Raw genomic sequence first — 453571 nt, forward strand, 5'->3', positions numbered from 1 at the left:
GTCGGCACGCCGAGCTCGCGGCAGGCCTCGACGAGGCCCCGCGCCCACGCGCGGTCGACGTCGGTGACCCCGGCCCCGGGCCGGCTGCGCAGGAACGCCCAGCGACCACCGGGGGCGACGTCGTCGAGCAGGTGGGCGGCGAGCTCGGCGAAGCCGGTGAGCACCTCCGGCTCGGGCACCCGGTCGCAGTCCTCGACCTGGGTCAGCTGCGGCAGCGGGTGGTCCTCGGCGTCGATGAGCATCATCCAGGTGCTGTGTGCGGAGAAGCCGAGCGGCTCCACGAGGTGGCGCCAGGCGCGCTCGAGGTCGGCCTGGCTGCGGATCACGGGACGGTGGGGCGGGGGCGGTGTCGGGTCCATGGCCACAGGGTCACCCAGGACGGCCTCGTCCCGCTCCCGTCCTCCACAGGCCTCCCCGGAGCACCTCTCCCAGCACCTCTCGCAGCGCCCGTCGGCGCGCGCGTCGGGTGCCGGTGCCGGCCCGACCGGGGAACGGGTCGTCGGTGCCGGCCGTTACCGTCGGTGTCCCTGCCGTCACCGCTCCCCGAGGTCGCCCGTGAGCTTCGTGCCCGTCACCGGCGTCGCGACCTTCCGCGCCGCCGACCCACCCCGCGACAGCGTCGTGGAGTTCAGCGACGACCGGCGCACGATCGCCCTCCCGATGCGGGCCGCCCTGCCGGTGCTCACGAAGGCGCGCGGCCGCGACGACGTCCACCCGAGCGTGGGGCTGCTCGCCGGCGCCGTGCTGCTCGGCATGCGGCTGGTGGCGGCCGGCAAGTTCGGTCCCGGGGCCGACCTCGCGAGCTGGCGGGTCGCGCCCCTCGACGAGGCCGACCGCGCCCGCGTCGAGCAGCTGGCCCGGGCCCGGGCCCACGACGACCTCGACGTCGCGTCGGCCGCCGACGTCGTCCGGCAGGTGCTCGACGCCGTCGCCGACACGATGCCGCGCAGTGCGCCGGTGAGCCCGACCCGCCGGCCGGCCGGCGCCGGTGCGCCACCCCGGCCACCGGTGCGGGCCGGGGCGGGCGTCGACGCCTTCGCCGAGCGGCTCCAGGCCCGGATCGCGCGGCACCGCACGCCCGCCGCCCGCGCCGACCTGCCGCAGCTGGTGCGGATCTCGCTGCGCGTCGAGGCCGACGAGGAGGAGCTGGTCGGGGGCACGCTGCGCGTCGTCCTCCAGGTCCACGACGAGCAGGACCCGCTGCACGTCTGCGACGCCGGCGTGCTGTTCACCGCGGGCGGCGACGAGCACGGCTTCGGTGACCGCGCGCGCACCCACGCCAGCATCGCGCTGCGCAGCGCGGCCGACGCGTGGCCGGTCCTCGACCGGCTCCTGGCGCTGCGGGTGCCCGACGAGATCACCCTCGACACCGACGAGCTGGTCAGCCTGCTCGACCACGGCGTCGGTGCCCTGGGCGAGCGTGGGGTCGACGTCCTCTGGCCGCGCGCCCTGGGCCGCGACCTGAGCTCGACCGCCGTCCTCGACGCGACGCCGCGGCAGGGAGCGGCCGCGTCCGGGCACCGCGAGGAGCCGCTCAACGAGCCGTTGCTCGGCACCGAGACGCTGTTCAGCTTCCGCTGGCAGCTCGCCCTGCACGGTGACCCGCTGACCGCCGAGGAGATGGACGCGCTCGCGCAGGCGGCCTCGCCGGTCCTCCGGCTCCGCGGCGCCTGGACCGTCGTCGACCCGAGTGTGGCCCGCAAGGCGCGCAAGCGGCTGATCCGCACCGTCAAGCCGGCCCAGGCCGTCGCGGCCGCCCTCACCGGCGTCGTCCAGGTCGAGCCCGACGTCGACACGTCGGTCGTCGTCGGGGCCTCTCTGCTCCGGGTCCGCGAGCGGCTCACCACGGCCGCCACCCGCGAGCCGGTGGAGCCGCCGGCGGCGCTGCGGGCCGAGCTGCGGGAGTACCAGCGGCACGGGCTGACCTGGCTGGCCGAGCTGACCTCGCTCGGTCTCGGTGCGTGCCTGGCCGACGACATGGGGCTCGGCAAGACCGTCACGCTCATCGGGCTGCACCTGCACCGGGTGGCCGCCGGCCACCCGGGACCCACCCTCGTGGTGTGCCCGGCGAGCCTGCTCGGCAACTGGGAGGCCGAGATCCGGCGCTTCGCCCCCGGCACCGCCGTGCGGCGCTTCCACGGGTCGCAGCGCAACCTCGACGGGCTGGGTGGGCCCGACGGGCCCGAGGAGCAGGCGCTCGACGGGGCCGGCTCCGGCTTCGTGCTCACCACCTACGGCACGATGCGGGTCGACGCGAGGACCCTGGCCGCCGTGCCGTGGGACCTCGTGGTCGCCGACGAGGCGCAGCACGTGAAGAACCCCGCCTCCTCGACCGCCCGAGCGCTGCGCACCATCCCGAGCGCCGCCCGGGTCGCGCTCACCGGCACGCCGGTGGAGAACAACCTCACCGAGCTCTGGGCGATCCTCGACTGGGCGATCCCCGGCCTGCTCGGCAGCCGCAACGCCTTCCGCAAGGCGTGGGCCGCGCCGATCGAGTCCGGGCAGGAGCCGACCCGGGCGCGCCAGTTCGCCGACCTCGTCGAGCCGTTCCTGCTCCGGCGCCGCAAGTCCGACCCCGGCATCGCGCCCGAGCTGCCGCCCAAGACCGAGACCGACCACCCGCTCACGCTCACCCGCGAGCAGGTCGTCCTCTACGAGGCCTTCGTGCGCGACACGATGGAGCGCATCGAGCGCGCCGACGAGGACGCCCGCCGCGGCATGGTGCTCGCCCTCCTGACCGGCCTCAAGCAGATCTGCAACCACCCGGCGCAGTTCCTCAAGCAGTCCGGCGCGGTCCGGCTCACGGGGCGCTCGGAGAAGCTCGACCTCCTCGACGAGCTCGTCGGCACGGTGCTCCCCGAGGGCGGGGCGCTGCTCGTGTTCACCCAGTACGTCGCCATGGCCCGGCTCCTCGAGTCCCACCTCGCCAAGGCGGGCGTGCCGCACCAGCTGCTGCACGGCGGCACCCCGGTGCGCGAGCGGGAGGCGATGGTCGCGCGGTTCCAGGCCGGCGACGTGCCGGTCTTCCTGCTCTCGCTCAAGGCCGGGGGCACCGGGCTCAACCTGACCCGCGCCGACCACGTCGTCCACGTCGACCGCTGGTGGAACCCCGCCGTCGAGGAGCAGGCCACCGACCGCGCCTACCGGATCGGCCAGACCCGGCCGGTGCAGGTGCACCGGATGATCATGCGCGGCACCGTCGAGGAGAAGGTCGCCGAGCTGCTCGGGCGCAAGCGGGCGCTGGCCGACGCCGTCCTGGGGCGCGGCGAGCAGGCCTTCACCGAGCTCGGCGACGACGAGCTGCGCGACCTCGTCGAGCTGCGCCGGTGACCGGGCGGGACGGGTGAGCCGGGTGAGCAGGTGAGCGCCGCCGTCGTCGCGCACCCGCCGATCCCGGCGCGGCGCGGCGCCGCGCGCGCGACGACCTGGTGGGGCAAGGCCTGGGTGCGTGCGGTCGAGGAGGCCGCCTACACCGAGGGCGACCTGCGCCAGGGCCGCTCGATCGCGCGGCGCGGCAGCGTCGGCGGGATCTCCCTGGCCGCCGGCCGGATGGTCGCGGCCGTCGCCGACGAGCGGGTCCAGCACGGGCTCGTCACCGTCGACTGCCGGCTGCCGGTCCTCGACGCCGAGGGTCTGGCCGGCCTGGTCGAGGTGGTGGCCGCGGAGTCCGGCCGGGTGGGCTCGCTGCTGGCCGGCGACCTGCCGCACGGCCTGGTCGAGCACGCCGACGAGGCCGGGGTCGAGCTGCTGCCCGACGGCCACGAGCTCGAGGCGTCCTGCACCTGCGTCGGCTGGCTCGACCCCTGCCCGCACGCGCTCGCCGTCCTGTCCCAGGTCGCCTGGCTGGTCGACGCCGACCCGATGGTGCTGCTGCACCTGCGTGGCCTGCCCCGCGACGACCTGCTCGCCCGGCTGCACGCCCGCACCGTCGCGCCGCCCTCCTCGCTCGACGACGACCAGGACGACGAGGCCGGGCTCGACTCCGCCGTCGACGCCGCCGCCCGCGCCGTCCGCATCCTCGAGCTCCTCGACGCCGGCGACCCCGGCCCCATCGACCACCTGTTCTGACGGCGGGGTGAGGGCACCCTTACCACGATTCGGCGATCGACGCCTCAGGTCCAGACCAGTCGTTGACGGTAAAGCACTTGCCTGGTTGGTTTCCCTTACCCCCCGACGTCCTTGGTCGTTCCCCCTTCGTCGACGTCGGCCCCACCGGGCCGACGCCGAGTCCGGTGCGCCCCGAGGACCTCTCCGCCACCATCCCGAGGAGCGGTACGTGTCCCGATCACCCCTGAAGAGACAGCGCGGTCGCGCAGCCAGGATCGGCGTCGCCGTCCTGGGCACGGCCCTGCTGGCGAGCACCGCGCTCGCCGGCACGAGCAGCCAGGCCGCGCCGGCCACGGCGGCGCCCGACCCGGAGGTCGTGCTCGAGCGCTTCCCCGACGAGTCGACCAAGGTCGTCGAGGTCGAGCTGGCCGACACCGCCGAGCTCGACCGGCTCGTCGCGACCGGCGTCGACCTCGACCACGGGGTCGAGCAGGAGGGCGACGTCCTCGTCGTCCGCGCCGTCGTCACCGACACCGAGATCGCCGCCCTCGAGCAGGCCGGCTACACGATCGGCGAGACGCTCTACAGCGACGCCGACTCCGAGCGCGCCTTCGCCGAGCGGGCCACGACGATCGCCAGGACCACGAAGGCCGCCCGGAACTTCGCGGCCGACGCCACCCACGAGGACGTCTCCGACGTCAAGATCGTGCGCGCCGACTACTACACCTCCTTCGGTGTCGGCACCTTGTCGGTCGAGGCGAAGTGGGCCAACGGCCTGAGCGAGAACACCCCGCTGACCGTCGAGCGCGACAGCGGCCCCGGGACGCCGATGGGCTCCGGTGGCACGCAGGTCATCAGCCGCTTCGTCGACGCCGGCGCCTACCTCTACCACCGCGGCGCGTCCAACGTGATGACCGACGAGAAGGGTGGCGGTGGCCGCCTGCCCGTGCGCCCCGACCAGATCCGCATCACCAGCCCGTCCGGTGACGTCGCGGTCGCGAAGGTCCGCGACTGGCTGCCGACCGGGTCGGAGAAGGACCCGTTCAAGGGCGCCGGCTACCAGCAGGACTTCGTCAACAGCTACCTGACGCCGACCGACCTCTACGCCCGCATCAAGCAGCTCGCGGACACCTACCCCGACATCTCCGAGCTGGTCGCGCTGCCCAACCAGACCAACGGCTACCGCCGCAAGGCGATGGCGATGCTCGAGCCGACCAACCGCCTCGTGATGACCGTCGGCACGACCACCGTCACCTCGACCTACGCCGCCGGCACCGCCGCGTGGGCCCCCACGGCCATCACCCCGGCCGGGTTCCCCGCCACCGCGACCACCGCCCGCCGGGTCACCGCGCAGGGCGTGGACCCGGACGTCGCCGCCCAGGCCTGCCAGCCGCTGTCCTCGCTCGCCAACACGATCGCGGTCGTCGAGCGCGGTGGCACCTGCACCCTCGAGGCGAAGGCCCTCGCGGCCCAGACCGCCGGTGCGGTCGCCGTCCTGCTGGCCAACAACACCAGCGGTGCGGGCACCGCCCCGAGCGGCGCCGTCGCCGGCGTGACCATCCCGGTCGTCGGCATCTCCAACGCCGACGCCGCGAAGATCCGCAACGCCGGCAGCGCGTCGGTGCAGCTCTTCCCGGGCACCACGCCCGGCAACGCCTCGCGCATCGGCATCGAGACCCTCGCGTGGGGCCACGAGGGTGGCAACGACGTGACCGCGCAGATCGCCGACCCCGGCGTCGCCTCGTCGCCGCTGTCGGTCTCGGTCACCGACAACTTCATCAAGGTCAACGCCCGCACCGACGCCTCCGGCGCGATCATCAGCAGCGCCGCCGAGGTGATCGCCGCCCTGAGGACGAACGACGCGGCGATGGACCTGGTCGAGGTCTACACCTACCGCGGCAACACCGGTGAGGGTGTCGTCTCGGCGACCCCGGTCATCCGGCTGAGCGACAACCTGTCCGCCCCGCAGTCGGTCTCGCGCGAGCCGCAGACCGTGTGGGCGATCAAGATCGGCAAGACGCGCGACGGCTCCAAGCCGGGCGTGCTCGCCTACGCCCAGGAGCACGCGCGTGAGTGGGTGCCGCCGCTGGTGACGCTCGAGACCGCCGAGCGCCTGCTGCGCAACTACGACTCGCACGCCGGCACCCGCGAGCTCGTGGACAACCTCGAGATCTGGATCGCGCCGTCCATCAACCCCGACGGCGGGCACTACTCGTTCTACGACTTCGCCTCGCAGCGCCGCAACATGAAGCGCTACTGCGTCGAGGGCGGCAACAACGACGTCCTGGCCCGCAACCAGTGGGGCGTCGACGTCAACCGCAACTTCGAGATGTACAGCACCTTCGACGGGTACTCCGGCGCGACGCCGTCGACGGTCAGCTGTACCAGCGACACCAACGCCGGCCCGGCCGAGCTCTCCGAGCCGGAGGCGCAGAACGTCGACTGGATCATGGCCCACCCGAACATCAAGTTCTCGATGAACATGCACTCGTCGGGCAACTACTTCATGTGGGCCCCCGGCGCCTACAAGACCGCCGACCGCGAGGCCTCGCCGCGTCCCTCGGTCAAGGAGGAGGCGTTCTTCTGGGAGGCCTCGGAGAAGATCCTGACCGGCATCAAGCGCCACCGTGGCCTGTCGGTCACCCCGGCCCGCACCGGCCCGATCATCGACGTCCTCTACTCGGCGGCCGGCAACTCCGGTGACCAGGCCTGGTACAAGTACGGCATCTACGGCTGGAGCTTCGAGGTCGGCAGCACCTTCCAGCCGCCGTTCCGCAACCCGAACCTCACGCCGGTCACCCCGGCCGAGATCGGCGTCGCCAACGCCAAGGACGAGACCCTCGAGTACGCGAACGGGCTCATCGAGCTGGTCCGGGTGGCCCGCGACCTCGACCTCGACGTCACCCCCGCCGAGTCCACCCTCGTGGTCACCGAGACCGCCAACGACCCGACCAAGGTCAACGTCCGGATCACCAGCAACGAGTCGGCCGACATCCACTACACCCTCGACGGCACCCAGCCGACCGAGGCGTCGCCGATGATCCAGCCGGCGTCGGTGCGCGAGCCCGGTGAGAAGCTCGTCGTGGACAAGGGCACCAAGATCTACTGGTACTCCGAGGACTCCGCCGGCAACATCGAGGCCGGCTACGACCCGACCAACCCCGCCGACACCCGCTACCGCAAGGGCATCGCCCAGGTGGGCTGGGCGCCGTCGCAGGCCGCGCCCACGGTCACGCTGAGCGTGAGCCCGGCGTCGGTCAAGGTCGGCCAGAGCACCGCGGCGTCGGTGACGGTGACGGCGACCAACGAGTTCGGCCTCGCGCCGAGCGGCCAGGTCGTCCTCACCGCCGGCGGCCAGACCGTCGGCGCGATCACCCTCGGCGCCGACGGCACGGGCACCGCCCAGGTCGGGCCGTTCGCCACGGCCGGCACCCAGCAGGTGCAGGCCGCCTACGCCGGTGACGACCTGACCGCCGCCGGCACCTCGGCGCCGGTCCCGGTCACCGTCACCGCCCCGGTCGTCGCCCCGGTCGCCTCCAGCGTCGCGGTCACCAAGGTCGCGCCCGGCAAGATCAAGGTGCGGACCACGCAGGCCAAGGTCACCGTCAAGGTGACCGCGTCCGGTGCGGCCGTGTCCGGCAAGGTCGAGGTCCGCTCCGGCGGCGCGGTCATCGGCACCGGCAAGGTCGACAGCACCGGCCGGGTCGTCATCACGCTGAAGAAGTTCGCCAAGGCCGGGTCGAAGACCCTCACGGTGCGCTTCCTCGGGACGCCGACGGTGAAGGCGTCGAGCACCACGAAGGTCATCCGCGTCGTGCGCTGACCCGGAGCAGCTCGTCGGGAGCCGGTGTCGCCTCGGGGCGGCACCGGCTCCTGCGCGTCGCGGGGGAGCCGGTCAGGCCCGGTCGACGCCGAGTGCGCGCAGGGCCATCCCGGCCAGCAGGTCGTGCATGGCGCCGTCGGGCAGCAGCCCGCTGTGCGGGGTGGAGTTGATCAGGCCGAACGCCGCGTGCGCCTGCGACCGGGCGGCGTCGAGCGAGAGCGGGCCGCCGGTGCCGTCGAGCAGGCGGAGCTGGGCGGCCCAGAGGTCGACGTAGGAGCGCTGCAGGGCACGCACCTGCTCGCGGGCGGCGTCGGGCAGCGAGGACCAGTCGCGGTCCTGGACGACGATCAGCGCGCGGCGCCCGAGGGCGAACGAGACGTGCCACTCCACGAGCCGGGCGACGGCGTCGGCGGGGCCGTCGGCCTGCGCGACCCGCTCGCGCCCGACCGTCAGCAGCTCCTCGCTGATCGAGACCAGCATCTCGGCCAGGACGGCGTCCTTGGACGCGAAGTGCTTGTAGAGCGCCGGCCCGGAGATGCCGCACGCGGCCCCGAGGTCGGCGACCGAGACGCCGTGGAAGCCGCGGCGGGCGAACAGGTCGGCGGCCGTGGCCAGGATCTGCTCGCGGCGGGTGGTGGTGGCCCCGGTCATGGGGTTCAGGTTAGCGATCGCTAACGCCCCGGGTCCGGGGCGTCCACGCCTCACCCCGGGTGCCGGACCAGGTGCTGCCGGACGACGTCGTGGTAGCCCGGCGGCTCGAGGAGGAACGAGTCGTGCCCCCACGGCGAGGCGATCTCGACGTGGCGGCTCCGGGCACCGGCTGCGGCGAGGTGGTCGTGGATCCGCCGCGACTGGGCGGTGGGGAAGCGCCAGTCGGTGTCGAAGGAGACCACCAGGAAGTCGGTGCCCCCCGACCCCGCCCGGGCCGCGGCCCCGGCGTCCGAGAACGGGTCGAAGTAGTCCATGACGCGGGTCAGGTAGAGGTAGGAGAGCGCGTCGAAGCGCGCGAGGAACACCTCGGCCTGGTGGTCGAGGTAGGCCTCGACCTGGAAGTCGGTGGCGTGGGTGGGCGGTCCGTCGGCGATCCGGTCGCGCCCGAACTTGGCCTCGAGGGAGCCCTCGGAGACGTAGGTGATGTGGGCCATCCGGCGGGCCACGGCCAGCCCGTGGTCGGGTCGGCGGCCGCTGCCGACGTACCGACCGCCCTGGAAGTCGGGGTCGCGCATGATGGCGTCGCGCGCGACCGCGGAGAAGGCGATGCCCTGCGCCGAGAGCCGCGAGGACGCCGCCACCAGCACCGCCCGGTCGATCGCCGCCGGGTCGTCGACGGCCCACTGCAGCACCTGCATGCCGCCCAGCGAGCCACCGATCGCCGCGTGCAGCCGCTCGACGCCGAGGTGGGTCAGCAGGCGCCGGTGCACCGCGACGAGGTCGCGCACGGTGAGTAGGGGGAAGTCCAGGCCCCACGGGCGTCCGGTCGCGGGGTCCGGCGACGACGGCCCGGTGGTGCCCCGGCAGCCGCCCAGCAGGTTGGCGCACACGACGTGGAAGCGATCGGTGTCGAGCGGGCGCCCTGGCCCCACGAGGTTCGCCCACCAGCCGCCCTCCCCGCCGGCGTGCGCGTCGCCGGTGAGCGCGTGGCAGACGAAGACCACGTTGTCGCGCGCCGGGGCCAGCTCGCCCCAGGTCTCGTAGGCGACCTCGACGTGGTCGAGGTGCCCCCCGTGCTCCAGCACCAGCGGGTCGTCCCCGGTCGCGAGGACGACCCGCCCGGCGTCGGTCATGCGGGGCTCACTCGGGGCTCACTTGCTGGCGGCCAGCGCCTGCTCGAGGTCGGCGATCAGGTCGTCGACGTGCTCGATGCCGACCGAGAGCCGCACCATGTCCTCGGGCACGCCGGCCGCCTCGAGCTCGGCGGGCTCGAGCTGGGAGTGGGTCGTGGTGGCGTTGTGGATGGCCAGCGACTTGGCGTCGCCGATGTTGGCCAGGTGCGAGAACAGCTCGAGCGCCTCGATGAAGCGCTTGCCGCCCTCCCGCCCGGACCGCACGCCGAAGCTGAGCAGCCCGCCGTAGCCGCGGCCGGTGAGGACGCGGTCGGCGACGGCCTTGTACGGGCTGTCGGGCAGACCCGGGTAGCTGACCCACGACACCTCCGCGTGGGCCGAGAGGAACTCCGCGACCCGCAGCGCGTTCGCGCTGTGCCGCTCCATCCGCAGGTGCAGGGTCTCGAGCCCCTGCAGGAACAGCCAGGAGTTCATCGGCGTGATCGCGGCACCGGTGTTGCGCAGCAGCACGGTGCGGGCGCGGATGATGAAGGCGAGGTTGCCGACGGCCTCGGTCCACACGACGCCGTGGTAGGCGCCGTCCGGGCCGGTCAACCCGGGGAACCGGTCGGCGTGCGCGGCCCAGTCGAAGGAGCCTGCGTCGACGATGACGCCGCCGATCGAGGTGCCGTGCCCGCCGATGAACTTCGTCGCCGAGTGCACCGCGACGTCCGCGCCGTGGTCGAAGACGCGCGCGAGGTACGGCGTCGGCGCGGTGTTGTCGACGATCAGGGGGAGTCCCTGCGCGTGCGCGGCGTCGGCCCAGGCGCGGATGTCGACGACGTTGATCTTCGGGTTGCCGATGGTCTCGGCGAAGACGAGGCGGGTGCGGTCGTCGACGGCGGCGGCCAGGTCCTCGGGCCGCTCGGGGTCGACGAAGCGCACGGTGATGCCGAACTGCGGCAGCGTGTGCGCGAAGAGCGCGTAGGTGCCGCCGTACAGGGTGGAGAGGGCGACGATGTTGTCGCCGGTGCCGGCCACGTTGAGGACGGCGTAGGTCGTCGCCGCGGAGCCGGACGCCGTCGCGAGCGCCCCGACGCCACCCTCGAGCTGCGTCATCCGCTCCTCGAAGACCGACTGGGTCGGGTTCATGATCCGCGTGTAGATGTTGCCCGGCTCGGCGAGCGCGAACAGGTTCGCGGCGTGCTCGGTGTCGTTGAAGACGTAGGACGTCGTCTGGTAGATCGGCACCGCGCGTGCGTTGGTGGTCGGGTCGGCCTCTTCCTGGCCGGCATGGACCGCCAGGGTCTCGGGACGGAAGGACATGCGGAACGCTCCTCAGGTCGGGGTCCCCATCATCTTGAACCACACTGAATCACTAGACATACGCGGTCCGAGGGGTGGGCGGTCAGGGACCACCCGCCAGCGGCGGTGGACGGGTTGGTTAACGATCGCTAACCTGGGCGCGTGAGCGAGATGAGCGACCTGGTGGCCGACCTGCGCGAGCGGTTGGCCGTCGCCCGGCTGGGGGGCAGCGAGGCGGCGCGGGCCAAGCACACCGGCCGCGGCAAGCTGCTGGTGCGCGACCGCGTCGACCGGCTGCTCGACCCGGGCAGCCCCTTCCTCGAGCTGAGCCCCCTCGCCGCGACCGACATGTACGGCGGCGCGGTCGCCAGCGCCGGCGTGGTGACCGGGATCGGCCGGGTGCACGGTCGCGAGGTCGTCGTGGTCGCCAACGACGCGACGGTCAAGGGCGGCACCTACTACCCGATGACGGTCAAGAAGCACCTGCGCGCCCAGGCCGTCGCCGCCGAGAACCGGCTGCCGTGCCTCTACCTCGTCGACTCCGGCGGCGCGTTCCTGCCGATGCAGGACGAGGTGTTCCCCGACCGCGAGCACTTCGGCCGGATCTTCTTCAACCAGGCCAACCTCTCCGCGCGGGGCATCCCCCAGGTCGCCAGCGTGATGGGCTCCTGCACCGCCGGCGGCGCCTACGTGCCGGCGATGAGCGACGAGACCGTGATCGTCAGGGACCAGGGCACGATCTTCCTCGGCGGCCCGCCGCTGGTGAGAGCCGCGACCGGCGAGGTCGTCAGCGCCGAGGACCTCGGCGGCGGCGACGTGCACGCCCGCCGGTCGGGCGTGGTCGATCACCTCGCCGACGACGACGCCCACGCGCTCGCGATCGTCCGCGGGATCGTCGACACCCTCCCGGTCGCGCCCCCGGCGCCGTGGGAGGTGCGGCCGGTCGAGGAGCCGGTGGTCGACCCGGCGACGCTCCACGACGTCGTCCCGACCGACACCCGCACGCCCTACGACGTCCGTGAGGTCATCCGCCGCATCGTCGACGGCAGCCGGTTCGCCGAGTTCAAGGCGCTCTACGCCGAGACGCTGGTGACCGGCTTCGCCCACGTGTGGGGCCACCCGGTCGGGATCGTGGCCAACAACGGCATCCTCTTCGGCGAGTCGGCCCGCAAGGGCGCGCACTTCATCGAGCTGTGCAACCAGCGCGGCATCCCGCTGGTCTTCCTGCAGAACATCACCGGGTTCATGGTCGGGCGCGAGTACGAGAACGCCGGCATCGCCCGCGACGGCGCCAAGCTGGTCACCGCGGTCGCCTGCAGCGTCGTCCCCAAGTTCACCGTCGTCATCGGCGGCTCCTTCGGCGCCGGCAACTACGGCATGTGCGGGCGGGCCTACGACCCCCGGTTCCTGTGGATGTGGCCGAACGCCCGGATCTCGGTGATGGGCGGCGAGCAAGCGGCGTCGGTGCTGGCCACCGTGAACCCGAACCTCACCACCGACGAGGAGGTCGAGGCGTTCAAGGCCCCGATCCGCGAGCAGTACGAGAGCCAGGGCTCGCCGTACTATTCGACCGCCCGGCTCTGGGACGACGGCGTCATCGACCCCGTCGACACCCGTCGCGTCCTCGGCATGGGCCTGGCCGCCGCCGCGCACGCGCCGGTCCCGGCACCCTCCTACGGCATCTTCCGGATGTGATGACGTGCTCGACCCCACCATGCGTGTCCTGATCGCCAACCGCGGCGAGATCGCCGTCCGCGTCGCGCGCACCTGCCGCCGGCTCGGCCTGCCGACCGTCGCGATCCACACCGACCTCGACGCCGACGCACCGCACGTCCGCGCCTGCGACGAGGCGGCCCGCGTCTCCTCCTACCTCGACGTCGACGAGGTCGTCGACCAGGCCCGTCGGCACGGCTGCTGGGCCGTCCACCCCGGCTACGGGTTCCTGTCCGAGCGGTCGGCGTTCGCGACCGCGCTGGAGGAGGCCGGGATCGTGCTGGTCGGCCCGAGCGCCGCGGTCATGGAGCAGATGGGCCGCAAGGACGCCGCCCGCGAGATCGCGATCGCCGCCGGCGTCCCGGTGGTCCCGACCGGGGCCGAGGCCGCGTACCCCGTGCTGGTCAAGGCCGCCGCCGGCGGCGGCGGCAAGGGCATGCGCGTCGTGCGCAGCGAGGCCGAGATGGACGAGGCGGTCGCCGCCGCCCGGCGCGAGGCGCTGAGCGCGTTCGGCGACGACACGATGCTGGTCGAGAAGTACGTCGAGCACGGCCGCCACATCGAGGTGCAGGTCATCGGCGACACCCACGGCACGGTGCTGCACCTGCACGAGCGCGACTGCTCCACCCAGCGCCGGCACCAGAAGGTGCTGGAGGAGGCGCCGGCGCCCACGATCGACGCCGGGGCGCGCGACCGGATCACCCGCGCCGCCGTCGACCTCGCCGCCCACGTCGGCTACGTCAACGCCGGCACCGTCGAGTTCCTGCTCGACGCCGAGACCGGTGAGTTCTACTTCCTGGAGATGAACACCCGCCTGCAGGTCGAGCACCCCGTCACCGAGGCCACCACGCGCGTCGGGGGTGAGGAGCTCGACCTCGTCGAGCTCCAGCTCCGCGTGGCCGCGGGCGAGCCGCTCGGGCTGACCCAGGACGACGTCCGGCTCGTCGGCCACGCCATCGAGGCCCGGGTGTACGCCGAGGACTCCTTCGGCGGCTTCCTGCCCCAGGCCGGGACGGCGTCGATCGTGCGCTGGCCCGGTGCCCGGGCCGGCAGCGGCACCGTCCGCGTCGACCACGCCCTCGAGCCCGGCCAGGTCGTCAGCACCTCCTACGACCCGATGCTCGGCAAGGTGGTCGCGCACGGCCCCGATCGCGAGAGCGCCCGGCGGGCCCTCGTCGAGGCCCTCGACGCGACCGCCATCCTCGGCCTCACCACCAACGCCGGCTTCCTGCGCGCGCTCGTCGCCTCCGACGAGTTCCGCGACGCGACCATCGACACCGCCTGGCTCGACACCGCGGCGGTCGAGGAGCCGTCCGCCGACGTGCCGCGGGCGCTGGTGGCCTGGGTCTCGGCGATGCTGACGTCGTCCGAGCGCGGGCACGCCTTCCAGTCCGACGGGTTCCGCCTCGGCGCGGCGCCCGCGCCCACCCTGGTCGAGCTCGACCGCGAGGTCCTGGTCGACCGCGCCGCCGGCACCGTCGACGGCGTCCCGTTCCGCCAGCTCGGTGCCGCCGACCACGTCCTCAAGGCGGTGGTCGACGGCGTCACCGTCCGCGCGGTCGTCAACGTCCAGCCCGGCCCGACCGGGGTGCACGAGGTGGTCTGGCGCGGCCAGCGCTTCGCCTTCACCCCACCCGACCGGCTCGCGGGCTCCGCGGTCGTCGGCGACGGCACGATCACCGCGCCGATGCCGGGCACCGTGCTCGACGTGCGGGTCGCCGTCGACGACGTCGTCGAGGAGGGCCAGGTGCTGGGCACCATGGAGGCCATGAAGATGGAGCTCTCGCTCAAGGCGCCCTTCGCCGGCACCGTCACCGCCGTGGACGTCGCCGCCGGGGCCCAGGTGCCGCTCGGTGCCCCGCTGTTCGTGGTGGAGCCGCAGTGACCGGGCCGCTGCCCATCGTCGTGCCGGAGCCGGGTCTGCCGGCGGCGGTGACGATCTACGAGGTCGGGCCGCGCGACGGGCTCCAGAACGAGAAGGCCCTGGTGCCGGTCGAGGTGAAGGAGGAGTTCGTCCGCCGGTTGCTCGCGGCCGGGCTGCCCGTCGTGGAGGCCACCAGCTTCGTCCACCCGCGCTGGGTGCCCCAGCTCGCCGACGCCGCCGGGCTGATGGCGCGCCTGGGCGAGCCGGGTCGCGACCTGCCAGTCCTGGTGCCCAACGAGCGCGGCCTCGACCGCGCCCTCGAGCTCGACCTGCGCCACGTGGCGATCTTCGGCTCCGCCACCGAGACCTTCGCGCAGAAGAACCTCAACCGCTCCTTCGACGAGCAGTTCGCGATGTTCGAGCCGACCGTCGCCCGGGCCCGCGCGGCCGGGATGGACGTGCGCGCCTACGTCTCGATGTGCTTCGGCGACCCGTGGGAGGGTGCCGTGCCGGTCGAGCAGGTCGTCGCCGCCGGCCGCCGGCTGCTCGACCTCGGCGCCTCCCAGCTCAGCCTCGGCGACACCATCGGTGTCGGCACCGCGGGCCACGTGACCGCGCTGGTCCGCGCCTTCGTCGACGCCGGCGTCCCCACCGACCGGCTCGCGCTGCACTTCCACGACACCTACGGCCAGGCGCTCTCGAACGTGCAGGCCGGGCTGCGCGCCGGTGTCACGACCTACGACGCCAGCGCCGGCGGGCTGGGTGGCTGCCCGTACGCGAGGAGCGCCACCGGGAACCTGGCCACCGAGGACCTGGTCTGGCTGCTCACCGGGCTCGGCGTCGAGCACGGCGTCGACCTGGACGCCGTCGTCGCGACCAGCACCTGGATGGCCGGGCACCTCGGTCGCCCGAGCCCCTCGGCGGTCGTCCGCGCCCTCGGCGGCACCGCCTGACGGGGATCCCGGACGACCGGGATCCGCGTCGTGACGACCGGGATCCTGGTCGTGACGACCGGGATCCGCGTCGCCGACGACTCAGGCCGGGTCCGGCTCGTCGGCGTCGTCGGTCTCGTCGGTGGTCAGCTCCATCATCTCGCGGCGCAGCCGCATCAGGGTCCGCACCAGCGCGGTGAGGTCGACGACGGCGCGGTCCAGATCGGTCTCGGTGCCGGTGCCGGCGGCGTCGACCCAGTCGGGGGTCGGCGCGTCGACGGGGTCGGGCCTCGGCTCGTCGCCCAACCGGGCGATCCGCCGCCGGCGCCGCTCGTGCAGCGTGGTGAGGCCGCCCCAGGCGTCGCGGGCGGCGTCGAGCACCGCCGCGGCGTCCGGCCCGTGGGCGGCGTCGCCGACGGTGTCGTCGGTCGGCTCGACCGGGAGGTCGTCGAGGTCGCCGACCACCTGGGCGCCGGAGGCGACGATGGCCTCGCGGGTGCTGCGGTTCCAGTCGGCGGCGAAGCGTGCGGTGGCGGCGTCGAGGCGGGCGCGGTCCTCGATCGCGCGCCGTCCGCCCAGGAACCGCGTCGCCAGCGGCGCCTTGACGGTGCGGTTGTAGTCCCACGGCAGGGTGTCCTCGAGGGTCACGTTGAGCCGGCGGACGAGCTCGGTCGAGGCGTGCCCGAGCGAGGGGTTCGACTTCGACGGCGGCTCGGTGGCGACGGCCGGGTCGACGCCGATCGCCGTCGCGAAGCGCTGCCACAGCTCGTCGGGGTCGCGGCGCTCCAGGGGCACGGTGACGACGGTGAGCCGCTCGGGCGGGACCAGCCGGCCCCAGGTGCGCAGCATCCGCGCGACGTCCTGGGTGCGCCGGAACTCCCGCACCCCGGTGTCGCCGCGGACGGCGTGCGCGGCCCACACCGGGCTCGCGGCGCGCTGGACGCCGGCCTGGAACTCCTCCCAGGTGTGGGTGCGCTTGGAGGTGATGCTGGTCTGCCACTGCGCCGGGATCGTCGAGGTGACGTCCCGGACGGTCAGGACGACGTGCACCTCGACCCCGCGGAGGTCGCGGACGACCTGGGCCATCCGGCGCCGCCGGGTGAAGGACAGGAACTCCATCGAGACCAGCGACGCGGCGTCGCGGCGGTCACGGACCTCGGCGACCAGCTCGTCCCAGGCGCCCGCGCTGAGGGCGGCGATCTGGGGGTCGTGCTGGTCGAGGTGCAGGAGGTCCTGGACCGCGCGGACCTGCCGCGACCAGCCCGGTCCGACGAAGACGAAGCCCGCCCCGGCCAGGGCGTCGCGGTTGGCGAGCATCAGCTCCTGGAGGTACGTCGTGCCCGTCTTCATCGCTCCGACGTGGAGGTGCAGCACGGGTCGGGTCACGGGTTGCATTCTGGCACCCGGACCAGCGCTCGGCCTGCGTGGGATGATCGCGGCCATGGCCAGCCCCACCCGCGACTCGACCCGCGACGCCGACCCGGCGCTCGCCTGGGTCGCGCACCTGCGCGCGGGCGGCACCGAGCCGTGGGCCTCGTGGCGGTCGGGCGCCGAGCGCCCGCCCGGGGGTGCCTCGACGACCCCCCGGTCGGCCCCCGTGCCCGGCGCCCAGCAGCTCGAGCTGCTGCGCCGGCTCAACCTGGCCGCCCGCGCCCGACGCGTGAAGCCGTCCCCGGCGCTGGTCGAGCGCGTCGTCAACGCCAGCGCACCCGGCCGCGGCATCCCCGACCTCCCGCTGCTCGGCACCGTGCCGGGCCCGCACCGCTTCGGCCCGCGACCGGTCGACCCGGCCGGGCTCGCCGCCGGTGAGCTGGTGCGCGTCGCCTCCGGCCTGCTCGCCGAGGACCTCGTCGCCGCCGGTGTGCCGGCCGAGGCGCCGGCCGGGTTCCGGCGTCCGTGGGCGCCGTCGTACCGGATCTCGGGCGACCCGTGGCTGGTCTGGCCGGTCGTCGACCAGCTCGGCCGCCGCGGTCGCGGCCCGGGCGGACGGCGTCCGCAGTGGGTGGTCGTCGGCACCGACCTGCCCACCATGCTCACCCACGCCTGGGTCGTCCGCTCCCTCGACAGCAGCGCGATCGGCTGGGACGACTGGCTGACGAACCTGCGCAGCGTCCGCTCGCTCCCGCGTCGCGCCGACACCCTCGGGGCGGTGCGCCGCGCGGCCGCCCACGTGGGCGTGGAGCGGGTCACCGTCGTCCTCGACCCGGCCCGGGTCCCCGGCGTGCTCGGCACCCGCCGCCGGGTCCGCCCGATGCCGCCCCTGGGCGCGGACGCCGCCGACCTGGCCCGGCGCGTGGCCGCGCCCCTCGGCGGGCTGGTGCTCCCCGACCGCCGGGCCCGGCTGCTGCGCCACACGCTCCTCCCGCGGCTGCTCGCCCTGGGCGACCTGGGTGGCCGGCCGCTCGCGGTCCCGCCCGAGCACACCGGCTGGGTGGTGCGCCGCGCGACCCGGCTCCGCCGCGGCCTGCTCGCCACCGGGTGCACGGTGGTCGGCGACCCCGACGTCCTGCTCCGAACGCCCGAGGGTCGCGACCTCCAGGACCGCCCCGATGACCAGGGCACGCTCGACCTCGCGCTCCGGCTGCTGCTGGTGCCCGAGAGCGACCGCCCGACCGAGAAGGGACCAACCCCCGGATGACCCGTCGGATCCTGCTGCACGTCGGCACCCCGAAGACCGGCACCTCCTACGTGCAGGACGTGCTCTACCGCAACCGCCCGCGGCTGGCGCTGGCCGGCATCCTCTACCCGGCGGACCGGTTCGACGCGCACTTCCTCGCCGCGCTCGACCTGATGCGGCTGCCCTGGGGCGGGCTGGAGACCGAGGCGATCGGCGCGTGGGACGCGCTGGCCGCCCGGGTCCGTCGCCACGACGGCACCACCATCATCAGCCACGAGATCTTCGCGACCGCCTCGCGCTCGCAGGTCGGGCGGGCGCTGGAGTCGCTCGGTCACGGCACCGGCGACCCCGACGAGCCCGAGCTGCACGTCGTCCTCTCGGTGCGCGACCTCGTGCGCCAGATCCCGGCCGAGTGGCAGGAGAACGTCAAGCACCGCAGCTCCATCACCTACGCCAAGTTCCTGCGCCAGATCCAGAGCCCCGAGCGGTCCACGCGGATCGGCAGCTGGTTCTGGGGGGTGCAGGAGATCCCGGACATCCTCGACCGCTGGGCCAGCGACCTGCCGCCCGAGCGGGTGCACCTGGTCACCGTCCCGCCCCGCGGTGGTGCTCCGGAGGTGCTGTGGAAGCGGTTCAGCCAGGCCTTCGGCCTCGACGGCATCGACCTGACCCTCGAGACCGAGCGGGCCAACCCCTCGCTCGGCGCCCCGGAGACCGCGCTCATCCGCCGCATCAACCGGGCGGTCAACCGTGAGCTGCCGCCGGCCGAGTACCGCCCGCTGGTGCGGGAGCTGCTGGCCCACCAGACGCTGTCCCAGCGGCGCACGTCGCCGCGGCTGGCCCTGCCCCCCGACGTCCACGAGTGGGTGCAGCGGCTCGAGCGGAGCTGGGTCGAGGAGATCACCGTGCGCGGCTACGACGTCATCGGTGACGTCGAGGAGCTCGTCGGCAGCCCGCCCGAGACGTGGAGCGACCCCGACCACCCCGACGGCGACGACGTCGCCGCGGCCGGCCTCGACGCGATCAAGGCGCTGCTGCTCGACAACGCCCGCCTGCGGCAGGAGGGCGAGGGCCTGCGCCACGAGCTCGACGAGACCCGCGGCGCGCTGCACCGCGCCTACCTGCGACCGACCTACCGGCTGCGCGAGAAGATCGTGCGGCGCCTCGAGACCGGCCAGGCCGGCCGGGTGCTGCTGAAGGGCTACCGCTTGGCGCGGGGCAGGAGCTCGCGGTCGGCGTAGCTGCCGATCTTGTGGGTCGCCCAGCCGTCGGAGCCCATGCCGATGACGCCGCCCAACCCGGGCACCCGGCGTCCGACGGTGCTGGCGAGACGGCGGCCGGTGACCCGGGCGACCAGGTCGCGGGCCACCTCGCCGGAGACCACGGGGTCGAGGGCGGGGTCGTGCACGGGCGCCGTGGCCAGGGCCATCGGCGGCGCCGGGATCTTGTTGCTCCGCACCAGGTCGTTGACGGTGTCCTCGCCGAGGACGGTGACCAGGACGGCGTTGCGGACCCGCGGGTCGTCGAGGTCGTAGCCGCGCAGGTGCGCGACCGCGGCCACCATCCGGCACTGGATGAGCGCGATCCCGGTCAGGTTCGCCGGCACCGTGACGGTCATCGTGACCAGCCCGCCGAGGTTCGTGACGAAGCCGGAGGCGCCGGCCAGGCGCACGTGGGTGTCGACGACGGCGTCCACGGCCTTCTCGACGTCGCCGTGCTCGGCGAGCTGCTTGGCGGCCACCTCGGCGGCCGAGGCGAGCGGGCCGACGCCCTCGACGGCGCGACGCAGCGCCTCACGGACGAACGAGCCGCTCAGGTTCGGTGCCAGGTCCGTGATGCGGGGTGCGAGCTGCCTGCCCACCTGCTTGCCGACCGTCTGTCTCAGACCCATGGTGCCGATCGTAGGCGGCGGCGCGTGACGACCGGCACGAGCGCGACTACGGTCGCACCTGTGCCGGTCGAGCCTCCCCCCTCGCGGTGGGCCTTCGACGCCCACCTCGCCGGCAGCGACCCCGACGACGACCTGGTCGCCCTGGGTGCCGACCTCGAGCCGGGCACGGTGCTCGCGGCCTACCGCCAGGGCCTGTTCCCGATGCCGCTCGGCTCGGCGCGCGACCCGATGGGGTGGTGGTCGCCGGTGCACCGCGGCGTCCTCACGCTCGACCGGCTGGTGGTGTCGCGGTCGCTGCGGCGCGCGTGCCGCGACTTCGAGGTCCGCGTCGACACGGCCTTCGCCGAGGTCCTCGACGCCTGCGCCGACCCGCGCCGTCCGCACGGCTGGATCGACCGGCGGATCCGGACGGCCTACCTCCACCTCCACGAGCTGGGCTGGGCGCACTCGGTGGAGACCTGGCGCGACGGTCGGCTCGTGGGCGGGCTCTACGGCCTGGCCCTGGGCGGGCTCTTCGCCGGGGAGTCGATGTTCCACCGGGAGCGGGACGCCTCGAAGGTCGCACTCGTCGGCCTGGTCGACCTGCTCGACGACGAGCACGGTGAGCAGCGCCTGGTCGACGTCCAGTGGCAGACCGACCACCTGGCCTCCCTCGGCGTCCGCGAGATCGGGCGCGAGGAGTACCTCGGCCGGCTGCCGGGGCTGCTCGCGGTCCCGCTGCCGCGGGGGTTCGCGGGCCCCTGATGGTCGGGCCGGGTTGAACCCCCGGCCGGGTGGGCAGGGTGGGCGGGCGGGCATCCCGAGGTGCCCCGACAGAGAGGAACTCCCATGACCACCATCAAGCGCCGCATCGCCGCGGCGAGCGCCCCGGTGCTGCTCGCCCTCTCCCTCACCGCCTGCGGTGGCGGGAGCGACGCCCCCACCGACGCCTCGAAGGACGACTTCTGCGGGGTCATCAACGCCGAGCCCGGCTCGGACGTCGACCCGGAGGCCTCCCCGGAGGACCAGGCCAAGGCCGTGACCGACCAGTTCAAGCAGCTCTCCGAGGACCTCGAGGAGACCGGCACGCCGGAGGACATCCCCGACGACGCCCGCGAGGGCTTCGAGGTCATCGTCGAGGAGTTCAAGGACCTCGACAGCGACGACGTCCAGAAGGCGCTCGAGGGCGACGCCGACGACATCGCCAAGGTGAGCGAGGACGACAAGAAGAAGGTCGACAAGTTCGACGAGTGGTCCTCGGACTACTGCGGCTGACCGCACCGCCGACGGCGACCGGTGACCTCGAGGAGGGGTCGGCGGTCGTCGTGCGCGTGGGGGTCAGACCACCTGGGGCGGCTGGCCGTTCTCGCTCACCATCGGCCGGCCGGCGGCCTGCCAGTCGAGCATCCCGCCGTCGAGGTTGACGACGTCGTAGCCCTGCTGCGCGAGGTAGCCGGTGGCCTGCGCCGAGCGGCCGCCCACCTTGCAGACCACGAGGGTCTGGCCCGGGGGGACGTCGGCGAGCCGAGCAGGCAGGTCCATCAGCGGCACGTGGACGGCGCCCTCGATGTGCCCGTGGTCCCACTCGACCTGCTCGCGGACGTCGAGGACGGCCAGGCCGTCGGGCAGGGGGTCGGGGACGCCGGTGACGGCGACGGTGGGCACGCTCATGAGCCGGCCTCTCGCATCTGGGTCAGTGGTTCGACAGCTGTCCGCTGAGCGTCTCATGACGTCGCGCGCTCGCCTCGTCCAACCCGACGATCTCCACGCTCTTGCCCCGGCGCGCGTACTTGGCGCGGATCGCGTCCAGCGAGGCGACCGTGGAGGCGTCCCAGATGTGGGAGTCCGCGAGGTCGATGACGACGCGGTCGGGGTCCTCGACGTACTCGAACTGGGTGTAGAGGTCGTTCGACGAGGCGAAGAACAGCTCGCCGGTGACCCGGTAGACCGCGGTCGGACCGTGCTCGTCGTCCGCCACGACCTCGCGGTGGGTCTCGGTGACGTGCGCGACGCGACGGGCGAAGAGGGTCATCGCGACGAGCACGCCGACCACGACCCCGATCGCGAGGTTGTGGGTCGCGACGGTGACCGCGACGGTCGAGAGCATCACCGCCATCTCCGACCTGGGCATCCTGCGCACGGTCGCGGGGTGGATCGAGTGCCAGTCGAAGGTGCCGACGGAGACCATGATCATCACCGCGACCAGCGCGGCCATCGGGATGATCGCCACGACGTCGCCGAACCCGACGACCAGGACGAGCAGGAAGACGCCGGCCAGGAACGTCGAGATGCGCGTGCGGGCACCGGAGACCTTCACGTTGATCATCGTCTGGCCGATCATCGCGCAGCCACCCATGCCGCCGAAGAAGCCGGTGACGAGGTTGGCGGTGCCCTGCCCCCACGCCTCGCGGGTCTTGTCCGACGGGGTGTCGGTGATGTCGTCGACGAGCTTGGCCGTCATCAGCGACTCCAGCAGCCCCACCACCGCCATCGCCAGCGCGTACGGCGCGATCGTCCCCAGCGTGTCGAGGTCGAACGGCACGTCGGGCACGAACAGGCGCGGCAGCGAGTCGGGCAGCTCGCCCTCGTCGCCGACGTCGGGCACGGTGAGCGCGGCCAGCACCGTGAAGCCGGTCAGGGCGACGATCGCGACGAGCGGCGCGGGGACCACGCGCGTCACCCGCGGCAGGCCGACCAGGATCGCGATGCCCGCGGCGACCATCGGGTAGACGAGCCAGGGCACGTCGACCAGGTAGGGCACCTGGGCCAGGAAGATCAGGATCGCGAGCGCGTTGACGAAGCCGACCATCACCGAGCGCGGGATGAAGCGCATCAGCCGGCCGAAGCCGACCAGCCCGAGGACGACCTGGATCGCCCCGCCCAGCAGGACGGTGGCGATGAGGTAGTCGTAGCCGTGGTCGCGCATCACGGGGGCGATCACCAGCGCCACGGCGCCCGTCGCGGCCGAGATCATCGCCGGCCGGCCACCCAGGAACGAGATCGCGACCGCCATCGTGAACGACGCGAACAGCCCGACGCGGGGGTCGACACCGGCGATGATCGAGAACGAGATCGCCTCGGGGATCAGCGCCAGGGCGACGACGAGCCCGGCCAGGACCTCGGTGCGCAGCAGGCGGGGCGAGCGCAGGGCGGCGCGCACGCCCGGCTCGGGCGGCGCGGCGGTGGTGGTCGGCGCGGTGGAGGACATGGACCGGCTCTCGTTGTGACGGCGGCGGGGGCGTCCCACCGTGAGAAGGTGGGTCGATGTGCGGACCGAGCCTAACCTCACGCTACGTGAGGGTTGGCATCCTCGCTCGGGTGGGCAGGGCCACGCCGTGATGCAGATCGGCGAGGTCGCCGCCCGCACGGAGCTCTCGCTGCGCAGCCTGCGGCACTGGGAGGAGGTCGGCCTCCTGCAGCCGTCGGGTCGCAGCGACGGCGGGTTCCGCCTCTACACCGCCGAGGACGTCGAGAAGATCCTCGTCATCCGCCGGATGAAGCCGCTCGGGTTCAGCCTCGACGAGATGCGGGCGGTGATGGTCGACCTCGAGGTCCTCCGCGACGCCGGCGCCGACGAGCCGGCGCGTGCCGCGGCCCGGGCGCGGGTCGGCGCGGTGCGCGAGGACGCCGTGGAGCGGCGGGCGCGCCTGGTGCGCCAGCTCGCGATGGCCGACGAGTTCATCGACCTCGTCGGCGGCGAGCTCACTTGAGCAGCTTGCTCATCCGGCGGTCGGCGAGCGGCTTGCCGCCGGTCTGGCAGGTGGGGCAGTACTGGAGGCTGGAGTCGGCGAAGGACACCTCGCGCACGGTGTCGCCGCAGACCGGGCAGGCCTTGCCGGTGCGACCGTGGACGGCGAGGTTCGACTTCTTCTCGCCCTTGAGCTCGCTGGCGGCCAGGCCGCGCGAACGCTCGACGGCGTCGCCGAGGGTGGTGCGCACGGCGGCGTACAGGACGTCGAGACCACCGTCCTCGTCGTCGGCGATCGCGCTGGCCGGCCGGTAGGGCGAAATCCTCGCCGCGTGCAGGATCTCGTCGGAGTAGGCGTTGCCGATGCCGGCGATCGTGCCCTGGTGGCGCAGCACGCCCTTGATCTGCTTGCGGCCCTCGCTGCGCAGGATCGCCTCGAGCGCGTCGCGGGTGAAGTCGGGGCTGAGCGGGTCGGGCCCGAGGCTGGCGATGCCGCGGACCTCGAGCGGGTCGCGGACGACGTACATCGCCAGGCTCTTCTTGGTGCCGGCCTCGGTGATGTCGAGCCCGGTGCCGTCGTCGAGCACGACCCGGACGGCGAGCGGGGACTTGTTGCTGGGCTTCGGCGGCAGGGCCGGCACCTCCTCGCGCCAGCGGACCCAGCCCGCGCGGGCCAGGTGCAGCACGAGGTGCAGGCCGGAGACGTCGATGTCGAGGAACTTGCCGTGCCGGGTGACGTCGTCGACCAGCATGCCGGTCAGGGCGGTGACCGGCGGGTCGTAGGTCTTGAGGGCGCTGAACGCCGCCAGGTGGACCGTGGCGATCGCGCGGCCGTCGAGCCGGCCCTTCAGGTCGAGGGCCAGCGCTTCCACCTCGGGCAGCTCGGGCACGCCACGATCCTAGGTGCGACCGGTGACAAATGGGGGTGGTCGGGGCGATGATGAGCAGATGTCGACGCCGGTGCGTGCCCTGAGGTCCCCGGGAGCGATCTTCCTCGATCCCCGCGGCGACGAGCGCGCGCTGCGGGTCTCCTGGCACACCGACGGCGGCCCGGACGGCGTCGTGGTGCTCTCGATGTGGCGCGACAACCTCTGCGTCGCCACCTTCCGCCTGGCCGTCGACGAGGTCCCCGACCTGATCGCGATGCTGCGCGAGGGGCTCGACGTCGCCTACGCCGCGACGCGGTCGGCCCGCTCCGCCTGACCCGTCGAACGCCCGGGCGCCGCTCGGGCGCGGCAGTCTAGGGAATCGGCTAGAGATGCCGATACGGTCGCATCGTGGACCCGATCCGGAACCCGTACGCCCCCGGCGCCGGGCAGCGCCCGCCCGAGCTGGCCGGTCGCGACGAGCAGCTGCGCGCCTTCGACGTCGTGCTGGAGCGGGTGTCGCGGGGCCGCCCGGAGCGCTCGTTGGTGCTCACCGGGCTGCGCGGGGTCGGCAAGACGGTGCTGCTCAACACGCTGCGCAGCCAGGCCGTGCGGCGCGGGTGGGGGACCGGCAAGCTCGAGGCGCGCCCCGACCAGCCGCTGCGACGTCCGCTGTCGTCGGCGCTGCACCAGGCGGTGCGCGAGCTGGGGCACGGCCGCGAGGAGGAGGTCGAGCACGCCCTCGGCGTCCTGCGGGCCTTCTCGGAGCGTGCCGCCGGGGGCGACGCGAAGCTGCGTGACCGGTGGAGCCCCGGCATCACCGCACCGCTCGTGCGCGGGCGGGCCGACTCCGGCGACGTCGAGATCGACCTCGTCGAGCTGCTGACCGACCTCGGGGGGCTGGCCGGCGAGACCGGCCGGGGCATCGCGGTCTTCATCGACGAGATGCAGGACCTCGGCCCCGACGACGTCTCGGCGCTCTGCGCGGCCTGCCACGAGATCAGCCAGTCGGGGCTGCCCCTCATCGTCGTGGGTGCCGGGCTGCCGCACCTGCCCGCCGTGCTGTCGGCGAGCAAGTCCTACTCCGAGCGCCTCTTCGCCTACCAGCGCATCGACCGGCTCTCGCGGGCCGAGGCCGACCGCGCCCTGACCACCCCCGCCGCCGAGGAGGACGCCGGGTTCACCCCCGAGGCCCTCGAGGCCCTCTACGCCGCCACCGGCGGCTACCCCTACTTCGTGCAGGCCTACGGCAAGACGGTCTGGGACCTGGCCCCCGCCTCGCCGATCACCGCCGCCGACGTCGACGTCGCCACCCCCGAGGCCGACCGCGAGCTGGGCGTCGGCTTCTTCGGCAGCCGCTACGAGCGCGCCACCCCCGGCGAGCGCGACTACCTGCGCGCCATGGCCGAGGCCACCCCCGACCCCGACGACCCCGCCGGCTCGGTCGCCACCGCCGACGTCGCCGCCGTGCTGGCCCGCAAGCCGCAGGCCCTCTCCCCGGCCCGCGACGCGCTGCTCAAGAAGGGGCTCATCTACTCCGGCGAGCGCGGCCGGATCGCCTTCACCGTGCCGCACTTCGGGCGCTACCTGCGCGAGCAGGCCTGAGCCGCGCGCCGGTCACCGGTCCAGGATCAGCGCCACGGGTCCTCACCGCTCCCGCCGACCAGCTGGCCGCGGAGGTCGTCCAGGCCGGCCTGGCTGGCGGCGTCGGCGTTGGTGAAGTCGGTGACGATCGCCCGGAGCATCGCCTCGCTGTTCCTGACGTCCCACGTCAGGTCGCGGATCGAGGCGGCGGTGTTGTCGCCGACGATCCACATCATGATCGCGACGCCGTTGTAGCGCAGGCCGACCTCGCGGGCCGACGGGGAGAGCAGCCCACCCTCCTCGGCGCCGGCGATGATCTTGGGGTCGGCGTCCTCGAGCCCGTGGGCGAGGTTCTTCATGCCGCTGCTGAGCGAGCCGACGACGGCCTCGCCCGGGATCACGACGGCGAGGGCGCCGGCGTCGGTGACGTCGAAGATGCTGGTCTCGTCGCCCCACCCGCCGTCACCGTCGTCGGAGACCCGGGGGGTCAGGTCGAAGAGGGCGCGGTGGGCCTCGAAGGTCTGCCACCCGTTCTCGAGGCCCTCCCGGACGAGGGTCTCCTGCTGGGTGATGGCCTCGTCGATGTCGTCGAGCCCGGACTCGAAGGCGGCCATCAGGTCCTGGTAGCTGTCCCCGCTGCGCTCGAGGCGCAGCTCGCCGACGTAGTCGTTGGTGGCACTCAACGAGGTGATCCCCGCCGTGGCCAGGGCGAAGGGCAGGGTGACGCCGCCCGAGGCGATGGCGCTGGCGCCGGCGAGGGCCGCACCGGTGAGGCCCAGCAGGAACTTGATCTCCGAGGTGCCCTCGCTCTCGGCGTAGCTGTCGAGGGCCGCGGTGGCCTTCTCCACGTGGGTGTCGCGGTCGGCGCGGGCCTGCGTCCAGATCTCCTTCTCCGCGGCCCAGGCCTCGGTGACGATGGCAGCCAGGCAGCCGTGGTTGCTGATCACCGCGGGGAGCTGGTTGACGAAGCTGTTGTTGAAGGCGTCCATGGCGGCGCCGCGGAACTCGCTGGCGTTGTCGGAGATGGTCTTGTAGTAGCCGCCGAGCGCCCCGCCGTAGGAGTTCTGGCTGCCCATGTTCAGCGCCGTGACCGCCGCCTGCGCGGTGACCATGCCGCCGTTGAGGGCGCTCGGCTCGGGCAGCCGGTCGTCCTGCCACTGCTCGAGCGCGGTGTCCACGCGGTCGCGGACCTCGCCCCACTCGGTGCGGTAGTCGAGGTCGACGTTCGAGGTGACCGGCATCCCGCTGCCCGAGCTCGTGGAGTACGTCGCGACGCCGGTGCCGTCGGAGCCCACGGTCGCGCTGAAGCCGAGACCGTAGTCGAAGTAGGAGCCGCCGCCCTGGCGTTGGTAGCCCTCGGAACGCATGTAGGCGTCGATGGCCGCTTGCTTGAGTGCGTCGATGTCCATCAGTGTGATCCTCGAGAGCTGGGGCGACGGGTTGACCGGGTGGCTCTCCGTCTGCCCCCGCTGGGCCCGCGGGAAACCGCCGCGCCCGGGGGCCGCTCGAACCGCGGCCTCCCGGGCGCCTGTGGGCGCGGGAACGGGCTCAGGGCAGGGGCGTGGGGTCGGTCGGGTCGGGCGGCACCGGCAGGGAGCCCCGGACGCGGTTCTGCGCCTGGCACTGGCTGGTGCAGCTGGTCGCACCCTGGGACAGCTCGATCGCGTCCTCCCCGAGGACGCCGCCGAGCCGGCCGCCGGGGACGACGGACCACCGCGTGGTCCGGCCGTCCTGGAACAGCTTCGTGGCGACCTGCGGGCTGTCCTTGCCGAGGAGCATCTGGTGGGCGTCCGGACCGGACGCGACGGCGTCGACGCCGTCACCGAAGTTGATCTTCCCGGTGAAGCTGTTGACGAAGTAGAACAGGCCGGGGCCGAGCGTGTGCACGACCTCGACGTCGCCCGCGAACTCCGGCTCCATCTGGAAGATGCCACCCTGCGGCGCGTCCTTGGCCTGGATCTTCAGCTTGCCGGCGGCCGTCGCGAGGATCACGACGAGCGTGCCGTCCCTGACCTCCAGCTGGCGCAGCACCGGGGCGCGCAGCTGTGCGGGGCCCAGCACCGGCACCTTCGAGGCGAAGACCACCGTCGGCCGGGTCACCATCCGCTCCGGGGAGGGCGCGCCGGTCAGCGTGTAGTCGTGGACGCCGAGGGTGGCCGGGTCGATCGTGAACCGGGTGTGGACGCCGGCGACGGTGATCCCGGCGGTGACGGCGAGGTCCCTGACCCGGACGTCCCGACCGGGCGCGGGGTCGTAGGTCCGGCCGTTGACGGTGACGGCGTAGTCGCCGGCGGTGGCGGACGTCGTCCCACCGCCCCGGTCGTCGCCGCCACCGTCGTCACCGCCCTTGGCGTGGGCGGCGGTGGCGGGGGCGAGGAGTGCGGCGGCCGCGAGTGCGGCGGCGGCGAGGCGGAGCCTGGTCATGGGGGTCCCTCTCGAGGTGCGAAGACACCGCGGTGCGGTGTGCCCCCAGTCAAGGCGCGAGCGGGTCGGTGTTCCCAGGTGTCCGGTGGTCCTAGTACCCCGCTCGCTCAGTCGTCGGGGAGGGCCGCGAAGGCGGCCTTCGTGTCGCGGTACCAGCCCATTGACCGCTTCGGGTGCCGCCACCGGCCCTTCATCGCGTCGCGCGCCTCCTGGTGGGTGGCGTCGCCGGCCTTCTCGGCCTCCTTGAGGTGCTGGTCCTGGGCGTTGATGACGTCGTCGGCGCTCTCGCCGTGGTGCGCGAGCTCGCAGGGTCCGCCCAGGTCGCGGCAGGTCATGGTCTTCATCGGTCTCTCCTCGTGGGGTGGGTGGGGGTGGCTCCGTCGCGGCGCACGACGTCGGCGAGCACGTCGGGCGCGGCGCGGAAGGTGATGGTGTGCACGACGCCGTCGACGACGGTGAAGTCGAAGACGACCCTCGCCTCGCCGCGGTGGAACCAGGCGGCGCCGGGGCGCCCGCCGACGAGGACCGGGAACGCCGCGGCGGCGCTGCCGTCGAAGAAGGCCGCCACCTCGTCGCGGCCCGCGACGTGCCGCGGGGTGCCGGCCAGGACGGCGGCGTCGTCGGCGCCGACGCTGGCGTCGGGGGCGAGCAGCCGCAGCAGCCGGTCGAGGTCGCCGCCCCGGGCCGCGGCCATGAAGGCGTCGACGACCTCCCAGTCGGCGAGCCGGTCCTCGGGCCGGGGCTGGGCCACCTTGGCCCGCGCCCGTGAGGCGAGCTTGCGGGCCGCGACCGGGGAGGTGTCGAGGACCGCCGCGATGGTGGGGAAGTCGAAGCCGAAGCTGTCGTGGAGCACGAACGCGACCCGCTCGCGCGGCGAGAGCCGGTCGAGGACCACGTGCAGGGCCAGCCCGACGGTGTCGGCCAGGGCGACGTCGTCGGCGGGGTCGCCGGCGAGCCCGTGCCGGTCGTCGGGGCCGTCCACGCCGTCGAGGTCGTCCAGGTCGGCGTCGTCGACCGGGACCGGCGTGCGCGAGCGCAGCCGGTCGAGGCAGAGCCGGGTGGTCACGGTTGTCAGCCAGGCCGGGACGTTCTCGATCACGGTGCCGGACGCCGCCCGGTCCATCCGCAGCCAGGCCTGCTGGACGACGTCCTCGGCCTCGGCGTGGTCGCCGAGCACCCGGCTCGCGATCCCCACGAGTCGCGGTCGCTCGGCCTCGAACACCTGCGTCTGGTCCACGGCTGCACCCTTCCACCTCGTCCGTCACTCCTCCGACGATCGGGCGGCGCCGGGTGTGACCGTTCCCGCACCGCGACCGACACTCCGACCGCTGCCCCCGCCCGGCTGGCGCCGGTCGGGCACGATGGAGGCATGACGACGCAGGTCGTGGCGCACCGCGGGGCCAGCGACGAGAACGCCGAGCACACGCTGGGGGCCTACCTGGCGGCGCTCGAGTCGGGGGCCGACGGCCTCGAGTGCGACGTCCGGCTGACCGCCGACGGCCACCTGGTGTGCGTGCACGACCGCGACCTCCGGCGCACGGCGCAGGCGCGGGGGCTGGTCTCCACGATGGACCTCGCCGACCTCAACGAGCTCGACTTCGCCACGTGGAAGAACCCGTGGGCCGACCTCGACGACGAGGCGCCCGAGCGCGACGAGTCGCTCGACCGGGTGCTGACGCTGCGCAAGCTGCTCGAGACCGTCGCCGACCTCGACCGGCGCGTCGAGGTGGCGATCGAGACCAAGCACCCCACGCGCTACGGCGGGCTCGTCGAGCGCCGGCTGGTGGAGATGCTCAAGGACTTCGGGTGGGACGTGCCCGGGTCGCCGGTGCGGGTGATGAGCTTCTCCTTCACCGCCCTGCAGCGCGTGGAGCGGGCGGCACCCGGGATCCAGCTGGTCCAGCTGGTCGACAAGGCGCAGCACTGGTCGATGCTGCGCCGCGTGGTCGGGCCCGGGTGGATCATGGGCCCGGGCATCGCGCTGCTCCGCGAGCAGCCCCGGCTCGGCGAACGGATCACCACCGCCGGGCACGACATGCACGTCTGGACGGTCAACACCGACCGCGACCTCGAGCGCTGCCTCGAGCTCGGCGTCAAGGCCGTCATCACCGACCGGCCGGCCTACATCCTGGAGCGGCTCGGGCGCTGACGTCCGCGGCGGGTGCGGGTGGCTGGGTGCGCGGCGGCCCGCGCGGCCCCGGTAGGTTCTGCGCCATGGCGAAGAAGTCCCGCACCAAGGCCCGCGACCACGCACCCGCCGAGACCGACGGGGCGGTCGGCCCGCGCCAGCCCTGCCCGTGCGGCTCCGGCAAGCGGTACAAAGCCTGCCACGGGGCCTCCGGCGGTGCCGACGTCTACGTCGCGCGCCCCTTCGAGGGCCTGCCCGGCGAGTGCGACATCATCGCGCTGCGCGAGCTCGTCCCGGCGGCGACCGCGCCCCTGACCATCAAGGGTCACGAGGACCGCACCGTGCGGCTCTGCACCCTCCTGCCCGGCGCGGTGCCTGCGATGTCGCGCGACAGCGGCGAGGTCTGGCTCGGCCTGCAGGTGCAGCACCAGTTCGGCGACCCCTCGCGCGACCTGGCCGCCGTCCTCGAGGCCGCGCTGGCCGCCGAGCCCGGCGTCGTCGGCCTCACGACGCCGCCCGGACCGGGCCACCGGCTGCAGGACCTCGTCACCGACGAGACGCTCGACGTCACCGTGCACGACGGGTTCGACTACTGGGTCTCCGACCTCGACGACAGCGACGAGCTCGCCGGCGCCCTCGAGCAGGCCAACGACGCCGCGACGCCCACCTCGCGGCTGGGCTCGGTCGAGGCCGCCTACTGGACCGACGTCGGCACCAAGGAGCACCTGCGCTGGGTGATGCCCGAGCCCGAGGACGCGCTGCTCGACGCGCTGGCCCGGCTGCACGAGAGCGGCGACGACGTCATCGTCCCCGACGCCCGCCTGGTCGGCATGTTCCGCGCGCACGGCCTGCTCGCGCCCGTCTGGGACCTCCCCGTCGGCACCGGCGCCGAGGTGCTGGAGGAGCCGGCCGCGGCGTTCAAGAAGGCCCTCGACGCCGCCCTGGCCGACACCTCGCCGCTCACCGCCGAGCAGCGCTCGGCGCGCTCGGGCCTCGCGAACCGCCAGGTGACGATCCGCTAGCCGGTCCCGTCACCGGCGCCCGCCGCGCCGCCGGCGGCCGCCGCGCCGCCGACCCGCGACTGGGCGAGGGCGACGAGCTTGTCGCGGAACCCGGGGAGCTCCTCGAGCAGCTCGTTGATGTCGGTGTCGGTGAAGTGGATCGCGCTCAGCGGCGTCAGCGCGACCACGGTCGCGGTGCGCAACGAGCGGCCGACGATCGCGGCCTCGCCGACGATGTCGCCGGCGCCGAGGCGGGCGATCTCCGTGCCACCGCGCCGCACCGAGACCGAGCCGTCGAGGATGATGTAGGCCTTGTCGGCCGGGGTGCGCTCCCAGATCGGCGACCAGCCCTCCGGCAGCCGCACCCGTCGTCCGTGGGCGCTGATCCGCGCGATCTCCCGCGCGCTGAACGAGTCGAAGAACGTCGCCATGCCTGCTCAACGACCGCGTCGGCCGGAGGTGACGGCACGACGCCGCCCTCCTGCGGGACGGTCCGGCGTCCGTCTGCGGTGGCCCCAGCCGCGCAATTGCCGAGGTTGGCTCGTGTCTGGCGCCGCGAACTGAGCCAACCTCGGCAATTGCGCGCCGTGGGCCGGTCCGACCCGAGTGATCGAGCCAACCTCGGCAATTGCGCGCTCCGGGCCGACGCGACCGGGAGAAACTGAGCCAACGTCGGCAATTGCGCGCCCTGGACCAACCCGACCCGACCCGGGCCGGACCGGGGGTGGCGCGGCAGGTCAGACGAGCGGGTCGCGCTCGATCGGGCAGCTCATGCAGCGCGGGCCGCCGCGGCCGGAGCCCAGCTCGGAGCCGGCGATGCGGACGACCTCGATGCCGGCCTGCTCGAGCCGGTCGTTGGTGGCGTCGTTGCGCTCGTAGGCGACCGCGACGCGGGGGGCGAGGGCCAGGGTGTTGTTGCCGTCGTCCCACTGCTCGCGCTCGGCGGTCACCGGGTCGAGGCCGGTGTCGATGCGGTGCAGGACGTCGATGCCCATGGCGTCCGCCGCGGCCTCGAGGAAGGGGCGGGAGTCGGCGACCGAGAGCCGCAGCTCGCCGTCGTCGGACTGCCCGTCGGGGGTGACGGTGAAGGCGACGAGCGAGTCGGCGACGTTCTCGTAGACGACCATCTTGTCGACGTCGACCATCGTGCAGATGGTGTCGAGGTGCATGGTCGCGCGCTCCTGGGCGATCGGGACGGCCAGCACGGTGTGGGCGAGGTCGTCGTCGAAGACCTGGCGGGCCAGCCGCTCGACGCCGGCGGGGGTGGTGCGCTCGCCGACGCCGACGGCGACGACCCCGGGCGCGAGCAGGAGGACGTCGCCGCCCTCGACGTGCTCGTAGTGCGAGCCGTGGATGCGCGGGGTGCCGACGAAGCGCGGGTGGCGGGTGTAGATCAGCTCGGTCAGCTCGGTCTCGCGCTTGCGGGCCGGCATGGCGAGCGAGGTGATCGCGACGTGGTCGCGCACCCACACCGAGGAGTCGCGGGTGAAGAGCAGGTTGGGCAGCGGGTCGATGAGGAAGTCGTCGTGGGTGAGCAGCGAGGTGACCAGGCCGAAGCCGCCGCGCACCTCGTCGTTGCGGATCCCTGCGGTGAGGTACGTCGTCAGCTCGGCCGGGGTGGCCTCGCCCAGGAAGCCCTGGAGGTAGCGCCGCATCGTGTCGCCCAGGTCGAGCCCGGCGAGCGCGTCGGAGATCGCGGCGGCCCGGGCCCCGTCGTCGGCGAGGGTCTCGGTGAGCAGGTCGGTGAGGTAGAGCACCTCGACGTCCCGCTCGCGCAGGGCCTGCGCGAACGCGTCGTGCTCCTCCTGCGCGCGGGCCACCCAGGGGATGCCGTCGAAGAGGAGCCGGTCGTTGTTGCGTGGTGTCAGCCGGGTGAGCTCGCCGCCGGGGCGGTGCAGCATGACCGTCCTGAGTCGTCCGACTTCGCTGTCCGCTCCAAGGGTCATGCCCGCAGCCTAGTGACGTCGCAGATTGTCTGACAATCCTGGCGGCCGGGGGGTCGGTGTGCCTGCCGCGCCGCGGCCGTGGCCCCGCCTACCGTGGGCGCATGCTCGAGGTGCTGGCGGTCGTCGCCGTCGTCCTGGCGGCCGCGGCGCTGGTCCTGGCCGTGGTCGCGCTGCGCCGCACCAGCCGGCGTGCCGACGGCTCCGACCTGCCCCAGGACCTGCACGGCCTGCGGCAGGAGGTCGCGGCCCTGCGCGCGGAGGGCGCCGACGTGCTGCGGCACCTGGCCGTCGTCCGCTACGACGCGTTCAACGACGTCGGCGGGCACCTCTCGTGGAGCCTGGCCCTGCTCGACGACCACGGCGACGGCGTCCTGCTGAGCTCGATCCACGGCCGTAGCGAGGCCCGCTCCTACGCCAAGAGCGTCACCGGCTGGAGCTGCGAGCAGCAGCTCTCGCCCGAGGAGGACGAGGCCATCACCCTCGCCCGAGGCTGACCCCCACCGCTGACCCGTCGCTGATCAGCGACGGGTCAGCGGGGGTCAGGGCTCGAGGGTGTAGCCCAGCCCGGCGCTGGTGCGGAGGTGGCGCGGGGCGGAGGGGTCGTCCTCGAGCTTGCGGCGCAGCTGGGCGGCGTAGACGCGCAGGTAGTGCGTCTCGTGCAGGTACGCCGGGCCCCACACCTCGCGGAGCACCTGCTCGCGCGGGACCAGCCGGCCGACGTTGCGGGCGAGCAGCTCGAGGAAGGCCCACTCGGTCGGGGTCAGCCGCACGTCGGCGCCGGCCTTGGCGACCCGCTTGCGGGCCAGGTCGATGGCGAGGTCGCCGACCTGCACCAGCGCCGCCGTGGGGGCGGCCTCCTGGGCGCGGCGGACGGCGGCGCGCAGCCGCGCCATCAGCTCGTTCATCGCGAACGGCTTGGTGACGTAGTCGTCGGCGCCGAGGTCGAGCGCCTCGACCTTGTCCTCGCCGTGCTGGCGCGCCGAGAGGACGACGATCGGCACCGTCGTCCAGCCGCGCAGGCCCGAGATCACCTCGGTGCCGTCGAGGTCGGGCAGGCCCAGGTCGAGCAGGACGACGTCCGGGTGCGTCGTCGCGGCGGCGTCGAGGGCACCGCGGCCGTCGGCGGCCGTGACGACGTCCCAGCCGTGGGCGCGCAGGTTGATCGCCAGGGCGCGGGCCAGGGCCGGCTCGTCGTCGACCACGAGCACCCTCACCCGCCCACCCCCGTGCCCGTCCCTGAGCCCGTCCCCGTCGGCGGCTCGGCCCGCGGCACCGCCAGCACCATCGTCAGGCCGCCGCCCGGCGTGTCCTCGGCCTCCAGCGTGCCACCGAGCGCCTCGGTGAGCCCGCGCGCCACGGCCAGGCCGAGGCCCAGCCCGCCGACGGAGGAGTCGTCGAGCCGCTGGAACGGCGCGAACATCCGCTCCCGCTGGGCCGCCGGGACGCCCGGGCCCCGGTCGACCACGAGCACCTCGACCGTCCCCGGCAGCACGTGGGCCAGCACCCGCACCGGCGTCGCGCCGGTCGACCGCGAGGCGCGGACGGCGTTGCCGACCAGGTTGGCGACCACCCGCTCCAGCATCCCGACGTCGGTGCGCACCATCGGCACCGACTCGTCGACCTCGAGCGAGACCGCGCCGGGCGGGTGGCCGGCGACGGCGAGCGGCAGCACCTCGTCGAGCGACCGGTCGCGCAGCACCGGCTGCAGCAGGCCGGCCTCGAGGCGGGACAGGTCGAGCAGGTGGTCGATGAGCCGCTCGAGCCGGTCGATGCCGTCGTCGAGGGAGCGCACCAGCTCGGCGCGGTCGTCGGGACCCACGAGCTCGCCGCCGCCCACCAGGCCGTCGACCGAGGTGCGCATCGTGGCCAGCGGCGTCCGGAGGTCGTGGGAGACGGCGCGGAGCAGGGCGGTGGACGTCGCCTCGGCCGACTCGAGCGCGGCGGCCCGGTCCTCGCGGGTGCGGAGCCGGCGGTACTCCAGCACCAGCGACGTCTGCACCGCGAAGCCCTCCAGCACGCGCTGGTCGCTGGCGCGCAGCGGGTCGCCGGTCAGCACCAGGACGTGGTCGTCGTCGACCCGCACCCGCGTGTCGCCCTCGTCGGGCGTCGCGGCGCACGGGCCGCCGCTGGCCGCCACCACCTGCCAGCCGGACGCCGTGCGCGCGAGCAGCGAGACGGCGTCCTGGCCGAAGGTCTCGCGCAGCCGCGCGACGACGGCCTCGGCGGTGTCGTGGCCGGTGAGCACCGAGCGCGACAGGGCGCCCATGGTGGCGGCCTCGGTGCGCGCCAGGGTCGCCTCGGCGGCCCGCCGCGAGGCGCGGTCGACGACGGTCGCGACCCCGCCGGCGACCGCCACGTAGACCAGCAGCGCGACGAAGTTCGCCGGCTCGGCGACGGTGAGCACCCCGGTCGGCGGGGTGAAGAACCAGTTGAGCGTGAAGAAGCTGACCACGGCGGCCGCGAGCGCCGGCAGCAGGCCGCCGACGAGCGCGACCAGCACGGTGCCGGCCAGCAGGAGCATCTCGGCGAGCGGCAGCTGGTCGGTGTCCTCGAAGCGCTGCAGCAGCCAGGTGAGCACCACCGGCAGCACCACCGCCGCCGCCCACCCGGCCAGCTGCCGCCGGGTGCTCAACGACGACCCGGCGCCGCGCGCCCGGGTGGCCCGACCGGCCTGGGCGTGGGTGACCAGGTGGACGTCGACGGCGCCGGCGAGGGAGGCGATCCGGTCACCGGAGCTGCCGGTGAGGAGCCGCCGCAGCCGCCCGTGCCGCGAGACGCCGACGACGAGCATGGTGGCGTCCGCGCCGGTGGCGAAGTCGACGACCGCCCGGGCGACGTCCTCGCCGACGACGGTGTGGAACGTGCCGCCGAGCGTCGCGACGAGCTGCTGGGCGCGGGCCACCTGGCGCTCGCCGGGGTCGCGCAGGCCGTCGTCGGCGATCACGTGGACGGCGAGCAGCTCGGACCCGACGGCGCGCTCGGCGAGCTTGGCGCCGCGCCGGATGAGGGTCTCCGACTCCGGCCCGCCGGTGACCGCGACGACGACCCGCTCCTTGGTCGGCCAGGGGTGGTCGATGCGGTGCGCGCGCCGGTAGTCGCCGAGCGCGTCGTCGACCCGGTCGGCCAGCCACAGCAGGGCCAGCTCGCGCAGCGCGGTCAGGTTGCCGACCCGGAAGTACGACGTGAGCGAGGCGTCGACGTTCTCGGGCCGGTAGACGTTGCCGTGCGCCATCCGGCGGCGCAGGGCCTCCGGCGCCATGTCGACGAGCTGGATCTGGTCGGCGCTGCGCACGACGGCGTCCGGCACGGTCTCGCGCTGCCGGACGCCGGTGATCCGCTCGACCTGGTCGTTGAGGGACTCCAGGTGCTGGATGTTGACGGTGGTGACCACGTCGATGCCGGCGGCCCGGATCACCTCGACGTCCTCGGCGCGCTTCTCGCGCGCGCTGCCCGGCACGTTGGTGTGCGCGAGCTCGTCGATGCACACGACCGCCGGGCGCCGGGCCAGGACGGCGTCGACGTCGAGGTCGGTGAACGTCGTCCCGCGGTGCTCCACGGTGCGGCGCGGCAGCACCTCGAGGCCCTCGGTGCGCGCCTCGGTGTGCGCGCGCCCGTGCGTCTCCACGAGCCCGACCACGACGTCGGTGCCGCGCTCGACCCGGCGGCGGGCCTCGTCGAGCATCGCGCAGGTCTTGCCGACGCCCGGCGCGGCGCCGAGGTAGACCGTCAGCCGACCCCGACGCTGCTCCACGCCCCCCACTATCCCGCAGCGCCCGCGGCGGCGAGCACCGCGATGTTCAGGCCGAGCACGTCGACCCGCGGCTCGCCCAGGATCCCGAGGGTCCGGCCCTCGGTGTGCTCCTCGACGAGCGCGCGGACGTCGTCCGGCGCCAGGCCGGTCCCGCGGGCCACCCGCGCGACCTGGATCGCGGCGTAGGCGGGGGAGATGTGCGGGTCGAGGCCCGAGGCGGACGCGGTGACGGCGTCCGGGGGCACGTCGTCCGGGGCGACGCCCTCGCGCGCGGCGACCTCGGCGCGGCGCTCGGTGATCGCGGCGACCAGCTCCGGGCTCTCGGGCCCGAGGTTCGAGCCGTAGGACGACAGCGGGTCGTAGCCGTCGCCCGCGGCCGAGGGCCGCGGCTGGAAGAGGGTGGGGTCGTCGACCAGCTGGCCGAGCAGGGCGGAGCCGACCGCCTCGTCCGGGTCGGTGGTGTGGGCGCCGGTCACGGTCACCAGCGACCCGTCGGCCTGCCAGGGCGCCGCGACCCGGGCGATGCCGGTGACGAGCAGCGGGTAGCCGAGGCCGAGCACGAGGGTCATCGCGACCAGGAGCCGGAGTCCGGCGAGGCTGAAGCGGAAGAGCGAGGAGAGGTCCTTCATCACGTGTCCTAGAGGCCGGGGATGTGCGAGATGACGAGGTCGAGGAGCTTGATGCCGAGGAACGGGGCGACCAGTCCCCCGACGCCGTAGACGAGCAGGTTGCGCTGGAGCAGCGCGGACGCCGACGCGGGCCGGTAGGCGACGCCGCGCAGCGCGAGCGGGATCAGCGCCACGATCACCAGCGCGTTGAACACGACCGCGGAGACGATCGCCGACTCCGGGCTGCTGAGCCGCATCACGTTGAGCACGTCGAGGTCGGGGAAGGCGACCACGAACATCGCCGGCAGGATCGCGAAGTACTTGGCGACGTCGTTGGCCACCGAGAACGTCGTGAGCGCGCCGCGGGTGATCAGCAGCTGCTTGCCGATCTCGACGACGTCGAGCAGCTTGGTCGGGTCGGAGTCGAGGTCGACCATGTTGCCGGCCTCCTTGGCGGCGGTGGTGCCGGTGTTCATCGCGACGCCAACGTCGGCCTGGGCCAGCGCCGGGGCGTCGTTGGTGCCGTCGCCGCACATCGCGACCATCCGGCCGCCCTGCTGCTCGCGGCGGATCAGGGCGAGCTTGTCCTCGGGCGTGGCCTCGGCGAGGACGTCGTCGACGCCGGCCTCCCGCGCGATCGCGGCGGCCGTGACGGCGTTGTCGCCGGTGATCATGACGGTGCGGATGCCCATCGCGCGCAGCTCCTCGAAGCGCTCGCGGATGCCGTCCTTGACGACGTCCTTGAGGTGGATCACGCCGAGCAGCCGGGCCGGTGCCGACCCGACCTGCTCGGCCACCACCAGCGGGGTGCCGCCGCTCTCGCTGACGTGCTGCACGTGCGCCTCGATCGCGGCGACCGAGGGGTGCGCGGCCGGTGATCCGGTGCTGTGGACCCACTGCGCGACGGCGGATCCGGCGCCCTTGCGCAGCGTCCGGCCGGGCAGGTCGAGGCCGCTCATCCGGGTCGCGGCGGAGAACGGGACGAACGTCGCACCCGGCGGCGTCGCGACGGCGCCGCCGACGAGGGTCACGATGCTGCGACCCTCGGGCGTCTCGTCGGCCAGCGACGACAGCAGCGCCGCCTCGGCGAGCTCGGCGGACGTGACGCCCGGGACCGCCAGCAGCTCGGCCGCCTGCCGGTTGCCGTGGGTGATCGTGCCGGTCTTGTCGAGCAGCAGGACGTCGACGTCGCCGGCGGCCTCGACGGCGCGCCCCGACATCGCGAGCACGTTGCGGCGGACGAGGCGGTCCATGCCGGCGATGCCGATGGCGGAGAGCAGGGCGCCGATCGTCGTCGGGATCAGGCAGACCAGGAGCGCGGTGAGCACGAGTGGGGACTGGTGGGCGCCGCTGTGGTCGGCGAGGAAGTACAGCGAGCCGCAGACCACGACGAACACGACGGTCAGCGAGCTGAGGAGCACGTTGAGCGCGATCTCGTTCGGGGTGCGCTGGCGCTCGGAGCCCTCGACGAGCGCGATCATCCGGTCGACGAAGGACTGGCCGGGCTCGGAGGTGATCTTGACGACGATCCGGTCGGAGAGCACGACCGTGCCGCCGGTGACCGCGCTGCGGTCGCCACCCGACTCGCGGATGACGGGCGCGGACTCCCCGGTCACCGCCGACTCGTCGACCGACGCGACGCCCGCCACGACGTCGCCGTCGCCGGGGATCCGCTCGCCGGCCTCGACCACGACGACGTCGCCGGCGTGCAGCGACGTGCTCGGGACCTCGTCGGTGGGCAGGTCGGTGGGCAGGTCGGCGAGGGTGTCGGTGTGGGGCAGCGCGCCGGCCGCGCCGCGCACCCGCCGGGCGGGCGTCTCGGTCTGCAGCTCGCGCAGGCTGGCCGCCTGGGCCTTGCCGCGGCCCTCGGCGACCGACTCGGCGAGGGTCCCGAAGACCACGGTGAGCCACAGCCACAGGGTGACCAGCCAGCCGAGGGTGCTCGGGTCGAGGACCGACATGACGGTCGTCGCGACGGCGCCGACCTCGACGACGAGCATCACCGGCGTGGCGAGCAGCTCGCGCGGGTCGAGCTTGCGGAGCGCGCCCGGCAGGGCCGCCGCCAGCTGCGCGACGGTCAGGACGCTGGAGCCCCGGGCGGTGGGGGTGGTGGCGGTGGGGGTGGTGCTGGCGGGGGTGCTCATGACAGGGACTCCACGATCGGACCGAGGGCGAGCACCGGCACGTAGGTCAGCCCGACCACGACCAGCGCCACGCCCGCGAGCAGGACGACGAACAGGGGACGGTGGGTCGGCAGGGTGCCGGCTCCCGCGGGCAGGCGGGGCTGGGTGGCGAACCGTCCGGCCAGGGCCAGCACCACGACCATCGGCAGGAACCGGCCGAGCAGCATGCACAGCCCGAGCAGGGTGTTCCAGAACGGCGTGCCGGAGGTGAGACCTCCGAAGGCCGAGCCGTTGTTGTTCGAGGCCGACGTGACGGCGTACACGGCCTCGGTCAGCCCGTGCGGACCGCTCTCCTGGAGGCCGGCGAGGCCGTCGGACGCGGTCAGCGCGACGGCGCTGCCGACGAGGACGAGCACGGGTGTGGTCAGCACGTACGCCGCGACCAGCACGATCTCGCGCTGGCCGATCTTCTTGCCGAGGTACTCCGGGGTGCGGCCGACCATGAGGCCGCAGAGGAAGACGGTGACGACGGCCAGCACCAACATGCCGTAGAGCCCCGAGCCGACGCCGCCGGGCGCGATCTCGCCGAGCATCATGTTGAACAGCGCGACGCCGCCGCCGGGGGCGGTGAGGGAGTCGTGCATCGTGTTGACCGCGCCGGTCGACGTGCCGGTGGTGGCCGCGGCGAACAGCGCGGAGCCGGCCGTGCCGAACCGCTGCTCCTTGCCCTCCAGGGCGCCCTGGGCGAGCTGGGGCGCGGTGCCGGGACCGGCCATCTCGGCCCAGGTGAGGAGCGCGACCGAGACGGCGAGCAGGAGGCCCATCACGGTGAGGACGGCGACGCCCTGGCGGCGGTCGCCGACGATCAGCCCGAACGCCCAGGCCATCGCGAACGGGACGAGCAGGATCAGGAAGATCTCGAACAGGTTCGACAGCGGCGTCGGGTTCTCGAAGGGGTGCGCGGAGTTGGCGTTGTAGAAGCCGCCGCCGTTCGTGCCGAGCTCCTTGATCGCCTCCTGGCTGGCGACCGGTCCGCCGGTGATGGCCTGGTGGCCGCCGGTGAGGGTGTCGACGAGGTGCGGGCCGGCGAGGTTCTGGACGACGCCCGTCGCGACGAGCAGGACGGCGGCGACCAGGGCGATCGGCAGCAGCACCCGCAGGACGGTGCGCACCAGGTCGGCCCAGAAGTTGCCGACCCGTCCCGCCCCGCCGCGCCGCGCGAGACCGCGGGCGAAGGCCGCCGCGACCGCCATCCCGACGCCGGCGGAGAGGAAGTTCTGCACGGTGAGGCCCGACATCTGCATCAGGTGGCCGAGCGCGGCCTCGCCGGAGTACCACTGCCAGTTGGTGTTGGTGACGAAGGAGACGGCGGTGTTCCAGGCGCCGTCGGGCGGCAGCGCCGCGAACCCCAGCGACAGCGGCAGGTGCTGCTGGAGCCGGCCGAACGCGAACAGCACCAGGACGCCGACCAGCGAGAAGCCGAGCACGGACATCGCGTAGGTGCGCCAGTGCTGGTCGGCGTCGGGGTCGACGCGCAGCACCCGGTAGGTCACCCGCTCGACCGCGAGGTGTCGCGGGGAGGTGTAGGCGTGCGCGAGCAGGCGGCCGAGCGGCGGCACGGTGAGCGCCAGCGCCGCGACCAGCACCGCGACCTGCAGCAGGGTCGGGACGATCTCGCTCACGCCGCGCCGCCCTGGGCGGGTCCGGTCGGGGTGGTCTCGGCGGTCGGGTCGGCCGGGTCCGCGGGGTCGACCCGGTCGGCGGGATCGTCGAGGTAGCGGGCGAGCGCACCCACCAGCAGCGCCAGGAGCGCGAAGGCGGCGAGGGTGAGCAGGAGGTAGGGGACGTCGTTCACGTCCTCATCGAACGCCCGTGCCGGCCCCTCCGACGCCGTCCTTGATGCTTCCTTGACGCCCCGGTGCCCGCCCTTGACGGGTCGCTAGCGCCCCTGGCGGGGACCCCGGCGTCAGGCGCGGCTCAGCTCGGCCCCCATCGCGGCGATGACCGCCTCGAGGCCCTGGGCGGGCCTGATCATCACCGTGAACGACGTCAGCCGGCCGTCGGCGCCCCACCGGAGCATGTCGACGCCGTGGACGCTCCGGCCGCCGACCTCGCACCCGAACTCGAGCACCGCCGAGCCGCCGCCGTCCTCGGCGACGGCGTACCACTCGTCGAGGTAGCGCAGCGTGGGTCCGAGCACCGCCATCGCGGCGAGCAGGTAGGCGGTGGTGACCGGCTTGCCCTCCTGCGGCGTGTGCACCGCGGGGGAGCGGAAGACGCACTCCTCGGCGAGGAGGGCGTCGAGGTCGGCGAGGGAGGCCTCGTCGCGCGCGGCGGCGATACGGTGCCAGGCCTGCACGGGTGCGGGGGTCGTCATGGGATCAGTCAACAACGAGGAGCAACCTGGAGGGCGATGAGACGTCTCACCAGCATGACCACCACCTCGGACCTCGCGGCCGGGTCACGACGGCCGTTGGCCGCCGGCGACCTGGCCCAGCTGTACGCCGCGCACCGGCTCTCGCTCGTGCGCCTGGCGATCCTGCTCGTCGACGACCGGGCCTCCGCCGAGGACGTCGTCCAGGACGCCTTCGCCTCCCTCGCCGGCCGGCTCCACCGCCTCCGTGACCCCGACGCCGCGCTCGGCTACCTGCGGACCTCGGTCGTCAACGGCTCCCGCTCCGCGCTGCGGCGCCGGCGCACGGCGCGCGCCTACGTGCCGCCGGCCGAGGCCGAGCCACCCGGCCCCGACGACCGGGCCGTGCTCGCCGAGGAGCACCGCGAGGTGCTCGCCGGCGTCGACCGGCTGGCGCCGCGCCAGCGCGAGGTGCTCGTCCTGCGCTACTGGTCCGGCCTGTCGGAGGCCGAGATCGCCGAGGCGTGCGGGATCTCCCGCGGCGCCGTCAAGTCCACCGCCAGCCGCGCGCTCGACGCGTTGGAGCAGATCCTGAAGGGAGAGGGCCGATGAACACCCTCGAGTCACGTCTCGCCGAGGCCCTGGAGGCCCGCGCCGAGCAGGTGCAGGCCGCCGACCTCGGTCCCGGCCGGGTGCCGGCCACCGTGTCCCCGCTGCGCCGCCGGGTCCAGGTGGGCGGTGCGGTCGCCGCCGCCGCGGCCGTCGCGGCCGCGGCCGTGGTCGCCGTGTCGGTGATGAACGACGACGGCGGCACCTCTCCGTCACCCGCGCCGCGACCGACGGTCAGCGACACCGCCAACCCCACCACGCCGCCGGCACCCGGGCCCACCTCCTCGACCAACGCGCCGGAGGACCGGCTGAGCGACCTCCTGCCCTTCGACACCACCCAGTACGTCGAGCCGGACACGACCGTCCGGTTCGGCGACGGCGAGACGGCCACCATCACCGGCGGCGAGCTCGTGGTCTCCGGCAGCGGGTCGGTGCTTCGCGGTCCCCTGGAGGGTGTCGACCCGCGGGAGGCCACCTCCATCACCCGGGTCGCCCTCGGGCAGGTGGGCAACGGCTACCTCCTCGGGCAGACGCTCGGCGGCGACTCACTGGTCCAGGAGCTGTACGTGGCCGGTGACGGGGGCGGCCTGGTCCTGGCCCGGGCTCCCGAGGACGTGCCGTTCGGCTTCGGGTACGCCGAGGGCTTCCCGGACGGGTTCCTCACCTGGACGACCGGGGACGGCAGCGGTCTGTTCACCCGGGTGCAGCTCGGCGACCCCGCCGGCAACCGCTGGCAGGTCTACCGCTGGGAGGTGACCGGCCCCGGTGAGGGCGGCGGTCCCGAGTCCCTGGCCCGCGACCTGGTGCCGACGGACCTCGGCGTGGCCTGCTTCGGCCCCGGCAACCCGCCGCAGAGCGTCACCCCCTGCTGAGCCCGGCCGGGGCGGTCAGCGCGTCAGCGCGGGACCCGCACCAGGAGCCGGCCGTGGATGCACTCCATGTGCAGCTCGCGGCCGGGCCCGATCGAGTCGCCGTCGAGCTGGCGGGGGGTGTCGGCGCCGGCGCGGATCGACACGGTGCGCCCGGTCATCCGGTTGATGGTGTCGTCGGTGCGGGAGCGCTTGGCGAGCACCCGCACGGCGAGCGGGATCCACGACAGGAAGCGCCTCGGGTAGAGCAGCACCACGTCGAGCTGGCCGTCGTCGATGGAGGCGTCGGGCAGCAGCGGCATCCCGGCCTGCAGGTAGCCGACGTTGCCGACGACGATCGTGCGGGCCCGGTGCTTGGTGAACTCGCCGCCGTCGACGGAGATCTCCACGCGGGTCGGCGGGAACATCAGCGACTTCAGCGCCGACAGCACGTAGGCCAGCCAGCCGACCTTCTTCTTGATGTCCTCGTTGACGCCCTCCATGATCGCGGCGTCGAAGCCCATCCCGGCCATCACCATGAAGTAGCTCTCGAAGCCGCCCGGGTGCTCGGCGTCCGGCTCGCCGTGCGGATCGCCGCCGTCGCCGCGGACGGCGACCATGTCGATCGCCCGGTCCTGGCCGGTGAGCGCGATGTCGATCGCGGCGCGGATGTAGAGCGGGATGTCGAGGTTGCGGGCCAGCAGGTTGCCGGTGCCGGCCGGCACGATCCCGACCGGGATGCCGGTGCCGGCGAGCTCGGCGCAGACCTCGCGCACGGTGCCGTCGCCGCCGCACACGATCACCAGGTCGGCGCCCTGGACCGAGGCCAGCTCGGCCTGACCGGTGCCGGAGTCCTCGGGGGTGGTCAGGTGCCACCGGGGGTCCTGCCAGCCGGCCGCCCGCGCCATGGCGGTGACCGTGCTCTTGAACGCCGCGACGTCCTCGACCTTGATCGGGTTCAGCACGACGGCGAGGCGCTTGGCCGAGGGCAGCGCCTCGGGCAGCGGCTCGATCTTCAGCGCGTGGCTGCGCGGGAGCGGGCTGAACACGACGAGTCCGAGGAGCACGACCGTCGCCCCGAGCAGGACGCCGCCGACGACGTCGCTGGGGTAGTGCCGCCCCAGCATCAGCCGGTCGGCGCAGACGAGGACGACGGCCAGCGCGACGAACACCAGGACGAGGCGCCGCACGACCGCCTTGCGCACCAGCATCACCGAGAGCACGATCGCGACGCCGCCGAACGCCGCGATGCCCGAGGCGTGGCCGGACGGGAAGGCGCCGTTGTCGAGCACGTGCTCGGGGTGCTGCCAGTCGGGTCGGACCCGGCCGACCAGCGACTTCAGGCCGCTGGTGGCGAGCGCCGTCACCAGCATCACGCCGCCGGCGTACTCGGCGGCGCGACGGTGACCCTTGTAGTAGATGACCACGCAGAGCACGACCGTGTAGCCGGTCATCGCGATGGTGCCGAAGACGTCCTCGACCACGTGCAGGAACGGCAGCAGGCCGGCGTCGTCGACCGCCCACGTGCGGGCGGAGCGGCCGCGGTCGTCGACGTCGACGAGCCAGGCCCAGTCCTGGCCGACGGCGAGGGTGAGCACCCCCATCAGGAGCAGGCAGCCCGCGGCCCAGCCCAGCTGGACGGTGCGTGGTCGGTCGAGCAACACGGTTCCTTCGGCGGGGTACGGACAGAAGAGCCAAGTATGACCAACGACCGGCGTGCCGGCCCCTTCGGCGACGGGCACTAGCCTCGGCCCCATGACGCAGCCGGACGCGACCTGGGTTCCCCGACTGGTCGCCCTCGACATCGACGGCACCCTCCTGAAGTGGGTCCAGGGCGAGGGCACCACCCACGAGGAGGTCGCGCCCCGGGTGCACGACGCCATCCACCGCGCGCTCGACGCCGGGGCGCACGTCGTCCTGGCCTCGGGGCGCTCGCCGCACGACATGACCACCATCGCCGACCTCCTCGACCTCCACGGCCACGAGCAGGAGCGGCTCTGGGTCGTGGCCAGCAACGGCGCGGTGATCTTCCGCTACCTCCCCGGCGGCGAGGCCGAGATCGTCCACGAGGACCTCTTCGACGCCGCGCCGGCCGTGCGCGCGATCCTCGAGCTGCGCCCGGGCGCCCGGGTCGCCGTCGAGGACCGCGGCCGCGGCTACCGGGTGACCTCGCCGTTCCCCGACGGCGAGCTGGCCGGGGAGATGGTCACCGCCGACGTCGAGGAGCTCGTGGCCAACCCGGTCAGCCGCGTCATCATCCGCGACCCCGACGCCACCGCCGAGGACTTCGTCGCCCTGGCCGCCGACCTCGGGCTGCACGGCACCGACTACGTCGTCGGCTGGACCGCCTGGCTCGACCTCACGCCCGTCGGCGTCTCCAAGGCCTCCGGGTTGCAGCACGTGTGCGACGAGCTCGGCCTCGGCGCCGAGGACGCCCTCGCCATCGGCGACGGCCGCAACGACCTCGAGATGCTCGCGTGGGCGCGCCGTGGCGTCGCCATGGGCCAGGCCGTCGAGGAGGTCCGCGCGGCCGCCGACGCCGTCACCGGGACCGTCTACGAGGACGGCGTCGCCGTCGAGCTCGACCGCTGGTTCCCGTGACCGCGATCCCGGTCCAGGTCACGACCGAGCGGCTCCGGCTGATCCTGGTCACGCCCGAGGACGCCGCCGACATGCTCGCCGGGCGACGCCAGGAGCGCTGGCACCCCGACTACCCGCGCCAGGACGACCTCGACGCCGTGTCGATGGTCGGCCCGGCCGTCGGCGGCAGCCCCTGGGGTCCGCGCCACGTCGTCCACGAGCTCCGTGCCGTCGGCACCATCGGCTTCTACGGCCCGCCGGACGAGCACGACGAGGTCGAGATCGGCTACGGACTCGTGCAGGACGTCTGGCGCCGGGGCATCGCCACCGAGGCGATCGCCGCGCTGCTGACCGAGACCGACCGGGTCGGCGTCCGGGTGCGCGCCTCGGTGCTGCCCTGGAACGTGATGAGCCTGCGCGTGCTCGCCAAGTCCGGCTTCACCGAGCTGCGCGGCGCAGACGAGGAGGGCCAGCTCGTGATGGCCCGCCCGCTGCCCCGCCACCTGCGTGGGTCGGCGGGCGGGTCGGCCTGATGCTCGTCGCCACCGACCTCGACGGCACCCTGCTGCGCTCCGACGGCACCGTCTCGGACGCGACCCGCCGGGTGCTCGCCGCCGTCGACGCCGCCGGCGTGCCGGTGGTGTTCGTGACGGCCCGGCCGCTGCGGTGGATGGACGACCTCTGGTCGATGGTCGGGGCCCACGGCGTCGCGATCGTGAGCAACGGCGCGATCGTCTACGACGTCGCGGCGCGCGAGGTGCGCCGCCTCCGCGGCCTCGAGCCGGCCGCCGGGCTGGCCGTGGTGGACGCCGTGCGCGCCGCCGTGCCGCTGGCCCAGCTGGCCATCGAGACCGTCGGCGGCATCCGGCGCGACCCGTCCTACGACGACCGGCAGGACGACGTCCCGGCGCCGGCCGGCAGCCCGGTCGGCCCGCTGGCCGAGCTGTGGGACGTGCCGGCCGTCAAGCTCCTCGTGCGGCACGCCGGCACCGACCACGACGCGTTCCGCGCCGCCGTCGAGGCCGCCGTCGGGGACGCCGCGATCGCGACCTGGACGGTGCCCGGCCTGGTCGAGATCAGTGCCCCCGGCGTCACCAAGGCCGCCGCCCTCGCCGAGGTGTGCGCCGACCTCGGCGTCGCGCCCGCCGACGTCGTCGCCTTCGGCGACATGCCCAACGACGTCGCCATGCTCAGCTGGGCCGGTACGTCGTACGCCGTCGCCGGCGCGCACCCCTCGGTGCTCGCCGCCGCCGACCACGTGGCCCCCGCCAACGACGACGACGGCGTGGCCCGGGTGCTGGCCCGTCTGGTCCCCGCAGCCGCTCATCTGTTGTGATGGTCCGCGTGATCCCCCGCGCCCGCACCGTCCCGGCCGCCGTGCTGGCTGCCCTCGTGGCGGTGCTCGTCGTGTCCTGGGCGCCGGCGCAGGCCGCCCCGGCGACCCCGGCGGCCCGCGGCGCGGTGGCGCCCGCCGAGTCCGACCAGGCCACCTTCACCGGCATCTTCGTGGGCCGCCCGGTGGTCGAGGGCGACGTCGGCGCCCGGGTGCGGATCTACCAGGTCGAGGTCTCCGAGGTCTTCGGTCCGCTCGACATCGCCACCGAGCGGGTCACGGTCCGCTCGCGCGCCCAGCTCGAGACGTGCAGCGACCCCTCGTCCCGTCCGGGCGGCGGTGGCCGCCAGGGCCGCGAGGAGCAGCAGAGCGAGAGCCCCACCCCCAGCGACCCGGCCTCGCCCACGACGCCGGCCAGCCCGATCGACCGCCAGCTGCGGCTCTTCGAGACGACCGTGCAGGGCGGTGACTACGTCGTCGCGACCTGCGACGAGGTGGTCCTCGCCTCCGAGACCGTGATCGCCCAGGTCACCCGCCAGCTCGGCGCCGGGCGTCCCCCGGGCCTGCCGACGCCGGCGCCCGACCCGCTCGACGACGTCGGGTTCCTGTGCCCCGAGACCGACGACGTCCTCGACGTCGACGACGCCTCGTCGTGCCCGACTCTCGACGAGGGCCAGCCCTTCGACCGCGCCGCGGCCCCGGGCCTGGCGCTGGTCATCGTGGGCCTGCTCGGCCTGGTCGTCGCCCGCCGGCTGGGCCGCTCGCGCGGCTGACCCCCGGCCTCACGGCGTCGGGTCACGAGGGCCGGTGGGCCCCCCTCAGAGGTACATGCCACCCGTGCCGGGACGCCCGTCGTCGGGCTCCTGGGGGCCGCCCGGCTGCGGGGCACCCAGCGGCGACTGGGCGCCGGGCACGCCGCCGGGGAGCGCCCGGCGGATCTGCTCGAACTGGGCGCGGGCGGCCATCTGCTGGGCGTAGATCGCGGTCTGGATGCCGTGGAAGAGGCCCTCGAGCCACCCGACGAGCTGGGCCTGCGCGATCCGCAGCTCGCCCTCGGACGGCGTGGTGCCCTCGGCGAAGGGCAGCGAGAGCCGCTCCAGCTCCTCGACGAGCTCGGGGGCCAGGCCCTGTTCGAGCTCCTTGATGGAGGAGGCGTGGATCTCCTTGAGGCGGACCCGGCTGGCCTCGTCGAGCGGCGCGGCCTTCACCTCCTCGAGCAGCTGACGGATCATGCTGCCGATCCGCATCACCTTCGCGGGCTGCTCGACCAGGTCGGTGAGGTTGCGCTCGCCGTCACCCTCGCCGTCGTCGGTGCCGCCGCCCACGGCGTCCGCGAGGGCGGACGCCGGCACGGTGCCGACGGGCTTGCCGTCGGGTCCGACGATGACGACCTGCTGGTCCTGCTCGGGCTGCCCGCTCTGCTCCTGCGTCATGCGCCCCACGGTACTGACCGGGCCCGACGCCCGGCGCCGGCCCTCGCCGGTCCGGTGGGCACCCGCGCGGGTCCGCGGGTCAGAGGGTGAGGACGATCTTGCCGGTGTGGCCGCCCTCGTCCATCCGCCGGTGCGCGGCGGCGACCTCCTCGAGCGGCAGGGTGCGGTCCACGACGGGCCGGATCGTGCCGTCGGCCACCAGGGGCCACACGTGCTCGACGACGGCGGCGCAGATCGCGGCCTTGTCGGGCAGCGGCCGGCCGCGCAGCGACGTCGCGATGACGGCCCCGCGCTTGGCGAGCAGCTTGCCCAGCGGCAGCTCGCCCTTCGCGCCGCCCTGCAGGCCGATCACGACGAGCCGGCCCTCGGTGGCCAGCGCGTCGACGTTGCGGCCCAGGTAGCTGCCGCCCATGTTGTCGAGGATGACGTCGACCCCGGCGCCGTCGGTGACCTCGCGGACCACCTCCACGAAGTCCTGGTCGCGGTAGCTGATCGTCACGTCGGCGCCCAGGTCGGCGCAGAACGCGAGCTTCTCGGCGCTGCCGCCGGTGGTCAGCACGCGCGCGCCGAGCGCCTTCGCGAGCTGGATCGCGAAGGTGCCGATCCCACCCGCCCCGCCGTGCACCAGGAAGGTCTCGTCGGGCTTCAGCCCGGCGACCATGAACACGTTGGAGAACACCGTGCACGCCACCTCGGGCAGCGCCGCGGCGGTGACCAGGTCGACGCCCTCGGGCACGGGCATCAGCTGGCCGACGGGGACGACGGCCTGGGAGGCGTAGCCGCCCCCGGCCAGCAGCGCGCAGACCTCGTCGCCGACCCGGGGGCCCTCGACGCCCTCACCGAGGGCGGCCACGGTGCCGCTGCACTCCAGCCCGATCGTCGCGCTCGCCCCGGGCGGGGGCGGGTAGTGCCCCTGGCGCTGCAGGGCGTCGGCCCGGTTGACCGCCGTGGCGACCACCTCGACGAGGACCTCCCCGGGCCCGGGCGTGAGGTCGGCGACCTCCTGGACCGAGAGGATCTCGGGACCGCCGGCGCCGTCGGCGACGACCGCCCTCACCGGGCCTCCTCGAGGTCCTGGTCGCCGAGGTCGGCGTCCGCGAGGTCGGGGGTGTGGTCGATCGCCCCGTCGTCGGGGATGTCGAGGTCGGGGACGTCGTCGGGGTCGGGCGCGTCGCGCGGGCGGTCCCAGCCCTCGGCGAGCGCCTGCGCCCGGGCGGCGAGCTTCTCGACGGTGGCGGGCGACGCCGAGGCGGCGCCGGCGGCGTAGCCGAGCAGGTAGGTGGTCACGGGCCCGGCGTAGTGCTCGACGCCGTGGTCGACCCGGGCATGGGCCAGCTCGGCCAGGTCGTTCAGCAGGCCCTCGTCCACCTCGGTCTCGAGGTCGAGGACGTCGCACAGCTCGTCGATCCAGTCGTGGAGGTTCACGCGACAAGCGTCCTCAACGCGGCGCGCGTGCGCAACCCCGCCCGCCGCCCGATCGGGGCTCAGGGGACGTCCAGGTCCCGCACGTCGGTCCAGGTGTCGACGTCGCGGTGCTCCTGCCCGGTGGCCGCGACCTCGGCCAGGTCGAGCGGCTCCAGCAGCCGCCAGACGGCGGTGCCGTTCCGGTCCTCCGGGCCGGGGGCGACCGCGGCGAGCCGGACCCGGTCCACCACGAGCGCGAGCTGGCGGCGTCCGTCGGGGCCGACGAGCACGGCGCCGTCGCGTCCGCGCGCCGCCGCGTGCAGCCGCCGCACGGTCGCCGCGGTCAGGCGTGGCATGTCGACCGCGACCACCGCGACCCTCGGCGCCTGCGCCGGCGTCCGCACCAGCGCGTCGCAGCCCGTGAGCAGCCCGGCTGCCGGGCCGCCGTGGCGCGGCTCCTCGACGACGAAGGTCACCGGCCGGCCCGGCGGGGCCGTGCGCGCCTCCTCGCCGACCACGACGACCTCGGCGGCCTCGCGGACGGCGTCCAGCGCGTGCGCGAGGAGGGTGCGCCCGTCGACCTCGACGGCGGCCTTGTCGACGCCGCCCAGCCGGCTGCCCCGCCCGCCTGCCAGGACGACGGCGCAGAAGCTCTCGGGGTCCACGGGCCCATCGTCGCACCGCGCGGTGGCACGCTGGACCCGTGCCGTTCCCCGACGTGTCCGCCCCCGTGCCCGCCGACGTTCCTTCGGACGTGCCCTTCGACGTGCTCCGGCTCGCCCTGGTCCAGGAGGCCTCGGGCCTCGACCCGGCCGCCAACCGGGCGCGGCTCGCCGAGCTGACGCCGCCCGACGCCGACCTCGTCGTCTGGCCGGAGGCCTGGGCCCGCGACTTCGGGGAGTCCGGCTCCGACGTCAGCCCGTACGCCGAGCAGGTCACCGGCCCCTTCGGCACCGAGCTGGCCCGGGTCGCCGCGGAGCGCGACGCCACCGTGGTGGCGGGGATGTTCGAGACCAGCCACGACGCCGCGCGACCGTTCAACACGCTGCTGGTGCGGGGCGCCGAGACGGCGTCGTACCGCAAGGTGCACCTCTACGACTCCTTCGGCTACCGCGAGTCCGACCGGCTCCTCGCCGGGGCGCCCGCGCCCGTCGTCGTCACCGTCGGCGGGTGGGCGGTGGGCCTGATGACCTGTTACGACCTGCGCTTCCCGGAGATGACGCGGCTGCTGGTCGACGCCGGCGCCGAGGTCGTCGTCGTGCCGGCGGCGTGGGTGGCCGGGCCGCGCAAGGTCGACCACTGGCGGACCCTCGTGCGGGCCCGGGCGATCGAGAACACCGTCTTCGTCGCGGCCGTGGGGCAGCCCGCGCCGCGCTACACCGGCCACTCGCTGCTCGTCGACCCGATGGGCGACGTGCTCGCCGAGGCCGGCGACGGCGCCGAGGTGCTCCGGGGCGAGGTGACCCGGGCCACGCTCGAGGAGGCCCGCCGCACCAACCCGTCGCTGGCGAACCGGCGTCTGTAACCTCAAGGGCTGTGTCCCGAGCCTCCCGCCGCCGCGCCTCCACCGAGGACGACGACGCCGGCACCCCCGCCGGCACCTCCACCGGCACCTCCACCGGGGACGGTGGACGGCGTCCGCGGGCCAAGGTCCAGAAGTCGTCCGGCCCGCGCTGGGACGACCGGGTCGCCGCCCTCGGCGCCTCCCGGGTGCCGGTCGTGGCCTGGTTCGTCCTGGTCGCCGCCGGCCTCGCCGCGCTCGTCTGCGCGATGGTCCCGGTCGGCCCCGGCTGGCTCGGTGACGCCGGCTCGGTCGTCGTCGCCTCGGCCTACTCGTGGGCGCTCGCGGCGCGCACCGGGGGCCGGCCCGTCGTGTTCGGCACCCTCGCCGCGGTGCTCGGTGTCGTCGTCGTCCTGACCGACCAGGACGCCCTGCGCACCGGCGCGGCCGTGCTGACGTGTGCGGTCGCCGCCGTGCTCGGCGTGATGACGACGGTGCCGGCCGTGACGTTCCTGCGGGCCGCGCGGGAGTGCGTCATCGCCGTGCTGGTCGCCGCCGTCGGCGCGCTGGCCACCATCGGCTTCGAGCCGACGATCACCGTGACCCGCTTCGAGTACGCCACCTTCGGCCTGGCCCTGGTCGGCGCGTTCGCCGTCGTGCACCGCCTCGGTGCCGGCCTGCACGGGCTCGGACGCCGGGGCCTGCTGATCGTCGTCGTCGGCGGCGTCCTGCTCGCCGTGACGCTGCTCTACGCCGAGCTGCTGCGCCGCTACGGCACCACCGAGCTGGTCACCTCGCTCCTGGACGCCGTCCGCTGGAGCCGCGACAACCTCGGCGCCTTCCCGCGCCCGATCGAGTCGGTGCTCGGCATCCCGGCCCTGGCCTACGGCTGCCACATGCGGGCCCGCCGCCGCCAGGGCTGGTGGGTGTGCGCGTTCGGGGCCGCCGCCACCTCGGCCGTCGCGAACTCGCTCGCCAACCCCGCGATCGCGCGCACCGAGAGCGTGCTCTCGGTCTGCTACGGCCTGGTCGTGGGCCTGGTGCTCGGGTTCGTCCTGATCCGGCTCGACCTGTTCCTCACCGGCGGCTCCTCCCGCCGGGGCCGCAACGCCCCCGCCGCCGGCGGACGCCGCAGCCGGGTCGCCGAGGAGGCCACCGCCCTGCGCCCGGAGCCCGCCCGCGGCAAGCCGCTGCTCTGACCGCGCCGGGCGCGCTCGTTCGCCGGTACCCGGCGGTAAGGGATAGCGTCGCCCGCATGGCCCGCGACCACTCCACCGAGATCCTGGCCGAGATGGTCGCCAACGTGCTCGAGGTCCTCGTGGAGCAGGGCGCCACCGTGGCGGTCGGCGACGAGGTCGTGCTGCTGGAGTCGATGAAGATGGAGATCCCGGTGATCGCCGAGACCGGCGGCACGGTGCTCGCCATCCGGGTGGCCCCCGGCGACGTCGTCCAGGAGGGCGACCCGCTGCTCGTGCTCTCCTGAGGCCGCCGGGTCGGGCCACGGCCTAGACTCGTCCGGTCCGCGCCCGGCGCGGGCACGGAGGGGTGCCGGAGTGGCCGATCGGAACCGCCTTGAAAGCGGTCGCTGGCAGAGATGTCAGCCGCGGGTTCGAATCCCGCCCCCTCTGCGAGTGAGCCCCGGCGCCTGCCGGGCCGCCTACTCCGACCCGCCGAGCTCCATCTCGACGCGGTCGTGGGCCAGGTCGTGCACCCGCTGCACGTGGTGACCCACGTCGGCGACCAGGCGGGCGACCTCGGCCCGGACGGCGCCCACGTCGGCGTCCTCGATCACCCGGCTGCCGAGCTCGCCGAGCCGCATGAGCAGCGCGTTGCGCTCGGCGAAGGCAGCGCCTCCTCGGGCGGCCAGCCACCCGTCGTCGGCGACGTCGGAACGGCCCGGCTCCGCGCACAGCGCGTCGCGGACGGCGGCCACCCGCTGGCGCATCGTCCAGCGCCAGGTGGCCAGGCCGGGACCGGCGCCGCGGGGTGCCTCGTTCGCGATCGCGAGCGCCCGCAGCGCGGTCGCGACCACGGAGCCCGGGGAGCCCGGTGGACCTGCTGTGCTCACCGCACCTCCTCGTTCGACGCTGTCGCTGTGACCCTCGTCACGAGCATGACCGGGCGTTCCGGGGAGGGCAAGGGCACCGCCCGACGGGGTCGGGGAGGATGGGGTCGTGAGCAACACCGGAGACGTCCACTTCTACCGCATGGCGCCGAGCTTCGCGGCCCGTCTCGTGGGACTCGGGTTCCTCGCCGTCGCCGCGGTGACCTTCCTCTACGCGATCGCCGCCTTCGCCTGGTCGTGGCCGGCCGACGTGCTCGTCGTCCTCGTCGGGCTCGGCCTGGCCGCAGTCTTCGGCGGGGCGGCCTGGCTGCGCAGCCGGGCCTACGTCGTCCGGGTCGACGACCTCGGCTACGACGTCCGCCTGGTCCGCGGGGTCGGGGTCGCGACCGGCCGGTGGGAGGACGTCGAGGAGGCCGTGGCGGCCCACCCCCGGGGCGTCCCGTGCGTGGTGCTGCAGCGTCGCGACGGCACCGCCACGTCGATCCCGGTCGAGATGCTCGCCGTCGGCAGCGACCGGTTCGCCGACGACGTCCGGGAGCGGCTCGACCGCGCGGCCGGGCGACGTCGCTGATCCGATTGGCCCAGGATCGTGTGGGCCTTGTAGCCTGAGCCCCGTTGTCCTGCGTTCGGGCAGCATGGAGGCGTCGCCTAGTCCGGTCTATGGCGCCCGCCTGCTAAGCGGGTTGAGGGTTACAACCCTCTCGCGAGTTCAAATCTCGCCGCCTCCGCACCGTGTCCGCCGCCAGCCCCGCTGGCGGCGGCACCAGTGCGCCGTGGCGGCCCCGAGGTGCACGTCCCGGAATTTTCCGGTGTTGACCAGGTTTGCCATCCCCGATGATGGGTACCTGGAGCGCGGACGCGATGCGGATCCCGGGGCTGCATCACGCTGCACTGCAGGAAGATGGACGGCGTTCGACCCCACGTCGAGGGCCGGTACGACACAGAATCGGTGGATGGGCCGTTCGTGGGTCCGAGACGAGAAGGTGTTCATCACATGAGGTTCGCGCGCAAGCTCTGCCTGACCGCCGCGGCAGCCGTGCTGGGGCTCTCCCTGGCCGGCGTCACCGCACCCGCTGCCCACGCCAGCGACTCGAGCTGGGGGTGTGGCGGCCTGTGCCGCCCGGGACGCTGAGTCCCACCAGCTCACCCTCCTCGAGGCCTGGGGCGCCGACGGCGCCTCAGGTCTCGTCGTGCTCCGGGACGGCCTCGTGCCCGGACACGCCGGCACGCCCCATGGCGTAGCCGAGCTGGAAGCGGGTCTCCGACTCGTACTCGCCCTTGAGGTCCGCGACGTAACCGGCGTAGGTGCGGGGGCTGACGCCCAACCGCTTGGCGCTGACCGGGTCGGAGTGACCCTCGATCAGCATCCGGATCGTCATCGCCCGCTGCTCGGCCGCGATGTCCTTGAGCGTCGTGGTCTCGCGGTTGGTGAAGGGCCTCGCCCGCTCCCAGGTGCGCTCGAAGATGTCGACGAGGTAGGCCACGACCGACGGCTCGCGGACCGCGATCGCGCTCTGCAGGTCGTCGCTGGCCGGGATCACGGCGACCCGGCGGTCGACGACGATCATCCGGTTGAAGAACTCGTCGAGGGTGCGCACCTCGGCGCCGCGGTCGGTGACCGCGGCGACGTACTTGGCCGTGAACGAGCTGCGGCGGGCGCTGTGCTGGTAGAGCGTGCGCATCTTCGTGCCGCGCTCGAGCATCGCGGTGTCCCGCAGCGCGGCCGCCGCGAGCGAGGCCGCGTCGCGCCCGGTCTGCGGCTGGGCGGTGAGCATCTCCTCCTCGGCCTCGGACACCAGGCCGGCCAGGAACGGGCCGATCGCGTCCAGGTGCAGGTAGGTGAAGGGGCCGCGCGCCGTCGACAGCGGTGAGCGTCGCCACGACTGGCTCAGCGCCCCGAAGGCCCGCGCCCACTCCGAGGACTCCGTCAGCAGCGTCGAGGCCTGCTGGCTGAGCGGGGAGACCACGCGGGACTGCACGGTGGCGGGGTCCTCGGGGTTCCAGCGCTCGCTGTCCTGGTCGAGCTGCACGAGCCCGAGCTCGACCAGCAGGTCGAAGGCCGGCCGCTTCGGGCCGGTGGCGCTGATCCGGGGGTCGCCCTCGTCGATGCCGCCGGAGGAGACGATCGCCTCGTAGAGGGTGGCGGCGCCGTCCTGGAACAGCGCGCGCTCGTCGGGACCGTACGTCATGGTGCTGCCCTCACCTCCGTGTCGCTGGTCCCGAGCGTGGGGTGATCCTACTGAGACGACGACGCCCCGCCCTCGCGATCGGGGGCGGGGCGTCGTCGGTGGCGCGTCGTCGGTGGCGTCGGGGCTCAGCCGTCGAGGCGGGCCCTGAGGCCGTCGAGCTCGGTCCAGAGGACGGCCGGGAGGTCCTCGCCGAACTTCTCGAACCACTCCTGGATCTGCGGGACCTCGGCGCGCCACTCGTCGACGTCGACGGCGAGGGCCGCCTCGAGCGCCTCGTCGGTGAGGTCGAGACCCTCGACGTCGAGGGAGCCCGGTGCCGGCACGTGGCCGATCGGCGTTTCCACCGCGGCGGCCTGGCCGTCGATGCGCTCCACGACCCACTTCAGCACCCGGCTGTTCTCGCCGAACCCGGGCCACAGGAAGCCGCCCTCGTCGTCGCGGCGGAACCAGTTGACGTAGAAGATCCGCGGCAGCTTGGCGGCGTCGTTGTTCTTGCCGACGTTGATCCAGTGGCTGAAGTAGTCGCCGGCGTTGTATCCGATGAAGGGCAGCATCGCCATCGGGTCGCGGCGCACCACGCCGACCGCGCCGACGGCGGCCGCGGTGGTCTCCGACGACAGGGTCGCCCCGAGGAAGGTGCCGTGGGTCCAGTCGCGGGCCTCGAAGACGAGCGGGACGGTCGTCTTGCGCCGGCCGCCGAAGAGGATGGCGTCGATCGGGACGCCGCGCGGGTCGTCGTACTCGGCGGCGAGGATGTCGCACTGCTTGATCGGGGTGCAGTAGCGGCTGTTGGGGTGGCTGGACAGCTCCTCGGACTCGGGCGTCCAGGGCTCGCCCTTCCAGGACGTCGCGCGGGCCGGCGGGTTCTCGAGGCCCTCCCACCAGACGTCGCCGTCCTCGGTGAGCGCGACGTTGGTGAAGACCGAGTTGCCCTTGTTGATGGTCGACATCGCGTTCGGGTTGGTGTGCTCGTTGGTGCCGGGCGCGACGCCGAAGAAGCCGTACTCGGGGTTGACCGCCCACAGCCGGCCGTCCTCCCCGATCCGCATCCACGCGATGTCGTCGCCGAGGGTCTCGACCTTCCAGCCGGGGATCGTCGGCTCGAGCATGGCCAGGTTGGTCTTGCCGCAGGCGCTGGGGAACGCCGCCGCGACGTACTTGCGCACGCCCTGCGGGCTGGTGAGCTTGAGGATGAGCATGTGCTCGGCCAGCCAGCCCTCGTCGCGCGCCATCACGCTGGCGATGCGCAGCGCGTAGCACTTCTTGCCGAGCAGGGCGTTGCCGCCGTAGCCGGAGCCGTAGGACCAGATCGTGCGCTCCTCGGGGAACTGCACGATGTACTTGGTGTCGTTGCACGGCCAGCGCACGTCGGCCTCGCCGTTGGCGAGGGGGTGCCCGACCGAGTGCACGGCCTGCACGAACGGCGCGTCGAGCTCGGTCATCCGCTCGAGGACGTTGCTGCCCATCCGGGCCATCACGCGCATCGAGGCGGTGACGTAGGCGGAGTCGGTGAGCTCGACGCCGAACATCGGCTTCTCGGCCTCGAGGTGACCCATCACGAAGGGGATGACGTACATGGTGCGGCCCTTCATGCAGCCGGCGTACAGCCCGCGCATGAGGTCCTTCATCTCCCGGGGGTCCATCCAGTTGTTGGTGGGCCCGCAGTCCTTCTCCTCGACCGAGCAGATGTAGGTGCGGTCCTCGACCCGCGCGACGTCGATCGGGTCGGAGGCGGCGTAGAACGAGTTCGGCTTGATCGCCGGGTCGAGCTGGGTGAAGGTGCCGGTCGACATGAGCGCCGCGGTGAGCTCGGTCCACTCCTCGTCGGAGCCGGTGCACCAGTGGATCGCGTCGGGCTGGGTCATCGCGGCCACCTCGGCGACGAAGTCGACGACGCCCTGGTGGGTGGTGGGGAAGGTGCTCGGGTCGGGGCTGGTGGTGCGGTCCTGCGTGGCGGTCATGAGAGTCCTCTGGAGGCCGTCGAGCGGGTACTGGTCGCTGGCACCGTTGCTGGCGAGTGCGGCGAAGGTATCCCGCTCCGGAGGGCGGTCATATTGGATCGTTCAACGCCTCGTGGCCCGCGTCACACCGCGCTCTTTTGCCTTCTGACCAGGCAAAACGTGTTGGATCGATCCAAGCTGACCGGGTGCCCGAGACCCGTCCGGGCTGGGTAGCGTGACGCGCCAGACGGGCCCCGGACGGGGCCGGGAAGGGGCGACGAGATGGCCGATGTCGAGCGGGTCCTGGACCAGGCGGGGTTGCAGAACCCCCACGTCCGCGAGTACGTCAGGTTCTGGGCCGGGGTCACCGAGCCCGACCGGATCGAGGTCGTCGACGCGGCCGACGACGACCGGCTGGTCGCCGAGGCGCTGGAGGCCGGCGAGCTCCGGCCGGCGGGGGAGGGGCTGTACTACTCGCGCAGCTACGTGAAGGACACCGCGCGCTCGGAGGAGCGCACGATCGTCGCCACCAGCGACCCGGCCGACCGCGGCGTCTACAACAACTGGCACGACGGCGACGAGCTCGGCGCGGCCCAGCTCGAGCGGATGCGCGGGCAGTCCCGCGGCCGGACGATGTACGTCGTCCCCTACCTGATGGCGCCGCCCGGCTCCCCGCTCGAGGCCTACGCCGCCGGCGTCGAGCTCACCGACAACCGGCCGGTCGTGCTGCACATGATCCGGATGGCTCGGGTCGGCATCGCCCACCTCGACTCGCTCGAGGACCCCGCGAGCTTCGTGCGCGCCGTCCACGTGACCGGCGACCTGCCGAACCTCGGGCAGGGCACGCCCGAGGACCAGCGCTACTTCGTGACCGTCGCCGACAGGCGGACGATCCTGCACTTCGGCTCGTCGTACGGCGGCAACGCGCTGCTCGGCAAGATCGCCCACGGCCTGCGCCAGGCCTGCTACGACGGCCGCGCGTCGGGCCGGTTCCTCGCCGAGCAGTTCATGCTCCTCGGGATCACCGACCACGAGACCGGCCGGCGCTACCACGTCTGCGGCGGTTTCCCGAGCGCGTCGGGTAAGACCAACCTGGCGATGACCCTGGCGCCCGAGGCGCTCGGTGAGCGGTACACGGTCGACTTCTACGGCGACGACATCGCCTGGCTGTGGGTCGGCGACGACGGCCGGATCCGCGCGATGAACCCCGAGAACGGCGTCTTCGGCGTCGCCAAGGACACCAACGAGCACACCAACCCGACCGCGCTCCGCTCGATCGAGCCCGGCACCGGCGCGATCTTCACCAACGTCGCCTACAACCCCGTGACGCAGGAGGTGTGGTGGGAGGGGAAGGGACCCCGGCCGACCGACGACGGCTGGGAGGACTGGAAGGGCGAGCGGATCGCCGACCGCGAGGACGGTGACACCGCCCCGTGGGCGCACCCCAACAGCCGGTTCACCACCACGCTGGCCAACGTGCCGAACGTCGCCGCCGACTTCGAGGAACCGGCCGGCGTCCCGGTCGACGCGATCATCTTCGGCGGCCGGACCAGTGACCGCGAGCCGCTCGTGCGCGCGATCACCGACCTCGCCGAGGGCGTGTACGACGGGCTCACCCTGGGCGCGGAGGCGACCTTCGCCGCCGACGGGCTCGACGGCCAGCTGCGCTACGACCCGATGTCGATGCGCCCCTTCCTCGCCTACGCCGAGGCCGACTACGCCGCGCACTGGCTCAAGATCATCGGCGCGGCCACCCAGCAGCCGATCTTCGCCCACGTCAACTGGTTCCAGAAGGACCTCGGCGACGACGGGGACGGCCACTTCCTGTGGCCCGGCTACCGCGAGAACCTCCGCCCGCTGCTCTGGCTGGTCCGCCACCAGGCCGGCGAGGTCGCCGGCCGCCGGACGCCGGTCGGCGTCATCCCGACGGCCGAGGAGCTGGAGCTGGTGGGGCTCGACCTGCCCGCCGCCGACCTCGACCGCCTCCTGACGATCGACGTCGAGCGCTGGCGGCAGGAGATGGGGTTCCGCGAGGAGCACCTGCGCCAGTTCGAGGGCCTCCCCGAGGAGATCTGGGAGGCGCACCGTCGCGTCGCCGCCGCCCTCGACGCGGAGGCCGGCGCGACGTCGTCCGGCCACTGATTAGGAGCAGCCCGCAGCGGTCTAGTAACCTCGCGGGGTCGCTGCACGACGAGCGACGGGCGCCTGTAGCTCAACGGATAGAGCATCTGACTACGGATCAGAAGGTTTGGGGTTCGAATCCCTACAGGCGCGCAGAGCAAGGCGGCCCTGACCTGCGAAAATGCAGGTCGGGGCCGTCTTGCGTCAGTTGCGGCCGGTGGGCCCGTTTCTGAGCCGGGGGACGATGTGCCGGCAGCTGGAGCCTCTGACCTGCAGAGATGCCGCAAGCATCTGATGCTGGTGAGCCTGCAACCCGAGCTTTCGCGACGAAGTGGACCGAGCGGGTGACTCCGGGAGCCTGGCCGAGCTGCGACCGTGGGCGCCGTTGGGCGAGAGCGGCTGTGGTCGATCTACGGGCAGGCGTCGGGATGGCCGCCGGAGCAGATGACGGCCGAGCAGGACCGGGAGGACCTGCAGCACCACTGGGACGAGGCGCAGACGCATGCGTCGTTCAACCATGCGCTGTTCGACGTCGAGGCGAGCGAGCTCCTCGGGCGCGTCTACATCGATCCGACCGACAAGTCGGGCGCGGACGACGACATCTCGTGGTGGGTGCGTGACGAGCACGTGGGCTCCGAGGTCGCGGCGGCGCTCGACGCGTTCGTCCCGGAGCGGGTCGCCGAGTCCTGGCCGCTCAAGGCACCGCGGTGCGTCGGTCGCGACCTGAGCTGGCAGGACCGGCTCGCCATCCCACGCCAGCGATGACGCCCGTGGCAAGCCGCCGTTCACGGTTCTTCCGGCGGTCGGTCCCCACCGGTCGGTGACGGCGGTGGCCTGGACAAGCGGCCGGCAACGAGCCCGCCGCCGCGTCCTGTAGCCGTGTGCGGCATCGACGGCGAAGTTGGCCACCCACCGCAGTGCCGGCGGTGCGGCTCCTCGGGAGACGCGCTGACCGGGAGTCACCCACATGTCTCCGCTCATCTGAGTGCGGCGCAGGTCATGGTCGCCTCTACCGCTCTGCGCCTCGACGTCGGCGTCGGTGCGCGCATCCTCCGAGCGTTGCCCACTGTCGTGAGGAGCTTGTTGTCGTTAGTCTCGAGACAGCACGACCAACACCGTCACCCGGACTCCGTGGCGCAGCCCATGCCTGCAAGCGCCCGGTTCGAGAACTCTGCTCCGTCTCCGCGACGGACGGTTCGCTCGACCCACTGTCCCCGGGAGGACTCATGTCTGACGAACCGCTCTGGAACGCTCGACGCGTGGAAGTGGGAGTCGACCCAGCCGCGGCATCCTCAGATGCCCGCCTTGTTGGCCCTGGTGACGGACCGCCCCCCTCCGGCGCCTGGGGATCTGAAGCCAGGCTGGCGGTCGCAGACTTCGTCGTGGTGACTGCTGCCTCCATCCACCAGCGTCTCGGCGATGTGGCCGGGGTCGTCGTCAGTGCTGCGGACCGTGCGGGACGGGTCACCTCTGGCTCGAGCACAGCCCTGGCTGCCCGCCTGAGCCGGGTGCAGGTGACGACAGGTCCGGGACCACGGCTGGCCGCCCTTGAGCGGGGCGAAACGGTGTACGTGCCAGACCTCGCCTCGGACGACAGGTGGGGTGCGTACGGACCGAAGGTGGCGGCCCTCGGCGCTGCCTCATCCATCTCCGTTCCGGTGGTCGCCCACGACGGTGCAACGGCAGTGTTCGAGGTCTACGCGGGCCGGACCGATGGGTTCGACGAAGATCAACGCCGAGCGGCGGCAGTCGTCGCTCACGAGTTGGTCAGCAGCTACACGCTCGCGCTCGACGTCGGTCGACAGGCCGTCGACCTCGACGACTTGCACGCGGCGATCGAGCGCCGAAGGCACCTGGATCTCGCCCTCGGCATCCTGATGCAACGCGCGCAGGTCTCCGAGGCCACCGCAACGGCACTCCTGCGGACGCAGTCCCAGCAACGCGACGTCCCGCTACTGACCGCTGCCGCGCAGGTGATCGCCTCCATCCCAGGAACGACAGGGCAGGACACCACGGCTCGGTTCCGCTCCAGGGCCCCGCTTCCACCGCCCCGGCGTGCTCAGCCAGCCGATGTGGACGATCGGTTGCGCTCGGAGGGGCCGTGACCAGCGGCCGATCTCGTCAACGTGGGGTGCGGTCAGTGGAGCCGAACTGCGGTCGACCTACGACAGTCGTGCGCGAGCGTGCTCCAGGACCGTTGTGCTGCGCAGGTCACGGCTGACGACTTCTGCGGCGACGTCGGTGAGCTTTCGGCCATGGTCGCGCGCGTAGTGCCGGAGCAGGACGAAGGCGTCGCGGACGTTCACCTCGCCTGCGTTGGCGACGATGCCCTTGGCCTGCTCCAACACGACGCGGCTGTCCAAGGCGCGCTGGAGCTGGGTGTTGACGGTCTCGAGGTCGGCTGCGGACTTCTCGTTGATGATGGCCACGCTGGCCACGTGCACCAGCGCTTGAGCCAGCTCCAGGTCCTCGTCATCGAGGCGACCGACGCCGTCGCCGAAGAGGCCGAGCGCTCCAAGGACGCGGGTCCGGATCCTCATCGGGACAGCGTGGACCGACTGGAAGCCTGCCGAGCGTGCGGCATGAGTGAAGCTTGGCCACTGATCCTCGGCGGCAGCCAACTCAGGGACAACGATCGGTTTGCCTCCCCGGAAGCAGTCCAGGCACGGTCCTTCGTCGCGCTGGAGCTGGAACAGCTCGAGGTCGTGGGCCCGTTCGGAGGAGGAGGCAGCCAGGTGGAGGACACCCGAGCTGTCGGCCAGCAACAGACCTGCCGATGCGACGTTGAGCAACTCGGCGCAGTTCGCCGTCAACTTGGTCAGCATGTCAACGATGTCGTAATCGTCGACGAGCTCGTGCGACAGATCGACGAACGCGCGGATGAGGTCGCGTTCCCGCCGAGTGTCTCCGCCGTTCGCGCGATCGGTCATGAGCGACCCCCTCCGGGTCCGTCGTGGTCATCTCGTTCAAGCACCAGGGTGCGGTTCAAGATGGCCCACGCCACCTGGCTCGCGGTCAGTCCGTTGGCGATGGCGTAGGCACGAAGCCGGATCAGAGCCTCGTCGGCGTCCACGTCAAGCTGCGAGATGAGCATCCCGGTCGCTTGGTAGACCTCGATCCGGTCCATCTCGGCCAGCCGCCCCCAAGCGCTCTCGCCGTCCGTCATCAATCTGGTTTCGAGGTCGACCTGTCGGCCATCCGGGCCGACGTCATCCCCGACGAGGCTGATCAGCGTCAGCGACGCCACCTCGGCTGCCACGACCGCTCCGGCCAGCTGTTCCGGTCCCAGGGGACCCGGTGCGGCGCGGAACAGGTCCAGTGCGCCCACGCACGCTGAGGTGATCTTGATCGGCACTGCGAAGACACCGTGGATGCCGTCGTTGAGAACCGCCTCGGAGAAGATCGGCCACCGTCGCTCATGTGACGCACTCAGGTCTGGTGCCGACACAAGTTCCTGCTTGGCCACCGCGTCCAGGCAGGGGCCCTCGCCGTAGGTGAACTGGTACTCATCGATGCGGCGGCTGATCTCGTTGCTGGCCCCGAAGGTGCCTCGGGAGGCCCCTTCGTGAATCATCGACACCGAGGCGCCGTCGACGCCGAGAAACTCCACGCACGCCAGGCACAGCTCGGTTGCCGCGGACTGTCCCTGGGCTACCCCAGTCACCACAGCAGTCAACTGCGCCTTGAGGGCGGTCAGCGACGTCATGCGAACCCTCCGATCGTGGACGTTGGTGCCGAGGATGACCCAGCGTTCTGGGTGAACTGCTTCCCGCCTGCCTGTCTTGCGGGTCGGACGCACCCACCTCGCCTCGGTTCCCGTCGCGCACAGGCTGAACTCACCTGCGCCACCCCGACCCGTCCCAACACGTTCGCGTGTCGGCTGGCGCGAGGTGGGTCGGACGCGACCACCTGACCATAGCCCCTGCGAGGGATACCCGTTGCGCCTGACGCGGGGGGGGGTGGGAGGGGGGTGGATGCGTGAGGGGCCGAGACATGTCGGCGACGTCGCGAAGCGCGCACGTCTGAGCGTCCGCGATGCGCTCCTCCATGAGGACCGATCCCTGTCCCCATGTCGCCCATCGCCGGGCCCGTTCACGTCGAGGTGTTCTGACGTGACCTCGGGGGACCACGTTCGCCGCCCGGGGGACGCCGCCGTGGCGCGGGGTCGGCACAGCACGTCCGGTCGAACGACCGGGAGTGGTTCGTACGGACGACCCTGGAACTCCCTCCCAGTCGTCGGCCCAGCAGCGCCTGGCACCTCAACCCGCGGAGCGGTGTCGGTCTGCGTCTGCAACCCGACCGGAGCCCCGATCACCCCATCGAGTGAAAGTCAGATCCTCTCCGGGATATCAGAACGGCAGCCGTTGCTCTCGGGGTCGCCCGCGGCCTAGGTTGAGAGCGTCATATCCATGACGCCATCCCGGACCCGGTGGTGCGCAACTCGCGCAACCTCGCGTCTGACCTATCGCCACTCCTGGCCGCGCGCGCCGGAGTGATCGGTCAGCTCGCCTAGCCGGAGGGTTTCGATGTTGGTCGGAAGTGCTGAGTTCCTGGAGTCGCCCCGCCAGAGCCACGTGGAGGAGCGGGAGTCCGCGTCGGTGCGTGTGGTCAGCGCCGACGACGGCGTCCCGTTGCGCCTCCTGACTGCGCCGGAGGCCCGTTCACAGGCGCCTGCCGGTGGCAGCCGAGACTCCGTGCACGTGCAGGTGCCCGCCGCCGCGCAACCGGCCTGCGCCGGGGCACCTGTCTCGTCTGCCCTGCTGGACCGAGAACGCGAGGTCCTGGACCTGGTGGTGCTCGGACTCGCCAACCACGAGATGGCCGAGTGTCTCGGGATCTCGCAAGCCATGATCAAGAAGCACCTCAGCCGGGCCTACCGCAAGCTCGGCGTGCGCACGCGCGCGCACGCCGTCGTCACGTGGGGCCATCCGCGCCACGCGGCACCCGACCCGTCGCCTGGCTCGTCACTTCACCCCGCGCTCGAGGCACAACCTCCGCGCCCTCACCGCGGCGGCGTCCCGGACGACGGCCTGACGGCGGGCGCAGACGAGTCGAGGCCTGCCGGGTGGGTCGCGCCGTTCCAGACACCGAGGCCGCCGGCTCCCTCGACCCGGGCGGCACGGCAAACATCACCGATCCCGCCGTCGCTCACCGCGGCCGCCCTCGCCAAGGCCATCGGGCAGGACCTCGAACCCCGGACCTGGGCGAACCCCCGCGACGCGCAGCTCACCGAAGCGCCCTGGCCGGTTCGGGAGGATCCGATGGTCCTGTTCCTGGTCTACCAGGCCGTGGCCGCTGTCGAGGCGGGGGCGAGCCTGACCGACTCGATCCGGCGACTCGCCGTGCGTGCATGGTTCGAGGGTGGCGTCGAGGGCTACGACCTGGGGCAGCGCGACGCCCGGCGTCCGAGGTCGACATGACCGCCGAGCGACCGACTCCTCGCGTCGCCGATTTGACCTCCGCCGGATCGATCTACGCCGGGTCCCGCTGGCCCGCCGCCGTCCTGTCGGCCGCGAGTCGCCCCGAGATCTCGTCGGCCGAACCCCCGCCCAACCCGGGTGCAGATGACCTTGACGATTCGCTCCCGGACAATCCTCCCGGCAGCCCGACCGGGTGGGCGGCCCCGGCCTGGATCCCCGGCCCCTGCCGCTACCCGTACCTCGGGCACCTGCCACGCCGTGGCACGTGTTGTGCGGTGAAGCCGTGACGCCCCGTCCGGTCTCGCTGCTCGTCGTCAGTCCCCGCGCCATCGTCAGCGCCGGGGTGACGGCCATGCTGCGAGACTCGCCGGGCATCGACGTGCACGTCGGGGGGCCCGGCGATCTGCGACACCGACCACGGGTCGCGCTGATCCACCTCGGTGCCACCGGTTTCGGCGCGCTGGACCTCGAGATCCTGACACCACCGACGACCTCGGTGATCGGCCTCACGGACTCGCAGCACCCGATGACGGACGTCGTGGACGGAGTCGCGAGCTACGTCGACCTCGGCTGCGCCACCGAAGACCTGCGCGCTGCCGTGCTCGCCGCTGCTGAGCTGGCTGCCGCGGCCCGTGCCCCTCGCGGCCAGCACGCGCTGATCTCCGCGTTGTCGCCCCGGGAGTTCGAGATCCTGCTGGCGATCACCCGGGGGCTCAGCAACCACGACATCGCGAACGAGCTCTACCTCGGGGTGAACACGGTCAAGACCTACATCCGATCCGCGTACCGCCGCATCGGCGCCCGCAACCGCAGCCACGCCATCTTGTGGTGCGTACGCAACGGACTCCTCGCTCACGCAGAATCCGTCGTGCCCAGCCTCGGACTCGCGCCGTCGCACCGACACCTCGTCACTCCCCGTGAACCCGGGCGGAGGAGCGGCGCACGACCCGGCGTCCCAGCGAGTGGCTGTCCCGACGTCGATCGGCAACGAGCCGGCCCAGCCGACGAGCTCGTGGGCCGAGCGGTGCTCCCGTTGCTCGCGGGTCGACGGTGACGAGCCCAGGTCCCGGCACGAGGACCGCTGTCGGCGCCGCAAACCCGACGGCGCAGCCCGTGCCGCACTTCATGGACTCGATCGTTCTGCTCGACGTCCACGGTCGCGACCTCCTGGACATGGCGCGGTTGATGGGCGGCGACGTCGAGCTGTCTCGCGCCGTCGTCGCCCAGGTTCTTCTCGACTCCTGCGACGACAGCGGTCGCAGGCTCTGCGAGCAGACCGGCGCCCGGTTCAACGAGCGGACAACGCTGGTGCTGAGAGTCTTCACAGCGTGCCGGGCAGCGATAGCCACGCGTGACCAGGACACAGGGTCAACTCGTCAACCAGTATCCAGTCTTGCTCGCCGGCGGGCACAGCAACGATCGGTGCTCGCTCTGCACTACTACGGTGGGCTGCCGCCCAGGCGAGTGGCCGAGCTGGTGGGCGTGCCCGTCCTGAGGGTAGGTGCGCTCCTGCTCACCGCTACCAGCGACCTCGTCCGCGCCAGGCTCGCCGAGGTCGAGGCGACGCCCGCAGACCCGAGAGACCCTGATCGAGCACGCCCGCGTCCTGGCGTCGGTGGGCGCCTGCTCCGGCCCGCTCCAGGGCCGGACTGACGTGTTCGACGGCGTGGTGCCTCCTGGACGCGACCCGGCGGTACGAGCACCGCTACGAGCAGCAACCGCGGGCGTTCGTCTGACCTTGAAGCCCCGGTTCCGTGGCTGGTCGCACGCCGGATTCAGTCCGGTGGTGCTGGTCGCAGGTGTCGTCCTGGTCTGCCTGGCGCCGACGGCGCCCTCGCGCTGGGCTGCCGCGGCCTACTCCGTCGCCGGGGTGACCATGTTCGCGGTCAGCGCGATCTTCAACGTCGGCACGTGGGGTGCGCGTGGCCAGGCGATCCTGCGCCGGATGGACCACGGCTCCATCTACCTGATCATCGCCGGCACCTACACCCCGATCGCCACCCTGGCCCTCGACGGTGTCAGGGAACAGGCCTTCCTGGTCGGCGCCTGGGTTGCCGCAGCGCTGGGCGTCGTCTTTCGCACGCTCTGGCTCAACGCTCCACGTGCTCTCTACACGAGCCTGTACGTCGCGCTCGGCTGGTCCATCGCACCCTTCGTCGGCGACCTGTTCGCCACCAGCGCCGCCGCGGGGGCGCTCACCCTGCTTGGTGGCGTTCTCTACACCATCGGCGGCGTGGTCTACGGGACTCGACGCCCGGATCCCAGTCCGACGCACTTCGGGTTCCACGAGGTGTTCCACGCCTTCACGGTCGGGGCCTGGATCTGCCAGTACATCGCCATCTCGATTCTCACCTACCAGGCCTGACCGGACGCGCGGCGTGTTCGGGCGACCGGTAGTGCCGCACTGACGGACTGCGGTCCCCGCACGAGCCTTGCCCAACTGCGGGTGAAGGCGGGTGCGAGGACCCGTCAGCGTGGACGAATCCGCCCGAGGTGGCGCGGGACCATCCAGTGACCTCCTCCGGTGCCCCCTGATGGAGTCGGCATGCAGACGGTTGTGCGCACAACACCCGGCGTCCGCCTCGCTCCCCCGCACAGGCGTGTCCGCACCGCGCCTCGCCAGGCATCGGTCGTCGACCGCTCACATCGACGGGACGCACGTCCACCGCGGGCCAGCCCTGGTGGGGACACGATCAAGGAGACACCACCTCGAACCCCAATGTCATCAACCACGACTACCCCCGCCGCATCAGCCGCGAAGTCAAGACATCCTCCTTCAAGACCACCGAGCTCATCGCCTTCGTTCTTGCCGTCCTGGGAGTCCTCGTCGCCTCGGCATCACGACGGCGCTCCTGACTTCGGCCCGAAGGAGGCCTGGCTCCTCATGACGATGCTGATCATCGGCTACGCGATCAGCCGCGGGGCTGGCCAATTCAGGAAGCCGTGACTTCTTCGACGACGGCAACGACGCCAGCCGCCACTGACCCCTTCCCGGGCCGACGCGCCGGAGCGAGCTGCCCCATCCGCCTCCCAGCGGTTGGGGCAGTTCTGCGTCCGAGAGCAAGGGCGCGACCAGTGTGCCGACGGAGTCACATGGCGGCCGAGGTCGAGCCGTCGACGCTCGCGGCGCTGACCGGTGCCACCCGCTGGCCTGTCAACCGGTGGGGCATCCCGTCGAGGTCGAGTCCGGACCGGCGCGAACCCGGTGGCTGGTGGAACATTGCTAGGGATGCCGCTACCCGGCTCAGACTGTGCTCTTCTGAGGGACCCCCACGGAGATGGATCTCTATGACCAGCTCAACTGTGACCAGTGCGTTCGCGTTCACGGACCCAGACGACAAGCTCGGCGCCAAGAACCGGTTGATGAGTCTGCGAAAGACGGGGTTGCTCGACGCACGACGCAGACTGGCGCTCGACGCCATCACCCGCCTCGCGGCTCAAACCACTGCAGCCTCGAGTGCGGCCGTCTCGTTGGTCACCTCGGACCGCCAGATCCATCCCAGCACCTACAGGGCAGACGGGTTGCCGACAGAGTCGGATGAGCGCCCGATCTCGCACTCACTGTGTCAGTTCGTCGTCATCAACGATGCCCCCCTCGTCGTCGAGGATGCTCGGGCGCACCCGGTGCTGTCCCAGCATCCCGCGGTGTTGGAGGACGGCGTGGTGTCCTATGCGGGCCTGCCCCTCCATGATCCAGACGGCGAGGTCCTCGGCGCGCTGTGCGTGGTCGACGTCGTGCCGCGCCAGTGGACCGAGGACCAGCTTGTGGGGCTCGGCGACCTCGTGACCGCCGTGGAGACCAAGATCGCCCTGGGCCTGAGCAGGCGAGAAGTGCACCTCGATCACCAGCGACTCCTGAGTGTCCTCGACGGGGCAGCGCACACCATGATCGTCCTTGCGGACAGCGAGGGGGTGGTGACGATGATGAACCGCGCGGCCGCCCTCGCGTTGAACCACGACACCACGGCCATCGTTGGGGCGTGGACGCTCAGCGACCTGACACGAATCGCTCGACCCGAGGTCGCCAGCCCCAGCGCCAGCCTCGGGGGAGGCACGGCCAAGGACTGGACCCTCGAGGCCGCCGACGGCTCCCATCGGGTCATCTCGGTTCAGGTCAACATCGTCCGAGACGTCATCGGGGAGGTCGAGGCGTACGTGGTCGTGGGAGACGATGTCAGCGCCCGCCGCCGCGCCGAACACCTGCTTCGGGACACGGTCGAACAGCAAGGGTTCATCGTCAAGCACCTGGAGGCACTCGACGCTGCCCGCAGCGGATTCATCGCCACCGCAAGCCACGAGCTTCGCACCCCGGTGACCAGCATCCTGGGTTACACCGAGCTCCTTGCCGACGGTGCCGCCGGAGAACTGTCCACCGCCCAGTCCGGGATGATTGATCGCGTCGACCGCAACAGCCGGCGCCTGCTCGACCTCATCGAGGACCTGCTGAACTTGGCGCGCATCGATGCCACTGCCAGTCACCGCGTTCGACCCTTGGTCGACGTCGTGGCCCTGGCCAGCCAGGCCTGGGAAGGTCTTCGGCCGGAACTGGTGGGGCGTGATCTCGTCACGTCCGTCAGTGTCTCCCGCAGCAGCATCGTGGTCTCGGCCGATCCCTTGCAGCTGGAACGAGCACTACTCAACCTGCTGAGCAATGCCGTGAAGTTCACCCCCGACGGTGGATCCGTCGGACTCGATGTGCGTTCACACGACGTCAACGTCATCTTCGAAGTCACCGATACCGGTCTCGGCATCGCCGCGGACGAGCACGATGCTGTCTTCGATCCGTTCTACCGAAGTCAGAGCTCCCACGCACGAGCAACACCAGGTTCTGGCATCGGTCTCTCCCTGGTTCGCCGCATCGCCGAGGACCACGGAGGAACCGTTCAACTCGAGTCCGTTCTCGGTCAGGGCACAACCGTGACCCTGACAATCCCGTCCGGAGGGTGCGTGTCTGCCTAGATCCGTCCTCCTACGACAGTCGTGCGCGAGCGTGCTCGAGCACCGTCGTGCTGCGCAGGTCACGGCTGACGACTTCTGCAGCGACGTCGGTGAGCTTTCGGCCATGATCGCGTGCGAAAGCGGGGGAGTCGGCTGCTGAGGTGGTCGACGCGCCGCTTGACGTAACCCTACGGGGGATGCACGCCTGACTTCTGCACGTGCTTTGACCTCGCTCACCACGGAGATCGTCCTTGAGCAGAGATCCGCGGTACACACTGCCCGGCCCGTGACCCGAGGTGCTGGCCCTTCACCCTGTAGGCGGGACCACCGGCGTTCGAGAGAATTCCGCGGCGACGCTGTAGCCCACGCTCGCCGTTCGGGGGTGTCGCCCATGTGTCTACACCAACCCGACGGGTCGAACCGACAAGGCCGCTCCGTCGGCCAACCCTGAAGCTCGGTTGCTCGCCGGCTCGGGCGCCCTGGCGTCGCCACCGCTGGTGGAACGCAGATGGGGGTTGATGCGCTGTGCAGCCTGACCGGAGTCCGATCACCCGGTCCGGGAGAAACAAGCCGCTCCGGAACCACGAGCGGCAACCATTGCCCTGGGGTTGCCCCGGGCCTAGTGTGAGGGCGTCATCCTGATGACGCCATCCCGGACCCGATGGTGCGCAATCCGCGCAACCTCGCGTCTGACCTTTCACTCCTCTGGTTGCGCGCCGGGGTGATCGGTCAGCTCGCCTATCCGGAGGGTTCCGATGCTGGTCGGAAGTGCTGAGTTTCTCGAACTGCCCCGCCAAGGTCGTGTGGAGGAGCGGGAGCCCGTGGTGGTGCGCATGGTGAGCGCCGACGACGAGGACCTACTCCGCCCGTTCCTGGAGCGAGAACGCGAGGCCCTGGATCTGGTCGTGAGCGGGCTCGCCAACCACGAGATCGCCGAGCGGCTCGAAGTTCCGCAGGCCATGATCAAGGAGCTCCTCAACCGGGCCTACCGCAAGCTCGGCGTCCGCACGCGCGCACACGCGATCGTCACGTGGGGCCGTCGACGCCGCGTGGCACCTGACCGATCACCGCGCCCGGTGCTTGAGGTGCACCCCGTGCACCCACGTCGCGCCGCCGTCCCGGACGACGGACCGGTGGCGGGCGCGGGGGAGCGGAGGTCTGCCGGCTGGGCCGCGCAGGTCCACGTCGTAGCGCCGTCGAGACCTACAGCTCGTGCGCCGAGCCAGATGTCCCCGATCCCGCCCATGCTTGCCACTGCAGCCCTCGCCAAGGTCATCGGGCAGGACCTCGACCAGCGGACCTGGGCAAATCCTCGCGAAGCTCAGCTCACCGAGAACCCGTGGCCGGCCCCGGGGGATCCGATGGTCCTGTTCCTGGTGCACCAGGCCGCTGCTGCCATCGAGGCAGGCGCGGATCTGTGTGACACGGTTCGTGGTCTTGCCGTGCGGGCATGGTTCGAAGGCGGCGTCGAGTCCTACGACCAGGGGCAGCGCGACGCCCGACGCCCGAGGTCGTCATGACCACCGAGCGGTTCACCCCTCGCGCCGAGCTGCCCGCCGTCGGGTTGGACGACGCGGCCCGTTGGTTGCCCGCGTCCAGCGTCTCGGCCACGAGTCGCCCCGAAGCCCCGCCGGCCGAAGCGCCGCCCAACCCGGGTGCGGATGATCCTGACGATCCGCCTCCGGACAATCCCTCCGGCAACTCGACCGCGTGGGCGGCCTCTGCCCGAATCCAGGGATCCTGTCGCCTTCATGCGAGACCTGTTCGTCACTGATGGGTCGCACCACCTCCGGTGTCGCGGGCACGGGTAGGGATGAATCGAATGGGGCCGAGTAGTGGGCGGGAACAGACCGCGACAGGTACGGGCGCGCTCGGGCATGCGGCGTCTGACCGCTGACGTGGCAAGGTCACGTGGTGACGCGCGGTCGCGGACCCGGCGGTGGTACGCGCGGCACTGTGGCCACGCCGACCTGTTGCGGCAGTGCATCGACGGCAGCACCGCACACTGACGCAGGCCCGTCGCTCGCTCGAGCACGTGCTTCTTCACGATCCGATGCTGCCTGGGGTGCGGGTCATCGACACCGGCGGGCGGCGTCCGGCTTGCTCCTGGGGTGGCGGTGGACCAGAGCCGGCGGGTGGGAGGGCTGGGTCGTTGCCAGTCGTCCGGTGAACGACGAGACCGAGGTCCCGCAGAACTGGGGTGCGGGCCGCGATCAGGCGGATTGGGCCCGCGACCGGGCAACCCCCCAGCCAGGCCCGAGCGCGAGCCCACCATGCGTTCGGAGTACAGCGCTGTGCGGATTGGTCGGCAACCAGTCAGGTCCGGCCCTCGTGCCGGATCGCCGGCTGTAGGACCCTCGACCGGTCTGGGTCCCGGGGTTCGACCTCGTGCCGGGGCCGGGACCGGGGCCACCGCGCAGCAACGCTCCCGGCGGGGCGGCGAAGAGCAAGACCGGCTCGTCAGGCGAGGAGTTGGCGTGCACGTCCTGGCGTCCGCCGCCGCCGACGCTGCGGACCCTGAACTCGCAGAGCCGCACCGGCAGTCGAGCTACGTCGACCGTGTCTCTGTCGGGCGTTCGCGGACGAGCTCGCGCTGGGCTTGTCCATCCGACCAGAGATCGGCGTGCGCCACTCGGTCGGGCAGGACCCGCAGTTCGGCCGCCGCGAACCTCACGCACTCCCGGAGCGGGACCCGGGTCCTGATCGAGGTCTCAAGGTCGAGGAGTTCCGTGCATGCGTGACTGGCCGTTGCGGGCTGAAGTCGAACGCTGCGGCGCGGCTCAGCCCAGGGTGACGGCGAGCAGCGCGATGTCGTCGTCGCGGGTGCCGTGGCTCATGACGTCGAGGAGGTGGTCGCACAACTCCTCGACCGCGTGGGGTGCTGTCCCGACGGCTTCGGCGAGTCGTCCTAGGGAGTGGTCTAGGGGTTCGCCGCGGCGTTCGACCAGGCCGTCGGTGTAACCAACGACGGTGGTGCCGGGCCGTAGCGCGATCTCATGGGTGGTGCGTCGACCGGTCTGGAGCCCGAGGAGGGTGTCGTTGAGCTCGACGGGCAGGACCTCGACCGCACCGTCGGGGTGGCGGAGGACCAACGGCGGGTGGCCGGCCCCGCTCCACGTGAGTGTCCAGCCGTCGTCGTCCCTGGCCACGTGAGCGTAGACGGCGGTGGCGATGGTGGGCATGCCGAGCCCCAGGATGAGCCGGTCCACCTTCTCCAGCACGGCGGCGGGTGCGGCGAAGTCCTCGAAGGCGGCGGCGCGCAGCAGTCCCTTGAGGTGCCCCATCGCGGCGGCGGCGAGGATGTCGTGCCCGTTGACGTCACCGATTGCGATGCCAAGCCCGTCTTGGTGGAAGTCGAGGAGCTCGTAGAAGTCGCCACCGATCTCAGCGCTGCTCTCGTTGGCGAGGTAGCGTGCGGCGGACTCGATGCCGGCGACGGGGGTCAGTGCCGGCAGCAGGCTGCGTTGGAGCACCTCGGCTATTCGTGCTTGCGTCTGGTACAGGCTCGCGTTCTCCAGGATCATCCCGGCTCGGCGCCCGAGGTCGAGCGCCATGTCGACGTCGGGCTCGTTGAACGGTTGCCGGCCCGGAGACCTGACCAGCACCAGGATGTCGTGGATATGCGAGCGACCACTGAGTGCCATGATCAGGGCCTGGCTTCCTCCCAGGGTTCGGAGGTGTTCTGCCACACCCGGTGCCTGCGAATCAGTGGCCCCGCCCAGGAGGTCGGCGGGGTCGGCGCAGTCGAGGAGCTGGACCCGGCGGTGACCTGAGAACAGGTCGGAGGCCACTTGCGTGGCGAAACCAGTCGGCAGGTCGGTGGCGAGGTCCTCGACCTGTCTCTGCCGCGCGGCGTGGCGGTGACGACTGGTCGGCTGCGTCTGGTCGTAGCGGTCGCTGGGCAGCAACAGGGCCCAGTCGGCCAGGTACGGGACCACCAACGACAGCAACCGGGCAGTTGACTCCTCGACGTCGAGGGTGGCGGTCAGTTGGTTCATCGCCTCGATGAGGAACGACACCCGGCTGCGGGCGGACTCGGCCTCGGCGCGAGCCTCCCGTTCGGCTTCCAGGGCGCGTCGACCTTCGATCTCGGCTTCGACGCGCTGCGTGACGTCGGTCTGGATCCCGATGTAGTGCGATGCGGTCCTCGGGGTCACGCACGGGACTGAGGTCGACCTGGTTCCAGAACTCGGTGCCGTCCTTGCGGTAGTTGAGCAACGTGACGCTCACTGAGATGCCCTGCTCGACGGCCTCCCGCAACCGGCGACGTCCAGCAGCATCGGTCTCGGGTCCCTGGAGGAACCGACAGTTGCGGCCCACGGCTTCCTCGGCGGTGTATCCCGTCGTGGCAGTGAAGGCCGGGTTGACCCACACGAGTGCCTGTTCGGCGTCCAGGGCATTGGCCACGGTCACGGCCAGCGCGGTCGAGTTCAAGGCCCGGTCCCGCAGCTCGTGACCGAAGACCAGCTCACTGACCTCGGCGGTCACCGCCTCGCGGTCGATCGGGGCCTCGGCCTCCAGCAGCGCAGCCACCCGCGAGTGACGCAGCGGGATGAGGACGACCAAGGCATGGCCATCGAGCATAGGCGCGTCCGTCATCGACATCGCAACCATCCAAAGCGGCTCCCGACGGGCACCCATCGCGCTGCGGCGCGCAGCGGACACGGCCTGACCGGCCACGGACTCCGAGCGCGCCACCCGTGACAGCGGGTGATCGGTCTCGGACAGCTCGGCGCCCTCAGGGTCGCGCAGCTCGGCTGCGTCCGACCACGCGTCCAACCCCAACGGCAGGCGCAGACCCGGGGCAAGTTGTTTGGCGATGTCGTTGGCGTGCACCACCCGCCGCGTGCCGAGGTCGACCACAAGCACCGCAGCCGGAGAATCCTCCAGAACTACGCCGAGATCATCGGTGGCACCCACGTCTACGTCCGTTCGTCGGGTAGGCCGATGCCCACTTCGGACATCATGGCCCACCTGGGCCGAGGCGCCCGTCGCCGCCAGAGGGTCGTCTACCGGCGCGCGTCCGGCAGACCCGCTCTGAGCGGCCAGCTCCCCACAGGGTTGCGCTGGCCGGCCGGCGCCTCGCGCTCCAGGTTCCCCGCCGCACAGACCCCGCAACTGCGGCGACCGCCATCCTGCTTCTGACCACTTTCGACATGGACGACAACGTTCTCGTCGCGCTCCAAGCCGGCGCCAACGGCTCCCTCGGTAAGTCGGCTGAGCGCCACGAACCGGTGGGGGCCGTGAGAGCAGTGGCATCGGGCGGAGCCTCGCTGTCGGCAACTGCAACAAGCGCCGTCGTCTGGCACCTAGCCCGCACGGCGGAGCAGGTTACTGCCCCATCGAGTTGACCGTCGACGAAACGCGCAGCCTCAACGAGCTCACTGAGCGCGAGCGGGAGATCGTGGCCCGGTTGGTTCACGGACAGACAAACGATCAGGTCGCCGAGCGCTCGTTCATCTCCTCGTTCACGGTCGAGACACACGTCAACCGGGCGATGCGGAAGCTGCAGGTCTCCGACCGCGCCCAGGCTGGTCTTGGCCGCCGCGACGCCGGACGCGCCCCGCAGGTGCTCCGCGACCAGGTCGGCGTCAGTCAGGCCACCGGCGTCCTGACGGGTAGGCACAACATCGACCGCGAAACCGCCCGGAGCGTTGATCGAACAAGCAGCTCGACGGGGTGGGGTCAGCGAGCCTGATCTCGCTCGAGGGATCCTCCAGCTAGAGCAGCACGACTAGCGCGACCCGAGGTTCGATGAAGCGAAGTGCGCAGCGGATGTGTGGCTTCGTTCTCACGAGCTGCGAGAAGCGCAGACACCCAGGGAGATGCCCGCGGCGGATCGCGGCCTACCCTGCCCAGGGCCGTGTCCCTGGCTCACGCTTCGGGCCAGGGACGCGGCGACAACGCAAGGCTCCTCCTGCGGGATGGACGCCCACCCGGGTCTGGAGGCTCGCGGTAACCGAGACAGTGCCCATAGGAGAGATTCCCAGTCAGCTGGGTGAGATGACGCTCCTCCGCCACCCGTCGGGGTGCCGGATGGGTGTAGTACTGGGAATGGCCCCTCGAAGCCCGACGGGTGTCCGCGGCCACGAGGAGGTCGGAGCCGTGAGCACCCCGTTCGAGCTCGCCGGGTGCGACCCGACGGAGCTGTCGGAGCGTGAGCTGCAGGTGCTGCGTCTCATCACCAGCGGCAAGTCCAACGAGGAGATCGGCGCAACCCTCTATCTCGGCATCAACACCGTGAAGACCTACATCCGGACCTCGTACCGCAAGATCGGCGTCGCCACCCGGACACAGGCGGTGCTCTGGGGCGTCCATCACGGCCTGCTCGAGGGCTACACCCTCGTTGCGACCGCCGACCGCACCACGGGCGACGATCTCAGCGAACCGTTCGGCTCGTCCCTCTAGTCAATCTGGACCATCTGCCGGCCCACCGATCGGGCCATGGTCACACCGGTCGAGGAAGCGGACACTTGGCGGCAGATCCACCACGCCAGGTGACTTCTCACCAGCTGGGGTGGCCTGCCAGCTCGGACGGTCGGGACGCGAGTCCCGATCCTCAGACGCAGAGGCCCCGGGGACATCGTCCCCGGGGCCGTCCTGTGTCCCGTCGCGGCTCCCATCCGGTCAGGGCGTCGGTCTGGCCGAAACCTTCGTGGGTGACCAGGCGCCAGCAGCGAGTGACCATGGACAGGGTCGATGGCATCAGGAGGCCGATCGTGTGCGGGGCGCGAGGCGCCGTCCTTCCCCGTGTCCAAGCGTCTCGGGGTGCTGCCGCGTGGTCGGGCGCTCAGCTCGATCAGCTGTCGAGGAACGGGTAGTCCGTGTAGCCCTCGGCGCCGCCGCCGTAGAAGGTGTCGGGGTTCGGCTCGTTGAGCGCGGCGCCGGTCCGCCACCGAGCGGGCAGGTCTGGGTTGGCCAGGAAGGGTCGACCGACGGCGACGGCGTCGGCGAGGTCCTTGTCGAGGATCTCCTGTGCCGATTCGCGGGTGGTGACCTCGCCGAAGCCGTCGTTGGCGAAGACCACGCCGCCGAAGGAGCCGCGTAGTTCCTGGACGAGTTCCTGCTTCGGGTCGGCGAGGATGCTGAGGTAGGCCAGTCCGAGCGGGGCGAGGCTCTCGATCAGGAGCCGGTAGGTCACGGCGACATCGGCCGGGTCCTCCTCGGTGGCGCCCTGGATGTTGTGGGCGGGTGAGATGCGGATGCCGACCCGGTCGGCGCCGATTGCCTCGGCCACCGCACGGGTGACCTCGAGGGCGAAGCGGACACGGTGCTCGGGCGAGCCGCCGTACTCGTCGGTGCGGTGGTTGGAACCAGGCGCCAGAAACTGGTGGATCAGGTATCCGTTGGCGGCGTGGACCTCGACCCCGTCGAGGCCGGCCGCGACGGCGTTGCGTGCGGCCTGCACGTAGCCCTCGACGATCGAGGGGATCTCCTCGACGGTGATCTCGCGCGGGGTCGGGAACGGCTTCATCCCCTCGGCGGTGAACATCTCGTCCGGGGCTGCCAGCGGGCTCGGGGCGATGATCTCCTCGCCGCCGGTGTTGTCGGGGTGGGAGATGCGACCGACGTGCATCAGCTGCGCGACGATACGGCCGCCGTTCGCGTGCACCCCCTCGGCCACCCGGCGCCACCCGGCGATCTGCTGCTGGGTGTGGAAGCCGGGGGTGTTCAGGTAGCCCTGGCCCTCGGCGGTGGGCTGACTTCCCTCGGTGATGATGAGGCCGGCCGAGGCGCGCTGGGAGTAGTACTCGACCGCGAGGTCGCCGGGCACGGTGCCCTCGGCACGGTTGCGGGTCAGTGGCGCCATCACCAGTCGGTTCGCCAGCGTCCACGCACCGACGGTCAGGGGGTCGAAGAGATCAGTCATGTCTTGTGCAGCGCCCACGCCTCCGGGTCTGTTCCGGGCCGCGCCGGTGAGGAGTCTCACCGTTGCCGTCCCCGCGTGCGGCCGAACCCGCGGATCTCAGGACTGGTGGGTGCGGTGCGTCGATCGGGTCGTCGCGCACCGCTCGGCCCGACGTGGTCGAGATCGTGCGGGCCCGAGGTGTGGTCACCCGGCCGGCGATCCTCCCCGCCCCAGGCACCGGCCTGTCAAACCAGCGGCGATGCCTGCGGTCGACCCTCAACGCCCCTGACGGGAACGTCCAGGGTCACGTGGCGGCGTACTCGTCGTCAGTGACGGGTTGCTGCCAGTGGACGACGTCGTGGGTGTCGTCGGCCTCGTTGATGGCGAGGTGGACCATGAGGCGGTCGGGTGCAGCGCCGTGCCAGTGCTCCTCGTCGGCCTCGAACAGGACGCGGTCGCCGGGACGGATGGTCTCGACGGGGCCGCCGCGGCGTTGGCAGAGCCCGACGCCCTCGGTGACGAACACCGTCTGGCCGAGGGGGTGGCGGTGCCAGTGGGTGCGGGCGCCCGGCATGAAGTGGACCAGGTTGGCGCTGACCCGCGACGGTGAGGGGGCGGCGGCGACGGCGTCGATGTAGACGTCGCCGGTGAACCAGTCGGCGGGTCCCTTGGCGGTGGCGGTGCTGCTTCGGGTGATGTGCACGATGTGTGCTCCTACGGTGTTGTGGTCGAGGTCGTTGCGGTGGGGTTCGAGGCGGCCCAGGACGCGAGGAGCCGTAGTCGGTCGTGGGACGGTGAGCCGGGTTCGGCGGTGTAGATGTACAGCGCGAGGCCGGGTTCGGCGGTGATGGCGAGCTCTTCGTAGGCGAGGGTCAGCTCGCCGACGACGGGGTGGTGGAAGCGCTTGGTGCCGGCGCCGTGGGTGCGCACGTCGTGTGCGGCCCAGAGCCGGCGGAAGGTGTCGCTGCGGGTCGATAGCTCACCGACGAGGTCTTGCAGGCCGCGGTCGTGGGGGTCGCGGCCGGCTTCGGTGCGCATGTTGGCGACACACATCTCGGCGAAGGTGTCCCAGTCGGGGTAGAAGTCGCGCGAGGCGGGGTCGAGGAACTGGAACCGGGCGAGGTTGGGCGGGCGCCCTGGGCTCTGTTCGCGGGGCTGCTGGGGGTCGCCGGTGACGGGGGTGTAGAAGGCGCGGCCGAGGGTGTTCGTGGCGAGCAGGTTCTGGTGGGGGTCGCGGACGAAGGCGACGGCGTCGGTGATCGCCTCGAGGGTCCAGTGGAGGCTGGGCCGCGAGGTGGCCCTGCTCGGCGGGCGCCTGCGGGCTCGGGCGGAGGTGGGGATGCCGTCGGCGGCGCGGGCCAGGTCGAGGAGGTGGGCGTGCTCGGTCTCGTCGAGCTGGAGCGCGCGGGCGAGGCCGTCGAGGACGCCGGCGGAGGCGCCGGCGATCTGGCCGCGCTCGAGGCGGGCGTAGTACTCCACGCTCAACCCGGCGAGGGTGGCGACCTCGCTGCGTCGTAGCCCGGGTACGCGGCGGGAGCCGCTGGTGGGCAGACCGGCCTGGTCGGGGGTGATCCGGGCGCGGCGGGTGGTGAGGAACTCACGCACCTCCTGACGGTTGTCCATGCCGTCAAGCCTAGGCACGACGGGCTGGGTCGCGCAGGGTCGAAGGGTGCCCTGTGAGTACACCCATCACCAGTGACTCCCGCGCAGCCGCGGACGCGGGTTGACTTGGGGTCACGAGGTTGAGGACCGCCTGGTCCACCCTCGTTCGTCCTCGTCCTGGAAGGTCTCCTCGTGTCCACCTCCCCGTCTGCGCCCGCGCGATCCGGCAGCGCGCCCACGCCGTCGGCCGGGCCCCACCGCAGCGCCGGTCCCGCGCAGGCCCGGCTGCCGTTCGTCGTCTACGTCCTCGGCGCCGGGACCTTCTTGATGGGCACCACCGAGTTCATCGTCGCCGGTCTGCTGCCCGAGCTTGCGGCCGACTTCGGCACGACGGAGGCCCGCGCGGGCCTGGCGATCACCACCTTCGCGGTCGGGATGATCCTGGGGGCGCCGGTGCTGCCGATGCTGACGCTGCGGCTGTCGCGGCGCGTCCTGCTGACCTCCGCGCTGGCCGTGTACGCCGCCGCGCACGTCGTCTCCGCAGCGACGGAGAGCTTCGGGTTGCTGCTCGCCAGCCGGTTCGTCGCCGCCGTGGCCACCGGCACCTTCTGGGCCGTCGCCGCGGTCGTGGCCGCCCGCATCGCTGGCCCCGGACGGGCCTCGACCGCGCTGGGCATCGTGCTGGGTGGCGGGATGCTCTCCACGGTGGTCGGCGTCCCGTTGGGCGCGGTCGCGGGGCAGGCGATCGGGTGGCGCGGACCTTTCTGGGCCCTCGCGGCCCTCGCGGTCCTCGCCGCCGTCGTCGTGGCTCGTCAGGTCCCGGCCGACCCGACCGGTGCGGACGCACGGCCTCGGCCGTCGGTGCGCGCCGAGGTTGCCTCGCTCCGGTCCGCGAGGCTCTGGTTGGTGCTGCTCACCTGCGCGGCGATCAACGCCGGCGTCATGTCGGTCTACAGCTTCGTCTCCCCGCTCCTCGGCGGCCGGGCTGGTCTCGGCGTCTCGCTCGTCCCGCTGGCGCTGGTGCTGTTCGGCCTCGGGACCTTCGTGGGCAACCTCGCCGGCGGTCGCCTCGGGGAGAGCCGTCCGTTCGCAGTCCTGGCCACGGCCGCGGGCGTCACCCTCGTCACCGTCGCGCTCCTGACGGTCGCCACCTCGACGGTGCCCGCCGTGCTGCTGTTCGGGCTCCTCGGCCTCGTCGGCCTCTCGGCCAACCCCGTGCTGGTCGCCCTCGCTGTCCGGTTCGGCGGTGACGGAGCAACCCTGCCGAGCGCGATGGCCACCTCGATGTTCAACGCCGGCACCGCGGTCGGAACTGCAGTGACCGGGGCGCTGCTGACCACCTCGTTGGGCGACGCGAGCCCTGCGCTGGTCGGGGTGGTCGCCGCCGCACTGGTCCTGGTCCCGGTCATCCTCCTGGGGCGCCACGGACGGCTCGCACGAGGCGGCGCCCACCGGCGATCGCCGGCGCCCTCCGCCTCGCTGTGACGGCACTCGCGGGCGTGCCCCCGGGCCGCCGCCGGGCGGCGTCACAGAACCCGTGCTGATGGTGCTCGGAGCCCGCCCCGACACGCCCACCCGCTAGACCCGTCCCCACACCCGAGGAGAACCACCACCATGCGAGCAACGCTCATGTACGCCGCCGGCGACGTCCGGGTCGAGACCGTCCCGGACTCGATCATCGAGCAGCCCACCGACGTCCTGGTCCGCGTCACCGCGAGCTGCATCTGCGGCAGCGACCTGCACCCCTACCACTCCCTGCCCGCCAAGGCCGGGCCCGCCCGGATGGGCCACGAGTTCATCGGCGTGGTCGAGGAGGTCGGCGCGGACGTCACCACCCTGACCAAGGGCGACCTGGTCGTCGCCCCCTTCGCCTACTCCGACGGCACCTGCCAGTTCTGCCGCGCGGGCCTGCACACCTCCTGCGAGAAGGGCGGCTTCTGGGACACGTTGCCCCAGGAGGGGGGCCAGGCCGAGCTCGTCCGCGTCCCCCTCGCCGACGGCACCCTCGTCAAGCTCCCCGTCGCGCCCGACTCCGAGCTCGTCCCCTCGCTGCTGACCCTCTCCGACGTCTACGGAACCGGCTACCACGCCGCCGTCCGTGGCGGTGTCAGCGCCGGCAAGAGCGTCACCGTCATCGGCGACGGCGCCGTCGGCCTGCTCGCCGTGCTCTCGGCCCAGCAGCTCGGCGCCGAGCAGATCATCCTCATGGGACGCCACCAGTCCCGCACCGACCTCGGTCGCGAGTTCGGTGCCACCGACGTCGTCGCCGAGCGCGGCGAGGAAGGCGTCGCGAAGGTCCGCGACCTCACGGGCGGTCACGGCACCCACGTGGTCCTCGAGGCCGTCGGACACATGCCCGCCTACGAGCAGGCCTGCGGCGTCGTCCGACCCGGCGGCACGATCAGCCGGGTCGGGGTGCCGCAGTACGAAGAGGCCCCCGTCGGGTTCACCTCGCTGTTCGGCGGCAACATCACCCTCACCGGCGGCCCGGCACCCACCCGCGCCTACATCGAGCAGCTCCTGCCCGCGGTCCTCGACGGCACCGTGCAGCCCGGCAGGGTGTTCGACCGCACCATCAACCTCGACGACGTCCCCGACGGCTACCGCGCCATGGACGACCGCGAGGCCCTCAAGATCCTCGTCAAGCCTTGACCCCGACCGCCGGCAGAGAGCCGGACCCGACCATGAGCAAGGGCGTCCGCTCCGTCGTCCTCACCTGCCTCGCGTCGCTCGCGCTGACGGCGCTGGCCGCGTGCGGCGGCACCAGCACGCCAGAGACACCTGGTGCCCCCAGCGGCAGCACCCCGACATCCGGGCGGGGGGCTGGCGAGGCGACCGCGACGCCCAGGTCCTCACCGGCGACGCCGCCGCCCCCAGGAGCTGATGCCGACAGCAGCCAGCGACCCGAGACCGGCAACCGCCGGCTCCGGCTGGTCGTCAGCGGCCAGCAGGTCGAGGTCGAGCTCGACGACAGCGCCGCCGCACGAGACCTGCTCGCGCAGCTGCCCCTGACCGTGAACATGACCGACCACGGCGGCGTCGAGAAGACCGGCCCCCTCCCCACACCGCTCTCGCTGGAGGGTCAACCCGACGGTGCAGACCCGGAGATCGGAGACCTCGGCTACTACGCGCCCGGCAACGACCTCGTCCTCTACCACGGCGACCAGTCCTACTTCCCCGGCATCGTCGTGCTCGGCCGGATGACGGGCGACGCGGCCGACCGTCTCGCCACGATCGCTGGACCGGTCACCGTGGCCGTCAGCGTCGTGGGGTAGCACCCGCGCACGGCCGGGCGGCGTCTGACGGCAGTCACCGGTCGCTACGTCGCGGACACGATCTCGTTGGTGAACCAGTCGGCGAGCCGGCCGCCGTGGTCGCGGCTGCTGACCACGATGCCGATCTCGAGGTCGAGCGCCACCTCGACGTGATCTGGCACCTCACCGGGGCGCGCCCGCCATGAGTCGCCGCGCTCGAGACGCTCGGAGACCTCGGAGAAGACCAAGGGGCAGCAGGCGCAGATCGGGTCGTAGCCCTCCTCGGCGCGAGCCGTGAAAGCAACCGTGGGGCGCCCGGACAGCTCGCCGGGGCGGACGTCACTGATGGTCACCCCGCTGCTCAGCTCGTAGGGGTCGAGCATCGCCGACCACTGGTAGTTGGTCGGGTACGGCTCGACGTCGCGCAGCTGGAAGCTCGACGGAGGTGCGCCGCGCTCGCGGATTCGCTCGCCCCGGGGCAGTCGGACCGCGTCGAGCTCGCCGTGCCGGAGCCAGGCGTGGAGCTCCTCGTCTGGGGACCGGTGGACGATCTCGAGGGTCGTCCAACGTGCGTGTGCCTCGCGAGCCAGCTCGCGGACGTCGTCGGGAGACACGGGTCGAGCCTAGGAGACGGATGCTTGTTGCCCAGTACGCATGGAACTCGCTGGGCGGCAGGCTTTGCACGACCGACTTCCAGTTGACCCTCACCAGTCCTGCTCGGGTCCTCGACCCTCGCCAGGATCGCGTACTGCCGTCACCGTGCGGCGACCGAGCCGGAACTCAGCTCAGGTTGATGATGTCGTTCATCGAGCTGGAGATGCTCGAGTCGCCGTTGCCGGAGCGCCGTTTCGTGCCCCGCTTCCGGTCCCGCCTCGCGAGGATGACGAGGGGGAGGAACACGACGACGAGCACCGCCACCAGGAAGGCCACGGCGGCAGCGATGGCCAAGGCATCGGAACCCACGGTGGTTCTCCTCTCCGGCGGCCCTGGTGACCTGCGGTGCGAGCCTAGACCCGGCCACCGACATCTCGAAGCAGAACCGGTGCGTCGCGACCCAGGACGCGGTCACGGCGACGGGTGCCTCGGACCGGCGGTGGTGCCGAGGGTGGGGGCTCGCTGGTGATCGCGCCACAGCGCGATCAGGTCGGTCAGGCCGTCACCAAGCGCGTCGGGCTCGCGCCAGAAAGGGATCCGCAGGTACTCGCGACACCCCTCGACGGCCGAGAACACGGGACCGGGGCTGACGAGGATCCCGTGACGTCGCGCGTGCTGCCCGAACGCCGAGGCGTCCAGGCCGGGGACGCGCACCCAGAGCCCGCTGCCGCCGCCGGGCCGCGTGAAGGACCACTCCGGTGCGTCGGCGTTCAGGATCGCGGCGGCCGCCGCGTAGCCGGTCTCCAGCTGGCGCCGGCGCGCGGCGCGAGCCTCGTCGACCACGGACAAGCAGGACGCGGCCACCAGCTGCGTGAGTGGCGAGCTCCCGAGGTCGGCGACGGCCTTGGCGCGGACCAGCGGATCCAGGAACGAGGATCGGGCACGGATCCACCCGATCCGCAGCCCGCCCCAGAAGAGCTTCGACACCGAGCCGAGGGCGACCCACTGCTCCGGCGGCAGTCCGTGACCGACCGGCGTCGGTGGGCGGTCCGCGTCGAGCATGAGGTCGGCGGGGGACCCGTCCTCGAGCAGGATGGTCCGCGACCCCGAGAGGATCTGGGTCAGGCCGGCGGCCCTGGCGGGAGTGATTACCGAGCCGGTCGGGTTGTGGGCGATCGGCAGCGAGTAGAACAGGCGCGGCTTGAGCTGGCGGACCAGCCGCTCGAGCACCTCGAGGTCCGGGCCGGAGTGGTCGACCGGGACCGGCACCAGCCGGGCACCCTGCGCGCGGAACGCGTCCAGCGCGCCCCGGTAGGACGGGTCCTCGACCAGGACGACGTCGCCGGGCCGGACCAGGGCAGCCGCGACCATCGCCAGGCCCTGCTGGGATCCCGAGGTGACCAGGACCTCCTCCGCCGACGTCGCGACCCCGAGGTCGGCGTAGTAGCCGGCGAGCGCCTCACGCAGCTCGAGCAGGCCGGCCGGCTCGTAGCCGTCGTCCGCGACCAGGTCGGCGAGCCGCGCCTGCCGCAGCACCCGGTCGCTGTGCTCGACCACGAGGTCGAGGCCCCCCGGCGCGCCGCTGGAGAGGTCGTGGCGTCGCGGCACCGGGTGGCTGCCGAAGCTGGTGAGCCGCGCGTCGCCCCGAGGACCGCCCCCACCGCGACCACCGACCGACGTGACGAACGTCCCGCTGCCGACCCGGCTCTCGACCACCTGGGCGTCCCGCAGCAGGTTGTAGGCCTCCGTCACCGTCCCGCGACTGATCATGAGTGCGGCGCCGAGCGAGCGCTCGGACGGCATCGTGTCGCCGTCGCGGAGGTCGCCCTGGTCGACGAGGTCGGTGACCGCGGCGGCCAGGCGCTGCGCGAGGGGGCCGCTCCCGGACTCCCACCCCGCCAGCAGGCGCGTGATGCGGCCCGTGGTGTTCGTGGCGCACCTCCACCTTTGGACCATTGCCGGTCGCATTGGCCCTTGCCGGGCCAATTCCTGGGCCACAGTGTTGGTGCTCGGACACGGCGCGGGCAAGTCGCGCCGTCGGCAGGAGGACATCGACCGTGGCAGTGCTCGTCGTAGGAACCCTCGACACCAAGGGTGCCGAGGTCGCGTTCGTCCGCGACCGTCTGCAGCGTGACGGGTCCGACGTCCTGGTGATGGACGTCGGCGTGCTCGGCGGCAGCGAGGTCGAGCCCGACCTCGACGCCTCCACCGTCGCGGCCGCCGCGGGTCACCAGCTCGCTGACCTGCGGTCCGCGGGCGACCGCGGTGCCGCCCTGCGCGCCATGGCCCAGGGTGCCGCAGCCCTCACCACGGGCCTCGTGGGGCGCGGTGAGGTCGAGGGCGTCCTCGGGCTGGGCGGCAGCGGAGGGTCGTCGGTCGTCGCCGAGGTCGCGCGCGTGCTGCCGGTCGGCATGCCGAAGCTGCTCGTGTCGACGATGGCCAGCGGCGACGTCTCGGCCTACGTCGGGGAGACCGACCTGACCCTGATGCACAGCGTGGTCGACCTCGCCGGCCTCAACGTGATCTCGCGCGAGATCCTGCGCAACGCGGCGGTGGCGACCGGCGCGATGGCCCGCGCCTACGCCGCGGCACGGTCCGAGCCCGCGGACGCCGTCGACCGCCCGCTCGTCGCCGCGACCATGTTCGGGGTCACCACGCCGGCCGTCGAGACCGCCAAGGTCGAGCTCGAGGCCTCGGGCTACGACGTCATCGTCTTCCACGCGACTGGCTCGGGCGGTCGGGCGATGGAGTCGTTGGTCCGCAGCGGCTACTTCGCCGGCGTCCTCGACCTGACGACGACCGAGATCGCCGACGAGGTCGTGGGCGGTGTGCTCTCGGCCGGTCCCGGCCGGCTCACCGCCGCCGCCGAGCTCGGGCTGCCCCAGGTGGTCAGCCTGGGTGCCGTCGACATGGTGAACTTCGGGCCGCGCGCCTCGGTGCCGGACCAGTTCGACGAGCGCACCCTGCTGGTGCACAACGACACCGTGACCCTGATGCGGACCACGGCCGACGAGGCACGCTCCATCGGCCGCACCATCGGAGAACGACTGGCGCGCAGCACCGGCCCCACCGTCGTCTTCGTCCCGGTGGGCGGCACGTCGGCGATCGACGCCGTCGACGGGCCCTTCTGGGACCAGGAGGCCGACCAGGCCGCCGTCACGGCGCTCCGGGAGGCACTCGCCGGGACCGGCATCGAGGTCGTGGTCCGCGAGGAGAACATCAACGATCCCCAGTTCGCAGTCGCCATGGCGCAGCGGCTGCACACGCTCGTCGAAGGAGAGAACGCATGAACCGCACCGAGGCGCTCCAGGCCCTCCGGAGCCAGGTCGCGCAGGACCTGCCCGTCGTGGGGGCCGGTGCCGGGACCGGTCTGTCCGCCAAGTCCGCCGAGATGGGCGGCGCGGACCTGATCATCATCTACAACTCCGGGCGGTTCCGGATGGCCGGGCGCGGCTCGCTGGCCGGGATGATGCCGTACGGCGACGCCAACAAGATCGTGATGGAGATGGCCGCCGAGGTGCTGCCGGTCATCGAGCGCACGCCGGTCCTCGCCGGCGTCTGCGGGACCGACCCGTTCCGCCTCATGCCGCAGTTCCTGGACGAGATCGCCCGGACGGGGTTCACCGGCGTCCAGAACTTCCCGACGGTGGGTCTCATCGACGGGGTGTTCCGGGCCAACCTGGAGGAGACCGGGATGGGCTTCGACCTGGAGGTCGAGATGATCCGGCTGGCCGCCGAGCGGGACCTGCTGACGGCGCCCTACGTCTTCGACGTCGAGCAGGCCAGGGCGATGACCGAGGCCGGCGCGGACGTCCTGGTGCCCCACATGGGTCTGACCACCAAGGGCTCGATCGGCGCGGCCACGGCGATCTCCCTCGACGAGGCCATCGACCGGGTGCAGGCGATGAGCGACGCCGCCCACGCCGTTGACCCGGAGGTCATCGTGCTGTGCCACGGAGGTCCGATCGCCGAGCCGGACGACGTGCGCACCGTCCTCGAGCGCACCAGCGGCGTGGTCGGGTTCTTCGGCGCCTCGTCGATGGAGCGCCTGCCCAACGAGCGCGCGATCGCCGACCAGCTGCGGCTGTTCAAGAGTCTTCCGGTCTGACGCACCACCCACCGTCTGCGAAGGAGAGCATCGTGCACAGGAAGCCACGGGACCTGACGACCATGGTCCTCGACTGGGGATCCATCAAGTGGTTCGTCTCCCCGGACACCGTGCCGGGGGCCACCTCGTCGTTCGGCGAGGTCGTCATCAACCCCACCCAGGGTCACGACCGCCACGAGCACCCGGGGGCCGACGAGGTCCTCTACGTGATCGAGGGGACCGGTCGCCAGACGGTGGGGGACGGGCCGGAGTTCGAGATCGTCGCCGGCGACACGATCTGGGTGCCCAGGGGCACGCCGCACTCGACGTTCAACACCGGCTGGAAGGCGCTGCGCCTGATCGCGACCTACACACCCGGCGGCGAGGAGCAGGCGCTCCGGGGGCTGCCCGACTTCGTCGAGCTGCCCGCAGGTGACACCCCGGTGTGGAAGCCGGCCGACTCGGCCCGATGAGCTCGGACGTCGACGCCGATGGTCGACGCCGGCGGCGGGACGAGGGTCCACCGCGCGGGTGGAGCGCCATGACCAGGCACGCCCCTACCGTCACCGTCATGACCACTTCTCCCGTGGATCCAGGGGTCGTCGAGCCCGAGGCCGCACCTGGCGAGGACCCGGGCGTCCCCGAGCCCCCGGCTCCGGCCGCTGACCCGGACGAGACCGAACCCGCCCAGAACCCGTCGTGATGAGCAGGGCATGAGCAGCACGCCTGAGCCCGAGCTGACCGACGCTGCCGACTCCTCCGTACCCGAGACGGAGACCGAGCGCGCGCTGGACGACGTCGAGCAGGTGCGCGAGTAGTCGCTGTCCGCCCCGACGGGAGCGGCACTGAACGGGCAGGAGGAGCGCGGGCCTGCGAACTGGGTTCTCGCCCGGTCTCATCAGCCCTGTTCGACGCTGGCCGGGGACCTGGCCACCAGCGCGTAGGTCGAGCAGCGACAATGGCGTGGTGGACGACTGGGTGGAGCTGCGCACCGGCGTCCGGCCCACCCCACCACCCGCCGTGCGCCGCAGCACGCGCAGCGTGCTCGACCCGGAGACCCGCCCGAGCGGTGCCGAGCCCGACCCGTCGGTGACCTTCGGCCCGCGTGGCCGGGCGGTCGCCAACCACCTGCTCGAGGTGCACGGACACCACCGGGCCGAGATCGACCACGTGCGCGACGTCGTGGGCCAGGTGCGGGCCGGCGTCGCCGCGATCGGCGCGGCACGATCGGCCGTCAACGACATGGCCGTCCGCGCCAACAGCTGGACCCTGGGCGGCATCTGCCAGGCCCAGTGCCTCGCCCTCACCCAGCACCACACGATGGAGACCGGCCAGGTCTTCCCGCACCTCGTGGCCGAGCAGCCCGACCTCGCACCCGTCGTCGAACGACTCGACGCCGAGCACCACCTGATCCACGGCGTCCTCGAGGAGCTCGACGCGGCCCTGGTCCACCTCGTCCAGCACCCCTCGGACCTCGACCCGCTCGAGGCCGCTCTCGACCTGCTCGAGGACACGCTGCTGTCGCACTTCGCCTACGAGGAGCGCGAGCTCGTCGCACCCCTGGCCCGGCACGGGTTCTTCCTCGACCAGGTGTGAGGCGACGGCCCCTCCGCCTCCTCAGCCCGGCCGTGTGCCCGGGCGAGCGGGGCGAGCGCGGGGTCAGGAGCGGTCGACGGCGTACGGACGACCGGCGCGGGCGGTGGGACGGACCGCGGGGCCGACGCCGGTGCCGGTCAGCTCGCTGGTCGCGGTGAGCTCGCCGCCTCCGAACGTCGCGGTCGTGGCCAGCGGCCCGGTCGCCGTCGGCGCGAACGCCACGCTGAAGGTGCAGAAGCCGTGCGCCGGGATCACGTTCTGGAGGCAGGTGTTCTCACCCTCGACGTAGTCGAAGAGGAAGTTGCCGTAGTCGCTGAGATCCCCCCGGGTGAGCGGCAGGTCGGTGTCGCCGCCGTTGACGAGCCTGAACGTGCGGGTGGCCGTCTGACCGATGGTGACGGAGCCGTAGTCCCACGCGGCCGGGCTGATGGAGAGGCCGGTCGGTGCCGCCGTGGCCTCGAGCGGGACGGTGGTGGCGCCGCGGCCGCCGCCGGCGACGACCAGGGACGCCGTCCGGGTGCGGGTCGGGTCGCCCCCGGGCGCGAGGCCCACCTGGGCCGTGCAGGAGGCGCCGGGCACCAGCCAGGGCCCGCACGTGCCTTCTGAGGTCGTGAAGGCCGCGGCGTCGGGACCGCCGAGGGCGAGCGTGACGCGGTTCGTGCGCGACTGTCCGACGTTGGTGATCCGCACGTCCTGGAGCGGCGGGGCCGTGCCGGTGAACGTCAGGGCCCGGGGCTCGGCGGCGAGGGCGGCGGGGCCGACCTGCACGACCGCGGTCCTGCTCACCGCACACCGGCCGCCGGGGCTGGGCGGGAGGCAGACGCGCACGTGGTAGCTGCCCGCCACCGCCGTCGGCGGGACGGTGCCGAACGCACGCACGGTCCGGCGCGCGCCCGCCGGCAGGGCCGGGGTGCGGGTGGCCCCGACCCGGTAGCGCCGCTGCGACCCGACCGGACGGTCGGTGGCGACGATGAAGACCGTCGCCCTCCGCGGCGCCTGGCGCACGTCGGTCCGGTTGGCCAGCGTGAACGTCGCCCGTACCTCGGTGCCCTCGTCGGTCACCCTGTCCGACCCGGTCACGGCCGTGACGCGCACGGTGGGGCGGGCCTCCGTCGCGGCCGACGACGAGCCGGCAGGGGCGAGGGTCGCCGTGGCGGCCAGGACGACGAGAGAGGCACAGAGACGGCGGGGGCTGATCAGCACGGGGACAGATCACCACGTCGCCAGGCTCCCGTCAGGCGAACCGGGGAACACGCTGCCCGGTTGTCCTCGGGTCGGGACCGACCGGCGCGGACCAGGGTGGTCGACGCTTGACTGGTGCCGACCGTCGCGTCGCTGGGGCGGTGGGGCTCGCGGAGGCACTGGCTGCCCGACCGTCAGGGTGCCCAGGGTCTCGGCGCGCTGCTCGATCCAGCCCTTCGCGCGGATGCCGGAACCGAGCGGGGGGTCACCCCCGCGGAGGTGCACCCTGGGGCAGGGAGTCAGCATCCTGGGGCCTGACGTCACGTCGGCCAGCCAGGACGGGGTCGGCTTGGTGTCCAACCGCGGAAGGGACTCCCGCCATGCACGCGCACCGAGACACCCGCGGCGGCCACGACGGCCACGACGCGTTCCGGTCGGTCTGAGGTCACCGGCATGGAGCCGATCGCCGCGACCGGGGAGGTGTTCGAGGAGTTCAGGTCCCTCGGGATCGACACCGACCTGCGTGACTACCTCCTCGAACGGGCCGAGGAGGTTCGCAAGGTGGTGCCCAGCTGCGTCGGGTTGAGCCTGGCCTCGATGAAGCACGGGGTGACCTTCACCCTGGAGGCGACCTCGAGGGAGTTTGCGGCACTCGACAGCGTCCAGTACCTGGATGGCGGACCGTGCGACAGCGGTGCCCACGAGGGGGAGATGCTGGAGTACAACGCCGACGACCCCACCGACGAGCGCCGCTGGGAGCTCTTCGCCGCGAGCACCGCCGCCCACAACGTGGCCAGCACGTTGACACTGCCGCTCGTCGTTGCGCACCAGGTTGCCGGGACGGTCAATCTGTACGCCTCACGGACCGACGCCTTCAAGGGCCACCACGACGAGGTCGCGGCGATTTTCGGCGCCCGCGCACACGAGGCGGTCACCAACGCCGACCTGGGCTTCCGGACCCGCCGCGACGCCGAGCGCGCTCCGCGCGTACTTCGCGACCAGAATGACGTCACTCGAGCGGCCGGCGTCCTCATGACCAGGCACGGCATCGACCGCGAGACCGCGCGGGACCTGATCGAGCAGTCAGCTCGACGGGGAGGTGTCAGCGACGGTGACCTGGCTCGCGAGATCCTTCGGCCCGGCGGGCGCGAGTGACGTTGCGCCCTGGCCCGGGCCCGGGCCAGGGGTTCGGCCCGTCACCGGTCGCGGGCTGGTGCGGTTACCTTGGACGCCGCCCCCACCTCTCCCGGGAGGCGTCCGGTGGCGGCCTCGTTCGTCCACGACTTCGCGGCCCGAGCGACAACCCGGGGGGGCAGGATCGCCGGCACGACGACACCGGAGTGGGTCGAGGATGGATGGCGGCCGCCTGGTCGGGCGGCTCGGCTGAGCGACGCAATCCCGACCGTCTGCGGGTCGATGGGTCCCAGCCTCGCCAGTAGTCCGAGGTCCCGTCGCTGTTCTCGACCGGCATCGTGCGGTACGTTCGATTGCGTTCGACGAACTCTCGTCACCCGGACTCCGTGGCGCCCATCTGCAAGCGCCCGGCTCGTGTGGCCCAGTTCCGTCCAGGACGGACCAACCTCCCCGAGTCGGGGAAACCGTCCGGGAGGACCCAGTGGCAACCTGCCAAGACCTCGGCACACGAAACGACGATCGACCCTCCGGCTCCGGCGAGCGCCCTGGGCAACAGGTCGCCGCCGTGAACACCTACCTCGGGCCGCGGAACCTGTATGGGGATCCCGCCAGGTTGGCCGGCCTCGAGACCCTCTCAGGGCGCGAGCGGGAGGTGCTCCACCTGATCACGAACGCCTGGAGCAACCACGAGATCGCCGCTGAGCTGCACCTCGGCATCACCACCGTCAAGACCTACATCAGGTTGGCCTACCGCAAGATGGGGGTCGACTCGCGCTCGCAGGCAGTCCTGTGGGGCGTGCACCGCGGGCTACTTGACGGTGACGAGGTCGTCCGGCGCGACTGACCTGGGGTCGCACTCTCCTGCCTCCACGCGGAGCTCGGCGACAACCAGGTCGTCATCCCCAGGGGTGTTTGCGCCCGTGCGGGTCGCCTCGGCGGCGTCCCTGCCCTAGGGTCGGAGTGCTCGTTCGTCCCGGTCCCCGACGAATCGATCATTCGATCGTTTGGAGACGCCGGTTGACGTCGATGTCAACGCACGCAGACATGCCTCCCACCTACGGGTCGTGTCGCTGCGTTCTCGTGGCCTCCATCGCGCTTGCCACCCATACTCGAACCAAGGATGAGACTTCATGACTACCCACGATTCTGCCCATCACGACGCCCGCGCCACCGGCCGGCGGATCAGCACCGAGACCAAGGCCTCGACCAAGAGCACCGAGCTCTACGCCTACGTCGCCGCGGTCATCGCCGTCGTCATCACCGCGGTGGTCATCGGAGACAACGGCGACGCACCGGGCGGCGACTCGTTCGGTGGCTCCGAGGCGATGCGCTACATCACGTACCTGACCATCGGCTACATGATCGCGCGCGGACTGGCCAAGGCCGGCAGCCGCGACTTCTACGACGCCGAGGTCAGGGACCACGCGGCACGCTGACCCTTCGCGCTCGGTCACGACGAGCGACGGCCCCATCCAGGCATCGTCTGGGTGGGGCTGTTGCCTTCGGAGCAGCCGAGCCGGCGTGCGCCTCAGGCCAGGTCAGCGGGGCGCATCCTCGCCGGGCCGTGATCCCATCGGCGGCAGGTTCGCGCTGAGTGTCTGAACCAGTAGGCGCTCGCAGGACCACGGCGCCACCCTCGAGGCCACCGGCACCGGTCTCGCATCGCCGCGAGCGAGCACGGCGCTGTCCCTGATCCTTCTGCTGAGATCTGTCCTCCTACGACAGTCGTGCGCGAGCGTGCTCCAGGACCGTTGTGCTGCGCAGGTCACGGCTGACGACTTCTGCGGCGACGTCGGTGAGCTTTCGGCCATGGTCGCGCGCGTAGTGCCGGAGCAGGACGAAGGCGTCGCGGACGTTCACCTCGCCTGCGTTGGCGACGATGCCCTTGGCCTGCTCCAACACGACGCGGCTGTCCAAGGCGCGCTGGAGCTGGGTGTTGACGGTCTCGAGGTCGGCTGCGGACTTCTCGTTGATGATGGCCACGCTGGCCACGTGCACCAGCGCTTGAGCCAGCTCCAGGTCCTCGTCATCGAGGCGACCGACGCCGTCGCCGAAGAGGCCGAGCGCTCCACGGACGCGCGTCCGGATCCTCATCGGGTCCCGAGATGCCGGCCGCCCATCGTTCTGCCTCTGCCATGGAGTTGCCCGGCTCACCGTCCTCAACCAGGTGCGGACAGATCGAGAAGTCGACGAGGCCGAGCGCGCGGTCGTCACCGTTCGGCGGCCGCCACTGGATGAAGTCCTCCCCGACCTCGGGAGTCATCGCCATGCTCCCAGCGCTCAGGCCGACCCAGGTCGTCCTGGTGAGCGAGGGGAGCAGGTCAGCCAGTCCGGACTCCCGCATCCAGTGACACAGGTAGAGGACGTCGCCGCCCGCCGCCAGCAACACGTCTGTCTCCCTGACCAGGGGCACCCAGCTCGCTTGGTCGATGCTGGGCAGCGCGGTCAGCTCCAGCACACCGACGGACTGCCAGCCCAGGTCGACCATGGGGTTGTCGGCGTTGCCGCTGATGAACTGCCAGGTTCGGACGCCGGGGCCGACCGCAGGGTGCCCGTACTGCGCCGTGGGGATGCAGAGGGCAGAGGAGTCGGCGATCGGCTTGCCCAAGAGATCGACCAGCGCCTCGCGGATGCTCGCGTTCGTGACGCCGCCGGACGTGAGAAGGAGCTTCACGGTTCCTCCTGTGGTGTGCGCGATGCGGATGTGGCGTACCGACCCTGGCTCGACGCCACACTCATCGTCGTCGAACGCAACCGACATCGACTGTCGGGTGAGTCGATCGGTTGCGCTCCGCCGATCGCGGTGCAAGGACGCAGGTGGTCTCGGCGTGGGCCGACCCTGGAACGGCGCGCTGGCGGTGCGGACCTGTCCGGCGCCACCTCGGCCCGGTTCGTGCTCGCGGCGGTCCGGTCGATCCCCCCGTCGGCCGGTGCCGCCGTCGCCGGGCCGGCCCGTCGGTGGTCAGCGGTCGGTGGTCAGCGGTCGGGGCGTCCGGACGCGATCCGGCGGGAGACCTGCAGCACGGCCCTGGCGGCCTCGACGTCCGAGGGCCGGGGCACCCAGCCCCGAGCGATCTCGTCGCGCAGCAGGTCCATCACCGCCGCCCACTCGGACGGGGTGAGGTCCTGGGGGAGCCGCTCGTGCTCCGAGGCCTCGGGTGGGCCGGCCAAGGGCGAGGTGCGCGCCGGCGGGCGCCGTCGGCGGCGGGCGACGAGGGTTCTCATGCCCTGTGAACGCTCGGACGACGACTTCGTTACGACGCCTCGCGCGACGACGTCCTCGAGGTCGCGCGCGGCCTCACCGGGGCGGGCGGGGTACGGCGAGCAGGTGCTGCTCGGACTCCGGGGACCCGGTCGTCGTGTGCTGCAGCGCCGCGGCGACGAGGTCGTGGTCGGAGTCGGTCCAGCGCTGGCCGTGCTGGCGCTCGAACTCGGCCCACGACGGCACCGTGAACTGCTCGACGCGCAGGTCCGGGTCGACGCCGTCGCGGTAGAGACCCCACGAGTGCCCGCCGGTGCGACGTCGGGCGCGGCCCACCGCGACCATGGCGCGGTCGAAGTCGGACGCCGCCTCGGGCGCGACGCGGTAGGTGCGCATGACGACGACGGGTCCGTCGTCGGGCTCGGGCCCGAACACCACGGTCGGGGTGGGCCACGCCGTCGAGACGCCGCGCGGCAGGGTGCCGGTCGCCGGGTGCAGGGGGAGCGCGGCGGTGCTGAGGCCGGCGGCCAGCACCAGCGTCGCGGCGACGAGGAACGCCGTCCGCACGCTGGTGTGCGAGGCCAGGGCTCCCCACGCGAACGAGCCGAGGGCCTGCGAGCCCATGAAGACCAGCAGGTAGACCGACATGCCGCGGGCGCGCACCCACCCGGCCAGCGACAGCTGCAGCGAGGCGTTGAGGGTGGTGAGCGTGCCGATCCAGGCCGCGCCGGCGACGACGAGCATCGGCAGGACCGCCCAGATCGGGAGCAGTGCGAGGGCGAGGACGCCGAGCGCGTAGGCGACCGCGGACGCCGCGAGGACGCCGTTGGGTGGCAGGTGCCGGCGCAGGGCCGGGTAGAGGGCCACGCCGCCGACCGCGCCGGCGCCGAGGAGGCCGAGGACGCCGCCGTACCCGGTGGCGCCGAGGTGCAGCTCCTGCGACGACGCCAGGGGGAGCAGCGCCCACAGCGCCGAGGCGGGGAAGGCGAAGAGGACCGAGCGGAGCATGATCCGGCGCACGATCGGCGCCGACCGCACGTAGTGCACCCCGGTCACCACGGAGCGGCCCAGGCGCTCGCGGTCCACGCCGACCTCGGCGACCGGACGTCGCCAGGCGACCAGGGCGCCGATGATGACGAGGAAGGTCAGGGTGTTGAGCGCGAACACCGCCGCCGGTCCGGCCAGGGCCACGACCACGCCGCCGACCGCGGGACCCACGGCGCGGGCGCCGTTCACCGTGACGCTGCCGAGGGCGGAGGCGGCCGGGATCTGCTCCTTCGGCACCAGCTCGGGCTGGATGGCCTGCCACGCCGGGGCCGAGAGCGAGGAGCCGCAGCCCAGCAGGAACGTCATCAGCAGCAGGGTCTGCGGGGTCAGCACGTCGGTCCAGGCCAGCAGCGTCGTCACCGCTGCCGCGACCGCGGTGCCGGTGCTGACCACGATGAGCAGCCGCCGCCGGTCGAGGAGGTCGGCCAGCCCGCCGGCCAGCAGCGCGAGAAAGAGCGTGGGCAGCAGGCTGGCCGTCTGCACCAGGGCGATGACCGTCGCGCTGCTGTGCCGCTCGACCAGGAACCACTGGGCGCCCACAGTCTGCATCCAGAGCCCGACGTTCGAGACCAGCTGGGCGATGAACAGGATCCGGAACACCCGGATCCGCAGCGGCGCCCAGGCACCCGGGGGCGCCGCTGCGGGAGGGGTGGACGTGGGTGCGGTGGTCACGACGCGACCTGCCGCACGCAGAACAGGTTGCCGAACGGGTCGAGGAGCTGGCAGAGCCGCTCGCCGGTGAACACCGTCCTCGGTCCGCGGTGGGCCACCGCGCCGTGGGCGACCCAGTCGGCGACGAGGGCGTCGACGTCGGGCACGGTCCAGTACGCCGCGACCCCGGCGGGCCCGCCGGCGTTGAGCTCGTCCACCTCGTGGAGCGTCAGGCGGGTGCCCCCGATCTCGAACGCGACCAGCGCACCGCCGCGCTGCACGGGCTCGCGGCCCAGCCGCCCGGCGTACCAGTCGACCGCCGCCTCGAGCCGGTCGACGAAGTAGTAGACGTTGCCGACGGCGCCGAGCTCCGGCTCGCTGCTGGGGGTGCTGCTCATGGCGGTGCTCCGGATCCGTTGCGGTGGGGGACTACTGGGCGATGAACGCGAGGATGTCGGCGTCCAGGGCCGTCTGGTAGTCGCCGAAGATGCCGTGCGGGGCGCCGGGGTAGACCTTGAGCGTCCCGTGCGCGACGAGGTCGATGGAGCGCTCGGCGGCGGCCGCGATCGGCACGATCTGGTCGTCGTCGCCCTGGGCGATGAGGATCGGGACGTCCAGTGCCTTCAGGTCCTCGGTGAAGTCGGTCTCGGAGAACGCCTTCACGCAGTCGTACGCCGCGGCCAGGTTCACCAGCATCCCCTGGCGCCAGAAGTCGTCCTTGGCCCCCTGCGAGACCTCGGCGCCCTCGCGGTTCGCACCGAAGAACGGCACGGCCAGGTCCTGGTAGAACTGCGACCGGTCGTGGAGCACGCCGTCGCGGATGGCGTCGAGCGCCTCGATCGGGGTGCCGTCGGGGTTGGCCTCGGACTGGAGCATGATCGGCGGGACGGCGCCCGCGGTGATCACCTTGGTGACCCGGCCGGCGCCGTGCTGCGCGGCGTACCGCACGACCTCGCCGCCACCGGTGGAGTGGCCGACGACCACGAGGTCGCGCAGGTCGAGGTGCTCGACGAGCTCGGCCAGGTCGCGGGCGTAGGTGTCCATGTCGTTGCCGGTGTAGGTCTTCGCGGAGCGGCCGTGGCCGCGCCGGTCGTGGGCGATGGCGCGGTAGCCGTGGTCGGCGAGCAGCTTGAGCTCGACCTGCCAGGCGTCGGAGGACAGCGGCCATCCGTGGCTGAGGAGCACGGGCTGACCGGAGCCCTGCTCGGTGTAGTACAGCTCGGTCCCGTCGGTGGTGGTGAAGTACGGCATGTCGGCTCCTCGGTGCGGTGGGTGGGGTGCAGCTCGTGGCCCCTACGCTCGTCCTCCGGGGCGGCGGTGTCGTCGCGGCCAGCACCCAACCCGGGGCGTGGCCAGCCGGGAGGCGGACTACCGGTCAGCAGGGTGGACGCCGGTCAGGCAGATGTGCTGACCGGCACCCGCGCGGTCAGCGTGGTGCCGGCGCCGACGGGGCTGACGACGTGCAGCGTGCCGCCCACGGCCTCCACGCGGTCCTGCAGCCCGAGCAGTCCCGAGCCGCCGCCCGCGCGGGCACCGCCGACGCCGTCGTCGGCCACGACGAGCTCGAGTCCCCGCTCGTCGACGACGGCCGAGACCCGCACCTCGGAGGCCCCGGCGTACTTGGCGGCGTTGGTGAGCGTCTCGGCGACGACGTAGTACGCCGCGACCTCGATCGACTCGGGCAGCCGGGCGGGGATGTCGACGCCGAGCGAGACCGGCACGGGGGAGCGGCGGGCCAGCGTCTTGAGGGCGGCACCCAGGCCGCCCCGCGAGAGGATCGCGGGGTGGATCCCACGGGAGAGCTCCTGCAGGGCGGTGTGGATCTGGGCCAGCGCATCGACGTGCCGGTCCAGGCGGGGCTGCACCTGGGTCGGCTCGGCGTCGACGGCGGCCTGGGTGGCGCGCAGGTCCATCCCGAGCGAGACGATGCGCTGCTGGACGCCGTCGTGCAGGTCGCGCTCGATGAGCCGGCGCGCCTGGTCGGCCGCGGCGACGACCCGCGCGCGTGAGGCGGTGAGCTGGCGGCGCGCGTCGCTGTCGTGCACGGCGGTGGCCACCAGGTCGGCGAAGTCCGCCAGCCGGGCCTCGACGTCCGGCGCGGGCGCGCGGTCGGTCGCGGCGATGATCAGCGCCCCCCAGCAGCGGCCCTCCACGGTCACCGGGACACCGGTGCCGCTGAGCAGCCCGCGCCCGCGCAGCCGCTCGGCGATCGGACCGCTCGCGCCCGTGTAGTCCATCGAGGCGGCGCGTCCGGTCGCGTGCACCGCGCTGCTGACGTTGTGCCCGCCGAGCTCCACGCGCTCGCCGGCCGCCAGGGGCGTCCGCGCGCCGTCGTCACGGGCGGCCAGGACGGTCATCGACCCCTCGTCGTGGAAGCGGACCAGCGAGACGTGCTCGGCCCCGAACCCGTCGGCGATCTCGCGGACCACCGCGTCGTGGACGTCCTCCAGGTCGCCGCGGAGCGCCACCAGCGTCGCGGTCCGGCGCAGCGCGGCCTGCTGGTGGGCCAGGCTGACGGCCTGGCGGTGCAGGACCTCGCGGTCGAGCGCGGCGGCGAACAGCGCCTCGAGCGCCGGCACGGTGCGCCGGACCCGGCGCAGGTCGGCCGCACCCAGCTCGGCGGGCACCAGCAGCGAGCCGGTGACGGCCTCGCCGTCGCGCAGCTCGACGAGGCGCTGACCCGGGCCGACGCGTGCCCCGGGCAGCCCGAGCACGGCGTACGGCGGCGGCAGGGCCAGCACGGCGCTGAGCCGTTCGCCGGCGATCGCCAGCACGTCGGTCGGGTCCTCGGTGCGCAGCACGGTGCGGGCCAGCTCGGCGAGCAGGTCCGCCTCGCAGCGGCGCTGCTCGGACTCCTCGGCCCGCAGCCGCGCCTGACCGACCAGGACGTTGGTCAGCAGGGCGAGCAGGGAGAACACGACGACGGCCGGGACCAGGCTGGCGCTGCTCTCGCTCACGTGGACGTAGGCGTAGGCGACGGCGCTGACCACCGATGTCGCGAGGGCGAGCCGGAAGCGCCACCCGGCCGAGACCACCAGCACCCCGAACAGGAACAGCGCGCCGAACGCGCTGTCGGGTGCGACCCGCTCGAGGAGGCGGACGACGAGCAGCTCGGCGGCGACGAGCGTCGCGGCGACGGCGACGCCCCAGGCCACCGGGGGTGTGGTCGGGCGCAGCACCAGCTGGATCACGCGGTCGCGCCAGGTCAGCCCCCCGCGGCCCGGGAGCCCGGCATCGGCGACCACGCCCGCAGGCTACCGGGGGTGGCGGGGTTGCACCCGGGAGTGGCGGCTAGCAGGAATGCCATCCGCGCCCAGCCGTGGCACTGTCGGGAGGGTGAGCCCCGCCGACCACCGCTGCCTGATCGTGGACGACAGTCCGACGTTCTGCGCCGCGGCCCGCCGCCTGCTCGAGGGCGCCGGGATGGTCGTGGTGGGCACCGTGCCGACGCTCGAGGCGGCCCTCGCCACGGCGCTGACCACGGCGCCCAGCGTGATCCTGGTCGACGTCGACCTCGGCGGGGAGAGCGGCTTCGACGTCGTCGAGTCGCTGGCCGCGGCGCTGCGCCCGGGCCCGCCGATGGTGATGGTCTCGACCCACGACCCCGACGACTTCGCCGACCTGGTCGAGGCGAGCCCAGCGGTCGGGTTCCTGCAGAAGTTCGAGCTGTCCGCGGAGCGGGTCGCCGAGCTGCTCAGCTGATCGCGTCGAGGTAGAGCAGCACCGCGCGCACCCGGCGGTGGTCGTCGGCGGTGTCGGCCAGGTCGAGCTTGGCCAGGATGCTGCGCACGTGCTTCTCCACGGTGCCCTCGGTGATCCACAGCCGGCGCGCGATCCCGGCGTTCGACAGCCCCTCGGTCATCTGCACCAGCACGTCGCGCTCGCGAACGCTCAGCACGGCGAGCGGGTCGTCGCGGCGCCGGGCGGAGACCAGCTCCTGCACCAGCGCGGGGTCGACCACCGACGCGCCGTGCGCGACGCGGCCGAGGGTGTCGACGAAGTCGGCGACGTCGGTCACCCGGCTCTTGAGCAGGTAGCCGATGCCGCGTCCGCCGCTGAGCAGCTCCAGGGCGTGCTCGACCTCGACGTGCGCGGAGAGCAGCAGCATCGCGACGTCGGGGAACTCCGCGCGGATGCGCACCGCGGCGTCGAGGCCCTCGGCGGTGTGCGTCGGGGGCATCCGGATGTCGATGATCGCCAGCTGTGGCGGCCGCGCGCTGATCAGCGCGAGCAGCTCCTCGGCGTCCCCGGCCTGCCCGAGCACCTCGAGACCCGAGGCGGTCAGCAGGCTGGCCAGCCCCTCGCGCAGCAGCACGTCGTCGTCGGCCACCACGACCTGCAGTGCGCTCACGTCCTGGCTCCTCCGTCGTCGTCGCGCCACAGCCTAGGGCGATCCACGGGCGACGGCACGAGGTCCCAGCCCCGGTGGAGCTCCCCACGACGGGGACCGTCGTCCTCGGCGTCGCCGTCAGCCCAGCACCTCGAGGAGCCGGGCGGCGAACTGGGCCGGCTTCCCGGGGTACGGGCCCTCGCCGGTGAAGCCTGCGTGATGGCTCGGGAAGACGTCGGGCTCGCGGCCGATCCGCCTCGCCAGGCCGAGCCCGCCACGGGCGGCGACCTCGTGGCCGGACTCCTCGCCCACCGCCACGCGGACGCGGTCGCCCCAGGAGGCGAGCGCGTCGTAGGCAGGCACGTAGGCGTTGACCGCGGGCATGTTCCGCATCAGTGGGCTCGTGCGGCTGCCGTCGTCCTCGGCGCTCATCCCGAGCTCGACCGGGTCGGGCGCCGGCTGGTCGAGGTAGTCCTCGGCGAGCGGCCCGGTGGTCATGACGAGCCGGATGAACTTGGCCATCGCGGCTCCCTCGCCGGCTCGGTCGTAGGTGTCGCGGATGTCCTGGCACGCGGCGAGGACGACGTCGCCGTCGGCGATGGTGTCGACCAGCGGGGGTTCGTGGACGACGGCTCGGCGGACGTCGTCAGGGTGGGTGGCGAGCAGGGCCAGCAGGCACACGGCGCCGCCGCTGGACCCAAAGGCGTCGACGGCGCCGACACCGAGCGCCTCGACCACCCGGTGCAGGTCCTCGGCGTGCTGCTCCGCGGTCAACGGACTCTCGCCGGCCGGGTTGCGGCCCGCACCGCGCGGGTCGAGGGTGATGACCGGCCGATCGGTGATCTCGGCGGCGAGCGCGGTGAACGCGGCCGCCTCCATCGGGTTGGCGAAGGTCATCAGGGCGGGGCGTCCGGCCGTGGCGGTGGCGAGGTCGCCGTGGACGTCGTAGTGGAGGAGGTCGTCGCCCTCGCCCAGGACGTGGGTGGTGACGGGGCGCTCGTCGCGGTTCATGTCCCTCCGACCGACTCGTCGGCCCGAAGTCATCGCCCCGACCAGACACGTCTCGGGAGCGATGAGTGCGGTCGAGACTGGAGGTCTGCCGACTGACCGGTTCACCTCGACCAAGGAGCGCACGATGAGCGGATTCCAGACGTACCTCGACAACGCCGAGCGCAAGGCCGGTCTCACGCCGCAGCAGTTCCTCGACCTCGCGGCCGAGAAGGGCCTCACCGACGGCAGGGCGGGCGAGGTCATCGCGTGGCTCAAGACCGAGCACGGGCTCGGACACGGCCACGCCGCCAACCTCGCCCAGCTGGTCGTGAAGGGACGCGAGGCGATCGAGGCCAAGCACGGCGAGCTCCACCTCGACGGTCTGGCGGCGCGTCAGGACCGGTAGAGGGACCCATCTGGACCCGCGATGCCGACGAATGACTCGCTGGAGGCGATCGTCGCCGCCGTGGATGCAGGGAGATTCGCCGTGTTGAGCTCAGGACCGACCCCGCTGCAGGACTCGCTGACCCCGCTCGAGCAGGAGATGCTCGAGATGATCGTGAACGGCCTCAGCAACAAGGACATCGTCGCGGTGACCGGACTGTCGGTGAACTCCGTGAAGTCCCGGATCCGCTCCACGTACCGGAAGGTCGGGGCCGAGACGCGGGGTGACGCGATCGAGTGGGCCTCGAGCCGCGGCTACGGATCCGAGCAGCGCCGGCGCTCGGCTGGCTGAGTCGCGCGGAGGCTCGGCGACCGTCCCACGTCTCCAGCCGCTCAGCGGATTGGTCTGGACGCCGTGTTCCTCGTCTCGCGTGAAGGACCGATCCGTACTCGTTGGTCGCCGCGAACCACTGGTGATCCGGCGCCAGATCGGCGCCGCTCCCACCAGAAGGACGTGTTCTCCATGCGCACCAATGCCTTGAACATCAAGCGCAGCATCGCCGGGATCGCCGGCATCGCGCTCCTGGCCATCCCGCTCACCGCGTGCGGTTCCGAGGACGACACCACCTCGAGCTCGTCGAGCTCCTCCAGCTCCTCGGAGTCCAGCGCCAAGCCGCAGGCCGTGGCCGCCATCGACGCCCTCGAGGGCCAGGACACCCGGATCGCCCTCGACAAGGGCTTCACCGACGCCCTCACCGCCCTCGAGCTGACCCCCGGGGTCGTGGGTGACGCCAAGCTCGAGGGTGGCTCGCTCATCTTCCCGATCACCGGCGGCAACGTCTCTGTCTTCGAGCCCGACGAGGTCGACCCCTACGTCATCGGCCAGATCCAGCACGAGGGCTCCGGCCTCTCGCTGACCGCCGGCGACACCACGGTCGAGCTCACCAACTTCAACGTCGACCCCGGCGTCTCGCGTGTCTACGGCGACGTCACCGTCAACGGCAAGGTCGCCGTCACCAGCGCCTTCCTGTTCCAGCTCGACGGACGCACGCTCGAGCCGCTGCAGACCGAGGGCAGCACCGCGATCCTCGAGGGCACCCAGGTCAAGATCTCCCCGGTCGCCGCGCCGCTGCTCAACGAGACCTTCGGTACCGACAAGGTGACCCTCGACCTCCTGGTCGGCATCGCCAAGATCACCGTCGACGTCCCGGCCTGACCCTCTCGCACGATTCGCTCGGGACCAGTGACCTCGCACCACCGCCGCCCCACCCGGCTGGGCTCCTCCAGCCGGGTGCTGGGCGCGCCAGGACGGGTGCGGGTCCCGCCTGGTGCGCAGGGGCCCGCACCCCGCGGCCGCACGGCTCGTGGATCGTGCGTCGTCAGCGCGTCCACCCCCACGGATGGGATCCGACCGGATCGGCCTCGGCCGGTGTCGGCGGGAGTACCGTCCGGCACGTGCCCCCCACCCACCTCGCGGGGCTGCTCCAACGAGCAGCCCGGCACGACTGCGACGCCTTCGCGACGTTCTACGACCGCACCATCGACAACGCCTACCACCTGGCTCGGATCGTGTCGGCCCACCCGGACGACGTCGACCAGATCGTCGGCGCCGCCTACCTCAACGCATGGCTCGACAGCGCCTCGCACGGGGGCACCGGATACAGCCCCCGCGCGTGGCTGATGGTCCTGGTCGAGCTGAACGCGGCGGACCCGGCCCGTCGAGGCAGCTAGTCCACACGGTGCATCGACCTGCGCCCGGGTGTCATGACTGACCGGACGGCGAGGAGTCCCGGGCCCGAGCCGTCCTCAGCTGTCGCGCGGCCCGACGGGGCCGGAGATGTCCAGCAGGAACGGGACCATCGAGACATCCATGTCGATCCACTCGGCCTCGTGGGCCAGCAACAGTTGCCGCTCGTTCATCACTGGAGCAGTACACGCCAGTGATCGGAACGACGCAGCCACGGCTGAGCCACAGCTGGAGAACGACTTGTGACCGGTTCTGGTCGTTGTGGTGGCGTGCGGGACTCGCGGTCGGCCGTTCCCCCCACGGGTACGTCCGAACACGAGTCCCTGGACTCGAGCGTCGCCGTGACATGGGGGCGCCGGCGACGCGAGTCCTGGCTCGACGGTAGGGCCGAACCGTCGCGGACGTGGCATCCGTCACATCGAGGCAGCGCCCTGCCCAAGGTTGCCGAGCGGGACGCCGCGGTCGCGCACCTGTGCCTGGACGTCCCACACGTCCAACGCGATCGGAACGGCCGGGTCCCGGCCCCACCACAGTGCTCGCCCGACGACGGCGTCGGACTCGTCCACGGCGACGACGGACCACTCGGGCCGGATCCGTCCCGCCTCGATCTCCGCCACGATCTCGCCGGCCGGAAGCGAGGTCTCGGCAGCAACGCCCATCGTCGCCGCGGAGGCCAGCTGGGCGGCCGAGGGCTGGACGACGCGCATCATCCGACCCTCCCAGGGGCACCCCGGTCGCGAGCAATCCCGAGGGGTCGGGGTCAGGGTGAGGTCATGGTCGGCACCCGACGTCGTCACAACCGGGCCCGGCCGCGGGTTCCGCGAGCGCGGGGTCGAGCGACGGGCCCGCGGGCTCGGCGCCGAGCCGGGTGATCTCCGCGCCCAGCTGCATGTCCGACAGGTGTCCCAGGGTCTGGCGCCGGAGTCGCCCGGACCGGTCGTACAGCATCACCGTGGGCGTGCCCTGGAGGGAGAGGCGGGCCATCGTCACCGGGACGGCACCGCCGTCGATGGCCGGCGCGTCGACCGCGACCGGGAAGTGGACCCGGTACTCGTGCAGGAACGCCTGGAGCGCCGCGGAGGTCATCGCGTCGTGGTGCTCGAAGACGGTGTGCAGTCCCACGACGGCGACCTGCTCGGCGGGGAAGAGGGCCGCAGCCTTCCTCAGCTGCGGGACGGTGTGCTCGACGCAGGCGGGGCAGAGCATCTGGAACGCCGCCGCCAGGACGACGCGCCCGTCGAGGTCGTGGGTGGAGAAGCCGGTGTGGTCGGTGTTGAACCACCGCGACACGGTCCAGTCGCGGATCGAGGGTGGGCTGGTCTGCATCACGTGCTCCTGTCGTCGGACTGGTCCTCTGGTGCGGGGTGGGTGCCGTCCGCAGCGACGGGAGGTCGCCACGGACGGCAGGGCTCAGCCGGCCGCCGGCAGCAGGGCGACCTTCGGGAAGTCGAGGGGCACCTCGAGGGCGACGTTGACGTAGTTGGTGAACAGGTTGAGGGCGACGTGGGCGAGGAGCTCGACGACGTCCTGGTCGTCGAAGCCGACCGAGCGCAGCGCCTCGACGTCGGCGTCGCTCACCTGGGCGCGCTCGCGCACGAGCTTCTCGACGAAGGCGAGCGCGGCGGCGGTGCGGGCGTCCTCGGAGCGGCCGGCCTGGGCCTCGCTCATCTCGGTGCTCGTCGCCCCGGCCTTGCGACCGAGCGCGGTGTGCGCGGCCAGGCAGTACTCGCAGCTGTTGCGGTCGGCGACCAGGACGGCGACCTGCTCGCCGAGCCTCGCGCCGAGCCGGCCACTCCCGAGGGCGCCGAAGCCGGCCCACATCATCGCCAGCGCGGCCGGAGAGTTCGCGACGGCCCTGAACATCGCGGGCGTGGTGCCGAACGCGGTTCGGACCTCGTCGAGGACGGGCTTGGCGGCTCCGGTGGTGGTGGTGGGGTCGACGAGCTGAACGCGGGTCATGACGTCTCCTGGTGTGGTGAGGGTGCCGGGTCCGGTCGAACCCTTAGGACTACTATCTATTCGCGGCTGGCACGAAGTCAAGGAATCGCTTAGGATTCCTAACTACAGGAGGTGTGGGACGTGGACGGAGACGAGGACACGACCGTGGACGTCGGTGCGGACGGACCCGCGACGGACGACGACGGGCTCCCGCAGGACACCGCGACCGACCAGTCCGGTGCCGACGACCTCGACCAGCGCCTGTCCGGCGCGCTCGAGCGGATCGGTCACGTGACCCGCACCATGCTGTCGCGCCAGGCCTACGCCGAGGGCGTGAGCGCGCTCCAGCTCCAGCTGCTCCTGCGGCTGGGGTCGGTCGCAGCGGGTCCGCGCGTGAGCGACCTCGCGCTCGAGCTCGACGTCTCGCAGGCCACCGTCAGTGATGCGATGAGCACCCTGCGGCGCAAGGGACTGGTCGCGAAGGAGCAGGACCCCGGCGACCGCCGCAACTCTGTCTTCTCCCTGACGCCCGAGGGCGACCTGCTCCGCACCCGACTGGCGCGGTGGGACCGGCCGCTGGCCGACAAGCTGGTCGCGCTGAGCGACGCCGACAAGGGCGAGGTGCTCCGCGTCGTCCTCGGACTGGTCGCCGGCCTGCAGACCGACGGCGTCATCAACGTCGCCCGGACCTGCATGACGTGCCGCTTCTTCGACGACACCAGCCACCCCGACGGCCCCGAGCCGTACCGCTGCAACCTGCTCGAGGTCGCGTTCGCCGACACCCAGCTCCGCGTCGACTGCCAGGAGCACCAGGCGCCCCTCACCGCGTGACGCGGACGCGGGTCCGCTGGGCGACGGCGCCGTCGAACGGGCCTGCACGTCCCGCAGCCAGGCTTCGACCTGGGCCGACTCCATGCCGAGCGGTCGCTGGGTATCGTGCCGGGGGCCGCGTCCCTGGCCCACGCTTCGGGCCAGGGACGCGGCACCGCAGGGCTCCTCCTGCGGGATGGGCGCCCACCCGGGTCTGGAGGCCCGCGGCACCGTTGACTGTGCCCGGAGTGGAGGGAACGCAGACACGCGACGGCAGCGAGCCGGTCGCTGTCACCTCTAGGGGTGGTTGATGGGTGCGGTGCTTGGGTTGGGTCGCTTATGACGTAAGGCTGGCGAAGACCACCAGGAGGCTGCCGCCCGTGAGTACCCCGTTCGAGTTCGCCGAGCCCGATTCAGTGAAGGACCTCTCCGAGCGGGAGCTCCAGGTGCTGCACCTGATCACCAACGGCAGGACCAACCAGGAGATCGTCGAGACCCTGTACCTCGGCATGAACACGGTGAAGACCTACAACCGGACGGCGTACCACAAGATCGGCGTGGAGAGCCGGACACAGGCGGTGTTGTGGGGCGTCCACCACGGCCTGCTCGAGGGCTACACCCTCGTCGCGACCAGCGACACCGCGTCGCTCCCGAGCGAGTACGAGGCCGGCTCCTAGGGCGAGTCCGGAGGGTCAGCTCACGACGGCTGGTTGGCCCGCACCAGGGCGAGCCGGGCGAGAAGGGACTCGAGGGCGTCCTCGAACTCGACGTCCGCGTGGTCGGTGGAGAGCTGGCTGCGCAGCCGCCGGACCATCGGGTAGGCGGCCAGCGCCCCGGGGCCCGCGGGCTCCTCGTCGGGGGTGAGGACGTCGAGCGGGCCCACGTCGGCGTCGTGGGCGGCGACCTCGAGCAGGAGGTGCCCCAGGAGGAAGCTGGTGAAGGACCGGTAGGCCGAGACGGCGGCGTCCTCGGCGAAACCCTCGCTGACCAGGGCCTCGAGGAACACCTCCACCCACTCCAGGCTGCGCAGCGGGGGGCGCAGCCACGGTGCCTCGGGAGGCCGGGAGACCACGAGGGGGAACACGCGCGGGTGCCTCAGGGCGACCCGGCGGATGCCGTGCGCCAGGCGCTGGGCGAAGTCCTGCCAGCCGTGGGTGGGGGTCGACACGACGCCGTCGTCGTCGTGGAGCTCCCCGACGACGTGCTCGACGACCGCGTCGAGGAGCTCCTCGCGACCGGGGACGTAGCGGTAGAGCGCCATGGCCTCGACACCGAGCTGGTCGCCGAGGCGCCGCATGGTCAGCCACGGCAGACCGCGCTGGTCGATGAAGTCGACCGCGGCGGCGACGACCCGGTCCCGGCTCAGCGGGACCCGCTCGGACGGCGGTGCGTCGCCGGCGACCACCGCCTGGTCGGCGTCGGTGCCGTGCTCGTTCCTGTCCGGCATCAACGACTCTCCACCGCCCCCACGCTACGCCGGGCACGCCCGCGTGGTGCGGCGAACCAAGGACCGGGTGGCAGTCCTGCCCGAGAACGACGGTTCACCCCCGGGAGGGGTAGTCGCAGGCCACGGGCCAGGCCTAGGTTTACATCGTAAGTACCGCGGCCCCGAGATGGCCGCCCGTCACCTCGACGCCCGTGCGCGGCACTGTGCCGGCGTGCGCACCCGACCCTGCAGCGATCGCTCCGGAGAGCCCGTCCGACGCGCAGTCCAGCACCTCCACCTACCCCACCGCACCACTGCGGCGACAGGGAGAACGCGATGACCTCGAACAGTGGATCCAGTCGTCTGGATCCGGACGAGCACGACTCGGGCGGCACCGGGCGGGGCACCGCCAGGCACGTCGACCCGCACGACGACATCCGCGACGCCCGGCCCGAGGGACGCAGGTCCGTGGTCGAGCGGGAGAAGGAGGAGCACGGCGGCATCAAGATCGGCTCGGCCTTCTTCGGGTGGCTGACGGCGACCGGCATGGCCGTCCTGCTCACGGCGATCCTGGTCGCGGCCGGCACCGCGATCGGCCTGGCCAGCGTCGAGAACGTCGACGAGACCATCGACCGGGCGACCAACCAGGCCGGGGGCCAGGCCGAGACCATCGGCTGGGTCGGTGCCGTCACCCTCCTGGTGATCGTCTTCGTCGCCTACCTCTGCGGCGGGTACGTCGCCGGACGCATGGCGCGCTTCGACGGCCTCAAGCAGGGCCTCGCGGTGTGGCTGTGGGCCGTCCTGGTGGCCGTCGTGGTGGCCGTCGTCGCTGCGGTCGCTGGCTCGGAGTACGACGTCCTCTCGGAGCTCAACAGCTTCCCCCGGCTCCCGGTCAACGAGGGCGACCTCGACGTCGCCGGCATCGTCGCCGTCGCCGCGGTCGCCGTCGCCAGCCTCGTGGGTGCCCTCCTGGGCGGCCTGGCCGGCATGCGGTTCCACCGCAAGGTCGACAAGACCGGCCTGGGCCGGTAGGAGACCCGGCGAAGCAGGGGGGCGTCGTGGCCGAGTGGTACCGCCACCTGTGGTGGGCGAGCTGGGGGTCGGTGGCCGCGCTTGCCGCCCTGACGGGGATGCTCGTGGGCAACCCGGCGCAGCCGGTGTTCCTGGCCCTGCTCGCTGGTGGCACGGTCACCGCCGCCAGCCTGGCTCCCCGCCCGGACGGCTCGCGGTCCCCGAGACCTGGGGGTGACCTGCGGACGGCGTGCCTGCGCGGGCTCCGGGCCGGGCTGGTCACGGGCACCGTCGTGGCGGCGTCGGGGTTGGCTGGTTGGCTGATCCTTCCCCTCGTCCTGACCGCTGCGCTGACCTCCCCGTGGTTCAACGCCCTCGTCGGTCCCACCCGCAGCGCGGGACGCGCTGACCCCGACCGGCCGGCGCCTCGCGTCCGGTCCCGGCCTGTCGAGGTCACTGCCTCCTCCCTGCGTGCGGTCGTCGAGATCCTCGACGACCACGAGCTGACGCGCGGGTGGCGGCACAGCCACCAGCGCCTGCGTGTCGCGGCCGACGTCGGCAGCCGACTCGCGCTGGTCAACCTCCGGCAGGCCTACCTCGACGAGATGGAGCGGCGTCACCCGGTCGGATTCGCCTCGTGGCTCGCGTCCGGAGCGCGGCCCACGAGTGACCCCGTCCAGCACCTGCCGGCCGACCCGGCCCGCACCCGACCGCCCGACGACCCGGGCCCCGCCCACCTGCGCGGCGAGGACTGAGCAGCCGCTCGCCGCGCCACGGCCGAGGCCCGCCGACCGGGTGTCGGCACCCGTCCGCAACCCCTCCACCACCCAGGAGCAGCCATGGCTCACCCACCCCGTCACGACCCGCCCGGCCGGCCGGCCGCTGCGGCCCACCGCCGCCCGCCGACCGACGGCGACGACCACGACGCCCGCTCGGACGGGGTCGACGGCACGGCGTCCACGCTCGCGCCGCCACCCGACGAGCAGGTGGTCTACCGCGCCGGCGAGGCAGACGTCGGTCGACCCGCTCGCCGCAGGCGGATCGACGTCCCGGCCACCCTCGGCGGTGCAGTGGCCGCGCTGGGCACCTTGCTCCTCCTCTCGAGCCTCGTCACCGCCGCCGTCGGCACCATCGGCTACCAGACCGGGGTCGAGGACCGCGACCTCTCGATCGGTGGCCTCGTCGGCGGCCTGGTCGTGCTCCTCCTCGCCTGCCTCGTCGGCGGGTGGGCCGCCGGACGCATCGCCCGGCACCACGGCGGGCTGCACGGCCTGGTGGCCGTGCTCTGGCTGGTGCTGCTCGCCGGCGTGCTCGCCGCCCTCGCCGCGATCTTCGGCGACGACCTCGACGTCACCGGCGACGTCAGGCTCCCGGACTGGTTCTCCCCGGACGCCTTCACGGCTGCCGCGATCACCACCGGCGTCGTCGCGCTCGCCCTGTCCCTGCTGGGCGGCTGGCTCGGTGGGCGCCTCGCCGACCGGCACCGCCACGAGGAGACCGTCGCGGTCGTCGAGACCCGCCGGAAGGTCCGCGAACGCCCCGGCGGCATCGTCCGACAGGACGGTGCGCGATGAGCGGCGCACCTGACGCCGTCGGTCCCGCTGACGCGTCGACCGTGCGCAGCGAGGAGCGCCTCGAGGTCACGCGTGACGTCGATGAGGCCGGACGGGTGCGGCTGCGCAAGCACGTCGAGACCCTGCCCGTCGAGCAGGGCGTGGAACGCAGCGTCGAGCACGCCGACACCGAGCGCTCCGACGCCGAGGAGGGCGACACCGGCGAGGTCATCACCCTGCCGGACGGGTCGATCTCGGTCCCGGTCTTCGAGGAGGTCCTCGTGGTGACCAAGAAGCTCGTCGTCCGCGAACGGATCGTCGTGCGCAAGCACACCGTCGTCGACGAGCACGTCCTGCAGACCGAGCTGCGGCGCGAGCACGTCACCGTCGAGACCGACGGCGACGTCGAGGTCGACGGCCGCACCACGCACACCCCCGCACCCCCGTCCCGGGAGCCCGACACCGCCGACGGGTGATCCACGCCGCCGCAGCCGGTCGTCCACGGGCACCAGTCGCGGCGGCGAACCGTTCGTCCGATGCACCACCTCAACCGTACGAGAGGAACACCATGCTCAACGACAACGACGTCCAGCACATCTCCGGGGCCACCGCCTACGGCCAGGGCGGGGACAAGCTCGGCAAGGTCGGCCAGGTCTACCTGGACGACAACACCGGACAGCCCGCGTTCGTGACCGTCAGCACCGGCCTGTTCGGCACCAACGAGAGCTTCGTCCCCCTCGAGCAGGCCACCTACGACGGCGACCGCCTGACGCTGCCCTACAGCAAGGACCAGGTCAAGGACGCCCCGAACGTCGACCTCGACGGTGAGCACCTCGACCCGGCCGAGGAGGAGCGGCTCTACCAGCACTACGGCCTGACCTGGGGCGGCACCGGCACCGGCACCGGCACCGGCACCGGCTTCGCCGACACCGACGCCGCGCGCACCGGCAACTCGGCCGGGACGGAGGGCCACGACACCTCCGGGCCCACCACCAACGACGCGATGACCCGCTCCGAGGAGCACCTCGACGTCGGCACCACCGAGCACGAGGCCGGACGGGCCCGGCTGCGCAAGTACGTCACGACCGAGACCGAGACCGCCACCGTCCCGGTCCAGAAGGAACACGCCGTGGTCGAGCGTGAGCCGGTCACCGACGTCAACGCCGGCGACGCGCTCGACGGCCCGGCCATCTCCGAGGAGGAGCACGAGGTCGTCCTGCACGAGGAGCGGGCGGTCGCCGGCACCACCGTCGAGCCGGTCGAGCGGGTCCGGCTCGGCACCGAGACCGTCACCGAGCAGGAGCAGGTCTCCGAGGAGGTCCGCAAGGAGCACATCGAGGTCGAGGGCGACGTCCGCGACCGCACGAGCGACTGAGCACCGGCGGGTACCGGGTCCGGGTCGGCTGGCGCCGACCCGGACCCCTCGTCGGCGCCACCGCGACACCTTGATCGACCGGAGCAGGAGTGCGACCACCATGCCGCTGACCGAGCGCAACATCTACACCGACCAGGCGCTCGCGCACGCGTGGCTGTACCTGACCGACTTCCGCCACACCGCGCGGTGGAACACCGCCACGACCGGGTGCGAGCGGGTCGAGGGCACCGGCGCCCTCGGCACCCGCTACCGGAGCACGCTCCGGTTCGCCGGGCGCGACCAGCAGGTCGACTGGGTGCTCGACGCGGTCGAGGGCCAGCACCGTCTCGTCTTCTCCGGCACAGCCGGACGGGTCAGGCTCAGCGAGACCTACGAGCTGAGCGACCTGGGGGCCGAGGTGCGGATCCGCTGGCTCGTGCGGTGGACGGCGACCGGCCCGGCCGCCGTGCTGTCCCCGCTGCTGGCCCGCCCGCTCCGGCGCACGGCCGAGGAGAGCGCCGACGCGCTGGCCGAGCGGCTGGCGTCCCACTGCTGACGCCGGCACGGCCCCGGCTACTCGTCCGGGGCCGTTCCGTGGTCGTCGACGCCGGTGGGGACCGCACGGCCCGGCGACTCCTCCGCGACGCGGCCGGCGAGGTGACCGGCGTCGTTGAACCGCACCAGGGTCCAGCTCGACCCCCCGCCCGGGACGCGACGGTGCCGCCACTGGGTGATGCTGGTGTTCAGTGGGTCGAAGAGCACGTCGCGGGCTGTGGGCCCCCGCCCGAAGGCGAGGTTGAACGACGCCTCGAGGATCCCGCCGTGGCAGACGGCGACGACCGTCCGACCCTCGTGCGCCCCGACCAGCCCGAGCAGGGCGGTCTCGGCGCGGAGGAGGAACGTCGCCCAGCTCTCCCCACCGGTCGAGAACGGCTGGAAGGGGTTGCGCGGCGGGACCTCGTGCCCGGCCCGCGCCGTCCACTCCTCGACGGTGAGCCCGTCGGCGGCACCCGGGCGAAGCTCGTGCAGGTCGTCGCTCGCCCGCGCCGGCAGCCGCAGCGCGCGGGCGACGTACTCGCCGGTCTCCTGCGCACGGCGCAAGGTGCTGACGTACAGCACGTCGGCGCGCAGGGGCTCGGACCGCAGCCGTCCCTCCAGGAGGGCGCACTGGCGTCGTCCGCGCTCGGTCAGTCCTCGGTCGCTGCGGACGCCGGCGATCACCGGCTCGACGTTGGACACCGCCTCGCCGTGGCGGATGAGGTACAGCTCGGTGGCCACGGCTGCCCTCACGTGCCCTTGCGGCGCGCGAACACCAGCCCGGCGACCTCCGTGGCGCCGGCCTCCCGCAGCGCCCGCGCCATCTCGCGCAGGGTGAAGCCCTCGGAGTAGGCGTCGTCGAGGACGAGGACGCGCCGGCCTTCGACCCGACGCGGGTCCGGTACCCGCAGCGCTGCGCGCAGCTCGCCCTCGGCGATCGCCCGCCGCTCCTCGACGCCGATGCCCAGGAACCGCCCCGTCGGGCGCACCTTGGTGATGACGCCGGTCTCGAACGACCGGTCCGGGTCGATCCGCCCCGCCGCGTTCACGATCACCGCCAGGTAGTCCCACAACCGGTGGGCCTCGGGACCGGTGTAGAGAGCCGTCGTGGTGCGGACCTCGAAACGCTGCAGCTCGGCGGCGTGCTCGCGGAGGAAGGTCACCAGCATCGCGCCCAGGTCGTCGGCGAGGTGCCGCTCCCCGCCGTACTTGAAGCGGAAGACCACGTCCCACGTGGCGTCGGCGTCCTCCGAGACCGTGTAGAGGCGCGAGAAGGAGCGGTCGGGCAGCCGGCACACCGTGTTCGGGCAGACCCGCTCGGCCAGCTCCCCGCCGCAGACGGCGCACCTGTCCTCGACAGGCGCGGGCGTCGGACCTGGTGCCGTCACCCGGGTCACGCTACCCAGCCGCCGACCAGCCGCAAGGGGTTCGCGGGGGTCGCCGGTAGAGGGGCGGACATCCGGGTACCGGACGGCTCCAGCCGCGACCCAGCTCCGGAGGCCAGCGTGACGACGACGTCCCACGACCACGCGCTGCCCGGGACGGCGACGCGCCCCGCCGCGGGGACGACCGGGCTCCGGGTCGGCCCGGGGCGTCGCGCCTCGGGTGGCCGACCACCGTCGGTCCACCTCTACACCCCCTCGGCCGACCCGTCGGGCATGGGCGCCCACATGCGCTGCCTGGCCGAGGAGTACGTGCGCGCCGGGCGTCGGGTGACGCTGATGTACTGGCCCAACGCCCACGCGGAGCGGATGTTCGCGCCGGCCGAGACGATGGGCGTGCGCCTGGCCCGCATCCCGCACCCGCGGGACCCCGGGTTCGCGGCCGGCATCCTCGAGGACCTGCGCCGCCACCCGAGCGACGTCTTCCACGTGCACGTGGGAACCGGGCGCGAGAACTTCGACGGCGCCCGTGCGGCCGCGGCGGCCGGGGTGCCGGCCGTCGTGCAGACGCTGCACCTGCCGTGGCTCATCCGCGACCACCGCAAGCGGGCCCCGGCCCTCGCCGCGCTCGAGCCGGTCGACCGCGTCATCACCGTGTCGCACCGTCAGCGCCTGACCTACGAGAGGATCGGGGTGGCCCCCGAGCGCATGGTCACCGTGCCCAACGGTGTCCAGCCCCGGGCGGTGGCACCGGGGCGGGCCGCGGCGCGCCGCGAGCTGGGGCTCCGGCCCGACCAGCCCGTCGTGATGACGGTCGGCCGGCTCACCGTGATGAAGGGCCACCGCTACCTGGTCGCCGCCGCCCCCCTGGTGCTCGGGCACGTCCCGGACCTGGTCGTCGTCGTGGTCGGTGCGGGGCACCTGCGCCAGGCGCTCACCGACCAGGCCGAGCAGCTGGGTGTGGCGCACGCCGTGCAGTTCGTCGGCCACCGCACCGATGCCCGGGCACTCCTCGACGCGGCCGACCTGTTCGTGCTGCCGTCGCGCCACGAGGGCATGCCCCTCGCGGCCCTCGAGGCGATGGACGCGGGGCTGCCGGTCGTCGGCACCCGGGTCATCGGCACCTCCGAGGCGGTCGAGGACGGCATCACCGGCCTGCTGGTCCCCGCGGCCCGACCGACCCCGCTGGCCGAGGCGCTGACGCAGCTGCTCGGCGACCCGGTCCGGGGTCACGCCATGGCGGCGGCGGGACGCCGGCGCTACGAGCGGCTGTTCACCGCCACCCGCATGGCCACCGCCACGGCCGCCGTCTACGACGACGTCCTCGCCGGGGCGACCGGCCGGCGCCGATGAGCCGGCTCCGGGTGGGGTGCGTCGGCACGGGGTTCATCGCCGGGAAGCACCTGGCGGCGCTGGCCTCCTTCGACGACGTCGACGTGGTGGCGGTGGCCGACACCGACGCGGAGCGCGCCGCCGCGGTGGCCGCGTCGCACGAGGCGCGCGCCTACACCGACGGTCTCGACCTGCTCGGGGCGGAGGACCTGGACGCCGTCTGGCTCTGCGTGCCGCCCTTCGCCCACGGCGCCCTCGAGGAGGCGGCCGTGCGCCGGGCCCTGCCGTTCTTCGTGGAGAAGCCGCTGGCCCACGACCTCGCCACGGCCGAGCGCGTCGCCGGCTCGGTCGAGGCGGCCGGGCTCCGCACCGCGGTCGGCTACCACTGGCGCCACCTCGACGTGGTGCAGCGGGTCCGCCGGCTCGTCGAGGAGCGGCCGCCGCTGCTGTTCAGCGGCTACTGGCTCGACCGCACGCCGCCGGTGCCGTGGTGGGCGCACCGGGGACGCTCGGGTGGACAGCTGGTCGAGCAGACCACCCACGTGTTCGACCTCGCTCGCCTGCTGGTCGGCGAGGTGACCGACGTGTCGACCACCCACGTCCCCGCCTCCGGCCCGCACGAGCAGCCCGACGACGCCGTTCCGCTCGCCTCCAGCGTGGCGCTGCGCTTCGCCTCCGGCGCCGTCGGGAGCGTGTCCTCGGCCCGCGTGCTGCCCGGGCGTCACCGCGTGGGGATCCAGCTGGTGGGCGACGGGTACGCCGTCGAGCTCGACGAGCGGGCGATCGTCGACCACGAGCTACGCCTGACCACCGCCACCGGCGTGGTCTCCGAGCAGAGCCTCCAGGACCCGATCGCCGCCGAGGACCGGGCCTTCCTCGACGCCGTGGCCGGCAACAGCGACGACGTGCGCTGCACCTACGCCGAGGCGCTGCGCACCCACGCCCTGGCCTGGGCGGCCGACCAGTCGTCGGTCCGTGGGGGTTGACGAGGTGCCCGCGCCGACGACGTGCCGGTCCCTCGGTGTCCGTGCTCCGATGGAGCCGGCCTTCTTCGACCTCGACGTGCCCGACCTCGAGGACGGCGCCGTACGGGTCGCGACCCGGTGGAGCGGGGTGTCGGCGGGCACCGAGCTGGCCTACGTGAAGGGGACCGACCCCGGCTTCACCTCCTTCCGCGACCCCGAGCTGGGCGTCTTCGTGCCGGGTCGGACCTCGCGCACCTACCCGGTGCGGAGCATGGGGTACATGGAGGTGGGCGAGGTGGTCGAGAGCCGGCGCGACGACCTCGCCCGAGGGCACGCTCGTCGGTGCCGCCTACGGGCACCGCTCCCAGCACGTGCTGGCGCGGTCGGACGTCGTCGTGCCGGTGCCCGACGACGTCGACCCGGTGCTCGGCATCTACCTGGCCCAGATGGGACCGATCTGCGCCAACGGCCTGCTGCACGCCGCCGCCGAGCTCGCCCCCGGGCGCGACGTCCGCCTCGGTGACGGCGTCGCCGGACGCACGGTGCTGGTCACCGGCGCCGGGGTCGTCGGCCTGCTGTGCGCACTGCTCGCCCAGCTGCACGGCGCCGCCGAGGTCGTCGTCGCCGACCCCGACCCGCACCGCCTCGCGGTGGCCGGGCGGCTGGGCCTCGACCACCTCGACACGTCATCGACCGAGGTGTGGCGCTGGTGCAAGGACCGCTGGCGGCACGGTCCCGGCGACCGGGGCGCCGACGTCGTCCTCCAGTGCCGTGCGCGGAGCGCCGTCCTGCACGAGGCGCTGCGGAGCCTGCGGCCCCAGGGCAGCGTCATCGACCTGGCGTTCTACCAGGGCGGGGCCGACGACCTGCGCCTCGGCGAGGAGTTCCACCACAACGGGCTGACGATCCGGTGCGCCCAGATCGGGCGGGTGCCCCGGGGACTGGCGCCCGACTGGGACCGGCTCCGGCTCGCGCAGGAGACGGCGCGCCTGCTCCGGGCGCGCGGGACCGACCTGCGCGCGCACCTCCTGACCGACGTCGTCCCCGAGCGTGACGCGCCCGGCGCGCTCGCGGCGCTGGCTCGCCGCGAACGCGCCGGCACCCAGGTGGTGATCGAGTACCCGCGCCGCCGATCCGCCGTCCCGGGGGCCGGCTCCGCCGACGGCTAGAAGTCGGCGCTGGTGGAGGCCGCGGCGGTCACCGAGGGGGAGTTGCCGCGCTCGGGCGTGTCGCCGGCCGACGTCCACTCCCAGTCGCGCACCTCGGGCAGGTCGTCGCCGTGGTCGCGCGTCCACTGGCGGGCCCGGCGACGGGTGTCGACCATCTCCTGCCGCAGCGCGGCGGCTCGCACGCCGAGACCGGGCACGCGGTCGATGACGTCGACGACCAGGTGGTAGCGGTCCATGTCGTTCATCATCACCATGTCGAAGGGCGTGGTGGTGGTGCCCTCCTCCTTGTAGCCCCGGACGTGCAGGTGGTTGTTGTTGGTCCGGCGGTAGGTGAGGCGGTGGATCAGCCAGGGGTAGCCGTGGTAGGCGAAGATCACCGGGACGTCGGTGCCGAAGAGGCTGTCGTAGTCGCGGTGCGACATCCCGTGCGGGTGCTCGCCCTCGTCCTGCAGCCGCATGAGGTCGACGACGTTGACGAAGCGGACCCGCAGGTCGGGCAGTCGCTCGCGCAGGATCTTGGTGGCGGCGAGCGCCTCGAGGGTCGGGACGTCGCCGGCGCACCCGATGACGACGTCGGGCTCGCCCTCGTCGTTCGAGGCCCAGTCCCAGATGCCGGCGCCGCGGGCGCAGTGCAGGTCGGCCTCGGCGCCGGTCAGCCAGTCGAACGACGGCTGCTTGCCGGCCACGACGACGTTGACGTAGTGCTGGCTCTCGAGGCAGTGCTGCATCGTCGAGAGCAGGGTGTTGGCGTCCGGCGGCAGGTAGACCCGCACGACCTCGGCGCTCTTGTTGACCACGTGGTCGATGAACCCGGGGTCCTGGTGGGAGAACCCGTTGTGGTCCTGGCGCCACACGTGGGAGCTCAGCAGGTAGTTCAGGCTCGGCACCCGGGGGCGCCAGGGGATCTCACGGGTGGTCTTGAGCCACTTCGCGTGCTGGTTGAACATCGAGTCGACCAGGTGGATGAACGCCTCGTAGCAGGAGAACAGGCCGTGCCGACCGGTCAGCGTGTAGCCCTCGAGGAACCCCTGGCAGGTGTGCTCGGAGAGGATCTCGACCACCCGGCCCGACGGGGCGAGGTGCTCGTCGGTGTCGAGGATCTCGCCGGCGAACACCTTGTCGGTGACCTCGTAGACCGGGTTGAGCCGGTTGGACGCCGTCTCGTCGGGGCCGAAGATCCGGAAGTTGGTGGGGTTGTCGCGCACCACGTCGACGAGGTACTCGCCGAGGACCCGGGTGGGCTCGTGGATGGACGCACCGGGCTCGGTGACCTCGACGGCCCGGCTGCGGAAGTCGGGGAGCACCAGCGGCTTGGTGAGCAGGCCGCCGTTGGCGTGGGGGTTGTCGCTCATCCGTGCCGGGCCGACCGGCGCCAGCGCCTGCAGCTCCGGGCGGAGCACCCCGTCGTCGAAGAGCTCCTCGGCGCGGTAGGAGCGCATCCACTCCTCGAGCTGCGCGCGGTGTTCGGCGTTGTCGCGGGTGCCCGAGAGGGGCACCTGGTGGGCGCGCCAGGTGCCCTCGACCGGCAGCCCGTCGACGACCTTCGGACCGGTCCAGCCCTTGGGGGTCACGAGCAGGATCATCGGCCCGGGCCGGCGCGTCACGTCGCCGTCCTCCCGCGCCGCGCGCCGGGTCTCGGTGATGCGGTCGTGGGCGAGGTCCATCGCGGCCGCCATCTGCTGGTGGACGTCGGCCGGGTCGTCGCCCTCCACGGTCAACACCTCGTGGCCGAACCCCTCGAGCATCTTGACCAGCTCGGTGCGGTGGATGCGGGCCGGGACGGTGGGGTTGGCGATCTTGTAGCCGTTGAGGTGCAGGATCGGCAGCACGGCCCCGTCGGTCACCGGGTCGAGGAACTTGTTGCCGTGCCAGGACGCCGCCAGGGGACCGGTCTCGAACTCGCCGTCGCCGACGACGGCCGCGACCACGAGGTCGGGGTTGTCCATCGCGGCGCCGTAGGCGTGGGACAGGACGTAGCCGAGCTCGCCACCCTCGTGGATGGAACCGGGGGTCTCGGGGGCGACGTGGCTGGGGATGCCGCCGGGGAAGGAGAACTGGCGGAACAGGGCCTGCATGCCGGCCCGGTCCTGGGTGATGCGCGGGAAGCGCTCGGTGTAGGTGCCCTCCAGGTAGGCGTTGGCGACGGCCGCGGGCCCGCCGTGGCCGGGCCCGGCGAGGAAGATCGCGTTCACGCCGCGGGAGCGGATGAGCCGGTTGAGGTGGACGTAGACCAGGTTGAGCCCCGGCGTCGTCCCCCAGTGGCCCAGCAGCCGTGGCTTGACGTCCTCGGGCTCGAGGCCGCGCTCGAGCAGGGCGTTGTCGAGCAAGTAGATCTGGCCGACCGAGAGGTAGTTCGCGGCGCGCCACCAGGCATGGACGCCGTCGAGCTCGGCCTGGTCGAGCACGGGTGTGGTCGTGGTGTCGTTCGTCGTCATGCTGGGGTCCTCCCGGACGGCTCGTGTTCGTGTACTGCCGCGGTACCCCGCGCGCCGATCAGGTCGCGCGGATCGCGTCGAGCACTTCTCCCTCCGTGGAGCGCCGGGCGGGGACGAGGGCCGCGAGCACGCCGACCGCGCGCGCCACCGCAGAGGCGGCGGTGTCGGCGGCTGCGGTCATGCGGTCACTCCAGTGCTGGGGGGAGGACTCGGGAACTCCCCGGGCAGCAGCACCAGCATGTCGGGCGGCGTCCACCTCGACAACCGTCTCGAGGTGAACACGTCTGGTCCACCCGGCGCGGGCGCGGCCCGAGGTTCACCGCGAGTTCGCACGCCGTCCTGCACCGGGAGCGCCGCGTGTCGCTCACCGGCTCGAGGCTCCGGTGCGTCCCCCTCCCCCTGACGAGAGACAGAGCCATGAAGAACTTTCGTACCCGACTCGCCGCCCTCGGCGGCGGCGTCCTCGCCGCCAGCAGCCTCCTGGTCGGCGTCACGACGACCACCGCCCATGCCGGCGGGTGCGTCGGCCCCGCGTGCGGCATGATCCAGAACCTCCCGAACAGCGAGCGTGCCGTCGTCGTCACCAAAAGCTGGCCCGCCAGCAGCATCCGCGGGCTCTCCGTCGGCGGCCTCGCCGGCGGCCTGTTCCGCGAGCCCACGGCCTGGGCGGACGTCGACGGGGTCGAGGTCCCCGCCGGCTGCACCGGCTACCTGACCGGCGCCGCCACCGCGACGTGGGGGCCCGGGTGGCACCAGATCCACAACAACCCGTACTGGCACTACATCCGCATCGACTGCTGAGCCTCGACACCGGTCAACGCCAGGCGGCAACCGAGCCGTGGGTCTCGGCGGCAGTCCCGGCCGAGCACCGGGTCGATCGTTGCACCGTGGTTACCGATTCGACATCTTCTGTTGTTCGTCGGCGGAAGTCCGATCGGTATCGTTTCAGTCGCGGGTCCTGCTGCGGCAGGTCCGCACGCCAGCGCCCTGTGTCCGATCCCCCCCAGTCGGACACGGGGCGCTTGGTACGTCGGCACACTCCTCGGCCCAGGCGCGTCGATCTCGCGGGGACCCCGACCACGCCGCGGGCGCGGAGTGAGCGATCTCGCCGGCGAGCGGGCTACCGGGCCTGGTCGAGCGGGCGGCGGCCCGAGACGACGGCGAGGGTGTCGGCGTCGGCGGCGAGTCGTTCGTCCTTGGCCACGAAGTGGCGAAGGTGGAGCAGGAGCGGGCGGAGGTCGGTGAGCCACGGCGCCCGGATGGTCAGCGTCCGTGCCGGCTCTGCGGCCCCGGCGGGCGTGGTGAGGCGCAGGCGCCAGGAGGGACGCGCGCCGGTGTAGGAGGCGCCGGAGAGCGCGATGGTGGTCGGGTGCTCCAGAGGTGCCTCCCGACGACGGAGACCGGTGGCGCCGGCGCTCTCGAGGACGAGGCAGGTGCGACTGGCAGGGAGGTCGGTCAGCAGCTCGGCCACGGTGGCGTCACGACCGGGGTCGGCCGCGGTGCCGGGGACCCAACCGGTCGGGTAGGACGTCTCGACCCAGACGCGGGTGGTCCACGCCCGGGTCGCGGCGTAGGTGGACGCGCCCAGCAGGGCGAGGTCGAGGACGACCGGAACCGGGTTGCCCACAGGGTCGGCTCGCAGCACCTGTTGCAGCGTGAGGGCCACGAAGACGACGACCGGGACGAGGACCAGGGCGCGGAAGACGATGTCGGGCCGGAGAGCGGTCGCGCGCGAGGCGCCCGGACCGGGGCGGTGGACGGGCTGGTCGGTCACCGGCTGATTGTCACCCATCGGATTCCGTGTGGTGCACCCGTCGCGCCGGGCTCGCCGGCGGCGTGACGGCCACCGTCACCGACATCGGGCGCGCCCGCACCGCGCGGGTCAGGCGGACCGGGTGGCGGTGATGCCGCCGTCGACCGCGATGGTCGCGCCGTGCACGTACCTCGCCTGGTCCGAGACCACCCACGCCACGACCGCCGCGACCTCGTCGGGCGTGCCCGGCCGTCCGGCCGGCGTGCCGGCGGTCATCCGGGCGACGACCTCGTCCGCGTCGGCGTTGACGGGGGTGCGGGTGGCTCCGGGGGCGACGGTGTTCACCCGGACGCCGCGGGGGCCGAGCTCGGCGGCCCAGCTGCGGGCGAGCTGCTCCTCGGCGGCCTTGGTGGCGGAGTACAGGCCGACGAAGGCGTGCCCGACGCTCGCCATCCACGACCCGATCACCACGATCGCGCCGCCCCCGGCGTCGATCATGGCCGGGGCGAGCGCCGCGGTGAGCACGTGCGGCGCCCGCACGTTGACCGCCAGGGTCGCCTCGAGGTCGTCGTCGGTGAGGCTGAAGGTGTCGACCGGCGGGCAGAGCGCGGCGTTGTGGACCAGCAGGTCGACGGGGCCTCCGAGCGCCTCGGCCCAGGTCCGGGCCAGGTCGCGCAGCTGGTCGGGCGGCCCGGCCAGGTCGCCCGGCACGAAGGCGGCGACGCCCCCGTCGCGTCGCACGTCGGCCGCGACCGACTCGCCGCGCCCGCCATCTCGTCCGGTGACGACGACGCTGGCCCCGCGGGCGGCGAGGAGCCGGGCGGTGACGGCGCCGATGCCGCTCGTGGAACCGGTGACGACGGCGCGGCGGCCGGCGAGGGACAGGGAGGGATCGGTGGAGTTCATGGCGCCAGTCGACCGGGTGCGCCGCGACCGCACCAGCGCAGGCGCTGCCGGGTCACGGCGTGACCAGGCGCGCAGCCTTCCTCGCTCCTAGGCTGGGGACGTGCCGGCCGACCGATCCGCCCTCGGGGCGTTCCTGCGGTCCCGCCGGGACCGTCTGACTCCCGCCCAGGCCGGCATCGACGCGTTCCCGGGGCCACGCCGGGTGCCCGGCCTGCGCAAGGAGGAGCTCGCCGTCCTCGCCGGTCTCAGCGCCGACCACTACAGCCGGATCGAGCAGGGCCGCCAGCAGACCCTCACCGACGAGGTCCTGGACGCGCTGGCCCGGGCGCTGCGCCTCGACGACCTGGAGCGCGCCCACCTCCGCGACCTCGCCGCCCCGGCGCGTCGCACCGCGAACCCCGGGTGGGAGGCGCCCCAGCGGGCCGACCCGGGGCTGCTGCGCCTGATGACGACGCTCGACCACGTCCCGGCGCTGTTGCTGGGCCGGCGCGGCGAGGTGCTGGCCCGCAACGCCCTGCTGGCCGCCGTGCTGGGCCACGAGATGGCCCCCAGGGCGTCGTTCCTGCGCTGGCTCTTCCTCGACCCGTCGTCGCGCCGGCGGATCGTCAACTGGCCCGACTACGCCTCGGCCGCGGTCGGGGCGATGCGGTACGAGACCGGACGGCACCCGCGCGACCGCCGGCTGGCGGCGCTGGTCGCCGACCTGCGCCGGCGCGACCCCGACGTCGAGCGCTGGTGGGAGGACCACGCGGTCACCGACCGGACGTCGGTGCCCAAGCAGATCGCGCACCCGGTCTTCGGCACCCTCGTCTTCGCCATCGAGGCGCTCACCGTGCCGCACGACCCCGAGCAGCGGCTGGTCGTCTACACCGTCGAACCCGGGTCGTCGACGGCGCACGCCCTGCCGCTGCTGGCCTCGTGGGCCGCCTCGCCCGACGCGGAGTCCGACACGGTGCCCGGCGCCGACGAGCTCGGGACGGAGACCCCGGCCGGCCGGCGCGCCCGACCGCGGCTCGACGACGACGCCACCGGCGGGCAGTGACATGCTCGCCGGATGCCTCCTACCTGGACGAGCCGCCTGCGCGACCCGATCTGGTGGAACGACCTGCTCCAGCTGGCCAAGACGGCCTCCGCCGCCGTCGCGGCGTGGGTGATCGCAGCGCACCTGCTCGACCTGCCGCAGCCGTTCCTCGCCCCCTGGGCGGCGCTGCTGGTGGTCCACGCCACCGTCTACCGGACCTTCTCCCGCGGCCTGCAACAGATCGCGGCGACCGTCATCGCCGTGCTGCTGGCCACCAGCATCGGCGAGCTGATGGGCCTCAGCACCGCCTCGGTCGCGCTCCTGCTGGTCCTGGGCCTCCTCATCGGCACCGTCTCCTGGTTCGGGGCCGAGGCCACCACCATCGCCGCGACCGGCCTGATCGTGCTGACCACCGGCTTCACCGACGACGCCGCACTGATCTCCCGGCTCCTCGACACCGGCATCGGGATCGCGGTCGGCCTGCTCGTCAACCTCGCCGTCTGGCCGCCCCTGCGCCGCCGGACGGCCATCGCGGCCATGGACCTCATCGACGACGGCATCGGAGACCTGCTCGTCGACATGGCCGGCGGCCTGCACGAGGACTGCTCGCCCGAGGACGTGAGCGGGTGGCTCGATCGCAGTCGCGAGCTCGACGGCGACATCGACCACGCCTGGGCGCTCGTGCGGCAGGCCCAGGAGAGCGCACGGTGGAACCCGCGCCGCTCGGCGGGCCCGGTGCGCGACCCGAGGGCCTGGCACGACCTGCTGCGCCGGATGGAGCAGTCCGTCGCCGAGATCCGCAGCATGAGCCGCACGGTCGGCGACGAGCAGTCGCACCGCGGTGCCTGGGGCGACGACTTCGCCCTGCCGTGGCTCGCGATGCTCGGCGACACCGGTCGCGCGGCCAAGCAGGCCGACGCGGTCGCGATGGGCGCGGTACGGACCAGGCTCGAGGGCTTCGCGGAGGAGCTCCGCTCGACCGAGCGGTCCCCGGCCTGGCCGATCTACGGGGCGCTGATCATCAACCTGCGCAACATCATCGACGCGATGCGGGAGGTCGCCGCCGCCAACCCCCTCCAGCAACCCGCTCCGCCGCTGCGTCGCCCCCGCGGTCGCGCGGGCACGAGCACGGGCTGACGGACGGGTGCTCCCCGCAGGACGGCCCGAGCGTCAGCCGTCCTCGTCGCCACCCGGGTACGGGTCGGGATCGCTGCCCGGTGTCGTGTCGTCCGGGTCGACGAACGGAGCCTCCTTGCCGTCCCACGTGGGCGGCTCGGAGTCCTGGTCGTGGTCGTCGTGCTCGTCGGGTGTCGTCGTCATGGGCTCCAGTACCCCGGAACCGCCCACGTCAGCGCCCACCCGGCCCCGGCTCGGTGCTACCCGTCGGCCCGGCAGCAGTGGAGGAGGGCGAGCAGGAAGCCGAGGGTCGGCCCGCACCACAGCATGGTCATCCCGACGCAGTGGTCGATCGCGGCCTGTCGGGCGCGGGGACGGCCGGGGAGGTCACCGGCACCGACGTCGACCTCGGGGGTCGGCCGGATCTCTGCGCCCGCCCGGGCCGGGTTCGTCGTGGACACGGGTCGTGGTGCCCCGCAGCGGTCGAGAACACGTTCGCCCGAGCGGGTGATCGTGCCGCACGAGCGGTGCCGGGCCGCGCCCGGCGCGGCGACCGGGGCCGGGACGGCTCACCAGAAGCGGCTGACCACCTTCGCGGGCTTGCGCGGCCCGGCCTTCTGGAAGTTGACGACGACCGCACGGCCGTTGCTGCACTTGGGGTAGCGCCGCGTCAGGCTCTCGGACGCGCTGGTGACCACGCGGCCCCCGGCGCCCACCACGCGCCGCACGGCGGCCGGCTGCAGTCCCCGGGTGACCTTCTTAAGCTCCTTGCGCGTCACGCACGCCCGGGGGCGGTCGGCGCGCGGGCCGGGCGCGACCCGGTTCGACGAGGCCCGGTTCGTCGCGGCCCGGTTCGACGCGGCCCGTCCGGATCCGCACGAGTCCAGGCTCCTGACCGGCACGACGACCTCGCGGGTGATGCCGACGCCGGAGCCGACCAGGAGGTAGACGTAGGCCGAGTCGGCCATGGTCAGGCCGGCGACCGGACCCACCTTGCCGGGCTTGCCGACGCTGTAGGTGTAGTCGCTGATCGCGAACGACGAGCTGACCCGGCCCAGCCCGGCGCTGCCGGTGCGCTTGAGCTCGCCGCCGCGGTAGCCGCGGCCGTCCCAGTAGACCCGCACCGAGGTCCGTCCCCCGGCGAGCGGCGCGCGACAGGCCATCGCCACGCCGCCCTCCCACGAGACGATCGGGGCGTAGCCGGCCCGCGCCGAGGTGACCGGTGCGGCGCCCGCGGGCGTGGCCAGCAGGGAGGCGCAGACGGCGATGACGAGCAGGGCGGACGGGACGAGGCGGGACGGACGCATGCCGGATTCCTACCACGGGGCGGGCTCCGGGGCGGCGGTCGACGTCGGCGCCGCCGGACCCGGCGCGGGGTCGTCGGCGTCCTCCCACCCGCCGGTCCGGGGTGGCTTGTCTTGATCCGTTCCAGAGAGGTCGATACGGTCGTCCCATGACGAAGGCGGACTTCGAGACCCGGCTCCGTGGGGCCTCGCTGCGCGTCACGCAGCCGCGGCTCGCGGTGCTGGCCGCGGTGTCCAGCCACCCGCACGTCGACACCGACGACGTCATCCGGCTGGTGCGCGCCGAGCTGGCGTCGGTCTCGCACCAGGCGGTCTACGACGTGCTCCGGGCGCTGACCGACGCCGGGCTCGTCCGACGCATCCAGCCCGCGGGGTCGACGGCCCGGTACGAAGCCCGGGTCGGCGACAACCACCACCACGTCGTGTGCCGCACCTGCGGCGCGATCGCCGACGTCGACTGCGCCGTCGGCCAGGCGCCCTGTCTCACCGCCTCGGAGGACCACGGATTCACGGTCGACGAGGCGGAGGTCGTGTTCTGGGGCACCTGCCCCGCGTGCACGCCCGCGCCCACCACCACCTCGAACCGCATTCCGGGAGGAAGCAGATGAACGGCAACGACGAGAACGCACCCGCGAGCGCCCAGGGGGTGGACCAGAAGGAGGCGGCCGGCTGCCCGGTCGCCCACGACTCCGTCACCGCGCACGGCAGCGAGAGCGAGAACCCGGCGATCGACTCGCCGACCCCGAAGACCGGCGGACGCCCGCACACGAACCGGGACTGGTGGCCCAACCAGCTCGACCTCTCGGTGCTGCACGCCCACTCCTCGAAGGGCAACCCCCTCGGCCCGGACTTCTCCTACGCCGAGGAGTTCGGGTCGCTGGACGTCGAGGCCCTCAAGGCCGACATCACCGAGGTCCTGACGACCTCCCAGGACTGGTGGCCGGCCGACTTCGGCCACTACGGCGGCCTGATGATCCGGATGAGCTGGCACGCCGCCGGCACCTACCGCATCGAGGACGGCCGCGGCGGCGCCGGCGACGGCGGTCAGCGCTTCGCGCCGCTGAACAGCTGGCCCGACAACGCCAACCTCGACAAGGCCCGCCGGCTGCTGTGGCCGGTCAAGGAGAAGTACGGCCAGAAGGTCTCGTGGGCCGACCTCCTCGTCCTGGCCGGCAACGTCTCGCTGGAGTCGATGGGCTTCGAGACCTTCGGGTTCGGGTTCGGCCGCGAGGACGTCTGGGAGCCCGAGGAGATCTTCTGGGGACCGGAGGACACCTGGCTGGGCGACGAGCGCTACGTGGCCGACGCCGACATGGCTCCCGGCGTGGGCTCGACCGAGATGGGTCTGATCTACGTCAACCCCGAGGGCCCCCGCGGCAACGCCGACCCGCTCGCCGCGGCCTACTTCATCCGGGAGACGTTCCGCCGGATGGCGATGAACGACGAGGAGACCGTCGCCCTCATCGCCGGCGGACACACCTTCGGCAAGACCCACGGCGCCGGCATCGCCGACGACCACGTCGGGGCCGAGCCCGAGGGTGCTCCGCTCGAGGCGCAGGGCCTGGGCTGGCTCAGCACCCACGGCACCGGCAAGGGCGGCGACACGATCACCAGCGGCCTGGAGGTGACCTGGACCGACCGGCCGACCGAGTGGAGCAACCGGTTCTTCGAGATCCTCTTCGGCTACGAGTGGGAGCTGACGACCAGCCCCGGTGGCGCGAAGCAGTGGGTCGCCAAGGACGCCGACGAGATCATCCCCGACGCCCACGACCCCGCCGTGAAGCACCGCCCGACCATGCTCACCACGGACCTCTCGCTGCGGGTCGACCCCGCCTACGAGAAGATCTCGCGCCGGTTCCTCGAGAACCCCGACGAGTTCGCGCTGGCCTTCGCCAAGGCCTGGTACAAGCTGCTGCACCGCGACATGGGTCCGGTCAGCCGGTTCCTCGGGCCGTGGGTCGCCGCGCCGCAGCTGTGGCAGGACCCGGTGCCGGCCGTCGACCACGAGCTGGTCGGCGACGCCGACGTCGCCGCGCTCAAGGCCGCGGTGCTCGACTCGGGATTGACGACGGCACAGCTGGTCTCGACCGCCTGGGCCTCGGCCGCGAGCTTCCGCTCCACCGACAAGCGGGGCGGCGCCAACGGCGCCCGCATCCGCCTCGAGCCGCAGCGCAGCTGGGAGGTCAACCAGCCCGAGCAGCTCGCCGCCGTCCTCGAGGTGCTCGAGGGCGTCAAGCGCGACTTCGACGCCCGCGGCGGCGCGCGGATCTCGCTCGCCGACCTCATCGTGCTGGCCGGCTCGGCCGCCGTCGAGCAGGCGGCCCGCGAGGCCGGCTTCGAGGTCACCGTCCCGTTCCGGCCGGGGCGTACCGACGCCACGCAGGAGCAGACCGACGTCGAGTCCTTCTCGGTCCTCGAGCCGCGGGCCGACGGCTTCCGCAGCTACCTGCGACCCGGTGAGAAGACCCAGCCCGAGGTGCTGCTCGTCGACCGGGCCTACATGCTCGACCTGACCGCGCCCGAGATGACGGTCCTGCTCGGCGGCCTGCGCTCCCTGGGCGCGAACGTCGCCGGCGTGACGCACGGCGTCCTGACCGAGCGGCCGGGCGTGCTGAGCACCGACTTCTTCCGCAACCTGCTGTCGCCCGGCACGCGCTGGACGGCCTCGGAGTCGGAGGAGAACGTCTACGAGATCCGCGACCTCACCACCGACGAGGTGCGGTGGACCGCGACGCCGGTCGACCTCATCTTCGGGTCGAACTCCCAGCTGCGCGCCCTCGCGGAGGTCTACGCCAGCGCGGACGCCGGCCAGCGGTTCGTCGACGACTTCGTCGCGGCCTGGGCCAAGGTCATGGACGCCGACCGGTTCGACCTCGACTGACGTCAGCCCCACCCTGGCCGACCCGTCGCTGATCAGCGACGGGTCGGCCGCGGACGAGTCGACCAGGCGTCACCTGGGCGTGCTTCAGGGCGCCGGCTCGGCGGCCACCTCCGGCGGTGCGGACCCGAGCGAGGGTCGCAGCGCGGCGAGGTAGGCCGAGAACCCGCCCGGGGTCCGGCCCAGCAACCGCGACGAGGTCACGACGGGTCTCGGCGCCGCGGCCCAGGGCACGCCGTGGTCGAGGAGGCGACCCACGAGGTCGGCGTCCTCGTGCTCGCGCAGCGGCGCGAAGCCGCCCACCGCGTCGTAGGCCGCGAGCCGGAAGCCGAGGTGGGCACCGTAGGTGCGCACCCGCCGGTCGGCGTGGGCGGCGCGCCACGCGGCGACGACCTCGGGCGAGGCGGTGCGGTCGGGCTCGACGCGACCCAGGACGAGGTCGGCGCCGGCCTCGGCCACCTCGACCTGGTCGGTGAGCCAGTCCAGGGGCACCGCCGTGTCGGCGTCGGTGCAGGCCACCCACACACGGCGCGGGTCGACGCCGTCCGCGTCGGCCAGGTCGTGCGCCCGCCTCGTGCCCGAGGCGCGGGCGGCCCCCACGTTGGCGGCGTGCTCCTCGACGACGTCGACGGCCCACCGCGCGCACACCGCGCCGCTCTGGTCGGTGCAGGCGTCCAGCACCACGGTGAGCCGGGCCACCACGTCGGGACGGACGGCGCGCAGGCGGTCGAGCGCGCCGTGCAGCGACGCCAGGCACGCCGGCAGCAGCGCCGCCTCGTCGTGCACCGGCACGACCACGTGCACCAGCGTGACCGCGTGGTCGCCGCCGCCGGGCGCCACCGGTTTCGCCATGGCACGAACCTAGTGCTCACCCCTGGGGTCACCGACGAGGTGCCGGGCACCGGTGGGCCCGCGACCGCGTGTCACCCCGCTGGGTGTTCTTCGCGTCGGCCTGGTCCGGGGGCCGCCGGACCGCCCTAGGGTCGTCCCGTGGGAGTTCGTGAGCTGCTGCTGGTGCGTCACGGCGAGAGCGAGGGGAACGTCGCCGCCGCCGCGGCCCGCGCTGCCTCGGCGGAGGTGATCGACGTCCCCGCCCGCGACGCCGACGTCCGGCTCTCCCCGCTCGGGGAGCGACAGTCCACCGCGGTCGGCGACGCGCTGTGCGCCCTGGGGGACGACGCACCCGACCTGCTCGTGTGCTCGCCCTACGTGCGGGCCCGGGAGACGGCCCGCCTGGCGTGCGCGTCCGCGGGTCTCGATCTCCCGAGCCGGGTCGACGAGCGGCTCCGCGACCGCGAGCTCGGCGTGCTGGACCGGTTGACGTTCGCCGGCGTCGAGGCGCGCTACCCCGAGGAGGCCGAGCGACGGCGGTGGCAGGGCAAGTTCTACCACCGCCCGGCCGGCGGGGAGTCCTGGGCCGACGTGGTGCTGCGGCTGCGCAGCTGGCTGGCCGACCTCGACCGCGACGCGGCCGGCCGGCGGGTGCTGGTGGTCAGCCACGACGTGGTGATCGCCCTCATCCGCTACGTCTGCGAGGACCTCGGCGAGCACGAGGTGCTCGACCTGGCCCGCGACACCCCCCTGCACAACGCCTCGCTGAGCCGGCTGGCCCGCGGTGGCGACGGGGCGTGGACCACCACGCTCTACGACGACGTCGGGCACCTCGACGCCGCCGGACTGCCGGCGACCGAGCACCGGGGGGAGCGCCGTGCCCGAGCCTGAGGTGGTCACCCCCGAGCTGCTGCGCGGCTGGCCGTTGCCGGGGCCGGGGGCCTCGAAGAAGAGCCGCGGCCAGGCCGTCGTGATCGGCGGGGCCGCCCGCACGCCCGGGGGAGTCGTCCTGGGTGGACTCGCGGCGCTGCGGGTCGGGGCCGGGCACCTGCAGCTGGCCCTCGCCGACTCCGCGGCGCCCGCCGTCGCGGCCACGTTCCCCGAGGCCGGCGTGCTCGGGCTCGAGGAGACCGCGGGCGGCGGCGTCCGCGGCCGCGCGGCTGCCGAGGCGTGCTCGCAGATGGTCGCGGGTGCCGACGCCGTGCTGGTCGGGCCCGGCCTCGACGACCCCGAGGAGGCGCAGGCGCTGGTCGAGGGGATCCTCGACGTCGTCCCCGACGACGCGGTGCTCGTGCTGGACGCCTTCGCGCTCGGGGTGCTGGCCGCGGTCGAGGACCGGGTGCGCGAGCGGGGCGACCGCGTGGTGCTGACCCCCAACGCCGACGAGCTCGCGCGGTTGCTCGAGCGCGACTGCGAGCCCGTGCTCGACGACGTGGTAGAGGCGGCCGAGCGGTACTGCTGCTGCGTCACGGCCCAGGGCCTGGTCGCCGACGGGCAGGGTCGCTCGTGGCGGGTGCCGCTGGGCCACCCGGGGCTCGCGACCGCCGGCAGCGGCGACGTCCTGGCCGGCTCGGTCGTCGGTCTGCTGGCCCGCGGCGCGACGCCGGCGCAGGGCGCGTGCTGGGGCACCTACCTGCACGCGATGGCCGGCGAGCGCCTCGCCTCCGCGGTGGGCGAGGTCGGGTTCCTGGCCCGCGAGCTGGTCGACCAGCTCCCGGCCATCGTCTCCGAGCTGGGCTGAGCTCAGCTCAGCTCAGCTGGTGCGGTGCCACGTAGCGCTGGGGCTCCGGGGTGTCTGGCGACTCGTGGGCCACGGTGCCCTCGGGCCGGCCCCGGGCCGGCTCGTCGAGCGTGGAGGGGACCAGGCGCACCACGACCGACTTGTACGCCGGCTGGTTGCTCCCGACCGCCTTGGAGTCGAGGGAGACCAGCGCGTTGGTCTCGGGGTAGTACGCCGCCGCGCAGCCCCGGGGCGTGTCGTAGGCGACCACGCGGAACTGGACGACCGACCGGGTCGAGCCGTCGTCCCACTCGCTGATGATGTCGACGTGCTGACCCTCACGCAGGCCGAGCGCCTCGATGTCACGGGGGTTCACCAGCACCACCTGCCGGCCGTCCTTGATGCCGCGGTAGCGGTCGTCGAGGCCGTAGATGACGGTGTTGAACTGGTCGTGGGAGCGCATCGTCTGGAGCAGCAGGCGCCCCTCGGGCACGTGCAGGACCTCGGTCGGGCTGACGGTGAAGTTGGCGCGACCGGTGTCGGTCTCGAAGGTGCGGGAGTCGCGCGGGGCGTGCGGCAGCACGAAACCACCGGGCTGGTCGACCTTCTCCTCGTAGCCGGCGCACCCCGGCACCATCCGGCCGATCCGCCGGCGGATCTGCCCGTAGTCGTCGCGGAACTCGCGCCAGGGGATGGCGTGGCGGTCGCCCAGGGTCGCGAGGGCCATGGTGCAGACGATGTCGACCTCCGAGCGAAGGTGGTCCGAGGCCGGCTCGAGCGGGCCCTGCGAGGTGTGGACCGAGCAGACGGAGTCCTCCACCGTGACGCGCTGACGCCGTCCGCCGGTCAGGTCCCTCTCGCTGCGGCCCAGGGGCGGCAGGATGAGCGCCTCCCGGCCGTGCACGACGTGGGACCGGTTGGGCTTGGTCGAGACCTGGACGGTGAGGTCGGCCTTCCGGAGCGCGTCCTCGGTCACGAGCGTGTCGGACATCGCGGCCACGAAGTTGCCGCCCAGCCCGAAGAAGACCTTGGCCTTCCCGTCGCGGAACGCCTTGACGGTCGCGACGGAGTCGTATCCGTGCTTGCGGGGCGGTTCGAAGCCGAACTCGTCGCGCAGCGCGTCGAGGAAGTGGGCGGGCGGTCGCTCCCAGATCCCCATCGTGCGGTCGCCCTGCACGTTGGAGTGGCCGCGGACGGGGAAGAGGCCGGCGCCCGGCTTGCCGATGTTGCCCTGGAGGAAGGCGAGGTTGGAGATCTCCTTAACGTTCGCGACGCCGTTCTGGTGCTGGACGATCCCCATCGCCCAGCAGTAGACGGTCTTGCGCGAGCCGGCGATCATCCGGGCCGCCTGGTGGATCTCCTCGCGCTCGAGCCCGGTGGCGGCGAGCACGACGTCCCAGTCGAGGGCGCGCAGGTGCTCGGCGTAGGCCTCGAACCCGTGGGAGTGCTGCTCGATGAAGTCGCGGTCGAGCTCGTCCCACTCGAGCAGCAGCGAGGCGATGGCCTGGAACAGCGCCAGGTCGCCGTTGATGCGCACCCGCAGGTGCAGGTCGGCCATGACGGTGCCGCGCCCGGCCATCCCCTTGACGGTCTGGGGGTTCTTGAACCGGGTCAGACCCGCCTCGCGCAGCGGGTTGATGTCGATGATCCGCGCGCCGTTCTTCTTGGCGATCTCCAGCGCGCTGAGCATCCGCGGGTGGTTGGTGCCCGGGTTCTGCCCCGCGATGACGATCAGCTCGGCGTGGTGGACGTCGTCGAGGGTGACCGAGGCCTTGCCGATGCCGATCACCTCGGCGAGTCCGACCGACGTCGACTCGTGGCACATGTTCGAGCAGTCGGGGAGGTTGTTGGTGCCGTAGGCGCGCACGAAGAGCTGGAAGACGAACGCGGCCTCGTTGGAGACCTTGCCCGAGGTGTAGAAGACCGCCTCGTCGGGCGACGCGAGACCGTTCAGGTGGCTCGCGAGCAGCGCGAAGGCGTCGTCCCACGAGATCGGCTCGTAGTGGGTGCCCCCCGCCCGCAGCACCATCGGCTCGGTGATGCGTCCCTGCTGCCCGAGCCAGTAGTCGGTGCGCCCGGCCAGCTCCTCGATCGAGTGGGCCGCGAAGAACTCGCGTCCCACCCGGCGCAGGGTCACCTCGTCGGTGACGGCCTTGACGCCGTTCTCGCAGAACTCCGCCGTGTGCCGGTGCTCCGGTGCGGGGTCGGGCCAGGCGCACCCCTGGCAGTCGAACCCGTCGACCTGGTTCAGCCGCAGCAGCGTCTGGGCGGTGCGTCGCGTGCCCATGCCCTCGACGGCGCGCTTCATGCTCACCGCCACCGCGGTCGGGCCGGCTGCGTGGTCCTCGCGACCGGTCACGGACAGCTCGGACTCGTCGATGTCTTCCTGCGGTGCCCGACGGCTCATGGAGGTACCCCTTCGTAGACCGTGCGGTACCCACGCACGCGAGAACTACCCACGTCGCGGGCCGCTCGGTGTCGCGGCCGGCCCGGGCGGAGTTCGGCGATCCGGGTCCTCGGGGCGAGGCGGTCGCCTAGGGTGCGGGCGTGACGGAAGCGGTGCGGTGGCGGTGGACGGGGCTCGCCCTCGTCCTGGCGACCGTCGCCGCCCTGAGCCCGGTGGTCACCGACGTCGCGGGCGTCACCACCGCCTGCTACCTCGGCGTGGTCGTCGGGGCCGCGGTCGCCGCCTGCGCCGGCGCCGCCCGTGCGCCGCGCGGCGAGCACCTGCTGCCCGCGCTCGTGGCCGGCGGCCTCTGCCTGGCGGTCCTCGGTGACGTCGTGTGGTTCACGCTGGACTGGCGGGGTGTCGACACCCGCGTGTCCGTCGCGGACGTGCCCTGGTTCGGCAGCTACGTCCTGCTGTGCGTCGCGCTGTGGGTCGTGATCTCCCGGTCGCGCGGCAGCGCCGGGGACCGGGCCGAGACCGACTTCGTGACTGACGCGTTCACGATCGTGGTGGTCAGCCTCCTGGTGACCTGGAGCCTCTCGATCGAGACCATCGTGTCGGACGACACCGTGCCGACCACCGTGCGCGCCGTCTGGGCGGCCTACCCGGTCGCCGACGCGATCCTCCTCGCCCTGGTGCTGCGGGTCCTGGCGAGCCGGCGGGCCCGTGGGGCCGTCGACGTCACCCTCGCCGCGGGCGTGTGCCTGTGGCTGGCCGCCGACGTCGTCTACACCTACGCCGGCGCCGACGGGCCGGCCCAGCAGGTGGCCGACGCCGGGTTCATGCTCGCCGCCGTCGCCGTCGCCTCGGCGACCTGGCGCCGGCGCGTCGGGTCGACGGTGCCGCGCGGCCCGTGGCCGGAGCGGCACTGGGGGGTCAAGATCGCGATCGCGATCGGCCCGCTCCTCGTGCCGCCCGCGCTCGACCTGGCCGCCGACCTGCGCGGCGAGCCCGAGCGACCCGGCCAGCTCCTCGTCGGCACCGCCGCGCTGCTCGCCCTGGCCGTCGTGCGGACCGCGGGACTCATCCGGGCGGAGACCGCGGCCCGGACCGAGCTCGAGGCGGCCCGCGACGCGGCCCTCGAGGCGTCGCGCGCCAAGTCGATGTTCCTCGCGAACGTGAGTCACGAGATCCGCACGCCGCTGACCACCGTCCTCGCGACGGCCGAGATGCTCGAGGACACCACGCTGTGCCCCGCCCAGACCGACCTGGTGGGCAGGATGCAGCGGTCGGGGGACCTGCTGAGGTCCCTGGTCGAGGACATCCTCGACTTCTCCCGCATCGAGTCGGGCCAGGTCGTGCTCGTCGAGCAGACCTTCGACCTCCACGCCCTCCTGGGGGACGTGGAGGACGGGTACACGCCGCGCGCCGAGGGAGCGGGTCTCGCGTTCGAGCTCGACCTCGACCCGCGGCTGCCGCGCCTCGTGCGCGGCGACCCCACCCGGCTGACGCAGGTGCTCACCAACCTCCTCGACAACGCCCTCAAGTTCACCCACGACGGACGGGTCCGCCTGGCGGCGCAGGCGGTCGAGGCGGCGCAGGCGGCGACGGGGGGCTCCGCGGTCGGTCCCGCCCGCACCGAGGTGGCCTTCGTCGTGGAGGACACCGGCATCGGCATCCGGGAGGCGGACCAGCAGGTGGTCTTCGAGTCCTTCCGGCAGGTCGACGGCTCCACGACCCGGCGCTACGGCGGCACCGGTCTCGGCCTGGCGATCTGCCGCCGGCTGGCCACGTCGATGGGCGGCTCGCTCACCCTCCGCAGCACCTTCGGCGTGGGGACGACGGTCGAGGCCCGCATCCCGGTGCTGGCCGTCTCGATGGCGACCGCGACGACCGGCCGCGCGACCGACGTCCTGCTGGACGTGTAGCCCGGGCTCGCGCCCGCGGCGCTGCCCGGGCCAGCGTCAGGTCGTCGGTCCGGGGGCCGGTGCCGAGGCCCGCTCCAGCATCTCGCGCAGCGCGGCGACGTGTCCGTCGAACGCGGTCCGGCCGGCGCGGGTGAGGCGGGCACGGACCCGGCGGCGGCGCTGGTGGGTGACGCGCTCGAGAGCCAGGTAGCCGGCGTCCTCCAGGGTGCCCAGCTGCTTGGACAGGGCGGAGTCCGAGAGCTGCAGGTCGTCGCGGATGAAGCCGAACTCGACCCAGTCGCTCGCGGCCAGCAGCGAGACGATGGCCAGGCGGGTGCTCGGGTGGATCGTCTCGTCGAAGCGGGCGGCGCTCACGCGAGCGCGGGCCCACGGCCGGCGTGGCGACGCACGGCGGCGAGCAGGCGGGGGCCGCCGAGGACGATGACGAGGGCGACCGCGACGCTCGCGACGCTCACCGGGTGCTGCGCCCCGTCGGACTCCAGGACCAGCGAGCCCGCGACGGTCGCCCCCGTGAGGAGCACCAGGGCTCCGACGATCAGCGCCGGCAGGTGGGCCGGGACCGTCTCGGCGCTCACCCGCAGTCGCCGGCTGCCCCGGCGACCGGTGATGATCCCGGGAGCGACCGCGGCGTGGGCGGTGGCGAAGGCGAAGGTGGCGACCGCGGTGGCGACCGGACGGCCGGTGTCGGCGAGGACGCCCAGCGCCACCCAGCCCACCGCCAGCCCGGCCCAGTACCAGAGCGGGACGTCGATCTCGTCGATCACCCGGCGACGGCCGTGGTCGACGGTGACGAGGGCCGATCGCGCGTCGTCGAGGTCGCGTTGGTGGTCCATGGTGACTCACTTTCCTGGTCAGAAACCTCAGTGTTGGGTTTCCTCATCGGAAAGTCAAGGAGCTGGTGGCTGGTCCGGACCGGAGTGTCCCCCCGGGGTCTGCGTGGAGTCGCCCCGCGTCTCCTCCGGGTCGTCGGTGCGCTCCTGCGACTCCTCCAGGATGGCGCGCGCCTGCGACGTGGGGTCCTCGCTGCCCGCCGCCTGCTCCTCGGGCAGCAGCTCGGCGCGCTCCGCGACGTGTTCCTCGCTCGGTCCGTCAGTCACGGGACCAGCCTAGGACGGCGTGCGCAGGGCCGGGGTGTCGCCGGGGGAGCCGCCGGCAGTCGCCCACCAGGTCCGGCGGGTCGGACTGGTCGGGCACCAGCCGTCCAGGTGAGTACCTCCGGGACCCGGTGGCGCCAGCCGTGACCAGCCCGTGGAGCGACACCCCCAGGCGGGTCGGACGACGCGGAACCCGCTGTGGGGCCGGGTGGCGGCGTTCCGGCTCACGCCGTAGCCGCTTGGTGCGGAGCCGCTCGGTGGCCGTCCGCATTGGTCACCCGGCGGCCCAGGTCGGTCGGTCGCGGTACCGCCACAGCGAGCGCAGCTGCCCCGGGAGGTTCCGGGGCGTGGTGGTGGCGAGCCAGTCGTTGGGCAGCGCCAGGCGCAGGACCTTGTGCCAGGCGCTGGCGACCTGCCGGGGCAGGGGGGCGCTGTGGTAGCGCAGGCCGTGGCGCTCGAGGAGCCGTCGCACCGCCGGGGCGATCTCCTGGTAGCGGTTGCTGGGCAGGTCCGGGAACAGGTGGTGCTCGATCTGGTGGGAGAGGTTGCCGGCGAGCAGGTGCAGCAGCGGCGGCCCACTGATGTTGGCCGAGCCGAGCATCTGGCGCAGGTACCACTCGCCCCGGCTCTCGTCGGGGGACAGCGACTCCTGCTCGAACGTCTCGACGCCCTCGGGGAAGTGGCCGCACATGATCACCGAGTGGCTCCACACGTTCCGCACCAGGTTGGCGGTGAGGTTGGCGGTGAGGGTGGAGCGCCACCCCGGCCCGGCCAGCAGGGGGTGGATGAGGAAGTCCTTCACGACCTGGCGCCGGGCCTGGGCCAGGGTCGCCCCCGCCCGTCCCCGCAGCTCGGGCGAGAGGCCCTCGCCGGAGCGGATGGCCTCGCCGAAGCCGAGGTCGTACAGGGCGATGCCGTACTCGAAGAAGCAGGCGTTGACCAGGTTCCACAGGGGCTGGGCCAGGTGCCGCGGCCGCCACTGCTGGTCCTCGTCGACGCGGAGGATGCCGTAGCCGAGGTCGTTGTCCTTGCCGAGGATGTTGGTGTGGACGTGGTGCTCCTGGTTGTGCGACCGCTTCCACTGCTCGGGCGGCGAGGCGTGGTCCCAGTCCCAGGTGGTCGAGTGGATCTTCGGGTCGCGCATCCAGTCCCACTGCCCGTGCAGGACGTTGTGCCCGATCTCCATGTTGTCGAGGATCTTGGCCAGCGCGAGGCAGGCGGTGCCCAGCACCCAGGCGGGACGGCGCCGTCCCGCCGCCAGCAGCACGACGCGGCCACCGAGCTCCAGGCTGCGCTGGACGGCGATCACGCGGCGGATGTAGGCGGCGTCGCGGGCACCCCGGTCGTCCAGGACGCCCTGTCGGAGGCGGTCGAGCTCGGCCGCGATGGCCTCGACGTCGTCGTCGGTCAGGTGGGCGACCTGGTGGTGCGGCTTGCGCTGGAGGGCCGTCATCGGTGTCTCTTCACGTGGGGGGCGGTCGCCCCCAGTACCCAGGACGGCAGCTTTCACCGCCTCGGCGCACGGCAGCGGCGGGGTCAGCCGAGGTCGATGCGGTCGCCTATCGTGACGGTGCGGAGCGTGCCCGGCAGGTCGCGGGCCGACCACGTGTCGACGAAGTCCTGGAGCGGCGAGCGGAAGACCGGGTAGTCGTCGAAGTGCACCGGCACGGTCTCGCGAGGACGGAGCAGCTCGACGAGGTCGGCCCCCTGGGCGGCGTCCATGGTGACGGTCAGCCCGAGGATGCGGGTACCCCCCAGGTGCGTGACCGCGGTGTCGAGGGGGCCGGTCCGCTCCACGACGTCCCGCAGCCAAGGCCGGAACAGGGTGTCGCCGGTGACGTACACGCGCCGCACCACGGTGCCGGAGCGGTGCAGCTCGAGCACGCTGCCCATCACGGTGGGGAGCAGGTGGCGCACCGGACCCGGGGCGTGCGTCCCGGGTGCGGAGGTGACGCGCAGGGTCCAGTCGCCCGACGACACCTCGTCGCTCTGCCAGGTCTGCAGCCCACGGGTCTCACGGAACCCCCAGCGGCGCAGGGTCCGGGCGGCCCGCACCGTGGTGAGGACCGGGGTGCCCGGGTCGAGCGAGCCCCGCGCGACGCGGTCGAAGTGGTCGCCGTGCAGGTGGGAGAGGAGGACGAGGTCGAGGTCGGGGAGGGCGTCGGGTTGCAGGTGCGGCTCGGTGCGACGACGCGACCACATCCCCTTGCCCAGGTAGGCGCGCTGACCGCGGTGCAGGAAGTTCGGGTCGGTGAGCACGGTGAAGGGCCCGAGTCGCAGGATGGTGGTCGCCGTGCCGATGAACTCCAGCGACGCCTCGATGTGGTCGTCCATGACCACCGGTACCCACTCCGGGCGCCGTCGACCGCGCCGGGCCGGCGCGGCTCACCCCAGGTCGGGGAGCCGCCGGCGCAGCCGGAGGTTGGCCCGGAGCCGGCCGGCCGCCCCGGGGTACCCGCCGCGCAGCCGGTTGCCCCCCTCGGAGGGCGTCAGCACGTTGCCCGGGCCCGGGTCGGCCCGGGTGGCGAGGTCGGTCGCGCCGACGGGGAAGGCCGGCCCGACGAGACGGTCGTAGAGGAGCGGCAGGAAGGAGAACCCGAACCGCAGGACGTCGTTGGCGAGGCTCAGCTGGGCCGGCCGCCAGGGCTGCTCCAGCCGGGCCAGGACCTGGCGCGCCGCCCGCTCGGGCGACGAGACCGGCGGGGGCGGGCGGCCGGCGTACCCGGCGTAGTTGGCGGCCTGGCGGTAGATCGGGGTGTCCACCCCGCCCGGGGCGACGTAGCCGATCTGGACGCCGGGGCGGTCGCGGTTCTCGACGGCGAGCTGGCGGGCCAGCGCCCGGACCCCCCACTTGCTCAGGACGTAGGGGCTCATCATCGGCACCGCGAGGTGCCCGACGACCGACCCGACGAGCAGGAGCGACCCGGCGCCCTGCCGGCGCAGCACGGGCACGACGTGACGGGCCAGGTTGACCGACCCGGTGAGGTTCGTGCGCAGGACGGCGTCGAAGACCTCGACGGGCACGGACTCGGTCCGGCCGTAGGCGACGACGCCGGCACAGCCGACCACGGCGTCGAGGCGCCCGTGGCGCCGCAGGACGGAGGCCACCAGGTCGGCGACCGCGTCGTCGTCGCCGACGTCGAGGGGCACCGTCAGCGCCGAGGCGGCGCCGCGGGCCCGGCACTCCTCCGCGGTCTCCTCCAGGGGCCCCGCCCCGCGTGCGACGAGGACGACGTGGCGGCCCTGCTCGGCGGCGGCCAGGACGGTCGCGCGGCCGATGCCGCTGGACGCGCCGGTCACGAGGAGGACGGGTCGATCGGCCACGGCCGACTCCGGTGCGGGGGTCATGGGCGCCGGTGCCCCGATCGCGTCCCCGCCACCACGGGCCGTGGGTGCGTCCGCCGGCGGGGCAGTGCCGGGTCAGTCCTTCAGCGCGCCCGGGTCGTCGGGGCCGTCGGTCGCGGCGGGGTCGCCCTGGTCGGCGTCGTCGCGTGCCTCCTCGACCCGCTTGCGGGCCCGGCCCATGCCCGGCAGGTGCCCGAGCATCTCGTTGAGCTCGCGTGAGGCGGCCAGCAGGTCGCGCAGGTCGGGGGAGACGGTCGCGAGCTGGTCGAGCAGCGGGACCGCGTCGTCCTGCCAGGACTCGAGGAGGGCCGGGGCCTGCTCGACGACGGTGCGGAGCGACCGCGCCAGCTCGGGGTCGGCGCGGTCGGCGAGCTGCTCCAGCAGCGGCACCAGCCGGACCAGCGGGTCCTGGACCAGCAGGACCAGGCGGTCGGCACGGGCGGCGGTCGCCTCGACGCGGACGACGACGTCGTGGGCGGCCTGCCGGGTCTGCTCGACGCGGGCCACCAGGCCCGCCGCGTCGGCCAGCAGCCGCTCGGCGTCCCCGACCAGTGCCGCGGCACGGGGGAGGAGGGCCAGGAGCTCGCGGGGGTCGGGAACGGGGGGCAGCCTCATCAGCCGACAGTAGGAACCCCGTGCGTCGCTCCGGCTCACCCGGGCAGCGGGTGTTGGCGCCGGCGGCGGCCCGGCCCGGCGACCCGCTGTCGTGGCTGCGGCAGGGGGAGCAGGATGGGCGCATGCCCACCGACATCGAGGTCAGCTACGCGGCGGTCCGCGGCACCCCGACGTTGCCGGCCGGCCGGCCGGTGCTGACCTGGGGCACGCACCCGGAGCACGGCACGGGGTGGACGCTGTGGCACCGGGGGCACGGCGGGCACGCCGAGGTGGTGGGCTACTTCATCCCCGGGGACCTCACCGACATCGACCTCGTCGTCCGCTCCGCGCAGGCCTACCTCGACCACCGCGCCCGCTAGCCGGGGCGGCGCCGTCGCACCGGGCGGGCGTCAGCGGCCGGTCCACACCGGCGCGCGTCCCTCGGCGAAGGCGCGCACCCCCTCGACGGCGTCCGCCGAGCCCAGCGCCCGGCCGGCCAGGTCCGCCTGGCGGGCGAAGGCCTCCTCGACGCCCCAGCCGGGGGCCGCGCAGACGATCTCGCGGCTGACCTCCACCGACAGGGGTGCGTTGGCGGCGATCGAGCCGGCCAGGTCGAGGGCCGCCTGGAGGACGGCGCCCGGCTCGGCCAGGACGTTGACGAGACCGAGGTCGTGGAGGCGCCGGGCCGGGACCGGCTCGCCGGTCAGCGCCATCTGCATGGCGACGTTGCGCGGGAGGCGCTCGGTCAGGCGCAGGACGCCGCCCGCGGCGGCGGCGAGCCCGCGTCGGGGTTCGGGGAGCCCGAACGTCGCGTCGGTGGCGGCGACGATCAGGTCGGCGGCGAGCGCAAGCTCGCACCCACCGGCCAGCGCCGGACCCTCGACCGCGGCGATCAGCGGCTTGGTGAGCGGGAGGCCGGTCATGCCGAGGGGGCCGCGCCTCTCGGTGATCGGGAACTGCCCGGTGGCCGCGGCCCTGAGGTCCATCCCGGCGCTGAACACGCTCGTGCCGCCGGTCAGGATCGCGACCCGGACCGAGTCGTCGGCCTCGAAGGCGTCCACGACCCGTTCGAGCAGCTCCGCGGTCGCGAGGTCGATGGCGTTGCGGTGCTCCGGGCGGTCGAGCGTGATCACCCGCACCGGTCCGTGGTCCTCGACCAGGACCGGCAGGGGCGGGGGCGAGGGCAGCTCGGCCCGGCCCTCCGCGAGGACGACCAGGTCCTCGCCCGCCAGGGCGACGGTCCACCCGAGGGGGTCCTCGGACTCCAGGCGCCGGACCAGGTCGACGTCGGTCACCCGGACCAGGCCCCGGGAGCCGTCGGCGGTGATGGCGCTGAGGATCGCCCACTCCGGGGCGCCGGCCCGGTCGTGGGACACCGTGCACGCCTCCACGACGGCCGGTCCCTCCCACTCGCCCACGGCGGGTCGGCGCGGCTCGATCGGCACGGTGGGGCGCAGGTCCGCGAACGGCACGGTCGGCGGCGTGGCCGAGAGCAGCGCGGCGGCGTGCTTGGTCGCGTACCAGCCGAGCGAGGTGGTCAGGGCGAACGCCTCGGGCTCGCGGCGCAACCGCGCCACGACGGCGGCCACGGCGTGACCCCCGTAGTTGTTGCCCGGTCCTCCCGCGAAGGTGAGACCGCCGGCCACCGAGAGCGGGCGGGCGGGGTCGCCGACCGGTAGGCCCAGCTCGTGGGCGGCGATCTGGACGGCAGCCGGGAAGCACGAGTACAGGTCGACGACCTCCACGTCGGCGATCGCCCGCCCGGTGTGCGCCGCCAGCGCCGCACCGACGGCCCGGACGGCGGGCGAGCCGGCGAGGGTGGCCCGCTCGGAGACGAACCACTCGTCGTGGGCGGCCGCGCCGGCGTGGGGGAAGACCCACTGCTCCTGGGGGACGCCGGCCCGCTCCGCCGCCGCGACGCTGGTGAGGATGGTGCCGCTGGCCAGGTCGACCTGGAGGTTCGCGCAGAGCAGCTTCGGGTACGGCGAGGTCACCGGGCGGTTGTCCGGGCCGGTCGTGGCCAGCTCCTCGGCGGTGAAGGACGTCGGGAGCCAGGCGTGCTCGTTGGTGGCGGCGACCTCGGACAGCGACGCCCACAGCCGGGTGATCTTCTCCTGGTGCGCCTGCTTCGTGCTGCCGTCGCGCGCTCGCAGCGCCGACTCCATGAGGGCGTAGTTGTAGACGGGGGCGCCGAGGCCGACCCGGCCCTCGAGCTCGGTGTTGGCCTCGCGCTCGGAGCCGAGCGAGCGGGTCGGGCGGGTGGCGGCGTCCTGCTCGGTCCAGGCGGGCGTGGTCCCCTCGCGCTGGGCGCGCGCCAGGCTGGCGCCCGCCTCGGCGCCGAGCACCAGCACGACGCCGGCCTCGCCGGCGCCGATCGCCCGGGCGGCCTCGTTGATCACCAGCTGACCGCCGTCACCCCCGAACCGTGCCGTCTGCAGGGTCACCGACGGCTCGGCGCCGACCCGGGCGGCCACGACCGCGGCCAGGTCCCGGTACTGCCACGACGCGCTGGCGACGGCGTACACGGAGTCCGCGGAGGCGAGCAGGTCGGCGGCCCGCGGCGTCCCCGAGTCCTCGGCGGCGCGCTGCACGGCGGCGGCCGCCAGGTCCGCCGGCTCGCGCCACGGGGCGGACGGGTCGCGCTGGACGACCTGGCCGACGCCGACGATCACCGGCGTCCGCGGGTCCAGCCGGAGCCCGGAGGCCCGGTGCAGGACCGCCCGGCCGGTCGTGAACCCCGACGAGGCGGTGGTCGGACCCGCCGCGGCGGCGTGGGCCCGGAGGTTGTCGAGCGACAGCCGGAGCGCCTCGGCGATGCTCCGGCTGACGGAGGCCCCCAGGGGCCCCTTGACGGGGTCCCCGGAGAGGCCGGCGTGGAGGGCCACCCGGGTCCTGCGACCCACGGGGGTGATCGTCGCCGCGAGCCCCAGCCGGAGGCCCATGGGCCCCGTGCCGTCGAGCACGAGGACGTCGTCGTCGGCCCGCAGCACGGTCCAGGTCACCTCGGCGGGGATGCCCATGATCTTGAGCTGCTGCCCGTGGCGGGTTCCCTCGACCGCGGGGCCCGGCGCCGAGCCGCGCCAGCCGGCGTGCAGGGTCAGCCACGCCTCCTGGAGGCCGAGGTCGCCGACGAGCTCCCGGGTCGCGGCGGGGCTCGCGTCGAGCACGGTGTCGGCCGCGATGGAGCGCAGGTGTCCCTCGAGCTCGGGTGGGACCGGGTCCGGCCCCGCGGCGAGGTCGGCGCCCGGCGCGTCGTCCTGCGGCCCGCCCAGGCCCGCGAGCCGCCGCAGCGGCTCCGGGAGGGCCCCGCCGACGACGTCCTTGACGAGGCCGGGCTCGCGGGCGACCAGCCGGGCGACGTCGCCGAGGGCCCTCGCCGACCGGACCGCCCGCGCGGCCCGCCCGGGGCGGCTCACGCGAACCCCAGCAGCTTGGCCGCCAGGTCCCGCATGACCTCGGTGGCGCCGCCGCCGATGCCCAGGACCCGATTGTCGCGGTAGTGGCGCTCGATCTCGGACTCGCGCATGTAGCCCGTCCCGCCGTGCAGCTGGACGGCCTCGTCGACGACGCGCTTGGCGACCTCGACGGCCTGGTTCTTGGCGACCACGGCCTCGGCGAACAGGTGCTCGCCCGCGGCCTGCCGGACGGCGACGGAGCGGGTGTAGGTGCGGACGACCTCGATCTGCTCGTGCATCTCGACGAGCTTGTGCCGCACGACCTGGCGCGAGATCAGGGGCTTGCCGAAGGTGGACCGGGTGCGCGCGTGCTGCACGGCGAGCTCCAGGCTTCGTGCGGCGAGGCCGTAGGCGTGGACCGCGAGCCCGATCCGCTCGGCCGCGAAGGCGTTCGCGATGAGCGCGAAGCCGCCGTTCTCCTGCCCGACCAGGTTCGCGACCGGCACCCGGCAGTCGGTGAACGACAGCTCCGCGGTGTCCGAGCAGAGCCAGCCCATCTTGTCGAGCCGGCGCGAGACGGTGAACCCGGGCAGGTCGGTCGGGACGACGAGCAGGCTGACACCCCCGGCGCCGGGGCCCCCGGTGCGGACGGCGGTCGTCACGAAGTCCGCCCGGGTGCCGGAGGTGATGAAGGTCTTCGCCCCGTTGACGACGTAGTGGTCGCCGTCGCGGACCGCCGTGGTCCGCAGCGCGGAGACGTCGGAGCCGCCGTCGGGCTCGGTCATCCCCAGCGCGCCGATCATGTTCCCGGCCAGCGTCGGGACGACGAAGCTCGCGGTGAGGTGCGGGTCGCCCACCTCGACCAGGTGCGGCAGGGCGATCCCGTGGGTGAAGAGGGCGGCGTGCGCCCCGGAGCTGGCCCCCGCCTCGAACCAGGCCTCGGTCAGCACCAGGACGTCGACCGCGTCACCCCCGGCACCGCCGACCTCCTCGGCGAAGCCGACGCCGAGCAGCCCCGCCTCGGCCGCGCGCGCGTGCAGGCTGCGCGGGACGGCGCCGTCCCGCTCCCACTGCTCGAGGTGGGGGGTCACCTCGCGGCTCACGAACCGGTGTGTGCTCTCGCGCAGTGCCTGCCGCTCGGGGGTCTGGAGCTCCTGCATCGCTGCTGCCTCTCGGGGCGCGGGGGCCGGGATCGGGCCCGTGGGCCGCAAACAGTACATGTGGACGGTTTGTTGGCCACGTGGGCGGAGCGCCCGGCGGGTCGGGCGGGGACGCTGGGATAGCGTGCTGACCTCGCCGGGCACGACCGCGCCGGCGAAGCCACGACGAGCAAGGGGGTCGCCGGTGCCCAGGACCGACCCGGCGTCGCAGCCACCGGTTCGCCGGACCCAGGAGCAGCGCCGGACCGAGACCCGCGCCCGGCTGCTCGACGCCGCTGTGGAGTGCCTCCTCGAGCTCGGCTACTCCTCGATGACGGTCGCCGAGGTGCAGGAGCGGGCGGGCGTGGCGCGCGGGACCCTGCTCCACCACTTCCCCACCAAGAACGAGCTGGTGGTGGGGGCGATGGGCCACCTGGCCGCCCGGCGCGTCGACCAGTTCCGCGCCGAGGCCGAGCTCATCCCCCCGGCCAAGGACCGGCTGGAGGCGCTGGTCGACCTGGCCTGGAGCGGCCTGCACGACCCCGCCTTCTTCAGCGCGGCCGAGCTCTGGGTGGCGGCCCGGACCGACCCCGACCTGCGGGCGGCCCTGCTGCCCGTCGAGGCGGTCGCCTTCGCCGACCTCCAGGACGGGCTGACCGCCGTCCTGGGCCCCGCCTACGCCGACGACCCCAGGACCCCGACGCTGGTCGGCATGACCATCGACCTGCTCACCGGGCTGTCCCTGGCCGCGATGCTGACCGGCGACCTCGGTGAGCGGCGCAAGCTCCTGGTGCGGTGGAAGCGGGCGCTGGGCGTGCTGTTCGGCGAGCTCGCCCCCGACGAGCTGGTCGGACCCCGCCCCGGGTCCTGAGCGGGGCGTGGCCGCCGCGCGGGCCGAGCCGCGTCGTACCGTCGGGGGGTGCCCGACGCCTACCTCTACGCCGCCGCCCGGACGCCGTTCGGCCGCTTCGGCGGCGCGCTGTCCGACGTCCGCCCCGACGACCTGGCCGCGACCGCGCTCGCCGGGGTCCTCGCCCGGGTCCCCGACCTCGACCCGGCCCGGATCGGCGACGTCGTCTGGGGCAACGCCAACGGAGCGGGGGAGGACAACCGCAACGTGGGCCGGATGGCCGTCCTGCTGGCGGGCCTGCCGACGTCGGTGCCGGCCACGACGGTCAACCGGCTCTGCGGCTCCTCGCTCGACGCCGCGATCATGGGCGCGCGCGCCATCGAGGTCGGCGATGCCGAGGTCGTGGTCGCCGGCGGGGTGGAGTCGATGACCCGCGCCCCCTGGGTGTTTCCCAAGCCGTCGCGCGGCTTCCCGGCCGGCAACGTCACCGGGGTGTCGACCACCCTCGGGTGGCGGCTGGTCAACGAGCGCATGCCGGCCGCGTGGACGGTCTCCCTGGGGGAGGGCAACGAGCTGCTCGCCGAGCGCTTCGCCATCTCGCGCGAGCGGCAGGACGAGTTCGCCGTCCGCTCGCACGACCTCGCCGACGCCGCGTGGACGGCGGGGTTCTACGACGAGCTCGTCGTGCCGGTCGCGGGGGTCGACCTGGCGCGGGACGAGGGGATCCGGCCCGGCTCGAGCACGGAGCGGCTCGCCGGCCTGAAGCCCTCGTTCCGCACGGTCGAGCAGGGCGGCACGATCACGGCCGCCAACGCCTCGCCGCTCAACGACGGTGCCTCCGCGGTGCTGCTCGCGTCGGGGGACGCCGGCCTCGGCACCGCACCGCTGGCGCGGGTCGCCGGGCGCGGCGTCCACGCCCTCGACCCGCAGGACTTCGGCTTCGCGCCCGTCCAGGCGGCGAACCGGGCCCTGGCCCGGGCCGGGATCGGCTGGTCCGACGTCGGCGCGGTCGAGCTCAACGAGGCCTTCGCGGTGCAGTCCCTGGCCTGCGTCGACGCCTGGGGGATCGACCCGGCGATCGTCAACACCCAGGGCGGGGCGATCGCGATCGGCCACCCGCTGGGCGCCAGCGGCACCCGCATTCTGGGCACCCTCGCCCACCGCCTGGCCGGCAGCGGCGAGCGCTGGGGCGTCGCGGCGATCTGCATCGGCGTCGGGCAGGCCCTCGCCGTCGTCCTGGAGAACGCGGCGTGAGCGGCACGGTCACCGGTCAGGGGTCGTAGCGCCGATAGACCTCGGCCATCGCGCCCTCGGGGTCCAGCCGGGTGAGCAGCGCGCTGCCGATCGCGGTGAGCTGGTCGACCTGCTCGGGGGTGAGGACGTCGACGACGTGGTGCCGCACCGTCGCGACGTGCCCGGGAGCCGCGGCCCGCACGGCCCGCCACCCCTCCTCGCTCAGCCGGACGTTGGTGGCCCGGGCGTCGTCCGGGCACGGGAACCGGGCCACGAGGCCGCGCTCCTCGAGCCGCTTCACCACGTGGGAGAGCCGGGGGAGCGTCGCGTGGGTCTGCGCCGCCAGCGCGGTCATCCGCAGGGTGCGCGCGGGCGACTCCGACAGCATGGCGAGGGTGTAGTAGTCGAAGTGCGTGAGACCGGAGTCGCGCCGCAGCTGCGAGTCCAGCACGCCGGGCAGCAGCTGGAGGATCGCCGCCAGGCGCACCCACGCGGCCCGCTCGTCGTCGTCCAGCCAGTCGGGTTCGCTCACCGGGCCAGTCTGCCTCACCAATGGTTGTCGCTTCAACCAAAACCGGCTAGGGTGATGGTTGTAGCAACAACTAACGAGTCCGAGGAGCACCTCATGAGCACCACCGTCCCGCGCAGCAGCACCGCTCTCGCCGACGCCCGCATCCCGGTGAACCACCCCTTCGCCGCCCACCTCGCGCGCGCCGCCGCGGCCGAGCGCCGAGCGGCCCACCGGGCCTGGACCCCGGACGACGGCCCGCTGCCGAGCCTCTACCTCAGCCACGGCGCGCCGATGCTCTTCGAGATGACCGACTGGATGACCCAGCTGCACACGTGGGCGCGCGACCTGCCGCGGCCCCGCGCGATCCTCATCGTCTCCGCGCACTGGGAGTCGGCACCGCTGTCGCTGAGCGCGACCGCGCCGTCGGAGCTGGTCTACGACTTCGGCGGCTTCGACCCCATGTACTTCCAGATGCGCTACGACACCCCGGTCGCGACCGGGCTCGCGGCGACGGTCGCGGCGATGATGCCCGACGCCGAGCCCGTGCACGAGCACCGCAGCCGCGGCCTCGACCACGGCGCCTGGGTGCCGCTGAAGATCATGTACCCCGAGGCCGACGTCCCGGTCCTCCAGCTCTCCATGCCGACCCACGACCCCGCACGGCTCCTCGACCTCGGACGCCGGCTGCGCGGCCTGCGCGAGGAGGGCGTCCTGGTCGTCGGCAGCGGCTACATGACCCACGGCCTGCCCCACCTCGACTGGTCACGGCCCGACCAGGTGCCGGGCTGGTCCTCGGACTTCGACCTCTGGGCCGCCGACGCCCTCGCCCGCGGCGACGTCGACTCGCTCTCCGACTTCCGCCACCAGGCGCCGGGCATGCCCTACGCCCACCCGACCGTCGAGCACTTCACCCCGCTCTTCGTCACCCTCGGCGCCTCGGCCGACCCGGGCGCCGCGCCGACGACCACCATCGACGGCTACGCCATCGGGCTGGCCAAGCGCTCCTTCCAGTCGGCCTGACGCCCCGGCCGTCGGCCCCCCCTAGGGGTGGCTTTGCCGGTCCGGTGTAACGACGCGACCTCCTCGCCACATGTGACCCACGAGAGGCGACCCCGTGCTGGCGGTCGTCCGCGGGACATCCCGAGCGGACCGAGGAGACAGACATGGGATACGGATTCGGAGCATTCCTGCTGGTGGTGGGCCTGGTGCTCGCCCTGGCGGTGACCGACAGCCTCAACGGGGTGGACCTCACCATGGTGGGGTGGATCATGGCGGCGGTGGGCCTGGTGCTCATCGCCATCACCGCGATGTCCTGGAACAGCGGGCGGCGGGCCCGCTCGGTCCAGACCGTCACCCACCCGGACGGCTCGCAGACGGTGCGCGAGCACCGCGCCACCGAGATCTGAGCCCTTGACCGACCAGCACGTCGGGCCCGGGCGCCCGGACGGTCGGTCCCGGCCCGCCCCGCCCCCGGGGACCGGGCCGGAACGCCCTGCCGGTGGGCCCCGTCGCCGGGGTACCGCCGGAGCACCCACGTCCCACGGCCACGTCGCGAGACACCGTCGGACACCTACCGAAACAGGAGATCACATGAACACCAGGACCATCGCCGTCATCGCCCTCATCCTCGTCGTCATCGTGCTGGCGCTGCTGCTGCTCTGAGACGCACGGCGGCCGACGCGCGCTGGAGCGCCGTCGGCCGCACGACGACCGACCGGCTGAGGGAGGATCCATGCCCACGTCGCCCCCGCTCCTGCTGGGTGGACGCTTCGAGACCGTGGAGCCCATCGGGCACGGCGGGATGGCCGACGTCTACCGCGCCCGCGACCACGTCCTGCACCGCGACGTCGCCGTGAAGGTGCTGCGCGAGGTCACCGAGGTCGACCGCGAGCGGTGCGCCAGCGAGGCGCGGCTGCTCGGCATGCTGTCGCACGAGGCGATCGTGGCCCTCTACGACTCGAGCGTCGAGGACGACCGACCGTGGTTGGCCGTCGAGCTCGTCTCGGGGCGGCCCATGTCGGAGCTGCTGGCCGAGGGCCCGCTCGGCGCCCGACCCCTCGCGCAGCTCGTCGCGCAGGTCGCCGAGGGGCTGGCGCACGCCCACGGGCGGGGGGTCGTGCACCGCGACATCAAGCCCAGCAACGTGCTCGTCACGCCCGACGGGCGGGCCCTGCTCAGCGACTTCGGGATCGCCCGGCTGGTGGGTTCGGAGGACCAGCTGACCCTCGACGGGAACGTCGTGGGCACCGCCGCCTACATCGCCCCCGAGCAGGTCCGCGGGCAGCCGGTCGGCGGTGCCGCCGACGTCTACGCCCTCGGGCTGCTGCTGCTGGAGTCGCTCACCGGCGAGCGGTGCTTCCCCGGGCCGGCCACGGAGGCGGCCCTCGCCCGGCTCCACCAGGGCCCGCTCATCCCGACCTCGCTGCCCCCCGGGTGGCCCGGGCTGCTGGTGGCGATGACGGCCCTCAGCCCCGACGACCGCCCCACCGCCCAGGTCGCGGCGCGCCGTCTGCGGGAGCTGGCGCTCGTCACCGACGACCCCGAGGGCGGCGCGGCGCGACCCTCCGTCGTGGACCTCGCGGCCACGCCGGACGCCGCGCTGTCGGCCCCGGTCCTCGAGCTCGTCGTGACCCCGCGCCGGGCCCGGCGACGCCTCCGGCGCTTCTGGCCCACCCTCGCGCTGCCGCTGGCGGGGCTGGCGAGCGCGCTGCCCCTGTGGCTCGTGCGCTCCTGACCGGTCCTGGCTCCCGGCGCCGCTGCGGCGGCGCCCCGCGTCGCGGGCTACGCCGTGCCCGTACGCGGTTGGCCGGCGGTGACCTCCGCGGGGAGCTCCCCCGGGGCGGCGGCCTGGCCGTCGACGACGCGGCGCAGTCGTCCGAGCGCACGGTGCCGCGCGACCCGCACGGCGGTCGGCTTCATGCCGAGGGCCCGCGCGGTCGCGGTGACGTCGAGACCGGCGACGTCGATGCACGCCACCACCTCCGCCTCGCGCGGGCTGAGGTGGCCGAGCAGGCGGGTGACCAGGTCGTGGTGCTCGACCTGCCGCGAGACGTCGTCGATCGCGGCGGAGACCTGCGCGTCGGGCTCGACCGGGTCGGTGCGCCGGCGCCGCGCCGTCCGGTGGCTGTTCGAGGCGTGGTTGCGGGCGATGGTGAACAGCCACCCGCCGAAGTCGTCGTCGGAGCCGTCGAACTCGTCCAGCTTGGTCGCGGCCGTCAGCCAGGCCTCGGCGACCACGTCCTCCGGCGAGGAGGCCCAGTCGGCGTGCGGGAGGGCCCGCACCAGCGAGACGATCCGGGCGGTGTGCATCACGTAGAGCCCGCGCCAGGACGCCTCGTCGCCGTCGCGGGCGCCCGAGACCAGTGCCTCAGACCGGTGTCTCACCGCACGTCGCTCCTGCCGCTGGTCACCTGACCGAGAGCGTGACGCGGGGCCCGACGTCATCAGCTCGGTCCCAGCGTAACGATGCGGGCGCGGTGTGACATGTTGTTGGCGTGGCCCGTTCTCGATCCCGCTCCGAGGTGGCGCGGCTCCTGCGCGCCGACCCGGCGCCGACGGCCCCCGACGAGGAGCTCGTCGCCAGGCTGGCCAGCCTGGCGGCCGCGTCGCCCTCGACGCACCCGCCGCGCTCGCGACGACGCGCGCGCTCCGCCGTCGCCGCCGTCGTCCTCGCCGGCGCCACGGTCACCGGCGGCCTCGGGGTGGCCTACGCCTCGGGCGCGATCTCCCCGCCCTGGCAGGCTCCGCCCGGTCCGGTCGACGACCCCGACCCGCCGTCCGGGGAGCCGAGCAGCGCGCCCAGCTCGACGGCGGACGCCGAGCCCGACGTCCAGCCCAGCCTGGAGCCGCCCTCGCGACCCGGGCCGGACGGGCCGTCGCTGCGCCCCGGTGGCGGCAGCCTCGACCCCGACGGGTCGGGGCCCCACGGCGACGGTCCCCCGCGGGGCGGGCCGGGCCCGGCCCAGCCCGACGACGGCGGTCCCGGTCAGGGGAATCCCGGTCAGGGCAGTCCCGGCCAGGGGAACCCGGGCAGTCCCGGGCCGGGGAACCCGGGCCAGGGGAACCCGGGCAACCCCGGGCCGGGGGATCCCGCGCCGGGAAATTCCGGGCCGGGTAGTCCCGGCCAAGGAAACCCCGGGCAGGGCAACCCGGGTCAGGGCAACCCCGGACAAGGAAACCCCGGGCAGGGCAACCCGGGTCAGGGCAACCCCGGACAAGGCGGCCCCGGCCGGGGCAATCCGGGTCAGGGGAATCCGGGTCAGGGGAATCCGGGTCAGGGCAATCCCGGCCAGGGCAATCCCGGCCAGGGCAATCCCGGCCAGGGCAACCCGGGTCAGGGCAACCCCGGTCAGGGCAACCCCGGCCAGGGCAACCCGGGTCAGGGCAACCCGGGCCACGGCAACCCGGGCGCCTGAGCGACAGCACGAGGGACCGGCCCCCGTGGACCGGTCCCGCGTGCTCTGGGCGGGTCAGGCCTCGATGGCCTCGCGGGTCGTGCTGCTCCCGACGGCGTCGCGGCCGCCGTCGACGGTGATCTTGCGCGGCTTGGCCCGCTCGGCCACCGGGACGACCAGGCGCAGGACGCCGGCGTCGTAGGACGCCTCGATCCGGTCGAGGTCGAGGTTGTCGCCCAGGACCAGCTGACGACTGAAGGCCCCGCGCGGTCGCTCGGCCGCGAGCGCCTCCCAGTCGCCGTTGCGGGCGACCCGCTCGGCGCGCACGGTGAGCACGTTGCGCTCGACGTCGAGGTCGATGGTCTCGGGCGAGACGCCGGGGAGGTCGAACTCGATGACGAACTGGTCGCCCTCGCGCCAGGCGTCCATCGGCATCACCACGGGTCGGCTGGTGGTGCCGAGCAGCTGCTGGGCGAGGCGGTCGAGGTCGCGGAACGGGTCGGTGGTGCGCAGCATCATGGTGTCCTCCTCGAGGTGGTCGTGGGTATCGGCTGGGTCCGATTACCTGTATCGTTGGATACATATTTGTTGTAGCCCACGGTGCACGGCTGACGCAAGTCGCGTGCCTGAGAAGTTCCTGAGAGGTGGCGGGCGTGGCTCGACGGGAGGCGGGGGTCTTCGCGATCTCGGTGGCGGCGCGGATGGCGTCGATGGAGATCCAGAACCTGCGCGTCTACGAGCGCCGCGGCCTGGTCCAGCCCGATCGCACGGCGGGCGGGACCCGCCTGTACAACCAGGACGACGTCGACCGGCTGATCCGGATCGGCGAGCTGCTGGCCGAGGGGCTGAACATCGCCGGCATCGCCCGCGTGCTCGCCCTCGAGCACCGGCTGGACCGGCTCCAGGCGGAGAACCGGCGGCTGCGCGCCCCGGGGTCGCCCGGTCGCGACGCCTGAGGCCGCCCGGCCCGGGAGGTCCGCGGGCCAGGCGTTCGGTGGGAGGATGGCCGTCGACGAACCGACTTCCGGTTCTCGGCAATCGGAGGACTCATGCTGCGACTCGACGAGGTCGCCGCGGCGGCGGCCGGCGACGCTGGTGGGATCGACCCCGGGCTGCTCGGTGACTTCCTGCCGATCGTCGTGGAGGCGGCCGCCTCGGGCCGTCGGCTGCGGCGCACGGAGCTGAGGGCCTGCGGGGAACACGGTGCGGCGGCCGCGCTGGTCGGGGTGCCACTGCGGGCGCTGGTCGACCTCTACCTCTCGGCGTGCTGGCGGCTGTGGGAGGAGCTCGACACCGGTCCGGACGCCGTGCGGGTGCGCGCCGCCGGGCTGGCCGTGCTCCGGGCCGCGGACGACGCGGTGGCCGCGCTGGCCGAGGGCTTCCAGCTGGCCCGCAACGACCTGTCGCGCCAGCAGGAGTCCACCCGCCGCGACGTCTTCGACCTCCTGCTGGCCGGGGGGCCGGCCGCGGTCGAGGCGACCGGCCGGGCCGCCGACCTCGGTCTCGACCTCACCAGCCCGCACGCGGTCCTGGTGGCCCGGCACGACCTGACCTTCGACCACCCCTCGCTCACCTCGGTCCCGCGCCGTCTCGAGGGCGCCGTGAGCGGTCGCCACGGTGACACCAGCCCGCTCGTGGCGACCAGGAACGGGCTCCTGGTCTGCATCTTCGCCGCGCCGGACCGGGCGAGCGTGACGCTGGTCGGGGAGCGGCTCGCCACGGTCGTCGCCGAGGCCACGTCGGCCGGTGGCGCCTCCGACCCCGGCGCGGGGCCCGGGCGGGCCTGGCAGGCCGCGATCGGGCGCACCCGGCCCGGTGCGGGCGCCGTCCGGGTGTCCTACGAGCAGGCCGGCAGCGCGCTCGACCTCGCCGAGCGGCTCGGCCTCGAGGACGCCGTGATCGACTCGGGCTCGCTGGTGGTCTACGAGGTGCTGCTGCGCGACCGCGCCGCGATCGACGAGCTGATCACCGCCGTCCTCGGGCCGCTGCACGACGTGCCGGGCAGCGCGGCGGCGATGGTGGAGACCCTCGAGGCCTACTTCGCCTGCGGCGGGGTCGCCACGGCCACCGCGACCCGGCTGCACCTCTCGGTCCGGGCCGTCACCTACCGGCTCCAGCGGATCGGCGACGTCCTCGGGCTGGACCCCACCGACCCGGCCCACCGCTTCACCCTGCACGCCGCGGTGCTGGGGGCCCGCCTGCTCGGCACGTTCGCGCCGAGGTGATCTTGCCGGGTGTCGGCAACTTCGGGGTCCTGAGTCGTCCGCCATCCAACCTCGTCCGCGGGCCCCGGGTCCAGGAGAATCGAGGGGTACCCAGACCACCTCGAAGGAGACCCTCGTGCACGACGTACCCGTCTGGCTGTGGGGCGTGTTCGCCGCCACCGTCGTCATCGCCCTGGCCATCGACCTGCTCGCCCACCGCGACGCCCACGTCATCGGCTTCAAGGAGGCCGCGCGCTGGAGCGTGGGCTGGGTCGGCCTCGCCGTGGTCTTCGGCATCGTCGTCTTCGTCGTCGTCGGCCGCGACGCCGGCGTCGAGTACACGACCGCCTGGTTGCTGGAGAAGAGTCTGTCGGTCGACAACCTCTTCGTCTTCGCCCTGATCTTCGGCTACTTCAAGGTGCCCCAGCAGTACCAGCACCGCGTGCTGTTCTACGGCGTCATCGGTGCCCTGGTGTTCCGCGGGATCTTCCTGGCCCTCGGCGTCGCCGTCGTCAGCAAGTTCACCGCGATCCTCTTCGTGTTCGCCGCGATCCTGCTCTACAGCGCCTACAAGCTGATCAAGGGCGACGACGACGACTACGACCCCAGCACCAGCCTGTCCCTGCGCCTGATGCGCAAGGTGGTGCCGATGACCGACGAGTACCACGGCACCAAGTTCTTCATCAAGGAGGCCGGCAAGCGCGTCGGCACCCCGATGCTCGCCGTCGTGGTCGCCATCGAGGCGGCCGACCTGCTCTTCGCCGTCGACAGCGTGCCCGCCGTCCTCGCGGTGAGCGACGACGCCTTCATCGTCTACACCTCCAACGCCTTCGCCATCCTCGGCCTGCGGGCGCTGTACTTCCTCCTGTCGGGCCTGCTCGACCGGTTCCACTACCTCGGCACCGGCCTGGCCCTCATCCTGGCCTTCATCGGCGTGAAGCTGATCCTCCAGGCCGCGCACAAGACCATCGACACCTCCATCCCGGAGATCCCGTCGCTGGTGAGCCTGGGCGTGATCGTCGTGGTCCTCGCCGGCTCGGTCGGGCTCAGCTTCCTCAGGCCCCGGGCTGCGGAGGACGCCGGGAAGACCGACGACGTGGCGGGCGACCAGGACGAGGACGACGTGCCGGTCGAGCCGCGCTGACCCGCACCGAACCGAACCGCCGGCGGCCCTTTGGTAATGGTGTAATCATGTAAGCATGACGACATCAGAGAGCACCACAGAGAAGGTCGCCGGCTGGTTCGAGGGCCGGCTGCCCGCCGACTGGCGGGCCACGCCGGCCGCCATCACCGTGGACCGCGAGGAGATCGTGGTCCTGCTGACCCAGCCGGACGTCGACCTGGTCGACGCGAGCGACGCCGCCCGGTCCGAGGCGCGCGTCGGACGGGCCCGGGCCTTCCGCGAGGAGACCCGGGCTCTTCGCATGGAGATCGCCCGCGAGGCCGAGCACCGCTTCGAGGCCAAGGTCTCGTGGGGCGTCGTGCTGGGTGAGCACCGCGAGCTCTGGACCCACGTGGCCGCGCCGGTGATGACCCGGCTGCGCCAACCCCAGCGCCAGGTGCTCGACACCCTCGTCGAGGCGGGCGTCGCGCGGTCGCGCTCCGACGCGCTCGCGTGGTGCGTCCGGCTGGTCGGCCAGCACGAGGAGGACTGGCTGGGCGAGCTGCGCGAGGCGATGACGAGCGTGTCCGACGTCCGGGCGAAGGGGCCGTCGGCCTAGGTGCGGCCCGTCCCGGCCGCCGCGGTCAGGCGCGTCAGGCGAGCCCGACCAGCGCAGCGGACCGCTCCCACAACCCGTCGATGACCGACTGGTCGCGAGCCTGCTTGTTCTCGCGGCCGTGCGGGTCGAACCGGCTGAAGTAGGCGCCGTCGAGCTGGGGGTCGGGACCGCGCTCGGCGAGCGCGACCAGCGGCGCCGCCCCGTCGGGGACGCTGATCGTCGCGAGTCGCCGGAGCGGGCTGCGGTAGACGAGTCCGACGAACCACGAGTCGCGGCCGAACGAGCTGCCCACGGGGCCGGGGTGGACGGCGACCGAGACGATGCCGTCGGCGGCCCAGCGCTGGGAGGCGCCGCGGGTGAAGAGGATGTTCATCAGCTTGCCGGTGCCGTAGGCCCGGAGCTCCGATGCCCGGCGACGTTCGTGATCGAGGTCGTCGAGGACGACCTTGCCGGCAAGGTTGCCGATGCTCGAGGTGTTGACGACGAGCGACGAGCCGGCGGCCGCCAGCCGTGGGTGGAGCAGGTGGGTGAGCAGGAACGGTGCCAGGTGGTTGACCTGGAAGTTGGGCTCGTGGCTCGTGGGTCCTCCGCGACGGGGCGAAGGTGCCGCCGGCGTTGTTCATCAGCACGTCGAGCCGCTCCACGCGCTCCCCGACCTGGGTGGCCAGGCGGCGGACGTCGTCGAGCCGCGAGAAGTCGGCGACCAGCGGCTCGGTACCGACGGCCTCGGCGACCGGGCGGAGCTTGTCGGCCGAGCGTCCGGTCACGTGCACCGTCGCGCCCCGGGCCGCCAGCACCCGGGCCGTCTCGGCGCCGATCCCGTCGCTCGCGCCGGTCACCAGGACCGTGCGGCCCGCCATCGTCTGGTCGCTCATGGCGTGAGCGTAGTGGCGTGCCCGCCGAGGTCCCGGTGCGCCGCGCAGCCCGCGCGCCGCCGCCGACACCTGACCGGCCTTGCCGTGCCGCAGCTGGCTCCGCCCCGTCGTCACCGGGCCAGGGCGAGCCTCGGGCCCGGCTGGGCCAGGACCGTCGTGACGGTGTCGACCGCCGCCCGGACGACGGCGTCGTCGAGGCCGTCGCGCGGGCAGACGTAGAGGCCCAGTGGGGCCGGGGACGGCAGGGAGTCGACGGCGACCAGCCCGGGCGGCGCTTCCTCCAGGGCCATCAGGGCCACGCCGAGCCCGGCCTCGGCGGCCGCCTGGACGCCGGCCAGCTGGGTGGCCTCGCTGCCGACGGTGGCGGCGATGCCGTGGTCGGCGAGGGTCTCGAGCGCCCGCTTGCGCAGCTCGCACGGGCCGTCGAAGGCGACGACCCGGACGGCGTCCGGGGCGGCCGGGCGTCGCCAGCCGGGAGCGGCGTACCAGGTCAGGTGGAGCTCGCCGACCAGGACGGCGCCGGGGTGGTCGCCGGCGTTGAGCAGCAGCGCGAGGTCGACCTGCCCGGACGCCAGGCCCTCGCGCAGGCGGGACCCGCGGTCGATGCGGTAGCGGAGCCCGGCGTCGGGGACGGCCTGCTCCAGCGCCGACGACAGGGTCGGCAGCAGCCGGGCGGCCGCGTGCTCGGTGGAGCCCACGGTGAGGTCGAGGCGGGTGCCGGTGACCTCGCGGAGGGCCTGGTCGTGCAGGGCGAGCAGCCGGCGGGCCGAGGCCAGCAGGCGCTCGCCGTCGCCGGTGAACCGCGAGCCCCGGCCGTGCCGCTCGACGAGCGGCCTCCCGGTGGCGGCCTCGAGCCGGCGCACGTGCTGGCTGACCCCGCCCTGGCTCAGGTGCAGGTGCTCGGCCGCGCGCTGGAAGCCGCCGCAGTCGGCGACCGCCACGAGGCTGCGGAGCGGTCCGATGTCCAGGGTGCGATCCATGTCGATCAGATTACTTCACAATTGATCATCCGAGGTGATGACTCGCATCACGAACTCGCGTTGGAGTGTTCCGTCTAAGACAACTAGATTGATAGAGAAATAGTTGATCGAGAGAGGAACCGGATGCCCGCGCCGAGGCAGATGCACCTGGGAGCCGTGCCCTACGGCACTGGTGGCCCGGGGAGTCACACGTTGTGGCTCGACCCCGAGATCCCGACCGACGCCAGCGTCAACGTCGAGTGGTTCGTCGAGATGGCCCAGCTCGCCGAGCGCGGCCGGTTCGACCTGCTCTTCGTGGTCGACAGCCAGTTCATCACCCCGTTCTCCCCGCCGCACTACCTCAACCGGCTCGAGCCGCTCACGCTGCTGAGCGCGCTCGCCATGCGCACCGAGCGGATCGGCCTGGTCGGCACCGCCACCACCAGCTTCAACAGCCCCTTCAACCTGGCGCGCCGCCTCGGCTCGCTCGACCTGATCAGCGGGGGCCGCGCGGGCTGGAACGTGGTCACCACCGGCGACGCCGGCACCGCCGGCAACTACGGTCTCGACGAGCACTTCGACTACGACACCCGCTACGGCCGCGCCCAGGAGTTCGTCGGGCTGGCCCGCGCCCTCTGGGACTCCTACGAGGACGACGCCTTCCCGCGCGACCGCTCGACCGGCCGGTTCCTCGACCCGGACAAGCAGCACGTGCTCGACCACGACGGCACCTACTTCAAGGTCCGGGGACCGCTCAACCTGGAGCGCTCGGCCCAGGGCCACCCGGTGATCTTCCAGGCCGGCGACTCCGACCAGGGCCGCGACCTCGGCGCCGGCGTGGGGGAGGGGATCTTCACCTTCGCCCCCGACATCCCCACCGGTCAGGCGTTCTACGACGACGTCAAGACCCGGGCCCGCGACCGGTTCGGCCGCAACCCGGACCACGTCGTGGTGATGCCCGGCATCAAGGTCGTGGTCGGCGACACCGACGAGGACGCCCGCGAGATCGAGGCGTCGAACAACGACCGCGACCACACCTTCGACGCCGCGCTGCGCGAGTTCGGGCGGCCGTTCGGCTGGCACGACTTCACCCAGTACGAGCTCGACGCGCCGTTCCCGGCCGAGACGCTCGTGCACGGCGAGCGCTCCTTCTTCACCCAGGCCAAGGCGGTCACCCAGCGCGCCCAGGACCACGGCTGGACGCTGCGCCAGGCCGTCGAGGCCACCCGCGGCTTCCGCAAGAGCGAGTTCGTCGGCTCGGCCGCCACGGTCGCCGACAAGCTCGTCGAGTGGTGGGAGGCCCGGGCCTGCGACGGCTTCAACATCGGGCTGGACCACCCGGCCAACTTCCGGCGGATCGTCGACGAGGTCGTTCCGCTGCTGCAGGAGCGCGGGGTCTTCCGCGCCGAGTACGACTCCACCCACCTGCGCGGGCACCTCGGGTTGCCCGTGCCCGTCAACCGCCACACCGCCGCCCGCGCGGCCGGCTCCCCGTCAGCCCGCTGACGCCGCCGGCCCACGGCCCCACCTCCTCCCGACGAAAGGCAGACGCCTCGCCATGACGCGCGCCCGCACCAACCCCGCTCGCCCCCAGCTGCCCAACCCGCGGCAGACCCGCCGCGGCTTCCTCGGTCTCGGCCTGGCCGCCGGCATCGTCCTCAGCCTGGAGGCCTGCGGCGGTGCCTCGACCGCCGACAGCGCCTCCGGCGGCAGCAAGACCATCAAGTGGGCCTGGCAGCTCCCCACCACCTGGGACCCGGTGACCTCCTCGGCCGGCTCCGACGTGCAGATGCTCGCACTGGCCTACGACCCGCTGACCGCCCTCGACGAGCAGGGCAACGCCGTCCCGTGGCTCGCCGAGTCCTGGGCCTACGACGAGGCCGGCACCAGCGTCACCTTCACCCTGCGGCCGGGCCTGACCTTCAGCGACGGCAAGCCGATCGACGCCGCGGCGGTGGCGGCGTCGATCGAGCGCGGCCGCACCCAGGACGGCTCGCTCATCGCCCCGCAGATGGCGACGATCAAGAAGGTCTCGGCCCCCGGCGACCTCGAGGTGCTCGTCGAGCTCTCCGAGGTCGACTACCAGTACCCCCTGCTGTTCGCGGGCAAGACCGGCATGGTCGTCAACCCCGCCGCCTTCGAGGCGGACGCCGCCGCCCTGGCCACCCAGCCGGCCGGCTCCGGACCCTTCACGGTCACCTCGTACGTGCAGAACGACCACGCGAGCATGAAGAAGAACCCGCGCTTCCACCTCGCCGACGAGATCAAGGTCGAGAACTTCGACCTCTACCCCCAGCAGGACCCCTCCACCGCGGTCGCGTCGGTGCGCTCGGGCCAGTTCAACATCGGGCGGCTCGGCGGCGCGCAGGTCCAGCAGGCCAAGGACGCCGGGCTCGACGTCCAGGTCATCGACACGATGTACGTCAGCGTCCTCGACGTCAACGTCTCCATGGCGCCGTTCGACGACCCCGCCGTGGTCGAGGCGATGAAGTACGGGATCGACCGCGAGAAGGTCAGGGAGGTCGCCTTCTTCGGCCTCGGCGACGTCAACTACCAGCCGTTCCCGCCGGGCTACGTCGGCTACAACGCCGAGCTCGACGACCTCTACGCCCACGACCCCGACAAGGCCCGCCAGCTGCTCGCCGACGCCGGCTACACCGCCCCGGTGAAGGGCACCTTCACCAGCAGCGGCCAGTCCGACCCGGCCGTCGAGCTCATCCAGGCCCAGCTCAAGGAGGTCGGGATCGAGCTCGAGATCGAGTCCATCCCGCCGACCCAGCACACCCAGCTGGTCTACCTCGAGCACTCCAGGGCGCTCACCTACGACGGGTTCGCCGGCCGCGAGTCGCCGGTCCAGGCCTTCCAGGTGCTCTTCGGCGCCGAGGGTCTGATGAACCCGGGCCGCACGACCAACCCCGAGCTCGAGGCGCAGCTGGAGAAAGTCAAGAAGACCCCCACGGACTCGCCCGAGTACCCCGCGCTCCTGCAGGAGGCGACCCGGATCGCGGTGACGTCGTTCCCCAACGTGTTCCTGCAGCTGATGCCGTCCGCGATCGCCCGCAAGGGCGTCTCGGAGCTGCCCGACCTGCCGAGCCTGCGCCGCTTCGAGGGCGTCAAGGCATGAGCCTCGCCGTCGCCCCCGAGGTGGAGGAGGAGGTCGCGGCGCCCCCGGGCGCCGTGCCGGATGCTGCCAGCCCCGCGCGCCGCCGGCGCGTGGTGCCGCTGCTCCGGTCGCTGGTCAGCACCCTCGTGATCACGGTGACCGTGCTGCTGCTGGCCTCGGTCATCACCTTCGCGCTCGGCGCGGTCAGCGACAGCAACCCCGCCGCCGCCGCGCTCGGCGAGACCGCGACGCAGGCCGACATCGACCGGCTCGACGCCGAGTTCGGCCTCGACCGGCCGCTCGTCGTGCAGTACCTGTCGTGGGTCGGGCACGCCGTCCAGGGCGATCTCGGCACGTCGTGGTTCACCACGATCCCGGTGACCGACAGCATCCGGCAGGCGCTGCCGGTCGACCTGTCGATCGCGGCGCTCGCACTGCTGCTCGCGATCCTCATCGGCGGCAGCGCCGGCATCGGCGCGGCGCTCAGCAACGGCGGTTTCCTCGACCGCGTCGTCACCCTGGTCTGCTCGGTGCTGGCCACGCTGCCGCCGTTCGTGATCGGCATGGCGCTGATCGTGGTGTTCTCGGTGAAGCTGCAGGTGCTGCCCTCCGGCGGCTACGTGCCCATCGAGCAGGACCCTCTCGAGTGGCTGCGGTTCGCGATCCTGCCGGCGCTGGCGCTCTCGCTCGACGTGGCCGCCTCGATCGCCCGGCAGCTGCGCACGTCGATGGTGGCCTCGCTCCGGGAGAACTACGCCGTCGGGGCGGAGATGCGCGGCTACGGCCGCTCCCGCGTCCTCTTTGGCCACGTGCTGCGCAACGCCGCCGGACCGACGCTCGCGGTCGTCGGCCTCGCCATCCCGCTGATCGTCGGCGGCGCGGTGATCACCGAGAAGCTCTTCGGCCTGCCCGGGGTGGCCCAGCTGGCGCTGCAGTCGGCCGAGCGCGGCGACGTGCCCGTCGTCCTCGGGACGCTGCTCACCACCGCGGTCGTCGTGGTCCTGGCCAGCCTGGTCGTCAACGTCCTGCAGACCGCGCTCAACCCGGTCGCCCGGCGCGAGGGGGCCCACCGATGACCACGCTCCGCAACCTCTGGGCCGTCCCGACCGCCCGGTTCGCCCTCGTCGTGCTCGCCGCCGTCGCGCTGCTCGCCGTCCTCGGTGAGGCCCTGGCCCCGCACGACCCGCTGAGGCAGTACACCGACCGGGTGCTCGAGGGCCCGAGCGCCGACCACCTCCTCGGCACCGACTACGTCGGCCGCGACGTCCTCAGCCGGCTGATGGCCGGGACCCGGCTGTCGGTGGTGGGGGCGGCCGAGGCGGTCCTCATCGGTGGCCTCCTCGGCATCCCCACCGGCCTGGCCTCCGCCTGGCTCGGGCCGCGGCTCGAGTGGCTGACCCTGCGGGTCAGCGACACCCTGGTGATCCTGCCGTTCACGGTCTTCGCCATCGCCGTGGCGGGCACCCTCGGCAACGGCCTGCAGCAGGCGATGTTCGCCATCGGCGTGCTGATCAGCCCGATCTTCTTCCGGGTCACCCGCGCCGTCGCGCTCGGCCTGCGCCGCCAGCAGTACGTCGAGGCCGCCGAGCTGATGGGCGCCTCGCAGTGGTGGACCCTGCGCACGCACATCTGGAGCAAGGTGCTCCCGAACGTCGCCGTCACCGCGGCCCAGGCCACCGGTGCCGCGCTGCTCGTCGTCGCCTCGCTGTCGTTCCTCGGCCTCGGCGTCTCGCCGCCGGCGCCGACCTGGGGCGGGATGCTCGCCTCCGACCTCGACTACCTCGCCCAGCAGCCGTGGGCCCCGGTCTACCCGGGCCTGCTGATGATGGCGACCGTCGGGTCCCTCAACCTGCTCGCCGACGCCGTCCGCGAGGCCACCGGCGACGCGCCGCGCCGCCGGCGCCGGCGCGGACCCGTCCGCACCGCCGCCACGCCCGCGCCCGCCCGGAAGGAGAACGCCGATGCCTGAGTCCCCACCGGTCCTCGAGGTCAGCGACCTCCAGGTCTCCGTCGGCGACCACCTGGTCGCCGTCCACGACGTGTCCTTCGCGATCGGCCGCGGCGAGTCCGTCGGCCTGGTCGGGGAGTCCGGGAGCGGCAAGACGCTCACCTGCCGTGCCGTGCTCGGCCTGCTGCCGGCCACCGGCGAGGTCGACCACGGCCGGATCGTGCTCGGCGGTGGCGGCGAGGGCGGCGACGACGTCGTCGAGCTCACCGGCGCCTCGCGCGCCACCTGGAACCAGGTCCGCGGCACCCGCCTGGGCGCGGTGTTCCAGGACTCCGCGTCCTACCTGAACCCCTCGCTCACCGTCGGTCACCAGCTCGCCGAGCAGCTGCGCGTCAAGGGCGGGCTCGGCAGGGCCCGGGCCCGTGCCCGCGCCGTCGAGCTGTTCGACGAGGTCGGGCTGCACGACCCGGCGTCGGTCTTCCACCAGTACCCGCACCAGCTCTCCGGCGGGATGCAGCAGCGGGTGCTCATCGCGATCGCGATCTCCTGCGAGCCCGAGCTGCTCATCGCCGACGAGGCCACCACCGCGCTCGACGTCGTCATCCAGGCCGAGATCCTGGCACTGCTGCGTCGCCTGCGCGAGACCCACGGGCTGTCGCTGCTGCTGGTCACCCACGACCTCGCCGTCGTGGCCGAGACCTGCCAGCGCATCCTGGTGATGTACGGCGGCCAGGTGGTCGAGAGCGGCACCACCGAGGAGGTGCTCGCCCGGCCGAAGCACCCCTACACGCAGGCGCTCATGGGCGTCGCGACGATCGGCACCTGGGAGCGCCGAGCGCTCGAGGTCATCCCCGGGCAGCCGCCCGCGGCCGGCGAGGTGATGCCCGGCTGCCGGTTCGCGCCGCGCTGCCGCTGGGTGACCGAGGCGTGCGTGTCCGGTCCGGTCCCGCTCGCCGACCTGGGGGAGGGCCGCGCCGCCCGCTGCGTCCGCGTCGACGACGTCCTCGACGGCCCCGCCACCGAGACCGTCCTGGAAGGAGCCGCACCATGACCACCACGCAGGAACGAGCCGTCGCCCTCGAGGAGGGCCGGGCCACCGTCGCCCCGCTGCTCGAGGTCAGTGGCCTGTCGGTCTCCTACGCCCCGCCCCGCAAGGGCGTCGGCCTGGGCACCGGCGCCGCCCTGACCGAGGCGAGCCTCCAGGTGCGCCCCGGCGAGATCGTCGGCATCGTCGGCGAGACCGGGTCGGGCAAGACCACCCTGGCCCGCGCCACCGTGGGCCTGGTCCGACCGGCCGCCGGCCGCATCGAGTTCGCCGGCCAGGACATGGGGTCGCTGCGGGGCCGCGCGCTGCGCGACTTCCGACGCTCCGGCCAGGTGCAGCTGGTCTTCCAGGACCCGCTGCGCTCCCTCGACCCCGACCTGACCGTCGCCGAGCTGGTCCGCGAGCCGCTCGACGTCGCCGGCACCCTGCCCCGCACGGGGCCCGGTGGGCGGCAGGAGCGCGTCGCGGAGTCGCTCCGGCTCGTCGGCCTCGACCCCGAGACGATGCTCGGACGCCGTCCGCGCGAGCTCTCCGGCGGGCAGCGGCAGCGGATCTCGCTGGCCCGCGCCATCTCGACCCGGCCGAAGCTGCTCTTCTGCGACGAGCCGGTCTCCGCGCTCGACGTGTCGAACCGCAACCTGGTGCTCAGCCTGCTCGACCGGCTCCGGAACGAGCTCGGGCTCGCGGTCGTGATCATCGCCCACGACCTCAGCTCGCTGGCCGGCATCGCCGACCGGGTCGCGGTGTTCTACCGCAGCCGGGTCGTCGAGCAGGGGCCGATCCAGGCCGTGCTCGAGCGGCCGGCCCACCCCTACACCGGCCTGCTCACCGCGTCGGCGCCCAGCGTCACGCAGGTCGACCGGCTCCGCCCCGACCAGCTGCGACCCGAGCCGGGCGCGCGGGAGTGGCCGGCGCACGGCGTCTGCGTGTTCGCCGCCCGGTGCCGCTTCGCCCACGACGCGTGCGTCGAGCAGCCGGCACCGCTCCGGCTCGCCGGCGACCGCGAGGCCGCCTGCCACGTGGCCGGCGCCTGGCGGGCCCAGCTGGGCACGCAGGTGGGCACCGACGACCGCCCCCACACCGAGGAGTCCTGATGGCCATCGAGTTCATCGGCATCACCGCCACCCAGGAGACCAGCAGCAGCGTCGCCGAGCAGAACCGCGTCGACGGCATCTCCGCCCAGACCGAGTCCGGCGTCCCCGTCGGGCCGACCGTCAACCCGGCCTACGCCGCCCGGCTGGCCCGGGCCCACGAGACGGCCGGTTTCGACCGGGTGCTGGTCGCCCACTCCTCCGCGACGCCCGACGGGTTCCTGGTGGCCTCGCACGTGCTGCAGTCGACCACCCGGCTGGGCGTGCTCCTGGCCCACCGGCCCGGCTTCCTCGCGCCGACCCTGACCGCCCGCGCCTACGCGACGCTCGATGCCTACTTCCCGGGCCGGGTGGCGATGCACGTCATCACCGGCGGAGACGACGTCGACCAGGCGCGCGACGGCGACTTCTCCGACAAGGTGACCCGCTACCGCCGCACCGACGACTTCCTGACCGTGCTCCGGCGCGAGTGGGAGTCCGAGGAGCCCTTCGACCACGACGGCGAGTTCTACCGGGTCGAGGGTGCCTGGTCGGCCGTGCGCCCCGCCCCCGGTGCCGTCCCGGTCTACTTCGGCGGGGCGTCCGACGACGCCATCCGCGTCGGCGGCAAGCACGCCGACGCCTACGCGTTCTGGGGCGAGCCGCTCGACGGCATCCGCGAGCGGATCGCCCAGGTGCGGTCCGCGGCGGCGCCGTACGGCCGGGACCCGCGCTTCAGCGTGAGCCTGCGCCCGATCGTCGCCGACACCGAGGCCGCGGCGTGGGCCCGCGCCGAGGCGATCCTCGCCGCCACCCAGGAGCGCTGGGGCACCACGCGGCGCACCTTCGGCCTCGATGGCCGGAACGCGGTCGGCTCCCAGCGCCTGCTCGACGCCGCCGACAGGGGCGACGTCCACGACAAGCGCCTGTGGACCGCGCTGGCCAAGGTCACCGGTGCCACCGGCAGCTCCACCGCCCTCGTCGGGACCCACGAGCAGGTCGCCGACGCGCTGCTCGACTACGTCGACCTCGGCGTCACCACCCTGCTCATCCGCGGCTTCGAGCCGCTCGACGACGCGGCGTCCTACGCCGGCGTCATCGACCTGGTGCGCGCCGGCGCCGCCGACCGTGCGCCCGCGCTCGCCGGCTGACCACCCTCGACCCGAGAGAAGACCCACCATGACGCCCACCCCCAGCACCCCCAGCACCCCCGGCGCCCCGGGCGCCGCCGGCCCCGCCCGGTACGACGACGTCGAGCTGCTCGGCATGATCGGGACCTCGGACGCCTCCGAGATCCGCCCGGCCAGCGGCCCGGCGGTCGACCCCGACCACACCGCGCGGTTCGCCCAGGCCCACGAGGAGGGCGGCTTCGACCGCGTCCTCATCGGCTACGGCTCGGGGTGGGCGGAGACCAACCAGGTCGCCGCCTTCGCCGCCTCCCGCACCGAGCGGCTCGGGATGCTCGTCGCGCACCGCCCGGGCGTGGTCCACCCGACCCTGGCGTCGCGGACCTTCAGCACCCTCGACCACTTCAGCAAGGGCCGCGTCGCGCTCAACATCGTGACCGGCGGCAACGACACCGAGCAGCGCCGCGAGGGCGACTACCTTCCGCACGACGAGCGCTACGCCCGCACCGACGAGTACCTCCAGGTGCTGCGCGAGTCGTGGGACACCACGGGACCGCGCGACTTCGACGGCAGCTACTACCGCTTCGAGGGCTTCGCCCCGCAGGTGCACCCCTACGAGGGCCGCCACCTCGAGCTGTTCTTCGGCGGCAGCTCGGCGGCGGCGTACCCGGTCGGTGCGAGGCACGCCGACACCTACATGCTCTGGGGCGAGCCGCTCGCGGAGACCGCCGAGCAGATCGCGACCGTCGAGCAGCGCAGCCGCGAGATCGGGCGCACCACCCGCCCGCGGATCTCGGTGTCGTTCCGCCCGATCCTGGGGGCCACCGACGAGCTCGCGTGGGAGCGCGCCCACGGCATCCTCGACACCATCAACGGCGCCGTCGGCGCGCAGTTCAAGGAGAAGGTGCACCGCCTGCACCCCCAGGACCGGGGCCCGCAGAACGCCGGGTCGCAGCGGCTGCTGTCGGTGGCCGAGAAGGGCGAGCTGCACGACCGCTGCCTGTGGACGCCGACCGCCAGCGCCGTCGGCGGCGGCGGCAACTCCACCGCGCTGGTCGGCTCGCCCGAGACGGTCGCGGCCGCCATCCTCGACTACGTCGAGATCGGCGTGAACGCGGTGCTCATCCGCGGCTACGACCCGCTCCAGGACGCCATCGACTACGGCCGCGACCTGCTGCCGCTGGTCCGCCAGGAGCTGGCCCACCGCGCCGCCGGGACCGCCCGTGCCTCCTGAGTCCCCGGCCGCCACGGCGGCGCGCCCGCTGAGCGGCGTCCGGGTCGTCGAGCTCGCCCACGTGGCGGCCGGCCCGTTCGCCGGGATGCTGCTGGCCGACCTCGGCGCCGACGTCGTCAAGGTCGAGCCGCCGACCGGTGACCAGATGCGGGCGTGGCCCCCGTTCGCCCGCGACGGCGCGGGCGCCTGCTTCAGCCACAACTTCGCCTCGGTCAACCGCAACAAGCGCAGCGTCGTCGCCGACCTCAAGGACCCCGCCCAGCTCGCCTCCGTGCGGGAGCTGGTGGCCAGCGCCGACGTGGTCGTGGAGAACTACCGCCCGGGCGTGCTCGACCGGCTCGGCCTCGGCTACGACGAGGTGTCGGCCGGTCACCGCGGCCTCGTCTACGCCTCGATCTCCGGTTACGGCCTGACCAGCCCCTACGTCAACGACGGCGCCTACGACGTCGTGGTGCAGGGGATGGCCGGGCTGATGAGCGTCACCGGCGAGCCCGACGGCGGCCCGGTGAAGTCCGGGGTGCCGGTCGGCGACTTCACCGCCGGGCTGTACGCCGCCTACACGATCGCCGCGGTGCTGCCGCAGGTCCGCCACAGCGGCACCTCGGTGCGCCTCGACGTGCCGATGCTCGACTGCCTCATTGGGGTCTCGGCCCTGCAGACCAGCGAGTACTGGGGCTCCGGTCGCGAGCCGGCCCGGCTCGGGACGGCGCACCCGCGCAACGCGCCGTACCAGGGCTTCGCGGCCGCCGACGGCGACCTGACGATCGCGGCCGGCAACGACCGGCTCTGGGCCGCCGTGGCCGACGTGGTCGGCCTGCCGCACCTCGTCGAGGACCCGCGCTTCCTCACCCAGGCCGACCGCGTCGCGCACCAGGGCGAGCTCGCGGCCCTGCTGGGCGAGCAGCTCGCGACCGAGAAGCGCGACCACTGGCTGAGCGAGCTGCGCCGGCGCGGCGTCCCGTGCGGGCCGGTCAACACCTTCGGCGAGGTGCTCGCCGACCCGCACGTCGAGGCGACCGGCCTGGTCGCCCGGCTCGAGGTCCCGGTGGCCGGCGAGGTGCCGACGGTGGTCTACCCCGTCCGGATCTCCGGCCAGGACGCGCGGCTGGACCGCGGCGCGCCCGCGCTCGGCGGCAACCCCGAGGTCCACGCCGAGTGGGTGGCGTCGTGACGGCCGTGCTGCGGGTGACCCGCGGGGACGTCTGGACGGTCGTCCTCGACCGGCCCGGGCGCGCCAACGCCCTCTCGGCCGAGCTGGTCGAGGCGCTGCACACGACGCTCGACGAGGCCGAGCGGGCAGCACCGCAGGCCCTGGTGCTGCGCGGCAACGCCCGGCACTTCGCGGCCGGCTTCGACCTCGGCGGGCTCGAGCACGAGACCGACGCGACGCTGGCCCTGCGGTTCCTCCGCGTCGGCGTCCTGCTCGAGCGGCTGCTCGCGGCGCCCTACGTCACGGTGGCGGTCGCCGACGGCGCCGCCGTCGGGGCCGGCGCCGACCTGGTGCTCGCCTGCGACCACCGCCTCGTCGCCCCCGAGGTCACCCTCCGCTTCCCCGGCTCGGCGTTCGGGGTCGCCCTCGGCACCGTGCGCCGCGCCGAGCTGGGCGCCGTCCCGGCCACCGGCGTGCCCGCCGACCTCGCCGACGCGCTGCGGACGCCGTTCTCGCCGCGGCCCTCGCACGACTCCGACGCCGAGCTCGCCGCGCTGGCCCGCTCCGTGTCGGTCCCCGGCCTGCGCGACCGCATCGCCGCCCACGCCGCCCGCACCCTCCCGAAGGAGCACGCATGACCCAGCAGATCCAGCAGCCGCCGGCCCAGGAGCCGGTCGTGCCCGTCACCAGCGACGTCCCCGCCGTGGCCGCGCTCGCCCGCGCGGTCGAGGAACTCATCGCCCAGGGCCTCGACGAGCAGGCGCTCACCGCCGCCGTCCGCGCCGAGCTCGAGGCGGCGCTCGCCGCCGGGTTCGAGCTGCCGGCCGAGCAGGTGCGCCCCGACCCCGAGCGCTACGTGATGTACCCGCTGCACGTCGCCGCCGACGGCGGCTTCTCGATCGCCAGCGCCGTCTGGGACGTCGGCCAGGGCACGCCCGTGCACGGCCACGAGACCTGGGGCGTGGTCGGGATCTACTCCGGCGTCGAGGTCGAGACCCGCTTCGAGAAGCCGGCGCGTCCCGGGGTCCCGCTGGTGCTGGAGGGCACCGACGAGTGGGGTGCCGGCCAGGTGACCGTCTGCTGCACCACCGACGACGACGTCCACCAGGTGCGGTGCGGCGGCGACCAGCCGGTCGTCGGCATCCACGTCTACGGCGCCGACATCGGCACCCTCCCGCGCCGCAGCTACGACCCCGCGACCGGCGGCGTGCACTGGTTCACGTCCCGCTGGGCCGGCTGACCTCCCCGAACCCACCGATCCACAGGAGACCCGAACATGACCGTCACCACCTGGGACGAGCCCGCCGGCGCCACCCCCCGCGGCACCCTGATCGTGCTGCCCGGCCGCGGCGAGACCGCGGCGTCCTACCAGCGCCTCGGCAAGCGGCTCGCCGCGGACGCCTACCGGGTGCGCCTGGTGCCCGTCGACCTCGACGACCTCACCGCCGCCCGCGAGCAGGTCGAGAAGCTGCTCGCCGACGAGTCGCTGCCGGCGCCGAAGGTGCTCGTCGGCGCCGACAGCGGCGCCACCCTGGCCGCGACCCTCGTGAGCGAGGTCGACGCCGACGCCGCCGTGATCGCCGGGCTCGCGCTGCCCGGGGCGACCGGCGACACCGGGGCCACCTGGGACGACGAGCTCGACGCCCGGTCCGCGTGTCCGGTGCACCGCTCCGTGATCGAGGGCGACGCCGGCTTCGAGCGCGCCGCGCTCGCCCGCCCGCTGCCGTGGTCGGACCTGGAGCTGACCGCGCCCGCCAAGCCGGTCCTGGTGGTCCACGGCGCGGCGGACGCCGTCAGCCCGGCCGACGCCGCCGTCGCGCCCTACGCCGGGGCGCCGACGGCTCGGACCTGGCTGGTGCAGGGCGGGCGGCACGACGTCCTCAACGACGTCTCGCACCGCTCGGTGGCCGCCACGATCGTGCTCTTCCTCGAGTCCCTCAAGCTCGGACCCGACCTGCCGCCGGTGCTGGTGCCGGCATGAGCGTGCTCACCACCAACCAGGACCTCGACCCGCGCCGGCTGCGCGACGCCTTCGGCACCTTCCCGAGCGGCGTGGTCGCCATCGCGGCCGAGGTCGACGGCCGCCCGGTCGGGCTGGCCGCGAGCTCGTTCGCCTCGGTCAGCCTCGACCCGCCCCTGGTCTCGGTCAACCTGGCCAACACCTCCAGGACCTGGCCCGACCTGCGGCGCTCCTCGCACCTCGGCGTCACCGTGCTCGCCGGCCACCACGAGGACGTCTGCCGGGCGCTGGCCGGTCCCGTGGAGCGCCGCTTCGACGACCTCTCCTACACCACCAGCCCGCTCGGTGCGGTCACCCTCGACGACGGCCTGGCCAGCTTCGACTGCACGATCCACCAGGAGGTCGAGGCCGGCGACCACGTGCTCGTGCTGCTGCGGCTGCACGCCGTCCACCAGGCCGAGGGGGTCGGCCGTCCGCTGGTCTTCCACCGCAGCGCGTTCGGCACGCTGGCCTGACGGCGACCCCGCGAGCGCGGCTCGTCAGAGGCGGGCCGCGGTGCGCACCAGGCCGGCCACCCCGGCCGACGTGCTGTGCGAGGGCCAGGCGATCACGGTCGTCACGCGGGGCGCGTCGGAGAGCGGCACGACGGCCAGCCCGTCGCGCAGGTCGGCCCGCACCGCCTCGGGCAGCACGACCGCCGCGCGGCCGAGCCGCACCAGCTGCAGGACCTGGGTGAGGTCGCGCAGCTCGGGGCCGGGCCCGTCGGGGTAGCTGCCGTCGAGGTGCGGCCAGCGCGGCAGCGGCAGGTCGGGGATCGAGGCCGCCTCGGCCACCGTCATCGACGTCCGGGCGCTCGCCGGGTGGCCGCTGGGCAGGATCAGCAGCTGGTCCTCGACGAGGAGCTCGTCGGCGTCGAAGCCGCTCGTGTCGTCGAAGGGCCGGTGCAGGATCGCGACGTCGGCGCGTCCGTCGCGCAGCATCGGCGCCTGGTGCCCGGGCGGGCTGAGCACGACCTCGACGTCGACCGCGTCGGGCTCGGCGGCGTAGGCGTCGAGCAGCTTGGCCATCAGCTCCTCCGAGGCCCCCGCCTTGGCGGTGAGCACCACCGAGGCCCGACCCCCGGCCGCCGCCGCGCGCCGGGTGCGCCGCTCGGCGGCCTCGACCGCGGCGAGCGCGGCCCGGCCCTCGTGCAGGAGGGTCTCGCCGGCGCTGGTGAGGGTCACGCCCCGCGGCGTCCGCACGAACAGCGCGGTCCCGAGGCGCCGTTCGAGCTGGCCGATCGCGCGCGACAGCGGCGGCTGCGCCATCCCGAGCCGCTGGGCCGCCCGACCCACGTGCGCCTCCTCGGCGACGGCGACGAAGTAGCGCAGCTCGCGGGTCTCCACGTCGTCCAGGCTACGCCGCTCACCTGGCCTCATACCGCTGCGGTATCGGCACCGACCCGATCGGTGTTGGAGGCCCGCGCCGCCGCGAACCACGATCGAGGCATGACTGACGACACCACTCCCACCACCGACACCAAGAAGATCGCGCTGGTCACCGGCGCCAACAAGGGCATCGGCTACGAGATCGCCGCGGGCCTGGCCCGCCGCGGCTTCCGCGTCGGGGTCGGCGCCCGCGACGCCGGCCGCCGCGAGGACGCCGTCGCCAAGCTCCGCGCGGAGGGGCACGACGTGTTCGGCGTGCCGCTCGACGTCACCGACGACGCCAGCGTCGCCGCCGCCGCGGCCCAGCTCGAGGCCGAGGGCGGCCTCGACGTCCTCGTCAACAACGCCGCCATCACCGGGGGGATGCCGCAGGAGCCGTCGCAGGTGAGCGCCGAGCAGGTGCTCCGCGTCGTCGACACCAACGTCATCGGCGTCCTCCGGGTCACCAACGCGGTGCTCCCGCTCCTGCGCCGCGCCGCCTCGCCGCGGGTCGTGAACGTGTCGAGCACCGTCGGCTCGCTGACCCTCCAGACCGCCCAGGCGGACGCCGTCGGGCCGATCTCGGCGGCCTACTCGCCCACGAAGTCGTACCTCAACGCCATCACGATCCAGTACGCCAAGGAGCTCGCCGGCACCGGGATCCTCGTCAACGCCGGATGTCCGGGCTTCGTCGCGACCGACCTCAACGGCCACCGGGGCACCCGGACGCCGGAGCAGGGCGCCGCGGTCTTCCTCGAGCTCGCCACCCTCCCCGACGACGGCCCCAGCGGCACGTTCCGCGACGCCGACGGCATCCAGCCCTGGTAGGACCTTCCGCCCGGGGTCACCGCGTGCGCGTGGCGCGCAGTCCCTGGTCGACGAGGTCGACCATCCAGGCGAAGCTGTCGTCGACGTCGGTGTCGAGGCGGAAGCCGCCCTCGACCTCCAGGACGGCGAAGCCGTGCAGCATGCTGCGCAGCGTGCGCAGGGCGTGCACCTCCTGGTCGGCGTCGAGCCCGTAGCCGTGCAGCACGGCCGAGAACGACTCGAGCATGCGGTCGATGGCGGGGGCGAGGGCGTCGTCCGGCCCCGTGGGACGCACCGTGTTCCCGGCTGCGTACCGGCCGGGGTGGGCCCGGACGTAGGCGCGCATCGCCCGGGCGGCCGCGACCAGGGCCTCGGTCCCGGCCCGACCCTGGGTGGCGTCGCGCAGGGCGTCGCCGAGCTCGGTTGCGGCCAGCACCGCGATGCGGTGCACGAGGTCGGCGTGGCCGCCGACGTGCTTGTAGAGCGAGGGGGTCCTGACGGCGAGACGCTCCGCGAGCAGCCCCATGCTGAGCTGGGAGAACCCGACCTCGTCGGCCAGCGCGGCCGCGGCCTCGGTGACGGCGGCGGGGGTCAGGCCGGCCCTAGGCACGGGGCAGCACCCGGGCCAGGAACGGCAGGGTCACCGCGACCACCTGGTCGGGGACCTCGGCGTGCGGGTAGTGGCCGGCGCCCTCCAGGACCGTCAGCTCGCCGAGGCCGTCGGGCAGGTCGTCGATGATGCGCTGTCCCTCGGCCCGCGGGTCGGCCCAGTCGGGGTCGGCGCTGCCCTCGACGACCAGGACCGGGCAGCGGACGTCGGCCAGGCGCGCACCGGCGTCGGTCGGCTTCGACCTGGCCATGGCCTGCAGCGCCTTCATCCGGCCGGGCTCGGCCAGGGTGGCGTCGATGCGCGCCAGCTCGGCGTCCCAGTCGGCGGGCTTGGCGGGGTAGGCGAGGTCGAGGTACTTCCGCCAGCTCGCGCGGCTCCCGGTGAGCAGGGTCCGCCCCAGGTGCAGGGTGCCCCTCCGGTAGCGCCTGACCCTGAGGAAGCTCCCGACCGGGAACGACTGGGCCCGGGTGAAGGGAGCGAACTCGACGAGGCCGGCGACCAGCTCGGGTGCGGTGGCGGCGGCGATCGTCGCGGCTCCGCCGCTGATGGACTGACCGACGATCACGGCCGGCCCGCCACCCAGGTGGCGGACCAGCGCGACCAGGTCACCGGCGATGTCGGTGCGGCTGTAGCCGTCCCACCCGAGACTGGACTCGCCGCAGCCGCGGAGGTCGACCGAGGCCACGCGGTAGCCCGCCTCGACAAGCGCGGGGGCGACGAACCGGTACGAGTGCCGGCTGTCACCCATCCCGTGGGCGAGGACGACCAGCGGCCCCTGCCCGACGACGTCGTGAGCGAGGCGGTGGTCGCCGAGGTGCAGGTAGTCGGTCATGGGGACTCCGAGGGTTCGAGGTTGACTAGTGACATTAGCCTAAGGCTAATGACGTTAGCCGTCAAGGGTGTCAGGTTCGCAACGGGTGGGTGTCTCCGGTGGCGTGGGTCTGGTGGTGGTGGAAGGGGCAGAGGAGGACGGCGTCGCGGGTGTCGGTGGTGCCGCCCTCGGACCACGGGACGGCGTGGTGGGTGTGGCAGTACGCCGCTGGTGTGGTGCAGGTCGGGTGTTGGCAGTGCTGTTGCTCGAGAGTGAGGGCGAGGCGTTGGGCCGGGGTGTGGAAGCGGCGCTTGCGGCCGAGGTCGAGGACCTGGCCCTGGCCACCCAGGGCGGCGGGGATGATGCCGGCCTCGCAGGCCAGGCGGCGGGCTTCGGTGGGTGAGAGCGCGGTCCCGGTGTCGAGGTGGGCGGCTGCGAGTCCTCCGTTGAGCGTGTCGAGGGTCATCGTCACGACCACCGTGGCGTTGACCCCGCCCATCGCGGGCAGCTGGTCGGCGGGGTAGCGCTCGACGTACTCGCCGAACGCCTGCCCGAGGCGTTCCGGGGTCGGCTTCTCGTGGTCGTAGGAGCCGGCGCCGTGCTCGGCGCGCACGTGCTTCGGAGCCGCGATCGCGGAGAGCGCCTTGCGCAGCATCCAGGCCTGCGCCGACGGCAGGGTGAACCGGCCGTGCGCAAGCCCCTCGCCGTCGTCCCACATCGCGAAGCGGGTCCTCTTCCGGGCCCGGGCCTCCTCGGCCTCGAGCAGGCGGGCCTCGTGCTCGTCGGCCTTGTCGAGGTCGAGGGTCTCCAGGATCCGCCGACCCAGGGTCTTCAGGTCGTGGGCGTCGTGGTGGGCCGCCTCGTCGAGCAGGTGGGCCTCCGCCTTCTCGCGCCACGAGAAGTGCTCGCCGTCGAGGTCCCCGACGGCAGCGGCGATGACCTTGGCCTGCTCGCCGTGGACCCGACCGGACGCCATGGCGGCCCGGACCGATTCGTGGGCGGCCAGATCATCGGCCAGCCGAGTCTTCCGCGCTGCCTCGGCGCCGGTCACCCGGGTGGTCCGAGCCCAGCCACGCCGCGAGCGACCGCGCCCCGATCGAACCCGGCAGGTCAAGCACCCCGGCATGGCCGACGACGCGGGCCTCGAGCTCCTGCACCCCAGCCACGAGCCCGGCCAGCCGCGGCACCAGGTCAGCCGTGGCGGCGGCGTCCAGCGACCAGGTCGGAGCGTCCACGAGGCCCGCGAGCTCGGTCTCGAGCAGCGCGACGAACCGGGCGACGGGGTGCCCGTCGTGACGGTCGCCGGGGTGCTTGCTCATGACCTGATTCTAGGCGCCACCACCGACAATCGAAACTGTGTTCGACCAGCCTGTGGAGGAGTCACCTGGCTCATCGATCAACTCTCTGCCGAGGGCTGTCGCGTCGCCTACGGTGACCCGGTGCTGAAACGGTCGCGGGTCCTGGGTCCCCTCCTCGTCGTGCTCCTGCTGCTGGTCGGCAGCGGGGTGACCGGGCCCGCGCGCCCGGCGTCCGCTGCGGTCGCCGGGCCTGCGGCGACGTCCACCACCGGCTCGGCGCCGGGGTTCCGGTGCGTCATGGATGCGTTCGGCCACACGACCTCCGGTCGGATCATGTTCCGGCGCGTGGTGAACGCCCGGGTGACGGTCTCGAGGTCGACGCGCGAGCGACTCGACTGGCGACCGATCTCGTGGGCGCTGATGAGCTCCGCCTCCGAGCCGGGGCACGAGACGACGCGGCAGGTGGTCGCGGCGACCGACGGCAAGGTGCGCGTCGTCGAGACCGCCTGGGACGGTCGAGACCGCCTGGACGTGCGGGTGATCAAGGTGATCGGTCACGGGTACCCCAGCCGCCTGGTCACCTTCGACACCCGCCGCCTCTACTGGGTCGCCCCCGACGGGTCGCTGCAGCGCGCGACGTGGACCGGTCGAGAGCTCGCCAACCGGACCACCGTGCCGGTCTCGATCGACGGCGCCACCGCGATGACCTCGTTCCTGACCGATCGCGGACCCCGCATCTACTACACCGACGGCTCCGGCGACCTCCACGTCGTCGCCGACGAGGGGCCACGCTCGACCGACACCGTGCTCGGTTCAGCGGGCCACGACGTCACCACCGGCCTGCGCGCCGGCACCTGCACGTCGCCGGACCTCACCGAGGTCCGCCCCTACGTCGGTCTCCTGTCCGTCGACCGCAGGACCGGTGTCGGCCACTTCCAGCGGGCCCTGCGGCCGGAGTCGCTCGACGACAGCGACGTCACCACGCCGGTGCGGGTCACCCCCTCGGACTGGACCTGGCGGCGCCTGGGGTGAGTCGCGGATCCCTCCGGCGACCCCGAGCGACGACGCGGGGGAAGAGCCAGGGCTGTTCCCGATGGTGGGCGGGGCCCGGATGACGCAGGCTGGAGGAACCAGTCGACCCACCGGAGGACCACCATGACCGACATCCGTTCCAGCTTCGCCCGTCAGGGCCTCGTGCGTCCCCGGGACGGCCAGGTGCTCGGCGGCGTCTGCGCCGGCATCGGGCGCCGGCTCGGACTCACCCCGTGGACCACGCGCCTGCTGTTCGTGCTGGTGCTGATGGTCCTGCCCGGCAGCCAGCTGCTGGTCTACCCCGTGCTGTGGATCCTGATGCCGACCGAGGACGCCGCCACCGCGGCAGCCGCGCCGGCGACGTGCTCGGCCGCCTAGGCGCACCGCCGGAGCGCGACGGGTCGCACGGGCCGGCCGGGACCCTGTTTGAAGTCCCGCGAACGCGGGCACACGCCAGCCCGACCACCCGTCACACCACCCCAGGAGAATCTGTGTCCCTGCGTCGCGCGGCAGCCGCTGCCGTTCTGTCCACCGCCCTCGTCAGCACCGCCGCCCTCGCCCCGGCCGGCGCCGCGACGGTCGACGCCTCGTCCGAGCGGGCCGCCGCGAAGGGCTGCGTGTCGAAGCCCGAGTACCGCAAGATCAAGAACGGCATGACCATCGCCAAGGTCAAGCGGATCACCGGCACCGCCGGCACGCAGGTCAGCAAGACGCCCCTGCCCGACGGCAAGTTCGTCGTCGGCCGCGCCTACAAGGTCTGCACCTCGAAGAACGGCGCCGTCGGCATCGCCTTCACCAACCAGAACAGCAAGAGCTACAAGGTCGCCTCGAAGTCCGCGGTCTGGGGCTGAGCGCCACCCGTTGACCCAACGGCGCCCGGGGTGGACACCACGAGGTGTTCCGCCCCGGGCGTCGGCGCACCCGGACGTGTTCCGTCCGGATCTGCTGCCAGGCTCTCAGGATGAGCACAGCCCCCGAGCCGGAGATGTCGGTGTCGTGGCCCCAGGCGCTGGCGTGGCGGATGGGGCGCCACCTCCTCGAGCCGGTCGGCACCGCGTCGGTGGCCGACGTCGTCCGGCGACTGGGTGCGGTGCTCGCGCTCGACGGCTCGCTGGCCGAGCTGGCGGTCCGCTCGCGGCGCGCGGACTCGCGCAGCGGTGAGCTGGCGGCGGCGTGGCACGCCGGCGAGGTCGTCAAGACGTTCGCGTTCCGGGGGTCGATGCACCACCTCTCGCCCGCGGACGGCGGCACCTACCTCGCGCTGCGGGCGGCCGGTCGCCAGTGGGAGCTCCCGAGCTGGGTCGAGCACTACCGCCTGCGGCCCGGGGACTGGCCGGACTTCCGGGCCGCCGTCCGCGAGGCGCTGTCGGCCGGGCCGTCGACCGTGGCCGAGCTCGGCGAGACACTCGTGGCCGACCGGCGCTACCGCCACCTCGGGCCGACCTTCGCCGCCGGCGCCGGCACCCTGGTCAAGCCGCTGTGCTGGCAGGGCGACGTGAGCCTCGGGCCGCCGCGCGACGGGGCGACGACCCTGCAGCGGCTGGACACCAACCCGCGCTGGGCGGGGATCCCCGACCTCGACGAGGCGGGCCCGCGGGCGGTGCTGGCCTACCTGCGCACCTACGGACCGGCCACGCCGGAGCACGTCCAGCACTGGCTCGGGGACGGCCTCAGCGCGGGTCGCAAGCGGCTCTCGGGATGGCTCGCGGGCCTGGGTGACCGGCTGGTCGCGGTCGACGTCGACGGGACGACGGCCCTCGTCGCGCGGGAGGACGCCGACCCGCTGGCGGCCGCGTCGCCGAGCGAGGTGGTGCGGTTCCTGCCCGGCCACGACCAGTGGGTGATCGGCCCGGGCACCCGCGACCCCCACGTCACGCCGCCGGCGCGGCGCGACCTGATGACCCGCAAGGCCAACCCGGTCGTGCACGGCGGCGTCGTCCGCGGCACCTGGACGGCGCGCGGGGACGACCTCGTCGTGACCTGGCTCGACGAGCGGCCGGCACCGGGGGAGGCCGTCGTCCGCGAGGCCGACCGCCTCGCCGGACTGCTCGGCCGCGACCTGCGCCTCACCGTCACCCCGGCGACGTAGCCGGCGGCCGGTCCCGCGCCCCCGAGGGCCCCGGCTGCCGGGCCGGGCCCGACCCCACGAGGGCCGCCACGAGGGCCCGCGCCGCCGCACCCGGGCCGTCGTGGCGTCGGGTGCAGACGGCGACCGACCACGGCGCGGGACCGTCGACGAGGTCGACCCGGACGCAGCCCGGGGCCTCGACGACGTCGGGGACCACGGCGACGCCCACCCCCGCGGCGACGTAGCGCGGGACCGAGGGCAGCTCGGCCACCTCGACCACGAGTCGCCGCCGCACCCCCCGCTCACCGAGCGTGCGGTCGAGCAGCACCCGGTTGCCGTAGCCGGCCAGCGTGTCGACCCAGCCCTCGTCGGCGAGCTCGGCGAGGCGGACCCGACGCCGTCGCGCCAGTCGGTGACCGGGCGGGACCAGGACCACGAACGGCAGCGCCACCAGCGGCACCGAGACGAGGTCGGGGTCGCTCCTGTCGGGGAGGGAGGAGAAGGCGACGTCGAGGCGGCCGCGGCGCAGGTCGTCGACCAGCCCGGTGGACCCGTGCGGCGAGGCCGACAGGACGAGGTCGACGAGCGGGTGCTCGGCACGGAACGTCGCCACCACGTGCGGGAGGTCGACGACGTCGAGCCCCGCGAAGGAGCCGAGGCGGACCCGCCCGCGCAGCTGCGCGTCGTCGTCGGCGGCGACGTCGTGCATCCGCGTCGCCGCGGCCAGGAGCGCCCGGGCCTCGGGCAGCACCCGCTCCCCGGCCTCGGTCAGGCGCATGCTGCGCGTCGTCCGCTCGAACAACCGGGTGCCGAGCTCGTGCTCGAGGCTGCGCACCCCGGCCGAGACCGTCGACTGCGCGGCGTACAGCCGGCGGGCGGCGCGGGTGACGCTCAGCTCCTCCGCCACGGCGACGAACTGCTCGACGGCACGCTGGTCCATGAGCCCATTATGCGGCATCGACGAATAGTCTTCGCGACATCTTTCGTTGGACGTGGACAGTCGGTCGGCGCAGACTCGAGGCGTGAACACCACCACGATCCACGTCGTCCCCGCTCCCGCCGTCACCGGCTCCGCACGCCGCCACGCGGCGGGGTACTGGGTGGTGGCGCTGGCCTTCCTCACCGTGATGGCGTTCGCGACGGTGCCGACGCCGCTCTACGCGATCTACCAGCAGGAGGCCGGGTTCGCGCCGGCCGTGGTGACCGTCGTCTTCGCCGCGTTCGCGGTCGGGGTGATGGCCAGCCTGGTCCTCGCCGGGCACCTGAGCGACACGCTCGGACGCCGTCCGCTCATCCTGCTCTCGATCGGCCTCGAGGTGGTCTCGGCCCTGGTCTTCCTGACCTCCACCTCGCTCCCGGTCCTGCTCGTGGCCCGGCTGGTCTGCGGCATCGGGATCGGCACGCTGACCGCGACCGCGACGGCCCACCTCGGCGAGCTCCGCTCGGTCGCCGCGCCGGGGGCCGGCCCGCGGCACGCCGCCACGGTCGCCGGCCTGGCCAACATCGGTGGGCTGGCCCTCGGGCCCCTGGTCGGGGGACTGCTGGCCGAGCTCGCGCCGGCACCTCTCCACACGCCCTACCTGGTGTTCCTGGTGCTCCTGCTGGTCGCGGCCGCCGCCGTCGCGACGGTGCCTGAGACCGTCGCCCGGGCCGGGACGCAGGTGCCCTACCACCCGCAGCGCGTCGCCGTGCCGCCCGCGGGACGTCCGGCCTTCCGGGCGGCGGGGGCGAGCGCCTTCACCGCCTTCGCCGTGTTCGGCATGTTCACCGCCCTGGCCCCGACGTTCCTCGTCACCGTCCTGCACCGGACCGACCACCTGCTCGCCGGCACCGTCACCTTCGCGGTCTTCGCCGCCGCGGCCGCGGCCCAGGTGCTCGCCGGCGGCTGGACGCCTCGCCGCCAGGTGGTGGCCGGCGCCGCGGCGCTCGTCGCCGGGCTCGCGGTGGTCGTCGTCGGCGCGGTGGACGCGCAGCTCGCGACCTTCCTCGTGGGGGCCGTCGTGGCCGGCGCGGGCGTCGGCCTGGTGTTCCGCTCGGCCGTGGTCCGCGCCGGTGCCCTGGCCCCGGCCGGCCAGCGGGGCGAGGTGCTGGCCGCCCTCTTCCTGACGGCCTACGCCGGCCTGACCGTCCCGGTGCTCCTGACCGGTGTGGCGCTGCTGTTCCTGGGCCCGGTCACCGTGCTCGCCGGGTTCGTGGTCGTGACCAGCGCGGCCGTGCTGGCCAGCACCGCCCACAGCCTGCGGTTCGTCTGACCCGCCTCGGTCGCAGCCGACGCGGCGTCAGTCGGCCGGCAGCAGGTCGGTGCGCTCGGCGGCGAGCAGGACGGCGCCGACGAGCGAGGCGCGGCGGCCGAGGCTGCTGGCCACGACCGGGGTCGCGGCGACGGCGTCCAGGGCGTGCCGGCGCAGGCCGACCCGGGCCGACTCGAGGAGCAGGTCGCCGGCGCGGGCCAGGTCGCCGCCGACGACGATGAGGGCGGGGTTGAAGAGGTTGACCAGGCTGCCCAGGCCCCAGCCGAGGTGGAGGCCGGCGTCCTCGAGGCTGCGCAGGGCCGACACGTTGCCCCGGCGGGCCTCGTCGATGACCTCGTCGAGGGTCGCGCCCGGCATCTGGGTGGCCATCAGCTCGAGCACGCTGCCCGTGGAGGCGTAGGTCTCCAGGCAGCCGCGACTGCCGCACCGGCAGACCGGTCCCTGCTCGTCGACGGTCAGGTGGCCGACCTCGCCGGCCGTGCCGCTGGCGCCGTGGAAGAGGTGGCCGTTGATGATGATGCCGGATCCGACGCCCGAGGAGAGCTTGAGGTAGACCGAGGTGGCGTGGCCGCGGGCGCTGCCCAGCCGGTGCTCGGCGAGGGCGCCGAGGTTGGCGTCGTTCTCGATGTGCACCGGGCCCGCGAAGCGCTCCTCGGCGACCTGGCGGGCGTTGACGCCGACCCAGCCGGGGAGGATCGCGGACGAGCGGACGACGTCGTCGATCACGGGCGCGGGCAGGCCGAGGCCGGTGGTCCGCACCGAGCCGGCGTCGAGGCCGAGCCCCGCGAGCAGGGCGTCGAGCATGTCCGCCGCGCACGTGAGGCCCTCGTCGTGCCCGTGCGCCGGGTCGAGGGGGCGGTGCTGCTCGCCGAGCAGCTGGCCGGTGAGGTCGCCGACGGCGACCGAGACGTGGCTGTGGCCGAAGTCGATGCCGGCGACCACGCCGGCGCCCGGGGCGAGCTGCACCGTGGTGCCGCGGCGGCCGCTGCCCGGCACGGTCGTGACCAGGCCCGCCGCGGCGAGCTCGCGCACGATGCTCGACACCGTCGCCGGCGCGAGCCCGGTGGTCCGGGCCAGGTCGGCCTGGGTGATGTGCGGCTCGTCGGTGTGGTCGAGGTCCGCGCCCTGCGCCTGGAGCACGTCGAGCACGCGCCGCTGGTTCGCCGTGCGCAGCGAGGCGGTGGAACCCGGGGCCGGGTCGACGGACGACATGGCCCGAACTGTGCTGGACGACCCATCTTGTCGTCAAGGTGTGGTCGATAAACCGCCGAATCGCCGATCTTCGGCGATTTTGCGTTCATGTCTTGACGACTACCGCGTGACCGACAACACTTCGAGCACCAGTGGCGCCCGTCGCCCGAACTCATGCAGGAGGAATCCGTGTCTTCATTCATCCGCCGCGCCGCCCTCGCCGGGGCAGCGCTCACGCTGTCCGTCGGACCGTTGGCGGCCTGTGGCTCCGACGACGGCGGCGACGACGGCGGCGGCGGGGGTGCCGGCGGCAGCGCCGACATCACCGGCGCCTGCAGCCTCGACAGCCCGCCGATGAGCGAGGCGAAGATGCCCGAGGGTGGCGACGCCGGCAAGGCCACCGGCAAGGTCGGCGTGATCCTGCCCGACACCACCTCGTCGACGCGCTACGAGACCTACGACGCCCCGCTGCTCGAGGAGGCGCTCTCCGCCGCCGGGCTGACCCCCGACATCCAGAACGCGCAGGGGGACATCAACAAGTTCACCTCGCTCGCGCAGAACATGATCGGTGCCGGCGTCAAGGTGCTCATCATCGACTCGATCGACGCCGCCTCCGGCGCCGGCGTGGAGAAGCAGGCCGACGAGGCCGGCGTCCCGGTCATCGACTACGACCGCGTCAACCTCGGTGGCACCGCGCCCTACTACGTCTCGTTCGACAACGAGGACGTCGGCCGCCTCCAGGCCCAGACCCTGGTCGACTGCCTCGACGCCAGCGGTGCGGAGAACCCGAACATCATCATGATGAACGGCGGCACCGACGTCGACAACAACGCCGTCCTCTTCATGAAGGGCGCCCACGCGGTGCTCGACCCGCTGGCCGACGAGGGCAAGCTGACCATCACCCAGGAGGCGACGGTCAAGGGCTGGAAGGTCGAGAACGCCGCCCCGACGTTCCAGCAGGCCTTCACCGCCGTCAACGGCGAGGTCGACGGCGTGCTCGCCGCCAACGACGACATCGCCAACGCCGTCATCGGTGTGCTCAAGACCAACGGTCTCGACGGCAGCGTCGTCGTCACCGGCCAGGACGCCGGCGTCCAGGGTCTGCAGAACATCATCACCGGCACCCAGAGCATGACGGTCTTCAAGGACGTCAAGCTCGAGGCGAACGCCGCCGCCCAGCTCGCCATCGCGGTCGCCGCCGGCACCGACCCCGCCGACGCGGGTCTCGAGCTGGCGCCGTTCGAGGACCCGGAGGCTCCCGACCACGACCTGCAGGCGCTCCTGCTGCCGGCCCAGGTCATCACCCAGGCCAACGTCGCCGACGTGATCGACGCCGGTGCGCTCAGCGCCGACGAGATCTGCCAGGGCATCGAGGCGGACTGCGAGGAGCTCGGGATCTCCTGATCCCGTCCGGGAGCCCTCGGGCGCCCGGCTCCCAGCCCCACCCAGCTGCACCCAGCTGCACCCAGCTCCACCCAGCGCCACACGGTGGCCGGGCCGACCGGCCCGGCCACCGTCGTGCGCGCCCCTCCCGCACCTCGCACGCTCATCCGAAAGGCCGGACCGTGTCCGAACCGCTCCTCTCGGCCCGGGGGCTCAACAAGAGCTTCGGGCCCGTCCACGTGCTGCACGACGTCGACTTCGACGTCTACCCCGGCGAGGTCACCGCGCTCGTCGGTGACAACGGCGCCGGCAAGTCGACCCTGGTGAAGTGCTTCGCCGGCATCAACAGCATCGACTCCGGTCAGATCACCTTCGAGGGCCAGCCGGTGACCATCGCCGACCCCCGCGCCGCCAGCGGCCTCGGCATCGAGTTCGTCTACCAGGACCTCGCGCTGGCCGACAACCTCGACATCACCCAGAACATGTTCCTCGGCCGCGAGATCCGCACGATGGGCATGTTCCTCGCCGACGGGCAGATGGAGCGCAAGGCGCGCGAGACCCTCGCCAGCCTCTCGGTGCGCACGGTGTCGTCGGTGCGCCAGCAGGTCGCGAACCTCTCCGGCGGCCAGCGCCAGACCGTCGCCATCGCCAAGGCCGTGCTGTGGAACAGCAAGGTCGTCTTCCTCGACGAGCCGACCGCTGCCCTCGGCGTCGCGCAGACCCGTCAGGTCCTCGACCTCGTGCGGCGCCTGGCCGACCAGGGCCGCGGCGTCGTGCTGATCTCGCACAACATGAACGACGTCATGGAGGTCGCCGACCGGGTCGCCGCGCTCTTCCTGGGCCGCGTCGCCGCCGAGGTGAAGACGACCGACACGAGCACCACCCAGATCGTCGAGCTCATCACGTCGGGCCGCACCGGCGACCTGGGCCTCAGCAAGGCAACCGCGAACGAGGTCATGTGATGAGCACCGAGACCCCCTCTCCCAGCCTCGACAAGCCCGAGCGCGCCGGCGAGTTCTCCCTCGACGTCGAGGAGCGCTCCATCGGCGGCGCCCTGACCGGCTGGGTCACCAAGCTGCGCACCGGCGACCCGGGGGCCCTGCCCTCGGTGCTCGGCCTGGTCGTGCTCGGCGTGATCTTCATGCAGGTCAGCGAGGCGTTCCTGACCAAGTACAACATCGGCAACCTGCCCGGCCAGGGCGTCTACATCGCGGTGATCGCGATGGGCCTGGTCTTCGTGCTGCTGCTCGGCGAGATCGACCTGTCGGCCGGCACCGCCGGTGGCATGTGCGCGGCCCTCGCCGCGGTCGCGGTCTTCGACGGCGACCTGAAGGACGGTCTGCCGTCGTTCATGTACTGGGCGCTGATCGCCGGGCTGCTCGTCGCCATCGGCCTCGCGGTCTGGGTCCACGCCTGGTCCGCCGCGGTCGTCGTCCTGGTCGGGCTCGTGCTGGTCGCGACCAACCAGACGCAGCACCTGGTGCTCGCCCTCGTGGCCGCCGTCTGCATCGGCACCGCGATCGGGGTGGCCAACGGCATCCTGGTCGCGAAGGTCGGCATCCCCAGCTTCGTCGTCACCCTCGCGCTCTTCCTCGCGTGGCAGGGCGTGCTTCAGTTCGCCCTCGACGGCCGCCCGGTCAACACGTCGAACTACGACTTCTGGCACGACCTGACCTACGGCACCCTGAGCCCGACGCAGAGCTGGGTCTTCACCCTCGTCGTGGTGCTGGGCTACCTCGCCTTCACCCTGGTCACGACCCTGCGCGCCAAGGCCGCCCACCTGACCCACGACGCCGTCAGCCTGGTCCTGATGCGCGGCGGCATCATCGCCGCGGTCGGCATCGTGCTCACGATCCTGGCCAACCAGAACCGCAACCCCAACCCGCGCTCGCGGCTGGTGATCCAGGGCATCCCGTGGGCGGTCGTGATCGCGGTGCTGCTCATGATCGCCTGCGCGATCGCGCTGACCCGCACCACCTGGGGCCGGCACCTCTACGCCACCGGCGGCAACGCCGAGGCCGCCCGCCGCGCCGGCATCGACGTCGTCCACATGAAGGTGACCGCCTTCGCGCTGTGCTCCGCCTTCGGTGCGATGGGTGGCGTGCTGCTCGCCTCGTCGCAGTCCTCGGCCTCGCTCGACCTCGGCTCGGGCAACGTGCTGCTCTTCTCGGTGGCGGCCGCCGTCATCGGTGGCACGTCGCTCTTCGGTGGCCGCGGCAAGCCGCGCGACGCCATCCTCGGCGCCCTGGTGATCGTGATCATCCCGAACGGTCTCGGCCTGCGGCCCAGCCTGGGAGCCCAGTGGCAGCAGGTCATCACCGGCGTCGTGCTGCTGCTCGCCGCCGCGATCGACGCCGTCTCGCGACGGCGGGCCCGGCGCTCCTGACGGCACGTGACGGGTCGGTCACCGACCCGTCACGCGCCGTCCCCGGGTGGGGGCCTCAGCGCTCCGGTGGCGGGGCCACCGAGCGGACCCACATGCGCGCGATCTGGTCGACGCACGAGTCGTCGAGCCGGTAGAGCGTGAGGGAGAAGATCACCGCGGTCCCGAGCGCGGTGCGCGCCACGAGGTAGTCGAGGTCGGGGTCGATCTCGCCCCGGTCCAGGCCCCGCTGCCAGATCGGCCGCATGTACACGTCCGAGGACCCGCCGACGGTGTCCTGGAACACGCGGTTGGCGGCGTCGTCGGCGATGGCCCGTCCGACCTGCGGCCCGAGGGTGGCCCGGATCGTCGGGGTGTTGACGGTGGGGACCACGCCCCGCACCACCGCCTGGATGTCGCCCAGCAGGCTCCCGGTGTCGACCGGCTCGACCGGGATGGAGGCGCGGGCGTTGACCGCCATCACGACCTCGTCACGGTTGGCGTAGCGGCGGTAGATGGTGGGCTTGCCCACCCCGGCTCTCTCGGCGATGGCCTCCATCGTCAGCCCGGCGTAGCCGTGCTCGGCGATGAGGTCGTCGGTCGCGTCGAGGATCCGTTCCTCGATGAGCGGGTCACGCGGGCGGGCCATGGGTCCTCCTGGTCGTCGCAGCCATCGTCCACCGTGGGTGGTGGGGCCGTGGTGTCGGGCATGCCGACAGCGGCCGGGCCCGAGGGGCCCGACCGCTGCGGTCGTCGTCGATGGTGCTCAGCCCTTCGTGACCTTGCCGGTCGCGGAGGACGTGCGCTCCACCGGGTTGTGGCCGGCCAGCGCGCCGGTGACGCGCACGCGGATCTTCTTGCCCCGGTCGGCCTTCTTGACCTGGTAGGTCGTCTTGGTGGCCCCGGCGATCGGCTTGCCGTTGCGCAGCCAGCGGAAGGTCAGGGATGCGCCCGGCTCCCACGAACCGGCCTTCGCGGCCAGCTTGGAGCCTGCGCGCAGCTTGCCCTTGGTCTTCTTGGTGATCTTGGGCGTGGCCGCGTCGACGGTGAACCAGCCCTGCACGTCGTGCGCGACCAGCGTGGGCTTGCCCTCGACGAGCGTGCGGAACACGACCCGGGGTCCGACGGCGACCAGGGCCTGGGCGCTGCCCTGGTTGCCCGGGACGACGTCCTTGACCTGGTCGGTCCCGCCGGCGGTCCCGTTGCTCACCCAGGGCTCGGTGCCCGTCGCGGCGGTGTCGCCGCCGAAGGCGAGGAAGCGGCCGTTGGCGACCAGCGGGCCCACGACCCCGTTGTCGGTCCCGGCGGCGATCTCCTCGACCTTGACGGTCCCGGACTCGGTGCCGTCCGAGGTGTAGAGCTCGCGGCCGGAGCCCTGCGTCTCCGCGACGAAGTAGGCCCGTCCCGCGACGTCGACGATGTCGGTGGGGTTGCTGCTGAAGGTGGCGATGTCGCGCACCAGCCCGGTCGTCGCGGCCGTGCCGGCGGTGGCGAGCAGCTCGCGGCCCTTGCCGGGCAGGGTGCCGGCGTAGAAGACCTTCGACCCCACGCGCGCCAGGTCGTTGATGGTGCTGTCGGCGGTGCCGGGAGTGGCGTCCTCGACCAGGACGGTCCCGGCCGGGGTGCCGTTGCTGCGCCACAGCTCCCGGCCCTCGTCGGGTGTGTCGGCCGTGAACACCACGGTGCCGCCCGCGAGGTGGGTGATCTCCTCCGGTGCGCTCGACTTGACGCCCGGGACGATGTCGATGAACTGGGTGCCACCGTCGGTCCCGTCGGTGCGCACGAGCTCGGAGCCCACCCCGGGGGTGAACGTGTGGAGGAAGGCCACGCCGTGGGCCGCGGTGATGTCGGAGATGATGCTGCCGTTCACGCCCGGTGTCAGGTCCTCGACCAGCTCGGTCGTGGCCTCGGTGCCGCGGCTCGTCCACAGCTCGGACCCGTGGAACCCGTCGGTCGCCTTGAGGAGCAGCCGGTCCCCGAAGGCGGTCAGCTCCCCGGGGGAGGAGCCTCCGGCGCCCGGGTGGATGTTCTCGACCAACGAGGTGCCGGCCGCAGTGCCGTCGGTGACCCACAGCTCTCTTCCGGCGGGGAACGTCGTGGCCACGAAGTACACGCGCGAGCCGACCCGGGTGAACTCCGCCGGCGAGCTGTCGCCGGCGCCGGGGGCCAGGTCCTTGAGCATCGTGGTGCCCGCGGCGGTGCCGTCGGAGATGAACGGCTCGAGACCGCCGGTCTCGGCCTCGGCGGCGAACAGGAACCGGTTGCCGAGGACGGCGATCTCCTGGTCGGCCGACATCGTGGTGAAGGTCTTCACGACGGTCGGCGAGGTGTTGCCGTGGGCCGAGGCCGGCGTCGCGCCGGCGGTCACGGCCAGGGCGGCCAGTCCGACGGCGGCGGCGCACAGCCCCGCCACGGTGGTGCGGGGGTTCGGGTGGGCATGCATGGTGTCTGTCTCCTGAGGTGGGTGGTTCATGTTTAGTTACGTGTCGTAACGTAATGGAACGGAGGGAGGAGCGCCAGGGGGTTCCACCACTGGTCTGGACCACCCGCCCCGGCGACGGCGTCGGACCTGCCCCGCGGGGTGGACCGGGCCGTCCGCGCGGTCCGTACGGTCGGGGCATGACCTCCGAGCAGCACGAGCCCGAGTCCGCCGCCGACACCGCGCCTGGGGGCGACGTCCCGGGCACCGAGGGCGGCAACCCCATCGCCGGCGTCGAGATCGACGAGGCCGAGGTCGAGCAGGCGGTCGAGCCCGACGACAACGCCTTCGAGGTCGACGGGCCGCAGGCCGGCCACGCCTGAGACCCGCGGTCGGGGAGCACGCCGGTCGACTCACCTCCAGGGGCGGAGCGACCGCGTCAGGCGACGGTCACAGTGGACGGGTTGTCCGTCCAGCCGAGGGAGCCCGCGCCGATGACCAGCGACCCCGACCTCCTGGGTGACCGCTACGAGCTGGGCGCCGCGCTCGGTCGCGGCGGCATGGCGGACGTCGTCCGAGCCCACGACCGGGTGCTCCACCGCACCGTGGCGGTCAAGCTGCTCCGCGGGATCGACGAGGTCGAGCGCGAGCGCTTCGCGGGCGAGGCCCGGCTGCTGGCGATGCTCAACCACCCGAACGTCGTCACGGTGCTCGACGCGGGCGTGGCCGGGGACCGGCCGTGGCTGGTGCTCGAGCTCGTCGACGGAGTGCCGCTCGACGAGCTCCTCGCGCGCGACCGGCCCGACCCCCGGCGGTGGGCCACGATCGGAGCCGGGGTCACCGCGGCCCTGGCGCACGCCCATGCCCACGGCATCGTCCACCGCGACGTCAAGCCGTCGAACGTGCTGGTCGCCGCCGGCGACCGCCCCAAGCTCACCGACTTCGGCATCGCGCGCCTCGCCGGGTCCGAGGCGTCGCTGACCCTCACCGGCCACACGATCGGGACGGCCGCCTACCTGGCGCCCGAGCAGGTCGCCGGGGAGGCGGTGTCGACGCCGGCCGACGTCTACGCCCTGGGGTTGGTCCTGCTCGAGGGACTCACCGGGCGGCGCGAGTACGACGGCCCGCCCGTCGAGGCCGCGCTGGCCCGCCTGCAGCGCTCGCCCCTGGTGGCCGCGTCGCTGCCGCCGGGGTGGGCCGGCCTGGTCTCCACCATGACCGCCCGCGAGCCGGCCGACCGCCCCTCCGCCGCCGAGGTCGTCCTGCGCCTCGAGGTGCTCGCCGGGCGCGCCGGGGCACCGGGACCCGCGCCGGTCACCGCGCCGGTCGCAGCGCCGGTCGCAGGGCCGGTCGTGGCACCGGTGCCCGTGACGGCGGTGCTCGACGTCGCCCCGGGGCCGCCGGTGGCGCGACGCCGCCGGGTCGCGCTGGTCGCCGTGGCCGGTCTCGTCGCGCTGCTCCTCGGCGTGGGCTACCTCGCCGCGGCCGGCGGTGAGGACGGCGAGCCGGCTGCCGGGTCGACCGGGTCGCCGTCGCCCTCCGCGTCGGAACAGACGACGACGAGCATCCCGCGACCCTCCGCCACCGCGCGGGCCACGAACCCGCCGCCGTCCTCGGTCACCCCGGACGGCCCGGGCCCGGCGACGTCGAAGGGGAAGGGCAACTCGAAGTCGAAGGGCAAGTCGAAGTCCAAGGGCAAGTCGAAGTCCAAGGGCAAGTCGAAGGGCAAGGGCAAGTCGAAGTCCAAGGGCAAGGCGAAGGGCAAGGGCAAGTCAAAGGGCAAGGGCTGAGGCCAGGCCGGGCCCGTCCGGGTCCGCGTGGCGTCAGCCGGCGGGCAGCAGCACGTAGAGCTTGCGCAGCGCCTCGGTGACCGTCCAGGTCGTGCGGTCGCCGGCCCGCAGCCGGACGACGACGCCGGGCCGCAGCGCGAGCTCGCTGCCGTCGTCGAAGCGCACCGTGCCCCGTCCGGCAAGGACGACGAAGAGCTCGTCGGCCTCGGCGTCGACGTCGGTGCCGGGCGCCGCCTCCCAGAGGCCGATCTCCCAGCTGCCCGTCCCGTCCTCGCCCGCGATCAACGTGGCCGAGGCGGTCGGCATCGGGCCCCCGTCGGCACCCCCGGCGGCAGTCCCGTCGGGATCGCCGGCCAGCGGAGCGGTGAGCGCGTCCGGGCTGAGCAGCCGTGCGTCGGCGAGCGTGGCCGGTGCGGGCATCGGGCTCCTCCGGGTCAGGTGTCGTCGGCCGGGCCGTGGCCCGGGCGGGCCTGGCCGAAGCCGTGGTGCACGCCCCACAGCACCGCCTGCGGGCGCCGGGTCACCCCGATCTTGCGGTAGGCGGTGCGGATGTAGGTCTTGACCGAGTTGATGCTGAGGTACAGCCCGCGCGCGATCTCGTCGTTGCTGAGGCCCTCGGTGATCATCTGGAGGATGTCGACCTCCCGGGCGGTGAGGCCGTCGACGACGCGGGTGCGGGCTCGGGCGGTCGTGTCGCTGGTGGTGCTCACCACGAACGCCGTGCGCTGCCCGGACTGCACGGCCCGCAGGGTCTGCAGGATCCGGGCGCCGGACAGGTCCTTCGAGAGCAGGCAGCAGGCGCCGTGGGAGCGCGCGGTGGCCTCGGTGTCGCCGCGCACCGACCACGAGAAGCCGACGAGCGCCGGGGTGGCGGCGTTCGCCTGGGCCCCGAAGCCGGCCGGGACGCCGTGCAGCGGGTCGTAGAGGACGACGTCGACGGTCGACAGTCCGCGCACCGTGTCGGGCAGGTCGACGACGGTGACGGCGGAGTCGGCCGACCGCAGCAGCGCCTTGACGCCGGCGACGACGACCGGTGCGTCGGGCGCGACCGCGACGCGCAGGGACCGGCGCGGGTTGGTCGGGAGGGCGACCTCAGGAGGCATGGTGGACGACGCCGGCGCGCTCCAGCTCGACCTGGGGGGCCGAGCCGCGGCGGGCGTGCAGGACGACGCCGGCGTGTCCTGCCGGGTCGGGAGCGGGGCGGCCGACGAGGTCCGCGAGCAGGCGGAGGCCGCCGGCCGAGAGGTCGGTGACGTCGCTCAGGTCGATGTCGATCGGCTGGGTGCCGCCCCGGGAGGCCAGCAGCAGCGCGTAGGTGATCTGGTCGACCTCGTCGTGGCCGAAGAAGCCGGCGAGGCGAACCGCGCCGAGCCGGACCTGCTCGACCTCGAGCGCCGGCGGCGCGACCTGGAGGAGGGGGACGGGCGCCCGCTCGATGACCACCGGGCGCGACAGGCGGTGGCGGAGCCGGGCGTGCGTGCCGTGCTCGTCGGAGGTGAGGCTCATGTCGTCGACCAGGCCCGCGGCCATCGCCAGCCCGCGTCCGCGGGCGACGTCGTCGGACGGCACCCGCCACCGGCCGTCGTCGGTCACGTCGACCACGACGTCGCCGGTGGCCTGGTGCCGGGCTCGCAGCACGACCCGCCCGTCGGGGTCGTCCGGGGGGTGGGCGTGCTCGACGGCGTTGGTCACCAGCTCGGTGGCGGCGTGCACGAGGCACAGCGCGTCCATCGCCGGTGCACCGAGCCGCGTCAGCCAGTCCTCCAGCGCGACCCGGGCGCGGCGCCCGGTGGTCGCGTCGAGGGAGAGGTCGAGGTCGAGGTCGCCGGTGCGCGTGGTGCGTCGCTCGGCGGCGAGCACGGCGACGGCCCCGCGGGTCTGGGCCGCGACGGTCGGCCGGGCCACGGCCGAGCAGGTGGCGGTGGCGTCGCCGACGACGCGCGCCCGGTCGAGCAGCGCGGTGGCGTCGTCGACGCGACCCGGCGCGGACGTCGAGATGTCGGGGGAGTCGAGCAGCACCAGGTCGCCCTCGCCGAGCCGGTGCCGGCCGACCTGCGGACCGTCGAGGGTGCCGAGCGGGCCCGCCCCGGTGCGGGGCAGGCGGACGCTGGTGCCGTCGGCCGCGGCCACGACGGGCGCCTCGTGGCCGGCGGTGACGTAGGACAGCGAGCCGCCCTCGGGGTCGAGCAGGGCGACGACGACGGCGGCGCCGCGCGCGTCGCGGGTGTTGCGGGCGTGCAGGTCGGCGAGGTCGAGGGCGGAGGAGACGTCCTCGTGGCAGAGCAGGCCGGAGCGGATCACGGCGCTCAGGCCGCTGGCGGCGGCGACGGCCTCGAGCCCGCCGCCGGGGACCTGGCCGATCGACAGCGCCACCCGGCCGGAGCGCAGGACGGTGACGTCGAACCACGCACCCGTCGCCTCGCCGATGTCGGCACCCACCGAGAAGTGGGCCGCGACGTCGAGCATGGGCAGCACCGGAGCACCGGTCGGCAGCACGACGTCCTGCAGCGCGGCGATGAAGTCGTCGAGGTCGTCCTCGTTCACGGAGCCTCTCCCGTTGCGGTGGTCAGGAGGGCTCTGTCGCGGTGTTGCACCCCGGTCACGGTGCCAGAGGTGTGGTGAGCGAGGTTCACCCCCTGGGTTGGTCGTGGGCCGCGTATCCTCGTCCCGTGCTGACGGGTCCCTTTGAAGTCGAGTTCGACGAGTCCACGCAGATCCTGGCGGTCAGCGGTGAGGTGGACGAGTCCACGGCGGTCGCGTTGCGCGACGCCCTCGACGCCGCCACCGCGACCTACCAGCGCTCGGTCGTGGTCGACCTGAGCTCGGTCGGCTTCCTGCCGAGCGTCGGGGTCGGCGTGCTGGCCAAGGCCCTGCAGCGGGCCACCGGGGCCGGCCACCCGATCGAGCTCCGCGCCGAGGCGGGCTCGATCGCCCAGCGCGTGCTCCAGGTGTGCGCCCTGCCGCACAGCCAGGGCTGACGGGCTCACCGGACCGTCCCGTCCGGTGCCGACGGGTACAGCGTCAGCACCGCGATGTCGTCGTGCGGGAAGCCGCGCTGGTAGTCGATGGCGGCCGCGACGACCCCCGCGCTGACCCCGTCCGGGTTGCTCGCCCGTGACCGGACGACGTCGCGGACGGCGTCCTCGCCGAACAGCTCGCGGTCGCGCCGCGCCTCGGTGACGCCGTCGGTGAGGAGGGTGACGAACTCGTCGGGTGCGAGGCGGTGGGTGAACGTCGTGAAGTGCGGGTCGTCGACCAGCCCGATCAGCGACCCCGGTCTGCCGAGGTCGACGAGGGTCCCGTCACGTCGGCCGAGGATCGGGAGGGGGTGCCCGGCCGCCGCCCCGGCGATCGACCAGCCGGCGTCCCCCTCGGTGAGACGCAGCAGGACCGCGGAGCAGAACCTCTCCGTCGGCCGGGCGTGCAGGGCGCGGTCGAGGGCGTGCAGCAGGTCGGCCGGGTCGGCGAGCTGCATCGCGAGGTCGCGCACCGTGTGCCGGATGAACGCTGTGACGGTCGCGGCGTGCACGCCCTTGCCCGCGACGTCGCCGAGCACCACCACCCAGGTGGACGGGGCGATGCTGAAGACGTCGTAGAAGTCGCCGCCGACCTCGTCGCCGTCCCCCGCGGGTCGGTAGACCGCCGACACCTCCAGGCGCGGGATGACCGGCGGGACCGGGGGGATGAGCGTCTGCTGCAGGGTGCGGGCGAGCTCGTCGGCCTGCGCCCGCGCCTTCTGGGCCGCCCGGGTCGCCCGCAGCAGCTCGGTCTCGTAGCGGCGCCGCTCGAGGGCCCCGAACAGCACCACCCGGATCGTCGCGCGCTCGCCGGTGCGGTCGAGGACCGCGTTCATGAGCACGGGGATCCGCGCGCCGTCGGTGGCCACGACGTCGAGCGCGACCTCCTCGACGTGCCCGTTGAGGTCGAGCATCGGCATCAGGTGCGTCTCGCTGTAGATCCGGCCGGCGAGGCTGAGCAGGTCGGACAGGGAGCCGGCCAGGAGGGTCGCTCGAGGGTGGCCCAGGAGCCGCACGAAGGCCTCGTTGACCTCGAGGACCTGGCCGTCGAGCCGGTCGAGGACGGCGTAGGCCGCCGGCACCCGGTCGTGCCGGCTCCCGCCGTCCGCGTCGCTGGCGAGGGTCATCGGCCCACGAACCTCCGGATGGCGGCGATGGTCTCGGTCGGTGCGCTCAGGTGCGCGCAGTGCCCGCTGGTCTCGATGATCTCCATCCGCGCACCCGGGATCCGGTCGCGGACGAGCTCACCGGCCGACAGCGGGGCGATCGTGTCGTGGCGGTTCTGCAGCACCAGCGTGGGCACGGAGACGCCGGCCAGGTCGTCGCGGTTGTCGCCGAGGAACGTCGCCGCCGCGAAGTCGTGGGCGATGTCGGGTCGCAGCCGGCAGAAGCTGGCGTCGAGCTCGCCGCGGGCCCCGACCAGCTCCGGGCCGGGCATCACCATGCCGGCCAGTGGCTGCTGCCAACCGAGGATGTTGCTGTCCATCAGGTCCAGCAGCTCGGTGATGTCGGATCGGGCGAACCCGCCGACGTAGCCGTCGTCGTCGACGTAGCGCGCCGAGGGCCCGAGGAGCACCAGGCGCGAGAACCGGTCGGGGTCGGCCACCTGGGCCAGGACCCCGATCATGGCCGACACCGAGTGGCCGACGAGGACGACGTCGCGCAGGTCGAGCTCCTCGCAGATCTCGAGCACGTCGGCGGCGTAGCGGTCGAGGCTGGCGTAGGCCCGGGCGTCGTAGGCCGTCAGGTCCGAGCGGCCCGCGCCGACGTGGTCGAACAGCACCACGCGGAACTCGTCGGTGAACGCCGGCGCCACCCGGCTCCACACGCCCTGGTCGCAGCCGAAGCCGTGCGCGAACAGCATCGGGGTGGCGCCGTCCGGCCCGGTGACCGAGACCTGGTGGCGCGCGACGACTGACACCGCCGCAGCGTAGCGGCGGCGGACGGCGTCCCCGTGGATCGGGCCGGGCCGCGCGCCGCCGGCGCAGGGGTGGAACCGGTGCCGCGCCGCCGACGTCGGAGGATCATGGCGCGGATGAGGACGAAGGTCGGTCGGCGAGCGGTGTCGGCCGTGGTGCCGCGTGCGGCGCTGGGGGCGGTGCTGGGCGTGCTGCTCGGCGGCGTGACCGCGTGCGGGGACGACGTCGCGGACGACGCGAGCGCCCGCGACGCACCGTCGGGCTCCTACGCGCCGGCGGCCACGCCCTACGAGGGGTCGCTCGCGGGCTCGGGTGGCGGCCGGTACGGCGTCGCCGGCGACGTCGTCGACTGCGCGACGGTGGCGGCCGGCTTCGACCACGGTCCGGGTCCGCTCGCGGAGGCGGCCACCGCCGACAGCGTCGGGGCCGCGGTCGAGACGGCGTACTCGGAGGGCCTGCAGCTCGACGCGCCCCGGGTCGACCTCGCCCTGGCCCGCGCGGAGGACGACCGCCGGCTGCTCACCTTCGAGGTCGGTGGCCGGGTGCTGATGGCGCTCGTCGTCCGCGACGGGCTGGCGTCCGAGGGCGCCGGCGGGCCCGGCTGGTACGTCCAGTCGTGGGCCCGCTGCGACTACGCGGAGTTCCCGGCCGACGTCGCCGAGGGCATGGGGGTGCTGGTGTGGGCCGGGGCCGACGGCACGCCGGTGCCGACGTCCCGGGTCTACTCCCACCCCGGCCCCGAGCACTGCGGCTGGCAGTCGATGACCTTCCTCGCCGTCGACGACGGCCGGCGCACCGGGGCCTCCTACGTCCGGGAGCCGATCCCGGAGCTGGAGCCGCACGTGGCCGTGCCCTACCGCGCGCGGACGGCGCTGCCCGCCGACGCCGTCGACACCGGGTGGGAGCGTGCCGGCGACCACCTGTGGCTCTCCGCGGACCGCGACGTGGCCTACGTCGGTGCCGGCGACCGGGTCGAGGCGTGGCCGCGGTTCGAGACGGGCTGCGAGTAGGCGCCGGGTGCTGCGTCCCCGAGGTGGTAGGACCAGGACGTGACCACACACGTCTACCGGGCACCCATGCGCTCCCGCGTCGTGCCGGACGACGGGCGCCGGGCCGTCGGCCGGGCGCTGGCCCTCGGCGTCGTCGGCGTCGGCGGCCGGCTCGACGCCGAGCCGGCCGACCTCGCGGCCGCCGTCGCGGCGGTGGCCACGCGGCACGACGAGCGGACGGCGGCCCGGCTGGAGCGGTTCGCGGCGGTCCCCGACGGGGCCGAGGCCTGGACGAGGGACGCCGACGGCGTGTTCCACCGCGGAGTGCTGACCGGTGGGTGGCGCCACGACCCCGACCCGCTGGCGTGGGAGCTGGACCTCACGCACGTCCGGCCGTGCCGGTGGGACGCCGCCGCGCCACCGCCGGCGGTCGTCGAGGCGTTCGCCCGCGGGGGGCTCAACTTCCAGCGGGTCCGTCGCGCCTGAGCCGCTGGGTCAGGCGATGATCGCGTCGCCGTCGTGGCGACCGGTGACGGCGCCGAGGAGCCGGTCGCGGCGCGCCGCGAGGGCGGCGACGGCGTCGAGGAAGCGGGTGGTGCTGTCGCCGACCTGGAGGTCGTCGAAGTAGTGGTGGCGCATCGCGACGCGGGCCAGGTGGTGCTCGTCGTGCTCGAGCCGCGCGGCCACCAGCGCCGCGAGCCCGGCCACGTCCTCGTCGTCGACGACGTCGGCGCAGCGGCTGACCGGCACGTCCTGGCGCAGCCGGTCGGCGTCGCGGTGGCGGTCGGTGAGGAAGATCGGCTTGTCGGTGCACAGGTAGAGCCAGTCGAGGCCCACCGACGACACGTCGGTCACCATCGCGTCGCAGTCGGGCATGATCGCGAGGATGTCGCCGCGCTCGATCGCGACGTGGCCGGCGGTCGGGTCGGCGGCGTCGGCGGCGGCCACGATCCGCAGGATCTCGCGGTGCGCGGCCCGCACCGCCGTCGTCGGGGTCGTGACGACCTTCGGGTGCGGCTTGTAGACGAACCGCGAGCCGGGCACCGCGAGCAGCCCGCGGGCGATGTCAGGGCCGATCGTGTCGACCGAGGTGTAGTCGTTGTAGTCGGCGTCGCCCTCCCACGTGGGCGCGTAGAGCAGGGTGCGCCGCGTCGAGGGAGCCAGCACCGGCTCGGGACGCAGGTCGAGCTGCGGCCGCCCGACCCGCACCAGGCGGCGGGTGTCGAACTCGAGCAGCCCGGCGACGTGTCGCTGCACGGCGGCCTCGCCGGCGACGAAGACCCGGTCGTAGGCCTTCGCGTTGTTGCTGGCCATCGACTGCTTGTCGCTCTCGCCGTGGTTGACGTGCGCGTGCAGCCGGCGGCCGTCGATGAGCGACTGGAAGTTGAGGATGGAGTTGTTGCAGTAGAGGACGACCTTGGCGTCGAGCTCCTCGTAGAGCGCGGTGAGCTCGGGGAACGACGGCGCGCGCAACACCGGCAGGCTGGTGCGCGGCGCGATCACGTCGGCGGAGTCGGGGTCGCGCAGCACGATCGTCACCGGGTGCGTGCGGTGCAGCACCTCGAGCACGGGCAGCCACTGCACGAGCTGGTAGGTGCGCGTCGGGTCGTCGGCGTAGTAGGCGATGACCGCGACCTGTTTCACGCCGGGATTCTACGGCCTGGGGTCCTGCCCCACGGCGCCGTCCCGGAAACGGCCCCGGCCGACCGTCGTCGTGGTCGACGCCTGCTGGGTCGTCCGCTGAGCGATCACCTCAGGACGTCGGGCGCGGACTCGTCGTCGAGCCAGTCGCGGCCGTCGTCGTGCAGGTCGCGGTCGCGGGCGCCCGGCTTGCGGTCCTTGCCGCCGCGACCCCGGCCACCGGCGCCTGCGGCGCCGGCCCCGGCTCCCGCGCCGCCGCTGCGACCGAGCGTGCCGGCCGAGCCCGTCGGGCCACCGGCACCGATCGGACGGACGGCCCCGGCGCTCCCGGGGGTGCCGGCGACGGGTGCGGCGCCCGCCGCCGAGCCGGCCATCGGGGCCATCGGGGCCATCGCCCCGACCGCACCGGGTGCGGCGGGTGCCGCCGCGCCCACGGCGCCGGCGGCACCGCCGACGACACCGGGTGACACCCCGGACGCCAGGGACCCCTGCGGGGCTCCGGGGGCCAGGGACGACGGCCCCTGGGCGGTGCCCGGGGTGGTGAAGTCGGCGGGGTCGTCCCAGTCGGGGCAGTGCGGGTGGACCGGGGTGACCGGGGTGACGACGTGCGGGCCGTCGACACAGACGCACGGGCTCGCGCCGCAGCGCGGGCAGCCGTCGACCGTCCGGCACTGGCACGGGTCGGACCCGCAGCGCGGGCAGCGCATGGTCGGCGGCGGTGGGGGAGGCGTCGTCGGTGCCTGGATCGGCACCGAGCCGCGCGGCTCGTCGGCCCGGATGGACTTCATCACCGCGATGCCGTGGCGCAGCGCGGCCTCCTGCGAGTCCGAGGTGCTGGCCGCGGCGTGGTCGCGCTCGACGACGTGGGCGCCGTCGTCGGGCAGCCGGCCGTCGATGTCGCGCTTGCGGTTCTTGGCCGACTTGGTCTCCTCGGCCAGCTCCGCGAGCGCCCGCGAGCCGCGACGCAGGTCGAGCGCGCCCTCCTCGAGCACCGCGGCGAGGTCGAGGAACGCCGCCCGCAGCGCCGGGCCGGTCTGCCCGCCGACGTCGACGGAGCTGATGCCGCGTCGCACGTCGGCCGAGGCGTTCTTGAGAACCGCCGCGCAGCGCGCCCAGTCGTCGGCGTGCCGCTCGATGCGGAACGGGTGGGGTCGCTCGACCAGCTCGTGGAGCCGGCCCTCGTTCGCCCCGCCCATCAGACCGCTCCGTCGATCGTCGCGACCCGGCCGTTGATCTGGTCGAGGTAGCCCTGGATGGTGTCCTCGACCCGGTTCAGCTCGTCGCGGTAGGACTGCAGCGACCCCGCGTGCTCCTCGAGCGCCTGGACCGAGGACAGCAGGGTCCGCAGGATCCGCTCGTGGGCGCCCAGCGTGTGGCGCGCCATCCGCTCCGGGAGGTGCCCGCCGCCGAACAGGTCACCCTCGACCTGCCGGGGGATGGACCCGCCGACGTCGCGCACGGTCTCCTCGACCAGGGCGATCAGGTAGCGGACGTCCTCCTCCTCGAGCCGGATCTCCTGCTGGCTCTGCTCGTACGGAGTCGTGGGCGACGGGGGGACCGCGACGGTCGGCGGGGTGGGACTGGTCATGGGCTGCTCCTCCTCGGGGCGTGCGAGGGCGACCTACCCCCACCCGCGGCCCCACAAACGACGCGGACGCCGTCCTCGTCGCGGGCGCCCGGTTCCACGCCTGGGTCCGGTCCGGTAGACCTGGACCCGTGAAGACACGACACATCGGCAACGACACCGTCGGGCGCCTCGAGGTCGGGGCCGTCGGCCTCGGCCTGATGACCTTCGACCAGACCGGCACGCAGCCGCGCGAGCAGCTCCTCGACACCGTGCGGGCCGCGCTCGACGCGGGCGTCACCCTCTTCGACACCGCCGACGCCTACGGGCCCGCCGACGAGCTCGGAGCCGACGCGATGGGGGCCAACGAGCGGCTGGTCGCGGGGATCCTCGACGAGCTCGGCGTGCGCGACCAGGTGGTGCTCGCCACCAAGGGCGGGCACACGCGCACCGGCGACGGCGGCTGGGACCTCGACTCGTCGGCGTCCCACCTGCACGCGGCGGTCGACGCCAGCCTCGGCCGCCTCGGCGTCGAGCAGATCGCGCTGTGGCAGCACCACCGGCCCGACCCGAAGGTCGACTACGCCGCCGTGATGGAGACCCTCAAGGACATCGCTTCCACGGGCAAGGTCGCGCGGATCGGGCTCTCGAACGCCGACCCCGAGCAGATCCGGCTGGCCCACGCGGTGCTCGGTGATGCCCTGGTGAGCGTGCAGAACCAGTTCTCGCCCGCCTTCCGGTCCAGCCGTCCCGAGATCGACGTCTGCGAGGAGCTCGGCCTGGCCTTCCTGCCGTGGAGCCCGCTCGGCGGCCTGCGGAGCGCGAAGGGCCTGGCCGAGGAGCACCCGGCCTTCGCCCGGGTCGCCGAGGCCCGCGGGGTCAGCGCCCAGCAGGTGGCCCTGGCCTGGGAGCTGGCCCAGTCGCCGGTCGTGATCCCCATCCCCGGGGCGAAGCGGCCCTCCTCGATCCAGGACTCCGCCGAGGCCGTGCACCTCGAGCTCACCGCCGACGAGCTCGCCGCGCTCGACGCCGACTGAGCGCCCGCGACCGGCTCCCGGCCCGGGGGCCGGTCGTAGGCTCGTCCCGTGCGGATCGGTGAGCTCGCGGCGGCGACCGGGGTCAGCGCGCGCTCCCTGCGCTACTACGAGGACGTCGGGCTGATCGGGTCGACCCGGGCCCCCAACGGCTGGCGGCGCTACGACGCCGGCTCGGTGGCCCGGGTGATCGAGATCCAGCACCTCTTCGCGGCCGGGCTGTGCAGCACGACGATCGCCACGCTGCTGCCGTGCCTGACCGCGCCGGCCGCTGAGCGCACCGGCCTCCTCGAGCGGGTGCTCGAGGAGGAGGTCGAGCGGCTCGAGCAGCGTCGGCGCGACGTCGAGCGCGAGCTCGAGGTGCTCCGTGCCCTCCGGGAGCAGACGCTCGAGCGCCCCGGCCCCCCCTCCTGAGGAACCGGCAGGCTCGGGGTCGGTCGCGGCTCGCGTCGGTCGTGGGTCGGGTCAGTCGCGGGTCGCGTCGGTGGCGAAGCCGGCGCCCCCGGTGCGCTCCTCCGGCGTCTGCGTCTCCTCGAACACGGTGATCTGCTGGTCGGCCGGGGCGTCGAGGCGGGCGTTCAGCGACCGCCACGGCGTCAGGACCGGGCCGGCCACGTGCCGCGCGCCGGCCGCGACCAGGCGGGCCGTGGTGGCGCCGGCGTCGTCGACCTCGAACGCGAGCCGGATCGCGGCGGTGCCGCCGTCGGCGACGTCCTCGACGGCGTCGATCGCGCGGCGGTGCGCCGGCGAGGCGAGCTCCAGCGTCGCCCGCCCGGCCTCGAGGATCGCCACCCGGTCCTCCCCGCCGGTGGCGAACGCCGCCGACTCCGGCAGGCCGAGGGCGTCGCGGAAGAACGCCACGGCCTCGTCGAAGTCGGGGACCTCGAGGACCACCCGCAGCTGTCGTACCCGTCCCTCGTCGCTCGTCATGACGCCAGGATCCCTCCTGAAACCGGTGTGAGGTTCCAGTGCGCGGTGGCTCAGACCGGCAGCCGGTCCGAGCGGTCGGCCACCAGCCCGGCCGCGGCCGTGAGCCGCCACGCCTCGAAGGTGAGCTCGGCCAGCTCGTCGCGCTCGACGCCGTCGAGGTGGACGACGACCCAGCCGAACGCCCCGGCGGTGAACTGCACCTCGAACACCTCGGGGCGCTCGGCCACCAGGGCCAGCTGCTCCGACAGCTCCTGCTTGAGGCCCACGGTCCGGGTGGGCTCCCACAGGTAGCCGAAGGTGTGCCCCGACACCTGGAGGCGGTGGTAGCGGGCGTGGTCGGTGCGGACGACCTCCGGCAGCTGGTGCACCAGGTCGAGGAAGTCGGCGATCCGGGACGGCACCGGTCCATGATGACGCCCACACCGACGCAGACGTGCCGTTCGGGGTGAGGGGGACCAGACTGGGGTCATGACGACGCGGGACATCACGACCTGGCTGACCGACATGGACGGCGTCCTCGTGCACGAGGAGGTGCCGATCCCCGGTGCGACCGAGTTCATCGACGCGCTCAAGGCGTCGGGCCTGTCGTTCCTGGTGCTGACCAACAACTCGATCTACACCCCGCGCGACCTGCGCGCGCGGCTCCTCGGCAGCGGCATCGACGTCCCCGAGAACGCGATCTGGACCTCGGCGCTGGCGACGGCGCAGTTCCTGGCCGAGCAGCGCCCGCACGGCACGGCCTACGTCGTGGGCGAGGCGGGACTGACCACGGCGATGCACGACGTCGGCTACGTGATGACCGACCGCGACCCCGACTACGTGGTGCTCGGCGAGACCCGCACCTACTCGTTCGAGGCGATCACCAGGGCGATCCGGCTGATCGCCGCCGGCGCCCGGTTCATCGCCACCAACCCCGACCCGAGCGGGCCGAGCCAGCACGGCCTGCTGCCCGCGACCGGGTCGGTGGCCGCCCTGATCAGCACCGCGACCGGCCGGACGCCGTACTTCATCGGCAAGCCGAACCCGCTGATGATGCGCAGCGCCCTCAACCGGCTCGACGCGCACTCCGAGTCGACGGTGATGGTCGGCGACCGGATGGACACCGACATCATCAGCGGCCTGGAGGCCGGCCTGCGCACCGTGCTCGTCACCACCGGCTCGACCCGCCCCGAGCAGATCGAGACCTTCCCGTACCGCCCGACCCAGGTCGTCGACTCGATCGCCGACCTGGTCGCCCTCGTCGGCACCGACGTCGAACCGCAGGACTGACCCCGAGCCTCGCCGAGTCGGCGTTCGGGTTGAGCGCGAACGCCGACTCGGCGTCCTCTGACTTGAACCGGGCGCCGACTCGGCGTCCCGTGACTTGAACCCGGCGCCGACTCGGCGCTCTGGCAGGCTGCGCGCATGACGACCTACGACGTGGTGCAGGTGCGGAGCGCGTTCCCCGCGCTGGCCGACGGGCTGGCGCGCTTCGACGGCCCGGGCGGGTCGCTGGTGCCACGACAGGTGGCCGACGCGATCGCGACCGCGATGTCGTGGGGGATGTGCCAGCGCGGCTCGCTGACCGAGCCCGAGCGGCGGGCCGAGGAGACCACGGTCGGCGCGCGTGCGGCGATGGCCGCCCACGTGGGCGCCGACCCGCGCGGCGTCGTCTTCGGCCGCTCGATGACGGCGCTGACCTTCGACCTGGCGCGCACCCTCGCGCAGGGCTGGGGTCCCGGCGACGAGGTGGTGGTGACCCGGCTCGACCACGACGGCGACATCCGGCCCTGGGTGACCGCGGCCGAGCGGGTCGGCGCGACGGTGCGGTGGCTCGGCTTCGACCCCGTCACCGCCGAGCTGGACGACGTCGCGACCGTGCTCACCGAGCGCACCCGGCTGGTGGCGGTCACCGGGGCGTCCAACCTGTTCGGCACCCGGCCCCCGGTGCGGGCGGTCGCGGAGGCCGCGCACGCCGCCGGCGCGCTGGTCCACGTGGACGCCGTCCACCTGGCCGCGCACGCCCCGGTCGACCTGACCGCGCTCGGCGCCGACTTCCTCACCTGCTCGCCGTACAAGTTCTTCGGGCCGCACCTCGGCGTGCTGGCCGCCGACCCGGCGCTGCTCGAGACGCTGCAGCCCGACAAGCTGCTGCCGTCCAGCGACGCCGTGCCCGAGCGCTTCGAGCTCGGCACCCTGCCCTACGAGCTGCTCGCCGGGGTGAGCGCCGCGGTGGCCTTCATCGACTCCGTCGGCGGCATGGCCGCGATCGAGGCCCACGAGGACGGCGTCCTCGCCCGGCTCCTCGACGCGCTGGCCGCGCTGCCGCACGTGCGGGTGCACGGCAGCCCCGCGCGCCGGACGCCGACGCTGCTGCTCCACGTCGACGGCCGCACCGGCGACGAGGTGCGCGTGCACCTGGCCGGGCAGGGGATCGTGGCGCCGAACGGCAGCTTCTACGCCCTCGAGGCCTCCCGGCACGCCGGCCTCGGTGACGACGGCGGCGTCCGCGTCGGGCTGGCGCCGTACACGACCGACGGCGAGGTCGACCGGCTGGTCACCGCCCTGGCCGCCCTCGCCTGACCCCCCAAACCCCCGCTGACCCGTCAGTGATCAGCGACGGGTCAGCGGGGGGTGGGGGTCAGCGGGGTTGGGGGCTAGAGGAACGTGCGGCCCTCGCCCCGGTAGGTCGGGACGACGTCGACCAGCGCGGCCTCCGGGTCGCCGGCCACCAGGTGCAGCGTGTCGACCCGCTCGCACAGCTCGCCGGCCTTGGCGTGCCGGAACCACACCCGGTCACCGAGGCGGAGCCGTCCGGCCGCGGCGCCGCGCAGCGGGGTCTGGACCTCGCCGGCGCCCTCGGAGCCGAGCATCGCCAGCCCCGCGGGGTAGGTCGGCACCGGGAGCCGGTCGCGCCCGACCGGCCCGGAGGCGATCCAGCCGCCGCCGGCGACCGTGACCAGCCCGGGGCCCGGACGCCGGGTCACCGCGAGGCCGAACAGGGCCGCCGGCACCGGGTCGAAGGAGTCGTAGCCGTCGAACAGGGCCGGCGCGAACAGCCCCGAGCCGGCCGCCACCTCGGTCACCGACACATCGGCCACCGTCGTCTCGATCGAGCCGGTGCCGCCGCCGTTGACGAACGACAGGTCGGCGACCTCCCGGACGGCGGCGACCACCGCGCCGCGGCGCTCGGTCAGCTCGGGCACCGAGGCCCGCTTGAGCCCGCGCACCGCGAGGCCCCTCAGCCGGTTGGCCGGCCGGTCGGCGAGCCCGGCGACCTGGCCCTCGTAGGCCATCAGCCCGACCAGCGCGAACGCCGGGTCCTCGCCCACCGCGCGGGCCAGCGCAACGGCGTCGGCGACGGAGTGGACCGGCGAGCGCCGCGGCCCGAGGTGCACCCGGCTGCCGGTCAGCCGCTCGGCCACGCGCAGCGACGCGTCGAGGTCGAGACAGACCCGGATCGGCACCTCGACCTCCCGGACGACGCTGCGCACCAGGTCGAGCGACTCGACCGAGTCGACCATCAGCGTGACCCGCTCGAGCAGCACCGGGTCGGCGGCCAGCTCGCGCAGCGCGTCGCGCTCCGCGGTCGGGTAGCCGACGACGACGTCCTCGTGCTCCTCGGCGAGCCAGAGCGCCTCGGTGAGGGTGAAGGCCAGCACACCGGCGTACCCCTCGCGCGCGAGGACGCGGTCGAGCAGGGCCCGGCAGCGCACCGACTTCGACGCCACCCGGATCGGCGTCCCGGCCGCGCGGCGGGCCAGGTCGGCGGCGTTCGCGTCGAAGGCGTCGAGGTCGACCACCGCCACGGGTGCGTCGAGGTGCTGCGTCGCGCGCTCGATGCGGGCATGCTGGCTCGTCATGAGGGCGAGTCAAACGGTGGGCACGAGCTGGCGCAACTGGGCCGGCAACCAGTCGGCGTCCGGGATCGAGGTCGTCGCACCGCGCAGCGTCGAGGAGCTGACCCGGTTCCTGGCCGACGCGACCGCCACCGGACGACGGGTGCGCCCGATCGGCAGCGGTCACTCCTTCACCGCGATCGGCCGGCCCGACGACGTCCAGCTGCGCCTGGACCACCTCGACCGGGTGCTGCGCGCCGACGCCGCCACCGGGCTGGTCACCGTGCAGGCCGGCCTCCGGCTCAGCGCCCTCAACCGGGCGCTCGACACCCTCGGGCTGGCGCTCACCAACCTCGGCGACATCGAGGAGCAGACCTTCGCCGGGGCGATCTCGACCGGGACCCACGGCACCGGCGCCCGCTTCGGCGGCATCGCCACCCAGGTCCGCGGTCTGGTGCTCGCGCTCCCGGACGGCTCCACGCTGACCTGCACCCCGACCGAGAACCCCGAGGTGCTCGCGGCGGCGCGGGTCGGGCTGGGCGCCCTCGGGGTGCTGACCGAGGTCACGCTGCAGACGGTGCCGGCCTTCGGGCTGCGCGCCCGCGAGGGCGGGGGCCGGGTCGAGGAGACGATGGAGCGCTTCGACGCCGACGCCGACGCCACCGACCACGTCGAGTTCTACTGGTTCCCCCACACCGACCGGGTGCTCACCAAGCACAACACCCGGGTGCCGGTCGACGACCTCGAGCCGCTCGCGCCGCTGCGCGGCTGGTGGGACGACGAGCTGCTGAGCAACACCGTCTTCGGGGCGCTCGTCGGCGCCGGCAGCCGGGTGCCGGCGCTGGTGCGACCGCTGGCGAGGGTGTCGGCGGCCGCGCTGTCGCCACGCGAGTTCAGCGACGTCTCGCACCGCGTCTTCACCTCGCCGCGGCGGGTGCGCTTCGAGGAGATGGAGTACGCCGTCCCGCGCGAGCACGGGATGGACGTGCTCCGCGAGCTGGTCCGCGTCGTGGGGCGCAGCGACTGGCGCGTCGCGGTCCCGGTGGAGGTGCGGGTGGCCGCGGCCGACGACATCACCCTCTCGACGGCCAGCGGTCGCGACACCGTCTACGTCGCCGTCCACACCGCGCCGGGCAGCCCCGACCGGGCGGCGTACTTCGCGGCGCTCGAGGCGATCGCCGCCGAGGTCGGCGGCCGGCCGCACTGGGGCAAGCTGCACACGCTCGGTGCCGACGACCTCCGGGCGCGCTACCCGCGCTTCGAGGAGTTCCTCGCCCTGCGCGACCGCCTCGACCCGACCCGCACGCTCGACAACCCGCACCTGGCCCGGGTGCTCGGCTGACGTCCTCGCGCGGCCGGGTCAGCCTGGGGTCGGGTCAGTCGCGACCGGACACCGGCACCCGACCGGCGTCGCCGTCGTCGGGCGGCGACGGCAGGAGCAGGGTGCCGAAGACGAGGGCGGCGATCGCGGACGCCGTCACCACGACGTCGCGGACCGGTGACGGCCGCTGCGCGGGAGCTCGACCGGGCGCGTGCTGGAAGGTGCTCACGTGGAGAAGGACGCGGTGGGAGGCCGCGAGGTTGCCCTGACGGCCGGATCCCATCGGCCACGGGCGTCACACATCTCGGTGAACTCTCGGCTCATCCGGTGACTTCCGGTGAAACCGTCAGGCATCCGGTGGTCTAATGATCTGTGTCGCGGGGCACATCCACGACACCCCCCACCCTGACCACCATCCAGAGGACCACGCGAGATGACACGCAGGACGACGCGAACTCGGCGCGTCGCGACGGCAGTCCCCCTCGCCCTCGTCTCGGCGGCCTGGACCACGCACCTGGCCAGCGCCGGACCGACCGGCGCCAGCGCCGCGGTCTCCTCGACCCCGTCGTCGACGACCGGCCAGCTGCCCGACGGCTCCGCGATGCCCGGCGCCCCGGTCGAGTACCCCGCCAGCCTCTCGCAGCCCGACTCGGCCACCGACGCCAGCGGCGAGGACTTCACCGGGGTGGTGCCCGCCGTCTCGACGGGTGAGATCCCCTCCGCGGCGCTCGCCGCCTACCAGCGCGCCGAGACCGTCATCAACGCCGCCGACCCCGGCTGCCGGCTCAGCTGGCAGCTCGTCGCCGCCGTCGGCCGTGTGGAGTCGAACCACGGCCGCTTCGGCGGCAGCGCGCTCGGCGCCGACGGCGTCGCGACGCCCGCGATCGTCGGCCTGCCCCTCAACGGCCGCAACGGCACGGCGCTGATCGCCGACACCGACGCCGGCCAGTACGACGGCGACCCCACCTTCGACCGGGCCGTCGGGCCGATGCAGTTCATCCCCTCGACCTGGGCCGTGGTCGGGGTCGACGCCGACAACGACGGCATCCGCGACCCGCAGGACATCGACGACGCGTCGCTGGCCGCCGCGGTCTACCTCTGCTCCGGCGCCGAGGACCTCTCGCAGACGCCGGGCCAGCGCGGCGCGGTCCTCCGCTACAACCACAGCAGCTCCTACGTCGACCTCGTGCTGTCGATCATGGACGACTACCTCGCCGGCAACTTCGGCACCGGCCCGTCGCCGTCGGTCTCGGCCGGCTACGTCGACACCTCGAGCACCGCGCCGGCCGTCGTCGGCCCGCCGCTGCCCGAGGGCACCCCGACCCTGAGCCTCGACGGCTTCGGCGACGACGACGACGTCCAGGCCGTGGGCGAGCTCGCGCCGCTCCCGACCGCCGTCGGCGAGCCGACTGACGTCGGCGGCGGCGCCGGCGAGCCGGCCACGCCCGAGGTCCCGACCGACCAGCCCGGCGAGGAGCCCACCGGCGAGCCGTCCACGCCGCCCACGGGTGAGCCGACCGGGGAGCCGACGGGCGAGCCCACCGGGGAGCCGACGGGCGAGCCGACCGGGGAGCCGACCGGGGAGCCGACCGACGGGCCGACCGAGCAGGTGCCCACCGAGGCGCCGCTGCCCGACCCGACTCCGCTGGAGCCGATGGCCTTCGAGGACGCGGTCGAGGTGTGCGCGCTCGACCCCGAGCTGGTCGACGACCCCGACCTGGCCGACGACGACTTCGACCTCTGCGTCATCGACCTCGTCGGACCGACCCTGGCCCCGGCCGACAGCAGCAGCCTCGACGCCGGTCGACAGGACCGCTGAGCGGTCCGGTCCGAGCCGACGTCGCGCCGGCTGCTAGACATGGGGCCATGGCCTCTACTGCCCTCGGCGGCAACCCCGTCCACACCATCGGCGAGCTCCCCGCGGTCGGCTCCAGCGCCCCGGCGTTCGCCCTCACCGCCTCCGACTTCAGCGAGGTGACGCTGGCCCCGGGCACGCGCACCGTGCTCAACATCTTCCCCAGCGTCGACACCGGCGTCTGCGCGGCGAGCGTGCGCCGGTTCAACGAGCTCGCGGCCGGTCTCGCCGACACCACCGTCGTCTGCGTCTCGGCCGACCTGCCCTTCGCCCAGGCCCGCTTCTGCGGCGCCGAGGGCATCGACCAGGTCACCGCCGCCTCCTCGTTCCGGTCCTCGTTCGGCACCGACTACGGCGTCCTGCTCACCGACGGCGGGTTCGCGGGCCTCCTGGCCCGCGCCGTCGTGGTGGTCGGCGCCGACGGCTCCGTGCTCCACACCGAGCTGGTCCCCGAGATCGGCACCGAGCCCGACTACGACGCCGCCGTCGCCGCCCTCGGCTGACTCCGCCCCGAGCGGCCCTGCGTGGTCCGTGGGCGCCAGATCCGCGCAATTGCCGATGATGGCTCGGTCGTGGCGCCGCGAGCTGGCCGATCCGCGGCAATTGCGTGGATCTGGCCGGTCGGGACCTAGCCCCGCGCCGCGATCGCCAGCAGGTCGCGGACCGGGCCGGCGGGGGGACGACGTCCGCCGACCCAGGTCGCGGTGAAGGACCGGTTCAGGGCGAGCCCGGTGGTCGGCACCTCCACCAGCACCCCGGCCTCGACGTCGCGGGCGGCCGCGCGCCGGCTGACGAACGCCGGCGGGCCGCCGGCGGCGACCGTGGCCAGCACGGCGGCGGTCGTGGTGAGCGCCGAGTCGGGCTCGACCGGGTCGGCGCCCGCCGCCCGCAGCGCCTGCTCCCAGACGAGCCGGGTCCCGGAGCCCTGCTCGCGGCTGGTGAGCGGGCGGACGGCGACCTGCGCGGCGTCCAGCGGACGCCGGCGCCGGGCCCACGCGTCGGCCGGCGAGGCCACCAGGGCGAGCTCGTCGGAGCCGACGACGGCGGTCGCGAGGCCGGCCAGGTCGCCGGCGCCCTCGACGAAGCCGACGTCGGCCTCGCCGGAGCGGACGGCGGCGACGACGGCCTCCGAGTTGGTCGCCCGCAGCGACGCCGAGATCGCGCGCTCGAGCCGCAGCCGCACCAGCCACCGCGGCAGCAGGTGCTCGGCGACGGTCATCGAGGCGTGCACGTGCAGCTCGCGCGACCGCTCGTCGCGCAGGGTCCGCAGCGCCCCCTCGACCTCCTCGGCGCGCTCCAGCAGGTCCGCGCTCCACTCGACGAGCAGCCGGCCCGCGGCGGTGACGGTCGAGCCGGACGTCGCCCGCTGCACCAGCGTCAGGCCGGTGAGGGTCTCCATCGAGCGCAGCCGCTCGGAGGCGGACTGCTGGGAGATGCCGGCCTCCCGGCCCGCGGCGCCGATGCTGCCGAGCCGGGCGACGTCGGCGAGCAGGCGCAGGGACGGCAGGTCGGGCAGGGCCACGTCCACAGGCTAGCCCTGTGGCGGCACAACGACGCGGCCGCTACCGCCCGTGGACGGCGTCGGCGAGCCTGGAGTGGTGCCCCTCCTCGCCCCCCGTCCCGTCCGGTCGCCCGTCCGGTCGCCCCGCCGGTCGCCCCGCCGGGCCCGGCCGGTCTCCCGCGCCGCCGTCGTCGGGCCGGCGTGGTTCACCCCCGTGATGGGCACCGGCGCGGTCGCGTTGGCGCTCGACGTCCGCCCGCTGTGGGACGCCGCCGCGGCGCTGCTGGTCGGGCTCGTCGTGCTGACGGCCGGGCACGCCCGCACCTTCCTCGACCACCCCGTGCAGCGGCACTTCCTGGGCGCGGCCGCGATGGCGCCGATGGTGGTCGGGGCGGGGGCGCCGGGCGTGCCGCTCGCCGCGCTGCTCTGGGCGGCGGGCACGGCCCTGGGCGTGTGGACCGCCGTCGTCGTGCCGCGCCGCAGCGCCGGCACGCCCCTGGCCGACGTCGGGCCGTGGTGGCTGCTGCCGGTCGTGCCGCCGGTGGTGTCGGCGGCGACCGGGGCGGTGCTGGTGCCGCGGCTGCCCGACGGAGGACGCCTGCCGGCGCTCCTGCTCTGCCACGCGCTGCTGGTGCTCGGGGTCCTCGGCGCCGGGCGGGTGCTGGTCGTCCTCGCGCGGCGCGTCCTGCGGCACGGGTTCGGCCCGGCCGCGATCGCGCCGGCCTGGCTGGTGGTGCTGGGCCCGCTTGGCCAGTCCGTCACCGCCGGGCACCACCTCGGGGAGCGCTCCGGGCTCCCGTGGCTCGCCACGCTCACGGCGTGCGTCGGGGTGCCGGTCGTCGGTGCCGCGCTGGCCTGGCTGGCGGTGGTCGCCGTCGTGGTGGTGCGGGCCCGGCCGCCGTTCACGCTGGCGTGGTGGTCGGCGACCTTCCCGGTCGCGACGGTCGTCACCGGGGCCGCGGCGCTCGGCTGGGCGCCGGTCGCCGGGGTGCTCCTCGTCGTGCTGGTCGCGGGCTGGGTGGTCGCGGCCGGCGGCACCCTGCGGGGCCTGCGCGACGGGTCACTCCTGCGCGGCTGAGAGCACCGACACCTCGGTCGGCTCCGACCGTCCGCGCAGGGTGACCGCGCCGTGGTCGCGCCAGTGCCCGGCCTCGTCGCCGCGCGCCGCGGCGACCGCGGCCCGGGCCACGAGGACCCGGCCGGGCTCGTCCTTGGCCAGGTCGGTGAGGCGGGCGGCGCAGTTCACGGCGTCCCCGACGACGGTGTACTCGAAGCGGCTGCGGTGCCCGACGTTGCCGGCCACGACCTCGCCGGTGGCCACCCCGATCCCGGCCCCGACCTCGGGGACCTCCTCGGCCAGCCGGCGCGCCATCGCCCGGGCGGCGGCGAGCGCGGCGCCGGCGTCGTCGTCGAGCTCGACCGGTGCGCCGAAGACCGCGAGCACGGCGTCGCCCATGAACTTGTTGACCAGCCCGTGGTGCCGGTCGACCTCGTCGACGACGACGCCGAAGAACCGGTTGAGCACCTCGACGACGCCCGCGGGGGAGTGCCCGGCCGCGTAGGCCGTGGAGCCGACCAGGTCGACGAAGAGCACGGTCGCGGTCCGGGTCTCGCCGCCGAGCTCGGCCGGCCCGTTCGCGCCGGCGGCCGCCGCGGCGGCCGCGACCTCCCGGCCGACGTGGCGGCCGAACAGGTCGCGCAGGTGCTCGCGCTCGCGCAGCCCCGCCACCATCTGGTTGAACCCGGACTGCAGCAGGCCGAGCTCGGTGCCGTCGTAGACCGGCACGGCGCGGTCGAGGTCGCCCTGCTCGACGTCGAGCAGCGCGTCGCGCACCGAGAGCACCGGGGCGACCACGGAGCGGGCGTTGAGCACGGTGATGAACAGCCCGAAGACCAGCACGACGCTGCTGATGACGAGGGTGGTGACCGCCAGCCGCGTCAACGACGTCTCGGTGCCGGTGAGCGCGAGGAGGGCCAGGAGGACCAGTCCCAGCACCGGGACCCCGGTGCCGAGGCACCAGAAGATGACCATCCGGGTCCCGACGCCCACCCCGCGCGGACCCGCGCTGACCTGCTCCGCCGCGAGGGCGCGGGCCGCGAGCGGGCGCATCGCGAACTGGGTGAGCAGGTAGGCCACGGCGCACACGACGGCGGTCGCGATGCTGACGGTCGCGGCGGTCGTCAGGGCCCGGGAGGGCTGGAGCAGCACCGCGAGGGCGGTGAAGAGCAGCACCGCGCCGCCCCACAGCGCGGCCTGCATCGCGGTGAGCCGCACGGGCACCTCGAGCGTCCGCTCCCGGTCGCCGGGGCCCGGCGCCGCCCCCACCATCGCCCAGCGGGTCGCGCGGAGGGTGGTCGTGGTGCCGACCGCGACACCCACGACGACCGCGAGCGCGACGTAGACCGGCGCGGCGACCACCAACGACAGCACCGTCCCGCGGTTGGGTGACGGCGCCGGGACCACCACGCTCGAGACGACCACGACGACCCCGGCGCCGATGAGGTGCGTCGTGACGAGCATGGCGGTCAGCAGCAGCTGCACCCGCACGCGCAGGGCGCGCGCCGACTGGTCGACGGGACCGAGCAGGCGCGAGCCGAACGGGCTGACCCGTCCGCCGCGACCTCCACGCGTCCCTCGTCCATGCTTCACGTCGGCGAGCCTAGGGCGCCCGGCCCGCACCGGTGGTGGGAGAATGGCCGTGCTCCCTTCCCCAGCCTCCAGAGACGTGCCGACCCGATGACCCCCCGCCCGTGACCGACCGCCCCCTGCGGACCACGGTCCTGCTGCTCGTGGCGCTCGTCGCCCTGACCGGCGGCGCCTACGTCGCCCACCAGCGCCTGTACGCGAGCCCGCAGGTGCGCGACCTGACGCCACCGCCCGGGGAGCTCGAGGCGGCGCCGCCCGACCCGCCGGCCGCGGCCGTGTCGGGCACGGCGCAGGCCGACGTCCCCCGGGTGGACCCGGCGTGGCTGGCGCGGGTCGCCGGAGTCACCGGGATCGAGCCGTTCGCCCTGGAGGCCTACGCCCGCGCCGAGCTCGCCGCACCGGACGGCTGCGGCGTCGGCTGGACGACGCTCGCCGGCATCGGGTGGGTCGAGTCGCAGCACGGCACCATCGGCGGGCGCACGCTGGGCGCCGACGGACGCTCGTCGTCGCGGATCCTGGGGCCGGCGCTGGACGGGTCGGGCGCCTTCGCCGCCATCCCGGCGACGGCCGCGTCGACCCAGTGGCACGCCGACCCCCTCTGGGACCACGCCGTCGGGCCGATGCAGTTCATCCCGACGACGTGGGAGACCTGGCAGGTCGACGGCGACAACGACGGCGTCCGCGACCCCAACGACCTCGACGACGCCGCGCTGGCCGCCGCCGAGTACCTCTGCGCCGGCGGCCGGGACCTCACCAGCGGGGCCGGGTGGACCGAGGCGGTCCTCAGCTACAACAACGCCCGGGTCTACGCCGTCGACGTGCACGCGGCCGCCACGCAGTACGCCGCCGGCGCCGACTCCTGACGCCCGACTCCTGGCGCCCGACTCCTCACCCGGCGTTCGCGGTCTCGTCGTCGGGGGTTCGTCCGGGTCGGGCAGCCTCGCGGCCATGCGGACGCGGCTGCGACGCGCGGGCTGGTCCGCGCTCGGCTGGACGCTGCTCGCGGTCGGCGTCGTGCTCTTCCCGCTGCCCGGGCCCGGCCTGCTGCTGATGGTGGCCGGGCTCGCCGTGCTCGCCGAGCAGCACGCGTGGGCGGCGCGCCGGGTCGACGCCCTGCGGGACCGGGCGCTCGCCGGCGCCCGGCGCGGCGTCTCGACCCACGCCCGGGCTGCGCTGTCGCTGACGGTCTGCGCCGCGCTCGCGGCGTCCGGGCTGCTGTGGGTGTGGGCGCCCGACCAGCCGTCGTGGTGGGTGCTGCCCGCGTGGACCTGGCTGCCGGGTGGGCCGTGGACCGGTGTCGGCCAGGTGGTGTCGGGACTGCTCACGCTGGCCCTCGTCGGGTGGGCCTACGCGTGTCGCTTGACCCGCTCTGGGATGCTCGGGTCATGAAGGCGGCCAAGCGCATCGGAGTCGAGGCCGTCGGGTGGCTGCTGCTGGTCGCCGGCGTGGCCGCGCTGATCCTGCCCGGCCCCGGCCTCCTCATGGTCTTCGGTGGTCTCGCGATCCTCTCCCAGCAGTACGAGTGGGCCGAGCGCCGCCTCGACCCGATCAAGTACCGCGCGCTCAAGGGGGCGGCCGAGTCGGTCGAGACCCCCTTGCGGATCGCGTTCTCGGTCGTCGGCGTCCTCTTCATCACCGCGTGCGGCGTCCTGTGGATCGTCGGTCCGGAGCAGCCGGGCTGGTGGCCGCTGCCCGACTGGTTGTGGCTCACCGGCGGCGTCGGCACCGGCAGCACCCTGCTCGCCTCCGCGGTCATCGCGGTCGCGCTGCTCATCTACTCCTACCGCCGTTTCCACGGCAAGCCCGAGGCCGTCGCCGAGCTCGAGCGCGACATCGACGAGGCCGACCGGGACTACCGCGAGATCCAGCACCGCGACTGACCGGGCCGCCTCACGGCAGCTCCGGGACCAGGCCCAGCCAGTCGGCCAGCGCCGCCACCTCGTCGTGCACGGCGGCGCGGGTGCCGGCGTCGAACGGCGCGTCCTCGTGCACCGCGGCCACCCGGAGGACGCCGGCGTCGCGATCGGCGGCGGCGTCGAGCTTGCCGACGAGGCGGTCGCCGTGGAGGACCGGCATCGCCCAGAAACCCCAGATCCGCTGGGTGACGGGCTTGTACATCTCCAGCACGTAGTCGAACTCGAAGACCTCCGCGAGCCGCCTCCGGTCGGCCACCAGCCGGTCGAGCGGGGAGAGCAGCGCGGTGCGCGGGGCGGCGTCGTGGTCGAGCAGCGACGCCTCGACGCGCCAGGCGCCCTTGACGCCGTCGACGACCGCGGGGACGCCGGCCGCGCCGACGCCGTTCGGCTCGACCGGCATCTTCGGCGAGCGAGCGCGGGCGATGCCGAGCGAGCGGAGCCGCTTCTCGTCGCGCAGCCGCTCGGCCTCGGCGACGTCGGGGACCGGGTCGTCGGGGTAGATCCGCTCGGCGAGGTCCCAGAGCGTCTCGCGGCCCTGCTGGCCGGCGCGGGCGACCTCGCCCCGCTCGACCATCTGCGCGAGCAGCATCTTGACGTTCTTGTCGTTGTTCCAGCCGGTCGAGGGCCACGGCACCTCGCAGGTGTCGTCGAGCGCCGACGCCGGCAACGGCCCGTCCCCCCGGAGTACGGCGAGGATCTCGCGGCGGCACGCGTCGTTGACCGCCACCCACTCGCGCACGCTCACCTGCCACGGCCGCCACGGCTCGGGTCCGGGCCACCGCGCCATGTCGGCGCGGTAGAGCGCCAGGTCCTCGGCGGGTCGCGCGAGCCCGTGGTGCACGACCAGGGCCTGGCTGTCGACGAGGTCGCGCAGCACGGCCGGGTCGTGGTCCGCCCCGATCCGGCCCCACAGCACCAGGTCGGCGCTCGGCGCGACGGCGTTCGTCGCGTCGAGCTGCACGAACGTGAGGTGGCGGACGACGTCCAGCACGTCGCTCGGCCGGTCGGCCGTCAGCAGCTGGGCGCGCACCGCGACGCGTCGTGCGTCGGTCCGGGACAGCTGCACCGGCGCGACCATGCGCGACAGCCTAGGTCGGTCCGGCCGGTCCCGGCCGGTCCCGCGGTGGCCCCACCCGCGCGATTGCCGACGTGTGGCCAGCTCGGGGCCTGCGAACTGAGCGATCCGCGGCAATTGCAGCGCTCGGGCCCCCGGGAGCCTGTCCCCACCGGCCTCTAGGCTCGCCGCACGATGACCCTGCACGTGCACCGCGCTCCGCGCACCGACCAGCTCGCCGACGCCGTCGGCGAGCTGCTGGCGAGCGAGCCACTGGCCGACCCGTTCGCGCAGGAGGTCGTCGTGGTGCCGGAGAAGGGCGTCGAGCGGTGGCTCGCCCAGCGGATCTCGCACCGGGTCGGGGTGGGGCCGCGCGGTGGCGACGGCGTGTGCGCGGGCGTGCGCTTCCTGCGGCCCGGGTCGCTGGTGGCGATGCTGCTCGACCGCGACCACGACGACCCGTGGTCGCCCGACCGGCTGGTCTGGCCGCTGCTGGCGACCATCGACGACTCGCTCGACGAGCCGTGGTGCGCCACCCTCGCCCGCCACCTGGGCCACGGCCTGGAGGGCCGCGACGCCGAGCTGCGCCGCGACCGCCGCTACTCCGTGGCCCGCCGCCTCGCCGGGCTGCTGGCCTCCTACGCCGTCCAGCGGCCGCAGCTGGTCACCGACTGGCGCGAGGGCCGCGACACCGACGGCGCCGGCGAGCCGCTCGCCGCCGACCTGCGCTGGCAGGCCGAGCTGTGGCGCCGGCTCGTGGCGCGGGTCGGGGTGGAGGCGCCCGACCAGCGGCACGCCCGCACCGTGGCGCGGCTCGGGTCGGGCGCGCCGGTCGACCTCGGCGGGCTCGACCTGCCCGGCCGGCTCTCGCTCTTCGGGCACACCCGGCTCCCGGTCACCGAGGTGGCGCTGCTGCGGGCGCTCGCGACCACCCGCGACGTCCACCTGTGGCTGCCGCAGCCGTCCCCGGCCCTGTGGCACGAGCTCGGCCGGCTCGACGGGCCCGCCGGGGTCGTGGCGCGCGAGGAGGACCGGTCGGCCGAGGTGGTCGGGCACCCGCTGCTCGCCTCGCTCGGCCGCGACACCCGCGAGCTGCGCCGCACGCTCGACGTGGCGGCCACCGACGTCGTCGCCGCCGACGACGCCGCCCCACCGACGACGCTGCTCGGCCTCCTCCAGCACGACCTCCGGGCCAACCACGCCCCCACCCCCGCCGAGCGGGCCACCCGCACCTTCGACCCCGCCGACCGCAGCCTCCAGGTGCACGCCTGCCACGGGCCGGCGCGCCAGGTCGACGTCCTGCGCGAGGTGCTCGTGGGCCTGCTCGCCGACGACCCCACCCTGCAGCCGCGCGACATCCTGGTGATGTGTCCCGACATCGAGACCTTCGCCCCGCTGGTCTCGGCGGGGTTCGGGCTCGCCGACGTGGTCGACGACGGCACGGGCGGCGGGGCGGGCGGCCACCCCGCGCACACGCTGCGGGTCCGGCTGGCCGACCGCGCGCTCACCAGCACCAACCCGCTCCTCGCCGTCGCCGCCACCCTGGTCGAGCTGGCGGGCGGGCGGGTCACCGCCTCCGCGGTCCTCGACCTGGTCGCGACGCCCGCGGTGCGGCACCGGTTCGGCCTCACCGACGACGACCTCGACCGGGTCACCCGCTGGGTCGGCCAGGCCGGCATCCGCTGGGGCCTCGACGCCGCCCAGCGCTCGCGCTACGCCATGGGCCGCTTCGAGCACAACACCTGGCGCGCCGGCATCGACCGGATCCTGCTCGGGGTGGCGCTCAGCGGCGACGACCACCGCCACCTCGGCCGCGGGCTGCCCGTCGACGACGTCGGCAGCTCCGACATCGACCTCGCCGGCTCGCTGGCCGAGCTCGTCGACCGGCTGGCCCGCTGCCTCGACGCGCTGGCCGCGGCCACCGGCGTCCCCGAGTGGATGGCCGCGCTCACCACCGGCGTCCGCGGCCTGACCGACGTCGCGCCCGACGACGCCTGGCAGGTGCCGCAGCTTGAGCGCGAGCTGGCCCGCGCCGCCGGTGACGCCGGTGGCGGGTCCGGCGGGCCGACCGGTTCCGACGCGGGCGACGCGGGCGTGCCGCTGCGGCTGGCCGACGTGCGCGCGATGCTCGACTCCCGGCTCGGTGGCCGCCCCACCCGGGCCAACTTCCGCACCGGCTCCCTGACCGTGGCGACCCTGGTGCCGATGCGCTCGGTGCCGCACCGCGTGGTCTGCGTGGTCGGCCTCGACGACGGCGCGTTCCCGCGCCTGGTCACCCCCGACGGCGACGACGTGCTGGCCCGGCGGCCGCTCACCGGGGAGCGCGACGTCCGCAGCGAGGACCGGCAGCTGCTCCTCGACGCGCTGATGGCCGCCACCGAGAAGGTCGTGCTCACCTACACCGGCGCCAACGAGCACTCCGGTGCCAGCCGGCCGCCGGCGGTCCCGCTCGGCGAGATCCTCGACGCCGCCGACCGCACGACGTCCGCGGCGGTGCGCGAGCACGTGCTCGTGCGCCACCCCCTGCAGCCCCACGACCCCAGGAACCTGCTGCCCGGCGCCCTCGTCGTGGGCGACCCGACCCGGCCGTTCAGCTTCGACGTCGCCTCGTTGGCCGGCGCCCGCGCCGCGGTCGCCGAGCGGACCCCGCCGACCGGGCTCCTCGCCGAGCAGCTCGACCCGGCCCCCGTCGCCGACGTGTCCCTCGCCGACCTCAAGGCGTTCTTCGCCCACCCGGTGCGCTCGTTCCTGCGCCAACGCCTCGACGTCTCCACGCCGCTCGCGCCCGACGACGTCGCCGACGCGATCCCGATCGAGCTCGACGCCCTGGAGAAGTGGGGGATCGGCGACCACCTGCTGCGCGAGCTCCTGGCCGGCCAGGACGCCGAGGCGGTCATGCTCGCCGAGCAGCTGCGGGGGTCCCTGCCGCCCGGCCGGCTCGGGGTGGCGTCCCTCGGCGACACCGTCGCCGAGTGCGAGCGGCTGCTCACGAGCACCGCCGACCTGCGCGCCGGTGCGGCGCGCACGATCGACGTCGACGTCGACCTCGGCGGTGGGCGGCGCCTCTCCGGGACCGTCAACGGCGTGCACGGCTCCAAGCTGGTCAGCCTCGGGTTCTCGCGGCTCAAGCCGCGCCAGCGGCTGCACTCGTGGATCGACCTGCTCGCCCTCAGCGCCGCGCGCCCCGACGAGTCGTTCACCGCCCACGCCGTCGGCCGCGAGAAGGCCGGCCCGCGACGGGCGCTGGCCGGGCCGCTCGACCACCGCGCGACCGGCTGGCTGCGCACCCTGGTCGAGCTGCGCGACCTCGGGCTCCGCTCGCCGCTGCCGGTGCCGATCGCGACCGCGGCCGCCTGGGCCGAGGGACACCTCCGTGAGTCGATGGGCGAGGACGTCTCCGCCGTCGCCCTCGCCCGCAGGGCCTGGGAGACCGACCCCTACCACCCGTTCGGCATCGAGGGCGAGGACGCCGACGCCCACCACCGCCGCGCCTACGGCGAGGACACCCCGGTCGAGGTGCTCATGGACGCGGGGCTGGCGACGTACGCCTGGCAGGTCTGGGAGCCGCTGCTCACCGGGGCCGAGAAGGTCGGTCCCCTGTGAGCGCCCCCCGTCCCTCCGCCCGGCCCGGCCCGGCCGACGACATGCGTCCCTTCGACATCACCGCGCCGCTGCCGGGGGCCGGCACCACCCTGCTCGAGGCGAGCGCCGGCACCGGCAAGACCTGGACCATCGGCGCCCTGGTCACCCGCTACGTGGCCGAGGGCGTGGCCCGGCTCGAGGAGATGCTCGTGGTCACCTTCGGCCGTGCGGCGAGCCAGGAGCTCCGCGAGCGGGTGCGCGCCCAGCTGGTCGAGGCCGAGCGGCTCCTGGCCGGCGACCCCGACGTCCCGGCCGGGGGGTCGCCGTTCCTGCAGCAGCTCGTCGACGTCGACGCCGCCGAGCGCGGCCGCCGGCACCGGCGGGTCGTCGAGGCGCTCGCCGGGTTCGACGCCGCCACGATCGCCACGACGCACCAGTTCTGCTCGCTGGTCCTCGGCTCGCTCGGCGTGGCCGGCGACACCGACGCCCGCGCGCGGCTCGTCGAGGACCTCGACGACCTGGTCGAGGAGGTCGTCGACGACCTCTACCTGCGGGCCTTCGCCTTCGCCGACACCGCGCCGGTCTTCAGCCACGCCGAGGCGATGGCGATCGCCCGCGCGGCGGTGGGCGACCCGCAGGCGCGCCTCGAGCCGGCCGACGCCGACCGCGGCACCACGGTCGGACGCCGCGTCGCGTTCGCCGAGAAGGTGCGCGAGGAGGTCGAGCTCCGCAAGCGGCAGCTCGGCGTGCTCTCCTACGACGACCTGCTCAGCCAGCTCGCCGAGGCCCTGGAGAGCGACGACTCCCCGGCCCGGGTGCGGATGCGCGAGCGCTGGTCGATCGTGCTCGTCGACGAGTTCCAGGACACCGACCCGGTGCAGTGGCAGGTGCTCGACCGGGCCTTCAGCGGTCCCGAGGGCGGCGCCACGATGGTGCTGATCGGCGACCCCAAGCAGGCCATCTACGCCTTCCGCGGCGGGGACGTGACCACCTACCTCCAGGCCGCGGAGACGGCCACGACCCAGCAGACCCTCTCGGTCAACTGGCGCAGCGACTCCGCCCTGCTCGTCGGCTTCCAGGAGCTGCTGGTCGGCGCCCGCCTGGGCCACGAGCGGATCGTCGTGCGGCCGGTGACCGCCGAGCACGCCGAGTCCCGGCTGGCCGGTGCGCCGTCGTCCGCGCCGTTCCGCCTGCGCGTGGTGCGCCGCGACGCCTTCGGCAAGGGCCCGCGCGCCTCGTTGCCGGTCGCCGACGTCCGGGCCCACGTCGCGCGCGACCTCGCCCTCGACGTGCGCCGCCTGCTCGCGGCCGGGCCGACCTTCGCCGGGGAGCCGCTCGAGCCCCACCACGTCGCGGTGATCTGCTACCGCCACGCCGACCTGGCCGCCTCGCAGCGCGCGCTGCACGAGGCCGGCGTCCCCGCTGTCATCGCCGGCGGCGGGAGCGTGTTCGCCACCCCGGCCGCGGTCGAGTGGCTCACCCTGCTCGAGGCGCTCGAGCAGCCGCACCGCAGCGCCCGCGTGCGGGCCGCCGCGCTGACCTGCTTCCTCGGCAGGACCGTCGCCCAGCTCGCCACCGAGGGCGACCGGCTGACCGACGACGTCGCCGAGACCCTGCGGCGCTGGGTCGAGGTCGTCGACCGGCGCGGCGTGGCCGCCGTCCTCGAGGCGGCCTCGGCCGGCGGGCTCCCGCGCCGCGTGCTCGCGGAGGTCGGCGGGGAGCGGCGGCTCACCGACCTGCGCCACATCGGCGAGGCGCTCCACGAGGTCGCCCAGACCGAGCACCTCGGGCTGGTCTCGCTGCTCGCCTGGCTGCGCGGCCAGGTGGCCGAGGGCCGGGCCGGGCGTGGCACCCAGCGCACCCGCCGCCTCGACTCCGACGCCGCGGCCGTCCAGCTCGTGACGATCCACGCGAGCAAGGGGCTGCAGTACCCCGTGGTCTACCTCCCGGCCCTGGCCGACCGCTTCGTGCCGAAGCCGACCCGGCCGCTGTTCCACGACGCCGGCGGCGCCCGCTGCCTCGACGTCGGCGGCGGCGGGCCCGACTGGGCCGACCACGTCGCCCGCTGGACCGACGAGGAGGCAGGGGAGTGGCTGCGGCTGCTCTACGTCGCGCTCACCCGCGCCCAGTCGCAGGTCGTGGCCTGGTGGGCGCCGACCAAGAACGCCGTCGCCTCGCCGCTGCACCGTCTCCTGCTGCGGGCCTCGGGCGAGACCGACGTCCCCGAGCTCCCGCCGGTGCCGCCCGACGACGCCGTCGTGGCGCTCCTCGGGGCCTGGCGCGACCGCGGCGGCCCGGCTCCCGAGGCCTCGGTGTGGGCCGACCCCGGTCCCGACCCCGCCCGCGACCCGGTCGGCGCACTCGGCGTGCGCCGGTTCGGGCGCGAGGTCGACACGACCTGGCGCCGCACGTCGTACTCCGCGCTGAGCAACGTCGAGGCCGCCGCGGCGCCCGGTGTCGGCAGCGAGCCCGAGCAGACTCCCAAGGACGACGAGGACGTCGAGGCGCTCGCCGAGGCCGCGCTGGAGGCCGGCGCCGACCACGAGGCCGCCGGCGTCGCCTCGCCGATGGCCGACCTGCCGGTCGGGGCGACCTTCGGGTCGCTGGTGCACGCCGTCCTCGAGCACGCCGACCCCGACGCGCCCGACCTGCGCGCCGAGCTGCGCGCCCACGTCGACGAGCAGCTGCTGCGCTGGCCGGTCGACCTCGACCCCGAGCGGCTGGCCGAGTCCCTCGTCACCGTCTGCGAGACCCGGCTCGGCCCCGCCGTCGGTGGCCGGAGCCTGCGGCAGGTCGCGCTGCGCGACCGGCTCCGCGAGCTCGACTTCGAGCTGCCGCTGTCCGGGGGCGACCGCGACGGCGGCGGACCGGGCCGCCCCGTCCTGCTCGGCGACCTCGCGCCGCTGCTGCGCGAGCACCTGCCCGAGGGCGACCCCGTCCGCGGCTACGCCGACGCGCTGGCCGTGCCGGCCCTCGGGGAGCAGGCGCTGCGCGGCTACCTCACCGGCTCCGTCGACGTCGTCCTCCGCACCGTCGGCCCCGACGGCGAGCCGACCTACGTGATCGTCGACTACAAGACGAACTGGCTCGGTCCCCGCGACGAGCCGCTGACGGCCCACTCCTACCGGCCCGAGGCGCTCGACGCCGCGATGGGCCACTCCGACTACCCGTTGCAGGCGCTGCTGTACGCGGTGGTGCTGCACCGCTTCCTGCGCTGGCGGCAGCCGGGCTACGACCCCGAGCGCCACCTCGGCGGCGTCCTGTACCTCTACCTGCGGGGACTCTGCGGCCCCGCCGCGCCCCTCGTCGACGGCGCCCCGTGCGGGGTGTTCGTGTGGCGCCCGCCGGTCGCGCTGCTCGAGGCCACCTCCGACCTGCTCGACGGGGGTACCCGGTGACCACCGTGCCCCCCGCGGCGACCACGCAGCCGGAGCCGTGGCCCGAGCACGACCGGCGCCTGGCCGCCGGCGCGACCAGCCGGGGCGGCCTGCTGGCCGCGTTCAACGGGGCCGGGGTGCTCGAGGCGAGCGACGTCCACGTCGCCTCCCGCGTCGGCGACCTCGGCGGCGAGGCCGACGAGCGGGTCCTCCTGGCGGTGGCGCTCGCCGTCCGCGGGGTGCGCCACGGCTCGGTCTGCGTCGACCTGACCACCGTCGCCGCGCTGGCCGAGGAGTCGGTCGGCCTGGCCTGGCCCGCGCCCGGCGCGTGGGCCGAGGCGGTCGCGGCGTCGCCGCTGGTCGCCCAGGGGGTGCTCCGCCACGAGGCGCCGCTGGTCTACCTCGACCGCTACCACCGCCTCGAGACCCAGGTCTGCGCCGACCTGCTGGCCCGCGTCGACGTCCCCGTGCCCGACGTCAATGAGCCGGCCCTCGCCGCCGCGCTGGACCGCGTCGCCGGGGCGCACTTCAGCGCGGAGCAGGGCGCCGCCGCCGTACGGGCCGTCCGGCAGTCGACGACCGTCCTCACCGGCGGGCCCGGCACCGGCAAGACCACGACGGTGGCCCGGCTGCTGGTGCTGCTGGCCGCGCAGCACGCCGTCCGGCACCCCGGCGCCCGGCTCTCGATCGCGCTGGCCGCGCCCACCGGCAAGGCCGCGACCCGGCTGCAGGAGGCGGTGCTCGGCGAGCTCGCCGGCCTCGACGAGCGCGACCGCGCGCTCGTCGGCAACCCCGACGCGCTGACCCTGCACCGGCTGCTGGGCTGGCGTCCCGACAACGCCACCCGGTTCCGCCACGACCGCACCAACCGCCTCAAGTACGACGTCGTCGTCGTCGACGAGTGCTCGATGGTCGAGCTCACGATGATGGGCCGCCTGCTCGAGGCGGTGCGGCCGCAGTCGCGCCTGGTCCTGGTGGGTGACCCGCACCAGCTCACGCCGGTCGGCGCCGGCGCGGTGCTCGCCGACGTCGTGCGCGGCTTCGAGGGCGACGCGGGGTCACCGGTCGCCTCCCTCACCCGCAACCACCGCTCCACCGAGGACATCAAGGCGCTCGCCGAGGCGCTCCGCCTCGGCGACCCCGACGAGGTGCTCGAGGTGCTCCGTCGCGGCGGCGAGCAGGTCGAGCTGGTCGAGACCGACGGGCTCGAGGCCGCCGGTGCCGCGCTCCACGACGACGCGCTCGCCTCCGCCACGACGGTGCGCGACGCCGCCCTCGTCGGCGACGCCGAGGCCGCGGTGCGGGCGCTCGACCGGCACCGGCTGCTGTGCGCCCACCGGGAGGGGCCCTACGGGGTCCGCCACTGGAACCGCCAGGTCGAGCGGTGGATCACCGACGCCACCGGCCAGCCGATCTACGGCGAGTGGTACCCCGGCCGGCCGATCCTGGTGACCAGCAACGACTACGCGCTCGAGGTCTACAACGGCGAGACCGGCGCCGCCGTCCTCGGCCCCGACGGGCGGCTGCGGGCGTGGGTCGCGGGCTCCGAGCGGCTGCGCGACTTCGCGCCCGGCCGGCTCGACGCCGTCGAGACGATGCACGCGATGACGATCCACAAGAGCCAGGGCAGCCAGGCCGAGCGGGTCACCGTGCTGCTGCCCGACGCGGCGTCGCGGCTGCTGACCCGCGAGCTCTTCTACACCGCCGTCACCCGTGCCCAGCAGCACGTGCGCGTCGTCGGCTCCGAGGCCGCCGTCCGCGCCGCCGTCCAGCAGCAGGCGCAGCGCGCCTCCGGCCTCGCCGGCCGGATCCGCGCGGCGAGGGGCGCCGGCACGGTCCCGACCGCGGGCTGACACGCAACGACGCCGAAACGAGTGGCCGTTAGGGTCGGGCGGGTGCCGTACCTGCTGCGTGTCGAGCTGCTCGACGTCCCCGGATCGCTCGGCCGACTGGCGAGCGCGATCGGCGTCGCCGGCGGCGACATCGAGGCCATCGAGATCGTCGAGAAGCGGCACGACGGCACCGCGGTCGACGACGTCATGCTCGACACCGAGCCCGGCATCATGCCCGACTCGATCGTGTCGGCCTGCAACGCGATCGACGGGGTCGAGGTGGTGTGGATCAGCCGCTACGTCTCCGGCGGGCTGGTGCTCGACCTCGAGGCCATCGAGGAGCTCACCGCCGACCCCGTCCAGGCGCTCGACCGGCTGGTCGAGGTGCTCCCGGGCACGTTCCGCGTCGACTGGGCCGCGCGCGTGCACCGCTCCCACGGCGTCCAGCACGCGACCGGCGCCGCGCCGAGCGACCTCGGGTTCGTCGAGATCGAGCGCGCCGTCCGTCTGGAGATGGACGACGACGCCGACAGCCAGAACCTCTACGCCGGTGCCCGCCTCGACGGCAACCAGGTCGTCATCGTCGCCCGCCGCGGCGGCCCCGAGTTCCTCGACTCCGAGATCGCCCGCCTGGGCCACCTCACCGGGCTCGCCGCCTCCATCGCCCGCGGCTGACGTCCCGTCGAGTCGGCGCTCGCGCTGAGCGGCAACGCCGACTCGGCGCGTTCCGACTTGACCTTCGCGCCGACTCGGCGCGTTCCGACTTGACCTGCGCGCCGACTCGGCGGGGGGTCAGGTGCGCTCGAGCAGGAAGACCGGGATCTCGCGGTCGGTCTTCTCCTGGTACTCCGCGTAGGGGGCGTACTGCGCGACGGCCCGCTCCCACCACTCGGCGCGCTCCTCGCCCTCCGCGACCCGGGCGCGGTAGGTGTGCGGCTCCTGGCCGTCCTGCAGGTCGACCTCGGGGTGGGCCAGGAAGTTGTGGTACCAGACCGGGTGCGACGGGTCGCCGCCCTTGGAGGCCACCGCGGCGTAGACGCCGTCCTTCTCGACCCGCATCACCGGGTTCTTGCGGAGCTTTCCCGAGGCGGCGCCGCGGGAGGTGATCACCACGATCGGCCACTCCGGGTGGTCCGGCAGGGTGTTGGCCTCCCGGCCGCCGGTGGCCTCGTAGCGCTCCACCTGGTCGCGGACCCACTGGGAGGGGCTGGGCTCGTACTCGCCGTCGAGTGTCATGCCGTCCACAACATCACCCCGCCGGCTCGGATTCCTCACCCGATAGCGTGCGTTGCCATGAGCGCCATCGAGGGTGTGTCCGAGACGTTCGACGCCGACGCCTGGGACGTCGTCCCCGGTTTCGAGGACCTGACCGACCTGACCTACCACCGGGCGCGCGCGCACGGCACCGTCCGGATCGCCTTCGACCGGCCCGACGTGCTGAACGCCTTCCGCCCGCACACCGTCGACGAGCTGCTGCGCACCCTCGAGCACGCCCGGACGACGTCCGACGTCGGCTGCGTGATCCTCACCGGCAACGGCCCGAGCGCCAAGAACGGCAAGTGGGCCTTCTGCACCGGTGGCGACCAGCGGATCCGCGGCCGCACCGGCTACCAGTATGCCGAGGGCGAGACGGCCGCGACCGTCGACAAGGCCAAGCTCGGCAGGCTCCACATCCTGGAGTGCCAGCGGCTGATCCGGTTCATGCCGAAGATCGTCATCTGCGTCGTCCCCGGCTGGACCGCCGGCGGCGGCCACAGCCTCCACGTGGTCTGCGACCTCACCCTGGCCAGCACCGAGCAGGCGAGGTTCAAGCAGACCGACGCCGACGTCGGCTCCTTCGACGGCGGCTTCGGCTCCGCCTACCTCGCGCGCCAGGTCGGGCAGAAGTTCGCCCGCGAGATCTTCTTCCTCGGCCAGGAGTACTCCGCCGAGGACGGCGTCCGGATGGGGGCGGTGAACCGGGCCGTCCCGCACGCCGAGCTCGAGGCGACGGCGCTGGAGTGGGGGCGCCTGGTCAACGGCAAGTCGCCCACCGCGCAGCGGATGCTCAAGTTCTCCTTCAACGCCATCGACGACGGCCTGGTCGGCCAGCAGATCTTCGCCGGCGAGACCACCCGCCTGGCCTACATGACCGACGAGGCCGCCGAGGGCCGCGACCAGTTCCTGGAGAAGCGCGAGCCGGACTGGTCGCCCTACCCCTGGTACTACTGACCGACCCCGCGGGGTCGGGGCCGGGTTGGGGGCGCGCTCGGGGGGTGCTGGTGTACTGGTGCCATGGAGCTCACCGGACCCGAGCGCGGCCCGCACACCCTCAGGGGCTGGCTCCCGTGGATCGCGGTCGGCGTGGTCATGGTCGTGCTGGCCGGCGTCGCCGTCCTGACCCTGTTCCTCAGTGACGCCAAGAGCGCCGAGGAGGCCGAGAACGTCGACGACGTCGCCGGTCTCGCGGTGGAGGCGGCCGAGGAGCTCGACATCGGGGCCGGGATCGACCTGCTCTGCGAGGCGCCGATGGACCTCTACCGGCAGACCCTCGAGACCATGATCAACGACGCGCGCGAGCGCTCGGGCACCGTCGACCCGGCCGTCGACTACGCCGTCAGCGACGTCTCCGACGGCGCGACGGGGTCGTTCGTCGTGGAGGCCTCCAGCAGCGAGGACGGCCTGGAGGGCCAGGACCTCGAGGTGCGGGTCTTCGTCGAGGAGCAGGACGGCCGGTCCTGCATCTCCGGGATCGGCGACGTCGACGACGAGGAGGAGCAGATCCGCATCTCCGGCGGCGGCTACTCCGGCGCCCGGCCGCCGTCGCCCGCGCCGTCCGCGACCTCCCCGACGGAGTGAGCGCCGCAGCCTCCTCGACGCGTCTGCCGGGCCACCTCGTCGGGGGCGCCGTGGTCGCGACCGCGGCTGCCGCCTCCTGGTACGTCGCCCGCGGGGCCGGGGTCGACGGCGTCGGGCTGGCGCGGTTCCTGCTCGACCACGGCGCGGTCCCGTACGCCGCGGGCCTCGGCTGGGTGCTGGTGGCGCCGGTCGTGCTGGCGCTCGCGCTGCTCGCGCGTCGCTGGTCGGCCTGGCCGTGGGTGGTCGCGGTCACCGTGCACCTCGCGGTGCTGCTCGCCCTCGCCCTCCGGCTCCGGCACCTCGTGCCCGACGCCGTGGGTGCGACGCTGGGCGCCCACACGGTGCTCGGCCTCGCGTCGGTCGCCGTCGTCGTCGCCGAGAGGAGCCGCCCGTGAGTCGCTGGGAGGAGATCGCCCGCGCCGCGGGGGGCGAGGACTACGGCCGGTGGTACGCCGAGCGGTTCCACCAGATGACCGAGCGCGGCGAGGACGTCCACGGCGAGGCGAGGTTCCTCGCCCGCCTCGTCCAGCCGCCGGCGTCGGTGCTGGACGCCGGCTGCGGCACGGGCCGGATCGCGGTGCGGCTGGCCGAGCTCGGCCACGACGTCGTCGGCCTCGACGTCGACCCGGTGATGCTCGCCGAGGCCCGGCTCTCCGCGCCCACGCTGACCTGGCACCTCGCCGACCTGGCCGACTTCGACCTCGGCCGCACCTTCGACGTCGTGCTCGTGGCCGGCAACACCCTCCCGCTGCTCGAGGACGGCGCGCTCGGCCGGGCGTGCGCGCGGCTCGCCGCGCACCTCGCGCCCGGCGGCCTGCTGGTCTGCGGTCTCGGCCTCGACGAGGCCCACCTGCCGGAGGGGTGCCCGCCCACGCCGTACGCCGCGATCCGGGCGGCGACGGCCGCAGCCGGGCTGCGCGAGGTCGGGCGCTGGTCGTCGTGGGCGCGCGACCCGGTCGAGGCCGACCCCGGCTACGCCGTCACGGTGCACACCACGGACACGGGGAACACCAGGCGAGCGGTGCCGCGGCACGACGCCCGGGACCGTCGCGACGGGTGACCGCCCTCACGTGGCAGGCTGGCCCCATGAGGGTCGTGGTGCTGACGGGAGCCGGGATCTCCGCGGAGAGCGGGGTGCCGACCTTCCGGGACGCCGACGGTCTCTGGGAGGGGCACCGGGTCGAGGACGTCGCGACGCCGGAGGCCTACGAGGCCCAGCCCTCCGTCGTCCAGGCCTTCTACGACGCCCGCCGGGCCGCCCTGGCCACCGTCGAGCCCAACCCGGCGCACGTCGCCCTGGCCCGGCTCGAGGCCGCGCTGGGGGACCGGCTCTTCCTCGTCACCCAGAACATCGACGACCTCCACGAGCGGGGCGGCTCCCGGCACGTGCACCACATGCACGGCGAGCTGCGGTCCGCCCTGTGCCGCGGGTGCGACCACCACGTCCCGTGGACCGAGGACCTCGGCGACTTCCCGCCGTGCCCGGGGTGCGGCGTCGCCGAGCTGCGGCCCGACGTCGTGTGGTTCGGCGAGGTGCCCTACGGCATGGACCAGATCCAGGTCGCGCTGCAGCGCGCCGACGTCTTCGTCTCCATCGGAACCTCGGGCGCGGTCTACCCCGCCGCGGGGTTCGTGCAGCTCGCCGGCCGGTACGGCGCCCGTACGATCGAGCTCAACCTCCAGCCGAGCGAGGGCACCGAGTACTTCGACGACGCCCGGCACGGCCCGGCCAGCGCGCTGGTGCCGGCCTGGGTTGACGAGGTCCTCGCGAGCCTCGAGCCCGCCTGAGCCTCGAGCCCGTCCAGGCCGGGCACCGGCTCAGGGACAGGGGTTCGCGCTGCCCTGCTCGACGGTGCCGGCACACGTGCGGCCCTCGCGGAGCCGGGCGCGGAACCAGGCGAGGGTCTCCTCGTCGGGACGCAGCGCACGGTTGCCGGGCCACAGCAGGTTCTCGTCGTAGTCGTCGCCGCGGTAGAACTCACCGCGGATCAGCGACCCGTCGTGCCGGTAGTACTCGAGGTAGGTGCTGCGCCCGGAGCGGTACATCGCCCACGTCGGCACGCGTCCCGGGCTGCGCCCGGCCTCCTTGAGGAGGTCCTCGGAGTGCTCGTTCTCGAGCTCGAAGAAGGTGCCGGGACGGCGCTCGTCGTCGAGCAGCGAGTGGCCGTCGACGAGGTGGTCGGGGGTCAGGCCGAGGAGGTCGTAGACCGTCGGCGCGACGTCGATCAGCCCGACCGGGCGGGTGTCGACGACGCCCTTCCCGAACTCCGCCGGCAGCCAGGCCAGCATCGGCACGTCCATCGCCGCGCCGTACGGGTCGCCCTTGGTCTCCCAGCCGTTCTCGCCGAGGTGGTAGCCGTTGTCGCTGACGAAGAAGATCGCGGTGTCCTCCAGCTCGCCGAGGTCGCGCAGCAGGTCGAAGGTCCGGCCCATCTCGTCGTCGACGTCGTACATCGACCGGGTCCGCGCCTCGTAGCGGCGCTCGTAGAAGCTGCGCGGTCGCAGCTGCTCCTGGTAGATCGGCAGCTTGTCGCTGGTGTCGGGCTCCGGGCGCCAGCGGAACGGCGGCACCGGGCGGTCGCGGTTGGCCTCGGTCGGGATCGGGTCGCGCTGGACGAGTCTCTGCATGGAGTTGTCGGTGTGCGGGGCCTTGAACGCGGCGTAGGCGTAGAACGGCCGCTCGCCGCCGGCGTGGTCGGCGATGAAGGAGCGGAGGAACCGCCCGGTGCGGGTGGTGGTGTGGACGCCGTCGGTCTGCACCTCGGGCTGCCGGGTCTCGTCGTTCCACAGCGGGTAGCCGTAGTACTTCGAGCCCTCCCAGAAGTCGGAGGTGAGGAAACCGCTCGACCGCTCGCCGGACTCGTAGAGCCACGAGCTGGTGCCGTTGAAGTACTTCCCGGTGCCGTAGGTGTCCCACCCGGCCTCGGTGAGCTGGTGCTGCAGGGTGTCCTCGACCCGGAGCCGCTCGGCGTCGATCTGCCGGGTGACGCCGTTGTTGTGGCCCATCTGGGCGGTCTGCAGCACCGCCCGCGACGGGCAGCACGCCGGGCTGGTGACGGTGGCGTCCTCGTAGCAGCGGCCCCGGTCGCGCAGCAGCGCGCTCGTGCGGGGCAGGAAGCGCGGCAGCTCCGCGCACGAGACGTCGCTGGCGTCGTCGACCACCACGACCACGACGTTGCGGTCGGACGCCGGCACCGGCCGCTCGTCGGCACCCGCCGCGCCGCCGGCCGTGTCCTCACCGGGGTCGAGGGTCGCGGCCCGGAACCGGTCGGCTCCCGCGGGGTGCTCGTGGCTGCACGCCACGGTGCCCAGGAGGGTCATCAGCAGCGCGCAGAGGAGCAGCTTCGACTTCACGAGGGAGCATCCGATCCGTGCGCGGGAGCGGCCCAGGCTACGGTCCGGGCCGCCCCGACTCCAGTCGGGCGGAGCGGCACTCAGCCCAGCAGCGCGCCGGCGTGCGGCGCCAGCACCAGGACGCCGCCGTCGAGCTCGGCGCCCGACGCGGTCGCGACCAACACCTCGGACTGGGTCACCTCCAGGCGCGCCGGCGCCTCGCCCAGGTTGAGCGCGACCAGGAGGGCGCCGCGGTGCAGCAGCAGCACCCGGGCGTCCTCGTCGACGTCGACCCGGTTGCGGGAGAACGCCGGGTCGGTCAGCTCGGGCCGGGTCCGGCGCAGCGCGGCGAGGGTGCGGTAGAGCTCCAGCACCCGGGCGCCACGACCCGACTCGGCCTCGGTCCAGTCGAGCTTGGAGCGGGTGAAGGTCTCGGGAGCCTGCGGGTCGGGGACGACGGCCGGGTCCCAGCCCATCCGCTCGAACTCGGCGATCCGGCCCTCGGCCGTGGCCAGGCCCAGCTCCGGCTCCGGGTGGGAGGTGAAGAACTGGAAGGGCGTCGAGGCCGCCCACTCCTCGCCCTGGAAGAGCATCGGCGTGAACGGTCCGGCGAGGGTCAGCAGCGCCGCGCAGCCGAGCTGGTCCTCGTCGAGGACGTCGGTGATGCGGTCGCCGATCGCCCGGTTGCCGATCTGGTCGTGGTTCTGGTTGCACACGACGAGGCGCCAGGTCGGCATCGTCGCGGTGTCGACCGGGATGCCGTGGTCGCGCCCGCGGAAGGAGCTGAACGTGCCGTCGTGGAAGAAGCCGCGCTCGATCACCTTGGCCAGCGCGCCGAGCGGCTCGAAGTCGGCGTAGTAGCCGGCCGTCTCGCGGGTGAGCGCCACGTGGACCGCGTGGTGGAAGTCGTCGCTCCACTGCGCGTCGAGGCCGTAGCCGCCGGCCTCGCGGGGCGTGACCATCCTCGGGTCGTTGAGGTCGGACTCCGCGATCAGCGTCAGCGGCCGGCGCTGGTGGGCCGAGAGGGCGGCCACCTCGACGGCCATCTCCTCGAGCAGGTGGGTGGCGGAGTCGTCGTGCAGCGCGTGCACGGCGTCGAGCCGGAGCCCGTCGACGTGGTAGTCGTCGAGCCACATCCGCACGTTGTCGAGGATCAGCCGGCGCACCTCGGCGGAGCCCTCGCCGTCGAGGTTGACCAGGTCGCCCCACGTGTTGCGACCCTGCTTGAGGTAGGGCCCGAACTCGGGCAGGTAGTTCCCCGACGGGCCGAGGTGGTTGTACACGACGTCCTGGATCACGCCCAGGCCGGCGGCGTGGGCGCCGTCGACGAAGCGCTGGTAGGCCTCGGGCCCGCCGTAGGTCTCGTCGACCGCGAACCACGCGACGCCGTCGTAGCCCCAGTTGTGGGTGCCGTTGAAGGAGTTGACCGGCATCAGCTCGACGAGGTCGACGCCGATCGAGCGCAGGTGGTCGAGCCGGCCGAGCGCGGCGTCCAGGGTGCCCTCGGGCGTGAAGGTGCCCACGTGCAGCTCGTAGATCACCGCGCCGGCGAGCTGACGACCCGTCCACGCCTCGTCGCTCCACGCGAAGCTCTCGGGGCGGTGGGTCCGCGAGCGCCCGTGGACGCCGTCCGGCTGGCGCCGCGACCGCGGGTCGGGCCGGGGTGCCTCCACGTCGTCGACGAGGTAGCCGTAGTCGACGTCGCCCGCCGCCGGGTCGGGGGTGGGCCCGGACGGGGTCCACCACCCGCCGTCGGTCTGGTGCATGTCCACGGTGGCGCTGCCGACCGACAGCCGCAGGCGCCGGGCCGCGGGGGCCCACACGTCGAAGGGTCCGCGGGCCGGGCGGGGAGCCGTGGTGTCGGTCATCGGTCGTCCTCCTTGACGAGCAGCGCGACGGGGTGGGTGGCGAGCAGGTCGGCCAGACGGCCGTCGGTCGGGGTGTCGGTGAGCGCGTCGCGCCAGGCACCGGGCGGGAGCCGCAGGGTCGTGTCGCCCCACCCGCCGCGGGCGGCGAGCCCGACGGGGAGCCGGGTGGCGACCGTGACGACCCCGCCGCGGTCGAAGGCGACGACGTGCCCGGCGGCCTCGCCGTCGGCCTCCACGCCGGCGTAGGTCGAGAACAGCTCGGGCCGGTCGCGACGCAGTCGCAGCGCGGTGCTGGTGACCAGCAGCTTGGCGCGCGCCGGGTGGTCGAGGTCGGGATCGGCGAGCAGCGCCGCCCGCAGGTCGAAGTCGACCGCGCGCCGGTTGTCGGGGTCGACCAGCGACTGCTCCCACAGCTCGGAGCCCTGGTAGACGTCGGGCACGCCGGGGACGGTGAGGGCGATCGCCTTGGCGGCCAGCGCGTTCGACCAGCCGGGCTCGACCACGGCGGCCAGCAGCCCGTCGAGGACGTCGCGCACCCGCTCGTCGTCGAAGGCCGCGTCGACCGCGGCGTGCACGCCGGTCTCAAAGGCCTCGTCGGGCTCGGTCCACGTGGTGTGGTCACCGGCCTCGCGCATCGCCTTCTCGGCGTAGGCGTGCAGCCGTGGGCGCAGGTCGGCGTCGTCGGCGTCCCACGCCCCGAGCACGGCCTGCCACAGCAGCGGCGCGAAGTCCTCGGAGGCGATCGGGGCGGCGGCGTGCAGCTGCGCGAGCGCCTCGGTCCAGAGGCCGGGCAGCTCCGAGAGCACGGTGATCCGGGCCCGGACGTCCTCGCCGCGCTTGGTGTCGTGGGTCGAGAGCGTCGTCATGGCGTGCGGCCAGGCCGACTGCCGGTGGGCCATGGCGGCGTGCAGCTCGGCGACGCCCAGCGAGAAGTGGCTCGGGTCGCCGCCGACCTCGTTGAGCGAGGTCAGCCGGTTGTAGCGGTAGAAGACGGTGTCCTCGACGCCCTTGGCCATCGTCGCGCCGCTGGTCTGCTCGAACCGGCGCGCGGCCGGCTCGGCCGGGTCGGCGAGCACCCGCGCGACGGCGTCCAGGGTGTCGGCGAGGTCGGGGCGACGCTCCCGTGCGGTCGCGGTCGCGGCCTCCAGGGTCTCGAGACCCTCGGGCACGTAGGACCGGTAGACGGGGAAGCACGCGACCAGCTCGGCCACGGCGTCCTCGATCACCTCGGCGTCGAGCAGCAGCTCGCCCGGCGTCACGTCGCCGGCCACGAGGGATGCCGGGAGCTCGCGCACGACGCGGCGCACCTCGGAGCGCAGCATGTGCGTGGCCCACCAGCGCTTCGCGTCGTGGACCATCCCGGCGTAGTCGAGGTCCGAGCCGGGGAGCACCCGCTCGGCCGCGGGGTCGGTGAGCACCCGGTCGATCTGGCCCAGGACGTCGTAGCCGGTGGTGCCGGCCGTCGCCCAGCTCGCCGGCAGCTCCTCGCCGGGCTCGAGGATCTTCTCCACGAGCACGTAGGCGCCGCCGGTGAGGGCCGCGAGGTCGTCGAGGTAGGGACCCGGGTCGCGCAGGCCGTCGGGGTGGTCGACGCGCAGGCCGTCGACGAGCCCCTCGTCGAACCAGCGCCTGATCTCGGCGTGGCTCTCCTCGAAGACCCACGGGACGTCGAGGCGCAGGCCGGCGAGGGTGTTGACGGCGAAGAAGCGCCGGTAGTTCAGCCCGTCGTCGGCCGCCGTCCAGTGCGTCAGCTCGTAGTGCTGCTCGTCGAGAGAGCTCGTGCCGGGCGCGACGGGGAAGGTGTGGTCGTGGTAGCGGAAGAGGCCGGCCTCCGCGTCGTGCACGACGGCGTCGGTGCCGTCGTCGCCCAGCACCGGGATCCGGACCCGGCCGCTCGCGACGTCCCAGTCGACGTCGAAGGCCTCCGCGTAGCGCGAGTCGCGCCCGTGGGTGAGCATGTCCCACCACCACGCGTTGGCGCTCGGGGTCGCGACGCCGACGTGGTTGGGCACGATGTCGACCAGGACGCCGAGCCCGAGCCGGCGCGCCTCGGCCACGAGGACGTCGAGGCCCTCGCCGCCGCCGCGGGCCGGGTCGACCCGGTCGTGGGCGACGACGTCGTAGCCGTGGTCGGAGCCGGGCTCGGCCTCGAGCAGCGGCGACAGGTAGACCCAGTCGACGCCGAGGTCACGCAGGTAGGGCAGCCGCGTGGCGGCCTCGTGCAGGTCGAACGACGCCCGGACCTGGAGCCGGTAGGTGTTGGTGGGGGCGCGCACGATCAGCCGTTCCGGGTCTGCGAGGCCACCGACGCCGCCACCGAGGCCGCGACGGAGTGGTCGGTCTCGGGCTCGGGCTCGCGGTGCTCGCGCAGCACCAGCAGGCTGCTGCTCTCCATGTGGAAGCTCGACCCGGCCGGGCACGTCTCGGCGGCGTCGGCGGACCCGCCGGTGTTGATGACGACGTCCCAGGCCGCGGAGTACTCCTCCGGCGGCAGGGTGATGTCGGCCGGCCCGTCGGCGTTGAAGTAGAGCAGGAAGTGCTCGTCGGTGATGGTGGCGCCGCGGGCGTCCTTGCCGGCGATGCCGTTGCCGTTGAGGTACATCCCGATGGCCTGCGAGCCGCCGTCCCAGTCGCCGTCCTCCATGGGGTGCCCGTCGAGGTGCAGCCAGACGATGTCGTTGAGCCGGTCCTCACCGGCCTCCCCGATGCGCACGGTGGTCCCGGTGAAGAACCGCTTGCGGCGGAACGTCGGGTGCGAGTGCCGCAGCTGGATCACCGCGGCGGTGAACTCCATCAGCGGCCGGTCGATGTTGACCCAGTCCATCCAGGCGATCTCGGAGTCCTGGGCGTAGGTGTTGTTGTTGCCGTGCTGGGTGCGACCGAGCTCGTCGCCGTGCAGCAGCATCGGGACCCCCTGGCTGAGGAGCAGCGTGGCCAGCAGGTTGCGCTGGGCCCGCGAGCGCAGCGCGAGGATCTCCGGGTCGTCGGTGGGGCCCTCGGCCCCGTGGTTGTAGGAGCGGTTGTGGCTCTCGCCGTCGCGGCTGTCCTCGCCGTTGGCCTCGTTGTGCTTCTCGTTGTAGGAGACCAGGTCGCGCATCGTGAAGCCGTCGTGGGCGGTGACGAAGTTGATGCTGGCCACCGGACGCCGTCCGGAGTGCTCGTAGAGGTCGGAGGAGCCGGCCACGCGCGAGGCGAACTCGCCCAGCGCCGGCTCACCGCGCCAGAAGTCACGGACGACGTCGCGGTAGGCGCCGTTCCACTCGGTCCACTGCGGCGGGAAGCCGCCGACCTGGTAGCCGCCGGGGCCGATGTCCCAGGGCTCGGCGATGAGCTTGACCTGGGAGACCACCGGGTCCTGCTGGACGAGCTCGAAGAACGTCGCGAGCCGGTCGACCTCGTAGAACTCCCGGGCCAGGGTGGAGGCGAGGTCGAAGCGGAAGCCGTCGACGTGCATCTCGGTGACCCAGTAGCGCAGGGAGTCCATGATCAGCTGCAGCGCGTGCGGGTGGCCGACGTTGAGGGAGTTCCCGGTACCGGTGTAGTCCATGTAGAACTTCTGGTCGTCCTCGACCGTGCGGTAGTAGGCCTGGTTGTCGATGCCGCGCATGCTCAGCGTCGGACCGAGGTGGTTGCCCTCGGCGGTGTGGTTGTAGACGACGTCGAGGATGACCTCGATGCCGGCGGCGTGCATCGCCTTGACCATGCCCTTGAACTCCTGGACCTGCTGGCCCAGCTGCCCGGGCCCGCCGGTGGCGGCGTAGTCGGCGTGCGGCGCGAGGAAGGCCAGGGTGTTGTAGCCCCAGTAGTTGCGCAGGCCCTTGTCGAGCAGGGTGCTGTCCTGGATGAACTGGTGCACCGGCATCAGCTCGATCGCGGTGATGCCGAGGTGCTTGAGGTGCTCGGTGATGGCGGGGTGGGCCAGGCCGGCGTAGGTGCCGCGCAGCTCCTCGGGGACGTCGGGGTGCTGCATCGTCATCCCCTTGACGTGCGCCTCGTAGATGACCGACTCGTTGTAGGGGATGTTGAGCAGCCGGTCACCCTCCCAGTCGAAGAAGGGGTTGATCACGACGCCGTGCGTCATGTGCCCGGCGGAGTCCTCGTCGTTGCGGGAGTCCTCGTCGCCAAAGGTGTAGCCGAACAGGCTCTGGTCCCAGTCGATCTCGCCCGCGGTCGCCTTGGCGTAGGGGTCGAGGAGCAGCTTGTTGGGGTTGCAGCGCAGGCCCCGCTCGGGGTCGTAGGGGCCGTGCACGCGGTAGCCGTAGCGCTGACCGGGCTGGACCTGCGGCAGGTAGCAGTGCCACACGAAGGCGTCGACCTCGGTGAGCGGGACCCGCGTCTCCGCGCCGTCGGCGTCGAAGAGGCACAGCTCGACCTGCTCGGCGACCTCGCTGAACAGGGCGAAGTTGGTGCCGGTGCCGTCGAACGTGGCCCCCAGCGGGTAGGGATGTCCGGGCCAGATCGGACCGTCGATGACGTCGATCGGCGTCGTCGGGTGCTCGCTCACGGTGCCTCCATTGGTGTTTGGAACGATCCAAGCACACCCGACCGGTTCTCCGGGATCCTCCCGAGGGGTGCCCGCGTCAGGTAGAACATGCCTGTGACCGCATCCTTCCCCACCCCCGGCGACTCGATCGGCCGCTTCCGGGTGATCGCCCAGCTCGGGGCCGGCGGCATGGGTGTCGTCTACGACGCGCTGGAGGTCAACCTCGAGCGCCGGGTGGCCCTGAAGGTGATCTCCCCGCAGCTCGCCGGCGACCCCGAGTTCCGCGCGCGCTTCGCCAGCGAGGCGCGGGCCCTGGCCTCCCTCGACTCGCCCCACGTCGTGCAGGTCTACGCCCACGGCGAGGAGGACGGCTACCTCTACATCGCCACGCAGCTGATCCCCGACGGCGACCTGGGCCAGATGCTCACCCGCTGGGGCCCGGCGCCGCTCGGCAAGGCGCTCGAGCTGATCGAGCAGGTCGCCAGCGGGCTCCACGACGCCCACACCGCGGGCTTCGTGCACCGCGACATCAAGCCGGGCAACGTCCTGGTCCGCCGTCGCGGGCCCGACACCGTCCAGGCCTACCTCGGCGACTTCGGCATCGCCCGCCGCGTCGACGCGGAGGTCACCCGGATCGGCAGCGTGGTGGCCGGCACCCCGTCCTACATGGCGCCCGAGCTGCACTCCGGCGCGCAGGCCGGCGTCTCGACCGACATCTACTCCCTCGGGTGCCTGCTCTGGGTCGCGCTCACCGGCCAGCCGCCGTACTCCGGCGTGACGGAGTTCGAGATCGCCGGCGCCCACATGACCAGCCCGGTGCCCCAGCTGCCCACGGTCTCGCCGATGACCGAGGCCCTCAACCGCGCGCTGCGGGTCTCGATGGCTAAGGAGCCGGGGCACCGCTACCGCTCCGCGCTGGCCCTGCGCGACGACCTGCGCGAGTGCCTGCGGATGACCGACGACCCGGCGTACGGGGTGCACGCGGCGACGCTCAGCGGGTCCGCCCCCACGCAGACCGGCGGCGGTGCGCCGCACCGGACGCCGACGCCGTCGGTGCCGCCGTCGTCCTCCCCTCACCAGCAGGGCCAGCCCGGGCAGCACGGGACCCCCCGTCACCTCGCGGCCTCGGCGCCGACCGGGCCGCCGCCGTCCGGCCCGCCCGGCGCCCACGGCGCCCCGCCGCGCTCCTCGGGTGGGTCCTCGCGCGGGTCGCGGCGCGGGCTGTGGATCGGGCTCTCGGCGGCCGCCGTGGCGATCATCGTCGGCGGTGGCGCCGCGATCGTCGCCGGCACCGGGGGTGACGGCGGCAACGGCGGGAACGGCGGCAACGGTGGCACCGGTGGCACCGGCGGCGGGGGGACCGAGGCGGGCGGTCGCTCGGCCGAGTCCCAGGAGTTCCTCGACTCCGAGGCCGACGCCATCCTGCTCGCCGCCGAGAAGGACATGCGGGTGCTGGACTCGGTGCGGATGTCCGGCACCGTCGACCAGGACGGGCAGCCCGGCGGCGTCGAGATGACGATCACCTCGGCCGGCAACTGCGACGGCGAGCTGAGCATCGGCGACGGCGCCGCCCAGCTCCGGCGCATCGACGGGGAGGCCTGGCTGCGGCCCGACCGCGCCTTCCTCGAGGCGAGCAACACCGACGGCTCGGTCGACGTCGACCTCTTCATGACCCTGATCGGCGACAAGTGGCTCAAGGCCGACGCGGCGCAGTCCGAGGACTTCGCCGACCTGTGCGACCTCGACGAGCTGCTCGAGGGCGACGGTGGCACCAGCGAGGGCGAGGCCACCAAGGGCGAGGTCACCGAGATCGACGGCCAGGAGGTCGTGGCGATCACCACCGCCGACGGCTCCGACACCACGGTCGCGCAGGTGCGGCTCGAGGCGCCGCACTACGTGCTCCGCCTCGAGAACGACGCCGACAACGGCCGCTTCGACCTCAGCGGCTTCGACGAGCCCTTCACCGCCCAGGCCCCGCCGGCCGACGAGGTCATCGACCCGAACGACTTCACGGGCTAGCGTCGGTTACCGCCTGGTAGCCACCGCAGTACGATCGCCGGCATGAAGCGCGAGATCTACGGCGAGGACCACGAGGCGTTCCGCGCCTCGGTCAAGGAGTTCCTCGACCGGTCGGTGGTGCCCCACGTCGAGCAGCACGCCGCCGACAAGGCGCTGCCGCGGGAGTTCTGGACCGCGGCCGGCGCCCAGGGCTTCCTCGGCCTCGAGATCCCCGACCAGTACGGCGGCTCGCGCGACCTGGCCGAGGGTGACTACCGGTTCAACGCCGTGCTCCTGGAGGAGCTGTCCAAGGTCAACGCGGCGCTCGGGTCGTGCGTCGGCATCCACGCCGACATCGTGGCGCCCTACCTCGTGGAGCTCACCACCGAGGAGCAGCGGGCGCGGTGGCTGCCGGGGGTCGCCTCCGGCGAGATCCTGACCGCCATCGGCATGACCGAGCCCAGCGGTGGCTCCGACCTCGCCGCGCTCCGGTCGAGCGCCGTGCGCGACGGCGACGACTGGGTGGTCAACGGCTCGAAGACCTTCATCACCAACGGCTACTCCGCCGACCTCGTCGTCACGGCCGTGCGCACCTCACCGGAGAAGAAGGCCAAGGGCATCACGCTCTTCGCGGTCCCGACCGACGCCGAGGGCTTCAGCCGCGGCCGCAAGCTCGACAAGGTCGGCCAGGACGAGTCCGACACCGCGGAGCTCTTCCTCGACGACGTCCGGCTCACCGACGACGACATCGTGGGCGAGCTCGACCTCGGCTTCGTGCACATGATGCAGAACCTCCCGCAGGAGCGGCTCGGCTGCGCGATCTCGAACCTCGCCCACGCCCGGCAGATCCTCGGCGAGACGCTCGTCTACGCCCAGGAGCGGGCGGCGTTCGGCGCCGCCATCGGCACCTTCCAGCACAACAAGTTCCTGCTCGCCGAGCTCTTCACCCAGGTCGACGTCACCCAGGCCTACGTCGACGCCTGCGTCGTCGCGCACGCCAAGCAGGAGCTCACCCCGGTCGACGCCGCGAAGGCCAAGTGGTGGACCTCGCAGGTGCAGAACGACATCCTCGACCACTGCGTGCAGCTGCACGGCGGCTACGGCTACATGAACGAGTACCGCGTGGCGCGGGCCTGGCGCGACGCCCGTGTCTCGAAGATCTGGGCGGGGTCGAACGAGATCATGAAGGAGCTCATCGGCCGGGACCTCGGCCTGTGAGCGCGCCCGTGGACCAGTCGGCGACCGTGCGTCCCCTCACCGCCGCCGACCTCGACTGGGCCGTCGAGGCGGCCGCCGCCCGCCGGGCCGCGCTGGCCCCGCACGCCCCGCGCTTCTGGCGTCCGGCGGCCGACGCGACCGAGCGGCACCGCGCCTTCCTGGCCCACCTGGTCGACGACGCCGCCGCGCTCACCCTGCGCACCGACCACGGCTACGTCGTCGCCGTGCCCGGCGAGCGGCGCCGCGTCGTCGACGACCTGGTCGTCTCCGCGCCGGCGTGGGAGACCGAGGGCAGCGCCCTGCTCACCGCCGTCCTGGACGCCGGCCAGCCGGTCCGGCTCGTCGCACCCGCCGCCGAGCCCGAGCGCAGGGCCTGCGCCGAGGCGCTCGGCCTCACCGTCGCCGAGGTCTGGTGGCACCGCGACCTGCCCCTGGTCCAGGTGCGCGGCGAGGGCGGCAAGGTGCGCCTCGACGCGCCGGGCGCCAGCGGCACCCTCGTGCCGGCGCCACCGGTCCACGACCCGGGCGGGTCGGTCCTGCTGGTCACCTCCGTCGACACCGCCGCCGCGCTGGCCGCCGTCGAGGCGGAGGCCGCCGAGCGCGGCGCGACGGTCTCGGTCGTCACCCAGCGGCCCGACGACCTGATGCGCGAGCTGCTGCTGGTCGAGGCCGGGCACCGCGTCACGACGCACTTCCTCGAGGGCTCGCGCTAGTCGCTTGTGGTCCGCCCCACCGACGGACACGATCGGAGCATGAGCGCCGAGGCCGCACGCCGGCTGCCGGGTCGGGTGAGCCGGGCGTGACCCGCATGTTCGTGGCGGTGCAGCCCCCCGACGACGCCGTCGAGCACCTCGTCGAGTTCCTCGGGCCGCGGCGCGAGCACGGTGACCTCCGGTGGACGTCGTCCGAGCAGCTGCACGTCACCCTCGCCTTCCTCGCCGCCGTCCCCGACCGCGCGCTCGACGGGCTCGTCGAGGGGCTCGCCACCGCCGCGTCCCGCCGGACGCCGTTCGAGGCGAGGATCGCCGGCGGCGGGGCCTTCCCCGACGCGGCCCGGGCGAGGGTGCTGTGGGCCGGTCTCGACCTCGGCGCGGCGGCCCGCGAGGAGCTCGACCGGCTCGCGGTCGGTGCCCGGTCGGCCGCCAACCACGCCGGCGTCGCCCCGGACGGCCAGCGGTTCCGTCCCCACGTGACCCTGGCCCGGCTCGGGCGCCCGCAGGAGGTCACGCGGTGGGTCCGCCTCCTCGACACCTACGCCGGACCTCCCTGGACCGTCGACCGGGTCGCGCTCGTCGCCTCCCACCTCGGTGAGGGGGCGCGCCGCCGTCCGCGGCACGAGGTGGTGACCGAGGTCGTGCTCGGCTGACGCCGCGCGGCATGGCACGGCGCGGGGTGGCGTGGTGTGGACCGCGCTCGCCACCTGGTCGCAGTGAGCGGGCTCACACGAGCGGGGGCGCGGTGGCCTAGGTTGACCGTCGTGAGGATCGCAGTGGTGAGGGAGACCCGCGAGGGCGAGACGCGGGTCGCGCTCGTGCCCGAGCTGGTCGGCAGGCTGACCACGCTCGGCTACGACGTGCTCGTCGAGCCGGGTGCCGGTGAGCGCGCCCTCCTCGCCGACGCCGAGTACGCCGACGCCGGAGCCGTCCTCGACCCGGACGCCGTCGACGACGCCGACCTCGTCGTGTCCGTGCAGCCGCTCGACCCGGGCACGGTCCGGCGGCTGCGGCGCGGCGCCACGACGGTGTCCTTCCTCCCGGTCGGCCAGGAGCTCGGGCTGGTCGCCGACCTGCGCGACCTCGGCATCACCAGCCTCGCGATGGAGCTGGTGCCCCGCATCTCGCGGGCGCAGTCGATGGACGCGCTCAGCTCGCAGAGCCTGGTCAGCGGCTACCGGTGCGCGGTCGTCGCCGTCGGCCTGCTGCGCCGGTTCTTCCCCCTCAACATGACCGCGGCCGGCACCGTGCAGCCCGCGGAGGTCGTCGTCCTGGGGGCCGGGGTCGCCGGGCTCCAGGCGATCGCGACCGCGAAGCGGCTCGGGGCCGTCGTCCGCGCCTACGACGTGCGCGCCGCGGCCGCCGAGGAGATCCGCTCGATGGGCGCCAAGGCCATCGAGCTCGACCTCGAGACGCTCGACGGTGCCGGCGGCTACGCCCGGGAGATGAGCGAGGACCGGGCGGCGCGGCAGCGCGAGCTGCTGGCGCCCTACATCGCGAACGCCGACGCGCTGATCACCACCGCCGCCGTCCCGGGGCGCACCGCGCCGCTGCTGGTCGAGGCGGCCACGATCGAGCAGATGCGCCCGGGCTCGGTGGTCGTCGACCTCGCCGCCGACAGCGGGGGCAACGTGGAGGGCGCCGTCGCCGGCACGATCGTCCGGATCGGGCACGCCCAGGTGTGGGGCGGGCGCAACGTCCCCTCGCAGATGCCGGGGCCGGCGTCCCGACTCTACGCCCAGAACATCGTCAACCTCGTCACGCTCCTCACGCGCGCCGACGCCGACGGCGCACCCACGCTCGACCCCGACCTCGACGACGAGATCCTCGCCGCCGCCTGCGTCACCCACGACGGCGTCGTCCGCCACGAACCCACCCGCGTCGCCCTCGAGGGCAACCCGGCCGAGGAGCGACCATGAGCACCCCACGCCGTTCTCCGGCTCCCCCGCTTCGCTCCGCCGCCGAACAACGCCGAGGGGACCCCGCATGAGCACCCCACGCCGTTCTCCGGCTCCCCCGCTTCGCTCCGCCGCCGAACAACGCCGAGGGGACCCCGCATGAGCAACGACGTCACCTGGCTGACCTACATCGTCCTCAGCGTCTTCGTCGGCATCGAGGTGATCTCCAAGGTCTCCTCGACGCTGCACACCCCGCTCATGTCCGGCGCGAACGCCATCCACGGGATCATCCTGCTCGGCGCGATCCTCGTCGCCGGCAGCGCCGACGGCTTCGCGCTGGTGGTCGCGCTGGTGGCGATCGTGCTCGCGGCGATCAACATGGTCGGCGGGTTCGTGGTGACCGACCGGATGCTGCAGATGTTCACCCGCAAGCCCCCGGCGAGGAAGCCCGTCGAGGGCGGGGGCGCCTGATGCCGACCTGGGCCGAGGTCGTCTTCCTCGTCTGCGCCGTCGGGTTCATCCTCGCCCTCAAGGGCCTGTCGGGTCCGCGGACGGCGCGCACGGGCAACCTGGTCGGCGCCGGTGCCGCCGTCGTCGCGTGCGCGGTGCCGTTCCTCTACGCCGACCTCGACAACGTCGTGCTCATCCTGGTCGCCGTGGCCGTCGGCACGGTGGTCGGGGCCGTCGGCGCGCAGCGCGTCCAGATGACCCAGATGCCGCAGATGGTCGCGCTGTTCAACGGCGTCGGCGGCGGTGCGGCCGCGCTGGTCGCCCTCCTCGAGCTCGAGCACCTCGCGGACGCCGCCGCGGTCGGCGTCGACGTCGAGGTCGCCTACCTGGTGGCGACGGCGTTCACGATCCTCGTCGGCGCGGTCTCGTTCTCGGGCTCGGTGATCACCTTCGCCAAGCTCCAGGACCTGATGACCTCGCGCCCGGTCGTCTTCCCCGGCCTGCCGGTCGCCTTCGGCGGGGTGTTCCTCGCCGGGCTGGTCGTGTCCGGGGTGATCGTCGACGAGCCGGTGGTGTGGGCCGGCGTCGTGCTCGCCGTGCTCGGCCTGGCGCTCGGCGTCCTGCTGGTGCTGCCGGTCGGCGGCGCCGACGTCCCGATCGTCATCTCGCTGCTCAACGCCTTCACCGGCCTCACCGTCGCCGCCGGCGGCTACGTGCTGCAGAACACCGTGCTCCTCGTCGCCGGCACCCTGGTCGGTGCCTCGGGCACGTTCCTCACGCTGCTGATGGCCAGGGCGATGGGGCGCTCGGTGTCCAACATCCTCTTCGGCGCGCTCCGGGGGGGCTCGACCCTCGGCGCCGGCGAGGCCTCCGACCGGCCGGTGCGCAGCGCCGGGCCCGAGGACGTCGCGATCCTCCTCGGGTACGCCGACCGGGTGATCGTCGTGCCCGGCTACGGCCTGGCCGTGGCCCAGGCGCAGCACACGTTGCGCGAGCTGGTCGAGGTGCTGCTCGCCCGCGGCACCGAGGTCGACTACGCGATCCACCCGGTCGCGGGCCGGATGCCGGGTCACATGAACGTGCTGCTCGCCGAGGCCCAGGTGCCCTACGAGCAGCTCAAGGAGATGGACGACATCAACGGCGAGTTCCGCCAGACCGACGTCGTCCTGGTCGTCGGCGCCAACGACGTCGTCAACCCGGCCGCCCGCACCACGCCGAGCGCGCCGATCTACGGGATGCCGATCCTCGACGTCGACCAGGCGCGCCAGGTGGTCTTCCTCAAGCGCTCGATGCGACCGGGCTTCGCCGGCATCGAGAACGAGCTGCTCTTCGAGCCCACCACGACCCTGCTCTTCGGCGACGCCAAGGACACCCTCGGCAAGGTGCTGGCCGCGACCAAGGCCCTCTGACGCCGCCCCACCCCGGTCTGCCCCGGTCGCACTGGCTCGGCACGCGGGGGAGGGGTTGTCAGACAAGGAACACCGGCGGGCGGGGGGAGGTTCAGCCCCACATGACCAACACACCCACGAAGATCGTCTACACCGCCCGCGCCTCCGTCACCGGTGGCCGCGCCGGCCACGCCCGGTCCGAGGACGGCGTCCTGGACCTCGACCTGACCGCCCCGAAGGAGACCGGCGGGCCGGGCACCGGCACGAACCCGGAGCAGCTGTTCGCCGTCGGCTACGGCGCCTGCTTCCAGGGTGCGCTCGGCCTGGCCGCCAAGAACGCCGGCGTCGACGCGTCCGGCTCGACGGTCGACATCGCGGTCGGCTTCGGTCCCGAGGGCGACTCGTTCGCCATCACCGCCGACATCACCGCGACCATCCCGGGCGTCGACGACGCCAAGGCGCAGGAGCTCGTCGAAGCCGCGCACCAGCTCTGCCCCTACTCCAAGGCCACCCGCGGCAACGTCCCCGTCACGGTGACCGGCAAGGGCGCCTGAGCCCCGAGCGCCGGGACGTCCCGGCAGCGCTCAGGACCGGGCGTCGGAGAGAGCCTCGCGCAGGCCGATCCGGCGCCCGGTCTGCAGCAGGGTGCGCTCGTAGACCGCCGCCCCCACCCGCACGAACAGCGCGGCCGCGGCCACCGTGGTGAGGATCGCGACCCCGAGCTGCCACAGCGGGACGTCGCCCTCGGCGAGCCGCGACGGCATCATCATCGTCGAGACGATCGGCAGCATCGAGACGACGGTCCTGACGCCGTCGCCGGCCAGCACCGAGACCAGGTACGGCGCGAACAGGATCATCTGCAGCGGCGCCGTCGTCGCGCCCAGGTCCTGCTGGCGCCCGGCCAGCGAGCCGGCGATCGACCAGAACCCGGCGAGCGCGACGAAGCCGAGCACGAAGAAGACCACGTACCACCCGATCGCCGGGCCGACGACGCCGAGCGCGTGCCCGTTGCCGGTCGCGAGCAGCGCGACGACGCCGACCGCGGCGAGCAGCACGGTCTGCCCGACCGCCAGGACCGAGGTGCCGATGACCTTGCCCCACAGCAGCGTCCGGATCGGGACGGCGGCGGCCAGGATCTCCACGACCCGGCTCTCCTTCTCCTGCGTGACCGACGAGGCGATCTGCATCCCGAACGTCAGCGCGGTGACGTAGAACAGCAGCACGAACACGAACGACGCCGCCGTGCGCAGGCCGGCGTCCTCGGCGTCGGGGTCGAGGAGGCGCTGGCCGACCTGGGTGCCGGCGGTGAGGGCCTCCAGGTCGACGTCCTGGGCGGCGGCGTTCTCCTGGGTGACCGCCTGCGAGACGGCGGCCCGCAGCGCCTCGCCGAGCACCGGCTCGACCTCGCCGTCGCCGACCAGCTCGTAGCCGTCGTCGGTGGCGAGCAGGGCGGCGTCGACGTCGCCCTCGCGCACGGCCTCCTCGGCCGCCGCGGGGTCGTCGTAGTCCTGGGCCTCGAGCTCGGTCCCGTCCTCGAGCGAGCCGGCGATCGACGACCCGCTGGCCACCAGGTCGCTGCTCGCGCCGCCGACCACCGCGACGTCGTAGGTCTCCTCGCCGTCGGGGAACAGCGTCACCGCGACCACGATCGCGACCAGGCCGAGGACGAGCGCGGCGACGGAGAACCGGAACGCCTTGCTGCGACCTGGGTGCTGACCTCGCGGGCGGCGACGACCCGCCAGAGCCCGGTCGTCCTGCGGCTGCTCATCGGGTGACCTCCCGGAAGATCTCGGACAACGGCTGGCGCACCCGGGCGACCTCCTGGACCGGCCCGCGGGCCACGGCGGCGGCCACCAGGTCGGGCGCGCTGAGCCCGTCGAGGCTGACCACGGCGCTGGACCCGTCGACGTCGTCGACCACGACGCCGGCCAGGTCGCGCAGCCAGGCCGCGTCGACGTCGCCGGCGTGGACGACGCGGGTAGCGGTCCGCGCCGCGGGCGCGCAGGTCCTCGACGGTGCCGGAGGCGACCACCCGGCCGCGCGCCAGCACCACGACGTCGTCGCACAGCCGCTCGACCAGGTCGAGCTGGTGGCTGGAGAACAGCAGCGGGAGCTGGCCGGCCTCGGCGCGCAGCAGCTCGATCATCGAGTCGACCGCGGTGGGGTCGAGGCCGGAGAAGGGCTCGTCGAGCACCAGCGCGGACGGCCGGTGCACCAGGGCGGCCGCGATCTGGACGCGCTGCTGGTTGCCCAGCGACAGGTCGTCGAGGACGTCGTCGCGGCGCTCCTCGAGGCCGAAGTGGCCCAGCAGCGACGTCGCCCGGGCGGCGGCGTCGTCGGCGCCGAGCCCGTGCAGCCGGGCGAAGAAGACCAGCTGCTCGTGCAGCTTCATCCGCGGGTAGAGGCCGCGCTCCTCCGGCATGTAGCCGAACGTCCGGCGCGCCTCGGCGGTGATCGGGGCGCCGTTCCAGAGCACCTCCCCGCCGCTGGTGCCCAGGACGCCCATCAGCATCCGCATCGTGGTGGTCTTGCCGGCGCCGTTGGCCCCCACGAAGCCGGTGACCCGGCCGGGGGTGACGGTGAAGGAGACGTCGTCGACCACCGTCGTCGAGCCGTAGACCCTGCTCAGCGAGCGCGCTTCCAGCATGCCCGCCAACGTAGGGGACGGCGCGACGCCCGGGACCGGGCGGGTCGCGGGGTGGGTCAGCCGGCGATGCCGTACAGCCGGTCGCCGGCGTCGCCGAGGCCGGGCACGATGTAGCCCTTCTCGTTCAGCCGCTCGTCCAGCGCGGCGGTGACCACGGTGACCGGCACCGGCAGGCCCTCGAGGGCGCGCTCGAGGTTGTCGCAGCCCTCGGGGGCGGCGAGCAGGCAGATGCAGGTGATGTCGTCGGCGCCCCGGTCGGTGAGGAAGCGGATCGCGGCCGCGAGCGTGCCCCCGGTCGCCAGCATCGGGTCGAGCACGTAGCACTGGCGTCCGGACAGGTCCTCGGGCAGCCGCTCGGCGTACGTCGCGGCCTCGAGCGTCTCCTCGTTGCGCACCATCCCGAGGAAGCCGACCTCGGCGGTCGGCAGCAGCCGCATCATCCCGTCGAGCATCCCGAGCCCGGCCCGCAGGATCGGCACGACCAGCGGCTTCGGCGTCGCGAGCGTCACGCCGGTCATCGGCGCCACCGGCGTCACGATGTCGTCGGGGACGACGCGCACGTCGCGGGTCGCCTCGTAGGCCAGCAGGGTCACCAGCTCGTCGGTGAGGTTGCGGAACGTCGGGGAGTCGGTGCGCTCGTCGCGGAGCACGGTGAGCTTGTGGGCCACCAGCGGGTGGTCGACGACGTGGGTGCGCATGGCCGCACCTTAGTGCCGACGCGCCGAAAGGGCTTGACCACGTCCGACCGCACCCCGACGCTGGGGACATGGCCGAGACCCTCGACGAGGTCGACTTCGCCCTCGCCGCCTACCGCGACGACGGCGCGTGGGTGGTGCAGGAGCTGGCGCACGACCTCCCGGCCGACGTCGACACCCTGAGCGAGGCGCTGCGCCGCTTCCAGGGCGACGGCGGCGCGGTCGGGCTGGTCGCCATCGACGACGACTTCTTCCTCGTCCTGCGGGTCCAGGCCGGGCGCACCCGGCTGCTGCTCTCCGACATCACCGCGGCCGGGGAGTGGGACCTGGCCGAGACCGCCGTCGACTTCCTCCGGCTCCCGCAGCCCGACGACGACGACCAGCAGGCGCCGGCCGGCGACCTCGACCTGCTCGCCGACCTCGGTCTCGACGCCGTCGCCCTCGAGGCGATGCTCGACGACCCCGACCTCTACCCCGACGAGCTGCTCTCCGACGTCGCCCGGCTGCTCGGCTTCGGCGCGCTCTTCGACGACGTCGTCGGCCTCGCCCCGGCCTGAGCGCCAGCACCCGGGGGCTGGTCGCCCGAGCGGCGCCGCACGTCCCGGCGTGGATGATGGGCCGGTGAGCAGGCACCGCTGGGACGACGCGATGGGGGCCGCCCTCCAGGAGGCGCGGGCGGCGCTGGCCACCGGCGACGTGCCGATCGGCGCGGTCGTGCTCGGGCCGGACGCAGCGGTGCTCGGACGCGGCCGCAACGTCCGCGAGGCCGACCAGGACCCCACCGGCCACGCCGAGGTGGTCGCGCTGCGCGAGGCCGCCCGCACGCTCGGCTCCTGGCGGTTGGGCGGGTGCACCCTCGTCGTCACGCTCGAGCCCTGCACCATGTGCGCCGGGGCGGCCGTGCTGGCGCGGGTCGAGCGGGTCGTGTTCGCCGCCCACGACGACAAGGCCGGTGCCGTCGGGTCGCTGTGGGACGTCGTCCGCGACCGCCGGCTCAACCACCGGCCCGAGGTGGTCGCCGGGGTGCGCGCCGCCGAGTCGGTCGCGCTGCTCACGGACTTCTTCGGCGAACGCCGCTGAACCGGCGGCGATGACTCCGGTCGGCGGGTCGGGTCAGCACCTGCCATGAGCGACGAGCTGGACCTCACCCCCACCGCCCGCGAGCTGGCCCGCCTGGTGCGCGGCACCCGCGAGGACCAGCTGGGGCACCGGACGCCGTGCCCGGCGTACACGGTCGCCGACCTGGTCGACCATGTCCGGGAGCTGACCGTCGCGTTCACCCGCGCCGCGACGAAGGAGCCGGCGACCGGCGACGCCGCACCGGGCGGCGGTGCGGCGCGGTCGCTGGACGCCGTCCGCGAGGAGGTCGCGGCCGGGCTCGACCGGCTCGCCGCCGCCTGGGCCGAGCCGGCGGCGTACGAGGGGCGCACCTGGGCGGGACCGGTCGAGCTGAGCGCGCCGGAGGCCGCCCTCGTCGCCCTCGACGAGATCACCGTGCACGCCTGGGACCTGGCGGTGGCGACGGGTCAGGAGTACGCCGCCGACCCCGCCGCCGTCGAGGCGTGCACCGGCTTCGCGGCCTCGTTCGTGCCTCCCGCGGGCGCCCTCGCCGACGACGCCGGGCTCTTCGGACCCCCGGTCGCGGTGGCCGAGGACGCGAGCCCGCTCGACCGGCTGGTCGGCCTGACCGGTCGCGACCCCGGCTGGGGCCGGTAGCCGGGTCAGGGGCCGGCCCCGCCTCGGCGGCCGGGACAGCGGTCACCGACGGTCGACCGCGAACCGGACGGCGCCGTGAGGGCCGGCCGACACCCCATGAGCCGGCCGGCCCTTCACCGGCTCAACGACGAGGGCGGCGCGAGGTCACGCGCCGATCCGATTTCACCCGCCCGTCCGGGCTCCGGTAGCCTTCCCGGCGGTGGCGTGTCCGAGCGGCCGAAGGTGCATCACTCGAAATGATGTGTGGGGCAACCCACCGTGGGTTCAAATCCCACCGCCACCGCCAGCTTCACCCGACCGGCTCCCGATCCGCGCACCGCGCGGGCCGGGAGCCGTTCTCGTCAGTCCGCGACGTCGTCGCGTGGCTGCTCGGCGGGGCTGGGGGCGAACTCGACCTCGACCCGCTCGAAGCCCTTGAGCCGCTGGGCCTTCGCGAGGTCGGTGTAGGAGCGCTTGTCGGCGTCGGTGAGCACGACGTTGTCGGTGAACGGCGTCAGCAGGGTGCGCGGGTGCAGCCGGTCGACCAGCACGACGTTGAGCTCGAGGCACAGCAGGATGGTCACGGCGGCCAGGTAGAGGAAGGCCAGGAGGCCCAGCACGACGGCGAAGACTCCGTTGGTGGCGCTGGCGCCGTCGACGGTGTGGCCGACGTAGGCGACGCCGACGTACTGGAGGGCGAGCCAGGCGACCGCGGCCGCGAGGGAGCCCGGCAGCACCTCGCGCCAGGAGAGGCCCCGGGCGGCCGGGGCGAAGCGGAAGACGAAGGCGAACGTCGCGGTGTGGATGGCCGCGGTGCCCACGAGCAGGGCGATGCTGGACAGCGGGCCGATGAAGGTGGCCGCCCCCACCAGCCCGGCCAGCGCGGTGGTGCCAAGGACGTCGACCCCGATCACGCAGAGCAGGACGATGCTGCGCCCCCGCGCGACCACCGGGTTGCCGCGCACGTTGCGCGGCACGGTCCAGGCGGTGTTGCTGGCGTTCTGCACCGCCATGCCGACGCCCATGGCGCCGTACAGCGCGCCCGCGAGGCCGACGACGAGCCCGGTCACCCCGCCGCCGATGCCCTGCGGGGTCTGCAGGTCGTCGCCGACCAGCGGCAGCTGGGTCAGCGCCGAGTCCAGCACCCGCCGCTGCAGCTCGGGGTCGCCGGACAGGACGAAGCCGAGGACGGTCGAGGCCAGCAGCAGCAGCGGGAAGAGCGAGACGAAGGCGTAGTAGGTGATCTGGGCGGCCAGCTGCGGGCCGCTGTCGTCGACGTACTTGTAGATGATCGAGATCGGCATCCCGACCACGCGGTGGCGCTGCTGGAAGCGGTCGACGCGGCCGACCACGCCGCCGCCACCGTGCTGACCGCCGTCGCGGCCGGCGTCCTCAGAGCTCGACACGGATGGTCGCGATCCGGTTGAGCAGCTCCTCGAGCGCCTCCTCGAACTCGGTGGCGGCGTGGTCCTCGCGGAGCCCGGGCCGGAGGCGGGCGACGGTCGGGTAGTCGTGCAACCGCGGGTCGGCGTCCTCGCCGTCCTCGAGCACGTCGAGCGGGCCGATGTCGGCCCCCATGGTGGCCACCTCGAGCAGCAGGGTGCCGAGCAGGAAGCTCGTGAACGCGCGGTAGCTCGCCACGGCGGCCGCGTCGCTGAACCCCTCCTCGCCCAGTCCGTTCAGGAAGGTCTCGACCCACTCCAGGCTGCGCAGCGGCGGGCGCAGCCACGGCGCCTCGGGGGGCCGGGAGGCCACCAGCGGGAACGACTTGGGGTGGGCCAGGGCGACCCGGCGCACGCCGTGGGCGAGGCGTTGCAGGAAGTCCTGCCACCCGGAGGCGGGGGCGGTGCTCTCCTCGGGGTCGGCGTCCATGTCGTCGACGAGGGCCTCGACGACGGCGTCGAGCAGGTCCTCCTTGCCGGGGACGTAGCGGTACAGCGACATCGCCTCCACCCCGAGCCGGGTGCCGAGTCGTCGCATCGTCAGCGAGCCGATGCCCGACTCCTCGATGTGGGCGAGTGCGGCGTCGACGATGCGGCGCCGGTCCAGGGCGACCCGGGAGCTCGGCGGCTCCTCGCCCAGGACGACGGCGGCATCGGCGTCGGTCCGACCGTCGGCGTCGGTCGAGGTGAGCTCCCGCGCGCCCGGCTCGTCGGGCCCGGCGGCTCCTGCGTTGCGTGCCATGACGTCCTCCTCAGGTGGTGCGCACACCGTATGCGGGCAACCCCCGGCCGGGTCGCCGACTTGTCCTTACGTTGTAAGTTGTCGACAGGCTTACGACGTAAGTCAATCGGAACGAGGTGGGGGACGTCCATGGGTCGATCGGGTGTGAAGGTGAGGCGCAACGCGTTCGCGGTGCTCGGCTGGGTGGTGTGGAAGCTCCTCGCCCTGCTCGGCGTGCGGTACGCCAAGGACAGGCTCCGCGATGACCGGCGCCGGGGCTGAGGCTCAGACCAGGTTCGGGTCGCCCTCGACGACGTCGACGAACTCGATGGCGACGTCGGCCGCGGTGAACCGCGGGTCGGCGCCGACGAGCCTGGTGACCTCGACCAGGACGTCGCCCCGGACGCGGGAGGCCAGGCCGACGAGGTCGACGCCGTACGCGCCGACCAGGTTCAGCTCGATCGCCGCCAACCGGTCGCCGTCGACGCGCAGCCCGATGCCGGCGGGTGCGTGGGTGGGGTCGCGCTGGAGCAGCCGGCGCAGGGCGTCGACGACGACGCGCGACGACACGTACGTGTGCGACCCGTCGTCGTCGCGGGCGGGGGGGCCGTCGGTGTGGACGCGGATCGGGTCGGACGGCGTCCTCAGGGAGCGCACGCCCGCCATGATCGCCGCCGACACCTCGGGCCACCGGTCGACCGGTTCGTCGCGCGCGGCGTGGGTCGCCCGGTCGAGTGGGTCTAGCGCCATCGAGCCATCCTCTCCGCTAGTGTCCGCCGGCCGCGGTGCAGGTGCCCGCGGACGCTGCCGACCGGCAGGGCCAGGGCCTCGGCGATCTCGTCGTAGCTCAGGCCCTCGACCTCGCGCAGCAGCCAGGCCGCCCGCTGGTGCCACGGTAGTTCGTCCAGCGCGGCCTGCAACGCCGTCAGCAGCTCGGTGTCCAGGACCTGCTGCAGCGGGTTGTCCTGCGCGGGCCGCACCATCCGCAACAGCAGGTCGTCGTTGATCGGGGTCGGCCGGCGGTGCCGCTGCAGGTCGACGGCGCGCCGGTGCACGAGCCGGAACAGCCAGGTCTTGAGGCTCGACCGACCCGCGAAGGTCCCGAGGCTCCGCCAGGCCGAGATGAACGCCTCCTGGGTGACCTCCGCGGCGTCGGCGTCGCTGCCCCCGACCAGGCGGCGCGCGTAGCGGTACATGCCGGGACCGTGGCGGTCGACGATGACCTGGAAGGCCTCCTCGTCCCCGACCCGCGCGGCGCGGACGAGGGCCGCGTCGGAGGGCCCGTCCGCCGACGTCGAGGTCACGCGCACATCGTGACGCGACTCACCGGTGCCGCAACCACCCCGACAGGCGGCCCGTGCCGAACGAGAGGTGCCGGACCGCCGCGGACCCACGAACGCCCGGAGTGACGCAGGACACACGAGAACCGCGTGACGACCGACCCGGTCGGCACGACCAAGCACCGACATGAACGCAACGAGAGGACACAGCATGAGCGAGAAGCAGGCGACCAGCACCCGGACCGAGGTCGCGACCAGGACCGAGGGCTCCGGGGTCCTCGTGTCCGACCAGGGCCGCACCGCGATCGCCGACACCGTGGTCGCGAAGATCGCCGGCATCGCCACGCGCGAGATCAGCGGCGTGCACGACCTCGGCGGCGGGGCCGCCCGCGCGGTGGGCGCGATCCGCGACCGGATCCCGGGCTCGCGCACCAACCTGAGCCAGGGCGTCGGCGTCGAGGTCGGCGAGCGCCAGGCGGCGGTCGACCTCGACATCGTCGCCGAGTACGGCGTCTCCATCGCTGACCTCGCCGTCGCCATCCGCCGCAACGTGATCGGCTCCGTCGAGCGGATGACCGGGCTCGAGGTCACCGAGGTCAACATCACCGTGCACGACGTCTTCCTCGACGACGGCACCGACAACGGCGAGGCCGACGCCCCGCGTGTCGAGTGACCCGATGAGCAGCCCGCCGAGCAGCCCCACGACCCCCGCGGACGCCGCGGGGTCCGAGCCGGCCGACCGCGTCGCCGCGGCCGTGCTGGCCGTGGCCGGGGTCGACGGGCTGCACGGCGGCGCGCACGGCGAGGTGGCAACCTACCTGCCCGGTCGTCGCGTCGTCGGTGTCCGGCTGCGCGACCCGGGGTGCGCGGTCCACGTCGTCCTGGCGTGGGGCGTGCCGATCGCCGGCACGGCCGAGCTGGTCCGCCGGGCCGTGAACGGGCTGGTGGCCGGACCGGTCGACGTCACGATCGAGGACGTCTCGCCGCCCACGGTGCCCGCGGGGCCGGCGTCGTGAGCGACCCGCAGCGCGACGTCCGCGCGCGGCGGCGGGCGCTGGCCAAGGAGCACCACCCGGACGTCGGGGGCGACCCGGCCGAGTTCGTGCGTGCCATGCGGGGCCTGGGGGGCTCCGCAGGGGACGACGGGCCGGACGCGGTCACCTCCGGCACCACCACCGTCGCACCCTCCCGCGTGGCCCGCAGCGCCCGGCGGGTCCGTGGGGCCGGCACCACCCTCGTCGCCACCGTCCGGCGGCGCCTACCCCGGTCGTTCCCCGGCTCGCGCCGCTACGGCCACCTCTGAAGGAGACCACCACATGACCACCTCCACGATCGGCCTCATCGCCGGGCTGCTGCTGACGATCGCCATCGTCGCCGGCGGCTTCACCGGTTTCCTCCTGGCCGTCGTCCTCGGGGGTGTCGGCTACCTCGTCGGCGGCCACGTCGACGGCGAGCTCGACCTCGCGGCGCTGGTGCGAGGACGTCGTGGCTGAGCCGGCCGTCGAGGGGACGGCCGGCCCAGCCACCCTCGACCGGGCGCGCCCCGACGATCGCGGCACCCTCGAGGTCCGGGTCCGCGCGATCCAGCACGTCGTGGAGCAGGCGGTGCTGAGCACGCCCGGCACGGTCGCCCACCGGACGGCGCTGGGCCGCCTGCGGGGTTCGAACAGCCCGCACGCCGACATCACCATGCAGGGCCGCAGCGCCCGCGTGGCCGTCGACGTCGCCTGCGTGTGGCCCTGCCACGTGGCCGGGATCGCCGCCCGGGTCCGCGACACCGTGCGGAGCGAGGCGGCCCGCATCACCGGCGTGCACCTGCACACCGTCGACGTCACCATCCACACCCTCGGCGCCGCCGAGGTCGACCAGGAGAGGAGGCGGGTCGAGTGAGCGCCCCGACCGACCGCACCCCGCCCCGCGCCCGTCCGGTCGCGGCCCTCGCCGCCCCGGTGCTGGCCCTGGCCCTCGTGGCGGTCGCCGTGGTCGCGGTCCGCGACCTCCTCGTCGACCGGGGTCGGGTCGGCGGCACGCCGTGGTCCCGCGACCTCGTCGACGCCGTCGACGGCCTGACCGCGAGCACCGCGCTCACGGTCGCCGGTCTCGCTGCCGCCGTGGTCGGGCTGCTGCTGGTCGTGGCCGCGCTCCTCCCGGGCCGCCGCACCCACCTGCGCGGCTCCGCCGCCGCGGACCTGTGGGTCTCGCCCGGCGCCCTCGCGGCGCTCGCGCAGACCGTCGCCGACCGCTCGCCGGGCGTGGTCTCGGCCGCGGCCACCCGGGTCGGCCGCCGCCGCGTCACCGTCGAGGTCGTGGCCCGCGAGGGCGAGCCCGGCGTGCGCGACGCCGTCCGCGCGGCCCTCGACGACGGCCCCGGCGCGCTCACCGCCGCCACGGTCGGCGTCCGGCTCCAGGAGGTCCCGCGATGACGCGTCGCCTGCTGCTGCTCGACCGCCTCGCCGTCCTCGTCGTCGGCCTCGCCCTGGTGGCCCTCGGCCTCCTCGCCGCCGACTGGCAGCACGGCTGGGTCCTGCACCTCGACGACCGGCTCGACACCGGGCGCCTCGACGACGTCCTGGACGCCGCGTGGTGGCCGTGGACCCTCGCCGCCGTCGGGGTCGTGCTCGGTCTCGCCGGGCTGGCCTGGCTGCTGGCGCACCTGCGTCGCAGCGGCCCGTCGGTGATGCGGCTGCGGGCCAGCGACGGCTCCGGCCACGTCGAGGCCGACCTGGCCTCGGCGGCGACGGCCGCCGCGCAGCGGCTCGGCACGCTGGCCCCGGTCACCGGCGTCCGCGGCACCAGCCGCACCGTGCGCTCCCGCACGGTCCTGGAGCTGCGCGGGCACGTGGACCCGTCGGCCGACGTCGCCACCCTCACCGAGGCGGCCGAGGTCTGCGCCGCCGACGTCGCCGCGGCGTTCCCGGACGACGACGTGGTCTGCCGCGTCGTCCTCGACGCGCCGCGACGCCCCAGGACCGGACGCAGCACTCGCGTGCGCGTCCGCTGAGCGGCCGAACCCGGTCGCTCGCACCACCCCACCCAGCAAGGACGAAGGAGAACACCATGGGAATCGCGGACAAGGCCAAGAACGCCGCCCAGGACGCGCTCGGCAAGGCCAAGGAGGTCGTCGGCGACGCCAAGGGCGACGACGCGCTCAAGGCCGAGGGCAAGGCCGACCAGGGCGAGGCCAAGACCAAGAACAAGGTCGAGGACGTCAAGGACGTCTTCAAGGGCTGATCCCTCGCCCCGACCGGGGCTGACCGACGGGCGCTCGGGCCCGTCGGTCAGCGCGTCGTGGTCAGCTCACAGCAGGGCGCCCGGGTTGAGGATGCCCTGGGGGTCGAGCGCGGTCTTGACCCGGCGGTTCAGCTCGAGCGCGTCCGGCCCGAGGTAGTCGCCCAGCCAGGGGCGCTTGAGGCGCCCGACGCCGTGCTCGCCGGTGATGGTGCCGCCCAGCCGGATCGCCAGCCGCATCACCTCGCCGTAGGCCACCTGGGCGCGGTCGGACTCGTCGGGGTCGGCGGCGTCGAAGACGATCAGCGGGTGGGTGTTGCCGTCGCCGGCGTGGGCGATGACCGCGATGGTCACCGCGCGGTCGCGGCTGATCGCCGCGATCCCGCGGACCAGGGCGCCGAGTGCCGGGAGGGGGACGCCGACGTCCTCCAGCAGCAGGAAGCCCTTCTTCTCCATCGCCGGGATCGCCATCCGCCGGGCGACGACGAACGCCTCGCCGACCGCGACGTCGTCGGTGGCGAAGACCTCGACGGCCCCGCGGGACTCGCAGTCGGCGGTGATCTCGGTGACCTCGACGGCGGCGTGGTCGGCCGGCTCGTCGGTCTGGATCACGAGCATCGCCTCGGCCGTGCGGTCCAGGCCCATCCGGGTCTCGTCCTCCACCGCGTTGATCGTCACCCGGTCCATCAGCTCGAGCATCGAGGGCCGCATCCGGCGGGTGATGGCCAGGACGGCGTCGGTGGCGCCGTCCAGCGTCGGGAACGTCGCCACCAGCGTCGAGGGCGGCCGCTGCGCCGGGACCAGGCGCAGCACGACGCGGGTGATGACGCCGAGCACGCCCTCGCTGCCGACGAAGAGCTTGGTGAGCGAGAGCCCGGCGACGTCCTTGAGCCGCGGCCCGCCGAGCTCGACGGCGGTGCCGTCGGCCAGGACGACGGTCAGGCCGAGGACGTAGTCGGTCGTGACGCCGTACTTCACGCAGCACAGCCCGCCGGCGTTGGTCGCGACGTTGCCGCCGATCGAGCAGATCTCGTACGAGGAGGGGTCCGGCGGGTACCACAGCCCGTGCGCGGCGGCCGCTGCCTTCACCTCGGCGTTCAGCAGGCCGGGCTCGACGACCGCGGTGCGGGTGACGGGGTCGACCTCGATCGCGCGCATCCGCTCGGTCGAGACCACCAGGCAGCCGTCGACCGCCGACGCACCGCCCGACAGCCCGGACCCCGCGCCGCGCGGGACGACCGGGACGCCGTGCGCCGCGGCGTACCGCACGGCGGCCTGCACGTCGGCGGTGCACGTGGCCCGGACGACGGCCAGCGGCACCCCGGCGCCCGGGTCGCGGGCCCGGTCCCAGCGGTAGCCGGCCATCCGGTCCGGGTCCTCGACCAGGGCGCCGGCGGGCAGGGCGCCCCGCAGGGCGGCGAGGTCGGGCGGCGTCGTCTCCATGGTGAGGACAGACCCTCCTCCACCCCGGGCGTCCCGACAAGGGACCGGACGGGACCCGGACCCCGGGCGGGCCGGTGCGAGGATGGCGCGATGAGCTGGTTCGCCTCACCCACCGACGCCTCCGCCCGGCTGCACGAGGTCGGCTACCTGGCCGACGGGGCGACGTCGACGACGTCCTACCTCGCCGGTGCGCTCGAGAAGCCGCTGCTCGTCGAGGGCCCGGCCGGGGTGGGCAAGACCGAGCTCGCCAAGGCGGTGGCCCGCGCGACGGGCGCCGAGCTGGTGCGGCTGCAGTGCTACGAGGGACTCGACGAGGCGCGCGCCCTCTACGAGTGGAACTACAAGAAGCAGCTGCTGCGGATCCAGGCCTCGCACGGCCAGGAGTGGGACGCCACCCACGACGACATCTTCACCGAGGAGTTCCTGCTGACCCGGCCGCTGCTGACCGCGATCCAGCGGGAGACGCCGACGGTGCTGCTCATCGACGAGGTCGACAAGACCGACGTCGAGGTCGAGGGGCTGCTGCTCGAGGTGCTCTCCGACTTCCAGGTCACCATCCCCGAGCTGGGCACGGTGACGGCCACCCGGCGCCCCTTCGTCGTCCTCACGTCCAACGCCAGCCGCGAGCTGTCGGAGGCGGTCAAGCGGCGCTGCCTCTACCTGCACCTGGACTACCCCGACGCCGAGCGGGAGCGCGAGATCGTCGCCTCGCAGGTGCCCGGGCTCGACGACCGGGTCACCGCGCAGCTGGTCGCCACCGTGGCCCGGCTGCGCGAGCTGGAGCTGAAGAAGGCGCCCTCGATCGCGGAGTCGGTCGACTGGGCCCGCACCCTGGTGGCCCTGGAGATCGGTGACCTCGACGCGAAGGCGATCGCCGACACCCTCGGCGTCATCCTGAAGCACCGCAGCGACCACGACCGCGCGGTCAAGGAGCTGAAGCTCGCCCGATGAGCACGCGCAGCGGCCTGGTCGACCGGCACATCGCCTTCGTGGAGGCGCTGCGCGGCGCCGGGCTGTCGGTCTCCCTGGCCGAGGACCTCGACGCCATCGCCGTGCTGGGCGCCCTCGACTGGACCGACCGCGACGTCGTCCGCGAGGGCTACGCCGCGTCGCTGGTCAAGCGGCAGGCGCAGCGGCCGACGTTCGAGGCGCTCTTCGACCTGTACTTCCCCCGGATGGTCGGCGGCGGCGCGGCCTCGCTCGACCCGGACGCCGGGTCCGGCGAGGAGTCGGGCGAGGAGTCCGGCGACGACGTGGCGGCCTCACCGGTGCGCGACAACGCGGCCGCGCTGAGTGCCTTCCGCGAGCAGCTCGCCGAGGCGCTGGCCGCCGACGACCGGCAGCGCCTGCAGCAGCTGGCGGCCGAGATGGTCGGCCGGTTCGGTGCGATGCCCGGGCGTGGTCCGGGGCTGTCGTCGTGGTCGGCGTACACGGCGCTGCAGCGGGTGGCGCCGTCCGAGCTGGTCGCACAGATCGTCGCGGGGCTGCTCGCCGAGGGGCTGACCGAGGAGGAGGCCGAGCGCGGCGCGGGACGCCGGGTCGGCGCGTTCACCGCGCAGGTCGAGGCCGACGCCCGCCGCCGGATCGCGGAGGAGAAGGGCGCCGACCACGTCGCGAACGTCGCCCTGCGCCCCAGCATCGAGCGCCTCGACTTCATGGCCGCCCGCCGCTCCGACCTCGAGGAGATGCGCCGCGAGATCTACCCGCTCGCCCGGCGGCTCGCGACCCGCCTCACCCAGGAGCAGCACGCCCGCCGCCGAGGGCCGCTCGACTTCCGGCGCACCGTGCGCGCCTCCATGTCGACCGGCGGCGTCCCGATCGCCACCCACCACCGACCGAAGCGGCCGCACCGCACCGAGCTGGTCGTGCTCTGCGACGTGAGCGGCTCGGTGGCCAACTTCGCGCAGTTCACCCTGCTGCTGGTCTTCGCGCTGCGCGACCAGTTCCAGAAGGTGCGCGCGTTCACGTTCATCGACCAGGTGCACGAGGTGACGCCTTACTTCAAGCCCGGCGCCGACGTCGTCGACGTGATGAGCGACCTGGCCGCCTCCACCACGCACGCGGCGCTGTGGGGGCGCACCAACTACGGCCGCGCGCTCGGCCGGTTCGCCGAGGAGCACCCCGACGCCGTCGGGCCGAAGACGTCGCTGCTCGTCCTGGGCGACGCCCGCTCCAACTACAGCGACCTCAACGAGGCGGTCCTCCGCGAGCTCGCCGGCACCGCCCGGCACGCCTGGTGGCTCAACCCCGAGCACCGCCGGCACTGGGGCACCGGCGACTCCGCCGCCGCGGCCTACGGCGACATCGTGCCGATGGTCGAGTGCCGCAACCTGACCCAGCTCGCGGAGTTCGTGCACGACCTGACCACCTGACGGCGTGGCGCCGGGCCGGGCTGTGGTCCGGGGTTTCGTCGGCGCTCGCCGGGGCTCGCTTGCTCAACCTCCGGGGGTGGGCTTGCAGTTCCGGTTTCCTCGGCGCCCCACACCGGAGGTTGAGCAAGCGAGCGCCAGCGAGCGCCGACGAAACCCCGGTCCGCGACCTCGGGGACCGGAGGTTGACCAAGCGAGCGCAAGCGAGCGCCGACGAGACCCCGGGACCTGCGGGCGACTACCCGGCGAGGTAGCCCATCGCGGTGATCCGGGCGATCTCCTCCACCAGCGCCGGGTGGTTCGCGGCGTCGGCCGCGCGCCCGCCGTCGACGTAGCCGTCGGCGCCGCCATCGTAGACGACGGTGACGCGGTTGGAGGCGCCGGAGTTCATCAGGGAGCCGAGCAGTGCGACGGGGTCGGAGCGGTCCTCCAGCGACAGCATCCGGGTCGACTCGGGGATCCGCGGCACGTGGGCCGAGGGGGCGCCGGTGGTGACGACCTGGTCGATCACGAACCGGGTGGACGCCGGTGCGGCCGCCACCTCGGCCGCGGTGACGCCGCCCTGGGCCGAGCCCACGAGCATCACCCGGGCGTCGGTGTCGGACCCGATCGCCTGCTCGATGCTGCGGACGACGTGCCCGGCGTAGGACGAGTGGTCGCCGCCCACGAGCCGCAGCCGCCCGCCGGTGCCGCCGTCGGGCCCGTGGAGGTAGGCGATGTAGCGGCTGGGCGCGACGGAGCGCACGACCACGGTGGTGCGGGTCTCGTGCAGCGCGGTGAGCAGCTCGGCGAGGTTGCGGGGCGCGCCGCCCGGTGACGGGGCGGTCGCGGCGTCGGGGAGCTCGGAGGCGGCGTCGACCAGGCCGCCGGCGACGTCGCGCAGCGAGGCGGCGAAGGTGGACGGGAACGGCTCGACGTCGATCGCCCGGAGCCCGCCCCGGCCGGCCAGCCGGCCGTGGTCGCCGGAGAGGATCCCGGCGGTCAGCAGGGCCCGCATCTGGAGGCCGTCGAGCAGGCCACCGCCGCCGCTGGTGACGTGCTCCATCAGCTCGGGGTTGGAGTCGGCGAGCTCGTTGAGGTAGGCCGCGACGCCGTCGCGGTCGAGCGCGTCGGTCTCGATCAGGCCGGCCGACACGATGGCGCCGCCGAGGGCCACCTCGGGCGCGAGGTAGCCGATCGCGCGGCCCGCGATCGACCCGAGCGTCTTGTACGCCGCGATCTGCAGCTCGTCGATCCACCGGTAGGTGAGCACGGTCGCGCGGAGCACGAGCGCGTCCGCGTCGAGCTCGATCGAGCGCGCCAGCAGCCCGTGCTTGCCGGTGGTGGCGGCGCGGACGTCGTCCTCGACCTGTGCGTGGGTGGCCGGGGAGAGCGGGGCGGACTCGGCGAAGGCGGGGTCGGCGACCACGTCGGCGCCGAGCTGGGCGCGCTGGCGCATCTCCTCGCCCGAGCCGTCGAAGAGCGAGGCCAGCCGCATCATCCGGTCGTAGCGGTCGGCGAGGTCGGCGGCCTCGGAGTCGGTGGCCGGCACCCGGCGCTGCTCGGCGGCGGCGGCCGCGACCACCGAGGCCTGGCTGGTGGGGTCCTCCTCCGCGCGCCCGGTCACGACGCCACGTCCGCGAGCACGGGGGCGAGGTCGACGGCGAGCTCGGTGGGCTGGACGGCGCGGATCTCGACCCGGGTGCCGCCCTCGGACTGGTGCGGGTGCAGGGTCCGCCACCCGTCGGCCAGCAGCACCCACGACCGGACGCCGACCACGGAGGTCGGCTCGCGGGAGACGTCGGCGACCAGCACCCGCAGCCGGCCCTGCGCCTCGGCGCCGAGGGCCTGCAGGAGCCCGGGAACCTCGGCCGCGGGGACCGGGCGGCCGTCGGCGTCGACGACCTGGTCGGCGTGCTGGGCGGTGAGCACCTGGAGCACGTCGGTGCGACCGCTCGCGCCGGCCTCGACGGCGGCGTCGGCCAGCTCGTAGGGCAGGTCGAGGAAGGAGGGGACCGACGACTCGCGCATCGCGAGGTCCTCGGGGACGACGCCGACCCGGCCGAGCTCGTCGGGCCACGCCGCCGTCGGGAACCACGCGAGCTCGAAGACGATGCCGTCGCTGGTGGCCAGCGTCGCGACCGCGTCGTCGTTGGCGCGGTGCCAGGCCTTGACCTGCACGGCCTCGACCGCCACGTCGATGTCGAGGGCGTAGGTGGGGGTCGCGAGGAGGCCGACCGCGCCGGCGAGGCCGTCGTCGACGACGCCGTTGACGAGCAGGCCGCGGCGGGTCAGCGAGACCTCGGGGTCGTGCAGCGCCGCGACGGCGGCGAGGTAGGCCTGGTCCTGGGCGCTGCCGCGGCTCGCGCCGAGACGGTCCTCCAGCGACGGCGCGCCGTCGGCGTCGGGTGCGCGCACGTCGAAGGGCAGCGGCGCCCCGCCGGCGCGCTCGGCGACGAGCTGGAGCTCGAGCAGGGTCAGGGCCACCCGGCGCGGCAGCGCGTCGAACAGCGAGGACGGCGGCGGGGCCGGCGTGCTCAGGTCGATCGTGGTCACGGGAGTCCTGTCGGGCTGGTGGGGTCGGGTTCTCAGAGGCCGGGCAGCTCGACCGCGAGCCAGTCGCGGTGCCCGGCGGGCGGCGGGTCGAAGGCGGCCAGGACGACGTCGTCGTGGTCGGGCTCGATCCGGGCCCCGCCCGGTGCGCCGTCCGCGTCGGCGTTCGCCTGCTCGACCCGGGCGAGGCGGGTGCGGGCCTCGGCGACCAGGTCGCCGGCCCGCCGCTCGACCTCGGCGATCGCGTCCTTGGCGGTGTCGACCTCGAGGACGTGCTTGTCGAGGGCCTCGGCCGCGGCGTCGTGGTCGGCGGCGGCCGCCCGGAGGTGGCTGGCCCGCTCGGTGACCCGGACCCGCATCGAGTCGGCGGCCCGCCCGGACCACCCGACGACCTCGGTGTGGGCGACGAGCTGGTCGGCCATGGTGCGGATGTCGGTGGCCTGCTCGCGCAGCTGGTCGGCGCGGCGGCGCATCACGTCGGTGTCGCCGTACATCGGTGGTCCTCCCCGTCGCGGCCCGGTCGCCGGGCCCCTTCCCTCCACCACCCCGGACGAAACCGGGACGGATCCCCCCGACCGTACCGCCCGCGTGGCTCGGAGTCAGGGCGCGAGCACCGGGGCGAGGCGGTCGAGGGCCTCGACGATGCGCGACTCGGGCCCGGCGAAGGAGAAGCGCACGAACCGGCCGCCGTCGACGGTGTCGAAGTCGACCCCGGTCGCGAGCGCGACCCCGGTCCGCGCGAGGACGTCGTGGGCGAAGGTCATCGAGTCCGACGTCAGGTGCCCGACGTCGGCGTAGGCGTAGAACGCGCCGTCGGCGGGGGCCAGGCCCGTCACGCCGAGCCGGGCGAGCCCGTCGAGGAGCAGGCGCCGGTTGCCGGCGTACCGGGCGACGTGGCCGTCGAGCTCGGCGTAGGCGTCGTCGCCGAACGCCGCCACGCACGCCCGCTGCGCCAGCACCGGCGGGCAGATCGTGAAGTTGCCGGTGAGCACGTCGACCGCGCGCCGCAGCCGCTCGGGCACCAGCATCCAGCCGATCCGCCACCCGGTCATCGAGAAGTACTTGGAGAACGAGCAGAACACCACGGCCTCGCGGCTGGTCTCCCAGGCGCTCCGGGCCAGCCGCTCCGCCCCGGCGGCCGGGTACTCGATGCCGTGGTAGATCTCGTCGCTGATCAGCTGGACGCCGTTCTCGTCGCAGTACGTCGCCAGCGCCGCCAGCTCGCTCGGCAGCAGCATCGTGCCGGTCGGGTTCGCCGGGCTGGCCACGACGAGCCCCCGGAGCCCGCCCGGCGACGCGACGAGCTCGGCGACCTGGTCGACCGTCGGCTGGAACCGGGTCCCGGGACCGGTCGGGACCTCCACGACCTCGCACCCGAGCGCGGCGAGCACGTTGCGGTAGCAGGGGTAGCCCGGCCGGGCGATCGCGACGCGGTCACCCACCTCGAACGCCGCCAGGAACGCCAGCAGGAACCCGCCGCTGCTGCCCGTGGTCACCACGACCTCGTCGGGGTCGACGTCGATGCCCCGGGTGCGCCGGTGGTGCCCGGCGATGGCCTCCCGCAGCTCGCGGATCCCGGTGGCCGGCGTGTAGCCGAGCGGCTCGCCGGAGCGCAGCAGCCGCACCGCCTCGTCGTTGACCGCCCGGGGTGCGCCGGTGCTCGGCTGCCCGGCCAGCAGGTCGACCAGGTCGCCGTGGGTGCGCTGGCGCTCGGTGCCCGCCGCCAGCAGGTCCATGACGTGGAACGGCGGCACGTTCGCGCGCTGCGCGGCCTGCATCCGGGCGAGTCGGCTCACGGCCGGAGCCTACGGGTCGGCCCGCCGGGCCGGGGCCGAGTGTCGGTGGCAGGAAGTCGTGGTACACGGTCACGTCTGCCACTGGTGGCCGGATCTCGATGGGCGCAGGATTGCTGACATGACCTTCCTCCTGCTCCTCACCGCCCTCGCGGTCCTCGCCCTCGTCGGCGTCCTCCGCTCCGTCCTCCACGACGGGCCCGCGCGCCCGCCCCTCTCGCACGCGGTCGACCCCGACTTCACGACCCCGTCCAGCACCGCCCACCTGCGCCGCGCCGCCTGACCCGGCGTCCGGCCACCGGTAGCCTCCCGGGGTGCACTACACCCAGTACGACACCCGGGTCGCGACGTACGCGCTGATCCTCGACGACCAGGACCGGATCCTGCTGACCTGGTGGAACGGCGAGGGCCGGTTCACGCCCGGGTGGAGCCTGCCGGGCGGCGGCGTCGACCTCGAGGAGGGCCTCGAGGAGTCGCTGGTGCGCGAGGTGCGCGAGGAGGCCGGGTACGACGTGGTCGTCGGTGCCCCGCTGACCACCCACTCCTGGTTCCGCCACGACGAACCGCGACCGTTCAAGGCGGTCCGCGTCATCTTCGACGCCACGATCGTCGGTGGCGTCCTGGGCACCCTCGAGGTCGGCGGTTCCACCGACTTCGCGCAGTGGATGCCGATCGCGGACGTGGCGGCGCAGCCGAGCCGCGCCGAGATCGTCGACGTGGCCGTCTCGGCCCACCTCGCCCGCACCGGTCGTGGCGTCGAGGACCGTTAGACTCCGAGCCCGCCACCCCGACGGCCCGAGGTGACATGACCGACGCTCGACGCGCACCGTTCCCGCAGCGGTGCGCCCTCGTGCCGGACGGGCCCGCATGACCTTCGACCTGCACCAGTTCGACCAGTTCGTCCTGATCGGGTCGGTGGTCACCCTCGCCGCGATCCTGGCCGTGCGGCTCTCGAGCCGGGCCGGGCTGCCGAGCCTGCTGATCTACCTGCTCATGGGCGTGGTGCTCGGTGAGTCGGTCATCGGCATCGACTTCGAGGACGCCGAGCTGGCGCACGCCCTCGGGTTCGGGGCGCTGGCGATCATCCTGGCCGAGGGCGGTCTCACCACCAGCTGGCGCGAGGCCCGGCCCGCGATGCGGCTCGGGCTGTCGCTGGCGACGGTCGGGATCGCGGTCTCGGTCGCCGTGGTCGCGATCGGCTCCCACTACCTGCTCGGGCTGCCCTGGGAGCTGGCGGTGCTGCTCGGGGCGGTCTGCTCGCCGACCGACGCGGCGGCGGTGTTCTCGGTGCTGCGCGTGGTGCCGCTGCCCAAGCGGCTGATCGGGTCGCTGGAGGCGGAGTCGGGTCTCAACGACGCCCCCACCGTCGTGCTCGTCACCCTCATCTCCACCGGCGCGGTCGCCGACCAGGGGGTGCTCGGGATGTTCGCGATCATCGTCTTCGAGCTCGTCGTCGGCGTGGCGTTCGGGTTGGGAGCCGGGTTCGGTGGCGCCTGGCTGATGCGGCGGGTCGCGCTGCCGTCGTCCGGGCTGTACCCGCTGGCCGTGCTCTGTCTCGCCTTCCTGTCCTACGGCGCCTCGGTCGCGGTTCACGCCAGCGGGTTCGCCGCCATCTACGTCGCCGCCCTGGTGCTCGGCAACGCCGACCTGCCGCACCGCGGGACGACCCGCTCGTTCGCGGAGGGCATCGCCTGGCTCGCCCAGATCGGGCTGTTCGTGATGCTCGGGCTGCTGCTGTCGCCGGCCCGGATCGACCTCGACGTCGTCGTGCTCGCCGTCACCGCCGGGCTGATCCTCACCTTCGTGGCCCGGCCGGTCTCGGTGCTCGTCAGCAGCGTGGTGCAACCGATGCCGTGGCGGGAGGTGACGTTCCTGTCGTGGGCCGGCCTGCGCGGCGCGGTCCCGATCGTGCTGACGACGATCCCGCTCGCCGAGGGCGTCGACGACGCCGAGAAGCTCTTCGACATCGTCTTCGTGATCGTCATCGTCTACACGCTGCTGACGGGCCCGACGCTGCCGCTGGTCGCCCGGGTGCTCGGCGTCGACCGCAAGTCCGAGCCCCGCGACCTCGACCTCGAGGCCGCCCCCCTCGAGCGGGTGCAGGCCGACCTGCTGCAGATCACCATCACCCCGCTCTCGCACCTGCACGGCGTCGAGGTCGGGGAGCTGCGCCTGCCGAAGGGTGCCTCGGTCTCCCTGGTGATCCGGGCGGGCGAGACGCTGGTGCCCGAGCGCCGCACGGTGCTCAAGCACGGCGACGACCTGCTGGTGGTCACGCCACGCAAGCTGCGGGAGCGCACCGAGGAGCGGCTGCGCCAGGTCAGCGCCCGGGGCCGGCTGGGTCAGTGGCTCGACGAGTGAGCCGGTCGCGACCGGTCAGCCGAGGCTGGCGGGGGAGCAGACGGTGACGTCGCTCCTCAGCACGAGCTGCTCCTTGCCGGCGCGGACGCCGGGGAACTTGTCGCCGACCACGACCGTGATGCCGTCCGCGCTGCTGCCGCGCTCGACGACCTCGACCCTGCCGGTGAGGTAGCCCGCGACCAGCCGGACGGCGGGCGTGCGGCCCTCGGGGCTCCAGATCTCGACGGAGGCGACGTCCTCGCCGGTGAGGTTGGAGATGCGGCCGCGCGCGAAGCCACGGGCCTCGAGGTCGTCGAGGGTGACGCCGGCGAGACCGGTGCGCTCGCCGGCGTTGAGCACCGTCACCGTGAGCTGCGCCGGCCGCAGGATGTCGCCGGCGGTGAGGTCGTCGTCGACGCAGAGCGGCGGGTCGGCGCTCTCGGGGAAGGGCTCGGAGACGGCGTTCAGGCCGCGGGTGACCCCGAGGGCGAGCAGCAGCGCGAGGACGGCGAGCGTGACGATGGTGCGGACGTGGCCCAGCAGGCCCGGGCTGACGTCCTGGGGGCCGCTCACCGCACGCCGTCCATCTCGAGGACGCGGGCGTGCAGGACGTTGCGCTGGTGCAGGGCGGCGCGCAGCGCGCGGTGCAGCCCGTCCTCGAGGTAGAGCTCGCCCTGCCAGCGGACGACGTGGGCGAACAGGTCGCCGTAGAAGGTGCCGTCCTCCTCCAGGAGGGCGGCCAGCTGCAGGGTGTCCTTGGTGGTGACGAGCTCGTTGAGCCGCACCTGCCGCGGCGGGAGGTTTGCCCAGGCCGAGGAGGTGAGCCCGTGCGCGGGGTAGGGCCGGCCGTCCCCGACGCGCTTGAAGATCACGTCGGCGAGTGTAAACGCCCGTGGCGGTCTCCTAGTCTTCACCGCATGACCACCACGCCCGGGGGCTCCCCCGCGGACCAGCCGGCCCCCGTCGAGCCTCCCGCCGAGCCCGCCGCGCCCGCCGGCGACCCAGCCGTCGCGCCGACCCCGCTGGAGGCCGCCGTGGCGGCCGGCTACGCCTTCGAGGGTCCCGCGCTCGAGCTCGGCGGCCTGATGGCCGACGCCGAGACGCTCTCGCCCGTGCCGGTCCGGATCCCGCTCGGCATGCTCAACCGGCACGGGCTGGTCGCCGGCGCCACCGGCACCGGCAAGACCAAGACCCTCCAGCTGCTCGCCGAGCAGCTCAGCGCCGCCGGCGTCCCCGTCTTCGCCGCCGACATCAAGGGCGACCTGTCCGGGCTCGCCACCCCCGGGGAGGGCGGGGAGAAGGTCACCGCCCGCGCCGCCTCGGTCGGCCAGACCTGGGCCGCGACCGGCTACCCCGTGGAGCTCTACGCCCTCGGTGGCGAGGGCACCGGCATCCCGCTGCGAGTCACGATGACGGCCTTCGGGCCGGTGCTGCTCAGCAAGGTGCTCGGCCTCAACGACACCCAGGAGTCGAGCCTCGGCCTGGTCTTCCACTACGCCGACAAGGCCGGCCTGCCGCTGCTCGACCTCGCCGACCTCCGCGCCGTGGTGTCACACCTGACCAGCGACGAGGGCAAGCCCGAGCTCAAGGCGCTCGGTGGCCTCTCCCCGGCGACGGCCGGCGTCATCCTGCGTGAGCTGATCGCGTTCTCCGACCAGGGCGCCGACGCCTTCTTCGGCGAGCCCGAGTTCGAGTCCGCCGACCTGCTCCAGGTCACCCCCGAGGGTCGTGGCTTGATCTCGCTGGTCGAGCTGCCGAACCTGCAGGACCGGCCCGCGATCTTCTCGACGTTCCTGATGTGGCTGCTGGCCGACCTGTTCCACGACCTCCCCGAGGTCGGCGACATCGACAAGCCCAAGCTCGTCTTCTTCTTCGACGAGGCCCACCTGCTCTTCAACGACGCCTCGAAGGCGTTCCTCGACCAGATCGCCCAGACCGTGCGGCTGATCCGGTCCAAGGGCGTCGGCGTCTTCTTCGTGACCCAGAGCCCGACCGACGTCCCGGACGCCGTGCTGGCCCAGCTCGGGTCGCGCGTCCAGCACCAGCTGCGCGCCCACACCCCCAACGACGCCAAGGCGCTCAGGGCGACCGTCAACACCTACCCCGGCAGCCTCTACGACGACCTCGGCGCGGTGATCACCAGCCTCGGCATCGGCGAGGCCGTCGTCACCGTGATGAACGAGCGCGGAGCGCCGACCCCCGTCGCCTGGACCCGCCTGCGGGCCCCGGAGTCGCTGATGGGTCCTAGCGACCCCGCGGCGATGCAGGCCACGGTCGCCGCCAGTCCCCGGCACGCCAAGTACGCCACCGCCGTCGACCGGGAGAGTGCCCGCGAGAAGCTGGCCGCCCGGCTGGAGGAGGGGGCGCGCAAGAAGGCGGAGGAGGACGCCGCCGCCGAGCGGGCCGAGGAGGCCACGGGCACCGGCGCCGGCCGCTCGACGTCCACGGGCGGCGCCCGAAAGCCGGCCCGCAAGCCGGCCCGCGACGAGGGCGGCCTCGTGCACGACGTCGTCAGCTCGGGCGCCTTCAAGGACTTCGTGCGCACCGCGGCCCGCGAGATCGCCCGCGGGATGTTCAAGACCGGGCGCCGCTAGACGCGCAGCGGGTGAGCCTCCTCGGTGGCGTGGGCGGCTCGGTGGGTCTGGTGGTGGTGGAAGGGGCAGAGGAGGACGGCGTCGCGGGTGTCGGTGCTGCCGCCCTCGGACCACGGGACGGCGTGGTGGGTGTGGCAGTAGGCGGCGGGGGTGGTGCAGGCGGGGTGTTGGCAGTGCCGCTGCTCGAGGCCGATCGCGAGTCGTTGCGCGGGGGTGTGGAAGCGGCGCCTCCGGCCCAGGTCGAGAACCTGGCCCTGGCTGCCCAGGACGGCGGGGATGATGCCGGCCTCGCAGGCCAGTCGGCGGGCTTCGGTGGGTGAGAGCGCGGTCCCGGTGTCGAGGTGGGCGGCTGCAAGTCCTCCGTGGAGCGCGTCGAGAGTCATCGTCACGACCACGGTGGCGTTCACCCCGCCCATCGTGGGCAGTTGGTCGGCGGGGTAGTGCTCGACGTACTCGCAGAACGCCTGCCCGAGGCGCTCGGCCGTGGGTCGCTCGTGGTCGTAGGAGCCGGCGCCGTGCTCGGCACGCACGTGCTTGGGTGCGGCCAGTGCGGTGAGCGCCTTGCGCAGCATCGAGGCCTGGGCGGAGGGCATGGTGAACCGGCCGTGCGCGAGGCCCTCTCCGTCGTCCCACATCGTCAACGCAGTGCGCTTGCGGGCTCGGGCTTCCTCGGCCTCCAGCAGTCGGGCCTCGTGCTCGTCGGCCTTGTCGGGGTCGAGGGTCTCCAGGATCCGCCGACCCAGGGTCTTCAGGTCGTGCGCGTCGTGGTGGGCCGCCTCATCCAGCAGATGCGCCTCGGCCTTCTCGCGCCACGAGAAGTGTTCGCCGTCGAGGTCCCCGACGGCAGCGGCGATGACCTTGGCCTGCTCGCCGTGGACCCGACCGGACGCCATGGCGACCCGGACCGATTCGTGGGCGGCCAGATCATCGGCCAGGCGTGCCTTCCGCGCAGCCTCGGCGCCGGTCACCCGCGTGGTCCGAGCCAGCCATGCAGCCAGCGACCGCGCACCGATCGAACCCGGCAGGTCCAGCGTCCCGGCGTGCCCGACCACCCGGGCCTCGAGCTCCTGCACCCCAGCCACGAGCCCGGCCAGCCGCGGCACCAGGTCCGCCGTCGTCGCAGGGTCCAGCGACCAGGTCGGAGCATCCACCAGGGCCGCGAGCTCAGCCTCGAGCAGCGCGACGAACCGGGCGACGGGGTGCCCGTCGTGGCGGTCGCCGGGGTGCTTGCTCATGGCCCGATTGTAGGCGCCACCACCGACAATCGATCGTGTGCTCGAATCTCTGCGGAGCGAGGTGGCCGGGCCGGCGGGAGCGCGCGGTCGGCCGCGGTGGCACGCGGCGGGCCGCCGCCCACGGGTGTCCGTCAGGCGGTCCAGCGCACCGACTCGTCGACGAAGTCGGCGAGGGCGTGCACGCCGCGCAGGTCGGTCCGGGTGTCCATGAGCCGGGTCAGGCTCTGCGAGTGGCGGGTCTTGAGGGCGTCCCGGGCGGCGCGACGCTGGTCGAGCTCGGCGGCCTGGGAGGTGTTCGTCGTGGTCATGGACCAAGCCTGCGGGGCGAAGTTCTCCGGCAGGTTGACGCCGGGTTACAGGCACGTCTCCTCGGGTGTGACCTGCGCGACGTGGATCGTCCGGCCGTGGGTTGCGCCGGGGGCGGGTTGTCTGCCGGTCGTCTGGGTCGTGGGTTGCGCCGGGGGCGGGTTGTCGAGGTCGCTCGCGTGGTCTCGACGCGCCCGTCGCGACCTCGTTCCTCGGTCGCGGGGCTTGCTCGACCCTCGCCTGTGACGTCGGGCGCTCGTTCCTCGCCCCCGGTCTCGACGCGCCCGTCGCGACCTCGTTCCTCGGTCGCGGGGCTTGCTCGACCTTCGCCGGCCCACGCCCGTCGCTCGTTCCTCGCGACGGGCTGCCGGCCAACTACAGGCTCGGGTCGGTCCAGGCGGTCTGGAGGGCCTCGACGCCGCGCTCGCGGGTGATCAGGCGACCGCGGCCGGGAGGCATCGGCGAGGGCCGCAGGTTGCCGAGCAGCGGACCCTCGTCGGGGCTGCCCGACAGCATCAGCTGCGGCATGGCCAGGTCGCGGATCGACTGGATCACCGGCTCGTACAGCGCGCGGGACGCGCCGCCGGAGCGGCGGGCGATCATCACGTGCAGGCCGACGTCGCGGGCCTGGGCCAGCAGCGGCTGCAGCAGCGCGACCGGCGAGGTCTGCTGGGTGGCGACCAGGTCGTAGTCGTCGACGACCACGAACACCTCGGCACCGGTCCACCAGGAGCGGCTGCGCAGCTGCTCGGGCGTCACGTCCGGACCGGGGATCCGGCTCTCGAGGTAGGCGGCGAGGTCCTTGATCGCCGGCTGCGCCTGGGTGGCCGAGGTCAGGTAGTTGAGCAGGTACTCCTCGGGCACCTCGCCCAGCAGCGAGCGCCGGTAGTCGACGACGACCAGCTGGGCCTCCTTCGGCGTCCGGGTGCGCATCACCTCGTGCAGGTGGCTGCGCAGGAAGGCGCTCTTGCCGGAGCCGCCGTCGCCGAGCAGCAGCAGGTGCGGCTCGGTGTCGGGGTTGACCGAGACCGGCGCGAGCTCCTTCTCGTTGATGCCCAGGTAGAGCCGGCCCGCGGCCGGCTCCGTGGCGCCGTCGCCACTGGTGGTGACCCCGGCCATCTCCAGGACGCGGTCGAGGTCGATGCGCTCGGGGAGCAGCCGCAGCTTGGGGCCGGCCGGGCCCTTCCACGCGGCGCTGACCTTGGCGATGAGGTGGTCGACGCCGTCGCCCAGGGTGGCCGCGGTCGGGTCGCCGTCGATGCGGGGCAGGGCCCCCAGGAAGTGCAGCTTGCCGGGCACCAGCCCGCGGCCCGGTCGTCCGGCCGGCACCAGCTGGGCCACCTTGCGGTCGATCTCGGAGTCGAGGGCGTCGCCGAGCTTGAGCTCGAGCCGGGTGCCGAGGACGTCGCGCATGGCGGCCCGGAAGTCGGCCCAGCGCGCCGCGCCCGCGAGCAGGTGCAGCCCGAACGTCAGGCCGCGCGAGGCGAGGGTCTGGATCGACAGCTCGAGGTCGTCGAAGTCGGAGCGCAGGGTGCTCCACCCGTCGATGACCAGGAAGACGTCGCCGTAGCCGTCGTCGGCGCGACCCTGGGCCCGCCGGCTGCGGTAGGTCTCGATGGAGTCGATGCCGTTGGCGCGGAAGTAGGCCTCGCGCCGGTCGACGACGCCCTGCACCTCGGCCACGATGCGGCGCACGACGTCCGGCTCGGAGCGGGTGCCGACGCCGGCGACGTGGGGGAGCGAGCTCAGCGGCGTGAACGTGCCGCCACCGAAGTCGAGGACGAAGAACTGCGACTCGAGCGGGGTGGTGGTCAGCGACATGCTGGTCACGATCGAGCGCAGCACCGTGCTCTTGCCGCTGCGCGGCCCACCGACGACGGCCACGTGGCCACCGGAGCCGGCCATGTTGACGGTGAGGGTGTCGCGCCGCTGCTCGCGCGGGCGGTCGACGGTGCCGAGCGGCACGGTCAGCCCGCCGAGCGCGCGCCACTGCGGCGAGACCAGGCCGAGCTGCGGGTCCTCGACCAGGTCGGGCATCAGCCGGTCGAGCGTGTCGGGGTCCTCGAGCGGCGGCAGCCACACCTGGTGGGCCGCCATGCCGTGGCCCTCCATGTGGTCGACGGCGACGTCGAGCAGGGACTCCTGCGACTCCGTCGGGGCGACGACCTCCGGCTCCGGCTCGGGCTCGTTGGTCTCGAGGGAGAGCACCTCGGAGATCGTGAACGGCAGGATGCCGCGGACCCGGCCGCCCTCGTCGCGGGGGAGGGGACGCCGTCCGCTGGCCGGCGGGCCGGAGACGTAGGCCGCCTTGAACCGGGTCATCGTCGTCGGGTCGGGCTTGAGGTAGCCGAGGCCCGGCACGGCGGGCAGCTCGTAGGCGTCCGGGACGCCGAGCACGGCCCGCGACTCCTGGGCGCTGAAGGTGCGCAGGCCGATCCGGTAGGACAGGTGCGACTCGAGGCCGCGCAGCCGGCCCTCCTCCAGGCGCTGCGAGGCGAGGAGCAGGTGCAGCCCGAGCGAGCGGCCGAGGCGGCCGATCGCCACGAACAGGTCGATGAACTCCGGCTTCGCCGAGAGCATCTCGGTGAACTCGTCGACGACGATGAACAGCGACGGCAGCGGGGCCAGGTCCTCCCCGGCGGCGCGGGCCTTCTCGTAGTCGCGGATCGAGGCGAAGTTGCCGGCCTCGCGCAGCAGCTCCTGGCGCCGCACCATCTCGCCGGACAGGGCGTCCTGCATGCGGTCGACCAAGGTCAGCTCGTTGGCGAGGTTGGTGATGACCGCCGAGACGTGCGGCATCTCCGACATCCCCGCGAAGGTCGCGCCGCCCTTGAAGTCGACGAGCACCATGTTGAGCTGCTCGGGGGAGTGGGTCATCGCCAGCCCGAGCACCAGCGTGCGCAGGAACTCGGACTTGCCCGACCCCGTGGCGCCGATGACCAGCCCGTGCGGGCCCATGCCCTGCTGGGCGGACTCCTTGATGTCGAGGTGGACCAGCGCGCCGGACTCCCCGAGGCCGATCGGCACCCGGAGCCGGTCGCGCGCGGGCCGCGGCCGCCAGGCCGCCGACGGCTCGAAGGTGCGGACGTCGCCGAGGCCGAGCAGGTCCATGAAGTCGCTCGGGCCGGTGATCTCGCCGGGGTTGCCGTCGGAGGGCCCGGTGACCGTCACGCTGTGCAGCGGCGTCAGCCGGCGCGCGAAGGCCTCCGCGGTGCTGGTGTCGCACTGGTCGGCCTTGGCGCGGATCGGCTCCTCGCGCAGCCGGAGCGCCTCGACCGGGACGAACCCGGCCGCGTCGGGCTCGCCGGTCAGCTGCAGCCGCAGCCGCGTGGAGTCCTCCAGCTCGTTCCACCGGGTCGGCAGGTCGAGCACCGTGACGCCGTGCAGCCCGTCGGGCGGGACGACGTGGTTGCCGGGCGGCAGCTCGACGCCGTCGGTGACGAGGAGGATGTGCGGGGTCGAGGCGCGCTCGTCGGCGCCGAACCGGGGCCGCTCGCTCAGGTCGGGCGGCAGCAGGGAGGCGAGGTCGCTGAGCGACGTGGTCACCATCCGCATCGGCCCGACGGCGTCGGTCATCTCCTGGCTGAGGGCGTGGGGGAGCCACTTGACCCAGTCCCAGTGGGCCAGGTGCTCGTCGGAGGAGAGGACGGCGACCGCGAGGTTGTCGGGCGACTGGAAGGCCGTCGCGGAGCAGATGAGGGCGCGGGCCAGGGCGCGGGCCTGCTCCTCGGCGCCGCACACCTCGATCCGGTCGAAGGCGCGCAGGTCGATGGAGGCCGGCAGGTCCGGCTGGGTGCGGTGCACGACGAGCAGCCGGTGCAGCGCCGACGCGGCCGCCGGGTCGACGTCGTCGATCGGCGCGCTCTCGGGTGGCACCAGCTCGAGGGCCAGGGGCTGGGAGCACAGGCCGTAGCGGACCTGCAGGAACCGGGGGTCGGTGGAGGAGTGCTCCCACACCCGGGTGCGCTCCTCGGCCAGGGAGGGCAGCGCGCTCGGGTCGGGGTGGTGCCAGGTCAGCGCCCGGCGCTGCTGGCTGGCGGCCTGGCGGGCCATGGTGCGGATGGTCGTGAGGTAGCGCAGGTACTCGGTGCGCGACCCCGTGACCTGCTGGGCACGCTGCTTCCGCTGCCGGTCGATCTGGACGATGATGAAGCCGATCGTGGCGAGCAGGAACATGCCGGCCGCCAGGAAGCTCTTGCCGCCCGAGCCGGCGCGGCCACCCATGGTGGCGACGAGCACGATCGAGCCCATGCTGCCGAGCATCGGGATGGCGTTCATCGCGACGCCGGCGGCGCCCTCGTTGGGCTGCAGCTGCGGCGGCGCCTGGAGCACGATCTGCCCGCTCGGCATCTCCGGCTGCTCGGTGCGCGACCCCCGGAGCGTGGGTGCGGCCGGCGCGACCGCCGCGGGCGGCGCCATCCGGCGTCCGGGCGCCGGCGCGGGGGGCGCGGCCGCCCGTCCGGGCGCGGGCGGCGCGCCGGGCGGGCTGCTCGCGGGGGGGCCGCCGCGCGGTCGCGGTGCCTGGTTCGGCGTAGTGGTCACGCGGTCCGCCCCATCGTCGTCAGGTCCGTTGCCCGGGATCGGTTGCCGTCCGTCGTCCCGCGGACTGCTGATGATAGGCAGCCCGCGGAACGGGTACTACTGTGCCCGTGAGCGAGCGTCTTGTGTGCCAGCAGCCCGTCCGTACGACGTCCGGGCCCGGGCCTCGCCCGTCGAGGACGACCTGGGAGGCCCGGTGAGGGGAACGAGCAGTGCGCCCGACGTCCTCTCGCTGAGCGTGCACGGCCCGGTCGGGGTCCTCGACCTGCACGTGCCGGCGGAGGCATCGGGTGTCGACGTCGCGACGGAGTACTCACGTCAGGCCAACCTCCCCTCCGTGCCGGCTCTCTACACGCGTCTGGGCCACCCGTTGCCGCCGGACGGCGTGCTGTCCGAGATGGGCATCGTCACCGGCGCGGTCCTGGTGGCCACCACCGGCGCCCCGCCGCCCGAGGTCGGCCGGCGCGGCCGGCACGACCGCAGCCCCGTCCGGCGCCTCGAGGCCGGTCCGGTCTCGGCCCTGTGGTGCACCGTCGCCGTCGTCGTCGCCCTGCTCGGCGGCTGGCTGGCGGCGTGGCTCCCCGAGTCCGACGACCTGCGCGAGCCCGCCGTGGTGGTGCTCGTCGTCGCCGCGGTCCTCGGCGCGCTGCCGATCGGCCCGCTCGCGGTGCACCGGGTGCTCGCCGTGCCGGCCTTCGCCGGTGCGGCCGCCTTCGCGCTCGCCTGGGACCCCGCGCCCGAGCGGCTGCCCACGATCCTGGGGGTGGCCGGGCTCGCCGCGGCCGTGGTCGCCGCGGTCGCGCGCGCCCTCGACCAGCCCGGGGAGGAGGGGCTGCGCATCTGGATGGTCACCGGCGTCTCGCTCTTCGTCGTCACCGGCCTCGCGGCGCTGACCGGCGTCCCGAGCCAGGTCGTGTGGGCGGTGCTGCTCGTCGTGGCGATGCTCGCGGCCCGCTTCGTGCCGGTGCTGGCCGTCGACGTCCCCGACCAGTACCTGCTCGACCTCGAGCGGCTCGCCGTCACCGCCTGGTCGGCGCGCGACCGCCCGGTCGGACGACGCGGGCGCACCGTCGTGCCCCGCCAGGCGGTCGTGGCGGTCGTCGCCCGCGGCTCGCGGATCGTCACCGCCGCGTGCGTGGCGATCTGCCTGGTCGCCACCACCTCGGCGGTGATGCTGCTGCGCGACACCTCGGTCTGGATCGACGTCGTGGGGGCGCGCCTCGAGGTCGGCCTGGCCGGCGGCGGCCTGCTCCTGGCCGCCCGCAGCTACCGCCACGCAGCCGCCCGCGGGCTCCTGCGCGCGGCCGGGCTGACCTGCTGGCTGGCGCTGCTCGTCGTCCTGGTGCCGGCGCTGGGCCCGACCCAGGCGACGCTCGTGACGTTCGGCTCGATCGCGGCCGGGGCGCTGATGCTCCTCGTCGGCGTCGCGCTCGGACGCGGCTGGCGCTCGGCGTGGTGGGCCCGCCGGGCCGAGGTCGCCGAGTCGGTCTGCGGCGCGTTCGCGCTCGCGTCGGTGGTGCTGGCGGCGGGGACGATCCCGTTCCTGTGGGATTTGACAGGCTGATGTTTACGGGTTTTTCGCCCGGGTAACAGCCTTGGTGTCCCGCTCGCAACGTCCTGAGCGGCAGAGATCAACATCTACCCACCCTTCTCGGGCGGCGTTGCCGTCGGGATCGAAAAGGAGACTGAAGCATGTCTTTTGGAGCTGGCGAGTACGGACAGGGTGACGGAACCCTCAGCCGCGGAGCAGGCATGGTGCGCGACGCCATGACCGACTTCACCACCATCAGCAACCGCCTGACCGACCAGATCGCGGCCGTTCAGGGCAAGTGGGGCGGCCAGGGCGCAGCGGCGTTCTTCGTGCTGCACCAGTCGTGGACGGAGAAGCAGGGCATCATCGTGAAGGCCCTCAACGACTTCGCCGACCACCTCGGTGTCACCGAGAACATCAACCTCACCCAGGACGACGACGTGCGGGGCAACGTGACGTTGCTCGAAGCCCGTCTCGGCAACTGACCCCTCCCCACGAACTGAACGAGAAGGAGCACACACACCATGGGACTCGATGGAATCCGCGTCAACCACGGCGCTCTCGACCAGGCCTCGGCCGACATGTACAAGACCGTCCAGGACATCGACGAGCGCCTGAACCGCCTCGAGAGCGAGCTCGAGCCGCTCCGCAGCCAGTGGGGCGGTGACGCCCAGGTTGCCTACGCCCAGGCCAAGCGCACGTGGGACGACGCCATCCTCCAGATGCGCAACCTGCTCGACGACAGCCAGCGCACCGTCTTCCAGAGCAACCAGGACTACAAGGACGCCGACAAGCGCGGCGCCGCGATGTTCCAGTGAGTCGTCCGCCCCGGCACCCGGTCTCGCACTGAGCGCCGCGCCGGGGACGACGAGGGGTCGACACCGTCGGGTGTCGGCCCCTTCGTCGGTGTCACCATGGCACCCCGTCACCCGGCCGCCGGCCCGGTGCTCCGGATCGTGAGGGAGAGCAGATGAGTCAGGCCTCGGTCAGCGCGTCCGGGCTGGTGCGTGTCACCGTCTCGTCCGGGACCCGGCGGGTCGACCTCGTGCTGCCCGGCGCGGTGCCGGTCGCCGAGCTGGTCCCCGAGCTGGCCCGCAGCGTCGGGCTGCTCGACTCGGCCACGGTCTACGGCGGCTACCGGCTGGTCACCTCCGAGGGGCGCCGGCTCGAGGGCGACTCCGGGCTGACGCTGCAGGGGATCGACGACGGCTCGGTCATCAGCGTGACCGCCGGCATCGACGAGCCCGACCCGCCGGTCTACGACGACGTCGTCGAGGCGATGACCGACGTCGTCGAGCACGAGCTCAAGCCGTGGGCACCCGCCGCGGGGCGGCGCACCGCCCTCGCCGCCGCCGCCATGTTCATGGCGCTGGGCGCGGCCACCTTGTTCATCCAGGGCACCGAGCTGTCGGCGTACGCGACGGCGATCGTGGCCGGGGCGCTCGTCGCCGGCGCGATCGTCCTCTCCCGCGCGCAGGGCGAGCCCGAGGCCTCGGTCACCGTCGCCTGGATCGGGGTCGGCTACGCCGCCGTCGCCGCCCTCATGTTCGCCGCCGACGAGGGTGACCTCCTCGGGTCGAGCGGCACGTGGAGCGAGCGCGCCGAGCAGCTGGTCGGCGTCGGCGGGATCTGGGTGGGCACGGCCTGCGCCGCCGTCGGCGTCGTGTGCCTGATCGGTCTCGGACCCGGCCGCACCCTGCTGACCCCCGCCGTCGTGGTGGGCGCGGTGCTCGCGGTCAGCGGCGTCGTCGTCGACGGGACCTCGATCGAGCCCGGCGTGCTGCTGGTCTGCATCCTCACCTTCGTGGTGCTCGTCGGCAGCATCTTCCCCTGGCTCGCGCTCGGGGTGACCGGCACGACGGTCGACCAGCTGTACTCCGCGGCCGACATCACCGCCGACCCCGACGACATCGACCCCGCCCGCGTCGCCGCGGACGCCCGGGTGGCCCACGAGATCCTCGTGGCCATCTCGGCCACCGTCGGGATCCTGCTCGTGCTCGTCGCCCCGCTCGCGGTCGACCGGGGGCTCCTCGGCACGCTGCTCGCGACGATGGCGTGCCTGGTGGTGATGTTCCGGACCCGCCAGTACCGCACCGGGTCCGAGGTGCTGGTCGGCCTGGCCTCCGGCATCGCCGGCCTGGTCACCGTGGCCGCCTCGACGCTGGCGCGCTGGCCCGACTGGCACCCGACCGTCGCCGTCGTCCTCGCCGGGGCCGGGGCGCTCCTGCTCGCGCTCACCCTGCTGCCGGCGGGCCCGTCGGTGCGCCGCGGCCGGTTCGGCGACCTGGTCGAGACGATCTCCCTGCTCGCGCTGCTGCCCCTGCTCGTGCTCGCGATCGACGTCTCGATCGGTTTCTGACCATGGCCACCAAGAAGGACCTCGTCGAGGCCTACTCCTTCAGCCGGCGCCGCCTGGTCACCGCGTTCGTCTCGGGCGCGCCGGGCGGGCGCGAGGTCGAGCCCAACCGGCCCGGCCGCACCATCGTCGGCGGGCTCGCGCTCGCCCTGCTCATCGTCGCCGGCGGTGCCGTGCTCGGCGTGCTGAAGTCGCCGTCGACGGTCGAGTGGGACCGCGAGGCCCTGATCAGCGACAAGGACACCGGCGCCACCTACCTGCTGCTCCGGGGCAGCGACGAGGACACCGAGCTCCGTCCCCTCCAGAACATCACCTCGGCCATGCTCGTCCTCGGCTCCGACCTCGAGCTCGAGGAGGTGCGCGGCGACGAGTTCGAGCGCGACCGGGGCGCACCGATCGGCATCCTCGGGGCGCCGGCCAGCCCGCCGGAGGCCTCCAGCCTGATCCAGGACGGCTGGACGGCGTGCACCGGCGCCGGCGGCGGGTCCGGCATCAAGATCGACCTCGCCGAGCAGAGCTCGGTCGAGCTCACCCCCGACACCAGCTTCGTCGTGCGCACGCCCGAGGGGGCGGTCCACCTGATCGCGCAGTCGGCCGTCGGCGCCGAGCGCGGGGAGCGTGCCTACGTCTACCCGGTCCCGGGTGGCCCGATGCGCGACGCGATCCTCCAGGCCGTCGCGGGCACCGGCGCCGGCCCGGCCGCCGTCGAGGTCCCCGACTCCTTCATCACCCTGTTCCCGCAGGGACGCGCCCTCGAGCTCGCGACGTTCGGGCTGACCAGGGCCGACCTCACGACGCCGTGGGTCGACGCGGACCGAGTGCCGGAGGCGGCCGCCGCCAAGGCGGAGGTGGGCGACCTGCTCGTCGTGGGCGGCGACACCACCTACCTGCTGACCACCGACGGCACGCTCAAGCTCGACCCGTTCTCCCTCGCCGTCTACCGGCAGCTGCCGCGGCCGGCGAAGGACCCGCTCCAGGAGATCGACGTCGAGCAGTCACCGCCGGGGGCGCTGCCGAACTTCGCCGACGTCCAGGGCGCCAGCTGGCCGACCGACACCACCACGCTGCCCGCCCCGCGGCAGCTCTGCGCCCAGCTCGACGTGCCGGGCGGGCAGCCCGGCGTGCTGCTCGGCACGACCGCCGACGGCAGCCAGGCCTCGGCCGAGGACATCGCGCTCTCCGGCGTCGACGTGCGGGTCGACCCCGGGCACGGGGCGTTCGTCTGGGCCGGCGACTGGCTCGACGACGACTCCTCGGCCCCGGTGCTCGTCGACGACCGCGGCTACCAGAACCCGGTCGGCCCGGGAGAGGAGCAGGTCAACCTCGGCTACGGCGACGTCGACAGGGTCGTGGTGCCGCAGCAGTGGATCACCCTGCTCCGGCGCGGCGTGCCGCTGACCATCGACGCCGCGCGCTGCCCGCCGGCCTCCGGCGACCCGGGGCCGACGTCGTGCTCTTGAGAAGCACCGCGGCCCTCGTCGTCGTGACGCCCGTGGTGGCGCTGGGCGTGGCGCTCGGCCCGGCCGCGCCGGCGTCCGCCGACCCCGGCAGCGACTGCCGCGAGATCAACACCGCCGACACCACCAGCACCGCCGCCACCGACCCCAGCCTGCCGCTGGAGCGGCTCCGGATCGCCGAGGCGCAGGAGCTGGCCACGTCGATCAGCGGGCGGGCGCCGGGCGAGGGCGTCGGGGTGGCGGTGATCGACTCCGGCGTGGCCGACGTCCAGCGGGACGGGACCCCGGTGATCCCCCGGGTCCCACCCACGGCGCCGCGGACCGGCCGGCTGCCCGACCACGCCCGCACCGACGCCGTGGAGTCCTACCACGGCACCGCGATGGCCAGCGTGATCAACGGCCGCGAGGACGCCGAGTCCGGCCTGGTCGGGATCGCGCCGGCCGCCCGGGTCCACGACCTCCAGGTCTACGACACCGACGGCGACGACGACGACCTGAAGTCGCTGACCCTCGAGGGTGTCGTGGCCGGCCTCGAGGACGTAGTCGGCCTCGTCGGGCCGGGCCCCGACCAGGTGCAGATCGTCAACCTCTCCCTGAGCGTGCCGGAGGACACCGAGGCGCTCGACCGCGCCGTGCGCGCGGTCACCGACCGCGGCGCGATCGTGGTGGCCTCCTCGGGCAACCGGCCCACCGACGACGACCCGGGCAACCCGCTCGGTGCCTACGAGCCCGGCGAGGACAACGCCGACGACGTCTGGCCCGCGGGCTACGCCAAGGGCGACCGCAACCCCCTCGTCGTCGCCGTCGGCACCACCACCGACGCCGAGCTCGAGGACCCCTCCGACCCGCGCGGCGTGCTCAGCTCGGCCATCGACGTCGTCGTGCCCACCTACGGCGCGGTGGCCTACGCCGTGAACGGCAACACCTGCTCGCTCTCGGGGTCCTCGACGTCGGTGGCCGCAGCAGAGGTCTCCGGCGTGCTCGCGCTGCTGATGTCGGCCTACCCCGACGACACCCCCGAGCAGACGATCGCGCGTCTCGAGTCGACCGCGACGGGAGGCTCCCCACGCGGGGACGCCCCGCCGGACAAGGTGCTCGGCCGCGGCATCGTCCAGCCCGTCAACGCCCTCACCAGCCCGATCAGCCCCGGTCGCGACGGCGCCCTCCCGGCGAGCGGCACCCGCGAGCAGGCGGTGCCGCCGGCCCCGCTGCCGGTGCCGCGGCCCGACGTCCTCGCGGGCACCCGCCGCGACGCCGTGTGGTGGGGACTCGTGGGCGGCGGCACGCTGGTCGTCGCGATGCTGCTGCGCCCGGTGCTCTCGCGCCGTCGGCGCTGAGCACCGGGGACCCCCCGGTGCCGACACCTGACGCCAGCGTTAACGCACGGCGTCCAGGACGTCACCTGCGTTAACAGAGCGGGAGATCGGCGGTAACCGGACGTTCCTAGCGTCGGGGCGACGGAACGACCCTCGGCCGTCGCACACGACAGGAGACGCCGTGCAGGTCACCACCTCCACGCGCTGGCGCCGATGGGCCATGGTGCCGCTTCTCGCGGCCCTCGCCCTCCCAGCGGCAGCACCCACGCAGGCCTCGGCCGCCCCCACCGCCGCGCCGGCCGCCGCCGACGAGCCGGTCCTGCCCGACCCGATGGACCGGGGTGACCTGACCCCGCTGACCATCCAGGAGACGAGGCTGGGCACGGTGGCCCTGCAGGAGCCGGACTCCGGTGGTGCCGCGCCCGCCGTGGGGACGGCGTCCGCGCCCGAGGACATGGAGATCCGTGGCTCCCTGTACTACCCGGACCCCGCCGATCGCACCGAGCCCTCGCCGCTGATCGTGCTGGTGCACGGCAACCACGGCTCCTGCGACAGCCCCGCCGCGCAGAACGACACCGCGCTGCTCCGGTGCGGTCAGTTCAAGCGCAACGAGGCCGGCTACGCCTACCTGGGCGAGAACCTCGCGACCTGGGGCTACACCGTCTTCTCCCTGTCGCAGGACCAGCTGATGATGCGCCAGGACAACCCCAAGAGCAAGGGCATGCACCAGCGCCGGCTGCTGATCGCCGCGACCCTCGACGCGCTGAGCAAGGCCAACACGCCCACCGGCCTGGACGGCGTCGCCTCGGCCGACCTCGGCACCACCCTGTCCGGTCGCCTCGACCTCACCCGGATCGGCCTGATGGGCCACTCCCGCGGCGGCGACGCGGTCACCAGCTTCATGGACTACAACCGGATCCGCACCGACGGGCCGCGCTACCCGCTGCGCGGCGTGATCTCGCTGGCGCCCGTCGACTACGAGCGCAAGGCGCCGTACGGCACGCCGTACATGACGATCCTGCCGTTCTGCGACGGTGACGTCTCCAACCTGCAGGGCGCCCGGTTCTTCGAGCGCAGCCAGTACGTCGACGGCACCGACCCGTTCCCGCGGATCCAGTCCTCGCAGCTCGGCGCGATCCACAACTGGTACAACACCGTCTGGTACGCCGACGGCGGCGCGGACGGCCAGAACAACAACGACGCCGCCTGCGGCAACTCGACGCCGTTCTCGACGCCCACCGCGACCAACGTGCACCCGAACAACCTGCGGCTGAGCGGCGCCGCGAGCTACACCGACCCGGCGCAGAACTACGTCATCGACAACACAGCGACCTACGACCCCGAGGTCAACACCAAGATCTCCGGGGACCCCGAGCGGATGGGCGACCAGGAGAAGATCGGGCTGGCCACGATGGCGGCGTTCTTCCGCCGCTACGTCGGCGGCGAGGGTGCCTTCGAGCCGTACATGACCGGCGAGCTGTCCGACACCGAGTCCCACCTGCAGATCCCCGAGACGGCCTGCCCCACGAGCGAGTCCGGCACCCGGATCGGGTGCGAGGAGTACGTGTCGACCAGCTACTTCCCGCCCGCCGCGGAGCGCGTCGACCTGATCCGGCCGGAGATCGAGAACCCGCTGGGCCTGAACGCGCTCGGTGACACGCTGAGCGGCTCCGGGTTCGTGAACCCCTACCTCGACAACGGCGCGGTCTCCCCGCGCCCGCGGGCCACCGCCGGCGGCTACGACTGGTGCAACCCCGAGCCGGACGACTTCGCCCCGGCCCAGCTCGGCAAGGGCACCCAGCCGACCGCGGCCAAGCCCTGCCCGCTGCCCGGCAAGGCCGCGCTCGGCGGCCAGAACGGCATCCGCGAGAACGCCCCGGTCAACCACTCCTACGGGCGCCAGCTCGCCCTGGCGTGGGAGGCCGGCACCACGGCCGAGCTCACCGCCGAGATCCCGGCGGCGTCGAGCGACCTGAGCGGTCTCGAGGCCCTCGCGATGGGCGCGGACGTGAACTTCTTCGACCTCCGCAACCCCGGGGCCGACAACCGGGGCGACAGCACCCGCACCGGCACGAGCCCGGGCTGGGCCTACCCGAACGAGCTCCCGACGTCCTACGACCCGGCCTCGACGACCCAGGACTTCGTCATCGCCCTGACCGACACCGCGGGCAACGAGGGCACCGTCCACGCCGGTGACGAGCGCTGGGGCAACGCCCTGCACATGTCCACCGGCACGAACACGCCGAACACCCACATCGTCCTGGACCAGGTCCGCGTCCCGCTGAGCGAGTTCGCGGCGCAGGGCGTCGACCTCGGCTCGCTCGAGCGGGTGCAGCTGCGCTTCGGCGTGGACGGCACCCCGGCCTCCGGCTCGATCCAGCTGGCCGACGTCCGGTTCCAGGAGGCGGTCTCGGACGAGGCGATGGTGCTCTCCGACGGGACCGCGCTCGACCAGGGTGCCGGCTCCGGCCCCCCGGCCACCGGCCCCGACCCGGCCGCGGTGATGGCCGCCGTCGACGGCTCCGCCGGCAACGTGCGGCTCAAGGACACCGTCGCCGACCCGTACTCGAACACCGCCTGGGTGGTCGACGACGACGGGGCCCAGTGCCCCGCGGCGAGCTTCACCTCCATCCAGGACGCCGTGGACCACGCGGCGCCGTGGGACACGATCGTGGTCTGCGACGGCACCTACGAGGAGGCCTCGACCCCGGTCTCCGGCCCGGGCAACCCGGTCTCGACCGGCGCCCGCAACGGCCTGACGATCACCAAGCCGCTCAAGATCAAGGGCGCCGGCGCCGACCGGGTCACGATCATGCCGAAGCAGTCGATCGACTCGCTCGAGGGCCTCAAGCCGTACCTGCGCGACGGCGGCGGCAACGTGGTCACCGTGTCGCGCCAGTCCCTCGGCGCGACGGACACCAACGAGCTGTTCGTCGACATCTCCGGCGTCACGGTCACCTCCGGTGAGACCTGGGCCGAGGCCGGCATCGCCTACTTCGGTGCCGCCGGACGGGTCTCGCAGAGCGTGGTCGGCCCGCTGCGGGTCGCCGCGTCCGCCGCCGAGCTCGCCGACCACCCGCACGGCTGGGGCGTCGTCAAGACCGGGGTGATCCAGGGCTCCGGGACCGGCACGGTCGAGACCGAGCTCACCGTCGACGAGAGCCTCGTCACCGGCTACCAGACCGGCGGCATCCTGTTCGACGGCGCCAAGGGCGCCGACGGTGCGGCGGCGAACACCGTCCGCACCGGCATCGAGCAGCACGGCTACGTGACCGACACGGTCGTCCGCGGTCGCCCCAACGGCGTCGTCGCGCAGACCGGCGTGCGGTACACGAGCGGATCCGACGGCTTCGTGCGCACCAGTCGGATCACCGGGAACTACTTCCGGCCGGATCCCACCCGGTCCTACGGGATCCAGCTCACCGACGCCCGCACGGAGGTCGCCGGTGCCCTGACGGCGTCCGGTGTCGTCCTCACCGGCAACGGCTGGGCCATCCACAACGGCACCGCCGACGGCACCGCGGTCCGCACCGGTGCCCCGTTCGTGGCCGCGTCGAGCTACCTCGGGCCGGTGGCCCCGGTGGCCGGCGGCCCCGCCGACCCCGACACCGGCGCCGAGGCGATCTCCGGCTCCGGCTCGGTGACGCTGACCTCGCGGGTCTCGACCACGCCCGGCAGCGTGCCGACGACGTACGGCGCCGTGCCGGACGCGGCCCCGTCGGCGGCGGTCGTGGACCCCCTGGGCGGCTCGGTGGTGGCCGTCGGCGAGACGGTGACCCCGCTCGTCCGCGCTGCCGACGACGTCGCGATCACCTCGACGAGGCTCCTGGCGGACGGGGTCGCGGTGGGCACGTCCCGCCGGGCACCGCACGTCTTCCGCTGGACGCCGGCGGCCGGCGACGCCGGGAGCACCGTCACCCTCACCGCGGTCGCGACCGACTCGGCCGGCCAGGAGACGACCTCCGCGCCGCTCACGGTCACGGTCTCCGAGGTGCCGGTCGAGCCGCCGGCCCCGGTGCGGCCGACTGTCAGGATCACGGGCGTCTCGAAGGCCAGGAAGAAGGGCACCGCCGTCGTGCGGGCCACGGTCAGTGCCGCCGGCACGGTCCGGCTGAGCGGCGCCAGGGTGGCGACGTCCACCGCGACGACGACCGCGGCGGGCAGCGTGCGGCTCCCGGTGTCGGTGAAGCCCCGGTTCCGCGCGGCCCTGCGCCGCCAGGGCCGGCTCCCGGTGGTCGTCCGGGTCACCGTCACCTCGGCCGGCGGCACGGCGACCGTCACGCGGACCGTGGTGCTGGTGCGCAGGAGGTAGTGGTCCGACCAGGACCCGCTCGGGCCGGCTCGGGCCGGCCCGGGCCGGCCGGGTCGGCCCGAGCGCGGGTGCGAGCAGGCTCAGGCCTGCTCGGACGACGTGCGGGTCGGGCAGTCCGCGTTGGTGCAGACCCGCTCGTCGGGGGTCGAGTCGGCGTCACCGACGTAGCCGTCGGGGTCACCGACCGGCCCGCCGGGGTCGTCGACCCCGGTGCGCGCACGGAGCTCGACGGGCGAGCCGCAGACCGAGCAGGGGGCGTTGTCGACGTACATCGGTTCCTCCGGGGTTCGGTGGGGTCGAGCGGTGGGTCGAGCGGTGGGTCAGGCGGTCGGGTCGGGCATCGTGCCGGGCGCGGCGAGGACGACGACCTCGACGTCGCGGTCGACGTAGCGCGCGGCCACGGGCAGGGTCAGGCGCTCGAGCAGCAGGCGCTGGGCCCCGGGGCCGTCGAGGACCCAGCCGTCGACGTCGTGGCGCCAGTGGCACAGCACGACGACGCCGTCCTCGGCCACGGCGGCCGCCACGCGGTCGGCCACGGCCTCGACGTCGCGCGGGCTGAGGAAGTAGAGGACCTCCGACAGCACGACCAGGTCGAAGCGCCCCTGGGGCCAGCCCGCGGGCACGTCGGCCAGCACGGTGCGGACGCCGTCCAGGTCGCGCAGCCGGGCCTCGGCGCGGGCGAGCGCGGCCGGGCTGGAGTCGAGCGCGACCAGCGCGTCGCACCGCGGCGCGAGGGCGGCGGCGAGGGCGCCGGTCGAGCAGCCGACCTCGAGCGCGGCACCGAACCGCTCGCGCGGCAGCGCGGCGAGGACGAGGTCGCGCTTGCGGCGCTCGTACCAGCGGCGGTCGACGTCCCACGGCTCCTCGTGCTCGGCGTGCTCGCGGTCGAGGGCGTCGTCGACCGCCGGCTGCCGGACGAGGAGCTCGAGGTGGTCCTCGGCGGCGAAGTGGGCCAGGAGGTCGGGTCCCAGCAGCGTCTCGTCGCCCGGGGCGGGGGAGAGGGGCGCCACCTGGGTGCGGTGGCTGGCGATCGCCCGGGCCTTGCGGACGACGTCCTCGGGCTCGAGCCGGAGGGCCACCAGGTCGTTCCACGGGGCGGCGTCCGGGTCGCCCCAGTGCCAGAACCAGACCGGGTACTCCACCAGGTCGGCCCCGGTGCGGCGGGCGGCGGCCGCGGCGGCCCGGCCGGCCGCCTCGTGGTCGGGGTGGCCGTCGTGGCGCCAGGGCGCGACGAGCAGCGTGCGGCGGCCGTCGCCGACCTCCCGGACGAGACGGGTGGTGAGGTCGTCCTGGTGGGCCGCGAGGTCGCCGTCCTCGAGCCCCAGCAGGAGCGGGTCCTCGGTGGGACCGAGGGCGCGCCACGCGGCGCGCGACTCCTCGCCGCGCCGTCGGGCGAGCTCGGCCGGCGCGGTGGTGGGCGAGCGGGGGTGGCTGTGCTCGCCGGCGGTCGCGACGACCAGGGTGACGGCGATCCCCGTCCGGTGGGCCAGGGCGGTGAGGCCGCCGGCCCCGAGCGACTCGTCGTCGGGGTGGGCAGCCACGACGACGACGCGCGCGTGGGCGGTGAGGTCGAGCGGGGGCAGGGCGGCGCGCGCGGGGTGGGCGCGCCAGCGCGCGGCCGGGGTGCCGGCGCCGGCGTGGGTGAAGGCGGCGCTCACCACGCGCGGCCGTCGTCGGGCAGCCCGGTGACGGCGCCACCCAGGGCGGCGTCGTCGCGCTCGGCGTGGTGCTGGCGCACGTAGAGGTGCAGGTCGGCGACCGCGGCGGCGTGCGCCGGCTCACCGACGAGGGGGCCCGGCCCCAGGGCGTGGTCGCAGTGCCGCAGCACGGACTCGACGGCGTCGACCACGACGGCCCGCACGCGCAGCGCCAGGACGGCGCCGGCCGGCCCGTCGGCCCGGCCGGCGTCGACGTCGTCCGCAGCCTCCGCGAGGACGGCGCGCGCGGCGTGGAGCGTCCGGTCGACGGCGCCCAGGTGGGCGCGGCCGACCTGGTCGAGCTCGCGCTCGGCGGCCTGGCGCAGCAGCCGGCGGGCGACCCCGACCGCGCCGCCGTACCAGACCGCGGCGACGCCGATGCCGCCCCAGGCGAACCCGTGGCGGTCGAGGTACCAGCCGCGTCCGCCCACCGGCTCGGCCCGCACGCCGGCGAGGTGGATGGGGGTGCTGACGACCTCGGGCAGGCCGCGGGCGACCCACGTGCCGCCGCCCGTGGTGACCCCGGGGGCACGCAGGTCGACCGCGAAGAGGCCGCGGGCGTCGTCGTCGAGCCACGCCGTCACCAGGGCGTGGCTCAGCCGCCCCGCGAGCGAGCACCAGGGCTTCGTGCCGTCGAGGACCCAGCCGTCCGCCGTCTCGTGGGCCTCGAGCCGGACCCCGGGACCCTCGGCCGCGAACACACCCCAGCTGGTGCCGGCGGGCACGTCGCGCCCGTCGAGCTCGTCGAGGATCGCGACGGCGTCCAGGTGCGGCTCGAGGGCCCGGGCCGCCTGGAGGTCGGTGGCGGCGACGGTGGCCATGGCCTCCCACAGCCGACGGGTCGCGCCGCCGCCGGGCCGGGGGAGGCGGCCCGACCACGCGGCGGCGAGGTCGAGCGCGGCACCGACGTCGCGGCCGGCGGCCACGACGTCGTCGACGAGGCCCTCGAGGTCGGGGCCGTCGGCGGGGGCGGGCGGACGGAGTCGGACGACACCAGGAATGACGGACCTCGCGGGGGATCGGTGGACGGGTAGCCCACTGAAGCACCGGACGAGGTCCGCGACGCCCCCCGTCAGGGTGGGCGGTTGACAATGTGAGTAAAATCTATTGGAATACTACAGATAACCAACCGAACGAGTGGAGGTCCTCGATGGCGGAGCACGGGCGGGCATCGGCGGCGGCCGAGGAGAAGCGGCACCGGGACGCGATGCTCCGGCACGCGACCGGCGTCGGCCGGCTGCTGGAGAGGCGCGGCGACCTCGCCGGCGTCGTCGCCATGGCCGACCTGATCCACGAGTCGACGCGCTGGGCCGCCTGAGACCCGCCCCGGACACGGCAACGGGCGCCGGCCTCGACGTGGTGTCGGGGCCGGCGCCCGTGCTGGTGGCGGAGGATAGGGGATTCGAACCCCTGAGGGCGTTAACCCAACCCGCTTTCCAAGCGAGCGCCATAGGCCACTAGGCGAATCCTCCGCGGGGGACACTACCCGTCGGGTCGCCGCGACGACCAATCGCCTATGCTCGGGGCAACCCCCCGTGCGGCGGCACCTCGCCCAACTCCCCCAGGGCCGGAAGGCAGCAAGGGTAAGTGAGCTCTGCTGGGTGCACGGGGGGCCTCTCGTCCTGCCAGGGCCTCGGCCCGGCCGGCTCCGGCGCCCGGTGGCGCCGGTCTCGGTGCGCCCGGTCGGCTGTCGGTGCCGGTCGTTAGGGTCGGGACCGTGGAATCGCCGCTCGCGCTCTATCGCCGCTACCGGCCCGAGACCTTCGCGGAGGTCATCGGGCAGGAGCACGTGACCGAGCCCCTGCGCGCGGCCCTGGGCAACAACCGCGTCAACCACGCCTACCTCTTCTCGGGCCCGCGCGGCTGCGGCAAGACGACGTCGGCGCGGATCCTGGCCCGGGCGCTCAACTGCGAGCTCGCCCCGGTGGCCGACCCGTGCGGTGAGTGCGACAGCTGCCGCGACCTCGCCCGCACCGGTCCGGGCTCGATCGACGTCATCGAGATCGACGCCGCCTCCCACGGTGGCGTCGACGACGCGCGTGACCTGCGGGAGAAGGCCTTCTTCGCGCCGGTCCGCTCGCGCTACAAGGTCTACATCATCGACGAGGCCCACATGGTCACCACGCAGGGCTTCAACGCCCTGCTCAAGCTCGTCGAGGAGCCGCCGCCGCACCTGCGGTTCATCTTCGCCACCACCGAGCCGGAGAAGGTCATCCCGACCATCCGCTCGCGCACCCACCACTACCCGTTCCGGCTGATCCCCCCGCGGCTGCTCTCGAGCTACCTCACCGAGCTGTGCGAGAAGGAGGGCGTGGCCATCGAGCCGGCCGCGCTGCCGCTCGTCGTCCGGGCCGGGGCCGGGTCGGCCCGCGACACGCTGTCGGTGCTCGACCAGCTGCTCGGCGGCGCCGGTGCCGCCGGCGTCACCCACGAGCTGGCCAGCGGCCTGCTCGGCTACACCCCCGACACCCTGCTCGACGAGGTCGTCGACGCCTTCGCCGCCGGCGACGGTGCGTCGGTCTTCGGTGTCGTCGACAAGGTGATCGAGACCGGCCAGGACCCGCGCCGCTTCACCGAGGACCTCCTGCGCCGCCTGCGCGACCTGGTGATCATCGCCGCGGTGCCCGACGCCCCCGCCACCGGGCTGATCGACGTCTCGGCCGACCAGGGTGAGCGGCTGGTCGCGCAGGCGTCGCGGTTCGGGCGCTCCGACCTCAGCCGGGCCGCCGACCTCGTCGCGGTCGGCCTCACCGAGATGCGCGGGGCCACCGCGCCGCGGCTGCTGCTCGAGCTCATCTGCGCGCGGGTGCTGCTGCCTGGCGCCGACCACTCGACCCACGGCGTCCAGGCCCGCCTCGACCGCCTCGAGCGGCGGGCCGCCATCACCGCCCCGGCCGAGGAGCGGCCGGTCCCCGAGATCGTGCCGAGCCTGCGCGCCCCCGCACCGCGCGAGCCGGTGCCCGAGCCGATCGCCGCGCCGGCCCCGCCGCCCGAGCCGCTGCCCACGCCGCCCCCGGTGTCCGAGCCGTCCGAGCCGCTGCCCACGCCGCCGCCGGTGTCCGACCCGACGCCCTGGCCGACGCCGCCCCCGGCGTCCGAGCCGGCCCAGCCCGAGCCCGCCGCTCCCGAGCCGACGCAGCCGGAGCCCGAGCCGGCCCGGCCCGAGCCGGCAGCACCGGCTCGGCCCGCGCCCGTGCCGCCGGCGCCCGAGCCGGCCCCCGAGCCGCAGCGCGCCGCGTCGGCGCCGGAGCCGGCCGCCGCGCCGCCGGGGCTGTCCCTGGTCGACGTCCGCCGGCTGTGGCCCGACATCATCGAGGCCACCAAGCAGCGTCGCCGGATCACCTGGATCCACCTGTCCCAGAACGCCCAGGTGGTCGCCGTCGGCGAGAAGACCCTGACCCTGGGTTTTGCCAACGGCGGCGCCCGCGACTCCTTCGAGTCCGGCGGGAGCCCCGAGATCGTCCGGCAGGCCGTCATCGACGTCATCGGGGCCGACTACCGGATCGAGACGATCATCGACCCGGGCGCCGACGCCACCGCCGCGCCGCCGCCGGCTGCGGCACCCGACCGGCTGCCCGAGCAGCCCGGCCCGGCCGCCACCCCGCCGGAGCCCGCGCCGGCGGCCCCCCCGACCCGTCCCGAGTCGGCCGGTCCGTCGTCCGCGCCGCCCGACGAGCCGCCGCCGTGGGCCGTCGACGAGCCCGAGCCCGACCCGTCGGGCCCGCCGCCGGTCAGCGGCCGGGAGGCCCTGCGGCAGGTCCGCGCGCCGGCCCCGCAGGAGCCGACCCGCGACCCCGACGCCGACGCCAGCCCCGACGACCTCGACGCCGACCACGAGCAGATCGGCACCGACGACCTGCTCGCCCGCGAGCTCGGCGCCCAGGTGATCGAGGAGATCCCGCACCAGTAGCGCCAGACGCGCGACCGGTAGACCTGTGAGCAACAGACCCACCACCAGCAGACCGACGACCAGCGAGGGACCCACACGATGACCGACAACCCGTTCGGCGGCTCCGGCGGCTTCGACATGAACGCCCTGCTCGAGCAGGCCCAGCAGATGCAGGCCCAGCTGATGCAGGCCCAGGAGCGCCTGGCCGAGACCGTGGTGGAGGGCAGCGTCGCGGGCGTGACCGTGAAGGTCAGCGGCACCGGCGACCTGCTGGGCATCGACATCGCGCCCGGCTCGGTCGACGGCGACGACGCCGAGTCGCTCACCGACCTGGGCGACGTGATCGTCGCGGCCTACCGCGACGCCAAGGGCCGCGCCGACGAGGCCGCCGCGACGGCGATGGGCCCCCTGGCCGCCGGTGGTGGCCTGCCGGGGATGCCCGACCTGGGGCAGCCGGGCGGCGGGTCCGGCCAGCTCGGTTTCTGACCCCCGGCGGGGGGTGGACCGCGTTGTCGGTCCGCCCACCTAGGCTGCACCCGTGTACGAAGGCGTGGTCCAGGACCTCATCGACGAGCTCGGGCGGCTGCCCGGGGTCGGACCCAAGAGCGCCCAGCGGATCGCGTTCCACCTGCTGCAGGCCGACCCGGTCGACGTGCGCCGGCTCTCCGACGTCCTCGTCGAGGTGAAGGCGAAGGTCCGCTTCTGCGCGACCTGCTTCAACGTCTCCGAGTCCGAGCACTGCCGCATCTGCACCGACCCGCGCCGCGACCCGACCGTGCTCTGCGTGGTCGAGGAGTACAAGGACGTCGTCGCCATCGAGCGCACCCGGGAGTTCCGGGGGCGCTACCACGTGCTCGGCGGTGCGATCTCGCCGATCGACGGCGTCGGGCCCGACCAGCTCCGCATCCGCGAGCTGATGACCCGGCTCGCCGACGGCGAGCTCACCGAGATCATCCTCGCGACCGACCCCAACCTCGAGGGCGAGGCGACCGCGACCTACCTCACCCGGCTGCTGCGTCCGCTGGGGTTGCGTGTCACCCGGCTGGCCAGTGGACTGCCGGTGGGCGGAGACCTCGAGTACGCAGACGAAGTGACCCTCGGACGAGCATTCGTAGGAAGGCAGGCAGCGCCATGACGCAGCCCGGCAACGACCCCACCATCGACGGCGAGATCGAGGACTTCGCCCAGCAGATCGCCGACTCCGTGTCGAGCTTCCTGCTGGCGCTGCGCGCGATCGCCCGGGAGGCCGACGGCAGCCGCGCCATCTCGCTGCTGCTGCTCGAGATCAGCCAGGTGCTCCTGGCCGGGGCCCGGCTCGGCGTCCAGCGTGACTTCACGCCGCGCGCGGAGTACCAGCCCGACGTCGGTCCGGAGGCCGACGTCGACGACATGCGGCTGCGGCTGGCCGAGATGCTCGGCAACGTCGACACCTACGCCCTCGTCTTCGACCCCTACGTGCCCGAGCTCGTCGCGAGCCAGCTCTCCGACGACCTCGCCAGCATCGCCACCGACCTCGAGAACGGGCTGCGGCACTTCCGCTCCGGCCACGTCGACGAGGCGCTGTGGTGGTGGCAGTTCTCCTACGTCTCCTCGTGGGGCAACCTGGCCGGCGCCGCCCTGAACGCGCTGCTGTCGGTGGTCGCCCACGACCGCCTCGACGTCGACAACGACTCCGAGCACGAGCTGCTCGAGGTGGTCGAGGCGGTCCTCGAGCAGTAGCCGCCGCACCGCGCGGCCGGCCCGGCGTCCACCGATGGACAGGACGCCGGGGTCGAGGGGCGCGGGCACCTAGAATCGGGTCCGGAAGAGGTCCTCGACAACAGGAGTGAGCCCGGTGGGCATTGTCGTGCAGAAGTACGGCGGATCGTCGGTCGCCGACGGCGAGGCGATCAAGCGGGTCGCGCGACGGATCGTCGAGGCCAAGCGCGACGGCAACGACGTCGTCGTCGCCGTGTCCGCGATGGGCGACAGCACCGACGAGCTGCTCGGTCTCGCCAGCCAGGTCAGCCCGCTGCCGCCGGCCCGCGAGCTCGACATGCTGCTGACGGCCGGCGAGCGGATCTCGATGGCGCTGGTTGCGATGGCCATCTCCGACCTCGGGTTCAGCGCACGCTCCTTCACCGGCTCCCAGGCCGGCGTCATCACCGACTCGGTGCACGGCAAGGCCAAGATCATCGACGTCACGCCGGGGCGGATCCAGTCCGCGATCGACGAGGGCCACATCGTCATCGTCGCCGGGTTCCAGGGCGTCTCCCAGGACACCAAGGAGATCACCACGCTCGGGCGCGGCGGCACCGACACCACCGCGGTCGCGCTCGCGGCCGCGCTGGACGCCGACGTCTGCGAGATCTACACCGACGTCGACGGCGTCTTCACCGCCGACCCCCGCATCGTCCCGACGGCCCGCAAGCTCGACACGGTCACCTACGAGGAGATGCTCGAGCTCGCCGCGTGCGGCGCGAAGATCCTCCACCTGCGGTGCGTGGAGTACGCGCGCCGCTACGACATCCCGATCCACGTCCGGTCGTCGTTCAGCCACCTCGAGGGCACCATCGTCCGCGGCAGCATCGACGACCAGGCACACCAGGAGAGCACCATGGAAGCAGCGATCATCGCCGGCGTCGCCCACGACCGCAGCGAGGCCAAGATCACCGTCGTCGGCGTGCCCGACAAGGTCGGGGAGGCCGCGCGGATCTTCACCGCGCTCGCCGACGCCCAGATCAACCTCGACATGATCGTCCAGAACGTCTCGGCGGCCGCGACCAACCTCACCGACATCTCCTTCACGCTGCCCCGCAGCGACGGCGCCGTCGCGATGGCGGCCCTCGACGCGCTGCAGGACGAGGTCGGCTTCGAGTCCCTCCAGTACGACGAGACGATCGGCAAGGTCTCCCTCATCGGCGCCGGGATGCGCTCGCACCCGGGCGTGACCGCCAAGTTCTTCGCCTCGATCGCCGAGGCCGGCGTCAACATCGGGATGATCTCGACCTCGGAGATCCGGATCTCGGTCGTGGTCAGCGAGATCGACGTCGACGCGGCCGTCGCGGCCACCCACACGGCCTTCGACCTCGACGCCGACGAGGTCGAGGCCGTCGTCTACGGCGGCACGGGCCGCTGATGCGGCCCGCCGGGTCCCTCCTCCTCCTGCTCCACCCCGCGGCCGACGCCGCGGGGACCCGAAAGGACAACTGACATGGCCGTGAACATCGGCATCGTCGGCGCCACCGGCCAGGTGGGCGTCGCCATGCGCCAGATCCTCGAGCAGCGGGCCTTCCCTGCCGACGGGGTCCGCTTCTTCGCCTCGGCCCGCTCGGCCGGCACCGTGCTGCCGTTCGCGGGTCGCGAGATCACCGTCGAGGACGCCGCCACGGCCGACCCGACCGGGCTCGACATCGCGCTCTTCTCCGCCGGCGCCACCACGTCGCGGGCCCACGCCGACCGCTTCGCCGCCGCCGGCGTGGTCGTCGTCGACAACTCCTCGGCGTTCCGGATGGACCCCGACGTCCCGCTGGTGGTCTCCGAGGTCAACCCGGGCGACCTCGCCCTGGCGACCGGGCCCGGTGGCCGCGGCATCGTCGCGAACCCGAACTGCACGACCATGGCCGCGATGCCGGTCCTCAAGCCCCTGCACGACGACGCCGGGCTGGTGCGCCTGATCGCCTCGACCTACCAGGCCGTCTCCGGGTCCGGGGTCGCCGGCGTCGAGGAGCTCGCCTCCCAGGTCGCCGCCGGCGGCGACAAGGCCCGTGAGCTCGCCTACGACGGCGCCGCGGTGGCCTTCCCCGAGCCGGGCAAGTACGCGCGCACGATCGCCTACAACGTGCTGCCGCTGGCCGGGTCGATCGTCGACGACGGCCTCTTCGAGACCGACGAGGAGCAGAAGCTCCGCAACGAGTCGCGCAAGATCCTCGGCCTGCCCGACCTGCGCGTCTCGGGCATCTGCGTGCGGGTGCCCGTCTTCACCGGTCACTCGCTGGCGATCAACGCCGAGTTCGAGCGGCCGATGCCGGTCGAGCGGGCCCGCGAGCTGCTCGGTGCCGCCGCCGGGGTCGAGCTGAGCGACATCCCGACGCCGCTGCAGGCCGCCGGGCAGGACCCGTCCTACGTCGGCCGGATCCGCCAGGACCCGGGCGTCGACGGCGCGCGCGGTCTCGCCCTGTTCATCTCCAACGACAACCTGCGCAAGGGCGCCGCCCTCAACACCGTGCAGATCGCCGAGCTGCTCGCCGCGACCCGGTAGGCGCCCTGCCCGGCCGGCGGGCCGGGGCTCAGGTGTCGGAGTCGACGAACGTCGTGGTGACCCACCACGAGAGGCCGTAGGCGAGCGCGCCGAGCACCGGGACCACCACCAGCATCGCCCTCGACCCGAGGACGTCGACGAGCACGAGCAGCGTGACGACGCCGACCAGGCAGACGGCCAGGAAGCTCGTCGCCCCGGGGTCGGGCACCTGCACGACGCGCAGCAGCACGCTGCCGGCCGTGATCGCCAGGGCCAGGATGACCACGAGCCCGGCCATGCCGAGGCCGGTGCCGCAGGACGACGTCCCGCGGACGGCGTCGCAGCCGGCCGTGCCGAGCAGGGTCAGGACCACCAGGACCGCGCCCACGACCGCGCCCACCGCCAGCGCGGCGGGGAGGCCGGTCAGGGGTGGTGCGGGACGCTCACGGGCCGGTTCCGGGCCGGACGCGCGCTCCTCGACGACGGTGTTGCCGTCGTCTGGGCCGGCCGCGGCACCGGTCGCTGCCCTGCTCGCGGCGGAGGGTGCGGGGTTCGGGGAGGCAGGACGGCGCCCGGGCCGCGGCAGCCGCAGCCCGCGGGCGGTCGCCGGGTCCGCGTCGGGGGAGTCGCTGCCGACGTCCGCGAACACCGGGTCGGGCTCGGGGACGGGCTCCGGCGCAGGGATCGGCTCGGGTTCCGGGACCGGTGTGGGCTCCGGGACCGGCTCGGGCTCGGGGACCGGCTCGGGCTCGGGGACCGGTGCGGGTTCGGGGACCGGCACGGGCTCCGGCTCCGGCACGACCGTGGCCTCGACGGGGGCCGGCTCGGGCGCCGGGCGGGCTCGCGGCCGCTTCCTGCGACCGAGGAGCCGCGGGGGCTCCAGGCTCGGACGTCCCGCGTCCGAGGGGGTCTCCTCGTCTGGCATGCCGGTCAGTGTGGCACGGGGGCGGTGCCCCGGAGACGGCTCGACCCCGGTTCGAGGAGGTTCTCCTCGACCGGGGTCTCGCGTGGTGAAGGGGTCGGGCTGACAGGATTTGAACCTGCGGCCTCTTCGTCCCGAACGAAGCGCGCTACCAAGCTGCGCCACAGCCCGATGTGCACCGACCGAGATCGGCTCACAAACATCGGAGCATACCGGAGCCGGTGCCGCGCTCCCCAATCGGCCCCGCGGCTCGGGCTGGAGCCACGCCGTGGGCTCGCGCCCGCTCAGCCCGCGGCGGGCGTCAGGGTGAGCAGGGTGGCCTCCGGACGGCACGCGACCCGGATCCGGGCGTACGGGCTGGTGCCCAGTCCGGCCGAGACGTGGAGCCAGGCCGAGCCGGCGTCGCCGGGCCGGGAGTCGGCGGGGTGCCGGTGCAGGCCGCGGGCCCGCGCGGGGTCGAGGTCGCAGTTGGTGGTGAGCGCGCGGGCGCCGCCGGGCCGGGGCAGGCAGACCTGGCCGCCGTGCGTGTGCCCGGCCAGGACGGCGTCGTAGCCGTCGGCGGCGTACTGGTCGAGCACCCGCAGGTACGGCGCGTGGGCGACGCCCAGCCGGACGTCGGCGTCCGGGTCGGCGGGTCCCGCGACCTCGTCGAGCCGGTCGTAGTCGAGGTGGGGGTCGTCGACCCCGGCCAGGGCGAGGGTGAGGTCGCGGACCCGGATGGAGCCGGTGCGGTTGGTCAGGTCGCTCCAGCCGGCGTCGGTGAAGCGTCGGGAGAGCTCGCGCCACGGGAGCTCCGGGCTGGTGACGTGGCGGGTGCCGTCGTCGGGGAGCAGGTAGCGGATCGGGTTGCGCAGGGTCGGCTCGAAGTAGTCGTTGGACCCGTGCACGAAGACGCCGGGGACGTCGAGCAGCGGGCCGAGCGCGTCGCACACGACGGGGACGGCGTCACGGTGCGCGAGGTTGTCACCGGTGTCGACGACCAGGTCGGGCTCCAGGTCGGCGAGGCCGCGGACCCAGTCCTGCTTGCGCCGCTGACCGGGCGTGAGGTGCAGGTCGCTGAGGTGCAGGACGCGCAGCGGCGCCGCTCCCGGCGGCAGCAACGGCACCTCGACCCTGCGCAGCGTGTACTGCCGGGCCTCGTGGACGGCGTACGCCGTGACCGCGGCACCGGCCAGCGCGCCGGCACCGACCGTCCGGCTCAGAATGCCCGCGAGACCCATGGGGTCAGGCTGCCACAATGGCGATCATGGCCACTCTGAAGGACCAGCTCCGCGCCGACCTGACCACCGCGATCAAGGCGCGTGACGCCGTGCGCTCCTCGACCCTGCGGATGGTGCTCACCGCCATCACCAACGCCGAGGTGGCCGGCAAGGAGGCTCGGGAGCTCAGCGACGAGGACGTCGTCGGCGTCCTGACCAGCGAGGCCAAGAAGCGCCGTGAGGCCGCCACCGCCTTCGACGACGGCGGGCGGGCCGAGAGCGCCGCGAAGGAGCGGGCCGAGGCCGAGGTGATCGCGGTCTACCTGCCCGAGCAGCTCTCGGCCGAGGAGGTCGCCGACATCGTCACCGCCGCCGTCGCCCAGGTGGGCGCGGCCGGGGAGGGGATGCGGGCCATGGGCAAGGTGATGGGCGTCGTCCAGCCGCAGGTCAAGGGTCGCGCCGACGGCGGCGCGGTCGCCGCCGAGGTGCGCCGCCAGCTCGCCTGAGCGCTGACCCGTCAGTGATCACTGACGGGTCAGCGGATTCTCGGGGTTTGGGGGGCGGGTCAGCGCCCGCGGCCGCCGCCACGTCCGCCGCGGCCGTCGCCGCGTCCGCCACCGCTCGGGCTCGGCGGCGGGGGCACGTAGACGCTCTCGTTGCCGGCGCCGGGCACGGAGCTGGGGTAGACGAACTGCTCGTTGGGCAGGTCGTCGTCGATGACCTTCATCGCGTCGCCCCAGATCGGGGCGGCCAGGCCGGACCCGGACGCGCTGACCTGGACGCCGTTGATGGTGAGGCCGTCGAGGCCGATCGGGGTGCCGAACTCGTTGGCGCCGGCGACCATCGCGGCGGTCGCCATGTTGGGCGTGTAGCCGACGAACCACACCGAGGGCGACTTGCCCGAGCCGCCGGTGGTGCCGGTCTTGCCGGCGGCCGGCTGGTCGAGGGCCTGGGCGGAGGCGAAGCCGCCGTTGATGACGCCCTCGAGGACGTCGTTGACGGCGTCGGCCGTGGTCTTCGACATCACCTGGGTGCAGCGCGCGGGGTACTTCTTGAGCACCTTGCCGTTGGCGTCGGACAGCGACGTGACCGGCTGGGAGTCGCAGTGCTCACCGCGGGCGGCGAAGGTCGCGTACGCCTCGGCCATCTCCAGCGGGCTCACGTCGGCGACACCCAGGGTGAAGAACGGCACCCGCTCGGGCGAGACGACGAAGTTGCCGTCCTTGTTCTTCTGGCCCTCGGGGCTGGTCAGGTCGACCCCCATCGACTTGGCGAGCTCGTAGGGCTTGCAGATGCCGGTCTCCTTCTCCAGGTTGAGGAAGAAGGTGTTGATCGAGTTGCGGGTGCCGGTGTACAGGTTCTCGGAGCCGGTGTTGGAGGACACCGAGTTGCCGATCGGGAACTCGCCGTAGCCGTAGGGCTCGCCGCCGCAGTTCTCGTAGTCCTCCTCCTGCATGATCGCCGTGGCCGGCGCGGGGAGGGTCTCGTCGAGCGGGGTGCCCTCCTCGATCGCCGTGGCGAGCACGAAGGCCTTGAACGTCGACCCGGCCTGGAAGCCGTTCGAGTCGCCGTACTGCGAGGGCACGACGTAGTTGAGGTAGGTCTGGCCCCGCTCCTTGTCGCCCCCCATCGGCCGGCTCTGCGCGAGGCCGCGAACCGCGCCGGTGCCCGGCTCGACCATCGCGAGCGCGCCGATGGCCTGGTCGGTCGCGCGCACGCGGCCCTCGACGGCCTTGTCGGCGGCGGCCTGGACCTTGAGGTCGACGGTGGTGCGGATGGTCAGGCCGCCGGTGCGCAGCAGCCGCCAGCGCTCCGCCTCGGTCCGGCCCAGCGACTCGTCCTTCTTCAGGTACTCCAGCACGTAGCTGCAGAAGAACGCCGCCTCGCTGGCGAGGCAGCCGTTGTTCATGGTCTGCGTGCGCAGCTGCAGCTTGGAGGCCTTGGTCTTGTCGGCCCGCTTCTGCGGGATGACGCTGAGCTGGGCCATCCGGTCGAGCACCACGTCGCGCCGGGTGAGGGCGCGCTCCGGGTGGTTGGTGGGGTCGAAGGCCGACGGGTTCTGCACCAGGCCGGCGAGGATCGCGGACTGGTTCAGGTTGAGCTTCTTGGCGCTGGTGCCGAAGTAGCGCTGCGCGGCGGTCTCGACGCCGTAGGTGCCGGCACCGAAGTAGACGGTGTTGAGGTAGCGCTCGAGGATCCAGTCCTTGGACTGCTTCTTCTCCATCGCGATCGCGTAGCGCAGCTCGTTGAGCTTGCGGGCGTAGGTGTCGTCGGTGACCGCCGCCTTCTCCTCCTTGGTCTTCGCCTGCGCGAGGAGGGTCTGCTTGACCAGCTGCTGGGTGATCGTCGAGCCACCCTGGACGACGCCGCCGGCGCCGACGTTGGTGGCGAGCGCGCGCAGCGTGCCCTTGAGGTCGAGGGCGCCGTGCTGGTAGAAGCGGTAGTCCTCGATCGCCAGCAGCGCCTTGATCATCATCGGCGAGATCCGCTCGAGGGGCACGACCGTGCGGTTGGCGTCGGGCTTGAAGACCGTGGCGATCACGTTGCCGTCGGAGTCGAGGATGGTCGACTTCTGCGGCAGCGCGACCTCGTCGAGCTCCTTCGGGAGGTTGTCCATCGTCTCGGCGGTGTTGCGCGTGGCGAAGCCGAGGACGCCCGCGAACGGGATCGCGAGGCCGGAGACGACGACGCCGAGCACCGCGGCGACGACGACCATCACCCCGAGGTGGGACAGCACCGTCGTGGGACGAGGGCGTTCGGACTTGGGTCGAGACACGGCTACGAGAGTACGTGAGGGGGCGGCACCGCGCCGATTTCCTCGAGGCCGGGGACCACCCCAGTGCCACCCTGGTCACTCCGGACTAGTCATTTCGGACTAGACAAGTTGGGTCGAACGAGGGCTGTCGGTCGGGCCGGTTCCTCTTTACCTTTGGTCTTGCGGAGGAAGAGGCGTCATGGGGACGCCGGAACTCCCGACAGACGACGTGGGGACAATCATGTGGGTTGAGGACTGGGCGCCGCGCGCTGCCTGCCGTGCGGAGCAGCCGGACAAGCTCTTCGTCCGAGGTGCCGAGCAGAACAAGGCGAAGACGCTGTGCCAGGGGTGCCCCGTGCGCACCGAGTGCCTGGCCGAGGCGCTGGACAACCAGATCGAGTGGGGCGTCTGGGGTGGCATGACCGAGCGCGAGCGCCGGGCCCTCCTGCGTCGCCGGCCCACCGCCTCGTGGCGCTCGGTCCTCGAGACCGCGCGCAACCAGACCCGCGAGACCGTCAAGGTCTGACGACCGGCGCCGGGCCCGCCCGGCTCACGACGGGGCGGCGTCCCCGCCCAGCAGCGCGCCCACACGGCGGAGCCCGTCGAGGTCGTGGACGTCGGTCGCGAGCGCCGGCACCACCGCCGTCGGCACCTGCGGGTGCGACGTCGCGAACCGCGCGCGCAGCCGGGCCTCGCGCTCCACGAGCCGGGTGCGGTCCGCGTGCAGGCGCAGCAGGCCGGCCGTCGTCGACGTCGGGTCGCTGCGCCGCAGCCGCTCGGAGGCCGCCATCGCCTCGTCGGCCGACAGGTCCCCGGCGGGCGGCACCGCGGCACGGTTGACGATCAGTCCCGCCAGCGGCATCCGGTCGGCGCTGAGCCGGTCGACGAAGTACGCCGCCTCGCGCAGCGCGTCCCGCTCGGGCGCGGCCACCACGAGGAAGGCCGTCCCGTCGTCCTGGAGCAGCGCGTAGGTCTTCGTGGCCCGCTGCCGGAAGCCGCCGAAGACGGTGTCGATCGCCGCGACGAAGGTCTGGAGGTCGCGCAGCACCTGCGCGCCGAGCAGCTTGGTCAGCGCGCTCGTGATCAGCCCGAAGCCGGCACCGACCAGCTTGAGGGGCCCCTTCGCCGGGGCGAGCATCAGCTTGATGAACCGGCCGTCGAGGAAGCTCGAGAGCCGCTCGGGGGCGTCGAGGAAGTCGAGCGCCGAGCGTGACGGCGGCGTGTCGACCACGATCAGGTCGTAGCTGCCCTCGGCGCGGGCCTCGGCGTGCAGCTGTCCGAGCTTCTCCATCGCCATGTACTCCTGCGTCCCGGCGAAGGAGCTCGACAGCGCGACGTAGAACGGGTTCTCCAGGATCTGGCGGGCCTTCTCCGGGCTGGCCTGGCTCTCGACCACCTCGTCGAAGGTGCGCTTCATGTCGAGCATCATCGCGTCGAGCGAGCCCCCAGCCCCGCCCTCGACGCCGTCGACCGGGCGCGGGGTGTTGTCGAGCGCCTCGATCCCCATCGCCTGGGCGAGCCGCCGGGCCGGGTCGATGGTCAGGACGACGACCCGGCGGCCGCGCTCGGCCGCGCGCAGGGCGAGGGCGGCCGCGGTGGTGGTCTTGCCGACCCCGCCGGAGCCGCAGCACACGATGATCCCGACGCCGCGGTCGTCGACCAGGGCGTCGACGTCGAGGACGGCGGGGCCCTCCGCGCCGCGGGGGCGACCGGACGGGCCGACGCGAGGTGGCTGGTTCATCAGGCGAGCCCCTGGTCCCGGAGGAGGCCGGCGAGCTCGTAGAGCGCGCCGAGGTCGACGCCCTGGGGGAGCCGCGGCAGCTCGTAGGCCGGGACGTCGAGGGCGTCGACGATCGCGCGCTGCGCGGCCTCGAGGGCGCGGCGCTCGGCGTGCTCGTGGCCGCCGAGGAGCAGGTCGGTCACCACCGCGTCGACCTGCGTCTCGTCGAGCCCGGCCTCGGCCAGCTCGCCGGCGACCGTGCCGGCGTCGAGGGTGGCCAGCTGCTCGGGGGTCAGGTCGCGCGGGCGCACCTGGTTGACCACGACGCCGCCGACCGGCAGGTCGGCCGCGCGCAGCTCGGCGATCCCGTCGGCGGTCTCCTGGACCGGCATCTCCTCGAGCACCGTGACCAGGTGCACCGCGGTGCGCGGGGAGCGGAAGAGGGTCATCATCGTGTCGGACTGCGACTTGACCGGCCCGACCTTGGCGAGCCCGGCCAGCTCGTTGCTGACGTTGAGGAACTGCACGATCCGTCCGGTCGGCGGCGCGTCGAGGACGACGGCGTCGTACTGGATCGCGCCCTTGTTGCGGCTGTTGCGCTGCACGGCCTCGAAGACCTTGCCCGTGAGCAGCACGTCGCGGACGCCGGGGGCGATCGTCGTGGCGAACTCGATGACGCCGAACCGGTCGAGCGCCCGGCCGGCCCGGCCGAGCTTGTAGTACAGCGAGAGGTACTCCAGCAGCGCCGCCTCGGGGTCGACGTGCAGCGCGTGCACGACGCCGGGCTCGCCGTCGGCGTCCGGGAGCCCGGTGGTGAGCCGGCGCTCGGCGAACGGCAGCGGGTCGACGTCGAACATCCGGGCGATGCCCTGGCGGCCCTCGACCTCGCAGAGCAGCACGTTGCGGCCCTGGGTGGCCAGCGCCAGGGCGAGCGCGGCCGCCACCGTCGACTTGCCGGTGCCGCCCTTGCCGGTGACGACGTGCAGCCGGACCTGCGGCCAATCGGTCATGATCACCGACACTACTTCGGCGGTCGCGACCGGGCGGCGGCCACCCCGCGGGCCACCCAGGCGGCGAGCTGGCGCCGGGTGCGGAGGGCGCCGGGGCCGACCTCCAGCCAGGTCGTCGACGTCCGGGAACCCATGACCATCGGCCCGACCTGGTCGCGGGTGAGCAGGCGCGCCCGCTCGGCGTCGTCGTCGACGCGCAGGAGCAGGCCGCCGCGCCCGCTGACGCAGACCGCGAGGTTGCCGTCGAGCAGGAAGGCCAGGCCGCCGAACATCCTCCGCTCCACGGCGGGCTGCTCGATCAGCTCGCGGACCCGCGTGGCCAGCGTCTCGTCGTGCGCCATGGCGACCATCCTGGCCGGTGCGCCAGCATGGGTCCATGAAGCTCGCGGTCGCCGGCGCCACCGGCGTGGTCGGTACCCACGTCGTCGACGTCGCCCGGGAGCGGGGTCACGAGGTCGTGGCGCTGGCCCGGTCGGTGGGCGTCGACCTGACCAGCGGCGCCGGGCTGGTCGAGCGGCTGGCCGGCGTCGACGCGGTCGTCGACGTGACCAGCACCGCCTCGCAGCGACGGGCCGTGGCCGAGGCCTTCTTCGGCGGCGTCACCACGAACCTGATCGACGCCGGGCAGCGGGCCGGCGTCGGACACCACGTCGCGCTGTCGATCGTCGGGATCGACGACGTGCCGTCGGGCTACTACCGCGGCAAGCTGCTCCAGGAGCGGCTGCTCGCCGCGGGCGCCCAGCCCTGGAGCGTGCTGCGGGCCACGCAGTTCCACGAGTTCGCCGAGCAGGCCCTGCACTTCGCCGCCGTCGGCCCGTTCTCGTTCGTGCCGCGGATGCTGAGCCAGCCGGTCGCGGCCCGCGAGGTCGCCGAGGCGCTCGTCGACCTCGCCGAGGCGGGGCCGTCGGGCCGGGTGCCCGACCTCGCCGGTCCGGAGCGCCTCGACGTCCCCTCGCTGTCGCGCCGCGTGGTCCGGGCCCGCGGCCTCGGACGACGGGTGGTCGGCGTCCGGCTGCCGGGCGCCGCCGGACGGGCGATGCGCAGCGGTGCGCTGACGCCCGGGAGCGACGGGCCGCGCGGCCGGACGACGTTCGCGGAGTGGCTCGCCTCCACCTCGTGAGGGCGGCCGTCCCCCTGCCGGGGTGGGGGTGGTTGACGCGGCCCGGCACGAGGCGGCAGGTTGCTCGGTCATGAGCGTGTTCCGCACCAAGTCGATCGAGCAGTCCATCGCCGACACCGACGACCCCGAGACCAAGCTGCGCAAGGACCTCGGTGCCCTCGACCTCACGATCTTCGGCGTCGGCGTCATCATCGGCGCCGGCATCTTCGTGCTGACGGGCAAGGTCGCCGCGTCGAACTCGGGGCCGGCGCTCGCGCTCAGCTTCCTGATCGCCGCGATCGCCTGCGGCCTCGCCGGCCTCTGCTACGCGGAGTTCGCCTCGACCGTCCCCGTGGCCGGCAGCGCCTACACGTTCAGCTACGCGACGCTCGGCGAGCTCGTCGCCTGGACCATCGGCTGGGACCTCGTGCTCGAGTTCACCATCGGGTCCGCCGCCCTGGCCGCCGGCTTCTCCGGCTACTTCCAGACGGTGCTCGACATCTTCGGGGTCGAGGTGCCGACCCAGGTGGCGTCGGCGAGCGAGGGCTTCATCGACCTGCCGGCCGTGATCATCGCGCTGCTGGTGATGGGGCTGCTCATCCTCGGCACCAAGCTCTCCAGCGCGTTCAACCTCGTCGTGGTCGCCATCAAGCTGCTCGTGGTGGCGATCGTGATCGTCGTCGGCCTGACCGCCGTCAACGCCGACAACTGGGTGCCCTTCATCCCCGAGTCGGCGCCCACGCCCGACTCCGACGGCGGGTTCCGCAGCCTGCCGCTCATCACCTCGCTGCTCGGCATCGAGCCCGCGATCTTCGGCGTCGCCGGCGTCATCTCCGGCGCGGCCGTGGTGTTCTTCGCCTTCATCGGCTTCGACGTCGTCGCGACGACCGCCGAGGAGGCCAAGAACCCGCAGCGCGACGTGCCGATCGGCATCCTGTCCTCGCTGGCCATCGTGACCGTCCTCTACGCCGCGGTGAGCCTGGTGGTGACCGGCGTCCAGAGCTACAAGGACATCGACCCCAACGACCCCGCCCCGCTGTCGACGGCGTTCGAGGCGGCCGGCATCACCTGGGTGCGCGACGTGGTCGCGATCGGGGCGTGCATCGGGCTGATCGTCGTCTGCATGATCCTGATGCTCGGCCAGAGCCGGGTCGCCTTCGCGATGGCGCGCGACGGCCTGCTGCCGCGCGGCCTGGCCCGCACCCACCCGAAGTTCGGCACCCCGCACCGGATCACCCTCATCACCGGCGTCGTGGTCGCCGCCCTGGCCGGCTTCCTCGACCTCGAGACGCTGGCCAACCTGGTGAACATCGGCACGCTCTTCGCCTTCATCCTGGTCAGCATCGGCGTGCTGGTCCTGCGCCGCACCCGCCCCGACCTCCCGCGCGCCTTCCGGACGCCGTTCGCCCCCGTGGTCGCGACCCTGTCGGTCCTCATGTGCTTCTACCTGATGCTGAACCTGACCGGCGAGACCTGGGAGCGGTTCCTCATCTGGATGGCGATCGGGTTCGTCGTCTACTTCCTCTACGGGCGCAGCCACAGCCGGCTCGGCCTGGAGGGCGAGCCGGCGCGGCAGGAGAAGCCGGCCGCCGGCGGCCCGTCCCTCGACAAGTCCTGAGCCGGGTCCGGGCCGCGGCCCTCAGTCGAGGGCCAGCCCGGCGGCCGGGCTGACCCGCGCCGCGCGCCGGGCGGGCAGCACGCAGGCCAGCAGCCCCGCCGCGGCCGACACGAGGACGACGAGCGCGAGCTGCCCGAGCGGCAGCACCAGCGGTGCCTCGGGCACCACCGGGCGCACCATGGCCTGGACGCCGACCCAGGCGAACGACGTCCCGATGACGGTGCCGAGCACGGTGGCGACGACCGAGAGCAGCACGGCCTCGAGGCCCAGCATGGTGCGCAGCTGGCGGCGGGTCAGGCCGAGCGCCCGCAGCAGGGCGTGCTCGCGACCGCGCTCGAGGACCGACAGCCCCAGCGTGTTCGCGATCCCGACGAGGGCGATGACGACGGCGATCCCGAGCAGGCCGACCACGGCGCCGGTGACGACGTCGAGCTGCAGGTCGACGTAGCCCCGCTCGCCCAGGCCGCCGTCGGCCGAGGCCCCGAGACCGGCGGCCGCGGTGTCGAGGCCGTCGGCGAGGTCGCCGGCGTCCGCGTCGGCGTCGGCGCGGACCCAGACCGCGGTGGTCCGCGGGGTGTCGGTGAGCGCCGCGAGGGTGCTCGCCGAGACCAGGGCCGCCGAGCCCCAGCCCTCGCCCAGGACGGCGCGGAGCTTCTCGGTCCGGCCGCCGACGGTGACCTCGACCCGGTGCGGCACCCCGCGGGCCGGGAGGAGGTCGTGGGGGAGCAGGATCTCGTCGTCGCCGACCTCGAGGCCGGTGCCGGGGCCGCGGGTGATGGCGGTGACGTCGGCCGGGCGACCGAGCACCGCCACCGCGCCGAGCCCGGCGACGTCGGCGCGGACGCCGGGGACCGCGAGCACGTCGTCCACCCCGTCGACGGCGCGGACGACGTCGAGCGCGCCGTCGGGCAGGCCGGCCCCGCCGGCGGTCAGCGTCGCGTCGAGCGGGTGCGAGGCGTCCATCTCGTCGTCGACGGCGCCGCGGGCGCTCGCCATCCCGGTGAGGACGGCGGTCGTCAGCGTCACCCCGACGAGCAGGGAGGCGGTGGTGGCGGCCGTGCGGCGCGGGTGCCGCACGGCATTGCCGGTCGCGAGGCGGCCCGGGGTGCCGAGGACCCGGGACGCCGCCCGTCCGGCGACCCCGATGAGCGCCGGCACCAGCAGCGGCCCGAGCAGCAGCACGCCGCCGAACGCGGCGGCGCCGCCGACCACCATCACCAACGGGCTCGTCGTCGCGACCGACGCGGCGAGCAGGCCCGCGCCCCCGAGGAGGGCGACCGCGCCGAGCGCGACCCGGACCCGGCCCGAGGCGCTGCGCACGTCGACGCCGGTGTCGGGACGCAGGGCGGCGAGCGGGCTGACCGTGGTGACCCGCCGGGTCGGCAGCCACGCCGCGACGAGGGTCACGACGACGCCGGTGACCGCGGCGCCGGCGTACCAGCCCGGGGCGACCGAGGCGCGGCCGAGGTCGGCGTCGGGGAAGCGGGCGTTGACCACCGCGACGATCCCGAGGCCGGCCGCGGTACCCGCCACCAGGCCGGCCGCCGCGGCGACGAGACCGAGGACGAGGGCCTCGAGCCGGACCGAGCGCAGCACCTGGCGGCGGGTGGCACCGACGCAGCGCAGCAGCGCGAAGTCGCGCTGACGCTGCGCGAAGAGGATCGAGAAGGTGTTGGAGATGACCAGCACCGACACGAACAGCGCGATCGAGGCGAACAGGAGCAGCAGGATCGCCACCACGTCGACACCGCGGTTGACCTCGGCGGTCACCTCCTCGACGTGGTCGCGGGCGTCCTGCACGGTCGCGTCGGGCACGACGTCGGTGAGCGCCCCGGTGGGGCCCGACCAGGCCAGGCTGTCGACGTACAGCTCGTCGGCGTGTGGTGCGAGGTCGGCCCACGTCACGTAGACGTCGGCCCGCACCAGCTGCGAGGGGGAGTCGACCAGCCCGACCACGCGGACCGTGCGGGCCCGGTCGCCCTGGCCGATGCCCAGCGCGTCGCCGACGGCGAGCCCGGCCCGCTCGGCGGCACCGGCGTCCACGACGGCCTCGCCGGCGCCGGCGGGGAAGGCGCCGTCGACCAGCTCGGGCCAGCGCAGCGTCGGCGTGGTGGTGACCTGGGCGACCTCGTCGACGCCGTCGAGGGTGCGGTCGTCGCGGCGGACCGGCAGGGAGGCCCAGCCCAGGACGCTCGCCTCGGCTCCGTCGGGCCCGTCCTCCGCGGCCGCCGCGACCAGCGCGGCGGCGTCGCGCCCGGAGAGGCCGGTGACGACGACGTCGGCGCCGTCGTAGGGGGCCGAGACGCCGCGGGTGAGCCCGTCGCGCGTCGCCGACGACAGCGCCGCGGTCGTCACCACGAAGGCGACGCCGATGACGACGGCCAGCGCGGCGGCGACGTAGCGGCGGGTGTGGGTGCGCAGCGAGGCCAGGACGACGGTCCTCATCGGTCACCGCGCAGGGTCGCGAGGAGGACGTCGGCGCCCGGGTCGACCAGGTGGGCCCGGACGGCGCCGTCGGCGATGACGACGACGTCGTCGGCGTGGGCCGCCGCGTCGACCTCGTGGGTGACCATCACGACGGTCTGGCCGAGCTCGCGCACCGAGCGGCGCAGGAAGCCCAGCACCTCGGCCGAGGACTCGCTGTCGAGGTTGCCGGTCGGCTCGTCGGCGAAGACGATCGCCGGCCGGGCGACCAGCGCGCGGGCGATCGCGACCCGCTGCTGCTGCCCGCCGGACAGCTCGGAGGGGCGGTGGCCGAGCCGGTCGCGCAGGCCGAGGGTGTCGACCACCTCGGCGAGGCGCGCGGGGTCGGGGCGGCGTCCGGCGAGGTCGAGCGGGAGCACGATGTTCTGCTGGGCGGTGAGCATCGGCAGCAGGTTGAAGCTCTGGAAGACGAAGCCGACGTGCTCGCGCCGGAACAGCGTCAGCGCGGTGTCGTCGAGGCTCTCCAGCGCGACCCCGGCGACCGCGACGGTGCCGGCGTCGGGGACGTCGAGGCCGGCCAGGCAGTGCATCAGCGTCGACTTGCCCGACCCCGAGGGGCCCATGATGGCGGTGAAGCGGCCCCGCGGCAGGTCGAGGTCGACGCCGCGCAGGGCGTGCACGGCGGCGTCACCGCGTCCGTAGGTGCGGGTCAGGCCACGGGCCGTGGCGGCCGGCGGGCCGGGCGGAGGACTGGTGGGGGTCCCGGACGGGGAGAGGGTGCTCGTCATGGCGAGAACGCTGCCGGAGCGCGGCGCCGCGATCCTCAGGCCGCGGGATGGTCCCGGGTCCACCCACGGGATGACCCCGGCGGCGCGACCGTGCGGCCCGGGTCGGGCGCGGCGCCGCCCCGGCTCAGACCAGGCCGGACTCGAAGGCCAGGACGACGAGCTGGACCCGGTCGCGGCAGCCGGTCTTGGCCAGCAGCCGGCTGACGTGGGTCTTGACGGTGGCCTCGGCGACGACGAGGTCGGCGGCGACCTCCTGGTTGGAGCGGCCGCGGCCGACCAGCACGAGCACCTGGCGCTCGCGGTCGGTGAGCTCGCGCAGGCGGCGGTCGTCGGCGACCGGCGCGGGCGCGGAGGCGGCCACGTGGTCGAGGAGCCGCCGGGTGGTGCTCGGGGCGACGACGGCGTCGCCGGCGTGCACGGTGCGGATCGCGGCGAGCAGGTCGTCGGGGGCGGCGTCCTTGAGGAGGAAGCCGGCCGCCCCCGCGCGGATCGCGGCGAAGGCGTGCTCGTCGAGGTCGAACGTCGTCAGCACCAGCACCCGGGGCGCGCCCGGCCGGGCGGTCACGAGCGCGGTCGCGCCGACGCCGTCCAGGACCGGCATCCGCACGTCCATCAGGACGACGTCGCAGCCGGTGACCGCCAGCCGGTCGACGGCCTCGCGCCCGTCGCCGGCCTCGCCGACGACCACGAGGTCGGGCTGGCTCTCCACGAGCATCCGGAAGCCCGCGCGGACCATCTGCTGGTCGTCGACGAGGAAGACCCGGATCGGCTCGTCGCCTGTGCCCTTCGCCGTGTCCCTCACAGGGGGATCGTCGCCCGGACGCCGAACCCGCCGTCCGGCCGGGGTCCGGTCTCGAGGGTCCCGCCGTGGACGTCGACGCGCTCGCGCATGCCCAGCAGGCCGTGCCCGCCGCCGTCGGGGGCCGCCGCGCCGCGCCCGTCGTCGACGACCTCGACCCGGATCGCCTCGGCCACGTGCACCGACACCCGCACCCGCACACCGGGCCCGGCGTGCTTGTGGACGTTCGTCAGGGCCTCCTGCACCACGCGGTAGGCCGTCAGCCCGGCCGCGGTCGGCACCGGCTGGTCGAGCCCGACCAGGTCGACGTCGAGGTGCACGGCGTCCTCGTCGCCGCCGGTGCCCGCGGCGGCCAGCAGCCCCGGCAGGTCGTCCAGCCCCGGCAGCGGGCTGCGCCCGCTCGACTCCTCGGCGCGCAGCAGTCCCAGCAGCTGGCGCATGTCGGTGAGCGCCTCGCGCCCGGTGGCCGCGATCCGGGCCAGGGTGTCGGTCGCGACCGCGGGGTCCTGCGCGGCGGCGTAGCGGGCTCCGTCGGCCTGCACGACCATCACGGTCAGTCCGTGCGCGACCACGTCGTGCATCTCGCGCGCGATCCGGGCCCGCTCGGCCGACGCCGCCAGCGCGACCTGCTGCTCGGCGTCCCGGCGGATCCGCTCGCCCCGCTCGACCAGCGCCTCGACGTAGGCGCGACGGGTCCGGCCCAGCGTGCCGAGGGCCCAGCCGGTGACCACGAAGGCGCTGACGGTGAGGAAGTAGGGGAGGAAGGTGCGGGCCGAGACGTCGCCGTCGAAGCCGGTGATCCAGTCCAGGGAGGCCACCGCGGCCGCGACCAGCCCCACCCCCAGCGCGACGAACCCCGTGCGGGCGGGGGCGAACCGCGCCGCCGAGTAGACCGCGACCGGGAAGGCGACCTGGGTGTGGATCGGCGTCCCCACCAGCGGGACCTGCAGCGCGCTCGCCAGCGCGACGCCGGCGAACGCCCAGCCGGCGTGGGTGCGGCGCCACAGCAGGGGGAGGGCCTGGAGCGGCACGACGACCAACCCGACGAGGGGGTCGCTGAAGAGGTACAGCGGGGCCGGCAGGAGCAGCAGGACGACGAGCCCGACGTCGAGGCGGCGCTCGCCGCGCCGGGTCAGCCGCCAGGGCTGCCGCGGGCGGTCCAGCACGTCGGGGCTCTCCACGGCGTCCAACCTAGGGCCCGGTGGGCGGCGGGGCGTCAGACCACGGGATGACGCCGGGCCGCTCCCGCCGCGGCGCTAGTAGGGTGCCGGGCATGACCAAGTGGGAGTACCAGGTGGCGCCGATTCCGCTCCACAACGAAGCGCTGATGCTGAACAACTTCGGACAGGACGGCTGGGAGCTGGTGACGATCCACACCAACGCCCAGGGCGGCCTGGTCGCGTTCCTCAAGCGTCCGCAGGCCTCCTGATGGCCACGCCCGAGGAGCGCCTGGCGGCGATGGGCCTGGCGGTCCCGGAGGTCGCCAAGCCCGTCGCGGCCTACGTGCCGGCCGTCCGGAGCGGGAGCCACGTCTTCACCTCCGGCCAGCTGCCGATGCGTGCGGGTGAGCTGATCACGACCGGCAAGGTCGGCGCCGGCGTCACCGCCGAGGAGGCCTACGCGTGCGCGCAGCAGTGCGCGCTCAACGCGATCGCCGCCGTCCGCGCCGAGATCGGCGAGCTCGCGCTCGTGAAGCGGGTCGTCAAGGTCGTCGTCTTCGTGGCCTCGACCCCCGACTTCACCGGCCAGCCCGGTGTCGCCAACGGTGCCTCCGAGCTGCTCGGCGAGGTGTTCGGCGACGCCGGCGTGCACGCCCGGTCCGCGGTCGGGGTGGCCGCGCTGCCGCTGGACGCGCCCGTCGAGATCGAGATCGTCGTCGAGGTCTGAGACCGTGCAGATCCCGCTGCCGCCCGTGCCGCTGCCGGCCTCCGTCGTCGAGGACGCCCGCGCCTACGCCGACGGCACGCGCACGGCGGTCGAGCCGCGCGACGCCGCCACGGTGATCCTGATGCGGGCCTCGGACCAGGGGCCGGACGTCTACTACATGCGGCGGCAGGTCTCGATGGACTTCGCCGCCGGCATGGCGGTCTTCCCCGGCGGCGGCGTCGACCCGCGCGACTTCGACACCGAGGTCGCCTGGGCCGGTCCCACGCCGGAGCAGTGGGCGGCCCGGCTGGGCTGTGACGAGGAGACCGCCCGGGCCCTGGTGTGCACCGCGGTCCGCGAGACGTTCGAGGAGTCGGGCGTGCTGCTGGCCGGGGCGTCGGCGTCCGAGGTGGTCGCCGACACCACGGCCGAGGACTGGGAGGCCGACCGGGTCGCGCTCGAGACGCGCGAGCTGGCGATGACTGACTTCCTCACCCGGCGCGGGCTGGTGCTGCGCACCGACCTCCTCGGCGTCTGGGACGCCTGGCTGACGCCGGTCTTCGAGCCGCGGCGCTACCGCACCTGGTTCTTCGTCGCCGTGCTGCCCGAGGGCCAGCGCACCCGCGACGTCTCCTCGGAGTCGTCGTCGGTGGTGTGGCTGCCGGCCCGCGTGGCCGCCGACCAGGCCGACGCCGGCGAGCTGGCGATGATGCCGCCGACCTACCTCACCTCGATGGAGGTCGGCTCGTTCGCGACGCCCGACGAGGTCCTCGCGGTGGCCGCCGACCGGTCGGTGGAGATGTTCACGCCGTCCGTCGAGCCGATCGGCGACGGCTTCACCCTCTCGATGCCCGACCGGCTGCGGCCGGTCCTCGCCGCCCGGCGCAGCGGATGAGCGGGTCCTGGGCCGGCGGGAGGTTCGGGGAGCGGGGGGAGTGCCTGCTGGCCCCGAACCCCGGGATCATGACGCTCGACGGCACCAACACCTGGGTGCTGCGCGAACCCGGCTCGTCGACGGCGGTCGTCGTCGACCCCGGCCCGGTCGAGGACGGCCACCTCGAGCGGCTCGACGAGGAGACCGGCGACGTCGGCCTGGTGCTGCTGACGCACCACCACCTCGACCACTCGGAGGTCGCCGCGACGTTCGCCGCCCGCAAGGGCTGCGCGGTCCGGGCCCTCGACCCGGCCCACTGCGTCGGCGCCGACCCGCTCGCCGACGACGAGGTGCTCTCGGTCGGCGGGCTGTCGCTGCGCGTCGTGGCCACCCCCGGCCACACCGCCGACTCCGTCTCGTTCCTGCTGCCCACGGAGCGGGTGCTGCTGTCCGGCGACATGGTGCTCGGCCGCGGCACGACCGTCGTCGCTCACCCCGACGGCCGGCTCGGCCCCTACTTCGACTCGATCGAGCGGATGCGGTCCCTCGCCACCGCCGGCGAGGTCGCCACCATCTGGCCGGCCCACGGGCCGGTGCACGACGACGCGGGCGCCGTCCTCGACCACTACCTCGCCCACCGCCGCGACCGGCTCGCGCAGGTCGCCGCCGCGGTGGAGCGGCTGCGCGACGAGGGCGCCACCCCGACCCCGCGGGCCGTGGTCGAGGTCGTCTACGCCGACGTCGACGAGATCCTGTGGGGCGCGGCCGAGCTCTCCGTGCGCGCCCAGCTGGAGTACCTGGCCGAGCGCGCGTCGTAGCCGCTGCCCGCCCACGACCCTCCTGACGGAGTCCCACCCGACCCGATCCGCGCGATCGCGCGGTTTGGGTCGAGATTCGGGCCCGTCCCCTACCCGATCCGCGCGATCGCGCGGTTTGGGTCGAGATGGGAGCTGACTCCCTACCCGATCCGCGCGATCGCGCGGTTTGGGTAGGCGACCTCCGGCGCGCAGTTGCCTGGCCGCGCGGGGGCTGTGGAGGACGGGAGCACGCCGGGCCGGGTCGAGGCACAGTCGTGACATGGACAAGGACGACCCTGCCGGCCAGTCGGGAGCAGCCACACCCTTCTCCTTCGACCTGCCCTTCACTCGGCGCGACCTCCTGGCCGCCGGCCACAGCCGGGGCACCTTGAGAAGGCACGACTTCGTCCAGGTGATCGAGCGAGTGTGGATTCAGAAGGCTGCACTCGATCGCCTGACCCTCATCCGGGCTGCTCTGCTGGTCCACCCGCCGACGGCTTTCGCGAGCCATCTGTCGGCCGCCGCGGTGCACGGTCTACCGGTCCCCGACCACGGATTCGCTCACGTGACGGTGACCAGGCACGCGGATCGACGCTTCCGTGCGCAGATCAAGCCCCACGTCACCGAACGCGAACGCCGGGTGGTCCTGGTCCAGGGGATCCGCACGACCGACCCCATCGCCACCTTCATCGACTGTGCTGGATGGCTGTCCCTGGTCGAGCAGGTGATCCTGGGCGACGCGCTCTGCCGACGCTTCCGGATCAAGGCGTCGAAGCTGCTGAGGGCATGTCGCGCGAGCACCGACTACTACGCGCGCCTGGCGACCGCGGCGGCTGAGCTCGTCCGCGACGGCGTCGACTCTCCGATGGAGACCCGCCTGCGGCTCCTGATCGTCCTGGCTGGCCTGCCGGAGCCGGTCGTCAACTTCCGGGTCCATCACGAGGACGGGACGTGGAAGCGCCGCTTCGACCTCTACTACCCCGCCATCAGAGTCATCATCGAGTACGACGGTCGGCACCATGCTGAGTCGGTGGAGCAGTGGAACAAGGATGTCGACCGACGCGAGGAGTTCGACGACGAGGGCTACCGGATCCTCGTCGTCACGGCCCGCGGGATCTTCCAGGAGCCGGGTCGGACGCTCGAGCGGATCCGCACGCTGCTCATCCGTCGCGGCATGGAGGACGTTGCGCCGATCAACGACCTGTGGCGCGAGCACTTCGCGGCCTGAGGTCTTCGGGAGCGCACTGACGCCGGGTCCAGCGCCGACCCAAACCGCGCGATCGCGCGGATCGGGTCGGTGAGAACGCCTGAGACCGACCCAAACGGCGCGATCGCGCGGATCGGGTCGCTGTCAGCGCCTCTCACCGACCCAAACGGCGCGATCGCGCGGTTTGGGTCCGGGCTGGCCACCACCGTTGGAAAAGGCAGACGGGTCGGGCGGAGGAGGACGGTCAGCGGGCCCGGCGGGCCAGGCGCTCGATGTCGATGATGACGACCGAGCGGGGCTCCAGGCGCAGCCAGCCGCGCGAGGCGAAGTCGGCCAGCGCCTTGTTGACGGTCTCGCGGGAGGCGCCGACCAGCTGGGCGAGCTCCTCCTGCGTGAGGTCGTGGTGCACGTGGACGCCGTCGTCGGCGGTGCGGCCGAAGCGGTCGGCGAGGTCGAGGAGGGCCTTGGCCACGCGGCCGGGCACGTCGGAGAAGACCAGGTCGGCCACGACGTCGTTGGCCTTGCGGAGCCGGCTGGCGAGCTGGGTGAGCAGGCCGCGGGCCACCACCGGACGACCCTCGAGCCAGCGCAGCAGGTCCTCGTGGGAGAGGGAGGCGAAGCTCGCGTCGGTGACCGCGGTGACGGTGGCCGAGCGCGGGCCCGGGTCGAAGAGCGACAGCTCGCCGAACATGGAGCCGGGGCCGAGGATGGCCAGCAGGTTCTCGCGGCCGTCGGTGGAGGTGCGGCCGAGCTTCACCTTGCCGTCGAGGACGACGTAGAGCCGGTCACCGGAGTCGCCCTCGTGGAAGAGGACGTCGCCGCGACGCAGCCGGGTCTCGCTCATCGAGGTGCCGAGCGCGGTCGCCGCCTCGTCGTCGAGGGCGCTGAAGAGCGGTGCCTGGCGCAGTACCTCGTTGTCCACGGAACCTCCGGTGTGCTGGGACGAGCTGGACCGCACGACGCGGACTCCACCGCGATCCTAGAGGGTGTCGAACCCCACAGAGAACCGAACCCGCTGCGCTGACGGCCGCGTCGTCGGTGGTGGACCGTAGGCTGGCCGCCGTGCCGCCTGCTGCTCCTCCCGCCGAGACACCGACCTCGCTGGTCCGTCGGGCCCGCAAGATCGACCGGGTCCTCGCCGAGACCTACCCCGACGCCGGGTGCGAGCTCGACTTCGCCAACGCCTTCGAGCTCCTCGTCGTCACCGTGCTCAGCGCGCAGACCACCGACCGCCGGGTCAACGCCGTGCGCCCCACGCTCTTCGCGGCCTACCCCGACCCCGCGACGATGGCCGCGGCCGACCGGACGGCCCTCGAGACGATCGTCGGGCCGCTGGGGTTCTTCCGCGCCAAGACCGAGTCGCTGCTCAAGCTCAGCGCCGCCCTCGTCGAGCGGTACGACGGCCAGGTGCCCGGCCGGCTCGACGACCTCGTGACGCTGCCCGGCGTCGGGCGCAAGACGGCCAACGTCGTGCTCGGCAACTCCTTCGACGTCCCGGGCATCACCGTCGACACCCACTTCGGCCGGCTCGTGCGGCGCTTCGGGTGGACCGAGGAGACCGACCCGGTCAAGGTCGAGCACGCCGTGGGCGCGCTGTTCCCGAGGCGGGACTGGACCATGCTGAGCCACCACGTCATCTGGCACGGCCGGCGCCGGTGCCACGCCAAGAAGCCCGCGTGCGGGGCCTGCCCGCTGGCGCGCTGGTGCCCGTCGTTCGGCGAGGGACCCACCGACCCGGTCGCGGCCGCCGCCCTGGTCAAGACCCAGGGCCCGGCATGAGGCGGTCCCCGGGCGTGACGAGGCTGCTGGCGGCGCTGGCGGTCCTCGTCCTGCTGCTCACCGGGTGCGCCGACGACATCTCGCCGCCCGGGCCGAGCGACATCGAGGTCGACACCCCCGCGCTGCGGGAGATGAAGGCCGAGGCCGGCATCGAGCCGTGCGTGCCCGGCCCCGGGGGCGGCGACCTCCCCGACCTCACGCTGCCCTGCCTCGGCGGCGGCGAGGAGGTCGACCTGTCGAGCCTCACCGGCCCGCTGGTCGTGAACCTCTGGAACACCCCGTGCGACGCGTGCCTCGACGAGATGCCGGCGCTGCAGCAGTTCCACGAGACCCACGGCGACACGGTGCCGGTGCTCGGCATCGACGTCACCGACACCCAGCCCGACTTCGCCATCTCGTTCGCGGAGATGGTCGGCGCGACCTACCCGCAGCTCGCCGACCCGGGAGGCGACATCTTCGACACCGACCTCGGCCTGCGCCCGGCCTTCCCGCAGACCATCCTCGTCGACGCCGACGGCGAGGTCGCCACCATGCACGCCGGCGGCCTGCTGTCGGTCGCCGAGATCGAGGAGCTCGTCACCGCGCACCTCGGGCCGGTGCTGTGACCGCTGAGCAGGGCGGCGGGCACCCCGGCCTGCCCGGGTGGCTGCGTCCGGTCGAGCGGGCCGCGCAGGAGATCACCGTCCATGACCTGACCCGCTTCCAGGTCCCCGAGGAGACCGACGGGCTGCGCCGCTCGGCGGTGCTGATGCTCTTCGGCGAGGGCGAGCACGGCCCCGACCTGCTGCTCACCGAGCGCGCCCACCACATGCGCTCCCACCCCGGCCAGGTGTCGTTCCCCGGCGGCGGCGTCGACCCCGGGGAGACGCCCGCGCAGGCGGCGGTGCGCGAGGGCGAGGAGGAGGTCGGCCTCGACCCCTCCGGGGTCGAGGTCTTCGGCGTGCTGCCCGAGCTCTGGGTGCCGCCGAGCAACCACGCCGTCGTCCCGGTGCTGGCCTGGTGGCGCGAGCCGAGCCCGGTCTGGGTGCGCTCCGCCGACGAGGTGCACGCCGTCTACCGGGTGCCGCTGCACGAGCTGCGCGACCCGACCCACCGGATCACCGTCACCGGCCCGCGCGGCTGGCGCTCGCCGGGCTTCCTCATCGGCGACGACCACGACGTGATCCTCTGGGGCTTCACCGGCGGGATCATCGCCCGGCTCCTCGAGTACGTCGGCTGGATCGACGACCTGCCCGACGCGCCGGAGAGGGATTTGCCCGATTACATGTTCGGCGGCGCTCGACCCGCGACCATGGACCCCGGGCAGCAACCGGTGCCCAACACCGAGTTCGAGGAGCGACGCCGAGGATGAACCTTCTCGACTGGCTGCTCGTGCTGCTCGTGCTCGCCTACGCCCTGTCCGGCTACTGGCAGGGCTTCGTCACCGGGGCGTTCGCGACCGTGGGGCTGCTGGCCGGCGGCCTGCTCGGCATCCTGCTCGCCCCCTTCATCCTCGGTGACGCCGAGCCGTCGCTGACGATCTCGCTGGCGGCGCTGTTCATCGTCATCGTCTGCGCCTCGCTCGGGCAGGCGCTGATGCAGTTCGTCGGCGCCAAGATCCGTGACCAGATCACCTGGCAGCCGGCCCGCGCGGTCGACGCCATCGGCGGCGCCGCGCTGAGCGCGCTCGCGGTGCTCCTCGTCGCCTGGGCGCTCGGCGTCGCGGTCTCCGGCTCCAAGATCGGCTCGCTGACCCCGCTCGTGCGGGAGTCGGCGGTGCTGCGCACGGTCAACTCGGCGCTGCCGACGTCGGCCCCGAACGCCCTGCAGGCCTTCAACGGCGTCGTCGGGACGTCGTTCTTCCCGCGCTACATGGAGCCGTTCGCCGACGAGCGGATCGTCGAGGTCGGCCCCGGCGCCGAGCGGCTGCTGCGCGACCCCGACATCGCGGCCGCGCAGGACAGCGTCCTGAAGGTCCGCGGCAACAACGACTGCGGCCGCGGCGTCGAGGGCACCGGCTTCCTCTACTCCGACGACCGGCTGATGACCAACGCCCACGTGGTCGCCGGCGTCGACGAGCCGACCGTGGAGATCGACGGCGACCAGGTCGACGCCACGGTCGTCTACTACAACTCCCAGCTCGACGTCGCCGTCCTCGCCCTCGACGACCTCGGTCGCGACCCGCTGGCCTTCGTCGACGGCGACGCGGAGGAGACGCGGTGGGTCACCGAGGCCAAGGACGGCGTCGCGATCCTCGGCTACCCGCAGGACGGCCCCTACGACGTCCAGCGCGGGCGGGTCCGCTCCGAGCAGAACCTGCGCTCGCCCGACATCTACGGCGACGGCACCGTGGTGCGCGAGGTCTACTCGCTGCGCGGCCTGATCCGGCCCGGCAACTCCGGCGGACCGATCGTCACGACCCAGGGCCGGGTGGCGGGCGTGGTCTTCGCCGCCTCGGTCACCGACGACGACACCGGCTACGCGCTCACCTGGGAGCAGGTGCAGGACGCCGCCGGCGAGGGCGTCTCGAGCTCGGAGCCGGTCTCCACCGGCGCCTGTGCCTGATCGACCCGTCGCTGATCACTGACGGGTCAGCGGCTAGCTCTTGCCCTTGAGGGCGTTCGGGATCTGCTTGCCCTGGCCGATCGCCTTCTCGGGCGGGCCGACCTTCTTGACCTTCTTGATGCCGAGGAAGCCGAACAGCGCGGCGATCAGCACGTAGGCCAGCGTCACGATGAGGAAGGCCCAGTGCAGGGAGAGGCCGCTGCCGTTCCAGTGGATCAGGTAGGCGAAGGCCACCGAGAGCATGATGACGGCGAGCAGCAGCAGGAAGCCCGCGACGGCGAAGAACGCGACGCCGGCGACCCCGAACTTGATGCTGACCTTCAGCTCCGACTTCGCCAGCTGGATCTCCTTGCTGATCAGCGTGGAGATGTCGCGGCTGGCGTCGGTGACCAGCTTGCCGATCGTCGGCTCCTCGCCGGCGTCGGTCACCCGGCCGACGGTCCGGTCGGTGGGGCGGTCGACGGCGCTCTTCTCGGGACCCATGGCCCAGACCCTATCCCCACCGACCGGTCGGGCTCGTCACCCGATCCGGTGCCCGGTGGGGGAGGTCAGTCCTCGCCCTTGCCGGAGTCGACGCCCCTCGAGATCAGGTCCATGACCGAGGAGTCGGCCAGCGTGGTGACGTCGCCGACCTCGCGGTGCTCGGCGACGTCGCGCAGCAGGCGCCGCATGATCTTGCCGGAGCGGGTCTTCGGCAGCTCGGGGACCACCATGATCTGGCGCGGCGTGGCGATCGGGCCGATCTCCTTGCGCACGTGCTTGCGCAGCTCGGAGACGATGTCGTCGCCGCCGTCGCCGGCGCTGTCGCGCAGGATCACGAAGGCGCAGACCGCCTGGCCGGTGTCCTCGTCCTTGGCGCCGACCACGGCCGCCTCGGCGACCTTGGGGTGCGACACCAGGGCCGACTCGATCTCGGTGGTCGAGAGCCGGTGCCCGGAGACGTTCATGACGTCGTCGACCCGGCCGAGCAGCCAGATGTCGCCGTCCTCGTCCTTCTTGGCGCCGTCGCCGGCGAAGTAGTAGCCCTGCTCGGCGAACCGCGACCAGTAGGTGTCCCGGTAGCGCTCGTCGTCGCCCCAGATCGTGCGCAGCATCGAGGGCCACGGGCCCTTGACGACCAGGTAGCCGCCGGAGCCGTTGGGCACCGAGTCGCCGTTCTCGTCGACGACGTCGGCCGCGACGCCGGGCAGCGCGGTCATCGCCGAGCCCGGCTTGCCCGCGGTGACGCCGGGCAGCGGGCTGATCATCATGGCGCCGGTCTCGGTCTGCCACCAGGTGTCGACGATCGGGCAGCGGTCGCCGCCGATGACCTCGCGGTACCACATGTAGGCCTCGGGGTTGATCGACTCACCGACCGAGCCGAGCAGCCGCAGCGAGGACAGGTCGCGCTGGTCGGGGATCTCGCGGCCCTGCTTCATGAACGAGCGGATCGCGGTGGGCGCGGTGTAGAAGAGCGTCACCCCGTGCTGCTCGATGATGTCCCACCAGCGGCCGCGCTCGGGGCTGTCGGGGGTGCCCTCGTAGAGCACCTGGGTGACGCCGTTGGCGAGCGGGCCGTAGACGATGTAGGAGTGCCCGGTGACCCAGCCGACGTCGGCGGTGCACCAGTAGACGTCGTCGTCCTTGAGGTCGAAGACCGCCCAGTGCGTGTACGCGGTGCCGGTCAGGTAGCCGCCGGTCGTGTGCAGGATGCCCTTGGGCTTGCCGGTGGTGCCGGAGGTGTACATGACGTAGAGCGGGTGCTCGGAGTCGAAGGCCTCGGGGGTGTGCTCGGTCGACGCGCCGCCGACGGCGTCGTGCCACCAGACGTCGAGGCCGTCGTTCCAGCCGGACTCGCCGAGGTCCTGCCCGGTGCGCCGGACGACGAGCACCGCGCTGACCTCGTGCCCGAGCCCGGCGGCCTTGACGACGGCCTCGTCGACGGCCGGCTTCAGCGCCGACGCCGCCCCGCGCCGGTAGCCGCCGTCGGCGGTGACGACGACCTTGGCCTGGCAGTCCTCGAGCCGCGAGGCGAGCGCGTCGGAGGAGAAGCCGCCGAAGACCACGGTGTGCGGGGCGCCGATCCGGGCGCAGGCCAGCATCGCGACGACGGCCTCGGGGATCATCGGCAGGTAGATCGCGACCCGGTCGCCGGCCACGACACCGAGGTCGGTCAGCGCGTTCGCCGCCTGCGAGACCTCGTCCTTGAGCTGGGCGTAGGTGATGGCGCGCTGGTTCTCGGGCCGGCCGTCGACGGGCTCGCCGACGAAGTGGATCGCCACCTTGTCGCCACGGCCCTGCTCGACGTGCCGGTCGACGCAGTTGTACGAGGCGTTCAGGCGGCCGCCCACGAACCACTTGGCGAACGGCGGGTCGTCCCAGTCCAGGACGCGGTCCCACGTCGTCTCCCACGAGAGTCGCTCGGCCTGCTCGGCCCAGAACGCCTCGACGTCGGAGGCGGCCCGCTCGTAGGCCTCCGCCTTGAGGTTGGCGTGCTCGGCCAGCCCGGCGGGCGGCTCGAAGCGGCGCTCCTCCTTGCTGAGGTTCGACAGGGTTCCGCTCTCGGGGACTTCAGTGCTCACGACTGCTCCTGGACTGGGGGTGCGGGTGCCACTCGTCACACTAGGACGCATCGCCCAGCGTGCCGAGGAGTGGTGACGGTCGGGGTGGACCGGCCGGGCGTCGACCCGCCGGGAGGTCCCCGGCGGGTCGGCGCGGTGGCCTCAGTGCGAGGTGGCCTTCTCCGAGCCGGAGCCGGTCAGGGCGCGGACCTCGAGCTCGGTGTAGCGGTCCTCGGCGGCCGGCTCGCGCTTCGACAGGGTGCCGATGATGCCGAACAGGAAGCCGAGCGGGATCGAGACGATGCCCGGGTTCTCCAGGGGGAACCAGGAGATGTCGATGCTGGTCGGCAGCAGCGACAGGTTCTTGCCGTCGGCGTCGACACCCTTGCCGGACATCACCGGGGAGAAGATCACCAGGCCGACGGCCGAGATCAGGCCGCCGTAGATGCTCCACAGCGCGCCGCGGGTGTTGAAGCGCCGCCAGAACATGTTGAACACGATCGTCGGCAGGTTCGCCGAGGCGGCCACCGCGAACGCGAGCGCCACCAGGAAGGCGATGTTGAGGCTCTGCGCCGGGATCGCGAGCAGGATGGCGACCAGGCCGATGCCCGCGGCGGCGAACCGCGTCACCTTGATCTCCTCCTGCTCGGTGGCCTGGCCCTTCTTGATGACGTTGTTGTAGACGTCGTGGGCCACCGAGGCCGACGAGGTCAGCGTCAGCCCGGCCACCACCGCGAGGATCGTGGCGAAGGCGACGGCGGCGATGAGGGCGAGCAGGATCGCACCGCCGGTGGAGCCGGCCCCACCGCCGACCTCCTCGGCGAGCCGGGGCGCGGCGAGGTTGCCGGACTTGTCGAGCGTCGAGGTGTCGAGCAGCGCGGCGGCACCGAAGCCGAGGACCAGCGTGAAGAGGTAGAAGACGCCGATCAGGCCGATCGCCCACAGCACCGACTTGCGGGCGTCCTTGGCCGTCGGGACGGTGTAGAAGCGGATCAGGATGTGCGGCAGGCCGGCCGTGCCGAGCACGAGCGCGATGCCGAGGCTGACGAAGTCGAGCTTGCTGGTCAGCGTCGCGCCGTACTTGAGGCCCGGCTCGAGGAAGGCCTGGCCCTTGCCGCTGTTGTCGGCGGCGGCGCCGAGCAGGCTGGAGAGGTTGAAGTCGAACTGCGCCAGCACCAGGACGACGATCAGCGCCGACCCCGTCATGAGCAGGACGGCCTTGACGATCTGCACCCAGGTGGTGCCCTTCATGCCGCCGACCGTGACGTAGAAGATCATCAGGGCGCCGACGCCGAAGATGACGATGTTCTTGACGACCTGGTCGTCGACGCCGAGCAGCAGCGCGACGAGCGAGCCGGCGCCGACCATCTGGGCGAGCAGGTAGAAGATCGAGACGACCACGGTCGACGTCGCGGCCGCCAGGCGGACCGGCTTCTGCTTCATGCGGAAGGCCAGCTGGTCGGCCATCGTGAAGCGGCCCGAGTTGCGCAGCATCTCCGCGACGAGCAGCAGGGCCACCAGCCAGGCGACCAGGAACCCGATGGAGTACAGGAAGCCGTCGTAGCCCGACAGCGCGATGATCCCGGAGATGCCGAGGAACGACGCCGCCGACATGTAGTCGCCGCCGATGGCCAGGCCGTTCTGGACCGGGGAGAAGGAGCGGCCGCCGGCGTAGAAGTCGGACGTGCCCGACGAGGACCGGCTGGCGCGGATCGTGATGCCGATCGTCAGCGCGACGACGGCGAGGAACAGGACGGTGGTGAGCACCTGGTGGTCCATCAGCGCTTGCCCCCCTCGTAGACGGAGTTGAGGCTCTCGGCGAGCGGGTCGAGCCGCGCGGTCGAGTAGCGGCTGTAGGCGTAGGCGATGAGGAACGTCGTCAGGAACTGCAGCAGCCCGAAGACCAGGGCGACGTTGATGTTGCCGACGATCTTCTGGCTCATGAAGTCACCGGCCCAGTTGGACATGACGACGTAGAGCAGGAACCAGGCCAGGAACACCGCCGTGGCCGGCAGCACGAAGCTGCGGTAGCGGCGGCGGAGCTCGATGAAGTCGGCCGACTCCGCCATCGAGTCGTAGACGGGATCGTGGCGTGCGGCCACGTCGTGGGACGGATCCTTCTCAAGTGCCATCGGACGGCGCCTCTCCGGTTCGGGTCACCGACGGGTGACCGGCGTCACGCTAGGAGTGACGGGCGTCACCCGGCAGGGGGCGGCGGCGTCGCTGCGGCGGGCGGGGACGTCGGTGCGGTGAGCGGTCGGTCCGGCGCGACGAACGGTCGCCCGGCCCTCGCCTGGCCGTGAGGCCCGCGAGGCCCGCGAGTCCGTGAGGGCCGTGAGGTCGTGAGGTCGCGGTGACACAGGATTTCCGGTGCGACCACCGGGCCGGAAACCTCGCGGCCCTGGACTGGTCACCATGACGACGACCGCCCCGGACCCCACGACGAACGCGACGCCGGCGCCGTCCGGCCGATCCGGCCGGCACTGGATCACCGATTGGCGCCCCGAGGACGCGGAGTTCTGGGAGAACGGCGGGCGCCGGGTCGCCCGGCGCAACCTGGTCTGGTCGATCTTCGCCGAGCACCTCGGCTTCTCGGTGTGGCTCATCTGGAGCGTGAGCTCGGCCTTCCTCGTGGCGCAGGGCTTCGCCTTCGACGCCCAGCAGCTCTTCCTGCTCGTCGCGCTGCCCAACCTCGTGGGCTCGCTGCTGCGGCTGCCCTACACCTTCGCCGTGCCCCGGTTCGGCGGGCGGAACTGGACGATGGTCAGCGCCGCGCTCCTGCTCGTGCCCACCCTGCTGTTCGCCCACGTCGTGCAGCAGCCCGGGACGCCGTACTGGGTCTTCTGCGTCATCGCCGCCACCGCCGGCTTCGGCGGCGGCAACTTCGCCTCGTCGATGGCCAACATCAACTTCTTCTACCCGGCCGCCCAGAAGGGCGCCGCGCTCGGGCTCAACGCCGCCGGCGGCAACCTCGGGGTCTCGCTGGTCCAGCTGCTGCTGCCGGTGGTCGTCGGCGGCGCGGGGATCTTCGGGCTGGTCCGGGCCCGCGAGTCGGGCATCGACCTGCAGTACGCCGCCTACGCCTACGCCGCGCTCGCCGTGGTCGCGGTCGTCGCGGCCGCGCTGCGGATGGACAACCTGAGCAGCGCGGTCTCCAGCCCGCGCGAGCAGCTGCGGGTGGTCCGGAACCGGCAGACGTGGGTGATGTCGCTGCTCTACGTCGGCACCTTCGGCTCGTTCATCGGCTACTCCGCCGCGATGCCCCTCCTGATCAAGATCAACTTCTGGGTGCCCGACCCGGCGCCGCTCGGCACCGGCGTCTTCTTCGCCTACTACGCCTTCCTCGGCGCCGGCGTCGGCTCGCTGACCCGGCCGCTGGGCGGCTGGCTGGCCGACCGGTTCGGCGGCGCCCGGGTGACCCTGGCGGCGTTCGGCGGGATGGTCGTCTTCACCCTCCTCGTGCTGTGGACCCTCACGCGGCTGACGCCGAACCCGTCCGCCGACCCCGCGGTCGCCCTGGACAACCGGTCCTGGTTCCCGTGGTTCCTGGCCTTCTTCCTCTGCGTCTTCGCCAGCAGCGGGATCGGCAACGGCTCGACGTACAAGATGATCCCGGCGATCTTCCGCACCGAGGCCGAGCGCGCCACCACCCCGCACACCGAGGAGCGCGCCGCCGCCGTCCACGAGGCGACCCGGCAGTCCTCGGCGGCCATCGGGATCATCGGCGCGGTCGGCGCGATCGGCGGGTTCCTGATCCCGCTGGCCTTCGCCGCGCCGTGGGTGGAGGACCCGCTGGCCGCGACCAGGGGCGCCTTCGTGGTCTTCACCTGCTTCTACCTCGTCTGCGCCGCCGTCACCTACGCCGTCTACCTGCGCCGCTCGTCGGCGGCCACCAGCCTGGCCTCGGCGGGGATCTGAGTGACGCACACCCACTGCCCCTACTGCAGCCTCCAGTGCGGGATGACCCTGACCGGTCGCCGCACCCTGGAGGTGCAGGCGTGGCCGGAGTTCCCCGTCAACGAGGGCGGGCTGTGTCGCAAGGGCTGGACGGCGGCCGGCCTGCGCGGGCACCGCGAGCGGCTGACCACCCCGCTGGTGCGCGACCGGTCCACCGGCGAGCTGGTCGCCGCCTCCTGGGACACCGCCCTCGACGTCGTCGCCTCCGGGGTGCGTGACCTCCAGGCCGCGCACGGCCCCGACGCCGTGGCCGTCTTCGGCGGTGGCGGGCTGACCAACGAGAAGGCCTACCTGCTCGGCAAGCTCGCGCGGGTCGCGCTCGGCACCTCGCAGATCGACTACAACGGCCGCTGGTGCATGAGCTCGGCGGCGTCGGCCTCCAACCAGGCCTTCGGCCTCGACCGCGGGCTGCCGTTCCCGCTCGCCGACCTCGAGCAGACCGACGTGTGCGTGCTGGTCGGCTCCAACCTCGCCGAGACGATGCCGCCGGCGGCGCGGCACCTCGACCGGCTCCGCGAGCGCGGCGGCACCGTCGTGGTGGTCGACCCGCGCCGCACGGCCACCGCCGACCGCGCCGACCTCGTGCTCCAGCCCGTGCCGGGCACCGACCTGCCGCTCGCGCTCGGCGTCCTGCACCTGCTCGACGCCGCGGGCGCCGTCGACGAGGACTACGTCGCCGCCCGGACGACCGGCTTCGACGACGTCCGCCGCTCCGTCGCGTCGTGGTGGCCGGAACGCGTCGAGCGGGTCTCGGGGGTGGCGGCCGAGCAGCTGCGCGCCCTGGCCACGCTGCTGGCCGGCGCCGGGACCGTCACGGTGCTGACCGCGCGCGGCGCCGAGCAGCACACCCAGGGCACCGCGACCGTCCAGGCCTGGATCAACGTCGCCCTCGCCCTGGGCATGTGCGGCAAGCCGCACGCGGGCTACGGCTGCCTCACCGGCCAGGGCAACGGCCAGGGCGGGCGCGAGCACGGCCAGAAGGCCGACCAGCTGCCCGGCTACCGGATGATCGACGACCCCGCGGCGCGCGAGCACGTCGCCGGCGTGTGGGGCGTGCCGGCGGCGTCGCTGCCGGGCCGGGGCCGCTCGGCCCACGAGCTGCTCGACGCCCTCGGCACCGACACCGGTCCCCGGGCACTGCTCGTGCACGGCAGCAACATCGTCGTCTCCGCGCCGAACGCCACCCACGTGACCGAGCGGCTCGCCGCGCTCGACCTGCTCGTCGTCGCCGACATCGTGCTGTCGGAGACGGCGGCGATGGCCGACGTCGTCCTGCCGGTGACGCAGTGGGCCGAGGAGAGCGGCACGATGACCAACCTCGAGGGGCGCGTGGTCCTGCGCCAGCAGGCCGTCCCGCCGCCGGCCGGCGTGCGCAGCGACCTCGAGGTGATCGCCGCGCTGGCCTCCCGGCTCGGCTCGACGGCGGCCTTCCCGAGCGACCCGGAGGAGGTGTTCGCCGAGCTGGCCCGGGCCTCGGCCGGGGGCCGTGCCGACTACGCCGGCATCACCTACGACCGGATCCGCGCCGAGCACGGCGTCTTCTGGCCCTGCCCGACCCCCGAGCACCCCGGGACGCCGCGGCTGTTCGCCGACGCCTTCGCCACCGCCGACGGCCGGGCCCGGTTCGTCGCCGTCGAGCACGTCGGCGCCGCCGAGCAGCCGGACGACGCCTACCCGCTGCACCTCACCACCGGCCGGGTGCTGGCCCAGTACCAGTCCGGTGCCCAGACCCGGCGGGTCCGCGCGCTGCCCGACGACGGGGTCTTCGTCGAGCTGCACCCGATGCTGGCCGCCCGGGTCGGCGCCCGCGACGGCGAGGCGGTCGTCGTCACGACCCGCCGCGGCGAGCTGAGGGCGCCGGCGCGCGTCGTCGCCACGATCCGGCCCGACACCGTCTTCGTCCCCTTCCACTGGGTCGGCGCCAACCGGCTGACCAACGACGCGCTCGACCCGACCAGCGGGATGCCGGAGTTCAAGGTCTGCGCCGCGGCGGTGCGCACGTGAGCCCCGGACGCGTCGTCGTGGTGGGCGCCGGCATGGCCGCCGTCCGGCTGGTCGAGGGCCTGGCCGGCAGCGGGCACCGCGTGACCCTGGTCGGCGACGAGCCGCACCTGCCCTACAACCGGATCCTGCTCTCGGCCGTGCTCGAGGGCACCCACACCGCCGGGGCGCTCACCCTCCGCTCGCGCCGGTGGTACGCCGACCACGACGTCGACCTCCGCCTCGGCACCCGCGTGCTCGCGGTCGAGCGGGCCGCGCGTGAGGTGCTGCTCGTCGACGGCACGCGGATCGGCTACGACCGGCTCGTCCTGGCGACCGGCGCGATCCCCACCCTCCCGCCGATCCGCGGGCTGGTGCGCCTCGACGGCCGGCTGCACGAGCGGGTGCACGCCTTCCGCAGCCTCGACGACTGCCGGCGCCTCGACGCCGCGGTGCCACAGGCGCGGCGGGCCGTCGTCGTCGGTGGCGGGCTGCTCGGGCTCCAGGTGGCGCGCGCGCTCGCCGTCCGCGGGCTGGCGACCGAGGTCGTCGAGGGCGGGGAGCACCTGCTGCGCGGCCAGGTCGGCCCCGCCGCCGGCGCGGTCCTGGCCCGCGACCTGCGCCGGCTCGGGACCGAGGTCTACACCGGAGCCCGCGCCGTCCGCCTCGCCGACGGGCCGGCCACCGGGCCGGCCGGGCTGCGGCTCGACAACGGGCACGTCCTGGAGACCGACCTCGTCGTCCTCACCGCCGGCGGTCGGCCGTCGACCGCGCTGGCGCGGGCCGCCGGCCTCGAGGTCCGCCGCGGCGTCGTCGTCGACGAGCACCTCACCACCAGCGACCCGGCGGTCCACGCGATCGGGGACGGCGCCCAGCGCGGCGAGCGCACCACCGGGTTCGTGCCGCCGGCGTGGGAGCAGGCCGAGGTGCTCGCCGCCCACCTGCGTGGTCGCGCGGCGACCTACGACGGCAGCCGGGTCGTCGCCCGGCTCCGCGCCACCGACCTCGACGTCGCGGTGCTCGGGGACGCCGACGCCACCGGCGACGTCGTCGAGGTGTCGAACCCGGTGGCCGGGTCGCACCGGCGGCTCGTCGTCCGCGACGGACGGATCCGCGCCGCCACCCTCGTCGGGGACCTGTCCCGCGTCGGCCTGATCACCCAGCACTTCGACCGTGGCACGGTCCTCGGCCCGCACGAGCCCGGCGACCTGCTCATGGTCGAGCGCCCGGCCCGCCCGGCCCGCCCGGCCGCCGTCCCCGACGACGCCGAGGTCTGCGCCTGCGCCGGCGTCACCGCCGGCCGGGTCCGCGCCTGCTCCTCCCTCGAGGACGTCCGCGACACCACCCGCGCCACCACCGGCTGCGGCGGCTGCGCCCCGGCCGTCCGCCAGCTCCTCGCCCACCGCACCCTGGAGGTATCCCCGTCGTGATGGCCCCGCACCCCGTCCACCAGCGCCGGCAGCTCGTCGTCCTCGGCCACGGCATGGTCGGCCACCGGTTCGTCCAGGCCGCGATCGAGCGCGGCCTCACCGAGACCCACGACGTCGTCGTGGTCGGCGCGGAGGCGCTGCCGGCCTACGACCGGGTCGCCCTCACGTCGTTCTTCGAGGTCGGCGCCGACGCCCTGTCCCTCCTCCCCGGGGGCGCGTACGACGACCCGCGGGTCCGCGTGCTCCTCGCCACGGAGGCGGTCGGGTTCGACCCCGCGACGCGCACCGTGCTGCTCGACACCGGCGACGTGCTCGCCTACGACGAGCTCGTGCTGGCGACCGGCGCGGCGCCGTTCGTGCCGCCGGTGCCGGGCCACGACCTGCCCGGCACCTTCGTCTACCGCACCATCGAGGACCTGGAGGCGATCCGGGCGGCCGCGGCCACCGCGAGCGTCGGTGCCGTCGTCGGCGGGGGGCTGCTCGGGCTGGAGGCGGCCAAGGCCCTGGCCGACCTCGGCCTCGAGACCCACGTCGTGGAGATGGCGCCCCGGCTGATGGCGGTGCAGGTCGACGACGCCGGCGGCGCCACCCTGCGCCGCCACGTCGAGGGGCTCGGGCTGCACGTCCACACCGGCGCGACCACGACCGCCGTCCTCGGCGAGACGCACGTCACCGGCCTCGGGCTGAGGGACGCCGAGCCCGTCGCGGCCGACCTGGTCGTCTTCTCCGCCGGCATCCGGCCCCGCGACGCGCTCGCCCGCGCCGCCGGCCTCACGGTGGCGGAGCGGGGCGGCGTCCTGGTCGACGAGCAGTGCCGCACCTCCGACCCGCACGTGTGGGCGGTCGGCGAGTGCGCGGCCCCGGGCGGCCGGGTCTACGGGCTGGTCGCGCCCGGCTACGCGATGGCCGAGGTCGCCGTCGACGCGCTGGTCGGCGGCGACGGTGCCTTCACCGGCGCCGACACCTCGACCAAGCTCAAGCTGATGGGCGTCGACGTCGCCTCCTTCGGCGACGCGTTCGCGACCACCGACGGCGCCCTCGAGCTCGTCTACTCCGACGCCGTCGCCGGGGTCTACAAGAAGCTCGTCGTCAGCGACGACGGCGCCCGGCTGCTCGGCGGGGTGCTGGTCGGCGACGCCTCCGCCTACGGCGTGCTGCGCCCGATGGTGGCCACCGCGACGAACCCGGGCATCGCGCTGCCCGAGAACCCGGAGGAGCTGATCCTGCCGGTCACCGCCGGTGCCGGGGCGCAGCTCGCCCTGCCCGACACGGCGCAGGTCTGCTCGTGCAACGACGTCAGCAAGGCCGACATCCTCGCCGCGGCCGAGGCCGGCGGGACGACCCGGGCCGGCGCGACCTGCGGGTCGTGCAAGACGCTGACCAGGAAGATCATCGAGGACTGGTTCGAGACGCAGGGCAAGGTCGTCGACCGGAGCCTGTGCGAGCACTTCCCGCTCACCCGCCAGGAGCTCTTCGACGTCGTCGCCGTGCACGGGCACACCTCCTTCGACGCCGTGGTCGCCCGGCACGGCACCGGGCGGGGCTGCGACGTCTGCAAGCCGACCGTCGCCTCGGTGCTGGCCAGCCAGCTCAACCACCACGTGCTGGACGAGGGTGCGCGCACCACGCAGGACACCAACGACGCCTACCTCGCCAACATCCAGCGCAACGGCACCTACTCGGTCGTCCCGCGCATCCCCGGGGGCGAGATCGACCCGGCGAAGCTGATCGTGATCGGGGAGGTCGCCCGCGACTTCGGGCTCTACACGAAGATCACCGGCGGGCAGCGCATCGACCTGTTCGGCGCCCGGATGGAGGAGCTGCCCGCGATCTGGCGCCGGCTCGTCGACGCCGGCTTCGAGTCCGGCCACGCCTACGGCAAGTCGCTGCGCACGGTGAAGTCGTGCGTCGGCTCGACGTGGTGCCGCTACGGCGTCCAGGACTCCGTGCAGCTCGCCATCGACCTGGAGCTGCGCTACCGCGGGCTGCGCTCGCCGCACAAGCTCAAGGGCGGCGTCTCCGGGTGCGCGCGGGAGTGTGCGGAGGCCCGCGGCAAGGACTTCGGCGTCATCGCCACCGAGAAGGGCTGGAACCTCTACGTCGGCGGCAACGGCGGCGCCACCCCGGTCCACGCGCGGCTGCTCGCCGGCGACCTCGACACCGAGACGCTGGTCCGCTACCTCGACCGGTTCCTCATGTACTACGTCCGCACCGCCGACCGGCTCCAGCGCACCGCGCCCTGGGTCGACTCCCTCGACGGCGGGCTCGACCGGGTCCGCGCGGTCGTCGTGGACGACGTCCTCGGCCTCGGCTCGGAGCTCGAGGCCGCAATGGGCCGGCACGTCGGCGGGTACTTCGACGAGTGGAAGGCGACCCTGGAGGACCCCGACAAGCTGCGCCGGTTCGTCTCGTTCGTCAACGCCCCCGACGTCCCCGACCCCCACATCGAGTTCCGCTCCGAGCGCGGCCAGGACGTGCCGGCCGACTCCGCCGGGCCGGTCTCGCTGGGCGCCACGATCCCGGTCGGCGCCCCGTGAGCGGCCCCCCGACGTGGACGACGGTCTGCCGGCTCGACGACATCGAGGTCGAGGGCGGCGTGCTCGCCCTCGTGGGCGGGGAGGCGGTCGCCGTCTTCCGCACCCACGACGACGAGGTCCACGCGCTGTCCAACTACGACCCGATCGGTCGCGCCTCGGTGCTGGCCCGTGGGATCGTGGGCACGCGGGGAGGCGTCCCGTACGTCGCCTCGCCCCTGCACAAGCAGGGCTACGACCTGCGCACCGGTCGGTGCCTGGACGACGAGGAGGTCCGCGTGGCGACGTACGACGTGGCCGTCCGCGACGGAGTGGTGCTGGTCGCCCCCGGACCGCCGCATGCCTGAGCCCGGCCGCGGCCCGCTCTCCGGGTTCCGGATCGGCGTGACCGCGGCCCGCAAGGTCGAGGAGCAGGTCGCGCTGCTCGAGCGGCGCGGCGCCGACGTCGTCTGGGCGCCGGCGCTCTCCCTGGAGCCCAACCACGTCGACGAGGCGTCGCTGCGCGCGGCCACCGACGACGTCCTGGCCCGCCCGGTCGACATCTTCCTGGCCACCACCGGGATCGGCCTCAAGGCCTGGTTCGCCGCCGCCGAGTCGTGGGGGACCCTCGACCGGCTCCTCGAGCACCTCGGGCGCGCCGAGATCCTCGCGCGCGGACCCAAGAGCGTCGGCGCGCTGCGCCGGCGCGGGCTGCGCGAGCTGTGGGCCCCGGAGTCGGAGGCGTTCGACGACGTCCTGGCCCACCTGCGCGGCCGCGACCTGACCGGACGCCGGATCGTCGTCCAGGAGCACGGCCAGTCGCTGTCGATGGCCGCGCACGCGCTGCGCCGGCGGGGCGCGGAGGTCACCACCGTGACCGTCTACCGGGTCGAGAGCGCCGAGGACCCGGGACCGGTCTTCCACCTCGTCGACGAGATCGCCGAGCGCACCGTGCACGCCGTCACCTTCACCGCGGCGCCGGCCGTCGCGGCGCTGATGGAGGCCGCCGGGTCGACGGGTCGGCGCGAGGAGGTCATCGGCGCGTTCCAGGCCGACGTCCTCGCCTCGTGCGTCGGACCGGTCACCGCGGCGGCCTTCGAGATGTGGGGCGTGCCGTCGATCTACCCCGACCGGTCGCGGCTCGTGGCGATGGTCAAGCAGCTCGAGACCGAGCTCCCGTCGCGCTCGGACGGGCTGTCGCTGGATGTGGCGGGCCACACACTCCTGGTGCACGCCGACGAGGTCCTGGTCGACGGCGCGGAGGTGCGGCTCTCACCCGCGCCGCTCGCCGTTCTCCACGCCCTGCTGGTGAATCCCGGTCACGTGGTGTCCCGGCGCGACCTCCTCGCGGCCCTCCCGTCGGGCACGGCGGGGTCCGAGCACGCCGTCGAGATGGCGGTCGCCCGGTTGCGTGCCGCGGTCGGGACGCGCATAGTCCAGACCGTGGTGAAACGTGGATACCGGCTGGCCGTGACCGCATGACGACGCACGGGCCGGCGCACCAGCTCGTGCTCGTCGCCCACGGCACCCGCAACGTCGACGGCAACCAGGTGTCGCGCGCGGTCGCCGTCGCCGCGGGCGAGCGGCTGGGCATCCCCTCCCGCGCCGCCTTCGTCGAGCTGTCCGAGCCGCTGTTCTCCGACGTGATGGTCGAGGTCGACGTGCCCGTCGTCGTCGTCCCGATGCTCCTGTCGACCGGCTTCCACGTGCGCACCGACCTCCCGGAGGCGGTCGCCAAGGCGTCGGTGCCGGTCACCCTCGGCACGCCGCTCGGGCCCGACCCGCTCCTGGCGGCCGCCCAGGTCGAGCGGCTCCTCGAGGCCGGGGCCGAGCGCGCCCAGCGCGTCGTCCTGGTCGCCGCCGGCTCCTCCGACGAGGCCGCCACCTGCGACCAGGTGGGCGCCGTCGCCCTGCTCGCCCGCGCCTGGGGCTCGCCGGTCGAGCTCGCCACGCTCTCGGGGCACGGACCCCGCCCGGCGGATGTCGTCCGGCCCGGCGACGCGGTGTCGCCCTACCTGCTCTCGCCCGGGTTCTTCCACGACCGCACCCGCCGCGAGGCCGGCGAGGGGGTCGTCGTGGCCGACGTCATCGGGCCGCACCCGCGCGTCGTCGACCTGGTGGTCGAGCGCGCCGAGCAGCTCATGGCGCGATCCTCAGCCGACTGACCAGCCCGGCGTCGTCGAAGACGAACCGGAACCGCAGGTCGACCGGGCTGCCCGGGAAGTCGCCCGAGACCCGCGCGACCGCGGTCCAGCCGGCACTGAGGGGCGCGGACGGCTCCGGTCGGGGCGACCCCGGGTCGGCCCTGGCGACGAGGGCGCTCCCGTGGTGTGATGAGGGTCACGCAGGGCGGGTCATCGACCCCGGCGATCGCGGGGGTTGGGCCGGTCCACCATCGAGGAGGCCGCACCATGAGTGACTCCAACCGCGTCGTCGTCTACAAGGGCCCGGGCGAGGTGGCCGTCGAGACGATGGACTACCCCAGGCTCGAGGTCCCCGCCGAGGTCGCGGACCACTTCGGCATCACGAAGAAGGCCCCGCACGCGGTGATCCTCAAGCTGGTCACCACGAACATCTGTGGGTCCGACCAGCACATGGTCCGGGGGCGGACCACGGCGCCGATCGGCCAGACGTTGGGCCACGAGATCACCGGCGAGGTCGTCGAGCTGGGCGAGGACGTGCTGTTCGTCAAGAAGGGCGACATCTGCTCGGTCCCGTTCAACATCGCGTGCGGACGCTGCCGGATGTGCAACGAGGGCAAGACCGGCATCTGCCTCAACGTCAACCCGGCTCGTGCCGGCGCCGCCTACGGGTACGTCGACATGGGTGGCTGGATCGGTGGCCAGGCCGACTACGTGATGATCCCCTACGCCGACTTCAACCTCCTGAAGTTCCCGGACCGGGACCAGGCGCTGGAGAAGATCCTCGACCTGACGATGCTCTCCGACATCTTCCCGACCGGCTACCACGGCGCCTACACCGCCGGGGTCACGACCGGCTCGACCGTCTACGTCGCCGGCGCCGGACCGGTCGGCCTGGCTGCGGCCTTCTCGGCCCAGCTGCTGGGGGCGTCGGTGGTCCTGGTGGGCGACATGAACGGCGACCGGCTCAAGCAGGCGGAGAGCTTCGGCTGCGTGGGGATCGACCTGACCACCGACGGGTCGCTGGCCGAGAAGATCGACCAGGTGGTGGGTGAGCCCGAGGTGGACGCCGCGGTCGACGCGGTGGGGTTCGAGGCCCGCGGCCACGGTGAGGGCGCCGCCGAGGCGCCCGCGACGGTGCTCAACGACGCGATGACCGTCGCCCGGGCCGGTGCCGGCGTCGGCATCCCGGGCCTCTACGTCACCGGCGACCCCGGCGCGGTGGACGACGCCGCGAAGCAGGGCACCCTGGGCGTGCGCCTCGGTCTCGGCTGGGCGAAGTCGCACTCGCTGCACACCGGTCAGTGCCCGGTCAAGCAGTACAACCGCAAGCTGATGAACCTGATCCTCAGCGACCGGGCCGACATCGCCAAGGCGGTCAACGCCAAGACCATCGGTCTCGACCAGGCTCCCGAGGGGTACGCGCAGTTCGACTCGGGCGCGGCCCAGAAGTTCGTCATCGACCCCCACGGCATGACCGGCTGACCCCGTTCCCCACCAGGTGGCGGGCCGAGGGCGCCGTCGACGACGGCGTTCTCGGGCCGGGGCACGACCGGACCGGGACGCCCTAGGGTCGGGACATGCGCCGCCTCGTGCTCCTCACGGTCCTGGCCGTCGTCGCCACCCTGCTCCCCGCCGCCCCGTCGTCCTCGGCCGACCTGCCCTCGGCGGCCCAGTGGCGCGCCGACGTGCGCGAGGTGATGGCCGGCTCCCGGGCCCACCTCGCCGAGCGCGCGGCGAGCGCCGCGCCGGGGGAGCGGCTCGCGATCAACCTCGACGTCGACAACACGATGCTGGCCACCGAGTACGCCAACGGTGAGCCGGTGCGGCCGGTGCTGCGCCTGGCCCGCACCGCCCGGCGGCTCGGGGTCGCGGTGCTCGTCAACACCGCCCGCGACGAGTCGCAGCGCGCCCGGACGGCCCGCAAGCTCGCCGAGGCCGGCTACGTCGTCGACCTGCTCTGCCTGCGCCAGCGGGGCACCGGCGCCGCGGCCGGCAAGCAGCGGTGCCGCGCGTGGTTCGCCGACCTCGGCTACGTGCTGGTGGCCAACGTCGGCAACCACCCGCACGACTTCACCGGCGGCGGCTACGAGCGCGCGTACCGGCTCCCGCGCTACGGCGGGCAGCTCTCCTAGCGGCCGGCACGCTCAGGAGCGGTCGAGGTCGACCGTCTCCGGGGTGTGCAGCCGCACCATGAACCGCAGCGCGTGCGCGGGCGCCGAGGCCGCCGTGGCCAGCGAGACCAGCACCATCGCGGCGAGGGCGAGCGGCACCGACCAGGCGGCGGGCTGCCCCACGACGACGTCCACCCAGCCGTCGCCCCACCCGCTCGAGCCGTCGGCCAGCGTCCAGCCGACGGCGGCGACGGACCCGGCGCCGCCGACGAGCAGGCCCGCCACGGCCCCGGCGGCGGTGAGGCCGCGCCACCAGATGCCGAGCACCAGCAGGGGGCAGAACGTCGAGGCGGCGACCGCGAAGGCGAGCCCGACGGCGCGGGCCACCCCGAAGTCGGGCAGCAGCAGCGCGGCGGTGAGCGGCACCACGACCGCCACGGCCGTGGCCACCCGGAACGCCGTCAGGTCGGGCAGTCGCTTCGACGTCACGTCCTGGGTCAGCACCCCGGACACCGCGATCGCCAGCCCCGACGACGTCGACAGGAACGCCGCGAACGCGCCCGCGGTGACCATCCCGGTCAGCACGTCGCCCAGGAGACCCGGCACCACCAGTCGCGGCAGCTCGAGCACCAGGCTGTCGGAGGCGGTCGGCTCGGCGCCGTAGGCGCGACCGAGCGCGGCGTAGACCGGCGGCAGGAGGTAGAAGACGCCGAGCAGGGCGAGCACGGCCAGGGTGGTGCGGCGCGCGGCGCGACCGTCGGGGTTGGTGTAGAACCGCACGACCACGTGCGGCAGGCCCATCGTGCCGAGGAACGTCGCCAGCACCAGCGAGTAGGTCGTGTAGAGCCCCTGGGCACCGCCGTCCGCCAGGGGGACCGACCAGTCGGCGGCGGTCGCGCTCGGCCCGGACACGCGGTCGCCGGCCCACACCACGAGCAGCACCGCGGCCGGCACGAGCAGCGCGGTCAGCTTGAGCCAGTACTGGAAGGCCTGCACGAAGGTGATGCTGCGCATCCCGCCGGAGCCGACGCTGACCAGCACGACGAGCCCGACGACGACCGGGCCGACCCAGCGCGGCGCGTCGAGGGCGGCGGCCAGGGTGAGCCCGGCGCCCTCGAACTGCGGCAGCAGGTAGAGCCAGCCGATCGCGACGACGAGCACCGAGCAGACGTGGCGGACCCGGCGCGAGTCCAGCCGCGCCTCGGCGAAGTCGGGCAGCGTGTAGGCCCCGCTGCGCCGCAGCGGGGCGGCGACCAGCACGAGGAGCACCAGGTAGCCCGCCGTCCAGCCGATCGGGTACCAGAGCATGTCGGCGCCGAAGGTGAGCAGCAGCCCCGCGACCCCGAGGAAGGACGCCGCGCTGAGGTACTCCCCGCCGATCGCGCTCGCGTTGAGGCCCGGGCGCACGGTGCGCGAGGCGACGAAGAAGTCGCTGGTCGTGCGCGAGACCCGGAGCCCCCAGGTGCCGATCGCGAGGGTCGCGAGCGAGACCAGGACGACCGCCACCAGCCCCGGCACCTGCGTCACGGCCGGTCCACCGGCCGGCTCACCGCTCGACCTCGCCCATCAGCTCGGCGAAGTCGCGCTCGTTGCGCTCGGCCCGCCGCACGTAGTGCCAGCCGAGCAGCACCAGCCACGGGTAGACGAGCACCCCCAGCACCAGCCACGCCACCGGCGCCCCGGCCACGCGGACGTCGTCCAGCCCGGGCGCGAGGAAGAACAGCAGCGGCAGCCCGCCCACCGTGACCGTGAGCAGACCCAGCACCCGCGCCGCCAGCCACAGCTGCTCGCGCAGCAGCGAGCCGAGGTAGACGCCGCCCAGCGGCGAGGCCTCGTCGATGTCGCCGGTGCGCGGGATCGGCCGCGCCCGTCGGTCCGGTCCGGTCACCCGCACCCGCCGCGGCGGGCCCTGCTCGCTCACGACGGCTCGGTGGCGTGGAGGAGGCGGTCGCGCAGCTCGCGGGTGTTGCGGCGGCTGACGCCGAGCTCGGTCCCGCCCCGTCCGACGACGACGGTGCAGCGGCCCCCGGCGGTCCGGACCTCGCGCACGTGGGCGATCGCGACGAGCAGCGAGCGGTGGATGCGCACGAACCCGGCGTCGCGCCAGTCGTCGGCGAGGGTGGTGAGCGGCACCCGCACCAGGTGGCTGTCGGTCGCGGTGTGCAGGCGGGCGTAGTCGCCCTGGGCCTCGACGTGGGTGACCTCCGAGCGAGCGACGAAGCGGGTCACCCCCGCGCGTTCCACGGCGATCTGGACGTCGTGCACCGGCGCCGGGGCGCGCTCGCCGCCGCTCGCCGACTCCACCACGCGCCGCACCGCCTCGGCCAGCCGCTCGGCCCGCACCGGCTTGAGGACGTAGTCGACCGCGCGCAGGTCGAAGGCCTCGACGGCGTGCGCGTCGTGGGCGGTGACGAAGACGATCGGCGGCGGCGTGCGGAACCGGCTGAGCACGTCGGCGAGCTCGAGCCCGGTCAACCCGGGCATCTGGACGTCGAGGAAGACGCAGTCGACGTCGTCCTCGCGCAGCACCCTCAGGCCGTCGGTCGCCGAGCCGCAGGTCAGCACCTCGCCGATCCGGGGGTCGCGGGTCAGGAGGTACTCGAGCTCGTCGAGGGCCGGCCGCTCGTCGTCGACGACCAGCACCCGCAGCCCGCCCGCGGGGTGCTCGCGGCCGCTCACGCCGAGATCCCGGCGGCGAACTTCGGCACCCGGACGACGACCTTGGTGCCGGCGCCGGGCGCGGTCTCCACGACCAGCCCGTAGTCGTCGCCGTACGAGGCGCGCAGCCGCGCGTCGACGTTGCCGAGGCCCACGGAGTCGAGGGCGGCATCGCCGGCCAGGGCGCGGCGCACCCGCTCCGGGTCCTCGCCGGCGCCGTCGTCCTCGACCTCGATGAGGCAGTCCTGGCCGCGGTCGCGGGCGGTGATGGTGACGTGGCCGACCCGGTCGACGCCCTCGAGGCCGTGGCGGACGGCGTTCTCGACCAGCGGCTGCACGCACAGGAACGGGACGGCGACCGCCAGCACCTCCGGGGCGACGCTCAGCCGCACCTGGAGCCGGTCGCCGAAGCGGGCCTGCTCGAGGAGCAGGTAGCGCTCGATCGAGCGGAGCTCCTCGGCGAGCGTCGTGTACTCGCCGTGGCGCCGGAAGGAGTAGCGGGTGAAGTCGGCGAACTCGAGCAGCAGCTCGCGGGCCCGGTCGGGGTCGGTGCGCACGAAGCTGGCGATCGCGCCGAGGGAGTTGTAGACGAAGTGGGGGCTGATCTGGGCCCGGAGCGCGCGCACCTCGGCCTCGGCGAGCCGCGCGCGCGACAGGTCGAGCTCGGCGAGCGCGAGCTGCCCCGACACCCACGTCGCCACCTCGTCGACCGCGCGGGCCAGCCCCGCGGTCGGGTAGGGCGCGAACGCCGCCAGCGTGCCGACGATCCGCTCCTCGACGACCAGCGGGCTCACCACGGCCGTGCGGACCTCGCAGGCGGGGACGTCGCACGGCAGGTCGGCCCGCTCGAAGCCGCGGGTGCGGCCGCGGTCGAGCGTCTCGGTCAGCAGCGGCGGCACCTGGCCGACGTGGTGGTCGCCGGCGCCGTCCCAGGCCAGGCAGCCGGCGGTGTCGGTAAGCGCGATGGCGGGGGTGCCGAGGAGGGCGCGCAGGTGTCGGACCGAGCGTTCGGCGCTCTCGGCGGTCAGGCCGCCGCGCAGCGCGGGCGCGGCGAGCGAGGCCTGGTGCAGGGTGCGGAACGTCGCCCGGTCCGCCTCGGAGCCCAGGTGCTTGCGCCGCCACATCCGCGCCATCGGCGGGTCAGCGGAAGTCGATGAGCAGGACGCCGGCGTCGTCGTCGAGGCCGGTCAGGCCGGCGGCGACGCGGGGGAGCGTGTGCGCGGAGTCGGTCATCGGGTCGTCGCCGGCCCGTGCTCCCGACGCGGACCCCGGGACGGTGATCGGCACGGTGGGCTCGGGCACCGGGGTCGGCGCCGGCTCCGGGCGGTCGACCACCACCGCGCGGTAGCAGGCGGTGACGTAGGGCAGCTGCATGCCGTCCATGCCGCGGCCGTAGTCGTCGTACAGCGCGAGGACGTCGGCGACCGTGCGCTCCCGCTCGCTGTCGCCCAGGACCGCGACGTTCGAGCGCGAGCGCACGAGGTCCTGGATCGAGCGGCGGTCGACGACCTGCCAGTGCTTGAACGACCCGGTCTCCACGTCGCCGAAGTCGGACGACGCCGCCACCGCGGCGAGCGGGTCGGTGAGGTCCTCCTGGGTGCCGATGATCCGGCCGAGCTTGCGGACCCAGGGGATCCGCGCGTCGCGCTGGTTCCAGACGGCGGCGAGCACGCCGCCGGGCTTGAGCACCCGGGCGATCTCGGGCAGCGCCCGCTCGGCGTCGAACCAGTGGAAGCACTGGCCGGCGACCACGACGTCGACCGAGCGGTCGGGCAGCGGGATCTCCTCCGCGCCGCTGGCCGAGGTCGGGACGTCGGGCAGGTGGCGCCGGAGCACCTCGAGCATCGCCTCGTCGGGCTCGGTCGCGTAGACCTCGTGGCCCAGCGCGACCAGCCGCTCGGTCAGCTTGCCGGTGCCGGCCCCCAGCTCGAGGACGGCGACCGGCTCGGTGCCGACGAGCCACGCGACGGCGTCCGCGGGGTAGGTCGGGCGCCCCCGGTCGTAGGCGTCGGCCACGCCGCCGAAGGAGCGGGCGTGGCGCTGCTGGTCCTCGGTCATCGGGGTCAGCGTAGTCCGCGGATACCGTTGCGCCCGTGACCTCCGACCCCCTGTCGTGGCTGGTGTCGCTCGAGGGCGTCCCGTCGGCCTACGCAGCCACCCGCGACGGCATCGACGTGATGCTCCGCGACCGTGGCCTGCGCCGCACCTCTCCCGAGACGACCGCCGAGTCGCTGCTGCGCGGCGCGCACGCGAGCGCGGTGCTCGAGGGCTCCGCCTCGACGCTGCTCGAGGTGCGCTCCGGCGAGGCCGACGAGGTGGCCGCCGACAGCGTGCGGCTCTCGAGCGAGCTGCTCTCGCTGGTGCCGGCGCTGGGCCGCTCGCCCCTGCAGGCCCTGGCCCGCATCCACGCCCTGGCCGGCTCCGGCTCGGTGCCGCCCGAGCGGCTCGGCCGGCCCCGCGACGCCGAGTCGTCGGCCCGGCTGCGCGACGTCGCCGCCGTCCTGTCGACGCCGACCGACGCGCCGGCCCTGCTCGTCGCCGCCCTCGTGCACGCCGAGCTGGTCACCGCGGCGCCGTTCGCCTCCCACAACGGGTTGGTGGCCCGCGCCGTCGAGCGGCTGGTGCTGGTGGCGCGCGGCGTCGACGAGAAGTCGCTCGTCGTCCCCGAGGCCGGGCACCTGGCCCTGCGCGCGGCGTACGAGTCGAACCTGCGGGGCTACGCCGAGGGCGGCGCGGCCGGCGTCCACGCCTGGGCGCTCTACGCGGCCGAGGCGTACGCCGCCGGCGCGGAGGCGAGCCCGTTGCGACGGGCCGCCGAGGAGTAGGTCGAGCGTGCAGGTGGCGCCCGAGCCACGAGGGATCGAGCGCCACCGCTGACACGTGTTCCGCTGGCTACCAAGCGTGCTGTCTCTTCTTGCTGCCCCGGGAGCATCCCGGGAACAGGCGCCCTGTCGGAAGGGTGGATCGCCGCGTGGGTACCCGGATCACGTGTTGCTCTTGAGTTGTCGACCTGCCCCCTGTCTACGCTCGTCGGCGGGCGCGCACAAGAGTTGACTTTTGCCCTGGGAGGGTGGCGGGCGCGTCCGGGCCGGCGGCGTGGTCTCAGAGCCGGAGGCGCTGGGCGATCTCCCGACCGGTCGGGGGCTGGCTGAGCCCCAGGTCGCCGGGGGTCACCGCGGCGCCGTCAGGGGTGCGGCCGGCGAGGTAGAAGGTCACCCGGTTGACGCCGTCGCCGAGCAGCCCGTCGAGGACCCGGTGCACGGTGCGCAGCACCTCGAGGAACGTGGGGGTGTCGAGGACGTCGACGGTGCCGGACAGCGCTCCCGAGGCGTTCTGCTGGTGGTTGTAGGTGAGGTCCTGGGCGACGACGCCGGGCAGCACCCGGACGGCGTCCCGCACGGTCTGGGTGACCACGCTCGCGCCGGGCCGACCGCCGAGCATCTTGGACAGCAGGCCCATCCGGCACTCCTCGGGTCAGGGCTGGCGGCTCACCGGGACGTCGACGGCGGACGCGCTGCCGCCGGGTCCGACCAGGAACGGAGCCAGCTGGGACTGGTAGTCCCGCAGGATACGACCGGCCTCGGTGTCGGAGGCCAGGGCCTCGCGCACGGAGTTGCCGTACTCCGTGTGCGAGTGGTTGGTGCCGAGGCTCCAGGGGTTCCCCGGGCTGTCGAGCGTGACCGCCTGGACGCCGCCCGCCGGCATCCCGGTCACCGTCGCGCCACCGAGGTCGAGCCGGGGCACGAGGTCGAAGCGGTGCTGGAACTGCACGGCCTCGACGCCGGGCGCGAGCTGCAGGTGGTCGATCGGTGCGCCGAAGGTCATCACGTTGGTGATGTTGTGCTCCCGGACGAACGCGGGGTCGGAGGCGAGCATCGCGGCGATGATGCCGCCCTGGCTGTGACCGGTGAGCAGGATCGGGGTGCCCGCGGGGAGGTTGGCGGCGACGATCGCGGCCTTGACCGACTCCACGGCCGCGGTGGGGCTGCCGGCCACCAGGTTGAGGTTGGCCGACAGGTCGCGCGGCACGCCCCCGGCCCCCGGCGACCAGTTCTCGGTGCCCGGGATGGCGACGATGGCCCCGGTGCCGCCGGCGTTCTGGACCGTGGTGATCCGGACGTCGCCGGTGCTTCCCGGCCCCTCACCGACCTGGTAGCCGTCGCTGACCCCCTGCATGATCGAGGCGAGGTCGGTCGGGCGGGTGAGCGCCGGGGAGAACTGGCCGGCCTGCAGCGGGTCGGTGGTCACGGCGGTCGGGGTGCCGGCGACGCCGACGCCCTCGCCGAACCACTTCTGGTCCTCGCCGGTGACCAGGTTGCCGACGGTGCCGACCGCGGCCCCGACGCCGGCCAGCGCGCTGGCCGCGATCTCGGCGACCGAGTGGTTCTCGCGGCCGGTGAGGACGTCGCCGACCTTGCCCAGGAAGTCGCCGGTGTGGCCGGCGGTCCGCTCGAGCCCGGCCCACGCCGCGCCGAGCCGGTCGGTGATGAACGCGCCGACCTTGCCCAGGAAGCCCTGGGGCGGAGCGGCGACGGGTGCGCTGCCCGCCCCACCGGCCGCGGTCGCCCCCTCGCCGGAGACCTGGTCCTGGGCCTGCGCCTCCTGGCGGATGAGCAGCGCCATCGACGCCAGCGCCTGCACGCTGCTGTCGAGGGCGGGCCGCTCGCTGTCGCCCCAGCTCTGGAAGGTGCGCTCGGCGTCGGTGCCGACCCAGTCGAAGGAGCGCAGCGCGCCGTCGAGGCGGGTCGCCAGCTCGGCGATCCGCTGCGAGCCCGCGTCGAGCTCGGTGCTGGCGGCCAGTCCGGCCGCGGTGTCCATCCCGAGGGTGGTCATCGTCAGGAGGCCCTCTGCTCGTGGCGGCGGACGAGGCTCTCGAGCGCGGCGGTGACGTCCCACACGAGCAGGTCGGCCACGGCGCCGTCCGGGGCGAGGCTGATGTCGTTGGAGCCGTCGGGCTGCGGGGCCACCGACCACAGGTCGTCGTCGGTGGCCAGCCAGGTGCGCACGCTGACCGCCTCGTCGACGACGGTCGCGAGCGCCACGAACGCCCGGCAGTCGGCGGCGAACGTCGGGCCCGGGCGGCGCGGGTCGGTCGCCGGCCGGCCCTCCGGGTCGGCGGTGAGCGACCCGACCGGTGGCAGCAGCGCCCGCACGACCGGCCAGAGCCGTGCGGTCGGGAACGGGGTGGCCTCGCCGTCCTCGATCGCCACCGACTCCTCACCGGCCAGGGCGATGTCGACGCGACGGGTGCGGTCGTCGTAGGTCGTCACCAGCCGCAGCGCGACCGCGGGGAGCCCGGGGTCGGCCGTGACGTCGCTCGCCCCGGGAGGCGTCTCGGCCGGCGCCGCCCCGCGCTTCACGTCGTCGTAGCCGAGGTCCGGTGCGTCTGCCATGGCCCGAAACTAGGTCCCGCGGGCGGGGCGGGGCAGGTGGAACGTTCCGGCTCGTCAGCGCACGACGACCGTGCTGCCGAACGGCACCAACGATCCCGCAGCAGGCCGGGTGGCGACGAGGCCCTTCGACGTGAGGTGGGTGTACGGCGACCCCGGCACCAGGCCGGCCGCGAGGAGCCGGTCCTCGGCGACATGCCGGTCGGTGCCGGGCTGCAGCGGGGGGACGGCCGTCCTGCCGGTGGGCATCTCCCGGATGCTGGTGACGATCCGCTCCTGGACCGACGACGACCCACCGGCCACGAAGACGGTGACGCCGAGGTCGGGGAGGCCGATCGAGACGAACGAGGAGTAGCGGCAGAAGTACGTCGACGGGCACGTGTCGCTGCGAGTCGCGTCGAGGCCGTTCACCGACACCTCCGACCCCGCGAGGTACCCGGTGCCGTCCTCGTCGGGGCTGATGGTGACGAAGCCGGGGCGGGAGCACGTCCCCCGTGCCGAGGGGCGCCCCAGCGTGAGCGACTCCGGGTCCGAGGTCCGCAACCCGCAGGGTCCGCCCCGCAGGACCCAGCGCCCGGGCACGGCGAGGGCGACTCCGTGGAAGCCCACCAGCCGGAAGCCGGCCGGGATGTCGTCGACCGACGTGGCGGGCGTCGGGTCGCTCGCCACGTCGGCGGGCGTCCGGGTGGAGCGGTGGGCGACAGCGATCCCGAGGCCGGCGACGAGGACGACCACGGCGGTGGCCGCTGCCCCGACGGCGAGCGAGCGCCGGCGGCGGGCCGTGCGGCCCCGCGCGAGCAGGTCGGCCGGCAGGGGGGTGTCGGGCACCAGCGGGTCGAGGCGTCGGTCGAGGTCGTCGAGGAGCGAGAGGTCGTCCATCAGTGCTCTCCGGTCGGTTCGAGGGTGGTGGCGAGGTGGCGCAGCGCCGCCGAGAGGCGGCTCTTGACGGTGCCGGGGGCGATGCCGAGCGCGGCCGCGGTCTCCTTCTCGCTGAGCTGGGCGTAGTAGCGCAGGACGACCACCTCGCGCTGCTTGACGGTGAGGCCGGTCAGGGACCGCACCACCGAGTCGGTCACGACGACGGCGTCGCTCGGATCGGCGACGACCACGTCGGGCAGGTGGTCGGAGGGTCGCTCGCCCCACCAGTGCCGCCGGCGCGAGCCGCGGAAGGTGTTGAGGAGCATCGTCGCGACGTAGGCGTCACGGTTGTCGGCGCGCCGCACCTTCGACCACGACGTGTAGCAGCGCAGCAGCGTGGACTGCACGAGGTCCTCGGCCTCCTCGGGGGAGCAGCCGAGCACGATCGCCGAGCGCAGCAGCCGGGGCCAACGCGCAGCCGCGAACTCGGTGAAGTCGTCGTCGCTGCCCACACCCGTCTCGATGCGGTGGCGGGCGGATCGGTTCGGTCGGTCCGGCGTCCGGCTCAGACCGCACGCCTGCGGCGCGCGCTGGCCCACAGCACGCCACCCACGGCGACCGCCCCGCCGACGGCGAGGGCCGCGAGCGTCGGGCCGGCCGGGGGCAGCGGCACCCGGCTGCGGAGCGCGACCGGCTTGTCGAAGACGAGGACCGGCCAGCCGGCGGCCGCGGCGTGCCGGCGCAGCTCCTTGTCGGGGTTGACCGCGTGGGGGAACCCGACCGCCTCGAGCATCGGGACGTCGGTCACCGAGTCGCTGTAGCCGTAGCACTGCGCCAGGTCGTACCCGTCGCGCGCGGCGAGGTCGCGGATCGCGCGGGCCTTCTCCTCGGCGTAGGCGTAGTAGTCGATCTCGCCGGTGTAGTGGCCGTCGACGACCTCGAGGCGCGAGGCGATCACGTGGTCGGCGCCCAGGAGCTCGCCGATCGGCTCGACCACCTCGGAGCCGGACGCCGAGACGATGATGACGTCGCGCCCGGCCAGGGAGTGCTCGGCGATGAGGCCGACCGCCTCGTCGTACACGATCGGGTCGACGACGTTGTGGAGCGTGTCGGCGACGATCTCGCGCACCGTGGCGACGTCCCACCCGGCAACGAGCTGCGACATGAACTGCCGCAGCTTCTCCATCTGGTCGTGGTCGGCGCCGCCGACGAGGTAGACGAACTGGGCGTAGGTCGAGCGCAGCATCGCGCGCCGCGAGATCAGGCCCCCGGCCTGGAACGGCTTCGAGAACGCGAGCGTGCTCGACTTCGCGATGATCGTCTTGTCGAGGTCGAAGAAGGCCGCGGCGGGCGCCATGGCTCCACCCTAGGGGGCCGCCGCCCCGGAATGGCCACTTGTCGTCCACAGCCCTGCCGATCGGCGCCTCCTCCCCAGGGCGGCGGTCGCGGGGCGGCGGAGGTCGCCGGTGACGGGCAGCGTGTCGGCATGTCGAAGCCACGGACCACCACGACCACCGACCCGGCCGCCGCCGCGCTCGTCGCGACCGCCGACGAGACCCTGCGCGACGAGCTGCTGCGCCTCGCCGCGGCGGCGGGGGTCGCCCCCGAGGTGGTGGGCGACGCCGCCGCCGTCCTGCGGTCGTGGGCGCGCGCGCCCGTCGTCCTGGTCGGGGCCGACCTGGCCGCCGCGGTCGCCGACCTCGCGCCCGACCGGCGCGACGGCGTCCACGTGATCTCGTGGGGGCCCGCCGAGAGCGACCTCTTCCGTGCCGGCATGGTGCTCGGCGCCGAGAACGTCGCCGGGCTGCCCCGGTCCGAGGGGTGGGTGGTGGAGACGCTGACCGACCTCGGCGAGCCCGGTCGGCCGCGGGGGCTGGTCGTCGGGGTGATGGGCGGCTCCGGCGGCGCCGGGGCGACGACCCTGGCCTGCGCGCTGGCCCAGACCGCCGCGCGCACCGGCGAGGCCGTCGTCCTCGACTGCGACCCGCTGGGCCCGGGGCTCGACCACGTCCTCGGGCTCGACCGCGCCGACGGCTTCCGCTGGGACGCGCTCTGCGAGACCTCGGGGCGGCTGAGCGCCCGGGCGCTGCGCGACGCGCTGCCGCGCCGCGGCCGGCTCGGCGTCCTCACCTGGCACGCCGGCTCGACCGCGACGCTCCAGGCCTTCGCCGTCCGGGAGGCGCTGTCGGCGGCCCGTCGCGGCCACGACGTCGTCGTCGTCGACCTGCCGCGCACCGCCGACCCGCTGGTCGACGAGGTGGCGTCGCGGTGCGACGTGCTGCTGCTCGTCGTGGTGCCGACCGTCACCGGGCTGGCCTCGGCTGCCCGGCTCTGCGCCCGGATGGCCGGGCGAGCGGCGCCCACCCTGGTCGTGCGCGGCAGCGGGCTCGGCCGGCACGACGTCGCGCGGGCGACGGGCAGGCCGGTGCTGGCCACCGTGCCCGAGCAGCGCCGGATCGCCGAGTCGATCGACCTCGGTCTCGGCCCGGTGCGCTCGCACCGCGGTCCGCTGGGGCGCGCCTGCACCGACCTGCTCGCCGGCCTGGCGACGCGCCCGGCAGCGGCGGCATGAGCAGCCCGGACCGTTCGCCGGCCCCGCCGTGCTGGTCTGCCGGACGGCGTCCGGGGGGACCCCTCGTGAGTGGCGCGGCGCCGGCGGTCCTCGTCGACGAGGTCCGCGAGCGGCTGGCCGGCAGCCCGGGCGAGCTGACGCCGCACCGCGTCGCGGAGGCGCTGCGGGCGGCCGGCCGCCCCGTCGGTGACGCCATGGTGCTCGCCGTGCACGAGGCGCTGCGCCGCGACGTGGTCGGTGCGGGTCCGCTGGAGCCGTTGCTCCGCCTGCCGGGCACCACCGACGTCCTGGTCAACGGCGCCGACGCGGTCTACCTCGACCGCGGCTCGGGCCTCGAGCGCACCGACGTCACCTTCCCCGACGAGGCCTCGGTGCGCCGCCTGGCCCAGCGGCTGGCCGGCCTCGGCGGACGACGGCTCGACGACGCGTCCCCCCACGTCGACCTCCGGCTCGCCGACGGCACCCGGTTCCACGCCGTCCTCGCGCCGGTCGCGCGGCCCGGCACCGTGATCTCGCTGCGGGTGCCGCGCCGAGGCGGCTTCACCCTCGACGCCCTGGTCGCGGCGCGGATGCTGCCCGGCCCGGTCGCGCTCCTGCTGGAGCGGGTGCTCGCCGCCCGGCTGGCCTTCCTGGTCAGCGGCGGCACCGGTTCGGGCAAGACCACCCTGCTCGCCGCCCTGCTCGGGCGGGTGTCCGCGGCCGAGCGGCTGGTCGTCGTCGAGGACGCCTCCGAGCTGCGGCCCGACCACCCGCACGTCGTCGGGCTCGAGGGACGACCGGCCAACCTCGAGGGAGCCGGTGCGGTCGAGGTCCGCACCCTGGTGCGCCAGGCGCTGCGGATGCGCCCCGACCGGCTCGTGGTCGGGGAGGTCCGGGGCGGGGAGGTCGTCGAGCTGCTGGCCGCCCTCAACACCGGCCACGAGGGCGGGTGCGGCACCCTGCACGCCAACTCCGCGGTCGACGTCCCGGCGCGGGTGGAGGCGCTCGCCCTGGCCGCCGGGCTCGGGCGGGCGGCCGCGCACAGCCAGCTCGCCTCCGCGGTCGACGCGGTCATCCACCTCGCCCGCGCGCCCGACGGGGCGCGGCGGGTCGCCCAGGTCGCCGTCCCCTCACGCGACCCGGCCGGCCTGGTGACGATGGCAGTCGCGGTCCGGGTCGACCGCGACCTCACCGTCCACGAGGGCCCGGCGCTGGGCCGGCTCCTCGACCGGCTCGAGGAGGCGGTGGGCGACCCGTGACCGCGGCCGCCGGGGCGGCCGCCCTCGCCGCCGGGCTGGCGGTGCTGCTGCTCCTCCCGGCGCGGCCGAGGGTGCCACGGCCGCCGTCCGCGGCCCTCGACCGCCGCGCGGTGCCCCTCCTCGCCGCGGTCCCGCTGGGCCTGGTCGTGGCCGGGGCGACGCCGACGCAGGTCGCGCTGACCGCGATCGTGGCCGCCGCTGGGGTGGCGGCCCACCGCCTCCTGCAGGCGCGGCGCACCCGGCTGGAGGTCGCCCGCACCGGCGTCCTGGTGCTCGGGGCGTGCGAGACGCTCGCGCCGAGCTCGCCGCGGGCCGGCCGCCGGGAGCGGCGCTCGACCGCGCCGTCGACGACTGGCCGGCCCTGGCCGAGGTGGCCGAGGCGCAACGGGTCGGCGCCGACGTCCCCACGGCCTGGCGGGCGGCGGCGGCCACGCCCGGAGCCGCCGACCTCCGCCTCGTCGGGGCGGCCTGGCAGGTGGCGCACCGCACCGGCCAGGGGCTCGCCGACACCCTCGACCACGTCGCCCGCGACCTGCGCGGCGCCCAGGCGACCCGTCGGGTGGTCGCGGGCGAGCTGGCCTCGGCCCGGGCCACCGCCAAGCTCGTCGCGGCGCTGCCGCTGCTCGCGCTGACGATGGGCTCGGGCGCCGGCGGCGACCCGTGGGGGTTCCTGCTCGGCCACCCCCTGGGTCTGGTCTGCCTCGCCCTCGGGCTGGCCTTCGCAGTGGCCGGGCTCGCCTGGATCGAGGCACTCGCCCGCGAGGTCGACCGACCGTGACGGCGCCCTGGTTGGTCCCGGCGGTGCCGGCCGTGACTTCGGTGCTGGCGGCGGCGGTCGCGGCGGCGCTGCTCGTGCCGCCCCGGGCCAGGGCGCGGTCCGGCGAGGTCCGGGAGCGGCGTCCGGCGGCGCACGAGGGGTTGCTGAGGCGGCACCGGCTGCTCTGCTCCGTGCTCGCCGGTGCCGGCGTGGCCACCGTCGTCGGCGGCTCGGCCGGCCTCGTGGGTGCCGCCGTGGGGGCGGTCGCGGCGTGGGTGGCGATCGGCCGGGCCGAGTCGCCCCAGGAGCGCCGCCGCCGCGCCGAGGTGCGTCGCGACCTGCCGCCGTGGTCACGCTGGTGGCCGCGGCGCTGCGCTCGGGTGCGGCGCCGGCCGACGCCGTCGTCCTGGTCGCGGCGTCGCTGCCGGGCGCGGCCGCCGACCGGCTCGCCCCGGTCGCGGCACGGCTGCGCCTCGGGGTTCCCGACGTCTCGGTGTGGGCCGACCTGGTGCGCGACCCCGAGCTCGCGCCGCTCGGCCGCACCCTGGCCCGGGCCCACGACACCGGCGCGTCGGTCGTCGCGGCGGTCGAGCGGCTCGCCGACGACCTCGCGAGCGCGGCGCGCTCGAGCGTCGAGGACCGCGCCCGGGCCATCGGCGTCAAGGCGGCGGTGCCGCTCGGGCTGTGCCTGCTGCCGTCGTTCGTGCTCATCGGCATCGTGCCGCTCGTCGCGGGTCTCGTGAGCACGATGGGCTGGTCCTGATGCCACGAGTCGTCCACAGGCCGGCGGTCCCCGGGGTTCTCCACAGGCCGCGGACGACGGGGCGCGGCCCGTCGGTCCCGGGCCGCAGAGTTCGGGCCCAGAGCCGCACCGGGCGGCTCGGGACCGAGGAGGCCGGCATGACCCGCACGACCCGCACGACCCGCCCCAGCCGCACGAACCGCCCCAGCCGCACGAGCCGCCGTCGTCGCGACGACGGCATCACCACCGCCGAGTACGCCGTGGGCACGGCCGCCGGCGCCGGCCTCGCCGGCCTGCTCTACAAGCTGCTCTCCGGCGGTTTCGGCGACCGGCTGCTGAAGACCCTGTTCGACCACGTGCTCGGCCTGCTGGGCATCGGATGAGGTCCACCCGGGCCGCCCGGGCGGCCGTGTCCCACCACGCTCCCCGCGGCCGGCGCGGTCAGCGCGGCGCGGTGACGGCCGAGCTCGCCATGGCCCTGCCGCTGCTGGTGGCCCTCACCATCGGGCTGGTCTGGCTGCTCTCGGTCGGGGCGGCGCAGGTCCGGGCGGTCGACGCGGCCCGGGAGACGGCCCGCGCGGTGGCCCGGGGCGACGACGAGGCGGCCGCGGTGGCCGCCGGCCAGCGTGTGGTGCCCGACGGTGGTCGCGTCACCGTCCGCGGCGCGGGCGACTCGGTCGTGGCCGAGGCGACGGCGCGGGTCGAGGGGCCTGGGGGGCTCTTCGACTTCCTGCCGGCCGTCACGGTCCGCGCCGAGGCCACCGCGCTGGTCGAGGAGTCCGGATGAGCCGCGGCAGGGGCAGGGCCGCGGGCAGGGACGGAGGCGAGGAGCGCGGGGGCGCGACGGTCGTCACGCTGGCGCTCGCCGGCGTCCTGCTCCTGCTCGGCGCCGCGCTCGGGGTGGTCGCCGCCCTCGTGGTGGGGCACCGCACCGCGCAGGCCGCGGCCGACCTCGCCGCCCTCGCGGCCGCCCAGGCCCTGGCCCGCGGGTCCGACGGCTGCGGCGCCGCCGCGACGGTCGCCGCCGCCAACGGGGCGGCGCTCACGGGGTGCGCGGTGGAGGGTCGCGAGGTCCGCGTCGAGGTCGGGGTCACCGGGCCGCGCTGGCTCGGTCAGTCCGGCGACCTCACCGCCCGGGCGCGCGCCGGGCCGGCTCAGGCCCGGTAGTCGGGGTCGTCGTCGAGGTCGCGGCGACGACCGGCCTCGGCCCGGTCGAGCTTCTGGGAGAGCTCGTCGATCTTCTTCTGCTCCTTGCGCTGGCGCAGCCCGCGCTGGGTGCCCCACTTGGTGAGCCACAGGCCCACGAGGATGCACAGGCCCGCGACCAGGCCGACGACGAAGAGCGCCGACGGGCTGAGTCCGATGCCGAGGATCTCGACGTCACCGCCGCTCACCTCGGTCGTGAACAGACCTCCGACGACGAGGACGGCGCCCACGAGGATGACCACGAGGCCCAGGATCAACATGGCTTCAGGCTACGCCCTGCCGCCGGCGTCCGGACCGTTCTCGCCGGCGTCGTCCTCGGCCCCGCTGAGCAGCACGTCGAGCAGGGCGACCGCGCCGGTTTTGTCGAGCGGGTTGTTCTGGTTGCCGCACTTGGGCGACTGCACGCACGAGGGGCAGCCGAGCTCGCAGGAGCACGAGGCGATCGCCTCGCGGGTCGCCGTCAGCCAGCGGCGGGCGGCGTGGAACCCACGCTCGGAGAAGCCGGCGCCACCGGGCTGGCCGTCGTGCACGAAGACGGTCAGCTCTCCGGTGTCGGCGTGCCGGGCGGTCGAGACGCCGCCGATGTCCCAGCGGTCGCACGTCGCCACGAGGGGCAGCAGCCCGATCGCGCAGTGCTCGGCGGCGTGGGCCGAGCCGGGCAGGTCGGCCTCGAGCAGCCCGGCCGCGGCGAGGACGTCGTCGGGCACCGTCCACCAGACCGCCGTCGTGGTCAGCGAGGTCGCCGGCAGGTCGAGCGGCACCTCGCCGATCACGTCGCCGTGCGGCTGGCGGCGCTTGAGGTACGACACCACCTGCTGCGACACCTCGACGGCACCGAAGGAGAGGCGGCACCGACCCCACGAGCGGTGCTCGCGCTCCTCGACGATCGCGATGTCGGTGACGTCGCGCGCCGACGTGGTGTAGCCCGGGTCGGCGCGCTCGAGGGTGGCGACCCGGCTCTCGAGGTCGAGCTCGTCGACCAGCCAGGTCTCGCCGCGGTGCAGGTAGACCGCGCCGGTGTGGGCGGTGCCGTGGGCCCGCCCGGCGTCGACGGTGCCGACGACGCGGCCGGTGACGTCCTCCACGAGCGTGACCGGGGAGCCGCCCGCGCCGCGGATGTCGGCGAGGTCGGCGGCGCGGCGCCGGTCGGTCCAGAACCAGCCGCGGGGACGCCGGCGCAGCAGGCCGCGCTCGACCAGCGCGTCGACCACCTCGCGGGCGGTCGGGCCGAAGATCGGCAGGTCGGCCTCGGTGAGGGGGATCTCCTGCGCGGCCGCGCACAGGTGCGGTCCGAGCACGTAGGGGTTCCCGGGGTCGAAGACGTGTGCCTCGACGGGACGGCCGAGCAGCGCGTCGGGGTGGTGCACGAGGTAGGTGTCGAGCGGGTCGTCGCGCGCGACGAGGATCCCGAGGGCGTCCTGGGCGTCGCGGCCGGCCCGGCCGACCTGCTGCCACAGCGCCGCTCGGGTGCCCGGGAAGCCCGCGATGAGCACGGCGTCGAGCCCGCTGACGTCGATGCCCAGCTCGAGGGCGTTGGTGGCGGCCAGCCCGACGAGCTCGCCGCGCCGCAGCGCCCCCTCCAGGGCCCGGCGCTCCTCGGGCAGGTAGCCGCCCCGGTACGCCGCCACCCGGGTCGCCAGCGCCGGGTCGACCTCCTCCAGCAGCCCGGCCGCCGTGAGCGCGACCTGCTCGACCCCGCGCCGCGAGCGCACAAACGCCAGGGTGTGCACGTCCTCGGCGACGAGGTCGGCCAGGAGGTCGGCGGTCTCCGACGTGGCGGCCCGGCGCACCGGGGCGCCGTTCTCGCCGACGTACGACGTGAGCGGCGGCTCCCACAGACCCAGCGTGACCTCGCCCCGGGGCGAGCCGTCGTCGGTGACCGCCTCGACGTCGAGGCCGGTGAGGCGCGCCGCGGTCAGGGCCGGCTCCGCGGTCGTGGCCGAGGCGAGCACGAAGGTCGGCGAGGCGCCGTAGGACGCGCAGACCCGGCGCAGCCGGCGCAGCACGTGGGCGACGTGCGCCCCGAACACCCCGCGGTAGTGGTGGCACTCGTCGACGACGACGTAGCGCAGCGACCCGAGGAACGAGGCCCACCGCTGGTGCCCCGGCAGGATCGAGCGGTGCAGCATGTCGGGGTTGGTCAGCACGTACTCGGCGTGTGCGCGGGCCCAGTCGCGCTCGTCGTGGCTGCTGTCGCCGTCGCACGTGGTGATCCGGGCGTCGAGACGCAGCGCGAGCAGCGACTCGAGCTGGTCGTGGGCGAGCGCCTTCGTCGGCGCCAGGTAGAGGGTGCCGGCGCCGCGGCCGCGGCGCTCACCGCGGCCCGCGAGCGCGGCCGACAGCGCGGGCAGCTGGTAGCCGAGCGACTTGCCGGACGCCGTCCCGGTGGACAGGACGACGTGCCGCCCGGCCCAGGCGGCCTCGGCCGCCTCGACCTGGTGGGCCCACGGGCGCGCGACCCCGCGTGCCGTGAGCCCCGCGACCACCGACGGGGCGGCCCAGGCCGGCCAGTCGGCGTGCCGGGCCGCGCGGGAGGGCCGCACCTCGACGTGGGTGAGACGTCCCTCGCGCCCCGGCACCGCGGCGAGCCGGTCGAGCAGCCCGGCCACGGACCGGCCGGGACCGAGCCCCGCCCCGGCGGGCGGGGCGGCAGCGGGGGAGGGCACGTTCGCGATCGTGGCACACGCCAGGGACAGCGCCCGGACACCCCGCTCCGCCGCCCCGGGTGCCCGCGGCGCGCCGGGAACTCTTTACTTCTGTGTGCGTGCTGATCGATGCCGTGGTTTGATATTCCCGGCCGAGTGTCGGGCGCCGCGGTTCCCGACAGGTCATCCTGCACGTACTTCTGGGAGAACTTCGTGGATCTGAGTCTCGAGACGCGCGACGTCGGCGGGCGAACCATCGTCGCCGTAGGCGGGGAGATCGACGTCTACACGGCTCCGAAGCTGCGCGACCGGATCACCGAGCTCGTGGCTGCCGGCACCTACGACCTGGTCATCGACATGGAGGCGGTCGAGTTCCTCGACTCCACCGGACTCGGCGTGCTGGTCGGTGGCCTGAAGAAGGTCCGGGCTCACGACGGCTCGCTGAGCCTGATCTGCAACCAGGACCGGCTGCTCAAGATCTTCCGGATCACCGGTCTGGCCAAGGTCTTCGTCATCCACGAGTCGGCCGACGCGGCCCTCGCCGGGGCCTGAGACCGGCTCCCGCCACCACCGCACCGGTCCACGGACCGGTGCCTCGGCGCGCCCGCACGCGGTCGGCGCCACGTCGGCGCCGCGACACGCACGTGACGCACGTCACCTCCCCTGCCTCTGTGGGGCCTGGTTCTGCGTAAACTCCGGCTCGGTCCCCCCGAGACCTGGGTCACATCCGGCCCGCTCGCACGTATCGACACCCAGGAGGAAGCATGGCCGGGTTCCATCCCGCAGCCGTCGAAGTCTCCGGTGGCAACCTCGTCCTGGTCATCGTCGTCGCCCTGATCGCGCTGGGCGCGCTCGCGATGGCCTACCTGTTCCGCTCCGAGGTCCTTGCTGCCGGTGAAGGCACCGCCAACATGAAGAACATCGCCCAGGCTGTCCAGGAGGGGGCCGACGCCTACCTCCAGCGACAGTTCCGCACCCTGGCGATCTTCGCCGGGGTGGCGTTCTTCGTGCTGCTCGCGCTGCCCGCCGACGACCTGACCGTGCGGATCTTCCGCTCGGTCTTCTTCATCGTCGGCGCCGTGTTCTCGGCCGCCGTCGGCTACCTCGGCATGTCGCTGGCCGTCCGCGCCAACCTCCGGGTCGCGGCCGCCGCCAACGAGCCGGGCGGTCGTGAGCCGGCCATGCGGATCGGCCTGCGCACCGGCGCCATGGTCGGCATGCTCACCGTCGGCCTGGGCCTGCTCGGTGCCAGCCTGGTCGTGCTCTTCTTCCAGGACGAGGCCCCCGACGTGCTCGAGGGCTTCGGCTTCGGCGCCGCCCTGCTCGCCATGTTCATGCGGGTCGGCGGCGGCATCTTCACCAAGGCCGCCGACGTCGGCGCCGACCTCGTCGGCAAGGTCGAGCAGAACATCCCCGAGGACGACCCGCGCAACGCCGCCACGATCGCCGACAACGTCGGCGACAACGTCGGCGACTGCGCCGGCATGGCCGCCGACCTGTTCGAGTCCTACGCGGTCACCCTGGTGGCCGCGCTGATCCTCGGCTCGCAGGCCTTCGGCGACAAGGGTCTGGTCTACCCGCTGCTCATCCCGGCCATCGGCGCGCTCACCGCGGTCGCCGGCGTCTACCTCACCAAGCCCAAGGTCGGCGAGCCCGGCCTGACCACCATCAACCGGTCGTTCTACCTCTCGGCCGGCATCGCCGCCCTGGCCAGCGTCGTGCTGTCGTTCGTCTACCTGCCGACCAGCTTCGCCGACTTCGAGGGGCTCGCCGGGAGCAACACCCTCGAGCTCATCAGCGGGCAGCCCGAGGGCAACCCCGCGCTGATCGCCTCGGTCGCGGTGGTCATCGGCATCGTGATGGCCGCCGGCATCCTGGCCCTCACCGGCTACTACACCGGCACCGAGTACAAGCCGGTCAAGGACGTCGGCCGGACCTCGCTGACCGGCGCCGCCACCGTCATCCTGTCCGGCCTCTCGGTCGGTTTCGAGTCGGCGGTCTACACGACCCTGGTGATCGGCGCCGCCGTGTTCGGCGCCTTCCTCCTCGGTGGTGCCTCGCTGACCATCTCGCTGTTCGCCGTCGCCCTCGCCGGGTGCGGCCTGCTGACCACCGTCGGCGTCATCGTCGCGATGGACACCTTCGGCCCGGTCTCCGACAACGCCCAGGGCGTCGCGGAGATGTCGGGCGACGTCAGCCCGGAGGGCGCCCAGATCCTCACCGAGCTCGACGCCGTCGGCAACACGACCAAGGCGATCACCAAGGGCATCGCGATCGCCACCGCGGTGCTCGCGGCGACGGCGTTGTTCGGGTCCTACGCGACGTCGTCCATCGAGGCGCTCGACGAGGCCGGCGCGCTCGACGAGCTCACCGGGTTCTTCGTCTTCGACCCCTCGGTCCTGGTCGGCGTCCTGCTCGGCTCGGCCGTGGTGTTCCTGTTCTCCGGCCTGGCCATCAACGCCGTCGCGCGGGCGGCCGCCGCGGTGGTCTACGAGGTCCGCCGCCAGTTCCGCGAGATCCCCGGGATCATGGAGGGCACCGGTCGCCCGGAGTACGGCAAGGTCGTCGACATCGTCACCCGCGACTCGCTGCGCGAGCTGATCACGCCGGGCATCCTGGCCGTCTTCGCCCCGGTCGCCGTCGGCTTCGGCCTCGGGGTCACGGCGCTGGCCGGCTTCCTCGCCGGCGCGATCGGCACCGGCACCCTGATGGCGGTCTTCCTGGCCAACGCCGGTGGTGCCTGGGACAACGCCAAGAAGCTCGTCGAGGACGGCAACCACGGGGGCAAGGGCTCGCCCGCCCACGAGGCCACGATCATCGGCGACACCGTGGGCGACCCGTTCAAGGACACCGCCGGCCCGGCGATCAACCCGCTGATCAAGGTGATGAACCTGGTCTCGCTGCTGATCGCGAGCGCCGTGGTGTCCACCAGCGTCGGCGAGGACGAGAACGACGTCCTGCGCATCCTCATCGCCCTGGTCTCGGTCGCGATCATCGCCGGCGCGGTCTACGTGTCGAAGCAGCGCGAGTCCAACCTCGGCGACGACGTCCCGCTGGCCGACAAGCCCGTCTGACCCGCACCCCGCACCACCACGGTGACCCGTCAGTGATCACTGACGGGTCACCGTGCTTTTCGGGGTGGATCGCGTCGGTGGGGTGGGCGGGGGTGCCTGCAAGACTGCGCGCGTGAACCCGGCCACCGCTCCCGCCCTCCGCGAGGCCCTCGTGGCCGCCGGCTTCACCTACGACGGCGTCGCCGAGCTGCTCGGGGCGCGGGCCCACGACGCGCTGGCCCGCAACGAGACGTCGCCCGGGCTGGCCCGCACCCGCGGCGGGAGCCCGCTCGAGACGCTCGTGCGGCTCTTCCTGCTGCAGACCACGGTCACCCTCGAGGACGCCGAGCGCGCGCTGCCGGGCCTGGTCGACCGGCTCGCCGTCGACGGGCTGGTCGCCCGCAGCGTCGGGGAGGTCGCGGCGCGCCTCGACTGCCGTCCGTACGCCGCGAGCCACGGCACCGGCGACGACGACGTCGACCTGTGGGTGGTCAGCGACCTGACCCCGGGCCTCGACGGCGGACCGCACCGCGTCGGCACCGACCACGTGCTGGGGATCAGCCCGGCGTCGACGTCGCTGGCGCAGCTGACGCTGCGCGAGGAGGTCGGGTCGGCCCTCGACCTCGGCACCGGGTGCGGCGTCCAGGCGCTGCACCTGGCGCGGCACAGCGGCCGGGTCGTCGCGACCGACGTCAACGCCCGCGCCCTCGCGGTGACCCGCTTCAACGCCGCCCTCAACGGCGTGGACGTCGACGTCCGTGACGGCTCGTTCTTCGAGCCGGTGCGCGGGGAGCGGTTCGACCTGATCGCGACCAACCCGCCGTTCGTGATCTCGCCGGCGACCGGTGAGCGGCTCGTCTACCGCGACTCCGGGCTGCCCGGTGACCGCGTCGTCGAGGACATCGTCCGCACCGCCCCGCGCCACCTCAACCCGGGTGGCTGGTGCCAGGTGCTGGCCAACTGGGTGATCCAGCGCGACCGCCCCTGGGACGAGCGGCTGGCGGGCTGGCTGCCCGAGGGCCACGACGCGCTCGTCGTCCAGCGCGAGGTGCTCGACCCCGCCTCCTACGTCGAGCTCTGGCTCAAGGACGCCGGCCTGCACGGCTCGCCCGACTACCTCTCCCGCTACGACACCTGGCTGTCGTGGTTCGACGACCAGGGCATCGAGGCGGTCGGCTTCGGCTGGATCAACCTGCACGAGGCCGGGACGTCCGACGGACGCACCGAGCTGCTGTCCTGGCCCTACGACGTCGAGCAGCCGATCGCCGAGGCGATCGGCGCCTGGGGCGACGCCGTCCGCGCCGACGTCGGCCTCGACGACCACCTCCAGCTGCGCCCGGACGTCGTCCAGGAGACCCACGGGCCGGTCGGCGCCGAGGACCCCGAGACGATCGTGCTGCGCCAGCAGGTCGGCTTCCGCCGCGCCCGCACCGTCGACACGGTCGAGGCCGCGCTCGCCGGGACCTGCGACGGCGACCTGTCGGTCGGGCAGATCCTCGACGCGCTCGCCGTCCTGCTCGACCTCGACGCCGCCGAGGTCCGCACGAGCTACCTGCCCGCGGTGCAGGACCTGGTGCGGCAGTCCTTCCTCACCCGCTGACCCGGTCGCGCTGAGCGGGCCTCGGGCCGGGGAGGCTCACGCGCCCTGGAGGGCCGCGAGCTTGTCGGTGGCCCGGTAGCCCTCCGGCACGCCCTCGACGATCGCGGCGACCGAGTGGGCGTGGTCGAGGCGCAGCGGCAGGATCGCCCGGTACTCGGCGGAGTCGTACCAGGCGCGGGCGGCGCCGCTGCTGGGGAAGGCGATCACCACGACGTCGCCGTCCCAGACGCCCTCGAGGGCGGTGACCGGCCCGCCGTGCACCAGGAAGCGGCCGCCGTACGGGGCCAGCGTGGCGTCGATCCGGGTCAGGTACTCGATGATCGCGTCGCCGACGCCCACCTGGCGCAGGTGGGCGACGGCGTACGCGGGGGTGCTGCGGGTCTGCTCGGTCATGTCGTGCTCCTCGGGTCGGTGTCGGAGCAGCAGTCCAGCCCACCGACGTCATCGGCGCGATGACCTCCGAGGTAGGTGCGGGACCGACCGGCATGGGCGATATTCGGGACATGACCCAGGAGAGCGGCGTCCTGCTGCGCGAGTGGCGACGCCGGCGCAACCTGTCGCAGCTCGACCTCGCGCACCGCGCGGGGGTGTCGAGCCGCCACGTCAGCTTCATCGAGACCGGACGCGCGCGGCCGACGAGCGCGATGATCCTGCGGCTGTGCGACCAGCTCGCCGTCCCCCTGCGCGAGCAGAACCGGTGCCTGCTGGCGGCCGGCTACGCCCCCGCCCACCCCGAGCACGCGCTCGACGCCCCGCCGATGGCCGAGGTGGCGGCGGCCATCGACGCCATCCTCGCCGCCCACCTGCCCTTCCCGGCGCTCGTGGTCGACCCGGGCTGGGACCTGGTCGCGGCCAACGACGCCCTCTACGCCCTGATCGGGGAGGTCGCGCCCCGCCTGGTGGAGCCGCCGGTGAACGTCGTGCGGCTGAGCCTCGACCCCGAGGGGCTCGCGCCCCGGATCGTCAACCTGCCCGAGTGGCGGGCCCACCTCCTCGCGCGGCTGCGCCGCGAGCACGACGCCGACCACGACCCACGGCTCGCCGCCCTGCTCGCCGAGCTCGACGACGGCGCCGGCGAGCCGGGCACCACGACGCCCGGCCTGCTGGTGCCCCTGCTGCTCCGGGTCGGCGACACGGTGCTGTCGCTGCTGTCGACGACGACGGTGTTCGGCACGCCCCGCGAGGTGACCGTCTCCGAGCTGGCCATCGAGGCGTTCTACCCCGGTGACGACGAGACCCGGCGGGCCCTGCTGGCCTAAGGTGCCACCGTGGCGACTCCAGGGTGGTACCCCGATCCGGCCGGTCAGGCGGGCATGTTCCGGTACTGGGACGGCTCCACCTGGGGCGACGACGTGAGCGACAGCCCGCAGGGCTCGGCGCCCGACCCCGCCGACGGCGGCCCCGGCCAGCCGCCGGCGACGCCGCCCCCGACCAGCCGCTTCGAGGAGCCGACGCAGTACCCCGGGTCGTCGGCCGCCCCCGGCAGCCAGCCCGGCAGCCAGCCCGGTGGCCAGCCGCCGGGGGGCTACCAGTCCTACGGCCAGCAGCCGCCCGCCCCGGGCGGGTACGGGCAGGGCGGCTACGGGCAGCAGCCCGGCGGCCAGCAGGGCTACGGCCAGCAGCCCTACGGCGCCCAGCAGGGCTACGGACAGGGCTACGGACAGGACTATGGCCAGCAGGGGTACGGCCAGCAGGGCTGGAACCCCGGTGCGACGCCGGGCGGGACCGGAGGATCGGGCGGACCGGGCAGGGGCCGGACGGTCGGCCTGGTGCTGCTCGCGGTCGTGCTGGTCGCGGTGCTCGGGGTCGGCACGTTCCTCGGCGTCCGCGCCGTCACCGGTGACGACGGCGACAACGGCGGCGACGAGGCCTCCGACACCGGCTCGCCCGACCCGACCAGCGACGCGACGACCGACCCGACCGAGGACCCGACCGAGGACCCCACCGAGGACCCGACCGAGGACCCTGCGGAGGACCCCGGCGACCCGTTCGCGGCCGACGCCGCCGAGCCGACGTCCGAGCAGTGCACGGGCGGTGACCCGGCGTCCGGGGCGACCGGGGCGACCGGCGGCGCGATGACCGGCGGCGGCCTCACCCTGCCGGTGCCGCCCGAGTTCGACGCCACGCAGGACCAGTCGGCGGCCTTCACCTTCGCCCGCGGCGTCTTCGCCCCGAGCCGGCCGATCGAGGTCAACGAGGCCGCCGCGACCGGGTGGGTCGCGGTGTACGCGCTCGGCGGCCTGCCGCGGGCCAACGGCTTCGAGACCCCGGGCCAGGCGGCCGGGGTCGTGCTGCAGTGCATGGCGGCCTCCTCGACCTTCTACACCGGCTTCAGCGGCGGCACGCTCGTCGACTCCGCGGAGACCACCGTCGACGGCGCGCCCGCGTGGGCGATGACCGCGGAGATCCGCATCGACAACCCCGACCTCGAGGTCGAGGGCGACGTCGCCCGGGTGGTCATCGTCGACACCGGCGACCCGGAGACGTTCGGGATGTTCGTCAGCGTGGTCCCGATCGGCGACACCACGCTCATCGCCCAGCAGGACGACTTCACCCGGTCAGCTCGCCCTCCAGTAGGGGCCCGCGGACCGCCGCGGCGACACGACGTTCGCCACCACGCGCTACCGTGAGCCGCCGTGAGCCCTAGACGGGGTTCCGGGACGGAAAGCGAAACAGGACGCTGTGGCACACAAGCTGGTGATCGTCGAGTCCCCCGCGAAGGCCCGCACGATCGGCGGGTACCTCGGGGACGGCTACGTCGTCGAGTCGTCGATCGGGCACATCCGCGACCTCCCCAACAACGCCGCGGACACCCCGGCGAAGATCAAGGACAAGTCGTGGGGCCGGCTGGCGGTCGACGTCGAGGACGGGTTCACCCCCTACTACGTCGTGCCGCGGGACAAGAAGTCGCACATCAGCAAGCTCAAGGGCCTGCTCAAGGACGCCGACGAGCTCTTCCTGGCCACCGACGAGGACCGCGAGGGCGAGGCGATCGCCTGGCACCTGCTCGACGAGCTGAAGCCGAAGAAGGACGTCACCGTCAAGCGGATGGTCTTCCACGAGATCACCAAGCAGGCGATCCTCGACGCCGCCGCCAACCCGCGCGACATCGCGATGGACCTCGTCGAGGCCCAGGAGACCCGCCGCATCCTCGACCGTCTCTACGGCTACGAGGTCAGCCCCGTGCTGTGGAAGAAGGTCATGTCGGGCCTGTCGGCCGGGCGCGTGCAGTCGGTGGCCACCCGCCTCGTCGTCGACCGCGAGCGGCAGCGGATGGCGTTCCGCGCCGCGTCCTACTGGGACCTCGAGGGCACCTTCGACGCCGGCAGCAAGCACGACCAGCGGATGTTCCCCGCCCGGGTGCACAGCCTCGACGGCACCCGCGTCGCCTCGGGCTCGAACTTCGGCCAGGACGGCCTGCTCAAGGCCGGCGCGGACGTCGTCCACCTCGACCGCGCGCGGGCCCAGTCGCTGGTCAGCGCGCTGGCCGACACCACCTACGACGTCCGCTCGGTGGAGTCGAAGCCCTACCGCCGCTCGCCGTACGCGCCCTTCCGCACCACCACGCTGCAGCAGGAGGCCAGCCGCAAGCTCGGCATGAGCGCCTCGGTGACGATGTCGGTGGCGCAGCGGCTCTACGAGAACGGCTTCATCACCTACATGCGCACCGACTCCACCACGTTGTCGGGCGGTGCGGTCGAGGCCGCCCGCTCGCAGGTGCGGGAGCTGTACGGCGCCGAGTACGTCCCCGACGTGCCGCGCACCTACACGAGCAAGGTCAAGAACGCCCAGGAGGCGCACGAGGCGATCCGTCCGGCCGGCGAGTCGTTCCGCACGCCGGCGCAGACCGGCCTGACCGGCGACCAGTTCCGGCTCTACGAGCTGATCTGGATGCGCACCGTCGCCTCGCAGATGAAGGACGCCGTCGGCCAGTCCGTCTCGGTCCGCATCGGCGGCGCGGCCGCCACCGGTGAGGACGTCGTCTTCTCGGCGTCGGGTCGCGTGATCACCTTCCACGGCTTCCTCAAGGCCTACGTCGAGGGCACCGACGACGGCGGCGCGAAGGACGACCAGGAGACCCGGCTCCCCGCGCTCGTCGAGGGCGACGCCGTCTCCGCCGCGTCGTTGAGCGCCAACGGCCACGAGACCAAGCCGCCGTCGCGCTTCACCGAGGCCACGCTGATCAAGGAGCTCGAGGAGCGCGAGATCGGGCGACCCTCGACCTACGCCTCGATCATCGGCACCATCCTCAACCGCGGCTACGTCTACAAGAAGGGCACCGCGCTGGTGCCGGCCTGGCTGGCGTTCTCGGTGATCCGGCTGATGGAGGACCACTTCCCGCGCCAGGTCTCCTACGAGTTCACCGCCGCGATGGAGACGGTGCTCGACGAGATCGCCCGGGGCGAGAAGGACCGCGTCACCGAGCTCGGCGAGTTCTACTACGGCTCCGACTCCGTGCAGGGCCTGCACACCCTCGTCACCGAGCTCGGCGACATCGACGCCCGCGAGAACGCCACCTTCCCCGTCGGTGACGCCGACTCCGGGATCTTCCTGCGCGTCGGGAAGTACGGCCCCTACCTCGAGGGCCCCGACGACGACGGCAACCCGCTCGGCCGGCGCGCCAACGTGCCCGACGACCTGCCGCCCGACGAGCTCACCCTCGACAAGGCCAAGGAGCTGCTGGCCAACCCCGCCGGCGAGGAGATCGCACTCGGCCGGCACCCGGTCACCGGCCTCGAGGTGGTCGCCAAGAACGGCCGCTACGGCCCCTACGTCACCGAGCTGCTGCCCGAGGACGCCAAGAAGAGCGACAAGCCGCGCACCGGCTCGCTGTTCAAGTCGATGTCGCTCGACACCGTCACCCTCGACGACGCCGTCAAGCTGCTCTCGCTGCCGCGCGTGGTCGGCGTCGCGCCGCCCGCCGAGGGGGCCGAGGGCGAGGCCGCCGAGGGCGAGGAGATCACGGCCCAGAACGGCCGCTACGGCCCCTACCTCAAGAAGGGCACCGACTCCCGTTCGCTCACCAGCGAGGAGCAGCTGTTCACCGTCACCCTCGACGAGGCGCTGGCGATCTACGCCCAGCCCAAGCAGCGCGGCCGCGCCGCCGCGGCGCCCCCGCTCAAGGAGCTCGGCAACGACCCGGTCTCGGGTCAGCCGGTCGTGGTGAAGTCGGGCCGGTTCGGGGAGTACGTCACCGACGGCGAGTACAACGCGACCCTCCGCAAGGACGACTCCGTCGACGCGATCACCCTCGAGCGGGCCGCCGAGCTGCTCGCCGACCGGCGCGAGCGCGGTCCGGCGAAGGGGGCGAAGAAGGGCGCGAAGAAGGCGCCGGCCAAGAAGAGCACCGCGAAGAAGACCGCCGCCAAGAAGACGACGACCACGAAGGCCGCCGCCAAGAAGACCACGGCGAAGAAGACCACGGCCAAGAAGGCCTAGGGCGGTCGTGCTGCCCGCGTCCCGGCCCGTGTACGCCGACCACGGCGTCTTCGTCTGCTTCGAGGGCGGCGAGGGCTCCGGCAAGTCGACGCAGTCGCGGCGGCTCGCGACCTGGCTCCGCGCCGCGGGGCACGACGTCCTGCTCACCTTCGAGCCCGGAGACACCCCCGTCGGCGCGGACCTCCGGCGGATCGTGCTGAGCCCGGAGACCGGCGCGCTGGGCGACCGCACCGAGGTGCTCCTGTACGCCGCCGACAAGGCCGAGCACGTCGAGACCGTCGTCCGGCCCGCGCTGGCCCGCGGCGGCGTCGTCATCACCGACCGCTACGTCGACTCGACGCTGGCCTACCAGGGTGCCGGCCGCGCCCTCGACGTCGCCGAGGTCGAGGCCGTCGCGCGCTGGGCCACCGGCGACCTGCGCCCGCACCTGACCGTCGTCCTCGACCTCGAGCCGGAGGCCGGGCTGGCCCGCTTCGAGGGCCGCGACCGGATCGAGGCGGAGTCGCTGGAGTTCCACCAGCGGGTGCGCGCGGCGTTCCCGAGGATGGCCGCCGCCGACCCCGACCACTACCTCGTGCTCGACGCCCGCGCCGACGTCGACGAGATCGAGGCCGCCGTCCGGGCCGCGGTGACGCCGCTGCTGCCCCCGCGGGCGACCTGAGCCCGGTGGCGGAGGGTCTCCCGCCCCGCCGGTGGAAACCGTCGGCGCCGCCCCGTAGGTTCGCCGCGTGACCCAGTCCGCCGTCGAGACCGAACCCGCGACCGGGGTGTGGGCCGGCCTGGTCGGGCAGGACCGCGCGGTCGGCGTGCTCCGCCCGGCGGTGGCCGGGCACGGGATGACGCACTCGTGGCTGTTCACCGGGCCCCCGGGGTCGGGGCGCTCCAACCTCGCGGTCGCGTTCGCGGCCGCGCTCCAGTGCGAGCAGGGCGGCTGCGGCGAGTGCCACGCGTGCCGCACCGCGCTGGCCGGCACCCACGCCGACGTCGACGTCGTCCGCACCCAGAAGCTCTCGATCGGCATCGACGAGGTGCGCGACCTGGTGCGCCGCTCCGCGCTCGCCCCGGCCGGCCGGCGCTGGCAGGTCATCATCGTCGAGGACGCCGACCGGCTCACCGAGCCGGCCGCCAACGCGCTGCTCAAGACCATCGAGGAGCCCAACGGCCGCACGGTCTGGATGCTCTGCGCCCCGACCGTCGAGGACGTCCTGCCGACGATCCGGTCGCGCTGCCGCCAGCTCACCCTGGCCACCCCCAGCCCGGCCGCGGTCGCGGCCCACCTCGTGCGGCACGACGGCGTCAGCGAGGCCCTCGCCTCCTACGCCGCCCGCGCCAGCCAGGGCCACATCGGCCGGGCCCGCGCGCTCGCCCTCGACGAGGCCACCCGCGAGCGCCGCCGCACCGTGGTCTCCTACCCGACGTCGCTCACCAGCCTCGGCGCGTGCATGCGCGCGGCCACCGAGCTCGCCGCCGTCGCCAAGGAGGAGGCCGACGCGATCACCGGCGACCTCGATGCCCGGGAGAAGGCCGACCTCGACGTCCAGTACGGCGTCGTCGAGCGCGGACGGCGTCCGCGCGAGTACAGCCCGGCGCTGTCGGCCCTCGACAAGTCGCAGAAGACCCGGGCCAAGCGCCGGGTCATCGACGTGGTCGACCGCGGCCTGATGGACCTGGTGTCGGTCTACCGCGACGCCGTGGCGCTCGCGCTGGGTGCGCCGGGCGAGCTGGTCAACGCCGAGATCCGTGCCGACGTCGAGGAGGTCGTGCGCACCTCGACGCCCGAGCTGAACCTGCGCCGGATCGGGTGGATCTTCGAGGCGCGCCAGCAGATGGTCGAGTTCAACGTCCCGGTCGCCCTGGCGCTGGAGTCGATGATGGTGGCGCTCAAGGTGCCGAGCTCGTGAACGGGAGTCGTGCATGAACAAGCAGGTCGTGTGGGTCGTGGCGGTCATCGCCGTCCTCGTGCTCGGCGTGGGCAGCGGGCTGACCGCGGCGCTCCTCGTCGGCGACGGCGGTGACGGGAGCAGCGACGGCGGCGGTGAGCGCGACCGGGGCGCGGCGCCGGAGACCTCCTCCCTCGGCCCGGCGGGCGCGGTGCCGGCCGGCCTCGAGGAGTTCTACGGCCAGCAGCTCGCGTGGGAGGGCTGCGGTTCCAACCAGTGCGCCACCCTCACCGTGCCGCTGGCCTACGCCGAGCCCGGCGGGGAGACCATCGGCATCGCCCTCGAGCGCACGCTGGCCCGCGACCCCGACAACCGCGTCGGCTCGCTCGTGGTCAACCCCGGGGGCCCCGGTGCCCCCGGCACGACGATGGCCGAGAACGCCGACGGCTACTTCACCGCCAGCCTCCTCGAGCGGGTCGACGTCGTGGCCTTCGACCCCCGCGGAACCGGTGACTCCGCGCCGGTCGACTGCCTCTCCGACGCCGACCTCGACGCGTTCGTCGCCCAGGACCCCACGCCCGACGACGCCGCCGAGCGGCAGGAGTTCGCGGCGAGCGAGGAGGAGTTCTTCGCCGGCTGCGTGGCCGGCTCCGACGGGGTCGCGGCGCACGTCTCGACCGTCGAGGCCGCCCGCGACATGGACGTGCTGCGCTCGGTCCTCGGCGAGGAGCAGCTGAGCTACCTCGGCTTCTCCTACGGCACCACCCTCGGCTCCACCTACGCCGAGCTCTTCCCGGGCAACGTCGGCCGTTTCGTGCTCGACGGCGCCACCGACCCGACGCTCGACTTCCGCGACAACGCCCTGAGCCAGGCCGCGGGGTTCCAGACCGCGCTCGACGCCTACCTCGACGACTGCGTCGCCGGCGAGGGCTGCTTCCTCGGGGCCAGCCGCGAGGAGGCGCAGGGCACCATCAGCGACCTCTTCGCCTCGATCGAGGAACAGCCGCTGCCGACCTCGGGCGACCGCGACCTCCAGATCGGCAACGCCTTCTACGGCGTCGCCTACCCGCTGTACAGCCGGGAGAGCTGGTTCCTCCTCGACCAGGGGCTCCAGGAGGCGCTCGACGGCGACGGCACGACCCTGCTGGCGCTCTCCGACCTCTACGGCTCCCGCAACGCGAGCGGCGGCTACGACGACAACAGCCTCGAGGCCTTCTACGCGATCAACTGCCTCGACGACCCCACGTCGGCCTCGGCCGAGGAGATCCCCGCCGAGTACCCCGCCTTCGACGCGGCCTCGCCGACCTTCGGCCGGTTCTTCGCGTGGGGCCTGGCCGGGTGCCTCGGCATCCAGGACGAGGCCGCCGAGCCCACGCCGACCATCCGCGCCGCCGGTGCCGCCCCGATCGTCGTCGTCGGCACCACGCGCGACCCGGCGACGCCCTACGAGGAGGCGGTGGCGCTCGCCGAGCAGCTCGAGAGCGGCGTCCTGCTCACCCGCGACGGCGACGGGCACACCGGCTACAACAAGGGCAACAGCTGCATCGACGACGCCGTCGAGGGCTACCTGCTCGACGGCGACGTCCCGGCCGACGACACCCGCTGCTGAAGCCGGATTGTTCCAGTGGCCGCGGCGGTGCGCCGCCCCGCAGGCTGAGGTCCATGAGGACCCTCGTGCGCACCGTGGCCCTGCTCGCCTCGACGCTGTCGCTGCTCGTCGTCGCTCCCGCACCGCCGTCCACCGCGGCGGGTGGCGGTACGCCCCCGGCCGGGCTCCGCGCGGCGGCGTGCGCCGCCGGCCGGCCGCAGGTCGGGGTCGGCGACACCACCGACCGCGGCTACCACGGCTTCGACATCACCGCGATGGGCCTGTGGAACAACCCCGGCGACGCGTGCGTGTGGACGACGGTCGCGGGCCGGTTCACCTCGGCGAAGGCCCAGGCCCTGCAGGTCCTCATCGACACCGACGGTCGCGGCGGACCGGAGTTCTACACCTTCGGCTACAGCCCGCGCGACGGCGACGACCGCACCGGCAGCTTCCTGGTCGGCCGCCGCGACGGTGAGTGGACCTACCTCGACTGCGAGGTGCGCACCTTCTGGCGCCCGCGCAAGGACCAGCTCGGCATCGGCGTCCCCCAGTGGTGCCTGGGCGACCCCAGGTCCGTGCGGGTCAAGGTGCAGGTGTGGGACATCCGCGAGTACCGCCCGAACAACACCTGGCGCGGCCGCGCCGACCAGGCACCGAACCGTCGCTGGTCGCCCGCCGCCGGCTGAGCCGGGGTCAGGGCAGCCGCGCGAACCAGCGCAGCGAGAACGCCGCCGCCAGCAGCGCGACCAGCAGCGAACCGGCCACGAAGAACGGGGTGACGTCGCGGGGCTCGGTGCGGAACCCGATCGAGGACTGGATGTCGTCGTAGACCTCGTCGAGCTCGTCGGCGGTCTCGGCGGCGTACCCGGTGCCGCCGGTGGCCTCGGCGAGGGCGTCGAGCGAGGGCTGGTCGACCGGCACCGGCACGAGCTGGCCGTCGACGGTGACGGTGCCCTCCGGCGTGCCGTAGGCGATCGTCGAGACCGGCACGCCCGCCTCCTGCGCGGCGCCCACCGCCATCTCGACGGTGCTGCCGACGGTGTTGGTCCCGTCGCTGAGCAGGACGACGTGCGCCGGGACCGGTTCGCCGTCGGCGTCGGTGCCGGCGCTGTCGCCGATCGCCTCGATCTGGGCGAGCGAGGTGAGGACGCCGTCGCCGATCGCGGTCCCGCGGTCGAGCTCGAGCCGGCCGAGGGCCTCGATCGCGGCCTCGTGGTCGGGGGAGGCCTGGGCCAGGACGGTCGCGGAGCCGGCGAAGGCGACCACGCCGACGTTGAAGCCGTCGGGCAGTCCCTCGACGAACGCCGTGGCGGCCGCGCGGGCCGCGGTGAGCCGGTTGGGGTCGACGTCGGTGGCCTCCATCGACAGCGACACGTCGACGGTCACGATGACCGTGGCCCGCTCGCGCGGCACCTGCTCGTCGACCTGCGGGCGCGACGCCGCCACGGCGAGCCCGACGAAGGCGAGCAGCAGCAGCGCCGCCGGCACGTGCCGGCGCCAGGCCGGTTGTCTCGGCACCAGGCGCTCGAGCATCGGCAGGGTCGCGAACCGGACGGCGTAGCGGCTGCGCCGGGCCTGCTGGACGCCGTAGAAGACGGCGAGCAGCACCACCGGGACGAGCAGCCAGAGCCACCCCGGGGAGGCCAGGGCGAACAGCGGCGCGGGAGCCGGGATCCTCATGCCGTTACCCGGCGCATCGGGCGGCCGTTGACGAACCGGGCGAGGTCGCGCACCCAGTCGCGGTCGGTGCGCAGCAGCACGTGGCCGGCCCGGGCGGCGCGGACGGCGTCCGCGGTGGCGGCGCGGTGGGCCGCCGTGGCGGCGGCGTAGCGGGCGCGGAGCCGGCGGTCGGAGGTGAAGATCTCGCGGCGGCGTCCGGTCTCGGGGTCCTCGAGGGTGACCGCGCCGACGTCGGGCAGCTCGAGCTCGCGGGGATCCACGACCTCGACCACGAGCGTCTCGTGGACCGCGGCCAGCCGTCGCAGCGGCGTCTCCCACGCGAAGGGCCGCTCCATCCGGCCGTCGGGCTCGACGAAGTCGGTGACCACGACGCGGACGCCGGGGCGCGGGTGGCGGGTGGCGAAGGTGCGGACGGCCCGGGCGAGGCCGACGTCGACCGAGCCGCCGCTGCCGACGGCCGCGGTGGCGCGGTGCCGGCGCAGCGCGCGGTGCGCGGCCGCGCGCGAGGGGAGCGGCTGGGCCCAGGTGAGCCCGTCGGCGGCCAGGTGGGCGGTGCCGAGCCGGTTGCCCGGGCCCTGGGTGAGGAGCGCGACCGCGGCGGTGACGCCGTCGGCGACCTGCCGCTTCTCGAGGTGGACGGTGCCGAAGGCCATGCTGGCGGTGTCGTCGACGAGCACCCACGCCTCGAGCTCGTGCTCGGCGACCGGGCGCCACACGTGCGCCTCGCCGGAGCGGGCGGTGACGTTCCAGTCGATGCGGCGGACGTCGTCCTCACCGGGCCGGTAGCGCACGACCTCCTCGGGGTCCGAGCCCGGCCCCAGGCGCAGGCCGCGCTTGTCGCCGTGCAGCCGTCCGGGGAGCCGGCGGCGCACGGCGAGGTCGAGGGCGTCGAAGACCGCCTCCGGTGACGCGGTGCCGAGCGGCACCGGCCCGGGAGCAGTCGTCACGACGACTGGCCCTGCGCGGCCAACGCCGCCGTGTGGCCGGCGTCCGGGTCCTCGCGGGAGGCGACGGTCGGCTGCGGCACCGCGGCGACCACCTCGCGCACGATGGCGCGCGGGTCGGCGCCGTCGGCGACGGCGTCGAACGAGAGCAGCATCCGGTGGCTCATCACGTCGGAGGCGACCTCGGCGATGTCGGCGGGCAGCACGTAGGAGCGGCCGCGCAGGAGCGCCAGCGCGCGGCCGGCGGCGAGCATGCCCAGCGAGGCGCGCGGGCTGACCCCGAGCTCGATGACCTCGCGCAGGTGGGCCAGCCCGTAGCGCTCGGGGGAGCGGGTGGCGATGGTGAGGTTCACCAGGTAGGAGGCGACGGAGTGGTGCACGAACAGCCCGTCGGCCACGCCCTGCAGCCGGATCACCTCGACCGGGTCGAGGACCGCCTCGGCCCGCGGGGGCTTCACCGACATCCGGTGCAGGATGGTGAACTCCTCCTGCCCGCTCGGGTAGGGCACGTCGACCTTGAGCAGGAACCGGTCGCGCTGGGCCTCGGGGAGCCGGTAGACGCCCTCGGACTCGACGGGGTTCTGGGTGGCGAGCACGAGGAACGGGTCGGGCAGCCGGTGGCTGGTGCCGGCGATCGAGACCTGCTTCTCGGCCATCGCCTCGAGCAGCGCCGACTGCACCTTGGCCGGCGCGCGGTTGATCTCGTCGGCGAGCACCAGGTTGGCGAAGACCGGGCCGAGCTCGACGTCGAAGGTCTCGCTGCTGGCCCGCCAGACGCGGGTGCCGGTGATGTCGCCCGGCATCAGGTCGGGGGTGAACTGCAGGCGGGCGAACGAGCCGCCGACGACGTCGGCCAGGGTGCGCACCGCGAGCGTCTTGGCGACGCCGGGCACCCCCTCCAGCAGGATGTGGCCCCGGGCGAGGAGCCCGATGATCATCCGCTCGACCATCGCGTCCTGACCGACGACGACCTTCTTGACCTCGATCAGAGCCCTCTCGAGGGTGGCGGACGCGTCCGCGACCTCGCGCTCCTGTTCAGCCGACATGGTGCCCAGACTCCCACCCTCGTGGTTGCCGGAAACGGGTTGTCGCGACTGTCTCAGGAGGTTCTCACCTGCCGAGCGGCTCGGCGATCTCCCGGATCCGGGCCGTCGCGAGCTCGATCATCAGCTGGGCCGCCGGGGAGAGGACGGCGCCGGCCCGGTGCACGACGGCGAAGGTGTCCCACACCCGCGGCCGCAGGGCGACCCAGCCGGCGTTCGGGGCGAGCCGGGGAAGCAGCTGCTCGGCGGCGCCGCGGGGGATGACGGAGTCGGCGAGCCCGAGACCGACGATCTCGACGGCGGTCTCGACGTCCTCGACCTCGATGCGGGTCTGCGGGTTGCGCCCGGTCTCGTGGAGCAGCTGGCGCAGCAGGATCCGGGTGGAGTCCTCGGCGCGCCAGGTGGTCTCGGGCATCACCAGGGTGGCCAGCGCGAGCCGGTGCGCGGTGACCGGGGTGGCCAGCCGCGCCGGGTCGGCGGAGATGTAGACGAGCTCCTCGCGCGCGACCGGCGTGATGGTGATCCCCTCGCTGCGGACCCCGGCGACCGCGAGCATCGCCGCCTCGAGGCGCCCGCGGCGCAGGTCCTCGGCGACCGCCGTGGAGTTCTGGCCGACCAGCTCGACGCGGACGCCGGGGTAGCGGGCCAGGACGTCGGCGATCAGCCCGGCGCTGGCGTAGAGGCGGGCGACGCCGAACATCCCGAACCGGATGGTGCCGGTCTCGAAGGACCGGACGCTGCGGACGGCGTCCTGGGCCTCGGCGACCGAGGCCAGCACCTTCTCGGCGTGCGGGCGCAGCGTGTCGGCGACGGTGGTCGGGACGACCCCGCGGCCCACCCGGCGGAAGAGCTGGACGCCCAGCGACTTCTCCAGGGCGCGGACCTGCTCGGAGACCGAGGGCTGGGCGTAGCCGAGCTCGTCGGCGGCGGCGGTGAGCGAGCCGTGCTCGTAGGTGGCCAGGAAGCAGCGCAGCTGGTGCAGTGAGAGCACGGTCACAATCTCCTCAAGGGCTGACCTTTGGTTCGTGCTGGAAATCAAGGCTACCCCTGGGGTCGGCGACCCTCCAGAATGGAGTCATGTTCGTCCACTCCTGCACCTCCTGCGGCAAGCGCCAGCTCACCTTCCCCAGCCAGCTCTCCGGTGTCACCCACACCGACGAGGGCATGGTCGTCTCCTTCACCTGCTGGTGCGGCGCGACCCAGACCCTCGACCACAGCCCCTTCGACGGCGGTCGCGCCCGCGACCTCGTCGACGCCTGACCTGACGCCACCGCCAGCCCCAGCCGAAGCTTGAGTAAGCGAGCGCCAGCGCTAGCCGGAGGTTGAGCAAGCGAGCGCCAGCGAGCGCCGACGAAACCCCCGGGCCGCTCAACCCCAGCCGGAGGTTGAGCAAGCGAGCGCCAGCCAGCCGGAGGTTGAGCAAGCGAGCGCCAGCCAGCCGGAGGTTGAGCAAGCGAGCGCCAGCGAGCGCCGACGAAACCCCCGGCCCCCACGCCCCGCGCCGTCGGCCAGGCGTCTCGACACGCGGGTCACGACCTCGTCCCTCGGTCGCGCCGCTCACTCGACGACCGGCGAGCTGACCCGCCCTCGCCGGCTCGGGCGGTCAGGTCATCGCACCGACCCGCGCGGTCGTCGCACCCGGGAAGACCTGGGCCGGTGACGCGCCGAAGCGCGACACGATGACCTCCGACAGCACGCTGCGGTAGTCCGTGGTGACCAGGAGGTCGGCGTCGACGGTGTTGGTCAGGCCCGGCCAGGTGCCGTAGTACCGCCCGCCCCTGACCCCGGCGCCGAACAGGAACATCACGTTCCCGTGGCCGTGGTCGAGACCCTGGCTGGCGTTCTCCTTGACCCGCCGGCCGAACTCGCTGATGGTGACCAGGGTGACCTTGTCGGCCAGCGGCCCGAGGTCGGCGAAGAAGGCCGCGATCGCGCCGGCCATCTCGTTGGCCTTGCGGACCAGGTTCCCGTCGGCGAGGTTGCCGATCCAGGTGTGGTGGTCCCAGGAGCCGTGGTCGACGGTGATGATCTCCGCGCCGACGTCGGCCCGGATCGTGCGCGCCGTGGCCTGCAGGGCCGAGGCGAGGTCGTTGCGCGGGTAGACGGCGCCGTTCGACGGCGTCGCCGACGTCGCGTGCACCGGGGCGAACTCGTCGATCACCTCGAGGGTGGAGCGGAAGCCGACCCCGAGCTGGGTCGAGCTGCCCGCCCAGGCGGTGCTCAGCGAGCGGCGTCGCGCCGCGGCCTCGGCGGGCGAGGCCCCGCCGGCCAGGCGGACCCGGTCGATGCTGGGGGTGACCAGCACCGGCTGCGGTCCCATGACGGCGGTGGCCGGCACGCCACCGCCCATCTGGATCGCCTCGATCGGCGAGCCGGCGCCGTCGCGACCGACCAGCCGGTTCAGCCAGCCGATGCGCGCGTCGGAGCCGGGGTCGGCGTCCTCGACCTCCTCCATCGCGGAGAAGTGGGAGCGGTTCGGCGACGGCAGCCCGGTGGCGTGGACGGCGGCCATCCGGCCGGCGTTCCACATCGGGACGAGCGGCGCGAACGACGGGTGCAGCCCGAACATCGCGTCCTTGGCGAGCAGCCGCTCGGAGGCCACCGCGATGCTCGGCCGGGCCTGGTAGTAGACCGGGTCGCCGTGCGGCACGACCAGGCTCAGCCCGTCGCAGGCACCGCGCATCGAGAGCACGACCAGCACCTGGTCGGCCTGGCCGGCCGCGGCGTACGACGTCTCGGTGAACGCCGTGCCGAAGGTCGCGGTGACGGCGCCGCCGGCCACCAGCGCGCCGCGGAGGAACGAGCGCCGCGACGTCCGCACGTAGTCGTCGCAGCAGGGCTGCGGGTCGTTCTGCTGCTCGGTCATCGAGGGTCTCCGGTTCAGCGGTGCAGGTGGTCGGGGCTGTCGAGCAGGGTCGTGAGCAGCAGCGGGAACTGCCACCGCATCACCGGGTGGCTGGCGGTGATCGTCGTGCCCGCGGCCACGTCGACGGCCTGGGCGCAGGCGGTCACCAGGCGCGCGGGCGCCGCCTTGCCGAGCAGCTGGCGGCAGAGGTGGTCGACGAGGTGGTCGAACCGCACGCTGTCGGCGGGCAGCCAGCTCGTCGGGGCGCGGTAGGTGATCTGCTTGGTCGGCCACCAGCCCCCGGAGAGGGTGAGGTGGACGTCGAAGGAGGCCAGCAGCCGCGAGGCCGACGACCAGGCGCGGCCGGTGTCGGGGGGACCGTCGGGGCGGGCCCAGGCGAACGGCGAGTGGCCGATCGAGCTGGTGTGCCACAGGAAGGAGTTCGCCGCGGAGTCGGCGCTGGTCGGCCGGGCGATCTCGGTGCGCAGGGCGCGGTGGGTGGCCACGACGTCGTCGGTGGGGGTCCGGACCTTCTGCCCGGCCGAGGCGAGGAACTCCGGGGACGCGACCAGCGCGCGCAGGACCGGCTTGATGGCGGTCTCGTTGTCCAGGTAGACGCGGGCGAGCCGCTCCACCAGCGCCGGCGGCGGGTCGTCGGAGACGAACCGGACGGCGAGCTTGCGGGCGATCCGCTCCGCGGTGCGCGGGTGCCGGGCCAGGTGGGTCAGGTAGGCCTCGGTGACGGCGCGGCCGTCGGCGTTCGCGTTGGGGTGCTCGAAGCCCAGGACGCTGACCGGGCCGGTCCAGTGGCTGGCCGGGTCGTAGTAGGAGCGCCACGTCGTCCACAGGTCGACGCGGTAGCCGGTGAGGATGCGCGAGGACGCCTTGACGTCGTCCTCGCCGTGGTTGCCGCGGCCGACGGTGTGCAGCTCGAGGAGCTCGCGACCCAGGTTCTCGTTCGGGGCCCTCTTCGTGGACCTCGCGTTGTCGAGCGAGATCCCCATCGCGGGGTGCGTGATCGCGGCGACGAGCATCTGGTCGAACCGGCCCAGCGCGTGGCTGCGCAGCAGCTTCCCGTAGTCGGCGCGGTAGGTGAAGACGCCGTCGTCGTCGAGCGGCACGTGCAGGTGGTTCTCCCAGAACTCGGTCATCACCTCGAGCACCTGGCGCTGGGAGTAGATGCGGCGCAGCAGGCACCAGCGGGCGTAGTTGGCCATCGCCACCCAGCCGCCCTCGACCTCGTCGTTGTTGCGCTGGCCGATTGTCGCGGCGTCGAGGTCGATCGAGAGCCACCACGTGTGCATCGGGTCGGCCTTGGGGTCCGCGACCGACGCGGGGTCGAGCTGCTGCTCGAACCAGCGCGCCGGGCCCCCTGCCTGCCGCATCTGCTCGTGCAGCGCCGGCGTCATGCCGTAGGTGAACCGGTTGCCGAGGTGCAGCGACGCCGCCGTCGGCACCGGCGAGCGCACGAAGTCGGGGTCGGACGGCGGCCCGGACGGCTCCGTCGGGCCGGTCGGCTCCGCGGGCTGGGTCGGCACGGCGCGGTGCCCCAGGTGCTTGCAGCGGTGCTGGTGCCGGCAGGTGTGCTTCGGGTGCTTCGCGCAGCGGTGCCAGTGCCGGCACCGCCGGCGGTGCCGGGCTCCCACCGCCTCGGCCTCGGTCGCGATCAGGGCGGGGCTGACGGCGGCCGCCGCCAGTCCGGCGACCACGCCTCGCGCCAGGAAGCGGCGCGACAGCGGGTCGGCGTCCGGGGGGTCGGGTCGGTCGCCGTCGTGGGGGGACGGCGACGTGGGGGCGATGCTCACGTGTGCTCCGGGGGAGGGACGGGCCAGGTACGGGTGCATGGGGGGTCACCTGGTCCTTCGGCCGGGACGGGCCGGGACTTGAGCCCGTGCCGACCGTCGATTCCGTACCCGGTCGGGTCTGTCCCTATACTCGTCGTCGCTGCCGGGTGCAGCAGGCCGCCTTAGCTCAGTCGGTAGAGCGAGTCACTCGTAATGACTAGGTCGTCAGTTCGATTCTGACAGGCGGCTCACGGAAGGCCCCTGACCAGCAGCGATGCGGTCGGGGGCCTTCGTCGTCCTCGGCTCACCGGCGCAGCAGGCGGAGCACGACGGCGAGCGCGAACGACGCGAGCGACCCGGCCAGGCACACCAGCCCGAGGCAGAGCATCACGTTCTGGGCCGCGACGTTGTCGGGACCGCTCCCGACGAGGTTGGCGCCGTAGCCGAACAGCCCGGCGAGTGCCATCAGGAACAGGACGACGCCGAGTCCGGTGAAGAGCAGGGCCCCGGTGAGGGGTCGCACGGCCGGCGGTTCGCGAGTCTCCACGATGCGGTCGTGTCCCGGCTCGGTGTCATCCAAACCCCCGACGGCTTCAGGTGCGGCAGGAGTGGTCGAGGGCGCCGGCTCCCCACGACGTCGCTGACGGCCCGCCTGGCCGAGGTCCCTACCCCGCGCCGCACTCGTTCCAGCGCCCGCGATCGCGGCAGAACCCGAGCTGGAGGTAGGTGCGCGTCTCGCCGCGGGCGTAGAACTTCGCCTCCAGGTAGCGGAACCGTCGGCTCGGCACCGGCAGGGCCCAGCGGGCGACCCCGTTGGCGTTCGTGGTGACCCGGTCGCGGTAGTTCCCCCCGCCCGCGAGGACGCCCGTGAACCGGACCACGGCTCCGCTCACCGGCGCACCCGAGGCGCGGCGCACCAGCCTCACCCGGAAGCCAGCGGCCGCGATGGCGGGCGCCTTGAAGGCGTAGACCTCGTACGTCGGGGGGTTCGCCGCCCGCGTGGCGTGCGGCGCCGCCGTGGCGGCGGAGGTCGTCGTCGAGGCGACCAGGCCGATGAGGACGACGAGGTGCGCGACGAGCATGCTGCGCCGCGAGGAGCGGTGGGGGGCGGTGGACATGGGACGCACCCTATGCGCGCCCCGCCGGCCGGTCGACCGGGTCGGCGGCGACCGGACGGTGTCGGATCGTGGGGATAGTGTGCTGGCGCATGGACATGCTCGTCGGGGAACAGATCGCCCAGGCCGGTCTCACCGAGTGGCGCAAGCTGGCTCAGGGACTGCACGCGCGCTACGTGGTCGACGACTTCGGAGCCGGCGCCCGGTTCGTCCTGGCGGTCGGCGCCGCGGGTGACGAGCTCGGCCACCACCCGAGGGTGATGATCGGCGAGGGCCACGTCGACCTCCGGCTGTGCAGCGACGACGCGATCTACCGCGAGGACTCCGGCACCGAGCACGTGGTCGAGTGGGTGACCCAGCAGGACGTCGACCTCGCGCGCCGGATCACCGAGGTCGCCGCCGAGCACGGGCTCACCGCCGACCCCGCCTCGGTCAGCGTCGTCGAGCTCGGCCTGGACACCCCCGACTCGGCGAGGATCGCGCCGGTGTGGGCAGCCCTCCTGACCGGGAGCTCCTCCTCGCAGGGTCGCGGGACCCCGGGCGACGAGATCCGCGACGCCGCCGGCCGGGTGCCCAACCTGTGGTTCGGCGACGTCGAGGGCGACGCGCCCAGCCAGGGGTTCCACGTCGAGGTCTACGTGCCTCTCGAGGCGCGCGACCAGCGCGTCGCCGACGCCGTCGCCGCGGGCGGGACGGTGGTCGACGACACCCACGCGCCCGGACTCACCGTGGTCGCCGACCAGGACGGCAACAGGGGCGTGGTGTGCGTCGACGTGGGGGCAGCGGCGTCCGTCGGGTAACCCCCGCGAAACAGGCGCCGCCTAGGTTCCCCTTCCGTGACGGCCGTTCCCCGCTTCGGATCCCGCTCCCCGTTCGAGGGGATCTCCCGGCGGCAGGTCGGCCGCCTCGACCTGACTGCGCACTCCGTCGCGATGCTGACGCCGTCGCTGACCGCCCTCGGCACCGGGCTGATGCTGCCGCGGATGGTCGGCCCGGGCTTCTGGGTCAGCACGCTGCTTGGGTTCGGCCTGGCGCTGCTGATCAGCCGGGTGCTCGAGGAGTTCGCGTCCCGGTTCAGCTCGGCCGGCGCGGCGTACACCTACGTCGCCAAGGGCCTGGGCGCCACCGTCGGGATGTGCGTCGGGGTCGCGATGATCGTCGGCTACGCCGCGCTCGGGGGGTTCGGGTTCTCCGCCGCCACCGATCGACTCGGCGCCGCGTGGGAGGCCACCGGCGGTGGGCCGCCGGGTACGGCGACCGCGGTCGCCCTGACGGTGGTCGCGGCCGCCGGGTGCCTGGGGGTGATCCGCCGTGGCGTCGGCTTCTCGACCCGGCTCACGCTCGGTGTCGAGGTGGTCGCGATCGGGACGCTCGTGGTGGTGCTGTGCCAGCTGGTGGCGCGGCACGGGCTGCCGGACGCAGCCGCGCTCTCGCTCGCGGACGCCTCGATCGGGCGGGTCGTCGGCGGCGTCGCGGTGATCGCCGGCCTCACGGTGGCCTTCGAGTCCTGCTCGACGCTCGGCCTGGAGGCCGAGCGGCCGATGGCGTCGGTCCCGGTGTCGATGCGCTCGTCGCTGGCGCTGACCGGCACGCTGTTCCTGGCGGCCAACCTCGTCGGCGCCGCCGTGCCCGAGGCCCTCGCGCCCAGCCGGCGCCGCTGGTTCGACGTCGACGCCGCCACGTCCCCGCTCGACGCGCTGACCCTGCTGGTCCTCGGGATCTCGCTGCTCGCGCTCGCGCTGTGCGCGTGGACCGCGCTGTCGCGGCTGCTGTTCGCCCTCGCACGGGAGGGGATCCTGCCGGGCGCCCTGGGGCGGACGACGGACGGCGGCGTCCCGGCGGTGGCGGTGTGGTGCGCCGGCCCGCTGGTCCTCGGCGTGCCCCTGCTCGCCACGGTGGGTGCCGCGGACCGGGCCAGCGTCGACCTCCTGCACGCGGCGACGCTGATCATGTGTGTCACCTACGGCCTGGCCGCCGTGGCCCTGGTCCCGTTCCTGCGACGCCTCGACGAGCTCCGTGCCCGCACCGTGCTCCTGGCGACCACCACCCTCGCCGGGGTCGTCGTCGTCGCGGTGTCCCGGGCCGGCCAGGTCCTCGACGACGGCTCCGTGCTGCCCGTCCTGGCGGGCCTGGGCGTCCTCGGTCTGGGCCTGGTGTGGCGGGTCGTCGTGGGCCGCCGTCCGTTCGTCCGGGTCGGTCTCCACGACCCGCCGGTGGTCGAGGACGTCGTCCTCCTGGGTGGCCGGGGTGGTGGCGGTGGCCGCTGAGCGGGGGGAGGGGTTCCTGGCCCGGCAGCCGGCGGCCCTCGACAGCGCGTTCGCCCTGCTCGAGGCCGTCGCGCAGCACGGGCCCGGGGTGACGACGCGCGAGCTCGTCGACGCGCTGCCGATGTCGCGGGCCACCGTCTACCGGATGACCAAGCACCTCGTCGCGCAGGAGTACCTCGTCCGGACGCCCGACCTCACGGGGTTCGCCCTCGGCGCCCGGGTGCTGGCGCTGGGCGAGGCCGCCCGGCTGACCGGCGGTCGGGACGACCGACCCGACCCCGCCGACAGCACCGACAGAACCGACCGTCCGGGCGAGCGGAGCGGGCACGACACCCGTCTCAGTTGACGTCTCAGTTCATGGCACGTGGCTGTCTCGCGACCACAACACCGCGGACACGGCGGTCGCGTTCGATGGCGTCCGGCACCTGCTCCAGGCGCCACTCGTCACCGACCGAGAAGAGATCGCATGTCCACCCGCTCCCGCTCCCGGCGCTGCTCCGGGGCACTCCTGGCGACCGCCGTCCTCGGTGCCGGCCTGGCGGTCACCGCCGTCGGCCCGTCGTCCGCGACCGCCGTCAGCGACACCCCCCTGGTCCTGGCCGACACCAACCGCGACGGCGCCATCACCACCGCCGACGCCGCCGGGCGCGGCACCTGGACCAAGCAGCGCGGCGCGTTGTTCCTGGCCAACCTCGACGACGACCAGCAGACCTGTCCCGTCATCGGCGCCGACGGCACCACCCAGCTGACCGACGTCCAGCTGGCCTCCTGCAACGACGCGGCGGACGACGTCGTCAACGGCGACTCCGACGCCCTCGACCTCGCGCGGGTCCGGGTGCTGCCGGTCGGTGCGGGTGCGGTCGACTCCGTGCGGGTCGAGCTGCGCGGCGTGGGTGCGGCGAAGGTCAACGTGTTCGTCCGGCGCGGTGCCGGCGACGCCGCCGACGACTGGACGCCGCTCCCGGCCCACGGGATTCTCCCGGCGGACCTCCTCGGCACCGGCGTCGAGCTCGGGGTCGAGGGCACCGACATCATCCGCGACGAGTCGTGGGACGGCACCGTCACCGTGCGCGTCGTGCACCGCGCCGGCGCACGTCAGGTGGCGACCGACCAGGTCGAGCTGCGGGTCGCCCCGCTGCTGTTCGTCACCGACCGGATGCCGATCGAGAAGCTCTACATGGCCGACAACGCCACCTCGGTCTACGAGGGCGCCACGATGCCGGAGCCGACCGCGGGGACGATCCGCAGCCAGCGCAACGGCGACGCCCTGGCCGCCGACTTCCTGGCCGGGATGGACCGGATCCAGGACGACGTCGAGCTGGTCAAGCTGCCCAGCATGCAGGGCGCGCGCGGTGGTGGGAACGGCACCGACATCTGGACGCAGGACATCATGGAGCCCGGCCTGATGTCGATCCCCTCGGCGTCGGGCGAGCAGCAGATGCGGGTCTTCGTCCGCGCCCCCGTCCGCGACGGGCGCGACAACGCCGGGTCGAACCCGTTCCGCCAGACCGGGCGGGTGGTCTTCACCGAGCTGCGCGGTCCCGACGTCGCCGGCGTCCAGCACTTCGACCCGTCCTACGTCCCGGCGACCATCCCCGGGATGTCCTACGACTCCCGTGGCTCGACCGGCAACTACGGCACGGTCCCGGCCTACGAGCACGACGGCGAGAGCTTCCCGCTCGGCCGCAAGGTCCTCGGCGCGGTCCCCGGCACCGGCTTCACCGCCGACCCGGCGTTCAACGAGATGCTCGACCGGCAGGGCTTCCAGGACCCGATCGTCGTGGACACCAGCTGGCTCAGCGTGGGTCACATCGACGAGTTCATGTCGGTCGTCCCGGCCGACAACGACCGCGGCTGGACCGTGGTCGCGGCGGACCCGAGGCTCGCGCTCGACCTGCTGACCGAGCTGGACGACGCCGGCCGCGGCGGCGAGACCCTCTACACGCCGTACGACGCCGCCCCGGTCGAGGGCAACACGCCGCCGACCATGACCGTCGCCGAGGCCGTCGCGAGCCCGGCCATCGCTTCCGGCACCGCCATCGGCCACGCCGGCGTCAACCGCGCGCTGAGCGTCCTGAAGAGGGAGACCGGCCTGACCGAGGACGACATCGTCCGCGTCCCCGTGCTCTACACCGACGCCCGCGGCCTCGGCCGGGTCGGCGTCCAGATCCCCAACGCCGCCAACCTCATCGGCACCGGCCACGACGTCGTCTTCATCCCGACCCAGCACACGCCGGCGGTCGACGGCGAGGACCTGTTCCAGGCCGAGATCGAGAAGCGGCTCGCCGAGGTCGGCACCGACGTCCAGTGGGCCGAGGACTACTTCTACACCAGCCGCAGCGGCCAGATCCACTGCGTGACCAACGCGCTGCGCGACACCACCTACGGCGCTGCCTGGTGGACCGAGGGCGCCTCGGCCACCCCGGGCACCGGCACCCCCACCGTCCCCGCGCCGCTGGCGACCTTCTCCCACGTCGTGCGCCCCACGGTGCAGGGGAGGTTCCGGGTCGGCCGCACCGTCCGGATCGACGTCGGCCTCTACAACGCCACGCCGGAGACCGTGAGCTACCGGTGGTACGCGGGCACGAAGGTGATCGGCACCAAGGCCGCCCAGAAGCTCAAGCGGAAGTGGGTCGGCAAGCGGATCCGCGTCAAGGTGACCGTGACCAAGCGCGGCTACGCGCCGTACACCTCGGTCACCACCGTCGGGAAGCGCCCGCTCAGGAAGTAGGTGCCGGACGTCGAGGGCGGCCCGGCGCGCAGCCTGCGCGCCGGGCCGCCCTCGGTCGTGCGTCGTCAGGGGCGCGTCGTCCGGTCGTTCCCCGTCGCGACGTCCGCGGCGCGGTAGCGGCGGACGTCGACCTGGGTGAGCCCGGCAACCGGGTGGGTCCGCCCCCGCAGGATCGCGTCGAAGGACCGGTCGTGCTGGAGGTAGCGGGCCAGGAAGGCCCGCACGTACGTCGTCGCCACGGTCCGCTCGGCGCGTGGGCCGAGGGTGCGCGACGTCTCGTCGGAGAACCCGTCCGAGCAGCGTCCGGGGCGACCCGCCGGGTGGTAGGCGTCGTCCTCGCCGCCGGCACCGCCGCCGGCGGCCCACCGGGTGTTGAGGTTGTTGTGGTTGGCGCCGTGCACGGTGATGCCGATGTTGACCGGGTTGCCCCGGCGGCGGGCGAGCCGGTTGTACTCGTCGCGACCGGTGGCGTCGCAGGTCCCGGACCAGGTCATCAGGGGGGTGTCGGTGACCTGGACGCGCCGGACGTTCTTGTCCATGAAGGGCGGCCCGGCTGCCGCGAGGCCGAACACTGCGCGGATCCGGACACCCTCGGGGACCTGGCCCCTGTTCTTCTCCGCCGCGGCCCACATCATCCCGCGACCACCGCGGGAGTGTCCGACCAGCCCGACGTTGCGCAGGTCGACCGCGCCGTCCAGGTCCGGGGTGACCGCGGCGCCGGTGCGGGCCGAGCGGAACGCGCCGACGAGCGGGCCCGTGCCGAGCTCGACCAGGTCGCGCCACATCGCGAGGTGACGGAAGACCACCTTGGCGCGGGCCCGGTCGGCGACGTCGCCCAGCTCGCCGGCGTTGACGCCGTTGGCCCCGACCGAGACCACCACCATGCCGCGCGCGGCGAGCGTGCGGCCGAGGCGGTCGTAGCCCCGGTCGCTGTCGATGCCGGTCAGGGGTGTCCGGCACGGCCAGCCCATCTCGACCGTGCCGGCTCCCTCGTCGGCGCAGCTCCAGAACGAGCCGTGCGCGACCACCACGAGGGGGAGTCCACGCCCGGCGGCGTCCGCCGGGGCGTAGACGCGGCCGGTCAGCTCGATCGGCGCGAGCTCCTCCGTCGGCATCCCCCGTCGGTCCAGGGCGTGGAAGCCGCCGACGGTCATGGCCCGGTCGCCCAGGTCGTAGTCGAGGACCCGGACGGCGGGGCGGCCCGGGTCGGGGACGCTCGCGTGGCCGGCCGGCCGGGGCAGCACGGCCAGCCAGGCGACGGCCAGGGCCACGACGACGGTCAGGTGGATCAGCGTTCTCGTGCGTGTCATCCGTGTCATGACGGCATCCTGGGCGCCGGATGTCAGCGACCTGTCAGCAAGCAGTCAGGGAGCTGTCGCGGTGGCCGTCGTGTGCTGCCGGGCCGGGGCCCGGTGACGTGCGCGTCAGCCGGTGAAGGCTGCGAGCTCGCAGGCTCGCTCGATCTCGGTCTGGTGGTCGGGGAGCGGGGCGTCGGACGAGTCGTAGGTCCAGCTGAGGCCGTCGGGCCACACGGTGGTGTCCTGGTAGAGGTGGACCGGGATGCCGTGGTCGCGCAGACAGGCGACGTTGGCCTCGGAGTCGGCGACGTAGTCGGGGTTGAGCCGCGGGTTGGTCTCGACGGGCTGCCGGGGCACCACGCTGCGGCAGGCGGCCTCGGCAGCGGGCGGCACCGGGTCGGCGACGGGTCGCGGCGCGACACCGAGGGTCGCCGGACCGGGACGGTCGGCGGCGTACGTCGCCCCGTGGGCGACCAGGCAGTCCTGCCAGGCCCCGATCCGGGCCGTGCGCACCTCGTCGGTGTCGGTGAGCAGCATCTGCGGCGAGAGGGCCTGCTCGGCCCGGACGGGCCGGACGGGCCGGGCGGGCCGGAGGGGATCGGCGACCACCGCGGCCGGTGGGGCGGCCGCGGCCGGTTGACGGGTCGGGCCGGCGGCGTTCGCGCCGCCACCGGGGGAGAGGGCGAGGCTGGCGACCACGGCGACGGTGGCGAGGGCGGCCAGCAGGGTGCTCAGGACGACGGTGCGTCTGGTGCGTCTGGTGCGGTTCATGCCCGGGAACCTAGGAAGCAGTTGTGAGGCAATTGTCAGGATCCGGTTTCGCTCGGGTCGTGCCCGACCGGCGGGGCCCCTCACTTCCTAGACTCGCGGCATGGGCGCCCGGGTCGTCGTCGCCGAGGACGACGTCAAGCAGGCCGACGTCGTGCGCCGCTACCTCGAGCTCGACCGGCACGAGGTCGTGGTGGTCCACGACGGCGGGGCGGCGCTGGCCGCGGCCCGGGCCACGACGCCGGACCTGGTGATCCTCGACGTGATGATGCCCGGCCTCGACGGGTTGGAGGTCTGCCGGACGCTGCGGGCCGAGTCCGACGTGGCGATCCTCATGCTCACCGCGCGTGCCTCCGAGGACGACCTCCTGCTCGGCCTCGACCTCGGCGCCGACGACTACCTGACCAAGCCCTACAGCCCGCGCGAGCTCGCCGCGCGGGTGCGCACGCTGCTGCGCCGCAGCGGGGGCGGGGCCGGCGCTGCGTGGCAGGTCGGCGACCTCAAGGTGGACCCGGTGCGTCACGAGGTGAGCCTCGGCAGCCGGCCGGTCGACTGCACGCCGGGCGAGTTCGCCGTGCTGACGCTGTTCGCCCGGGAGCCCGGCCGGGTCTTCACCCGCGACCAGGTCATCAGCCACGTCCACGGCGTCGACGGCTACCTCACGACCCGCACGGTCGACGTGCACGTGATGAACCTGCGCAGGAAGCTCGAGGACGACGCCCGCCGACCGCAGCGCCTGCTGACCGTCTACGGCGTCGGCTACAAGCTGGTCGCGCCCCGTGCCTGAGCGCGGCCGCGTCCGGCTGCGGCACAGCCTCGTGCTCCGGCTCTTCGCGCTCGTGACCGTCGTCGCCGTCGTCGCCGTCGCGCTCACCGCGTGGCTCACCGTGCGCACGACCGCGGTCGGGATCAGGGAGGAGCAGGGCGCGGTGGTCGCGGCGAGCGCGCGGATCGAGGAGGCCCTCACGACCTACGCCGCCACCCACCAGGACTGGTCCGAGGTCGGCCCGCTGGTCTCGCGCCTGGCGGCCTCCGCCGGCAACCGGGTCGTCCTCACCGACGACGCCGGCCGGGTGCTCGCCGACTCGGCCGAGGCCGGCGCCCCGCTGCCGGTCGGGGACTCGACGACGATCGACGCCCTCGACGTCGGCCCCCCGGCGGCGGTGCCGGCGGCCGACCCGGCCGCGCCCGTCGAGCTGTGCCCCTCCGTGCCCGTCGACCCCGAGGAGTCGGCCCTGACCGTGGCCTGCCCGGTGACGGAGTCGGCGTACGCGGGTCCGCCACCGGGCTCCTCGCCGATCGACCCGCGGGTGGTCGGGCCGTTCGCGTTGACGAGCACGGAGCGCGAGTCGTCGAGGGGCCTGGCCGACCGTGTCGCCGGCTGCCTGCGCGACGACCTGGGCATCGAGGTCGCCGTCGTCGTGACCGCGTCGGGTCGCGCCTCCCTCGAGACGGGTGCGCCGACGGCCGGTCTGGTCACGGGGTGCGACCTGCCGGCCGTGCTGGCGCCGTACCCGTCCGAGCGCCGGGTGCTGGCCCGGCTCCAGGCGCTGGTCGACCCGTGCCTGGCCCGCCGCGCCGGACCCGAGGTCGCGCTCCTGGCGGACCTCGGCTGGACCCAGGGCGTGCCGCGCACGACCGCCTCCGACCAGGTCGTGTCCTCGTGCCTGACCGACGCCCGGCGCCAGCTCCTCCGCCCGTACGCAGCCCCGGCCGCCCGGGTCCACGTCTCGGCGACGCGGCAGGAACCGACCACCTTCCTCGACCTGTCACCCGGCAACCGCTGGCGGATCGCCGGTGTGGCGGGCCTGGTGGTGCTGCTCAGCCTGGGGTTCGCCGCGCTCGCCGGACGTCAGCTGGCGCGCCCCCTCTCCCTGCTCGCCGTCGCCGCGGGGCGGGCGCGCGAGGGCGACCTGTCGGCCCGCGCCGACGTGAGGTCGAACGACGAGATCGGCCGGGTGGCGTCGGCGTTCAACACCATGGCCGAGCGGCGCGAGGAGGCCGAGCAGCTGCGCAGGGCGATGGTCGCGGACGTCGCCCACGAGCTGCGCAACCCGATCAGCACGATGCGCGGCACCCTCGAGGCGGCTCAGGACGGGCTGGTCCCGGTCGACCAGTCGCTGGTGGCGTCGCTGGTGGAGGAGACCCTGCTCCTGCAGCACGTCGTGGAGGACCTGCGCGACCTCGCCGCCGCGGACTCCGGCGACCTGCGCCTCGCCCGGGCGCCCGTGCGGGTCCGCGACCTCCTCGACACCGTCGCCGCCCACCACGACGGCCTGACGGTGACCGCCGACGACGACCTCGTCGTCGACGGCGACGCACTCCGGCTGCGCCAGGTCGTCGGCAACCTGGTCTCCAACGCCGTGCGCCACGGCGACGGCGGCGGCGTCGAGCTGGTCGCGGAGCGTGCGAGCGGGACCGTCGAGATCCGGGTGGTCGACCACGGTGAGGGCATCGCGGAGGCGGACCGGCCGCACGTCTTCGACCGGTTCTGGCGGGCCGACCCGTCCCGCACCCGGGTCAGCGGCGGCAGCGGCCTGGGCCTGGCGATCGTGCGCCAGCTCGTCGTGGCGCACGGCGGCACGGTCGCGGTCACGGCCACCCCCGGCGGCGGCGCGACGTTCGTCGTCACCCTGCCCGGCTCATCACCCGCCGCAGCGCCCTGAGGAAGCGTCGCAGCAACGCGCCGTGGACCGGTCGTCGCGGCAGGATGGGGTCATGAGCACGAGTGGCCGGTTCTGGCTGGTGCGGGCAGCGTCGGCGCGCTCCGACTGCTGGGTCCGGGTCCGGGACACCGAGGGCGACCCCGCGGGTGACGAGATGATGTCGTCGCTCCTCGACGGGGCAGCGCCCGATCAGCCTGTCTCCCTCGTCGTCTGGAACCGCGGCAGGCGTCGCGGTGACCTCCTGTGGTCGGGAGGGTCGTTCTCCGCGATCTCCGACCGTGCCGTGCAGGTGCTGGAGGCGATCGGCGCGACGGGGTGGCGCTCGGTTCCCGCCCACGTTCGCTTCGGGAACGGGGAGGAGTTGCCCGGCTACCAGGTCCTGGTCGTGACCGGCACGTGCGGCGACTTCTTCGCCGAGGCCGACCGGCGGAGGACCGACAGGGGAGTGGATCCGTCCCACGAGTGGGACGGCAGCGACGTGTTCTGGATCGGTGCTCGTCCCCAGTTCACCTTCTGCGTCACCGACCGGGTCCGGGAAGCCTTCGAGGCCGCCGGCCTCGACCGCATCGAGTACGAGGACCCCGCCGACGTCGTCACCTGGACGAGCGCCGGCGAGTGACGTTGGGGCCGGTGATCGGGAAGAGCGCCGCCGGCGCCCTTGTTCTGTGACAGAGAGACGACCCGAAAGGCCACACCCATGCGCATCCCCCTGTCCGTGCTTGACCTCGCCCCCATCGCGAAGGGGGAGTCCGTCGGCAGCAGCATCGCCGCCAGCGTCGCCCTCGCGCAGCGTGCGGAGCAGCACGGCTACCGCCGGGTCTGGTACGCCGAGCACCACAACATGCCCAGCATCGCGTCCTCGGCGACCAGCGTGCTGATCTCGCACGTCGGTGCGCACACCTCGACGATCCGGCTCGGTGCCGGCGGGGTGATGCTGCCGAACCACTCGCCGCTGACGATCGCCGAGCAGTTCGGCACGTTGTCTGCGATGTATCCCGGCCGAATCGACCTGGGACTGGGCCGCGCCCCGGGCTCGGACCAGGCCACGGCCCACGCCATGCGCCGCGACCCGGCCGCCTCCGAGAGCTTCCCGCAGGACGTCCAGGAGCTGCAGGCCTTCCTGGGCGAGGAGTCCCTAGTGCCCGGTGTCTCCGCCGTCCCCGGCCGTGGCACGCACGTGCCGCTGTACATCCTGGGCTCGTCGATGTTCGGCGCGCACCTCGCCGCGGCCCTGGGTCTTCCGTACGCCTTCGCCAGCCACTTCGCGCCGCAGGCGCTCGAGGCCGCCGTGGCTGCCTACCGGCGTGAGTTCACCCCCTCAGCGCAGCTCGAGGCGCCCTACGTGATCGCCGGGGTCAACGTCGTCGCGGCCGAGACCGAGGAGCAGGCGCAGGCCAACCTGCAGGCAGCGCGCCGCACCATCGCGGTGACCCTCTTCGGTCGCGGCGAGGACCTCAGCGACGTCGAGGCCGACCTGCTGTTGCGGCGCGGTGCCGCCCAGCACGTCGACCAGATGTTCACCTACGCCGCGATCGGTGCTGGTCCCGAGGTCTCGCGCTACCTCGAGCGGTTCCGCGACCACGTCGGTGCCGACGAACTGATCACCGCCCACCAGGCCCCCAGCACCGAGGCCCGGTTGAGGTCGATCACCCTCACCGCCGAAGCCATGGAGTCGGTTGCCGCCTAGGCTGCCCGCTCCGTGCGGGCCTCTTCGCTATGCGGTCGTCCCGCGTCGCAATTCCGCGAGGAACGTCACCCACAAGCGGTGGATTCGCGCGATGTGAGCGCGGCGCTCACCTCCGGTCACCTTCGCGTCGTCATTGCCGGGGCCGCGCCAAGACCAGGCTGGCCAACAGGGCGATCTGTCAGTACGCGTCGTTCACTCCGTGAGCGTTCAGATGGAGGTACGCGGCGCGCGCCATGTCGTGCGCTCTCATGTCGTCATCTGAGAACACCGCATCCGCGGCGTGCCTGATGCACAGCGGGCTGTCGCCCACGATGAGGTAGGCCCGATGTGTCATCCGACGACACCATTCACATTGGGATGCGCTTGCATCTGGTGACTCGATTGGGACCCGCTGCTGATTCGTGGACCCGATGTGTTGCGCGCAAACTGTCTGGCCGTCGCGGATGGACGTCGTGACGACAAGTTGTTCTTCCAGAGCGTGCTCAACGCAGAACAGGCTTGATGGCATGGTCTGACGGTAGAGGCACTTCTGGCTGGGGCGCTCGCGTTGTCATCGTCGTCGTCGACGTTAACGCGCCACGCCCCGCACCCCGAGCACACGCGGTGGAATGACGCACTCGTGACGGCTACAGATCCAGTCGATCACGATGGCGACGCGACCGGTTCGCGATGGCATGTTCCTAGGCGCAAGCACTCAAAATCTCGGCGCGGAGCCGGCTTTTCTCAATCCATAGCCGTCGCGGGATTCTTGCGGGTAGCGTCCGACGCTGATCAACGCCTCAACTGGAGGGCGCCCGGTCTGCGAGAGGTGGCCGAGATGGGTCTCAAGAACTTCATGAACGTCGCGAGGGCCGCCGTGACCGACGCGATCGCGGAGTTCGACGAGGACCTCAAGAGCAATGCCTCTTACGTCAACGCGCGCGAGGCCACGAAGATGGCGGCGAACTGGGTCCGTGAGGCCTCGACCGAGGGGCTCGAGGCCTTAGAGAAGACTGACGCCGGCAAGAAGGCCGGCGAGGCCACCCGCAAGATCGGCGGTGTCGTCTCGACCATCCCCGTCGTTTCGACGATCGGCGATGCGACCTCTGAGATGGCGGGTGTGGCCGGGCTCGTCGAGCTGCGCCAGCAGAACCCAGAGAGCCCGTGGCCGCTGCTGTGGCTGTCGGAGGCGCTGCGCCGCAGGGAGTCATTGGCGCGGGCCTCCCTCCTCCTGCGCGCGCCGCTGCAGCCAATCTCGACCATCGTCGGCGTCTCCGCGCGCGCGACCGCCGAGCTCAACGCTACCGACCCGGTGGAAGCCTGCGAGCGCGCCGCCTGGGGGATGGCGCTGCAGAACCTGAGTGTGGCCAAGGACGATCTAGACGCAATGCACGTCGCGTCGCGCGTGTACCTTGCTCGCGGCTACCCCATGCAGGCGCTGCGCCTGGCGGCAGCGGCGGCCTCGGGTCGCGACTCTGGCGATCTGGCGTTATTCACCGTGGCGCAGGCCTACCTCGTGTCGGGGCGGACCGAGGCCGCAGTCCGGGCCGCCAACGCGACCATCGCCGCCGGGTGCACGCTCGGCAACGCCGTACTGTCCGAGGTCGCCTTGAAAGAGAAGCGGTACAAAGACGCCCTGACGCTGGCCAACCTGGTCAGCCGTGCCGATAAGGCTCGGTACTTCGGGATCGACCCGCAATTAGAGTCCGTGGCGCGCGGGACGTTCGGGCAGCAAAGGCAGAAGTCCTCCGCCCTGTATGCGAAGGCCGAGAACAAGCTGGTAGGTCTCAACGATGTTCGATGACCTAAGCGACCTCTCCCTCGACACCGACTTGCTGGAAGCCCTGGCCGAGCTCGACCTGGGCGACGGCGCGGTATCCGCGCATGATGCCAACACCATCAGCCAGGTGCTTGACGATTCGCTGCAGGAGGTCCCCGGCGACTTCGTGCACCTTTCCCCCGAAGCAACCTCGGTGCTCCAGGACGCGCTCGGCTTCGAGAGCGACGCCCTGGGCGGCTTCGGCCCGGACGCCGTTCAGATCGAGTTTGTCGATCCGTTCGGGGAGGTGCCTGAAGCCGATGCCGGTTCTGCGATGGAGTTCTCCGACCTCACCGACGGGATCTACACCGACGCTCAAGCCACCTACGCCGATCTGGGGATGGACACCGACGTGGGCTATTCGTTCCTGCCCGTCGAGGATCAGGCCTTCGCCTGGCACGTACCGGAGTTCCCAGGCGAGTACGTCCTCGACACCCACGGCACGGCTGACTTCGTCGCCGTCGACGGGGTCGCTCTGTCAGCGCCTGACTTCGCCGAGGTCGTCGCCCACGAGACGGACTGGACCGGCGAGCCGATCCGGCTGTTTTCCTGTAATACCGGTGAGGAGGCCGGTGGGTTCGCTCAGCAGCTCGCCAATGAGCTCGGTACCGAGGTGACCGCCCCCACGGAGCAGGTCTGGTCGGTTCAAGGGGGCGAGCCGGTCATCGGGAGTGGCGTCTTCGATCCCGTGGCAGGCTGCTTCTTGCCGGCTGTACCGCCGTCGGGTGAATGGCTCACATTCTTACCCCAGGTCGTCTAGAGGAGTGCAGATGAGATTTCTCAGCGTCTTCGACCAGAACTCCCCGACCCCGGCGATCGATCCCACTCGCGACCGGTTGGACTCGGCGACGTGCACCCGGCTCAGCGCCTACCTTCGCGCGGGAGTCCGGTTGATGGGGACCACCCAGAAGGTCCCCGACGTCCTCACCGAATCATCGACTCCTATCGTCCCGATCTCTATCCACACCGACGGGGAGTACGTGTGGAGCATGGCGGTGGCGTACTACGTCGAAACCCACCGGATCTCCACGGGCGAGGAGTTCTTGGTGCATTGCGCAAGCAACGGATGGACGGTACCGAGCCTCTCCTTCGCTGAGGTGGAGGAGGGCCTAGCGTTCGTGAACGCAAGCCGGCCAACTCCGTAGGACTCCGGCGCGGCCGGGCGTCATTGTTGCTGGCTGGAACGGCATCAGCTGACGAGGAGCTTCTTGGCTAGTCATGTAGTTCTCCGCGGCGATCCCGACGGTGACCTGCCGTGCTCGCCGTCGACGCGGCGAGGTCCGAACTGGGACGTTACGCCGATCGGCGCGGGCGACCGACCGTGACAAGGTGCTGAGTGTGAGTGATGCAGAGGACGTAGTCCGTGGGGTTCGTGAGGCTGGCATCGAAGCCCAGGTTGTCACCGACTACGGCTGGCCCGGACAGATCGAACTCGCCCTAGTCGACTCGGTGATGTCGATCCGTGCGAGGTACGGCACCGAGACCTCCGGTGTCCTCGGCCGTGTGTTGCGTTATCGCTCCGTCACTAAGAGAAATCCGCTCGATGACCTGACCGAGTTCAGCCGGCTAGATCCTGAGGAACTACGAGATCTGCTCGGTTTGCAGCGAAGCGGTGGTCGACTGAAGTCGGAGATCTGCCTCGACGTCGCGCAGCGCCTAGTGGACGCAGGAGTCGTCAGCGCCTCCGACGTCGAAGCGGACAGACCCGCGCACAAGCTCGCCTGGACCGGGACCGTGGGCCTCGGCTGGGTCACCTGGGAGTACTTCACGATGCTGCTCGGCCACCCAGGAGTGAAGGCAGACACGATGGTCAACCGATTCGTCTCGAAGGCGATCGGAGTCAAGACCGCCGACGCGAAGCGAGCCCACGGGGCCGTTACCGGTGCTGCGGAGCTCCTGGGCGTCCAGGCACGCGACCTCGATCATGCAATTTGGCGCCACGAGAGTGGACGCTCTGTCCGCCGGTGACCCATTTGCTAGTCCCATCGACGCAGGCGGCGGGCGGCGTATGACGCGGTCCTGCCGTTGGCGCGGCCGCCAACTCAAGATCACGGCGAACCGCGTTCGGCGGTAGTCGTCGCCCGCGGCAGAACCCAAGATCAAGACGGTACGTAATACAGACTCCTGAACAGGAGTCGGATGGTGGCTTAGGGTACGAAGGATTCGAGGGTGCCGCCCGACGGATTGAGCAACTGGTCGCAGTCTTCGATCGCCCGCCCCAATTGCCGTGCGTACGGTCAACCGGCTACCTACGCAAGCCCCTGCGGCGGCGCTTGAGTTTGGTACTCACGCAGGACTCGTATGACGGTCCTGCCGGAATCGGAAATTAGGTAGCCCGGACCGCTGACGACTGTTGGCGTCCATAGAAATCCGCTTTTTTGAAGTCCAGCGAGCGCTAACTCGGTCCTGGTCATTGAGAGCCCGGCGGACTCAGCAATCGCGGCTGCATTCCAGGTCTGGGCTTCGAGTGTCACAAGTTCGTCGTCGGCGAGGTCATCCGGGGTCTCGTCTTCAAGCGCGGCTTCGAAGGTGTCTGTCAAGCTTCGGGTCTGTCGCCGCCTTGTCCGCGCATGTGGAGGGCCCTCCATCACACGCAGTACCTGCAGATGCACCCTCCGCCAGTCGCCCAAGCCCATGACTATGAGTTCCACTTCGTCGGTGTCGTCCTTGCTGAGTATCAACGCACCAAGCATCGCTCCGAGCGCCTCGAGCACCTCATCCTGGTTAGTCATTCCCGCATGGAAGAGGATGCGCGCTGCCAAGGGGATCAGGTGAGGCTCCGATTCCAGCTGCTCGGCGATGTCCTCGCGGCTCTTCCCACAGGCCCGTTCAGCTGCTTCAAGTGCGGGCGACTTAAGCCTGCCCCACTCGTGCAGCGCCTCCTGTACGAAGCGCCCGACTGGCGCCTGCATCAGCGGACCTCCGGGCAGAAGGCCCGCTAAGCCACCCGCCGTTTCGGCGCGCACGTCCAGGTTGCGACCAGTCATGGCCCTGACGATCGCACACGCGCGCGAGGTCGGGACGCTCGCCGCCCCCCACCACTCATCCATGACGCCGAGTTCTCCTCGGAGACGGTCGGCCGCGAGGTGGCCGCAGGAGCACAACGGTCAGCACCTGCGACTACTATCCGCGGCATGGCAGGTAGCAAGGAAATCGAGAACCCCGGATCAAAGTTCGCGCAGGTGCTCGATGCGTCGGCTCGCCTGCCAGGCGTCCGCATCGATAGGGCTGCCTACCTTCGAACTGCCTTAAAGCGCTACTGCTCTGCGGAACAGATCCAGTTAGCGATTGCTCAGACCCCGACCGCTGCCGGGATCCCACAGAGCATCCTAGAAAAAGCGGCCAAGACCTCGATTCGTTTCGAGACAGCGAAGGTCACTGGGCTTTCGACCGCGGCGGGGATTCCTGGCGGATTCGCGATCGCGGGCACAGTGCCAGCTGACCTTGCCCAATATTTTGGGCACATCATTCGCATCACTCAGAAGCTCGCCTACATCTACAGTTGGCCCGACCTGTTCGCTGACGACGAGGAACTCGACGAGGCGACCGCAGGAGTCCTCACGCTTTTTATCGGAGTGATGTTCGGTGTTCAGTCGGCCCAGACCGGGATCACAAAGGTCTCGACCATGGTGGCCAGCCAAGTGGTCAAGAAGCTCCCGCAGAAGGCGCTGACGCAGGGGACCCTCTATCCCATAGTAAAGAAAGTCGCGAGTCTTCTAGGTGCCCGGATGACCAAGCAGATCTTCGCCAACGGCGTCGCTAAGTTCGTCCCCATTATCGGGGCAGTCGCCTCGGGTGGCTTGACACTCGCGACTTTCCGGCCGATGGCGAGACGGCTCGAGAAGCATCTCGCGAGTCTTGAACTCGCAGAGCCCCAGAGCGAGACGCATGCGCCGGGTCACCATCTCGCGCTCGAGGTCGGCGGCGAAGATCCGGATCCCGCAGAGTCGTGACGCTTGCCTCCCCTTCGTCTCTTAAACGGGGGTAACGCCGGTCGAGCTTGGGCCGCGGCCTATGCGGTGGTATGAGGTAGGCCTGTCCGCCCGGCGCGGCTGGCTTCTAAGCACGTACGTTCGTCGACGCGAGTCTGCTCTACACGACTACTGATCGCAGGCAGACGAGAGCATGGTCAAGCGCCTGCTCTCAGCGATCGAGCACGTGGAGGACAAGCAAGCGTCGCGGCCTTCGCGTCAGCTCAAGACGAGTGCCACCGCCTGACCTGACCGCCGTTCGTGGACGGAGGGTGAGGGGGCGCGCACGCAGCGAATGACCTTAATGGGTGGCTATCGTTCGCTCGAGGCGCGGACTGAACGCGACGGCGGCTGAGTCCCATCATCGGAAATCTCAGAGCAGTTTCACGAAGATTGGGAGCGCTGGGGTTCCAAGTCGGTCAAGGATGACTCTTGCGGGCGATACGCATTGATTGGAGTCCAAGTGGTTAGGTCAATACCAGAGAAGACATTTGAACATTGGGCGAGCATGTATGTAGCGCATCGCTTCCCGCTCGGCGGTCTTTGGTGGCCGACGACGGGCGAGGACATCCGAGTTGAGGACCTGGGCACTCTGCCCGGGAAGGCCCTACTCCTGGAAGCCAAGGTCCCAGAACTGCAAGCAAACGGTTCACATGTTGTGACCATCGATATTGCGCAGCTGCTCAAGTACGTCTCGTCCGTCGCGCCGGTGTACTACACATTCCCGGTGCCGCCTTGGACTGGCGATCTGGCGTCATCTTCTTGGCTCGGCATCGAACGCCGAGCGGATCTCGCGTACAAGCGGGCGGCTCATCGTTGGTTCGGTGCTTGGACTGTGGTCTGCACGGCCAGCGCTCTCCTGTCGCACGTCGCGCCAGCCGTGGGCCAGAAGCATGCAACTCTCAAGACCGTTCCCGCGAGCCACTGGCGATGGCAAGCGTTCTGGAAGCAGTTCCGCGACTGCGGGTCGGCCACGCTTCCGAGCGTGTTCCTTCTCGACGGACCGGTGCAGGATGCCACACGGGCGCGCTTGCGTCAGCGTCTCGAGCAACTGCGCCAGGCGCGCGACGAAGAACGGCAAGGACAGCGCAGTGCGTTCACCGAGTCCATGCGCGACCGACCGCGGTTCCTATACGTTCCGGATAGGAACTCCACGACCCCAGATCGATACGTGCTGGCCGAGGACGGAGATCTATCAGCCAACCTCGCGGATGTTGTGAGCAGCCAACAACCCGGCAGCACAGACTCTCAGGCGGAGCCGAACCACATCTCCGTTTGCCATGTGCCCTTTACGGTGCTCACGTAGTCCAGTAGCGGTGTAAAGACCGTCTTACGGTGTCAATCGGCGCAGCATGCGCGCGTGTACCGCGAAGGTTGGGCTGTGGCTACGACGTCGCCCCGGCCGGAGCAACACCTAGCGCGATGGGCGCACGCCTGGGCGGCTGCGGCGTCTCAGACCTACGAATTCATCGAATCAATCTCGATCCCGGATTCGCCGGCGAGCGAGCTCGGGTGCCGTGACGCGTTGACAATGGTCCTCGTGGACGCAGCGCGAAACGTCGTCCGCGGTGCAGAGCAGGCCGTTGACAGGGACAATGACCTTGTCCTGCGCTTCAACGAACGGCATCCCACGCTCAAGACATTGCGTGACCGCTTCGAGCACTACGAGGACTACGTCCGCGGCACCGGCGACGCTCAGCGCACTGGTAGGAGGCGTAACGGCGAGTTGCTCACGCTTGATGGCGCCGGAATCGAAGTCGCAGCATCCGAAGGCGGCGGTGCCGAAGGCCACCTCGTACGAATAGCCGTGGTCGAGCGCGACGCCGACGACCAGCCGACCGAGAGCGTTTATCAGGCACCCACTCGACAGATCGCTATCGCAGTGCGCCAGCTCGCGCGCGATCTCATCGCGGAGGTTGACTACTTGACGAACGTCATCTCAGTGCATGCGAGATCTGCACCGATCCTGAAGGCATCTGAGGTTCTCGAACGGGTCAGCCCGCCAAAGTCGATAATAGAAGCCGCAACATTGCCGATGTCTGCCTAGATGGCTGGTCGCGACAAGTTGGGCACTGGCCGCGGTGGACTAGCGATTGTCTATCGGCGCGGGTACCAGGACTCACTTCTTGACCTCTGACGACGTGCACCGTTGATCGAAGAGAGTCCATCCGACTATCAGGATTCGATAGGCCGCTGAGAACGCGTCCACGAGTCCGCTCACGTCTCATCCGGATGTCATCTGAGTCATGGGCAGCGGATACAGCGGGGCGCGTCCCAAGGCGATCTCGTCGTGCTCGCTCGGGTCATCGTCGTCCAGAGGAGTCCGTGAGCGCCCCCGCTCAATTGGCGCCACAGTGCTACACCACCGCTTTCTTGCTGGTGCGGATCGCTGAACACGGTCTTACCAGCTTCCTTGGCCACCCCGGTGTCTATGTCAGGGATGGCGCGGACCTCTTTCCGATCCCAGCACTCCTCCTATCGGACGATAGACCACGTCATTAGCGTGCGCGTGTGACTAGATCAAGTTCGTTCTCCGGCTTGGAATCCACTCGCGGAGTCGCAGGTGCATCTCTGCTGCGACATGAGTCGCCCGCCGACGCGTTAGGGTTAGCTCTGATGGAGCGAGCAGCCAAACTCCTCGCGACGCTCCCAGAAGCGCGCCGCGTATGGCGGTCGGGGAGCAATCGGAAAGACCTGTTCGGCCCTCAACGCTCCTACGCACGGGTTTGAGGTGCTGAGTCCCTGAGATCAGGGGGTGTCGCACCAGGTCATGCAACGATCGCCAATGTCCGTGCGGGTGCGCCAGGATCTCGGGCGAGGACGCGCTGCCTGGTTGTGGCTCCCCAAGACGGCGGAAGCGCTCTCGCCACCCCGTCGAGCCTCTCGTACATCCCCCGGAGATTCGCAACGCCGGCGCTTGGACGAGCATCTCCGGCTCGAAGGCACCGGTCACACAACTACCCCCAGTTTTCGTAGGATGGGCCATCAGACGCCGGTCGAGCGGTTGGCGGCGTCATGCGAACGCTGACCGGTACGGGGAAGTCCACGCCCATCAAGATCGCTTCGCCCGGGACGAGCCCCGGTAGCAGCCTGGTTGCCGAGTGATCCAGCTCCGCCGCCGCCTGCTCCACGCGTTGGCGGTCTCGCCCATCGGCGAGGCGGTGGACGATGGTCATGCCCACTTGGCTGAGAACTCCGACGGGTAGGTCGCCGGGCCGCTGCGTGGCAACGCACACGCTGAGGCCATACTTGCGCCCCTCCTTGGCGATGGCGTCGAATGCGTTCAGGCGAGTGTTAGCAAACTCGTCGCCGACGGTGACATCGAAAAACTGGTGTGCCTCATCAATCGCGACCACCAATGGAATGGTCCGGAACTCGTCGTTGCGAGCTCGCCCGAGCAATGCCTGCCCGATGATGTTGACGACGATCTCGCGCAGGTGGTTGGCGAAGGTCAGGTTTTTCAGCGATATGCGCAAGAGATGGGCGTCGGGATCAGCGAGCCACGACGCGATCTCAGCTAAGGCATCTGTGGTTCCCGACGGAGGGTCGATGACTCCCATTACCTCGGGGGTCTGAATGAGATCGTTGATGCGGCTCACCAGCGTGCTGACGTATCCGATCTGCTGATAGTCAAGGTCGCCATAACAGTCTGTCGCGGCACGAGACGTCGGCCAGACGCACTCCCACTGGATCTGCCTCGCAACTCCCCTCAGGGAGAACGGCGCGTGTGGATCCTCCATAGTTACGGTGTACGCACGCGCAGCGTGCCCATACTGAGCGATCGCGCGCCCCTTCTTCTGGATAGTTCCGTCAGCATCGAGGAGCGAGGTATGCGCGGGCTCCGCGTTCGGGTCGTTGGCGATCGCGTTCGCAAGCCGAAGGGACCGGACGGCGTCGCGCAGCTTGGGTAACTGGGTGCCGCTGGAGGGACTCAAGAATGCATTGCGGTCTGCCTCACGCATCATGTGATGCGGGATCCCGACCAGCACAGTCCCCCGCGGTTCGTCGGCGACCGAACCGAACGCGAGGTGGCGTGCCCGCGCATCAAGAGTGTGGTACTCACCAGTGGCGTCGATGACGATCATCTTGCCGCGGAGCTCGTCAACACTCTCGGCCAGACGAGCGAGAGTCCAACTCTTGCCGGAGCCCGTTGCACCGACGATGGCGAGGTGACGGCCGAAGAGTCGATGGAGCGGCACACTGACCTCAACCGAATCGTCGACAGAGAGCCGGCCAAGGATCACCGACGTGGCTTGATCACTGACACCACTCTGGAGTACGTCAAGAATCGCTTCGGTACTCGCGGCGTAGACGGGGTCGCCGACCTTGGGGTACTTCAGGACGCCGCGCGTCGCGGTTCCGTCCAGGTGAAGAGTGGAGAGGAGTTGGATCCGGCCCTCCACTGGAACACGCCGTTTTCCCTCGGTGAGTGCCTCGATGTTGCTGGTGGTAGCCCCGACGCGTAGCAGTCGACCGAAAGCGGCGGTCCCACCTACGTCGACAACCACAAACTCGCCGACCTCACCGCGGCCAAGGCGTTCGCCGAAATGAGACCGCGGCAACTTGGTGGCCGCACTGAAGGTGACGTCGGCGAAGAGGCCCTCAACCTGATAAACGAGCCCAATTTGTCGTTCTGGTGTGAAGGGGTGGAGCTTCACGTTGCTGCGCCGCCTCGCGGTCGCGAGACGCGCTCCATGTGCTCGTCACGCTCTTCTCGGGCGGGCGTCTCGGGTAGGTACTTAACCAATTCGTCGAAGGTGCCGGTGAACATGCTCAGGCGTCGGTCCCCTCGCCGGATCAGGTCCTCGATCCAAGCTATGGAGTCGCTGCGCCCCTCGGCACGTGCCCCGGGGGTAACGATGGTCGCACGGAGCCCGATGTTGCTACGCATAGCGGCCTCGATGGGGGCGTTGAGGTGGTCATCGTTAAAGCCGAATCCAACGACGATGAGGCCGACATCGGGCTGGCGCAGTGAAATTTGGAACCGCGACATGAACTCCAGGTAAGGCTGCCGGTAGGAGAGCTGGTACTTCGCCGCCGACGGATATATCAAGACCGGGTTCACAGGCTTCCCATCCCCCTTGCCGATGGTGTTGCCTGTGAAAGACCAATCGACCGATCCGTGCATCTTGAGCAGGTGGAAGACGCTCGGTTCGAGTGCGAGCTGCTCATGCGGGCGCCGACGCACGTAGTCAAGATCGAACGAGCTGCCGTCGAACTCATGACCGCCGTACCCAAATCCGTCGATGACGTTGAACCGCGCTCGTCGAGCGGCGGTCTCGAAGGCAAGGTCGTAATTAGTGGTGAACAACTGAGTACGTTGCAAACGCACCGAACGTCGGGCGACCTTGCGCAGAAACATCTCGTGTGCGCTGACGTCAGTGTCTTCCTCGACGAAGGAACAACGAGCCAGTACCACGCCCTCGGCTGCGGTAATGAATGCCTCGAGGTCAATGTCAGGAGCTACAGCGAACCGAGCCTGAGCGTCTGAGAGCACGTGCTCCAGGTTCCTGCTGGCGACTAATTCCGCGTTCAGCCGGCCGGTCACCACCCCAAACTCGGCCAACTGCGAGACGTCGTCCCACAACGCCCCCATGCTTGGGGCCCTCTTCGAGCCATCCCGCTGTCGTATCCCGAGCGAGGTACCCGACCCCGCTAGCACGACCAGGGTTTCTGCATCAAGGATGTTGCCGAGTTCCTCACTCAGCCCGGCCTCGGCAACTGCGGCCGCGGCTCGCTCGCCATCATTCGCGTTGGCACCAGCAGCGACTGCATGCCACTCACGGTTTGTGAACGAGGCAAGAGCCTCCAACGACGCGGGCGCGAAGCGTGCTGGATCTTCTCTGGCTGCGGCGGGCTCCTCAGGCTCGGCTCCTAGCGCGTCCATCTTACTCATCTTGCGAGGCTAATGCGACCGACGCCCACTCGCCGCAGAATCGGCGAACGGACTGTCGTACGAGCCACGCTCGGATTCCTCGTTGGCATCTAGGTCTGCTGAAGGTTTAATTGTCAACCTGACGGGACCTATGGGTGAGTGACAACCAGATCTTCAGCGGTCCCTAGCCTCACACCGGCATGTGAGTGCGCTCGAGCGCGCCGAATAGACGCTGCCGAGGGCAGCCAATCAACACGCGCGACAGCGCACTCACGCCGGCCGCGCTGAATCCACCCCGCGGGACTTACCCACGTCCCACGTCCTAGTCAGACATCCGGGTGAGGTAGACGCGGGCGTCGGTCCACCGCACGTACCGATTGAGGGAGAAGAGGTCGACCGACGAGGCTGACTGAGGCTTCAAAGTGACGCTTCCCCAGAGTTCGCCGACGTTCTGCTCGCCGTCGAAGACATCGACGGTCACGATGACCTTGTGGTAGCCGCCGGTCGGGTTCTTAACGGTGACCGATCCGTGGAACGTCGAATCGGATCTGCCGTCGATTCCAGGTCGCGGAAGTCAGGGTCGGCGCCTGTGACTCCTTTGCCGTCGCCAATCACGGCAGACGTCGGCCAGAGCAGGTCGCGGTCGGTCCACCCGGGCCCACCCGACATACACCGCTGCCACCAAGGTCAGAACCAGTAGGACCTTCCGCGTCCTTCTCAAGCGCGCGATCACTTGACAACCTTCAGCCGTCGGATTGGTGGGCATCTCCCGACCGCCGGGGCATGCACTGGCGATTTACCAAAGTCACGCACCGCCGCATGCGACGGCTCCCAGGCACACACCGGAGCGGTCTCGACCTGGCCAGACCAGACGAAGGCTGACGTGGATTCGAACCAGCGCCCCCTCTGGGAGAGGGAGTTGCTGCAAGTCCGCGACGGGTGCTGTTGGCCGCGGCCACAGAGGCGGGATTAACCCCGCTCGGCCGCCTCATGGGTGGTTTCTCCGACTTTGTGTAGGTCAAAGCCCAAACCGCCAAGCGTCGTCAATCATGTCGGTCCCGCGACAGCGCACCGGCCCGTGGGCCAGGGCTGTTACACAATAGCGTTCCCCGTAGAAGTCTTCTGGGGACATGCCCCACCTAGTACGCAAAGACGTCTTCGATACCGCGTCGCTGAAGCTCTACCCAAACAGGTAGGAACGAATAGGCATTTTCGACCGCTTGCAAGACGCCCTTGTCCAAGCACTGCGCTCGGAGTTGTGAGTACAGCTCGGATAGATAGACCACATCTGACACGGCATAACTCATTTGCTCCGCGGTCAAGACGCCAGTAGTCCAACTGGACTGTTGCTGCCCCTTGTCGATGTCGACCCCAAGTGTGGCCTTCAGAAGTGGTTTCAGGCTATGCGTCGCATGCTCAGCGCTGGGGTTTAGGACTTTGGAGGCAATCTTAGTGCACGCGAGATTGCGCGGCTTACAATCCCATTGCTGCGCCATGAAGCGAATATCGAACGGAGCGTGGTGAAAGATTTTCCTAACACCGTCGTCTGCCAAGAGGTCACATAGTCCCTGAGGATGGTCGTCATCCCCCAGCACGACGACAGCCACACTGTCGCCAATCGCAAGCTGGCATGTCCCGATCTGTCCATTGCGCCAGTCCAGGCCAGAGGTCTCAATGTCCCATCCGACCAGCTCGCTAGCCCGCGCCAGGTCGCACAGGTCGGGCGATAGATCGCCGTGCAGAATTTGTACGTTAGTCATGACGGGCACGCTACTTGCCCCCTCCGACAGTCTTCGTCGCAGGAGAGCTAGCGGCACCCGCCTGGTTCGTCGTGCCCAGAGGCGACGTGAGCGGTCCCGACTGCTGAGTTCCTCCGGTCGGCTTCGCCTGGAACGGCTTAACCAAATTGCTCTGATCCTTTATGGATTCAATCTCCTCCGAAACGAAGTCCCAAACAGCGCCGCGGTCAACAACCAGAGTCGGCACCTTGTGTCGTTTCTGCTGATGTGAATTAAAGGCGATTATCGCCGTGTCATCAAGGCGGTAACAGCTGAAGACAAAATAGTTCTTTCTAACATAAATCTCGACCGTTCCCGTAGAATTATTCCCAAGTTGCGAGAACTCCTTAACCGCTTCTGCGATCTTAGGCTGCAGTCCCTCGTAGGTCATGCCAAAACCCGCAGCGATTGTCTCCACGGTAGGGCGATGGTCCGGATCGGGGAGAAAGACTCGCAGCTGACTGTTCTTCTTTGCGACTAAGTGTTCAAGCGCTTCGTAGTGAGTTCCCCGCCAAGTGCCAGCATACGAAACAACTATGTCCATTTTTGTTGCACCCCGGATAAGGCGATCCCACTCGACATCCTTGAGATACTCGCGGGAGAGCTTGGACAGACCGCTTACGGCCACCTCCTCACGCAAATTCACCGCTGCCAGCATCTCCCTCATAAATGCCCTGCGCCCGAGGAGTTCCCAAGCAGCGCTCAGCACGGCCGCGGCAACCAGGACACCACCCAGGTTCGTCGCCACGGACGCTGCCCAACCGGGCAGCTTCCCCCAGGTCCCTAACGCCAATGCCAGTGCGCCAAGCACGATGATCCCGAGCGCAGCAACTAGGACGCGCCCGTCAGTTTCTTCAGTCTCACTTCGTCCCTAACGAATAGCCATGCGCAAAAACTACTAGGAATCCGCGTTTCGCACCGGTCATCTCGCGCCAACGTTGTGACCCGCCCCAGCCTCGGACCACTACCTCTTCGCCACTCATCTCTTACCGTCCGTGACACACGACGAAGGTGGAGGACGCGGCATGAAGCCGGTCTAGAGCCAAGAAGTTACGTCCGGCGGGCGAACAGGTATCCCTGCCGGGTCTTCTCGAAGCCTCGTATCGGCTCTCGGGGCGCTCCGAACCCTCGCCCAAGACAACCTCGACGCCAACGCACTCGAGGCAAACGACAGACCTCGACAGACCCTCAATTTGGCCACCATCACACGCACTAGCCAAGGTGTTGCGATGACCGGCTGGGCCCGCAGGCATGTCTAGACGTCCCGCAATGCGAACCGCGGAGGGTCACCCCGCCGTGCTCGCGGCCGGGAACGGCCGAGTTCCGCTGAGGTGTCGGACGCCGGGACAGCTGGACCGGTAGTGGAGTCGACAGGAGATCACTCCTCAGCCGAAAGGTCCGTGCCGACGATAACGAGGTGCGGCCGGCGCGCGAGCGGCCGCTTGACCGTTCCGTCCCGCCAGCGCTCTGAAGTCGTCCGGCACCATCGAGCAGCCAGAACGAACCGACGAGGAACTCGAGGACGCAACCTAGGACGAGGACATGACGGTGCGCACGGCCGCCATCGACGTTGGGCGTACCCGTGGTGCGGCTTGTACGCGCCGCGGGCAGAGTGGCCGCACGCGCTCTGTTGACTACGCGTCATAGTGGGCGGAAAGCCCCGCCTGTCTCGCGTGATGGCGCGTCTTGGTTGGCTACTCCGTAGGGCGCGAGTGGACCGGTGTAGAGGTTCAGGTGGACGCCTGCGAGTCGCCGTACCCGGACGTCGCAGTGTTGGGTCAGACGCTCCAACCGGAATCACGCGCGGCGCCCCCATTGGCCTGCCTGCCCGCCTGTTTGCCGAGTGATCTGGGGGCCAGGGGCACTCTTGCACGCCGTCTCGCTCGGTCCACCTCAACGAGGCGGCGTCCGTCGGCCCTGAGCGCAGCCCCTCCCGCCCCGGTGACCGCACGGCTCCCCCCAGGGTGTGAGAGGGAGCCGCGCGGCCCGGTCAGCGGACGACGCGAATGACCTTCGACGTCGTCGCCCGCGGCAGGTTCTGGTCGCCGAGGTAAGCGACGGTGAGCTTCTTGCGGCCCACCCGCTGGAACGCCGGCAGCCTGACGACGGCACGCCCGTCGACGAGCTGGACCGTGCGGGAACCGAGCCCGCCGCCGGAGATCCGGACCTTGCCGGTGGCGGTGACGCCGGCGGGGTTGGTCACGAGGACCACCATCCGCACCCTGGTCTTCTTCACCACCGCCGTGCGGGGAGCGGTGGCCTTGACGGCCGCCTTGCCCTTGACGACGCGCAGCGTGCCGGTGGCCGAACCCGGCTCGACCGCAGCGTCGCCGGCGTAGCTGACCACGACCGGGTACGGCGCCACCCGCGGCTTGCGGAACAGCTTCGGCACCGCGACCTTGACGGTTCCCGTGGCGCCGAGCGTCGCCGCGGGCAGGGCGCTGCCGTCGATGGTCACGGTGACCTTGCCGGTCGGGGTCACGCCCGCAGCCGCGACGGTCACGGCGAGGGTGGTGGCCTTGCCGAACTGCACCGTCGGGCTGCTCACGGTCACGGTCGGTGCGACCGGCTGCTGCGCCGGCTCCGGGCACGTCAGCGTGCCGGCGCGGAGCGAGAAGCCGTCGGTGTCGCCGTCGTCGGTCCACACGACGTCCTGGAAGCCGTCGGTGCAGGTCGACGCCGGGGCGATCGCCATGCCCTCGTTGTTGAGGTTGGGCATGCCGGACGGCCGGGCGTAGGAGTGCTCGACCGCGAAGTCGCCGTCGACGACGCGCAGGAGGTTGTAGGCGCCCGCGCAGGTGTCGTCGCACAGGGCCCACAGGGCCTGCCGGTCGGCGTCGTAGGTAACGTCCATCGAGTTCGGGAGGCCGGACGACTCCACCTTCACCTCGACCGGGCTCCCGCCCAGCGGGAGTGAGAAGAAGTGCAGCATCCCGGTGGCCTCGACCGCGGTGACGAACAGGCCCGGGGTCGGCTGGGTCGCGGCACGGTACGCCGTGCCGCCGACCTCCCAGCCGGCAGCGACCAGGAACTCGTCCGGCACGTAGGTGACGCCCTCGAGACCGAGGTTGGTGCCGGTGACGACCTTGTCGTTGACGTCCCACTCGTGCGTGGCGACCAGCTCCGTGGTCGCCGCGGTGACCGAGCCGACGTCGAAGCGGGCGATCTTGTTGTAGGAGACGCCGCTGTTGGTGTTGTCGCGCTCGGACGTCAGGTAGATCGCGCCGTCGGGGCCGACCGTGACGCCCTCGGCGTCCAGCTCGCCCGCGCCGTTCGTGAAGCGCAGGGGCTTGCCGCCGCTCCACTCGGGGAACGTCTCGTACAGGTCGCCGACCTGGTGCATCTTGAACAGCCGGCCCTTGTTCATCGCGAGCCACAGCACCGACGGGTCGGCGGGGTCGAAGGCGGCGCCGGACACGTCGCCCTCGTCGTTGTTGTCGGTGTCGGTGAAGGCGTCGACGGCGTCGACCGTGGCCACGGTGCTGCCGCCCGGCCACGTCTCGGTGGCCAGCTGCGGGCAGGCGTTCGCGGCACCCCAGGTCGCGGTGGGCGTCTCGACGTAGGTGACGTCGCCGAACAGCTCGCAGCGGCTGTACGAGGCGATGCCGTCCTCGAACCAGGTGTGGCCGACCGCGGTCGAGCCCGCGGTGTCGCGGAGCGTCAGCGAGTCCGCGCTGTCCAGGCCGACGACGCCCTCGGCGAGGTGGTAGCCGCCGGCGGCCAGCACGGTGGCGGCCGGGACAGTGTGCACGACGGTGTCGGTCGAGTCCAGCAGCTGCCAGCCGGAGATGTCGACCGGCTCGGTGCCGGTGTTGAGCAGCTCGGCCTTGGCGGCGGTGTTGGACACCTCGTTGAGCACGACGGGGGAGTCGAGACGACGCGACTTCGTCGCGCACGATGCGGTGTTGTCGCGGCCGAAGCTGTTCACGGTGACGCGCCAGAACTCGTCGGAGCCCTCAGGGCAGGCCGCGAACGCGACCGAGTCGGACTCGTAGCTGTCCGAGACCCCCGCGTCGCCGTCGCCGTACGACGCCTCGTCGACGAGCTGACGCACGGCGGGCTCGGCGCCCGGGCCGTAGACCTTGACCGAGTCACCCTCGCCGGAGAGGCCCTTGGTCGAGGAGAACGCGACGTGGCCGCCGGCGGGGATCACGAAGTCGGTGGCCGGCTCGAGGCTGTCGCCGTCCCAGACCCTGAGGTCGGCGAGCAGCAGCGGCTCCGCGCCGGAGGCGGCGCCGCTGTCGGTCTGGTGCCAGCCCTCGATGCTGACGGCGGCGGCACCGGTGTTGACGAGCTCGACGGCGTCTCCGAACCCGGGGTTGCCGGCGTCGTCGTCGTTCAGCGAGGCGATCTCGTTGATCTCGACGTCGTCCCAGCGCGGGTCGAGGGGCGGAGCCTCGCTTCCGCCACCGGGGAAGGTGTTGATCGCCCCCGGCGTCTGGTCGGCGCCGTTCCTCCACAGGCCGGTGCCCGAGGTCACCCGCGACCACGTGTTGGCGTGCTCGTCGGGCAGCAGGCCCTTGAACGTCGTCGCGACCAGCGTGCCGTCGGGCCGGAAGAGGAACACCCAGTCGGTCTTGCTGAGCCCGAAGCCGGACTTGGTGCCGTTGCTCGCCGGCAGGTAGGTGAAGCCGGCCGGGATCTCGGAGTCGTGCAGCTCGGTCTCGACGGCGAGGTAGCCGGCGGCCGGGATGATGGCGGTGGCGCCCCCGAGGGTGACCCGGTCGGCAGGCGTGGGGGCGGCGGCGCCGTCGGTGACGTACCAGCCGGTGAGGTCGATCGGCGCGGAGCCGCCGTTGTGGATCTCGACGTAGTCGTGGAGGCCCGGGGCGCTCGTGCTGGCGCCGTCGCTGAACACCTCGTTGAGGGTCACCTGGGCCTCGGCGGTGCTGGCCAGCACGTTGGGGCCGCCGGGGGTCGGAGCGGTCGTCACCGCGAGGTCACCCGTCGCGTCCGGCGAACGGCCCCAGCTGGGGGTGCGGTGCGTCGTCCAGGCGTGGGAGTCGATCGTGGTCAGCCCGTCGGGCGAGACCAGGTGCGCCTCGTCGGCGGCGCCCAGCCCGAACGACTTGGGACCCGCGGACGGGGAGTCGGTGTAGACCACGACGTAGCCCTGGGGCGGGATCTTCCCGTCGAGCGGGACGTCGTCCTCGACGAGCGGCTTGTTGTCCTTGAGGTGGTAGCCGGTCAGGTCGATCGTCGTGCTGCTCCGGTTGTGGAGCTCGATGAAGTCACCCCCGGCGAAGCCGTTGGAGCTGACCTCGTTGATGACGACGTTGCCGACCGCGCCGGCGGGGTCGTCGGCCGAGGCGGTCGCGGGGACGGCCAGCACCGCGCCCAGCGGGAGGACCAACAGGGCGGCCAGCGCGCCGCTCAGCGCACGACGGGGCTCAGGGAGCACAGGGATTCCTAGGGTTCTGGCCAGGTTCGGGAACCCCGGCGCCGATGCGTACCCGCGAATCCAAGAGCAGCCAGCCGTACGGAGCGTGAATGGCGCTCCACCGGGAGGCGTCCGGCAGGCGAGAGGTGCCGCCCCGGCTGCCGGACGCCTCCGCGGAGGTCGTCGTCCTGGTCGACCGCGAGCTCGTCGCGGGCTCGCTACCCGGCCGTCGTCAGGACCGGCCGCGCTCGTTCCTCGCGTCCGTCAGGCTCTGCATCCCGGGCTCCGGCGGGCCCCCGCGCCCGGGGACCTCGGCGCCCTCGCCGACGTGCACGCTGGCGGTGAAGGCGAGCATCGTGTCCTCGGTCCACCCCGTGTCGTCGGGGTACTGCAGGCGCACGGCGCCCTCGGGCTCGCCCGCGGCCGTCCGGGTGGAGATCGTGGTGTAGCCGGAGTCGCCGGTGATCCAGAACGTCCGCCCGTCCACCTCGACCTGTCGCCCGCCGGCCGGGCGCGCCTCGAACATGATCACGAGCTTGCCCTCGAAGTCGTCGGGGTGGTCGGAGACGGAACCGTCGTCCGGCGCGATCGTGACGCCGAAGGCGTTCTGACCCTGCACCGACCAGCCCTGCGGCGTCAGGTCGAAGGTGTAGGGGGTGGCGTCGAGCTCGGCGGCCACGAGCTGGACGCCGCCCGCCGTGCTCGGCGTGCCCGGTGCGCCCGGTGCGCCCGGCGACGGCGTGTCGCTGCTGCCGGCCGAGGGCCCCGAGGGAGTGTCCTGCCCGGTGACGGCGACCGTCGTCCCGACCCCGACGATGGCCAGCACCGCCAGGCCGGACAGCCCGACGCGGACCCGCTGACGAGTACGGGCGGTGCGCGCGGTGCGGGCCCGGGCCAGGTCGTCGGCCGGGTCGGGCGCGGATCCGCCGGTGGCGGCGGCGAGGCTCAGGGCTCGCTTCAGGTCGTGCTCGGTCATGGGGTGTCCTCCAGGATCAGGTGGTGGTCGGTGGTGTCGAGGTGGGCCCTCAGGTGAGCGAGGGCCCGGGCGTTCTGCGACTTCACGGTGCCGGCGCTGCAGCCGAGGATCCGGGCGGTCTCGGCGACGTCGAGGTCGAGCCAGTGCCGCAGCACCACGACCGCGCGCTGCCGCGGACCGAGCGACGACAGCGCCGCCAGCATCACCTCCCTCAGCTCGAGGTCGGTGCCGGCGGACACGGGGTCGCTCGGCAGCGCCTCCGCGGGCTCGGCCATCGTCGACTCGCGTCGTCGGTGCGCTCGCTTGGCCTCGTCGATGAAGTGGTGGGTCAGGGTCCTCCGGGCGTAGGCCAGTGGGCTGTCGGCGCGTCGAACCCGGGACCACGCCAGGTAGAGCTTGGTCAGCGTCGTCTGCACCAGGTCCTCGGCGCTGGCCTCCTCGCCGGCACACAGCAGCGACGCCGTCCGCATGAGGTCCCGTCGGTGCGCACGGGTGAACTCCACGAACTCGGCTGATCGGTCGTCGTCTCTCACGTTGTCTCCTCTCACCCACCTGACCGGTGCGGGCACCGGTTCGGTTGCACGGGGCTCTGTCGCCCACCCCCTTTGACGGTCGAGTCGAACATGTGTTCGACTGGGGCATGGAGACCGGGTTCGTGGATCGAGAGTGGATGCGGGGCTACCAGGACGGCCGGTCGCTGTGCCTGAAGCACGGCGTCGAGGCGGAGCTGCCGACCGTGCCCGCCGTCAGCCCCGCCTACGAGTCGGGGTTCTCCTGGGCCGTCTTCGACTGGGCGGACGCCAACGGGCTGCCGCAGACGGACCGCTCCCACCGAGGCGCCTGACGCCGTGGCGGCAGCCGGCGCGAGCGTGCGCCACCCGGCCCGGGCGGGCGGCCGCACACCCACCCGCTCGACTACTGCGGCAGCCGGTAGAACGTGGCGTCGGTGGCGAGGGCGGCCCGGGGGATCTCGATGCCCGTGACGGCCTCGACCATCGCCAGTCCGACCGCGCAGGGTCCCGGGCTCTCGCCGGCGGCTTGCGGCCACAGGCCGTGCACGACCGGGGGCAGGCCGAGGTCGTCCATCGAGTCGGCGTCGTCGTCCTCCTCGGCGTGCAGCAGCTCGACCGACCGGGCCGGCGCTCCGTCGGTGGTCCACACGAACGAGTCGTCGCCGTTGACGTTCCAGAATGCGCTGGCCGCCCGACCGCCACCGGCGAGTCGCTCCAGCACGTCGGGGATCGAGCCCAGGAACCCGTTCGGCTCGAACGCGACCACCCCGCCCGGGACCGCCAGGACCGTGACGCCCTCGCCGTGGGCCGTGTCGAAGTCGATCTCCGTCGAGGTGTCGGCGCCGAACCGGGCCAGCGCCTCCTGGGCCGAGATGTCGAGGACGACGGTCACGCAGGTGGCGACGTCCAGTCCGTCGTGGTTGATCCAGGAGTACTTGGTCGCGTCGATCACCCGGCCATGGTCCCAGCAGTGCGCGCCGACCAGTCGAGGATGGCCCGTTCGGGCCAGGTGGGGGAGTCCGATCGGGGGATGGTGCACCCGCCCCGCGGGCGGGCATGATCGGCGACGCGGAACCGTCATCATCGGGTGAAGCCTCACTCGCTTGGACGGCCTGCCCAGCTTCGGACGACCGGGACCCGAGACCCGGCCGGACGATCGCGGAGCCCCGGAGACAGCGTCTCCGGGGTTCTTCGCGTCCTGGCTGGAAGCACCCGTGACGAGGCACGTCCGGTGGCCTGCTGCGGACGCACCGCGACCCCGTGACAGGGACGGCCCCCGACCTGCTGCGTCGCAGGTCGGGGGCCGTCGGGTGGCGGGTCAGCCGCGCAGGACGCGCACCCTCACGATCCGGGTGACCGTGCGGTCGCCCACCCGCAGCGTGACCTCGACCCGGTGCGTGCCGACCTCGGCCGCCGCGCCGACGCGGAGCACGAAGGCCAGCCGCCGGGTGGCGCCCGCCCGCACGGCAGCCGGGTTCACGACCCGCTTGCCGGTCGCGCGCAGCGCCCGGGCCGGGGCGATCCGCACCGTCGGCCGCAGCGCGGTCGCGGTCTGGTTGCCCAGGCGGAACGGCATGCTCATCCTGTCGCCGCGCTCGACCCGGACGACCTTCTTCGTCGCCTTGAACACGACGGCGCCGCGCGGTCCCTGCGGACCCTGCGGACCCTGGGGGCCGGCGGGACCCTGGGGACCCTGCGGACCGGTCGCGCCCGGCGTGCCGGACTCGCCACCGGGACCCTGGGGTCCGGTCGGTCCGGTCGGCCCGGTCGGTCCGGTCGGGCCGTCCTCGCCCGGCTCGCCGGGCGCGCCCTGGAGCGGGCCCGAGCTGAGCCCGGTCAGCGGGACCTCGAAGCCGCCCTCGGGCGTGTTGGCCGTGAGCACCAGCTCCGCCGTCGAGGTCACCTCCGCCGCGGAGGGGGCGAAGCGCACCAGCACCTCGCACGAGGCGCCGGGCGCGATGTCGACGCCGGCGCACTGCTCGCCGGCGACGACGAACTCGCCCGCGGGGCTGGACCCGGTCGCGGTGATGGCGACGTCGCTGACCCGCAGGGGCCGGTCGCCGGTGTTGGTCACCGTCACCGGCTGGCCGGCACCGGTGGTGCCCACCGGCTGGGTCGGGAACACCGGGGCGGGGGCGTCGATGCGCGAGCCGGGGCCCTGGTAGGCCACGACCTGCACCGTCCGCGTGCCCGTGACCGGTGCCGCCGAGGCCTCGTCGGTGTACTCCCGCATCGAGTCGTTGGTGACGCTCAGCGTCACCTCGCCCGTGCGCAGGCCCGTCAGCTGACGGGTCTCCGGGTCGAGGATGGCGACCTTCTTGCCGGCCCGGGCGGCCGCGACGGCGGCGTCCCCGGAGCCGATCGCCAGCCCGGCGTCACCGGACCAGTCGACCGACATCGGGTAGGCCAGCGGGACGACCCGGCTGCCCGCGACGACGCCGGACGGCTGCACGACGTGCCCGCCGACGGTGGCGGCGCGGCTGACCTCGAGGGTCTCGGGCGCGTCGACCACGACCTCCTGGGCGAAGGCCCGGACGTCGGCGGTGAGCCACTGCTCGCGCGCCGAGGCGTCGCGGTCGACGCTCCAGTCGAGCCAGCCGGTGAAGCCGCCCCGGTCGGGGGTGCCGTAGGGCGCCTTGCCCGAGCTGGGCAGCACGACGTACGAGACGCCCTCGACCCGCTCCACGTGCGTGATCTGGGCGTGCGAGCCCACCATCGTGACGCCCTTGTCGCTCTCGACGCTGAAGTCCGAGAGGAGCTTCTCGACGAGGCGGACCTCCAGGCGATCGGTCAGCTGGCTCGAGTCGGTCTCGGCGGGGTCCTCGACCGGGTGGTGGGCGAAGACCATGACGTTGCTGACGTCCGGGTCGTCGACCGCGGTGGCCAGCGCCTCCTGCAGCATCGGGAGCTGGTCCCAGTCGGAGCCGCGCAGCGACCCGAGGGCGCTGTTGAGCAGCACGAACCGGGTGCCCTTGTGGTCGAAGGTGCGGTACGGCTGGCCGAACTCGGCCTCCCAGGCCGCCAGCGTGGACTGCACGTTGCCGACGCCGTAGGACTCGTGGTTGCCCGGCACGTAGTAGCAGGGGACGGTGTCGGACGCCGGGTCGGGCGTGCTCTCGGCGTCGGGCTCCTCGCCCAGCCCGACCAGGTCGCAGCCGCCGGCCTCCAGGGTCTCGCGCGCCAGGTCGACGTCCTCGGCGAGGCCGCGGTCGATGATGTCGCCGTTGAGCACGATCAGGTCGGGCTCCTGCGCGCGGATCCGCGCCAGGGCGGCGACGGCCACCTTGGTCAGCTCGGGCTGGGCCGCGGTGAACTGCACGTCGGAGAGGGTCGCGAAGTTCCAGTCCTGCTCGTCGTCGACGTGGCCGTCGGCCGAGAACAGCGGGTCGGAGCGCAGCGACTCCTGCGCGGGCAGCTCGATCTCCGAGGGCACGTCGGCCTCGATGCCGCCGAACACGAACGCGCCGGCCTGCTGCTGGTCGACCGCGGTGTTGATGCCCTGGAAGGAGTTGAAGCGGATCGGGTAGGTCACCGTCGAGGGGATCGTGAAGGTGACGTACTGCCACTGGTCGGAGGCCACCAGGCCGGTGCCGTACAGGCCGGCCGACTTGCCGGCGGCGTCCCAGAAGCCGGCGTAGGTGAGGCCCGCGGGCACCGCGACGCTCGACTTCATCTTTACGCGGACCCGCAGCGGCTGGCCGGGGATCTCGACCCACCGCGCCGGCACGCCGGCAGCGGTGATGCCCTTGTTGCGGGTGGCGCTGAACTGCAGCTGCACGCCCTCGGGGTCCTTGCTGATGGCGACCGTGGCGCCGGCCGAGCTGTTGCTCGTCCAGCGGCCGGTGCCGGCGGCCTCGTCGTCGAAGGCGTAGGGGCGCACGGTCTGCACTCCGACGGTGATCGGCAGCTTGACGCTCTGGCCGCCGGCGCTGAGCACCAGCACGGTGCCGCCGTCGGTGAGCGGGGTGATCCGGAGGCCGGTGCCCGAGGGCGTGACCCGGACGATGCGGCGGTCGTAGTCGAGGTCGAGGTCGACCGCCTCGACGGGCGCGGCGAAGCCCTGGGCGTCCCGGCCGGTGACCCGCAGCTGGACGGCGTTGGCCGCGACCGGGTCGGTGATGGCGATCCGGTTGGTCGACAGCTCCAGCGTGCGCAGCGGTCGCAGCACCCGGACCCGGGCGATGCCCTGGCTGCCGTCGGCGTTGCCCTTGACGGTGATCGTGCCGGCGGCGCCCGCGGGGGCCGCGAGGAGGCCGCCGTCGACGGTGCCGGCCGACGTGCTCCACCGGACGTCGCCGCGCGCCAGCGGCACCGGCGTCATGTGGTCGTCGATGCCCTTGGCCGTCAGCGTGCGGTGCAGGCCGGGGAAGACGGCGGCGTCGTCGGTGCCGGGGGTGATCACCAGCTCCTCGGCGCGACCGTTGCCCGGTGCGACGAAGACGCCGACGCCGTTGGGGTCGAGCCGCTCCGTGCCGTCGGAGGGCCGGTTGCGCACCGTGGTCGCGGTCTCGCCGAGGGGCCGGGCCACCATGGTCGTGGACCCGCCGCCGTCGAGGTTCCACGCGGTCTCGGCGCCCTGGCTGACCATGAAGGCGGCCAGCTCGCGCATGGTCATGCCGTTGACCGGCGACTGCCGGCCGTCGTTGGTGACCAGGAGCATCGTCCGGCCGCCGTCCTTGAAGCCGATGACGGTGCGGGGGTGCACGTCGTTGTCCAGCTCGGAGTCCGGCCGCGCGACGCCGTCGCGCACGAGCTCACGGTTGGAGCCGATGACGAACTCCATCTGCTCGGCGATGTCGTCGCGCAGGTCGTAGCCGAGGCTGACGGCGTCGCCGGCGACCAGGGTGCGGATCGCGGCGGCGCCGGCCTCCCGGCCCACCAGCACGAACGCGCCCTCGGGGATCGCGCCGGCACCGGCGGCGGCGGGGTCCACCGACACGACCTTGCCGTCCTGCACGAGCACCGAGGCGACGTCGGTGGCGCCGCTGACCCCGATCGCCCGGTTGTAGGTGCCCCAGGTGGGGGTGAAGGCGATGATCGCGTCGGCCGGCGAGCCGGCGAGGGTGTTGGCGGCGTTGAGCGAGGCGACGGCGTGGTCGACGCCGCCGAAGGTCGCCTTGGCGTCCAGCGTCATGTCGACCGCGCGGCCGATGCCGTCCTGGCCGACCCCGACGTGACCCCAGGTGCCGTGGTCCGAGGACTTGAGCAGCTCGCCGTCCTTGACGGCGGCACCGAGCGGGGCGCCGGAGTTGCTGATGTCGAAGAAGTCGCCGTTGACGCCGGCGACGGCGCCGGCCTCGTCGGCCTTCCTCGAGATCGCGTTGCGGTCGGTCACGTGCTCGCCGGAGAGCAGGTCGCTGGTCACCGCCGGGTTGGCGAGGTCGACCGAGAGGATCCGCTGGTCGTACCAGCCCTGGGGCGTGACGGACGTCAGGCTGCGCAGCGTGATGCCCGGGCCGACGGCCTCGGTCTCGTCGACGAGCGAGAGGGAGCCGGCGGTGGGGGCCGGGTCGTCCGCGGCGGCGCTGGCCGGGACGGCGGCCGCGACGGCCGGCGCCGCCGGCGCGATGCCGAGGACTCCCACCGCGAGGGCCGAGACGGCGAGCGCGGAGATCGAGGACCGGAGCGCGGAGCGGTCCGGTCGAGGGCGGGGCAGGGTCATTCGTCACCTCGTGGGCGTGGTTCACGACGCCGCGGTCGCGGCACGGGTGGATTCACGCAGTGCTGCGCCACCGGCCGACGTCCCTGCCGCTGTCCGGAGGTAAACGCTCGATGAAGGAACCGCTCGTGGGTCGGTCTGGTCCACGGGGACGCGCCATGCCGGGGAGGGCACAATCGGCGGATGGACCTCTCACCACGGGGCGTGCGCGCGACCGCCGGGTCCCTACGCGCGGGCGACGGCACCGTGCTCCACCACGCGTGGACCACGGAGGGCGTCGTCGCCGCGCCCACCAGCACCGGCGCGCAGCTGCTCCACCTGTCCGTGGCCCTCTGCGTCCTGAACGACACCTACCGCGAGGCCGAGCGGCTCGGCGTCGAGGTGGCCGGGATCGTGGTCGAGGCCGACGGCGACTTCGACCCCGAGTGGCACTCGAGTGGCATCACCTACGCCGTCACCCTCGACTCGTCGGCGCCGGCGGAGGACCTGGCTCGCCTCGCCTCCGCGGTCGACGTGGTGGCCGAGATCCCCCGAGCCGTCCGGGCCGGCGCGTCGGTCCGCGGGGCCTGGTCGTCGTGACGGCAGCCGCGGGGGGACGCCGCAGCGCGTCCCACCGTCGCGCCGGAGCCGCTCCTCCGGTCACACCTCGCCCACCCCGGGCGTCAGGAGTGGGAGAACCGTCGACACGAACGAGGAGCCGAGATGGCCGCCAAGAAGGACCCGACCGCCGAGGTGCTGGACACCATCGCCGCGATGACCGAGCGCGACCGCGCGGTCGCCGAGCGGCTGCACGAGGTGATCACGACCGCGGCGCCCGAGCTGAGTCCGCGGCTCTGGTACAAGCAGCCGGCCTATGCCCTGGGCGGTCCGAAGGGCAAGGTGCTCTGCTTCTTCCGGGGCGCCGACGTCGACGGGGAGCGCTACCTGTCGTTCGGCTTCTCGGGCGAGGCCCGGCTCGACGACGGCGGTCTGTGGCCCACGGCGTACGCCGTCACCGAGGTCACCGACGCCGTGGCCGAGCGGATCACCGGCCTGGTGCAGGACGCGGTCTCCGGGACGCGGTAGGTGCGGTCGTCGCCGGCGACACCACCGGGGCGGCTGCGCGGGAGACCCTCGGTGGGCCAGGCAGCGCTCAGGCGGTGCCGGGTCGCCGGCGCACGACGCGCCGCCGCAGCGTGGGGGAGGCGACCACCTCGTAGCCGGCGTCGAGGAAGACCTGCAGCAGGCCGACCGACGCCTCGTCCCAGATCACGCTCTTGCCCGGCGGTGGGTCGATGGGATAGCCCTCCAGCACCTGGGCGCCGACCTGCCGGCCGTGCTCGACGGTGGCGGCGGCGAGCTCGTAGGTGAGCCCCGACTTGCGCCATCCCTTCCGCACCACGAAGCAGGTCACCGACCAGACGCCGGCGAGGTCGGGGTCCATCCGCATCCACGGCTGCTTGCGGCTCCACAGCCGGGGGTAGTTCTCGCGCTGCTCGACCGCCACCCAGCCGGCCGGATCGCCGTCGACGTAGCCGATCAGCCCGGACGTCGGGCCGTCGGTGCCGCAGGCGGTCTGCTCGACCTGGGCGGCGTCGCGCTGCTCCTGGTTGGTGTCGCGCCAGATCCAGCCCGGCACCTTCATGGCCTGGCACCGGCACTTGCGCGCACCACCGGTCGCGAAGACCGCCTCGACGTCCTCGGGGGTCGCGCGGTTCGCCGGGAGCCAGGTGAACTCGGGCATGCGGTGACTCTAGGACCGCGCGCCGGTGCTCGCACCTGCCTCGGGCGAGCGGGCGGCCGATGAGAACCGGTCGGTGCGCTGGTCGGACCGGCATGGACGAGCGACGAACCAGGGTGGTGTGCTCCGTCTCGATCGCCGTCCACCGGCGCCGGGACCGATGAGCGCGCCGGTCGCGAAGTCGCAGGGACCGCGGTGTCGTACCGGGCTCCTGCTGTTCGTGGCGTGAGTGGTGGCGGACGCCAGGTCCGCCCGACGAAGGGAAGCAAGCGATGGCTCAGTACCTCATCTACTTCAACCAGCAGTGGGTCGGCGACCACGAGGAGGCGTGGTTCCACAGCCGCGTGGAACCGTCCACGGCCGTCGTCCGGGCGATGCAGGACGAGGGTGTCCTGGTCTTCGCCGGGGGACTGGTCGAGGAGCTCGAGGAGGCGGCGAGCGCGGACGCCACGAGCGGCGAGGTGGTCGTCACCGACGGGCCCTTCGCCGAGACCAAGGAGTGGCTCGGCGGGTTGACCATCATCGACGTGCCCGACGACGAGACCGCCCGCGCGTGGGCGGGCCGGGTGGCGGAGGGGTGCGGCTGGCCGCAGGAAGTGCGCCGCTTCAAGGCGGGCTCGCTCCAGGCGGTCGCGCTCGGGGGGTGAGGTCGGTCGGGCCGGTCCGGGCTCGATCACCGACCCGACCGGCGCGGGGTGCTCACCCGGGCAGGCGCCGGGCCTGACCGTCGTCGTCGGTCCGGGTCCACTCGCCGACGAGCTCGCGGCGCAGCACCTGCTCGATGCTGTCGAGGTCCTGCTGGGCGCCCGGTCGCCGCAGGAAGAGCGCCCACCCGGCCACGGCCAGGCCCGCGCCCAGGGCGACGGCGACGACGCCGTCGCGCGGGACGACGGCGAGCATGGACAGCCCGCCCGCGACCAGGAGCCAGCCGACCCAGGCGCCCTTGGTCCTGATGGTCACGTCGGCCTCGTCGTCCCCGCGCAGCACGGCGGTGCCGAGGGTCGCGACCATGGCCTTGCCCGCGCCCATCGAGGCGTGGTCCTTGACCTCGAACGTCGTCCGGTTGCGTCGCCGGAAGGTCCGGTTCTCCCCGAGGGGCCAGGACGGCCGGGCGTGGGTGGCGTTGTCGAAGGCCAGGAGGCGGGCGGCCTCCCCGGGCTGCAGGGTGACGGTGAAGCGGCGCCGGGGCACGGGCCCAGTCTCGCCGACGCGCCCGGCCGGTGCGCGCGCCGGGACAGCCGGCTACCAGGGGACGACCTGGCGGTCCTCCCACAGCAGCCCGGTCCGCGCTCCGGCGGCCGGCCGCCCGGCGAGCCACACCGCCGTCTCGGCGCCCTGCTCCGCCGAGCGGGGTGCGTCGGGGCCGCCCATGTCGGTGCGGCAGTGACCGGGGCAGGTGGCGTCGACCAGGACGCCGCGCATGCCGAGTCCCTGCTCGTGGGCGAGGTTTCGCACCAGGGCGTTGACCCCCGCCTTCGCGATCCGGTACGGCGCCAGGCCGCCGGCGTTGCCCGGCCCGCTCATCCGGCCCAGGCAGGCACTCACCGCGACCACCCGGCCGTGGCGGCGCTCGACCATCCCGGGCACGAAGGCGGTGGTGGTGCGCCACACGCCGTCGAGGTCGACCGCCATCACCCGGCGCCACTCCTCCTCGCTCGTGCGCAGCGTCTTGGCGGCGCGGGCGCTCATCACGCCGGCCGCGCAGACGAGCACGTCGACGGCGGCGAGCGGGCCGAGGCGACCGGGCAGGGCGGTCACCTCCGTCGCCGAGGCGACGTCGCAACCCACGCCGACCGCGTCGAGCCCCTCCTCGACCAGCGCGCCGGCGGCGGCCTCGGCGCTGTCGGCGGTGCGGCCGACGACGACCACCGTGGCGCCGAGGGTGCCCAGGCCGCGCGCGACGGCGAGGCCGATGCCCCGGCTGCCCCCGGTCACCAGGGCCACCTGCCCGTCGAGCCGGCCGGGCTCCTGGTCGTCTGTTCCCGCGACGCTCACGAGGCGTCCAGCTCGGGCAGCGTGCGCTGCTCGTCCGACCCCGACCCCGACCCCGAGCCGAGCCTCGACGTCACCGCCCGGACCGGGCCGCTGGCGGCGAGCCGGGTGCCGGTGCGGAACAGCGCGACGCCGGCGCGCGAGCGCGGGTTGGCGACGCGGGGAGCGCCGGGCGGGAGGTCCTGCGACTCCTCGACGAGCGGCCGCAACCAGGACTCGTACGCCGCGAACGCCTCGTCGGGCGACGACGACCGCTGCAGCTGCGCGGCCAGCACGTAGGCGCCGATGAGGGCCAGGGACGTGCCGAAGCCGCCGATCGGCGTGATGCACCAGGCGGCGTCCCCGAGCAGCACCACCCGACCGTGGCTCCAGGTGGGGCACCGCACCTGGGTCAGGTCGTCGACGTAGAGGTCGTCGGCGTCGTCGAGGGCGGCCAGGATGCGCGGGGTCTCCCAGCCGACGTCGGCGAACCGCTCGCGCAGCTCGGCGCGCAGGTCGTGGGGGTCGAGGTCGGCGAGGCCGGTCTCGTCGGTCATCACGTTGAGCATGGCGCGGGTGCTGCCGGTGTTGTCGGGACGCAGGTGCACCGAGCGCGAGCCCGGGACGTTGAGCCAGCGCCACCAGCGGTCGTCGGCGTCGGTGCGCGGCACGGTCAGCCAGGCGGAGTACATGCCGAGGCGGTCGAGCACGGGGGTGCGGTCGCCGGTCATCACCAGGTCCCGGGTCCGCGAGCGCGGGCCCTCCGCGACGACGACGACGTCGAACTCGTGGGTCGCGCCGCCGGCCAGGGTGACCGTGACGGCGGAGCCGGAGTCGTCGAGGTCGACGACGTGGTCGCCGTACCACCAGGTCACCCCGTCACCGCAGGCGTCGCGCAGGATCTCGGCGAGGTCGCCGCGCAGGATCTCCAGCTCCGCGGTCGGGCCGTCGCCCCCGTCGCCACCGGCGTGGGCGGGGAACTCCGACACCGTGCCGCCGTCCTCGTCGACGAAGCGGAGCCCCACCTCGCCGGTGCCGGCCCGGCGCACGGCGTCGAGGAGGTCCATCCGCTCCAGGACGTCGCGGGCCAGGCCGCGCACGTCGATGTTCTGCCCGCCGGTGCGGGGCTCCGGCGTCCGCTCCAGGACGGTGACGTCGTGCCCGGTCCGGTCCAGCCAGTAGGCCGCGGCCGGGCCGGCGATGCTCGCCCCGGTCACCAGGATCCGCAGGGTCACCGGGTCCCGCCCCGCGGGTCGTCGAGGACGTCGCGCCACGAGTGCTGCGGCGCGAAGCCCAGCAGGTCGCGGGCCTTGTCGATGGAGTAGAAGGTCTCGTCGGGGCCCATCTCGCGCCGGACCTCGACGCCGCCGTAGAAGCGCTCGATCAGCTCGGACGTCGTGGCGGCGACCGACAGGTCGGCGTTGGCGACGTTGAAGATCTCGAAGCCGAGGCCGTCGGTCTCCAGGCAGCGCAGCGTCATCTGGGCCAGGTCGCGGGTGTCGATGTAGGCGAACAGGTTGCGCCGCCGCAGGGCCGGGTCGGCCAGGAAGGCGGGGAACAGCTCGGTGTACTCGTGCGGCTCGATGACGTTGTTGATCCGGAGCCCGTAGACGTCGGCGCCGGTGCGGGCGTGGAACGAGCGCGCGGTGACCTCGCCGGCGACCTTCGACATCGCGTAGGAGTCCTCCGGCACGACCGGGTGCTCCTCGTCGACCGGCACGTAGAGCGGCTTGCGGTCGCCCTGCCCGAAGCAGACGCCGTAGGTGGTCTCGGAGGAGGCGAAGACGATCTTGCGGATCCCGAGCCGGGTCGCGGCCTCCAGCACGTTGTAGTGGGCCAGGACGTTGGTCGCGTAGGTCGTCTGGTCCGAGGAGGCCAGCGGCCTCGGGATCGCGGCGTAGTGGACCACGGCGTCGTAGGCCGACCTGCGGGTCAGGTCGAGGTCGGGGTCGTCGAGGTCGGCCGGCGTCGGGACGCCGGCCAGCGCCGACCAGGTCTCGCCGGCGTCGGTCAGGTCGACCCGCAGGTCGGTGACGTCGGGGTGCCCCAGGGCGGTGAGGTCGGCGTTGGTGACCTGGTGGCCCTGCGAGGCGAGGTAGGGAGCCACGTGGCGACCCGCCTTGCCGCTGCCCCCGGTGAAGAAGATGCGCATCGCTCCAGCCAACCACCGCGGGTGCGGCGTCCACCCCACCCGCAGTGGTCGAGTCCGGGGCGGCCGGGCCGGCGACCCTACGATGCAGCCATGGCCGAGAAGAAGGAGCGCCCCCGCGGCCGCGGACCGAGCATGGCCGACGTCGCGGCCGAGGCCGGGGTGTCGCACCAGACGGTCTCCCGGGTGCTCAACGACTCCCCGGTGGTGCGCGGCGACACGCGCGAGCGGGTGCTGGCCGCGATCGCGGCCCTGGGCTACCGCCGCAACAACGCCGCCCGGATGCTGGCGACGAACCGCTCCAGGCGCATCGGGTTCGTCGCCGCGCACCTGTCCTACTACGGGCCGAGCATGATCGCCGCCTCGATGCAGGACGCCGTCCACGAGGCCGGCTACGAGATCTCGCTGGTCGGCCTGTCGGACCTCACCGACCACGGTCTCCAGGTCGCCGTCGACCGGCTGCTCGACCAGGCCGTCGAGGCGGTCGTGATCGCGGTGGCCCACGACGCCGCCCTGGAGGGCGTGCGCGCGCTGGACCTGCCGATCCCGGTCGTGCTCACCCAGGGTGTCGGCCCCGACGAGCGCCTCGCGGCCGGGATCGACCAGCGCGCCGGCGCGATGGCGGCGACGTCGCACCTGCTCGACCTCGGCCACCGCCGCGTGGCGCACGTGACCGGCCCGCTCGACTGGGTCGAGGCCCAGCAGCGTCGCGACGGCTGGCGCGCCGCCCACGAGGAGCGCGGGCTGCTGCCGGGTCCGGAGGTGCCGGGCGACTGGACCCCGCCGAGCGGTCACGAGGCCGGGCGGCGCATCGCCGCCGACCACGACGTGACCGCGGTCTTCGTCGGCAACGACGCCATGGCCCTCGGCGTGCTCACCGCCCTGCACGAGCAGGGCCGGCGGGTGCCCGACGACGTCAGCGTGGTCGGGTTCGACGACGTGCCGGAGGCGGCGTACTTCTGGCCGGCGCTGACCACCGTGCGCCAGGAGTTCTCAACCCTCGGCCGGCGCGCGGTCCACCTCGCCCTCGGCGCCATCGACGGCACGTCGGAGGCGCTCGAGCTCGTGGCGCCCGACCTCGTCGTGCGCCGCTCGACGGCCGCGCCGCGGGACCACTGAGGCCGCGCTGATGTTAACGTTCACACGGTGAGCGTCTCCGTCTTCGACCGGTTGCCCGACGGACGTGAGGTCCACCTGGTGGAGCTCGGCGCCGCGCCCGGACCGGTGCTCCGGCTCCTGACCCTGGGCGCCACCGTGCACGACCTCGAGGTCACCGGCGGGGACGGCACCCGACGCCACGTGGCCCTCGGGCACGCCACCTCGGCCGACTACCTGGCCTCCGGCGACTACGTCGGCGCCACGGTCGGCCGCTACGCCAACCGGGTGCGCGACGGCCACCTCCCGCTGGCCGGCGTCGAGCACCGGCTCGGCACCCACGACCGTGGCCACCACCTGCACGGCGGCCCCGACGGATTCGACCGGAGGTTGTGGACGCTGCTCGACGAGGACGGCGCCACCGCCCGCCTCCGCCTCGTCAGCCCGGACGGCGACCAGGGCTACCCGGGCGAGCTGACGGCGGAGGTCACCTTCGCGGTCGACGCCGACGCGGTGCGCATCGACCTCGCCGCCACCACCGACGCGACGACCGTGGTCAACCTGACCCAGCACGTCTACCTCAACCTCGACGGGCGCGACGCCGGCACAGTCGATGGCCACCTGCTGCAGGTGCCGGCGGCGTCCTACACCCCGGTCGACGCGGAGGGGATCCCGCTCGGGGCGCACGCGGCGGTCGAGGGCACGCCGTTCGACCTGCGCCGCCCGACCCGGATCGGGTCGGCGGTCCGGCGCGCGCACCCGCAGGTGCTCGACGCGCGCGGGCTCGACCACAACCTGGTGCTCGACTCCCCGTGGGACGACGACGGGCTGCGCACGGCCTGCGTGCTGACGTCGCCCGCGACCCGGACCGCGCTGACCCTGCGCTGCGACCAGCCCGGGCTGCAGGTCTACACCGGCAACTTCCTCGACGGCACCCGCGGGTCGGTCGACGGCGGGCTCTACCGGCAGGGCGACGGCGTCGCGCTCGAGCCCCAGCTCTTCCCCGACTCGCCGCACCACCCGGAGTGGCCCAGCGCCCGGCTGGAGCCGGGGGAGCGCTACACGGCTCGGCACGAGTGGCGCTTCAGCGCGGTGCGCTGACCGGTCACCGCGACGCGAGGACGCCCGTCGGCGGGCCTTGGAACGATCCACTCCATCCTCTCGGAGTGAGCGTTCACATTTGTCCGGATCAATCCCGGCAGGGGGGTTGACGCGCGCCGATGTTAGCGCTCACACTCACTGCAGTGACAGCGGTCACAGGGCGCGGACGCCCACCGGACACGGAGGAACAACAGTGATCAAGAAGACTCTGGTCGCGCTCAGCGCGATCGCCCTGAGCGCCGGCACCCTGTCAGCCTGCGGCAGCGACGGGGGCGGCGATGCCGCCGCCGACGGCGGCGGCTCCGACGACACGATCACCATGGGCTTCGCCCAGGTCGGCGCCGAGAGCGGGTGGCGCACCGCCAACACCAAGAACATCCAGGAGGCCGCGGCCGAGGCCGGCGTCGACCTGAAGTTCTCCGACGCCCAGCAGAAGCAGGAGAACCAGATCAAGGCGATCCGCTCCTACATCCAGCAGAAGGTCGACGTGATCGCCTTCAGCCCGGTCGTCGAGACCGGGTGGGACGCCGTCCTCCAGGAGGCCAAGCGCGCCAACATCCCGGTGATCCTGACCGACCGTGCGGTCGACTCCGAGGACACCTCGCTCTACAAGACCTTCCTCGGCTCGGACTTCGTCGAGGAGGGCAAGAAGGCCGGCCAGTGGCTGGTCGACAACGCCGCCGACGCCGACGTCGACGGTGACGGCGACATCAACGTCGTCGAGCTCCAGGGCACCACCGGCGCCGCGCCGGCCATCGACCGCAAGGAGGGGTTCGAGGAGGTCATCGCCGCCAACGGCGAGATCTCCATCAGCCAGTCGCAGACCGGCGACTTCACCCGCGACGGCGGCAAGCAGGTGATGGAGGCGTTCCTGCAGTCCGAGGACGACATCGACGTGGTCTTCGCCCACAACGACGACATGGGTCTCGGCGCGATCGAGGCGATCGAGGCGGCCGGGCTCGTGCCCGGCGAGGACGTCAAGATCATCACCATCGACGCCGTCAAGGACGGGATGACCGCGCTCTCCGAGGGCAAGATCAACTTCATCGTCGAGTGCTCGCCGCTCCTCGGGCCGCAGCTGATGGACCTCGCCGAGAAGGTCCTCGCCGGCGAGGAGGTCCCGACCCGCGTCGTGACCGAGGAGACCACCTTCACCCCGGAGCAGGCCGCCGAGGTCCTGGCCGAGCGCCAGTACTAGGCCCCAGCACGCCGCGGGTCCGACCGGCCACCCCGGTCGGACCCGCGGCGGTCCCGTCCACCCCGACCCAGCGGGCAGCCACACCTGCCCGCCCCGGAGGCACCAGATGACGCAGACCGACGCGACCCAGACGGTCGGGCTCGGCAAGGCCGGCCCCGTCCCCGACGCGGCGCACGGCACGCCCGTGGTCGAGATGCGCGACATCTCGATCACCTTCGGCTCGGTCGCCGCGCTGTCGGGGGTGGGCCTCCGGCTCCTGCCGGGCGAGGTGCACGCCCTGATGGGGGAGAACGGCGCCGGCAAGTCGACGCTGATCAAGGCCCTCACCGGCGTCTACGCCACCGACTCCGGCACCGTGCTGGTCGACGGCGAGGAGCAGGAGTTCTCGACGCCGGCCGCCGCCCAGGCCGCCGGCATCAGCACGGTCTACCAGGAGGTCAACCTGGTGCCCAACCTGACCGTCGCCGAGAACATGATGCTCGGTCGGGAGCCCCGCTGGCTCGGCATGATCAACCACCGCGCCATGAACCGGCGCGCCGCCGACACGCTCCAGCGGCTCGGCATCGACGTCGACCCGCGGTCCACGCTCGGCAGCCACCCCATCGCCGTCCAGCAGCTGGTCGCGATCGCGCGGGCCGTCGACGTGCAGGCCCGCGTGCTGATCCTCGACGAGCCGACCTCGAGCCTCGACGCCGACGAGGTGGCCAAGCTCTTCGACGTCATGCGTCACCTGCGCGACAAGGGGACCGCCATCGTCTTCGTGTCCCACTTCCTCGACCAGGTCTACGAGATCGCCGACCGAATGACGATCCTGCGCAACGGGCGGCTGGTCGAGGAGCGGACGGTCGCCGAGACCACCCAGCTCCAGCTGGTGCAGCTGATGATCGGCCGCGACCTGGCCGTCCTCGACCGGCTCGAGCGGACCGCCGCGGCGCCGACCGCCGACCGGACGCCGCTGCTCCGCGCCGTCGGGCTCGGCCGCAAGGGCTCGCTCGAGGCGACCGACCTCGAGGTCTTCGACGGGGAGGTCATCGGCGTCGCCGGCCTCCTCGGCTCCGGTCGCACCGAGCTCGCGCGCCTGCTCTTCGGGGCCGACAGCGCCGACGAGGGGACGATCGAGGTGCGCTCGACGCGCCGCCGGCTCCGCAGCCCGCGCCACGCGATCGACCGCAGGATCGCCTTCGCCAGCGAGGACCGCAAGGGCGAGGGGGTGATCGCCGACCTGAGCGTCGCCGACAACATGCTGCTCGCCCTGCAGGCCTCGCGCGGCTGGATGCGGCCCATCCCCCCGGCGGTGCGCACCCGCCTGGTCGAGGAGTACGTCAAGGCCCTCGACATCCGCCCGGCCGACCCCCACGCCCTGATGCGCAACCTCTCCGGCGGCAACCAGCAGAAGGTGCTCCTGGCCCGCTGGCTGATCACCGAGCCGGAGCTGCTGATCCTCGACGAGCCCACCCGGGGGATCGACATCGGGGCCAAGACCCAGATCCAGGCGCTCGTCGCCGACCTCGCCGCCCGCGGGATGTCGGTGGTCTTCATCTCCGCCGAGCTCGAGGAGGTGCTGCGCCTCTCCGACCGCCTGGTCGTGATGCGCGACCGCCGCAAGATCGCCGAGCGGCCCAACCGCGACCTCACCGTGAGCGACGTCCTGGAGGTCATCGCCGGCGAGGCCCGCCCCGAGGGCGCCGTCCCCGACACCGCCGACACCGCCGACCACCCCGACCACGCCGAGACGGAGGCCCGCCGTGGCTGACACCCTCCCCACGCTGCCCGGGACGACGACCGAGCCGGCCCCGGCTCCGGCCGCGACCCGCCCCACGACCCTGTCCCGGGTGCTGGCCCACCCGCTGGTCTGGCCGGTGCTCGCGCTCGTCGTCCTGCTGGTGGTCAACGTCGTCGCGAACCCCTCCTTCCTCGAGGTGCGCCTCCAGGACGGCCACCTGTTCGGCAGCCTCGTCGACATCGTGCGCAACAGCGCCCCGATCCTGCTCGTGGCCACCGGGATGACGCTGGTGATCGCCACCCGCGGCATCGACCTCTCGGTCGGCGCGATCGCGGCGATCGCCGCGGCGATCGCCTGCACGCAGATCTTCGACAGCGCCGCGCAGGGCGGCGTCGGCACCGCGGTCCTCGCCTGCACCACCGCGCTCGCGGTCTGCGTGGCGCTGGGCCTCTGGAACGGCTTCCTGGTGTCGGTGCTCGGCATCCAGCCGATCATCGCGACGCTCGTGCTCATGGTCGCCGGGCGCGGGCTGGCCATGCTGGTGACCGACGGCCAGATCACCACCGTCACCAACGACACGTTCAGCGCCCTGGCCTCGGGCTTCTTCCTCACCCTCCCGATCGCCTTCATCATCGCCGTGGGCGTCTACGCGCTCACCGCCCTCCTCACCCGGCGCTCGGCGCTGGGCATGCTCATCGAGGCGGTCGGGATCAACCCGGAGGCGAGCCGCCTGGCCGGCGTCCGGGCCCGGACGATCATCTGGACCGTCTACGTCTTCTCCGGGCTGTGCGCCGGTGTCGCGGGCCTGGTCGTGGCCGCCAACACCAACTCGGTCAACGCCAACAGCCTGGGCCTGTGGATCGAGCTCGACGCGATCCTCGCCGTCGTCATCGGCGGCACCTCGCTGGCCGGGGGCCGGTTCTCGCTCACCGGCACCCTCGTGGGCGCGCTGTTCATCGCGACGCTGGCCCGCACGATCCCCAACATCGGGATCCCCGTGGAGGCCAACTACCTGTTCAAGGCCCTGGTCGTCGTCCTGGTCTGCCTGCTCCAGTCGCCCCGCGCCCGGGCGGCCCTCCGCTCGCGCCTGACCGTCCGCTCCTCGAAGGGAGCCACCGCATGAGCACCGCCACGGCCCGGACCACCCCCGGCACCGCCGGCGCGGGCAGCCGCCCCACCGCGTGGGACCGCGTGCGCACCTACACCCCGGCCTCCCAGTACCTGCCGGTCATCGCCACCACCGCCCTGTTCCTCGGCATGTTCGGCGTCGGGGGCGCCCGCTACGACGGCTTCACCGACCCCCAGGTGTTCCTGAGCCTGCTGCTCGACAACAGCTTCCTGATCGTGCTGGCCGTCGGGATGACCTTCGTCATCCTCACCGGCGGCATCGACCTGTCGGTGGGGTCCAACCTGGCGCTCTCGACGGTCATCGCGGCCAAGACCCTCGAGATGGGGTGGTCGCCGTACCTCACCGTCGCGACCGTGCTGATGGTCGGGACGACGCTCGGCATCGCGATGGGCCTGCTGATCCACTACTTCGACATCCAGCCCTTCATCGCCACCCTCGCCGGGATGTTCCTGGCGCGCGGGCTCTGCTACCTCATCAGCGTCGACTCGATCCCGATCGCCGACGAGACCTTCCAGTCCTGGGCGTTCAGCACCACCACGCTGCCCGGGGGCTACTACCTCGGCCGCACCGCGATCGTCGCGGTCGCCACCGTCGCGGTCGCGGCCTTCGTGCTGGCCCGCACCCGGTTCGGGCGCACGGTCTACGCGATCGGCGGCAACGAGTCCTCCGCCCTCCTGATGGGCCTGCGGGTCGGGTTCACCAAGGTCGGCGTCTACGCCATCAGCGGGTTCTGCGCCGCCTTCGGCGGCATCCTCTTCTCGCTCTACACGCTCTCGGGCTACTCGCTCAACGCCGTGGGCATGGAGCTCGACGCGATCGCCGCCGTGGTCATCGGCGGCACCCTGCTCACCGGCGGGCGGGGCTTCGTGGTCGGCTCCTTCGTCGGGGTGCTGGTCCTGGGCGTGATCCAGACCTTCATCTCCTTCGACGGCACCCTCAGCTCCTGGTGGACCCGGATCAGCATCGGGGTGCTAGTGCTCGTCTTCGTCGTCGTCCAGCGCCTCATGACCCGGCGGGCGTCGTGACCTCCCAGCGCGCCGAGCTGCGCACCCCGGTCATGGCCGACGTCGCCCGGCTGGCCGGCGTCTCGCACCAGACCGTCTCGCGGGTCGTCAACGGCCGGACCAACCTGCGCCCGGAGACCCGCGACCGCGTCGAGCAGGCCATCCGACAGCTCGGCTACCGCCCCAACACCGCCGCCCGCGCCCTGGTCACCAAGCGCTCGGCGACCATCGGCGTGATCGGGTCCAAGAGCGGCTACTGGGGCCCGAGCACCGTGCACCGCACGATCCAGGCCGCCGGCCGCGAGGCCGGCTACTTCGTCAGCTCCGCCAACCTCCAGGACCTCACCCGCGACGAGCTCGTCGACGCGATCAGCCACCTGCGCGACCAGAGCGTCGAGGGGATCGTGCTGATCGCCGCGACCGACGAGGCCCTCGACGTCGCCCGCGCCCAGGAGGACCTCGGGATCCCCGTCGTGGTCGTCGAGGGCGACCGACACCAGACGCGGTGGACCGTCGGCGTCGACCAGTGCGAGGGCGCCGTCCTGGGCACCCGGCACCTGCTCGACCTCGGGCACACCGACGTCGTCCACCTCTCCGGTCCGCCGTCCTGGACCGAGGCCCGGGCCCGGCTGCTCGGCTACCAGACCGCGATGTACGCCGCCGGTCTCCGCCCGGCGCCGCACGTCACCGGCGACTGGTCGGCGCGCAGCGGGTACGCCGCGGGGCTGGAGATCGCGCGGCGTCGCGACGTCACGGCCGCGTTCTGCGCCAACGACCAGATGGCCCTGGGCCTGCTGCGTGCCCTGCACGAGGCCGGACGCCGGGTGCCCCACGACGTCAGCGTCGTCGGCTTCGACGACATCCCGGAGGCCGCCTACCTCATCCCGCCGCTCACCACGGTGCGCCAGGACTTCGGCGCCGTCGGCCGGCGGGCCATCGAGATCCTCCAGTGCGCGATCCGGGGCGACAGCGACGACGTCGTCCCCGACCGCCTCATCGCCCCCGAGCTCGTCGTCCGGGCCAGCTCGGCCGCCCTCCCGGAAGGAACCCCCTCGTGACCACCCCCCACCAGCCCCTCGAGCAGCGCGAGACCTACGTCGTCGGGGTCGACTTCGGCACGCTCTCGGGTCGTGCCCTGGTCGTCCGGGTCTCCGACGGCGCCGAGCTCGGCACCGCGACCCACGACTACCCGCACGGGGTGCTCGAGGACCGGCTGCCGGCGTCCGGCCGCGCGCTGCCGCCCGAGTGGGCCCTGCAGGTGCCGCAGGACTACCGCGACGTGCTGCGCCACGCCGTGCCCGCCGCCGTCGCGGCCGCCGGCGTCGACCCCGCCGACGTGGTCGGCATCGCCACCGACTTCACCGCCTGCACGATGGTGCCGACCCTGGCCGACGGCACGCCGCTGAGCGAGGTGCCGGGCCTCGAGGACCGGCCGCACGCCTACGTCAAGCTCTGGAAGCACCACGCCGCGCAGGCCCAGGCCGACCGGATCAACCGGCTCGCCGAGGAGCGCGGCGAGGCCTGGCTCCCGCGTTACGGCGGCCTGATCTCCTCCGAGTGGGAGTTCGCCAAGGGCCTGCAGGTCTACGAGGAGGACCGCGACCTCTACGACCGCATGCAGCGCTGGGTCGAGGCCGCGGACTGGATCGTGTGGCAGCTGTGCGGCACCTACGTGCGCAACGCCTGCACCGCGGGCTACAAGGGCATCCTCCAGTCGGGGCGCTACCCCGGCCCCGACTACCTCGACGAGCTGGCGCCCGGCTTCTCCTCCTTCGTGCCCGACAAGCTCGACCAGCCCGTCGGTCAGCTCGGCGAGCGGGCCGGCACGCTGACCGCCGAGGCCGCCGCCTGGACCGGGCTGCCCGCGGGCATTGCCGTGGCCGTCGGCAACGTCGACGCCCACGTGACCGCGCCGGCCGCCCAGGCCGTCGACGCCGGCCAGATGGTCGCCATCATGGGCACCTCCACCTGCCACGTGATGAGCGCCGACGTGCTGCGCGAGGTGCCCGGCATGTGCGGCGTCGTCGACGGCGGCATCGTCGCGGGCAGCTGGGGCTACGAGGCCGGCCAGTCCGGCGTCGGCGACATCTTCGGGTGGTTCACCCGCACCAGCGTGCCCCCGTCGTACGTCGACGCCGCGGCCGCGGCCGGGGAGTCGGTCCACGAGCACCTCACCCGGCTCGCCTCGGCGCAGGAGGTCGGCGAGCACGGCCTGGTCGCCCTCGACTGGCACAGCGGCAACCGCTCGGTGCTGGTCGACCACGAGCTCTCGGGCCTCGTGGTCGGCCAGACGCTGGCCACCCGGCCCGAGGACGTCTACCGCGCGCTGCTCGAGGCCACCGCCTTCGGGACCCGCGTCATCGTCGAGACCTTCCGCGACAGCGGCGTGCCGGTCGACGAGCTCGTCGTCGCCGGCGGCCTGGCGCGCAACCACCTGCTGATGCAGGTCTACGCCGACGTGACGCGGCTCCCGCTCTCGCTCATCGACTCCGAGCAGGGACCCGCGCTCGGGTCGGCGATCCACGCGGCGGTCGCGGCCGGCGCCTACCCCGACGTGCCGACCGCCGCGAAGGCGATGGGCCGGGTCCGCCGCGGCGTCTTCGTGCCCGACGAGGCCCGCGCGCAGCGCTACGACGCGCTCTTCGCCGAGTACGTCGCGCTGCACGACCACTTCGGCCGCGGCAACCCGACCATGCGCCGGCTCAAGGCGATCCGCCGCGACGCCGTGCAGGCGCGCCGGGACCGAGAGGTGGCGCGGGCATGACCGTCGTCGACGACGTGCGGCACGCGATCCTGGCGCTGCGCCAGGAGGTGTGCGACCTGCACGAGCAGCTGACCCGCTACCAGCTGGTGGTGTGGACCGCCGGCAACGTCTCGGCCCGCGTGCCGGGTCGCGACCTGCTGGTCATCAAGCCCAGCGGCGTGTCCTACGACGACCTCGCCCCCGACAACATGGTGGTGTGCGACCTGCACGGCCGCGTGGTCGAGGGCGAGCACGCGCCGTCGTCCGACACCGAGGCCCAGGCCCACGTCTACCGGGAGATGCCCGAGGTCGGCGGCGTCGTCCACACGCACTCGACCTACGCCACCGCGTGGGCCGCCCGCGGCGAACCCGTCCCGTGCGTGCTGACCATGGGCGCCGACGAGTTCGGGGGCGAGATCCCGGTCGGGCCGTTCGCGGTCATCGGCGACGACTCCATCGGGCGCGGCATCGTCGAGACCCTCCGCGGGAGCCGCTCGCCGGCCGTGCTGATGCGCAACCACGGCGTCTTCACCGTCGGCGCCACGGCGCGGGCCGCGGTCAAGGCCGCCGTCATGTGCGAGGACGTCGCCCGCACCGTGCACGTCTCGCGCCAGCTCGGCGTGCCCGTGCCCATCGAGCAGCACCACGTCGACGCCCTGTTCGACCGGTACCAGAACGTCTACGGCCAGCGCTGAGCGCGCCGGCACCCCCCCGTCCGTCCCCAGAGAAGGCACCCATGACCGTCAACGACACCCCCGCCCCCGAGGTCTGGTTCCTCACCGGGAGCCAGGCCCTCTACGGACCCGAGACCCTCGACCAGGTCGCTGCGCAGTCCCAGGGCATCGTGGACCGCCTCGCCGAGCAGCTCGGCGCGGCCCTGCCGGTGCGGGTGGTCTGGAAGCCGGTCCTGCTCGACGCCACCTCGATCCACCGCCAGATGCTCGAGGCCAACGCGGCCCCCGGGTGCGTCGGCGTCATCGCCTGGATGCACACCTTCTCCCCGGCCAAGATGTGGATCGCCGGCCTCGACGCGCTGCGCAAGCCGCTGCTCCACCTGCACACCCAGGCCGGGATCGCGCTCCCGTGGGAGTCGATCGACATGGACTTCATGAACCTCAACCAGGCCGCCCACGGCGACCGGGAGTTCGGCTACATCCAGTCGCGGATCGGCATCGCCCGCAAGACCGTCGCCGGGCACGTGGACTCGCCGGTGGTGGCGCGCCGCGTGGGCGACTGGGTGCGGGCCTCCCTCGGCCGCCACGAGCTGAGCTCGCTGCGCCTGGCGCGGTTCGGCGACAACATGCGCGACGTCGCCGTCACCGAGGGCGACAAGGTCGAGGCGCAGCTGCGCTTCGGCGTCTCGGTCAACACCTACGGCGTCAACGACCTCGTCGCCGTGGTCGACGCGGTCGCCGACGACGACGTCGACAAGCTCTGCACCGAGTACGCCGACACCTACCGGGTCACCCCCGACCTGTTGCGCGGCGGCGAGCGGCACCAGTCGCTGCGCGAGGGCGCCCGGATCGAGCTGGGCCTGCGCGCCTTCCTCACCGACGGTCGCTTCGGCGCGTTCACCACCAACTTCGAGGACCTCGGTGGCCTGCGCCAGCTGCCCGGCCTGGCCGTGCAGCGGCTGATGGCCGACGGCTACGGCTTCGGCGGCGAGGGGGACTGGAAGACCTCGGTGCTCCTGCGGGCCGTCAAGACGATGGCCGCCGGCCTCCCCGGCGGCACCTCGTTCATGGAGGACTACACCTACCACCTGGTCCCGGGGGAGGAGAAGATCCTCGGCGCCCACATGCTCGAGGTCTGCCCCACCCTCACGACCCGCACCGCCTCGCTCGAGTGCCACCCACTCGGGATCGGGGGCCGCGAGGACCCCGTCCGCCTGCGCTTCACCGCCGACCCCGGTCCCGCCGTGGTCGCCGGGCTCTCCGACCTCGGCGACCGGTTCCGGCTCACCGTGAACGAGATCGACGTGGTGGAGCCCGACGCGGCGCTGCCCCGCCTGCCGGTCGCCTGCGCGGTCTGGGAGCCGCGCCCGTCGCTGTCGACGTCCGCCGAGTCGTGGCTGATGGCCGGGGCGCCCCACCACACCGTGCTGTCGCGGGCGGTCGGGGTCGAGGTGCTCGAGGACTTCGCCGACATGACGGAGACCGAGATCATGACGATCGGCGCCGACACCACGCCGCGGTCCTTCCAGCGCGAGCTGCGCTGGAACGCCGCGTACCACCGGCTCGCCGCCCGGCTCTGACCTCCGCGCCCCCGCCCGGGGGCGCGGACGTCGGGCGCACCTGCCGCCGGGGAGGGCCTACCGTTCCCGGGGTGAGCAGCCCCGTGCCGACCGGCGCCCCCGGCCCGGCTCGGGTGGTGGCGTGGTGGGACACCCGCCAGGTGCCGCTCTACCTCGCGGCGATCGGCGTCGGCGTCCTGGCCGGGCTCGCCGCGCCGTCGGCGGCACCGATGCTCGAGCGCGCCATCAACCCGGTGCTGGCGCTGCTGCTGTTCGCGACCTTCCTCGCGGTCCCGCTGACCGAGGTCGCGAGCGGGTTCCGCGACGTGCGGTTCCTCGCGACCGTGATGGTGGCCAACTTCGTGGTGGTGCCGCCGCTCGCCCTCGGGCTGTCACGGTTCGTCGCCGACGACCGGGGGCTGGTGGTCGGGGTCCTGCTGGTCCTGCTCACGCCCTGCGTCGACTACGTCATCGTCTTCACCGGGCTCGCCGGCGGGGCGCGGGCGAGGCTGCTCGCCGCCGCACCGCTGCTGATGCTGGCCCAGATCCTGCTGCTCCCCGGCTACCTCTACCTCTTCGCCGGCACCGAGGTGCTCGACGTCGTCGAGGTCGCCCCGTTCGTCGAGGCGTTCGTCGTGCTCGTCGTGGCGCCGCTGGGTGCGGCCGCGGTCGTGCAGGCCCTCGCGCGGCGCCACCGGGCGGGGCGCGCGGTCGAGGTGGCGCTCGCCGCGGCGATGGTGCCCCTGATGATGGCGACCCTCGCCGTCGTCATCGGCTCGCAGGTCGCCGAGGTCGGCGCGGAGGCGGTGCGGCTGCTCCGCCTGGTGCCCCTCTACGCCGCGTGGGTCGTCCTGGCCGTCGCGGCCGGCCTGCTCGTCAGCCGGGTCGCGCGGCTCGACGTCCCCGCGACCCGGGCGGCGACGTTCTCGGTGACGACGCGCAACTCGCTGGTCGTGCTGCCGCTGGCCCTCGCGCTGCCGGAGGCCCTGGCGATCGCACCCCTGGCCGTCGTCACCCAGACGATGGTCGAGCTCGTCGCGATGGTGGTCCTGGTCCGGGTGCTGCCCCGTCTCACGCCGGCGGGACCGGCCCGCACGGGGGACCGTCCGGCCCCCGACTGACGCGCCGGCCCGGACGTGCCCGTCCCCCGGCGTCTCGGACGCCGGGGGACGGGACGTGCGGGTCACGACGGTCACGACGCGGGCGGCGTCGTGCGTGTCGTGCCGGTGCGGGGCGCCCGGTCAGGCGGCCCCGCGACGGGTCACAGGTCGGCGGGACGCAGGACGCGGGTGATGCCGTGGGCGACCTGGCGGTTGCCGCGGTTGATGTCGAGGGCGGCCGGGATGACCCGCGCGTTGATGTCGTTCGGGTCGTTGTCCTCGAGGCGGATGTCGCCCTCGTGGTTGATCCGGACCGTGACGCTGCCACCGGAGGCCGTCTCGACGGCGGTGCCGCGGGCCGCGACGACCTTCTCCGACACGAGCGTCTTGCCGGCCACCACGTGGTAGAGCAGGACAGACTCGACGGTGTCGATGCCCAGGCCGGCGACGGCCTGGAAGGTCTTGCCCTCCGAGCCGGGCTTCGAGCCGACGAGGTCGCCGACGAGGCGACGGAAGGCGCGGTCGGTGGGGATGAAGGCGGTGGCGCGCTTGCCACCCTGGGTCAGGAGCTTGACGGCGCTGCCCGGCTTGGCGTCGAGCACGGCCAGGACGGCGGCCTCGGTGATGTCGAAGTCGTCCCAGTTCTTGTCGAAGGACGTGCCGTCGGCCGCCAGGACCTTCGCGAGGCTGCGCTTGCCCTGGGCGGCCTGCGCGGCCTCGGCCGGGACGGACGCGAGGACGGCGGACGAGGCGACGGCGGCCGCGACGACGGCGGTGGCGGTGCGGTTCAGCTTCTTCATGGTGACTTCTCCTGCTGGTTGGGTGGGTGGGTTGGTGGGGGGCCTAGTAGCTGCCGCGCAGGACCGAGGTCGCGGCGTGCTGGGGATCGCCGTCGTCGGCCTCGAGGCTGACGTCGACCGCGGAGTAGGCGGTGAGCAGGTCGTCGTCGACCTGGAACCGCGAGGTGCCGCCGGACAGGGGTCCGAGGGCGAGCATCTTGTTGGTGTCGGGGTCGAGCAGCCAGGCCTGGTAGAACTCGCCCCCGCCGGCGACGGGCAGCCCGTCGGTGACGATGGTCAGCTCGGCGGTCCGGCCGTCACGCCTGATCCGGGCCTCGCCCGGCACCGCGTTGGTGGCCGCGTCGGTGATCGGGGCGAGGGAGACGACGCGCGCCGTGGGCACGCCCGGGTCGGACCGTCCCACGGTGAGCGCGACCACCGATCCCACCGCCACGACCAGGACGACGACGGCCGCCGCGAGCAGCGCGCGCGGCGAGGTGCGCCGGAGCCAGGAGGCGTCGCGGGGCGCGGGCGCCGGGAGCGTCGGGGCCGGGAGCGCGGGCTCCCCGAGGGGGCGGCCGGCGGCCTCCTCGGTGCGTGCGGAACGGGCCAGCAGGGCGTGCCCGACGACGGTGTCGACGAGGTCGCCACGGCACTCGGTGCACGTGGCGAGGTGGTCGCTGGCGTCGAGCACCTCCGCGGTGCCGAGCTCACCCCGCACGAGGCCGACGAGGTCCGCGTGGCCCTCGCTCTCAGACAGATCGGTCATCGCGCACTCCTTCGTCTCGCAGCTGCCGCAGGATCCCCGCGAGCCGGCGCGTGCCCCGCGCCGCCCGCGCCTTCACGGTCCCCAGGGGGAGCTGGAGGCGGGCGGCGATCTCGGGCTGGCTGAGGTCGCCGAAGTAGGCCTGCTCGAGGACCACGCGCTCGTGGTCGGGCAGCTGGTGCAGCGCGGCCCGCACCTCGGCGGCGTCGGCGTGCCGCTCCAGGGTCTCGCGCCCGTCCTCGCCGACCAGGTCGCGCAGCGTGTCGACGTCGACCACGGAGTGCCGGCGCTGGCGCAGGCAGTCCACCGCCCGTCGGTGCGCGATGGTGAACAGCCAGCTCTCGAAGCGGCGCGACGGGTCGTACCGCTTGGCGGACCCCCACACCTCGATGAACGTGCGCTGCAGGGTGTCCTCGGCCTCGTCCGGCCCGACGAAGCGGCGCAGGTACGACAGCAGGCTCGGGCCGTAGACGGCGTAGGCGTCCTCCAACGCCTGCTCGTCACCGCCCGCCAGCCGCGCGCCGATGCTGCTGCCACCCTCCATGACCTGTACTTCGTCGGCCGGACGCGATCGGTTGCCGATCCCGGAAACTTGTTGAAACTTGTCCGAGCGACCGCCGACGGAGTGACTGCACCCCGTCCGCTGTTGCATATCGCTTGCAATAAGGTGGGCGGGTCCCGTCCCCCACCGATCGGCAGCCCCCGTGCCCCGTCCTGCCCCCGCCCTGCGCGCCGGCGCCGTGCTGACGGGCTCCGTGCTCGTGGGCTCCCTGATGACCGCCTGCGGTGGTGACACCGCGTCGCCGTCGCGCACCGGGGCCGACGGCGTCCCGACCGAGCTGCGGCTGGCGATCGGCGGCGAGCCCGACGACGGCTTCGACCCGACCCTGGGCTGGGGCCGGTACGGCTCGCCCCTGTTCCAGTCGACGTTGCTCACCCGCGGGGCCGACCTGTCGATCACGACCGACCTCGCCACGGCGTACGAGGTCAGCGACGACGGCCTGACCTGGACCGTCGACCTGCGCGACGACGCGAGGTTCACCGACGGGCGACCCGTGACGGCCGCCGACGTCGCGTACACGTTCAGCACCGCGGCGGAGCAGGGTGGGCTGACCGACGTCACCGCGCTCGACGAGGCGGTCGTGGTCGACGAGGACACCGTCGAGCTCCGGCTCGACCGTCCGCGCAGCACGTTCGTCAACCGCCTGGTCTCGCTCGGCATCGTCCCGGAGCACGCGCACGACGAGGACTACGCGACCGCGCCGGTCGGCTCCGGACCCTACGAGCTCGTGTCGTGGCAGCGCGGCCAGCAGCTGGTGGTGCAGCGCAACGACGACTACTACGGCCAGCGGCCGCAGTTCGAGCGCCTGGTCCTGGTGTTCACCGCCGAGGACGCCTCGCTGGCCGCGGCGAGGGTGGGCGAGGTGCAGGTCGCGGCGGTGGCCTCGCCGCTGGCGACCCAGGACGTCGACGGCATGCGGATCGAGGCGGTGACCTCGCTCGACAACCGCGGCATCTCCTTCCCGACCGTGCCCGACGAGGGCGCGGACGACGACGGGGCGCCGATCGGCAACGACGTCACCGCCGACCCGGCGATCCGGCGGGCGGTCAACCTCGCCGTCGACCGGCAGGGCCTCGTCGACGGCATCCTCGAGGGGTACGGCTCACCGGCGAGCGGCCCGGTCGACGGCGCGCCCTGGTTCGAGCCGGCCTCGGCGATCACCGACGACGACGTGCCCGGGGCCGAGGCGCTCCTGGAGGACGCCGGGTGGGTCGACGCCGACGGCGACGGCGTCCGCGAGAAGGACGGGACGACGGCCTCCTTCGCCCTGCTCTACCCGGCCGAGGACTCCCTGCGGCAGGGCCTCGCGCTCGCCGTCGCGGACATGGTGGCGCCGGCCGGCGTCGAGATCCGCGCCGAGGGGGTGTCCTGGGAGGAGATCGACCGGCGCCTGCACGCCGACGCCGTCATGTTCGGCTGGGGCAGCCACGACCCGATCGAGATGTACAACCTGTACCACTCCTCGCTGGCCGGGGTGGAGTACCACAACCCCGGCTACTACTCCTCCGCCGAGGTCGACGCCCGGCTCGACGAGGCGCTCACCGCGACCGACCCGGACGTCGCCGAGGCGGCCTGGCGCGCGGCCCAGCTCGACGCCGACGGCACCGGCTTCGCCGCGGGGGCCGACGCCGCGTGGGCCTGGCTGGTGAACGTCGAGCACACCTACTACGTCGACGACTGCCTCGACCTCGGTCCGCCGCTGGTCGAGCCGCACGGCCACGGCTACCCGATCACCGCCGGTGTGACCGGGTGGACCTGGACCTGCTGAGGTGGCCGCCGGCGTGACCCCGCGCGGCGTGGCGCTGCGGGCGCTGCGGCTGGTCAGCCTGCTGGTCGCCGTGGCGGTCGGGGCCCTGCTGCTGGTGTCGGCCTCGCCGGTCGACCCCGTGCGGGCCTACGTCGGTGCCGACGTCGCCGCGCTCGGGCCCGAGCAGCGCGCCCTCGTCGAGGAGCGGTGGGGGCTCGGCGAGCCGCCGCTGCAACGCTTCCTCGCCTGGGCCGGCAACCTGCTCCGGGGGAATCTCGGTGAGTCCCAGGTCTACGGCGAGCCGGTCACCACCGTGCTGCTCGACCGGGCCGCCGCCAGCCTGTCGCTGATGGCCGCGGCGTGGCTGGTCTCCGGGGTGCTCGGCTTCGGCCTCGGGCTGTGGGCCGGCGTGCGCCGCGGCCGGGTGGCCGACCGGGTGCTGACCTGGTGGGCCTACACGCTGGCCTCGGCGCCGACGTTCTGGGTGGGCCTGCTGCTCCTGTACGTCTTCTCGGTGTCGCTGGGGTGGACGCCGGTGTGCTGCGCCGCGCCGATCGGCACGCTGCCGGGGGAGGCCGGCCTGCTCGAGCGGCTGCACCACCTGGTGCTGCCCGCGCTGACGCTCAGCGTCGTCGGGGTCTCCCCGGTGCTGCTGCACACGCGCCAGGCGGCGATCGAGGCGATGGACAGCGACTACGTGACCTTCGCCCGGGCCCAGGGCGAGCGCCTGCCCGGGCTGGTGCTGCACCGGGTGGCCCGCAACGCCGCCGCCCCGGCCCTGGTGCTCCAGCTCGCCTCGATCGGCGAGCTGTTCGGCGGGTCGCTGCTGGCCGAGCAGGTCTTCACCTACCCGGGCCTCGGCGAGGCGACGACCCAGGCCGCGCTCCGGCAGGACGTCCCGCTGCTGATGGGCATCGCCCTGGCCACCGCGCTGATCGTCTTCGCCGGCAACGCCGCGGGCGTGCTCGCCCACCGGTGGGTCGACCCGCGCACCCGGACCGCGGTGGCGGCGTGAGCGCGACCGACCGGACGGCGGCCGGCCCCGCCGGGCCCGGAGACCCCGTCGGCACCGACCGGTCCGACCCGCCGGGCTGGTCCTGGCGCGAACGCCGTCCGCGCACGCTGGCGGCCCTGGTCGTGGCGGTGGCGGTGGTCGTCGCGATCGTCGTCGCCGGCACCCTCGCCGCCGGTCCCGCCTCGGTCACCGACCTCCCCGAGCGCCACCTCGCCCCGTCGCGCGAGCACCTGCTCGGCACCGACCGCTACGGCCGCGACCTCCTGCTGCGGGTGCTGGTCGGGCTGCGCCTGAGCCTGCTCGTCGGCGCCCTCGCCGCCCTCATCTCGGGCGCCGTCGCACTGGCGCTCGCGCTGGTCGCGGCGGTCGGGGGGCCGTGGGCCGAGGCGGTGGTGGCCTGGCTGGTCGACCTCTTCCTCGCCCTGCCCCACCTGGTGCTGCTGATCCTGGTGGCCTTCGCGCTCGGCGGCGGCACCGGGGCCGTCGTCGTCGCCGTGGGCATCACCCACTGGCCGCGGTTGACGCTCGTGCTGCTGGCGACGGCGCGCCGGACGGTGCGCTCCGACTACGTCGCGCTCTCCCGCGGCCTCGGCCACGGCCGGGTCCACGTCGCCCGCCACCACCTCGCCGGGCAGCTCGTGCCGCACCTGTCGGTCGGCGTCGTGTTGATGTTCCCGCACGCGATCCTCCACGAGGCGGCGCTGTCGTTCCTCGGGCTCGGCATCGACCCGGGGCAGCCGGCGATCGGCGTCCTGCTCGACGAGTCGATGCGCTCGCTGTCGGCCGGGTACTGGTGGCTGGCCGTGCTGCCGGGCGTCGCGCTGCTGCTCGTCGTCAAGCTCGTCGACCGGATCGGCGACGACACCCGCCTGCTGCTCGACCCGAGGAGCCACCACCTGTGAGCGCCGGACCCCTCCTGTCGGTGCGCGACCTGCGCATCGCCTTCGCCCAGCACGACCGCGGGCTGCGCCGGCGCACCGTCGTGGCCGTCGACGGCATGGACGTCGACGTCGCGGCCGGCGAGCTGGTCGCCCTCGTCGGGGCCAGCGGCGCGGGCAAGAGCCTGCTGGCCCACGCCGTCCTCGGCCTGCTGCCCGGCAACGCCCGGGAGGGCGGCGTCGTGCGGTGGCGCGGCACGCCGGTCGACGCCGCCGCCCGCCGTCGTCTCGCCGGCACCGAGATCGCCCTGCTGCCGCAGTCGCTGACCCACCTCGACCCGACCGCGACGGTCGGCGCCCAGGTGCGCCGCTCGGCGCGGCTGGCCGGGGTGGCCGAGCCGCGCGCGGCCGCCCGCCGGGCGCTGGGCGAGCGCGGGCTCGACCCGGACGTGCTCGACCGGCACCCCCACGAGCTCTCCGGCGGGATGGGACGCCGGGTGCTCGCGGCGATGGCTTTGCTGGGCTCGCCGGCCCTGGTCGTGGCCGACGAGCCGACGCCCGGCCTGGCCGCGGACGGCGTCCGCGCCGAGCTCGACCGGCTCCGCGCCGTCGCCGACGAGGGACGCGGGGTGCTCCTCATCACCCACGAGCTGACCGGCGCCCTCCTCGTGGCCGACCGGGTGGTGGTGGCCCGCGCGGGCCGGACGCTCGAGCGGGCGCCGGTCACGGCGTTCAGCGGCACCGGCGAGGAGCTCGCGCACCCCTACAGCCGCGCCCTGTGGCGGGCCCTGCCCGCCAACGGGTTCCACCTCCCGGCCGACGGGGGCGCCGGCCTCGAGGACCGGCCGTGCTGAGCGCCCGCGACGTCTGGTTCCGCTACCACCGTCGCGGGCCCTGGGTGCTGTCCGGTGCCGGGATCGAGGTGGCGCCCGGCGAGGTCGTGGGGCTCCGGGGGCCCAGCGGCTGCGGGAAGACCACGCTCGGCGCGGTGCTCGGCGGCCTCGTGCGACCCGGCCGCGGGTCCGTCGAGGTCGCGGGTGTCCCGGTCGCCGCCGGGCGGGGCGCCCGCCCGGTCCAGGTGGTGCTCCAGCACCCGGAGCGCGCGATGAACCCGCGGTGGCGCGTCCGCGACGTGCTCGCCGAGGCCGGGCCGGCCCCGGCCCCCGAGGACGCCGGCCTCGTCGACCCCGGCTGGCTGGACCGGTTCCCGCACGAGATCAGCGGCGGCGAGCTGCAGCGGGTCAACCTGGCCCGGGCCCTGCGCACGCGCCCGGCGTTCCTGGTCGCCGACGAGATCTCCAGCAGCCTCGACGCCCTCACCCAGGCGCTGCTGTGGCGACGGGTCCTCGACGAGGTCGCGGAGCGCGCCACGGGGGTGGTCGTGGTCTCGCACGACCAGCCGCTGCTCGACCGGGTCGCCGACCGGGTCGTCGAGCTGGACCGGGCGGCCCCGGCCGGCTGAACGCCCTCAGGTGCGGACGGTCAGCGTGATCCAGTCGTGGTCGGACCCCGTGGTCGAGCGGGGGATGACGGCGAGGTCGCCCACCGCCTCGAAGACGGGGGCGTGGCAGACGCCGTCGAGCCGGTGCGGCACGTAGCGGACGCCGCAGTCGGGGAGGCTGCGGTGCGGGGCGAAGGCCCAGGCGTCCCCGACGCCGCGGACCCGGCCGCACGGGACGGCGTAGTTGAAGTCGCCGCCGCCCAGCACCGGCCAGCCCGCCGCGGCGTGGTGCTCGAGCAGGGCCGTCTCGGCCCGCACGTGGGCGCGGTACTCCCGGGTCCCGCGCCACACCGGGCGCACGCCGCCGTCGGGCCGCTGCACCCAGGCGTTGCGGTGGGTGGAGTAGGCCAGGGCCCGCTGCCCCCCGGGCAGGACGACGCGGGCCCACGCCCCCCACCGGTCGTGGGCCATCAGCGAGCGCGGCACGGCCGCGGACATCGGGGCGACGTCGGAGGCCACGACCTCGACGTCCTCGCGCACCAGCAGGGCGACCTCCCGGCTGCCGTGGGTGCCCTCGTCGCGGCCGAGGTAGCGGTAGCCGTCGACGCGGCGCACGACGTCCGGCCAGCGCCCCGCCACCTCGCACAGGGCCACGAGGTGCGGCGACCCCTCGACGAGCCGGACGACGTCGCGAGCCGGCTGGCGGTTGCGCACCGAGAGGTTGGCGACGCGGACGTCGTACGCCGTCATGGTCGGACCGGGAGCGCGGGCACGCCGCCATCATCGCGCCGAGGTGCCCCGGGCTCCTCACCCCGGCGACGCCGGACGCGCGCGGCCCGGCCGTCGTCGCGTGTGTACCTTGCTGGGGCACGGCCGCGCCGGCGGCCGACCAGGGAGGTGGAGACGTGCGTCGTCACGAGCCGCAGTCACGGGAACCCGTCCGCGCGCCCGCCTCCCGGGCCGGCCTGGCCCTCCTGGCCGGGATCGTGCTGCTCGTCTCGCTGGGCTGGCTCGCCGCCCCCGCCGCCTGGGCGCACGTCACCCTCGAGTCCTCGACGCCCGCCGAGGGGCAGCAGCTCGAGGAGGTCCCCCCGAGCGTCACGCTGAAGTTCTCCGGCGACCTCGACTTCGACGCCGGGGCCGAGGTCACCGTCATGGGGCCCGACGGCGCGTCGCTCCAGGTCGGCACCACGATCGTGTCGGCCGACACCCTGATCCAGCGGCTCAACGACCAGCGCGACGCCGTCGGGCTCTACACCGTCGAGTACGCCGCGACCTCGGTCGACGGCCACGAGGTCGCGGGGCGTCTCGGGTTCTACGTCGGGGCCGCCGGGGGCGAGCAGCCGACCGAGGGAGCCGCCGAGGGCGGCTCCGCCACCCAGGCGCCCGGCCTCGTGGAGCGCTCCGACGACTCCTCCGACGACGGCTCCGGGGTCCCGGCGCTCGCGTGGGTGGCTCTGGCGGCGGTCGCGCTGCTCGCGGTCGGCGGCGTCCTGTGGGCCCGCACGCACCGCCGGCCCGCCGCGGCCGCGCCCGCACCGCCGGTGCCGCCCCGCGCCCGCCCGGTGGGGAAGTCGGCCGCCGCCCGGCCGCAGCCCCGCCAGCGCAGGCGCCGCTGACGGTCCGGCGTCAGGTCTGCGGTCCCGGCTCGCCCGGGCCGCACCGCCGGTGACCCGCCGGGTGACCCGTCGGATGACCGCCGGACGACCGGGGGCGAGGGGGGTGATCCCGGTTGCCGGGAGGGTGAGCCGCGTCACACCGGCCCCCTCCACGCTGGGTCCACCGAGCACGGACACAGCAGCACCGACCAGGAACCGAGGCGATGGGCATGAGCACGAGCAGCCAGTCATCCGAGACCGGCAGGGACAGCGAGGTGGTCGACTGGGCCGACCTCGGCAAGAGCATGTGGGACTTCCTGACCGGGCGTCAGGCGGCCATCCACTACCGCCTGGAGGACATGACCGTGGAGGTCCCGCGCGACACCGGCCCCCGGGCGCCCCGGGCGATCTGGAAGCTCGACGGCACCCTCACGATCACGACCGACGACCGGGCGGCCGCCGAGAGCGCCCGGTAGGGCACCGCCGTGCCCACCAGCGTCGCCGCCGACCTCAGCTTCGAGCTCGACCGGCCGGGGCAGCCACCGGTGCGCGGTCGCCTCACGGGGAGCGCGAACCGGCTCACGCTCGACGTCGACGAGCCCGGCGCGTTCGCCGGGTCCGGTGACGCGGGCGTCGTCCGGGCCGCCGGGGCGGCGCTCGCCGCGCGGGGCCTGACCGTGCGGGTCGTCTCGGGCGACCTGCACCTGATCACCCTCGGGGCGGTCCGCGTGCCGTGGTGGCAGCGTCGCGTCACCCGCTCGCGCCACATCCGGCTCGGGAGCGTGCGCGGCGCCTGGACGGCCGCGCGCTCGCGCGCCGGCGGCGCGGAGTCGGTGCTGCCGGACGCGGCCATGCTCCCGCCGACCACCCTGTGGCCGATCGTCCCGACGTTCGTGCGACCGGTGCGGCGGAGCCCGACGACCACCCACGACCCCGCCCGCGGCGGCAGTCCGCGGCTGGTCCTGGAGAAGGAGCGGCTCTGGGCCGGTGAGCGCCAGCCCGTGTACTGGCTCGAGGGCGACCGGACGACCATCGGCAGCGGCCCGGACTGCGACGTCCGGCTGCCGGGGCTGCTCGACCTGCACGCCGTGGTCCGCCACGACGACGACGACGAGTTCGTCGTCCTGAGTCGCGGGGGGCTCACCCGGGTGCACGGTGCGGCGGTCACGGGTCGTCAGGTGCTCCGCACCGGCGCGCGGCTGGAGGTCGGCGAGCACGTGCTCGCGTTCTACCGCGAGGAGCACGCCGACCACGGTCGCCCGCACGGCGGACGCATCGGCGGCGAGCTCGGGCGTCAGCTGCCCCAGGAGCCGCGCCCCAGCCACCGCGGCCCCGAGGACCCTCCGGACCTCTGAGCGGCCCGCCGGCGCCTCACGCGCTCGAGGCGACCAGCGGTGCCGCCGGCTGCCCGGCGACACCAAGTCGGCGGCGCGCCTCGTCGAGGGTCGCCAGCACCGAGACCGTCTCGTCGTGGGGGTGCAGCGGCGACTCGACCCGTCCCTCGGCCACGTAGTGCGCGAAGGCGATGGCCTGGAAGGCGTAGCCGTCGGTCGGACCGTCGGAGGGCCCGGGGGGTCGCGGGTGGGTCCAGGTCGCGGTGCGGGAGGAGTCCCACGAGCCGACCGTCACCGACAGGCTCGACGGGGCGAAGAACGGCGCCGCGACCCGGAGGTGACCGGCCGAGCCCGCGACCTCGGCGGTCGTCGGCAGCGAGGAGACCAGCGACGTCGACACCAGCGCGGTGGCGTCACCCGCGCTGAGCAGCAGGTGGGCCGAGGCGTCGACGCCGGACGGCGCCAGGGTGCCGGTGGCCGCGACCGTCGTGAGGCGACCCAGGACCATCGAGGCCAGGCTGACCGGGTAGATGCCCACGTCGAGCAGGGCCCCGCCGCCGAGCTCGGGGCTCCACAGCCGGTGGCCGGCGTCGTAGGGCACCGCGGAGCCGAGGTCGGCGCGCACCAGGTGGGGCTCGCCGATCAGCCCGTCGGCGAGCACCTGGCGCAGCACGTCGGTCTGGGGCAGGTAGCGCGTCCACATCGCCTCCATGGCCAGCACGCCCGCGGCCGCGGCGGCCCCGGTGACGGCGGCGGCGTCGGCCGCCGTCATCGCCATCGGCTTCTCGACCAGCACGTGCTTGCCGGCCGCGATGGCCTGGAGGGCGTGCTCGCGGTGCAGCGGGTGGGGTGTCGCGACGTAGACCGCGTCGACGTCGGGATCCTCGAGCAGCGACCGGACGTCGCGGTGGCACCGCTCGACGCCGTGCTCGCGGGCCGTCGCCTGCGTCCGGGCGGCGTCCCGTGCGGCCCAGGCGACGACGCGGTGGTGGGAGTGCGCGTGCAGCGACGCCACGAACCGGGCGCCGATGCCGGTGCCGACCACGCCCCAGCGCACGGGCGGGACGGCGTACGGGTCGAGGCGGCGGGGGGCGGGCAGGAGGAGGCTCACGCCGAGAGCCGCTCGCCGGTCTCGGTGTCGAAGACGTGGACGTCGGCCGGGTCGGTGGTGACGTGGACGACGTCGCCCCGGTGCACGTGGTCGCGAGTGGCGATCCGCACGATGATGTTGGCCGGGGTGCCCTCGACCCCGGAGGTGCCGTAGACGAAGCTGTCGGCGCCGAGCTCCTCGACGACGGTCACGCGGACCGGGAGCCCGCCCTCGGCGTCCGAGACGATGCGCCACGACTCCGGCCGCACACCGACGGTGACCCGTCCGCGCATCCGCTGCGCGGCGGTCGGGTCGACGGGCACGAGGTAGTCGCCGATGGCCGCGCGGCCCTCGACCGCGGTCGCCTCGAGCAGGTTCATCTGCGGGGAGCCGATGAAGCCGGCGACGAACAGGTTCACGGGCCGGTCGTAGAGGTTGAGCGGGGTGTCGACCTGCTGCAGGAGCCCGTCCTTCATGACCGCGACGCGGTCGCCCATCGTCATGGCCTCGACCTGGTCGTGGGTGACGTAGACGGTGGTGACGCCGAGGTCGGCCTGGAGCCGCGCGATGTCGGTGCGGGTCTGGACCCGCATCTTGGCGTCGAGGTTCGACAGCGGCTCGTCCATGCAGAAGACCTGGGGGCTGCGCACGATCGCGCGCCCCATCGCGACCCGCTGGCGCTGCCCGCCGGAGAGGGCCTTGGGCTTGCGCCCGAGGTACTCCTCGAGGCCGAGGATGCGGGCGGCCTCGGCGACCCGCTTGCGCCGCTCGGCCACCGGCACCTTCGCCATCTTCAGCGCGAAGGCCATGTTGTCGGCGACCGTCATGTGCGGGTAGAGCGCGTAGTTCTGGAACACCATCGCGATGTCGCGGTCCTTCGGCGGCACGGTGGTGATGTCGCGGTCGCCGAGCATGATCCTGCCGCCGTCGACCGCCTCGAGCCCGGCCAGCATCCGCAGGGTCGTGGACTTCCCGCACCCGGACGGGCCGACGAGGACCATGAACTCGCCGTCGCGGATCTCCAGGTCGATGCCGGGGACGGCGGCCTTGTCGGCTCCCGCGTACCAGCGCTGCGCCTTGTCGAACGTCACTGTGGCCATGTGCTTGAGCTCCCTTCGCCGGCGGGGCCGCCGGCGACGCGTGGTGGTGGAGGTGAGGGTGGGGTGGGTCAGGCGCTGGCGCGCCGGACCAGGGACGGCGGGAAGACGATGCGCATCGCGCGCGGACGGCTGCCGTCGTCGAGCTGCTCGAGCAGCAGGCGGGCCGCCTGGTCGGCCATGTCGCCGACCGGGGCGTGCACGGTCGTGAGTGGCGGTGACGTCCGCTCGGCGACGCCGAGGTCGTCGTAGCCGACGACGGCGACGTCGTCGGGGACGCGGCGCCCCGCCCGGGCCAGGGCCCGCAGGGCGCCCAGGGCCATCAGGTCGGAGGCCACCGCGAGCCCGTCGAGGTCGGGGTGCTCGCGGAGCAGCTGCTCGGCGGCCGCCTCGCCCCCGGCCTCGGTGAAGTCGCCGTGGACCACGGCGTCGTCGGACAGCCGCGCCTGGTTCATCGCCATCCGCCAGCCGAGGAGCCGGTCGACACCGGCGGTCATGTCGGGCGGCCCGGCGATGGTGCCGATCCGGCGGCACCCCCGCTGGACCAGGGCCTCGGTCGCGGCGTTGCCGCCGGCGATGTTGTCGGTGTCGACGTAGGCGACCTTGTCGGCGCTGGTCCAGGGCCGGCCGACGAAGACGCACGGCAGGCCCATCGCGGCGAGGTGGTCGCTGAGGTGGTCCTCGCGGTGGTGGGAGACCACGATCGCGCCGTCGATGTGCCGGTTGCGCAGGTAGCGCAGCATCCGCTGCTCCTCCTTGCCGGGCCCGGTGAGCAGCAGCACCAGCTGGAGGTCGCGGGCGCCGAGGACCCGGCTGACGCCGCGCAGCGTGCGGGCGAAGAAGGGGTCGGAGAAGACCCGGTCGTCCGGCTCCGGCACGACCAGCGCCACCGAGTCGGTGCGCCGCGTCACCAGGCTGCGGGCCGCCGGGTTCGGGGCGTAGCCGAGCGCCAGGACGGCGGCCTCGACGGCGTCGCGGGACTTCTGGCTCACCTTGTCGCCGCCGTTGATCGCCCGGGACGCCGTCGCCCGGGAGACCCCGGCGACCCGGGCCACCTCGTCGAGGGTGGGCAGGGACTCCGACCGCACGCTGTCGTCGTCCATCACGCGGGTCACGCTAGTGCCCCTCGATGCGACCGGACGCCGCGACGCGGGCGTACCAGTGGGCGCTGCTCTTGGGGGTGCGCACCTGGGTGTCGTAGTCGACGTGGACGATGCCGAAGCGCTGGCCGTAGCCGTAGGACCACTCGAAGTTGTCGAGCAGCGACCAGGCGAAGTAGCCGCGCACGTCGACGCCGGCCTCGATCGCGGCGTGCAGGGCGCGCAGGTGCGCCTCGACGTAGGCGCGGCGCTCGTGGTCCTCGACCCGGCCGTCGACGACCTCGTCGGGGTAGGCGGCGCCGTTCTCGGTGATCCAGATCGGCGGCAGGTCGTAGTCGGCGTCGAGCCGCACGAGCAGCCGGGTGAACCCCTCGGGCTGCACCTCCCAGCCGATGCCGGTGCGCGGCAGGCCGCGACCGGGCTCGGTGATGTCCTCCCCGCCGGGGAACGGCGTCCCGCTGAGCAGGTCGGGGTGCCGCACGCCGCCGTCGTCGGGGGCCGGGTGCGGGTGGCCGGAGTAGGCGGCGCCGTTGTAGTAGTTGACGCCCAGGACGTCGAGCTTGCTGCTGACGGCGGCCAGGTCGCCGTCGTGCACGACGTCGGACCAGGGGCGGCCGGCGAACTGCATCGCCGCGGTGTCGGCCAGCACGTCCTCGGGGTAGGCGCCGCGCAGCAGCGGGTCGAGGAAGACCCGGTTGAACAGGCCGTCGACGCGGCGGGCGGCGTCGTGGTCGACCGGGTCGGTGGGGTCGTGCGGGTCGGCGACGGTGAGGTTGAGGGTGATCCCGAGGTCGGCGGTCGCCCCGTCGGCGCGCAGGGCCTGGACCGCGAGCCCGTGGGCCAGCATCAGGTGGTGCGCGGCGACCAGCCCGGCCGCGCCCTCCCGGCGTCCGGGGGCGTGCCGGCCCGAGGTGTGGCCCAGGAACGCCGAGCACCACGGCTCGTTCATCGTGGTGATCGTCGGCACCCGGTCACCCAGCGCGTCGTGCACGGTGCGGGCGTAGTCGACGAACCGGTGCGCGGTGTCGCGGTTGGTCCAGCCGCCGGCGTCCTCGAGCGTCTGCGGCAGGTCCCAGTGGTAGAGCGTCAGCCACGGCGTGATGCCGGCGCCGAGCAGCTCGTCGACCAGGCGGCGGTAGAAGTCGAGGCCCGCCTGGTTGACCGCGCCGCCGTCGGGGCGCACCCGCGGCCAGGCCACCGAGAACCGGTAGGACCCGAGGCCGAGGTCACGCACGAGCGCGACGTCCTCGGGGTAGCGGTGGTAGTGGTCGCACGCGACGTCGCCGGTGTCGCCACCGATCACGGCGCCCGGCAGGCGGGAGTAGGTGTCCCAGATGGAGGGCGTGCGGCCGTCCTCGGCCGCGGCTCCCTCGATCTGGTACGCCGCGGTCGCGGCGCCCCACCCGAACCCGGGCGGGAACTCGACCGGGCGGAGGTGGGCGGGGGGTGTGTCGAGCTCGGTCATCCCTTGAGGGCTCCTTGCATGATGCCGGTCACCAGCTGGCGACCGGTCAGGACGAACAGGACGAGGAGGGGCACGGTCGCCATCGCCGTGCCGGCCAGCAGCAGGGCGTAGTCGGTCGACTGGCCCTGTCCGGTGAGCGCGAGGCGGTCGAGGGCGATCTGCAGGGTCTCGGTCTTCTGCAGGGCCACGAGGGGCCACATGTAGTCGGTCCAGACCTGCATGAAGGTGAAGAGGAACAAGATCGCCATGGCGGGCCGGGCGGCGGGGACGGCGACGGTCCAGAACGTGCGGAGCATCGAGCAGCCGTCCATCCGGGCGGCCTCGATGAGCTCGTCGGGCACGGCGTCGAAGAGGTACTGACGCATGAAGAACACGCCGAACGCGGTGACCAGGGTCGGCAGGGCGACCGCGGCGAGGGTGTCGAGCAGTCGGTAGTCGCGCATCAGGATGAACAGCGGCACGATCGCGAGCTGGGTCGGCACGGCCATCGTCATCACGACGAAGCCCATCAGCGGCCCGCTGCCGCGGAAGCGCAGCTTGGCGAAGCTGTACCCGGCGAGGGTGGAGAAGACGACCACCGACGTCGCGCACACCGTCGAGACGACCAGGCTGTTGAACATCGCCTGCCAGAAGTCGATGGTGTTGAGCACGCGGCCGGCGTTGTCGAGGAAGTGCCCGCCGGGCAGCAGCGGGGGCGGGGTGTCCAGGGCGCGCTCCCGGGTGTGGGAGCCGATCATGAACGACCAGTACAGGGGCAGGGCCGAGCCGACCACGAAGGCGGCCAGCAGCCCGTAGACGAGGGCTCCGGGGCGTCGGGTCACAGCGCTCTCCGTCGGGTGAGCCACCGGGTCGCCGCGTAGTTGACGAGCACGATGGAGATGATGAACAGGAAGAGGAGCCAGGCGGCGGCCGAGGCCCGGCCGTAGAACTGGTCCTCGATGCCCTTGACGTAGACGTAGAGCGTCATGGTCATGTACTGGTGGTCCGCTCCACCCTCACGCTGCGCGGTGTCGTCGAAGAGCCTCGGCTCGGTGAAGATCTGCAGCCCGCCGATGGTGGTGGTGACGATGACGAAGATCATCGTCGGCCGGATCATCGGCAGCGTGATGTGGAGCAGCTGGCGCACCCGGCCGGCGCCGTCGAGCGAGGCCGACTCGTAGACCTCGCGCGGCACGGCCTGCATGGCGGCCAGGAAGATCAGCGCGTTGTAGCCGGTCCAGCGCCAGTTGACCATGCTGGAGATGGCCGCGTGGCTCCACCAGCGCTCGACGTGCCACCGGATCGGGTCCAGCCCGACGCTGCTGAGAAGCTCGTTGACCAGCCCGGAACGGTCCGAGAAGAGGGTGCCGAAGATCAGCACCGCCGCGGTGGGCGCGACGACGAACGGGAGCAGCACGCTGATCCGCCAGAACGTGCTGCCCCGCAGCTGCTGGTCGAGCAGCGCGGCGACGGTCACGGCGATGACGACCTGCGGGATCGACGACATCGCGAAGATGCTGAGGGTGTTGACCAGCGACTTGGTGAAGAGCGGGTCGTCCAGCACCCAGCGGAAGTTGTCGAGGCCGATGAACCCGCCGCGGGTGTAGGCCAGCCGGTCCCAGTCGTGCAGCGAGAGGTAGCCGGTGTAGGCGAGGGGGAACATGCCGACCACGGCGAAGACGAGGAAGAACGGCGACACGAAGAGGTACGGCGCGAGCCTGACGTCCCAGCGGGCCCGTCGTTCGCGGCGCAGGAGCCGGCGTTCGCCGCGCCGGCCCCCGCGCCCCCCGTCGCCGGGGTCCTCACCGTCCCGCGACCCGGCGGCGCGCCGGGTCGCGGTGCGGTTGCCGGGCTGGGCCGCCGTGTCGGCCTCAGCCGGCGCGGTCACTGCAGGGAGTCGACGTCGGCGAGGAAGGTCTTCCACGACTCGTCGGGTGTCGCGGAGCCCTCGTCGACCCGGTCGACCGCGGCCTGGAACTTGCCGAGGATGTCGGAGTAGAGCGGTCCCTGGAACGGCTGGACGTCGATGGCCTCGGCGCGGTTGATGTAGATCTCACCGACCGGGGCGTCGTTGAAGTACTCGTCGGTGGTGCCCTGCAGCTCCGGGCTCTCCAGCGCCTCGACCTGCGAGGGGAAGTTGCCGAGCTCGGCGAAGACGCGCAGCTGCTGCTCCGGCGCGGTCAGCCACTCGAGGAACTCCTGGGCCGGGCCCTGGTGGGTCGAGGTCTTGGGCACCGCGAGGAACGACCCTCCCCAGTTGCCGCCGCCACCGGGGAAGACGTCGGCGATGTCCCACACCACGCCGTCCTGCAGCTTGCCCTGGTTGTCGCGGATGTTGCTGCGCATCCAGCCGGGGCAGGGGATGGTGGCGAACCCGTCCTTCTTGAACGCCGCCTCCCAGTCGGGGTTCCACTGCTTGTTGCGGGTCGAGAGGGTCTCGGCGTTGGCGGTGACCGTGGCCCACACCTCCTGCAGTCCCTCGTTCTCGACGTCGATGGTGCCGTCCTCCTTCTCGAAGGGGTTGGGCACCTGGTTGAGCATGGCCTGGGCGATCGAGCCGGAGGAGTCGTACCACGCGGCGTCGGAGGCGCCGGTGAACTGCTCGCCGAGGGCGTAGTAGTCGTCCCAGGTGGTCATCAGCTTCGCGACCTCCTCGCGGTCGCTGGGCAGGCCGGCCTCCTCGAACAGGTCGGCGCGGTAGCAGAACGCCTCGGGGCCGGCGTCGGTCGGGTAGCCGAGCATCTGGCCGTCGGCGGCGGTCGCGGCCTCCTGCTTGAACTCCAGCCACCGTCCCTCGACGTCCTCGTCGGACAGGTCGACCCACCGGTCGGGCGCGGCGATGATGGCCGGCATGAAGTCGCCCTCGATGGCGACGATGTCGGGCAGCCCGGCGTTGGCCTGGAGGTTGGTGTTGAGCTCGTTCTTCCAGTCGTCCCACAGCGAGACCTTGGTCTGCTCGACCTGCACGTCGGGGTGCTCGGCGTTCCACTCCTCGATGAGGGCGTCGTACCCGAACTCGCCGAAGGTCGTGATGGTGAGGGTCTCGCCGGCGGCCAGCGTGTCCTGCTCGGCCGACTCGCCCGGGTCTCCTCCGGAACCGCCGCAGGCGGTGAGGGTCAGGGCGAGCGCGAGCGTCGCCGTGACGCCCAGGCCGGGGCGGCTGATGCCGCGAGGGGTCTTCTTGATCACGTCTGGTCTCCTACGAGGTCCGGGTCTGAAGTGGTGTGAGAGCGCTTCCATTCGGGGTGGCAGAACTGTGACACGGGCCACGTCGGTGTGTCAACGGTCACACGGCAGGTTCGAGGGTGGGCCCCGCTGCGCTGCGGCTGGGCGGGCCGGGCATACGTGGAAGCGCTCCCACCGGTAGGTGACTTCGCGGGGTCGGGGTGAGCGTTCCGGGCGCTCTGGCGACCCGCGACCAACGGTGCCGACGCCGACGCGCCCACCAGGCCGGTCGGTGGCCTGGTGGGCGCGTCGGGGTGGGGACGCCGCTCGGCGTCCCAGTGGTGTGCGGGTGCCGTGCGGATGGTGTGCGGGTCGTGGGGCGGTGGTGGGCCGGGCTCAGCCCAGCGTCGAGGTGTCGATGACGAACCGGTAGCGCACGTCGGAGGCGAGGACGCGCTCGTAGGCCTCGTTGACCTGGTCGGCGGCGATGACCTCGATCTCGGAGCCGATGCCGTGCTCGGCGCAGAAGTCGAGCATCTCCTGGGTCAGCGCGATGCCGCCGATCATCGAGCCGGCGAGCGAGCGGCGTCCGCCGATGAGCGACATCGCCTGCACGGCCAGCGGCTCCGGCGGGGCGCCGACGTTGACGAGGGTGCCGTCGACCGCGAGCAGCCCGAGGTGGGCGTTGACGTCGATGCTGGCGCTGACGGTGTTGAGGATCAGGTCGAAGCTGCCGGCGAGGGCGGTGAAGGTGTCGGGGTCCGACGTGGCGTGGTAGTGGTCGGCCCCGAGCCGCAGCCCGTCCTCCTGCTTCTTCAGCGACTGCGACAGCACCGTCACCTCGGCGCCGAGGGCGTGCGCGATCCTGACCGCCAGGTGCCCGAGGCCGCCGAGGCCGACGACCGCGACGCGGGTGCCGGGGCCGGCGTTCCACCGCCGGAGCGGCGCGTAGGTGGTGATGCCCGCGCACAGCAGCGGCGCGGCCGCCGCGGGGTCGAGGCCCTCGGGGATCGAGAGGACGAAGTCGGCGTCGACGACGACGTGCGTCGAGTACCCGCCCTGGGTGGTGGTGCCGTCGCGGTCGGTGGCGGCGTAGGTGCCGACCATGCCCGCGACGCAGTACTGCTCGTCGCCGCGGCGGCAGTTCACGCACTCGCCGCAGGAGTTGACCATGCAGCCGACGCCGACGCGGTCACCGACGCGGTGTCGGGTGACGTCGGCGCCGACCTCGGTGACGGTGCCGACGATCTCGTGGCCCGGGACGACGGGGAAGGGCTGCGGCCCCCAGTCGCCGTTGACGGTGTGGATGTCGGAGTGGCAGATGCCGGCGTACTCGATGGCGATGAGGACGTCGTCGGGTCCGACGTCGCGGCGCTCGATGGTGGTGGGGGCCAGCGGCTGGCCGGCGGCGGGGGCGGCGTAGGCGTGCACGCGCATGGTGGTTCTCCTTGGTTCGGGTTCGGGGTTCGGGTTCGGTTCGGTCGGTTCGGGGTGGGTGCGGGCGCGCTCGGACGCC

Annotated in this window: 440 protein-coding genes, 7 tRNA genes, 1 other RNA gene and 3 pseudogenes (1 of these 451 running past the window's edge); 253 read left to right on the forward strand and 198 right to left on the reverse strand. The window is 73.5% G+C overall.

The window, feature by feature from the left end; genetic code table 11:
* Positions 1-359 carry the 5' portion of a hypothetical protein gene (locus FE634_RS00275; RefSeq protein ID WP_138874747.1) on the reverse strand. It extends 67 nt beyond the left edge of the window, so 359 of the gene's 426 nt are visible here — the first part of the coding sequence; it begins with the start codon at positions 357-359; its stop codon lies off the left edge, out of view.
* Between the two features lie 196 nt (positions 360-555).
* Between FE634_RS00275 and FE634_RS00280 the strand changes: the two genes are divergently transcribed.
* The 3 genes from FE634_RS00280 to FE634_RS00290 all read left to right on the forward strand — a co-directional run bounded on the left by FE634_RS00280 (position 556) and on the right by FE634_RS00290 (position 7870).
* A complete protein-coding gene (locus FE634_RS00280; RefSeq protein ID WP_262347519.1) occupies positions 556-3330 on the forward strand; it encodes a DEAD/DEAH box helicase in 2775 nt (924 codons plus the stop codon).
* 30 nt (positions 3331-3360) lie between these two features.
* Positions 3361-4068 carry an SWIM zinc finger family protein gene (locus FE634_RS00285; RefSeq protein ID WP_137293087.1) on the forward strand — a complete coding sequence of 236 codons (708 nt, stop codon included), beginning with the start codon at positions 3361-3363 and terminating at the stop codon, positions 4066-4068.
* 208 nt (positions 4069-4276) lie between these two features.
* Positions 4277-7870, forward strand: coding sequence for a M14 family zinc carboxypeptidase (locus tag FE634_RS00290; protein WP_187366775.1), 3594 nt, complete (start codon positions 4277-4279; stop codon positions 7868-7870).
* A 72-nt stretch (positions 7871-7942) separates the two neighbouring features.
* Here the strand turns inward: FE634_RS00290 and FE634_RS00295 are convergent, their stop codons facing one another.
* From FE634_RS00295 to FE634_RS00305, 3 genes are read right to left on the reverse strand one after another with little or no spacing between them, the layout of a single operon-like run.
* Positions 7943-8521: a TetR/AcrR family transcriptional regulator gene (locus tag FE634_RS00295; RefSeq protein ID WP_137293085.1), complete on the reverse strand. Its 579-nt coding sequence runs from the start codon at positions 8519-8521 to the stop codon at positions 7943-7945.
* Between the two features lie 50 nt (positions 8522-8571).
* Positions 8572-9654 carry a homoserine O-acetyltransferase MetX gene (gene metX / locus FE634_RS00300; protein WP_148240226.1) on the reverse strand — a complete coding sequence of 361 codons (1083 nt, stop codon included), beginning with the start codon at positions 9652-9654 and terminating at the stop codon, positions 8572-8574.
* An 18-nt stretch (positions 9655-9672) separates the two neighbouring features.
* Positions 9673-10959: an O-acetylhomoserine aminocarboxypropyltransferase/cysteine synthase family protein gene (locus FE634_RS00305; RefSeq protein WP_137293083.1), complete on the reverse strand. Its 1287-nt coding sequence runs from the start codon at positions 10957-10959 to the stop codon at positions 9673-9675.
* Between the two features lie 150 nt (positions 10960-11109).
* Here FE634_RS00305 and FE634_RS00310 point away from each other — a divergent pair, with 150 nt between their 5' ends.
* The 3 genes from FE634_RS00310 to FE634_RS00320 are packed head-to-tail and all read left to right on the forward strand — an operon-like array spanning position 11110 to position 15468.
* Positions 11110-12633 (forward strand): carboxyl transferase domain-containing protein, encoded by a 1524-nt coding sequence (locus FE634_RS00310; RefSeq protein ID WP_137293125.1) that lies wholly within the window; start codon positions 11110-11112, stop codon positions 12631-12633.
* 4 nt (positions 12634-12637) lie between these two features.
* A complete protein-coding gene (locus tag FE634_RS00315) occupies positions 12638-14536 on the forward strand; it encodes an acetyl/propionyl/methylcrotonyl-CoA carboxylase subunit alpha (RefSeq protein ID WP_262347520.1) in 1899 nt (632 codons plus the stop codon).
* Complete coding sequence (locus FE634_RS00320) at positions 14533-15468, forward strand: hydroxymethylglutaryl-CoA lyase (protein ID WP_138874751.1); 936 nt, start codon at positions 14533-14535, stop codon at positions 15466-15468. The genes FE634_RS00315 and FE634_RS00320 overlap by 4 nt, the downstream gene beginning before the upstream one ends.
* 81 nt (positions 15469-15549) lie before the next feature.
* Here FE634_RS00320 and FE634_RS00325 read toward each other — a convergent pair whose 3' ends face one another.
* Positions 15550-16833, reverse strand: a complete 1284-nt coding sequence (locus FE634_RS00325) for a hypothetical protein (RefSeq protein WP_148240227.1) — start codon at positions 16831-16833, stop codon at positions 15550-15552.
* 55 nt (positions 16834-16888) lie between these two features.
* Between FE634_RS00325 and FE634_RS00330 the strand changes: the two genes are divergently transcribed.
* Both FE634_RS00330 and FE634_RS00335 read left to right on the forward strand, forming a co-directional pair.
* Positions 16889-18085 carry a hypothetical protein gene (locus FE634_RS00330; protein WP_138874753.1) on the forward strand — a complete coding sequence of 399 codons (1197 nt, stop codon included), beginning with the start codon at positions 16889-16891 and terminating at the stop codon, positions 18083-18085.
* Positions 18082-19305: a hypothetical protein gene (locus FE634_RS00335; RefSeq protein ID WP_148240228.1), complete on the forward strand. Its 1224-nt coding sequence runs from the start codon at positions 18082-18084 to the stop codon at positions 19303-19305. Before FE634_RS00330 ends, FE634_RS00335 begins: the two co-directional genes overlap by 4 nt.
* Here FE634_RS00335 and FE634_RS00340 read toward each other — a convergent pair.
* Positions 19266-19955: an EcsC family protein gene (locus FE634_RS00340; protein WP_137293078.1), complete on the reverse strand. Its 690-nt coding sequence runs from the start codon at positions 19953-19955 to the stop codon at positions 19266-19268. The genes FE634_RS00335 and FE634_RS00340 overlap by 40 nt on opposite strands.
* A gap of 60 nt (positions 19956-20015) precedes the next feature.
* On the opposite strand from FE634_RS00340, the gene aat reads away from it, so the two are divergent.
* Positions 20016-20699, forward strand: a complete 684-nt coding sequence (gene aat, locus FE634_RS00345; RefSeq protein WP_138874755.1) for a leucyl/phenylalanyl-tRNA--protein transferase — start codon at positions 20016-20018, stop codon at positions 20697-20699.
* 84 nt (positions 20700-20783) lie between these two features.
* Positions 20784-21209 carry a hypothetical protein gene (locus FE634_RS00350; protein WP_138874756.1) on the forward strand — a complete coding sequence of 142 codons (426 nt, stop codon included), beginning with the start codon at positions 20784-20786 and terminating at the stop codon, positions 21207-21209.
* Positions 21210-21272: 63 nt separating this feature from the next.
* Here the strand turns inward: FE634_RS00350 and FE634_RS00355 are convergent, their stop codons facing one another.
* Both FE634_RS00355 and FE634_RS00360 read right to left on the reverse strand, forming a co-directional pair.
* Complete coding sequence (locus FE634_RS00355) at positions 21273-21605, reverse strand: rhodanese-like domain-containing protein (RefSeq protein ID WP_137293075.1); 333 nt, start codon at positions 21603-21605, stop codon at positions 21273-21275.
* 22 nt (positions 21606-21627) lie between these two features.
* On the reverse strand, positions 21628-23142 hold the full coding sequence (locus FE634_RS00360; RefSeq protein ID WP_138874757.1) for a SulP family inorganic anion transporter: 1515 nt from the start codon (positions 23140-23142) through the stop codon (positions 21628-21630).
* Between the two features lie 130 nt (positions 23143-23272).
* Between FE634_RS00360 and FE634_RS00365 the strand changes: the two genes are divergently transcribed.
* Complete coding sequence (locus FE634_RS00365; protein ID WP_137293123.1) at positions 23273-23644, forward strand: MerR family transcriptional regulator; 372 nt, start codon at positions 23273-23275, stop codon at positions 23642-23644.
* On the opposite strand, the gene FE634_RS00370 is transcribed toward FE634_RS00365, so the two are convergent.
* Positions 23637-24512, reverse strand: coding sequence for an Fpg/Nei family DNA glycosylase (locus tag FE634_RS00370; RefSeq protein ID WP_138874758.1), 876 nt, complete (start codon positions 24510-24512; stop codon positions 23637-23639). The two genes, FE634_RS00365 and FE634_RS00370, sit on opposite strands and share 8 nt — an antisense overlap.
* A gap of 58 nt (positions 24513-24570) precedes the next feature.
* Here FE634_RS00370 and FE634_RS00375 point away from each other — a divergent pair, with 58 nt between their 5' ends.
* Together FE634_RS00375 and FE634_RS00380 are read left to right on the forward strand one after the other, a co-directional pair.
* Positions 24571-24825, forward strand: coding sequence for a hypothetical protein (locus FE634_RS00375; protein ID WP_137293072.1), 255 nt, complete (start codon positions 24571-24573; stop codon positions 24823-24825).
* Between the two features lie 74 nt (positions 24826-24899).
* Complete coding sequence (locus FE634_RS00380; protein WP_138874759.1) at positions 24900-26093, forward strand: ATP-binding protein; 1194 nt, start codon at positions 24900-24902, stop codon at positions 26091-26093.
* 26 nt (positions 26094-26119) lie between these two features.
* Here FE634_RS00380 and FE634_RS00385 read toward each other — a convergent pair whose 3' ends face one another.
* The 4 genes from FE634_RS00385 to FE634_RS00400 form a co-directional block, all read right to left on the reverse strand.
* Positions 26120-27481 (reverse strand): hypothetical protein, encoded by a 1362-nt coding sequence (locus FE634_RS00385; RefSeq protein WP_138874760.1) that lies wholly within the window; start codon positions 27479-27481, stop codon positions 26120-26122.
* Positions 27482-27620: 139 nt separating this feature from the next.
* On the reverse strand, positions 27621-28496 hold the full coding sequence (locus FE634_RS00390) for a hypothetical protein (protein WP_148240229.1): 876 nt from the start codon (positions 28494-28496) through the stop codon (positions 27621-27623).
* A gap of 107 nt (positions 28497-28603) precedes the next feature.
* Positions 28604-28840 carry a DUF1059 domain-containing protein gene (locus FE634_RS00395; RefSeq protein ID WP_137293068.1) on the reverse strand — a complete coding sequence of 79 codons (237 nt, stop codon included), beginning with the start codon at positions 28838-28840 and terminating at the stop codon, positions 28604-28606.
* Positions 28837-29733, reverse strand: a complete 897-nt coding sequence (locus FE634_RS00400; RefSeq protein WP_138874762.1) for a sigma-70 family RNA polymerase sigma factor — start codon at positions 29731-29733, stop codon at positions 28837-28839. Before FE634_RS00400 ends, FE634_RS00395 begins: the two co-directional genes overlap by 4 nt.
* 132 nt (positions 29734-29865) lie before the next feature.
* Between FE634_RS00400 and FE634_RS00405 the strand changes: the two genes are divergently transcribed.
* Both FE634_RS00405 and FE634_RS00410 read left to right on the forward strand, forming a co-directional pair.
* Positions 29866-30645 (forward strand): glycerophosphodiester phosphodiesterase family protein, encoded by a 780-nt coding sequence (locus tag FE634_RS00405; protein WP_137293066.1) that lies wholly within the window; start codon positions 29866-29868, stop codon positions 30643-30645.
* Positions 30646-30710: 65 nt separating this feature from the next.
* Positions 30711-31646 carry a DUF5926 family protein gene (locus tag FE634_RS00410; RefSeq protein ID WP_137293065.1) on the forward strand — a complete coding sequence of 312 codons (936 nt, stop codon included), beginning with the start codon at positions 30711-30713 and terminating at the stop codon, positions 31644-31646.
* Here the strand turns inward: FE634_RS00410 and FE634_RS00415 are convergent.
* Together FE634_RS00415 and FE634_RS00420 are read right to left on the reverse strand one after the other, a co-directional pair.
* Positions 31643-32056: a cyclic nucleotide-binding domain-containing protein gene (locus tag FE634_RS00415; protein WP_138874763.1), complete on the reverse strand. Its 414-nt coding sequence runs from the start codon at positions 32054-32056 to the stop codon at positions 31643-31645. The genes FE634_RS00410 and FE634_RS00415 overlap by 4 nt on opposite strands.
* A 306-nt stretch (positions 32057-32362) precedes the next feature.
* Positions 32363-33526 (reverse strand): arginine deiminase, encoded by a 1164-nt coding sequence (locus tag FE634_RS00420; RefSeq protein WP_262347521.1) that lies wholly within the window; start codon positions 33524-33526, stop codon positions 32363-32365.
* Between the two features lie 146 nt (positions 33527-33672).
* Between FE634_RS00420 and FE634_RS00425 the strand changes: the two genes are divergently transcribed.
* A complete protein-coding gene (locus tag FE634_RS00425) occupies positions 33673-34065 on the forward strand; it encodes a DUF4446 family protein (protein ID WP_138874765.1) in 393 nt (130 codons plus the stop codon).
* A gap of 45 nt (positions 34066-34110) precedes the next feature.
* Here FE634_RS00425 and FE634_RS00430 read toward each other — a convergent pair whose 3' ends face one another.
* The 7 genes from FE634_RS00430 to FE634_RS00455 form a co-directional block, all read right to left on the reverse strand.
* The gene (locus FE634_RS00430; protein ID WP_138874766.1) at positions 34111-34785 is read right to left on the reverse strand and encodes a response regulator; all 675 of its coding nucleotides are present in this window, start codon (positions 34783-34785) and stop codon (positions 34111-34113) included.
* Positions 34782-37322, reverse strand: coding sequence for an ATP-binding protein (locus tag FE634_RS00435; RefSeq protein WP_148240230.1), 2541 nt, complete (start codon positions 37320-37322; stop codon positions 34782-34784). Before FE634_RS00435 ends, FE634_RS00430 begins: the two co-directional genes overlap by 4 nt.
* A gap of 8 nt (positions 37323-37330) precedes the next feature.
* Complete coding sequence (gene kdpC / locus FE634_RS00440) at positions 37331-37951, reverse strand: potassium-transporting ATPase subunit KdpC (protein WP_137293059.1); 621 nt, start codon at positions 37949-37951, stop codon at positions 37331-37333.
* 8 nt (positions 37952-37959) lie between these two features.
* Positions 37960-40074 carry a potassium-transporting ATPase subunit KdpB gene (gene kdpB, locus FE634_RS00445; protein ID WP_148240231.1) on the reverse strand — a complete coding sequence of 705 codons (2115 nt, stop codon included), beginning with the start codon at positions 40072-40074 and terminating at the stop codon, positions 37960-37962.
* Positions 40071-41735 carry a potassium-transporting ATPase subunit KdpA gene (kdpA, locus tag FE634_RS00450; RefSeq protein WP_148240232.1) on the reverse strand — a complete coding sequence of 555 codons (1665 nt, stop codon included), beginning with the start codon at positions 41733-41735 and terminating at the stop codon, positions 40071-40073. The genes kdpB and kdpA overlap by 4 nt, the downstream gene beginning before the upstream one ends.
* Positions 41732-41908 carry a hypothetical protein gene (locus FE634_RS20835; RefSeq protein ID WP_170981503.1) on the reverse strand — a complete coding sequence of 59 codons (177 nt, stop codon included), beginning with the start codon at positions 41906-41908 and terminating at the stop codon, positions 41732-41734. Before FE634_RS20835 ends, kdpA begins: the two co-directional genes overlap by 4 nt.
* 111 nt (positions 41909-42019) lie before the next feature.
* Positions 42020-42430 (reverse strand): nuclear transport factor 2 family protein, encoded by a 411-nt coding sequence (locus FE634_RS00455; RefSeq protein ID WP_148240233.1) that lies wholly within the window; start codon positions 42428-42430, stop codon positions 42020-42022.
* Positions 42431-42484: 54 nt separating this feature from the next.
* Between FE634_RS00455 and FE634_RS00460 the strand changes: the two genes are divergently transcribed.
* Positions 42485-43018: a SigE family RNA polymerase sigma factor gene (locus FE634_RS00460; RefSeq protein ID WP_212721544.1), complete on the forward strand. Its 534-nt coding sequence runs from the start codon at positions 42485-42487 to the stop codon at positions 43016-43018.
* Positions 43015-43887 carry a hypothetical protein gene (locus FE634_RS00465; RefSeq protein WP_138874769.1) on the forward strand — a complete coding sequence of 291 codons (873 nt, stop codon included), beginning with the start codon at positions 43015-43017 and terminating at the stop codon, positions 43885-43887. Before FE634_RS00460 ends, FE634_RS00465 begins: the two co-directional genes overlap by 4 nt.
* Before the next feature lie 23 nt (positions 43888-43910).
* Here FE634_RS00465 and FE634_RS00470 read toward each other — a convergent pair whose 3' ends face one another.
* Positions 43911-45524, reverse strand: a complete 1614-nt coding sequence (locus FE634_RS00470; RefSeq protein ID WP_262347522.1) for a YegS/Rv2252/BmrU family lipid kinase — start codon at positions 45522-45524, stop codon at positions 43911-43913.
* A gap of 94 nt (positions 45525-45618) precedes the next feature.
* Here FE634_RS00470 and FE634_RS00475 point away from each other — a divergent pair, with 94 nt between their 5' ends.
* From FE634_RS00475 to FE634_RS00490, 4 genes are read left to right on the forward strand one after another with little or no spacing between them, the layout of a single operon-like run.
* On the forward strand, positions 45619-46464 hold the full coding sequence (locus tag FE634_RS00475; protein WP_137293053.1) for an HAD family hydrolase: 846 nt from the start codon (positions 45619-45621) through the stop codon (positions 46462-46464).
* Positions 46461-46976: a GNAT family N-acetyltransferase gene (locus FE634_RS00480; protein WP_246060598.1), complete on the forward strand. Its 516-nt coding sequence runs from the start codon at positions 46461-46463 to the stop codon at positions 46974-46976. The genes FE634_RS00475 and FE634_RS00480 overlap by 4 nt, the downstream gene beginning before the upstream one ends.
* The gene (locus FE634_RS00485; RefSeq protein ID WP_137293052.1) at positions 46976-47779 is read left to right on the forward strand and encodes an HAD-IIB family hydrolase; all 804 of its coding nucleotides are present in this window, start codon (positions 46976-46978) and stop codon (positions 47777-47779) included. Before FE634_RS00480 ends, FE634_RS00485 begins: the two co-directional genes overlap by 1 nt.
* An 8-nt stretch (positions 47780-47787) precedes the next feature.
* Positions 47788-48549, forward strand: a complete 762-nt coding sequence (locus FE634_RS00490) for a hypothetical protein (protein WP_137293051.1) — start codon at positions 47788-47790, stop codon at positions 48547-48549.
* Positions 48550-48594: 45 nt separating this feature from the next.
* Here FE634_RS00490 and FE634_RS00495 read toward each other — a convergent pair whose 3' ends face one another.
* The 4 genes from FE634_RS00495 to mobA all read right to left on the reverse strand — a co-directional run bounded on the left by FE634_RS00495 (position 48595) and on the right by mobA (position 51278).
* Complete coding sequence (locus tag FE634_RS00495) at positions 48595-49209, reverse strand: bacterial proteasome activator family protein (RefSeq protein WP_137293050.1); 615 nt, start codon at positions 49207-49209, stop codon at positions 48595-48597.
* Between the two features lie 79 nt (positions 49210-49288).
* A complete protein-coding gene (locus tag FE634_RS00500; RefSeq protein ID WP_148240234.1) occupies positions 49289-50266 on the reverse strand; it encodes an NAD(P)H-quinone oxidoreductase in 978 nt (325 codons plus the stop codon).
* Positions 50263-50634, reverse strand: a complete 372-nt coding sequence (locus FE634_RS00505; RefSeq protein WP_137293048.1) for a DUF6457 domain-containing protein — start codon at positions 50632-50634, stop codon at positions 50263-50265. The genes FE634_RS00500 and FE634_RS00505 overlap by 4 nt, the downstream gene beginning before the upstream one ends.
* A gap of 59 nt (positions 50635-50693) precedes the next feature.
* The gene (gene mobA, locus FE634_RS00510) at positions 50694-51278 is read right to left on the reverse strand and encodes a molybdenum cofactor guanylyltransferase (RefSeq protein WP_138874770.1); all 585 of its coding nucleotides are present in this window, start codon (positions 51276-51278) and stop codon (positions 50694-50696) included.
* Between the two features lie 38 nt (positions 51279-51316).
* On the opposite strand from mobA, the gene FE634_RS00515 reads away from it, so the two are divergent.
* The 4 genes from FE634_RS00515 to FE634_RS00530 all read left to right on the forward strand — a co-directional run bounded on the left by FE634_RS00515 (position 51317) and on the right by FE634_RS00530 (position 53742).
* Complete coding sequence (locus FE634_RS00515; protein ID WP_262347523.1) at positions 51317-52138, forward strand: carbon-nitrogen hydrolase family protein; 822 nt, start codon at positions 51317-51319, stop codon at positions 52136-52138.
* 11 nt (positions 52139-52149) lie between these two features.
* A complete protein-coding gene (locus FE634_RS00520) occupies positions 52150-53313 on the forward strand; it encodes a hypothetical protein (protein WP_138874771.1) in 1164 nt (387 codons plus the stop codon).
* A 56-nt stretch (positions 53314-53369) separates the two neighbouring features.
* Positions 53370-53597 (forward strand): biotin/lipoyl-binding carrier protein, encoded by a 228-nt coding sequence (locus tag FE634_RS00525; protein WP_137293045.1) that lies wholly within the window; start codon positions 53370-53372, stop codon positions 53595-53597.
* Between the two features lie 56 nt (positions 53598-53653).
* A tRNA-Ser gene (locus FE634_RS00530) sits at positions 53654-53742 on the forward strand.
* 29 nt (positions 53743-53771) lie between these two features.
* On the opposite strand, the gene FE634_RS00535 is transcribed toward FE634_RS00530, so the two are convergent.
* The gene (locus tag FE634_RS00535) at positions 53772-54182 is read right to left on the reverse strand and encodes a hypothetical protein (protein WP_138874772.1); all 411 of its coding nucleotides are present in this window, start codon (positions 54180-54182) and stop codon (positions 53772-53774) included.
* A gap of 106 nt (positions 54183-54288) precedes the next feature.
* Between FE634_RS00535 and FE634_RS00540 the strand changes: the two genes are divergently transcribed.
* From FE634_RS00540 to FE634_RS20840, 3 genes are all read left to right on the forward strand, one after another.
* A complete protein-coding gene (locus tag FE634_RS00540) occupies positions 54289-54750 on the forward strand; it encodes a hypothetical protein (protein ID WP_137293043.1) in 462 nt (153 codons plus the stop codon).
* Positions 54751-54816: 66 nt separating this feature from the next.
* Positions 54817-54907: transfer RNA gene (locus tag FE634_RS00545), tRNA-Ser, on the forward strand.
* A 266-nt stretch (positions 54908-55173) separates the two neighbouring features.
* Positions 55174-55311: a hypothetical protein gene (locus FE634_RS20840; RefSeq protein WP_170981501.1), complete on the forward strand. Its 138-nt coding sequence runs from the start codon at positions 55174-55176 to the stop codon at positions 55309-55311.
* A 46-nt stretch (positions 55312-55357) separates the two neighbouring features.
* On the opposite strand, the gene FE634_RS00550 is transcribed toward FE634_RS20840, so the two are convergent.
* The gene (locus tag FE634_RS00550) at positions 55358-56368 is read right to left on the reverse strand and encodes a phospholipase D-like domain-containing protein (protein WP_138874773.1); all 1011 of its coding nucleotides are present in this window, start codon (positions 56366-56368) and stop codon (positions 55358-55360) included.
* A 125-nt stretch (positions 56369-56493) separates the two neighbouring features.
* Positions 56494-58329 carry a phosphoenolpyruvate carboxykinase (GTP) gene (locus tag FE634_RS00555; RefSeq protein WP_138874774.1) on the reverse strand — a complete coding sequence of 612 codons (1836 nt, stop codon included), beginning with the start codon at positions 58327-58329 and terminating at the stop codon, positions 56494-56496.
* 261 nt (positions 58330-58590) lie between these two features.
* On the opposite strand from FE634_RS00555, the gene FE634_RS00560 reads away from it, so the two are divergent.
* The 4 genes from FE634_RS00560 (at position 58591) to FE634_RS00575 (ending at position 62534) form a co-directional block, all read left to right on the forward strand.
* Entirely contained in the window at positions 58591-60450 is a 1860-nt protein-coding gene (locus FE634_RS00560) for a phosphoenolpyruvate carboxykinase (GTP) (RefSeq protein ID WP_148240235.1), read from the forward strand.
* A gap of 59 nt (positions 60451-60509) precedes the next feature.
* Positions 60510-60582: transfer RNA gene (locus FE634_RS00565), tRNA-Arg, on the forward strand.
* A gap of 291 nt (positions 60583-60873) precedes the next feature.
* Positions 60874-61194, forward strand: coding sequence for a hypothetical protein (locus tag FE634_RS00570; RefSeq protein ID WP_137293039.1), 321 nt, complete (start codon positions 60874-60876; stop codon positions 61192-61194).
* A 620-nt stretch (positions 61195-61814) separates the two neighbouring features.
* Positions 61815-62534: a GAF and ANTAR domain-containing protein gene (locus FE634_RS00575; protein ID WP_187366776.1), complete on the forward strand. Its 720-nt coding sequence runs from the start codon at positions 61815-61817 to the stop codon at positions 62532-62534.
* 57 nt (positions 62535-62591) lie between these two features.
* Here FE634_RS00575 and FE634_RS00580 read toward each other — a convergent pair whose 3' ends face one another.
* Both FE634_RS00580 and FE634_RS00585 read right to left on the reverse strand, forming a co-directional pair.
* Complete coding sequence (locus FE634_RS00580) at positions 62592-63359, reverse strand: GAF and ANTAR domain-containing protein (protein ID WP_137293037.1); 768 nt, start codon at positions 63357-63359, stop codon at positions 62592-62594.
* Positions 63356-64135 (reverse strand): ANTAR domain-containing protein, encoded by a 780-nt coding sequence (locus tag FE634_RS00585; RefSeq protein ID WP_212721542.1) that lies wholly within the window; start codon positions 64133-64135, stop codon positions 63356-63358. The genes FE634_RS00580 and FE634_RS00585 overlap by 4 nt, the downstream gene beginning before the upstream one ends.
* A gap of 994 nt (positions 64136-65129) precedes the next feature.
* Between FE634_RS00585 and FE634_RS00590 the strand changes: the two genes are divergently transcribed.
* The 5 genes from FE634_RS00590 to FE634_RS00610 all read left to right on the forward strand — a co-directional run bounded on the left by FE634_RS00590 (position 65130) and on the right by FE634_RS00610 (position 72307).
* On the forward strand, positions 65130-65849 hold the full coding sequence (locus FE634_RS00590) for a helix-turn-helix domain-containing protein (RefSeq protein WP_222847642.1): 720 nt from the start codon (positions 65130-65132) through the stop codon (positions 65847-65849).
* A gap of 283 nt (positions 65850-66132) precedes the next feature.
* A complete protein-coding gene (locus tag FE634_RS00595) occupies positions 66133-66903 on the forward strand; it encodes a response regulator transcription factor (protein ID WP_137293035.1) in 771 nt (256 codons plus the stop codon).
* Between the two features lie 600 nt (positions 66904-67503).
* Positions 67504-68214 carry a PAQR family membrane homeostasis protein TrhA gene (trhA, locus tag FE634_RS00600; RefSeq protein WP_262347524.1) on the forward strand — a complete coding sequence of 237 codons (711 nt, stop codon included), beginning with the start codon at positions 67504-67506 and terminating at the stop codon, positions 68212-68214.
* A gap of 938 nt (positions 68215-69152) precedes the next feature.
* A complete protein-coding gene (locus FE634_RS00605) occupies positions 69153-70808 on the forward strand; it encodes a sensor histidine kinase (RefSeq protein ID WP_170981499.1) in 1656 nt (551 codons plus the stop codon).
* 734 nt (positions 70809-71542) lie between these two features.
* Positions 71543-72307 (forward strand): helix-turn-helix domain-containing protein, encoded by a 765-nt coding sequence (locus tag FE634_RS00610; RefSeq protein ID WP_138874778.1) that lies wholly within the window; start codon positions 71543-71545, stop codon positions 72305-72307.
* Positions 72308-73567: 1260 nt separating this feature from the next.
* On the opposite strand, the gene FE634_RS21480 is transcribed toward FE634_RS00610, so the two are convergent.
* Both FE634_RS21480 and FE634_RS21825 read right to left on the reverse strand, forming a co-directional pair.
* Positions 73568-74944, reverse strand: a complete 1377-nt coding sequence (locus FE634_RS21480; RefSeq protein ID WP_262347525.1) for a PP2C family protein-serine/threonine phosphatase — start codon at positions 74942-74944, stop codon at positions 73568-73570.
* Positions 74945-74981: 37 nt separating this feature from the next.
* A pseudogene (locus FE634_RS21825) lies at positions 74982-76046 on the reverse strand (PAS domain-containing protein); the annotation flags it as partial.
* A gap of 88 nt (positions 76047-76134) precedes the next feature.
* On the opposite strand from FE634_RS21825, the gene FE634_RS00630 reads away from it, so the two are divergent.
* Together FE634_RS00630 and FE634_RS21485 are read left to right on the forward strand one after the other, a co-directional pair.
* On the forward strand, positions 76135-76485 hold the full coding sequence (locus FE634_RS00630) for a helix-turn-helix domain-containing protein (RefSeq protein ID WP_187366777.1): 351 nt from the start codon (positions 76135-76137) through the stop codon (positions 76483-76485).
* A 407-nt stretch (positions 76486-76892) separates the two neighbouring features.
* A complete protein-coding gene (locus FE634_RS21485; protein WP_262347526.1) occupies positions 76893-77195 on the forward strand; it encodes a response regulator transcription factor in 303 nt (100 codons plus the stop codon).
* A 391-nt stretch (positions 77196-77586) separates the two neighbouring features.
* Here FE634_RS21485 and FE634_RS00640 read toward each other — a convergent pair whose 3' ends face one another.
* The 3 genes from FE634_RS00640 to FE634_RS00650 form a co-directional block, all read right to left on the reverse strand.
* On the reverse strand, positions 77587-78657 hold the full coding sequence (locus tag FE634_RS00640) for an alkene reductase (RefSeq protein ID WP_138874782.1): 1071 nt from the start codon (positions 78655-78657) through the stop codon (positions 77587-77589).
* 283 nt (positions 78658-78940) lie between these two features.
* Positions 78941-79339 (reverse strand): (R)-mandelonitrile lyase, encoded by a 399-nt coding sequence (locus FE634_RS00645; RefSeq protein WP_148240237.1) that lies wholly within the window; start codon positions 79337-79339, stop codon positions 78941-78943.
* Between the two features lie 11 nt (positions 79340-79350).
* Positions 79351-80259 (reverse strand): helix-turn-helix transcriptional regulator, encoded by a 909-nt coding sequence (locus FE634_RS00650; RefSeq protein ID WP_138874783.1) that lies wholly within the window; start codon positions 80257-80259, stop codon positions 79351-79353.
* A 171-nt stretch (positions 80260-80430) separates the two neighbouring features.
* Between FE634_RS00650 and FE634_RS00655 the strand changes: the two genes are divergently transcribed.
* The 3 genes from FE634_RS00655 (at position 80431) to FE634_RS00665 (ending at position 83513) form a co-directional block, all read left to right on the forward strand.
* A complete protein-coding gene (locus FE634_RS00655) occupies positions 80431-81723 on the forward strand; it encodes an MFS transporter (protein WP_222847643.1) in 1293 nt (430 codons plus the stop codon).
* A gap of 129 nt (positions 81724-81852) precedes the next feature.
* Positions 81853-82890, forward strand: a complete 1038-nt coding sequence (locus FE634_RS00660) for a zinc-dependent alcohol dehydrogenase family protein (protein WP_148240238.1) — start codon at positions 81853-81855, stop codon at positions 82888-82890.
* A 32-nt stretch (positions 82891-82922) separates the two neighbouring features.
* Positions 82923-83513, forward strand: coding sequence for a cyclophilin-like fold protein (locus FE634_RS00665; protein WP_138874784.1), 591 nt, complete (start codon positions 82923-82925; stop codon positions 83511-83513).
* A 44-nt stretch (positions 83514-83557) separates the two neighbouring features.
* Here FE634_RS00665 and FE634_RS00670 read toward each other — a convergent pair whose 3' ends face one another.
* From FE634_RS00670 to FE634_RS00680, 3 genes are all read right to left on the reverse strand, one after another.
* Positions 83558-84106, reverse strand: a complete 549-nt coding sequence (locus FE634_RS00670; RefSeq protein ID WP_138874785.1) for a hypothetical protein — start codon at positions 84104-84106, stop codon at positions 83558-83560.
* Positions 84107-84272: 166 nt separating this feature from the next.
* Positions 84273-84455 (reverse strand): hypothetical protein, encoded by a 183-nt coding sequence (locus FE634_RS00675; RefSeq protein WP_138874786.1) that lies wholly within the window; start codon positions 84453-84455, stop codon positions 84273-84275.
* 102 nt (positions 84456-84557) lie between these two features.
* The gene (locus tag FE634_RS00680; RefSeq protein WP_187366778.1) at positions 84558-86042 is read right to left on the reverse strand and encodes an aminotransferase-like domain-containing protein; all 1485 of its coding nucleotides are present in this window, start codon (positions 86040-86042) and stop codon (positions 84558-84560) included.
* Positions 86043-86143: 101 nt separating this feature from the next.
* Between FE634_RS00680 and FE634_RS00685 the strand changes: the two genes are divergently transcribed.
* The 4 genes from FE634_RS00685 to FE634_RS00700 all read left to right on the forward strand — a co-directional run bounded on the left by FE634_RS00685 (position 86144) and on the right by FE634_RS00700 (position 89769).
* Entirely contained in the window at positions 86144-87376 is a 1233-nt protein-coding gene (locus FE634_RS00685; RefSeq protein WP_148240240.1) for a Tm-1-like ATP-binding domain-containing protein, read from the forward strand.
* Positions 87373-88194: a phosphoenolpyruvate hydrolase family protein gene (locus tag FE634_RS00690; RefSeq protein WP_148240241.1), complete on the forward strand. Its 822-nt coding sequence runs from the start codon at positions 87373-87375 to the stop codon at positions 88192-88194. Before FE634_RS00685 ends, FE634_RS00690 begins: the two co-directional genes overlap by 4 nt.
* Positions 88195-88226: 32 nt before the next feature.
* Complete coding sequence (locus tag FE634_RS00695) at positions 88227-88646, forward strand: cupin domain-containing protein (RefSeq protein ID WP_222847644.1); 420 nt, start codon at positions 88227-88229, stop codon at positions 88644-88646.
* A 493-nt stretch (positions 88647-89139) separates the two neighbouring features.
* The gene (locus FE634_RS00700) at positions 89140-89769 is read left to right on the forward strand and encodes a hemerythrin domain-containing protein (protein ID WP_187366779.1); all 630 of its coding nucleotides are present in this window, start codon (positions 89140-89142) and stop codon (positions 89767-89769) included.
* Between the two features lie 63 nt (positions 89770-89832).
* On the opposite strand, the gene FE634_RS00705 is transcribed toward FE634_RS00700, so the two are convergent.
* Positions 89833-90831: a choice-of-anchor D domain-containing protein gene (locus FE634_RS00705; protein ID WP_170981493.1), complete on the reverse strand. Its 999-nt coding sequence runs from the start codon at positions 90829-90831 to the stop codon at positions 89833-89835.
* Positions 90832-91404: 573 nt separating this feature from the next.
* On the opposite strand from FE634_RS00705, the gene FE634_RS00710 reads away from it, so the two are divergent.
* The 3 genes from FE634_RS00710 to FE634_RS00720 all read left to right on the forward strand — a co-directional run bounded on the left by FE634_RS00710 (position 91405) and on the right by FE634_RS00720 (position 93521).
* Positions 91405-92106 (forward strand): ANTAR domain-containing protein, encoded by a 702-nt coding sequence (locus tag FE634_RS00710; RefSeq protein ID WP_137293016.1) that lies wholly within the window; start codon positions 91405-91407, stop codon positions 92104-92106.
* 631 nt (positions 92107-92737) lie between these two features.
* Positions 92738-92929, forward strand: a complete 192-nt coding sequence (locus FE634_RS21490) for a LuxR C-terminal-related transcriptional regulator (RefSeq protein ID WP_262347527.1) — start codon at positions 92738-92740, stop codon at positions 92927-92929.
* Positions 92930-93215: 286 nt separating this feature from the next.
* Positions 93216-93521: a hypothetical protein gene (locus tag FE634_RS00720; protein WP_137293014.1), complete on the forward strand. Its 306-nt coding sequence runs from the start codon at positions 93216-93218 to the stop codon at positions 93519-93521.
* A 280-nt stretch (positions 93522-93801) separates the two neighbouring features.
* On the opposite strand, the gene FE634_RS00725 is transcribed toward FE634_RS00720, so the two are convergent.
* The 7 genes from FE634_RS00725 to FE634_RS00755 all read right to left on the reverse strand — a co-directional run bounded on the left by FE634_RS00725 (position 93802) and on the right by FE634_RS00755 (position 100230).
* Complete coding sequence (locus FE634_RS00725) at positions 93802-94068, reverse strand: ANTAR domain-containing protein (protein ID WP_187366780.1); 267 nt, start codon at positions 94066-94068, stop codon at positions 93802-93804.
* Positions 94069-94111: 43 nt separating this feature from the next.
* On the reverse strand, positions 94112-94759 hold the full coding sequence (locus FE634_RS00730) for a Type 1 glutamine amidotransferase-like domain-containing protein (RefSeq protein WP_138874791.1): 648 nt from the start codon (positions 94757-94759) through the stop codon (positions 94112-94114).
* 302 nt (positions 94760-95061) lie between these two features.
* Positions 95062-95310, reverse strand: a complete 249-nt coding sequence (locus tag FE634_RS00735) for a hypothetical protein (protein WP_138874792.1) — start codon at positions 95308-95310, stop codon at positions 95062-95064.
* 73 nt (positions 95311-95383) lie between these two features.
* Positions 95384-97006, reverse strand: coding sequence for an MFS transporter (locus FE634_RS00740; RefSeq protein WP_138874793.1), 1623 nt, complete (start codon positions 97004-97006; stop codon positions 95384-95386).
* A complete protein-coding gene (locus tag FE634_RS00745; protein ID WP_148240243.1) occupies positions 97003-97383 on the reverse strand; it encodes a VOC family protein in 381 nt (126 codons plus the stop codon). The genes FE634_RS00740 and FE634_RS00745 overlap by 4 nt, the downstream gene beginning before the upstream one ends.
* 31 nt (positions 97384-97414) lie before the next feature.
* On the reverse strand, positions 97415-98236 hold the full coding sequence (locus FE634_RS00750; protein ID WP_138874795.1) for an alpha/beta fold hydrolase: 822 nt from the start codon (positions 98234-98236) through the stop codon (positions 97415-97417).
* Between the two features lie 143 nt (positions 98237-98379).
* The gene (locus FE634_RS00755) at positions 98380-100230 is read right to left on the reverse strand and encodes a sensor histidine kinase (RefSeq protein ID WP_222847645.1); all 1851 of its coding nucleotides are present in this window, start codon (positions 100228-100230) and stop codon (positions 98380-98382) included.
* Positions 100231-100321: 91 nt separating this feature from the next.
* Here FE634_RS00755 and FE634_RS00760 point away from each other — a divergent pair, with 91 nt between their 5' ends.
* Positions 100322-100687 (forward strand): response regulator, encoded by a 366-nt coding sequence (locus FE634_RS00760; RefSeq protein WP_212721533.1) that lies wholly within the window; start codon positions 100322-100324, stop codon positions 100685-100687.
* Here FE634_RS00760 and FE634_RS00765 read toward each other — a convergent pair.
* Positions 100680-101336 carry a response regulator gene (locus FE634_RS00765; RefSeq protein WP_138874798.1) on the reverse strand — a complete coding sequence of 219 codons (657 nt, stop codon included), beginning with the start codon at positions 101334-101336 and terminating at the stop codon, positions 100680-100682. The genes FE634_RS00760 and FE634_RS00765 overlap by 8 nt on opposite strands.
* A 117-nt stretch (positions 101337-101453) precedes the next feature.
* Complete coding sequence (locus tag FE634_RS00770; RefSeq protein WP_138874799.1) at positions 101454-102326, reverse strand: alpha/beta fold hydrolase; 873 nt, start codon at positions 102324-102326, stop codon at positions 101454-101456.
* Between the two features lie 124 nt (positions 102327-102450).
* On the opposite strand from FE634_RS00770, the gene FE634_RS00775 reads away from it, so the two are divergent.
* The 4 genes from FE634_RS00775 to FE634_RS00790 all read left to right on the forward strand — a co-directional run bounded on the left by FE634_RS00775 (position 102451) and on the right by FE634_RS00790 (position 104420).
* A complete protein-coding gene (locus FE634_RS00775; protein ID WP_138874800.1) occupies positions 102451-102711 on the forward strand; it encodes a DUF4287 domain-containing protein in 261 nt (86 codons plus the stop codon).
* 84 nt (positions 102712-102795) lie between these two features.
* A complete protein-coding gene (locus tag FE634_RS00780) occupies positions 102796-103041 on the forward strand; it encodes a response regulator transcription factor (RefSeq protein ID WP_187366781.1) in 246 nt (81 codons plus the stop codon).
* A gap of 171 nt (positions 103042-103212) precedes the next feature.
* Positions 103213-103905: a hypothetical protein gene (locus tag FE634_RS00785; RefSeq protein ID WP_138874802.1), complete on the forward strand. Its 693-nt coding sequence runs from the start codon at positions 103213-103215 to the stop codon at positions 103903-103905.
* Positions 103906-104144: 239 nt separating this feature from the next.
* Positions 104145-104420, forward strand: a complete 276-nt coding sequence (locus tag FE634_RS00790) for a sigma-70 family RNA polymerase sigma factor (RefSeq protein ID WP_138874803.1) — start codon at positions 104145-104147, stop codon at positions 104418-104420.
* Positions 104421-104849: 429 nt separating this feature from the next.
* On the opposite strand, the gene FE634_RS00795 is transcribed toward FE634_RS00790, so the two are convergent.
* The 3 genes from FE634_RS00795 to FE634_RS00805 form a co-directional block, all read right to left on the reverse strand.
* A complete protein-coding gene (locus FE634_RS00795; RefSeq protein WP_148240244.1) occupies positions 104850-105143 on the reverse strand; it encodes a hypothetical protein in 294 nt (97 codons plus the stop codon).
* Positions 105144-105207: 64 nt separating this feature from the next.
* Positions 105208-105762: a TlpA disulfide reductase family protein gene (locus FE634_RS00800; protein WP_138874805.1), complete on the reverse strand. Its 555-nt coding sequence runs from the start codon at positions 105760-105762 to the stop codon at positions 105208-105210.
* Between the two features lie 84 nt (positions 105763-105846).
* On the reverse strand, positions 105847-106395 hold the full coding sequence (locus FE634_RS00805; RefSeq protein ID WP_138874806.1) for a carboxymuconolactone decarboxylase family protein: 549 nt from the start codon (positions 106393-106395) through the stop codon (positions 105847-105849).
* Between the two features lie 120 nt (positions 106396-106515).
* Between FE634_RS00805 and FE634_RS00810 the strand changes: the two genes are divergently transcribed.
* Both FE634_RS00810 and FE634_RS00815 read left to right on the forward strand, forming a co-directional pair.
* Positions 106516-107205 carry a MarR family winged helix-turn-helix transcriptional regulator gene (locus tag FE634_RS00810; RefSeq protein ID WP_138874807.1) on the forward strand — a complete coding sequence of 230 codons (690 nt, stop codon included), beginning with the start codon at positions 106516-106518 and terminating at the stop codon, positions 107203-107205.
* Between the two features lie 359 nt (positions 107206-107564).
* Positions 107565-107861 carry a response regulator transcription factor gene (locus FE634_RS00815; RefSeq protein WP_262347528.1) on the forward strand — a complete coding sequence of 99 codons (297 nt, stop codon included), beginning with the start codon at positions 107565-107567 and terminating at the stop codon, positions 107859-107861.
* Between the two features lie 20 nt (positions 107862-107881).
* Here the strand turns inward: FE634_RS00815 and FE634_RS00820 are convergent, their stop codons facing one another.
* The gene (locus tag FE634_RS00820) at positions 107882-108631 is read right to left on the reverse strand and encodes a TetR/AcrR family transcriptional regulator C-terminal domain-containing protein (protein WP_138874808.1); all 750 of its coding nucleotides are present in this window, start codon (positions 108629-108631) and stop codon (positions 107882-107884) included.
* 315 nt (positions 108632-108946) lie between these two features.
* Between FE634_RS00820 and FE634_RS00825 the strand changes: the two genes are divergently transcribed.
* The 6 genes from FE634_RS00825 (at position 108947) to FE634_RS00850 (ending at position 113084) form a co-directional block, all read left to right on the forward strand.
* Complete coding sequence (locus tag FE634_RS00825) at positions 108947-109642, forward strand: hypothetical protein (protein WP_187366782.1); 696 nt, start codon at positions 108947-108949, stop codon at positions 109640-109642.
* A 26-nt stretch (positions 109643-109668) separates the two neighbouring features.
* A complete protein-coding gene (locus FE634_RS00830) occupies positions 109669-110376 on the forward strand; it encodes a hypothetical protein (protein ID WP_138874809.1) in 708 nt (235 codons plus the stop codon).
* A gap of 84 nt (positions 110377-110460) precedes the next feature.
* On the forward strand, positions 110461-111195 hold the full coding sequence (locus FE634_RS00835; protein WP_148240246.1) for a hypothetical protein: 735 nt from the start codon (positions 110461-110463) through the stop codon (positions 111193-111195).
* Positions 111192-111650 (forward strand): DUF2382 domain-containing protein, encoded by a 459-nt coding sequence (locus tag FE634_RS00840; protein ID WP_148240247.1) that lies wholly within the window; start codon positions 111192-111194, stop codon positions 111648-111650. The genes FE634_RS00835 and FE634_RS00840 overlap by 4 nt, the downstream gene beginning before the upstream one ends.
* Before the next feature lie 92 nt (positions 111651-111742).
* Positions 111743-112549 carry a DUF2382 domain-containing protein gene (locus FE634_RS00845; RefSeq protein ID WP_148240248.1) on the forward strand — a complete coding sequence of 269 codons (807 nt, stop codon included), beginning with the start codon at positions 111743-111745 and terminating at the stop codon, positions 112547-112549.
* Between the two features lie 100 nt (positions 112550-112649).
* A complete protein-coding gene (locus FE634_RS00850) occupies positions 112650-113084 on the forward strand; it encodes an SRPBCC family protein (protein WP_138874812.1) in 435 nt (144 codons plus the stop codon).
* Between the two features lie 17 nt (positions 113085-113101).
* On the opposite strand, the gene FE634_RS00855 is transcribed toward FE634_RS00850, so the two are convergent.
* Together FE634_RS00855 and FE634_RS00860 are read right to left on the reverse strand one after the other, a co-directional pair.
* The gene (locus tag FE634_RS00855) at positions 113102-113806 is read right to left on the reverse strand and encodes a histidine phosphatase family protein (protein WP_187366783.1); all 705 of its coding nucleotides are present in this window, start codon (positions 113804-113806) and stop codon (positions 113102-113104) included.
* A gap of 8 nt (positions 113807-113814) precedes the next feature.
* A complete protein-coding gene (locus FE634_RS00860) occupies positions 113815-114453 on the reverse strand; it encodes a ComF family protein (protein WP_148240250.1) in 639 nt (212 codons plus the stop codon).
* Positions 114454-114570: 117 nt separating this feature from the next.
* Between FE634_RS00860 and FE634_RS00865 the strand changes: the two genes are divergently transcribed.
* The 3 genes from FE634_RS00865 (at position 114571) to FE634_RS00875 (ending at position 117913) form a co-directional block, all read left to right on the forward strand.
* Positions 114571-115800 (forward strand): glycosyltransferase family 4 protein, encoded by a 1230-nt coding sequence (locus FE634_RS00865; protein ID WP_148240251.1) that lies wholly within the window; start codon positions 114571-114573, stop codon positions 115798-115800.
* Entirely contained in the window at positions 115797-116765 is a 969-nt protein-coding gene (locus FE634_RS00870) for a Gfo/Idh/MocA family protein (RefSeq protein WP_148240252.1), read from the forward strand. The genes FE634_RS00865 and FE634_RS00870 overlap by 4 nt, the downstream gene beginning before the upstream one ends.
* Positions 116766-117115: 350 nt before the next feature.
* On the forward strand, positions 117116-117913 hold the full coding sequence (locus FE634_RS00875; protein WP_222847646.1) for a zinc-dependent alcohol dehydrogenase: 798 nt from the start codon (positions 117116-117118) through the stop codon (positions 117911-117913).
* Here FE634_RS00875 and FE634_RS00880 read toward each other — a convergent pair.
* Both FE634_RS00880 and FE634_RS21495 read right to left on the reverse strand, forming a co-directional pair.
* Positions 117910-120348 carry a phosphoketolase family protein gene (locus FE634_RS00880; RefSeq protein ID WP_148240253.1) on the reverse strand — a complete coding sequence of 813 codons (2439 nt, stop codon included), beginning with the start codon at positions 120346-120348 and terminating at the stop codon, positions 117910-117912. The two genes, FE634_RS00875 and FE634_RS00880, sit on opposite strands and share 4 nt — an antisense overlap.
* A 58-nt stretch (positions 120349-120406) precedes the next feature.
* Positions 120407-120529, reverse strand: a complete 123-nt coding sequence (locus FE634_RS21495; RefSeq protein ID WP_262347529.1) for a hypothetical protein — start codon at positions 120527-120529, stop codon at positions 120407-120409.
* A 236-nt stretch (positions 120530-120765) separates the two neighbouring features.
* On the opposite strand from FE634_RS21495, the gene FE634_RS20845 reads away from it, so the two are divergent.
* Positions 120766-121149 (forward strand): hypothetical protein, encoded by a 384-nt coding sequence (locus FE634_RS20845; RefSeq protein ID WP_187366784.1) that lies wholly within the window; start codon positions 120766-120768, stop codon positions 121147-121149.
* Positions 121150-121468: 319 nt separating this feature from the next.
* Here FE634_RS20845 and FE634_RS00890 read toward each other — a convergent pair whose 3' ends face one another.
* Together FE634_RS00890 and FE634_RS00895 are read right to left on the reverse strand one after the other, a co-directional pair.
* Positions 121469-122122, reverse strand: a complete 654-nt coding sequence (locus FE634_RS00890) for a hypothetical protein (RefSeq protein ID WP_138874817.1) — start codon at positions 122120-122122, stop codon at positions 121469-121471.
* 108 nt (positions 122123-122230) lie between these two features.
* The gene (locus FE634_RS00895) at positions 122231-123007 is read right to left on the reverse strand and encodes an SDR family NAD(P)-dependent oxidoreductase (protein ID WP_137292991.1); all 777 of its coding nucleotides are present in this window, start codon (positions 123005-123007) and stop codon (positions 122231-122233) included.
* Between the two features lie 100 nt (positions 123008-123107).
* On the opposite strand from FE634_RS00895, the gene FE634_RS00900 reads away from it, so the two are divergent.
* Both FE634_RS00900 and FE634_RS00905 read left to right on the forward strand, forming a co-directional pair.
* On the forward strand, positions 123108-124049 hold the full coding sequence (locus FE634_RS00900; protein ID WP_138874818.1) for a helix-turn-helix transcriptional regulator: 942 nt from the start codon (positions 123108-123110) through the stop codon (positions 124047-124049).
* 12 nt (positions 124050-124061) lie between these two features.
* On the forward strand, positions 124062-125165 hold the full coding sequence (locus FE634_RS00905) for an FUSC family protein (protein WP_138874819.1): 1104 nt from the start codon (positions 124062-124064) through the stop codon (positions 125163-125165).
* Between the two features lie 33 nt (positions 125166-125198).
* On the opposite strand, the gene FE634_RS20850 is transcribed toward FE634_RS00905, so the two are convergent.
* From FE634_RS20850 to FE634_RS00915, 3 genes are all read right to left on the reverse strand, one after another.
* Positions 125199-125348 (reverse strand): hypothetical protein, encoded by a 150-nt coding sequence (locus FE634_RS20850; protein WP_187366785.1) that lies wholly within the window; start codon positions 125346-125348, stop codon positions 125199-125201.
* A 56-nt stretch (positions 125349-125404) separates the two neighbouring features.
* Positions 125405-125605: a hypothetical protein gene (locus FE634_RS00910; protein ID WP_138874820.1), complete on the reverse strand. Its 201-nt coding sequence runs from the start codon at positions 125603-125605 to the stop codon at positions 125405-125407.
* 108 nt (positions 125606-125713) lie between these two features.
* Positions 125714-126451, reverse strand: a complete 738-nt coding sequence (locus FE634_RS00915) for a hypothetical protein (protein ID WP_148240254.1) — start codon at positions 126449-126451, stop codon at positions 125714-125716.
* Between the two features lie 146 nt (positions 126452-126597).
* On the opposite strand from FE634_RS00915, the gene FE634_RS00920 reads away from it, so the two are divergent.
* The gene (locus FE634_RS00920) at positions 126598-127056 is read left to right on the forward strand and encodes a Fur family transcriptional regulator (RefSeq protein WP_138874823.1); all 459 of its coding nucleotides are present in this window, start codon (positions 126598-126600) and stop codon (positions 127054-127056) included.
* Positions 127053-129329 carry a catalase/peroxidase HPI gene (katG, locus tag FE634_RS00925; protein WP_148240255.1) on the forward strand — a complete coding sequence of 759 codons (2277 nt, stop codon included), beginning with the start codon at positions 127053-127055 and terminating at the stop codon, positions 129327-129329. Before FE634_RS00920 ends, katG begins: the two co-directional genes overlap by 4 nt.
* Positions 129330-129413: 84 nt before the next feature.
* On the opposite strand, the gene FE634_RS00930 is transcribed toward katG, so the two are convergent.
* Positions 129414-130178 carry a glycosyltransferase family 2 protein gene (locus FE634_RS00930; RefSeq protein WP_137292985.1) on the reverse strand — a complete coding sequence of 255 codons (765 nt, stop codon included), beginning with the start codon at positions 130176-130178 and terminating at the stop codon, positions 129414-129416.
* Positions 130179-130316: 138 nt separating this feature from the next.
* Between FE634_RS00930 and FE634_RS00935 the strand changes: the two genes are divergently transcribed.
* Together FE634_RS00935 and FE634_RS00940 are read left to right on the forward strand one after the other, a co-directional pair.
* Positions 130317-131048, forward strand: a complete 732-nt coding sequence (locus FE634_RS00935) for a histidine phosphatase family protein (RefSeq protein WP_148240256.1) — start codon at positions 130317-130319, stop codon at positions 131046-131048.
* Entirely contained in the window at positions 131035-131898 is an 864-nt protein-coding gene (locus tag FE634_RS00940; protein WP_138874824.1) for an NAD(P)H-hydrate dehydratase, read from the forward strand. Before FE634_RS00935 ends, FE634_RS00940 begins: the two co-directional genes overlap by 14 nt.
* Positions 131899-131905: 7 nt before the next feature.
* Here the strand turns inward: FE634_RS00940 and FE634_RS00945 are convergent, their stop codons facing one another.
* Positions 131906-134284, reverse strand: a complete 2379-nt coding sequence (locus FE634_RS00945) for an FdhF/YdeP family oxidoreductase (protein WP_138874825.1) — start codon at positions 134282-134284, stop codon at positions 131906-131908.
* 140 nt (positions 134285-134424) lie between these two features.
* On the opposite strand from FE634_RS00945, the gene FE634_RS00950 reads away from it, so the two are divergent.
* The gene (locus tag FE634_RS00950) at positions 134425-136194 is read left to right on the forward strand and encodes a sensor histidine kinase (RefSeq protein WP_138874826.1); all 1770 of its coding nucleotides are present in this window, start codon (positions 134425-134427) and stop codon (positions 136192-136194) included.
* A 36-nt stretch (positions 136195-136230) separates the two neighbouring features.
* Here FE634_RS00950 and FE634_RS00955 read toward each other — a convergent pair whose 3' ends face one another.
* The 7 genes from FE634_RS00955 to FE634_RS00985 all read right to left on the reverse strand — a co-directional run bounded on the left by FE634_RS00955 (position 136231) and on the right by FE634_RS00985 (position 141248).
* Complete coding sequence (locus FE634_RS00955; protein WP_138874827.1) at positions 136231-136548, reverse strand: transcriptional regulator; 318 nt, start codon at positions 136546-136548, stop codon at positions 136231-136233.
* Positions 136545-137027: a hypothetical protein gene (locus tag FE634_RS00960; RefSeq protein WP_138874828.1), complete on the reverse strand. Its 483-nt coding sequence runs from the start codon at positions 137025-137027 to the stop codon at positions 136545-136547. The genes FE634_RS00955 and FE634_RS00960 overlap by 4 nt, the downstream gene beginning before the upstream one ends.
* Positions 137028-137081: 54 nt before the next feature.
* Positions 137082-137291 (reverse strand): hypothetical protein, encoded by a 210-nt coding sequence (locus FE634_RS00965; protein WP_137292978.1) that lies wholly within the window; start codon positions 137289-137291, stop codon positions 137082-137084.
* A 271-nt stretch (positions 137292-137562) separates the two neighbouring features.
* The gene (locus FE634_RS00970) at positions 137563-138741 is read right to left on the reverse strand and encodes a fatty acid desaturase family protein (protein WP_138874829.1); all 1179 of its coding nucleotides are present in this window, start codon (positions 138739-138741) and stop codon (positions 137563-137565) included.
* 83 nt (positions 138742-138824) lie between these two features.
* Positions 138825-139622, reverse strand: a complete 798-nt coding sequence (locus tag FE634_RS00975) for an MBL fold metallo-hydrolase (protein ID WP_138874830.1) — start codon at positions 139620-139622, stop codon at positions 138825-138827.
* A 51-nt stretch (positions 139623-139673) separates the two neighbouring features.
* Positions 139674-140612: an SDR family NAD(P)-dependent oxidoreductase gene (locus FE634_RS00980; RefSeq protein ID WP_187366786.1), complete on the reverse strand. Its 939-nt coding sequence runs from the start codon at positions 140610-140612 to the stop codon at positions 139674-139676.
* A 96-nt stretch (positions 140613-140708) separates the two neighbouring features.
* A complete protein-coding gene (locus FE634_RS00985; RefSeq protein WP_137292974.1) occupies positions 140709-141248 on the reverse strand; it encodes a hypothetical protein in 540 nt (179 codons plus the stop codon).
* Between the two features lie 122 nt (positions 141249-141370).
* Between FE634_RS00985 and FE634_RS00990 the strand changes: the two genes are divergently transcribed.
* The gene (locus FE634_RS00990) at positions 141371-141607 is read left to right on the forward strand and encodes a hypothetical protein (protein ID WP_137292973.1); all 237 of its coding nucleotides are present in this window, start codon (positions 141371-141373) and stop codon (positions 141605-141607) included.
* A gap of 30 nt (positions 141608-141637) precedes the next feature.
* On the opposite strand, the gene FE634_RS00995 is transcribed toward FE634_RS00990, so the two are convergent.
* Positions 141638-144643, reverse strand: coding sequence for a crotonase/enoyl-CoA hydratase family protein (locus FE634_RS00995; RefSeq protein WP_222847647.1), 3006 nt, complete (start codon positions 144641-144643; stop codon positions 141638-141640).
* On the reverse strand, positions 144640-145782 hold the full coding sequence (locus FE634_RS01000) for an acyl-CoA dehydrogenase family protein (protein ID WP_148240257.1): 1143 nt from the start codon (positions 145780-145782) through the stop codon (positions 144640-144642). The genes FE634_RS00995 and FE634_RS01000 overlap by 4 nt, the downstream gene beginning before the upstream one ends.
* A gap of 184 nt (positions 145783-145966) precedes the next feature.
* Between FE634_RS01000 and FE634_RS01005 the strand changes: the two genes are divergently transcribed.
* Both FE634_RS01005 and FE634_RS01010 read left to right on the forward strand, forming a co-directional pair.
* On the forward strand, positions 145967-146632 hold the full coding sequence (locus FE634_RS01005) for a TetR/AcrR family transcriptional regulator (RefSeq protein WP_212721522.1): 666 nt from the start codon (positions 145967-145969) through the stop codon (positions 146630-146632).
* A 48-nt stretch (positions 146633-146680) separates the two neighbouring features.
* Complete coding sequence (locus tag FE634_RS01010) at positions 146681-147865, forward strand: thiolase family protein (protein ID WP_137292971.1); 1185 nt, start codon at positions 146681-146683, stop codon at positions 147863-147865.
* 16 nt (positions 147866-147881) lie between these two features.
* On the opposite strand, the gene FE634_RS01015 is transcribed toward FE634_RS01010, so the two are convergent.
* Positions 147882-148376 carry a MarR family winged helix-turn-helix transcriptional regulator gene (locus FE634_RS01015; RefSeq protein ID WP_138874834.1) on the reverse strand — a complete coding sequence of 165 codons (495 nt, stop codon included), beginning with the start codon at positions 148374-148376 and terminating at the stop codon, positions 147882-147884.
* Between the two features lie 93 nt (positions 148377-148469).
* Between FE634_RS01015 and FE634_RS01020 the strand changes: the two genes are divergently transcribed.
* From FE634_RS01020 to FE634_RS01030, 3 genes are all read left to right on the forward strand, one after another.
* Positions 148470-149375, forward strand: coding sequence for a dioxygenase family protein (locus FE634_RS01020; RefSeq protein WP_138874835.1), 906 nt, complete (start codon positions 148470-148472; stop codon positions 149373-149375).
* Between the two features lie 143 nt (positions 149376-149518).
* On the forward strand, positions 149519-149761 hold the full coding sequence (locus FE634_RS01025) for a DUF6458 family protein (RefSeq protein WP_138874836.1): 243 nt from the start codon (positions 149519-149521) through the stop codon (positions 149759-149761).
* A 326-nt stretch (positions 149762-150087) separates the two neighbouring features.
* On the forward strand, positions 150088-151089 hold the full coding sequence (locus FE634_RS01030) for a serine/threonine-protein kinase (RefSeq protein WP_137292969.1): 1002 nt from the start codon (positions 150088-150090) through the stop codon (positions 151087-151089).
* 47 nt (positions 151090-151136) lie between these two features.
* Here FE634_RS01030 and FE634_RS01035 read toward each other — a convergent pair whose 3' ends face one another.
* Entirely contained in the window at positions 151137-151739 is a 603-nt protein-coding gene (locus FE634_RS01035; RefSeq protein WP_187366787.1) for an RNA polymerase sigma factor, read from the reverse strand.
* A 317-nt stretch (positions 151740-152056) separates the two neighbouring features.
* On the opposite strand from FE634_RS01035, the gene FE634_RS21830 reads away from it, so the two are divergent.
* Positions 152057-152770 carry a hypothetical protein gene (locus tag FE634_RS21830; RefSeq protein WP_396954649.1) on the forward strand — a complete coding sequence of 238 codons (714 nt, stop codon included), beginning with the start codon at positions 152057-152059 and terminating at the stop codon, positions 152768-152770.
* A gap of 54 nt (positions 152771-152824) precedes the next feature.
* On the opposite strand, the gene FE634_RS01045 is transcribed toward FE634_RS21830, so the two are convergent.
* Positions 152825-153268, reverse strand: coding sequence for an Hsp20/alpha crystallin family protein (locus tag FE634_RS01045; protein WP_170981486.1), 444 nt, complete (start codon positions 153266-153268; stop codon positions 152825-152827).
* A 134-nt stretch (positions 153269-153402) separates the two neighbouring features.
* Between FE634_RS01045 and FE634_RS01050 the strand changes: the two genes are divergently transcribed.
* The 4 genes from FE634_RS01050 (at position 153403) to FE634_RS01065 (ending at position 156674) form a co-directional block, all read left to right on the forward strand.
* A complete protein-coding gene (locus FE634_RS01050) occupies positions 153403-153705 on the forward strand; it encodes a MerR family transcriptional regulator (protein ID WP_262347530.1) in 303 nt (100 codons plus the stop codon).
* A 93-nt stretch (positions 153706-153798) separates the two neighbouring features.
* Positions 153799-154974 carry a PucR family transcriptional regulator gene (locus tag FE634_RS01055; RefSeq protein ID WP_138874841.1) on the forward strand — a complete coding sequence of 392 codons (1176 nt, stop codon included), beginning with the start codon at positions 153799-153801 and terminating at the stop codon, positions 154972-154974.
* Between the two features lie 115 nt (positions 154975-155089).
* Positions 155090-156097, forward strand: a complete 1008-nt coding sequence (locus tag FE634_RS01060) for a TerC family protein (RefSeq protein ID WP_137292965.1) — start codon at positions 155090-155092, stop codon at positions 156095-156097.
* Between the two features lie 55 nt (positions 156098-156152).
* The gene (locus FE634_RS01065; protein WP_137292964.1) at positions 156153-156674 is read left to right on the forward strand and encodes a hypothetical protein; all 522 of its coding nucleotides are present in this window, start codon (positions 156153-156155) and stop codon (positions 156672-156674) included.
* Positions 156675-156708: 34 nt separating this feature from the next.
* Here the strand turns inward: FE634_RS01065 and FE634_RS21500 are convergent, their stop codons facing one another.
* From FE634_RS21500 to FE634_RS01075, 3 genes and pseudogenes are all read right to left on the reverse strand, one after another.
* Entirely contained in the window at positions 156709-157047 is a 339-nt protein-coding gene (locus tag FE634_RS21500) for a Rossmann-fold NAD(P)-binding domain-containing protein (RefSeq protein WP_262347686.1), read from the reverse strand.
* A 286-nt stretch (positions 157048-157333) separates the two neighbouring features.
* Positions 157334-157549, reverse strand: a pseudogene (locus FE634_RS21505) (SDR family NAD(P)-dependent oxidoreductase); the annotation flags it as partial.
* 110 nt (positions 157550-157659) lie between these two features.
* A complete protein-coding gene (locus FE634_RS01075) occupies positions 157660-158529 on the reverse strand; it encodes a LysR family transcriptional regulator (RefSeq protein WP_148240258.1) in 870 nt (289 codons plus the stop codon).
* 123 nt (positions 158530-158652) lie between these two features.
* Between FE634_RS01075 and FE634_RS01080 the strand changes: the two genes are divergently transcribed.
* From FE634_RS01080 to FE634_RS01140, 13 genes are read left to right on the forward strand one after another with little or no spacing between them, the layout of a single operon-like run.
* Positions 158653-160014 carry an NtaA/DmoA family FMN-dependent monooxygenase gene (locus FE634_RS01080; RefSeq protein WP_138874842.1) on the forward strand — a complete coding sequence of 454 codons (1362 nt, stop codon included), beginning with the start codon at positions 158653-158655 and terminating at the stop codon, positions 160012-160014.
* A 52-nt stretch (positions 160015-160066) separates the two neighbouring features.
* Positions 160067-161632, forward strand: coding sequence for an ABC transporter substrate-binding protein (locus FE634_RS01085; RefSeq protein WP_148240259.1), 1566 nt, complete (start codon positions 160067-160069; stop codon positions 161630-161632).
* On the forward strand, positions 161629-162687 hold the full coding sequence (locus FE634_RS01090) for an ABC transporter permease (RefSeq protein ID WP_137292959.1): 1059 nt from the start codon (positions 161629-161631) through the stop codon (positions 162685-162687). The genes FE634_RS01085 and FE634_RS01090 overlap by 4 nt, the downstream gene beginning before the upstream one ends.
* Positions 162684-163580 (forward strand): ABC transporter permease, encoded by an 897-nt coding sequence (locus FE634_RS01095; protein WP_148240260.1) that lies wholly within the window; start codon positions 162684-162686, stop codon positions 163578-163580. Before FE634_RS01090 ends, FE634_RS01095 begins: the two co-directional genes overlap by 4 nt.
* A complete protein-coding gene (locus tag FE634_RS01100) occupies positions 163573-164610 on the forward strand; it encodes an ABC transporter ATP-binding protein (protein ID WP_138874843.1) in 1038 nt (345 codons plus the stop codon). Before FE634_RS01095 ends, FE634_RS01100 begins: the two co-directional genes overlap by 8 nt.
* Entirely contained in the window at positions 164607-165698 is a 1092-nt protein-coding gene (locus FE634_RS01105) for an oligopeptide/dipeptide ABC transporter ATP-binding protein (RefSeq protein ID WP_138874844.1), read from the forward strand. Before FE634_RS01100 ends, FE634_RS01105 begins: the two co-directional genes overlap by 4 nt.
* A complete protein-coding gene (locus FE634_RS01110; protein WP_138874845.1) occupies positions 165698-166825 on the forward strand; it encodes an LLM class flavin-dependent oxidoreductase in 1128 nt (375 codons plus the stop codon). The genes FE634_RS01105 and FE634_RS01110 overlap by 1 nt, the downstream gene beginning before the upstream one ends.
* A 28-nt stretch (positions 166826-166853) precedes the next feature.
* A complete protein-coding gene (locus tag FE634_RS01115) occupies positions 166854-168035 on the forward strand; it encodes an LLM class flavin-dependent oxidoreductase (RefSeq protein WP_138874846.1) in 1182 nt (393 codons plus the stop codon).
* The gene (locus tag FE634_RS01120) at positions 168025-169206 is read left to right on the forward strand and encodes a CaiB/BaiF CoA transferase family protein (protein ID WP_137292953.1); all 1182 of its coding nucleotides are present in this window, start codon (positions 168025-168027) and stop codon (positions 169204-169206) included. Before FE634_RS01115 ends, FE634_RS01120 begins: the two co-directional genes overlap by 11 nt.
* Positions 169203-169823 carry an enoyl-CoA hydratase/isomerase family protein gene (locus FE634_RS01125; RefSeq protein ID WP_170981485.1) on the forward strand — a complete coding sequence of 207 codons (621 nt, stop codon included), beginning with the start codon at positions 169203-169205 and terminating at the stop codon, positions 169821-169823. Before FE634_RS01120 ends, FE634_RS01125 begins: the two co-directional genes overlap by 4 nt.
* Positions 169820-170425, forward strand: a complete 606-nt coding sequence (locus FE634_RS01130; protein ID WP_138874847.1) for a cysteine dioxygenase family protein — start codon at positions 169820-169822, stop codon at positions 170423-170425. The genes FE634_RS01125 and FE634_RS01130 overlap by 4 nt, the downstream gene beginning before the upstream one ends.
* A gap of 36 nt (positions 170426-170461) precedes the next feature.
* Entirely contained in the window at positions 170462-171166 is a 705-nt protein-coding gene (locus FE634_RS20855) for an alpha/beta hydrolase (RefSeq protein WP_187366789.1), read from the forward strand.
* Positions 171163-171660 (forward strand): flavin reductase family protein, encoded by a 498-nt coding sequence (locus FE634_RS01140; RefSeq protein WP_138874848.1) that lies wholly within the window; start codon positions 171163-171165, stop codon positions 171658-171660. The genes FE634_RS20855 and FE634_RS01140 overlap by 4 nt, the downstream gene beginning before the upstream one ends.
* 24 nt (positions 171661-171684) lie before the next feature.
* Here the strand turns inward: FE634_RS01140 and FE634_RS21760 are convergent, their stop codons facing one another.
* Positions 171685-172530 (reverse strand): LysR family transcriptional regulator, encoded by an 846-nt coding sequence (locus FE634_RS21760; RefSeq protein ID WP_138874849.1) that lies wholly within the window; start codon positions 172528-172530, stop codon positions 171685-171687.
* Between the two features lie 102 nt (positions 172531-172632).
* On the opposite strand from FE634_RS21760, the gene FE634_RS01150 reads away from it, so the two are divergent.
* Positions 172633-173379 carry an SDR family oxidoreductase gene (locus FE634_RS01150; protein WP_137292947.1) on the forward strand — a complete coding sequence of 249 codons (747 nt, stop codon included), beginning with the start codon at positions 172633-172635 and terminating at the stop codon, positions 173377-173379.
* Between the two features lie 16 nt (positions 173380-173395).
* On the opposite strand, the gene FE634_RS01155 is transcribed toward FE634_RS01150, so the two are convergent.
* The 4 genes from FE634_RS01155 to FE634_RS20860 form a co-directional block, all read right to left on the reverse strand.
* Positions 173396-173968, reverse strand: a complete 573-nt coding sequence (locus tag FE634_RS01155; protein WP_138874850.1) for a TetR-like C-terminal domain-containing protein — start codon at positions 173966-173968, stop codon at positions 173396-173398.
* Positions 173961-174800, reverse strand: coding sequence for an alpha/beta fold hydrolase (locus tag FE634_RS01160; RefSeq protein WP_148240261.1), 840 nt, complete (start codon positions 174798-174800; stop codon positions 173961-173963). Before FE634_RS01160 ends, FE634_RS01155 begins: the two co-directional genes overlap by 8 nt.
* 70 nt (positions 174801-174870) lie before the next feature.
* Positions 174871-175905 carry an HNH endonuclease signature motif containing protein gene (locus FE634_RS01165; RefSeq protein WP_148240262.1) on the reverse strand — a complete coding sequence of 345 codons (1035 nt, stop codon included), beginning with the start codon at positions 175903-175905 and terminating at the stop codon, positions 174871-174873.
* A complete protein-coding gene (locus tag FE634_RS20860; protein ID WP_187366792.1) occupies positions 175787-176098 on the reverse strand; it encodes a hypothetical protein in 312 nt (103 codons plus the stop codon). The genes FE634_RS01165 and FE634_RS20860 overlap by 119 nt, the downstream gene beginning before the upstream one ends.
* A gap of 120 nt (positions 176099-176218) precedes the next feature.
* Between FE634_RS20860 and FE634_RS01170 the strand changes: the two genes are divergently transcribed.
* The 4 genes from FE634_RS01170 (at position 176219) to FE634_RS01185 (ending at position 179198) form a co-directional block, all read left to right on the forward strand.
* Positions 176219-177109: a hypothetical protein gene (locus FE634_RS01170; RefSeq protein ID WP_187366793.1), complete on the forward strand. Its 891-nt coding sequence runs from the start codon at positions 176219-176221 to the stop codon at positions 177107-177109.
* Between the two features lie 123 nt (positions 177110-177232).
* Complete coding sequence (locus tag FE634_RS01175) at positions 177233-177487, forward strand: PspC domain-containing protein (RefSeq protein WP_148240264.1); 255 nt, start codon at positions 177233-177235, stop codon at positions 177485-177487.
* A gap of 113 nt (positions 177488-177600) precedes the next feature.
* The gene (locus FE634_RS01180) at positions 177601-177960 is read left to right on the forward strand and encodes a hypothetical protein (RefSeq protein ID WP_148240265.1); all 360 of its coding nucleotides are present in this window, start codon (positions 177601-177603) and stop codon (positions 177958-177960) included.
* Between the two features lie 110 nt (positions 177961-178070).
* Positions 178071-179198, forward strand: a complete 1128-nt coding sequence (locus FE634_RS01185; RefSeq protein WP_262347531.1) for a winged helix DNA-binding domain-containing protein — start codon at positions 178071-178073, stop codon at positions 179196-179198.
* Here FE634_RS01185 and FE634_RS01190 read toward each other — a convergent pair.
* Entirely contained in the window at positions 179182-180117 is a 936-nt protein-coding gene (locus tag FE634_RS01190) for a LysR family transcriptional regulator (protein WP_148240266.1), read from the reverse strand. The two genes, FE634_RS01185 and FE634_RS01190, sit on opposite strands and share 17 nt — an antisense overlap.
* A gap of 82 nt (positions 180118-180199) precedes the next feature.
* Between FE634_RS01190 and FE634_RS01195 the strand changes: the two genes are divergently transcribed.
* Complete coding sequence (locus FE634_RS01195) at positions 180200-181429, forward strand: MFS transporter (RefSeq protein ID WP_222847649.1); 1230 nt, start codon at positions 180200-180202, stop codon at positions 181427-181429.
* Between the two features lie 27 nt (positions 181430-181456).
* On the opposite strand, the gene FE634_RS01200 is transcribed toward FE634_RS01195, so the two are convergent.
* Positions 181457-182641, reverse strand: a complete 1185-nt coding sequence (locus FE634_RS01200) for an ROK family transcriptional regulator (RefSeq protein WP_137292938.1) — start codon at positions 182639-182641, stop codon at positions 181457-181459.
* 168 nt (positions 182642-182809) lie between these two features.
* Between FE634_RS01200 and FE634_RS01205 the strand changes: the two genes are divergently transcribed.
* From FE634_RS01205 to FE634_RS01215, 3 genes are all read left to right on the forward strand, one after another.
* The gene (locus FE634_RS01205) at positions 182810-184024 is read left to right on the forward strand and encodes a sugar ABC transporter substrate-binding protein (RefSeq protein WP_222847650.1); all 1215 of its coding nucleotides are present in this window, start codon (positions 182810-182812) and stop codon (positions 184022-184024) included.
* Between the two features lie 161 nt (positions 184025-184185).
* On the forward strand, positions 184186-184965 hold the full coding sequence (locus FE634_RS01210) for an ATP-binding cassette domain-containing protein (protein WP_137292936.1): 780 nt from the start codon (positions 184186-184188) through the stop codon (positions 184963-184965).
* A complete protein-coding gene (locus FE634_RS01215) occupies positions 184965-186389 on the forward strand; it encodes a sugar ABC transporter permease (protein WP_138874857.1) in 1425 nt (474 codons plus the stop codon). Before FE634_RS01210 ends, FE634_RS01215 begins: the two co-directional genes overlap by 1 nt.
* A 55-nt stretch (positions 186390-186444) precedes the next feature.
* Here the strand turns inward: FE634_RS01215 and FE634_RS01220 are convergent, their stop codons facing one another.
* Complete coding sequence (locus FE634_RS01220) at positions 186445-187014, reverse strand: TetR/AcrR family transcriptional regulator (RefSeq protein WP_137292934.1); 570 nt, start codon at positions 187012-187014, stop codon at positions 186445-186447.
* 117 nt (positions 187015-187131) lie between these two features.
* Positions 187132-188808: an ELWxxDGT repeat protein gene (locus FE634_RS01225; protein ID WP_187366794.1), complete on the reverse strand. Its 1677-nt coding sequence runs from the start codon at positions 188806-188808 to the stop codon at positions 187132-187134.
* A gap of 176 nt (positions 188809-188984) precedes the next feature.
* Here FE634_RS01225 and FE634_RS01230 point away from each other — a divergent pair, with 176 nt between their 5' ends.
* Complete coding sequence (locus tag FE634_RS01230; RefSeq protein WP_137292932.1) at positions 188985-189167, forward strand: hypothetical protein; 183 nt, start codon at positions 188985-188987, stop codon at positions 189165-189167.
* Positions 189168-189278: 111 nt separating this feature from the next.
* Positions 189279-190574, forward strand: a complete 1296-nt coding sequence (locus FE634_RS01235) for a serine/threonine-protein kinase (RefSeq protein WP_138874859.1) — start codon at positions 189279-189281, stop codon at positions 190572-190574.
* Between the two features lie 33 nt (positions 190575-190607).
* Here FE634_RS01235 and FE634_RS01240 read toward each other — a convergent pair whose 3' ends face one another.
* Genes FE634_RS01240 through FE634_RS01250 form a run of 3 tightly spaced genes read right to left on the reverse strand, consistent with a single transcriptional unit; the run spans position 190608 to position 193118 of the window.
* Positions 190608-190994, reverse strand: a complete 387-nt coding sequence (locus tag FE634_RS01240; RefSeq protein ID WP_138874860.1) for a cupin domain-containing protein — start codon at positions 190992-190994, stop codon at positions 190608-190610.
* A gap of 14 nt (positions 190995-191008) precedes the next feature.
* Positions 191009-191677 (reverse strand): helix-turn-helix transcriptional regulator, encoded by a 669-nt coding sequence (locus FE634_RS01245; protein ID WP_138874861.1) that lies wholly within the window; start codon positions 191675-191677, stop codon positions 191009-191011.
* A complete protein-coding gene (locus FE634_RS01250; protein WP_137292928.1) occupies positions 191667-193118 on the reverse strand; it encodes an ATP-binding SpoIIE family protein phosphatase in 1452 nt (483 codons plus the stop codon). Before FE634_RS01250 ends, FE634_RS01245 begins: the two co-directional genes overlap by 11 nt.
* Before the next feature lie 125 nt (positions 193119-193243).
* Here FE634_RS01250 and FE634_RS01255 point away from each other — a divergent pair, with 125 nt between their 5' ends.
* Positions 193244-193552 carry an STAS domain-containing protein gene (locus FE634_RS01255; RefSeq protein WP_170981483.1) on the forward strand — a complete coding sequence of 103 codons (309 nt, stop codon included), beginning with the start codon at positions 193244-193246 and terminating at the stop codon, positions 193550-193552.
* Between the two features lie 5 nt (positions 193553-193557).
* Here FE634_RS01255 and FE634_RS01260 read toward each other — a convergent pair whose 3' ends face one another.
* Together FE634_RS01260 and FE634_RS01265 are read right to left on the reverse strand one after the other, a co-directional pair.
* Complete coding sequence (locus tag FE634_RS01260) at positions 193558-194718, reverse strand: PP2C family protein-serine/threonine phosphatase (RefSeq protein WP_148240269.1); 1161 nt, start codon at positions 194716-194718, stop codon at positions 193558-193560.
* Complete coding sequence (locus tag FE634_RS01265) at positions 194715-195512, reverse strand: alpha/beta fold hydrolase (protein ID WP_148240270.1); 798 nt, start codon at positions 195510-195512, stop codon at positions 194715-194717. The genes FE634_RS01260 and FE634_RS01265 overlap by 4 nt, the downstream gene beginning before the upstream one ends.
* Before the next feature lie 114 nt (positions 195513-195626).
* Here FE634_RS01265 and FE634_RS01270 point away from each other — a divergent pair, with 114 nt between their 5' ends.
* Both FE634_RS01270 and FE634_RS01275 read left to right on the forward strand, forming a co-directional pair.
* Complete coding sequence (locus FE634_RS01270) at positions 195627-196520, forward strand: hypothetical protein (RefSeq protein ID WP_138874863.1); 894 nt, start codon at positions 195627-195629, stop codon at positions 196518-196520.
* Positions 196521-196559: 39 nt separating this feature from the next.
* Positions 196560-196985 carry a GAF domain-containing protein gene (locus FE634_RS01275; protein WP_222847651.1) on the forward strand — a complete coding sequence of 142 codons (426 nt, stop codon included), beginning with the start codon at positions 196560-196562 and terminating at the stop codon, positions 196983-196985.
* Between the two features lie 9 nt (positions 196986-196994).
* Here FE634_RS01275 and FE634_RS01280 read toward each other — a convergent pair whose 3' ends face one another.
* The 3 genes from FE634_RS01280 to FE634_RS01290 all read right to left on the reverse strand — a co-directional run bounded on the left by FE634_RS01280 (position 196995) and on the right by FE634_RS01290 (position 199728).
* Positions 196995-198143, reverse strand: a complete 1149-nt coding sequence (locus FE634_RS01280; protein ID WP_138874864.1) for a CDP-glycerol glycerophosphotransferase family protein — start codon at positions 198141-198143, stop codon at positions 196995-196997.
* Between the two features lie 104 nt (positions 198144-198247).
* Entirely contained in the window at positions 198248-199336 is a 1089-nt protein-coding gene (locus FE634_RS01285) for a hypothetical protein (RefSeq protein WP_138874865.1), read from the reverse strand.
* On the reverse strand, positions 199336-199728 hold the full coding sequence (locus tag FE634_RS01290) for a hypothetical protein (protein WP_138874866.1): 393 nt from the start codon (positions 199726-199728) through the stop codon (positions 199336-199338). The genes FE634_RS01285 and FE634_RS01290 overlap by 1 nt, the downstream gene beginning before the upstream one ends.
* A gap of 128 nt (positions 199729-199856) precedes the next feature.
* Between FE634_RS01290 and FE634_RS01295 the strand changes: the two genes are divergently transcribed.
* Positions 199857-200741 (forward strand): aldo/keto reductase, encoded by an 885-nt coding sequence (locus FE634_RS01295; RefSeq protein WP_137292921.1) that lies wholly within the window; start codon positions 199857-199859, stop codon positions 200739-200741.
* A gap of 48 nt (positions 200742-200789) precedes the next feature.
* Positions 200790-201152, forward strand: coding sequence for a MerR family transcriptional regulator (locus tag FE634_RS01300; protein ID WP_137292920.1), 363 nt, complete (start codon positions 200790-200792; stop codon positions 201150-201152).
* A gap of 51 nt (positions 201153-201203) precedes the next feature.
* Here FE634_RS01300 and FE634_RS01305 read toward each other — a convergent pair whose 3' ends face one another.
* Together FE634_RS01305 and FE634_RS01310 are read right to left on the reverse strand one after the other, a co-directional pair.
* Positions 201204-201668, reverse strand: a complete 465-nt coding sequence (locus tag FE634_RS01305) for a VOC family protein (protein ID WP_137292919.1) — start codon at positions 201666-201668, stop codon at positions 201204-201206.
* Between the two features lie 50 nt (positions 201669-201718).
* Complete coding sequence (locus tag FE634_RS01310) at positions 201719-202069, reverse strand: MmcQ/YjbR family DNA-binding protein (RefSeq protein WP_262347532.1); 351 nt, start codon at positions 202067-202069, stop codon at positions 201719-201721.
* Positions 202070-202136: 67 nt separating this feature from the next.
* On the opposite strand from FE634_RS01310, the gene FE634_RS01315 reads away from it, so the two are divergent.
* Both FE634_RS01315 and FE634_RS01320 read left to right on the forward strand, forming a co-directional pair.
* Positions 202137-202937, forward strand: coding sequence for an HAD-IIA family hydrolase (locus FE634_RS01315; protein ID WP_138874868.1), 801 nt, complete (start codon positions 202137-202139; stop codon positions 202935-202937).
* Positions 202938-203072: 135 nt separating this feature from the next.
* The gene (locus FE634_RS01320; protein ID WP_148240271.1) at positions 203073-204230 is read left to right on the forward strand and encodes a cysteine desulfurase-like protein; all 1158 of its coding nucleotides are present in this window, start codon (positions 203073-203075) and stop codon (positions 204228-204230) included.
* Positions 204231-204304: 74 nt separating this feature from the next.
* Here FE634_RS01320 and FE634_RS01325 read toward each other — a convergent pair whose 3' ends face one another.
* Positions 204305-205510 (reverse strand): amino acid deaminase/aldolase, encoded by a 1206-nt coding sequence (locus FE634_RS01325; protein WP_138874869.1) that lies wholly within the window; start codon positions 205508-205510, stop codon positions 204305-204307.
* On the opposite strand from FE634_RS01325, the gene FE634_RS01330 reads away from it, so the two are divergent.
* Positions 205509-206828 carry a D-arabinono-1,4-lactone oxidase gene (locus FE634_RS01330; protein WP_138874870.1) on the forward strand — a complete coding sequence of 440 codons (1320 nt, stop codon included), beginning with the start codon at positions 205509-205511 and terminating at the stop codon, positions 206826-206828. The genes FE634_RS01325 and FE634_RS01330 overlap by 2 nt on opposite strands.
* A gap of 34 nt (positions 206829-206862) precedes the next feature.
* Here FE634_RS01330 and FE634_RS20865 read toward each other — a convergent pair whose 3' ends face one another.
* Positions 206863-207036, reverse strand: a complete 174-nt coding sequence (locus FE634_RS20865) for a hypothetical protein (protein WP_170981481.1) — start codon at positions 207034-207036, stop codon at positions 206863-206865.
* 204 nt (positions 207037-207240) lie between these two features.
* Between FE634_RS20865 and FE634_RS21765 the strand changes: the two genes are divergently transcribed.
* The gene (locus FE634_RS21765) at positions 207241-208626 is read left to right on the forward strand and encodes a lytic murein transglycosylase (RefSeq protein WP_187366795.1); all 1386 of its coding nucleotides are present in this window, start codon (positions 207241-207243) and stop codon (positions 208624-208626) included.
* Between the two features lie 47 nt (positions 208627-208673).
* Positions 208674-209165 (forward strand): thiol peroxidase, encoded by a 492-nt coding sequence (gene tpx / locus FE634_RS01340; RefSeq protein WP_137292912.1) that lies wholly within the window; start codon positions 208674-208676, stop codon positions 209163-209165.
* A 125-nt stretch (positions 209166-209290) separates the two neighbouring features.
* Here the strand turns inward: tpx and FE634_RS01345 are convergent, their stop codons facing one another.
* The gene (locus tag FE634_RS01345) at positions 209291-210184 is read right to left on the reverse strand and encodes a LysR substrate-binding domain-containing protein (protein WP_212721513.1); all 894 of its coding nucleotides are present in this window, start codon (positions 210182-210184) and stop codon (positions 209291-209293) included.
* Positions 210185-210260: 76 nt separating this feature from the next.
* On the opposite strand from FE634_RS01345, the gene FE634_RS01350 reads away from it, so the two are divergent.
* Positions 210261-211241 carry an SLAC1 family transporter gene (locus FE634_RS01350; RefSeq protein WP_138874871.1) on the forward strand — a complete coding sequence of 327 codons (981 nt, stop codon included), beginning with the start codon at positions 210261-210263 and terminating at the stop codon, positions 211239-211241.
* Here the strand turns inward: FE634_RS01350 and FE634_RS01355 are convergent.
* Positions 211224-212813 (reverse strand): adenylate/guanylate cyclase domain-containing protein, encoded by a 1590-nt coding sequence (locus FE634_RS01355; RefSeq protein WP_262347533.1) that lies wholly within the window; start codon positions 212811-212813, stop codon positions 211224-211226. The two genes, FE634_RS01350 and FE634_RS01355, sit on opposite strands and share 18 nt — an antisense overlap.
* 101 nt (positions 212814-212914) lie before the next feature.
* Between FE634_RS01355 and FE634_RS01360 the strand changes: the two genes are divergently transcribed.
* The 3 genes from FE634_RS01360 (at position 212915) to FE634_RS01370 (ending at position 214690) form a co-directional block, all read left to right on the forward strand.
* On the forward strand, positions 212915-213673 hold the full coding sequence (locus FE634_RS01360) for a lytic murein transglycosylase (RefSeq protein WP_137292909.1): 759 nt from the start codon (positions 212915-212917) through the stop codon (positions 213671-213673).
* Between the two features lie 85 nt (positions 213674-213758).
* Positions 213759-214199: a PGPGW domain-containing protein gene (locus FE634_RS01365; RefSeq protein WP_138874872.1), complete on the forward strand. Its 441-nt coding sequence runs from the start codon at positions 213759-213761 to the stop codon at positions 214197-214199.
* Positions 214196-214690 carry a PGPGW domain-containing protein gene (locus FE634_RS01370; RefSeq protein ID WP_137292907.1) on the forward strand — a complete coding sequence of 165 codons (495 nt, stop codon included), beginning with the start codon at positions 214196-214198 and terminating at the stop codon, positions 214688-214690. The genes FE634_RS01365 and FE634_RS01370 overlap by 4 nt, the downstream gene beginning before the upstream one ends.
* Positions 214691-214700: 10 nt before the next feature.
* On the opposite strand, the gene FE634_RS01375 is transcribed toward FE634_RS01370, so the two are convergent.
* On the reverse strand, positions 214701-215804 hold the full coding sequence (locus tag FE634_RS01375; RefSeq protein ID WP_138874873.1) for a DNA glycosylase AlkZ-like family protein: 1104 nt from the start codon (positions 215802-215804) through the stop codon (positions 214701-214703).
* A 171-nt stretch (positions 215805-215975) separates the two neighbouring features.
* Between FE634_RS01375 and recC the strand changes: the two genes are divergently transcribed.
* Genes recC through FE634_RS01395 form a run of 4 tightly spaced genes read left to right on the forward strand, consistent with a single transcriptional unit; the run spans position 215976 to position 225246 of the window.
* A complete protein-coding gene (recC, locus tag FE634_RS01380) occupies positions 215976-219383 on the forward strand; it encodes an exodeoxyribonuclease V subunit gamma (protein ID WP_138874874.1) in 3408 nt (1135 codons plus the stop codon).
* Positions 219380-222760 (forward strand): UvrD-helicase domain-containing protein, encoded by a 3381-nt coding sequence (locus tag FE634_RS01385; RefSeq protein ID WP_138874875.1) that lies wholly within the window; start codon positions 219380-219382, stop codon positions 222758-222760. The genes recC and FE634_RS01385 overlap by 4 nt, the downstream gene beginning before the upstream one ends.
* Positions 222757-224592 (forward strand): exodeoxyribonuclease V subunit alpha, encoded by a 1836-nt coding sequence (recD, locus tag FE634_RS01390; RefSeq protein WP_262347534.1) that lies wholly within the window; start codon positions 222757-222759, stop codon positions 224590-224592. Before FE634_RS01385 ends, recD begins: the two co-directional genes overlap by 4 nt.
* A gap of 42 nt (positions 224593-224634) precedes the next feature.
* Positions 224635-225246: an ACT domain-containing protein gene (locus tag FE634_RS01395; RefSeq protein ID WP_138874876.1), complete on the forward strand. Its 612-nt coding sequence runs from the start codon at positions 224635-224637 to the stop codon at positions 225244-225246.
* Between the two features lie 117 nt (positions 225247-225363).
* On the opposite strand, the gene FE634_RS01400 is transcribed toward FE634_RS01395, so the two are convergent.
* Positions 225364-225807 carry a nitroreductase family deazaflavin-dependent oxidoreductase gene (locus tag FE634_RS01400; RefSeq protein ID WP_137292902.1) on the reverse strand — a complete coding sequence of 148 codons (444 nt, stop codon included), beginning with the start codon at positions 225805-225807 and terminating at the stop codon, positions 225364-225366.
* A 57-nt stretch (positions 225808-225864) separates the two neighbouring features.
* On the opposite strand from FE634_RS01400, the gene FE634_RS01405 reads away from it, so the two are divergent.
* The 5 genes from FE634_RS01405 (at position 225865) to FE634_RS01425 (ending at position 229197) form a co-directional block, all read left to right on the forward strand.
* Positions 225865-226782, forward strand: coding sequence for a 1,4-dihydroxy-2-naphthoyl-CoA synthase (locus tag FE634_RS01405; protein WP_137292901.1), 918 nt, complete (start codon positions 225865-225867; stop codon positions 226780-226782).
* Between the two features lie 63 nt (positions 226783-226845).
* Entirely contained in the window at positions 226846-227409 is a 564-nt protein-coding gene (locus FE634_RS01410; RefSeq protein ID WP_137292900.1) for a hypothetical protein, read from the forward strand.
* Complete coding sequence (locus tag FE634_RS01415) at positions 227406-227804, forward strand: hypothetical protein (protein WP_138874877.1); 399 nt, start codon at positions 227406-227408, stop codon at positions 227802-227804. Before FE634_RS01410 ends, FE634_RS01415 begins: the two co-directional genes overlap by 4 nt.
* Positions 227801-228469 (forward strand): class I SAM-dependent methyltransferase, encoded by a 669-nt coding sequence (locus FE634_RS01420; RefSeq protein ID WP_262347535.1) that lies wholly within the window; start codon positions 227801-227803, stop codon positions 228467-228469. The genes FE634_RS01415 and FE634_RS01420 overlap by 4 nt, the downstream gene beginning before the upstream one ends.
* Positions 228470-228495: 26 nt before the next feature.
* Positions 228496-229197, forward strand: coding sequence for an NAD-dependent deacylase (locus FE634_RS01425; protein WP_137292898.1), 702 nt, complete (start codon positions 228496-228498; stop codon positions 229195-229197).
* Positions 229198-229227: 30 nt separating this feature from the next.
* Here FE634_RS01425 and FE634_RS01430 read toward each other — a convergent pair whose 3' ends face one another.
* The 4 genes from FE634_RS01430 to glgX form a co-directional block, all read right to left on the reverse strand.
* The gene (locus FE634_RS01430; protein WP_138874878.1) at positions 229228-230763 is read right to left on the reverse strand and encodes a sulfatase-like hydrolase/transferase; all 1536 of its coding nucleotides are present in this window, start codon (positions 230761-230763) and stop codon (positions 229228-229230) included.
* Between the two features lie 80 nt (positions 230764-230843).
* Positions 230844-232610, reverse strand: coding sequence for a malto-oligosyltrehalose trehalohydrolase (gene treZ, locus FE634_RS01435; protein ID WP_138874879.1), 1767 nt, complete (start codon positions 232608-232610; stop codon positions 230844-230846).
* Positions 232607-234886 (reverse strand): malto-oligosyltrehalose synthase, encoded by a 2280-nt coding sequence (gene treY, locus FE634_RS01440; protein WP_138874880.1) that lies wholly within the window; start codon positions 234884-234886, stop codon positions 232607-232609. The genes treZ and treY overlap by 4 nt, the downstream gene beginning before the upstream one ends.
* Positions 234887-234888: 2 nt before the next feature.
* Positions 234889-237114 (reverse strand): glycogen debranching protein GlgX, encoded by a 2226-nt coding sequence (gene glgX / locus FE634_RS01445; protein ID WP_262347536.1) that lies wholly within the window; start codon positions 237112-237114, stop codon positions 234889-234891.
* A 93-nt stretch (positions 237115-237207) separates the two neighbouring features.
* Between glgX and FE634_RS01450 the strand changes: the two genes are divergently transcribed.
* From FE634_RS01450 to FE634_RS01485, 8 genes are all read left to right on the forward strand, one after another.
* The gene (locus FE634_RS01450) at positions 237208-239112 is read left to right on the forward strand and encodes a serine/threonine-protein kinase (RefSeq protein ID WP_187366796.1); all 1905 of its coding nucleotides are present in this window, start codon (positions 237208-237210) and stop codon (positions 239110-239112) included.
* Between the two features lie 42 nt (positions 239113-239154).
* Positions 239155-240309 carry an acyl-CoA dehydrogenase family protein gene (locus FE634_RS01455; RefSeq protein WP_138874882.1) on the forward strand — a complete coding sequence of 385 codons (1155 nt, stop codon included), beginning with the start codon at positions 239155-239157 and terminating at the stop codon, positions 240307-240309.
* Between the two features lie 26 nt (positions 240310-240335).
* A complete protein-coding gene (locus tag FE634_RS01460) occupies positions 240336-241022 on the forward strand; it encodes a hypothetical protein (protein WP_148240272.1) in 687 nt (228 codons plus the stop codon).
* A 95-nt stretch (positions 241023-241117) separates the two neighbouring features.
* A complete protein-coding gene (gene thpR / locus FE634_RS01465; protein ID WP_138877022.1) occupies positions 241118-241675 on the forward strand; it encodes an RNA 2',3'-cyclic phosphodiesterase in 558 nt (185 codons plus the stop codon).
* Between the two features lie 126 nt (positions 241676-241801).
* On the forward strand, positions 241802-242941 hold the full coding sequence (locus FE634_RS01470) for an NAD(P) transhydrogenase subunit alpha (protein ID WP_262347537.1): 1140 nt from the start codon (positions 241802-241804) through the stop codon (positions 242939-242941).
* Positions 242942-243079: 138 nt separating this feature from the next.
* Positions 243080-243391, forward strand: coding sequence for an NAD(P) transhydrogenase subunit alpha part 2 (locus FE634_RS01475; protein WP_148240274.1), 312 nt, complete (start codon positions 243080-243082; stop codon positions 243389-243391).
* Complete coding sequence (locus FE634_RS01480; protein WP_138874884.1) at positions 243391-244779, forward strand: NAD(P)(+) transhydrogenase (Re/Si-specific) subunit beta; 1389 nt, start codon at positions 243391-243393, stop codon at positions 244777-244779. The genes FE634_RS01475 and FE634_RS01480 overlap by 1 nt, the downstream gene beginning before the upstream one ends.
* A gap of 101 nt (positions 244780-244880) precedes the next feature.
* Positions 244881-245312, forward strand: a complete 432-nt coding sequence (locus tag FE634_RS01485) for an organic hydroperoxide resistance protein (protein WP_137292888.1) — start codon at positions 244881-244883, stop codon at positions 245310-245312.
* Between the two features lie 30 nt (positions 245313-245342).
* Here the strand turns inward: FE634_RS01485 and FE634_RS01490 are convergent, their stop codons facing one another.
* From FE634_RS01490 to upp, 3 genes and pseudogenes are all read right to left on the reverse strand, one after another.
* Positions 245343-246395 (reverse strand): ABC transporter permease, encoded by a 1053-nt coding sequence (locus FE634_RS01490; protein WP_187366797.1) that lies wholly within the window; start codon positions 246393-246395, stop codon positions 245343-245345.
* Positions 246396-246522: 127 nt separating this feature from the next.
* Positions 246523-247405 (reverse strand): annotated as a pseudogene (locus FE634_RS01495) (ABC transporter ATP-binding protein).
* A 56-nt stretch (positions 247406-247461) separates the two neighbouring features.
* The gene (gene upp / locus FE634_RS01500; RefSeq protein ID WP_148240276.1) at positions 247462-248103 is read right to left on the reverse strand and encodes a uracil phosphoribosyltransferase; all 642 of its coding nucleotides are present in this window, start codon (positions 248101-248103) and stop codon (positions 247462-247464) included.
* Between the two features lie 68 nt (positions 248104-248171).
* On the opposite strand from upp, the gene FE634_RS01505 reads away from it, so the two are divergent.
* The 4 genes from FE634_RS01505 (at position 248172) to FE634_RS01520 (ending at position 250102) form a co-directional block, all read left to right on the forward strand.
* The gene (locus FE634_RS01505; RefSeq protein ID WP_137292884.1) at positions 248172-248657 is read left to right on the forward strand and encodes a tRNA adenosine deaminase-associated protein; all 486 of its coding nucleotides are present in this window, start codon (positions 248172-248174) and stop codon (positions 248655-248657) included.
* A 91-nt stretch (positions 248658-248748) separates the two neighbouring features.
* Positions 248749-249180, forward strand: coding sequence for a nucleoside deaminase (locus FE634_RS01510; RefSeq protein WP_148240949.1), 432 nt, complete (start codon positions 248749-248751; stop codon positions 249178-249180).
* Positions 249181-249225: 45 nt separating this feature from the next.
* The gene (locus FE634_RS01515) at positions 249226-249816 is read left to right on the forward strand and encodes a TIGR03086 family metal-binding protein (RefSeq protein WP_148240277.1); all 591 of its coding nucleotides are present in this window, start codon (positions 249226-249228) and stop codon (positions 249814-249816) included.
* 198 nt (positions 249817-250014) lie between these two features.
* Positions 250015-250102: transfer RNA gene (locus FE634_RS01520), tRNA-Ser, on the forward strand.
* 55 nt (positions 250103-250157) lie between these two features.
* Here the strand turns inward: FE634_RS01520 and FE634_RS01525 are convergent.
* The 4 genes from FE634_RS01525 to FE634_RS01540 all read right to left on the reverse strand — a co-directional run bounded on the left by FE634_RS01525 (position 250158) and on the right by FE634_RS01540 (position 253262).
* Positions 250158-251201 carry a YihY/virulence factor BrkB family protein gene (locus FE634_RS01525; RefSeq protein WP_212721509.1) on the reverse strand — a complete coding sequence of 348 codons (1044 nt, stop codon included), beginning with the start codon at positions 251199-251201 and terminating at the stop codon, positions 250158-250160.
* Positions 251188-251979, reverse strand: coding sequence for a TetR/AcrR family transcriptional regulator C-terminal domain-containing protein (locus tag FE634_RS01530; protein ID WP_138874887.1), 792 nt, complete (start codon positions 251977-251979; stop codon positions 251188-251190). The genes FE634_RS01525 and FE634_RS01530 overlap by 14 nt, the downstream gene beginning before the upstream one ends.
* 264 nt (positions 251980-252243) lie before the next feature.
* On the reverse strand, positions 252244-252708 hold the full coding sequence (locus FE634_RS01535) for a hypothetical protein (RefSeq protein ID WP_148240278.1): 465 nt from the start codon (positions 252706-252708) through the stop codon (positions 252244-252246).
* Positions 252699-253262: an RNA polymerase sigma factor gene (locus tag FE634_RS01540; protein WP_262347538.1), complete on the reverse strand. Its 564-nt coding sequence runs from the start codon at positions 253260-253262 to the stop codon at positions 252699-252701. The genes FE634_RS01535 and FE634_RS01540 overlap by 10 nt, the downstream gene beginning before the upstream one ends.
* Before the next feature lie 187 nt (positions 253263-253449).
* Between FE634_RS01540 and FE634_RS01545 the strand changes: the two genes are divergently transcribed.
* Genes FE634_RS01545 through FE634_RS01580 form a run of 8 tightly spaced genes read left to right on the forward strand, consistent with a single transcriptional unit; the run spans position 253450 to position 256469 of the window.
* On the forward strand, positions 253450-253911 hold the full coding sequence (locus FE634_RS01545; RefSeq protein WP_137292880.1) for an Asp23/Gls24 family envelope stress response protein: 462 nt from the start codon (positions 253450-253452) through the stop codon (positions 253909-253911).
* Positions 253912-253915: 4 nt separating this feature from the next.
* Positions 253916-254254 (forward strand): hypothetical protein, encoded by a 339-nt coding sequence (locus tag FE634_RS01550; RefSeq protein ID WP_137292879.1) that lies wholly within the window; start codon positions 253916-253918, stop codon positions 254252-254254.
* Positions 254251-254541 carry a hypothetical protein gene (locus FE634_RS01555; protein WP_137292878.1) on the forward strand — a complete coding sequence of 97 codons (291 nt, stop codon included), beginning with the start codon at positions 254251-254253 and terminating at the stop codon, positions 254539-254541. Before FE634_RS01550 ends, FE634_RS01555 begins: the two co-directional genes overlap by 4 nt.
* 13 nt (positions 254542-254554) lie before the next feature.
* Positions 254555-254731, forward strand: coding sequence for a DUF2273 domain-containing protein (locus FE634_RS01560; RefSeq protein WP_134767929.1), 177 nt, complete (start codon positions 254555-254557; stop codon positions 254729-254731).
* Positions 254724-255128 (forward strand): Asp23/Gls24 family envelope stress response protein, encoded by a 405-nt coding sequence (locus FE634_RS01565; protein ID WP_187366798.1) that lies wholly within the window; start codon positions 254724-254726, stop codon positions 255126-255128. Before FE634_RS01560 ends, FE634_RS01565 begins: the two co-directional genes overlap by 8 nt.
* Positions 255125-255661 (forward strand): DUF6286 domain-containing protein, encoded by a 537-nt coding sequence (locus tag FE634_RS01570; RefSeq protein WP_138874890.1) that lies wholly within the window; start codon positions 255125-255127, stop codon positions 255659-255661. Before FE634_RS01565 ends, FE634_RS01570 begins: the two co-directional genes overlap by 4 nt.
* Positions 255658-256239: a hypothetical protein gene (locus FE634_RS01575; RefSeq protein WP_138874891.1), complete on the forward strand. Its 582-nt coding sequence runs from the start codon at positions 255658-255660 to the stop codon at positions 256237-256239. Before FE634_RS01570 ends, FE634_RS01575 begins: the two co-directional genes overlap by 4 nt.
* 56 nt (positions 256240-256295) lie before the next feature.
* Complete coding sequence (locus FE634_RS01580; RefSeq protein WP_137292874.1) at positions 256296-256469, forward strand: CsbD family protein; 174 nt, start codon at positions 256296-256298, stop codon at positions 256467-256469.
* Between the two features lie 66 nt (positions 256470-256535).
* Here the strand turns inward: FE634_RS01580 and FE634_RS01585 are convergent, their stop codons facing one another.
* Positions 256536-257909: an FAD-binding oxidoreductase gene (locus FE634_RS01585; protein ID WP_138874892.1), complete on the reverse strand. Its 1374-nt coding sequence runs from the start codon at positions 257907-257909 to the stop codon at positions 256536-256538.
* Positions 257910-257999: 90 nt separating this feature from the next.
* Between FE634_RS01585 and FE634_RS01590 the strand changes: the two genes are divergently transcribed.
* Positions 258000-258860 carry an AAA family ATPase gene (locus tag FE634_RS01590; RefSeq protein WP_137292872.1) on the forward strand — a complete coding sequence of 287 codons (861 nt, stop codon included), beginning with the start codon at positions 258000-258002 and terminating at the stop codon, positions 258858-258860.
* A complete protein-coding gene (locus FE634_RS01595) occupies positions 258857-260281 on the forward strand; it encodes a vWA domain-containing protein (protein ID WP_148240279.1) in 1425 nt (474 codons plus the stop codon). Before FE634_RS01590 ends, FE634_RS01595 begins: the two co-directional genes overlap by 4 nt.
* Before the next feature lie 235 nt (positions 260282-260516).
* Here the strand turns inward: FE634_RS01595 and FE634_RS01600 are convergent, their stop codons facing one another.
* The 4 genes from FE634_RS01600 to FE634_RS01615 all read right to left on the reverse strand — a co-directional run bounded on the left by FE634_RS01600 (position 260517) and on the right by FE634_RS01615 (position 264606).
* Positions 260517-261884, reverse strand: coding sequence for a hypothetical protein (locus FE634_RS01600; protein ID WP_148240280.1), 1368 nt, complete (start codon positions 261882-261884; stop codon positions 260517-260519).
* Positions 261881-262813 (reverse strand): hypothetical protein, encoded by a 933-nt coding sequence (locus FE634_RS01605; protein ID WP_138874895.1) that lies wholly within the window; start codon positions 262811-262813, stop codon positions 261881-261883. The genes FE634_RS01600 and FE634_RS01605 overlap by 4 nt, the downstream gene beginning before the upstream one ends.
* A gap of 32 nt (positions 262814-262845) precedes the next feature.
* On the reverse strand, positions 262846-263304 hold the full coding sequence (locus FE634_RS01610) for a hypothetical protein (RefSeq protein ID WP_137295655.1): 459 nt from the start codon (positions 263302-263304) through the stop codon (positions 262846-262848).
* Positions 263305-263409: 105 nt separating this feature from the next.
* Positions 263410-264606 carry a pyridoxal phosphate-dependent aminotransferase gene (locus FE634_RS01615; RefSeq protein ID WP_262347539.1) on the reverse strand — a complete coding sequence of 399 codons (1197 nt, stop codon included), beginning with the start codon at positions 264604-264606 and terminating at the stop codon, positions 263410-263412.
* Positions 264607-264724: 118 nt separating this feature from the next.
* Between FE634_RS01615 and FE634_RS20875 the strand changes: the two genes are divergently transcribed.
* The 3 genes from FE634_RS20875 (at position 264725) to FE634_RS01625 (ending at position 266964) form a co-directional block, all read left to right on the forward strand.
* A complete protein-coding gene (locus FE634_RS20875) occupies positions 264725-264886 on the forward strand; it encodes a hypothetical protein (protein ID WP_187366799.1) in 162 nt (53 codons plus the stop codon).
* Between the two features lie 31 nt (positions 264887-264917).
* The gene (locus FE634_RS01620) at positions 264918-265373 is read left to right on the forward strand and encodes an NUDIX hydrolase (protein WP_137295656.1); all 456 of its coding nucleotides are present in this window, start codon (positions 264918-264920) and stop codon (positions 265371-265373) included.
* Positions 265374-265470: 97 nt separating this feature from the next.
* Positions 265471-266964 carry a potassium/proton antiporter gene (locus tag FE634_RS01625; protein ID WP_137295657.1) on the forward strand — a complete coding sequence of 498 codons (1494 nt, stop codon included), beginning with the start codon at positions 265471-265473 and terminating at the stop codon, positions 266962-266964.
* Between the two features lie 15 nt (positions 266965-266979).
* Here FE634_RS01625 and FE634_RS01630 read toward each other — a convergent pair whose 3' ends face one another.
* Positions 266980-267516, reverse strand: coding sequence for a LytR C-terminal domain-containing protein (locus FE634_RS01630; protein WP_170981718.1), 537 nt, complete (start codon positions 267514-267516; stop codon positions 266980-266982).
* The gene (locus FE634_RS01635) at positions 267513-267815 is read right to left on the reverse strand and encodes a type II toxin-antitoxin system VapB family antitoxin (RefSeq protein ID WP_137295659.1); all 303 of its coding nucleotides are present in this window, start codon (positions 267813-267815) and stop codon (positions 267513-267515) included. Before FE634_RS01635 ends, FE634_RS01630 begins: the two co-directional genes overlap by 4 nt.
* Positions 267816-267860: 45 nt before the next feature.
* Here FE634_RS01635 and FE634_RS01640 point away from each other — a divergent pair, with 45 nt between their 5' ends.
* Complete coding sequence (locus FE634_RS01640) at positions 267861-269537, forward strand: helicase HerA-like domain-containing protein (RefSeq protein WP_148240281.1); 1677 nt, start codon at positions 267861-267863, stop codon at positions 269535-269537.
* Here FE634_RS01640 and FE634_RS01645 read toward each other — a convergent pair.
* The 3 genes from FE634_RS01645 to eccCa all read right to left on the reverse strand — a co-directional run bounded on the left by FE634_RS01645 (position 269534) and on the right by eccCa (position 275428).
* On the reverse strand, positions 269534-270772 hold the full coding sequence (locus FE634_RS01645; RefSeq protein WP_138874896.1) for an HNH endonuclease signature motif containing protein: 1239 nt from the start codon (positions 270770-270772) through the stop codon (positions 269534-269536). The genes FE634_RS01640 and FE634_RS01645 overlap by 4 nt on opposite strands.
* A gap of 131 nt (positions 270773-270903) precedes the next feature.
* Entirely contained in the window at positions 270904-271080 is a 177-nt protein-coding gene (locus FE634_RS20880) for a hypothetical protein (protein ID WP_167736728.1), read from the reverse strand.
* Between the two features lie 373 nt (positions 271081-271453).
* Positions 271454-275428 carry a type VII secretion protein EccCa gene (gene eccCa / locus FE634_RS01650; RefSeq protein ID WP_262347540.1) on the reverse strand — a complete coding sequence of 1325 codons (3975 nt, stop codon included), beginning with the start codon at positions 275426-275428 and terminating at the stop codon, positions 271454-271456.
* A gap of 385 nt (positions 275429-275813) precedes the next feature.
* On the opposite strand from eccCa, the gene FE634_RS01655 reads away from it, so the two are divergent.
* From FE634_RS01655 to FE634_RS01685, 7 genes are all read left to right on the forward strand, one after another.
* Positions 275814-277181 carry a hypothetical protein gene (locus tag FE634_RS01655; RefSeq protein WP_148240282.1) on the forward strand — a complete coding sequence of 456 codons (1368 nt, stop codon included), beginning with the start codon at positions 275814-275816 and terminating at the stop codon, positions 277179-277181.
* 128 nt (positions 277182-277309) lie between these two features.
* The gene (locus FE634_RS01660; RefSeq protein ID WP_134767914.1) at positions 277310-277633 is read left to right on the forward strand and encodes a WXG100 family type VII secretion target; all 324 of its coding nucleotides are present in this window, start codon (positions 277310-277312) and stop codon (positions 277631-277633) included.
* A 39-nt stretch (positions 277634-277672) separates the two neighbouring features.
* Positions 277673-277966: a WXG100 family type VII secretion target gene (locus tag FE634_RS01665; protein ID WP_137295613.1), complete on the forward strand. Its 294-nt coding sequence runs from the start codon at positions 277673-277675 to the stop codon at positions 277964-277966.
* 152 nt (positions 277967-278118) lie between these two features.
* Positions 278119-279507 carry a type VII secretion integral membrane protein EccD gene (gene eccD, locus FE634_RS01670; protein WP_137295614.1) on the forward strand — a complete coding sequence of 463 codons (1389 nt, stop codon included), beginning with the start codon at positions 278119-278121 and terminating at the stop codon, positions 279505-279507.
* A gap of 2 nt (positions 279508-279509) precedes the next feature.
* Positions 279510-280964 (forward strand): type VII secretion protein EccB, encoded by a 1455-nt coding sequence (locus FE634_RS01675; protein ID WP_148240283.1) that lies wholly within the window; start codon positions 279510-279512, stop codon positions 280962-280964.
* Positions 280955-282298: a S8 family peptidase gene (locus tag FE634_RS01680; protein WP_138874902.1), complete on the forward strand. Its 1344-nt coding sequence runs from the start codon at positions 280955-280957 to the stop codon at positions 282296-282298. Before FE634_RS01675 ends, FE634_RS01680 begins: the two co-directional genes overlap by 10 nt.
* Before the next feature lie 199 nt (positions 282299-282497).
* Positions 282498-286589, forward strand: coding sequence for an Ig-like domain-containing protein (locus FE634_RS01685; protein ID WP_138874903.1), 4092 nt, complete (start codon positions 282498-282500; stop codon positions 286587-286589).
* Between the two features lie 80 nt (positions 286590-286669).
* Here FE634_RS01685 and FE634_RS01690 read toward each other — a convergent pair whose 3' ends face one another.
* From FE634_RS01690 to FE634_RS01700, 3 genes are read right to left on the reverse strand one after another with little or no spacing between them, the layout of a single operon-like run.
* Positions 286670-286861, reverse strand: coding sequence for a hypothetical protein (locus FE634_RS01690; protein WP_138874904.1), 192 nt, complete (start codon positions 286859-286861; stop codon positions 286670-286672).
* Positions 286862-286909: 48 nt separating this feature from the next.
* Positions 286910-288247 carry a bifunctional PIG-L family deacetylase/class I SAM-dependent methyltransferase gene (locus FE634_RS01695; RefSeq protein WP_187366800.1) on the reverse strand — a complete coding sequence of 446 codons (1338 nt, stop codon included), beginning with the start codon at positions 288245-288247 and terminating at the stop codon, positions 286910-286912.
* On the reverse strand, positions 288244-289212 hold the full coding sequence (locus FE634_RS01700; protein ID WP_262347541.1) for an acyl-CoA dehydrogenase family protein: 969 nt from the start codon (positions 289210-289212) through the stop codon (positions 288244-288246). Before FE634_RS01700 ends, FE634_RS01695 begins: the two co-directional genes overlap by 4 nt.
* A 224-nt stretch (positions 289213-289436) precedes the next feature.
* Between FE634_RS01700 and FE634_RS20885 the strand changes: the two genes are divergently transcribed.
* On the forward strand, positions 289437-289604 hold the full coding sequence (locus FE634_RS20885; RefSeq protein WP_187366801.1) for a hypothetical protein: 168 nt from the start codon (positions 289437-289439) through the stop codon (positions 289602-289604).
* Between the two features lie 66 nt (positions 289605-289670).
* On the opposite strand, the gene FE634_RS01705 is transcribed toward FE634_RS20885, so the two are convergent.
* Positions 289671-289758 (reverse strand) — tRNA-Ser (locus FE634_RS01705).
* Between the two features lie 55 nt (positions 289759-289813).
* Here FE634_RS01705 and ffs point away from each other — a divergent pair.
* The 7 genes from ffs to FE634_RS01740 all read left to right on the forward strand — a co-directional run bounded on the left by ffs (position 289814) and on the right by FE634_RS01740 (position 296415).
* An RNA gene (ffs, locus tag FE634_RS01710) (signal recognition particle sRNA small type) lies at positions 289814-289904 on the forward strand.
* A 99-nt stretch (positions 289905-290003) separates the two neighbouring features.
* Entirely contained in the window at positions 290004-292196 is a 2193-nt protein-coding gene (locus FE634_RS01715; RefSeq protein WP_138874906.1) for a DNA polymerase III subunit gamma and tau, read from the forward strand.
* 78 nt (positions 292197-292274) lie between these two features.
* Positions 292275-292661, forward strand: a complete 387-nt coding sequence (locus FE634_RS01720) for a YbaB/EbfC family nucleoid-associated protein (RefSeq protein ID WP_138874907.1) — start codon at positions 292275-292277, stop codon at positions 292659-292661.
* A 52-nt stretch (positions 292662-292713) separates the two neighbouring features.
* On the forward strand, positions 292714-293310 hold the full coding sequence (gene recR / locus FE634_RS01725) for a recombination mediator RecR (protein ID WP_137295125.1): 597 nt from the start codon (positions 292714-292716) through the stop codon (positions 293308-293310).
* On the forward strand, positions 293307-293894 hold the full coding sequence (locus FE634_RS01730; RefSeq protein ID WP_137295126.1) for a DUF5063 domain-containing protein: 588 nt from the start codon (positions 293307-293309) through the stop codon (positions 293892-293894). The genes recR and FE634_RS01730 overlap by 4 nt, the downstream gene beginning before the upstream one ends.
* A gap of 115 nt (positions 293895-294009) precedes the next feature.
* Positions 294010-295293: an aspartate kinase gene (locus FE634_RS01735; protein WP_137295127.1), complete on the forward strand. Its 1284-nt coding sequence runs from the start codon at positions 294010-294012 to the stop codon at positions 295291-295293.
* Positions 295294-295368: 75 nt separating this feature from the next.
* Positions 295369-296415 carry an aspartate-semialdehyde dehydrogenase gene (locus tag FE634_RS01740; RefSeq protein WP_138874908.1) on the forward strand — a complete coding sequence of 349 codons (1047 nt, stop codon included), beginning with the start codon at positions 295369-295371 and terminating at the stop codon, positions 296413-296415.
* 28 nt (positions 296416-296443) lie between these two features.
* Here the strand turns inward: FE634_RS01740 and FE634_RS20890 are convergent, their stop codons facing one another.
* The 3 genes from FE634_RS20890 to FE634_RS01760 form a co-directional block, all read right to left on the reverse strand.
* The gene (locus FE634_RS20890; protein WP_187366802.1) at positions 296444-297319 is read right to left on the reverse strand and encodes a hypothetical protein; all 876 of its coding nucleotides are present in this window, start codon (positions 297317-297319) and stop codon (positions 296444-296446) included.
* A gap of 94 nt (positions 297320-297413) precedes the next feature.
* Positions 297414-297487: transfer RNA gene (locus tag FE634_RS01755), tRNA-Pro, on the reverse strand.
* A 113-nt stretch (positions 297488-297600) separates the two neighbouring features.
* Positions 297601-298536: a metallophosphoesterase gene (locus FE634_RS01760; protein WP_138874910.1), complete on the reverse strand. Its 936-nt coding sequence runs from the start codon at positions 298534-298536 to the stop codon at positions 297601-297603.
* A 26-nt stretch (positions 298537-298562) separates the two neighbouring features.
* Between FE634_RS01760 and FE634_RS01765 the strand changes: the two genes are divergently transcribed.
* Positions 298563-299021, forward strand: coding sequence for a GatB/YqeY domain-containing protein (locus FE634_RS01765; protein WP_138874911.1), 459 nt, complete (start codon positions 298563-298565; stop codon positions 299019-299021).
* A 59-nt stretch (positions 299022-299080) separates the two neighbouring features.
* On the opposite strand, the gene FE634_RS01770 is transcribed toward FE634_RS01765, so the two are convergent.
* On the reverse strand, positions 299081-301291 hold the full coding sequence (locus FE634_RS01770) for a transglycosylase domain-containing protein (protein ID WP_148240285.1): 2211 nt from the start codon (positions 301289-301291) through the stop codon (positions 299081-299083).
* 220 nt (positions 301292-301511) lie between these two features.
* Between FE634_RS01770 and FE634_RS01775 the strand changes: the two genes are divergently transcribed.
* Entirely contained in the window at positions 301512-301796 is a 285-nt protein-coding gene (locus FE634_RS01775) for a WhiB family transcriptional regulator (RefSeq protein WP_137295132.1), read from the forward strand.
* Positions 301797-301820: 24 nt separating this feature from the next.
* Here FE634_RS01775 and FE634_RS01780 read toward each other — a convergent pair whose 3' ends face one another.
* From FE634_RS01780 to FE634_RS01790, 3 genes are read right to left on the reverse strand one after another with little or no spacing between them, the layout of a single operon-like run.
* A complete protein-coding gene (locus FE634_RS01780) occupies positions 301821-303011 on the reverse strand; it encodes an ArsA family ATPase (RefSeq protein ID WP_137295133.1) in 1191 nt (396 codons plus the stop codon).
* On the reverse strand, positions 303011-304000 hold the full coding sequence (locus FE634_RS01785; RefSeq protein WP_137295134.1) for an ArsA-related P-loop ATPase: 990 nt from the start codon (positions 303998-304000) through the stop codon (positions 303011-303013). Before FE634_RS01785 ends, FE634_RS01780 begins: the two co-directional genes overlap by 1 nt.
* An 11-nt stretch (positions 304001-304011) precedes the next feature.
* A complete protein-coding gene (locus FE634_RS01790) occupies positions 304012-304341 on the reverse strand; it encodes a TfoX/Sxy family protein (protein WP_138874913.1) in 330 nt (109 codons plus the stop codon).
* 35 nt (positions 304342-304376) lie between these two features.
* Between FE634_RS01790 and FE634_RS01795 the strand changes: the two genes are divergently transcribed.
* Positions 304377-305120, forward strand: a complete 744-nt coding sequence (locus tag FE634_RS01795) for an SDR family oxidoreductase (RefSeq protein WP_138874914.1) — start codon at positions 304377-304379, stop codon at positions 305118-305120.
* 70 nt (positions 305121-305190) lie between these two features.
* Positions 305191-306717 (forward strand): amino acid permease, encoded by a 1527-nt coding sequence (locus tag FE634_RS01800; protein WP_138874915.1) that lies wholly within the window; start codon positions 305191-305193, stop codon positions 306715-306717.
* A 21-nt stretch (positions 306718-306738) separates the two neighbouring features.
* Here FE634_RS01800 and FE634_RS01805 read toward each other — a convergent pair whose 3' ends face one another.
* The 4 genes from FE634_RS01805 to FE634_RS01820 all read right to left on the reverse strand — a co-directional run bounded on the left by FE634_RS01805 (position 306739) and on the right by FE634_RS01820 (position 311909).
* Positions 306739-309162: an ABC transporter permease gene (locus FE634_RS01805; RefSeq protein ID WP_137295138.1), complete on the reverse strand. Its 2424-nt coding sequence runs from the start codon at positions 309160-309162 to the stop codon at positions 306739-306741.
* Positions 309159-309929 (reverse strand): ABC transporter ATP-binding protein, encoded by a 771-nt coding sequence (locus FE634_RS01810; protein WP_148240286.1) that lies wholly within the window; start codon positions 309927-309929, stop codon positions 309159-309161. The genes FE634_RS01805 and FE634_RS01810 overlap by 4 nt, the downstream gene beginning before the upstream one ends.
* A 124-nt stretch (positions 309930-310053) precedes the next feature.
* Entirely contained in the window at positions 310054-310665 is a 612-nt protein-coding gene (locus FE634_RS01815) for a response regulator (RefSeq protein ID WP_137295174.1), read from the reverse strand.
* A 62-nt stretch (positions 310666-310727) separates the two neighbouring features.
* On the reverse strand, positions 310728-311909 hold the full coding sequence (locus tag FE634_RS01820) for a sensor histidine kinase (RefSeq protein WP_148240287.1): 1182 nt from the start codon (positions 311907-311909) through the stop codon (positions 310728-310730).
* 92 nt (positions 311910-312001) lie between these two features.
* Here FE634_RS01820 and FE634_RS01825 point away from each other — a divergent pair, with 92 nt between their 5' ends.
* The 5 genes from FE634_RS01825 (at position 312002) to FE634_RS01845 (ending at position 315493) form a co-directional block, all read left to right on the forward strand.
* A complete protein-coding gene (locus FE634_RS01825; RefSeq protein WP_137295141.1) occupies positions 312002-312157 on the forward strand; it encodes a DUF4177 domain-containing protein in 156 nt (51 codons plus the stop codon).
* Positions 312157-312615 carry a RidA family protein gene (locus FE634_RS01830; protein ID WP_137295142.1) on the forward strand — a complete coding sequence of 153 codons (459 nt, stop codon included), beginning with the start codon at positions 312157-312159 and terminating at the stop codon, positions 312613-312615. The genes FE634_RS01825 and FE634_RS01830 overlap by 1 nt, the downstream gene beginning before the upstream one ends.
* Positions 312616-312619: 4 nt before the next feature.
* Positions 312620-313489: an NUDIX hydrolase gene (locus FE634_RS01835; protein WP_137295143.1), complete on the forward strand. Its 870-nt coding sequence runs from the start codon at positions 312620-312622 to the stop codon at positions 313487-313489.
* Positions 313486-314286: an MBL fold metallo-hydrolase gene (locus tag FE634_RS01840; protein WP_148240288.1), complete on the forward strand. Its 801-nt coding sequence runs from the start codon at positions 313486-313488 to the stop codon at positions 314284-314286. The genes FE634_RS01835 and FE634_RS01840 overlap by 4 nt, the downstream gene beginning before the upstream one ends.
* A 259-nt stretch (positions 314287-314545) precedes the next feature.
* Positions 314546-315493 (forward strand): DUF559 domain-containing protein, encoded by a 948-nt coding sequence (locus FE634_RS01845; protein WP_148240289.1) that lies wholly within the window; start codon positions 314546-314548, stop codon positions 315491-315493.
* Between the two features lie 223 nt (positions 315494-315716).
* Here the strand turns inward: FE634_RS01845 and FE634_RS01850 are convergent, their stop codons facing one another.
* Complete coding sequence (locus tag FE634_RS01850; protein WP_137295146.1) at positions 315717-316394, reverse strand: Crp/Fnr family transcriptional regulator; 678 nt, start codon at positions 316392-316394, stop codon at positions 315717-315719.
* A gap of 131 nt (positions 316395-316525) precedes the next feature.
* Between FE634_RS01850 and nth the strand changes: the two genes are divergently transcribed.
* Genes nth through FE634_RS01870 form a run of 4 tightly spaced genes read left to right on the forward strand, consistent with a single transcriptional unit; the run spans position 316526 to position 319795 of the window.
* Complete coding sequence (gene nth, locus FE634_RS01855) at positions 316526-317251, forward strand: endonuclease III (protein ID WP_396954638.1); 726 nt, start codon at positions 316526-316528, stop codon at positions 317249-317251.
* A 14-nt stretch (positions 317252-317265) separates the two neighbouring features.
* Complete coding sequence (locus FE634_RS01860; RefSeq protein WP_148240291.1) at positions 317266-317856, forward strand: TlpA family protein disulfide reductase; 591 nt, start codon at positions 317266-317268, stop codon at positions 317854-317856.
* On the forward strand, positions 317853-318602 hold the full coding sequence (locus FE634_RS01865) for an NUDIX hydrolase (RefSeq protein ID WP_148240292.1): 750 nt from the start codon (positions 317853-317855) through the stop codon (positions 318600-318602). The genes FE634_RS01860 and FE634_RS01865 overlap by 4 nt, the downstream gene beginning before the upstream one ends.
* Positions 318599-319795 (forward strand): MarP family serine protease, encoded by a 1197-nt coding sequence (locus tag FE634_RS01870; RefSeq protein ID WP_137295150.1) that lies wholly within the window; start codon positions 318599-318601, stop codon positions 319793-319795. The genes FE634_RS01865 and FE634_RS01870 overlap by 4 nt, the downstream gene beginning before the upstream one ends.
* 33 nt (positions 319796-319828) lie before the next feature.
* Here FE634_RS01870 and FE634_RS01875 read toward each other — a convergent pair whose 3' ends face one another.
* The 4 genes from FE634_RS01875 to FE634_RS01890 all read right to left on the reverse strand — a co-directional run bounded on the left by FE634_RS01875 (position 319829) and on the right by FE634_RS01890 (position 324467).
* Positions 319829-320278, reverse strand: coding sequence for a phage holin family protein (locus FE634_RS01875; protein WP_137295151.1), 450 nt, complete (start codon positions 320276-320278; stop codon positions 319829-319831).
* Positions 320279-320343: 65 nt separating this feature from the next.
* Positions 320344-322407 carry an acetate--CoA ligase gene (acs, locus tag FE634_RS01880; protein WP_137295152.1) on the reverse strand — a complete coding sequence of 688 codons (2064 nt, stop codon included), beginning with the start codon at positions 322405-322407 and terminating at the stop codon, positions 320344-320346.
* Between the two features lie 90 nt (positions 322408-322497).
* A complete protein-coding gene (locus FE634_RS01885) occupies positions 322498-324114 on the reverse strand; it encodes a solute symporter family protein (protein ID WP_137295153.1) in 1617 nt (538 codons plus the stop codon).
* A complete protein-coding gene (locus FE634_RS01890) occupies positions 324114-324467 on the reverse strand; it encodes a DUF485 domain-containing protein (RefSeq protein ID WP_137295154.1) in 354 nt (117 codons plus the stop codon). Before FE634_RS01890 ends, FE634_RS01885 begins: the two co-directional genes overlap by 1 nt.
* A 283-nt stretch (positions 324468-324750) precedes the next feature.
* Here FE634_RS01890 and FE634_RS01895 point away from each other — a divergent pair, with 283 nt between their 5' ends.
* The 9 genes from FE634_RS01895 (at position 324751) to FE634_RS01935 (ending at position 336491) form a co-directional block, all read left to right on the forward strand.
* Entirely contained in the window at positions 324751-326253 is a 1503-nt protein-coding gene (locus FE634_RS01895; protein WP_137295155.1) for an MFS transporter, read from the forward strand.
* Positions 326254-328296 carry a molybdopterin oxidoreductase family protein gene (locus FE634_RS01900; RefSeq protein ID WP_138874921.1) on the forward strand — a complete coding sequence of 681 codons (2043 nt, stop codon included), beginning with the start codon at positions 326254-326256 and terminating at the stop codon, positions 328294-328296.
* The gene (locus FE634_RS01905) at positions 328293-329702 is read left to right on the forward strand and encodes an FAD-dependent oxidoreductase (RefSeq protein ID WP_262347543.1); all 1410 of its coding nucleotides are present in this window, start codon (positions 328293-328295) and stop codon (positions 329700-329702) included. Before FE634_RS01900 ends, FE634_RS01905 begins: the two co-directional genes overlap by 4 nt.
* The gene (gene nirB / locus FE634_RS01910; RefSeq protein WP_148240293.1) at positions 329702-332239 is read left to right on the forward strand and encodes a nitrite reductase large subunit NirB; all 2538 of its coding nucleotides are present in this window, start codon (positions 329702-329704) and stop codon (positions 332237-332239) included. Before FE634_RS01905 ends, nirB begins: the two co-directional genes overlap by 1 nt.
* Positions 332236-332583: a nitrite reductase small subunit NirD gene (gene nirD, locus FE634_RS01915; RefSeq protein ID WP_138874922.1), complete on the forward strand. Its 348-nt coding sequence runs from the start codon at positions 332236-332238 to the stop codon at positions 332581-332583. The genes nirB and nirD overlap by 4 nt, the downstream gene beginning before the upstream one ends.
* Complete coding sequence (locus tag FE634_RS01920; protein ID WP_137295159.1) at positions 332576-333697, forward strand: uroporphyrinogen-III synthase; 1122 nt, start codon at positions 332576-332578, stop codon at positions 333695-333697. Before nirD ends, FE634_RS01920 begins: the two co-directional genes overlap by 8 nt.
* Positions 333694-334380 (forward strand): sirohydrochlorin chelatase, encoded by a 687-nt coding sequence (locus FE634_RS01925; protein ID WP_148240294.1) that lies wholly within the window; start codon positions 333694-333696, stop codon positions 334378-334380. The genes FE634_RS01920 and FE634_RS01925 overlap by 4 nt, the downstream gene beginning before the upstream one ends.
* 246 nt (positions 334381-334626) lie before the next feature.
* Complete coding sequence (fdhA, locus tag FE634_RS01930; protein WP_137295161.1) at positions 334627-335841, forward strand: formaldehyde dehydrogenase, glutathione-independent; 1215 nt, start codon at positions 334627-334629, stop codon at positions 335839-335841.
* A 95-nt stretch (positions 335842-335936) separates the two neighbouring features.
* Positions 335937-336491 (forward strand): HAD family acid phosphatase, encoded by a 555-nt coding sequence (locus FE634_RS01935; RefSeq protein WP_148240295.1) that lies wholly within the window; start codon positions 335937-335939, stop codon positions 336489-336491.
* 12 nt (positions 336492-336503) lie between these two features.
* On the opposite strand, the gene FE634_RS01940 is transcribed toward FE634_RS01935, so the two are convergent.
* Genes FE634_RS01940 through FE634_RS01960 form a run of 5 tightly spaced genes read right to left on the reverse strand, consistent with a single transcriptional unit; the run spans position 336504 to position 341186 of the window.
* Entirely contained in the window at positions 336504-337997 is a 1494-nt protein-coding gene (locus FE634_RS01940; RefSeq protein ID WP_212721934.1) for a sodium/solute symporter, read from the reverse strand.
* A 19-nt stretch (positions 337998-338016) separates the two neighbouring features.
* Positions 338017-338391: a DUF485 domain-containing protein gene (locus tag FE634_RS01945; RefSeq protein WP_137295163.1), complete on the reverse strand. Its 375-nt coding sequence runs from the start codon at positions 338389-338391 to the stop codon at positions 338017-338019.
* Complete coding sequence (locus FE634_RS01950) at positions 338388-339149, reverse strand: LytR/AlgR family response regulator transcription factor (protein ID WP_137295164.1); 762 nt, start codon at positions 339147-339149, stop codon at positions 338388-338390. Before FE634_RS01950 ends, FE634_RS01945 begins: the two co-directional genes overlap by 4 nt.
* Complete coding sequence (locus FE634_RS01955) at positions 339146-340261, reverse strand: sensor histidine kinase (RefSeq protein ID WP_138874925.1); 1116 nt, start codon at positions 340259-340261, stop codon at positions 339146-339148. The genes FE634_RS01950 and FE634_RS01955 overlap by 4 nt, the downstream gene beginning before the upstream one ends.
* A 7-nt stretch (positions 340262-340268) precedes the next feature.
* Positions 340269-341186 (reverse strand): class I SAM-dependent methyltransferase, encoded by a 918-nt coding sequence (locus tag FE634_RS01960; RefSeq protein ID WP_138874926.1) that lies wholly within the window; start codon positions 341184-341186, stop codon positions 340269-340271.
* A 35-nt stretch (positions 341187-341221) separates the two neighbouring features.
* Between FE634_RS01960 and FE634_RS01965 the strand changes: the two genes are divergently transcribed.
* Positions 341222-341953 carry a Fic family protein gene (locus FE634_RS01965; RefSeq protein WP_138874927.1) on the forward strand — a complete coding sequence of 244 codons (732 nt, stop codon included), beginning with the start codon at positions 341222-341224 and terminating at the stop codon, positions 341951-341953.
* A gap of 277 nt (positions 341954-342230) precedes the next feature.
* On the opposite strand, the gene FE634_RS01970 is transcribed toward FE634_RS01965, so the two are convergent.
* The 6 genes from FE634_RS01970 to FE634_RS01995 are packed head-to-tail and all read right to left on the reverse strand — an operon-like array spanning position 342231 to position 346733.
* Positions 342231-342587: a hypothetical protein gene (locus FE634_RS01970; protein ID WP_148240296.1), complete on the reverse strand. Its 357-nt coding sequence runs from the start codon at positions 342585-342587 to the stop codon at positions 342231-342233.
* A 15-nt stretch (positions 342588-342602) separates the two neighbouring features.
* The gene (locus FE634_RS01975) at positions 342603-343961 is read right to left on the reverse strand and encodes a lipase family protein (RefSeq protein WP_138874929.1); all 1359 of its coding nucleotides are present in this window, start codon (positions 343959-343961) and stop codon (positions 342603-342605) included.
* Positions 343962-343963: 2 nt separating this feature from the next.
* The gene (locus tag FE634_RS01980; protein WP_138874930.1) at positions 343964-344521 is read right to left on the reverse strand and encodes a hypothetical protein; all 558 of its coding nucleotides are present in this window, start codon (positions 344519-344521) and stop codon (positions 343964-343966) included.
* Between the two features lie 54 nt (positions 344522-344575).
* Positions 344576-345397 carry a hypothetical protein gene (locus tag FE634_RS01985; protein ID WP_138874931.1) on the reverse strand — a complete coding sequence of 274 codons (822 nt, stop codon included), beginning with the start codon at positions 345395-345397 and terminating at the stop codon, positions 344576-344578.
* Positions 345397-345888: a SigE family RNA polymerase sigma factor gene (locus FE634_RS01990; RefSeq protein WP_138874932.1), complete on the reverse strand. Its 492-nt coding sequence runs from the start codon at positions 345886-345888 to the stop codon at positions 345397-345399. Before FE634_RS01990 ends, FE634_RS01985 begins: the two co-directional genes overlap by 1 nt.
* A 53-nt stretch (positions 345889-345941) precedes the next feature.
* Positions 345942-346733, reverse strand: a complete 792-nt coding sequence (locus FE634_RS01995) for an HAD family hydrolase (protein ID WP_137295171.1) — start codon at positions 346731-346733, stop codon at positions 345942-345944.
* Between the two features lie 129 nt (positions 346734-346862).
* On the opposite strand from FE634_RS01995, the gene ssd reads away from it, so the two are divergent.
* The 7 genes from ssd (at position 346863) to FE634_RS02030 (ending at position 351852) form a co-directional block, all read left to right on the forward strand.
* Entirely contained in the window at positions 346863-347948 is a 1086-nt protein-coding gene (gene ssd, locus FE634_RS02000) for a septum site-determining protein Ssd (protein ID WP_148240297.1), read from the forward strand.
* 65 nt (positions 347949-348013) lie between these two features.
* The gene (locus FE634_RS02005; RefSeq protein WP_262347544.1) at positions 348014-349186 is read left to right on the forward strand and encodes a TadA family conjugal transfer-associated ATPase; all 1173 of its coding nucleotides are present in this window, start codon (positions 348014-348016) and stop codon (positions 349184-349186) included.
* A gap of 280 nt (positions 349187-349466) precedes the next feature.
* Positions 349467-349964 (forward strand): type II secretion system F family protein, encoded by a 498-nt coding sequence (locus tag FE634_RS02010; RefSeq protein WP_148240299.1) that lies wholly within the window; start codon positions 349467-349469, stop codon positions 349962-349964.
* Positions 349965-350289: 325 nt separating this feature from the next.
* Complete coding sequence (locus tag FE634_RS21525) at positions 350290-350706, forward strand: type II secretion system F family protein (protein WP_262347545.1); 417 nt, start codon at positions 350290-350292, stop codon at positions 350704-350706.
* Between the two features lie 137 nt (positions 350707-350843).
* A complete protein-coding gene (locus FE634_RS02020; RefSeq protein WP_148240300.1) occupies positions 350844-351068 on the forward strand; it encodes a DUF4244 domain-containing protein in 225 nt (74 codons plus the stop codon).
* Positions 351065-351472, forward strand: coding sequence for a TadE family protein (locus FE634_RS02025; protein WP_137295008.1), 408 nt, complete (start codon positions 351065-351067; stop codon positions 351470-351472). Before FE634_RS02020 ends, FE634_RS02025 begins: the two co-directional genes overlap by 4 nt.
* Positions 351469-351852, forward strand: a complete 384-nt coding sequence (locus tag FE634_RS02030) for an Rv3654c family TadE-like protein (protein WP_137295007.1) — start codon at positions 351469-351471, stop codon at positions 351850-351852. The genes FE634_RS02025 and FE634_RS02030 overlap by 4 nt, the downstream gene beginning before the upstream one ends.
* Here the strand turns inward: FE634_RS02030 and FE634_RS02035 are convergent.
* Both FE634_RS02035 and FE634_RS02040 read right to left on the reverse strand, forming a co-directional pair.
* Positions 351840-352151 (reverse strand): hypothetical protein, encoded by a 312-nt coding sequence (locus FE634_RS02035; RefSeq protein ID WP_137295006.1) that lies wholly within the window; start codon positions 352149-352151, stop codon positions 351840-351842. The two genes, FE634_RS02030 and FE634_RS02035, sit on opposite strands and share 13 nt — an antisense overlap.
* A 9-nt stretch (positions 352152-352160) precedes the next feature.
* Positions 352161-354500: a DEAD/DEAH box helicase gene (locus tag FE634_RS02040; RefSeq protein ID WP_148240952.1), complete on the reverse strand. Its 2340-nt coding sequence runs from the start codon at positions 354498-354500 to the stop codon at positions 352161-352163.
* A 249-nt stretch (positions 354501-354749) separates the two neighbouring features.
* Between FE634_RS02040 and FE634_RS02045 the strand changes: the two genes are divergently transcribed.
* The 3 genes from FE634_RS02045 to FE634_RS02055 all read left to right on the forward strand — a co-directional run bounded on the left by FE634_RS02045 (position 354750) and on the right by FE634_RS02055 (position 359189).
* On the forward strand, positions 354750-355088 hold the full coding sequence (locus FE634_RS02045) for an STAS domain-containing protein (protein ID WP_137295005.1): 339 nt from the start codon (positions 354750-354752) through the stop codon (positions 355086-355088).
* A gap of 212 nt (positions 355089-355300) precedes the next feature.
* On the forward strand, positions 355301-357610 hold the full coding sequence (locus FE634_RS02050) for a sodium-translocating pyrophosphatase (RefSeq protein WP_137295004.1): 2310 nt from the start codon (positions 355301-355303) through the stop codon (positions 357608-357610).
* 112 nt (positions 357611-357722) lie between these two features.
* Complete coding sequence (locus FE634_RS02055; RefSeq protein ID WP_148240301.1) at positions 357723-359189, forward strand: DUF7059 domain-containing protein; 1467 nt, start codon at positions 357723-357725, stop codon at positions 359187-359189.
* 36 nt (positions 359190-359225) lie between these two features.
* Here the strand turns inward: FE634_RS02055 and FE634_RS02060 are convergent, their stop codons facing one another.
* Positions 359226-359582, reverse strand: a complete 357-nt coding sequence (locus FE634_RS02060) for a DUF1330 domain-containing protein (protein WP_138874937.1) — start codon at positions 359580-359582, stop codon at positions 359226-359228.
* A gap of 110 nt (positions 359583-359692) precedes the next feature.
* Between FE634_RS02060 and FE634_RS02065 the strand changes: the two genes are divergently transcribed.
* The 7 genes from FE634_RS02065 to FE634_RS02095 all read left to right on the forward strand — a co-directional run bounded on the left by FE634_RS02065 (position 359693) and on the right by FE634_RS02095 (position 368782).
* Positions 359693-360448 carry a helix-turn-helix domain-containing protein gene (locus tag FE634_RS02065; protein ID WP_138874938.1) on the forward strand — a complete coding sequence of 252 codons (756 nt, stop codon included), beginning with the start codon at positions 359693-359695 and terminating at the stop codon, positions 360446-360448.
* A gap of 9 nt (positions 360449-360457) precedes the next feature.
* Positions 360458-361819, forward strand: a complete 1362-nt coding sequence (locus tag FE634_RS02070) for a DUF2510 domain-containing protein (RefSeq protein WP_148240302.1) — start codon at positions 360458-360460, stop codon at positions 361817-361819.
* A 52-nt stretch (positions 361820-361871) separates the two neighbouring features.
* On the forward strand, positions 361872-364628 hold the full coding sequence (topA, locus tag FE634_RS02075; RefSeq protein ID WP_148240303.1) for a type I DNA topoisomerase: 2757 nt from the start codon (positions 361872-361874) through the stop codon (positions 364626-364628).
* 7 nt (positions 364629-364635) lie between these two features.
* On the forward strand, positions 364636-365289 hold the full coding sequence (gene tmk / locus FE634_RS02080) for a dTMP kinase (protein ID WP_187366803.1): 654 nt from the start codon (positions 364636-364638) through the stop codon (positions 365287-365289).
* 67 nt (positions 365290-365356) lie between these two features.
* On the forward strand, positions 365357-366529 hold the full coding sequence (locus tag FE634_RS02085; RefSeq protein ID WP_170981665.1) for a DNA polymerase III subunit delta': 1173 nt from the start codon (positions 365357-365359) through the stop codon (positions 366527-366529).
* 13 nt (positions 366530-366542) lie between these two features.
* The gene (locus FE634_RS02090) at positions 366543-368117 is read left to right on the forward strand and encodes an alpha/beta hydrolase (RefSeq protein WP_148240304.1); all 1575 of its coding nucleotides are present in this window, start codon (positions 366543-366545) and stop codon (positions 368115-368117) included.
* A 53-nt stretch (positions 368118-368170) separates the two neighbouring features.
* Positions 368171-368782 carry a hypothetical protein gene (locus tag FE634_RS02095; RefSeq protein WP_148240305.1) on the forward strand — a complete coding sequence of 204 codons (612 nt, stop codon included), beginning with the start codon at positions 368171-368173 and terminating at the stop codon, positions 368780-368782.
* A gap of 7 nt (positions 368783-368789) precedes the next feature.
* On the opposite strand, the gene FE634_RS02100 is transcribed toward FE634_RS02095, so the two are convergent.
* The 4 genes from FE634_RS02100 to FE634_RS02115 all read right to left on the reverse strand — a co-directional run bounded on the left by FE634_RS02100 (position 368790) and on the right by FE634_RS02115 (position 372754).
* Entirely contained in the window at positions 368790-369776 is a 987-nt protein-coding gene (locus FE634_RS02100) for a VWA domain-containing protein (protein WP_138874941.1), read from the reverse strand.
* The gene (locus tag FE634_RS02105; protein ID WP_222847653.1) at positions 369773-370723 is read right to left on the reverse strand and encodes a DUF58 domain-containing protein; all 951 of its coding nucleotides are present in this window, start codon (positions 370721-370723) and stop codon (positions 369773-369775) included. Before FE634_RS02105 ends, FE634_RS02100 begins: the two co-directional genes overlap by 4 nt.
* Positions 370720-371766: an AAA family ATPase gene (locus FE634_RS02110; protein WP_138874942.1), complete on the reverse strand. Its 1047-nt coding sequence runs from the start codon at positions 371764-371766 to the stop codon at positions 370720-370722. The genes FE634_RS02105 and FE634_RS02110 overlap by 4 nt, the downstream gene beginning before the upstream one ends.
* Positions 371767-371830: 64 nt before the next feature.
* The gene (locus tag FE634_RS02115; RefSeq protein WP_137294993.1) at positions 371831-372754 is read right to left on the reverse strand and encodes a LysR family transcriptional regulator; all 924 of its coding nucleotides are present in this window, start codon (positions 372752-372754) and stop codon (positions 371831-371833) included.
* A gap of 86 nt (positions 372755-372840) precedes the next feature.
* On the opposite strand from FE634_RS02115, the gene FE634_RS02120 reads away from it, so the two are divergent.
* On the forward strand, positions 372841-373023 hold the full coding sequence (locus tag FE634_RS02120; RefSeq protein WP_137294992.1) for a hypothetical protein: 183 nt from the start codon (positions 372841-372843) through the stop codon (positions 373021-373023).
* Between the two features lie 343 nt (positions 373024-373366).
* On the opposite strand, the gene FE634_RS02125 is transcribed toward FE634_RS02120, so the two are convergent.
* Positions 373367-374629 carry a DUF1501 domain-containing protein gene (locus tag FE634_RS02125; RefSeq protein ID WP_138874944.1) on the reverse strand — a complete coding sequence of 421 codons (1263 nt, stop codon included), beginning with the start codon at positions 374627-374629 and terminating at the stop codon, positions 373367-373369.
* A gap of 14 nt (positions 374630-374643) precedes the next feature.
* Entirely contained in the window at positions 374644-376413 is a 1770-nt protein-coding gene (locus FE634_RS02130) for a DUF1800 domain-containing protein (RefSeq protein ID WP_138874945.1), read from the reverse strand.
* Between the two features lie 155 nt (positions 376414-376568).
* Here FE634_RS02130 and FE634_RS02135 point away from each other — a divergent pair.
* A tRNA-Thr gene (locus FE634_RS02135) sits at positions 376569-376641 on the forward strand.
* Positions 376642-376696: 55 nt separating this feature from the next.
* Here FE634_RS02135 and FE634_RS02140 read toward each other — a convergent pair.
* On the reverse strand, positions 376697-376939 hold the full coding sequence (locus tag FE634_RS02140) for a hypothetical protein (protein WP_137294989.1): 243 nt from the start codon (positions 376937-376939) through the stop codon (positions 376697-376699).
* Positions 376940-377057: 118 nt separating this feature from the next.
* Complete coding sequence (locus FE634_RS02145) at positions 377058-377510, reverse strand: Ig-like domain-containing protein (protein WP_138874946.1); 453 nt, start codon at positions 377508-377510, stop codon at positions 377058-377060.
* Between the two features lie 89 nt (positions 377511-377599).
* On the opposite strand from FE634_RS02145, the gene FE634_RS02150 reads away from it, so the two are divergent.
* The 4 genes from FE634_RS02150 to FE634_RS02165 all read left to right on the forward strand — a co-directional run bounded on the left by FE634_RS02150 (position 377600) and on the right by FE634_RS02165 (position 382505).
* Complete coding sequence (locus FE634_RS02150) at positions 377600-378307, forward strand: VOC family protein (protein ID WP_137294987.1); 708 nt, start codon at positions 377600-377602, stop codon at positions 378305-378307.
* A 36-nt stretch (positions 378308-378343) separates the two neighbouring features.
* On the forward strand, positions 378344-379774 hold the full coding sequence (locus FE634_RS02155; protein ID WP_137294986.1) for an APC family permease: 1431 nt from the start codon (positions 378344-378346) through the stop codon (positions 379772-379774).
* On the forward strand, positions 379764-380120 hold the full coding sequence (locus FE634_RS02160; RefSeq protein WP_212721906.1) for a helix-turn-helix domain-containing protein: 357 nt from the start codon (positions 379764-379766) through the stop codon (positions 380118-380120). Before FE634_RS02155 ends, FE634_RS02160 begins: the two co-directional genes overlap by 11 nt.
* Positions 380121-380240: 120 nt before the next feature.
* Positions 380241-382505, forward strand: a complete 2265-nt coding sequence (locus FE634_RS02165) for a protein-arginine deiminase family protein (RefSeq protein ID WP_138874947.1) — start codon at positions 380241-380243, stop codon at positions 382503-382505.
* 65 nt (positions 382506-382570) lie between these two features.
* Here FE634_RS02165 and FE634_RS02170 read toward each other — a convergent pair whose 3' ends face one another.
* Positions 382571-383824, reverse strand: coding sequence for an alpha/beta hydrolase (locus FE634_RS02170; protein WP_138874948.1), 1254 nt, complete (start codon positions 383822-383824; stop codon positions 382571-382573).
* 105 nt (positions 383825-383929) lie between these two features.
* Positions 383930-384574 (reverse strand): hypothetical protein, encoded by a 645-nt coding sequence (locus FE634_RS02175; RefSeq protein WP_138874949.1) that lies wholly within the window; start codon positions 384572-384574, stop codon positions 383930-383932.
* A 100-nt stretch (positions 384575-384674) separates the two neighbouring features.
* Here FE634_RS02175 and FE634_RS02180 point away from each other — a divergent pair, with 100 nt between their 5' ends.
* From FE634_RS02180 to FE634_RS02215, 8 genes are all read left to right on the forward strand, one after another.
* On the forward strand, positions 384675-385358 hold the full coding sequence (locus FE634_RS02180; RefSeq protein WP_138874950.1) for a response regulator transcription factor: 684 nt from the start codon (positions 384675-384677) through the stop codon (positions 385356-385358).
* Entirely contained in the window at positions 385351-387237 is a 1887-nt protein-coding gene (locus FE634_RS02185; protein WP_138874951.1) for a sensor histidine kinase, read from the forward strand. The genes FE634_RS02180 and FE634_RS02185 overlap by 8 nt, the downstream gene beginning before the upstream one ends.
* Positions 387238-387289: 52 nt before the next feature.
* The gene (locus FE634_RS02190; RefSeq protein ID WP_138874952.1) at positions 387290-387856 is read left to right on the forward strand and encodes a hypothetical protein; all 567 of its coding nucleotides are present in this window, start codon (positions 387290-387292) and stop codon (positions 387854-387856) included.
* Positions 387857-387934: 78 nt separating this feature from the next.
* A complete protein-coding gene (locus tag FE634_RS02195; protein ID WP_138874953.1) occupies positions 387935-388924 on the forward strand; it encodes an LLM class flavin-dependent oxidoreductase in 990 nt (329 codons plus the stop codon).
* Positions 388925-389741: 817 nt separating this feature from the next.
* Entirely contained in the window at positions 389742-390707 is a 966-nt protein-coding gene (locus tag FE634_RS02200) for a hypothetical protein (protein ID WP_138874954.1), read from the forward strand.
* Entirely contained in the window at positions 390697-391482 is a 786-nt protein-coding gene (locus FE634_RS02205; RefSeq protein WP_148240306.1) for a hypothetical protein, read from the forward strand. The genes FE634_RS02200 and FE634_RS02205 overlap by 11 nt, the downstream gene beginning before the upstream one ends.
* A 10-nt stretch (positions 391483-391492) precedes the next feature.
* Complete coding sequence (locus tag FE634_RS02210; RefSeq protein ID WP_138874956.1) at positions 391493-391867, forward strand: hypothetical protein; 375 nt, start codon at positions 391493-391495, stop codon at positions 391865-391867.
* 193 nt (positions 391868-392060) lie between these two features.
* Entirely contained in the window at positions 392061-392690 is a 630-nt protein-coding gene (locus FE634_RS02215) for a hypothetical protein (protein WP_138874957.1), read from the forward strand.
* Positions 392691-392971: 281 nt separating this feature from the next.
* On the opposite strand, the gene FE634_RS02220 is transcribed toward FE634_RS02215, so the two are convergent.
* Entirely contained in the window at positions 392972-393709 is a 738-nt protein-coding gene (locus FE634_RS02220) for a hypothetical protein (RefSeq protein ID WP_138874958.1), read from the reverse strand.
* A gap of 147 nt (positions 393710-393856) precedes the next feature.
* Between FE634_RS02220 and FE634_RS02225 the strand changes: the two genes are divergently transcribed.
* The 3 genes from FE634_RS02225 to FE634_RS02235 all read left to right on the forward strand — a co-directional run bounded on the left by FE634_RS02225 (position 393857) and on the right by FE634_RS02235 (position 396740).
* Positions 393857-394675 carry a hypothetical protein gene (locus FE634_RS02225; RefSeq protein WP_187366804.1) on the forward strand — a complete coding sequence of 273 codons (819 nt, stop codon included), beginning with the start codon at positions 393857-393859 and terminating at the stop codon, positions 394673-394675.
* A 526-nt stretch (positions 394676-395201) separates the two neighbouring features.
* Complete coding sequence (locus tag FE634_RS02230) at positions 395202-395999, forward strand: hypothetical protein (protein WP_138874959.1); 798 nt, start codon at positions 395202-395204, stop codon at positions 395997-395999.
* Positions 396000-396233: 234 nt separating this feature from the next.
* The gene (locus tag FE634_RS02235) at positions 396234-396740 is read left to right on the forward strand and encodes a hypothetical protein (RefSeq protein WP_138874960.1); all 507 of its coding nucleotides are present in this window, start codon (positions 396234-396236) and stop codon (positions 396738-396740) included.
* A 910-nt stretch (positions 396741-397650) separates the two neighbouring features.
* Here the strand turns inward: FE634_RS02235 and FE634_RS02240 are convergent.
* From FE634_RS02240 to FE634_RS02270, 8 genes are all read right to left on the reverse strand, one after another.
* A complete protein-coding gene (locus FE634_RS02240; protein WP_138874961.1) occupies positions 397651-399351 on the reverse strand; it encodes an ATP-binding protein in 1701 nt (566 codons plus the stop codon).
* On the reverse strand, positions 399348-400589 hold the full coding sequence (locus FE634_RS02245) for an SIR2 family protein (protein WP_148240307.1): 1242 nt from the start codon (positions 400587-400589) through the stop codon (positions 399348-399350). The genes FE634_RS02240 and FE634_RS02245 overlap by 4 nt, the downstream gene beginning before the upstream one ends.
* A 301-nt stretch (positions 400590-400890) precedes the next feature.
* On the reverse strand, positions 400891-401049 hold the full coding sequence (locus FE634_RS20895; RefSeq protein ID WP_187366805.1) for a hypothetical protein: 159 nt from the start codon (positions 401047-401049) through the stop codon (positions 400891-400893).
* A 658-nt stretch (positions 401050-401707) separates the two neighbouring features.
* Complete coding sequence (locus FE634_RS02250; protein WP_138874963.1) at positions 401708-402328, reverse strand: ribonuclease D; 621 nt, start codon at positions 402326-402328, stop codon at positions 401708-401710.
* A 10-nt stretch (positions 402329-402338) separates the two neighbouring features.
* Positions 402339-403094, reverse strand: a complete 756-nt coding sequence (locus tag FE634_RS02255) for a hypothetical protein (protein WP_138874964.1) — start codon at positions 403092-403094, stop codon at positions 402339-402341.
* Positions 403095-404336: 1242 nt separating this feature from the next.
* Positions 404337-407747, reverse strand: a complete 3411-nt coding sequence (locus FE634_RS02260; RefSeq protein WP_148240308.1) for a lamin tail domain-containing protein — start codon at positions 407745-407747, stop codon at positions 404337-404339.
* A 211-nt stretch (positions 407748-407958) separates the two neighbouring features.
* Entirely contained in the window at positions 407959-408702 is a 744-nt protein-coding gene (locus FE634_RS02265; protein ID WP_138874968.1) for a hypothetical protein, read from the reverse strand.
* Positions 408699-409235: a SigE family RNA polymerase sigma factor gene (locus FE634_RS02270; protein WP_148240309.1), complete on the reverse strand. Its 537-nt coding sequence runs from the start codon at positions 409233-409235 to the stop codon at positions 408699-408701. The genes FE634_RS02265 and FE634_RS02270 overlap by 4 nt, the downstream gene beginning before the upstream one ends.
* A gap of 92 nt (positions 409236-409327) precedes the next feature.
* On the opposite strand from FE634_RS02270, the gene FE634_RS02275 reads away from it, so the two are divergent.
* A complete protein-coding gene (locus FE634_RS02275; RefSeq protein ID WP_138874969.1) occupies positions 409328-409546 on the forward strand; it encodes a hypothetical protein in 219 nt (72 codons plus the stop codon).
* Positions 409547-409617: 71 nt separating this feature from the next.
* Here FE634_RS02275 and FE634_RS02280 read toward each other — a convergent pair whose 3' ends face one another.
* Positions 409618-410166, reverse strand: a complete 549-nt coding sequence (locus FE634_RS02280) for a DUF6461 domain-containing protein (protein WP_138874970.1) — start codon at positions 410164-410166, stop codon at positions 409618-409620.
* 366 nt (positions 410167-410532) lie between these two features.
* Positions 410533-414876: a phosphodiester glycosidase family protein gene (locus tag FE634_RS02285; RefSeq protein ID WP_138874971.1), complete on the reverse strand. Its 4344-nt coding sequence runs from the start codon at positions 414874-414876 to the stop codon at positions 410533-410535.
* Between the two features lie 180 nt (positions 414877-415056).
* Between FE634_RS02285 and FE634_RS02290 the strand changes: the two genes are divergently transcribed.
* Both FE634_RS02290 and FE634_RS02295 read left to right on the forward strand, forming a co-directional pair.
* Positions 415057-415452 carry an OsmC family protein gene (locus FE634_RS02290; protein WP_137294968.1) on the forward strand — a complete coding sequence of 132 codons (396 nt, stop codon included), beginning with the start codon at positions 415057-415059 and terminating at the stop codon, positions 415450-415452.
* Positions 415453-415575: 123 nt separating this feature from the next.
* A complete protein-coding gene (locus tag FE634_RS02295) occupies positions 415576-415938 on the forward strand; it encodes a DUF1801 domain-containing protein (protein ID WP_148240310.1) in 363 nt (120 codons plus the stop codon).
* Between the two features lie 67 nt (positions 415939-416005).
* Here the strand turns inward: FE634_RS02295 and FE634_RS02300 are convergent, their stop codons facing one another.
* Complete coding sequence (locus tag FE634_RS02300) at positions 416006-416596, reverse strand: GNAT family N-acetyltransferase (protein WP_137294966.1); 591 nt, start codon at positions 416594-416596, stop codon at positions 416006-416008.
* A gap of 269 nt (positions 416597-416865) precedes the next feature.
* Here FE634_RS02300 and FE634_RS02305 point away from each other — a divergent pair, with 269 nt between their 5' ends.
* Positions 416866-417240: a YciI family protein gene (locus FE634_RS02305; RefSeq protein ID WP_137294965.1), complete on the forward strand. Its 375-nt coding sequence runs from the start codon at positions 416866-416868 to the stop codon at positions 417238-417240.
* A 52-nt stretch (positions 417241-417292) separates the two neighbouring features.
* On the opposite strand, the gene FE634_RS02310 is transcribed toward FE634_RS02305, so the two are convergent.
* Genes FE634_RS02310 through FE634_RS02325 form a run of 4 tightly spaced genes read right to left on the reverse strand, consistent with a single transcriptional unit; the run spans position 417293 to position 420716 of the window.
* On the reverse strand, positions 417293-417784 hold the full coding sequence (locus FE634_RS02310; protein ID WP_138874972.1) for a hypothetical protein: 492 nt from the start codon (positions 417782-417784) through the stop codon (positions 417293-417295).
* Positions 417785-417835: 51 nt separating this feature from the next.
* Positions 417836-418588, reverse strand: coding sequence for an SDR family NAD(P)-dependent oxidoreductase (locus tag FE634_RS02315; protein WP_138874973.1), 753 nt, complete (start codon positions 418586-418588; stop codon positions 417836-417838).
* Complete coding sequence (locus FE634_RS02320; RefSeq protein ID WP_138874974.1) at positions 418585-419799, reverse strand: FAD-dependent monooxygenase; 1215 nt, start codon at positions 419797-419799, stop codon at positions 418585-418587. Before FE634_RS02320 ends, FE634_RS02315 begins: the two co-directional genes overlap by 4 nt.
* A complete protein-coding gene (locus tag FE634_RS02325) occupies positions 419796-420716 on the reverse strand; it encodes an NAD-dependent epimerase/dehydratase family protein (RefSeq protein ID WP_138874975.1) in 921 nt (306 codons plus the stop codon). Before FE634_RS02325 ends, FE634_RS02320 begins: the two co-directional genes overlap by 4 nt.
* A gap of 90 nt (positions 420717-420806) precedes the next feature.
* On the opposite strand from FE634_RS02325, the gene FE634_RS02330 reads away from it, so the two are divergent.
* The 11 genes from FE634_RS02330 to FE634_RS02380 all read left to right on the forward strand — a co-directional run bounded on the left by FE634_RS02330 (position 420807) and on the right by FE634_RS02380 (position 434060).
* The gene (locus FE634_RS02330; RefSeq protein WP_262347546.1) at positions 420807-421832 is read left to right on the forward strand and encodes a LacI family DNA-binding transcriptional regulator; all 1026 of its coding nucleotides are present in this window, start codon (positions 420807-420809) and stop codon (positions 421830-421832) included.
* Positions 421833-421859: 27 nt separating this feature from the next.
* Positions 421860-422909 (forward strand): aldose epimerase family protein, encoded by a 1050-nt coding sequence (locus FE634_RS02335; protein WP_148240311.1) that lies wholly within the window; start codon positions 421860-421862, stop codon positions 422907-422909.
* Between the two features lie 193 nt (positions 422910-423102).
* Positions 423103-424107, forward strand: a complete 1005-nt coding sequence (locus FE634_RS02340; RefSeq protein WP_148240312.1) for an ABC transporter substrate-binding protein — start codon at positions 423103-423105, stop codon at positions 424105-424107.
* Between the two features lie 106 nt (positions 424108-424213).
* Positions 424214-425860 (forward strand): sugar ABC transporter ATP-binding protein, encoded by a 1647-nt coding sequence (locus FE634_RS02345; protein WP_137294395.1) that lies wholly within the window; start codon positions 424214-424216, stop codon positions 425858-425860.
* Positions 425853-426953, forward strand: a complete 1101-nt coding sequence (locus FE634_RS02350) for an ABC transporter permease (protein WP_262347547.1) — start codon at positions 425853-425855, stop codon at positions 426951-426953. Before FE634_RS02345 ends, FE634_RS02350 begins: the two co-directional genes overlap by 8 nt.
* Complete coding sequence (yjfF, locus tag FE634_RS02355; RefSeq protein ID WP_148240313.1) at positions 426950-427984, forward strand: galactofuranose ABC transporter, permease protein YjfF; 1035 nt, start codon at positions 426950-426952, stop codon at positions 427982-427984. Before FE634_RS02350 ends, yjfF begins: the two co-directional genes overlap by 4 nt.
* Entirely contained in the window at positions 427981-429021 is a 1041-nt protein-coding gene (locus FE634_RS02360; protein ID WP_262347548.1) for a LacI family DNA-binding transcriptional regulator, read from the forward strand. Before yjfF ends, FE634_RS02360 begins: the two co-directional genes overlap by 4 nt.
* On the forward strand, positions 429018-430727 hold the full coding sequence (araB, locus tag FE634_RS02365; RefSeq protein ID WP_138874977.1) for a ribulokinase: 1710 nt from the start codon (positions 429018-429020) through the stop codon (positions 430725-430727). Before FE634_RS02360 ends, araB begins: the two co-directional genes overlap by 4 nt.
* Entirely contained in the window at positions 430724-431401 is a 678-nt protein-coding gene (locus tag FE634_RS02370; RefSeq protein WP_137294398.1) for an L-ribulose-5-phosphate 4-epimerase, read from the forward strand. Before araB ends, FE634_RS02370 begins: the two co-directional genes overlap by 4 nt.
* A gap of 41 nt (positions 431402-431442) precedes the next feature.
* A complete protein-coding gene (araA, locus tag FE634_RS02375) occupies positions 431443-432960 on the forward strand; it encodes an L-arabinose isomerase (RefSeq protein WP_137294399.1) in 1518 nt (505 codons plus the stop codon).
* A gap of 71 nt (positions 432961-433031) precedes the next feature.
* Positions 433032-434060, forward strand: coding sequence for a bile acid:sodium symporter (locus tag FE634_RS02380; RefSeq protein WP_222847654.1), 1029 nt, complete (start codon positions 433032-433034; stop codon positions 434058-434060).
* Positions 434061-434200: 140 nt separating this feature from the next.
* Here the strand turns inward: FE634_RS02380 and FE634_RS02385 are convergent, their stop codons facing one another.
* Genes FE634_RS02385 through FE634_RS02395 form a run of 3 tightly spaced genes read right to left on the reverse strand, consistent with a single transcriptional unit; the run spans position 434201 to position 436128 of the window.
* Positions 434201-434839: a fasciclin domain-containing protein gene (locus FE634_RS02385; protein WP_137294400.1), complete on the reverse strand. Its 639-nt coding sequence runs from the start codon at positions 434837-434839 to the stop codon at positions 434201-434203.
* A 43-nt stretch (positions 434840-434882) separates the two neighbouring features.
* A complete protein-coding gene (locus FE634_RS02390; RefSeq protein WP_138874978.1) occupies positions 434883-435587 on the reverse strand; it encodes an anti-sigma factor in 705 nt (234 codons plus the stop codon).
* On the reverse strand, positions 435571-436128 hold the full coding sequence (locus FE634_RS02395) for an RNA polymerase sigma factor (RefSeq protein ID WP_137294402.1): 558 nt from the start codon (positions 436126-436128) through the stop codon (positions 435571-435573). Before FE634_RS02395 ends, FE634_RS02390 begins: the two co-directional genes overlap by 17 nt.
* 160 nt (positions 436129-436288) lie before the next feature.
* Between FE634_RS02395 and FE634_RS02400 the strand changes: the two genes are divergently transcribed.
* Genes FE634_RS02400 through FE634_RS02420 form a run of 5 tightly spaced genes read left to right on the forward strand, consistent with a single transcriptional unit; the run spans position 436289 to position 441248 of the window.
* Positions 436289-437914, forward strand: coding sequence for an ABC transporter substrate-binding protein (locus FE634_RS02400; protein WP_262347549.1), 1626 nt, complete (start codon positions 436289-436291; stop codon positions 437912-437914).
* A gap of 13 nt (positions 437915-437927) precedes the next feature.
* Positions 437928-438908: an ABC transporter permease gene (locus FE634_RS02405; protein WP_262347550.1), complete on the forward strand. Its 981-nt coding sequence runs from the start codon at positions 437928-437930 to the stop codon at positions 438906-438908.
* Complete coding sequence (locus FE634_RS02410; protein WP_137294404.1) at positions 438905-439810, forward strand: ABC transporter permease; 906 nt, start codon at positions 438905-438907, stop codon at positions 439808-439810. Before FE634_RS02405 ends, FE634_RS02410 begins: the two co-directional genes overlap by 4 nt.
* Entirely contained in the window at positions 439807-440640 is an 834-nt protein-coding gene (locus FE634_RS02415; RefSeq protein ID WP_262347551.1) for an ATP-binding cassette domain-containing protein, read from the forward strand. The genes FE634_RS02410 and FE634_RS02415 overlap by 4 nt, the downstream gene beginning before the upstream one ends.
* The gene (locus FE634_RS02420) at positions 440634-441248 is read left to right on the forward strand and encodes an ABC transporter ATP-binding protein (protein ID WP_137294405.1); all 615 of its coding nucleotides are present in this window, start codon (positions 440634-440636) and stop codon (positions 441246-441248) included. Before FE634_RS02415 ends, FE634_RS02420 begins: the two co-directional genes overlap by 7 nt.
* A 6-nt stretch (positions 441249-441254) precedes the next feature.
* Here the strand turns inward: FE634_RS02420 and FE634_RS02425 are convergent, their stop codons facing one another.
* The gene (locus tag FE634_RS02425; protein ID WP_148240315.1) at positions 441255-441977 is read right to left on the reverse strand and encodes a hypothetical protein; all 723 of its coding nucleotides are present in this window, start codon (positions 441975-441977) and stop codon (positions 441255-441257) included.
* Between the two features lie 155 nt (positions 441978-442132).
* Between FE634_RS02425 and FE634_RS02430 the strand changes: the two genes are divergently transcribed.
* From FE634_RS02430 to FE634_RS02440, 3 genes are all read left to right on the forward strand, one after another.
* Positions 442133-442846 (forward strand): copper resistance CopC family protein, encoded by a 714-nt coding sequence (locus tag FE634_RS02430; protein ID WP_148240316.1) that lies wholly within the window; start codon positions 442133-442135, stop codon positions 442844-442846.
* 209 nt (positions 442847-443055) lie between these two features.
* A complete protein-coding gene (locus FE634_RS02435; protein ID WP_212721786.1) occupies positions 443056-443301 on the forward strand; it encodes a hypothetical protein in 246 nt (81 codons plus the stop codon).
* Between the two features lie 9 nt (positions 443302-443310).
* Positions 443311-444180: an FHA domain-containing protein gene (locus FE634_RS02440; protein WP_138874981.1), complete on the forward strand. Its 870-nt coding sequence runs from the start codon at positions 443311-443313 to the stop codon at positions 444178-444180.
* Between the two features lie 16 nt (positions 444181-444196).
* On the opposite strand, the gene FE634_RS02445 is transcribed toward FE634_RS02440, so the two are convergent.
* The 8 genes from FE634_RS02445 to FE634_RS02480 all read right to left on the reverse strand — a co-directional run bounded on the left by FE634_RS02445 (position 444197) and on the right by FE634_RS02480 (position 453492).
* Positions 444197-445270, reverse strand: coding sequence for a Gfo/Idh/MocA family protein (locus FE634_RS02445; RefSeq protein ID WP_148240317.1), 1074 nt, complete (start codon positions 445268-445270; stop codon positions 444197-444199).
* A complete protein-coding gene (locus FE634_RS02450) occupies positions 445267-446349 on the reverse strand; it encodes an ABC transporter ATP-binding protein (RefSeq protein ID WP_148240318.1) in 1083 nt (360 codons plus the stop codon). Before FE634_RS02450 ends, FE634_RS02445 begins: the two co-directional genes overlap by 4 nt.
* 68 nt (positions 446350-446417) lie before the next feature.
* Positions 446418-447461, reverse strand: coding sequence for a LacI family DNA-binding transcriptional regulator (locus tag FE634_RS02455; RefSeq protein ID WP_246060807.1), 1044 nt, complete (start codon positions 447459-447461; stop codon positions 446418-446420).
* 1 nt (position 447462) lies between these two features.
* Positions 447463-448911 (reverse strand): glycoside hydrolase family 1 protein, encoded by a 1449-nt coding sequence (locus tag FE634_RS02460; RefSeq protein WP_138874982.1) that lies wholly within the window; start codon positions 448909-448911, stop codon positions 447463-447465.
* Positions 448908-449732 (reverse strand): carbohydrate ABC transporter permease, encoded by an 825-nt coding sequence (locus FE634_RS02465; protein ID WP_246060809.1) that lies wholly within the window; start codon positions 449730-449732, stop codon positions 448908-448910. Before FE634_RS02465 ends, FE634_RS02460 begins: the two co-directional genes overlap by 4 nt.
* Positions 449729-450778, reverse strand: a complete 1050-nt coding sequence (locus FE634_RS02470; protein WP_212721788.1) for a carbohydrate ABC transporter permease — start codon at positions 450776-450778, stop codon at positions 449729-449731. The genes FE634_RS02465 and FE634_RS02470 overlap by 4 nt, the downstream gene beginning before the upstream one ends.
* A complete protein-coding gene (locus FE634_RS02475) occupies positions 450775-452079 on the reverse strand; it encodes an ABC transporter substrate-binding protein (protein WP_222847655.1) in 1305 nt (434 codons plus the stop codon). The genes FE634_RS02470 and FE634_RS02475 overlap by 4 nt, the downstream gene beginning before the upstream one ends.
* A gap of 372 nt (positions 452080-452451) precedes the next feature.
* A complete protein-coding gene (locus FE634_RS02480) occupies positions 452452-453492 on the reverse strand; it encodes an NAD(P)-dependent alcohol dehydrogenase (protein WP_148240320.1) in 1041 nt (346 codons plus the stop codon).
* Between the last annotated feature and the right edge of the window lie 79 nt (positions 453493-453571).

The sequence above is a fragment of the Nocardioides sp. S-1144 genome (genome assembly GCF_005954645.2).
Classification (GTDB): domain Bacteria; phylum Actinomycetota; class Actinomycetes; order Propionibacteriales; family Nocardioidaceae; genus Nocardioides; species Nocardioides dongxiaopingii.

Bases quoted from the DNA above. Each gene is read 5' to 3' on its own strand.
- FE634_RS00295 (WP_137293085.1), bottom strand. From the start codon at position 8,521: ATGACCGGGGCCACCACCACCCGCCGCGAGCAGATCCTGGCCACGGCC.
- metX (WP_148240226.1), bottom strand. From the start codon at position 9,654: ATGACCGACGCCGGGCGGGTCGTCCTCGCGACCGGGGACGACCCGCTG.
- FE634_RS00305 (WP_137293083.1), bottom strand. From the start codon at position 10,959: ATGTCCTTCCGTCCCGAGACCCTGGCGGTCCATGCCGGCCAGGAAGAG.
- FE634_RS00310 (WP_137293125.1), top strand. From the start codon at position 11,110: ATGAGCGACCTGGTGGCCGACCTGCGCGAGCGGTTGGCCGTCGCCCGG.
- FE634_RS00330 (WP_138874753.1), top strand. From the start codon at position 16,889: ATGGCCAGCCCCACCCGCGACTCGACCCGCGACGCCGACCCGGCGCTC.
- FE634_RS00335 (WP_148240228.1), top strand. From the start codon at position 18,082: ATGACCCGTCGGATCCTGCTGCACGTCGGCACCCCGAAGACCGGCACC.
- FE634_RS00340 (WP_137293078.1), bottom strand. From the start codon at position 19,955: ATGGGTCTGAGACAGACGGTCGGCAAGCAGGTGGGCAGGCAGCTCGCA.
- FE634_RS00350 (WP_138874756.1), top strand. From the start codon at position 20,784: ATGACCACCATCAAGCGCCGCATCGCCGCGGCGAGCGCCCCGGTGCTG.
- FE634_RS00355 (WP_137293075.1), bottom strand. From the start codon at position 21,605: ATGAGCGTGCCCACCGTCGCCGTCACCGGCGTCCCCGACCCCCTGCCC.
- FE634_RS00360 (WP_138874757.1), bottom strand. From the start codon at position 23,142: ATGTCCTCCACCGCGCCGACCACCACCGCCGCGCCGCCCGAGCCGGGC.
- FE634_RS00365 (WP_137293123.1), top strand. From the start codon at position 23,273: ATGCAGATCGGCGAGGTCGCCGCCCGCACGGAGCTCTCGCTGCGCAGC.
- FE634_RS00375 (WP_137293072.1), top strand. From the start codon at position 24,571: ATGTCGACGCCGGTGCGTGCCCTGAGGTCCCCGGGAGCGATCTTCCTC.
- FE634_RS00385 (WP_138874760.1), bottom strand. From the start codon at position 27,481: ATGGACATCGACGCACTCAAGCAAGCGGCCATCGACGCCTACATGCGT.
- FE634_RS00390 (WP_148240229.1), bottom strand. From the start codon at position 28,496: ATGACCAGGCTCCGCCTCGCCGCCGCCGCACTCGCGGCCGCCGCACTC.
- FE634_RS00395 (WP_137293068.1), bottom strand. From the start codon at position 28,840: ATGAAGACCATGACCTGCCGCGACCTGGGCGGACCCTGCGAGCTCGCG.
- FE634_RS00405 (WP_137293066.1), top strand. From the start codon at position 29,866: ATGACGACGCAGGTCGTGGCGCACCGCGGGGCCAGCGACGAGAACGCC.
- FE634_RS00410 (WP_137293065.1), top strand. From the start codon at position 30,711: ATGGCGAAGAAGTCCCGCACCAAGGCCCGCGACCACGCACCCGCCGAG.
- FE634_RS00415 (WP_138874763.1), bottom strand. From the start codon at position 32,056: ATGGCGACGTTCTTCGACTCGTTCAGCGCGCGGGAGATCGCGCGGATC.
- FE634_RS00420 (WP_262347521.1), bottom strand. From the start codon at position 33,526: ATGCTGCACCGCCCCGGCGGCGAGCTCACCCGGCTGACACCACGCAAC.
- FE634_RS00425 (WP_138874765.1), top strand. From the start codon at position 33,673: ATGCTCGAGGTGCTGGCGGTCGTCGCCGTCGTCCTGGCGGCCGCGGCG.
- kdpC (WP_137293059.1), bottom strand. From the start codon at position 37,951: ATGAAGGACCTCTCCTCGCTCTTCCGCTTCAGCCTCGCCGGACTCCGG.
- kdpB (WP_148240231.1), bottom strand. From the start codon at position 40,074: ATGAGCACCCCCGCCAGCACCACCCCCACCGCCACCACCCCCACCGCC.
- FE634_RS00455 (WP_148240233.1), bottom strand. From the start codon at position 42,430: ATGACGACCCCCGCACCCGTGCAGGCCTGGCACCGTATCGCCGCCGCG.
- FE634_RS00460 (WP_212721544.1), top strand. From the start codon at position 42,485: ATGACCACCACCTCGGACCTCGCGGCCGGGTCACGACGGCCGTTGGCC.
- FE634_RS00465 (WP_138874769.1), top strand. From the start codon at position 43,015: ATGAACACCCTCGAGTCACGTCTCGCCGAGGCCCTGGAGGCCCGCGCC.
- FE634_RS00475 (WP_137293053.1), top strand. From the start codon at position 45,619: ATGACGCAGCCGGACGCGACCTGGGTTCCCCGACTGGTCGCCCTCGAC.
- FE634_RS00485 (WP_137293052.1), top strand. From the start codon at position 46,976: ATGCTCGTCGCCACCGACCTCGACGGCACCCTGCTGCGCTCCGACGGC.
- FE634_RS00495 (WP_137293050.1), bottom strand. From the start codon at position 49,209: ATGACGCAGGAGCAGAGCGGGCAGCCCGAGCAGGACCAGCAGGTCGTC.
- FE634_RS00525 (WP_137293045.1), top strand. From the start codon at position 53,370: ATGGCCCGCGACCACTCCACCGAGATCCTGGCCGAGATGGTCGCCAAC.
- FE634_RS20840 (WP_170981501.1), top strand. From the start codon at position 55,174: ATGAGGTTCGCGCGCAAGCTCTGCCTGACCGCCGCGGCAGCCGTGCTG.
- FE634_RS00550 (WP_138874773.1), bottom strand. From the start codon at position 56,368: ATGACGTACGGTCCCGACGAGCGCGCGCTGTTCCAGGACGGCGCCGCC.
- FE634_RS00555 (WP_138874774.1), bottom strand. From the start codon at position 58,329: ATGACCGCCACGCAGGACCGCACCACCAGCCCCGACCCGAGCACCTTC.
- FE634_RS00560 (WP_148240235.1), top strand. From the start codon at position 58,591: ATGGCCGATGTCGAGCGGGTCCTGGACCAGGCGGGGTTGCAGAACCCC.
- FE634_RS00570 (WP_137293039.1), top strand. From the start codon at position 60,874: ATGACGGCCGAGCAGGACCGGGAGGACCTGCAGCACCACTGGGACGAG.
- FE634_RS00580 (WP_137293037.1), bottom strand. From the start codon at position 63,359: ATGACCGATCGCGCGAACGGCGGAGACACTCGGCGGGAACGCGACCTC.
- FE634_RS00585 (WP_212721542.1), bottom strand. From the start codon at position 64,135: ATGACGTCGCTGACCGCCCTCAAGGCGCAGTTGACTGCTGTGGTGACT.
- FE634_RS00610 (WP_138874778.1), top strand. From the start codon at position 71,543: ATGCTGGTCGGAAGTGCTGAGTTTCTCGAACTGCCCCGCCAAGGTCGT.
- FE634_RS00640 (WP_138874782.1), bottom strand. From the start codon at position 78,657: ATGACTGATCTCTTCGACCCCCTGACCGTCGGTGCGTGGACGCTGGCG.
- FE634_RS00650 (WP_138874783.1), bottom strand. From the start codon at position 80,259: ATGGACAACCGTCAGGAGGTGCGTGAGTTCCTCACCACCCGCCGCGCC.
- FE634_RS00660 (WP_148240238.1), top strand. From the start codon at position 81,853: ATGCGAGCAACGCTCATGTACGCCGCCGGCGACGTCCGGGTCGAGACC.
- FE634_RS00665 (WP_138874784.1), top strand. From the start codon at position 82,923: ATGAGCAAGGGCGTCCGCTCCGTCGTCCTCACCTGCCTCGCGTCGCTC.
- FE634_RS00680 (WP_187366778.1), bottom strand. From the start codon at position 86,042: ATGGTCCAAAGGTGGAGGTGCGCCACGAACACCACGGGCCGCATCACG.
- FE634_RS00690 (WP_148240241.1), top strand. From the start codon at position 87,373: ATGAACCGCACCGAGGCGCTCCAGGCCCTCCGGAGCCAGGTCGCGCAG.
- FE634_RS00710 (WP_137293016.1), top strand. From the start codon at position 91,405: ATGGAGCCGATCGCCGCGACCGGGGAGGTGTTCGAGGAGTTCAGGTCC.
- FE634_RS00720 (WP_137293014.1), top strand. From the start codon at position 93,216: ATGACTACCCACGATTCTGCCCATCACGACGCCCGCGCCACCGGCCGG.
- FE634_RS00735 (WP_138874792.1), bottom strand. From the start codon at position 95,310: ATGAGAACCCTCGTCGCCCGCCGCCGACGGCGCCCGCCGGCGCGCACC.
- FE634_RS00745 (WP_148240243.1), bottom strand. From the start codon at position 97,383: ATGAGCAGCACCCCCAGCAGCGAGCCGGAGCTCGGCGCCGTCGGCAAC.
- FE634_RS00750 (WP_138874795.1), bottom strand. From the start codon at position 98,236: ATGCCGTACTTCACCACCACCGACGGGACCGAGCTGTACTACACCGAG.
- FE634_RS00770 (WP_138874799.1), bottom strand. From the start codon at position 102,326: ATGAACCGCGACGAGCGCCCCGTCACCACCCACGTCCTGGGCGAGGGC.
- FE634_RS00775 (WP_138874800.1), top strand. From the start codon at position 102,451: ATGAGCGGATTCCAGACGTACCTCGACAACGCCGAGCGCAAGGCCGGT.
- FE634_RS00785 (WP_138874802.1), top strand. From the start codon at position 103,213: ATGCGCACCAATGCCTTGAACATCAAGCGCAGCATCGCCGGGATCGCC.
- FE634_RS00795 (WP_148240244.1), bottom strand. From the start codon at position 105,143: ATGCGCGTCGTCCAGCCCTCGGCCGCCCAGCTGGCCTCCGCGGCGACG.
- FE634_RS00800 (WP_138874805.1), bottom strand. From the start codon at position 105,762: ATGCAGACCAGCCCACCCTCGATCCGCGACTGGACCGTGTCGCGGTGG.
- FE634_RS00805 (WP_138874806.1), bottom strand. From the start codon at position 106,395: ATGACCCGCGTTCAGCTCGTCGACCCCACCACCACCACCGGAGCCGCC.
- FE634_RS00820 (WP_138874808.1), bottom strand. From the start codon at position 108,631: ATGCCGGACAGGAACGAGCACGGCACCGACGCCGACCAGGCGGTGGTC.
- FE634_RS00825 (WP_187366782.1), top strand. From the start codon at position 108,947: ATGACCTCGAACAGTGGATCCAGTCGTCTGGATCCGGACGAGCACGAC.
- FE634_RS00835 (WP_148240246.1), top strand. From the start codon at position 110,461: ATGGCTCACCCACCCCGTCACGACCCGCCCGGCCGGCCGGCCGCTGCG.
- FE634_RS00840 (WP_148240247.1), top strand. From the start codon at position 111,192: ATGAGCGGCGCACCTGACGCCGTCGGTCCCGCTGACGCGTCGACCGTG.
- FE634_RS00845 (WP_148240248.1), top strand. From the start codon at position 111,743: ATGCTCAACGACAACGACGTCCAGCACATCTCCGGGGCCACCGCCTAC.
- FE634_RS00850 (WP_138874812.1), top strand. From the start codon at position 112,650: ATGCCGCTGACCGAGCGCAACATCTACACCGACCAGGCGCTCGCGCAC.
- FE634_RS00870 (WP_148240252.1), top strand. From the start codon at position 115,797: ATGAGCCGGCTCCGGGTGGGGTGCGTCGGCACGGGGTTCATCGCCGGG.
- FE634_RS00880 (WP_148240253.1), bottom strand. From the start codon at position 120,348: ATGACGACGAACGACACCACGACCACACCCGTGCTCGACCAGGCCGAG.
- FE634_RS21495 (WP_262347529.1), bottom strand. From the start codon at position 120,529: ATGACCGCAGCCGCCGACACCGCCGCCTCTGCGGTGGCGCGCGCGGTC.
- FE634_RS20845 (WP_187366784.1), top strand. From the start codon at position 120,766: ATGAAGAACTTTCGTACCCGACTCGCCGCCCTCGGCGGCGGCGTCCTC.
- FE634_RS00895 (WP_137292991.1), bottom strand. From the start codon at position 123,007: ATGAACTCCACCGATCCCTCCCTGTCCCTCGCCGGCCGCCGCGCCGTC.
- FE634_RS00905 (WP_138874819.1), top strand. From the start codon at position 124,062: ATGCCTCCTACCTGGACGAGCCGCCTGCGCGACCCGATCTGGTGGAAC.
- FE634_RS20850 (WP_187366785.1), bottom strand. From the start codon at position 125,348: ATGACGACGACACCCGACGAGCACGACGACCACGACCAGGACTCCGAG.
- FE634_RS00915 (WP_148240254.1), bottom strand. From the start codon at position 126,451: ATGCGTCCGTCCCGCCTCGTCCCGTCCGCCCTGCTCGTCATCGCCGTC.
- FE634_RS00920 (WP_138874823.1), top strand. From the start codon at position 126,598: ATGACGAAGGCGGACTTCGAGACCCGGCTCCGTGGGGCCTCGCTGCGC.
- katG (WP_148240255.1), top strand. From the start codon at position 127,053: ATGAACGGCAACGACGAGAACGCACCCGCGAGCGCCCAGGGGGTGGAC.
- FE634_RS00930 (WP_137292985.1), bottom strand. From the start codon at position 130,178: ATGGCGAAACCGGTGGCGCCCGGCGGCGGCGACCACGCGGTCACGCTG.
- FE634_RS00945 (WP_138874825.1), bottom strand. From the start codon at position 134,284: ATGAGCCGTCGGGCACCGCAGGAAGACATCGACGAGTCCGAGCTGTCC.
- FE634_RS00960 (WP_138874828.1), bottom strand. From the start codon at position 137,027: ATGGACCACCAACGCGACCTCGACGACGCGCGATCGGCCCTCGTCACC.
- FE634_RS00970 (WP_138874829.1), bottom strand. From the start codon at position 138,741: ATGACGGCCCTCCAGCGCAAGCCGCACCACCAGGTCGCCCACCTGACC.
- FE634_RS00975 (WP_138874830.1), bottom strand. From the start codon at position 139,622: ATGGACGACCACATCGAGGCGTCGCTGGAGTTCATCGGCACGGCGACC.
- FE634_RS00985 (WP_137292974.1), bottom strand. From the start codon at position 141,248: ATGAGGCTGCCCCCCGTTCCCGACCCCCGCGAGCTCCTGGCCCTCCTC.
- FE634_RS00990 (WP_137292973.1), top strand. From the start codon at position 141,371: ATGCCCACCGACATCGAGGTCAGCTACGCGGCGGTCCGCGGCACCCCG.
- FE634_RS01000 (WP_148240257.1), bottom strand. From the start codon at position 145,782: ATGCAGGAGCTCCAGACCCCCGAGCGGCAGGCACTGCGCGAGAGCACA.
- FE634_RS01020 (WP_138874835.1), top strand. From the start codon at position 148,470: ATGAGCACCACCGTCCCGCGCAGCAGCACCGCTCTCGCCGACGCCCGC.
- FE634_RS01025 (WP_138874836.1), top strand. From the start codon at position 149,519: ATGGGATACGGATTCGGAGCATTCCTGCTGGTGGTGGGCCTGGTGCTC.
- FE634_RS01030 (WP_137292969.1), top strand. From the start codon at position 150,088: ATGCCCACGTCGCCCCCGCTCCTGCTGGGTGGACGCTTCGAGACCGTG.
- FE634_RS01045 (WP_170981486.1), bottom strand. From the start codon at position 153,268: ATGATGCTGCGCACCACCGACCCGTTCCGCGACCTCGACCGCCTCGCC.
- FE634_RS01055 (WP_138874841.1), top strand. From the start codon at position 153,799: ATGCTGCGACTCGACGAGGTCGCCGCGGCGGCGGCCGGCGACGCTGGT.
- FE634_RS01065 (WP_137292964.1), top strand. From the start codon at position 156,153: ATGACGACATCAGAGAGCACCACAGAGAAGGTCGCCGGCTGGTTCGAG.
- FE634_RS21500 (WP_262347686.1), bottom strand. From the start codon at position 157,047: ATGAACATCCTCTTCACCCGCGGCGCCTCCCAGCGCTGGGCCGCCGAC.
- FE634_RS01075 (WP_148240258.1), bottom strand. From the start codon at position 158,529: ATGGATCGCACCCTGGACATCGGACCGCTCCGCAGCCTCGTGGCGGTC.
- FE634_RS01080 (WP_138874842.1), top strand. From the start codon at position 158,653: ATGCCCGCGCCGAGGCAGATGCACCTGGGAGCCGTGCCCTACGGCACT.
- FE634_RS01085 (WP_148240259.1), top strand. From the start codon at position 160,067: ATGACGCGCGCCCGCACCAACCCCGCTCGCCCCCAGCTGCCCAACCCG.
- FE634_RS01090 (WP_137292959.1), top strand. From the start codon at position 161,629: ATGAGCCTCGCCGTCGCCCCCGAGGTGGAGGAGGAGGTCGCGGCGCCC.
- FE634_RS01095 (WP_148240260.1), top strand. From the start codon at position 162,684: ATGACCACGCTCCGCAACCTCTGGGCCGTCCCGACCGCCCGGTTCGCC.
- FE634_RS01100 (WP_138874843.1), top strand. From the start codon at position 163,573: ATGCCTGAGTCCCCACCGGTCCTCGAGGTCAGCGACCTCCAGGTCTCC.
- FE634_RS01105 (WP_138874844.1), top strand. From the start codon at position 164,607: ATGACCACCACGCAGGAACGAGCCGTCGCCCTCGAGGAGGGCCGGGCC.
- FE634_RS01110 (WP_138874845.1), top strand. From the start codon at position 165,698: ATGGCCATCGAGTTCATCGGCATCACCGCCACCCAGGAGACCAGCAGC.
- FE634_RS01115 (WP_138874846.1), top strand. From the start codon at position 166,854: ATGACGCCCACCCCCAGCACCCCCAGCACCCCCGGCGCCCCGGGCGCC.
- FE634_RS01130 (WP_138874847.1), top strand. From the start codon at position 169,820: ATGACCCAGCAGATCCAGCAGCCGCCGGCCCAGGAGCCGGTCGTGCCC.
- FE634_RS20855 (WP_187366789.1), top strand. From the start codon at position 170,462: ATGACCGTCACCACCTGGGACGAGCCCGCCGGCGCCACCCCCCGCGGC.
- FE634_RS01140 (WP_138874848.1), top strand. From the start codon at position 171,163: ATGAGCGTGCTCACCACCAACCAGGACCTCGACCCGCGCCGGCTGCGC.
- FE634_RS01150 (WP_137292947.1), top strand. From the start codon at position 172,633: ATGACTGACGACACCACTCCCACCACCGACACCAAGAAGATCGCGCTG.
- FE634_RS01160 (WP_148240261.1), bottom strand. From the start codon at position 174,800: ATGACCGACTACCTGCACCTCGGCGACCACCGCCTCGCTCACGACGTC.
- FE634_RS01165 (WP_148240262.1), bottom strand. From the start codon at position 175,905: ATGCCGGGGTGCTTGACCTGCCGGGTTCGATCGGGGCGCGGTCGCTCG.
- FE634_RS20860 (WP_187366792.1), bottom strand. From the start codon at position 176,098: ATGAGCAAGCACCCCGGCGACCGTCACGACGGGCACCCCGTCGCCCGG.
- FE634_RS01175 (WP_148240264.1), top strand. From the start codon at position 177,233: ATGACCGACATCCGTTCCAGCTTCGCCCGTCAGGGCCTCGTGCGTCCC.
- FE634_RS01185 (WP_262347531.1), top strand. From the start codon at position 178,071: ATGAGCACAGCCCCCGAGCCGGAGATGTCGGTGTCGTGGCCCCAGGCG.
- FE634_RS01190 (WP_148240266.1), bottom strand. From the start codon at position 180,117: ATGGACCAGCGTGCCGTCGAGCAGTTCGTCGCCGTGGCGGAGGAGCTG.
- FE634_RS01200 (WP_137292938.1), bottom strand. From the start codon at position 182,641: ATGTCGTCCGTCGACCCGGCCCCGGGTTCCACCGCCTCGCTGCGCACG.
- FE634_RS01215 (WP_138874857.1), top strand. From the start codon at position 184,965: ATGAGCACCGAGACCCCCTCTCCCAGCCTCGACAAGCCCGAGCGCGCC.
- FE634_RS01220 (WP_137292934.1), bottom strand. From the start codon at position 187,014: ATGGCCCGCCCGCGTGACCCGCTCATCGAGGAACGGATCCTCGACGCG.
- FE634_RS01225 (WP_187366794.1), bottom strand. From the start codon at position 188,808: ATGCATGCCCACCCGAACCCCCGCACCACCGTGGCGGGGCTGTGCGCC.
- FE634_RS01230 (WP_137292932.1), top strand. From the start codon at position 188,985: ATGACCTCCGAGCAGCACGAGCCCGAGTCCGCCGCCGACACCGCGCCT.
- FE634_RS01235 (WP_138874859.1), top strand. From the start codon at position 189,279: ATGACCAGCGACCCCGACCTCCTGGGTGACCGCTACGAGCTGGGCGCC.
- FE634_RS01240 (WP_138874860.1), bottom strand. From the start codon at position 190,994: ATGCCCGCACCGGCCACGCTCGCCGACGCACGGCTGCTCAGCCCGGAC.
- FE634_RS01245 (WP_138874861.1), bottom strand. From the start codon at position 191,677: ATGCCTCCTGAGGTCGCCCTCCCGACCAACCCGCGCCGGTCCCTGCGC.
- FE634_RS01260 (WP_148240269.1), bottom strand. From the start codon at position 194,718: ATGACCCTCGCCAGCGACGCGGACGGCGGGAGCCGGCACGACCGGGTG.
- FE634_RS01270 (WP_138874863.1), top strand. From the start codon at position 195,627: ATGAGGACGAAGGTCGGTCGGCGAGCGGTGTCGGCCGTGGTGCCGCGT.
- FE634_RS01285 (WP_138874865.1), bottom strand. From the start codon at position 199,336: ATGGGCGGGGCGAACGAGGGCCGGCTCCACGAGCTGGTCGAGCGACCC.
- FE634_RS01290 (WP_138874866.1), bottom strand. From the start codon at position 199,728: ATGACCAGTCCCACCCCGCCGACCGTCGCGGTCCCCCCGTCGCCCACG.
- FE634_RS01305 (WP_137292919.1), bottom strand. From the start codon at position 201,668: ATGACGAGCGACGAGGGACGGGTACGACAGCTGCGGGTGGTCCTCGAG.
- FE634_RS01315 (WP_138874868.1), top strand. From the start codon at position 202,137: ATGACGACGCGGGACATCACGACCTGGCTGACCGACATGGACGGCGTC.
- FE634_RS01320 (WP_148240271.1), top strand. From the start codon at position 203,073: ATGACGACCTACGACGTGGTGCAGGTGCGGAGCGCGTTCCCCGCGCTG.
- FE634_RS01330 (WP_138874870.1), top strand. From the start codon at position 205,509: ATGAGGGCGAGTCAAACGGTGGGCACGAGCTGGCGCAACTGGGCCGGC.
- FE634_RS01325 (WP_138874869.1), bottom strand. From the start codon at position 205,510: ATGACGAGCCAGCATGCCCGCATCGAGCGCGCGACGCAGCACCTCGAC.
- FE634_RS21765 (WP_187366795.1), top strand. From the start codon at position 207,241: ATGACACGCAGGACGACGCGAACTCGGCGCGTCGCGACGGCAGTCCCC.
- tpx (WP_137292912.1), top strand. From the start codon at position 208,674: ATGGCCTCTACTGCCCTCGGCGGCAACCCCGTCCACACCATCGGCGAG.
- FE634_RS01365 (WP_138874872.1), top strand. From the start codon at position 213,759: ATGCGGACGCGGCTGCGACGCGCGGGCTGGTCCGCGCTCGGCTGGACG.
- FE634_RS01370 (WP_137292907.1), top strand. From the start codon at position 214,196: ATGAAGGCGGCCAAGCGCATCGGAGTCGAGGCCGTCGGGTGGCTGCTG.
- FE634_RS01375 (WP_138874873.1), bottom strand. From the start codon at position 215,804: ATGGTCGCGCCGGTGCAGCTGTCCCGGACCGACGCACGACGCGTCGCG.
- recC (WP_138874874.1), top strand. From the start codon at position 215,976: ATGACCCTGCACGTGCACCGCGCTCCGCGCACCGACCAGCTCGCCGAC.
- FE634_RS01400 (WP_137292902.1), bottom strand. From the start codon at position 225,807: ATGACACTCGACGGCGAGTACGAGCCCAGCCCCTCCCAGTGGGTCCGC.
- FE634_RS01405 (WP_137292901.1), top strand. From the start codon at position 225,865: ATGAGCGCCATCGAGGGTGTGTCCGAGACGTTCGACGCCGACGCCTGG.
- FE634_RS01410 (WP_137292900.1), top strand. From the start codon at position 226,846: ATGGAGCTCACCGGACCCGAGCGCGGCCCGCACACCCTCAGGGGCTGG.
- FE634_RS01425 (WP_137292898.1), top strand. From the start codon at position 228,496: ATGAGGGTCGTGGTGCTGACGGGAGCCGGGATCTCCGCGGAGAGCGGG.
- treZ (WP_138874879.1), bottom strand. From the start codon at position 232,610: ATGACCGACACCACGGCTCCCCGCCCGGCCCGCGGACCCTTCGACGTG.
- FE634_RS01455 (WP_138874882.1), top strand. From the start codon at position 239,155: ATGAAGCGCGAGATCTACGGCGAGGACCACGAGGCGTTCCGCGCCTCG.
- thpR (WP_138877022.1), top strand. From the start codon at position 241,118: ATGTTCGTGGCGGTGCAGCCCCCCGACGACGCCGTCGAGCACCTCGTC.
- FE634_RS01475 (WP_148240274.1), top strand. From the start codon at position 243,080: ATGAGCAACGACGTCACCTGGCTGACCTACATCGTCCTCAGCGTCTTC.
- FE634_RS01480 (WP_138874884.1), top strand. From the start codon at position 243,391: ATGCCGACCTGGGCCGAGGTCGTCTTCCTCGTCTGCGCCGTCGGGTTC.
- FE634_RS01485 (WP_137292888.1), top strand. From the start codon at position 244,881: ATGACCAACACACCCACGAAGATCGTCTACACCGCCCGCGCCTCCGTC.
- upp (WP_148240276.1), bottom strand. From the start codon at position 248,103: ATGCGCACCCACGTCGTCGACCACCCGCTGGTGGCCCACAAGCTCACC.
- FE634_RS01505 (WP_137292884.1), top strand. From the start codon at position 248,172: ATGGCCGAGACCCTCGACGAGGTCGACTTCGCCCTCGCCGCCTACCGC.
- FE634_RS01510 (WP_148240949.1), top strand. From the start codon at position 248,749: ATGGGGGCCGCCCTCCAGGAGGCGCGGGCGGCGCTGGCCACCGGCGAC.
- FE634_RS01515 (WP_148240277.1), top strand. From the start codon at position 249,226: ATGAGCGACGAGCTGGACCTCACCCCCACCGCCCGCGAGCTGGCCCGC.
- FE634_RS01530 (WP_138874887.1), bottom strand. From the start codon at position 251,979: ATGGCACGCAACGCAGGAGCCGCCGGGCCCGACGAGCCGGGCGCGCGG.
- FE634_RS01535 (WP_148240278.1), bottom strand. From the start codon at position 252,708: ATGGCGCTAGACCCACTCGACCGGGCGACCCACGCCGCGCGCGACGAA.
- FE634_RS01545 (WP_137292880.1), top strand. From the start codon at position 253,450: ATGAGCGAGAAGCAGGCGACCAGCACCCGGACCGAGGTCGCGACCAGG.
- FE634_RS01550 (WP_137292879.1), top strand. From the start codon at position 253,916: ATGAGCAGCCCGCCGAGCAGCCCCACGACCCCCGCGGACGCCGCGGGG.
- FE634_RS01560 (WP_134767929.1), top strand. From the start codon at position 254,555: ATGACCACCTCCACGATCGGCCTCATCGCCGGGCTGCTGCTGACGATC.
- FE634_RS01575 (WP_138874891.1), top strand. From the start codon at position 255,658: ATGACGCGTCGCCTGCTGCTGCTCGACCGCCTCGCCGTCCTCGTCGTC.
- FE634_RS01580 (WP_137292874.1), top strand. From the start codon at position 256,296: ATGGGAATCGCGGACAAGGCCAAGAACGCCGCCCAGGACGCGCTCGGC.
- FE634_RS01585 (WP_138874892.1), bottom strand. From the start codon at position 257,909: ATGGAGACGACGCCGCCCGACCTCGCCGCCCTGCGGGGCGCCCTGCCC.
- FE634_RS01590 (WP_137292872.1), top strand. From the start codon at position 258,000: ATGAGCTGGTTCGCCTCACCCACCGACGCCTCCGCCCGGCTGCACGAG.
- FE634_RS01595 (WP_148240279.1), top strand. From the start codon at position 258,857: ATGAGCACGCGCAGCGGCCTGGTCGACCGGCACATCGCCTTCGTGGAG.
- FE634_RS01610 (WP_137295655.1), bottom strand. From the start codon at position 263,304: ATGTACGGCGACACCGACGTGATGCGCCGCCGCGCCGACCAGCTGCGC.
- FE634_RS20875 (WP_187366799.1), top strand. From the start codon at position 264,725: ATGACCTTCCTCCTGCTCCTCACCGCCCTCGCGGTCCTCGCCCTCGTC.
- FE634_RS01625 (WP_137295657.1), top strand. From the start codon at position 265,471: ATGACCTTCGACCTGCACCAGTTCGACCAGTTCGTCCTGATCGGGTCG.
- FE634_RS01640 (WP_148240281.1), top strand. From the start codon at position 267,861: ATGACCACCACGCCCGGGGGCTCCCCCGCGGACCAGCCGGCCCCCGTC.
- FE634_RS01645 (WP_138874896.1), bottom strand. From the start codon at position 270,772: ATGAGCAAGCACCCCGGCGACCGCCACGACGGGCACCCCGTCGCCCGG.
- FE634_RS20880 (WP_167736728.1), bottom strand. From the start codon at position 271,080: ATGACCACGACGAACACCTCCCAGGCCGCCGAGCTCGACCAGCGTCGC.
- eccCa (WP_262347540.1), bottom strand. From the start codon at position 275,428: ATGCCGAGCGGGCAGATCGTGCTCCAGGCGCCGCCGCAGCTGCAGCCC.
- FE634_RS01660 (WP_134767914.1), top strand. From the start codon at position 277,310: ATGTCTTTTGGAGCTGGCGAGTACGGACAGGGTGACGGAACCCTCAGC.
- FE634_RS01665 (WP_137295613.1), top strand. From the start codon at position 277,673: ATGGGACTCGATGGAATCCGCGTCAACCACGGCGCTCTCGACCAGGCC.
- eccD (WP_137295614.1), top strand. From the start codon at position 278,119: ATGAGTCAGGCCTCGGTCAGCGCGTCCGGGCTGGTGCGTGTCACCGTC.
- FE634_RS01675 (WP_148240283.1), top strand. From the start codon at position 279,510: ATGGCCACCAAGAAGGACCTCGTCGAGGCCTACTCCTTCAGCCGGCGC.
- FE634_RS01685 (WP_138874903.1), top strand. From the start codon at position 282,498: ATGGTGCCGCTTCTCGCGGCCCTCGCCCTCCCAGCGGCAGCACCCACG.
- FE634_RS01690 (WP_138874904.1), bottom strand. From the start codon at position 286,861: ATGTACGTCGACAACGCCCCCTGCTCGGTCTGCGGCTCGCCCGTCGAG.
- FE634_RS20885 (WP_187366801.1), top strand. From the start codon at position 289,437: ATGGCGGAGCACGGGCGGGCATCGGCGGCGGCCGAGGAGAAGCGGCAC.
- FE634_RS01720 (WP_138874907.1), top strand. From the start codon at position 292,275: ATGACCGACAACCCGTTCGGCGGCTCCGGCGGCTTCGACATGAACGCC.
- FE634_RS01730 (WP_137295126.1), top strand. From the start codon at position 293,307: ATGACGCAGCCCGGCAACGACCCCACCATCGACGGCGAGATCGAGGAC.
- FE634_RS01740 (WP_138874908.1), top strand. From the start codon at position 295,369: ATGGCCGTGAACATCGGCATCGTCGGCGCCACCGGCCAGGTGGGCGTC.
- FE634_RS20890 (WP_187366802.1), bottom strand. From the start codon at position 297,319: ATGCCAGACGAGGAGACCCCCTCGGACGCGGGACGTCCGAGCCTGGAG.
- FE634_RS01760 (WP_138874910.1), bottom strand. From the start codon at position 298,536: ATGGGTCTCGCGGGCATTCTGAGCCGGACGGTCGGTGCCGGCGCGCTG.
- FE634_RS01765 (WP_138874911.1), top strand. From the start codon at position 298,563: ATGGCCACTCTGAAGGACCAGCTCCGCGCCGACCTGACCACCGCGATC.
- FE634_RS01775 (WP_137295132.1), top strand. From the start codon at position 301,512: ATGTGGGTTGAGGACTGGGCGCCGCGCGCTGCCTGCCGTGCGGAGCAG.
- FE634_RS01780 (WP_137295133.1), bottom strand. From the start codon at position 303,011: ATGAACCAGCCACCTCGCGTCGGCCCGTCCGGTCGCCCCCGCGGCGCG.
- FE634_RS01785 (WP_137295134.1), bottom strand. From the start codon at position 304,000: ATGACCGATTGGCCGCAGGTCCGGCTGCACGTCGTCACCGGCAAGGGC.
- FE634_RS01790 (WP_138874913.1), bottom strand. From the start codon at position 304,341: ATGGCGCACGACGAGACGCTGGCCACGCGGGTCCGCGAGCTGATCGAG.
- FE634_RS01795 (WP_138874914.1), top strand. From the start codon at position 304,377: ATGAAGCTCGCGGTCGCCGGCGCCACCGGCGTGGTCGGTACCCACGTC.
- FE634_RS01800 (WP_138874915.1), top strand. From the start codon at position 305,191: ATGAGCGTGTTCCGCACCAAGTCGATCGAGCAGTCCATCGCCGACACC.
- FE634_RS01805 (WP_137295138.1), bottom strand. From the start codon at position 309,162: ATGAGGACCGTCGTCCTGGCCTCGCTGCGCACCCACACCCGCCGCTAC.
- FE634_RS01810 (WP_148240286.1), bottom strand. From the start codon at position 309,929: ATGACGAGCACCCTCTCCCCGTCCGGGACCCCCACCAGTCCTCCGCCC.
- FE634_RS01815 (WP_137295174.1), bottom strand. From the start codon at position 310,665: ATGGTCCGCGCGGGCTTCCGGATGCTCGTGGAGAGCCAGCCCGACCTC.
- FE634_RS01825 (WP_137295141.1), top strand. From the start codon at position 312,002: ATGACCAAGTGGGAGTACCAGGTGGCGCCGATTCCGCTCCACAACGAA.
- FE634_RS01830 (WP_137295142.1), top strand. From the start codon at position 312,157: ATGGCCACGCCCGAGGAGCGCCTGGCGGCGATGGGCCTGGCGGTCCCG.
- FE634_RS01840 (WP_148240288.1), top strand. From the start codon at position 313,486: ATGAGCGGGTCCTGGGCCGGCGGGAGGTTCGGGGAGCGGGGGGAGTGC.
- FE634_RS01845 (WP_148240289.1), top strand. From the start codon at position 314,546: ATGGACAAGGACGACCCTGCCGGCCAGTCGGGAGCAGCCACACCCTTC.
- FE634_RS01870 (WP_137295150.1), top strand. From the start codon at position 318,599: ATGAACCTTCTCGACTGGCTGCTCGTGCTGCTCGTGCTCGCCTACGCC.
- FE634_RS01875 (WP_137295151.1), bottom strand. From the start codon at position 320,278: ATGGGTCCCGAGAAGAGCGCCGTCGACCGCCCCACCGACCGGACCGTC.
- acs (WP_137295152.1), bottom strand. From the start codon at position 322,407: ATGCGTCCTAGTGTGACGAGTGGCACCCGCACCCCCAGTCCAGGAGCA.
- FE634_RS01885 (WP_137295153.1), bottom strand. From the start codon at position 324,114: ATGGACCACCAGGTGCTCACCACCGTCCTGTTCCTCGCCGTCGTCGCG.
- FE634_RS01890 (WP_137295154.1), bottom strand. From the start codon at position 324,467: ATGGCACTTGAGAAGGATCCGTCCCACGACGTGGCCGCACGCCACGAT.
- FE634_RS01895 (WP_137295155.1), top strand. From the start codon at position 324,751: ATGACGACGACCGCCCCGGACCCCACGACGAACGCGACGCCGGCGCCG.
- nirB (WP_148240293.1), top strand. From the start codon at position 329,702: ATGGCCCCGCACCCCGTCCACCAGCGCCGGCAGCTCGTCGTCCTCGGC.
- FE634_RS01920 (WP_137295159.1), top strand. From the start codon at position 332,576: ATGCCTGAGCCCGGCCGCGGCCCGCTCTCCGGGTTCCGGATCGGCGTG.
- FE634_RS01925 (WP_148240294.1), top strand. From the start codon at position 333,694: ATGACGACGCACGGGCCGGCGCACCAGCTCGTGCTCGTCGCCCACGGC.
- fdhA (WP_137295161.1), top strand. From the start codon at position 334,627: ATGAGTGACTCCAACCGCGTCGTCGTCTACAAGGGCCCGGGCGAGGTG.
- FE634_RS01935 (WP_148240295.1), top strand. From the start codon at position 335,937: ATGCGCCGCCTCGTGCTCCTCACGGTCCTGGCCGTCGTCGCCACCCTG.
- FE634_RS01955 (WP_138874925.1), bottom strand. From the start codon at position 340,261: ATGGCGCGGATGTGGCGGCGCAAGCACCTGGGCTCCGAGGCGGACCGG.
- FE634_RS01960 (WP_138874926.1), bottom strand. From the start codon at position 341,186: ATGACCGAGGACCAGCAGCGCCACGCCCGCTCCTTCGGCGGCGTGGCC.
- FE634_RS01970 (WP_148240296.1), bottom strand. From the start codon at position 342,587: ATGGGCCTGCTGTCCAAGATGCTCGGCGGTCGGCCCGGCGCGAGCGTG.
- FE634_RS01975 (WP_138874929.1), bottom strand. From the start codon at position 343,961: ATGACCACCCTCGGGATGGACACCGCGGCCGGACTGGCCGCCAGCACC.
- FE634_RS01980 (WP_138874930.1), bottom strand. From the start codon at position 344,521: ATGGCAGACGCACCGGACCTCGGCTACGACGACGTGAAGCGCGGGGCG.
- FE634_RS01985 (WP_138874931.1), bottom strand. From the start codon at position 345,397: ATGGACGACCTCTCGCTCCTCGACGACCTCGACCGACGCCTCGACCCG.
- FE634_RS01995 (WP_137295171.1), bottom strand. From the start codon at position 346,733: ATGGCGCCCGCCGCGGCCTTCTTCGACCTCGACAAGACGATCATCGCG.
- ssd (WP_148240297.1), top strand. From the start codon at position 346,863: ATGTCGAAGCCACGGACCACCACGACCACCGACCCGGCCGCCGCCGCG.
- FE634_RS02020 (WP_148240300.1), top strand. From the start codon at position 350,844: ATGACCCGCACGACCCGCACGACCCGCCCCAGCCGCACGAACCGCCCC.
- FE634_RS02025 (WP_137295008.1), top strand. From the start codon at position 351,065: ATGAGGTCCACCCGGGCCGCCCGGGCGGCCGTGTCCCACCACGCTCCC.
- FE634_RS02030 (WP_137295007.1), top strand. From the start codon at position 351,469: ATGAGCCGCGGCAGGGGCAGGGCCGCGGGCAGGGACGGAGGCGAGGAG.
- FE634_RS02035 (WP_137295006.1), bottom strand. From the start codon at position 352,151: ATGTTGATCCTGGGCCTCGTGGTCATCCTCGTGGGCGCCGTCCTCGTC.
- FE634_RS02050 (WP_137295004.1), top strand. From the start codon at position 355,301: ATGGCCGGGTTCCATCCCGCAGCCGTCGAAGTCTCCGGTGGCAACCTC.
- FE634_RS02060 (WP_138874937.1), bottom strand. From the start codon at position 359,582: ATGACCGAGCAGACCCGCAGCACCCCCGCGTACGCCGTCGCCCACCTG.
- FE634_RS02065 (WP_138874938.1), top strand. From the start codon at position 359,693: ATGACCCAGGAGAGCGGCGTCCTGCTGCGCGAGTGGCGACGCCGGCGC.
- FE634_RS02090 (WP_148240304.1), top strand. From the start codon at position 366,543: ATGAACAAGCAGGTCGTGTGGGTCGTGGCGGTCATCGCCGTCCTCGTG.
- FE634_RS02095 (WP_148240305.1), top strand. From the start codon at position 368,171: ATGAGGACCCTCGTGCGCACCGTGGCCCTGCTCGCCTCGACGCTGTCG.
- FE634_RS02100 (WP_138874941.1), bottom strand. From the start codon at position 369,776: ATGAGGATCCCGGCTCCCGCGCCGCTGTTCGCCCTGGCCTCCCCGGGG.
- FE634_RS02110 (WP_138874942.1), bottom strand. From the start codon at position 371,766: ATGTCGGCTGAACAGGAGCGCGAGGTCGCGGACGCGTCCGCCACCCTC.
- FE634_RS02120 (WP_137294992.1), top strand. From the start codon at position 372,841: ATGTTCGTCCACTCCTGCACCTCCTGCGGCAAGCGCCAGCTCACCTTC.
- FE634_RS02125 (WP_138874944.1), bottom strand. From the start codon at position 374,629: ATGACCGAGCAGCAGAACGACCCGCAGCCCTGCTGCGACGACTACGTG.
- FE634_RS02145 (WP_138874946.1), bottom strand. From the start codon at position 377,510: ATGTCCACCGCCCCCCACCGCTCCTCGCGGCGCAGCATGCTCGTCGCG.
- FE634_RS02150 (WP_137294987.1), top strand. From the start codon at position 377,600: ATGGACATGCTCGTCGGGGAACAGATCGCCCAGGCCGGTCTCACCGAG.
- FE634_RS02165 (WP_138874947.1), top strand. From the start codon at position 380,241: ATGTCCACCCGCTCCCGCTCCCGGCGCTGCTCCGGGGCACTCCTGGCG.
- FE634_RS02170 (WP_138874948.1), bottom strand. From the start codon at position 383,824: ATGACACGGATGACACGCACGAGAACGCTGATCCACCTGACCGTCGTC.
- FE634_RS02175 (WP_138874949.1), bottom strand. From the start codon at position 384,574: ATGAACCGCACCAGACGCACCAGACGCACCGTCGTCCTGAGCACCCTG.
- FE634_RS02180 (WP_138874950.1), top strand. From the start codon at position 384,675: ATGGGCGCCCGGGTCGTCGTCGCCGAGGACGACGTCAAGCAGGCCGAC.
- FE634_RS02190 (WP_138874952.1), top strand. From the start codon at position 387,290: ATGAGCACGAGTGGCCGGTTCTGGCTGGTGCGGGCAGCGTCGGCGCGC.
- FE634_RS02195 (WP_138874953.1), top strand. From the start codon at position 387,935: ATGCGCATCCCCCTGTCCGTGCTTGACCTCGCCCCCATCGCGAAGGGG.
- FE634_RS02200 (WP_138874954.1), top strand. From the start codon at position 389,742: ATGGGTCTCAAGAACTTCATGAACGTCGCGAGGGCCGCCGTGACCGAC.
- FE634_RS02205 (WP_148240306.1), top strand. From the start codon at position 390,697: ATGTTCGATGACCTAAGCGACCTCTCCCTCGACACCGACTTGCTGGAA.
- FE634_RS02210 (WP_138874956.1), top strand. From the start codon at position 391,493: ATGAGATTTCTCAGCGTCTTCGACCAGAACTCCCCGACCCCGGCGATC.
- FE634_RS02220 (WP_138874958.1), bottom strand. From the start codon at position 393,709: ATGACTGGTCGCAACCTGGACGTGCGCGCCGAAACGGCGGGTGGCTTA.
- FE634_RS02225 (WP_187366804.1), top strand. From the start codon at position 393,857: ATGGCAGGTAGCAAGGAAATCGAGAACCCCGGATCAAAGTTCGCGCAG.
- FE634_RS02230 (WP_138874959.1), top strand. From the start codon at position 395,202: ATGTATGTAGCGCATCGCTTCCCGCTCGGCGGTCTTTGGTGGCCGACG.
- FE634_RS02245 (WP_148240307.1), bottom strand. From the start codon at position 400,589: ATGAGTAAGATGGACGCGCTAGGAGCCGAGCCTGAGGAGCCCGCCGCA.
- FE634_RS02250 (WP_138874963.1), bottom strand. From the start codon at position 402,328: ATGACTAACGTACAAATTCTGCACGGCGATCTATCGCCCGACCTGTGC.
- FE634_RS02265 (WP_138874968.1), bottom strand. From the start codon at position 408,702: ATGACCGAGCACGACCTGAAGCGAGCCCTGAGCCTCGCCGCCGCCACC.
- FE634_RS02285 (WP_138874971.1), bottom strand. From the start codon at position 414,876: ATGACCCTGCCCCGCCCTCGACCGGACCGCTCCGCGCTCCGGTCCTCG.
- FE634_RS02290 (WP_137294968.1), top strand. From the start codon at position 415,057: ATGGACCTCTCACCACGGGGCGTGCGCGCGACCGCCGGGTCCCTACGC.
- FE634_RS02295 (WP_148240310.1), top strand. From the start codon at position 415,576: ATGGCCGCCAAGAAGGACCCGACCGCCGAGGTGCTGGACACCATCGCC.
- FE634_RS02300 (WP_137294966.1), bottom strand. From the start codon at position 416,596: ATGCCCGAGTTCACCTGGCTCCCGGCGAACCGCGCGACCCCCGAGGAC.
- FE634_RS02305 (WP_137294965.1), top strand. From the start codon at position 416,866: ATGGCTCAGTACCTCATCTACTTCAACCAGCAGTGGGTCGGCGACCAC.
- FE634_RS02325 (WP_138874975.1), bottom strand. From the start codon at position 420,716: ATGCGCATCTTCTTCACCGGGGGCAGCGGCAAGGCGGGTCGCCACGTG.
- FE634_RS02330 (WP_262347546.1), top strand. From the start codon at position 420,807: ATGGCCGAGAAGAAGGAGCGCCCCCGCGGCCGCGGACCGAGCATGGCC.
- FE634_RS02345 (WP_137294395.1), top strand. From the start codon at position 424,214: ATGACGCAGACCGACGCGACCCAGACGGTCGGGCTCGGCAAGGCCGGC.
- yjfF (WP_148240313.1), top strand. From the start codon at position 426,950: ATGAGCACCGCCACGGCCCGGACCACCCCCGGCACCGCCGGCGCGGGC.
- FE634_RS02370 (WP_137294398.1), top strand. From the start codon at position 430,724: ATGACCGTCGTCGACGACGTGCGGCACGCGATCCTGGCGCTGCGCCAG.
- araA (WP_137294399.1), top strand. From the start codon at position 431,443: ATGACCGTCAACGACACCCCCGCCCCCGAGGTCTGGTTCCTCACCGGG.
- FE634_RS02385 (WP_137294400.1), bottom strand. From the start codon at position 434,839: ATGAAGAAGCTGAACCGCACCGCCACCGCCGTCGTCGCGGCCGCCGTC.
- FE634_RS02390 (WP_138874978.1), bottom strand. From the start codon at position 435,587: ATGACCGATCTGTCTGAGAGCGAGGGCCACGCGGACCTCGTCGGCCTC.
- FE634_RS02395 (WP_137294402.1), bottom strand. From the start codon at position 436,128: ATGGAGGGTGGCAGCAGCATCGGCGCGCGGCTGGCGGGCGGTGACGAG.
- FE634_RS02425 (WP_148240315.1), bottom strand. From the start codon at position 441,977: ATGACGGCGTACGACGTCCGCGTCGCCAACCTCTCGGTGCGCAACCGC.
- FE634_RS02435 (WP_212721786.1), top strand. From the start codon at position 443,056: ATGAGCACGAGCAGCCAGTCATCCGAGACCGGCAGGGACAGCGAGGTG.
- FE634_RS02450 (WP_148240318.1), bottom strand. From the start codon at position 446,349: ATGGCCACAGTGACGTTCGACAAGGCGCAGCGCTGGTACGCGGGAGCC.
- FE634_RS02460 (WP_138874982.1), bottom strand. From the start codon at position 448,911: ATGACCGAGCTCGACACACCCCCCGCCCACCTCCGCCCGGTCGAGTTC.
- FE634_RS02480 (WP_148240320.1), bottom strand. From the start codon at position 453,492: ATGCGCGTGCACGCCTACGCCGCCCCCGCCGCCGGCCAGCCGCTGGCC.